This window comes from Castellaniella defragrans 65Phen, from assembly GCF_000612685.1.
GTDB lineage: Bacteria > Pseudomonadota > Gammaproteobacteria > Burkholderiales > Burkholderiaceae_B > Castellaniella > Castellaniella defragrans.
Genome location: NZ_HG916765.1, coordinates 1,521,103 through 1,975,141 on the forward strand (window position 1 = coordinate 1,521,103; position 454,039 = coordinate 1,975,141).

400 protein-coding genes, 6 tRNA genes and 7 pseudogenes (1 of these 413 cut by a window edge) are annotated in these 454,039 nt (G+C 69.4%); 268 read left to right on the top strand and 145 right to left on the bottom strand.

Translation table 11 applies throughout. The features are described 5' to 3' along the window. The 13 genes from serC to cysM form a co-directional block, all read left to right on the top strand. A protein-coding gene (gene serC / locus BN940_RS06860; protein WP_043681447.1) for a 3-phosphoserine/phosphohydroxythreonine transaminase crosses the window boundary here: on the top strand, positions 1 to 296 show its end. 838 nt of this gene lie to the left of the window's left edge; only the last 296 of its 1,134 coding nucleotides appear in the window; its start codon lies off the left edge, out of view; its stop codon occupies positions 294 to 296. Beyond that, positions 286 to 1,377, top strand: a complete 1,092-nt coding sequence (gene pheA, locus BN940_RS06865; protein WP_043681450.1) for a prephenate dehydratase — start codon at positions 286 to 288, stop codon at positions 1,375 to 1,377. The genes serC and pheA overlap by 11 nt, the downstream gene beginning before the upstream one ends. A gap of 10 nt (positions 1,378 to 1,387) precedes the next feature. Then, entirely contained in the window at positions 1,388 to 2,500 is a 1,113-nt protein-coding gene (hisC, locus tag BN940_RS06870) for a histidinol-phosphate transaminase (RefSeq protein ID WP_043681453.1), read from the top strand. Further along, complete coding sequence (locus BN940_RS06875) at positions 2,497 to 3,396, top strand: prephenate dehydrogenase (protein ID WP_043681456.1); 900 nt, start codon at positions 2,497 to 2,499, stop codon at positions 3,394 to 3,396. Before hisC (BN940_RS06870) ends, BN940_RS06875 begins: the two co-directional genes overlap by 4 nt. After that, positions 3,393 to 5,420 (top strand): bifunctional 3-phosphoshikimate 1-carboxyvinyltransferase/cytidylate kinase, encoded by a 2,028-nt coding sequence (locus tag BN940_RS06880; protein WP_052355665.1) that lies wholly within the window; start codon positions 3,393 to 3,395, stop codon positions 5,418 to 5,420. Before BN940_RS06875 ends, BN940_RS06880 begins: the two co-directional genes overlap by 4 nt. 110 nt (positions 5,421 to 5,530) lie before the next feature. Continuing rightward, complete coding sequence (gene rpsA, locus BN940_RS06885; protein WP_043686168.1) at positions 5,531 to 7,243, top strand: 30S ribosomal protein S1; 1,713 nt, start codon at positions 5,531 to 5,533, stop codon at positions 7,241 to 7,243. An 8-nt stretch (positions 7,244 to 7,251) separates the two neighbouring features. Then, a complete protein-coding gene (locus BN940_RS06890; protein ID WP_043686171.1) occupies positions 7,252 to 7,596 on the top strand; it encodes an integration host factor subunit beta in 345 nt (114 codons plus the stop codon). Positions 7,597 to 7,720: 124 nt separating this feature from the next. After that, complete coding sequence (locus tag BN940_RS06895) at positions 7,721 to 8,044, top strand: LapA family protein (RefSeq protein WP_043681460.1); 324 nt, start codon at positions 7,721 to 7,723, stop codon at positions 8,042 to 8,044. A 16-nt stretch (positions 8,045 to 8,060) separates the two neighbouring features. Continuing rightward, positions 8,061 to 9,326 carry a lipopolysaccharide assembly protein LapB gene (lapB, locus tag BN940_RS06900; RefSeq protein WP_043681463.1) on the top strand — a complete coding sequence of 422 codons (1,266 nt, stop codon included), beginning with the start codon at positions 8,061 to 8,063 and terminating at the stop codon, positions 9,324 to 9,326. Then, positions 9,323 to 10,381 carry a D-glycero-beta-D-manno-heptose-7-phosphate kinase gene (rfaE1, locus tag BN940_RS06905; RefSeq protein WP_052355666.1) on the top strand — a complete coding sequence of 353 codons (1,059 nt, stop codon included), beginning with the start codon at positions 9,323 to 9,325 and terminating at the stop codon, positions 10,379 to 10,381. The genes lapB and rfaE1 overlap by 4 nt, the downstream gene beginning before the upstream one ends. After that, on the top strand, positions 10,378 to 11,382 hold the full coding sequence (gene rfaD, locus BN940_RS06910) for an ADP-glyceromanno-heptose 6-epimerase (RefSeq protein ID WP_043681466.1): 1,005 nt from the start codon (positions 10,378 to 10,380) through the stop codon (positions 11,380 to 11,382). The genes rfaE1 and rfaD overlap by 4 nt, the downstream gene beginning before the upstream one ends. 187 nt (positions 11,383 to 11,569) lie before the next feature. After that, the gene (locus BN940_RS20075) at positions 11,570 to 12,274 is read left to right on the top strand and encodes a ComEA family DNA-binding protein (RefSeq protein WP_084330555.1); all 705 of its coding nucleotides are present in this window, start codon (positions 11,570 to 11,572) and stop codon (positions 12,272 to 12,274) included. 142 nt (positions 12,275 to 12,416) lie between these two features. Next, entirely contained in the window at positions 12,417 to 13,322 is a 906-nt protein-coding gene (cysM, locus tag BN940_RS06920; RefSeq protein ID WP_043681469.1) for a cysteine synthase CysM, read from the top strand. A 145-nt stretch (positions 13,323 to 13,467) separates the two neighbouring features. Here the strand turns inward: cysM and mltB are convergent, their stop codons facing one another. Further along, positions 13,468 to 14,691, bottom strand: coding sequence for a lytic murein transglycosylase B (mltB, locus tag BN940_RS06925; protein WP_052355667.1), 1,224 nt, complete (start codon positions 14,689 to 14,691; stop codon positions 13,468 to 13,470). Between the two features lie 10 nt (positions 14,692 to 14,701). Here mltB and BN940_RS06930 point away from each other — a divergent pair, with 10 nt between their 5' ends. The 8 genes from BN940_RS06930 to BN940_RS06965 all read left to right on the top strand — a co-directional run bounded on the left by BN940_RS06930 (position 14,702) and on the right by BN940_RS06965 (position 22,407). Continuing rightward, positions 14,702 to 15,625 (top strand): histone deacetylase family protein, encoded by a 924-nt coding sequence (locus BN940_RS06930; RefSeq protein WP_043681472.1) that lies wholly within the window; start codon positions 14,702 to 14,704, stop codon positions 15,623 to 15,625. Positions 15,626 to 15,697: 72 nt separating this feature from the next. Next, a complete protein-coding gene (locus BN940_RS06935; RefSeq protein WP_043681474.1) occupies positions 15,698 to 16,447 on the top strand; it encodes an electron transfer flavoprotein subunit beta/FixA family protein in 750 nt (249 codons plus the stop codon). Then, entirely contained in the window at positions 16,448 to 17,377 is a 930-nt protein-coding gene (locus tag BN940_RS06940; protein WP_043681477.1) for an electron transfer flavoprotein subunit alpha/FixB family protein, read from the top strand. 165 nt (positions 17,378 to 17,542) lie between these two features. Beyond that, the gene (locus tag BN940_RS06945; RefSeq protein ID WP_043681479.1) at positions 17,543 to 19,357 is read left to right on the top strand and encodes an acyl-CoA dehydrogenase; all 1,815 of its coding nucleotides are present in this window, start codon (positions 17,543 to 17,545) and stop codon (positions 19,355 to 19,357) included. A 114-nt stretch (positions 19,358 to 19,471) separates the two neighbouring features. Beyond that, the gene (locus BN940_RS06950) at positions 19,472 to 20,113 is read left to right on the top strand and encodes a peroxiredoxin (protein ID WP_043681481.1); all 642 of its coding nucleotides are present in this window, start codon (positions 19,472 to 19,474) and stop codon (positions 20,111 to 20,113) included. Between the two features lie 496 nt (positions 20,114 to 20,609). Further along, complete coding sequence (locus BN940_RS06955; protein WP_148304907.1) at positions 20,610 to 20,957, top strand: hypothetical protein; 348 nt, start codon at positions 20,610 to 20,612, stop codon at positions 20,955 to 20,957. Positions 20,958 to 21,114: 157 nt separating this feature from the next. Next, positions 21,115 to 21,486, top strand: coding sequence for a 50S ribosomal protein L19 (gene rplS, locus BN940_RS06960; protein WP_043681486.1), 372 nt, complete (start codon positions 21,115 to 21,117; stop codon positions 21,484 to 21,486). Positions 21,487 to 21,555: 69 nt separating this feature from the next. Then, positions 21,556 to 22,407, top strand: coding sequence for a CoA pyrophosphatase (locus BN940_RS06965; RefSeq protein ID WP_084330556.1), 852 nt, complete (start codon positions 21,556 to 21,558; stop codon positions 22,405 to 22,407). Here BN940_RS06965 and BN940_RS06970 read toward each other — a convergent pair. The 6 genes from BN940_RS06970 to BN940_RS06995 form a co-directional block, all read right to left on the bottom strand. Beyond that, positions 22,400 to 23,152 (bottom strand): SDR family NAD(P)-dependent oxidoreductase, encoded by a 753-nt coding sequence (locus BN940_RS06970; protein WP_043686183.1) that lies wholly within the window; start codon positions 23,150 to 23,152, stop codon positions 22,400 to 22,402. The two genes, BN940_RS06965 and BN940_RS06970, sit on opposite strands and share 8 nt — an antisense overlap. A gap of 11 nt (positions 23,153 to 23,163) precedes the next feature. Next, positions 23,164 to 23,919, bottom strand: a complete 756-nt coding sequence (locus BN940_RS06975) for an SDR family oxidoreductase (RefSeq protein WP_043681489.1) — start codon at positions 23,917 to 23,919, stop codon at positions 23,164 to 23,166. A 70-nt stretch (positions 23,920 to 23,989) separates the two neighbouring features. After that, positions 23,990 to 24,448 (bottom strand): carboxymuconolactone decarboxylase family protein, encoded by a 459-nt coding sequence (locus tag BN940_RS06980; protein WP_043681492.1) that lies wholly within the window; start codon positions 24,446 to 24,448, stop codon positions 23,990 to 23,992. Positions 24,449 to 24,565: 117 nt separating this feature from the next. Beyond that, a complete protein-coding gene (locus BN940_RS06985) occupies positions 24,566 to 25,471 on the bottom strand; it encodes an RNA polymerase sigma-70 factor (protein ID WP_043681495.1) in 906 nt (301 codons plus the stop codon). A gap of 127 nt (positions 25,472 to 25,598) precedes the next feature. Next, positions 25,599 to 26,498 carry a ribosome small subunit-dependent GTPase A gene (rsgA, locus tag BN940_RS06990; protein WP_043681498.1) on the bottom strand — a complete coding sequence of 300 codons (900 nt, stop codon included), beginning with the start codon at positions 26,496 to 26,498 and terminating at the stop codon, positions 25,599 to 25,601. After that, complete coding sequence (locus BN940_RS06995; RefSeq protein WP_043681501.1) at positions 26,491 to 27,735, bottom strand: M48 family metallopeptidase; 1,245 nt, start codon at positions 27,733 to 27,735, stop codon at positions 26,491 to 26,493. The genes rsgA and BN940_RS06995 overlap by 8 nt, the downstream gene beginning before the upstream one ends. Before the next feature lie 55 nt (positions 27,736 to 27,790). On the opposite strand from BN940_RS06995, the gene orn reads away from it, so the two are divergent. The 5 genes from orn (at position 27,791) to pgsA (ending at position 32,389) form a co-directional block, all read left to right on the top strand. Then, the gene (orn, locus tag BN940_RS07000; protein ID WP_043681504.1) at positions 27,791 to 28,336 is read left to right on the top strand and encodes an oligoribonuclease; all 546 of its coding nucleotides are present in this window, start codon (positions 27,791 to 27,793) and stop codon (positions 28,334 to 28,336) included. Positions 28,337 to 28,402: 66 nt separating this feature from the next. Next, the gene (gene acpS, locus BN940_RS07005) at positions 28,403 to 28,843 is read left to right on the top strand and encodes a holo-ACP synthase (RefSeq protein WP_242404283.1); all 441 of its coding nucleotides are present in this window, start codon (positions 28,403 to 28,405) and stop codon (positions 28,841 to 28,843) included. Further along, positions 28,840 to 29,913 (top strand): beta-N-acetylhexosaminidase, encoded by a 1,074-nt coding sequence (gene nagZ, locus BN940_RS07010; protein WP_043686186.1) that lies wholly within the window; start codon positions 28,840 to 28,842, stop codon positions 29,911 to 29,913. The genes acpS and nagZ overlap by 4 nt, the downstream gene beginning before the upstream one ends. After that, positions 29,876 to 31,699, top strand: a complete 1,824-nt coding sequence (uvrC, locus tag BN940_RS07015; RefSeq protein WP_043681510.1) for an excinuclease ABC subunit UvrC — start codon at positions 29,876 to 29,878, stop codon at positions 31,697 to 31,699. Before nagZ ends, uvrC begins: the two co-directional genes overlap by 38 nt. A 120-nt stretch (positions 31,700 to 31,819) precedes the next feature. Beyond that, a complete protein-coding gene (pgsA, locus tag BN940_RS07020; RefSeq protein WP_043681514.1) occupies positions 31,820 to 32,389 on the top strand; it encodes a CDP-diacylglycerol--glycerol-3-phosphate 3-phosphatidyltransferase in 570 nt (189 codons plus the stop codon). A 114-nt stretch (positions 32,390 to 32,503) separates the two neighbouring features. Here the strand turns inward: pgsA and queF are convergent, their stop codons facing one another. Further along, on the bottom strand, positions 32,504 to 33,334 hold the full coding sequence (gene queF, locus BN940_RS07025) for an NADPH-dependent 7-cyano-7-deazaguanine reductase QueF (protein ID WP_043681518.1): 831 nt from the start codon (positions 33,332 to 33,334) through the stop codon (positions 32,504 to 32,506). Between the two features lie 317 nt (positions 33,335 to 33,651). On the opposite strand from queF, the gene aceA reads away from it, so the two are divergent. From aceA to BN940_RS07080, 11 genes are all read left to right on the top strand, one after another. After that, the gene (aceA, locus tag BN940_RS07030; RefSeq protein ID WP_043681520.1) at positions 33,652 to 34,971 is read left to right on the top strand and encodes an isocitrate lyase; all 1,320 of its coding nucleotides are present in this window, start codon (positions 33,652 to 33,654) and stop codon (positions 34,969 to 34,971) included. A gap of 279 nt (positions 34,972 to 35,250) precedes the next feature. Continuing rightward, positions 35,251 to 36,201, top strand: coding sequence for a P-type ATPase actuator domain-containing protein (locus tag BN940_RS07035; protein WP_043681523.1), 951 nt, complete (start codon positions 35,251 to 35,253; stop codon positions 36,199 to 36,201). 7 nt (positions 36,202 to 36,208) lie between these two features. After that, positions 36,209 to 36,370, top strand: coding sequence for a cbb3-type cytochrome oxidase assembly protein CcoS (ccoS, locus tag BN940_RS18410; protein ID WP_043681526.1), 162 nt, complete (start codon positions 36,209 to 36,211; stop codon positions 36,368 to 36,370). An 87-nt stretch (positions 36,371 to 36,457) separates the two neighbouring features. Next, positions 36,458 to 37,939, top strand: coding sequence for a cytochrome-c oxidase, cbb3-type subunit I (gene ccoN, locus BN940_RS07045; protein ID WP_043681529.1), 1,482 nt, complete (start codon positions 36,458 to 36,460; stop codon positions 37,937 to 37,939). Positions 37,940 to 37,951: 12 nt separating this feature from the next. Further along, positions 37,952 to 38,608, top strand: coding sequence for a cytochrome-c oxidase, cbb3-type subunit II (ccoO, locus tag BN940_RS07050; RefSeq protein WP_043681531.1), 657 nt, complete (start codon positions 37,952 to 37,954; stop codon positions 38,606 to 38,608). 1 nt (position 38,609) lies between these two features. Continuing rightward, a complete protein-coding gene (locus tag BN940_RS07055) occupies positions 38,610 to 38,786 on the top strand; it encodes a cbb3-type cytochrome oxidase subunit 3 (protein WP_043681534.1) in 177 nt (58 codons plus the stop codon). Continuing rightward, positions 38,779 to 39,681, top strand: coding sequence for a cytochrome-c oxidase, cbb3-type subunit III (gene ccoP / locus BN940_RS07060; protein ID WP_043681537.1), 903 nt, complete (start codon positions 38,779 to 38,781; stop codon positions 39,679 to 39,681). Before BN940_RS07055 ends, ccoP begins: the two co-directional genes overlap by 8 nt. A 95-nt stretch (positions 39,682 to 39,776) precedes the next feature. Beyond that, positions 39,777 to 41,282, top strand: coding sequence for a cytochrome c oxidase accessory protein CcoG (gene ccoG / locus BN940_RS07065; RefSeq protein ID WP_043681541.1), 1,506 nt, complete (start codon positions 39,777 to 39,779; stop codon positions 41,280 to 41,282). 19 nt (positions 41,283 to 41,301) lie between these two features. Continuing rightward, positions 41,302 to 41,526 (top strand): hypothetical protein, encoded by a 225-nt coding sequence (locus BN940_RS07070; RefSeq protein ID WP_052355668.1) that lies wholly within the window; start codon positions 41,302 to 41,304, stop codon positions 41,524 to 41,526. A gap of 47 nt (positions 41,527 to 41,573) precedes the next feature. Further along, complete coding sequence (locus BN940_RS07075) at positions 41,574 to 41,807, top strand: hypothetical protein (protein ID WP_043681544.1); 234 nt, start codon at positions 41,574 to 41,576, stop codon at positions 41,805 to 41,807. Between the two features lie 152 nt (positions 41,808 to 41,959). Continuing rightward, the gene (locus BN940_RS07080; RefSeq protein ID WP_043681547.1) at positions 41,960 to 43,042 is read left to right on the top strand and encodes an IS630 family transposase; all 1,083 of its coding nucleotides are present in this window, start codon (positions 41,960 to 41,962) and stop codon (positions 43,040 to 43,042) included. A gap of 21 nt (positions 43,043 to 43,063) precedes the next feature. On the opposite strand, the gene BN940_RS07085 is transcribed toward BN940_RS07080, so the two are convergent. Further along, positions 43,064 to 43,741: a helix-turn-helix domain-containing protein gene (locus tag BN940_RS07085; protein WP_052355669.1), complete on the bottom strand. Its 678-nt coding sequence runs from the start codon at positions 43,739 to 43,741 to the stop codon at positions 43,064 to 43,066. 355 nt (positions 43,742 to 44,096) lie between these two features. On the opposite strand from BN940_RS07085, the gene nirK reads away from it, so the two are divergent. Then, positions 44,097 to 45,503, top strand: coding sequence for a copper-containing nitrite reductase (gene nirK / locus BN940_RS07090; protein ID WP_173424579.1), 1,407 nt, complete (start codon positions 44,097 to 44,099; stop codon positions 45,501 to 45,503). Positions 45,504 to 45,681: 178 nt separating this feature from the next. Here the strand turns inward: nirK and BN940_RS07095 are convergent, their stop codons facing one another. Further along, positions 45,682 to 47,685, bottom strand: coding sequence for a ligand-gated channel protein (locus BN940_RS07095; protein ID WP_052355670.1), 2,004 nt, complete (start codon positions 47,683 to 47,685; stop codon positions 45,682 to 45,684). 433 nt (positions 47,686 to 48,118) lie between these two features. On the opposite strand from BN940_RS07095, the gene BN940_RS07100 reads away from it, so the two are divergent. Genes BN940_RS07100 through thpD form a run of 5 tightly spaced genes read left to right on the top strand, consistent with a single transcriptional unit; the run spans position 48,119 to position 51,847 of the window. Next, positions 48,119 to 48,655: a MarR family winged helix-turn-helix transcriptional regulator gene (locus BN940_RS07100; protein ID WP_043681550.1), complete on the top strand. Its 537-nt coding sequence runs from the start codon at positions 48,119 to 48,121 to the stop codon at positions 48,653 to 48,655. After that, complete coding sequence (gene ectA / locus BN940_RS07105; protein ID WP_242404284.1) at positions 48,652 to 49,188, top strand: diaminobutyrate acetyltransferase; 537 nt, start codon at positions 48,652 to 48,654, stop codon at positions 49,186 to 49,188. The genes BN940_RS07100 and ectA overlap by 4 nt, the downstream gene beginning before the upstream one ends. 20 nt (positions 49,189 to 49,208) lie before the next feature. Continuing rightward, entirely contained in the window at positions 49,209 to 50,516 is a 1,308-nt protein-coding gene (gene ectB, locus BN940_RS07110; protein WP_043686219.1) for a diaminobutyrate--2-oxoglutarate transaminase, read from the top strand. Further along, positions 50,513 to 50,914, top strand: a complete 402-nt coding sequence (locus tag BN940_RS07115; RefSeq protein ID WP_043681553.1) for an ectoine synthase — start codon at positions 50,513 to 50,515, stop codon at positions 50,912 to 50,914. The genes ectB and BN940_RS07115 overlap by 4 nt, the downstream gene beginning before the upstream one ends. Before the next feature lie 12 nt (positions 50,915 to 50,926). Continuing rightward, positions 50,927 to 51,847 (top strand): ectoine hydroxylase, encoded by a 921-nt coding sequence (gene thpD, locus BN940_RS07120; protein WP_242404285.1) that lies wholly within the window; start codon positions 50,927 to 50,929, stop codon positions 51,845 to 51,847. Between the two features lie 14 nt (positions 51,848 to 51,861). On the opposite strand, the gene ehuA is transcribed toward thpD, so the two are convergent. The 4 genes from ehuA to ehuB are packed head-to-tail and all read right to left on the bottom strand — an operon-like array spanning position 51,862 to position 54,924. Continuing rightward, positions 51,862 to 52,674, bottom strand: coding sequence for an ectoine/hydroxyectoine ABC transporter ATP-binding protein EhuA (gene ehuA, locus BN940_RS07125; protein ID WP_043681559.1), 813 nt, complete (start codon positions 52,672 to 52,674; stop codon positions 51,862 to 51,864). Positions 52,675 to 52,680: 6 nt separating this feature from the next. Further along, a complete protein-coding gene (gene ehuD, locus BN940_RS07130) occupies positions 52,681 to 53,373 on the bottom strand; it encodes an ectoine/hydroxyectoine ABC transporter permease subunit EhuD (protein WP_043681561.1) in 693 nt (230 codons plus the stop codon). Further along, positions 53,374 to 54,045, bottom strand: a complete 672-nt coding sequence (gene ehuC / locus BN940_RS07135) for an ectoine/hydroxyectoine ABC transporter permease subunit EhuC (protein WP_043681564.1) — start codon at positions 54,043 to 54,045, stop codon at positions 53,374 to 53,376. Between the two features lie 18 nt (positions 54,046 to 54,063). Beyond that, positions 54,064 to 54,924 carry an ectoine/hydroxyectoine ABC transporter substrate-binding protein EhuB gene (gene ehuB, locus BN940_RS07140; protein ID WP_043681566.1) on the bottom strand — a complete coding sequence of 287 codons (861 nt, stop codon included), beginning with the start codon at positions 54,922 to 54,924 and terminating at the stop codon, positions 54,064 to 54,066. 512 nt (positions 54,925 to 55,436) lie between these two features. Here ehuB and aroG point away from each other — a divergent pair. From aroG to mnmA, 6 genes are read left to right on the top strand one after another with little or no spacing between them, the layout of a single operon-like run. After that, positions 55,437 to 56,528, top strand: coding sequence for a 3-deoxy-7-phosphoheptulonate synthase AroG (gene aroG, locus BN940_RS07145; RefSeq protein WP_043686221.1), 1,092 nt, complete (start codon positions 55,437 to 55,439; stop codon positions 56,526 to 56,528). Between the two features lie 57 nt (positions 56,529 to 56,585). Next, a complete protein-coding gene (locus tag BN940_RS07150) occupies positions 56,586 to 57,998 on the top strand; it encodes an FAD-binding oxidoreductase (RefSeq protein WP_043681568.1) in 1,413 nt (470 codons plus the stop codon). Positions 57,999 to 58,014: 16 nt separating this feature from the next. Further along, positions 58,015 to 59,511 carry an FAD-linked oxidase C-terminal domain-containing protein gene (locus BN940_RS07155; RefSeq protein ID WP_052355671.1) on the top strand — a complete coding sequence of 499 codons (1,497 nt, stop codon included), beginning with the start codon at positions 58,015 to 58,017 and terminating at the stop codon, positions 59,509 to 59,511. A gap of 11 nt (positions 59,512 to 59,522) precedes the next feature. Beyond that, positions 59,523 to 60,617: a glycolate oxidase subunit GlcE gene (gene glcE, locus BN940_RS07160; protein WP_043681571.1), complete on the top strand. Its 1,095-nt coding sequence runs from the start codon at positions 59,523 to 59,525 to the stop codon at positions 60,615 to 60,617. A gap of 9 nt (positions 60,618 to 60,626) precedes the next feature. Beyond that, positions 60,627 to 61,856: a glycolate oxidase subunit GlcF gene (glcF, locus tag BN940_RS07165; RefSeq protein WP_043681574.1), complete on the top strand. Its 1,230-nt coding sequence runs from the start codon at positions 60,627 to 60,629 to the stop codon at positions 61,854 to 61,856. A gap of 7 nt (positions 61,857 to 61,863) precedes the next feature. Further along, positions 61,864 to 62,982 carry a tRNA 2-thiouridine(34) synthase MnmA gene (gene mnmA, locus BN940_RS07170; RefSeq protein WP_043686225.1) on the top strand — a complete coding sequence of 373 codons (1,119 nt, stop codon included), beginning with the start codon at positions 61,864 to 61,866 and terminating at the stop codon, positions 62,980 to 62,982. Between the two features lie 24 nt (positions 62,983 to 63,006). Here the strand turns inward: mnmA and BN940_RS07175 are convergent, their stop codons facing one another. Then, entirely contained in the window at positions 63,007 to 63,621 is a 615-nt protein-coding gene (locus BN940_RS07175) for a glutathione S-transferase N-terminal domain-containing protein (protein WP_043681577.1), read from the bottom strand. 314 nt (positions 63,622 to 63,935) lie between these two features. Here BN940_RS07175 and purB point away from each other — a divergent pair, with 314 nt between their 5' ends. Then, entirely contained in the window at positions 63,936 to 65,312 is a 1,377-nt protein-coding gene (purB, locus tag BN940_RS07180; protein ID WP_043681580.1) for an adenylosuccinate lyase, read from the top strand. A 265-nt stretch (positions 65,313 to 65,577) separates the two neighbouring features. Here purB and BN940_RS07185 read toward each other — a convergent pair. Then, positions 65,578 to 65,653: transfer RNA gene (locus BN940_RS07185), tRNA-Lys, on the bottom strand. 165 nt (positions 65,654 to 65,818) lie between these two features. Here BN940_RS07185 and BN940_RS07190 point away from each other — a divergent pair. From BN940_RS07190 to BN940_RS07220, 7 genes are all read left to right on the top strand, one after another. Beyond that, positions 65,819 to 66,061, top strand: a complete 243-nt coding sequence (locus BN940_RS07190) for a hypothetical protein (protein ID WP_043681582.1) — start codon at positions 65,819 to 65,821, stop codon at positions 66,059 to 66,061. 174 nt (positions 66,062 to 66,235) lie between these two features. Further along, positions 66,236 to 66,979 carry a carbonic anhydrase gene (locus tag BN940_RS07195; protein WP_043681584.1) on the top strand — a complete coding sequence of 248 codons (744 nt, stop codon included), beginning with the start codon at positions 66,236 to 66,238 and terminating at the stop codon, positions 66,977 to 66,979. 18 nt (positions 66,980 to 66,997) lie between these two features. Then, entirely contained in the window at positions 66,998 to 67,714 is a 717-nt protein-coding gene (locus tag BN940_RS07200) for a response regulator transcription factor (protein WP_043681587.1), read from the top strand. After that, complete coding sequence (locus BN940_RS07205; protein WP_043681590.1) at positions 67,711 to 69,033, top strand: sensor histidine kinase; 1,323 nt, start codon at positions 67,711 to 67,713, stop codon at positions 69,031 to 69,033. The genes BN940_RS07200 and BN940_RS07205 overlap by 4 nt, the downstream gene beginning before the upstream one ends. 52 nt (positions 69,034 to 69,085) lie before the next feature. Further along, complete coding sequence (locus BN940_RS07210) at positions 69,086 to 69,766, top strand: methyltransferase family protein (RefSeq protein ID WP_052355673.1); 681 nt, start codon at positions 69,086 to 69,088, stop codon at positions 69,764 to 69,766. 97 nt (positions 69,767 to 69,863) lie between these two features. Beyond that, positions 69,864 to 70,778, top strand: a complete 915-nt coding sequence (locus BN940_RS07215) for a M14 family metallopeptidase (RefSeq protein WP_043681593.1) — start codon at positions 69,864 to 69,866, stop codon at positions 70,776 to 70,778. Positions 70,779 to 70,782: 4 nt separating this feature from the next. Then, positions 70,783 to 71,715 carry a 2-hydroxyacid dehydrogenase gene (locus tag BN940_RS07220; protein ID WP_043681596.1) on the top strand — a complete coding sequence of 311 codons (933 nt, stop codon included), beginning with the start codon at positions 70,783 to 70,785 and terminating at the stop codon, positions 71,713 to 71,715. Between the two features lie 66 nt (positions 71,716 to 71,781). Here the strand turns inward: BN940_RS07220 and BN940_RS07225 are convergent, their stop codons facing one another. Further along, a complete protein-coding gene (locus tag BN940_RS07225) occupies positions 71,782 to 72,864 on the bottom strand; it encodes an ADP-ribosylglycohydrolase family protein (RefSeq protein ID WP_043681599.1) in 1,083 nt (360 codons plus the stop codon). Further along, positions 72,825 to 74,360: a GGDEF domain-containing protein gene (locus BN940_RS07230; RefSeq protein WP_043681601.1), complete on the bottom strand. Its 1,536-nt coding sequence runs from the start codon at positions 74,358 to 74,360 to the stop codon at positions 72,825 to 72,827. The genes BN940_RS07225 and BN940_RS07230 overlap by 40 nt, the downstream gene beginning before the upstream one ends. A 456-nt stretch (positions 74,361 to 74,816) precedes the next feature. On the opposite strand from BN940_RS07230, the gene BN940_RS07235 reads away from it, so the two are divergent. Together BN940_RS07235 and BN940_RS07240 are read left to right on the top strand one after the other, a co-directional pair. Then, on the top strand, positions 74,817 to 75,188 hold the full coding sequence (locus BN940_RS07235) for an MbcA/ParS/Xre antitoxin family protein (RefSeq protein ID WP_043681604.1): 372 nt from the start codon (positions 74,817 to 74,819) through the stop codon (positions 75,186 to 75,188). Further along, positions 75,185 to 75,721 (top strand): RES family NAD+ phosphorylase, encoded by a 537-nt coding sequence (locus BN940_RS07240; protein ID WP_043681607.1) that lies wholly within the window; start codon positions 75,185 to 75,187, stop codon positions 75,719 to 75,721. Before BN940_RS07235 ends, BN940_RS07240 begins: the two co-directional genes overlap by 4 nt. A gap of 131 nt (positions 75,722 to 75,852) precedes the next feature. On the opposite strand, the gene BN940_RS07245 is transcribed toward BN940_RS07240, so the two are convergent. From BN940_RS07245 to BN940_RS07260, 4 genes are all read right to left on the bottom strand, one after another. After that, positions 75,853 to 76,617: a hypothetical protein gene (locus BN940_RS07245; protein ID WP_043681610.1), complete on the bottom strand. Its 765-nt coding sequence runs from the start codon at positions 76,615 to 76,617 to the stop codon at positions 75,853 to 75,855. 15 nt (positions 76,618 to 76,632) lie between these two features. Then, entirely contained in the window at positions 76,633 to 76,959 is a 327-nt protein-coding gene (locus BN940_RS07250; protein ID WP_043681613.1) for a BON domain-containing protein, read from the bottom strand. A 118-nt stretch (positions 76,960 to 77,077) separates the two neighbouring features. Then, on the bottom strand, positions 77,078 to 77,266 hold the full coding sequence (locus BN940_RS07255; protein WP_043681615.1) for a type II toxin -antitoxin system TacA 1-like antitoxin: 189 nt from the start codon (positions 77,264 to 77,266) through the stop codon (positions 77,078 to 77,080). Between the two features lie 100 nt (positions 77,267 to 77,366). Continuing rightward, a tRNA-Met gene (locus tag BN940_RS07260) sits at positions 77,367 to 77,443 on the bottom strand. Between the two features lie 279 nt (positions 77,444 to 77,722). Here BN940_RS07260 and BN940_RS07265 point away from each other — a divergent pair. Then, positions 77,723 to 79,243, top strand: a complete 1,521-nt coding sequence (locus tag BN940_RS07265; RefSeq protein ID WP_052355675.1) for a sensor domain-containing diguanylate cyclase — start codon at positions 77,723 to 77,725, stop codon at positions 79,241 to 79,243. A gap of 282 nt (positions 79,244 to 79,525) precedes the next feature. On the opposite strand, the gene BN940_RS07270 is transcribed toward BN940_RS07265, so the two are convergent. The 6 genes from BN940_RS07270 to mnmH all read right to left on the bottom strand — a co-directional run bounded on the left by BN940_RS07270 (position 79,526) and on the right by mnmH (position 86,422). Continuing rightward, a complete protein-coding gene (locus BN940_RS07270; RefSeq protein ID WP_084330558.1) occupies positions 79,526 to 81,316 on the bottom strand; it encodes an FMN-binding glutamate synthase family protein in 1,791 nt (596 codons plus the stop codon). Positions 81,317 to 81,389: 73 nt separating this feature from the next. Then, positions 81,390 to 81,878, bottom strand: a complete 489-nt coding sequence (locus BN940_RS07275; RefSeq protein WP_084330823.1) for a DUF3293 domain-containing protein — start codon at positions 81,876 to 81,878, stop codon at positions 81,390 to 81,392. A gap of 140 nt (positions 81,879 to 82,018) precedes the next feature. Continuing rightward, positions 82,019 to 82,657 carry a DNA-3-methyladenine glycosylase I gene (locus BN940_RS07280; protein ID WP_084330824.1) on the bottom strand — a complete coding sequence of 213 codons (639 nt, stop codon included), beginning with the start codon at positions 82,655 to 82,657 and terminating at the stop codon, positions 82,019 to 82,021. Between the two features lie 39 nt (positions 82,658 to 82,696). Further along, positions 82,697 to 84,223 (bottom strand): helicase HerA-like C-terminal domain-containing protein, encoded by a 1,527-nt coding sequence (locus BN940_RS07285; protein WP_043681621.1) that lies wholly within the window; start codon positions 84,221 to 84,223, stop codon positions 82,697 to 82,699. A 26-nt stretch (positions 84,224 to 84,249) separates the two neighbouring features. Then, positions 84,250 to 85,311: a selenide, water dikinase SelD gene (gene selD, locus BN940_RS07290; RefSeq protein ID WP_043681623.1), complete on the bottom strand. Its 1,062-nt coding sequence runs from the start codon at positions 85,309 to 85,311 to the stop codon at positions 84,250 to 84,252. 34 nt (positions 85,312 to 85,345) lie between these two features. Continuing rightward, positions 85,346 to 86,422 (bottom strand): tRNA 2-selenouridine(34) synthase MnmH, encoded by a 1,077-nt coding sequence (mnmH, locus tag BN940_RS07295; RefSeq protein ID WP_052355677.1) that lies wholly within the window; start codon positions 86,420 to 86,422, stop codon positions 85,346 to 85,348. Between the two features lie 88 nt (positions 86,423 to 86,510). Between mnmH and BN940_RS07300 the strand changes: the two genes are divergently transcribed. Beyond that, positions 86,511 to 87,845 carry a GDSL-type esterase/lipase family protein gene (locus tag BN940_RS07300; RefSeq protein ID WP_043681626.1) on the top strand — a complete coding sequence of 445 codons (1,335 nt, stop codon included), beginning with the start codon at positions 86,511 to 86,513 and terminating at the stop codon, positions 87,843 to 87,845. A gap of 38 nt (positions 87,846 to 87,883) precedes the next feature. Here BN940_RS07300 and BN940_RS07305 read toward each other — a convergent pair. The 5 genes from BN940_RS07305 to rnr form a co-directional block, all read right to left on the bottom strand. Beyond that, positions 87,884 to 87,956 (bottom strand) — tRNA-Val (locus BN940_RS07305). A 103-nt stretch (positions 87,957 to 88,059) separates the two neighbouring features. Further along, positions 88,060 to 88,338: an HU family DNA-binding protein gene (locus BN940_RS07310; RefSeq protein WP_043681629.1), complete on the bottom strand. Its 279-nt coding sequence runs from the start codon at positions 88,336 to 88,338 to the stop codon at positions 88,060 to 88,062. Between the two features lie 252 nt (positions 88,339 to 88,590). Continuing rightward, entirely contained in the window at positions 88,591 to 89,832 is a 1,242-nt protein-coding gene (locus tag BN940_RS07315) for a cystathionine gamma-synthase family protein (RefSeq protein ID WP_043681632.1), read from the bottom strand. A 173-nt stretch (positions 89,833 to 90,005) separates the two neighbouring features. Then, a complete protein-coding gene (gene rlmB / locus BN940_RS07320; protein WP_043681635.1) occupies positions 90,006 to 90,758 on the bottom strand; it encodes a 23S rRNA (guanosine(2251)-2'-O)-methyltransferase RlmB in 753 nt (250 codons plus the stop codon). A gap of 208 nt (positions 90,759 to 90,966) precedes the next feature. Further along, a complete protein-coding gene (gene rnr / locus BN940_RS07325; RefSeq protein WP_052355678.1) occupies positions 90,967 to 93,408 on the bottom strand; it encodes a ribonuclease R in 2,442 nt (813 codons plus the stop codon). Positions 93,409 to 93,516: 108 nt separating this feature from the next. Here rnr and BN940_RS07330 point away from each other — a divergent pair. The 11 genes from BN940_RS07330 (at position 93,517) to BN940_RS18910 (ending at position 103,610) form a co-directional block, all read left to right on the top strand. After that, positions 93,517 to 93,601: transfer RNA gene (locus tag BN940_RS07330), tRNA-Leu, on the top strand. A 209-nt stretch (positions 93,602 to 93,810) separates the two neighbouring features. Next, positions 93,811 to 95,070: a tyrosine-type recombinase/integrase gene (locus BN940_RS07335; protein ID WP_043686250.1), complete on the top strand. Its 1,260-nt coding sequence runs from the start codon at positions 93,811 to 93,813 to the stop codon at positions 95,068 to 95,070. Positions 95,071 to 95,108: 38 nt separating this feature from the next. After that, positions 95,109 to 95,837: a hypothetical protein gene (locus BN940_RS18900; RefSeq protein ID WP_148304910.1), complete on the top strand. Its 729-nt coding sequence runs from the start codon at positions 95,109 to 95,111 to the stop codon at positions 95,835 to 95,837. A gap of 114 nt (positions 95,838 to 95,951) precedes the next feature. Continuing rightward, positions 95,952 to 96,212, top strand: a complete 261-nt coding sequence (locus BN940_RS18415; protein ID WP_158386247.1) for a helix-turn-helix transcriptional regulator — start codon at positions 95,952 to 95,954, stop codon at positions 96,210 to 96,212. A gap of 44 nt (positions 96,213 to 96,256) precedes the next feature. Further along, positions 96,257 to 97,204, top strand: coding sequence for a DUF7146 domain-containing protein (locus tag BN940_RS18420; RefSeq protein ID WP_158386249.1), 948 nt, complete (start codon positions 96,257 to 96,259; stop codon positions 97,202 to 97,204). Beyond that, on the top strand, positions 97,201 to 98,988 hold the full coding sequence (locus BN940_RS07340) for a DUF927 domain-containing protein (protein ID WP_052355679.1): 1,788 nt from the start codon (positions 97,201 to 97,203) through the stop codon (positions 98,986 to 98,988). The genes BN940_RS18420 and BN940_RS07340 overlap by 4 nt, the downstream gene beginning before the upstream one ends. Before the next feature lie 259 nt (positions 98,989 to 99,247). After that, positions 99,248 to 99,676 carry a hypothetical protein gene (locus BN940_RS18905; RefSeq protein WP_148304911.1) on the top strand — a complete coding sequence of 143 codons (429 nt, stop codon included), beginning with the start codon at positions 99,248 to 99,250 and terminating at the stop codon, positions 99,674 to 99,676. Continuing rightward, positions 99,663 to 100,040 carry a hypothetical protein gene (locus BN940_RS19435; protein ID WP_193786172.1) on the top strand — a complete coding sequence of 126 codons (378 nt, stop codon included), beginning with the start codon at positions 99,663 to 99,665 and terminating at the stop codon, positions 100,038 to 100,040. The genes BN940_RS18905 and BN940_RS19435 overlap by 14 nt, the downstream gene beginning before the upstream one ends. Before the next feature lie 359 nt (positions 100,041 to 100,399). After that, on the top strand, positions 100,400 to 101,665 hold the full coding sequence (locus tag BN940_RS18430; protein ID WP_084330562.1) for an RNA-directed DNA polymerase: 1,266 nt from the start codon (positions 100,400 to 100,402) through the stop codon (positions 101,663 to 101,665). Between the two features lie 110 nt (positions 101,666 to 101,775). Further along, the gene (locus tag BN940_RS07345) at positions 101,776 to 103,290 is read left to right on the top strand and encodes an IS5 family transposase (protein WP_148304855.1); all 1,515 of its coding nucleotides are present in this window, start codon (positions 101,776 to 101,778) and stop codon (positions 103,288 to 103,290) included. Between the two features lie 77 nt (positions 103,291 to 103,367). Continuing rightward, positions 103,368 to 103,610, top strand: a complete 243-nt coding sequence (locus BN940_RS18910) for a hypothetical protein (protein ID WP_148304912.1) — start codon at positions 103,368 to 103,370, stop codon at positions 103,608 to 103,610. Positions 103,611 to 103,839: 229 nt separating this feature from the next. Here BN940_RS18910 and BN940_RS18435 read toward each other — a convergent pair whose 3' ends face one another. From BN940_RS18435 to BN940_RS07350, 4 genes are all read right to left on the bottom strand, one after another. Then, entirely contained in the window at positions 103,840 to 104,334 is a 495-nt protein-coding gene (locus tag BN940_RS18435; RefSeq protein ID WP_084330563.1) for a putative molybdenum carrier protein, read from the bottom strand. Further along, positions 104,318 to 104,785 (bottom strand): hypothetical protein, encoded by a 468-nt coding sequence (locus BN940_RS18915; RefSeq protein WP_148304913.1) that lies wholly within the window; start codon positions 104,783 to 104,785, stop codon positions 104,318 to 104,320. Before BN940_RS18915 ends, BN940_RS18435 begins: the two co-directional genes overlap by 17 nt. Positions 104,786 to 105,227: 442 nt before the next feature. After that, positions 105,228 to 105,578, bottom strand: coding sequence for a hypothetical protein (locus BN940_RS18920; protein WP_148304914.1), 351 nt, complete (start codon positions 105,576 to 105,578; stop codon positions 105,228 to 105,230). Between the two features lie 65 nt (positions 105,579 to 105,643). Beyond that, entirely contained in the window at positions 105,644 to 106,243 is a 600-nt protein-coding gene (locus BN940_RS07350; RefSeq protein WP_162177833.1) for a hypothetical protein, read from the bottom strand. Between BN940_RS07350 and BN940_RS20235 the strand changes: the two genes are divergently transcribed. After that, positions 106,242 to 106,349 (top strand): helix-turn-helix domain-containing protein, encoded by a 108-nt coding sequence (locus tag BN940_RS20235; protein ID WP_338075605.1) that lies wholly within the window; start codon positions 106,242 to 106,244, stop codon positions 106,347 to 106,349. The genes BN940_RS07350 and BN940_RS20235 overlap by 2 nt on opposite strands. A gap of 522 nt (positions 106,350 to 106,871) precedes the next feature. On the opposite strand, the gene BN940_RS07360 is transcribed toward BN940_RS20235, so the two are convergent. The 3 genes and pseudogenes from BN940_RS07360 to BN940_RS07370 form a co-directional block, all read right to left on the bottom strand. Continuing rightward, complete coding sequence (locus BN940_RS07360; RefSeq protein ID WP_043681641.1) at positions 106,872 to 107,621, bottom strand: DUF1828 domain-containing protein; 750 nt, start codon at positions 107,619 to 107,621, stop codon at positions 106,872 to 106,874. Then, positions 107,618 to 108,079: a hypothetical protein gene (locus BN940_RS18925; protein ID WP_148304916.1), complete on the bottom strand. Its 462-nt coding sequence runs from the start codon at positions 108,077 to 108,079 to the stop codon at positions 107,618 to 107,620. The genes BN940_RS07360 and BN940_RS18925 overlap by 4 nt, the downstream gene beginning before the upstream one ends. A gap of 448 nt (positions 108,080 to 108,527) precedes the next feature. Continuing rightward, a pseudogene (locus BN940_RS07370) lies at positions 108,528 to 109,001 on the bottom strand (transposase); the annotation flags it as partial. Between BN940_RS07370 and BN940_RS07375 the strand changes: the two are divergent. Continuing rightward, positions 108,994 to 109,620 (top strand): TonB-dependent siderophore receptor, encoded by a 627-nt coding sequence (locus BN940_RS07375; RefSeq protein ID WP_084330564.1) that lies wholly within the window; start codon positions 108,994 to 108,996, stop codon positions 109,618 to 109,620. The pseudogene BN940_RS07370 and the gene BN940_RS07375 sit on opposite strands and share 8 nt — an antisense overlap. Before the next feature lie 97 nt (positions 109,621 to 109,717). Next, on the top strand, positions 109,718 to 110,572 hold the full coding sequence (locus BN940_RS07380) for a PepSY-associated TM helix domain-containing protein (RefSeq protein WP_043681649.1): 855 nt from the start codon (positions 109,718 to 109,720) through the stop codon (positions 110,570 to 110,572). On the opposite strand, the gene BN940_RS18930 is transcribed toward BN940_RS07380, so the two are convergent. Further along, entirely contained in the window at positions 110,521 to 110,739 is a 219-nt protein-coding gene (locus BN940_RS18930; RefSeq protein WP_148304917.1) for a hypothetical protein, read from the bottom strand. The two genes, BN940_RS07380 and BN940_RS18930, sit on opposite strands and share 52 nt — an antisense overlap. A 165-nt stretch (positions 110,740 to 110,904) precedes the next feature. Further along, the gene (locus BN940_RS07385; protein ID WP_043681652.1) at positions 110,905 to 112,977 is read right to left on the bottom strand and encodes a CocE/NonD family hydrolase; all 2,073 of its coding nucleotides are present in this window, start codon (positions 112,975 to 112,977) and stop codon (positions 110,905 to 110,907) included. Positions 112,978 to 113,173: 196 nt separating this feature from the next. On the opposite strand from BN940_RS07385, the gene BN940_RS07390 reads away from it, so the two are divergent. The 5 genes from BN940_RS07390 to BN940_RS07405 all read left to right on the top strand — a co-directional run bounded on the left by BN940_RS07390 (position 113,174) and on the right by BN940_RS07405 (position 120,360). Then, positions 113,174 to 113,944 carry an SDR family NAD(P)-dependent oxidoreductase gene (locus BN940_RS07390; RefSeq protein ID WP_043681655.1) on the top strand — a complete coding sequence of 257 codons (771 nt, stop codon included), beginning with the start codon at positions 113,174 to 113,176 and terminating at the stop codon, positions 113,942 to 113,944. 260 nt (positions 113,945 to 114,204) lie between these two features. After that, positions 114,205 to 115,050 (top strand): substrate-binding periplasmic protein, encoded by an 846-nt coding sequence (locus BN940_RS07395; protein ID WP_043686259.1) that lies wholly within the window; start codon positions 114,205 to 114,207, stop codon positions 115,048 to 115,050. Beyond that, entirely contained in the window at positions 115,035 to 117,209 is a 2,175-nt protein-coding gene (locus tag BN940_RS07400; protein ID WP_198408295.1) for a hybrid sensor histidine kinase/response regulator, read from the top strand. The genes BN940_RS07395 and BN940_RS07400 overlap by 16 nt, the downstream gene beginning before the upstream one ends. Beyond that, positions 117,110 to 118,135, top strand: coding sequence for a response regulator (locus tag BN940_RS19500; protein WP_198408296.1), 1,026 nt, complete (start codon positions 117,110 to 117,112; stop codon positions 118,133 to 118,135). The genes BN940_RS07400 and BN940_RS19500 overlap by 100 nt, the downstream gene beginning before the upstream one ends. Continuing rightward, positions 118,132 to 120,360, top strand: coding sequence for a two-component system response regulator (locus tag BN940_RS07405; RefSeq protein ID WP_242404286.1), 2,229 nt, complete (start codon positions 118,132 to 118,134; stop codon positions 120,358 to 120,360). Before BN940_RS19500 ends, BN940_RS07405 begins: the two co-directional genes overlap by 4 nt. A 94-nt stretch (positions 120,361 to 120,454) precedes the next feature. On the opposite strand, the gene BN940_RS07410 is transcribed toward BN940_RS07405, so the two are convergent. The 4 genes from BN940_RS07410 to BN940_RS07425 are packed head-to-tail and all read right to left on the bottom strand — an operon-like array spanning position 120,455 to position 125,519. After that, a complete protein-coding gene (locus BN940_RS07410) occupies positions 120,455 to 122,263 on the bottom strand; it encodes a solute carrier family 23 protein (RefSeq protein WP_043681658.1) in 1,809 nt (602 codons plus the stop codon). A gap of 60 nt (positions 122,264 to 122,323) precedes the next feature. Further along, a complete protein-coding gene (locus tag BN940_RS07415; protein ID WP_043681660.1) occupies positions 122,324 to 123,292 on the bottom strand; it encodes an ABC transporter permease in 969 nt (322 codons plus the stop codon). Then, on the bottom strand, positions 123,289 to 124,305 hold the full coding sequence (locus tag BN940_RS07420) for an ABC transporter ATP-binding protein (RefSeq protein ID WP_084330565.1): 1,017 nt from the start codon (positions 124,303 to 124,305) through the stop codon (positions 123,289 to 123,291). The genes BN940_RS07415 and BN940_RS07420 overlap by 4 nt, the downstream gene beginning before the upstream one ends. 50 nt (positions 124,306 to 124,355) lie before the next feature. Then, positions 124,356 to 125,519 (bottom strand): COG1470 family protein, encoded by a 1,164-nt coding sequence (locus BN940_RS07425; protein ID WP_043681663.1) that lies wholly within the window; start codon positions 125,517 to 125,519, stop codon positions 124,356 to 124,358. Between the two features lie 265 nt (positions 125,520 to 125,784). Between BN940_RS07425 and BN940_RS07430 the strand changes: the two genes are divergently transcribed. The 6 genes from BN940_RS07430 to BN940_RS07455 are packed head-to-tail and all read left to right on the top strand — an operon-like array spanning position 125,785 to position 131,890. Next, the gene (locus BN940_RS07430) at positions 125,785 to 126,609 is read left to right on the top strand and encodes an energy transducer TonB (protein ID WP_043681666.1); all 825 of its coding nucleotides are present in this window, start codon (positions 125,785 to 125,787) and stop codon (positions 126,607 to 126,609) included. Between the two features lie 9 nt (positions 126,610 to 126,618). Next, the gene (locus tag BN940_RS07435; protein WP_420864850.1) at positions 126,619 to 127,539 is read left to right on the top strand and encodes a MotA/TolQ/ExbB proton channel family protein; all 921 of its coding nucleotides are present in this window, start codon (positions 126,619 to 126,621) and stop codon (positions 127,537 to 127,539) included. Position 127,540: 1 nt separating this feature from the next. Then, positions 127,541 to 128,164 (top strand): ExbD/TolR family protein, encoded by a 624-nt coding sequence (locus BN940_RS07440; RefSeq protein WP_148304918.1) that lies wholly within the window; start codon positions 127,541 to 127,543, stop codon positions 128,162 to 128,164. A 54-nt stretch (positions 128,165 to 128,218) separates the two neighbouring features. Further along, complete coding sequence (locus BN940_RS07445; protein ID WP_043681669.1) at positions 128,219 to 128,893, top strand: response regulator transcription factor; 675 nt, start codon at positions 128,219 to 128,221, stop codon at positions 128,891 to 128,893. A 55-nt stretch (positions 128,894 to 128,948) separates the two neighbouring features. Continuing rightward, entirely contained in the window at positions 128,949 to 130,007 is a 1,059-nt protein-coding gene (locus BN940_RS07450) for a sensor histidine kinase (RefSeq protein ID WP_052355680.1), read from the top strand. 8 nt (positions 130,008 to 130,015) lie between these two features. After that, positions 130,016 to 131,890 (top strand): potassium transporter Kup, encoded by a 1,875-nt coding sequence (locus BN940_RS07455; RefSeq protein WP_084330566.1) that lies wholly within the window; start codon positions 130,016 to 130,018, stop codon positions 131,888 to 131,890. A 7-nt stretch (positions 131,891 to 131,897) separates the two neighbouring features. Here BN940_RS07455 and BN940_RS07460 read toward each other — a convergent pair whose 3' ends face one another. The 7 genes from BN940_RS07460 to BN940_RS07490 form a co-directional block, all read right to left on the bottom strand. Then, positions 131,898 to 132,302 (bottom strand): hypothetical protein, encoded by a 405-nt coding sequence (locus tag BN940_RS07460; RefSeq protein WP_052355681.1) that lies wholly within the window; start codon positions 132,300 to 132,302, stop codon positions 131,898 to 131,900. Positions 132,303 to 132,453: 151 nt separating this feature from the next. Beyond that, positions 132,454 to 132,777, bottom strand: a complete 324-nt coding sequence (gene mnhG / locus BN940_RS07465; protein WP_043681672.1) for a monovalent cation/H(+) antiporter subunit G — start codon at positions 132,775 to 132,777, stop codon at positions 132,454 to 132,456. Beyond that, positions 132,774 to 133,058 carry a K+/H+ antiporter subunit F gene (locus tag BN940_RS07470; RefSeq protein ID WP_043681675.1) on the bottom strand — a complete coding sequence of 95 codons (285 nt, stop codon included), beginning with the start codon at positions 133,056 to 133,058 and terminating at the stop codon, positions 132,774 to 132,776. The genes mnhG and BN940_RS07470 overlap by 4 nt, the downstream gene beginning before the upstream one ends. After that, positions 133,055 to 133,543 carry a Na+/H+ antiporter subunit E gene (locus tag BN940_RS07475; protein WP_043681678.1) on the bottom strand — a complete coding sequence of 163 codons (489 nt, stop codon included), beginning with the start codon at positions 133,541 to 133,543 and terminating at the stop codon, positions 133,055 to 133,057. The genes BN940_RS07470 and BN940_RS07475 overlap by 4 nt, the downstream gene beginning before the upstream one ends. Then, positions 133,540 to 135,189, bottom strand: a complete 1,650-nt coding sequence (locus tag BN940_RS07480; protein WP_052355682.1) for a monovalent cation/H+ antiporter subunit D — start codon at positions 135,187 to 135,189, stop codon at positions 133,540 to 133,542. The genes BN940_RS07475 and BN940_RS07480 overlap by 4 nt, the downstream gene beginning before the upstream one ends. Then, a complete protein-coding gene (locus BN940_RS07485) occupies positions 135,186 to 135,527 on the bottom strand; it encodes a Na+/H+ antiporter subunit C (RefSeq protein ID WP_043681681.1) in 342 nt (113 codons plus the stop codon). Before BN940_RS07485 ends, BN940_RS07480 begins: the two co-directional genes overlap by 4 nt. A gap of 2 nt (positions 135,528 to 135,529) precedes the next feature. Then, positions 135,530 to 138,430, bottom strand: coding sequence for a monovalent cation/H+ antiporter subunit A (locus BN940_RS07490; RefSeq protein ID WP_043681684.1), 2,901 nt, complete (start codon positions 138,428 to 138,430; stop codon positions 135,530 to 135,532). Positions 138,431 to 138,677: 247 nt separating this feature from the next. On the opposite strand from BN940_RS07490, the gene hemN reads away from it, so the two are divergent. Beyond that, positions 138,678 to 140,108, top strand: a complete 1,431-nt coding sequence (gene hemN, locus BN940_RS07495) for an oxygen-independent coproporphyrinogen III oxidase (protein ID WP_084330567.1) — start codon at positions 138,678 to 138,680, stop codon at positions 140,106 to 140,108. Here the strand turns inward: hemN and BN940_RS07500 are convergent. Further along, positions 140,090 to 140,530, bottom strand: a complete 441-nt coding sequence (locus BN940_RS07500; RefSeq protein ID WP_052355683.1) for a YbaN family protein — start codon at positions 140,528 to 140,530, stop codon at positions 140,090 to 140,092. The genes hemN and BN940_RS07500 overlap by 19 nt on opposite strands. Before the next feature lie 69 nt (positions 140,531 to 140,599). Here BN940_RS07500 and BN940_RS07505 point away from each other — a divergent pair, with 69 nt between their 5' ends. Continuing rightward, a complete protein-coding gene (locus BN940_RS07505) occupies positions 140,600 to 141,259 on the top strand; it encodes a Crp/Fnr family transcriptional regulator (protein ID WP_043681686.1) in 660 nt (219 codons plus the stop codon). Between the two features lie 358 nt (positions 141,260 to 141,617). Here BN940_RS07505 and BN940_RS07510 read toward each other — a convergent pair whose 3' ends face one another. Together BN940_RS07510 and BN940_RS07515 are read right to left on the bottom strand one after the other, a co-directional pair. Continuing rightward, complete coding sequence (locus BN940_RS07510; RefSeq protein ID WP_043681689.1) at positions 141,618 to 142,982, bottom strand: hypothetical protein; 1,365 nt, start codon at positions 142,980 to 142,982, stop codon at positions 141,618 to 141,620. 4 nt (positions 142,983 to 142,986) lie between these two features. Then, positions 142,987 to 143,217: a DUF2249 domain-containing protein gene (locus BN940_RS07515; protein WP_043681692.1), complete on the bottom strand. Its 231-nt coding sequence runs from the start codon at positions 143,215 to 143,217 to the stop codon at positions 142,987 to 142,989. A 325-nt stretch (positions 143,218 to 143,542) separates the two neighbouring features. On the opposite strand from BN940_RS07515, the gene ubiU reads away from it, so the two are divergent. From ubiU to ubiT, 3 genes are all read left to right on the top strand, one after another. Beyond that, the gene (ubiU, locus tag BN940_RS07520; RefSeq protein WP_084330569.1) at positions 143,543 to 144,598 is read left to right on the top strand and encodes a ubiquinone anaerobic biosynthesis protein UbiU; all 1,056 of its coding nucleotides are present in this window, start codon (positions 143,543 to 143,545) and stop codon (positions 144,596 to 144,598) included. Positions 144,599 to 144,672: 74 nt separating this feature from the next. Further along, positions 144,673 to 145,626: a ubiquinone anaerobic biosynthesis protein UbiV gene (ubiV, locus tag BN940_RS07525; RefSeq protein WP_084330570.1), complete on the top strand. Its 954-nt coding sequence runs from the start codon at positions 144,673 to 144,675 to the stop codon at positions 145,624 to 145,626. 38 nt (positions 145,627 to 145,664) lie between these two features. Next, positions 145,665 to 146,189 carry a ubiquinone anaerobic biosynthesis accessory factor UbiT gene (gene ubiT, locus BN940_RS07530; protein ID WP_043681698.1) on the top strand — a complete coding sequence of 175 codons (525 nt, stop codon included), beginning with the start codon at positions 145,665 to 145,667 and terminating at the stop codon, positions 146,187 to 146,189. Positions 146,190 to 146,273: 84 nt separating this feature from the next. Here the strand turns inward: ubiT and BN940_RS07535 are convergent, their stop codons facing one another. The 3 genes from BN940_RS07535 to BN940_RS07545 form a co-directional block, all read right to left on the bottom strand. Continuing rightward, positions 146,274 to 147,491 (bottom strand): MFS transporter, encoded by a 1,218-nt coding sequence (locus BN940_RS07535; RefSeq protein ID WP_043681701.1) that lies wholly within the window; start codon positions 147,489 to 147,491, stop codon positions 146,274 to 146,276. Positions 147,492 to 147,569: 78 nt separating this feature from the next. Next, positions 147,570 to 148,823, bottom strand: coding sequence for a serine hydroxymethyltransferase (gene glyA, locus BN940_RS07540; RefSeq protein WP_043681704.1), 1,254 nt, complete (start codon positions 148,821 to 148,823; stop codon positions 147,570 to 147,572). A 180-nt stretch (positions 148,824 to 149,003) separates the two neighbouring features. Then, positions 149,004 to 150,035, bottom strand: a complete 1,032-nt coding sequence (locus BN940_RS07545; protein WP_043681707.1) for a GlxA family transcriptional regulator — start codon at positions 150,033 to 150,035, stop codon at positions 149,004 to 149,006. A 218-nt stretch (positions 150,036 to 150,253) separates the two neighbouring features. On the opposite strand from BN940_RS07545, the gene BN940_RS07550 reads away from it, so the two are divergent. The 8 genes from BN940_RS07550 to BN940_RS07585 all read left to right on the top strand — a co-directional run bounded on the left by BN940_RS07550 (position 150,254) and on the right by BN940_RS07585 (position 159,276). Continuing rightward, positions 150,254 to 151,507 (top strand): M24 family metallopeptidase, encoded by a 1,254-nt coding sequence (locus BN940_RS07550; RefSeq protein WP_242404287.1) that lies wholly within the window; start codon positions 150,254 to 150,256, stop codon positions 151,505 to 151,507. A gap of 111 nt (positions 151,508 to 151,618) precedes the next feature. Then, positions 151,619 to 152,440: a GTP cyclohydrolase FolE2 gene (gene folE2 / locus BN940_RS07555; protein ID WP_043681710.1), complete on the top strand. Its 822-nt coding sequence runs from the start codon at positions 151,619 to 151,621 to the stop codon at positions 152,438 to 152,440. Positions 152,441 to 152,802: 362 nt separating this feature from the next. After that, positions 152,803 to 153,939 carry a polyamine ABC transporter substrate-binding protein gene (locus BN940_RS07560; RefSeq protein WP_043681713.1) on the top strand — a complete coding sequence of 379 codons (1,137 nt, stop codon included), beginning with the start codon at positions 152,803 to 152,805 and terminating at the stop codon, positions 153,937 to 153,939. A 131-nt stretch (positions 153,940 to 154,070) separates the two neighbouring features. After that, positions 154,071 to 155,021 carry an ABC transporter permease gene (locus BN940_RS07565; RefSeq protein ID WP_084330827.1) on the top strand — a complete coding sequence of 317 codons (951 nt, stop codon included), beginning with the start codon at positions 154,071 to 154,073 and terminating at the stop codon, positions 155,019 to 155,021. Next, a complete protein-coding gene (locus BN940_RS07570; RefSeq protein WP_052355684.1) occupies positions 155,018 to 155,842 on the top strand; it encodes an ABC transporter permease in 825 nt (274 codons plus the stop codon). The genes BN940_RS07565 and BN940_RS07570 overlap by 4 nt, the downstream gene beginning before the upstream one ends. Positions 155,843 to 155,846: 4 nt before the next feature. Further along, entirely contained in the window at positions 155,847 to 156,938 is a 1,092-nt protein-coding gene (locus BN940_RS07575) for an ABC transporter ATP-binding protein (RefSeq protein ID WP_043681716.1), read from the top strand. Between the two features lie 188 nt (positions 156,939 to 157,126). Then, positions 157,127 to 158,497 carry a purine-cytosine permease family protein gene (locus tag BN940_RS07580; RefSeq protein WP_052355685.1) on the top strand — a complete coding sequence of 457 codons (1,371 nt, stop codon included), beginning with the start codon at positions 157,127 to 157,129 and terminating at the stop codon, positions 158,495 to 158,497. A gap of 11 nt (positions 158,498 to 158,508) precedes the next feature. After that, complete coding sequence (locus tag BN940_RS07585) at positions 158,509 to 159,276, top strand: creatininase (protein WP_043686302.1); 768 nt, start codon at positions 158,509 to 158,511, stop codon at positions 159,274 to 159,276. A 95-nt stretch (positions 159,277 to 159,371) separates the two neighbouring features. On the opposite strand, the gene purU is transcribed toward BN940_RS07585, so the two are convergent. Next, positions 159,372 to 160,259 (bottom strand): formyltetrahydrofolate deformylase, encoded by an 888-nt coding sequence (gene purU, locus BN940_RS07590; protein ID WP_052355686.1) that lies wholly within the window; start codon positions 160,257 to 160,259, stop codon positions 159,372 to 159,374. Between the two features lie 102 nt (positions 160,260 to 160,361). On the opposite strand from purU, the gene BN940_RS07595 reads away from it, so the two are divergent. The 5 genes from BN940_RS07595 to BN940_RS18440 all read left to right on the top strand — a co-directional run bounded on the left by BN940_RS07595 (position 160,362) and on the right by BN940_RS18440 (position 166,701). Further along, positions 160,362 to 161,453 (top strand): GlxA family transcriptional regulator, encoded by a 1,092-nt coding sequence (locus BN940_RS07595; protein WP_052355687.1) that lies wholly within the window; start codon positions 160,362 to 160,364, stop codon positions 161,451 to 161,453. Between the two features lie 115 nt (positions 161,454 to 161,568). Continuing rightward, the gene (locus tag BN940_RS07600) at positions 161,569 to 162,816 is read left to right on the top strand and encodes a sarcosine oxidase subunit beta family protein (RefSeq protein ID WP_043681722.1); all 1,248 of its coding nucleotides are present in this window, start codon (positions 161,569 to 161,571) and stop codon (positions 162,814 to 162,816) included. A 12-nt stretch (positions 162,817 to 162,828) separates the two neighbouring features. Further along, complete coding sequence (locus BN940_RS07605; RefSeq protein WP_043681726.1) at positions 162,829 to 163,128, top strand: sarcosine oxidase subunit delta; 300 nt, start codon at positions 162,829 to 162,831, stop codon at positions 163,126 to 163,128. Continuing rightward, complete coding sequence (locus BN940_RS07610; protein WP_043681729.1) at positions 163,125 to 166,124, top strand: sarcosine oxidase subunit alpha family protein; 3,000 nt, start codon at positions 163,125 to 163,127, stop codon at positions 166,122 to 166,124. Before BN940_RS07605 ends, BN940_RS07610 begins: the two co-directional genes overlap by 4 nt. Next, on the top strand, positions 166,114 to 166,701 hold the full coding sequence (locus BN940_RS18440) for a sarcosine oxidase subunit gamma (protein ID WP_043681732.1): 588 nt from the start codon (positions 166,114 to 166,116) through the stop codon (positions 166,699 to 166,701). The genes BN940_RS07610 and BN940_RS18440 overlap by 11 nt, the downstream gene beginning before the upstream one ends. Positions 166,702 to 166,750: 49 nt before the next feature. Here BN940_RS18440 and BN940_RS07620 read toward each other — a convergent pair whose 3' ends face one another. The 12 genes from BN940_RS07620 to BN940_RS07675 form a co-directional block, all read right to left on the bottom strand. Further along, positions 166,751 to 167,530, bottom strand: coding sequence for an anaerobic ribonucleoside-triphosphate reductase activating protein (locus BN940_RS07620; protein WP_084330572.1), 780 nt, complete (start codon positions 167,528 to 167,530; stop codon positions 166,751 to 166,753). Between the two features lie 4 nt (positions 167,531 to 167,534). Further along, positions 167,535 to 167,717, bottom strand: a complete 183-nt coding sequence (gene nrdD, locus BN940_RS07625; RefSeq protein ID WP_043681735.1) for an anaerobic ribonucleoside-triphosphate reductase — start codon at positions 167,715 to 167,717, stop codon at positions 167,535 to 167,537. A gap of 101 nt (positions 167,718 to 167,818) precedes the next feature. Continuing rightward, positions 167,819 to 169,615, bottom strand: coding sequence for a ribonucleoside triphosphate reductase (locus BN940_RS07630; protein WP_052355689.1), 1,797 nt, complete (start codon positions 169,613 to 169,615; stop codon positions 167,819 to 167,821). 173 nt (positions 169,616 to 169,788) lie between these two features. Next, positions 169,789 to 170,637, bottom strand: coding sequence for an ABC transporter permease (locus BN940_RS07635; RefSeq protein ID WP_043681737.1), 849 nt, complete (start codon positions 170,635 to 170,637; stop codon positions 169,789 to 169,791). After that, the gene (locus BN940_RS07640; protein WP_043681740.1) at positions 170,634 to 171,485 is read right to left on the bottom strand and encodes an ABC transporter permease; all 852 of its coding nucleotides are present in this window, start codon (positions 171,483 to 171,485) and stop codon (positions 170,634 to 170,636) included. The genes BN940_RS07635 and BN940_RS07640 overlap by 4 nt, the downstream gene beginning before the upstream one ends. A gap of 24 nt (positions 171,486 to 171,509) precedes the next feature. Beyond that, positions 171,510 to 172,601, bottom strand: coding sequence for a quaternary amine ABC transporter ATP-binding protein (locus tag BN940_RS07645; protein ID WP_043681743.1), 1,092 nt, complete (start codon positions 172,599 to 172,601; stop codon positions 171,510 to 171,512). Between the two features lie 102 nt (positions 172,602 to 172,703). Beyond that, entirely contained in the window at positions 172,704 to 173,555 is an 852-nt protein-coding gene (locus tag BN940_RS07650) for a glycine betaine ABC transporter substrate-binding protein (protein ID WP_043681746.1), read from the bottom strand. A 174-nt stretch (positions 173,556 to 173,729) separates the two neighbouring features. After that, positions 173,730 to 175,058 carry an NAD(P)/FAD-dependent oxidoreductase gene (locus BN940_RS07655; protein WP_043681748.1) on the bottom strand — a complete coding sequence of 443 codons (1,329 nt, stop codon included), beginning with the start codon at positions 175,056 to 175,058 and terminating at the stop codon, positions 173,730 to 173,732. Further along, the gene (locus BN940_RS07660; RefSeq protein WP_043681751.1) at positions 175,055 to 176,566 is read right to left on the bottom strand and encodes an aldehyde dehydrogenase; all 1,512 of its coding nucleotides are present in this window, start codon (positions 176,564 to 176,566) and stop codon (positions 175,055 to 175,057) included. Before BN940_RS07660 ends, BN940_RS07655 begins: the two co-directional genes overlap by 4 nt. After that, positions 176,559 to 177,467, bottom strand: a complete 909-nt coding sequence (locus BN940_RS07665; RefSeq protein ID WP_043681754.1) for a dihydrodipicolinate synthase family protein — start codon at positions 177,465 to 177,467, stop codon at positions 176,559 to 176,561. The genes BN940_RS07660 and BN940_RS07665 overlap by 8 nt, the downstream gene beginning before the upstream one ends. Positions 177,468 to 177,477: 10 nt before the next feature. Beyond that, positions 177,478 to 178,227 (bottom strand): GntR family transcriptional regulator, encoded by a 750-nt coding sequence (locus BN940_RS07670; RefSeq protein WP_052355690.1) that lies wholly within the window; start codon positions 178,225 to 178,227, stop codon positions 177,478 to 177,480. Between the two features lie 335 nt (positions 178,228 to 178,562). Beyond that, positions 178,563 to 179,264: a GntR family transcriptional regulator gene (locus tag BN940_RS07675; protein ID WP_043681757.1), complete on the bottom strand. Its 702-nt coding sequence runs from the start codon at positions 179,262 to 179,264 to the stop codon at positions 178,563 to 178,565. Between the two features lie 234 nt (positions 179,265 to 179,498). Between BN940_RS07675 and BN940_RS07680 the strand changes: the two genes are divergently transcribed. Further along, positions 179,499 to 180,182, top strand: coding sequence for a hypothetical protein (locus BN940_RS07680; RefSeq protein ID WP_043681760.1), 684 nt, complete (start codon positions 179,499 to 179,501; stop codon positions 180,180 to 180,182). A gap of 191 nt (positions 180,183 to 180,373) precedes the next feature. Here the strand turns inward: BN940_RS07680 and BN940_RS07685 are convergent, their stop codons facing one another. The 4 genes from BN940_RS07685 to BN940_RS07700 form a co-directional block, all read right to left on the bottom strand. Continuing rightward, complete coding sequence (locus BN940_RS07685; protein WP_043681763.1) at positions 180,374 to 180,613, bottom strand: DUF2249 domain-containing protein; 240 nt, start codon at positions 180,611 to 180,613, stop codon at positions 180,374 to 180,376. A 127-nt stretch (positions 180,614 to 180,740) separates the two neighbouring features. Continuing rightward, the gene (locus BN940_RS07690) at positions 180,741 to 180,938 is read right to left on the bottom strand and encodes an oxidoreductase-like domain-containing protein (protein WP_043681765.1); all 198 of its coding nucleotides are present in this window, start codon (positions 180,936 to 180,938) and stop codon (positions 180,741 to 180,743) included. 10 nt (positions 180,939 to 180,948) lie between these two features. After that, complete coding sequence (locus tag BN940_RS07695; RefSeq protein ID WP_043681767.1) at positions 180,949 to 181,779, bottom strand: class II glutamine amidotransferase; 831 nt, start codon at positions 181,777 to 181,779, stop codon at positions 180,949 to 180,951. 189 nt (positions 181,780 to 181,968) lie between these two features. Next, positions 181,969 to 183,123: a cytochrome P450 gene (locus BN940_RS07700; protein ID WP_043681770.1), complete on the bottom strand. Its 1,155-nt coding sequence runs from the start codon at positions 183,121 to 183,123 to the stop codon at positions 181,969 to 181,971. A gap of 456 nt (positions 183,124 to 183,579) precedes the next feature. Here BN940_RS07700 and BN940_RS18445 point away from each other — a divergent pair, with 456 nt between their 5' ends. The 3 genes from BN940_RS18445 (at position 183,580) to clpB (ending at position 186,816) form a co-directional block, all read left to right on the top strand. Further along, the gene (locus tag BN940_RS18445) at positions 183,580 to 183,858 is read left to right on the top strand and encodes a type II toxin-antitoxin system RelE/ParE family toxin (RefSeq protein ID WP_084330573.1); all 279 of its coding nucleotides are present in this window, start codon (positions 183,580 to 183,582) and stop codon (positions 183,856 to 183,858) included. Then, the gene (locus BN940_RS07710) at positions 183,858 to 184,151 is read left to right on the top strand and encodes a HigA family addiction module antitoxin (protein ID WP_043681776.1); all 294 of its coding nucleotides are present in this window, start codon (positions 183,858 to 183,860) and stop codon (positions 184,149 to 184,151) included. The genes BN940_RS18445 and BN940_RS07710 overlap by 1 nt, the downstream gene beginning before the upstream one ends. A 73-nt stretch (positions 184,152 to 184,224) precedes the next feature. Beyond that, a complete protein-coding gene (gene clpB / locus BN940_RS07715) occupies positions 184,225 to 186,816 on the top strand; it encodes an ATP-dependent chaperone ClpB (RefSeq protein WP_043681779.1) in 2,592 nt (863 codons plus the stop codon). Positions 186,817 to 186,946: 130 nt separating this feature from the next. On the opposite strand, the gene BN940_RS07720 is transcribed toward clpB, so the two are convergent. From BN940_RS07720 to BN940_RS07735, 4 genes are all read right to left on the bottom strand, one after another. Beyond that, positions 186,947 to 187,582, bottom strand: a complete 636-nt coding sequence (locus tag BN940_RS07720; RefSeq protein ID WP_043681782.1) for a LysE family translocator — start codon at positions 187,580 to 187,582, stop codon at positions 186,947 to 186,949. Between the two features lie 102 nt (positions 187,583 to 187,684). Continuing rightward, complete coding sequence (locus BN940_RS07725; protein ID WP_043681786.1) at positions 187,685 to 188,536, bottom strand: helix-turn-helix transcriptional regulator; 852 nt, start codon at positions 188,534 to 188,536, stop codon at positions 187,685 to 187,687. A gap of 224 nt (positions 188,537 to 188,760) precedes the next feature. Then, positions 188,761 to 190,329: a M10 family metallopeptidase C-terminal domain-containing protein gene (locus BN940_RS17870; RefSeq protein WP_052355691.1), complete on the bottom strand. Its 1,569-nt coding sequence runs from the start codon at positions 190,327 to 190,329 to the stop codon at positions 188,761 to 188,763. Positions 190,330 to 190,510: 181 nt separating this feature from the next. Beyond that, on the bottom strand, positions 190,511 to 190,951 hold the full coding sequence (locus BN940_RS07735) for a winged helix-turn-helix transcriptional regulator (protein WP_084330574.1): 441 nt from the start codon (positions 190,949 to 190,951) through the stop codon (positions 190,511 to 190,513). Positions 190,952 to 191,119: 168 nt separating this feature from the next. Here BN940_RS07735 and BN940_RS07740 point away from each other — a divergent pair, with 168 nt between their 5' ends. Then, on the top strand, positions 191,120 to 191,971 hold the full coding sequence (locus BN940_RS07740; protein ID WP_043681789.1) for an SDR family oxidoreductase: 852 nt from the start codon (positions 191,120 to 191,122) through the stop codon (positions 191,969 to 191,971). On the opposite strand, the gene BN940_RS07745 is transcribed toward BN940_RS07740, so the two are convergent. After that, positions 191,968 to 193,311 (bottom strand): MFS transporter, encoded by a 1,344-nt coding sequence (locus tag BN940_RS07745; protein WP_084330575.1) that lies wholly within the window; start codon positions 193,309 to 193,311, stop codon positions 191,968 to 191,970. The two genes, BN940_RS07740 and BN940_RS07745, sit on opposite strands and share 4 nt — an antisense overlap. Positions 193,312 to 193,437: 126 nt before the next feature. Here BN940_RS07745 and BN940_RS07750 point away from each other — a divergent pair, with 126 nt between their 5' ends. Continuing rightward, complete coding sequence (locus BN940_RS07750; RefSeq protein WP_043681792.1) at positions 193,438 to 194,778, top strand: aminotransferase-like domain-containing protein; 1,341 nt, start codon at positions 193,438 to 193,440, stop codon at positions 194,776 to 194,778. Positions 194,779 to 194,950: 172 nt separating this feature from the next. Here BN940_RS07750 and glnE read toward each other — a convergent pair whose 3' ends face one another. Then, the gene (gene glnE, locus BN940_RS07755) at positions 194,951 to 197,701 is read right to left on the bottom strand and encodes a bifunctional [glutamate--ammonia ligase]-adenylyl-L-tyrosine phosphorylase/[glutamate--ammonia-ligase] adenylyltransferase (RefSeq protein ID WP_043681795.1); all 2,751 of its coding nucleotides are present in this window, start codon (positions 197,699 to 197,701) and stop codon (positions 194,951 to 194,953) included. A 101-nt stretch (positions 197,702 to 197,802) separates the two neighbouring features. Here glnE and BN940_RS07760 point away from each other — a divergent pair, with 101 nt between their 5' ends. Next, a complete protein-coding gene (locus tag BN940_RS07760; protein ID WP_043681798.1) occupies positions 197,803 to 201,453 on the top strand; it encodes a YhdP family protein in 3,651 nt (1,216 codons plus the stop codon). Positions 201,454 to 201,473: 20 nt separating this feature from the next. Here the strand turns inward: BN940_RS07760 and BN940_RS07765 are convergent, their stop codons facing one another. Beyond that, complete coding sequence (locus BN940_RS07765; protein ID WP_043681802.1) at positions 201,474 to 201,899, bottom strand: Lrp/AsnC family transcriptional regulator; 426 nt, start codon at positions 201,897 to 201,899, stop codon at positions 201,474 to 201,476. A gap of 286 nt (positions 201,900 to 202,185) precedes the next feature. Here BN940_RS07765 and BN940_RS07770 point away from each other — a divergent pair, with 286 nt between their 5' ends. From BN940_RS07770 to BN940_RS07795, 6 genes are all read left to right on the top strand, one after another. Next, a complete protein-coding gene (locus BN940_RS07770) occupies positions 202,186 to 203,277 on the top strand; it encodes an ornithine cyclodeaminase (protein ID WP_043681805.1) in 1,092 nt (363 codons plus the stop codon). A gap of 16 nt (positions 203,278 to 203,293) precedes the next feature. Further along, the gene (rocF, locus tag BN940_RS07775; protein ID WP_420864851.1) at positions 203,294 to 204,229 is read left to right on the top strand and encodes an arginase; all 936 of its coding nucleotides are present in this window, start codon (positions 203,294 to 203,296) and stop codon (positions 204,227 to 204,229) included. 86 nt (positions 204,230 to 204,315) lie between these two features. After that, entirely contained in the window at positions 204,316 to 205,080 is a 765-nt protein-coding gene (locus tag BN940_RS07780; RefSeq protein ID WP_043681808.1) for a transporter substrate-binding domain-containing protein, read from the top strand. 72 nt (positions 205,081 to 205,152) lie between these two features. Continuing rightward, a complete protein-coding gene (locus BN940_RS07785; protein WP_043681811.1) occupies positions 205,153 to 205,866 on the top strand; it encodes an ABC transporter permease in 714 nt (237 codons plus the stop codon). Between the two features lie 5 nt (positions 205,867 to 205,871). Next, positions 205,872 to 206,588, top strand: coding sequence for an ABC transporter permease (locus tag BN940_RS07790; protein WP_043681814.1), 717 nt, complete (start codon positions 205,872 to 205,874; stop codon positions 206,586 to 206,588). Between the two features lie 23 nt (positions 206,589 to 206,611). Continuing rightward, positions 206,612 to 207,433 carry an amino acid ABC transporter ATP-binding protein gene (locus BN940_RS07795; protein WP_084330576.1) on the top strand — a complete coding sequence of 274 codons (822 nt, stop codon included), beginning with the start codon at positions 206,612 to 206,614 and terminating at the stop codon, positions 207,431 to 207,433. Positions 207,434 to 207,504: 71 nt separating this feature from the next. On the opposite strand, the gene gdhA is transcribed toward BN940_RS07795, so the two are convergent. The 3 genes from gdhA to trxA (BN940_RS07810) all read right to left on the bottom strand — a co-directional run bounded on the left by gdhA (position 207,505) and on the right by trxA (BN940_RS07810) (position 210,547). Further along, positions 207,505 to 208,845, bottom strand: a complete 1,341-nt coding sequence (gdhA, locus tag BN940_RS07800) for an NADP-specific glutamate dehydrogenase (RefSeq protein ID WP_043681817.1) — start codon at positions 208,843 to 208,845, stop codon at positions 207,505 to 207,507. A 19-nt stretch (positions 208,846 to 208,864) separates the two neighbouring features. Beyond that, positions 208,865 to 210,121 (bottom strand): transcription termination factor Rho, encoded by a 1,257-nt coding sequence (gene rho, locus BN940_RS07805; RefSeq protein WP_043681821.1) that lies wholly within the window; start codon positions 210,119 to 210,121, stop codon positions 208,865 to 208,867. Positions 210,122 to 210,220: 99 nt separating this feature from the next. After that, a complete protein-coding gene (trxA, locus tag BN940_RS07810) occupies positions 210,221 to 210,547 on the bottom strand; it encodes a thioredoxin TrxA (RefSeq protein ID WP_043681826.1) in 327 nt (108 codons plus the stop codon). A gap of 149 nt (positions 210,548 to 210,696) precedes the next feature. Between trxA (BN940_RS07810) and BN940_RS07815 the strand changes: the two genes are divergently transcribed. The 14 genes from BN940_RS07815 to prpF all read left to right on the top strand — a co-directional run bounded on the left by BN940_RS07815 (position 210,697) and on the right by prpF (position 229,782). Continuing rightward, positions 210,697 to 212,658, top strand: a complete 1,962-nt coding sequence (locus BN940_RS07815) for a DNA topoisomerase IV subunit B (protein WP_043681831.1) — start codon at positions 210,697 to 210,699, stop codon at positions 212,656 to 212,658. Between the two features lie 9 nt (positions 212,659 to 212,667). Next, positions 212,668 to 214,992: a DNA topoisomerase IV subunit A gene (gene parC / locus BN940_RS07820; RefSeq protein ID WP_052355692.1), complete on the top strand. Its 2,325-nt coding sequence runs from the start codon at positions 212,668 to 212,670 to the stop codon at positions 214,990 to 214,992. Between the two features lie 42 nt (positions 214,993 to 215,034). Further along, positions 215,035 to 216,081 carry a CDP-6-deoxy-delta-3,4-glucoseen reductase gene (locus BN940_RS07825; RefSeq protein ID WP_043681834.1) on the top strand — a complete coding sequence of 349 codons (1,047 nt, stop codon included), beginning with the start codon at positions 215,035 to 215,037 and terminating at the stop codon, positions 216,079 to 216,081. 31 nt (positions 216,082 to 216,112) lie between these two features. Next, positions 216,113 to 217,366, top strand: coding sequence for a D-amino acid dehydrogenase (locus tag BN940_RS07830; RefSeq protein ID WP_043681837.1), 1,254 nt, complete (start codon positions 216,113 to 216,115; stop codon positions 217,364 to 217,366). Between the two features lie 6 nt (positions 217,367 to 217,372). Further along, on the top strand, positions 217,373 to 218,686 hold the full coding sequence (locus BN940_RS07835; protein WP_043681839.1) for an extracellular solute-binding protein: 1,314 nt from the start codon (positions 217,373 to 217,375) through the stop codon (positions 218,684 to 218,686). 219 nt (positions 218,687 to 218,905) lie between these two features. Further along, positions 218,906 to 220,060, top strand: coding sequence for a TrbG/VirB9 family P-type conjugative transfer protein (locus BN940_RS20295; protein ID WP_420864852.1), 1,155 nt, complete (start codon positions 218,906 to 218,908; stop codon positions 220,058 to 220,060). Further along, complete coding sequence (locus BN940_RS07850; protein ID WP_043681842.1) at positions 220,057 to 221,655, top strand: lipoprotein; 1,599 nt, start codon at positions 220,057 to 220,059, stop codon at positions 221,653 to 221,655. Before BN940_RS20295 ends, BN940_RS07850 begins: the two co-directional genes overlap by 4 nt. 1 nt (position 221,656) lies before the next feature. After that, positions 221,657 to 222,931, top strand: coding sequence for a hypothetical protein (locus BN940_RS07855; protein ID WP_043681845.1), 1,275 nt, complete (start codon positions 221,657 to 221,659; stop codon positions 222,929 to 222,931). A 13-nt stretch (positions 222,932 to 222,944) separates the two neighbouring features. Further along, a complete protein-coding gene (locus BN940_RS17875) occupies positions 222,945 to 223,454 on the top strand; it encodes a hypothetical protein (RefSeq protein WP_148304919.1) in 510 nt (169 codons plus the stop codon). Further along, a complete protein-coding gene (locus BN940_RS07865) occupies positions 223,451 to 225,145 on the top strand; it encodes an ATPase, T2SS/T4P/T4SS family (RefSeq protein WP_043681848.1) in 1,695 nt (564 codons plus the stop codon). Before BN940_RS17875 ends, BN940_RS07865 begins: the two co-directional genes overlap by 4 nt. Next, positions 225,142 to 226,257, top strand: coding sequence for a hypothetical protein (locus BN940_RS07870; protein WP_148304920.1), 1,116 nt, complete (start codon positions 225,142 to 225,144; stop codon positions 226,255 to 226,257). Before BN940_RS07865 ends, BN940_RS07870 begins: the two co-directional genes overlap by 4 nt. A gap of 183 nt (positions 226,258 to 226,440) precedes the next feature. Next, entirely contained in the window at positions 226,441 to 227,016 is a 576-nt protein-coding gene (locus tag BN940_RS07875) for a type II secretion system protein (RefSeq protein ID WP_043681850.1), read from the top strand. Beyond that, a complete protein-coding gene (locus BN940_RS07880) occupies positions 227,006 to 228,295 on the top strand; it encodes a hypothetical protein (protein ID WP_043681852.1) in 1,290 nt (429 codons plus the stop codon). The genes BN940_RS07875 and BN940_RS07880 overlap by 11 nt, the downstream gene beginning before the upstream one ends. A gap of 302 nt (positions 228,296 to 228,597) precedes the next feature. Next, a complete protein-coding gene (gene prpF, locus BN940_RS07885; RefSeq protein WP_043686354.1) occupies positions 228,598 to 229,782 on the top strand; it encodes a 2-methylaconitate cis-trans isomerase PrpF in 1,185 nt (394 codons plus the stop codon). Between the two features lie 157 nt (positions 229,783 to 229,939). On the opposite strand, the gene BN940_RS07890 is transcribed toward prpF, so the two are convergent. Then, positions 229,940 to 231,175, bottom strand: a complete 1,236-nt coding sequence (locus tag BN940_RS07890) for a urate hydroxylase PuuD (protein ID WP_043681855.1) — start codon at positions 231,173 to 231,175, stop codon at positions 229,940 to 229,942. 57 nt (positions 231,176 to 231,232) lie between these two features. Beyond that, a complete protein-coding gene (gene uraH / locus BN940_RS07895; protein ID WP_043681858.1) occupies positions 231,233 to 231,586 on the bottom strand; it encodes a hydroxyisourate hydrolase in 354 nt (117 codons plus the stop codon). A gap of 214 nt (positions 231,587 to 231,800) precedes the next feature. On the opposite strand from uraH, the gene BN940_RS07900 reads away from it, so the two are divergent. The 5 genes from BN940_RS07900 (at position 231,801) to BN940_RS07920 (ending at position 236,190) form a co-directional block, all read left to right on the top strand. After that, positions 231,801 to 232,571: a GntR family transcriptional regulator gene (locus tag BN940_RS07900; protein ID WP_242404288.1), complete on the top strand. Its 771-nt coding sequence runs from the start codon at positions 231,801 to 231,803 to the stop codon at positions 232,569 to 232,571. 25 nt (positions 232,572 to 232,596) lie between these two features. Next, positions 232,597 to 233,526, top strand: a complete 930-nt coding sequence (puuE, locus tag BN940_RS07905; protein ID WP_043681862.1) for an allantoinase PuuE — start codon at positions 232,597 to 232,599, stop codon at positions 233,524 to 233,526. Positions 233,527 to 233,634: 108 nt separating this feature from the next. Continuing rightward, entirely contained in the window at positions 233,635 to 234,675 is a 1,041-nt protein-coding gene (gene alc, locus BN940_RS07910; RefSeq protein WP_052355695.1) for an allantoicase, read from the top strand. 2 nt (positions 234,676 to 234,677) lie between these two features. Continuing rightward, the gene (locus BN940_RS07915; RefSeq protein WP_043681864.1) at positions 234,678 to 235,919 is read left to right on the top strand and encodes a M20/M25/M40 family metallo-hydrolase; all 1,242 of its coding nucleotides are present in this window, start codon (positions 234,678 to 234,680) and stop codon (positions 235,917 to 235,919) included. A gap of 40 nt (positions 235,920 to 235,959) precedes the next feature. Next, positions 235,960 to 236,190, top strand: coding sequence for a SlyX family protein (locus BN940_RS07920; protein ID WP_043681867.1), 231 nt, complete (start codon positions 235,960 to 235,962; stop codon positions 236,188 to 236,190). A 31-nt stretch (positions 236,191 to 236,221) separates the two neighbouring features. Here the strand turns inward: BN940_RS07920 and BN940_RS07925 are convergent, their stop codons facing one another. After that, positions 236,222 to 236,470 (bottom strand): GlsB/YeaQ/YmgE family stress response membrane protein, encoded by a 249-nt coding sequence (locus tag BN940_RS07925; protein WP_043681870.1) that lies wholly within the window; start codon positions 236,468 to 236,470, stop codon positions 236,222 to 236,224. A 225-nt stretch (positions 236,471 to 236,695) separates the two neighbouring features. On the opposite strand from BN940_RS07925, the gene yghU reads away from it, so the two are divergent. Then, the gene (gene yghU / locus BN940_RS07930; RefSeq protein ID WP_043681873.1) at positions 236,696 to 237,562 is read left to right on the top strand and encodes a glutathione-dependent disulfide-bond oxidoreductase; all 867 of its coding nucleotides are present in this window, start codon (positions 236,696 to 236,698) and stop codon (positions 237,560 to 237,562) included. 84 nt (positions 237,563 to 237,646) lie between these two features. On the opposite strand, the gene BN940_RS07935 is transcribed toward yghU, so the two are convergent. Both BN940_RS07935 and BN940_RS07940 read right to left on the bottom strand, forming a co-directional pair. Then, entirely contained in the window at positions 237,647 to 238,921 is a 1,275-nt protein-coding gene (locus tag BN940_RS07935) for an MFS transporter (protein WP_084330577.1), read from the bottom strand. Positions 238,922 to 239,029: 108 nt separating this feature from the next. After that, positions 239,030 to 239,833: an SDR family NAD(P)-dependent oxidoreductase gene (locus tag BN940_RS07940; RefSeq protein WP_043681877.1), complete on the bottom strand. Its 804-nt coding sequence runs from the start codon at positions 239,831 to 239,833 to the stop codon at positions 239,030 to 239,032. Positions 239,834 to 239,975: 142 nt separating this feature from the next. Between BN940_RS07940 and BN940_RS07945 the strand changes: the two genes are divergently transcribed. From BN940_RS07945 to BN940_RS19385, 5 genes are all read left to right on the top strand, one after another. Then, entirely contained in the window at positions 239,976 to 240,968 is a 993-nt protein-coding gene (locus BN940_RS07945) for a LysR family transcriptional regulator (protein ID WP_084330578.1), read from the top strand. A 59-nt stretch (positions 240,969 to 241,027) separates the two neighbouring features. Then, the gene (locus BN940_RS17880; protein ID WP_052355696.1) at positions 241,028 to 241,945 is read left to right on the top strand and encodes a carbohydrate kinase family protein; all 918 of its coding nucleotides are present in this window, start codon (positions 241,028 to 241,030) and stop codon (positions 241,943 to 241,945) included. Positions 241,946 to 242,135: 190 nt separating this feature from the next. Beyond that, positions 242,136 to 243,074 carry a sulfurtransferase gene (locus BN940_RS07955; protein ID WP_043681880.1) on the top strand — a complete coding sequence of 313 codons (939 nt, stop codon included), beginning with the start codon at positions 242,136 to 242,138 and terminating at the stop codon, positions 243,072 to 243,074. A 13-nt stretch (positions 243,075 to 243,087) separates the two neighbouring features. Continuing rightward, on the top strand, positions 243,088 to 244,167 hold the full coding sequence (locus tag BN940_RS07960; RefSeq protein ID WP_043681883.1) for a YeeE/YedE thiosulfate transporter family protein: 1,080 nt from the start codon (positions 243,088 to 243,090) through the stop codon (positions 244,165 to 244,167). 10 nt (positions 244,168 to 244,177) lie between these two features. Continuing rightward, positions 244,178 to 244,342: a hypothetical protein gene (locus BN940_RS19385; RefSeq protein ID WP_170288463.1), complete on the top strand. Its 165-nt coding sequence runs from the start codon at positions 244,178 to 244,180 to the stop codon at positions 244,340 to 244,342. Positions 244,343 to 244,361: 19 nt separating this feature from the next. On the opposite strand, the gene BN940_RS07965 is transcribed toward BN940_RS19385, so the two are convergent. Genes BN940_RS07965 through BN940_RS07995 form a run of 7 tightly spaced genes read right to left on the bottom strand, consistent with a single transcriptional unit; the run spans position 244,362 to position 253,239 of the window. Beyond that, positions 244,362 to 245,564 (bottom strand): NAD(P)/FAD-dependent oxidoreductase, encoded by a 1,203-nt coding sequence (locus BN940_RS07965; protein ID WP_084330579.1) that lies wholly within the window; start codon positions 245,562 to 245,564, stop codon positions 244,362 to 244,364. A 29-nt stretch (positions 245,565 to 245,593) separates the two neighbouring features. After that, a complete protein-coding gene (locus BN940_RS07970; protein WP_043681886.1) occupies positions 245,594 to 245,950 on the bottom strand; it encodes a DUF5368 family protein in 357 nt (118 codons plus the stop codon). Positions 245,951 to 245,964: 14 nt separating this feature from the next. Next, positions 245,965 to 247,317, bottom strand: coding sequence for an NAD(P)/FAD-dependent oxidoreductase (locus tag BN940_RS07975; protein WP_148304921.1), 1,353 nt, complete (start codon positions 247,315 to 247,317; stop codon positions 245,965 to 245,967). A 14-nt stretch (positions 247,318 to 247,331) separates the two neighbouring features. Further along, positions 247,332 to 248,753, bottom strand: coding sequence for a TolC family protein (locus BN940_RS07980; protein ID WP_052355697.1), 1,422 nt, complete (start codon positions 248,751 to 248,753; stop codon positions 247,332 to 247,334). A 13-nt stretch (positions 248,754 to 248,766) separates the two neighbouring features. Further along, a complete protein-coding gene (locus BN940_RS07985; RefSeq protein ID WP_043681892.1) occupies positions 248,767 to 248,976 on the bottom strand; it encodes a YgaP family membrane protein in 210 nt (69 codons plus the stop codon). Continuing rightward, positions 248,973 to 252,194: an efflux RND transporter permease subunit gene (locus BN940_RS07990; protein WP_043681895.1), complete on the bottom strand. Its 3,222-nt coding sequence runs from the start codon at positions 252,192 to 252,194 to the stop codon at positions 248,973 to 248,975. The genes BN940_RS07985 and BN940_RS07990 overlap by 4 nt, the downstream gene beginning before the upstream one ends. A gap of 7 nt (positions 252,195 to 252,201) precedes the next feature. Next, complete coding sequence (locus tag BN940_RS07995) at positions 252,202 to 253,239, bottom strand: efflux RND transporter periplasmic adaptor subunit (RefSeq protein ID WP_052355698.1); 1,038 nt, start codon at positions 253,237 to 253,239, stop codon at positions 252,202 to 252,204. A 134-nt stretch (positions 253,240 to 253,373) separates the two neighbouring features. Between BN940_RS07995 and BN940_RS08000 the strand changes: the two genes are divergently transcribed. Both BN940_RS08000 and BN940_RS08005 read left to right on the top strand, forming a co-directional pair. After that, positions 253,374 to 253,760: an ArsR/SmtB family transcription factor gene (locus BN940_RS08000; RefSeq protein ID WP_052356058.1), complete on the top strand. Its 387-nt coding sequence runs from the start codon at positions 253,374 to 253,376 to the stop codon at positions 253,758 to 253,760. Then, positions 253,757 to 253,954 carry a YgaP family membrane protein gene (locus tag BN940_RS08005; protein ID WP_043681898.1) on the top strand — a complete coding sequence of 66 codons (198 nt, stop codon included), beginning with the start codon at positions 253,757 to 253,759 and terminating at the stop codon, positions 253,952 to 253,954. Before BN940_RS08000 ends, BN940_RS08005 begins: the two co-directional genes overlap by 4 nt. Before the next feature lie 30 nt (positions 253,955 to 253,984). On the opposite strand, the gene nhaA is transcribed toward BN940_RS08005, so the two are convergent. Further along, entirely contained in the window at positions 253,985 to 255,343 is a 1,359-nt protein-coding gene (gene nhaA, locus BN940_RS08010) for a Na+/H+ antiporter NhaA (protein WP_043681901.1), read from the bottom strand. A 121-nt stretch (positions 255,344 to 255,464) separates the two neighbouring features. Continuing rightward, the gene (locus BN940_RS08015; RefSeq protein WP_043681904.1) at positions 255,465 to 258,308 is read right to left on the bottom strand and encodes a valine--tRNA ligase; all 2,844 of its coding nucleotides are present in this window, start codon (positions 258,306 to 258,308) and stop codon (positions 255,465 to 255,467) included. Positions 258,309 to 258,555: 247 nt separating this feature from the next. Here BN940_RS08015 and ndk point away from each other — a divergent pair, with 247 nt between their 5' ends. From ndk to rpoD, 19 genes are all read left to right on the top strand, one after another. Beyond that, the gene (gene ndk / locus BN940_RS08020) at positions 258,556 to 258,981 is read left to right on the top strand and encodes a nucleoside-diphosphate kinase (RefSeq protein ID WP_043681908.1); all 426 of its coding nucleotides are present in this window, start codon (positions 258,556 to 258,558) and stop codon (positions 258,979 to 258,981) included. A gap of 71 nt (positions 258,982 to 259,052) precedes the next feature. Next, a complete protein-coding gene (rlmN, locus tag BN940_RS08025) occupies positions 259,053 to 260,204 on the top strand; it encodes a dual-specificity RNA methyltransferase RlmN (RefSeq protein WP_043681911.1) in 1,152 nt (383 codons plus the stop codon). Then, positions 260,201 to 260,704, top strand: a complete 504-nt coding sequence (locus BN940_RS08030) for a helix-turn-helix domain-containing protein (protein WP_043681913.1) — start codon at positions 260,201 to 260,203, stop codon at positions 260,702 to 260,704. The genes rlmN and BN940_RS08030 overlap by 4 nt, the downstream gene beginning before the upstream one ends. Beyond that, positions 260,701 to 262,011, top strand: a complete 1,311-nt coding sequence (gene ispG, locus BN940_RS08035; RefSeq protein WP_052355699.1) for a flavodoxin-dependent (E)-4-hydroxy-3-methylbut-2-enyl-diphosphate synthase — start codon at positions 260,701 to 260,703, stop codon at positions 262,009 to 262,011. Before BN940_RS08030 ends, ispG begins: the two co-directional genes overlap by 4 nt. A gap of 4 nt (positions 262,012 to 262,015) precedes the next feature. Continuing rightward, positions 262,016 to 263,299 carry a histidine--tRNA ligase gene (hisS, locus tag BN940_RS08040; RefSeq protein ID WP_043681916.1) on the top strand — a complete coding sequence of 428 codons (1,284 nt, stop codon included), beginning with the start codon at positions 262,016 to 262,018 and terminating at the stop codon, positions 263,297 to 263,299. An 8-nt stretch (positions 263,300 to 263,307) separates the two neighbouring features. Further along, complete coding sequence (locus BN940_RS08045; RefSeq protein WP_043681918.1) at positions 263,308 to 263,946, top strand: YfgM family protein; 639 nt, start codon at positions 263,308 to 263,310, stop codon at positions 263,944 to 263,946. A gap of 4 nt (positions 263,947 to 263,950) precedes the next feature. After that, on the top strand, positions 263,951 to 265,102 hold the full coding sequence (gene bamB / locus BN940_RS08050) for an outer membrane protein assembly factor BamB (RefSeq protein ID WP_043681920.1): 1,152 nt from the start codon (positions 263,951 to 263,953) through the stop codon (positions 265,100 to 265,102). Then, positions 265,095 to 266,501, top strand: a complete 1,407-nt coding sequence (gene der / locus BN940_RS08055; protein WP_043686398.1) for a ribosome biogenesis GTPase Der — start codon at positions 265,095 to 265,097, stop codon at positions 266,499 to 266,501. Before bamB ends, der begins: the two co-directional genes overlap by 8 nt. Next, positions 266,498 to 267,580 (top strand): histidinol-phosphate transaminase, encoded by a 1,083-nt coding sequence (gene hisC / locus BN940_RS08060; RefSeq protein WP_043681923.1) that lies wholly within the window; start codon positions 266,498 to 266,500, stop codon positions 267,578 to 267,580. Before der ends, hisC (BN940_RS08060) begins: the two co-directional genes overlap by 4 nt. 90 nt (positions 267,581 to 267,670) lie before the next feature. Next, positions 267,671 to 267,907: an RNA chaperone Hfq gene (gene hfq, locus BN940_RS08065; protein WP_043681925.1), complete on the top strand. Its 237-nt coding sequence runs from the start codon at positions 267,671 to 267,673 to the stop codon at positions 267,905 to 267,907. 72 nt (positions 267,908 to 267,979) lie between these two features. After that, positions 267,980 to 269,086: a GTPase HflX gene (gene hflX / locus BN940_RS08070; RefSeq protein WP_043681928.1), complete on the top strand. Its 1,107-nt coding sequence runs from the start codon at positions 267,980 to 267,982 to the stop codon at positions 269,084 to 269,086. Further along, positions 269,055 to 270,371, top strand: coding sequence for an FtsH protease activity modulator HflK (gene hflK, locus BN940_RS08075; RefSeq protein WP_043681931.1), 1,317 nt, complete (start codon positions 269,055 to 269,057; stop codon positions 270,369 to 270,371). Before hflX ends, hflK begins: the two co-directional genes overlap by 32 nt. A gap of 9 nt (positions 270,372 to 270,380) precedes the next feature. Next, positions 270,381 to 271,280, top strand: a complete 900-nt coding sequence (hflC, locus tag BN940_RS08080; RefSeq protein ID WP_043681934.1) for a protease modulator HflC — start codon at positions 270,381 to 270,383, stop codon at positions 271,278 to 271,280. A gap of 20 nt (positions 271,281 to 271,300) precedes the next feature. Beyond that, positions 271,301 to 272,470 (top strand): ATP phosphoribosyltransferase regulatory subunit, encoded by a 1,170-nt coding sequence (locus BN940_RS08085; RefSeq protein ID WP_043686400.1) that lies wholly within the window; start codon positions 271,301 to 271,303, stop codon positions 272,468 to 272,470. Positions 272,471 to 272,555: 85 nt separating this feature from the next. After that, positions 272,556 to 273,851: an adenylosuccinate synthase gene (locus BN940_RS08090; RefSeq protein WP_043681937.1), complete on the top strand. Its 1,296-nt coding sequence runs from the start codon at positions 272,556 to 272,558 to the stop codon at positions 273,849 to 273,851. 88 nt (positions 273,852 to 273,939) lie between these two features. After that, positions 273,940 to 274,503: a phosphoribosyltransferase gene (locus tag BN940_RS08095; protein ID WP_043681940.1), complete on the top strand. Its 564-nt coding sequence runs from the start codon at positions 273,940 to 273,942 to the stop codon at positions 274,501 to 274,503. Positions 274,504 to 274,888: 385 nt separating this feature from the next. Further along, positions 274,889 to 275,101, top strand: a complete 213-nt coding sequence (gene rpsU, locus BN940_RS08100) for a 30S ribosomal protein S21 (protein WP_043681943.1) — start codon at positions 274,889 to 274,891, stop codon at positions 275,099 to 275,101. Next, entirely contained in the window at positions 275,102 to 277,084 is a 1,983-nt protein-coding gene (gene dnaG / locus BN940_RS08105; RefSeq protein WP_043681946.1) for a DNA primase, read from the top strand. Positions 277,085 to 277,419: 335 nt separating this feature from the next. Further along, positions 277,420 to 279,615 (top strand): RNA polymerase sigma factor RpoD, encoded by a 2,196-nt coding sequence (gene rpoD / locus BN940_RS08110; protein WP_043681948.1) that lies wholly within the window; start codon positions 277,420 to 277,422, stop codon positions 279,613 to 279,615. Positions 279,616 to 279,766: 151 nt separating this feature from the next. Here the strand turns inward: rpoD and BN940_RS08115 are convergent, their stop codons facing one another. After that, positions 279,767 to 281,719, bottom strand: coding sequence for a sigma-54-dependent Fis family transcriptional regulator (locus tag BN940_RS08115; RefSeq protein ID WP_084330580.1), 1,953 nt, complete (start codon positions 281,717 to 281,719; stop codon positions 279,767 to 279,769). A gap of 361 nt (positions 281,720 to 282,080) precedes the next feature. Between BN940_RS08115 and exaC the strand changes: the two genes are divergently transcribed. Both exaC and adhP read left to right on the top strand, forming a co-directional pair. After that, positions 282,081 to 283,607 carry an acetaldehyde dehydrogenase ExaC gene (gene exaC / locus BN940_RS08120; protein ID WP_043681950.1) on the top strand — a complete coding sequence of 509 codons (1,527 nt, stop codon included), beginning with the start codon at positions 282,081 to 282,083 and terminating at the stop codon, positions 283,605 to 283,607. Between the two features lie 141 nt (positions 283,608 to 283,748). Further along, positions 283,749 to 284,777, top strand: a complete 1,029-nt coding sequence (gene adhP / locus BN940_RS08125; RefSeq protein WP_043681954.1) for an alcohol dehydrogenase AdhP — start codon at positions 283,749 to 283,751, stop codon at positions 284,775 to 284,777. Positions 284,778 to 284,888: 111 nt separating this feature from the next. Here adhP and BN940_RS08130 read toward each other — a convergent pair whose 3' ends face one another. After that, entirely contained in the window at positions 284,889 to 286,265 is a 1,377-nt protein-coding gene (locus tag BN940_RS08130; RefSeq protein ID WP_052355700.1) for a dicarboxylate/amino acid:cation symporter, read from the bottom strand. Between the two features lie 287 nt (positions 286,266 to 286,552). Here BN940_RS08130 and BN940_RS08135 point away from each other — a divergent pair, with 287 nt between their 5' ends. Further along, positions 286,553 to 288,424: an ATP-binding protein gene (locus tag BN940_RS08135; RefSeq protein WP_052355701.1), complete on the top strand. Its 1,872-nt coding sequence runs from the start codon at positions 286,553 to 286,555 to the stop codon at positions 288,422 to 288,424. Beyond that, a complete protein-coding gene (locus tag BN940_RS08140; protein WP_043681957.1) occupies positions 288,421 to 289,818 on the top strand; it encodes a sigma-54-dependent transcriptional regulator in 1,398 nt (465 codons plus the stop codon). Before BN940_RS08135 ends, BN940_RS08140 begins: the two co-directional genes overlap by 4 nt. On the opposite strand, the gene BN940_RS08145 is transcribed toward BN940_RS08140, so the two are convergent. Further along, a complete protein-coding gene (locus tag BN940_RS08145; protein ID WP_052355702.1) occupies positions 289,755 to 290,717 on the bottom strand; it encodes a helix-turn-helix domain-containing protein in 963 nt (320 codons plus the stop codon). The genes BN940_RS08140 and BN940_RS08145 overlap by 64 nt on opposite strands. Positions 290,718 to 290,908: 191 nt before the next feature. Here BN940_RS08145 and pobA point away from each other — a divergent pair, with 191 nt between their 5' ends. Beyond that, positions 290,909 to 292,087, top strand: coding sequence for a 4-hydroxybenzoate 3-monooxygenase (gene pobA / locus BN940_RS08150; protein ID WP_043686414.1), 1,179 nt, complete (start codon positions 290,909 to 290,911; stop codon positions 292,085 to 292,087). On the opposite strand, the gene BN940_RS08155 is transcribed toward pobA, so the two are convergent. Continuing rightward, positions 292,069 to 293,136 carry a helix-turn-helix domain-containing protein gene (locus BN940_RS08155; protein ID WP_052355703.1) on the bottom strand — a complete coding sequence of 356 codons (1,068 nt, stop codon included), beginning with the start codon at positions 293,134 to 293,136 and terminating at the stop codon, positions 292,069 to 292,071. The two genes, pobA and BN940_RS08155, sit on opposite strands and share 19 nt — an antisense overlap. A 158-nt stretch (positions 293,137 to 293,294) precedes the next feature. Between BN940_RS08155 and BN940_RS08160 the strand changes: the two genes are divergently transcribed. Together BN940_RS08160 and BN940_RS08165 are read left to right on the top strand one after the other, a co-directional pair. Then, a complete protein-coding gene (locus BN940_RS08160) occupies positions 293,295 to 293,654 on the top strand; it encodes a protocatechuate 4,5-dioxygenase subunit alpha (protein WP_043681960.1) in 360 nt (119 codons plus the stop codon). Positions 293,655 to 293,656: 2 nt separating this feature from the next. Continuing rightward, positions 293,657 to 294,508, top strand: coding sequence for a class III extradiol dioxygenase family protein (locus BN940_RS08165; protein ID WP_043681963.1), 852 nt, complete (start codon positions 293,657 to 293,659; stop codon positions 294,506 to 294,508). A gap of 107 nt (positions 294,509 to 294,615) precedes the next feature. Here BN940_RS08165 and BN940_RS08170 read toward each other — a convergent pair whose 3' ends face one another. Further along, positions 294,616 to 295,335 carry an alpha/beta fold hydrolase gene (locus BN940_RS08170; protein ID WP_043681967.1) on the bottom strand — a complete coding sequence of 240 codons (720 nt, stop codon included), beginning with the start codon at positions 295,333 to 295,335 and terminating at the stop codon, positions 294,616 to 294,618. Between the two features lie 215 nt (positions 295,336 to 295,550). Between BN940_RS08170 and BN940_RS08175 the strand changes: the two genes are divergently transcribed. The 7 genes from BN940_RS08175 (at position 295,551) to BN940_RS08205 (ending at position 303,266) form a co-directional block, all read left to right on the top strand. Then, entirely contained in the window at positions 295,551 to 296,069 is a 519-nt protein-coding gene (locus tag BN940_RS08175) for a MarR family winged helix-turn-helix transcriptional regulator (protein ID WP_043681971.1), read from the top strand. Positions 296,070 to 296,197: 128 nt separating this feature from the next. Then, positions 296,198 to 297,241, top strand: coding sequence for an aromatic ring-hydroxylating dioxygenase subunit alpha (locus BN940_RS08180; RefSeq protein ID WP_043681974.1), 1,044 nt, complete (start codon positions 296,198 to 296,200; stop codon positions 297,239 to 297,241). A 73-nt stretch (positions 297,242 to 297,314) separates the two neighbouring features. Further along, complete coding sequence (locus BN940_RS08185; RefSeq protein WP_043681977.1) at positions 297,315 to 298,289, top strand: PDR/VanB family oxidoreductase; 975 nt, start codon at positions 297,315 to 297,317, stop codon at positions 298,287 to 298,289. Between the two features lie 80 nt (positions 298,290 to 298,369). Further along, positions 298,370 to 299,515 (top strand): ABC transporter substrate-binding protein, encoded by a 1,146-nt coding sequence (locus tag BN940_RS08190; protein WP_084330582.1) that lies wholly within the window; start codon positions 298,370 to 298,372, stop codon positions 299,513 to 299,515. Between the two features lie 99 nt (positions 299,516 to 299,614). Beyond that, positions 299,615 to 300,613, top strand: a complete 999-nt coding sequence (locus tag BN940_RS08195) for an aldo/keto reductase (protein WP_043681983.1) — start codon at positions 299,615 to 299,617, stop codon at positions 300,611 to 300,613. Between the two features lie 85 nt (positions 300,614 to 300,698). Further along, entirely contained in the window at positions 300,699 to 301,592 is an 894-nt protein-coding gene (locus BN940_RS08200) for an NAD(P)-dependent oxidoreductase (RefSeq protein ID WP_043681986.1), read from the top strand. A 63-nt stretch (positions 301,593 to 301,655) separates the two neighbouring features. Continuing rightward, on the top strand, positions 301,656 to 303,266 hold the full coding sequence (locus BN940_RS08205; RefSeq protein WP_043681989.1) for a methyl-accepting chemotaxis protein: 1,611 nt from the start codon (positions 301,656 to 301,658) through the stop codon (positions 303,264 to 303,266). Here the strand turns inward: BN940_RS08205 and BN940_RS08210 are convergent. Further along, complete coding sequence (locus BN940_RS08210; RefSeq protein ID WP_043681992.1) at positions 303,178 to 304,092, bottom strand: LysR family transcriptional regulator; 915 nt, start codon at positions 304,090 to 304,092, stop codon at positions 303,178 to 303,180. The genes BN940_RS08205 and BN940_RS08210 overlap by 89 nt on opposite strands. Positions 304,093 to 304,254: 162 nt before the next feature. On the opposite strand from BN940_RS08210, the gene BN940_RS08215 reads away from it, so the two are divergent. The 13 genes and pseudogenes from BN940_RS08215 to BN940_RS19710 all read left to right on the top strand — a co-directional run bounded on the left by BN940_RS08215 (position 304,255) and on the right by BN940_RS19710 (position 315,672). Beyond that, the gene (locus tag BN940_RS08215; protein ID WP_043681995.1) at positions 304,255 to 305,391 is read left to right on the top strand and encodes a 4-oxalomesaconate tautomerase; all 1,137 of its coding nucleotides are present in this window, start codon (positions 304,255 to 304,257) and stop codon (positions 305,389 to 305,391) included. A 58-nt stretch (positions 305,392 to 305,449) separates the two neighbouring features. Further along, the gene (locus tag BN940_RS08220) at positions 305,450 to 306,478 is read left to right on the top strand and encodes an amidohydrolase family protein (protein WP_043686420.1); all 1,029 of its coding nucleotides are present in this window, start codon (positions 305,450 to 305,452) and stop codon (positions 306,476 to 306,478) included. Between the two features lie 21 nt (positions 306,479 to 306,499). Further along, positions 306,500 to 307,195 (top strand): 4-carboxy-4-hydroxy-2-oxoadipate aldolase/oxaloacetate decarboxylase, encoded by a 696-nt coding sequence (gene ligK / locus BN940_RS08225; RefSeq protein WP_043681997.1) that lies wholly within the window; start codon positions 306,500 to 306,502, stop codon positions 307,193 to 307,195. A gap of 37 nt (positions 307,196 to 307,232) precedes the next feature. After that, the gene (locus BN940_RS08230) at positions 307,233 to 308,150 is read left to right on the top strand and encodes an amidohydrolase family protein (RefSeq protein ID WP_043682000.1); all 918 of its coding nucleotides are present in this window, start codon (positions 307,233 to 307,235) and stop codon (positions 308,148 to 308,150) included. A 3-nt stretch (positions 308,151 to 308,153) separates the two neighbouring features. After that, positions 308,154 to 308,543, top strand: a complete 390-nt coding sequence (ligA, locus tag BN940_RS08235; protein WP_043682003.1) for a protocatechuate 4,5-dioxygenase subunit alpha — start codon at positions 308,154 to 308,156, stop codon at positions 308,541 to 308,543. Continuing rightward, positions 308,540 to 309,409 carry a class III extradiol dioxygenase subunit beta gene (locus BN940_RS08240; protein ID WP_043682006.1) on the top strand — a complete coding sequence of 290 codons (870 nt, stop codon included), beginning with the start codon at positions 308,540 to 308,542 and terminating at the stop codon, positions 309,407 to 309,409. Before ligA ends, BN940_RS08240 begins: the two co-directional genes overlap by 4 nt. Continuing rightward, on the top strand, positions 309,406 to 310,380 hold the full coding sequence (locus BN940_RS08245; protein ID WP_043682009.1) for a Gfo/Idh/MocA family oxidoreductase: 975 nt from the start codon (positions 309,406 to 309,408) through the stop codon (positions 310,378 to 310,380). Before BN940_RS08240 ends, BN940_RS08245 begins: the two co-directional genes overlap by 4 nt. Positions 310,381 to 310,423: 43 nt before the next feature. After that, positions 310,424 to 311,599 (top strand): ABC transporter substrate-binding protein, encoded by a 1,176-nt coding sequence (locus tag BN940_RS08250; protein ID WP_043682012.1) that lies wholly within the window; start codon positions 310,424 to 310,426, stop codon positions 311,597 to 311,599. Between the two features lie 93 nt (positions 311,600 to 311,692). Beyond that, the gene (locus tag BN940_RS08255; protein ID WP_043682015.1) at positions 311,693 to 312,547 is read left to right on the top strand and encodes a branched-chain amino acid ABC transporter permease; all 855 of its coding nucleotides are present in this window, start codon (positions 311,693 to 311,695) and stop codon (positions 312,545 to 312,547) included. An 8-nt stretch (positions 312,548 to 312,555) separates the two neighbouring features. Then, the gene (locus BN940_RS08260) at positions 312,556 to 313,608 is read left to right on the top strand and encodes a branched-chain amino acid ABC transporter permease (RefSeq protein ID WP_043682018.1); all 1,053 of its coding nucleotides are present in this window, start codon (positions 312,556 to 312,558) and stop codon (positions 313,606 to 313,608) included. Further along, positions 313,605 to 314,354, top strand: coding sequence for an ABC transporter ATP-binding protein (locus BN940_RS08265; protein WP_043682021.1), 750 nt, complete (start codon positions 313,605 to 313,607; stop codon positions 314,352 to 314,354). Before BN940_RS08260 ends, BN940_RS08265 begins: the two co-directional genes overlap by 4 nt. Continuing rightward, positions 314,347 to 315,030, top strand: a pseudogene (locus BN940_RS19705) (ABC transporter ATP-binding protein); the annotation flags it as partial. The gene BN940_RS08265 and the pseudogene BN940_RS19705, both read left to right, overlap by 8 nt. Before the next feature lie 84 nt (positions 315,031 to 315,114). After that, positions 315,115 to 315,672, top strand: coding sequence for a hemerythrin domain-containing protein (locus BN940_RS19710; RefSeq protein WP_276807757.1), 558 nt, complete (start codon positions 315,115 to 315,117; stop codon positions 315,670 to 315,672). Positions 315,673 to 315,793: 121 nt separating this feature from the next. Here the strand turns inward: BN940_RS19710 and BN940_RS08275 are convergent, their stop codons facing one another. After that, positions 315,794 to 316,687 (bottom strand): LysR family transcriptional regulator, encoded by an 894-nt coding sequence (locus BN940_RS08275; RefSeq protein WP_148304922.1) that lies wholly within the window; start codon positions 316,685 to 316,687, stop codon positions 315,794 to 315,796. Between the two features lie 163 nt (positions 316,688 to 316,850). Here BN940_RS08275 and mdlC point away from each other — a divergent pair, with 163 nt between their 5' ends. The 7 genes from mdlC (at position 316,851) to BN940_RS08310 (ending at position 325,801) form a co-directional block, all read left to right on the top strand. Continuing rightward, the gene (gene mdlC, locus BN940_RS08280) at positions 316,851 to 318,479 is read left to right on the top strand and encodes a benzoylformate decarboxylase (RefSeq protein ID WP_043682024.1); all 1,629 of its coding nucleotides are present in this window, start codon (positions 316,851 to 316,853) and stop codon (positions 318,477 to 318,479) included. Between the two features lie 54 nt (positions 318,480 to 318,533). Continuing rightward, positions 318,534 to 319,985 (top strand): aldehyde dehydrogenase, encoded by a 1,452-nt coding sequence (locus BN940_RS08285; protein WP_043682027.1) that lies wholly within the window; start codon positions 318,534 to 318,536, stop codon positions 319,983 to 319,985. Positions 319,986 to 319,995: 10 nt separating this feature from the next. Next, entirely contained in the window at positions 319,996 to 321,396 is a 1,401-nt protein-coding gene (locus tag BN940_RS08290) for an FAD-binding oxidoreductase (RefSeq protein ID WP_043682030.1), read from the top strand. A gap of 153 nt (positions 321,397 to 321,549) precedes the next feature. Beyond that, positions 321,550 to 322,113, top strand: coding sequence for a TRAP transporter small permease (locus tag BN940_RS08295; RefSeq protein ID WP_043682033.1), 564 nt, complete (start codon positions 321,550 to 321,552; stop codon positions 322,111 to 322,113). Then, positions 322,110 to 323,441, top strand: a complete 1,332-nt coding sequence (locus BN940_RS08300) for a TRAP transporter large permease (RefSeq protein WP_043682036.1) — start codon at positions 322,110 to 322,112, stop codon at positions 323,439 to 323,441. The genes BN940_RS08295 and BN940_RS08300 overlap by 4 nt, the downstream gene beginning before the upstream one ends. Before the next feature lie 152 nt (positions 323,442 to 323,593). Further along, a complete protein-coding gene (locus tag BN940_RS08305) occupies positions 323,594 to 324,655 on the top strand; it encodes a TRAP transporter substrate-binding protein (protein WP_043682039.1) in 1,062 nt (353 codons plus the stop codon). Positions 324,656 to 324,751: 96 nt separating this feature from the next. After that, on the top strand, positions 324,752 to 325,801 hold the full coding sequence (locus BN940_RS08310) for a TRAP transporter substrate-binding protein (protein ID WP_043682042.1): 1,050 nt from the start codon (positions 324,752 to 324,754) through the stop codon (positions 325,799 to 325,801). Between the two features lie 96 nt (positions 325,802 to 325,897). On the opposite strand, the gene BN940_RS08315 is transcribed toward BN940_RS08310, so the two are convergent. Both BN940_RS08315 and BN940_RS08320 read right to left on the bottom strand, forming a co-directional pair. Beyond that, complete coding sequence (locus BN940_RS08315; RefSeq protein ID WP_052355704.1) at positions 325,898 to 327,085, bottom strand: benzoate/H(+) symporter BenE family transporter; 1,188 nt, start codon at positions 327,083 to 327,085, stop codon at positions 325,898 to 325,900. Positions 327,086 to 327,116: 31 nt separating this feature from the next. Continuing rightward, positions 327,117 to 328,403: an EAL and HDOD domain-containing protein gene (locus tag BN940_RS08320; RefSeq protein ID WP_043682045.1), complete on the bottom strand. Its 1,287-nt coding sequence runs from the start codon at positions 328,401 to 328,403 to the stop codon at positions 327,117 to 327,119. 326 nt (positions 328,404 to 328,729) lie between these two features. Between BN940_RS08320 and BN940_RS08325 the strand changes: the two genes are divergently transcribed. Continuing rightward, positions 328,730 to 329,860, top strand: a complete 1,131-nt coding sequence (locus tag BN940_RS08325) for an aminotransferase class V-fold PLP-dependent enzyme (protein WP_043682048.1) — start codon at positions 328,730 to 328,732, stop codon at positions 329,858 to 329,860. A 64-nt stretch (positions 329,861 to 329,924) separates the two neighbouring features. Here BN940_RS08325 and tenA read toward each other — a convergent pair whose 3' ends face one another. Then, a complete protein-coding gene (gene tenA / locus BN940_RS08330; protein WP_052355705.1) occupies positions 329,925 to 330,605 on the bottom strand; it encodes a thiaminase II in 681 nt (226 codons plus the stop codon). Positions 330,606 to 330,828: 223 nt separating this feature from the next. Here tenA and BN940_RS08335 point away from each other — a divergent pair, with 223 nt between their 5' ends. The 3 genes from BN940_RS08335 (at position 330,829) to BN940_RS08345 (ending at position 333,703) form a co-directional block, all read left to right on the top strand. Continuing rightward, complete coding sequence (locus tag BN940_RS08335) at positions 330,829 to 332,283, top strand: ATP-binding protein (RefSeq protein ID WP_052355706.1); 1,455 nt, start codon at positions 330,829 to 330,831, stop codon at positions 332,281 to 332,283. Between the two features lie 3 nt (positions 332,284 to 332,286). Beyond that, positions 332,287 to 332,970 (top strand): response regulator, encoded by a 684-nt coding sequence (locus BN940_RS08340; protein ID WP_043682051.1) that lies wholly within the window; start codon positions 332,287 to 332,289, stop codon positions 332,968 to 332,970. Positions 332,971 to 333,148: 178 nt separating this feature from the next. Next, positions 333,149 to 333,703 carry a Spy/CpxP family protein refolding chaperone gene (locus BN940_RS08345; RefSeq protein WP_084330583.1) on the top strand — a complete coding sequence of 185 codons (555 nt, stop codon included), beginning with the start codon at positions 333,149 to 333,151 and terminating at the stop codon, positions 333,701 to 333,703. 156 nt (positions 333,704 to 333,859) lie between these two features. Here BN940_RS08345 and BN940_RS08350 read toward each other — a convergent pair whose 3' ends face one another. Both BN940_RS08350 and BN940_RS08355 read right to left on the bottom strand, forming a co-directional pair. Then, complete coding sequence (locus BN940_RS08350) at positions 333,860 to 334,396, bottom strand: C40 family peptidase (RefSeq protein ID WP_052355707.1); 537 nt, start codon at positions 334,394 to 334,396, stop codon at positions 333,860 to 333,862. A 7-nt stretch (positions 334,397 to 334,403) separates the two neighbouring features. Further along, the gene (locus tag BN940_RS08355; RefSeq protein WP_052355708.1) at positions 334,404 to 335,195 is read right to left on the bottom strand and encodes a YggS family pyridoxal phosphate-dependent enzyme; all 792 of its coding nucleotides are present in this window, start codon (positions 335,193 to 335,195) and stop codon (positions 334,404 to 334,406) included. A gap of 130 nt (positions 335,196 to 335,325) precedes the next feature. Between BN940_RS08355 and recC the strand changes: the two genes are divergently transcribed. The 8 genes and pseudogenes from recC (at position 335,326) to BN940_RS19720 (ending at position 350,791) form a co-directional block, all read left to right on the top strand. Continuing rightward, positions 335,326 to 338,811 carry an exodeoxyribonuclease V subunit gamma gene (recC, locus tag BN940_RS08360; protein WP_198408298.1) on the top strand — a complete coding sequence of 1,162 codons (3,486 nt, stop codon included), beginning with the start codon at positions 335,326 to 335,328 and terminating at the stop codon, positions 338,809 to 338,811. After that, complete coding sequence (gene recB / locus BN940_RS08365) at positions 338,808 to 342,626, top strand: exodeoxyribonuclease V subunit beta (RefSeq protein WP_052355710.1); 3,819 nt, start codon at positions 338,808 to 338,810, stop codon at positions 342,624 to 342,626. The genes recC and recB overlap by 4 nt, the downstream gene beginning before the upstream one ends. Continuing rightward, positions 342,619 to 344,610 (top strand): exodeoxyribonuclease V subunit alpha, encoded by a 1,992-nt coding sequence (gene recD, locus BN940_RS08370; RefSeq protein WP_043682055.1) that lies wholly within the window; start codon positions 342,619 to 342,621, stop codon positions 344,608 to 344,610. Before recB ends, recD begins: the two co-directional genes overlap by 8 nt. 150 nt (positions 344,611 to 344,760) lie before the next feature. Continuing rightward, entirely contained in the window at positions 344,761 to 346,407 is a 1,647-nt protein-coding gene (locus tag BN940_RS08375; protein WP_043686441.1) for an acyl-CoA synthetase, read from the top strand. A gap of 50 nt (positions 346,408 to 346,457) precedes the next feature. Beyond that, the gene (locus BN940_RS08380) at positions 346,458 to 348,179 is read left to right on the top strand and encodes an NAD(P)H-hydrate epimerase (protein ID WP_198408299.1); all 1,722 of its coding nucleotides are present in this window, start codon (positions 346,458 to 346,460) and stop codon (positions 348,177 to 348,179) included. A 4-nt stretch (positions 348,180 to 348,183) separates the two neighbouring features. Continuing rightward, complete coding sequence (locus BN940_RS08385; RefSeq protein ID WP_043682057.1) at positions 348,184 to 349,032, top strand: HAD family hydrolase; 849 nt, start codon at positions 348,184 to 348,186, stop codon at positions 349,030 to 349,032. Next, positions 349,025 to 349,549 (top strand): annotated as a pseudogene (gene tadA, locus BN940_RS19715) (tRNA adenosine(34) deaminase TadA); the annotation flags it as partial. The gene BN940_RS08385 and the pseudogene tadA, both read left to right, overlap by 8 nt. A gap of 213 nt (positions 349,550 to 349,762) precedes the next feature. Beyond that, positions 349,763 to 350,791, top strand: coding sequence for an LD-carboxypeptidase (locus BN940_RS19720; protein ID WP_052356061.1), 1,029 nt, complete (start codon positions 349,763 to 349,765; stop codon positions 350,789 to 350,791). A 290-nt stretch (positions 350,792 to 351,081) separates the two neighbouring features. Here BN940_RS19720 and BN940_RS08395 read toward each other — a convergent pair whose 3' ends face one another. Further along, the gene (locus BN940_RS08395) at positions 351,082 to 352,575 is read right to left on the bottom strand and encodes an AlbA family DNA-binding domain-containing protein (protein WP_043682058.1); all 1,494 of its coding nucleotides are present in this window, start codon (positions 352,573 to 352,575) and stop codon (positions 351,082 to 351,084) included. 95 nt (positions 352,576 to 352,670) lie between these two features. On the opposite strand from BN940_RS08395, the gene BN940_RS08400 reads away from it, so the two are divergent. Beyond that, positions 352,671 to 354,272: an ABC-F family ATPase gene (locus tag BN940_RS08400; protein WP_043682059.1), complete on the top strand. Its 1,602-nt coding sequence runs from the start codon at positions 352,671 to 352,673 to the stop codon at positions 354,270 to 354,272. A gap of 128 nt (positions 354,273 to 354,400) precedes the next feature. Beyond that, positions 354,401 to 355,018 (top strand): IMPACT family protein, encoded by a 618-nt coding sequence (locus BN940_RS08405; protein ID WP_043682060.1) that lies wholly within the window; start codon positions 354,401 to 354,403, stop codon positions 355,016 to 355,018. A 52-nt stretch (positions 355,019 to 355,070) separates the two neighbouring features. Here the strand turns inward: BN940_RS08405 and trxA (BN940_RS08410) are convergent, their stop codons facing one another. Next, positions 355,071 to 355,451 carry a thioredoxin gene (trxA, locus tag BN940_RS08410; RefSeq protein ID WP_043682061.1) on the bottom strand — a complete coding sequence of 127 codons (381 nt, stop codon included), beginning with the start codon at positions 355,449 to 355,451 and terminating at the stop codon, positions 355,071 to 355,073. Positions 355,452 to 355,822: 371 nt separating this feature from the next. Beyond that, positions 355,823 to 357,115 carry an NCS2 family permease gene (locus BN940_RS08415; RefSeq protein ID WP_043682062.1) on the bottom strand — a complete coding sequence of 431 codons (1,293 nt, stop codon included), beginning with the start codon at positions 357,113 to 357,115 and terminating at the stop codon, positions 355,823 to 355,825. A gap of 187 nt (positions 357,116 to 357,302) precedes the next feature. Between BN940_RS08415 and tsaD the strand changes: the two genes are divergently transcribed. After that, positions 357,303 to 358,349, top strand: coding sequence for a tRNA (adenosine(37)-N6)-threonylcarbamoyltransferase complex transferase subunit TsaD (gene tsaD / locus BN940_RS08420; RefSeq protein WP_043682063.1), 1,047 nt, complete (start codon positions 357,303 to 357,305; stop codon positions 358,347 to 358,349). Positions 358,350 to 358,492: 143 nt separating this feature from the next. Here tsaD and plsY read toward each other — a convergent pair whose 3' ends face one another. After that, positions 358,493 to 359,137, bottom strand: coding sequence for a glycerol-3-phosphate 1-O-acyltransferase PlsY (gene plsY / locus BN940_RS08425; RefSeq protein WP_043682064.1), 645 nt, complete (start codon positions 359,135 to 359,137; stop codon positions 358,493 to 358,495). A 112-nt stretch (positions 359,138 to 359,249) separates the two neighbouring features. Here plsY and surE point away from each other — a divergent pair, with 112 nt between their 5' ends. From surE to BN940_RS08465, 7 genes and pseudogenes are all read left to right on the top strand, one after another. Next, positions 359,250 to 360,017: a 5'/3'-nucleotidase SurE gene (gene surE, locus BN940_RS08430; protein WP_043682065.1), complete on the top strand. Its 768-nt coding sequence runs from the start codon at positions 359,250 to 359,252 to the stop codon at positions 360,015 to 360,017. Further along, positions 360,014 to 360,834 (top strand): annotated as a pseudogene (locus tag BN940_RS08440) (protein-L-isoaspartate(D-aspartate) O-methyltransferase). Before surE ends, BN940_RS08440 begins: the two are co-directional and overlap by 4 nt. A 17-nt stretch (positions 360,835 to 360,851) precedes the next feature. Next, positions 360,852 to 361,691 carry a peptidoglycan DD-metalloendopeptidase family protein gene (locus tag BN940_RS08445; RefSeq protein WP_043682074.1) on the top strand — a complete coding sequence of 280 codons (840 nt, stop codon included), beginning with the start codon at positions 360,852 to 360,854 and terminating at the stop codon, positions 361,689 to 361,691. Continuing rightward, the gene (locus BN940_RS08450; protein WP_043682077.1) at positions 361,688 to 362,467 is read left to right on the top strand and encodes a 3'-5' exonuclease; all 780 of its coding nucleotides are present in this window, start codon (positions 361,688 to 361,690) and stop codon (positions 362,465 to 362,467) included. The genes BN940_RS08445 and BN940_RS08450 overlap by 4 nt, the downstream gene beginning before the upstream one ends. After that, a complete protein-coding gene (gene rlmD, locus BN940_RS08455) occupies positions 362,460 to 363,782 on the top strand; it encodes a 23S rRNA (uracil(1939)-C(5))-methyltransferase RlmD (RefSeq protein ID WP_052355713.1) in 1,323 nt (440 codons plus the stop codon). Before BN940_RS08450 ends, rlmD begins: the two co-directional genes overlap by 8 nt. A 24-nt stretch (positions 363,783 to 363,806) precedes the next feature. Beyond that, positions 363,807 to 365,021 (top strand): MFS transporter, encoded by a 1,215-nt coding sequence (locus BN940_RS08460; protein ID WP_043682080.1) that lies wholly within the window; start codon positions 363,807 to 363,809, stop codon positions 365,019 to 365,021. A 103-nt stretch (positions 365,022 to 365,124) separates the two neighbouring features. Further along, complete coding sequence (locus BN940_RS08465; protein WP_084330586.1) at positions 365,125 to 366,468, top strand: mechanosensitive ion channel family protein; 1,344 nt, start codon at positions 365,125 to 365,127, stop codon at positions 366,466 to 366,468. Between the two features lie 59 nt (positions 366,469 to 366,527). On the opposite strand, the gene argH is transcribed toward BN940_RS08465, so the two are convergent. Next, positions 366,528 to 367,967 carry an argininosuccinate lyase gene (argH, locus tag BN940_RS08470; RefSeq protein ID WP_043682083.1) on the bottom strand — a complete coding sequence of 480 codons (1,440 nt, stop codon included), beginning with the start codon at positions 367,965 to 367,967 and terminating at the stop codon, positions 366,528 to 366,530. A gap of 118 nt (positions 367,968 to 368,085) precedes the next feature. Between argH and BN940_RS08475 the strand changes: the two genes are divergently transcribed. After that, on the top strand, positions 368,086 to 368,424 hold the full coding sequence (locus BN940_RS08475; RefSeq protein ID WP_043686455.1) for a P-II family nitrogen regulator: 339 nt from the start codon (positions 368,086 to 368,088) through the stop codon (positions 368,422 to 368,424). A gap of 44 nt (positions 368,425 to 368,468) precedes the next feature. Here the strand turns inward: BN940_RS08475 and BN940_RS08480 are convergent, their stop codons facing one another. Then, complete coding sequence (locus tag BN940_RS08480) at positions 368,469 to 369,020, bottom strand: chorismate--pyruvate lyase family protein (protein ID WP_043686457.1); 552 nt, start codon at positions 369,018 to 369,020, stop codon at positions 368,469 to 368,471. 85 nt (positions 369,021 to 369,105) lie between these two features. Between BN940_RS08480 and BN940_RS08485 the strand changes: the two genes are divergently transcribed. Then, positions 369,106 to 369,837, top strand: a complete 732-nt coding sequence (locus BN940_RS08485; protein ID WP_043686460.1) for a pseudouridine synthase — start codon at positions 369,106 to 369,108, stop codon at positions 369,835 to 369,837. Here BN940_RS08485 and BN940_RS08490 read toward each other — a convergent pair. After that, on the bottom strand, positions 369,810 to 370,787 hold the full coding sequence (locus tag BN940_RS08490; RefSeq protein WP_084330587.1) for a 23S rRNA (adenine(2030)-N(6))-methyltransferase RlmJ: 978 nt from the start codon (positions 370,785 to 370,787) through the stop codon (positions 369,810 to 369,812). The genes BN940_RS08485 and BN940_RS08490 overlap by 28 nt on opposite strands. Before the next feature lie 17 nt (positions 370,788 to 370,804). Then, the gene (gene ugpQ / locus BN940_RS08495) at positions 370,805 to 371,572 is read right to left on the bottom strand and encodes a glycerophosphodiester phosphodiesterase (RefSeq protein ID WP_043682086.1); all 768 of its coding nucleotides are present in this window, start codon (positions 371,570 to 371,572) and stop codon (positions 370,805 to 370,807) included. A 335-nt stretch (positions 371,573 to 371,907) separates the two neighbouring features. Between ugpQ and BN940_RS08500 the strand changes: the two genes are divergently transcribed. After that, positions 371,908 to 373,866 carry a SurA N-terminal domain-containing protein gene (locus tag BN940_RS08500; RefSeq protein WP_043682090.1) on the top strand — a complete coding sequence of 653 codons (1,959 nt, stop codon included), beginning with the start codon at positions 371,908 to 371,910 and terminating at the stop codon, positions 373,864 to 373,866. A 196-nt stretch (positions 373,867 to 374,062) separates the two neighbouring features. Here BN940_RS08500 and BN940_RS08505 read toward each other — a convergent pair whose 3' ends face one another. After that, a complete protein-coding gene (locus BN940_RS08505) occupies positions 374,063 to 376,423 on the bottom strand; it encodes a sulfatase-like hydrolase/transferase (RefSeq protein WP_043682093.1) in 2,361 nt (786 codons plus the stop codon). 178 nt (positions 376,424 to 376,601) lie between these two features. Here BN940_RS08505 and BN940_RS08510 point away from each other — a divergent pair, with 178 nt between their 5' ends. Both BN940_RS08510 and BN940_RS08515 read left to right on the top strand, forming a co-directional pair. Continuing rightward, positions 376,602 to 377,288, top strand: coding sequence for a response regulator (locus tag BN940_RS08510; RefSeq protein ID WP_043682096.1), 687 nt, complete (start codon positions 376,602 to 376,604; stop codon positions 377,286 to 377,288). After that, positions 377,279 to 379,096: a sensor histidine kinase gene (locus BN940_RS08515; protein WP_043682099.1), complete on the top strand. Its 1,818-nt coding sequence runs from the start codon at positions 377,279 to 377,281 to the stop codon at positions 379,094 to 379,096. The genes BN940_RS08510 and BN940_RS08515 overlap by 10 nt, the downstream gene beginning before the upstream one ends. Positions 379,097 to 379,515: 419 nt before the next feature. Here BN940_RS08515 and BN940_RS08520 read toward each other — a convergent pair whose 3' ends face one another. The 5 genes from BN940_RS08520 to xth form a co-directional block, all read right to left on the bottom strand. Next, positions 379,516 to 381,780 (bottom strand): RelA/SpoT family protein, encoded by a 2,265-nt coding sequence (locus BN940_RS08520; protein WP_043682102.1) that lies wholly within the window; start codon positions 381,778 to 381,780, stop codon positions 379,516 to 379,518. A 16-nt stretch (positions 381,781 to 381,796) separates the two neighbouring features. Then, the gene (gene rpoZ / locus BN940_RS08525; protein WP_043682105.1) at positions 381,797 to 382,000 is read right to left on the bottom strand and encodes a DNA-directed RNA polymerase subunit omega; all 204 of its coding nucleotides are present in this window, start codon (positions 381,998 to 382,000) and stop codon (positions 381,797 to 381,799) included. Between the two features lie 12 nt (positions 382,001 to 382,012). Beyond that, the gene (gene gmk, locus BN940_RS08530) at positions 382,013 to 382,657 is read right to left on the bottom strand and encodes a guanylate kinase (RefSeq protein WP_043682108.1); all 645 of its coding nucleotides are present in this window, start codon (positions 382,655 to 382,657) and stop codon (positions 382,013 to 382,015) included. Beyond that, on the bottom strand, positions 382,654 to 383,007 hold the full coding sequence (locus tag BN940_RS08535) for a hypothetical protein (protein WP_242404291.1): 354 nt from the start codon (positions 383,005 to 383,007) through the stop codon (positions 382,654 to 382,656). The genes gmk and BN940_RS08535 overlap by 4 nt, the downstream gene beginning before the upstream one ends. 187 nt (positions 383,008 to 383,194) lie before the next feature. Next, positions 383,195 to 383,980 (bottom strand): exodeoxyribonuclease III, encoded by a 786-nt coding sequence (xth, locus tag BN940_RS08540; RefSeq protein ID WP_043682111.1) that lies wholly within the window; start codon positions 383,978 to 383,980, stop codon positions 383,195 to 383,197. Between the two features lie 203 nt (positions 383,981 to 384,183). On the opposite strand from xth, the pseudogene BN940_RS18470 reads away from it, so the two are divergent. Beyond that, a pseudogene (locus BN940_RS18470) lies at positions 384,184 to 384,288 on the top strand (JAB domain-containing protein); the annotation flags it as partial. Between the two features lie 85 nt (positions 384,289 to 384,373). Here the strand turns inward: BN940_RS18470 and BN940_RS20375 are convergent. Both BN940_RS20375 and BN940_RS20380 read right to left on the bottom strand, forming a co-directional pair. After that, positions 384,374 to 385,411, bottom strand: a pseudogene (locus tag BN940_RS20375) (methyl-accepting chemotaxis protein); the annotation flags it as partial. Between the two features lie 69 nt (positions 385,412 to 385,480). Next, positions 385,481 to 385,996, bottom strand: a pseudogene (locus tag BN940_RS20380) (MCP four helix bundle domain-containing protein); the annotation flags it as partial. A 212-nt stretch (positions 385,997 to 386,208) separates the two neighbouring features. Between BN940_RS20380 and BN940_RS08550 the strand changes: the two are divergent. The 6 genes from BN940_RS08550 (at position 386,209) to BN940_RS08575 (ending at position 392,022) form a co-directional block, all read left to right on the top strand. Beyond that, positions 386,209 to 386,640, top strand: coding sequence for a DUF2946 family protein (locus BN940_RS08550; protein WP_084330589.1), 432 nt, complete (start codon positions 386,209 to 386,211; stop codon positions 386,638 to 386,640). A gap of 80 nt (positions 386,641 to 386,720) precedes the next feature. Then, on the top strand, positions 386,721 to 387,260 hold the full coding sequence (locus BN940_RS08555; protein WP_052355715.1) for a YcnI family copper-binding membrane protein: 540 nt from the start codon (positions 386,721 to 386,723) through the stop codon (positions 387,258 to 387,260). Continuing rightward, a complete protein-coding gene (locus tag BN940_RS08560; protein ID WP_043682116.1) occupies positions 387,257 to 388,855 on the top strand; it encodes a copper resistance CopC/CopD family protein in 1,599 nt (532 codons plus the stop codon). The genes BN940_RS08555 and BN940_RS08560 overlap by 4 nt, the downstream gene beginning before the upstream one ends. A gap of 145 nt (positions 388,856 to 389,000) precedes the next feature. Continuing rightward, on the top strand, positions 389,001 to 389,966 hold the full coding sequence (locus BN940_RS08565; RefSeq protein ID WP_043682119.1) for a chemotaxis protein: 966 nt from the start codon (positions 389,001 to 389,003) through the stop codon (positions 389,964 to 389,966). A 95-nt stretch (positions 389,967 to 390,061) separates the two neighbouring features. Further along, the gene (locus BN940_RS08570; protein ID WP_043682122.1) at positions 390,062 to 391,243 is read left to right on the top strand and encodes an acetyl-CoA C-acyltransferase family protein; all 1,182 of its coding nucleotides are present in this window, start codon (positions 390,062 to 390,064) and stop codon (positions 391,241 to 391,243) included. Beyond that, positions 391,243 to 392,022, top strand: coding sequence for a class I SAM-dependent methyltransferase (locus tag BN940_RS08575; protein ID WP_043682126.1), 780 nt, complete (start codon positions 391,243 to 391,245; stop codon positions 392,020 to 392,022). Before BN940_RS08570 ends, BN940_RS08575 begins: the two co-directional genes overlap by 1 nt. 218 nt (positions 392,023 to 392,240) lie before the next feature. Here the strand turns inward: BN940_RS08575 and BN940_RS08580 are convergent. Then, positions 392,241 to 392,317 (bottom strand) — tRNA-Val (locus BN940_RS08580). Positions 392,318 to 392,525: 208 nt separating this feature from the next. Here BN940_RS08580 and BN940_RS08585 point away from each other — a divergent pair. From BN940_RS08585 to BN940_RS08625, 9 genes are all read left to right on the top strand, one after another. Further along, positions 392,526 to 394,100, top strand: coding sequence for a hypothetical protein (locus BN940_RS08585; protein ID WP_158386253.1), 1,575 nt, complete (start codon positions 392,526 to 392,528; stop codon positions 394,098 to 394,100). Continuing rightward, entirely contained in the window at positions 394,097 to 396,766 is a 2,670-nt protein-coding gene (locus tag BN940_RS08590) for an autotransporter outer membrane beta-barrel domain-containing protein (protein ID WP_052355716.1), read from the top strand. Before BN940_RS08585 ends, BN940_RS08590 begins: the two co-directional genes overlap by 4 nt. Positions 396,767 to 397,007: 241 nt before the next feature. Then, the gene (gene thrS / locus BN940_RS08595; protein ID WP_043682134.1) at positions 397,008 to 398,954 is read left to right on the top strand and encodes a threonine--tRNA ligase; all 1,947 of its coding nucleotides are present in this window, start codon (positions 397,008 to 397,010) and stop codon (positions 398,952 to 398,954) included. After that, positions 398,954 to 399,517 (top strand): translation initiation factor IF-3, encoded by a 564-nt coding sequence (gene infC / locus BN940_RS08600; RefSeq protein ID WP_242404307.1) that lies wholly within the window; start codon positions 398,954 to 398,956, stop codon positions 399,515 to 399,517. Before thrS ends, infC begins: the two co-directional genes overlap by 1 nt. 21 nt (positions 399,518 to 399,538) lie before the next feature. Further along, on the top strand, positions 399,539 to 400,501 hold the full coding sequence (gshB, locus tag BN940_RS08605; protein ID WP_043682138.1) for a glutathione synthase: 963 nt from the start codon (positions 399,539 to 399,541) through the stop codon (positions 400,499 to 400,501). Positions 400,502 to 400,574: 73 nt separating this feature from the next. Continuing rightward, positions 400,575 to 400,988 (top strand): PTS sugar transporter subunit IIA, encoded by a 414-nt coding sequence (locus BN940_RS08610; protein WP_043682142.1) that lies wholly within the window; start codon positions 400,575 to 400,577, stop codon positions 400,986 to 400,988. Between the two features lie 19 nt (positions 400,989 to 401,007). After that, positions 401,008 to 401,277 (top strand): HPr family phosphocarrier protein, encoded by a 270-nt coding sequence (locus BN940_RS08615; protein WP_043682145.1) that lies wholly within the window; start codon positions 401,008 to 401,010, stop codon positions 401,275 to 401,277. Positions 401,278 to 401,324: 47 nt separating this feature from the next. After that, complete coding sequence (ptsP, locus tag BN940_RS08620; protein ID WP_052356064.1) at positions 401,325 to 403,049, top strand: phosphoenolpyruvate--protein phosphotransferase; 1,725 nt, start codon at positions 401,325 to 401,327, stop codon at positions 403,047 to 403,049. A 134-nt stretch (positions 403,050 to 403,183) separates the two neighbouring features. After that, a complete protein-coding gene (locus BN940_RS08625; protein ID WP_052355717.1) occupies positions 403,184 to 405,292 on the top strand; it encodes a diguanylate cyclase domain-containing protein in 2,109 nt (702 codons plus the stop codon). Here BN940_RS08625 and BN940_RS08630 read toward each other — a convergent pair. Then, on the bottom strand, positions 405,280 to 406,512 hold the full coding sequence (locus tag BN940_RS08630; RefSeq protein WP_043682152.1) for an ammonium transporter: 1,233 nt from the start codon (positions 406,510 to 406,512) through the stop codon (positions 405,280 to 405,282). The two genes, BN940_RS08625 and BN940_RS08630, sit on opposite strands and share 13 nt — an antisense overlap. A 25-nt stretch (positions 406,513 to 406,537) precedes the next feature. Then, entirely contained in the window at positions 406,538 to 406,876 is a 339-nt protein-coding gene (locus tag BN940_RS08635; protein WP_043682155.1) for a P-II family nitrogen regulator, read from the bottom strand. Positions 406,877 to 407,458: 582 nt separating this feature from the next. On the opposite strand from BN940_RS08635, the gene BN940_RS18945 reads away from it, so the two are divergent. Next, entirely contained in the window at positions 407,459 to 407,869 is a 411-nt protein-coding gene (locus BN940_RS18945; protein ID WP_052355718.1) for a YtxH domain-containing protein, read from the top strand. Between the two features lie 141 nt (positions 407,870 to 408,010). Here BN940_RS18945 and BN940_RS08645 read toward each other — a convergent pair whose 3' ends face one another. From BN940_RS08645 to BN940_RS08660, 4 genes are all read right to left on the bottom strand, one after another. Then, complete coding sequence (locus BN940_RS08645) at positions 408,011 to 408,421, bottom strand: TlpA family protein disulfide reductase (protein ID WP_052355719.1); 411 nt, start codon at positions 408,419 to 408,421, stop codon at positions 408,011 to 408,013. A gap of 100 nt (positions 408,422 to 408,521) precedes the next feature. Further along, positions 408,522 to 409,748: a sialidase family protein gene (locus tag BN940_RS08650; RefSeq protein ID WP_148304927.1), complete on the bottom strand. Its 1,227-nt coding sequence runs from the start codon at positions 409,746 to 409,748 to the stop codon at positions 408,522 to 408,524. Positions 409,749 to 409,779: 31 nt separating this feature from the next. Then, positions 409,780 to 412,119 (bottom strand): TonB-dependent receptor, encoded by a 2,340-nt coding sequence (locus BN940_RS08655; protein WP_084330592.1) that lies wholly within the window; start codon positions 412,117 to 412,119, stop codon positions 409,780 to 409,782. Positions 412,120 to 412,213: 94 nt separating this feature from the next. Next, positions 412,214 to 412,615, bottom strand: coding sequence for a DUF2946 domain-containing protein (locus BN940_RS08660; protein ID WP_052355721.1), 402 nt, complete (start codon positions 412,613 to 412,615; stop codon positions 412,214 to 412,216). 237 nt (positions 412,616 to 412,852) lie between these two features. Between BN940_RS08660 and BN940_RS08665 the strand changes: the two genes are divergently transcribed. The 8 genes from BN940_RS08665 (at position 412,853) to BN940_RS08700 (ending at position 419,796) form a co-directional block, all read left to right on the top strand. Continuing rightward, positions 412,853 to 414,370 carry a YifB family Mg chelatase-like AAA ATPase gene (locus tag BN940_RS08665; protein ID WP_043682159.1) on the top strand — a complete coding sequence of 506 codons (1,518 nt, stop codon included), beginning with the start codon at positions 412,853 to 412,855 and terminating at the stop codon, positions 414,368 to 414,370. A 74-nt stretch (positions 414,371 to 414,444) separates the two neighbouring features. Continuing rightward, the gene (locus BN940_RS08670; protein WP_043682162.1) at positions 414,445 to 414,684 is read left to right on the top strand and encodes an accessory factor UbiK family protein; all 240 of its coding nucleotides are present in this window, start codon (positions 414,445 to 414,447) and stop codon (positions 414,682 to 414,684) included. A 260-nt stretch (positions 414,685 to 414,944) separates the two neighbouring features. Next, complete coding sequence (gene rpmI, locus BN940_RS08675; protein ID WP_043682165.1) at positions 414,945 to 415,142, top strand: 50S ribosomal protein L35; 198 nt, start codon at positions 414,945 to 414,947, stop codon at positions 415,140 to 415,142. A 13-nt stretch (positions 415,143 to 415,155) separates the two neighbouring features. Next, positions 415,156 to 415,515 (top strand): 50S ribosomal protein L20, encoded by a 360-nt coding sequence (gene rplT, locus BN940_RS08680; protein ID WP_043682169.1) that lies wholly within the window; start codon positions 415,156 to 415,158, stop codon positions 415,513 to 415,515. A gap of 77 nt (positions 415,516 to 415,592) precedes the next feature. Beyond that, positions 415,593 to 416,615 carry a phenylalanine--tRNA ligase subunit alpha gene (gene pheS / locus BN940_RS08685; RefSeq protein ID WP_043682172.1) on the top strand — a complete coding sequence of 341 codons (1,023 nt, stop codon included), beginning with the start codon at positions 415,593 to 415,595 and terminating at the stop codon, positions 416,613 to 416,615. Positions 416,616 to 416,650: 35 nt separating this feature from the next. Beyond that, entirely contained in the window at positions 416,651 to 419,056 is a 2,406-nt protein-coding gene (pheT, locus tag BN940_RS08690; RefSeq protein WP_043682175.1) for a phenylalanine--tRNA ligase subunit beta, read from the top strand. A 12-nt stretch (positions 419,057 to 419,068) separates the two neighbouring features. Beyond that, positions 419,069 to 419,377 carry an integration host factor subunit alpha gene (locus BN940_RS08695; RefSeq protein WP_409360370.1) on the top strand — a complete coding sequence of 103 codons (309 nt, stop codon included), beginning with the start codon at positions 419,069 to 419,071 and terminating at the stop codon, positions 419,375 to 419,377. Further along, entirely contained in the window at positions 419,374 to 419,796 is a 423-nt protein-coding gene (locus BN940_RS08700; protein WP_043682182.1) for a MerR family transcriptional regulator, read from the top strand. The genes BN940_RS08695 and BN940_RS08700 overlap by 4 nt, the downstream gene beginning before the upstream one ends. Positions 419,797 to 419,825: 29 nt before the next feature. On the opposite strand, the gene BN940_RS08705 is transcribed toward BN940_RS08700, so the two are convergent. Together BN940_RS08705 and BN940_RS17890 are read right to left on the bottom strand one after the other, a co-directional pair. Then, positions 419,826 to 420,296 carry a hypothetical protein gene (locus BN940_RS08705; RefSeq protein ID WP_043682184.1) on the bottom strand — a complete coding sequence of 157 codons (471 nt, stop codon included), beginning with the start codon at positions 420,294 to 420,296 and terminating at the stop codon, positions 419,826 to 419,828. Then, complete coding sequence (locus tag BN940_RS17890; RefSeq protein ID WP_052355722.1) at positions 420,293 to 420,820, bottom strand: sigma factor; 528 nt, start codon at positions 420,818 to 420,820, stop codon at positions 420,293 to 420,295. Before BN940_RS17890 ends, BN940_RS08705 begins: the two co-directional genes overlap by 4 nt. Positions 420,821 to 420,950: 130 nt before the next feature. Between BN940_RS17890 and BN940_RS08715 the strand changes: the two genes are divergently transcribed. From BN940_RS08715 to BN940_RS08755, 9 genes are all read left to right on the top strand, one after another. After that, positions 420,951 to 422,744 carry an ABCB family ABC transporter ATP-binding protein/permease gene (locus BN940_RS08715; protein ID WP_043682187.1) on the top strand — a complete coding sequence of 598 codons (1,794 nt, stop codon included), beginning with the start codon at positions 420,951 to 420,953 and terminating at the stop codon, positions 422,742 to 422,744. A 58-nt stretch (positions 422,745 to 422,802) separates the two neighbouring features. Continuing rightward, the gene (locus BN940_RS08720) at positions 422,803 to 423,321 is read left to right on the top strand and encodes an SUF system Fe-S cluster assembly regulator (RefSeq protein ID WP_052355723.1); all 519 of its coding nucleotides are present in this window, start codon (positions 422,803 to 422,805) and stop codon (positions 423,319 to 423,321) included. After that, on the top strand, positions 423,318 to 424,766 hold the full coding sequence (gene sufB / locus BN940_RS08725; RefSeq protein WP_043682190.1) for a Fe-S cluster assembly protein SufB: 1,449 nt from the start codon (positions 423,318 to 423,320) through the stop codon (positions 424,764 to 424,766). Before BN940_RS08720 ends, sufB begins: the two co-directional genes overlap by 4 nt. Positions 424,767 to 424,777: 11 nt before the next feature. Then, positions 424,778 to 425,560 (top strand): Fe-S cluster assembly ATPase SufC, encoded by a 783-nt coding sequence (gene sufC / locus BN940_RS08730; RefSeq protein WP_043682193.1) that lies wholly within the window; start codon positions 424,778 to 424,780, stop codon positions 425,558 to 425,560. Further along, the gene (gene sufD / locus BN940_RS08735) at positions 425,557 to 426,894 is read left to right on the top strand and encodes a Fe-S cluster assembly protein SufD (protein ID WP_084330593.1); all 1,338 of its coding nucleotides are present in this window, start codon (positions 425,557 to 425,559) and stop codon (positions 426,892 to 426,894) included. The genes sufC and sufD overlap by 4 nt, the downstream gene beginning before the upstream one ends. Further along, positions 426,891 to 428,171 (top strand): cysteine desulfurase, encoded by a 1,281-nt coding sequence (locus tag BN940_RS08740; protein WP_043682196.1) that lies wholly within the window; start codon positions 426,891 to 426,893, stop codon positions 428,169 to 428,171. Before sufD ends, BN940_RS08740 begins: the two co-directional genes overlap by 4 nt. Before the next feature lie 3 nt (positions 428,172 to 428,174). Continuing rightward, on the top strand, positions 428,175 to 428,624 hold the full coding sequence (gene sufU, locus BN940_RS08745) for a Fe-S cluster assembly sulfur transfer protein SufU (RefSeq protein WP_043682199.1): 450 nt from the start codon (positions 428,175 to 428,177) through the stop codon (positions 428,622 to 428,624). A gap of 23 nt (positions 428,625 to 428,647) precedes the next feature. Beyond that, a complete protein-coding gene (gene sufT / locus BN940_RS08750; protein WP_043682202.1) occupies positions 428,648 to 429,205 on the top strand; it encodes a putative Fe-S cluster assembly protein SufT in 558 nt (185 codons plus the stop codon). Positions 429,206 to 429,386: 181 nt separating this feature from the next. Beyond that, on the top strand, positions 429,387 to 431,303 hold the full coding sequence (locus BN940_RS08755) for a bifunctional diguanylate cyclase/phosphodiesterase (protein ID WP_052355724.1): 1,917 nt from the start codon (positions 429,387 to 429,389) through the stop codon (positions 431,301 to 431,303). 14 nt (positions 431,304 to 431,317) lie between these two features. Here the strand turns inward: BN940_RS08755 and BN940_RS08760 are convergent. From BN940_RS08760 to BN940_RS08770, 3 genes are all read right to left on the bottom strand, one after another. After that, positions 431,318 to 431,394: transfer RNA gene (locus tag BN940_RS08760), tRNA-Pro, on the bottom strand. 109 nt (positions 431,395 to 431,503) lie between these two features. Continuing rightward, positions 431,504 to 432,190: a response regulator gene (locus BN940_RS08765; protein ID WP_043682205.1), complete on the bottom strand. Its 687-nt coding sequence runs from the start codon at positions 432,188 to 432,190 to the stop codon at positions 431,504 to 431,506. Then, entirely contained in the window at positions 432,187 to 433,560 is a 1,374-nt protein-coding gene (locus BN940_RS08770; protein WP_043682207.1) for an ATP-binding protein, read from the bottom strand. The genes BN940_RS08765 and BN940_RS08770 overlap by 4 nt, the downstream gene beginning before the upstream one ends. Positions 433,561 to 433,742: 182 nt before the next feature. Between BN940_RS08770 and BN940_RS08775 the strand changes: the two genes are divergently transcribed. From BN940_RS08775 to BN940_RS08785, 3 genes are read left to right on the top strand one after another with little or no spacing between them, the layout of a single operon-like run. Then, positions 433,743 to 434,978: an efflux RND transporter periplasmic adaptor subunit gene (locus tag BN940_RS08775; RefSeq protein ID WP_052355725.1), complete on the top strand. Its 1,236-nt coding sequence runs from the start codon at positions 433,743 to 433,745 to the stop codon at positions 434,976 to 434,978. 8 nt (positions 434,979 to 434,986) lie between these two features. After that, complete coding sequence (locus BN940_RS08780) at positions 434,987 to 438,127, top strand: efflux RND transporter permease subunit (protein ID WP_043682210.1); 3,141 nt, start codon at positions 434,987 to 434,989, stop codon at positions 438,125 to 438,127. Then, positions 438,127 to 439,581, top strand: coding sequence for an efflux transporter outer membrane subunit (locus BN940_RS08785; RefSeq protein WP_052355726.1), 1,455 nt, complete (start codon positions 438,127 to 438,129; stop codon positions 439,579 to 439,581). Before BN940_RS08780 ends, BN940_RS08785 begins: the two co-directional genes overlap by 1 nt. A gap of 298 nt (positions 439,582 to 439,879) precedes the next feature. Here the strand turns inward: BN940_RS08785 and BN940_RS08790 are convergent, their stop codons facing one another. The 4 genes from BN940_RS08790 to BN940_RS08805 all read right to left on the bottom strand — a co-directional run bounded on the left by BN940_RS08790 (position 439,880) and on the right by BN940_RS08805 (position 442,172). Continuing rightward, positions 439,880 to 440,338, bottom strand: coding sequence for a type II toxin-antitoxin system VapC family toxin (locus BN940_RS08790; protein ID WP_052355727.1), 459 nt, complete (start codon positions 440,336 to 440,338; stop codon positions 439,880 to 439,882). Continuing rightward, the gene (locus BN940_RS08795) at positions 440,331 to 440,594 is read right to left on the bottom strand and encodes an AbrB/MazE/SpoVT family DNA-binding domain-containing protein (RefSeq protein ID WP_043682213.1); all 264 of its coding nucleotides are present in this window, start codon (positions 440,592 to 440,594) and stop codon (positions 440,331 to 440,333) included. Before BN940_RS08795 ends, BN940_RS08790 begins: the two co-directional genes overlap by 8 nt. A 133-nt stretch (positions 440,595 to 440,727) precedes the next feature. Beyond that, complete coding sequence (locus BN940_RS08800) at positions 440,728 to 441,153, bottom strand: copper uptake system-associated protein (protein ID WP_052355728.1); 426 nt, start codon at positions 441,151 to 441,153, stop codon at positions 440,728 to 440,730. Positions 441,154 to 441,203: 50 nt separating this feature from the next. Next, positions 441,204 to 442,172: a helix-turn-helix domain-containing protein gene (locus tag BN940_RS08805; RefSeq protein WP_043682216.1), complete on the bottom strand. Its 969-nt coding sequence runs from the start codon at positions 442,170 to 442,172 to the stop codon at positions 441,204 to 441,206. Positions 442,173 to 442,443: 271 nt separating this feature from the next. On the opposite strand from BN940_RS08805, the gene BN940_RS08810 reads away from it, so the two are divergent. After that, on the top strand, positions 442,444 to 443,517 hold the full coding sequence (locus tag BN940_RS08810) for a methyltransferase domain-containing protein (protein ID WP_043682218.1): 1,074 nt from the start codon (positions 442,444 to 442,446) through the stop codon (positions 443,515 to 443,517). 149 nt (positions 443,518 to 443,666) lie between these two features. Here BN940_RS08810 and BN940_RS08815 read toward each other — a convergent pair whose 3' ends face one another. Then, positions 443,667 to 445,748 carry a TonB-dependent receptor gene (locus BN940_RS08815; RefSeq protein ID WP_148304928.1) on the bottom strand — a complete coding sequence of 694 codons (2,082 nt, stop codon included), beginning with the start codon at positions 445,746 to 445,748 and terminating at the stop codon, positions 443,667 to 443,669. A 208-nt stretch (positions 445,749 to 445,956) separates the two neighbouring features. On the opposite strand from BN940_RS08815, the gene BN940_RS08820 reads away from it, so the two are divergent. The 6 genes from BN940_RS08820 (at position 445,957) to BN940_RS08845 (ending at position 454,020) form a co-directional block, all read left to right on the top strand. Beyond that, positions 445,957 to 447,219, top strand: a complete 1,263-nt coding sequence (locus BN940_RS08820; protein ID WP_043682221.1) for an MFS transporter — start codon at positions 445,957 to 445,959, stop codon at positions 447,217 to 447,219. A gap of 231 nt (positions 447,220 to 447,450) precedes the next feature. Further along, positions 447,451 to 449,463, top strand: coding sequence for a sigma-54-dependent Fis family transcriptional regulator (locus BN940_RS08825; RefSeq protein WP_043682224.1), 2,013 nt, complete (start codon positions 447,451 to 447,453; stop codon positions 449,461 to 449,463). A 160-nt stretch (positions 449,464 to 449,623) separates the two neighbouring features. Beyond that, positions 449,624 to 450,820: an ATP-NAD kinase family protein gene (locus BN940_RS08830; protein WP_052355729.1), complete on the top strand. Its 1,197-nt coding sequence runs from the start codon at positions 449,624 to 449,626 to the stop codon at positions 450,818 to 450,820. 30 nt (positions 450,821 to 450,850) lie between these two features. After that, on the top strand, positions 450,851 to 451,852 hold the full coding sequence (locus BN940_RS08835) for a thiamine pyrophosphate-dependent dehydrogenase E1 component subunit alpha (protein WP_043682227.1): 1,002 nt from the start codon (positions 450,851 to 450,853) through the stop codon (positions 451,850 to 451,852). 30 nt (positions 451,853 to 451,882) lie between these two features. Continuing rightward, a complete protein-coding gene (locus tag BN940_RS08840) occupies positions 451,883 to 452,902 on the top strand; it encodes an alpha-ketoacid dehydrogenase subunit beta (protein ID WP_043682230.1) in 1,020 nt (339 codons plus the stop codon). Continuing rightward, positions 452,902 to 454,020 carry an acetoin dehydrogenase dihydrolipoyllysine-residue acetyltransferase subunit gene (locus BN940_RS08845; RefSeq protein WP_043682241.1) on the top strand — a complete coding sequence of 373 codons (1,119 nt, stop codon included), beginning with the start codon at positions 452,902 to 452,904 and terminating at the stop codon, positions 454,018 to 454,020. Before BN940_RS08840 ends, BN940_RS08845 begins: the two co-directional genes overlap by 1 nt. Positions 454,021 to 454,039 lie beyond the last annotated feature (19 nt).

Genomic DNA, 454,039 nt, shown 5'->3' on the forward strand with positions numbered 1-454,039 from the left:
ACGCCGCCAGCGAAGCCAAGGCGCGCGCCCTGTACGACTACCTGGACGGCTCGGACCTGTACGAGAACCGCATCGCGCCGGCCTGGCGTTCGCGCATGAACGTGCCGTTCTTCCTGCGCGACGAGTCGCTGAACGCCGCCTTCCTGGCCGAGGCCGAGGCCGCGGGGCTGCTGGCCCTGAAGGGCCACAAGGCCGTGGGCGGCATGCGCGCCTCGCTGTACAACGCCATGCCCATGGAAGGCGTGCGGGCCCTGATCGATTTTCTCAAGGACTTCGAGGCCCGCCATGGCGGATGAACATACGCTCCAGTCCCGGCTGGAACCCCTGCGCCAGCGCATCGACGCGCTGGACACGCAGATCCTCGACCTGCTCAACCAGCGCGCGCGCGCGGCCCTGGAGGTCGGCGAGGTCAAGAAGGCGTTCGACGCCGCCGGACCGATCCTCAAGCCCGAGCGCGAGGCGCTCATCATCCGGCGGCTGCAGTCCGACAACCCCGGGCCGGTCCCGGATGAGGCCGTCGCCGCCATCTGGCGCCAGATCATCTCCACCTGTCGCGGCCTGGAAAGCGTGCTGACCGCCGCCTTCCTGGGGCCGCAGGGCTCGTTTTCCGAACAGGCGGCCTACGAGCATTTCGGCCATGCCATCACCGGCCTGCGCTGCGAGTCCTTCGACGAGGTCTTCCGCGCCGTCGAGGCCGGGCAGGCGGACGTCGGCATCGTGCCGGTGGAAAACTCCTCGGAAGGCGCGGTCAACCGCAGCCTGGACCTGCTGCTGAATTCCTCGCTGAAGGTCCTGGGCGAGCGCACCATCCGCATCCACCACAACCTGCTCACCCGCACCGGCGGGCTGGAAGGCGTCACCCGGGTGCTGGGGCATCCCCAGGCCCTGGCCCAGTGCCAGGCGTGGCTCAGCCGCAACCATCCCGAACTGGAGCGCCTGCCCGTGGCGAGCAATGCCCAGGCGGCGCGCATGGCTTCGGAAGACCCCACCTGTGCGGCGATCGCCGGCGACGCGGCCGCCGCCGCCTGGGGACTGAGCGCCGTGGTCAGCGGCATCCAGGACGATCCCCAGAACCAGACCCGCTTCGTGGCCGTCGGGCCGCGCGACGCCGGGCCCACCGGCCGCGACAAGACCAGCCTGGTCCTGGCCGTGCCCAACCGCGCCGGCGCGGTCTACGACATGCTGGCGCCGCTGTCCCGGCACGGCGTGTCCATGACGCGCTTCGAGTCGCGCCCCGCCCGCACGGGGCAGTGGGAATATTATTTCTACGTCGATCTGCTGGGCCACCGGGAGGACGAGCCCGTCGCCCAGGCCCTGGCCGAACTGCGCCAGCAGGTCGCCTTCTTCAAGGTGCTGGGATCCTACCCCCGGCAATGAGGTCGCATCCATGACAGACATCCCGGCGCCCGCCCACGTCCGCGCCATCGCTCCCTACCAGGCCGGCAAGCCGATCGAGGAACTCGCCCGCGAATACGGGCTGGACCCGGCCGGCATCATCAAGCTCGCCTCCAACGAAAACCCGCTGGGCTGCTCGGACCGCGTGCGCGCGGCGCTCGCCGAGGCCGCCGGCGCCCTGCACGGCCGCTATCCGGACCCCAACGGCTTCGAGCTGAAGGCCGCGCTCGCGGCGCGCCACCAGGTGCCGGCGAACTGGCTCACGCTGGGCAACGGCTCCAACGACCTGCTGGAGCTCGCCTCCCTGGCGCTGCTGGACGAGGGCACGTCGGCCGTCTACGCGCAGCACGCCTTCGTGGTCTACCGCCTCGCCACCCAGGCCCGCGGCGCGCGCCACCTCATGGTGCCGGCGCGCGACTACGGCCACGACCTGGACGCCATGCTGGCGGCGGTCGCCGGGGACACGCGGCTGGTGTTCATCGCCAATCCGAACAACCCCACCGGCACCCATCTGTCCGGCCCGCGCGTGCGCGCCTTCCTGGAATCCGTCCGCGAACGGCACGGCGAGCGCGTCGTCGTGCTGCTGGACGAAGCCTACGACGAATATCTCGATCCCGACGAGCGCGCGGACAGCACGCGGTGGGTGCGCGAATTCCCCAACCTCATCGTCACCCGCACCTTCTCCAAGGCCTACGGCCTGGCGGGGCTGCGCGTGGGCTACGCCCTGGCGCAGCCGGCGCTCACCGACCTGCTCAACCGCGTGCGCCAGCCCTTCAACGTCGGCGTCCTCGCCCAGCTCGCCGCGCGCGTCGCCCTGGACGATGCCGATTTCCTGGCGCGCACCTATGCGCTGAACCGCGCGGGCCGCACGCAGCTCCAGGAAGGCTTCGCCGCACTGGGACTGGATTTCGTGCCCAGCTCCGCGAATTTCGTGCTGGTGCGCGTGGGCGAGGCCGCCCGCATCAACGGCGAGCTCCTGCGCCGGGGCGTCATCGTGCGCCCCGTGGCCGGCGACGGCCTGCCCGAGCACCTGCGGGTCAGCATCGGCCTGCCCGAGGAAAACGCCCGCCTCCTCGATGCCCTGAAGGCCGTGCTGCAGGCATGAACGACGACCCCGGTTCCGTTCCGCTCGTTCGGGTGCTGGCCGTCGTCGGCACGGGGCTGATCGGCGGCTCGTTCGCGGCGGCCCTGCGCCGGGTGGGGCAGGCGGGCCGGGTGCTGGGCGTCGGCCGCAACCCCGCCTCGCTCCAGCGCGCGCGCGACCTCGGCCTGATCGACGAGATCGCCGACCTGCCCCGGGCGGCGGCCGAGGCCGACCTGATCTTCCTCGCCACCCCGGTGGGCGCCATGGCGCCGGTCCTGCGGGACCTCGCGCCCGTGCTGCGGCCCGGCACCTTGATCACCGACGCCGGCAGCACCAAGGCCGACGTGGCGCGCCTGGCCCTGGACATCCTGGGCGAGCGCCACGCGCAGTTCATCCCCGGCCACCCCATCGCGGGCTCGGAAATGACCGGCCCCGAGGCGGCCGATCCCATGCTGTACCACGGCCGCAAGGTCGTGCTGACCCCGTTCGAGGACACGCCCGGCCTGCTGCAGCATCGCCTGATCCGGGTCTGGGAAGCCTGCGGCGCGCGCATCGCGCTGATGACGCCCGAAGCTCACGACCGGGCGCTGGCGGCCGTCAGCCACGTGCCGCATTTCCTGGCGGCCGCCTACATGGCCCAGATCGTCCGGGCCGACGACGCCGATACGCGCCTGAGCCTGGCCGGCACGGGGTTCCGGGACTTCACCCGGATCGCGGCGGGCTCCGCCGAGGTCTGGCGCGACATCTTTCTTTCCAACCGGGCGGCGGTGCTGCGCGAACTGGACGGCTTCGACCAGGCGCTGCGGCTGCTGCGGGCGACCCTCGAAGGCGAGCCCGACCCCGCCGCGCTCGAAGCCCTGCTCGAACAGGCGGCGCTCGCCCGCCGGTTCTGGGGCGGCAGGAGCCAGATGCAATGAACACGACCGGCGCCGCGGGGCGCGAACCTTCCCTGTGCCTGGCGCCGGCCGCGCGGGCGCGCGGCACGGTGACGCTGCCGGGATCCAAGAGCATTTCCAACCGGGCGCTGCTGCTGGCGGCGCTGGCCGAAGGCACGACCGGGCTGGAAGGCCTGCTCGATTCCGACGACACGCGGGTCATGCGCGCGGCCCTGCAGGGTCTGGGCCTGGAATTGCGCCCGGACGGCCCGGAGCGGCTGAGCCTGGACGGCGCCGCCGACTGGCCGCAGAAACAGGCCGACCTGTTCCTCGGCAACGCGGGCACGGCCTTCCGGCCGCTCACCGCCACCCTGGCGATGATGGGCGGGGACTACCGCCTCTCGGGCGTGCCGCGCATGCACGAACGGCCCATCGGCGACCTGGTCGAGGCGCTGCGCGGCCTGGGCTGCGAGATCGAATACGAGGGCCAGGACGGCTATCCGCCGCTGCGCATCGGCCGCGGGCGCCTGGACGCGCGCCGGCCGGTGCGGGTGCGCGGCTCCGTGTCCAGCCAGTTCCTCACGGCGCTGCTGATGGCCGCGCCGATCGCGGCCCGCCGCGCCGGCCATGACGTGGTCGTCGAGCTGGACGGCCCGCTGATCTCCAAGCCGTACATCCTCATCACCCTGAACCTGATGGAACGCTTCGGCGTGCGCGTGCGGCGCGAGGGCTGGGAACGCTTCACCATCCCGGCCGACGCGCGCTATCGCAGCCCGGGCCGCTACCGCATCGAGGGCGACGCCTCGTCCGCCTCGTACTTCCTCGGGCTGGGCGCCATCGCGGGCGGTCCGATCCGCATCGAAGGCGTGGGCGGCGACAGCATCCAGGGCGACGTGGCCTTCGCCGAGGTGGTCGAGGCCATGGGCGCGCGGGTCGAACGCGAGGCCGGCGCCCTGACGGTGCGGGGCCGCGTGGTGGCCGCCGGCGAGCGGCTCAAGGCCTTCGACCGGGACTTCAACCTGATTCCCGACGCCGCCATGACCGCCGCCGTGCTGGCGCTGTATGCCGACGGCCCCTGCCGGCTGCGCAACATCGCCAGCTGGCGCGTCAAGGAAACCGACCGCATCGCCGCCATGCACGCCGAACTCGCCCGCCTGGGCGCGCGCGTGGAATCCGACGCCGACAGCCTCACCGTGCATCCCCTGCCGCCGGACGGCTGGCGCGCCGCCGAGATCCGCACCTACGACGACCACCGCATGGCGATGTGCTTCTCGCTGGCGGCCTTCGGCCCGGTGCCGGTGACCATCCTGGACCCGGGCTGCGTCAGCAAGACCTATCCGGACTATTTCACCGACTTCCGCCGCCTGCTGGAGGCCGCGGATCCCGCCGGCGGCGCCCCGGCGCGGAGCGCGCCGGTCATCACCATCGACGGCCCCACGGCCTCGGGCAAGGGCACGATCGCCCAGCGGGTGGCCCGGGCCCTGGGCTGGCACGTGCTCGACAGCGGCGCGCTCTACCGTCTGACCGCCCTGGCGGTGCTGCGCGAGGGCGGCGACGGCAGCGACGAGGCCCAGGCGGCCCGGCTGGCGCGGCACCTGGACGCGCGCTTCGAGTCCGATACCGTCTTCCTGGGCGGCGAGGACGTCGGCCGCCTGATCCGCCAGGAAGCGGTCGGCAACCTGGCCTCGCGCGTGGCCGCCTGGCCGGCGGTGCGCGAGGCGCTGCTGGCGCGCCAGCAGGACTTTCGCCGGGCGCCGGGCCTGGTGGCGGACGGGCGCGACATGGGCACCGTGGTCTTCCCCGACGCCCCCCTGAAAATCTTCCTCGACGCGGGCGTCGAGGTGCGGGCGCAACGGCGCCATAAGCAGTTGAAGGACAAGGGTTTTTCTGCTAACCTAGACGACCTTTTGCAAGACCTGCGGTCTCGTGATGCACGAGACCGGGGTCGGGCGCATGCGCCGCTTGTTGCCGCGGCGGATGCGGTCACCGTGGATTCGTCCCATCAGGGGATCGATGACGTGGTGCGTCAAGTGCTGGATCTCTGGTCTGCACGCGGGCCCGCCTGAGGAAGGCGCCTTTTTCCGGCGTCTTCCCCGCGGCGGGATGTTGTTCACTCCGCCGGGCGTTTTGTCCGGCGTGTCATGATTGCCCCTCGGGGCGTATGGATCTATCGTTCATGTCCACCCTTACCACCGAAGCCGCCCTGGGCGGTGAAAGCTTTGCCGATCTGTTTGCCGCCAGCATCAAGGATCAGAACATGCGCTCCGGCGAGGTCATCTCCGCCGAAGTCGTGCGCGTCGACCACAATTTCGTCGTGGTCAACGCCGGCCTCAAGTCCGAGGCCTACATCCCCCTCGAAGAATTCCTGAACGACCAGGGCGACCTGGAAGTGCAGGGCGGGGACTTCGTCTCCGTCGCCATCGATTCCCTGGAAAATGGCTACGGCGACACCATCCTGTCGCGCGACCGCGCCAAGCGCCTGTCGGCCTGGCTGCAGCTCGAACAGGCCCTGGAATCCGGCGAACTGGTCAACGGCACCATCACCGGCAAGGTCAAGGGCGGCCTGACGGTCATGACCAACGGCATCCGCGCCTTCCTGCCGGGCTCGCTGGTCGATCTGCGTCCCGTCAAGGACACCACCCCCTACGAAGGCAAGACCCTCGAATTCAAGGTCATCAAGCTCGACCGCAAGCGCAACAACGTCGTGCTGTCGCGCCGCGCCGTGCTCGAAGCCAGCATGGGCGAGGAACGCGAAAAGCTGCTCGAAACGCTGCACGAAGGCGCCATCGTCAAGGGCATCGTCAAGAACATCACCGACTACGGCGCGTTCGTGGACCTGGGCGGCATCGACGGCCTGCTGCACATCACCGACATGGCCTGGCGCCGTGTCCGCCACCCCTCCGAAGTGCTGCAGGTGGGCCAGGAAATCGAAGCCAAGGTCCTCAAGTTCGACCAGGAAAAATCCCGCGTCTCGCTGGGCGTCAAGCAGCTGGGCGAAGATCCCTGGATCGGCCTGGGCCGCCGCTACCCGCAAGGCACCCGCCTGTTCGGCAAGGTCACCAACCTCACCGACTACGGTGCGTTCGTCGAAGTCGAAGCCGGCATCGAAGGCCTGGTGCACGTCTCCGAAATGGACTGGACCAACAAGAACGTCGATCCGCGCAAGGTCGTGACCCTGGGCGAAGAAGTCGAAGTCATGGTCCTGGAAATCGACGAAGACCGCCGCCGCATCTCGCTGGGCATGAAGCAGTGCCGCCCGAACCCCTGGGAGGATTTCGCCTCCAACTTCAAGCGCGGCGACAAGGTCCACGGCGCCATCAAGTCGATCACCGACTTCGGCGTGTTCGTCGGCCTGCCCGGCGGCATCGACGGCCTGGTGCACCTGTCCGACATCTCCTGGTCCGAGACCGGCGAAGAGGCCGTGCGCAACTTCAAGAAGGGCGACGAGATCGACGCCGTGGTGCTGGGCATCGACACCGACAAGGAACGCATCTCCCTGGGCGTCAAGCAGCTCGAAGGCGATCCGTTCAACAACTTCGTGGCCACCTACGACAAGGGCGCCGTCCTGTCGGGCACCGTGAAGTCCGTCGAACCCAAGGGCGCCGTCGTGACGCTGTCCGTGGACGTCGAAGGCTACCTGCGCGCCTCGGAAATCTCCGCCGGCCGCGTCGAGGACGCCACCACGGTCCTGCACGCCGGCGACCAGGTCGAAGCCATGATCATCAACATCGACCGCAAGGCGCGTTCGATCCAGCTGTCGATCAAGGCCCGCGACAACGCCGAGACGGCCGAAACCATCCAGCGCATGACCGAAGCCAGCGCCTCGTCGGGCACCACCAACCTGGGCGCCCTGCTGAAGGCCAAGCTCGACCAGCAGCGCGACGAGTGATGCCTGGCCTGACCAAGTCCGAACTCATCGCCGTGCTGGCGGGCCGCTATCCTCAACTGGCGGCCCGCGACATGGACTTTGCTGTCAAGACGGTCCTCGACGCGATGGCCGATGCGCTGGCCCAGGGCCAGCGCATCGAAATCCGCGGCTTCGGCAGTTTTTCCCTCTCGCGGCGCCAGCCGCGCGTGGGACGCAATCCCAAGTCGGGTGAAAAAGTGCATGTGCCGGCCAAGCTGGTGCCGCATTTCAAGCCCGGCAAGGAACTGCGCGAACGCGTGGACCAGGGCCCCGGCGGCGGCGACGCCGACGAGCCCGCCACCGTGGCCGATCTGTACCAGGCCCGCATGATGTGACGCGGGCCGGGCCGCGCCATCGCGGCCGATACGACGGGCGGTGCCTCCTGCGAGGCCCCGCCCGTTTTCATTACCGATTCCCTTTCCGTTTACAATGGCGGGATTGCCCCGAGGAGCTTGTCGCATGCGCTACCTGGTCTGGATTCTGCGGCTGGTGATCTTTGTCATCGTGCTGCTTTTCGCCCTCAAGAACACGGCGCCGGTGGATGTCGGCCTGTTCGCCGACCACGTCCTCAGCCAGGTTCCGCTGATCGTCGTGATGCTCGCGGCCTTCGTCCTGGGCGTGGCCTTCGGCCTGCTGATGGCGGCCACGTCCATGCTGCGCCGCCGCCGCGAGATCAATCGCCTGCGCCGCGAGCTCGCCCGCGTCCAGGATGCCCTGGATCATCCCCAGGCCGCGTCCGCCCCGGTGATCCCCGAAACCGTCGCGCCGCTGGCGCCCCTGTAAGTCCGGGGGGCGGGCCGTGGATTTTGAGCCCTGGTGGCTGATCATCGTCCCGGTGCTGTTCGGCCTGGGCTGGCTGGCGGCGCGCTTCGACTTCCGCCAGATGCTGTCGGAGACCCGGGCGCTGCCCGATTCCTACTTCAAGGGCCTGAATTTCCTGCTCAACGAGCAGCCCGACCGGGCCATCGACGCCTTCGTCGAGGTCGCCAAGCTCGATCCGGAAACCACCGAACTGCATTTCGCCCTGGGCAGCCTGTTCCGCCGCCGGGGCGAGATCGAGCGCGCCATCCGCGTGCACCAGAGCCTGCTTTCGCGCGGCGACCTGCCCCTGCCGGACCGTGAAAACGCCCAGCTGGCCCTGGCCCAGGACTTCCTCAAGGCCGGCATGCTGGACCGCGCCGAACAAGGCTTCCGGGCGGTGCTGCAGACCCGCCACGATCTGGAGGCCCTGCGCGCCCTGGTGCGCATCCACGAATCCGAGCACGACTGGGACAAGGCGATCGACACCGTCCAGCAGCTGCGCGCCCGCATCGACGAGCCCGTCCCGCAGCTGGCGCACTACCACTGCGAGCGGGCGCAGGCGCTGATGGAAGCCAGAACGCCCGATTTCGACGCCGCCGCCCAGGCTCTGGACGCCGCCGAGAACGCCGTGCGCCGCAACGGATCCACCCCCGCCTCCGAAACCCGCGTGCGCATGCTGCGCGCCCGCTGGGCGGCCCTGCGCGGCGACCTGGAATCCCAGCGCGCGCACCTCCAGGACGTCCTGTCCACGGCGCCCGAATTCTCCGGCCTGGTGGCCCAGCCGCTGCTGGACTGCTACGCCGCCCTGGGACGCGCCGCCGAGGGCCTGTCGCTGCTGCGCGAGCAGTACGGGCGGCTGCCCACGCTCGACCTGTTCAACGTCATCTTCCGCGCCCTGCGCGCCACGGAAGGCGCCGTCCCGGCCTGGGCCTTCGCCCGCCAGGCGCTGCGCGCCCATCCCTCGCTGCTGGGCCTGGACCGCCTGCTGGAAGTCGAGCTCGCCCAGGGGGGGGCCGAACGCGCCGGGCGCACGGCGGAGGCCGCGCCGGACGTTTCCCCGGGCGGCGGGGGCCTTCCCGGCGAGCCGCTGGTGCCGGGGGCCGACCTGGGCCTGCTGCGCAGCATGATCCACAAGCACACCCAGCGCCTGGACCGCTACGCCTGCGGCCACTGCGGCTTCGAGGCGCGGCGCTATTACTGGCAATGCCCGGGCTGCAACACCTGGGAAACCTACCGGCCCCGCCGCCTGGAGGAAATTCGATGACCACGCGCCAGAGCGCAGGCCTCGCCGGTCACGGCGGGGCCGAGCGAGGCGGTTCCCATTCGGAGCCGAAGGCTCCCCTGAATAGTGGCGGCGGAGCGCCGGCCCGCGGACCGGAGTCCGTCACCGTATTCCCGGTCCAGGCGGCCGCCGCCGCCCGGATCCTCGTCGCCGGCGACATCATGCTGGACCGGTACTGGTTCGGCGAAGTCGACCGCATCTCGCCCGAGGCGCCCGTGCCGGTGGTGCGGGTCGCCCGCCGGGAAGACCGCCTGGGCGGCGCGGCCAACGTCGCCCGCAACATCGTCGCCCTGGGCGCCCGCGCGGGGCTGCTGGGCGTGATCGGCACCGACGAGGCCGGCGACCGTGTGCGCGCCCTGGCGCGCGAGGCCGGCGTGCGCGACCACCTGGTCGAGGACGCCGAAGGCATGGACACCACCCTGAAGATGCGGGTGCTGGGGCGCCAGCAGCAGCTGCTGCGGGTCGATTTCGAGCAGGGGCCGGGCGCGCGCGCGCTGGACGCCCTGGACGCGGGCCTGGCCGAGGCGCTGGCGGACTACGACCTGCTGGTGCTGTCGGACTACGCCAAGGGCGCCCTGTCCCGGGTCGAACCCATGATCCGCGCGGCGCGCGCGCGCGGCATCCCGGTGCTGGTCGATCCCAAGGGCCACCGCTACCCGCGCTACCGCGGGGCCACCCTGGTCACGCCCAACCGCAGCGAGATGCAGGACGCCGTCGGCCGCTGGGATTCCGAGGACGACCTGACGCGCCGCGCCCAGGCCCTGCGCCAGGAACTGGAACTGGAAGCCCTGCTGATCACCCGCTCCGAGCAGGGCATGACCCTGTTCACCGCCGAAGGCCGCCAGCACGCGGATGCCCAGGCGCACGAAGTCTTCGACGTGTCCGGCGCGGGCGACACCGTGCTCGCCACCCTGGCCGTCGCCCGGGCCGCCGGCCTGGACTGGTTCGATGCCATGACCTGGGCCAACCGCGCCGGCGGCATCGTCGTCGGCAAGCTGGGCACCTCCATCGTCACCGCAGAGGAATTGACATCATGATCGTGGTCACCGGCGCGGCCGGCTTCATCGGCAGCAACCTGGTCCGCGGCCTGAACGCGCGCGGCATCACCGACATCCTGGCGGTCGACGACCTGACCGATGGCGACAAGTTCCGCAACCTGGCCGACCTGCAGATCGCCGACTACCAGCACAAGGACGATTTCCGCCGCCGCGTGCTGGCGGGCGAACTGCCGCGGCCCGAAGCCGTGTTCCACCAGGGCGCCTGCTCCGACACCACGGAGCGCGACGGCCGCTTCATGATGGACAACAATTTCCGCGTCACGCTGGAACTGTTCGAGTACTGCCAGGCCCGGGAAGTCCCCTTCCTGTACGCCTCCTCGGCCGCCGTGTACGGGGCCGGCCCGCGCTACGTCGAGGACCCGGCCTGCGAGGCGCCGCTGAACGTCTACGGCTATTCCAAGCTGCTGTTCGACCAGGTGCTGCGCCGGCGCATGGACCGCCTCACGGCCCAGGTGGTGGGCCTGCGCTATTTCAACGTCTACGGTCCGCGCGAGCAGCACAAGGGCCGCATGGCGTCGGTGGCCTTCCACAACATGAACCAGTACGCGCGCGAAGGCCACGTGCGCCTGTTCGGCGGCTGGGACGGCTACCCGGACGGCGGCCAGCAGCGCGACTTCGTCTTCATCGACGACGTGGTCAAGGTCAACCTGCACTTCCTCGATCACCCGGAAGTCTCCGGCATCTTCAATTGCGGCACCGGACGCGCCCAGCCCTTCAACGACGTCGCCCAGACCGTGGTCAACAGCCTGCGCGTGCACGAAGGCCAGCTCGCCCTGCCGCTGGAGGAACTGGCGGCGGGCGGGCAGCTGCGCTACATCCCGTTCCCGGACGACCTGAAGGGCCGCTACCAGAGCCACACCCAGGCCGACCTGGCCCGGCTGCGCGCCGCCGGCTACACGGGCGCCTTCAGCGACGTGCAGACGGGGGTGAACGCCTACGTCGCCCGGCTGCTGGAATCGGGGCGGCTGACGGTCGGCTGATCCCGGGCGGGGCGCCCGCGCCGCGGGCCGGCCGGGTCGGCGGCGCGCCGCCGGCTGCCGCAGCCTGCGTCGCCGGCGCACGCGCGCCGCGCGTGTTTTCCCGCACGGACATTCCGGATCAAGACCCCCTCCATGCGCCGCCCGTCCAGGGCATCATGACCGGACCCTCACACCACAGGAGTCGGTCATGAATCCTTTTCTGCACGAGACGGCCGGCCGGCCGGCGGCCGCGTCTTCCGATGCCGTCCGCACCCGCCCGGATGATGGGTCGCGGATCCGCATTCCCGGCCCCGGCGCGCCGGCCGCCGGCCTTGCGGGGCTTTCGGGCCTCTCCCGGCCGGCGGGCGCCCCCGGGCCTTGCGTTCCCGATGCCGCGGCCCGGGGGCGGCCGGGCGTCCGGCGCGCCGTCCGGCCGCACGTACACCGCCTGTCGCGCCTGCTGGCGGCGGCTGGCGTCGCCGCCCTGGCCTGGGCCGGCGCGGCGGGCGCGGTGGACCTGAACACCGCCACGCTGGACCAGCTGCGCGGCATCCGCGGCATCGGCCCCAAGACCGCCCAGGTCATCCTCGACGAACGCGAGCGGGGCGGACGCTACCTGTCGTTCGCCGACCTGTCGGATCGCGTGCGCGGCATCGGCCCGCGCCGCGCCCAGGCCCTGCAGTCGGCGGGCCTGACCATCGACGGCGGCGGCACGCGCCTGTCGGGGCAGGGCGCCGCCGCCCGGGCCGCCGCCGGGGCGGCCGGCGCCGGTGGCCCATCCGGTTCATCGGGCTTGCCCGGCCCGGCGGGCGCTTCGGGGACAGCGGGCTCGTCCGGGGCAGCGGGTTCGCCCGGCCTGCCCGGCGCGCCAGGCTCGGCGGCTGCGGCGCGGCCGGCGGCGGGCAGGCGCTGAGCCCGCGCCGCCCGTCCCCGGGCCCGGGATGTGCGCACCGGACAGGCGCGGCATGCCGCCCGGTATGCCGTCTTCTCATAAGCATATTCCGGTCCTGGGGACAAGCCCGGCGCGGCGGATGGGCGGGTGTATGATTTCGTCCATGAAAACCTACCCCACCATCGAAGACGTCATCGGTTCCACGCCTCTGGTGCGCCTGCAGCGGCTGCCGGGCGACCTCGGCGAGCCGCGCGGCAACGTGATCCTGGCCAAGCTGGAAGGCAACAATCCCGCCGGCTCGGTCAAGGACCGCGCCGCCCTCAGCATGATCCGGCAGGCCGAATCGCGCGGCGACATCCGTCCCGGCGACACCCTGATCGAGGCGACCAGCGGCAACACCGGCATCGCCCTGGCGATGGCCGCCGCCGTGCGCGGCTACCGCATGATCCTGATCATGCCCGACAACTCCTCCCAGGAACGCTGCGCCGCCATGACGGCCTACGGGGCCGAGCTCATCCTCACGCCCGCCCAGGGCGGCGGCATGGAATACGCCCGCGATCTGGCGCTGCGGATGCAGGCCGAGGGCAAGGGCAAGGTCCTGGACCAGTTCTCCAACGCCGACAATCCCCGCGCGCATTACGAAACCACCGGCCCGGAAATCTGGGAGCAGACCGGCGGCCGGATCACCCACTTCGTCAGCGCCATGGGCACGACCGGCACCATCATGGGGGTGGGGGCGTTCCTGCGGGAGCGCAATCCGGCCGTGCGCATCATCGGCGCCCAGCCGGCCGAAGGCGCGCACATTCCCGGCATCCGCAAGTGGCCCGAGGCCTACCAGCCCAGCATCTACGATCCGGCCGGCGTCGACGCCTTCGAGCCCATCACCCAGGAGCAGGCCGAGACCATGGCGCGGCGCCTGGCCGCCGAGGAAGGCATCTTCGGCGGGATCTCCTCGGCCGGCGCGGCCGTGGCCGCGCTGCGCGTGGCCGCCACGGCGCGCGATGCCACCATCGTCTTCATCGTCTGCGACCGCGGCGACCGCTACCTGTCCACCGGCGTCTTCAACTGAACGCTGGACGATCTGGGCACTGGACGAACCAGTCACCGAACGCGCCGGTCATCGAACGAATCGGTCACCGAACGAACCGGACGCTGAACGACCTGGGCACCGAACGAACGGGCCGCCGGGCCGCGGCGGCTCCCGGCCGGCAGCCTCAGCCGCGGGGGAGGCGTCCCGCGGCCGCCCGCGCTCCCGGCCCGTCGAGCCGGTTCGGATCGCCGTAGCCGATGCGGTCGGCGATCTCGTGCGCCAGATCCGCCACCGACGCCGCGTAGAAATAGCTGCGGTTGTAGTGGGTGATGGCGAAGAAATTGGGCGTGGCGCAGCGCACCTCGTGGGTGCCGCGGATCTCGTCGCGCAGGTCGATCACCCCCAGCGGCTGGGCCTGCCAGGCCGTGCCGCCGCCCGGCAGCGCCCGGGCGCCCGCCGCCCGCAGCGCGGCCCAGTCGGTTTCGGGCTTCAGGCCGTCCTGGGCCCGCCGCACGGCATCGGCGGGCAGGGCCACGGGGGCGAAGACCGGCACGCCCCGCACCCAGCCGTGCGCCTGCAGGAACGCCGCCACCGAGGCGATGGCGTCTTCCGTGTTGCCGGCCAGGTCCACGCGGCCGTCGCCGTCGCCGTCCGCGGCGTAGCGCATCAGGCTGCCCGGCATGAACTGCGGCAGCCCCATGGCGCCCGCGAACGAGCCTTCCACGACCCGCGCATCCAGTTCCCCCCGGTGGTCCAGCACGATCAGGTCGGCCAGCTGTTCGCGGAACATCGCCTGGCGCTCCGGCCGGTTCGGGTCGGGATAGCGGAATCCCAGCGTGGCCAGGGTGTCCAGGACACGGTGGTCGCCGGTGTAGCGGCCGTAGACGGTCTCGATGCCGATGATGGCGACGATGATCGAGGGCGGCACGCCGGTGCGCGCGCTGGCGCGGTCCAGCGCGGCCCGGTGCGCCTGCCAGAACGAGACGCCCTCGCGGATGCGCACCGCATCGACGTGGCGCTGGCGGTAGCTGGTCCAGGCGCGGCGGATGCGGCCCGTGCGCGCGGGCGGCGCCATCAGGCGGGCCGCCGTGGCGTCGTAGCGGGCCTCGGCCAGCAGGGCTTCCACGCCGTCCAGGGGCAGGGCGTGCGCCTGCGCGGTCTCGCGGGCGAAGGCCTGCACTTCGGGCAGCAGGCGGCCGTCGGCGCCGAGGAAATCGCCGCGCACGGGCGCCTGTTTCCCAATGGAAAGTGTTCTGCTAGAATTAATACGATCGTTTGAAACAATTGTTTGATTCGTTGTCCCCGCAGGGGCGGCGGCGGACGGTCCGGAATCGCTATGGCTGCTGGCGCAGCCCGAGATGAAAAGCGACGCTACGGCAACTTGCAAAATACGGGTTGGTCTGAACATAATCGCCCTTATGGAGACACTCTATATTACCCATCCGGCCTGCCGGCTGCATGAGATGGGGGCCTGGCACCCCGAATCCCCCCAACGCCTGGATGCGGTGGCCGATCAGCTGGCCGCCAACGGCTTGATGGATTTCCTGTCTCACCGCACGGGGCGCCCGGCCCGGCCCGAAGACGTGCTGCGGGTGCACACGCCGGAATACCTAGCGTATCTGCGCCAGCACGCGCCGGCGCACGGCTATTTCCCGGTGGATCCGGACACGATCATGAACCCGGACACCCTGCAGGCGGCCTGGGCGGCGGCCGGCGCCGGCCTGACGGCCCTGGACGAGATCATGGCCGGCCATGCGCAGACCGCCTTCTGCGCCATCCGTCCGCCGGGCCATCATGCCTGTCCCGAAAAGGCCATGGGCTTCTGCTTCTTCAACAACATCGCCATCGCGGCGCGCTACGCCCTGGACCACTACGGCCTGTCGCGCGTCGCCATCGTGGATTTCGACGTCCACCACGGCAACGGCACCGAAGAAGTCTTCCTGAAGGAAGACCGGATCCTGATGTGCAGCTTCTATCAATACCCGCTGTTCCCGGATACCCGCCACGAAGACCTGGGGCCGAACATGCTCAACATCCCGGTCGATGCGTATTCCGGCGGCGACGTGATCCGCACCCTCGTGTCGAAATACTGGCTGCCGGCGCTGCGCAGTTTCCAGCCCGAGCTGATCCTGGTGTCGGCGGGCTTCGACGCCCACCGCGAGGACGACATGGGCAGTCTCAAACTGGTCGAGGCGGACTACGCCTGGATCACCGAACGTCTGGTCGAGATCGCGGCCGAATCCGCCCAGGGGCGGATCGTCAGCTTCCTCGAAGGCGGTTACGACCTGTCCGCCCTGGGGCGCAGCGCGGTGGCGCATGTGCGGGCGCTGGGCGGTTACTGATGGGGCCGCGCGCGGTGCGATTCGTCGCCGGGCGCGGCCGTCCTGTTTTCTTTCCATTCTGGAGTATGCTCGATGAAGGTCCTGGTACCGGTCAAGCGCGTGGTTGACTACAACGTCAAGGTACGCGTGAAATCCGATCACACTGGCGTGGACATCGCCAACGTCAAGATGTCGATGAACCCGTTCGACGAAATCGCGGTCGAGGAAGCGGTGCGGCTGAAGGAAAAGGGTGCGGCCGCCGAGATCGTGGCGGTGTCGTGCGGGGTGGCGCAGTGCCAGGAGACCCTGCGCACGGCCATGGCCATCGGCGCGGACCGGGGCATCCTGGTGCAGAGCGATGCCGAGCTGCAGCCGCTGGCGGTGGCCAAGCTGCTCAAGGCGCTGGTGGACCAGGAGCAGCCCGGGCTGGTGGTGCTGGGCAAGCAGGCGATCGACGACGACGCCAACCAGACCGGCCAGATGCTGGCCGCGCTGCTGGACTGGCCGCAGGCGACCAACGCGAGCCGCGTGGAAGTGCAGGGCGACCGCGTCCAGGTCACGCGCGAGGTCGATGGCGGCCTGGAGACGCTCAGCCTGGCGCTGCCGGCGGTGATCACCACCGACCTGCGGCTGAACGAGCCGCGCTACGTGACGCTGCCCAACATCATGAAGGCGAAGAAAAAGCCGCTGGACACGGTCACGCCCGAGTCGCTGGGGGTGGACGTGGCCCCGCGCCTGAAGACGCTGAAGGTGGCCGAGCCGCCCAGCCGCGCGGCCGGCGTGATCGTGCCCGACGTGGCGACCCTGGTGGACAAACTCAAGAACGAAGCGAAGGTGGTTTGAATGAGCATTCTGGTCATAGCTGAACACGACAACGCCCAGCTGGGGGCGGCGACGCGCAACGTGGTGGCGGCGGCTGCGGCCATCGGCGGCGAGGTGCACGTGCTGGTGGCGGGCTCGGGCGCGCGCGCGGTGGCCGAGCAGGCCGCGCAGGTGGGCTCAGTGAGCAAGGTGCTGCTGGCCGACGGCGCGGCGCTGGCCGAGGGGCTGGCCGAGAACCTGGCCGCGCAGGTGCTGGCGGTGGCCGGCGGCTACGGGCACATCCTGTTCGCGGCTACGGCCTCGGGCAAGAACGTGGCCCCGCGCGTGGCGGCCAGGCTGGACGTGGCGCAGATCTCGGACATCGTGGCGGTGGAGTCGGCCGACACGTTCGTGCGGCCGATCTACGCGGGCAACGCGCTGGCGACGGTGCAGTCGGGCGACGCGAAGAAGGTCATCACGGTGCGCACGACGGCGTTCGACGCGGTGGCGGCCGAGGGCGGCGCGGCGGCGATCGAGACGGTCGAGGCGGTGGGCGATGCGGGCAAGTCCTCGTTCGTGGGCCGCGAGCTGGCCAAGAGCGACCGGCCGGAGCTGACCGCCGCGAAGGTGGTCGTCTCGGGTGGGCGCGGTCTGGGCAGCGCGGAGAACTTCAAGATCCTGGATCCGCTGGCCGACAAGCTGGGCGCGGCGCTGGGCGCGTCGCGCGCGGCGGTGGACGCGGGCTACGCGCCCAACGACTGGCAGGTGGGCCAGACGGGCAAGATCGTGGCGCCGCAGCTGTACGTGGCCGTCGGGATCTCGGGGGCGATCCAGCACCTGGCGGGGATGAAGGACTCGAAGGTGATCGTGGCGATCAACAAGGACGCCGAGGCGCCGATCTTCGGGGTGGCCGACTACGGCCTGGTGGCCGACCTGTTCCAGGCCGTGCCCGAACTCGTCCAGGCGCTCTAAGCCTGATCTGACCAAGCTCGCGGGGATGAGCCCGGACACGGGACAGTCCTAGTGGACTGTTCCGTGCCTGGCGAATCCAAGCGGCTTGCAAGCCGCGCGGTGGATACAAGCCGAAGGCGCGGCGTTGGGGGGCCTTTTTAGGCCCCGCGCACCACAGGAATTGCCATGACATACCAGGTTCCCATCCAGGATATCCGTTTCATTCTGCGCGAGCTCGCCGACCTGCGCGGCGTGCTGGCGCTGCCGGGCTTCGAGGAGGTCTCCGAAGACCTCGTCGATGCCGTGCTGGAGGAAAACGCGCGCTTCGTCGAACAGGAGATCGCGCCGCTGAACCGCGCGGGCGACACCGAGCCGGCCCGCTGGAGCGAGGACGGCGTGCGCACCACGCCCGGCTTCAAGGCGGCGTTCCAGGCCTTCGCGCAAGGCGGCTGGCAGGGCCTGCCGCACGAGGCCGAACTCGGCGGCCAGGGGCTGCCCAAGCTCGTCGCAGCGCCGGTCACCGAAAGCATCAACGCCGGCAACCTGGCCTTTTCCCTGTGTCCGCTGCTGACCGACGGCGTGATCGAGGCCCTGTCCATGGTGGGCTCGGACGCGCAGAAGGCCCGCTTCATCCCGCCCCTGCTGGAAGGCCGCTGGACCGGCACCATGAACCTCACCGAGCCGCAGGCCGGCTCCGACCTGGCCCTGCTCAAGAGCCGGGCCGTGCGCCAGGACGACGGCAGCTACCGCATCACCGGCCAGAAGATCTTCATCACGTATGGGGATCACGACATGGCGGAGAACATCATCCACCTGGTGCTGGCGCGCACGCCGGACGCGCCCAAGGGCGTCAAGGGCATCTCCCTGTTCATCGTGCCCAAGTTCCTGGTCCGGGACGACGGCAGCCTGGGCGCCCGCAACGACGTGGTGTGCGCGTCCCTCGAGCACAAGCTCGGCATCCACGGCAGCCCGACGGCGGTGCTGCTGTACGGCTCGGGCCAGGGCGAGGCGGGCGAGGGCGGCGCCGTCGGCTACCTGATCGGCGAGGAGAACCGCGGCCTGGAATACATGTTCATCATGATGAACGCGGCGCGCTACGCCGTCGGCCTGCAGGGCGTGGCGGTGTCCGAACGCGCGCTGCAGCATGCGGCGGCCTATGCGGCCGAGCGCATCCAGGGCAATGCCCTGGAAGGCTCCGCCGGCCCGGTGCCCATCGTGCGCCATCCCGACGTGGCGCGCATGCTGGGGACCATGCGCGGCCTGACCGAAGGCGCGCGCGCCGTCGCCTACGTGGCGGCCGGCTACCGCGACAAGGCGGCCCATCTGGCGGACGAGGCGGAACGCGCCCGCTGCAAGGCCATCTACGAATACTTCGTGCCCATCGTCAAGGGATTCTCCACCGAATCCTCCGTCGAGGTCGCCTCGCTGGGCGTGCAGGTGCATGGCGGCATGGGCTTCATCGAGGAAACCGGCGCCGCCCAGTATTACCGCGACGCCCGCATCCTGCCCATCTACGAAGGCACCACGGCGATCCAGGCCAACGACTTCATCGGCCGCAAGCTGGTGCGCGACGGCGGCGCCGTGGCGCGCGGGCAGATCGCCGGGATGCGCGAGACGGCCGCGGCCCTGCGGGCGGCCAGCGGCGTGCATGCCGATGCGCTGGCCATGATCGGCGAGCGCCTGGACACGGCGGCCGGCGCCTACGAATCGGCGCTGGCCTTCGTGCTGGAGCACGTGCGCGAGGATATCCGCGGCGTCTTCACCGGCAGCGTGCCGTGCCTGATGCTGGCCGGCACCGCGCACGCCGGCTGGCAGCTGGGGCGCTCCGCCCTGGCCGCGGCCGCGGCCATCGGCGAGGGCTCGACCGACGCCTTCCACCCGAACAAGATCGCCACGGCCGTGCAGTACGCCGCCCACGTGCTGCCGCGCACGCTGGCGCTGCAGTCCGCCATCCGGGACGGCGGGCTGGTGGACCGCTATGTGCGCCAGGCGCAGATATAGACATAACGATCCGGTATTTCAATAGCTATTTATATTCTGCAAAAATCTTAAGTGTCTAAACCAATTCGCCGCCCGGATCGTCCGGGCGGCAGACACTTGAAACAGGAGCTATTGATGGCCACTCTGCGTCTGGGCGACACCGCCCCCGATTTTGAACAGGAATCCTCCCTGGGCAAGATCAAGTTTCACGAATTCCTGGGCGACAGCTGGGGTGTCCTGTTCTCCCATCCGGCCGACTTCACGCCCGTCTGCACCACCGAACTGGGCTACACCGCCATCCTGTCGGGCGAATTCGCCAAGCGCGGCGCCAAGGTGATCGCCGTCTCGGTCGACGGCAAGCAGTCGCACATCGACTGGATCAAGGACATCAACGACACCCAGAAGACCGACGTCCAGTACCCGATCCTGGCCGACGAGGACCGCAAGGTCGCGACCCTCTACGACATGATCCACCCGAACGCCAGCACCACCGCCACGGTGCGCTCGGTGTTCGTCATCGACCCGAACAAGAAGATCCGCCTGATCCTGACCTACCCGGCCAGCACCGGCCGCAACTTCGACGAGATCCTGCGCGCCCTGGATTCCCTCCAGCTGACCGACAACTACAGCGTCGCCACCCCGGTGAACTGGAAGCAGGGCGAGGACGTCATCATCGCCCCCTCGATCAAGGACCCGGCCGTCCTGAAGGAAAAATTCCCCAAGGGCTACACCGAGATCCGCCCCTACCTGCGCATCACGCCGCAGCCGGACCTCTGATTCCCCGATCAGGTTCCGGACCGGATTCCGCATCGGATCCTGTACCCGATCCCCCGCATGCCGGCCCCGCTGCGGGCCGCCCCGACCCCGGCCGCCGGACCCCGTCCGGCGCCGGGGTTTTCGTTTTCGCTGAGCAAGCTGGCGAGCCTGGTGGATCGGTCCCGGGGCCGGAACAGGGCCTTGCAGGCCGCGATGCCCGGCAGGCGCCGCCGGCGGTTTCCGGTCCTGCCGCAGTAGCGGCCCTGTGTTCCAGGGGCGCAGGGTGCGGCGCGTGCCAGCTTCGCCGCCGGCACGGCATCGTCGCCCTCGTTGTCGGATGGATCGGCCCGCGTGGCTGCGCCCGGCGCGGGAACGACGCATGCGGGATTCCTTCCGGAAATTCTCCTCTTGCATCCACCACTGTTTCTTTGTACAGTATCTGCGAATACTGGATAAAACAACAGTTCCGGCGGCTTTCACGCCGGACGCACCTTGGAGGTTCGACATGGCGGGATCGATGGCTTGGAATGGGGCGTGGGGCTGGAATGGCGCGCACGCGGGCGCCACCGGGCGCGGCACGGCTCGCGGTTCGGCGCACGGCGCGGCGCGGGCCTTGCGTCCGCATGCCCCGGGCGTGCTGCAGGGGCCCTGGGTGCCGGGCGGCTCGTGGGGCGGCCGGCCGGCGGGGCACCCCGTCCGGCGGGGGCGGCCTGCGCGGGCGGCGGTGCGGGTCCATCGGCCCCGTGCCGGCCTGGGGCTGGGCTGGCGCCGTCTGGCGGCGCTGGCGGGCGACGTCCTCATGGTTCTCACCTGGGCCGCCATGATCCCCGGCATGATGTGGCTGGGTGCGGCCGCCGGGTTCTGATGGGTTCCGATGGCTGGGTGCAGCCGCCAGGTTCCGATGGCTGGGTGCGGCCGCCGGGTTCTGATATAATCCCTGGTTTGCATCCTCTGGCCCGGTCTTCCCAATACATTCACATTCGTGATCAAAACCCGGTGCCCATGATGCCCTGGAGCCTATCTTGAACCTGATCGAAACCCTCGAAAAAGAAGAAATCGCGCGCCTGACCGAAGGCCGCACCATCCCCGAATTCGCCCCGGGCGACACGGTCGTCGTGAACGTCAACGTGGTCGAAGGTTCGCGCAAGCGCGCCCAGGCCTATGAAGGCGTGGTCATCGCCCGTCGCAACCGCGGCCTGAATTCCGCCTTCACCGTGCGCAAGATCTCCTCGGGCGAAGCCGTCGAGCGGACCTTCCAGCTGTATTCCCCGCAGATCGCCTCGATCGAGGTCAAGCGCCGGGGCGATGTCCGCCGTGCTAAACTGTATTATCTGCGCAACCTGACGGGCAAGGCCGCTCGCATCAAGGAAAAGCTGGTTCGCAAGGCCGTCTGATCGCGGCATCGCGGATCGATCCAAGGGCACCCGTTCGGGTGCCCTTGTTGTTTTTGCCATCGGGATTTCATGTCGTATCGGATGCCGGCCCCGGACAGGGAACGAGTCGCAGGGTTCGATCCCCAGGTCCAGCCCATCTTGCCCTGCACGCCCTTGCCGCCCCTGCCCGCGGCAAGCCTGCGGCTGGACGCCATCCGCGAGGCCTTCCAGCATCCGGTCGAATGGCGGGTCGAGCCCCTGTTCGCCCAGGCCTTCGTCCCCGGCGGGGATTCCTATGCCCGGGCGCGCCAGGCCGCGGTCCTGATGCCGCTGGTCCAGCGCAAGGCCGGCCTGCACGTGCTCTTCACGCGCCGCGCCGCGCATCTGCACCATCATGCCGGCCAGATCAGTTTTCCGGGCGGCCGCATCGAGTCCACCGACAGCGGGCCGATCGCGGCGGCCATTCGTGAAACCCGCGAGGAAATCGGCGTCGATCAGCGCTTCGTCCAGGTCATCGGCACGCAGCCGACGCTGCTGACCACGACGCAGTTCCTCATGACGCCGGTGATCGGCGAACTGCTGCCGGGCTTCCACATCCGGCCCGACGCATCCGAGGTGGCCGAGGTCTTCGAGGTGCCCCTGGCGATCCTGATGGACCCCGGCCGGCACGTGCTGCACCGGATGGAATCCGCCCTGGGCCACGGACGGTGCTATTTCGCGATCCGCTGGCAGTCCCATTTCATCTGGGGCGCCACGGCGATCCTGATCCGCAATTTCTACCACTTCCTGGCGGCCTCGCAGGGCATCGTCGCCCCGGGTGTCGCACCCCAGGGCGTCGTTCCTGAGAGTGCCGTTCCGCAGGACGCCGTTCCGCAAGAAGAAACCCCTCAGGAGGAAGCCCCGCACGGGGCCGATCCTCAAGGCGGCAACGACCTCAAGTGACGTCCAGGCCGCCGTCGACGCAGAGGACTTGGCCGGTGATCCAGGCGGCCCCGGGCGCGGCCAGCGAGACGATCCAGGGCGCGATGTCCTCGGGTACACCGCGCCGACCCAAGGGGATCCTGGCGCGTTCCTCGGCCTTCACCGCCTCGATCCGTGCGGGCGTCAGTTGCATGCGCTCCTGCAGGAAGCGGGTTTCGGTCGGTCCGGCGGCGACCGCGTTGACGCGGATGCCGTCCGCCGCGAGCTCCAGCGCCCAGCAGCGCGTCATGTGTTCCAGGGCCGCCTTGCTGGCGGCATAGTGCGAGAGTCCCGCGGCGGCCTTGTGGCCGAAGGTGCTGGACACGTTGACGATGGCCCCGGCGCTCGCCTTCAGGTGGGGCAGGGCGGCGCGCGCAAGCAGCGAGGGGCCGACGACGTTGGTGGCGAAGATCGCGGCGATGCGTTCGGCGTCGGCCTGCGCCAGCGGCAGGAGGGCTCCGGCACCGGCGTTGTTGACCAGGACGTCCAGCCGTCCCCAGCGCCGGAGGGTGGTGGCGATGGTGCGTTCCGCATCCGCCGCGCTGGCCGCGTCCGCGACGATATAGTCGATGCCCGGCGTCTGCCGGGCGACGGCGGCCAGACGGGCCTCGTTTCTGCCGGTGATCACGGCGCGGGTGCCGGCCGCTGCGAAGGCCCTGGCCGCCGCCAGGCCGATGCCGGCTCCGCCGCCGGTGATGAGCGCGATCCGGGGTGTGGCTGTCTGCATGGAACCTCCCATCAGTGGGCCGGCACGGCTTGGGCCGCCAACCAGCTTTCCAGGGACAGGGTTCCGAGCCTGGCCTGCGCGCCGGGCATCAGGGTCGTGTCGTCGATCCGGTCGCCGAAATACAGCGCGTCGTCGTCCTGGACGATCCTTGCCGCGGCCGGTGCCGGGAGCGCTTTTCGCAGCAGGTCGGTCAGGCGGAACGGCGCGGGGCCCGCGACCTCGCGCAGGCCGTTCAGGGGCGGTTCGACGGCAACTCGGGCGAGTGCCGCGGCGACGTCATCCGCGGCCATCGGTTGCAGCAGGGCGGCGGGTGCCCGGATGATCCCGTCCCGCGTGAAGGACTGGGCGATGGCATCCAGGAATTCAAAGAACTGCGTGGCGCGGACGATCGTGTAGGGAAGCGGGCCGTCCGCGATCAGAGACTCCTGGGCGATCTTGGCACGGAAGTAGCCGCTTTCGGGCAGGCGCTCGGAGCCCACCACGGACAGCGCGACGTAGTGGCGGATGCCGGCTGCCCGTCCTGCACGCAGCAGCTTGCCGGTGGAGGCGCGGAAGAACGCCATCACGGCGCTGTCTTCAAAGGAGGGGGCGTTGGTGACGTCGATCAGGACCTCGGCGCCTTGCAGCGCCTGGTCCAGGCCTTCGCCGGTCACCGAGTTCACGCCCGAGGAGGGCGCGGCGGCCGGCACGCGGTGGTCCGCCTGCCGCAGGCGCGCCGAGAGCTTGCGGCCGATGAGGCCGGTGCCGCCGATAATGGCGATGTTCATCAGGGTTCCTTGAGTGAAAATGGGATCGGAGGGCGCGCGCCTTCCGGGAAATGGCGGGGACGGGCCGCGTTCAGTCGATCGGTTTCGCGGGGATGGGCGCGCGCATGCCGATGGCCATCCGGTTCCAGGCGTTGATCGCGGCGATCGTCCAGCAGAGTTCGACGATTTCCTGGTCGCTGAATTCGGCCTGGAGCGCCGCGAAGTCGGCATCCCGGTCGCCGTGCCGGTCGGCCAGGCGGGTCATGGTCTCGGCCCAGTTCAGCGCCGCCCGTTCGCGGGCGCTGTAGAGTTCGGTCTCGCGCCAGGTCGGGAGGCTGTTGATGCGCTGCCAGGTCTCGCCGTTCTTGCGCAGGTCGCGCGCGTGCATGTCCAGGCAGAAGGCGCAGCCGTTGATCTGCGAAACGCGGGTCTGGACCAGATCCGTCAGGATCGGTCCCAGGGCGGAGCCGGAGAGGGTGGCGTTGACGCCGGCCATGGCTTTGTAGGTCCTGGGCGCGATGTCCGTCCAGTTCAGGCGGGGGTACGACATGGAATCACCTCGAGTGGAAAGTGGAAGGGTTCACACTCAAGACGGACGGCACGGCCGTGTTGTGACGGCATCGTCCGAAAAATTTTTCCGGCCCGGTATCCTGGGCCGGTGCGCGGATCAGGCTTGAACGCTCAGTTCACAGCCCAGGAGCCGCGCGAGCCGCGCCAGCTTGTCGGGGTTGCGCTGCGCATGGATGCGGGTGATGCGCGCGCCGTCGGTCTCCAGGTACTGCGCCGATTCCAGCTTGTCGTCGATGAAGCGCAGCAGCCGCCATTGGCCCGCGGCGAGGGCGATCTCGCAGCGCACCCGGCCGCGGAAGCGCAGGCAGGTCGCCAGGTAGAGCTGCGCGATGCGCTGCCCGCCCCGCAGCGGCACGCCGAAGCTGGCGACCTTGCCGCCGCCGTCGCCGACCAGCTGAGCGTCGGCCGCCAGCACCGATTTGAGCGCGGTGAAGTCGCCGCTCGACGCCGCCTGCGCGAAGGCCTGCAGCAGGTCGCGCTGCGTCTCCGGCGCCACGGGCGCCGGCTTGCGCTCGTCCTTGAGCCGGGTCCGGGCGCGGTGCACCAGCTGGCGGCAGGCGGCCTCGGTCCGGTCCAGCACCCGGGCGATCTCGCCGTAGTCCTCGTCGAACACGTCCCGCAGCAGGAAGGCCGCGCGCGCCTCGGGCGAGAGCCGTTCCAGCACCGCCAGCAGGGCGTAGGAGACGTCGTGCGAGCGCTCCAGCGCCTGTTCCGGCGAGGGCGCGGGATCGGCCAGGTCCGCCAGGTCGGGCTCCGGCAGCCAGGCGCCGGCGTAGTGCTCCCGCCGCGCCTTGGCGGCCCGCAGCCGGTCGATGGACAGCCGGGTCGTGACGGCGACCAGCCAGGCCTCGATGTTCGCCAGGGCGCCCTGGTCCGCCGCGTGCCATTTCAGCCAGGCGTCCTGGACGACGTCCTCGGCCTCGGCCCAGGAGCCGAGCATGCGGTAGGCGATGCCCTGCAGGCGGGGGCGGTGGAGATTGAAGGTAAGGGTCGCGTCGCTCATGTCGGCATCCAGACGATCGAGGCCCCCATTTTGTGACAACCCGGACCCTCGGACCAGGGCCGCAGCGGGAATCGGCGTTGCGCCCATGGCCCGGTTCCAGGGGAGGGCTCAACCGGAATTGCAGACGCTAATACCGCTTTCCCGCCTCGTTTTCCGCCAGGATGCGCATGTAGAGGGCGTGGCGCTCGGCGCGCACCTCGCCGCGCGCGACGGCCGCCAGCACGCCGCAGCCCGGTTCGTGGCGGTGGGTGCAGTTGTAGAAGCGGCATTCGGCGATCGGCCCGGCGAATTCCGGGAAGCCCTGCTCGATGTCGTGGGCGCTCAGGTGCTGCAGGCCGAAGGCCTGGAAACCGGGCGAGTCGATCAGGCCGCCGCCTCCGGGCAGGGCGTAGCGCTGCGTGCGGGTGGTGGTGTGGCGGCCGGTGCCCAGGGCCTCGGAATGTGCCTGGGTCGCCGCCAGGGCCTCGGGCACCAGCGCGTTGAGCAGGGTGGACTTGCCCATGCCGCTCTGGCCCAGCAGCAGCGTGAGGCGGCCCTGCAGGCGGGGGGCCAGCAGGGCGCGCACCTGGGCCGCGTCCAGGGCGCTGAGCATGATGACCGGCGTGCCCAGCGATTCGACGGTCGCCAGCCGCGCGCGGGCGGCGGCGGCGCCGGGCAGGTCGGCCTTGTTCAGCACGATGAGCGCCGGCACGCCGGCGCTGGCGGCCGCCACCAGGGCGCGGCCGGTCAGGTCGTCGGAGAACCCGGGGTCGGAGGCCAGCACCAGCAGCAGCTGGTCGATGTTGGCGGCGAACTGCTTGCTGCGCTGGGCGTCGGAACGGTAGAACAGGTTGCGGCGCGGCAGGATGTCGAGGATGACGCCTTCCTGGCGGCCCTCGGGGCGCACGCGCACCCGGTCGCCCACGGCCGGGCCGGCCTTCTTGCCGCGCGTGTAGCAGTGGCGCTGGCCGCCGCCGTCGATCTCGACGTCGTAGTGGCGGCCATGAGCGGCGATGACGAGGCCCTGCAGCGCGGCGGGTTCAGGCATCGCGCAGGTGCGCGATGCGCACGGGGGCCGGCGGGTGGCTGTCGTACCAGGCCGAATGGATCGGGTCCGGCGTCAGCGTGGCGGCGTTGTCGTCGTAGAGCTTGACCAGCGCGCTGGAGAGCGGCGCCGCGCCGCATTGCCGCACCGCGTAGCGGTCGGCCTGGAATTCGTCGCGCCGCGACAGCAGGCTGGCGATGGGCGTGGACCAGAACGTCAGCACCGGCAGGGCCAGCATGAACAGCACCAGGGCCAGGCCGTCGTTGGGCCGGCCCAGTTGCGGGACGACGCCCAGGCCGGTATAGAACCAGAGCTGGGTGGACAGCCACGCCAGCAGGTGCAGCAGCACGCCGGCCGCGGCGAAGCTGATGACGATGCGCCGCAGGATGTGGCGGTGGGCGAAATGGCCCAGTTCGTGGGCCAGGACCGCCTCGACCTCGTCGGTGTTCAGGCGCGCGAGCAGGGTGTCGAAGAACACGATGCGGCGGTGGCGGCCGAAGCCGGTGAAATAGGCGTTGCCGTGGGCGGAGCGGCGCGAGCCGTCCATGACGAACAGGCCCGACAGGCCGAAGTGGCAGCGCTTGGCCAGGGCGTGGATGCGCTGGGCGAGCTCGGGGTCGTCCAGCGGGGTGAAGCGGTTGAACAGCGGGGCGATGAAGCTCGGGTACAGCCACAGCACGAGCAGGTTGAAGCCCACCCACACGCCCCAGGCCCACCAGGCCCAGTCGGTGCCGGCCGATTCCATGATCCACAGGATGGCGGCCAGCAGCGGGGCGCCCAGCACCAGGGTGACGGCCAGCATCTTCAGGGCGTCGGTGACGAACAGGCGCGGCGTCATGCGGTTGAAGCCGAAGCGGGCCTCCAGGCGGAAGGTGCGCCAGGCGGAGAAGACCAGCCCGACGGTGCCCAGCAGGGCCAGCACGACGCCCACCAGGGCCATCTGGCGCCAGAGCTCGGATTCGATGAGGCGGCCCAGGGCCAGGTCCAGCGCTTGCAGGCCGCCCAGCAGGGTCAGGCCCAGCAGCACGGCGGCCTCGACGATGCGCTCGATCATGGCGAGCTGGCAGCGCGCCACGGTGTAGTCGGCGGCGCGCTGATGGCTGTGCAGCCCGACGCGGTCGGCGAAGGCCGCGGGGACCGTGTCGCGGTGCGCCAGCACGTGGCGGATCTGCCGGCGCGCCAGCCAGTAGCGCAGCAGCAGGTCGCCCACCAGGCAGGCGAGAAACAGGAGGGTCAGCATGTCCGTCCGGCCAATGTGCGAAAATCGATTCTTTGCTAGCAGAGGATTATAGGATATGGCCGCGAACGATCAGCGCCTGATCTGGCTGGACATGGAAATGTCCGGCCTGGATCCCGAAAAGGAACGCATCCTGGAGATCGCCATGGTCGTCACCGAGCCCGACCTGACCCCGGTGGCGCAGGCGCCGGTGCTGGTGATCCACCAGGACGCCGCCGTGCTGGACGGCATGGACAAATGGAACCAGTCCACCCACGGCAAGAGCGGCCTGATCGACAAGGTCAAGGCCTCGACCCTGACCGAATCGCAGGCCGAGGACATCCTGCTGGAATTCCTGGCCCCGCTGGTGCCGGCCGGCAAGTCGCCGATGTGCGGCAACACCATCGGCCAGGACCGCCGCTTCATGGTCAAATACATGCCCCGGCTGGAAGCCTATTTCCATTACCGCAACCTGGACGTCAGCACGCTCAAGGAACTGTCCCTGCGCTGGAAGCCCGAGGTCTACCGCAGCTTCGTCAAGGCGAGCAAGCACGAGGCGCTGGCCGACATCCAGGAGTCGATCGACGAACTCAAGCATTACCGGGAACATTTCATCCGGCTGTGACGCCCGCCGGGCCGCCCGCGCGGCGGCCCGCGCAGCGTTCCACCGCCGTTTCTTCGGAGCCTGTCCGTGTCCAGTGCAGCCATCGCCGGCATCGGCACCGACCTGCTGCGGGTCGAGCGCATCGAGCGCATCTACGCGCGGCACGGCGACCGCTTCGTGCGCCGTATCCTGGGCGCCGACGAGCAGCTCGTCCATCGACGCCGCCGGGCGCGCGATCCGCGCCGCGGCATCCTGTACCTGGCGACCCGCTTCGCGGCCAAGGAAGCCTTCTCCAAGGCCATCGGGCTGGGCATTCACATGCCCATGGCCTGGTCCCGGGTGCAGATCCTGAACCGGCCCGGCGGCGCGCCCGAAATCCGCTTGTCCGGCCCCCTGGCCGACTGGTACGCCGTCCGTTTCGGCCGGGCGCACGTGTCCATGACCGACGAGGCCGACATGGTGGCGGCCTTCGTCGTGATCGAGGCCCTGCCCGCCGGACTCCACCCCAAGGAAAGCACCGCATCATGACCCCGCACCAGCACACGCATTCCGGCGGCGCCGCCATGCCTCCGGGCCCCGTCATGGTCGACGTGGCCGGGCTCGAACTGAGCGGGGCCGAGCGCGCGCGCCTGCGCCACCCACAGGTCGGCGGCGTGATCCTGTTCGCGCGCAATTTCTCCGACCGGGCCCAGCTCGCGGCCCTGTGCGCCGCCATCCACGGCGCGCGCGACGAACCCCTGCTGATCGCCGTGGACCACGAAGGCGGCCGGGTGCAGCGCTTCCGCACGGACGGCTTCACCCCGCTGCCGGCGATGCGGATCTTCGGCCAGTGGTACGACCGCGACCCCCAGGCCGCCCTGCGCGCGGCCACCGAGACCGGCTTCGTGCTGGCGAGCGAACTGCGCGCCTGCGGCGTGGATTTCAGCTTCACGCCGGTGCTGGACCTGGATTACGGCGTCAGCCAGGTGATCGGCAACCGGGCGCTGCACGAGGACCCGGCCGTCGTGGCCCTGCTGGCCCGCGCGCTGATCCAGGGCCTGTCCCAGGCCGGCATGGCGGCCTGCGGCAAGCACTTCCCGGGCCACGGCGCGGTGGCGGCCGATTCCCACCTGGCGATTCCCGTGGACGACCGGCCGCTGGAAGACATCCTGGAGGCGGACGCGGCGCCGTACCGCTGGCTGGGCGACCTGGCCCTGCCGGCCGTGATGCCGGCCCACGTCATCTATCCCCGGGTCGCGCCCGAGCCGGCCGGCTTCTCGCGCCGCTGGGTGACCGACATCCTGCGCGGCCGGATGGAATACGACGGCGTGGTGTTCTCCGACGACCTCACCATGGAAGGCGCGAGCGTGGCCGGCGACATCCGCGCCCGGGCCCTGGCCGCGCTGGCGGCCGGCTGCGACATGGTGCTGGTCTGCAACCGTCCCGACCTGGCCGACGAGCTGCTGGCGGCCCTGGCCGGCCGGTCGCCGGACCCCCAGGCCGCGCGTCGCATCCGGCGGCTGATGCCGTCCCGGCCCGCGCCCGACTGGACGGGGCTGCTGTCCGATCCGAGGTATCTCCGTGCCCGAAGCCTTCGATCTGAAAACCTTTCTATCTGATCTGCCGCACCTGCCGGGGGTCTACCGCCACATCGACGCCCAGGGCGAGGTCCTGTACGTCGGCAAGGCGCGCGACCTGAAGCGCCGCGTCAGCTCGTATTTCCAGAAGTCCGGCCACGGCCCGCGCATCGAGCACATGCTGGCGCGCGTGGCGCGCACCGAGATCACGGTCACGCGCACCGAGGCCGAGGCGCTGATCCTGGAAAACAACCTGATCAAGCGCCTCAAGCCGCGCTACAACATCCTCTTCCGGGACGACAAGTCCTACCCCTACCTGCACATCACCGCGCACGAGATCCCGCGCATCGTGTACTACCGGGGCAGCACCCACGGCCCGGGCCGCTTCTTCGGCCCCTATCCCAATTCCTGGGCGGTGCGCGAGACCATCCAGATCCTGCAGAAGGTCTTTCGCCTGCGCACCTGCGAGGACAGCGTCTACGCCCACCGCACGCGTCCGTGCCTGCTCTACCAGATCGGCCGCTGCTCGGCGCCCTGCGTCAACCTGATCTCGCCCGAGGACTACCGGGCCGACGTCGAGCGCGCCATCCGCTTCCTGGAAGGCCGGGCGAGCGAGGTCATGGACGACATCGAGCGGCGCATGACCGCCGCCGCCGAGCGCCAGGACTTCGAGCAGGCCGCCGTGCTGCGCGACCAGATGCGCGCGCTGGCCAAGGTCCTGCAGCAGCAGACCATGGAGCAGGTGGGCGACGACAGCGTCGACGTCATCGCGGTGGAGCCCGCGGGCGGGCGCGTGTGCGTCAACCTGGCGATGGTGCGGGCCGGGCGGCACCTGGGCGACAAGCCGCTGTTCCCCACCCAGGCGCAGGACGAATCCCCCGAGGAGGTGCTGAGCGCCTTCGTGGCGCAGCACTATGCCGACAACCCGGCCCCGCCCGTGCTGGTGTGCTCGCACGCCCTGTCCGACCCCGACCTGCCGGCGCTGCTGGCCGAGCAGCACGGCCACCGCATCCGCGTGCTGACCCGGCCCCAGGGCGCGCGCCGCGCCTGGCTGGAGCAGGCCCAGCGCAATGCCCGGATGGCGCTGGCGCAGCGCCTGTCCGAATCCAGCGCGCGCGAGGCGCGCACCCGGGCGCTGGCCGTGGAGCTGGACCTGGACACGGACGACGCCGCGCTCGACGCCCTGCACATCGAGTGCTTCGACATCAGCCATACCTCGGGCGAGGCGACCCAGGCGTCCTGCGTGGTGTACCGCCACCACGCCATGCAGACCTCGCTGTACCGGCGCTTCAACATCGCCGGCATCGAGCCGGGCGACGACTACGCCGCCATGCGCCAGGCGCTGACGCGGCGCTACGCGCGGGTGGCCGACGGCGAGACCGAGATGCCCGACGTGGTGCTGATCGACGGCGGCGAGGGCCAGGTCGGGGTCGCGCGCCAGGTCTTCGTCGAGCTGGGCCTGGACGTCAGCCGCATCGTCGGGGTGAAGAAGGGCGACCACCGCAAGGTCGGCCTGGAGACCCTGGTCTTCGTCGACGGCCGCCCGCCGGTGGCGCTGGGGGTGGAATCGGCCGCCCTGATGCTGGTGGCGCAGATCCGCGACGAGGCCCACCGCTTCGCCATCACCGGCATGCGCGCCCGGCGGGCCAAGGCGCGCAACGTCTCGCGCCTGGAGGACATCGAGGGCGTGGGCAAGCAGCGGCGCCAGAACCTGCTGGCGCGCTTCGGCGGCTTCAGCGGGGTGGCCGACGCCAGCATCGACGAACTGCGCAGCGTCGAGGGGATTTCGGAGGCGCTGGCCGAGCGCATCTACCACGCGCTGCGGTAGGGGCGCCGCCCGTTTCGCCGGCCCTGGCCGGGCCCGGCGGCTGCAGGGGGCGTGCCGCGGGCCGGGGGCGGGCCAGGGTGCGGGCGGCGGGCGGTTCCTTCAGGTAGTATTACGCTTATCATGCCGCTCAATATCCCCATCGCCCTGACCTGGCTGCGCATCGCCATGATCCCCCTGATCGTGGGGCTGTATTACCTGCCGGACGCCTGGACCGGATCCGGCTGGCGCGACACGGCCGCCGCCCTGGCCTTCATCGTGGCCGCCGTCACCGACTGGCTCGACGGCTGGCTGGCGCGGCGCTGGAACCAGACCTCGGCCTTCGGCGCGTTCCTGGACCCGGTGGCCGACAAGCTGATGGTCTGCGCGGCGCTGCTGATCCTGCTGAACCTGGACCGCGTCGATTCCCTCATCGCCCTGGTGATCATCGGCCGGGAAATCACCATTTCCGCGCTGCGCGAATGGATGGCGAAAATCGGTGCCAGCAGCAGCGTGGCGGTCCACTGGCTGGGCAAGTTCAAGACCGCCGCGCAGATGGTCGCCATCCCCTGCCTGCTGTACTGGCAGCCCCTGGAAGGCGTGCCCACCCACATCGTCGGCGAAGTCCTGATCGTGATCGCCGCCATCCTCACGGTCTGGTCGATGTGCTACTACCTGAAAAAGGCCTGGCCGGAGATCCGCGACCGGTCCTAGGCCGCCCCGGGGCGGGCCGCGCCGCCCGCCTCTCCAGGCGTGCGGCCCGCGCTTCCGGCATTCCTCGCCATCCCCGGCGCCCTTCGACGAACCCGGCGCGCTTCCGGTGCCTCTTTACTGCCGCAGCGTGCGTGTCTGGCCGATGTCGGTGGGCTGGTGGCTGGCCCGCCAGGGATTGATGTCCAGCCCGCCGCGCCGGGTGTAGCGCGCGTAGACCAGCAGTTCCTCGGGCGCGCAGCGCCGCATGATTTCCCCGTAGATCTTTTCCACGCACAGCTCGTGGAATTCCTGGTGCTGGCGCAGGGACACGATGTAGCGCAGCAGCCCGGCGTGGTCGATGCGCGGGCCGGCGTAGCGGATCTGCAGGCTGGCCCAGTCCGGCTGCCCGGTCACGGGACAGTTGGATTTCAGCAGCTCGGACACCAGGACCTCGCGCACGAAGGGGGCGGGCTCCGACAGCACCAGGCTGTCGGGCCGCGGCGTCCGGCCGGCCTCGAAATCCAGGTCCTGGTCGTCGATGCAGGTGCCGCGCAGCGGCGCGCAGCTGAGCTCGAAGGCCGGGCGCACCGACAGGATCTCCACGTGCACCGGCTTGCCGCAGGCGCGCGACAGGTCGGTGTGCAGGCGCTGGCGCACGATGTCCGCGTACTCGAAGCGTTCCTCGTTGTAGCTGTTCAGGTAGAGCTTGAGCGACTTGGATTCGATCAGGCTGGGGCTGTCCATCGGGACGGTGAAGCGGCCGATCGCCACGACCGGCTTGCCCTTGGCGTTCAGCCAGGACAGCTCGTAGGCGTTCCAGATGTCGGCGCCATGGGTCGCCTGGGGCAGGTCCAGCCCGGCGCGTGTGTCGGCGCGGGCGATGGGAAACAGCAGGGCCGGGTCGTAGTGGGCCGAACCCGGGGTGGAGCGTCCCAGCGGGCTGGCGGAAAGGGAATCGGGGTTCATGGCGTGGGGAAAAGACGGTCTGGTGTCCCGCAGGGGGGACGGCGCTCCCATTCTACCGCCGCCGCCCGCGCCGCCCGGGTCGTTTTTCACATGATGGCATTTTCATTTCATGATGTGAAAGAGAAATGCTGCGCTGCCCTTTCCCCCTTTTCATTGTCAGAAATATAATTTCATGACATGGAATAAAAATGTTAACAATATGATTATAAAGAGAAAAATTTTCTATCTTATATAAGATAGAAGTCATGTGTGCAGCGCATCATCGGCGTAGACTATTTCCCATCGACGATCCATTTTTTCTTCTCAGGAGCATCATCATGACCTCTCGCGAAACCGAAGTGCGCAACCTGCAACGCAGCTGGGCCGAGGACGCCCGCTGGCAAGGCATCAAGCGGGGCTACAGCGCCGACGAAGTGGTGCGGCTGCGCGGCTCGGTGGTGGTGGAGCACACGCTGGCGCGCCGCGGCGCCGAACGGCTGTGGGATCTGTTGCACACCGAGGACTTCGTCAACGCGCTGGGCGCGCTGACCGGCAACCAGGCCATGCAGCAGGTCAAGGCCGGCCTGAAGGCCATCTACCTGTCGGGCTGGCAGGTGGCGGGCGATGCCAACAACGCCGGCGAAATGTACCCGGATCAGTCGCTGTACCCGGCCAACTCCGTGCCCAGCGTGGTCAAGCGCATCAACAACACGCTGACCCGCTGTGACCAGATCCAGTGGATGGAAGGCAAGAACCCGGGCGACGCCGGCTACATCGATTACTTCGCCCCGATCGTGGCCGACGCCGAAGCCGGCTTCGGCGGCGTGCTGAACGCCTTCGAGCTGATGAAGTCCATGATCGAGGCGGGCGCCGCCGGCGTGCACTTCGAGGACCAGCTGGCCTCCGTGAAGAAATGCGGCCACATGGGCGGCAAGGTGCTGGTGCCCACCCGCGAGGCCGTGGCCAAGCTGGTGTCGGCCCGCCTGGCGGCCGACGTGCTGAACGTGCCGACCCTGCTGGTGGCGCGCACCGACGCCGAGGCCGCCGACCTGCTCACCAGCAACATCGACGAGAACGACGCGCCCTTCGTCACCGGCGAGCGCACCGTGGAAGGCTTCTACCGCACTCGCGCCGGCCTGGACCAGGCGATTTCCCGCGGCCTGGCCTACGCGCCCTACGCCGACCTGATCTGGTGCGAGACCTCCACGCCCAACCTGGAATACGCGCGCAAGTTCGCCGAGGCCGTCCACCGCCAGTTCCCGGGCAAGATGCTGGCCTACAACTGCTCGCCCTCGTTCAACTGGAAGAAGAACCTGGACGACGCCACGGTGGCCAAGTTCCAGCGCGAGCTGGGCGCCATGGGCTACAAGTTCCAGTTCATCACGCTGGCCGGCTTCCACGCCCTGAACTACAGCATGTTCGAGCTGGCCCACGGCTACGCCCGCACCCAGATGAGCGCCTTCGTGGAACTGCAGCAGAAGGAATTCGCCGCGGCGGACAAGGGCTTCACCGCGGTCAAGCACCAGCGCGAAGTGGGCGTGGGCTATTTCGACGCCGTGACCCAGACCATCGAGGGCGGCCAGTCGTCCACCACGGCGCTGACCGGCTCGACCGAGGAAGCCCAGTTCGACCAGGCGCATGAAACCCAGGTGGCCTGATCCCGGGCGGCCTGAACGCAGAGAGACGAGTTGAGAGAGGGCAGGGATGGGCCCGGGCGCGGATGAGTCCTCCTGAGGACGGGTCCGCGCCAGGCGAATCCGAGCGGCCTGCGGGCCGCGAGGAGGAGCGAGGGGCTCCCCTGCGGTGTGCTTTCGGGAAGGCGGATGCCTTCCCGTTTTTTTTGGGTGCCTGGCGGGTCCCGGGCCGTGGCCGGGGTGAAAAATAAGTTTTGATCTGTATCAAGGTTCACATCCCGGCTCGTGGCTATAGTCCACCCCATGCGCAGCCCCTCTCTATTCACCCCTCCGCCGAACATGTCCGATGCCATGCGCCGCGCCCGGCGGCACATGCTCGCCCGCACCGGGCTGGCCTGGCTGGTGATGATGCAGGTCATGATGCTGGCCTTCCCGGGGTACCTGCGCCACGGCGCGCGCGCGCCCGACGCCCAGCAGTCCCTGGAGCAGGCCATCGTGCTGATGAACTGGCTCAGCCTGGTGCTCTGCGTCCCGCTGGTCCTGTACTGTGCCTGGCCAGTGTGGCGCGGCGCCTGGCGCTCGCTGTCGCGGCGGCGCATCGGCATGGACGTGCCCGTGGCGCTGGGCATCCTCGCCGCCTTCGTGCCCAGCGTGGCCGCCACCTGGCGCGACACGGGCGAAGTCTATTTCGATTCGGTGTCCATGTTCGTGGCCTTCCTGCTGACGGCCCGTTTCCTGGAGACCTGTGCCCGGCAGGCCGTCAGCGGCCAGTCCCCCGAGGCCCGGGACGCCGCGCTGCTGCGCTCGGCCGACCGCCTGGCCTTCTGGTTCGTCTGCGCGCAGATCCTGCTGGCCGCCGCCGTCGGCCTGTACTGGTGGCACGCGCAGCCCGGCCAGGCCCTCGCCGTGACGGTCGCCCTGCTGGTCATAAGCTGTCCCTGTGCGCTCTCCATGTCGGTGCCGGCCGCCCTGGCCGCCCGCCATGCGGCGCGCCTGCGCGCGGGCGCGGACGGGGTGCGCGACCCCGCCGCGCTGGATCGCGCCATGCGGCGCATCGCGCGCCAGAATCTCCATGGATCCCTCGCCTGGCATCTGCTGATGGCGCCGCTGGCGGCCGTCGGCTGGGTGCAGCCCTGGGTGGCCGCCATCACCATGCTGCTGTCCTCCCTGGCCGTCGCGGCCAACGCCTGGCGCCTGGTGCGCCCGGCCGGCGGCGGCGTGGCCGGGCGGCGGGCGGCCGCCCAGCCCGTCTGAGGCCGCCATGGACGCGCTGTTCCTGCTTCTGCCGATTTCCCTGCTGTTCGTCCTGGGAATCGGCGTGGCGTTCTGGTGGGCGATCTTCGCCGGCCAGTTCGACGACACCCGGGATGCGGCCTCCGCCATCCTGGACGATGACGATCACGCCCACCCCGGGGGGCCTTGACCTAAATCAAGGAGGTTTCGAGGCGGGTAGGGGATTATTCAGCTTTTCAAAAATTCACTTATTAACCTTGTTCTGAGGGGAACGCTTATGGGCACGACCGGTACAGCCGGAACACCGGCCGAAACCTTCAATTACGGCGTCGTCCGACAGTTCACCATCGCCACGATCTTCTGGGGCGTGGTGGGCATGGCTGTCGGCGTGCTGATCGCTTCGCAGCTGATCTGGCCGGAACTGAACTTCAACACGCCGTGGCTCAGCTACGGGCGGCTGCGGCCGCTGCACACCAACGGGGTGATCTTCGCCTTCGGCGGCAGCGCCCTGTTCGCCACGTCCTACTACGTCGTGCAGCGTACCTGTCAGGTCCGCCTGTTCTCCGACAAGCTCGCCGCCTTCACCTTCTGGGGCTGGCAGGCCGTGCTGGTCGGGGCGGTGATCACCCTGCCCCTGGGCTATACCTCGACCAAGGAATACGCCGAACTCGAATGGCCCATCGACATCCTGATCACGCTGGTCTGGGTGGCCTACGCCATCGTGTTCTTCGGCACCATCGCCAAGCGCCGCGTCAGGCACATCTACGTGGCGAACTGGTTCTTCGGGTCCTACATCCTGACGATCGCCCTCCTGCACATCTTCAACAACCTCGAACTGCCGGTGTCGCTGTGGAAGTCCTATTCCGCCTACGCCGGCGTGCAGGACGCCATGGTGCAGTGGTGGTACGGCCACAACGCCGTGGGCTTCTTCCTGACCACCAGCTTCCTGGGCATGATGTACTACTTCGTGCCCAAGCAGGCCGGCCGCCCGATCTATTCCTACCGCCTGTCGATCGTGCACTTCTGGGCGCTGGCCTTCACCTACATGTGGGCCGGTCCGCACCACCTGCTGTACACCTCGCTGCCCGACTGGACCCAGTCGCTGGGCATGGCGTTCTCGCTGATCCTGCTCGCGCCGTCCTGGGGCGGGATGATCAACGGCATCATGACCGTCTCGGGCGCCTGGCACAAGCTGCGCACCGACCCGATCCTGAAGTTCCTGGTGGTGGCGCTGTCCTTCTACGGCATGGCGACCTTCGAGGGCTCCATGATGTCCATCCGCACGGTCAACGCGCTGTCGCACTACACCGACTGGACGGTCGGCCACGTGCACGCCGGCGCCCTGGGCTGGGTGGCGATGATCACCTTCGGCTCGCTGTACTACCTGATCCCGCGCCTGTACGGCCGCGAAAGCATGGCCCGCCCGGACTACATCAACCTGCACTTCTGGCTGGCGACGCTGGGCGTGGTGCTGTACATCGCCGCGATGTGGATCGCCGGCGTGATGCAGGGCCTGATGTGGCGCGCCACGGGCGAGGACGGCATGCTGACCTACAGCTTCGTCGAGGTCGTGAAGTCCACCTACCCGTTCTACACCATCCGCATGATCGGCGGCCTGTTCTTCCTGTCGGGCATGGGCCTGATGGCCTGGAACACCTGGCTGACGGTGCGCGGCCAGCCCCGGGTCAATCCGGTGGTGCCCCTGGAAACCCCGCACGCACACGCCGTTCCCCAAACCGCCGTGCCGGCATCGGCCTAAGGAGTTGTGACCATGTCTGGTACCAAGAAACGCTTCTCCCATGAAATGCTGGAGCGCAACGTCGGCCTGCTGATCTTCTTCAGCATCCTGGTGGTGTCGTTCTCCGGCCTGGTGCAGATCATCCCGCTGTTCTACCAGCACTCCACCACCACGGCGGTCGAGGGCGTCAAGCCCTACGAGGCGCTGCGGCTGGTGGGCCGTGACGTCTACATCCGCGAAGGCTGCGTGGGCTGCCATTCCCAGCAGATCCGCAAGCTGCAGTCCGAAGTCCAGCGCTACGGCCCGTATTCCATCGCCTCGGAATCGGTCTACGACCACCCCTTCCTGTGGGGCTCCAAGCGCACGGGTCCGGATCTTGCCCGCGTCGGCCAGCGCTATTCCGACGAATGGCACCGCATCCACCTGCGCAATCCGCGCGACGTGGTCAAGGAATCCAACATGCCGGCCTATCCCTGGCTGCAGAAGAACTCGGTCGAGGGCGCCGACGTCCAGGAACGCATGAAGGTGCTGCGCACCCTGGGCGTGCCCTACACGGACGAGGACATCGCCGCCGCGCCCGGGCAGCTCAAGGGCAAGACCGAGGAAGACGCGGTCGTGGCCTACCTGCAGGGCCTGGGCGTGGGCGGGCGCGCCGCCGCGCAGCAGTCCATGGTCGACGGAGGGCGCTGAGATGCTCGGCATCATCAACGGGATCGTGACGGCGCTGGGGATGGCGACGTTCCTGGGCATCGTGTGGTGGGCCTGGTCGACGCATCGCGCCGAGGCCAACCGGCAGGCGGCGATGCTGCCCTTCGCCCTGCCCGAGGAATATCAGAACGACAAGAATACCGGGGAATCAAATGAGTGATTTCGTCAGCAGTTTCTGGAGCTACTACATCGCGGTCATCGCCCTGGGCGGGATCGCCTGGTGCGTGTACCTGCTGTTCTCGCAGCGCGCCTGGCTCAAGCGCAACGTCGAGCAGGTCGAGAACACCGGTCACGTCTGGGACGGCGACCTGACCGAGCTGAACAACCCCGTGCCGCGCTGGTGGACGGTGATGTACCTGGGCCTGTGCATCTTCGCGCTGGGCTACTTGGTGCTGTATCCCGGCCTGGGCACCTGGAAGGGCACGCTCGGCTTCACGGCCGGCAAGCAGGTCCTGCAGGAACAGGAAGCGTTCAATGCGCGCATCCAGCCCGTGTACGAGCGCTTCCGCGACATGCCCATCCCGGACATCGCGCGCGACGCCCAGGCGCAGGACATCGGCCAGCGGCTGTTCCTGAACAACTGTGCCCAGTGCCACGGCTCGGACGCCAGGGGCGGCCGCGGCTTCCCCAACCTGACCGACGGCGACTGGCTGTACGGCGGCGCGCCGGAACAGATCCAGCAGACCATCACGGAAGGCCGCCACGGCGTGATGCCGGCCTGGAGCGCGGCGATCAAGCCCGAAGAGGCCTCCGCCATCGCCCAGTACGTCCGCTCGCTGTCGGGGCTGGCGCACGACCCGCTGCGCGTCAATGCCGGCCGGCGCGGCTTCGAGACCTACTGCGTGGCCTGCCACGGCGCCGACGCCAAGGGCAACCAGGCCCTGGGCGCGCCCAACCTGACCGACGACGTCTGGCTGTACGGCAGCTCGGAGGCCACCATCGTCGAGACCATCCTGAAGGGCCGCGACAACCAGATGCCGGCCCAGAAGGAACACCTCACGCCCGAGCAGATCCGCCTGCTGACGGCCTGGGTGTGGAGCCAGTCCAACCGCTAGACCGCCGGCCGGCCCCGCGACGGGGCCGGCCGACCCTCTCATATCAACCATAAGAGCCTGTCACACAGACCAGTCATCCAGGGACCGAGGACATCATGCAGAAGGAACCCCCGCAACAGGCCGCAGCGCAGACGCCGCGCGATGCCCCGGCCTGGCAGCCCGCGCGCAGGATCCGCAAGGGCTCGGGGGGAGGCGCCTCGCCGCAGGTGGAAAAGGCGCTCGCCGAGGTCCGCTCCAAGATCTACCCGCGCTCCGTCCAGGGAAACTTCGCGCGCATCCGCGTGCTGATGGTGTTCCTGACCCAGCTGGTCTTCTACGGCCTGCCCTGGATCGAATGGAACGGCCGCCAGGCGGTGCTGTTCGACCTGGGGGCGCGCAAGTTCTACCTGTTCGGCATGGTGCTGTGGCCCCAGGACGTGATCTACCTGACGGTGCTGCTGGTGCTGTCGGCCTTCGCCCTGTTCCTGTTCACCGCCATGGCCGGGCGGCTGTTCTGCGGCTACGCCTGTCCGCAGACGGTCTACACCGAGCTCTTCATGTGGATCGAGGCCCGGGTCGAAGGCGACCGCCTGGCGCGCATCCGCCTGGACGAGCAGCCCTGGAACCTGCGCAAGCTGCGCATCAAGGCCACCAAGCATTTCCTCTGGGTCGCCCTGGCCCTGTGGACGGGCTATACCTTCATCGGCTATTTCGCGCCGATCCGCGACCTGGGCGCGCACCTGATGGCCTTCGACCTCGGCCCCTGGCAGTGGTTCTGGATGCTGTTCTACGCCTTCGCCACCTGGGGCAACGCCGGCTTCATGCGCGAGGCCGTGTGCAAGTACATGTGCCCCTACGCGCGCTTCCAGAGCGTGATGGTGGACGACGACACCTTCGTCGTGACCTACGACCACGTGCGCGGCGAGCCGCGCGGCGGGCGCTCGCGCAAGATCGACCACAAGGAAGCCGGCATGGGCGACTGCGTGGACTGCAGCCTGTGCGTGCAGGTCTGTCCCACCGGCATCGACATCCGCGACGGCCTGCAGTACATGTGCATCGGCTGCGGCGCCTGCGTCGATGCCTGCGACACGGTGATGGACAAGATGGGCTACGAGCGCGGCCTGATCCGCTACACCTCCGGCAACGCCATCACGGAACGCCTGAGCCAGTCGCAGGTGCGCCGCCGCATGCTGCGTCCCCGCGTGCTGGCCTATTCGGCCCTGCTGGGGGCCATCGCCGTCGCGTTCGTGTTCTCGCTGGCCACGCGCACCACGCTGCGGGTGGACGTGATCCGCGACCGGGGCGCGCTGGGCCGCGAGGTCGCCGGCGGCCTGATCGAGAACGTCTACCGGCTGCAGATCATCAATTCGGACGAAAGCCCGATCGAACTGGACCTGCGCGCCACCGGCGTGCCGGGCCTGGCGCTGCAGACCGCCGACCAGGGCGCCACCCGGGTGCGCGTCGAGGGCTCGGCCACCCGGCTGGTGCCGGTGGTGCTGCGCGCGCCGGCCGACGGGCTCAAGCCCGGCCTGTACGACATCCAGTTCGAGACCCGCGGCGAGCGCGGTTCCGGCGAGGCCGCCTCGGTGGTCGAGCAGTCCAGCTTCTATGTACCGAACTAGCTCCCGAGAGGAAAACACCATGACATCGAAGACACGCGAGACGGACGGACTGTCCGAAGGCCGGCCCTGGTGGCGCCATCGCTGGCCCTGGCTGCTGATCCTGGGCCCCGCCGTGGCGGTGGTCGGCTGCGTCATCACCATCGTGCTGGCGTTCCAGTCTTACGGCGATCAGGCTATCATCGATGGCGGGGTCCGGCAGGGCCTGGTCGTGGCCGCGCCCCCGGCCCCGGCGGCGCAGCGCTGAATTCACTGTTCACGTATGGGAGACAGGCCTTGCACGCACGCAATCTGATGTGGATACTCTGGCCGTCCTTTCTCATGGCGGGCGCCGCGAGCGCGGTCGTGTTCGCGCTGGTCGATCCCCTGGACGTCGTGTTCCTGGGGTATCTGCGGGCCGGCCGCCTCACGGTGTACACCGTGGGCTTCTTCATTTTCTGGATCATGGCGGCCCTGTCCAGCGCGCTGACGCTGCGCATCGCCCCGCGCGGGGTGGAGCTGGACGAATTCGGCGATCCCGTGGAATAGGGCGGCGCCCGCCGCCGGGCTGTGCCGGCGGCCCTCGCGGGCCCGGCGCAGGCCGGCCGCGGCCGGCTGCTAGTGTTGTGTTTCATTAATTTGTTTATTTATTCAATAGTTTGAAATAAAATGGTGGACGCTTCTTTCGATGAGTGTCCACCATGAGCAAGCCGGCGGCAGAATTTCACTTGTCTGACTCGGATCGCACCGAGCTGCGAGCATGGTTGCGTAAGACCACGCTTGACCAACGGCTGGCCCAGCGCGCCAGAATTCTGCTGGAGCTGGACGCCGCGATGCCGCCTGCCAAGGTGAGTGAACGCCTGGGATTGTCGGCACCTGTGGTGTTCAAGTGGCGCAATCGGTACGAGGAACAGGGGCTTGAGGGGTTGAGGGATCTCCCGCGTCCCGGGCAGCCCCGCAAGCTCAGTGAACAGAAGGTGCACGAGATCCTCACGCTCACCACACAGCGCGTCCCGGCCGAGGCCACGCATTGGAGCTTGCGGCTGATGGCTAAGCACACCGGGGCCTCCGTCTACCAGGTACGTCAGGTCTGGCAGGCGGCGGATCTGAAGCCGCATCGGCTGCAGACCTTCAAGATCAGCAATGACCCGCACTTCGCCGAGAAGGTCGTCGACGTGGTGGGCCTGTACATGGCCCCGCCCGAGAACGCCGTCGTGCTCTCGGTCGATGAGAAGACGCAGATTCAGGCGCTCGATCGCACGCAGCCCATGCTGCCGTTGCGCCCGGGGCAGGTCGAGCGGCGCACGCATGACTACAAGCGCCACGGCACAGCGAGTCTCTATGCGGCGTTCGACATTCTCACGGGCAACGTCATGGGGCGTATCACGGCACGCCACCGCGCAAAGGAGTTCCTCGACTTCATGCGCCAGATCGACAAGGCGACAGACCCCGCCCTGGACTTGCACGTCATCCTCGACAATAGTTCCACGCATAAAACGGCGGAAGTCAAAGCCTGGCTGGCCAAGCACCCCCGCGTGAAGTTGCACTTCACGCCCACGAGTGCCTCGTGGCTGAACGCCGTCGAGCGATGGTTCGCAAGCCTTGAGCGCCGAGCCTTGTATCGAGGCGCCTTTGGCAGCGTGCAGGAGTTGCGCGAGGCCATCCGCCAGTTTATCGATACCCATAATGCCTATAGCGCCAAGCCATTTCGTTGGACCAAGAGCGCCGAGGCCATCCTCGCGAAAGTCGCGCGTGCAAGAGCGGCCACAGCTGGGTATAAATAATCGTATTAATAAAACACCACACTAGCTGCAGTCGGTGCCCGACAGCGCCTGCAGGCCGGCCATGTCCAGGATGTGGACTTCGCGCTGCTGGACCCGGATCAGGCCCTCACGGGCGAAGCGCGAGAACAGCCGGCTGACGGTCTCCAGCGTCAGGCCGAGGAAATTGCCGATTTCCTCACGGCTCATGCGCAGGATGAATTCATAGGGCGAATAGCCCAGCACCTGCAGGCGCTGGGACAGGTTCAGCAGGAAGGCCGCCAAGCGCTGTTCCGAGCGCAGGCTGCCCAGCGCCAGCAGCAGCTGGTGCGAGCGGCCGATCTCCTTGCTCATCAGGCGGCGCAGCTGGCGCTGCAGCGAAGGCAGCTGGGGCGCCAGCTGGTCCATTTCGTCCAGCCGGATGATGCAGACCTCGGAGTCTTCCAGCGCGATGGCGTGGGACACCTGCTGGTCGGTCATCAGCCCGTCCAGGCCCAGGACTTCGCCGGGCAGCAGGAAGCCGGTGATCTGCACCTGGCCGTTGGCGTCCTCGATCTGGGTCTTGATCGAGCCGGAGCGCAGGCCGTAGATGGCATCGGCGACGTCGCCCTGGCGGTACAGCGTGCCGCCCTTGGGCAGGCGGAAGCGTTCCTTGATCAGCTCGTCCATCTTGGCCACGTCCTGGCGCGTCATGCCCAGCGGCAGGCAGATGGCATTCAGCATGCAGGTGGAACATCGCGTCGACTCGGGCGCCACGGCAATGCGCCGGGGCGCGTTGATCCTGCGGATCGGCCCGGAAGAGGGAGGGTCAGCCAGCAAAATTAGAACCTGCCAAAAAAAATGAGCGCCAGGGAAAGGCCCCTGATCTCGTGAGGGATTATAAGTTCTTTGCCGGAACATTTGGGGTCTGGACTATCCTTTTCCGGCAGGCCGGGCGCGAAACTTGAGATTTGTCGGCTTTTCGCGCCTGTTTCCCCACGCTTGACGGGGTGTTACCGTATAGTAGATTGACAGAGAAAGTGCGGGCCTACAATATCCAGGCAGAAAATATTTCGTCTTCAATCAATCAGGGGAAATCATGAATCTTTTCGGGCGATTGCTGGGCGGCTTCCTGCTGTGCGTGGCCGGCCTGGGGCTGGCGGGTACGGCGTGGGCCGACCATGACGATGCGTCGGGCGGCAGCCAGGCGGTGACCTACAAGCCGGACGTCATCTTCACGCTGCGCACGTCGATCTCCGGCGGCAAGCTGGTGTTCATCGGCGAGCGCGGGCCGATCGCCGATGCGGTCAATCCCGATCTGAAGGTGCCCGAAGGGGCGGTGGTGCAGATCAACCTCATCAACGCCGACGGCGCGACCCACGACATCGCGGTGCCGGAATTCCATGCGCATTCGGACCAGATCTCGGGCAAGAACGCGGCCACGGCCATCGTGTTCCGCGCGGCCAAGAACGGCACCTTCGAATACCTGTGCACGCTGCCGGGCCACAAGGCGGCGGGCATGGTCGGCAAGCTGATCGTGGGCGAACCGTCCCAGGAAGCCAAGGTCGAGGCGCCGCAGATCGCGCACGATCCGTCCATCGTCGGCACCCCGGTGGGCAAGCGCGGGCCGCAGAAGATCACGGTGGACCTGCTCACCACGGAAGTCGAGGGCCGCCTGGGCGACAGCAGCACCTACCGCTTCTGGACCTTCAACAACAAGGTGCCGGGGCCGTTCATCCGGGTGCGGGTCGGCGACGACGTCACGGTCAACGTGTCCAACGCCAAGGACAGCACCCACATCCACTCGGTGGACTTCCACGCGGTCACCGGGCCGGGCGGCGGGGCCGCCGTGACCCAGGTGCCCCCGGGCCAGACCAAGTCCTTCTCCTTCAAGGCGCTGCATCCGGGCCTGTTCGTCTACCACTGCGCCACGCCGATGGTGGCCCAGCACATCACCAACGGCATGTACGGCATGATCCTGGTCGAGCCCGAGGGCGGCCTGTCCAAGGTGGACCGCGAGTTCTACGTCATGCAGGGCGAGCTCTACACCGCCCAGGCGCACGGCAGCAGCGGCCTGCAGGAATTCTCGCTGGAGAAGCTGCTGGCGGAAAATCCCGAGCACATGATGTTCAACGGCGCCATGGACTCGCTGACCAAGATCTACAACATGGAATCCAAGGTCGGGGACACGGTGCGGATCTTCTTCGGCGTCGGCGGGCCGAACCTGACCTCCAGCCTGCACCTCATCGGCGAGGTCTTCGACCGCGTCTATGACCAGGCTTCCCTCACCAGCAAGCCCCTGACCGACGTGCAGACGACGCTGGTGCCGCCGGGCGGGGCCACGATGGTGGAGTTCAAGACCGACTACCCGGGCCGCTACATGCTGGTGGACCACGCCCTGTCGCGCATGGAGAAGGGCCTGGCCGGGTTCCTCACCGTGAAGGGCAAGGAAGACCCCGCGATCTTCCACAGCGACGAGCCGATCGACCCGCATTCGGGGCATTGAACCCCGGGGCCATCGATCCCGGGCCATCGGTCCCCGGGCCATCGATCCCGGGGCATCGGTCCCCGGGGCATCGGTCCCCGGGCCATCGATCTCCTCCGGCCGGCTTGCCCGGCCAGGGGGAAAGGCGGCCAAAAAGGCCTCCGAAAGTCCGTTGCGGAGGCCTTTTTTGCAGGGGCCGTCAGAAGCCGACGGTCATCTGCGCCCAGTAGCGGCGGCCGTCGAGCACCGTGTCGAAGTCCTCGTAGTCGATGCGCTTGTCGAGGACGTTGTAGACCCCGACGCCGAAGCTCGTGTGCTTGTTCAGGCGGTAGTTCAGCCCGACGTCGACGAAGGTGTGCGACGGGGTGCCGTCGGCCATGGCGGTGCGGCTCAGGTATTCGGACGTGCGGCCGCGGAAGTTGACCCGCGACCACAGGCCGATGCGTTCCGTGGCGTCCCAGTCCAGGGTCGCGTTGGCCATGTGGCGCGGCATCTTGTTCAGCGGCTGGCCCTCGAACGGCCCGCTCTTCTGCTTCGAGTGGGTATAGGTGTAGTTCGCGGCCAGGCGCAGGCGTTCGGTGACGGACCAGGTCGCGGTGGCTTCCACCCCGCGCATCACGGCCTTGTCCACGTTGATGCGCTCGCTGATGAACTTGTAGCCCTGGTCGCCCGGCTGGACGTGGCAGTTCGGCTGGTTGGCGGGATCCGTGCAGGTGCGGACTTCGGCGATCTTGTCCTTGAAGTCGGTGTTGAACAGGGTGAGGCTGGCGCTCAGGTTGCTGCGGTTGTCCCAGACCACCCCCAGTTCCTGGCTGAGGCTTTTTTCCGGTTTCAGGTCGGGGTTGCCCATGATGATCGCGGGGACGCCGCCGCCGCCGGTAATCTGGCCCCAGTCGGCCACGGCCTGGCGCAGGCCGGGCGCCTTGAAACCGGTGGACACGCCGCCCTTGACGCTGAGCGTGTCGCTCGCGTGCCAGACGCCGTACAGGCGCGGCGTCCAGTGGCTGCCGTAGTGCTCGTCGTGGGTCATGCGCAGCCCGCCCGTCAGGGCGAAGCGTTCCGTCAGCGACCATTCGTCCTCGGCGAACACGGCCCACTGCTTGCGTTCGAGGCGGTTCACGCTGGCGGCGTACTGGTTGCCGCCGTCCCGCAGCTCCTCGCGCAGGAACTGGAAGCCGCCGGTCAGCGTGTGGCTGGCCAGGGGCAGGGTCCATTGGGTGTTGAATTCGGTGTTCGTCAGGAACATGTCGCGGCCGGGGTTGGCCGTTTCGTCGCGCTGGACGTAGGTGTTCGAGGTGGCCCAGCCCCAGCGGCCGGCATGCCGCAGGGAATAGAGGTCGCGCGCGTACTTGGACTCGGACAGGACGTTGGGCGTGCACGCGCCGCGCGCGCAGTTCTCGCGCGCGACCGTCTTGCCGGGCGTGGCGGTGCGCGTCTGCAGGGTGCGGCCGACTTCCGCGACCAGGTCGTGGTCGGCGTTGGGCGTCAGGGTCAGCTTGAGGGTGCCGGAGCGGGTGTCCTGCCGGTTGAAGCCGTTGAGGATCTCGTCCTCCTGGCGGCGGACCTGCTGGCCGTAGAACTGCAGGCCCAGGCGGTCCTCCTGGATGGGGCCCGCCAGATAGACGCTGCCCTGATGGATGTCGCCGGAATCGCGGTCTTCCTGGAAGGTGCCCTCGGCGCGCACGGAGCCGGTCCATTCCTTGTGGACCTTGCGCGTGATGATGTTGATCACTCCGCCCATGGCCTCCGAGCCGTAGAGGGAGGACATCGGGCCGCGGATGACCTCGATGCGTTCGATCGCCTGCAGCGGCGGCAGCCAGCCCTGCTCGATGCCGGCGTTGTCGCTGTTGGGGCGGGTCTCGCGGGAGTTCTGGCGCTTGCCGTCGATCAGGATCAGGGTGTAGGCCGAGGACATGCCGCGGATGCTGATGTCGCTGGAGCTCGCCCCGCCGGTGACGACCACGCCGGGCACGTCCTTCAGGGCGTCGGTGATGTCCCGGTAGGACCGTTTTTCGAGTTCCTCGCGCGGCAGGACGCTGATGGAGGCGGGCGCGTCCTCGACGGCCTGCTCGTAGCCGGTGGCGGTGACGACGACCTGGTCGAGCTGCTTCACGTCGGATTGCGCCGAGGCCGCCAGGGGCAGCAGCCCGGATGGCAGGGCGAGGACGAGGGCGAGCGGAACGGGGCGGAGAATGGGAGGCATGGTGTCGGGGCGCGGGGCCGGATGGGTTGAAAAAGCCGGGTGATCGCCGGGGGACCGCTGGGCGATCGCCGGATGGTGGCCAGGGAAATCGCCGGGTGACCCTCGGACGCTCTTCAAATGAACTTCAGATGGTCTCCAGGCGGTGGTCGGTGTTCGTTCAGCATTCATTCAGGAACATGAATGGGCGAAATGTTAACGAGAATGATTCTTCATAGCAAATATCATTTGAAAATGATGGGTAGTGGATCGATTTACATGGCCTTGTGATGTATCCGGCGGCGTGCCGGAGCGTGCAGCGTCCCGTTCCGGAGAGCGCTTCCTCCCGTTCCGGAGAGCGCCGCTTCCGCTTCCGCTCCCCGTTTCCTGTTGACCCGCATGATTCATGGTCTTATTATTTCAATAGAAATTAATTTCCTGAGGATCTTCCATCGCCATGAACAACCAGACGGATGCGCAGCAGGCCTACGACCTGCGGATCCTGCGGGCCCTGCGCCGCATCACCCGGGCCGTGGCCCTGCATTCCCGGCAGCTGTCGGCCTGCAGCCACATCACCGGCCCCCAGCTGGTCTGCCTGCGGACCGTGATCGAGAAAGGGCCGATGACGGCCACGGCCATCAGCCGCGAAGTCCACGTCAGCGCCAGCACGGTCGTGGGCATCCTCGACCGGCTGGAGGACAAGGGTCTGATCGTGCGCGAGCGCGGCCGCGCCGACCGCCGCATCGTGTTCGTCAGCGCCACCGACGCCGGGCGCGACCTGGCGCGCGACACGCCCTCGCCGCTGCAGCAGAAGCTCGCCGAGGCGCTGCAGGCGCTGCCCGAACTGGAGCAGGCCACCATCACGCTGTCGCTCGAGCGCGTGGTGGGCCTGATCGAATCCGGCACCGGGCTGGCGCATGCGGCCGATCCGCAGTCCCCCATGCTGGACGTTCCCGTGGGCAGCGTCGCGCCCGAATCCGGGCTGGTGGTTTGACCGCGGGACCGACGCCGGACACCGGGGCGCGGCTGCGCCCGCCGGCCCGCGCGGACGGGCCGGCCCTGCGGGACCTGGTGGCGCGCTGCCCGCCGCTGGACCTGAATTCCGTCTATCTCTACCTGCTCCTGGCGGAGCATTTCTCCGATACCTGCATCCTGGCCGAGGATGCGGCCGGCCTGCTGGGGATGGCGACGGGCTACCGCCCGCCGGGCCGGGACGACACGCTGTTCGTCTGGCAGGTGGCGGTGGATCCCCGGGCGCGCGGCCGGGGACTGGGCCTGGGCATGCTGCTGGGCCTGCTGTCGCGCCGGGCGCCGCGCCCGGCACGCTGGATCGAGACCACGGTGGGGCCCGCAAACCGGGCCTCCCGCGGGCTGTTTTCCCGGCTGGCCGCCCGCCTGGGCGCGCCGCTGGGCGAGACGGCCCTGTTCGACGCCGCGCTGTTCGGCGCGGACGCGCACGAGGCCGAGCCGCTGCTGCGCATCGGCCCGCTCACCCCGCCGGTCCCCGGAGCGGACCGGATTCCATGAACGATGAAAAGGAGGACCCCATGGACTTGAAAATCTTCGACCGGATGGAGTCGGAAGTCAGAGGCTACGTCCGGTCGTTTCCGGTCATTTTCAGCAAGGCGCGCGGCTCGGAACTGTATGACGAGGACGGCCGCCGCTACATCGACTTCTTCAGCGGCGCGGGCACCCTGAACTACGGGCACAACAACCCGGTCCTGCGCGAGCGCATGATGGCGTACCTGGAGGCCGACGGCGTGACGCACGGCCTGGACATGGCCACCAGCGCCAAGAAATACTTCATGCAGACGCTGGCCCGGCTGGTGCTCGAACCGCGCGGGCTGGACTACGTGCTGCAGTTCACCGGCCCCACGGGCACCAACGCGGTCGAGGCGGCGCTCAAGATCGCGCGCCAGGTCAAGAACCGCCAGAACGTGATCTCCTTCACCCACGGCTTCCACGGCGTGTCCGGCGGCTCGCTGGCGGCCACCGCCAACCGGAAATTCCGCAAGGCCGCCGGCGTGGCCCTGGGCAACATCAGCTTCATGCCCTACGACGGCTACTTCGGCCCGGACGTGAACACCATGGCCTACCTGGAACGCATGCTGGACGATCCCAGCAGCGGCCTGGATCATCCGGCGGCGGTGATCGTCGAGACGGTGCAGGGCGAGGGCGGAGTGAACGTGGCCTCGCAGCGCTGGCTGCGCGAGCTCGAACGCCTGTGCCGGCGCCACGACATGCTGCTGATCGTGGACGACATCCAGGTGGGATGCGGGCGCACCGGCAGTTTCTTCAGCTTCGAGGCGGCGGGGATTTCGCCGGACATCGTCACGCTGTCGAAGTCCCTGTCGGGCTTCGGACTGCCCATGTCGCTGGTGCTGCTGCGCCGCGAACTGGACGTCTGGGAACCCGGCGCGCACAGCGGCACCTTCCGCGGCAACAACCTGGCGTTCGTCACGGCGGCCCAGGCGCTGGAGACCTACTGGGCCGACGGCGCGCTGAGCGAGGAGGTCGCGGCCAAGGAGCGCCTGGTGCGCGACTGGCTGGAAAACCTCGCGCACAGCTGCCGCGACGCGGGCCTGGGGGTGCGCGGGCGCGGGCTGATCCAGGGCCTGGTCGCGCCGGTGGGCGAGGGCCTGGCCGGCCGGATCGCGCGCCGGGCCTTCGAGCAGGGCGTGGTGATCGAGACCTCGGGCGCGCACGACGAGGTGCTGAAGGTGCTGCCGGCCCTGACCATCCCGCGCGAACTGCTGCAGCAGGGGCTGCAGATCATCGAGCGCAGCGTGGGCGAGGTCCTGGCCGGCGCGGGCCGCCCGACCCGCACGCTGAAGGTCGCGGGAGGCGGGCAATGATCGTGCGCAACGTCAGGGACGTCATCGGGACGGACCAGGAAATCGTCACGGACAACTGGACCAGCCGCCGGGTGCTGCTGGCCGCCGACGGCATGGGGTTCTCCTTCCACGAGACGGTGATCTTCCCGGGGACCGAGACGCACATCCACTACCGCAATCACCTGGAGGCCGTCTGGTGCATCGAGGGCGACGGCGAGATCGAGACCATCGCCGACGGCCGCAGGTACGCCCTGGGCCCCGGCGTGGTCTACGCCCTGGACCGGCACGACGAGCACTGGCTGCGCGGCGGCGAGCGGCCGCTGCGGGTGATCTGCGTGTTCAACCCGCCGCTGACGGGCCGCGAGGTCCACGACGCCTCCGGCGTCTATCCGCTGGCGGCGGATGCCGCCGGCGCCTGACCGGGGCCTTTCATGGGAGACGATGACGAGATGAAGGATTTCTACGTATCACGGACGGGGCGGGACGCGGCGCTGATCGCGCGCGGCGAGCCCGTGGTGTATGGCGAGGGCCGCTATGCCGATGCGCTCGACGAGGGGCAGCTGCAGGCCTACGAACGGGACGGCTTCCTGATCCTGCCTGGCGTGTTCGGCGCCGCGGAGATCCAGGCGCTGCGCGAGGAAGCCCAGGCGCTGGAGCACGATCCGGCGGTGCGCGAGGGCGAGGAGGTGATCCGCGAGCCGGGCGGCACGGCGCTGCGCTCGATCTTCCGCGTGCACGAGCTGGGGCGGCGGCTGGCCGAGCTGCCGCGCGATCCCCGCCTGCTGGACGTGGCGCGCCAGATCCTGGGCTCCGAGGTCTACATCCACCAGTCGCGGGTGAACATGAAGCCCGCGCTCGACGGCAAGGAGTTCTACTGGCATTCGGACTTCGAGACCTGGCACGTGGAAGACGGCATGCCGGCGATGCGGGCGCTGAGCTGCTCGGTGCTGCTGACGGACAACACGGCCTTCAACGGGCCGCTGATGCTGATCCCGGGCTCGCACCGGCAGTTCGTGGCCTGCGTCGGCGAGACGCCGGAAGACCACTACCGCACCTCGCTGCGCCGCCAGGAAGTCGGGGTGCCCGATCCCGTCAGCCTGCGCCTGCTGGCGGAGCGCGGCGGGCTGGAGGCGGCGATCGCGCCCGCCGGATCGGTGGTGTTCTTCGACTGCAACACGCTGCACGGCTCGGCCGGCAATCTCTCGCCCTGGCCGCGCAGCAACGTCTTCATGGTCTACAACAGCGTGGAGAACCGCCTGCAGGCGCCGTTCCATGGCATGAAGCCCCGGCCCGAGCACATCGCGGCGCGGCGTTCGGCCGAGCCGCTGACGCCGCTGCGGGCGGCGGCCTAGCGGACCCCCGCCCCTCAGGCGCCCTGGCGGGCGTCAAGGAAGTTCTTCAGGAACTCCCGGGTGCGCTCTTCCCGCGGCTCGGCGAACATGACTTCGGGCGGCGCCTGCTCCACGATCACGCCGCGGTCGAAGAAGCACACCCGGTCCGAGATCTGGCGGGCGAATTCCATCTCGTGGGTGACCAGCAGCATGGTCAGGTCGTGCTCCTCGGAGAGGCGGCGGATCACGGTCAGCACCTCGCCCACCAGCTCCGGGTCCAGGGCCGAGGTCGGCTCGTCGAACAGCATGATGTTCGGCCGCATCGCCAGCGCGCGGGCGATGGCCACGCGCTGCTGCTGGCCGCCGGAGAGCTGGCTGGGGAACTTGTCGGCGTGCTCGGTCATGCCGACCAGGTCCAGGTATTCGTGGGCGCGCCGCTCGGCCTCGTCCTTCGGCAGGCCCAGCACGTGGATGGGCGATTCGGTGACGTTGCGCCGCACCGTCATGTGGGGAAACAGATTGAACTGCTGGAACACCATGCCCATTTCCTTGCGCATGGCGCGCAGGTGGGCTTCCCCCGCGGGCACGGGGCGGCCGTCGCGGTATTCGTGCCACAGGGGCTTGCCGGCCACGTGGATCATGCCCGCGTCGATGGTCTCCAGCGTCATCAGGATGCGCAGCACCGTGGACTTGCCCGAGCCCGAGGGGCCGATGATGGTGACTTTCTCGCCCTTGGCCACCTGGAAGTCCAGGTGGTCGAGCACCAGAGCGTCGCCGAAGCGCTTGACGACCTGGTCCATGACGATGATGGGATCGGCCGGGACGGAAGGATTCGAGGCGTCGTTCATGTCGGTTCAGCGTAGGGGGATGCCGCGCTTGGGCAGGCGTTCGTCCAGCAGGCGCACGCCGGCCGAGGCGACCAGGGTCAGGATCAGGTAGAGCACGCCCACCAGGGTCAGCGGCACCATGTAGTTGAAGCTGCGGTCGCCGATGATGCGCGCGACGTTGAGCATTTCCAGGATGGACACCACGGACAGCACCGGCACGTCCTTCATGATGGACACCAGGTAGTTGCCCAGGGCCGGGATGATGCGGGGGATGGCCTGGGGCAGGACGATGACCGCGAAGGTGCGCAGGGGCGAGATGTCCAGGGCGCGCGCGGCCTCAGTCTGGCCCCGGCTGATCGATTCCAGCCCGGCGCGGTAGACCTCGGACATGTAGGCGCTGTACTGCACCCCCAGCGCCAGCGCGCCCGTCAGGAAGGCGGGCAGCACCAGCCCGTATTCCGGCAGCACGTAGTAGAGAAAGAACAGCTGCACCAGCAGCGGGGTGTCGCGCAGGAATTCCGTGAACACCCGCGCCGGCCAGGCGATCAGCCGGAAGCGCACGCTCTTCAGGGCCGCCAGCACCAGGCCGAGCGCGGCGCCGACGACGAAGCCCAGCAGGGTGGCCTCGATCGTGACGACCAGGCCGCGCAGCAGGATGGGCAGGATCGACCAGGCGAAGATCCAGTCGTTGGCCGTGTTCCATTCGATGCCGAAGAGCATTCAGATCCCCTTGGGGCGCCAGCGCCCGACGCGGGTTTCCAGCAGCCGCATCAGCCCGGCCAGCACCAGCGCCATGCCGAAATACATCAGCAGCAGCAGGGTGTAGACCCCGATGCTGTCCTGGGTGAAGTTGCGCACGCGCTCGGCCTGGAAGGCCAGGTCGCCCAGGCCGATGAGCGAGACCAGGGCCGTGTCCTTCAGGTTCTGCACGGCCAGGTTGCCGAAGCTGGGCATCATTTCCGGCACGGCCTGCGGGATGGCGATGCGCCAGAGGATCTGGCGCGGCGTGAAATCCAGCGCCTTGGCCGCCTCGTGCTGGCTGCGCGGCACGGCCTGGATGGCGCCGCGCACCACCTCGGCCCCGTAGGCGCCGATGTTCAGGCTCAGGGCCAGCGTGCCCGCCACCACCGGCGGCAGGCGCAGGTCCACGCCCAGGGCCTGGCCCAGCACCGGCAGGGCGAAGAACAGCCAGAACAGCTGCACCAGCAGCGAGGTCCCGCGGAAGACCTCGATCAGGGCGATCGAGGCCCAGCGGCAGGGCGCGGACCGGGACAGGCGGCCGATGCCGAACAGGAAGGAGAACAGCCCCCCCAGCAGGGTGGAATACAGGGCCAGCCGGATCGTGACCCAGGCGCCCTGCATCAGGGGGTTCAGGTAGGACAGCCAATCCATGCGGAGCGCGGACCGGCCTTACCCGGCGCAGAGCTGCGCCGTGCTGCGCTCGAAGGACTGCGAGGCGTCCTCGGCGGAAAAGCCGTAGCCGCTCATGATCTTCTTCCAGTCCTCGGTCTTCTTGAATTTCGCCAGCTCCTGGTTCACGGCGTCGCGCAGCGCGCCCGAATCCTTGGAGAAGGCGAAGCCGCCCCAGCTGCGCACGGGCTGACCGTCCACCACCGGGTCCTTGAAGTCGCGCGCGGCCTCGGCCTTGCCCCGGCTCTTGGCGGCCAGTTCGCCGACGGTGAGGCTGGTGGCGGCGTAGCCGTCCGCGCGCCCGGTGGTCACCGTGGAGATGGCGTCGGCGTTGTTGGCGATGGTGACGATGCGGCTGGCGGGCACCTTCAGCGCCTGCAGGATCTCCAGCTGGTCGGCGCCGGCCATGATGGCGATCTTGTGGTCCGAGGCGGCGAAGTTCTCATAGTCGTGGAGGTTCTTCGGGTTGCCCTTGGCGACCAGCAGGCCCTCGCCATAGGAGCTGTTCGGCTCGGAATAGAGCACCTGCTCGCAGCGCTGCGGCAGGATGGCCATCTCGGCGGCCACCATGTCGTAGCGGTCGGCCTGCAGGCCGGGGATCAGCGAGCCGAAGGCCGTGGTGGTCCATTCGATCTTGCCGATGCCCAGGGCCTTGGCGATGTGCTTGGCCACGTCCGGTCCCACGCCCTTGGCTTCTCCGTTCAGGTCCATGTAGCCGTAGGGGATCTCGTTGGCGATGGCCACGCGCAGCGTGCCGCCGTTGCGCAGGGCGTCGAGGTCGGCCGCCTGCGCGGCGGCGCCGGGGCCCAGGACGCAGGCGGCGGCCGCGGCCAGCAGCCAGGGTTTCAGTGCGGTTTTCATAGAGGGTCTCCTGGATGTGTGCATATGAAATGATCTCTTGGCGAATGATGCATTATAGAATGATTTCAGCACGAATCAATTGACTGGAAATGTCCGGAGCGCGAACCCCGGCGTGAAACCCGGCCCGCGCGGAAAATCCTTCGGGAGTCGCCGGAGCAATTTTCTGGCCGTGGAGGGCGGGGGGCGTGCTAGGATTCACCCATCAATTCATGCGGAACGTCCGGATCGCATGGAAAAGGCTGGGGGAGCGTAGGAAATCCTTCGGGCGCGAAAAATCCTGCAGGGATCGCCGGAGCAACTTTCTTGCTCCAGGGGTGGTGACTGTGCTAGGATTCACCAATGCACTCGATTCCTTATTTTTTCTACTTTTTTACGTTTCCAAAGCCGCCGGTGGAGGAAGGGAATCGCTGTACTAAAAGGTAGACCACACATTCCCGAAAAAGCCGCCGGCGCTGCCAGGCGGCTTTTTTGTTGCCGCCTTCCCGCATCCGGCCCATGAATGGAGCATGACCGTGTCACACAATACCGACGATACCCGCATCCGAGAAATCCGCGAGCTGGCCCCGCCCGCCCACGTGATGCGTGAATTTCCCTGCACGGCGGACATTTCCCGCACGGTGCACGATGCGCGGCGCGCCATCCACGACGTGCTCTACGGCGCGGACGACCGCCTGGTGGTCGTGGTCGGGCCGTGTTCCATCCACGACACCCAGGCGGCCATGGAATACGCCCGCCGCCTGGCGCCGCAGCGCGAGCGGCTGGGCGCCGACCTGGAAATCGTCATGCGGGTGTACTTCGAGAAGCCCCGCACCACGGTGGGCTGGAAGGGCCTGATCAACGACCCGGGCCTGGATGGCAGCTTCGACATCAACCAGGGCCTGCGCACCGCGCGCGAGCTGCTGATCGACATCAACGCCCTGGGCCTGCCGGCCGGCACCGAGTTCCTCGACATGATCACGCCGCAGTACATCGCCGACCTGGTGTCCTGGGGCGCCATCGGGGCGCGCACCACGGAAAGCCAGGTGCACCGCGAGCTGGCCTCGGGGCTGTCCTGCCCGGTGGGCTTCAAGAACGGCACCGATGGCAACACGCGCATCGCCATCGACGCGCTCAAGGCCTCGTCGCAGCCGCACTACTTCCTCTCGGTCACCAAGGGCGGGCATTCCGCCATCGTGTCCACGCGCGGCAACGAGGACTGCCACGTGATCCTGCGCGGCGGCAGGGCGCCCAACTACCAGGCCGAGCACGTCCAGGCGGCGGCCGCGGCCCTGGAAAAGGCCGGCATGCGCCCGCGCGTCATGGTGGACGCCAGCCACGCCAACAGCAGCAAGGACTACGCCCGCCAGCCCCTGGTGATCGAAGACATCTGCACCCAGGTCGAGGCCGGCGACACGCGCCTGTTCGGCGTCATGGTGGAAAGCCACCTGGTGGGCGGGCGCCAGGACCTGGTGCCGGGCAAGCCCCTGGTGTATGGTCAGAGCATCACCGACGGCTGCGTGGACTGGGACACGACGGTGGCCATGCTCGACCGCCTGGCCGCCGCGGTGCGCGCGCGCCGCCAGGCCGTGGGCGCGGCGGCCGAGCCGGTCGGCAGCGCCGCCTGAAACGTTCCGCCCGGCGGGCCCGCGGGTCCGCCGGCTTCCGAGTAGACAGGATCGAACATGGATACCTTGCACATCGCCCAGCAGGCCCGGCCCTTGCCGGATGGCTTCCTCGACGCGCTGGCCGCGCGCTTCGGCGAGCGCTGCTCCACGGCGCAGGCGGTGCGCGAGCACCATGGCCGCGACGAATCCCCGTATCCGGTCATGCCGCCCGACGCGGTGGTCTACGCCCGGGACGTGGACGAGGTCGCCTGGGTGGCGCGCCATTGCCACGACCACGGCATCGCCCTGATCCCCTACGGCGCGGGCTCGTCCCTGGAAGGCCACCTGCTGGCGGTCCAGGGCGGCGTGTGCCTGGACCTGTCCGGGATGGACCGGATCGTGGCCGTGCACGCCGAGGACTTCACCGCCACGGTGCAGGCGGGCGTGACCCGCAAGCAGCTCAACGAAGCCCTGCGCGACACCGGCCTGTTCTTCCCCATCGACCCGGGCGCCGACGCCAGCCTGGGCGGCATGGCGGCCACGCGCGCCTCGGGCACCAACGCCGTGCGCTACGGCACCATGCGCGAGAACGTCATGTCGCTGAAGGTCGTCACGGCCGACGGCCGCGTGATCGAGACCGCCAGCCGGGCGCGCAAGTCCTCGGCCGGCTACGACCTGACCCGCCTGTTCGTGGGCAGCGAGGGCACCCTGGGGATCATCGTCGAAGTCACCGTGCGCCTGTATCCGCAGCCCGAGGCCGTGTCCGCCGCGATCTGCAATTTCCCCGACCTGGACGCCGCCGTCCAAAGCGTGATCGAGGTCATCCAGATGGGCGTGCCGGTGGCCCGCATCGAATTCATGGACGCCCACGCCGTGCGGGCCACCAACCGCTACAGCCACCTGAGCCTGCGCGAATCGCCGCTGCTGCTGTTTGAATTCCACGGCAGCCCGGCCTCGGTGCGCGAGCAGGCCGAATCGGTGCAGGCCATCGCGCGCGAGCACGGCGGCCAGGATTTCCAGTGGGCCGACCGCCCCGAGGACCGCAGCCGCCTGTGGACGGCGCGGCACAACGCCTATTTCGCCGGCCTGCAGCTGCGCCCCGGCTGCCGCTCCAGCACCACCGACGTGTGCGTGCCGATCTCCCGGCTGGCCGAATGCGTGGGGGAAACCGCGCGCGAGCTGGACCAGGCGAGCTTTCCCTACACCATCGTGGGCCACGTGGGCGACGGCAACTTCCACGTGCTGATGCTGCTCGACCCGGACGATCCGGACGAATGGGCCGAATCCGAACGCCTGAACCAGCGCCTGGTGGCGCGCGCCATCGCCATGCAGGGCACCTGCACCGGCGAGCACGGCGTCGGCCTGCACAAGCAGGCCTTCATGCGGGCCGAGCACGGCCAGGACGCCCTGGACGTGATGGCGGCCCTGAAGGCCGCGCTGGACCCGCGCAACGTGCTCAATCCCGGCAAGATCCTGCCGCCGGCCGCCTAGGCGCCGAAGGACTCCCATGGACATCGCCAGCCCCGTGGACGAACGGCACGCCACCGTGCCCGATTTTCCCGGCTTCCTCGCCCGCATCGCCCGCGACGTGCCGGCGCACTGCATCCTCACCCGGCCCGACCAGACCCGCGTCTACGAGTGCGATGGGCTGGCCCTGTACCGCGAGCTGCCCCCCGTCGTGGTGCTGCCCGAAAACGAGGCCCAGGTCATCGCCATCCTCAAGGCCTGCCACGAACACAACGTGCCGGTGGTGCCGCGCGGCTCGGGCACGGGGCTGTCGGGCGGCGCCACGCCGCATCCGCAGGGCGTGGTGATCGGCCTGGCCAAGCTCAACCGCATCCTGCGCCTGGATCCCGCGACCTGCGTGGCCGTGGTCGGCCCGGGGGTGCGCAACCTGGCGATCTCCGAGGCGGCCGCGCCCCACGGCCTGTACTACGCGCCGGACCCGTCCAGCCAGATCGCCTGTTCCATCGGCGGCAACGTGGCGGAAAACTCCGGCGGCGTGCATTGCCTGAAATACGGCCTGACGGTGCACAACGTGCTGCGCGTGCGCATGGTCACGGTCGAGGGCGAGATCGTCGAGCTCGGCGGCGAGGCGCCGGACGCCCCGGGCCTGAACCTGCTGCAGGCCTTCATCGGCTCCGAGGGCATGCTCGGCCTGGTCACCGAGGTCACGGTACGGCTGATTCCGCGCCCGCAGCTGGCGCGGGTGGTCATGGCCAGCTTCCCCAGCGTCGAGCAGGCGGGCGAGGGCGTCACGCGCATCATCGCGGGCGGCATCATCCCGGCCGGGCTGGAGCTGATGGACAAGCGCTCGGTGCACATGGTCGAACCCTTCGTGCAGGCCGGCTACGACCTGGAGGCCGAGGCCATCCTGCTGTGCGAATCCGACGGCACGCCCGACGAGGTGGCCGAGGAAATCGGCCGCATCGAGGCGCTGCTGCGCGAGGCCGGCGCCACCCGGCTGCAGACCTCCGCGTCCGAAGCCGAGCGCCTGAAATTCTGGGCCGGGCGCAAGAACGCCTTTCCCGCGGCCGGGCGCATCTCGCCCGATTACTACTGCATGGACGGCACCATCCCGCGCCGCCACCTGGGCAGGGTGCTGGCGGCCATCGCCGGGATGGAGACGCGGTTCGGCCTGCGCTGCGCGAACGTGTTCCACGCCGGGGACGGCAACCTGCATCCCCTGATCCTGTTCGACGCCAACCGGCCCGACGAGGTCGAGCGCGCCGAGGCCTTCGGCGCCGCCATCCTGGAACTGTGCGTCCAGGTGGGCGGCACCATCACCGGCGAACACGGCGTGGGCTTGGAGAAGATCAACCAGATGTGCACGCAGTTCACGCGCGAGGAACTGGACGCCTTCGCGGCGGTCAAGCGCGCCTTCGATCCCTACGGATTGCTCAATCCGCTCAAGCTCATCCCGACGCTGGTGCGCTGCGCGGAATACGGCAAGATGCACGTCCACCAGGGCGAAGTCCGCTTCCCCGACATCCCCCGGTTCTAGGAATCCCCCTCATGGAATTCGTGCTGTCCGAACTTTGCGAGCAGGTCGTGACCGCGCGCGCGGCCCAGCGCCCGCTCCTGATCCGGGGCGGCGGCACGCGGCTGTTCTACGGCGGTCCGCTGCCGTCGGAAGACGCCGCGTCCTGGCTGGAGCTGTCGGCCTATCGGGGCGTGGTCGGCTACGAGCCGTCCGAGCTGGTGCTGACGGCGCGGGCCGGCACGCCGCTGGCGGAAATCGAGGCGCTGCTGGCGTCGCGGGAACAGATGCTGGCCTTCGAGCCGCCGCGTTTCGGCGCCGCCGGCACCCTGGGAGGCTGCGTGGCCTCGGGCCTGTCCGGCCCGCGCCGCATGGCGGCCGGCTCGCTGGCGGATTTCGTGCTCGGCACGCGCCTGCTGAGCGCCGACGGCAACGTGCTGCGCTTCGGCGGCGAAGTCATGAAGAACGTCGCCGGCTACGACGTCTCGCGCCTGCTCGCCGGATCCCTGGGCGTCCTGGGGGCGCTGGTGGAAATCTCGCTGAAGGTCGCGCCGCGGCCGCACCGCGAGGCCACGCGCGTGCTGGCGCTGGACGAATCCGCGGCCCTGGAACGGTGCCTGCGCTGGCGGTCGCGGCCGCTGCCCGTGTCGGCGACGGCCTGGATGGCCGATGCCTCGGGCGCCAGCGGGAAACTGTGGGTGCGCCTGTCGGGCAACGCATCGGCCGTGCGCCAGGGCCTGGAGGACATCGGCGGCGAGTCCCTGGACGACGAGGCCGCCGACGCCTTCTGGCTGGGCCTGCGCGACCAGACGCACCCGTTCTTCCGCCAGCGGCCCCTGTGGCGCATCGTCCTGCCCGCCGGCGCGCCCGCGCTGGGCCTCGCGCCCGTGCTGCACGAATGGGGCGGTTGCCTGCGCTGGCTGGCCGGGCCGTACGATGCCGCGGCGCTGCGCGACCGGGTCCAGTCGCTGGGCGGCTCCGCCTGCCTGTACCGCCGCGAAGGCGCGCCCGCCGGCGTGCCGACCTTCCATCCCCTGGCCGACGGCGTCCTGCAGATCCACCGGCGGCTGAAACGGGAATTCGATCCCGCCGGGATCTTCAACGCCCATCGGCTGTATCCGGAACTCTGAGGACCCACCATGCAGACTCAACTCGCGGACTGGGCGCGCGATACCGATTTCGGCCGGGAAGCCGACGAGATCCTGCGCCGCTGCGTGCATTGCGGCTTTTGTCTGGCGACCTGTCCCACCTACCAGATCCTGGGCGACGAGCTCGACAGCCCGCGCGGGCGCATCTACCAGATCAAGCAGGTCCTGGAAGGCGCCGAGCCCACCTTCGTCACCCAGCAGCACCTGGACAGGTGCCTCACCTGTCGCAACTGCGAGACCACCTGTCCGTCGGGCGTCCAGTACGGCGCCCTGGTGGACATCGGCCGCCAGATCGTCAGCGAGCGCGTGCGCCGGCCGCTGCGCGAGCGCCTGGTGCGCGAGGCCCTGCGCCGCCTGATGGGCTCGCCCTGGTTCGGCCCCCTGTACCGGATCGGCGTCTGGGTGCGGCCCGCGCTGCCGGCCGTGCTGCGCTCCAAGATCGCGCAGGCGCGCCCGGCCGGGCCGCTGCCGGCCGAGCCCGGCCGCCATGCGCGCCAGGTGCTGATGCTGGCCAACTGCGTGCAGCCGGCCATGATGCCGTCCATCGACGCCGCCACGCTGCGCGTGCTGGACGCGGTCGGCGTGGGCACGCGCATCGCCGCCGGATCGGGCTGCTGCGGCGCCATCAACTTCCACCTGGACGCCCAGGAGGCCGGCCGCGACCAGATGCGCGCCAACGTGGACGCCTGGCTGCCGCTGCTGGAATCCGGCGAGGTCGAGGCCGTGATCGTCAACGCCTCGGGCTGCGGCGGCATGATCAAGGACTACGCCCATCACCTCAAGCACGACCCGGCCTATGCCGAGCGCGCCGCGCGCCTGATGCCCTACGTCAAGGACATCGCCGAATTCCTCGCGCCGATGGCAGCCGAGGTGCGCGCGAAGATGCGCCGCGCGCCGGGCCGCAGCGCCTTCCATCCGCCCTGCACGCTGCAGCATTGGCAAGGCCTGCGCGCCGTCACCGAGCGGCTGCTGGCCGACCTGGGCTTCGATCTGCAGGCCTTCGGCGAATCGCATCTGTGCTGCGGTTCGGCGGGCACCTATTCGATCACCCAGCCGGCGCTGTCGAAATCGCTGCGCGACCGCAAGCTGCAGGCGATCCAGACCACGCTGCCCGACACCATCGTGTCCTCCAACATCGGCTGCATCTGCCATCTCCAGAGCGGCACCGGCACGCCGGTGCGCCACTGGATCGAAACCGTCGACGAGGCCCTCCATGACTGACCGGCGCGTGACTGACCAGCCCACGCGCGGCGCCCGGGTCGTCATCGGCATGTCGGGCGGCGTGGATTCCTCGGTGTCGGCCTGGCTGCTCAAGCAGCAGGGCTACGAAGTGGTCGGCCTGTTCATGAAGAACTGGGAGGACGACGACGACAGCGAATACTGCTCGTCGCGCCAGGACTGGCTGGACGCCGCCAGCGTGGCCGACGTGGTGGGCGTGGACATCGAGGCGGTCAATTTCGCCGCCGAATACAAGGACCGGGTGTTCGCCGAGTTCCTGCGCGAATATTCCGCCGGCCGCACGCCCAATCCGGACGTGCTGTGCAACGCGGAAATCAAGTTCAAGGCCTTCCTGGACCACGCCATGGGGCTGGGCGCCGACTACATCGCCACCGGCCACTACGCCCGGGTGCGCCGCGCCGCCACGCCGCGGGGGCCGCGCAGCCAGCTGCTGAAGGCGCTGGACGGCACCAAGGACCAGAGCTACTTCCTGCACCGCCTGAACCAGGACCAGCTCGCGCGCACCCTGTTTCCCCTGGGCGAGCTGCCCAAGACCGAGGTCCGCCGCATCGCGCGCGAGATCGGCCTGCCCAACGCCGCCAAGAAGGATTCCACGGGCATCTGCTTCATCGGCGAGCGGCCGTTCCGCGAATTCCTGAACCGCTACCTGCCTACGAAGCCGGGGCCGATGCTGACCCCGGAGGGCCGCGAGGTCGGCCGCCACCAGGGCCTGGCCTTCCATACCCTGGGCCAGCGCAAGGGCCTGGGCATCGGCGGAGTGCGCGGCGCCCAGCGCGGGGACGGCACGGCCGACGCCTGGTACGCGGCCCGCAAGGACCTGGAGAACAACGTCCTGTACGTCGTCCAGGGCCACGACCACCCCTGGCTGCTCAGCGAACGCCTGCGCGCGCAGGACGCCAGCTGGGTGGCGGGCGAGCCGCCGGCCCCCGGCGCCTACGCCGCCAAGACCCGCTACCGCCAGGCCGATGCCGCCTGCGTCCTGGAAGCGGGGCAGGGCGCGGGGGATTTCGCGCTGCGCTTCGACGAGCCCCAATGGGCCGTGACGCCGGGCCAGTCGGCCGTGCTGTACGACGGCGACGTCTGCCTGGGCGGCGGGATCATCGTCTAGGGCTCGGGCGGCGGCGCGCGGGATCTACGCGGCGGGCGGCCTGGTCGTGGCGAAGGAGGGCCGGGCGTCGAGCTTTTCGGTCAGGCGGGCCAGGTGGGCGTGGTCGGCGCGCCAATCCAGTTCCGGGAAGCGCAGGTCCAGGTAGCCCAGGGCCGCGCCCACGGCGATGTCGGCCAGGCACAGGTTGACGCCCATGCAGTAGGACTGCTCGCCCAGGAGCTGTTCCATGTAGTTCAGCCCGGCGCCGATCTTCTGGTGCTGGCGGGCGATCCAGTCGGGGTTGCGCTGGGGCTCGGGGCGGCGGTGGGCTTCGATGAAGGCCGCCGCGGCGGCGTCCATGACGCCGTCGGCCACGGCTTCCCAGCGCTTGACTTCCACGCGTTCGCGCCCCGGAGGCGGGATCAGCCGCCCGACCGGCGAGAGCGTATCCAGGTATTCCACGATGACGCGCGAGTCGAACAGCGCGCCGTTCTCGTCCATGATCAGACAGGGCACCTTGCCCAGGGGGTTGTGCGCCGTGACGTGGGTCGCGGGCCCCCAGGGGTCGTCGAGGACCAGCTCGTAGTCGAGCTTTTTCTCGGCCAGCACGATACGGACCTTGCGGACGTAGGGGCTGGTCAGGGAACCGATCAATTTCATGAGGAAACAGGATAGTCCAGGGCTCGAAAAGTATAGCAGGACGACTCCCCCGAGCCCGGGTGTCCGGCGTGTTTTGTCCTTTTTTTGCCCGGCGGCAAGCGTGTGGTGTGGTATATCCGCCCAGTCTTCGGCCCGGTCCTGGCCCGGTCTCCGCCAGGTCCGGAGGCGCGGACGGGCGGGTGCTAGAATCCTGGCTTGGGATGCGCCTCGCCCGTCGCCGGATCCGGGGCGCCCCGCCGGTCGCCGTTCGTTCCTCTGTCCCGCGCGCCCCGGCCTCGTGTCCGGGCGGCCGCGCCTTCTCGTTCCCGTCGATGATGCATATTGATTCTTCCCTCAGCGCGCTCAATGCGCTGTCGCCCCTGGATGGGCGCTACGCGGCCAAGGCCGACGCCCTGCGGCCCTTCCTGTCCGAAGCCGGCTTCATGGCGCACCGGGTCGAAGTCGAGATCGCCTGGCTGATCGGCCTGTCCGACGCCGGGCTGCCCGAACTGCCCGCCTTCTCGGCGGCGGCGCGCGCGCGGCTGCGGCAGCTGGTGCGGGATTTCTCCGAGGCCGACGCGGCCCGCATCAAGGCCATCGAGCGCACCACCAACCACGACGTGAAGGCGGTGGAATACTGGCTCAAGGAGCGGGTCGCCGACGACGCCGAACTGTCCCGCGCGGCGGAATTCATCCATTTCGCCTGCACCTCGGAAGACATCAACAACACCTCCCACGCCCTGATGCTGGGCCGCGCGCGTTCGCAATGCGTGGTGCCGGCGCTCGAATCGGTCGCCGCCCGCCTGCGCGAACTGGCGCGCCAGCACGCCGACCAGCCGCTGCTCTCGCGCACGCACGGCCAGCCGGCCACGCCCAGCACCATGGGCAAGGAATTCGCCAACGTCGTCGCCCGCCTGGAGCGCGCCCTGGAGGCGATCCGCGCCGTGCGGCCCCTGGCCAAGATGAACGGCGCCACCGGCAATTACAACGCCCATCTGGCGGCCTACCCGGAAATCGACTGGCCCGCGTTCTCCCGCGAGGTCCTGAGCGGCCTGGGGCTGACCCAGAATCCTTATTCCATCCAGATCGAGCCGCACGACTGGATGGCGGCCCTGTTCGACGCGATCGCGCGCGCCAACACCATCCTGCTGGACCTGAACCGCGACGTCTGGGGCTACATTTCCCTGGGCTACTTCAAGCAGCGCCTGAAGGACGGCGAGGTCGGCTCGTCCACCATGCCGCACAAGGTCAACCCGATCGACTTCGAGAATTCCGAGGGCAACCTGGGCCTGGCCAACGCGATGCTGCGCCACCTGTCGGAAAAGCTGCCGGTCTCGCGCTGGCAGCGCGACCTGACGGACTCCACCGTGCTGCGCAACCTGGGCGTGGCGCTGGGTTACGGCCTGGTGGCCTACGAGGCCTGCCTGCGCGGCCTGGGCAAGCTGGAGCTGAACCCCGCCGCCATCGACGCCGACATCGACGCCTGCTGGGAAATCCTGGCCGAGCCCGTGCAGACGGTGATGCGCCGCTACGGCCTGCCGCAGCCCTACGAGCAGTTGAAGGCCCTGACGCGCGGCAAGGGCATCACCGAAGAAGCCCTGCGGGAATTCATCGCTGGCCTGGATCTGCCCGACGAACCCAAGGCCCGGCTGCTGGCCATGACGCCGCGCAGCTACACCGGCCTGGCGGCCCGCCTGGCGGCGCAGATCTAGGAAGCAGGAAGGCCCGCGCCGGGGCGCGGTTCAGGACGCGGGCCGGAAACTGCTGGATATGCGACGACCTCACCTATCGGCTGGAAGTGGGATCAACCGTGTCCGATGAGTGCCCATCGCCCGTTCATGGGGCAGAGTCCAGGAGGCGATCGAGGTTGATCGACAGCCCCTGAAATGCCCGCATAGCGCCTATATGGAAACCAAAAACAAAAAGGCCAGTTCCGAAGAACTGGCCTCAGTGCTTGATCTGAGTGCTTGATATTCCTGGTGGGCTGTGAGTGACTCGAACACTCGACCGACGGATTAAGAGTCCGCTGCTCTACCAACTGAGCTAACAGCCCGTCGCAATGATTTGCGAAGAACGAAACTATACACCTTTTTGCCGGCCTGCGCAAAAAGGCATGTGACAAAGCATGCGGCTTGTTGGCGCAACGTGAGAATGTCCGCATCCCCCTGTGCGAACCTGTTATAAAAACGACATGCGTATTCCAGCACGAGAAGAACACATGCCCGGCCGAGTCGTGATTCGATGCAGCATCGCGCTGCTGTTCGCCGCCCTGGTCTCCGGTTGCTTCGGGGGCGGCGGCCCGACCCGGCAGGCGGAACGCGGCGGCGAATGCCAGTGGAACCGCAGCCGGTGCCTCTACGAGGGATCCTACGAGCCCGACGAGCGGGACTATGCCGAGCAGGAAGCCAAGGAACTGAACCGGGCTGCGCTGGAACGGCTGCGGCGCAACGCCGGCAGGTAGTCTCCCGGCCTGTGCTCCCGGCCCGCGGCGGAACGGACGGGCCGTGCCGGTGGATCGGGACGCCGGGATTCCGCCGGGATTCCGCTTTCCAGGCGGGGCGCGGGCTGGTTATGATGGCTGCGCGATGCCCGTGCGGATCGCGCCGTCCCCGGACCCCCTGCAGGAGACACTGGAATGTGTGATTCGACATGCTGCGCGGAAGCGGCGGCGCACTCCCGCCGTTCCTTCCTACGATCCTCGCTGGCCGCCGCCCTGGCGGTCGCCGCCGGCGGCGCGCTGCCGGGCGGCCTGGCCCTGGCGCGCACCGCGTCCCCGCCCAAGCCGCAGAACGTCCTCGATCCCGATGCCGCGCTCGCGCGGCTGACCGAGGGCAATGCGCGGTACGTGTCCGGGGTGACCCGGCGCCACGATTTCGCCCACGAGCGCCCGGCCCTGGCGGCGGGGCAGAATCCCTACGCGGCCGTGCTGGGCTGCGCGGACTCGCGTGTGGTGCCCGAATACGCCTTCGATTGCGCCCGGGGAGACCTGTTCGTCACCCGGGTGGCGGGCAATTTCGTCAATGTCGACATGCTGGGCAGCCTGGAGTATTCGGTGGCGGTCCTGGGCGTGCCGCTGATCCTCGTGCTCGGACATGACAAGTGCGGCGCGGTCGCGGCGGCGGTCAAGGCCGTCACGGAATCGGCGCAGTATCCCGGCCGTATCCCTTCGCTGGTGTCGGCCATCGCGCCCGCCGTGCAGAAAGTCCAGGACGGCGGAGGCGATCTGCTGGCGGCCGCCACCGCACAGAACGTCCGCGACAACGTCGCCGCCCTGGCCGAGCGTTCGACCATCCTCGGCGACGCGGTGCGGGCCGGCAAGCTGCGGCTCGCCGGCGCCGTCTACCGGCTCGATACCGGCCGGGTCGAGTTCCTGGGCTAGGGCGGACAGGCGCTGGCCATGACGGAGGCGGCCGGCGCGCGCGTCCTGATCGTCGAGGACGAGCCGACGCTGGCGGAAAATTTGTACGGCTATTTGGAGCGCCAGGGTATGGCGCCGGACGTGGCCTACGACGGCCATGGAGCGCTGGCCCTGCTGCACGGGTCGGTCTTCGACGCCGTGGTGCTGGACCTGGGCCTGCCCGGCCTGGGCGGGCTGGACGTGCTGCGCGCCATGCGGCGGGAACCCATGCTGTGGCGGCCCGTGCTGGTGTTGACGGCGCGCGAGCGGCTGGAGGACAAGCTCCTGGCCTTCGACCTCGGGGCGGAAGACTATCTGGTCAAGCCCTTCTCCCTGGCCGAGGTCGCGGCGCGGCTGCGCGTCCTGACGCGGCGGGGGCAGGGCGGCGAATCCGGCCCCCTCGTCCACGGGAATCTGCGCTACGACCCGCATTCGCAGGCGGTGACCCTGGCCGGCCGGCCGCTGATCCTGCCGCGCAAATCGGTGCTGCTGCTGGCGGCCCTGCTGCGGCCGGCGGGCGGCCTGGCAACCCATGCCCACCTGACGGCGGCGTTGTGGCCCGACGGACCGCCGTCCGACCGTGCCCTGCACGACCAGGTGCGCCTGCTGCGCCGCCGCCTGCGCGCGGAGCGAGGACCCGACATCGTGGCCGAACCCGGCCGGGGCTGGCGTTTGGCGCCGGTGCCGGACGACGCGGGCGGCGGGGACGCGGCATGAGGCTGAAACAGCCGTCCTCCCTGGCCCGGCGGGTCACCTGGGCCGTCACCGGCACCGCCGCCGTATTCCTGCTGGTCATCAGCCTGCTGGCCTACGGGACTTTTGCGCGCATGGAGGACGACCTGGTCGACGAAGTCCTGTCGGGCCAGATCGCGGCCTTGCGCGACGATCTCGGGGCGGGACTGTCCGTGTCGGCGATCCAGCCGCCGCGCTGGAGCGAAGGAGGGCGCGTCCGGACCTGGGTGCTGCCGGCGGATCGGCCGCCTCCCCTGGAAGGGATGTTCGCGGCGGGGCCGGGCGGCCGGGAAATCGTGCAGGCGGGCCGGACGTGGCACACCTGGGTCGAGACCGTCCCCCAAGGCCTCCTCTACGTTCGCTACGACGCCACCGCGCACGAGGACCGGGTCCGGTCCTTCGGTTGGATCCTGGCGGGCGGAGCCGTGTCGGCGCTGATCTGCGCCTGGCTGCTGGCCCGGCGGCTGGCGCGCCGGGTGGTGGCGCCGATCCGCGCCGTATCGGACCGGCTCTCGGCCTGGGAGGGCGGGGCGTTCGCCGACGAGGCGCCCGGGGGCGACGAGGCGCTGCAATTGATCGGGGCCTTCAACCGCATCCAGGACCGGATCGACCGCTCCGTGGCGTTCGAGCGCCAGTTCGCCGCCAATCTCGGTCACGAGCTGCGCACGCCGCTGGCCGCCCTGCGCTCCGATTGCGAAATGGCCCTGCTGGACGCCGGTCCGGGGACGTCCCTGGCAGCGCGCCTGGCGCGCATGATGGTCCAGGTCGACGCCGCCGCCAGCAGCCTGGCGGGCGCGGCGGCCCTGAACAGCGCCGATCCGGCCCGGGTGCGCCGCGTCGGCCTGTCGCAGGCCCTGGAGCAGGCCTGGTTCGCCCTGGAACCCATGGCCCGCGCGCGCGGCCTGGCACTGGATTCGCGCATTCCGCCGGACGAGAGCCTGTGCCTGGACCCGGACGCCCTGCTGATCGTGCTGCGCAACCTGCTGCGCAACGCGATCGAGCACGCTGCGCCGGCCACGCTACGGGTCTGTCTGGATCAGGACGGCGTCCTGGTCCTGCGCGACGATGGGCCGGGCATGGCGCCCGAACGCCTGGCGCGGGTGCGGGAGTGGCGCGCCGGCCGGGCGGATCTGTCCGCGGCGGACGCATCCGAAACCGGCCATGGGCTGGGCCTGGGCATCGCCCAGCGCGTCTGCGAGCTGCGCGGCTGGCGGCTGAGCGTGGACTCGACTCAGGGCGGCTCCGATAGCGGAACGACCTTCAGGCTGGACCTCCATTCAGCTTCCGGTCAGCGGAATTCGTAGCGGATTCGTGGCCCTCGGGGCTATGGTGAGCGCTGTCCGACCAGGAGCCATCATGTCTTCGTCCGCCTGCGCTTCCCCCGGCACCCCCGCCGCCCGTTCCAAAGCCGACATCGATTCCGTCTGGGAACGCCTGGCCCATGCCCAGGTGCTGCGCCGCCGCGCGCTGGGCGTCCTGGGGGCGCTGACCGTGCTGGCGCTGCCCTGGGTCGGTTCCGCCTGGCCGGAGGCTGGCTGGGTCAATCAGAGTCTGGAATGGGCGGGCCTGATCCTGATGGCGCTGGCGCTGCTGGGGCGTTGCGCCTGCATGCTGTACCTGGGCGGGCGCAAGGGCGCCGACCTGGTGGCGGAGGGGCCTTACTCGGTCTGCCGCAATCCCCTGTACGTCTTCTCCATCCTGGCCGTCCTGGGCATCGGCCTGCAGACCGGCAGCTTGACGGTAGGGCTGGTCCTGGCCCTGGCGGCCTGGGCGGTGTTCCGCTGGATCGTGGGCGAGGAGGAGCGGATGCTGCGCGCATCCTTCGGCGCGCCGTTCGAGGACTACTGCGCGCGGGTGCCCCGGTTCCTGCCCCGTCCGTCCGCCTGGCGTTCGCCGCGGCACGTCACGGTCGATCTCCAGGGCGTCTGGAACACGGTGCGCGACGCCCTGCCGTATTTCCTGTCGATTCCCGTGTTCGAGGCCATCGAGGCCTTCCAGGAAGCGGGCTGGCTGCACGTCCGGCTGTGGCTGTATTGAGCTGAGCATCCGGCGGCCTGTGCGCTGATCCCGGGCTCCGGCGCCGCATGCCCCTGTGATACAGTCCCAGACGGTTTTTCAGCTTGGAGTCCGCTTCATGCAGTCCCCGTTCTACCCGATCGGCACCCCCGGCGTCCCCTGGGGGGAAGCCGAAATCGCCGCCTGGCTCGCCCGCCAGCGGCGCCGGCGCAGCTATGCCGACGAAGTCCTGACGGTCGTCGACCGCCTGCGCGACCGTTTCGACGTCGTGCAGTACGGCCAATTGGACTATGCGCCCGATGCATATCCCCTGTTCGCGCTGCGCAGCCGCGGCTGGCGCGACGACCGGCCGGCGGCGCTGGTCACGGGCGGGGTGCACGGCTACGAGACCAGCGGCGTGCACGGCGCGCTGCGCTTCGCCGATCTGCACGCGGCCGATTACGCGGGCCGCCTGGACCTGATGATCGTCCCCTGCGTCAGCCCCTGGGGCTACGAGCGCATCCACCGCTGGAATCCCCGGGCGCTGGACCCGAACCGGTCCTTCCGCCCCGGCAGCCCCGCGCCGGAGTCGGCGGCATTGATGGCGCTGGTGGCGCCGTTCGCCACTCGGGTGCGGGTGCACATCGACCTGCACGAAACCACCGACAGCGACGAGTCCGAGTTCCGGCCCGCGCTGGCGGCGCGCGACGGCCGGCCTTTCACGCCGGGCGGCATCCCGGACGGCTTCTACCTGGTGGACGATACCGAGTCTCCCCGGCCCGAATTCCAGGCCGCCGTGATCCGTGCGGTGGCCGAAGTCACCCACATCGCCCCGGCCGATGCGCACGGCGAGATCATCGGCTCGCCCGTGGTCGCTCCGGGCGTCATCCGCTACGCCTTGCGCTCCCTGGGGCTGTGCGCCGGCATCACGGACGCGCCCTACCGCACGACGACGGAAGTCTATCCCGACAGCCCGCGGGCCACCCCCGAGCAATGCAACGCGGCCCAGGCCGCAGCGGTGCGCGCGGCGCTGGACTACGCTTTGGAGCATTGACGGCATGGAGATCGTTTTCGCCTCGCAACTGGAAGCCGATCCGCAGGCCTGGGTAGCGGCCCTGCGCACCGCGCTGCCCGACGCCCGGGTGCGCCTGTGGGGCGACGGCGAGCCGGAAGGCCGCGCCGATTTCGCCGTGGTGTGGGCGCCGCCGGCCGACCTGTTCGCCCGCGAGCCGCGCCTGCGCGCCCTGTTCAACCTGGGCGCCGGGGTCGACGCCCTGCTGCGCCTGCCGGGCCTGCCCGACGATCTGCCCCTGGTGCGGCTGGAAGACGGCGGCATGGCGGTGCAGATGGCGGAATACGCGCTCTACCATCTGCTGCGCGAATCGCGCGACTTCGGCCGCTACGAGCGCCAGCAGGCCGAAGGGCTCTGGCAGCCCCTGGCCGACATCGACCGCGATGCCTGGACCGTCGGCGTCCTGGGCGCCGGCGCCATGGGCGCGCGGGTCGCCCAGGCCTGCGCGGCCCTGGAATACCCGACGGCGGTCTGGTCGCGCAGCGGCCGCACCGTGCCGGGCGTCGAGGCCTACGGCGGCGAGGCGGACCTGGCCGCGTTCCTGGCGCGCACGCGCGTGCTGGTGAACGCGCTGCCGCTGACCGACGCCACACGGGGCATCCTGTGCCGCCGCACCTTCGAGCAGCTGCGGCCCGACGCCGTGGTGATCAACATCGCCCGGGGCGGGCATCTGGTCGAGGCCGACCTGCTGGCCGCCCTGGACGGCGGGCGCCTGCGGTCGGCGGCCCTGGACGTCTTCGAGCGCGAGCCCCTGCCGCCCGGCCATCCTTTCTGGTCCCACGCGCGCATCCGGGTCACGCCGCACGTCGCCGGCGCCAGCCTGATGGACGGGACGGTGCGCCAGATCGCCGGCAAGATCCGCGCCCTGGACCGGGGCGAGCCGGTCACCGGCGTCGTGGACCGCAGCCGGCAGTATTGAGGGATCGAGGGCGTTTGCGCCGGAGAAGGCGTTTGCCCGGGGCCGCCGTCCCGGCATCCGCTCCGGTCAGGCCTGCGCGGCCGCCTGGCGCGCCAGCCGGCCGGCGCGTTCCAGGCGCTGCGCGCCGTGCTCCAGCGGTTCGATGAAGCGGGCCGGGATCGCCTGGATGCCGCCGATGGCGCCGCACAGGGCGCCGGTCAGCATCGCCCGGGCCTGGTTCTGGCCGCCGCCGTTGACGGCGTGCAGGACGGCCGACTCGAAATCGTCCTGGAAGCGGCCGGCCAGGTAATAGGCGGCGGGGAACTGGTGGTAGACCGCGCAGGGCATGCCGTACACCAGCGAGGCCTTCCAGGCCGGCTCGATGCGGATGTCCGGATCCCGCGCGGCGCGCAGGATGCCCGACACCGTCAGCAGGGCGTCGGGCGAAGGGAACTGGCCGGCGGTGCGCGGCGCTTCCGGCCCCGGCGGCGGGGTGTCCTCCCCGGCCGAGGTCACGCTGTGGAAGGGCAGGGCGCCGCTGCGCACCAGCGCCATCAGCCGGTCGGACGTGGCCGCGTCCAGCGGCTCGCCGCGCACCAGGCTGCCCAGCACGCAGCCGTAGGCCACGGTCATGGCCATGACCGTCGTGTCGCGCTGGGTCAGCGCCGTGTTCGCGGCGCAGTGGCGCGCCAGATCGGCCGGCTGGCGGGCGTAGCGCACGGCCAGCGCCAGGATGCGCTCGGCCGCCTCGGTGGTGTCGGCCAGGCCCGCCACCCGGCCCCAGGGCAGGCCCTGGCCCACCCGCAGGCGCCAGGTCTCGCGGATCGACTGGCTGGTGTAGCCGCCCGGCCCGTTCATGGGCGTGCCGTCCAGCAAGGGGAAGAAATCCTCGTCCAGCCGGCGGCAGAAATCCGCCTCGTCGTAGCCGCCGCAGGCGTCCAGGGATTGCGCCAGCAGGTCCAGGATGAAGCCGGCCTGGCCCGACTGGCCGGCCCGCAGCCCCGCATGGTAGCGGTCGGGGCGGGGATCCGTGTAGCCGTCGATCCAGTCGCCGTAGTCGCGCCGCAGGGCGTCCAGGTCGTAGTACCAATGCGGGCCCAGGGCCAGGGCGTCGCCGACGTAGGCGCCGATCAGGGCGCCCTGGGCGCGTTGTTCAAGGGTGGGTGCCATGCCGGATCCTCCGTCGTGTCCGATGCGTCCGATGCCTCGGCGGCGCCGCCGCCGTACGCGTGCACCCGGTTGCGGCCGCCGCGCTTGGCCTGGTACATCGCCTGATCAGCATACGCCAAAAGCCCCGAGAGGGAGGCAAGCGGCGCCTGCGAGTCGTGCACCGTGCCGATGCTGACGGAAATCTTCAGGGGCGCGCCGCCGTTCAGGGAAATCTCCAGCCCGGCCACGCGGCCGCGCAGGCGTTCGGCGATGTCGTTCGCGTCCTGCTCCGAGGTGTCGGGCAGGAACAGGGAGAATTCCTCGCCGCCCAGGCGGCCGAACAGGTCGCGGGGGCGCACGACGCCGCGGATGGTCCGAGCGAAGGCCTTCAGGACCTGGTCGCCGGCGGCGTGGCCATGGCGGTCGTTCAGCAGCTTGAAGTGGTCGATGTCCATCATCAGCAGGGCATTGCCCTGGGGCGGCGCCGGCGTGCGGCCCAGGTGCTCCTCGGCGCTGCGGAGAAAAGCCTGGCGCGACAGGGCGCGGGTCAGGCCGTCGTGGTCCAGGGCCACGTGCAGGGACGAGATCAGGTCGCTGCGGGCCGCCAGGATGCCGGATACCAGCAGGGGCGAGGCGACCAGCAGCAGCACGCCCAGCCGCAGGGACACCATGTCCCAGGCATGGAAATGGAGACCCGCCAGCGGTTGGCTCGCGCCCAGCGGCAGCCAGCCGTTGGCGATGCCAAGCATCACGGCGAGCGCGGTCACCAGGGTGAGCCAGGCCGTCGTGATCTGGCGGTACGCCAGGGCGCAGTACATCAGGGCCGGAATGGGGAAGGCGATGGCGCCCGGTCCGCCCAGCACGAAGCACAGCGACAGGCTGGCGGCCAGCGCGACGACGGGCAGCAGCAGGGTCCCGCTGAGGAGGCGCTTGCGCAGGGAGGCCCAGGAGTGGCGGCGGTCGCCGCGCAGCCGCAGGCGCCGGGGCAGGAGCATGACCGGCGGCAGGAAGGCGCTGTAGCTGAGCAGCTGGCCGAAGAACCAGTTCAGGGCGATCGTCGTCCACTGGCCACCGGGCCGCAGCCAGGGCGTGAGCGCCAGGGCGACGGCCGCATTGGTGGCGGCCGCCGCCGCGCAGGCCGTCAGTACCTGGCCGATGGCCCGGGGGCTGCGCAGGCGCGGCGGCGACCAGGGAGACGACAGGATGATCCAGGCGACGAGCGCGCCGGAGAGGTCCGTGATGCCGTAGCCCACGGCGGGCGGCCAGCGCAGGCCTTGCAGGACGCTTCCCAGCGCCAGGCCGCAGAGCGCGCCCGCCCAGGACAGCGGGTGGGCCAGGGCCGGATGGCGGATCATCAGGGTGGCCAGCAGCGCATTGGCCGGCCACAGGATCGACAGGCCTCCCTCGGGCTGGGTCAGCTGGCCCAGCAGCGAGCACAGGAACGCGAACGCCGCGAGCAGGGCAGCCTGAATGGGCTTCCGGCAGCATTGTGTGCGGAGACGGAAAACCAGGGACATGGAAGCGGGAATCTGGATGAGAGGAATGCCGCGTTCCAAATGTAACAGAAGGTGGACGCCTTGTCTCTCGTGGCCTGCCCCATGCCGGCCGGCCCGGACGCCGGGTCAGTCCGCGCGCCGGTCCGCGCGTTTCGTTTCCTGCTCCGATTCTTACGCTGCAGACATCCGTCAACGTCTACAGTTCATTGATTTCACAGGGTTTCCTCCTTGTGGAATATTCAGCAAGTTCTGCTTGTCAGGCGACATGCAAAACGGCCCGGTGCCTCGCATCTCATCGCAGTTGCGTTCATGCGTCAGGCAACCATGCGATTTGCGGCATGACCGGTTTCTTTGACGCAGCCCCTGCGTCCTCGCAAAAGTACGCAGCCAGGTATTGCTTGGTTTCGGATGGCCACGTTGTGTAGAGAGCGATAATAGTGCAGAATAAGTGCATAGAAATTGCATGGGGGATGTGCCATGAGCACCGTACTGCAACGACCCTTTGCCGAGCAGTTCCGTGAGCCGGACACGCCATATCTGTCTCCAGCCCGCATTGGGGAATTCTTCGGCTTCCAGGTTCAGGAGCTGGCAGAGCGTGCCCACGTGCATCGCAATACCCCGACCGCACGGCCCCAGGCGCCTCAGTTGCAGAAGTACCTACAGGATATGGTCAGGGTGCTGACTGTCGCCACCGAGATGACCGGCGATGAAAAGCGGGCGGCGTTCCTGCTGCGCAACGAGCCGCTACGCGCCTTCGGCTACAAGACAGCGGATACCCTCATTCAAGAGGGGCGGGCCGATGCAGTCATTGCCTACCTGGAGTCGCTCGCCGGCGGTGCCGCAGGATGATCCCGGCCATTACCCTCGGCAAAGCCGAAGAGGAAGCCTACTATCGCGTCATTACGCCCATCTATGCCGGCACGCCTTTGTCCGGCGCGGGTGCGGCACGCCAGGGCGGACGCTTTAACCGGCGGGGGCAGGAAGCACTCTACCTGTCGACGGACGAAGCCACGGCACTGGCGGAATACAAGCAAGACAACCCATGGCTGCCGCCAGGCACGATCTGCACCTTCTTCGTTCGCGAACTGCGGGTCGCTGACTTCAGCGCAGGTTTCGACCCGGAGATGTGGCCGGCGCTATGGTCCGATTTTTCGGTGGACTGGCGCGCGGAATGGTTCGGAAAGTCCATCGAACCACCAACCTGGTACATGGCCGATGACGTGGTGGCCGAGGGATTGGACGGCATCCTGTTTCCGTCGCAAGCACACCCTGGCGGAACCAACCTGGTGGTCTACCGGAGTTCGGTTCGGCCAGTAGCCCAGCTACGCGTATACGACCCGGGCGGTGCACTACGGAAAATTGCACCACCGGCCAACGAGTGAACAATCTGCAGTCTTGTCAAGCACCGCCAGCTAATACGCAATGTAGTTCGCTCAACAACGGGGTGTGCTGAAAACACCTGTTGAATCAAGGTGATAGCGGCGGAATGAATAATCCGTTTCCGCCGCCGCGCTCAGCCGGCCGGAGGGCGGCGGCCCCGCTGCCAGGCCAGGACGGCCTGCGCGGCCAGCGCCATGACGCGGTCGTGGCGTTCCTTCGGCCAGGCCTGGCGCAGCGAGGCGAACAGGCACCGGGTGCCCGACTGGGCCAGTTCCGGGGCGTCCGGATCTTCCAGCAGCCGGATCTGGATGTGGGCCAGCGTGTCCGACACCAGGCGCCAGCCCAGTTCCGGCATGCCCGCGTCCAGGGCCAGCAGCTGGCCGCCGAGGGTCTGGATCACGGGCTCGACCGCCTCCAGGCTCGCGCCCGCGCCCATGGCGTGCCACAGGGCCAGGTGGATCTGGCGGCGCAGCGCGATCTTGAAGTCGATGGCCGCGGCCTCGGCCGCGTCGAGCCGCTCGAACTGATGCTGGAACCGGGCGTCTTCCGCCGGGTCCAGCCCGGTGCGCAGGGCGCCGATCAGCGCCGTCAGGGAGGGGATCGCCTGGATGCCGAAGGCCTGGCTGAACGCCAGGCCCCATTGGTCCAGTCCGGCCAGCAGCAGCGCCATCCGCACGGCGCGGGCGTCGGCGCCGGCATCGGCACGCACCCAGTCCAGGCATTGCGTGCGCAGCGTGTCCAGCGGAAAGGAGGCCGGCTCGGCCGCCGCATGGCGGAATGCCCGGGTGAAAGCGTCCCGCGCCAGATCGGCCGCCTGCGACTGGACCCCGGGCGGGGCCAGTGCGGCGAGCGGATCATCGAGGTCGGTGCAGGCGTCGGCGGTGCGGGCGTCGGTCATGGCGCCCGCATTGTCTCACGGTTTGACGACCAGGCCATTGTGCACGCTGGTCACGCCCTTGACCGACCGGGCCAGTTCGCCCGCGCGATCCTTCTCGTGCTGGGACTTGGCGAAGCCGGACAGCTGCACCGTCCCGCCGTCGATGGTCTTGACGTTGATGTTCGCCGCCGACGTCGCCGGGTCGTTGGCCAGCTTGGCCTTGACTTCGGCCGTCACGGCCGAGCCGTCGATGTACTGCCCGACGGTTTCCTGCTTGCGGGCGACGGAGCAGCCCGAGGCCATGACGGCGGCGGCACCGGCCATGGCGGCCATGGCAACGAGGCGGGCGATGTTCGATTTCATGATTGTGTCCTCCTGTGAGTGGGGATTTTGCTGCATTCGGGATCAAGGTAGCACGTGGCATGCCTGGATGCACGCGTCCCCCCGGATCAGCGCTTCGATGCAGCCTGCGATGCATTGCTCATTCAGCATGCAGGAGTTTGCTGCGGCGAGCGAAAGCACGCTCCAGGGCAGGTGCCTGCTTGGGCGGCGACAGCAGGGCTTGCGCACAACATTCCTGGTCCGCCATCGACAAACGGATGACTTCGGCCTGCTCGATGGCGCGTTGCGCGGCGGCCTGGGCGGCTGCGACCACGAAGAAAGCCGTCATCCTGATTCTGCGTTGGCACCTGGCTGACACCCAAGCCGCAGGCAACAAAAAAGCCACCGCATCGGGTGGCTTCAATGTCCTGATTCAGCAGGGGAAATTCTGGTGGCGCATCCCTGATTCGAACAGGGGACCTGCGGATTATGATTCCGTCGCTCTAACCGGCTGAGCTAATGCGCCAAAGCATGAAATTATAGGGCGAGCGCTCGCGGCACGCAAGTCGCCTGGGCGTCGTGCCGGCCGAACACATGCGCACGCCGATGCGCGCGGCCGGCCTGCGGCGCGCGCGGCGCCGATGCTGCGCCCTTCTCCATCCGATGCGCGAGCCCCTCGGCGCAGTGGTCCATGCTTCCTGGCGTATAGTAAAAGTCTGAAAGAAAGAACAGGACCCGGGCGGGCCCCGGAGGGAGAGCCAGGCGGATGCGTATCCGACGAACATCCAGAATCAATCTGCGGCAGTTGATCCTTCTGCTGGCCGTGTTCAGCGCGGCGCTGATGCTGGTGGGGGGCATGGTGGGGGCATACCAGGTGCAGCGCCAGCAGCTGATGGCCAGCACGCTGGATGCCAACGAGGCCTTCGCCGCCAAGCTCGCCCGGACGACCTCCGATCTGCTGTTGCGGGCGCAGAGCAATCTGTCCTATGCCGCCACGCTGATGGTGCGTTCCGGGATGATGCCCGCCGTGCAGCAGGCCGAGGTCGACCGATTGCGCCACCTGGAGCTGGGCTTCAATTCGGTGACGGTGGTGGACATGCAGGGGGTCGTGCAGGCGGCCGCGCCCGAGGCGCTCGGGCTGAAGGGGCGCCAGATGGACCGGGTGCAGTGGCGCGATCGCCTGAACGAGCGGGTGCCGACGATCAGCGCGCCGTTCGTGACGGTGCTGGGCAATCTGGCCATCGTGATCGCGCAGCCGCTGCTCGATGCGGAAGGCCGTTCCCTGGGCCGCCTGTCCGCGACGATGTACCTGAGGGCCGACGGCGGTCTGCAGCGCATGGCCAGCGAGCAGTATTTCCGTGACGGCACCTATGTCTACGTGGTCGATGCGGAAAGGCGCCTTCTGTATCACCCGGAGCCGGCCCGGATCGGTACGGTCGTGGCGGGCAACCCGGTGATCGAGGCCGTCCGCAAGGGCCGGTCCGGCCAGATGCGCCTGGTCAACAGCCAGGGCGTGGACATGCTGGCCGGGTATGCCCACGTGGCGGCGGCCGACTGGGGCGTGGTGGTACAGCGCCCCACGGATTTCGCCCTGCAGGGGCTGAGCGATCTGATGCTGCGGGTGCTGCGGCTGGCGGTATGGCCGGCCCTGGTGCTGCTGGCGATGCTGTGGCTGCTGTCGGGCTGGATCTCCCGGCCCCTGGGCGAACTGTCGCGGATCGTCGGGGATGGCTATCAGGAGGGCATGGCGCGGCGCATCGCCGCCGTGCGCTGCTGGTACCTGGAGGCGCAGCGCCTGCGCGGCGTGCTGCTGGCGATGTCCGGGCAGGTGCATACCCGCATGGGCGAGCTCCACAGCGCCGCCCACACGGATCCATTGACGGGGCTGGGCAACCGGCGCGGGCTGGAAGCCGCCCTGAAGGCCCTGGAGGCGCTGCAGCGGCCGTTCGCCATGGTGGAACTGGACATCGATTTCTTCAAGCGGGTCAACGACCGGTATGGCCACGACGTGGGCGACCGGGTGATCGTCGGGCTGGCCGATCTGATGCGGTCGCAGGCGCGCCAGGGCGACGCGCTGTTCCGGCTGGGCGGCGAGGAATTCCTGGTCGTGCTGCCGGAAAGCGATCTGGCCGGGGCGATGGGCATCGCCGAACGCCTGCGGGCCGCCATGGAGGACGCGCGGATGCTGGGCGACGAGGTCGTGACCTTGTCGGCCGGGGTGGCCGTCTGGGCGGGCGGGGATGTGGAGCAGACGCTGAAGGCCGCCGACCAGGCCCTGTACCGGGCCAAGCAGGGCGGACGCAACCGGGTGGAAGCGGCCCCCTGAATGCGAAGGCCCCGCCTTTTGGCGGGGCCCTGCTGCCGCTGTGGGCAGCTGCACCGCATGGGAGCGGTGCAAAGTCAACGCCTTCGAGGCGTGATGGACTACCATCGGGTAGCGATTCCAGTATAGATCGGCCGGAATTCCAGACCATAGGTGAATTCCCTGATTTCCCGTCCATGTCCCTGGTTTTCCTGATTTCCACCGAGGCGGGGGCAGCGAGGCACCGGGTCATGGAACCCCGCCGTCCGGCGCGCAGGCGGCCTCGCGCCGTGTCTGCAAGCGGCCTCATGCCGTGTCTTTCGCCCCGGCACTCGCCCCGTTTGCCGCCGAGGCCCGCACCGTGTCCTGCACCGTGCCCCGCACCGGGTTTTCCGCGTCGTTTGCCGCGGCATCCTTCCCGGGCTGCGCGGCCGGATCCCGGTCCGGCGCGGCAGTGGTGTCGGCATGGCCGGACAGGGCCGCGCTCAGGCTGTAGAGCGGCTCGAAGGATTCGGCCTGCGCCATCGGCCAGGCGGTGCGAAAGATCGTGTTGCGGAAGCGGCCTTCCAGCAGCTCGCCCTTTTCCAGGTCGGGGAACAGGGCGGACAGGACGCGCACTTCGCCGTTGGCGATGCGCCGCGCGATGTGGTGCGGGCGCAGCTGGTTGGGATGGGTCAGGCCGGCCGCGCCGAGCAGTTCGCCCAGGGCCTTGAGCGTGTTGGCGTGGTAGTTGGCCACGCGCACGGATTTGTCGGCCACCACCAGGGCCTGCTGGCGCTTGGGATCCTGCGTGGTGACGCCGGTGGGGCACAGGCCGGTGTGGCAGGTCTGGGCCTGGATGCAGCCGATGGCGAACATGTAGGCGCGGGCGCTGTTGCACCAGTCCGCGCCCAGGGCCATGATGCGCGCCATGTCGAAGGCGCTGATGACCTTGCCCGAGGCGCCCAGCCGGATGTGCTCGCGCAGGCCGATGCCCACCAGCGTGTTGTGGACCAGGCGCAGGCCTTCGCGCAGCGGCGTGCCGACGTGATCGACGAATTCGATCGGGGCCGCGCCCGTGCCGCCCTCGGCGCCGTCGACCACGATGAAGTCGGGGGTGATGCCGGTGGCGAGCATGGCCTTGGCGATGGCGAACCATTCCCAGGGGTGGCCGATGCACAGCTTGAAGCCGACCGGCTTGCCGCCCGACAGCTCGCGCAGCCGCGCGAGGAACCGCATCATTTCGATGGGGGTGCCGAAGGCGCCGTGGCTGGAGGGGGACACGCAATCCACGCCGACCGGCACGCCGCGCGCGGCGGCGATTTCCAGGGTGACCTTGGGCGCCGGCAGGATGCCGCCGTGGCCGGGCTTGGCCCCCTGCGACAGCTTGAGCTCGATCATGCGGATGTTGTCGCGGCGGGCCATGTCGGCGAACCGCTCCTCGGAAAAGCGGCCGTTCTCGTCGCGGCAGCCGAAGTAGCCCGAGCCGATGTTCCAGATCAGGTCGCCGCCGTGCTCCAGGTGGTAGCGGCTGACGCCGCCTTCGCCCGTGTCGTGGGCGAAGCGGCCGAGCGCCGCGCCCTTGTTCAGGGCCATGACGGCGTTGGCCGACAGGGCGCCGAAGCTCATCGCGGAAATGTTGAAGACCGACAGGCTCACGGGCTGCCTGCAATCCGGCCCGCCGACGGTGATGCGGAAGTCGCTGTCCGGGACGTGGGCGGGCACCATGGCGTGGTTGATCCACTCGTAGTCGTTGCCGTAGACGTCGCCCTGGGTGCCGAAGGGGCGCTGGTCCATCTGCTGCTTGGCGCGCTGGTACACGAGGGAGCGGTCCACGCGCGAGAAGGGCAGCTTGAGCGTGTCGTCCTCGAAGAAATACTGGCGCACCTCCGGCCGGACGTATTCAAACAGGAAGCGCAGGTTGCCGATCACCGGGTAGTTGCGGCGGATGGCGTGGCGGGTCTGGCGCAGGTCGTAGATCCCCAGCAGGCTCAGGCCCAGGAACAGCAGACAGGGCAGCCACCAGGCGGCGCTGAAGGACAGGGCCAGCAGGGCGCACAGCAGGGTCAGGGCGATGACGGCGTGGAAGGTGGTGTGGCGGGTGAACAGGCGGGACATGGACGGGCTCCGGGGCGTCGGGCGATCCGCCTACCTTAGCAGATGGGCGGCGGTCCGCATCGGCTGGCCCGTTTCAGTCCGCCTCGTGTCCGTGCGCCCCGTGTCCGTCCGTGCCGGCGGGCCCGCATCGAGCGGTCCACGCCAGCCGCGCCACCGTGTCCGGCCCGCACCAGACCAGGGCGTTCTGCCCGAAGCGGCGCGCCAGCCGCAGTCCCGCGTCCAGCGACAGGCCCGGGATCCACAGGCTGGGCTCGTCGGGCCACAGGCCCAGCGGGTCCAGGCCCCGGCCCGGCAGCCAGGCGTGGCCCAGCCCTGCGACCGCGCGTCGCAGGGCGCGCAGGCGGCGGGCGTTGGCGGCGGGGCGCAGGCGGCGGCTGCGCGGGTTGCAGGCGGTGAGGAAGACGCCGCCGTGCGGCGCGAGGGCGCGCAGCGCCGGATGCGCCTGGCCGATGCGCAGCACGAGCGGCGGGTCGGTGTCGATGCGGTAGTGCGCGGCCCGGTAGGCCTGCGCTAGTGGCGAGGCGGCCGGCGCCGGGGGCGCGCCGCGGGGTTCCGTGGGCATGGGGCGATGTTCCATGGGCGTGCTGCGGTGTGCCATGCGCGCGTTGCGGTGGTTCATGGGGGCGCGTCGCGGTGCTTCATGTGGGTGCGCTGCGGTGCTCCATGTGCGGGCGTGCGGCCTCGTGGACCCCGGCGCCCCGCCTAACCCGCCAGCGCCCGATGGCGGTGGCAGTCCGTGGTGTGGTCCATCAGGCAGCCGATGGCCTGCAGGTAGGACTGGCAGATGGTCGGGCCGACGAAGGTGAAGCCGTGGCGCTTGAGCAGGCGGCTCAGGGCCTCGGCCTCGGGGCCGGCGACGGGCGCGTCTTCCGGGGCCGCGTAGTGGTGGATGACCGGCCGGCCGCCGACCACGGACCAGACCAGGCCGACCGGGTCGGGCAGGGCCAGCCAGGCGCGGGCGTTGGCGCCGGCGGCTCGCAGCTTGAGCCGGTTGCGGATGAGGGTGGCGTCCTGCATGCGGTCCTGGACCCAGGCCTCGTCGGTGCGCGCCAGGGCCTCGGGGTCGAAGTCCAGCAGCGCGGCGCGCAGGGCCTCGCGCCGGCGCAGGATGGTGATCCAGGACAGGCCCGCCTGGAAGCCTTCCAGGATCAGCATCTCGAACAGGTGCCGGGGGTCGCGCGAGGGCACGCCCCATTCGCCGTCGTGGTAGCGCACGTACAGGGGATCGTCGGTGCACCAGCGGCAGCGCACGAGGTCCGCCGCGGCGGGGGCGGCGGACGAGGTTGCCGGTGCGGCGGGCACGGTGGCCGGCGCCGCAGTTGCGGGGGATCGGGGCGGCATGCGCGTCCTGTCCTGCATCATGGGCTCAGTCGCGTGGCCTCAGCGCCGCCGGCCGCCGACCAGCGAGCCCAGCAGGCCGCGCACCAGCTGGTTGGCGGCGTTGCGCACCATGCTCTTGGCGACCGACTGCACCACCCCGTCGCGGCGTCCGCCGCGCGGCCCGGTGGAGCCGAACAGGAAATCGCCCAGGACGCCGGCGATGCCGTTGCCCTCGCCTGCGGGCGCCTCGGCGCGGCCGGTGCCGTCAGCGGCGGCGCCGCGCGTCCCGGCGGGCGCGGCCTCCCCGGACTGGGCGCGCCGCAGCAGGATCTCGTAGGCGGATTCGCGGTCCAACGCCTGGTCGTACTTGCCGGCCAGCATGGAGGCGCCCAGCAGGGCCTGGCGTTCCGCCGCCGTGGCCGGCCCGATGCGGCTGCCGGGCGCGGCCATCCAGACGCGCTGCGTGGGGGTGGGCTGGCCCTTGGAGTCCAGCAGGGACACCAGGGCCTCGCCCACGGCCAGTTCGGTGATCGCGGCCTCGATGTCCAGCCCGGGATTGGGCCGCATGGTCTGCGCGGCGGTCCTGACGGCCTTCTGGTCCCGCGGGGTGTAGGCGCGCAGGGCATGCTGCACGCGGTGGCCCAGCTGGCCCAGCACGGTGTCGGGGATGTCGGCCGGGTTCTGGCTGACGAAATACACGCCCACGCCCTTGGAGCGGATCAGGCGCACGACCTGCTCGATCTTTTCCAGCAGGGCGGCGGGCGCGTCCTTGAACAGCAAATGGGCCTCGTCGAAGAAGAACACCAGCTTGGGCTTGTCCAGGTCGCCCACTTCCGGCAGGCGTTCGTACAGGTCGGCCAGCATCCACAGCAGGAAGACGGCGTACAGGCGCGGGGACTGCATCAGCCGGTCGGCGGCCAGGATGTTGACCATGCCGCGCCCCTGGGCGTCGGTGCGCATCCAGTCGAAGACGTCGAGCATGGGCTCGCCGAAGAAGGTGTCGGCGCCTTCGGATTCCAGGCGCAGCAGGCTGCGCTGGATGGCGCCGATGGACGCGGCGGACACCTGGCCGTAGCGGGTGCGCAATTCGGCGGCGTGGTCGGCCACGTGCTGCAGCATGGCGCGCAGGTCTTTCAGGTCCAGGATCAGCAGGCCCTCGTCGTCGGCGACGCGGAAGGCCAGGTTCAGCACGCCTTCCTGAGTGTCGTTCAGGTCCAGCATGCGCGCCAGCAGCAGCGGCCCCAGGTCGGACACCGTGGCGCGGATCGGGTGGCCCTGCGCGCCGAAGATGTCCCAGAGCGTCGTCGGGCTGGCGCCCCAGGCGGGCTCGGGCAGGCCCAGGTCGGCCAGGCGCCGGGCGAGCTTGGGCGAGGCGGCGCCCGCCTGCGAGATGCCCGAGAGATCGCCCTTGACGTCGGCCATGAAGACTGGCGTGCCGATGCGGGAGAACGATTCGGCCAGGACCTGCAGGGTGACGGTCTTGCCGGTGCCGGTGGCGCCGGTGATGCAGCCGTGGCGGTTGGCCAGCTGGGGCAGCAGGGCGGCCTGGACGTCGGCGTTGCGGGCGATGATCAGGGGATCGGCCATGGGGACTCCGGGGCGTGGGACGGCAATCAGGATACTCGAATATGGGCGGGGCCGGCTTCCAGGCGGCCGATGCGCGCGGCCTGCGCGAAGCCGTCGGCGCGCAGCAGGGCGAGCACCTCGTCGGCGGCTTCCGGCGCGCAGGCGACCAGCAGGCCGCCGGAAGTCTGCGGGTCGGTCAGCAGGGCGCGGGCCTCGTCGGGCAGGCCCGCGTCCAGGGTGGTTTCGGCGCCGCAGGCGTTCCAGTTGCGCTCGGACGCGCCGGTGCGGATGCCCTCCCGGGCCAGCTCGGGGGCGGGCGCGAGCCAGGGCAGCCTGGCGTAGGACACCTCGGCGCGCAGGCCCGAGCCCCGGCACATTTCCAGGGCGTGGCCCAGCAGGCCGAAGCCGGTCACGTCGGTCAGGGCGTGCACGGCGTCGAGCCCGGCCAGGCGCGCGCCCGGAGTGTTCAGCCGGGTGGCGCTGTCGATCATGGCGCGGTAGCCCTCGGCGCCGAGCCGGTCCTTCTTCAGCGCGGCCGACAAAATGCCCACGCCCAGCGGCTTGCTCAGGATCAGGACGTCGCCCGCGCGGGCGCGGTCGTTGCGCTTGATGCGGTCCGGGTGCGCCAGGCCGATGACGGCCAGGCCGTAGATCGGCTCGACGGAGTCGATCGAATGGCCGCCCGCGATGGGGATGCCGGCCTGCTGGCAGACCGAGGCGCCGCCCGCCAGGATGGCGGCGATGGTGTCGTGCGGCAGGGCCTTGATCGGCATGCCGACGATGGCCAGCGCCAGGATGGGGCGCCCGCCCATCGCGTACACGTCCGACAGCGCGTTGGTCGCGGCGATGCGGCCGAAGTCGCGCGGATCGTCGACGATGGGCATGAAGAAGTCGGTCGTGGCGATCAGCGCCTGCTCGTCGTTGAGGCGGTAGACGGCGGCGTCGTCGGACGACTGCGTGCCCACCAGCAGGTCGGGAAAGGATCCGGCGGGCAGGGCGTCGCGCATCAGGCGCGCCAGCACGTCCGGGGCGATCTTGCAGCCGCAGCCGCCGCCGTGGGACAGCGAGGTCAGGCGGGGAACGGAAGTCGGGGTGTCGGGAGCGTTCATGGAGGCGGATGATCCGGGAATGGAAGGGCGCAGTTCAGGCCGGGACGCGCAGTTGTTCGATCAGGGCGCGCGCCTGGGCATGGCCGTCGTCGGCGGTGGGGTCGTAGTCGAAGGTCGCGGCCTCGCCCAGGCCGGCGTAATGGGAATCGCTGCTGCGGCGGTAGGCGGGGTCGTAGTGGGTTTCCACCAGCGCCTGGAACAGTTCGGCGCGCCGGCCCGCGGCGATCAGCGCCTGCCAGTCGCGTACCGTCTGGCGGCTGTGCAGGCCGATCAGCCGCTCCAGCGTCCGGCCGAAGTCGTCGGGCGCATCGAACAGGTGGGCGTAGTCCTGCAGCAGGAACGAGACCCGCTGCTGCAGGGCCGCGCGCACGCGCACGCAGCGGCCGGCGTGCATGGCCTGCAGCAGCGTGTCGGGCAGGCTCAGCTGGCCGATGCGCCGGCTTTCGGCCTCGACGAAGACGGGGCGGGCGGGGTCCAGGGCCTCGATGGCCCGCAGCAGGGCGGACTCGAAGCCGCGCTGGCTGGGCTGCGGCCGGTCCGGCAGCGCGCCCAGCAGCGAGCCGCGATGGCGCGCCAGGCCCTCCAGGTCGAGGATCTGGGCGCCGGCCGCGCCCAGCGATTGCAGCAGGCGGGTCTTGCCCGAGCCGGTGGGGCCGGTCAGCACGATGCAGTCCAGGCCGGCCGGGCGGGTGGCGAGCGTGTCGATCACGTGGCGGCGCCAGGTCTTGTAGCCGCCGTCCAGCTGGCGCGCGCGCCAGCCGATCAGGTTGAACCAGGCCGTCATGGCGCCCGAGCGCTTGCCGCCGCGCCAGCAGTAGATCAGCGGCCGCCAACTGCGCGCGCGGTCGGCGAAGATCGTCTCCAGGTATTCGGCGATGTGGCGCGCGACCAGGGCGGCGCCCAGGCGCGTGGCCTTGAAGGGCGATTCCTGGGCGTACATGGTGCCGATCAGGACGCGCTCCTCGTTGCTGAGCACGGGTGCGTTCAGGGCGCCGGGGATGTGGTCGTCGGCGTATTCGGCCGGCGTGCGCACGTCGACGATCTCGTCGAACTGGCCAAGGGCGTCCAGGCCGCAGCGCTGCGAGCCCGGGGGATGCGGTGTGGGGTTCATGGCGGGGATTGTAAATCCGCGCGCAGGCGGATGCCGCCGCACGCCGCCGACTCGGCTACACTGGAACGCGCTGGAACGTGCCGCCGCGATGGCCTGGGTGCCGCGCGGCGGCCCGCCAGTCCGTTTCGTTCCGGTCAAGTTCTCCGGGGAGACTTCCATTCGCCCGATCACACGCATCAAGGCGGCGCGCCTGCTGCCTTCGTTCATGGCGGCGCTGCTCATGGCGGCGGCCTGCCAGATTGGCCCCGCGCGGGCGGCCTCGCCCGGCGCCTCCGGCGCTTCTCCGGCCTCCCGGCCGGCGCACGCCCAGGCGCTGCGGGATTTCGGCGATCCCCGCGCCGGCCATCTGGCCGAGCGCTTCTGGGCGGTCGAGGCCGGCCGCTCCGAGCGGCCGTTCGCCATCGTGCAGTTCGGCGATTCGCACACGGCTTCCGACGCCTTCACGGCGGGGCTGCGCGTGGGCCTGCAGCAGCGCCTGGGGGATGCCGGCGTGGGCTGGCTGCCGCCCATGGCCGTGCCGGGGCAGGGCCATCAGCGCGTCAATCTCGAATCGCAGGGCTGGCGGCTCACCAGCAGCCTCGACCAGGCGTCCGACGCCTTTCCGCTGGGAGGCGACATCGCCTCGCCGGCGCAGGCCGGCGCGGTCACGCGGGTGGCCTCCTGGGCCCCGGACCAGTCCCCTTACCTGGCGACCGTGCTGGTGCGCCCCGGTGGCCGGTCGGGCCTGTTCGTCGAAAATCCCGACGGGCGGCGGCTGCCCCTGGATGGCGGCGAGCCGGTCGGCGGCTGGTCCTACGTGCAGGTCCCGGTGCGGCTGCCGTTCCAGATCGTGGCGCCCGCGGCGGGCGCCGCCGAAGTCGGCGGGATCTGGCTGCGGCGCGCCGACACGAGCGGCGCGCTCGTGTCTCCCATCGGCGTCAACGGCTCGCGCCAGGACATCTGGACGCGGTGGTCGCCCGGCTGGCTGGACCAGTTGAGGCGGTCGGGCTCGGACCTCGTCATCATCGCCTACGGCACCAACGAAGCCTTCAACGGCCAGCTCGATCCGCAGGCTCTCGCCGCCGGCCTGGCGCAGGGCATCCGCCAGGTGCGCCAGGCCCTGCCCGAAGCCGCGGTGCTGCTGCTGGGGGCGCCCGGCGCCCTGGATCCGGGCAAGCCCGCGGCGCTGCCCTGCGGCGAGCGCGGCGTGCCGATGCACGAGACGGTCAAGCGCGTCCAGCTCGACGTGGCGCGCCAGGAAAAAACGCTGTACTGGGATTGGGAGGCCGCGATGGACGGGGACTGCCCCATGCTCGACTGGCAGGCGCGCGGCTGGGTGGGACCCGACCTGATCCACTTCACGCAGGAAGGCTACCGGGAAAGCTCGCGGCGGTTCTATCGGGCGCTGATGAATTTCTTCGAGCGCAGCCGCGGCCGGCGCTAGCGGGCGGACTGCCGCGGGGCCGGCGTGCCGGGCCGTAGTGGGTGCTGAGGGGCTCGAACCCCCGACCTACGCCGTGTAAAGGCGCCGCTCTACCAACTGAGCTAAGCACCCGGCCGTGTGGCGCCCGCCGGACCTCCGGCAGGCGTGGCATTGTAGCTTGAAAAAGCAAAAGGCCACCGTATCGCGGCGGCCTTTCATGCGGTGCGGCGCTGGATTACTTGGCGTTCACGGCGTCCTTCAGGGCCTTGCCCGGACGGAACTTCGGCACGCGGGCCTTCTTGATCTTGATTTCCTCGCCGGTGCGCGGATTGCGGCCGGTGCGCGCGGCGCGCTCGGACACGGCGAAGGTGCCGAAGCCCACCAGAGTGACCGAGCCCTTCTTCTTCAGGGTGGTCTTCACGGCGCCCACGAAGGCTTCCAGGGCGCGGCCCACGTCGGCCTTGGAGAGATCGGTCTTGGAGGAAATATGCTCGATCAGCTCGGTCTTGTTCATTGATGAAATACCCCTGAGGTTTATTGTGGCCTGGCGGACGATCCGCCAGACGTTTGATGGATGATGGTCTGTCGCAGCCAAGCCGATCCGGTTTCCGCGGCCGTAATGCGGCGGGACCTCCGGTTCGGAGGCTAAGGCGTATTAAGCCTTTGAATGCCTGGAGTGTCAAGAACAAATCACTGGAAACCCGCGTGGTTCCTGACGTTTGTTAAAAATCCCGTCATCGGGTAGGGGTATACCCCCAAGCCCGAATCAGGCCCCCACGGCGTCCAGCGCCCGGGCGAAATCGCCGATCAGATCGGCTTCGTCTTCGATCCCCACCGAGATTCGCAGGAAACCGTCGGGGATGCCCATGAGGGCACGGCGCTCCGGCCCCATTTCGTAGTAGATGGTGTGGGCGGCGGGCAGGACCAGCGTGCGGTTGTCCCCCAGGTGCGTGGCCAGGGCGGCGACGCGCAGGCGGTTCAGGCAGTCGAAGACGTCCACGTGGTCGTGCAGCTCGACGCCCAGCAGGCCGCCGTAGCGGCCGCCGAACCACTGCGTGGCGCGCGCGTGCTGCGGGTGGCTCGCCAGGCCGGGATAGTGGACCCGGCTGACCTGCGGGTGCGTTTCCAGGAAGCGCGCCAGCGCCAGGGCGTTGGCGCAGATGCGGTCCATGCGCAGCGCCATGGTCTCGGCGCCCGCCGCGATGCGGTGGGCCACGTCCGAGGACAGCGTGCCGCCCATGTCGCGCAGGCCTTTCTTCTTGATCTGCAGCAGGCCCCAGCCGCGCGGGTCGCCCTTGCGGTATTGCTCGTAGATGTGCGGGAAGCCGGACCAGTCGTACAGCCCGGTCTGGGTGACGGCGCCGCCCAGGGCGTTGCCGTGCCCGCCGATGTGCTTGGACAGGGAATTGACCACCAGCGAGGCGCCGAAATCCCGGCCCGGGGCCAGGTAGGGTGAGGACAGGGTGCTGTCCACCACGTAGACCAGCCTGCGCGCGCGGCACAGTTCGCCGATCGCCTTCAGGTCGGCGATCTGGGTGCCGGGATTGGCGATGGTCTCGACGAAGACCATGCGGGTGTCGGGCCGGATCGCCGCCTCGACCTGGGCGGCATCGGTCGCGTCCACCAGGCTCAGCTCCACGCCGAAGTTCTCCAGCGTCATCAGCAGGCTGTTGGTGTTGCCGAAGATGTACTTGCTGGCGATCAGGTGGTCTCCCTGGCGCAGCAGGGCGAAGAAGATGGCGTTCAGCGCCGCCATGCCGGTGGCGAAGGCCACCGTGGCCTGGGCGTGTTCCATGTCCGTGACCTTGGCCTCCAGCGAGGCCGTGGTCGGCGTGCCCTGGCGGGCATAGGTGTAGCCGGCCTTGCCCTGGAACACGGCGGCGAGCTCGCGCGCGTCGGTGTAGGCGTATTCGGTGGACGGATGGATGGGCTGATGGATGGCGCCGTGCTCCAGCTGGGCGCGGTGGTCGGCGTGGACGAGCCGGGTGGTGAAGCCTTGATCGGACATGGGAAGGCGGTGCGGTCGGATTGAAATGGAAAGGCGCGGCCCCTGCGGGCGCGCCGGCCGGGACATTATGCGCTTTTTTGCCGTGGGGCCGCGTCATATGGCAACAGCGCCCGTGGGGACGGCGGGCGGCCAGCAGGGAGGCCTTGCGGCCACCCGGGCCGCACGGCTCGGGCTCAGGCCGGCGTCAGCCGCTGGCGCACGGTCTCGTACAGGCAGACCGCGCTGGCGACGCTGACGTTCAGGCTTTCGACGGAGCCCCGCATGGGGATGGACACCAGTTCGTCGCAGGTCTCCCGGGTCAGGCGGCGCATGCCTTCGCCTTCGGCGCCCATCACCCAGGCCATGGGCCGGCGCGCATCGACCTGGTGCAGGCCGTGCGGCGCGGCGTCGTCCGTGCCCACCAGCCAGACGTCGCGCTCGCGCAGGGCGCGCAGGGTGCGTGCCAGGTTGGTGACCGTCAGATAGGGCACGGTGTCGGCCGCGCCGCAGGCCACGCGCTGGACCGTGGCGTTCAGGCCCACGGCCCGGTCCTTCGGCGCGATCACGGCGTGCACCCCGGCGGCGTCGGCCGTGCGCAGGCAGGCGCCCAGGTTGTGCGGATCGGTGACGCCGTCGAGCACCAGCAGCAGGGCCGGCTCGCCGCGGTCTTCCAGGGCGTCCAGCACCTCGTCCGCCGAGACGGCCAGGGGCCGGGGGCGGGCCAGGGCGACGATGCCCTGGTGGCGCACGCCGCGCGCCAGGCCTTCCAGGCGCTGGGCGTCGGCCGCGTGCCAGCGCACGTTCGCGGCTTCCAGCTGTTCGATGCAGCGCTGCATGCGGGCGTCCTGGCGCGCGGTGTCCAGGTAGACCTCGCGGATGGAGTCCGGGGCGTGGCGCAGGCGCGCCTGCACGGCGTGGAAGCCGGCGAGGATTTGTTGGGATGACATCGGGCAAGGCCTATCGGGAGTGGGCGGGGCGGCCCGTCGCGCGCGGCGGCGGAGTCCTTGCCGGAATTGTAGTGCTTGCGGGGAAGGTGTTCGCCGCGAGGGCATGTAGGGGAGGACCCGCCTGGGAGGGGCTGCGTGGGCGGCGGGCGCCGGGGACGCATTCTCCGTCCCCGGCGCCCGCCGCCGGCCTCCCGGGCCGCGGACCGGATCAGGACCGCCGCTTGTGCGGCGTTTCCTGGCGCGCGGCGCGCTTGGCCTCGGCGCGGCGCTGGCGCGCCGTGGTGCCGCGCAGGGCGGCGGGCTTGGCGCCGGCGGCCTTCTTGTGCGGCCGGGAGGTGGAGGAGCGCGGCTCGCCTTCGATCTCGGCCTGGAGCGACTTGAAGTCCTCGCCCTTGACCGGGCGAAAGTCGATGCGCCGGGCTTCCAGGTCCACGCGCGACACCTGGACCTGGAGGGCGTCGCCCAGCTGGTAGCGCAGGCCGGTGCGCTCGCCGCGCAGTTCGTTCAGGGCCTCGTGGTACTGGAAGTAGTCGCCGCCCAGCTCGGAGATGTGCACCAGGCCTTCCACGTAGAGCGTATCCAGCGTGACGAACACGCCGAAGCTGGTGACGCTGCTGATCCGGCCGCTGAAGACTTCGCCCACGTGTTCGCGCACGAACCAGCATTTCAGCCAGGCCTCGACGTCGCGCGAGGCCTCGTCGGCGCGCCGTTCGCGGGCCGACAGCAGGGCGCCCAGGGCCTCCCAGGCGTCGTGCTCGCGGACCTTCGCGGGCAGGGCGGGATCGGCGGGCTGGCCGGGCAGCACCGGCGGCTGGTAGCGGCGCTGGTGCAGGATGCCCCGGATCACGCGGTGCACCAGCAGGTCCGGATAGCGCCGGATGGGCGAGGTGAAGTGCGCGTAGTGGGCGTAGGCCAGGCCAAAGTGGCCGGTCTGCTCGGGGCTGTAGATGGCCTGCTGCATCGAGCGCAGGCACATCGTCTGGATCGAGGCGAAGTCCGGGCGCGCCCGGCTGGCCTGCATCAGGCGGGCGTAGTCGGCGGTCGAGGGATCGTCACCGCCGTCCAGGGTCAGCCCCAACTGGCGCAGGAAGGCGCGCAGTGTCAGCAGCTTTTCCGGCGTCGGGCCGTCATGCACGCGGAACAGCGCCTGGGCCTTGTTGCGCACGATGAAATCGGCCGCGCAGGTGTTGGCCGCCAGCATGCATTCCTCGATCAGGCGGTGGGCGTCGTTGCGCGCGTAGGGCTCGATGCGCTCGATGCGGCCCAGCGGGTTGCAGACGATGCGGGTCTCGATCGTGTCGAAGTCGATGGCGCCGCGCTTGCGTCGGGCCTGCTCGAAGGCCTGGAACAGGTCGTAGGCCGTCTGCACGTGGGGCAGCAGATCGCCCAGGCTCTGCCCCGCCGGGCCGCCCGGCTGCTGCAGGGCCGTCCAGATGTCGGTGTAGGTGGTACGGGCGTGGGAATGGATGACGGCTTCGTAGAACTGGTAGGCGGTGACGGTGCCCGCCTTGGCGCCGCCCGCCGGGATCATCATGTCGCACACCATCACCAGGCGGTCGACGTCCGGATTGAGCGAGCAGATGCCGTTGGACAGGGCTTCCGGCAGCATGGGGATGACGCGGCGCGGGAAGTACACGCTGGTGCCGCGGTCCAGGGCGTCCTCGTCCAGCGCCGTGCCGGGCCGCACGTAGTGGCTGACGTCGGCGATGGCGACCAGCAGCCGCCAGCCGGGCCGCGCGCGCTTGGCCGTGCCCAGGTCGGCGGGCATGCAGAACACCGCGTCGTCGTAGTCGCGGGCGTCCTCGCCGTCGATGGTGATGAAGGGCACGTCGCGCAGGTCGATGCGCCCGGCCCAGTCCTCCGCGCGCACGTGGTCGGGGATCGAGGCCAGCTGCCGGCGCGTGGCGTCGGAGAATTCCACCGGCACGTCGAACTTGCGCACGGCGATCTCGATCTCCATGCCGGGGTCGTCGATCTCGCCCAGGACCTCGATCACGCGGCCCAGGGGCTGGAGATAGCTGGCCGGCTGGCGCAGGATCTGCACCGTGACCACCTGGCCGGGCTCGGCGCCCGCCGTGTCCTGGGGCGCGATCAGGATGTCGTGCTTGATGCGCTGGTCCTCGGGCGCGACGATGAAGGCGCCGTGCTCCTTCAGGAAGCGGCCGACCAGCTTCAGCGTGCGCCGCTCGACGACCTCGACGATGGTGCCTTCGGGGCGGCCGCGGAATTCGCCGGATTCCTTCACCCGCACGCGGTCGCCGTGCAGGACCTTCGCCATTTCGTGGGGCGACAGGAACAGGTCCTGGCCGCCTTCGTCGGGGACCAGGAAGCCGAAGCCGTCCCGGTGTCCCTGGACGGTGCCGGTGATGAAGTGGGTGTTGTTGCAGATTTGCAACCTTCCCTGGGGGTTGTAGCGCAGCTGGCCGTCGCGTTCCATGGCCTTGATGCGGCGGATGAAGCCCGTGGACAGGGGGATCGCGGCGTGGGTGGCGTCGGCGAGGGCTTCCAGGGACAGGGGCTTGCCCGCCTCGCGCAGGGTGTCCAGCACCTGCTCGCGGGTGGGGACGTCGGGGTCGAAATCAGAGGGGAGACTGTTCGCTGGCGGGTTGGAAGCGTCGCGGTTATTGTCGTTGTTGGTTCGCTTTTTCAAAGGCTGTTTGCATCCAAAAAAATTGTGTTGTATAGTTCTGTCTTCGCTGAACGACGCGCCAAACAACGCAGCGGATCGGCGAAGACAATAGCATACACGTTATGCAGTGCCCAGGTGGCGGAATTGGTAGACGCGCATGGTTCAGGTCCATGTGCCGCAAGGTGTGGAGGTTCGAGTCCTCTCCTGGGCACCACTTCTCTGTTTTGAGAAGTCCAATGTAGTCCGATGTCCTCCGACATCAAAAAGCGAAACCCGCATAGACACTCAGTCTTGCGGGTTTTTTGCTTTCAGCGGGTCCAATGTTGTCCGATTTTTGACCAGTTGAATCTATTGCGTTTGAGTATGCGTTTGAGTACCTTGGAGGATAAGTACTCAAATCAGGCCCCTTTTGGGGACGCAATCATGCCCAGGCTCGCACAGCAGCTGTCAGACGTGGCCATCCGCAAGGCCAAACCCCAAGCCAAGTCCTACACCTTGGCGTCCGGCAAGGGGTTGCATCTTGAAGTCTTGCCCACGGGAGCCAGACAATGGCTGGTCCGATATCGCACCCCAGAAGGAAAACAGCGGACCAAGATCATCGGCATGTACCCGGACATGGGTGTAGCCGATGCCCACAAAGCGGCGGCTGATCTGCATCAGCAGGTCCGCATGGGTGACGCGCCTGTAGGCCTGCATGACCGGATCAAGGCGGCGGCCCAGGCGCTGACCCAGGACCAGATTGAAGAACAGCAGCGTGCCAAGGATGCGAAGGAGCATTCTTTTACCGTGGTGTCAGATGCCTGGCTGGAGTCGCGCAAATCAGAGTGGGCGACGGCGACCTATGACAAGGCGGCGTACATCGTCCGGGACCGCCTGCAGCCGTTCATTGGTGGCCTGGACGTGCGCACCATGGCGAGTAAGGATGTGGTCGAGGTGCTGCGTCAGATGGGTACCGATGCGCCCTCTTTGGCCAAGAAGGCGCGGCAGTATTTGAATGGTGTTGTCGAATACGCCATCCAGCGCGGCATGCGTGGTGACGATCAGGTGCTGCGGCTACGGGGTGTGCTGCCCAAGAATCGCGGCGGACACATTCCGGCGATTACCAAGGTCCAGGGCGTTGGGCCGTTGATGCGTGCCATCTTGGCATACGAAAGTCGTGTGACCCGGGGTGGATTGTTGCTTGCCGCTTACACAGCCTGCCGTCCTGGGGTGGTGGCCTCCGCCGCCTGGTCTGAGATCGACATGGAACGAGCCGAGTGGACGATTCCAGCCGACAAAATGAAGATGGGTGTAGAACACGTTGTCAGCTTGCCACGTCAGGCACTGGCCGTCCTTGAGGAAATGCGCCAGTACGGCGGCGAGACCTATGTGTTCCCTGGAAGTCAGAGCAATGAACACATGCACCGGGATGCGCTTTCCAAGGCGCTGCGCACGATGGGCTTCAAGGGTCAGCATGCCACCCATGGTTTCCGGGCCATGCTGCGGACTGTCGCGCGGGAGCGATACAAGATTGATGTGGACGTGCTAGAAGCCCAGTTGGCGCATGCGAAAAAAGACGAGGTCCAGGCTGCCTATGACCGGGCGCGGTTCGAAGATGAGCGCCGCAAGGTGATGCAGACCTGGGCCGATTTTCTGCATGAGCAGGCAGGACAGAAAACTGTCGTGGAAATGCGGCGGGCTTGATACACGGGTTTTGCATTGATGAAATCGGGGGGGGGGCCGTGCGTTCACAGAACTATCAGGAGCTAAAGGACTGGGTGGGCGATATTCCAGAGCATGGTGATGCACTGGGGTTGCAGGCGACAGTCACGGACACTGGCCGATTGTTGTCAGCACGTTCGGTGGATGACGTGTCGATCATGCTTGATCTGATGGCCAGCACAGCGGAAAAATTGGCGGACGACGGGGCATATAGGCTCCCGCCGCCTGGTCGTGGTTGGGTGCTTCATGGAACAGGGCTGTGGCGCGTCATTTCCGCGACAGTCACCAGAAAGAGGGCACGAGCATTGAAATGCGAGCCTTGGGAGTGTGTTGCAGCGATGGCATTGCATTGTGCGAGACGTGCGAAGCAGGCCTTGCAGCGCGACCCTGTAGGGATAGGGCTGCAGCCACGCATGGCCGGGGAGGATGCGCAAAAGTGGGCGACACATGCTGCATCGTGGTTGCGCCATGCTTGTAGCGAGAAGGATTCTGTCGATGTGGCAGTTGGGCGCAAACACCGGGCGGCACAGAAGCAACGGGCGAAAAATAAAGGCCAGGCGTGGCGGCAAGCAGCCATTAGTCAATGGCATGAGCGGGCACCTGAATTTAAAAACAGCTTGCCGAAGTTCTGCGAGAACATTGCTGACACAGCTTTGAGGTTGGCGTCAGGGGAAGCAGTAAATGTCCCGTCCTATCCGACTGTGTATCGAGCGATGCTGAAGGCTCGAAAAATGGGGGAGATCGATTAGCGGCATTCTGTAGTTTGCCTGGGAACATGCATACGTTGCCAGGTGATGGCATATCTCTGCCTGGGGCTTCCTTCTACGCTTGATCCATCGAAATCCGATACAGGACGATGGACTATGAGCGACACCAAGAACACCCAACTATCGGCATCAGTAGACGCGCTGGTTCTGCTGCCTCAAACTGGCTTTTCTCGCCTTCCGGCAGTACGCCGGTTCGCGGGCAATGCTGCTGGATCAACCATCTATCTTTGGATCAGCCAGGGCAAGTTCCCGCGTGGCGTGAAGTTGTCTCCCAGGGTGACGGTCTGGCGCAATGAAGATCTGCACCGCTGGGCTGCAGATCCTTTGGCCTGGCATGCTGAGCAAGTGGGGGCCTGATCATGCGGACACGAAAAAACCCCCTGATGGGTAGCGGTGTTTCGATGATCGACTACACCAGGCTGGATGCCGCGTTGCGGGCGGGGGGCCTGATCCCTGGTGACATCGAGGCAGGACGGTTGGTCCGCTGCAAGGTGGATGGGGACAGGGGTGGGAAGAAGTCCGGGGCCTACCTGCTATTCGATGATGATCTGCCTACTTGCCTCTGGTGGCATTGGAAAGCTGGAACGTCTGGCGTCTGGGGGAACCTGGATCGACCCTTGACTGATGCTGAACGCAACCGCCAGCGCCAGCGCATCGAGCAGGCGCAGCGGGAACGGCATGCGGAACAATCTGCGCGATGGGCTGATAACCGTGTGAAGTTGGCGCGGCTCTGGGGCAGTGCTCAGACCGTCACCCCTTCGTCTGCTGCGGGCCTGTATCTGGTCAATCGCGGTCTGGCTATTCCAGTGACGGATGCGCTGCGATTTCACCCCAGGTTGGATTACTGGCACGACGGCGCAATGATCGGATCGTACCCGGCCATGCTGGGGGCGGTGACTTCGCCTGCTGGTGACCTAGTGGCGGTTCATCGTACCTACTTGACCGATGACGGCCACAAGGCCCCTGTGCCTGCGGTCAAGAAGCTGACCGAAACCGCTGGTCCGCTGGCAGGCGCATCTATCAAGATCAGTGAGCCTGCACCACGGCCTGATGGTCTGCTGGGGCTGGGGGTAGCGGAAGGCATCGAAACCGCCATGGCGGCCAGCATCCTGTCTGGGGTGCCTGTCTGGTCTTGCGTATCAGCGCATGGCCTGAAATCGTTCAACCCGCCTCCACGGGTACGAAGCCTGTACGTCTTTGGTGACCGTGACGAATCGGGTGTCGGGCAAAAAGCGGCTGCTGCCCTGGCAGGCCGTGCGGCGGCGGCTGGCCTGGTGGCGCGTGTTCTGTTGCCCGATGCGGTGGGCGATTGGGCGGATGAGTTGGTTGCTTGGAGGGCTGCGGTATGAGCGAAGCAGACGTGATCGACATTGAAGCCCGTAGCCCTGCGATGGACGCAGACGCGGCAACGCCAATAGACCCGTTCCCGGCTGAGTATGAGCGGCCCTGTTGGCGCTGCTATGACGACCGGATAGAGCGCTACGGCAAAAAGCTGCCGTCTGGCGTGTATTACCACGGCATTAAAGAGAACGCCGATTCACCCCCGACCATGACCGATGACTGGCATTGTGGCCCCTTGCATGTGGTGGCGCTGACCGCCAATCAGGAGGATGGCGACCACGGGCGGCTGTTGAAGTACCGGAACGTGAACGGCAATTGGAAACGCTGGGCCATGCCCATGCAGATGCTGGCTGGGGATGGTGTCGAAGTGTTGGGGGTGCTGATGGCCGAAGGTCTGGCAATAGACCGCAAGCGTAAGGCGCGGCTGCTGGACTATATCAATGCCCAGTCCCCCAGAGATCGGCTGCGAGCGGCGACCATGACCGGATGGCATGGGGGGGCCTTTGTGCTGCCTGATGAGGTGATCGGCGCTGATGATATTTGGTATCAGGCCACGGAACGCACGGCCCCCTATGGCACGGCTGGCACTCTGGATGGCTGGCGCGATGCGGTGGCGGCCCGTGCGGTGGGCAATCCGCTGCTGACGCTGGGCCTGTCGGCTGCCTTTGCCGGGGTACTGCTGGAGCGCCTGAATATCGACGGGGCGGGCCTGCACCTGTTTGGTGATTCCAGCACCGGCAAGACTTCGATTCTGGCCGCCAGCATATCGGTCTGGGGTGGGCCATCATTCCGGCGCACCTGGCGCACGACATCAAATGGCTTGGAAGGGGCCGCCAAGATGCACACGGGCACCCTGTTGGCACTGGACGAGGTGGGCGAGGTCAACCCCCGCGACCTGTACGAGGCGGCCTATGCCTTGTGCAACGGGCACGGTAAGACGCGGGCCAATGTCCGGGGTGAGGCGCGGCAGGTATCCCGCTGGCGGGTGTTTGTCCTGTCCACCGGCGAAGTCACCATCTCATCCCGGATGGCGGCAGGCGGCTATGAGGCCAAGGCGGGACAGTCTCTGCGGTTGTTGGATGTGCCTGTGGCTGGGGTCTGTGGTGCATGGGACAACTTGCACGGCTTTCCTACGGGTGGCGGCTTATCGGATGCGATCCGCGACGGCGCGGCCCGGCACTACGGCCATGCGGGGCGGGCTTTCGTGCGGGCACTCATTGGTGAGGTGGCCGATGATGATGATCTGTCTACCAGGTTGCAAACCATAGTGGGCGGGTTTGGCGCGGCTGATGGGCAGGAATCGCGGGCTGCCCGAATATTTGGCCTTTGTGCCCTGGCTGGGGAGCTGGCTACCCAGGCAGGGATTGTGCCGTGGGAGATCGGGCAGGCGGCCCAGGCGGCGCTGGATTGTTTCAAGCGATGGCGTGAGCACCGGGGCACCGATGGGCGCAATGCGGAGGATGCTGCGATCCTGCGGGCGGTGGCTGACTTTATTGACAAGCACGGAGATAGCCGGTTTTCTAGCCTGGATGACCATGAGGCCCAGGCTGTCCGGGATCGGGCCGGGTATTGGAAGGATAGCGGCAGCGGTAGGCTATACCTGTTTACGCCTAGTGGATTGAGGGACGCCACAAGGGGGTATGACTTTGGCCGGGTGCTGGATGCGCTGGACAAGGCCGGCGCAATTTCTGGCCGGGATGCAGGCAGGCGATCCAAAAAGGTGCGGGTGGCTGCTAAGGGTTCGGTATCGCTGTATTTCATTGACCCGGAAAAACTGGGTGGGGAGCGTTGATGTGTGCCGTATGCCCATTTTCTAGCGGGAACGCGGGGAACACAGGGAACATCGTTTATTCATGCGGGTTTCGGGCGTTCTCTATGTACCGGATGGTGAAGGAACACGGGGAACAAATAGCGATTTTGTTCGCTCTGTTCCCACGGTGTCTTGGCATGGGGGATCGCTGGAAAGCCTTTATTTATGCGGTTGTTCCCCCTGTTCCCTCTATTCCCCCAGAAAAACATAGGGGTGGGGGAAGAATCAGGGGAGTGCGGTGATGGCACAGAATATTCTGGCGGGGTTGGATGCCTGGCTCTCGACGTGGCCGGGGGCGGGTGGCAACCTGAAAAAACCTGAAACTGTGGTGGAGCCTGATGTAGACCAAGTTGCCGCCAATGATCCGAAGCCTGCCTCGGAAAACATGACTTTTCATGACCGTGCGGTGGGAGATACCCGGGCTATACCGGCGACGGTTGCCGCAGCATCACTACCGGCCCAGGAAAATGAATGGCGTCCCCTGGCTGATGTGTACTACCGACACCATTTTGGCTGTTTGCGCTGCATGGCAGCGGGCCAGAACCCTCACCTTGACCGCTGTATCACAGGCCATCCTCTGTGGGCGGCATATCGCGCAGCTTTCCGGCAGAGCAAGCGGCCTGTTGGACACCGGGTTGTTAACACAGGGGTTTGTGATGGCGAAAAATGAACAGGTTGCCCGTCGATTGTCCGTGTACCAGGATCGCCTGATTTCGGCTGGGTTCAAGCGGATCAGTGCGTATGTGTCAGCCGATCTGGTTGCGCTCCTTCAACGGCAGAAAGTGAAGGGTGAATGCACTGGGCGGACATTGGAAAGGCTGCTGCTTGGTAGCGCTGCTGTTCGCCCGACGTATTACACCGAAGCGGAATCGGAGGCGAGGGCTGCACGCCAGCAGGAGTGGGCGGGAAGGCCGATGACGTCCAGTCGGCAGACGAAAGCCGAACGGCGTGCAGCCCGGAAAGCCGAGTATGAACGATTGAGGCGCGAGGTGATGGAGCGGCTGGGGCTCCGTTACGATGTTGATAAAAGCTGATTTTGAAAGCAGTACGCGCGTGTGTGCGCGCGATGGTGAAATCGTGTTACGGCGATGGTGGTTGGCGTGTCCTGATATGCTTGAGTGCAGTATCAGGTAAGGGTGTGACAGGATCTATTATTACTGCGGCATTTTATTTGTATGAGTTCAGACCTGATCTGATGAAAAATATTCGATTGATCAGGTTGGAAACTTTCCAAAGTGGGAATGCGTTGCTGAGAAACAAGCGGACCAGCAGATTTCAACCGAATAGCCTACTAGTAGGCCCATATCGCAGTGTGGCACGTTATCTTTTCTGGCGCGATTAGCTGCTTGCCATTAAACTTGACTCTAGCCCTTAGACTCTCACTAATTTCATTATGACGCTACATGCAGCTTCGCTCGACTGGGCGGTTGATTTTGTGCAAATTCACTCAGATGGGGATCTTTTCCCAAAGGTACTCGAAGTTGAAGCAGTGGCTGCGGAAAAAGCTCACTTTGTGAATCAAGTTGCGGGAGCTGACCTTAGTTCCTTCCCGCCGGGCAGTTGTCGCCGATTTATCGTCCCAAAGGATGAGGTTTCATATCGACAAGCAACTCAGCTCGATCCTCAAGATTCAATCATTCTATCTGCACTGGTCTTCCAGTTTGGCCAGCAAATAGAAGCCCTTCGACTACCTGAGACGAGAGTTTTCAGCTACCGATTCAGTCCTTCGCTGTCTGATGGTTTGTACAGCAGCAAGACGGCATGGAACAATTTTTGGACCACGGCGGCGACGCATGCAACCAGATATTCAAATATTCTGTACTGCGACATTGCGGATTTTTATAATCAAATATATCACCACACAGTAGAGAATCAGCTAATAGCTGCTGGTTTGCCAAATCAAGCCGTAAAATGGATTGTCGGCTTGCTGGAATCAACAACTGCAGGTGTTTCTCGTGGTGTTCCAGTTGGGCCGCATCCAATACACTTGATAGCTGAAGCCACATTGGTTCCGATTGATAATAGTCTTATAACTGCTGGGGTTAAGTTCGTAAGATATGCCGATGACATAATTGTTTTTTGCAGATCGGAGCGTGAGGCCAGAGCGGCACTTTCAACTATCGCCACGGTACTAGACAAACAGCAGCGGCTAACGCTTCAACGTCATAAGACAAAATTCTATAGCTCGATCGAGTTCCGCCACTTGTGTGCGCAGATGATTGAAGATCGGCCAATTAACTCTGATGAAAATTCGCTTCTTGCGCTTATCAAAAAATACTCTGGTGGAGATCCATACAAGACAATATCATTCTCGCAAGTTTCGGCAGCCGACTGGGGTGCAATTTCTCCTGAATCCATTCGAAATGTTATCGAGGAGTACATTGCGGCGGATCCTGTAGACTACATTCGTCTGCGTTGGTTCTATCGACGATTGGCACAAATTGGCCATCCGGGTGCTATAGAAGTCTCGCTCGAGTGTCTTGATGTGCTTGGACCGTGTTTTGCCAATATATGCTTCTATCTGGCATCTGTCCAATCTGTTCCCCCAAAGGATTGGAGACGTGTGGGCACAAAGCTCCTCCAGCTACTTCGCACTCCTGAGGTGAAGGCCAGTGAATATTTTAGACTTCTTGTCTTGAGCCTATTTAATCGGCCCTGAATTATAAATAACTCATTGATTTTATTGTAAAATAAAGCCACTCCAGACTATCAAATCCCCCAAAAACAGCCCGCTGGGGCTCATTTTCTGGGAGATTGCCCCGAAACCGCATGAGTCAGATTGACGATTTTTTCCGCAGCCGCCTGGACCAGATGATTGATCTGCGTAAACCCCTGGCGGTGCTTGCCACGCATATTCCTTGGCAGGAACTGGAGGCGGCTGTCGCACACCGTTTTGCGCGTCAGGTGCGCACCGGCCGGCAGGTTGAGGATATTGATCTGTTTGGCCCGACGATGGCCGTGGTAGGGGCCGGCCATTCAAACGCGGGGCGTCCCCGGCTGCCGATGCGGCTGATGATTTCGCTGCTGTATCTGAAGCACACCTTCAACGAGAGCGATGAAGGCGTCTGCGAACGCTGGAGCGATGCACCCACCTGGCAGTATTTTTCGGGGCAGGAGTATTTCGAGAATCGCCTGCCGTGCGATCCCAGCGCCATCAGCCGATTCCGGGGGCTGTTGGGTGAGGAAGGCGTCGAAGAGCTGCTGGTGCAGACTTTGGTGGTGGCCATCAAGCTGGGGCTGATCGAGCGCACGGCGATGCAGTCGGTGATAGTGGACAGCACCGTGCAAGCCAAGGCGGTGGCGCATCCCACCGACAGCCGTTTGCTGGAGGTGGCGCGCCAGAAGATCGCCTGCGCGGCCAAGGCGCACGGCATTGCGTTAAAGCAGAGCTACGCCAAGGAAGGCCGGGAGCTGGCCAGGAAAGCGGGCCGCTATGCGCATGCCAAGCAGTATCGGCGCATGCATAAGACGATCAAGCGCCAGCGCACGATTCTGGGCCGTCTGGCGCGTGACATTGAGCGCAACAAGACAGTGCTGGCGCAGAGCATCCAGGACGCCTTGGACCCGTTATTGGCTCGCGCACATAAGATCGCGGCTCAGAGCCGTCGGGGCGCGAAGGTGAAGGGAAAAGACAAGGTCTACAGCTGGCACGCCGATGAGGTGGAGTGCATCAGCAAGGGCAAGGCCCGTACGCCCTATGAGTTTGGAGTGAAGGTGGGCATTGTCACCACCTTGAAGGGGAATCTGATCGTGGGAGCACGCAGCTTCCCTGGCAATCCGTACGATGGCCACACACTGGCCGAGCAGTTGGAGCAGTCCCGCATCCTGATGGAGGCGGTGGACGTGGCTCCGCAGACCGTCTACACGGATCTGGGCTATCGAGGCGTTGATGCCGAGATCCCGGAATATAGCCTTAAACACCGAGGCAAATTCAAACGTCTCACCGACCAGGAGCGCCGAATGCTTAAACGGCGCCAGGCGGTGGAGCCGGTCATTGGGCATCTGAAAAGCGATCATGGAATGAATCGCTGTCATTTGAAAGGCCAAACGGGTGATGCGATCCATGCGGTGTTGTGCGCGGCAGGCTTCAATATCAAGTGGCTGCTGCGCATGATTGCCCGCAAGGGCATCGGCCCTTTATTTTTGTGCCGATTTATTGCGTGGATTGGTCGTCAGATTCAACGCCTGATGCCCATGATGGGCTCAAGAGGCGATTGGGTTGATCCGGTGGGCTGCCTGCCCTATCGAAATCCGTGGCCTCGGATCGCCGGAAATTCGGCCTGAAACAGGACAAATGAATTTTTCAGGGACGACTATTTACTAAGAACGAACACATTAACCATTTTTCCAGGTTGCGCAACATGTTCCAATCCTCTGATGCCTTTGTCAGACGGGAGGTGATTTTGGCGGCGAGAATGAATGAAGCGCTGGATTGGGTTCGCGAGCTGAAGGAAAATTATCCGTCAATGGATCCATGGCAACAGAAGGCGATGTTGTTCTCTATAGCAGGTCTGGCTAAGGATGAGAGGAGATACTTCCTTGGCCGACAGTCCATCGAGAGACCATTTGAAAAAACACTAGCTAAATGGGCTAGGAATGTCTAATAAAATTACCCTTTTATATCGCTACTTGTGATGCGGCCATGTTCTTTGCCGTCGAAATTGATTCTGTTATCCGGAGGTCAGGTTGTAAAAATAGGTCGTCAGTTCATCTTTGCGCAGCGTTTCTCAGTAAGCGTTGGGAACACGTTCCCGAAACGTTTGATCACCTATCTGCCGCATCTGGTGTCTATACATTGTGTACCCTCGAGTGTTTATTGAACGGTGACGGCCATTACTGATCGAGATAGATGGCTTCTAGCAGCATGCGCGTCAGTTTGTAGACTCCAGGGCGTTTGCTCTCTCGTGGGCCTGCGACATTCAGGATGCTGACGGTATGGGTGCGTAGCCACTCAATAACGTGCGGCGCAACGGATTCTGGGGTGTCGATGTCAAGCTGGGCGAGGAAGTAGGGGTGTTTCAGCTTTTGTGCAAATACCTGTGTAGCCAGCGTCCCACCGTCAAGCGTTCCGATATTGACGATTAATGTTCCATCACTGTCGCGCACATTTCGTTTGTTCCGCTGCCGGTATCCTCCGTCGGCCAATTCTGAGAGTTGGTATTTCAACGGAATAGGGCCGTCTTCGGCCTCGCGGCCACGCGGTGCCCAGCCACCGTGCGAGTAGCCGTGCTCAATGGCAAAGTCCAGGGCGGCGCGATCTGCGCCCGTCTGACCACCAGATATGATTTGCCGGATAAGTTGGTGTGCGGCGTCATTGATCTGGTTCATCGCTTTCGTAGCCCATGGAGTGAAGGTACTTCGTGACGGACTCATTGTCTTCGTCTAATGCCGCTTGCAGTAGAAGTCCTCTTAGGTAGGCGATCACCGTGTCATAGTCCAACGGCACGTTTTCCGAGCCATTTTCATCCGTATGATGGTCGTAGAGCCAGTCAAATCCTGCCTCAGTTTGGCTCCACAGCGCCAGAACAGCGGCGTGGTCTAGACGGTTCACATTAGCTGTCAAAATTTCGTCGATCGTCTCTACATAGGCTGACCAGTAGAACGATTTCTCGCTTCGCTGTTGAACGCAAATTTCGTCCCAAAGATTGCCCAGTAACGAATCATCACCGGACAACATGGAGTCCATCGTCATCTGACGTAGATGGCGCTTTGAGCGGGCAACAATCACTTGTTCAGTGCGACTAGCGAACTGTCGGATGATGTATTTTTCGACTCGCATCTTTTGTGCTTTTTATCCCTATCGTGCGAAACATCTACCATGCCACATTTCATAGCCCGAGAAGCGATTGATAGGCAGTACATCGACGTCTAGGCGGACCGTAATCTACATCGGCCTTTGCCTGTTTGCTCTTGATGGGTCAGGGAACTATCTAGGTCGTGTGTGTATCCCGATTGAGAATAGAACGAATCCGACTATGGTAAGCCCGAGGAATAGCCAAGGTGAGTCTGTCAAAAAGAAGGCTGCGATGGCAGTGGCGGGGAAGCCTGCATTCGCGATGATGACCAAGATCATCGCGATTGTGCGATTCCAGAAGATCGCTGGGTGGTTGGCGCGTGGGGAAAAAATATAGCGTTTTCCGACCCAGCGGTAGACCGTGAGAAAGAAAATCTGGAGAGCTGCCAGTAGAAGAAAATTCCCCGCCATTTCGGCCTCTTCGCTGTCAGTTCCGACGATCTTCGATGACGGTGGTGGGGGCTGGTTCGTAATGTGGGCGGTGCAGGCCTGGATCGTTTTCGTTCAGGCATTGGAAGGTCGCAGTGTACGTGTAGAACGGCCGATCAAAGTCAGATGATGTACCTGTAACCAGGACCTCTTTGCCTTGCTTCTCGCAATAGCTATTGGCTTGGCTGAGCGCATTGCTTTCTGCCGCAGGCGCACCACCAGCCATGTTGTGTTTTGAGGCTGACACTCGATACGTGTCTGGCCCCATCTTTAGCACACTGCCTGTCGTCCCACAGCCTTGGACGCTGAGGATCAATACGGCACAAAGGCACAGTTTTCGTACCAGCATAGGTTTCCTTTAAATGAGATTTATACGCAGTAGAGTGAAAATGCAGTAGTCCGTCAGTCAGAAAATTAGATATGCCTCTGTGGTAGGAAAAATTCACCGTGCCATACCTGACGGATGAAATAAAAGGTGGGCACTGCCATCGCAAGCCACATCAATACGCTGACAATCAATCCATAGGTTGGAGACATCAGTGTCCCGATAGCACTCAGGGCCAGGTAGCCAAGGAACGCCAAGCTGAATACGGTGGCCACAGTCTTGGCATGTGCATGGGGGAAGACTTTGGCGTTTAGTGAAAAGGTGCCGATTGCCGCTCCGCCAGACGAGATGGCTAATTTCACCAATACAGAGTAGACGCTGGGGTTTTTCGGGTCTTCAGTAGCGAAACGGTTTCCGATGTCCAAGATCGGGCTTGCCAGCGAGTCGAATAGGCCCCAGATCACCGGAATGATGAATATCAGTGCGCCATAGATGGCGACAGAGCCGATGCAGGCAAGCATTGTGTGCAGCAGGCTGAATCCTTGGGGTTGGTTAGAGGCCATAGCCTGATGAGATTTATAAACAGTAGAGTTACATACTGTAGTATAAAAGGCAGTAGTCCGCCACTCTGCAAAGATGAGCGGGAACACTATCACCACCCCTGTGACGGCACGGACCAGGATCGCCATGAATCTGAAGCGATTGCGAACGGAGCGCGGCCTGAGCCAGGAGCGCATGGCGGAATTGGCGGATTTCCACCGGACCTACGTATCGCACAGCTTGAGCGGTGCGTGACGAACATCAGTATTGATGGGCTGGAGCGCATCGCTCATGCTTTGGGAGTGGATGTGGTCGAATTGCTGGTGCTGCCTGACATGACGCTTGAAGGCCAGCCGTCGCAGTGACATGACCGGGCCTGCGGGTAAGGAATAGTCAGTTCCTGTCCGGTACAGTTGACGTTGGCCGTTCAGGCTGCAGGGCAGTCATGGCTGGGTGTGGTGGAATCGCGACAGGCATCCTGTGGATAACTCCAAGCCTGCATTTTTGAGTATCTGTTTGAGTATCCATGGCGATTTAAATCATGGAAACCCGCATGAACACTGACTGTTCGCTGCCTCTCCTGGCACCACTTCTTGGTTTCAAGAAGTCCAATGCAGTCCGATGTCCTCCGGCATCGAAAAGCGAAACCCGCATAGACGCTCAGTCTTGCGGGTTTTTTGCTTTGTGCGGGTCCGATAGCGTCCGATATTTGTCCAATACCGTGACGCGCTTTCCGGGGAGGGCTGGACAGGGCGGGGGCAGACGCCTGCTGATGGACTAGTTCACTGTCTCGGTAGCGTGCGATACCTTGATCAATCGCGTCATGGGCATCACAGTCGCCATGCTCGTGAGAATGATGCCCTCGGTCTCTGCTGCTTTGGGATCATTCCGATCTTCGATGATGACCCTGAATTTGATGTTCGGCTGCGCACCGGCGATGTCGACCATCTTCTTAAGAGCGCTACCGACCGAGATTGGATGAGGATTGATGGCGATGACCGCTTCGCCTTCTATCATGAAGTCAAGCGCGTACTCCGTCTTCGACATGCCTGTGAAATGCGGGGCCGTTGTCACCCGGTCCCGACCTTTCCACGCAATGAGGTGCATGGCGACGTCTTCGACAAATAGACTGATGTCCGGGCTCGTGCCTTCGCTTTCCCGTTCCCGCTGCGCGACAGCGAGAAGGCCGCTGATGTACTTGGCGAACGCGGCTTTGGAGTCACCCTCGTTCGCCCAGATTTCGATTACGTTTTGCTCATTCAACGTAAGGCCGAAAGGCTCAATCGCATTTCTGATGAACCGAGTGTTCATCTTCCCCTCGTCGTCTCCGAGCCCTCTGCCCAAAAAATGAAAGACGGTCTCGTTGTCGTCGAAGAACCGAATTTGCTGGCCGGACCGTTCGATGAACACGGGCAGGCCTTCACCATCATTGAAGGTGAAAGCCGTTTCGATGAGGGCCAGGCTGCCGTTCTCGTTGAGAGAGTGGCAAGCGTAGCCTAGAAGCTCTGGTAGGTGTTGGCACGTCATGATGGCCTCAGCCGGAAGTCGAGAGGGCTTCCAAGGTCGGGACGAAATTCTATATTAGTCTGCTGGACGAATCGCGCCAAGACCTCATCGAAGCCCCAGGCCGCCCACGCTGCGTCTCCGGGTTCGCGGTGTCGCCCAATGTGCTCGTGCGGCACCTGATGCTGGTCTTTCAGGACCCGGGGCAACACCTTGATTTCGAGCTGGTAAACGCGACCGTCGAGGGGCCTGCGGCGCATAACGGAAAACTTGTAATGTGTGATCTTGGTCTTCTGGGAGACCTTCACGAACATTTCCACATAAAGATTCGTTCTCGCGCCGTCCCCATCAAGCAGCCCACAAGAAACCTTATAGGCTTCTGGCGATGCCTTCGTAGTCGCCCATTCGCCGTAGTCCTCACAGGTATAGCGCGCTGCAAGAAGGGCGCGGGCCTCATCCTCAGGGACATCGTTTAGGTTCAATCAGCGCTCCATGTTCGTCTCTGCAACCCAACCCCACAGCAGAAGGCGCGGCCATCCGTCCCATGCCTCGGATGGATCCTTTTGGGATCTTGTTGAGAGCACAGCCTGTCCGCTGCTACCGGTGGCGGTTTCTCCAACAGGATGTAACTTGCGCCGTCATGATACAGCGCAGGTGGTCGCAGTAAGAAGGCATGCTTCCGTCCTCTGGCCGCTATTACGTCAGCGAGCGCCCCGAGGTTGCATGACTCTCTTAACGTCAGTGAGCACCCGGGAGTTAGCCCGAAGATTTCTTCAGCAAACCTGCTGAAGCGATTTTTGGGTGCGCAGGCTGCCCCGGCGATGAAGCGGTAGGGATCAGCGGTGTGTGGAGCAATTTTTCAGTGCCGCGGACGCAATTCCCCCTACCCCCGTTGCGTTATAACGTGCCGGGGACAGCACTTTTTCAGCGTTACGGAGCCATGGCGCGGGCGGCGTGCGCGTAGACATGGCGCAGCGGATGATGCGAGGCCAGCAGGATGCGAACGCGCCGGGTATTGCGCACGATGGCCGCACCGATTTTCAGTAGACGTACCCGGATCGTCGCGGCGCTGGCACGCTCCAGTTCAGTCCCCCGCAGGGCCGTTTCGCGCAGGCGCTGCATGAGCGTATAGGCCAGGGCAGCCAGCAACAGCCGGAACTGGTTGGCGGCGAACCGGTGGCAACTGGCGCGTGTGCCGAACAGATCGAGCTGCGCCTCCTTGATGCGGTTCTCGGCTTCGCCCCGAGCGCAGTACAGCTGCTCGTACAGCTGCATGGCATCGCCGTCCCGGATATTGGTGACCACGAAGCGCGGGTTCACGCCCTGGGCGCCGTATTCCAGGCGGGTCAGCACCCGCCGGGGGCGGTTCCACGAGCCGGCCGCGTAGGAGAACTCACTGACCAGCGCCAACTATGAAGCGGGCGTAAAGGGCGCTTACTACGGCGGCCGGCTCAATCTCGCTTTTTCCGTGTTCCGCATCGAGGAAACGAACCGCGCCGTCCAGGTGACGCCCACCGTGATCGACGGCTGCTGCCATGCCGCCAGCGGCAGGGTTCGCAGCCAGGGTTTCGAGGTGGAGGTTTCCGGGGAAGTGCTGCCTGGCTGGCAACTGGCGGCAGGCTACACCTTCAATACGGCCAGGTATCTGCGCGACGCGACCTATGAAGGACAGCCCTTTCGCAGCATCGCGCCAAAGCATCTGCTGCGGCTATGGACTTCGTACCAGTTGCCCGGACACTGGAGCGCCTGGAACATCGGCGGCGGCGTCGACGTGCAAAGTGGCACCTACAGCCAGGGGGGAAATCCGGGCGTGCGCGTCGAGCAGGGCGGATATGCCGTTGCCGGCCTGCGTGCGGGCTACCGGATCGACAGGACATGGTCCTTGGGGCTGAACGTCAACAATCTGTTCGATAGAAGGTATTACTCCCGCCTCGGCTCGGCAGGTGCGTTCGGCCCGGCGAATTTCGGGAACGTGTACGGCGAGCCGCGCAACGTCACGCTCACTCTGAGGGCGAAGTTGTGAGCGGACCCCGGGTCATGCGGGGGCGCCGGGGCGGGGATGGGCCGGCGCGCGGCGCCATTCCCGCAAGAAGCATCCCGGCGGCGGGCGGTCGGTAGAAATGGCGTGGCGGCGCCGGCTCTGGCTGCGGATCCATCTGTGGGGGGCGTTGACCCTCGGGCTCGTGTTCGCGCTGCTCGGCTTGAGCGGATCGATGCTGGTATTGCGTGCTCCCCTCTTGCAATGGGAGGTGGGCAGCGCCGCGATACGCCTGAAGACCGCGCCCGAGGCCGATACGCCCTACGCGTCCCAGGAGGCCTGGAAAGCCGCCGCGCGGGACGCCTACCCTCAGTTCGAGCGCATCATGGGCGCAGCGCGGCCGCGCGCCGGGTTTCTGACCTCGGACAATGCGATCGTCTTCGGCGCCGTGCATGGGCGCCGGGCCATGGGGGTTGCCATGATCGACCCATATACGGCGCAACCGCGGGCGTTCTTCATTTATGACGACCTGCTGCTTGCCAGGATCGTGGCGCTGCACCGGTCGCTTTTCTTGCCGCGGCCCGTCGCCGGCCCCGTGCTGGCGGTTTGCGGCCTGGTGCTCCTGGTCTCGATGGCCACCGGTGCATGGCTGTGGTGGCCGCGCGGACCGGCCGCAGGCCGATGGCGGCGCGGGCTGACGATGAGGCGCCAGAGCCGGGGCCTGCGGCGCTGCCGGGAACTGCACGACATCACGGCGGGCTACCTTTTCTTTCCCCTGCTGGTGCTGGCGCTGACCGGAACCTGGCTGGCACGGCCGGAATGGTTTGCATGGCTCGATCCGGACGGATCGCTCAAGCCCATGGCGTCCGCGCTGCACGCGCGATTGATGCTGGGCCTGGCCGGCGAGGCCATCGCATTCGTTGCCGGCCTCGCGCTGCCTGTCCTCTACGTCTCGGGGCTGCTCATGTGGTGGAAGAAGAAGCGCCGCGGGCCGTAGGAGCGAAGCGCCGGGGCCTGCGCGCGTGGGTCCGGCCGCCTTCCCGCCTTCATCGGGGGCTTTTCCTTGGGCGGCAGCTTGACCTCGTCTTCATCGGGCCGAGGCACGTCGTCGGGCTTCGGTTCGGGTACGGTGGGCTCGGGGGGCTCGTTGGTGTGAGCGGTCATGGCATCTCCTTGCGATCGCCGCGTGGCGCCTGGGCGGAGCAATTTGCATACCCGGCACGGGCTGTGGCCGCAAGGAAGATGCGACAGGCCGCCGGGTGTCGGATCAAACCCCGACCACGGCACAGTGCGTGCCTCTGACTTCCAGGAGGCGCCCGAAAGAGGCCGTCACTGATACCTTCGTGGAATGTGGTCCGCCCACGTCTTTTCCCGGACCAGGCCGCCGTTCTGCCGCAGGGTCTTGGTGAAGGTGATGTGGAAATAGGTGGCATCCGACTCGATCCGCGCCAGGGTCGAGAGGTCTATTTCATTGCCCGAAATGGTGAACACGTTTCTGCGCTCGCCCTGGAAACGGGCATTGGCGGGCGCGTCGTCATTGACGTCCCACTGATACCGCTCCGCGGAGCGGTACGTGTCGCCGCGAAGAGTCCAGGCAATGTCGCTGGCGGTGGTGAATGTCGAGTCGCCGGTTCGTTCATTGCGGATGCTCTGGAAGACCGGGCCGTTGTTTTTCAGCTCTTTGCCGAATGGGGCCCGGTCGCTGGGTTCCGGCGCAGGCAGCACGCAGGAGGGGCTGGTTTCGTTTTCCGTGGGCACCACCGGCAGATCGAGCCAGGTATCGGCGCCGGGGAAAAGAGCGGTGGAGCCGGGCGTCGGGCTGGGCCAGATCATGGGGAACTGCGCGTTGGAGACGGCCAGGCGGATGCGGTGCCCCGGGTTGAAGCGCCATGTGGTGAAATGGATCGGCGTGGACAGCGTCGTCGGTTCGCCCGGTATCAGTGCTTCGGGCTCGAGCCGCGAAAAGCGTTGGGAAGGATTGATGGCGGCGCCGCTGATCAGGGACACTTGACCGTCCGGGGCCACATCCTCCAGGCGCACCGTCCATTGGTAGAACGGGGCATCCGCGGCGACGCGCAAGCGCACTTGCGGTGTGCCCATGATTTCCAGCGCCTCGGCCAAAGGGGCGGAATCGTAGACCAGGCTGTGGGCGTCGTCCGCGGCCATGTCGCCCGTCTGTTCCCCCCACCATCCGCCGGCGGCCATCCCGGCGCCCGCGCGGTAGCGCAGCCTATCGACACCGCCTTGCGCGGAAGGGGCGTCGCCCAGTTGCCGCTTCGTTTGCGGGTAGAGGCGCCGGGTGGAGCTGCCGTCCACGGGCCATTGGCCGTCGCAACGCCAGTAGCCCGGGAGGGTGGCCAGATCGGTGGCAGGCGCGTGCCCGGTGCGCATGAATGCCATCCGGCCGGGTTCGTCCAGGATCCCGTTGTCGATGCCTTTGAGCCAGTGATCCCACCAGCGCAGCGCCTTTGCCCGCCATTCGTAGTTGGGGCCGGGCACCCCGTATTCGGGCCAGGCATGATTCCAGGGCCCGATTTCGGCGATGACCGGTGCCTTGGCGGTTTCGCTGACTTCGGTCACGAAATCGCGGTAGCCGTCGAGCAGCCCGCCAATCAGATAGACCGGAACTTCCAGCGGTGTTTTGAATTTGAGCGATTCTTTGCGCCAGAAATCGCCGTCCTGCTGCTGGCGCAGCCAGGTGAATATCCAGGGCTCGCGGTCGAAGCGGTTGCGGAAATATTCTTCGTCGATGCGGTAGCCGGGGCTCTGCGGCATCGAGTTGTCGGTGTCGATCTGATGCGCATAGACGTCGATGTGCAAGGCGCCGTCGATATAGTGGACGTCGTTGTAAAACAGGTCCGTCGATCCGTGCGCCGCGATGATGGCCTTGAGCGCGGGCGGTTTTCTGTGGGCCGTCATCAGCGAGTTGAAGGCGCTCCACGAAATGCCGTACATGCCCACATTGCCATTCGACCAGTTCTTCCTGGAGAGTTGCGCAACGAGTTCTTCGGCATCGGAAATCTCGGCTTCGGAATATTCGCTGACCGGGATGCCGCCCCCGCTGCCGCCGGTGCCTCGCACATCGACCCGGGCGACGACGTAGCCGCGCTTGGCGAAATAGGCGCCATATTCGTAATCGCCCAGCGTGAAAAAGTCGTCCTTGCGATAGGGCACCTTTTCCATGATGACCGGGAATGTCTCCCCGGGTTGTTTGGCGACTGGGCGGTAGTAGGTCACCGCCAGGTGCACGCCATCCTTCATTTCAAGCGTGTCGTCCTCCACGAAAAATTCGTAGTACGCAGTCGTCTCCGAGGGCGCGGTGTCGCCGTGGCAACCCAATAAACCGCTGCTCAGGAAAAGGCAGGCCGCCAGTTTTTTCAGGATGGCGAAGTCCCATCGCATCGGTGTCCCCTGTTCTTCGCTTCTTTTGTGCGGTTTTCGGCCGTCGGTCCGTCGGTCCGATCGCGCATGGTAGCAAAAATCCCATCCGGCCGGCTTTCGAGGCGGTTCCCGGTGGCGGTGCCGCGCGAAGGAGTACCATCGCAAGTCTGGCGGCCGGTCCGGCGACCGGCTCGCAGGCGAAGCATTCAGAGGACCTATGAACGACTCCACACAGCAACAGATCGCCCTGGTGACCGGGGCTTCCGCGGGCTTCGGCCGCGCGATCTGCGAACGTTTCCTGCGCGACGGCTATCGGGTGATCGCCGCCGCGCGCCGGATGGAACCCCTGCGGGAACTGCAGCGGCAGTACGGCGAGGCGGTGCTGCCGGTGGTCCTGGACGTCCGCGACGAGCAGGCGATCGCCGCCATGCGGGCATCCCTGCCGGAACACTGGCGCGACGTCGACGTGCTGGTCAACAATGCCGGCCTGGCCCTCGGGACCGAGAAGGCCCAGGAAGCCGTCCTGCGCGACTGGCGGACGATGATCGACACCAACGTCACCGGCCTGGCGCTGATGACGCATGCCTTCCTGCCGGGCATGGTGGCCAGGAAGCGCGGGCTGGTCGTCAACATCGGCTCGGTGGCCGGCAAATATCCCTATCCGGGCGGCAACGTCTATGGCGCCACCAAGGCCTTCGTGGCGCAGTTCAGCCGCAACCTGCGCGCCGACCTCGCGGGCACGGGGGTGCGGGTGACGGACGTGCAGCCCGGGCTGTGCGGCGACACCGAGTTTTCCCTGACCCGCTACCGGGGCGACCGGCGGAAGGCGGATTCGGTCTACGACGGCGCCCATCCGCTGGGGCCGGACGACATCGCCGAGACGGTCGCCTGGGTGGCCTCGCTGCCGCCGCGCGTCAATGTCAACGCGATCGAGGTCATGCCGACTTCGCAGTCGTTCTCCGCGCTGACCATCACGCGGGACTCCTGACCGGGGCGGCGGCGGGGCGGCGCTCCGGCTCCGGGCGGGCGCGGTCCCGCCAGGGCCGCCGGTCCGGCGGGCGCGGCCTTCCGCATCGCCCACCGCCGGGTGACCCCTTGATACATCCTGCATGCCCTGTGCTATCCTGGATTCCTCCTCGATGCGCCGGCCGGGATCAGGCCCGCGCATCCGACGGCAACCAGGGGAGGATCGGGGTGCGACGCTTGGTGACGAACGAAGGTTCCCGCGTCCGGCGATGGGCGATGTGCATGCGCAGGCTGCTGCCGGCCATGTTCGCGGTGTGCGCGTTCGGGACGGCGGCCGCGGCGGATCGCACCCTCAGCTACTTCCCCGTCGGCCCCATCTACGAATACCGCTGGAAAGTCCTCGAACTGGCGCTGGACCACGTCCGGCGGGACGAGGGCGTGGCGTTCGGGCTGCGGCCCTTCGCCGAGGACGTGACGCAGAACCGGGCCGTCAGCCTGCTGCAGGACGGTGTGATCGATGTCATCGCGCTGGGCACCAACGACGAGCGCGAAGCCCGGATGCTGCCCATCAAGATCGACATTTCCCGGGGGATCGTCGGCTACCGGGTCTTCCTGATTTCGGCGTCCGACCAGGCGCGGATCGCGCGGATGGACGACGAGGCGTTCAGAAAGAGCCTGACCTTCGGCCTGAACAGCCAATGGGCCGACGTGCCCGTCATGCGGGCCAACGGCTACACGGTGCTGACTTCCACGGATTACGAGAGCCTGTTCGGCATGCTGGCCGCGCACCGCTTCGACGCGCTGCCCCGGGGGATCGGCGAGGCGGCGGTCGAACTCGCCGCCCGGCAGGAAGCCTATCCCCAGCTGACCATCGAGCGGACCCGCGCCCTGTTCTTCCCGTATCCCATCTATTTCTGGGTGAACCGCCAGGACGCGCAGCTGGCCGCCCGGATCGAGCGGGGCCTGCGGGCGGCCCTGGCCGACGGGTCCCTGCGCACGCTGTTCGAGGCCCATCACGCCGCGATGATCGAGGAACTGGGCCGTAGCCACCGCCGGGTCGTCCGGCTGGACAATCCCCTGCTGCCGCCCGGGTCGGCGGAAATCGATACGCGATGGTGGTGGCGTTGACGCGCGGGGAGTCCGGGGTGAAGGCGCAATCGACCCTGTCCAGGCGCTTGCTGCGGTTCATGCTGCCCTGGTATCTCCTGGCGACCGTCGGCATGGTGGTGGTGCAGCTGGCCGTCCAGTATGTCGGCATCAGCCGGGCGATCGCCGAGGACCTGGACTCGCTGGGCCGCACCATCGAGCCCGCCGCGACCAATGCCGTCTGGGAAATCGACCGGGACCAGATGCTCAAGGCGCTCGACGGGGCGCGGCAGAACGCGATCGTCTCCGGCGCGCGCATCGAATCGCCGGAGGGCGCCCTCCTGGCCGACAGCGGCTGGCCGCGCGAATCCGCCGATGCGCCCGAGCCGGTGTTCTTCGTGCACGGGCAGTCGGCCGCCACGCCGCTGCGCCACGCCACGGCGGGCGGCGAGCTGCAGCTGCTCGGCGTGCTGCGGCTGCATGCGGCGCCCTCGGTGATCTGGGACCGGCTCAAGTACGGCTTCGCGGTGGCGCTGCTCAATTCGGTGGTGCTCAGCGGCGTGCTGTGGCTGCTGTTCGTCTGGACGATCCGCTACCGCCTGTCGAACACGCTGGCGGCCGTCGTGTCCGCGGTGAAGAACTGGCGCTTCGGCACTGACGACACCGCGGCCGAGCCGCTGTCCTATCCGTATTCCGACGAGCTGGGCGAGCTGGTGGACGCCTTCCGCGAGAGCCGCCTGCGCCTGTCGGCCTCGATGCGCGAGCTCGATGCGCTGAACCACGACCTGGAATCCATCGTCTCGGCGCGGACCCGGGAATTGCAGCGGGCCAAGGAGACCGCCGAATCCGCCACGCGCGTGAAATCCGACTTCCTGGCCACCATGAGCCACGAGATCCGCACGCCGATGAACGCCATCCTGGGGATGCTGTACCTGGTTCTCAAGGAAGACATGCCGGCCAGCGCGCGCGGCCGGCTGGTCAAGGCCCAGGGCGCCGCGCAGTCGCTGCTGGGCATCATCAACGACATCCTGGATTTTTCCAAGCTCGAAGCCGGCAAGCTCGCCATCGAGCAGGTCGAATTCGACCTGGAACTGGTGCTGGAGCGGCTGGTGGACGCCGTCGGCCTGCAGGCCGACGCCAAGGGCATCGAGCTGCTGATCCGGCACGATCCGGCCATTCCGACCCTGCTGGTGGGCGACCCCCTGCGCCTGGGCCAGGTGCTGCTCAACCTGTGCGGCAACGCCGTCAAGTTCACCGAGCAGGGCGAGGTCGAGCTGGCCCTGCATTGCCTGGAGCGGGACGAGGAGGGCGTCAGGATCCAGGTCTGCGTGCGCGACACCGGCATCGGCATGGAGCCGGGCCAGATCCACGAACTGTTCCAGAAATTCACCCAGGCCGACCAGTCCACGACGCGCCGCTACGGCGGGACGGGCCTGGGCCTGGCGATCTGCCGCAGCCTGGCGGACCTGATGGGCGGGCACCTGTGGGTGGAATCCTCCGCGCCGGGGCACGGCACGACGATCTGCTTCACCGCCAGGCTGGCCGTGGCGCGGCAGGCCCAGGCCCGGCAGCGCGAACTGCTGGAGCGGGCCGGACCCCGGCTGCAGGGCTGGCGCGTGCTGGTGGTGGACGACAATCCGGTATCGCTGGAAATCCTGTCCGACATGCTGATGTTCTTCCAGGTCGACGTGAGCACCGCCAGCCATGGCGCGCAGGCGCTGACCATGCTCCGGCAGGCCGGCGGCCAGCCGTACGACCTGGTGCTGATGGATTGGCGCATGCCCGGCATGCACGGCGACGAGGCCGCCCGGCGCATCCGCGCCGATCCCTGCATCGCGCACCAGCCGAAGATCGTCATGGTCACCGCCTACGGCAGCGAGGACGTGATGCGCCGGGCGAACCAGGCCGGCATGGACGGCTTCCTGATCAAGCCGGTGTCCCCGTCCTCGCTGCTGGACACGATGCTGACCGTGCTGGGGCGCGGCACGCTGCCGGACGCGGGCGCCGGGGCGCCCGGGCCGGGGCGCGGGCGGGGCGCGCCGGCCTGGCCGGCGCCCGGATCCTGCTGGTCGAGGACAACGACATCAACCGCGAATTCGCGGTGGAGCTGCTGCGCGGCGAGGGCGTGGCGGTGGACGAGGCGGTCAACGGGCAGGAGGCGGTCGAGCGGATCCAGCGCAAGCACTACGATGCCGTGCTGATGGACATCCAGATGCCGGTCATGGACGGCCTGCAGGCGGCCCGCCGCATCCGCCGCCTGGGCCAGGCGCCGGGCGGCGCGCGGTTCGCCGAGCTGCCGATCATCGCCATGACGGCGCTGGCCATGGCCTCCGACGCGCAGGCCAGCCAGGACGCCGGCATGAACGACCACATCGCCAAGCCGATCGACCCCGACCACCTGCTGGCGACGATCTCCCGCTGGATGAAGGCCCCCGGCCTCCCGGTTCCCGGCGCCGAGCCGGGCGGGACGCCCGCCGGGCCGGGCGGGCATGGGGGCGAGCATGCGGGCGGGCCGCCGCGCCTGCCCGCGGACCTGCTGGCCCTCGGGCACCTCGACGCGGCCGACGGCGTGCGCCGCATCGGCGGCCGGCCCGCGCCCTACCGCAAGCAGCTGCGCCGCTTCCGCGCGCAGTACGGCGGCGCCATCGAGACATTGCGGGAACTGCTGGCGCAGGAGAACACGGCGGCGGCCGAGGCGCATTGCCATGCCCTGAAGGGCGTGGCCGGCAATCTCGGCGCGCGCGCGCTGTTCGCCCACGTGTCCGAGATCGACGCGCTGCTCAAGCAGGACCAGGTGCCCGACGCCGCGCAGCTGGACGCGGCCGAAACGCTCCTGCGCGGCGTGCTGGCGGACATCGATTCGCTGGCGGACGAGGCGCCGCCGCCGGCGCCCGCCGTGCCGCCGACGCCCGCCGCGCTGCGCGCCCTGGTCGAGCGCCTGCGGCGGGCGCTCGGCACCGACCTGGGGGCCGTCGAGCCGCTGCTCGACGAGCTGGACCGGGGCGCGGCCGGCACGCCCCTGCAGCCGGCCGTGCGCGAGATCGCCGCGCGCATCGACCGCTTCGAGCTCGATGCCGCGCTGGCCCTGCTGGCATCCCTGCCCATTCCCCCGGAGGACGCCCCGTGATCCCGAACCCTCCCGCGGCCGGATCGCCCGCCCGCGCCGGCGGGCGCCCCCGGCTGCTGATCGTCGACGACGCGTCCGTGAACCTGCACACGCTGGTCGGCATGTTCCGCGACGAATACGCCATCTCCGCCGCCACCAGCGGCGGCAAGGCCCTGGAACTGGCGCGGCGCGAGCCGCGGCCCGACCTGATCCTGCTCGACATCCAGATGCCGGACATGGACGGCTACGAGGTGCTGGCGGCCCTGAAGCAGGACGCGGCGACGGCGGACATCCCGGTCATCTTCGTGACCGCCCTGGCCGAGGCGGCGGACGCGGCGCGCGGCCTGCTGATGGGGGCGGCGGACTACGTCACCAAGCCCATCAATCCGGAACTGTTCCGGGTGCGGGTCAGGAACCAGCTCGAGCTCAGGCGCTACCGCCGCATGCCGGCGGCGTTCGACCTCGCGCTGCAGGCGGCCGGCGCGCCGCTGCCGACGCTGCTGGTGGTGGACGACGTGCCCGAGAACATCCACGAGCTGCTGGCCGCCCTGCGCGACGAATTCCGCATCCTGGTGGCCGGCGACGGCGCCCGGGCGCTGGAGATCGTGCAGGGGCCGGCGCCGCCCGACCTGGTCCTGCTCGACGTGGTGATGCCGGGGATGGACGGCTACGAAGTCTGCCGGCGCATCAAGTCCACGCCGGCCGGCCAGCGCATCCCGGTGATGTTCGTCACCGTGATCGACGACACGCGCGACAAGGTGCGCGGCTTCGCCCTGGGGGCGGCCGACTACGTGACCAAGCCCTTCGACATCGAGGAGGTGCGCGCGCGGGTGCGGGCCCATCTCGAACTCGCGCGCCTGCGCCGCTTCCTGGAGGACCTGGTGGCGCAGCGCACCGCCCTGCTGCGCGTGAGCGAGGAAAAATACCGCATCCTGGCGCACCGCGACCCGCTGACCGGACTGCCCAACCGGGTGCTGTTCGCGGAACTGCTGGCCCACTCCATCCAGATGGCCCAGCACGCCGCCATGCGCTTCGCCCTGCTGTGCCTGGACCTGGACAAGTTCGCCGCCATCAACGAGACCCTGGGGCACGGGCCCGGCGACCGGGTGCTGGTCGAGGTGGCGCAGCGGCTGCGCGGCCTGCTGCCCGAGCGCGACGCCCTGGCGCGGGTCGGCGGCGACGAGTTCTACGTCATCCTGGACCGCGACCAGGGCGAACGGGGCGTGGCCCTGGCGGGCCAGGGCATGCTCGACGCCCTGGCGGCGCCCTTCGTCCTGGACGGCCAGGCGATCTACGTGAGCGCGAGCATCGGCGTGGCGCTCTATCCCGAGGACGGCGCGACGGCCGACGAACTGCTCAGCCGGGTGGACGCGACGCTGCACCAGGCCAAGGCGGACGGGCGCGGCAGCCTGCGCTTCTTCTCGCCGGAGATCATGCTGCGCGCCCGGGAGCGCCTGTCGCTGGAGGCCGAGATGCGCCGCGCGCTGGAGCGCGGCGAGTTCCGCGTGCACTACCAGCCGCAGCTGCACCTGTACGAGCGCGCGGTGACGGGGCTGGAGGCGCTGGTGCGCTGGCAGCACCCCGAGCGCGGCCTGATCGCGCCGGGCGCGTTCATCGCCCTGGCCGAGGAAAGCGGCCTGATCGTGCCGCTGGGCAACTGGGTCCTGCGCGAGGTCGGCCGCCAGATGCGCGCCTGGCTCGACGAGGGCCGGGCGCCGGGCTACGTCGCCGTGAACCTGTCCGCGCTGCAGCTGGGCAGCGAGGGCTTCGTCGATTCGGTGCAGGCCGTGCTGCGGGAAAACGGGCTGGCGCCCGGCCGGCTGGAACTCGAAATCACCGAGAGCTGCCTGATGGCCGACCGCAGCCGCGCCATCGCCACCCTGGAGACGCTGCGCGGCCTGGGCGTGCGCCTGTCGATCGACGACTTCGGCACGGGCTATTCCTCCATGTCCTATCTCCAGCACCTCCGGGTGCACCGGCTGAAGATCGACATGTCGTTCGTCCGCGACCTGGAGACCAATCCCGGCAACGTGTCCATCGTCACGGCGATCATCGCGCTGGGCCACAGCCTGGAGCTGGACATCGTCGCCGAGGGGGTCGAGACCCCCGAGCAGCTGGCCCGCCTGCAGCGCCTGGGCTGCGACCTGATCCAGGGCTATCTGATCGGCCGGCCGGTGCCCGCCGCCGAGGCGCTGGACCTGCGCTTCGCGCCCGGCCATCCCCTGGCCGGGCTGCTGTCCGTCTGAAGCCGCGGGCGGCGCCGCTGCGCGGCCAGGCGAACCGGCGAGGCGGTCCGGCCCCGGACGCGGCCCGGAATGCGGACCCGGATGCGGCTCCGGCTCAGTGGTCGAAGTGCAGGCGCAGGTAGGTCAGCCCGTCGCGCCGGCCCGACTGCAGGCGGTCGGCCAGGCCGCGCAGCATGATGCCCGAGATCCCCGACAGGGCCTGGTCCAGCGCGTGCTGGAAGGCGGCGTCGTCGATGTCGAGCAGGTCGGCCGGCGCATGGGCCGCGTGGCCGCCCAGTTTGAGTTCGGGCCCGTCGTGCAGCAGCTCGATGTCCAGATTGTGTTCGTCGAAACTGCCGCGGATGCCGCGCAGCCGCCGTCCGCCGCCGCTCTGGATGGCTTCGGCGGCCTCCAGCGCGGCCTGGGCGGCGCGCCGCACCACGTCGCGCCGGGCGCTCCAGGCGGCCCCCTGCGTCTCGACGAAGTCCACCACCCGCTGGATCGGCTCGGCCGCGACGTGGATGACCGTGTCGGCCGCGGCGCCGACGGCCTCGTCGAAGGATTGCTGCGCCTGGCGCGAGATCCCCAGGCGGAACAGCAGATTCAGCGCGATGGCGCTCAGGCCGGCGACGATGATGCCGTTGCCGACCACGAAACGCAGCGATTCGGGGGCGCGGCCGGCGAGTTCCGGCATCAGGATCACGCCCATGCCGAGCACGAAGGACAGGCCGATCATGAAGATGCCGCGCGAGTCCAGGGCGCGCGAGGCGATCAGCTCGATGCCCGAGACGATCAGGTAGGCGGCGGCGTAGATCTCGATGGCGCCGATGACGGCGGTCGGGATCAGGGTCAGCGCCAGCGAGGCCTGCGGCAGGAAGGCGATCAGGGCCAGCAGCAGGGCGGTGAGCAGCCCGATCCAGCGGGAGGTCGAGCGGCTGATGTGCGCCAGCGCGATGTTGGCCGACGAGGCGACGTTGGGCAGGGCGCCCAGCCAGGCGCCCACGATGTTGCCCAGGCCGCAGGCGCGCATGCCGCCGCTGATCATGCGCATGTCGGGGCGGCGCCAGTCGGAATCGTTCATCTTGTGCAGCAGCACCACGCAGCCGAAGACGTCCAGCTGGGTCATGAGCGCGAGCACGGCGACGGCCACCAGGATGCCGGCGTCGATGTCGAAGACGGGCATGGGCGGGTGCGGCAGGCCGAACACCGGGGCGCTGGCGAGCGCTTCCCAGCCGTGCAGCTTGCCGGTGAGGGCCGACACGGCCAGGCCGGCGAGCAGGCCGCCCAGCAGCGCGGCCAGCTTGCCGCGCTGGCTGCCCCAGATCGACAGGCCCACGATCGTCGCCAGGGTGGCCGCGCCGATCAGGATGTCGGCGCCGTCCAGGCCGCCGCTTTCCGCCAGCCCGGTGACGTGCCGCAGGGCCGGCTCGATGAGCGACAGGCCGGCCACGCAGACGATGATGCCGGCCACGGTGGGCGGCAGGATGGTGCGCAGGTACGGCATGAGCGAGCCGGTGCCCAGCGCCACCACGCCGTTGATCAGGCCGACCAGCACCAGGCCGCCCAGGCCGTACTGGGCGGCCAGCATGCCCGACAGGGCGACCAGCAGCGGATCGGGGATGTGGACCAGCAGCATGCCCGAGCCCAGCCGTCCGCCCCAGGCCTGCAGGAAGGTCGAGGCCGCCATGCCCAGGATGGTGGCCGTGACCATGGCCTGGGTCGTCGCGGCGTCCAGGTGGCCGATCTTGGCGGCCGCCAGCACGTAGGCGATCAGCGTCAGCGCGGTGGCGACGTGCTGCAGCGCCAGGCTGGCCAGCGTCGCCGCCGGGGGCCGCTCGTCGACGGCGTACAGCAGTTCGGGAGGGCGCTTGAAGCGGGGCAGGGCGGGAAGCTGCAGGCGGGACGGGCGGGATGGGCGAGCCATGGCGGGCGGGTTCCGGGTTGGGTGCCCGCGAGTGTATCACCCGCCCCCCCGCGGGCTTCCTCAGGCGCGCACCTCCTGCCGCTGGAACGCGATGTACGCCAGGGTGAACAGCAGCACGACCGCCGCGATCAGGCCGGTGAACTGCGGCCAGACGATCGCCAGGCTTTCGGACAGCGGCAGCGGGCTGCCCAGCAGGGCGCCCTGCAGCTGCGACAGGAACACCGGCCCCAGGCTGCGGGTGGACGGGTTCAGCAGGGTGATGGCGGTGTCGTTGAACAGGGTGGCGGGCGAGACGTGCAGCAGGCCGTTCTGCCAGGCCAGGGCGTGCAGGTCCAGTCCGCCGCCCATCAGGGTCGCCAGGTCGGGCGGGGCGATGGCGCGGGCCAGCGCGGGAGCCAGCATGGGCCACAGCAGGGCGCAGAACAGCCACAGGCCCAGGGCGACCAGCGCCGAGGTCGAGGCCGAGCGGAACAGCACCGAGCACAGCAGGGCGACGGCCAGCCAGACGCCGGCGTAGGCCAGCGCGGCGAGCAGGAACGCCAGGGACCGCACGACTTCCTCGCCGCTGGGCGGCACGCCCAGCAGGATCAGGCCGGCGCCCATGACCAGCAGCCACAGGCAGACCAGGCTGATGGCCAGCGCGGCCAGGCCGGCGAGGAACTTGCCCAGCAGCAGGGCGTCGCGGTAGAGGGGCTGCGACAGGATGCGGCTCAGGGTGCGGCGGCCGTATTCGCCGTTGATGGCATCGAACCCCAGGCCGATGGCGAGCAGCGGGATCAGGAAGCCCAGCAGGGCGGCGAAGGAGGGCAGGGGCGCGCGCGCATCGGTGAACAGGCGCAGGAACACGAAGGGGTCCGAGGCGGTCGTCTGGCGGATGCCTTCGATGGCGCCGTACAGGGCGGCCGCCGCGGTCAGCACGACCAGCCATTCCAGCAGCCGCATGCGCGCGCTGCCCAGGTGGTCGGCGAGTTCCTTGGACAGGACGGCGCCCAGGCCGTGCCAGGGCGAGCCGATGCGGGTCGTGCTCATGTCGGGGTGTCCTCGGTGAAGGTCTGACGGTAGATGCGGTCCAGGCTGGGGGTGTCCACGGCCAGGTCGCGCAGCTGCGCGCCCGCCAGGACCGCCGCCTGGGCGGCCTGGGCGCGCACGTCGCTCTCGGCCTGCAGGACGTAGTGCCCCGGGCCCTGGACGCGCACGCCGCCCACGCCGGGGACCGCGGCCAGGACGGAGCGCAGCTCGGGGCCGTCGGCGTGGAGGTGGACCTCGTGGCTGTGGCCGCCCAGCACCTGGCGGGCCAGGTCCCGGACCGGGCCCATCAGGGCGATGCGCCCGGCGTTGAACAGGGCGACCCGGTCGCAGATGCGCTGCATCTGGTCCAGCAGGTGCGAGGACAGCAGCACGGTGACGCCGTCCTCGCGCAGGGCTTCGATCATGCGCAGGAACGCCTCGGTGGACTGCGGGTCCAGGCCGGAGGTGGGTTCGTCCAGGATGGCGATGGCGGCCCGCTTGAGCAGGATCTCGGCCAGGCCCAGGCGGCGGCGCATGCCGTGGGAAAACGTGCCCGCGCGCTGGTCGATGCGGTCCAGCAGGCCGACGCGCTCCAGCGCCTCGGCGATCCGCCCGTCCCGTTCCTGCCGCGGGATGCCCAGCAGGCGGGCGGTGTAGCGCAGGTTGTCGCGCGCGCTCAGGTGGTCGTAGAAGCCGACCGAATCGGGCATGTAACCGACCTGGCGCTTGACGGCCAGCGGATTGCGCCAGGGGTCTTCGCCCAGCACGCGCACCTGGCCGCGCGTGGCCTCGGTCAGGCCCAGCAGCATCAGGATCGTGGTGGTCTTGCCGGCGCCGTTGGGGCCGAGCAGGCCGAAGACTTCGCCGGGCCGCACCTGGAAGTTCAGGGTCTGGACCACGGCGCGGCCGCCGTAGTCCTTGCCCAGCCCGCGGACGTCGATGGCCGGCGCGTCCGGAGCCGGGACGGGGCGGCCGGACGGGCCCGCGGCGGGCGTGCGGGCGGATGACAGGGCGGGTGGCGGGGCGGATGACATGGCCGATGGCATGGCGGGTGTCGGGGCGGGCATCATGGCGGACGGCCCGTTCAGCGGCGGCCGTAGCGCGCCACCGCGCCAAGCAGCGCGAGCAGGGCCACGGCGATCAGGATGGCGCCGCTGACCCCCCACAGGGCCGAGGTCGTGACCGAGACGCGCAGGTCGCCGTCGGCCGACTGGCCGGCCGAGCGCGCGTGCAGCTTGACCATGTAGTCGCCCGACAGGGACTGGGCCGAGGGCGTGATGCGGGCCTGGACTTCGGCGGTCTTGCCCGGCTCCAGCAGGGCGATGCGCGCGGGCTCGAATTCGATCTTCCAGCCCTCGGGCGCCGTGCCCTCCAGCGCGATGTCGCGGGCGGCGGCGGTGCCGCCGTTACGCAGCACCAGCGGCATGGCGCGGGTGTCGCCGATCTGCGCGTCGGTGCTCATCAGCCCGTCGCGGCCCGCCAGGTCCAGCGCCGGCTGGCCGGTGATGTCGAGTTTCAGGACCGTGCTCGCCCGGACGCCGTCGGCGGCGGCCTCGACTTCGATCGAATGCTCGCCCGATTGCGCTGATGCGGGCGGGCGCACGTGCAGCTTGACGGTCTTGGATTCGCCGGCCTTCACGGGGACGGCGCTGATCTGCTGGGTGCCGTAGCCCTCGGTGAAGGACGTGTCGAAATACTGCGGAGCCCGCGCCGCCAGGCTCGCCAGGACATCGTGGCCGCTGGCGTTCTTCACCGTCAATTGATAGTCGAAGGCGGTGCGGGCCGAGCCGGTCAGCTGCGGCAGTTCGGGCTGGATCGACAGCTGGGCGGGCAGCTGGTCGGCCAGGGCGACCTCGATGGGCAGGCTCAGGCGCCGCTGGGCGCCGTCGGCGTGCACGGTCAGGGTATGGCGCGATTCCGCGCCGCCTTGCGGAATGTCAAGCTGCAGTTGCAGCGGCAGCGTATCATCGCTGCCAGGCATGGCCGCTTCGACGGGGCGGCCGTTGCCCAGCAGGGTGGCCTTCCAGCCCGCGGGCACGCCCTCCACCGACAGCGCCAGCCGCTCGGGCGGGGTGGCGCGGTTGCGCAGCTGCAGGGCGATGGTCGAGGTCTCTCCGGCCTTCAGGGTCAGGGCGGGGTAGTCGGTGGACAGGTCGATGCCGGGCGGCGCGGTTTCCGCGGCCGGCGCGGCGGTCTGGAAGCTCAGGGCGCACAAGGCGGCGACCCACAATGCGAGGTGTCTGGACATGGTGTCGTTCGGCTTTTCGTTCAGGTTGATCTGCCCGGTCCGGATCCGGTCTCCAGACGAAGGGACCAGCCGGGACGGCTCCGAGTTTCAAGAAAAATGTGTTTTTTTGTTTCCGGGCGGACGGCGGATGCCTTCGGCAGCCTCCTTGTCGCCCTCCTTGTCATTCCTCGGCACCGCCGCATCATGACCTCACCGCCATCCTTGTATTGAGAACCGTTATCATTCCTGCTAACATCACGCTTTCGCCCCTGCTGTCCGCTGGTCCATGTCCTCCGGTTTCACCTCGCGTCTTGCCCCGCTGAAGATCGTCGCCGCCTGCACGGCCCTGGGGCTGCATGCGGCCGTGCTCGCCATGGTGCTGTCGGCGCCGGTGGTCGAGGTGGCCCTGGGCCAGCCCGAGGCGCTGGACGTGCAGTTCGTCGAGCTGGGCCCCGCCATCGAGCCCGAACCCGTGGCCGCGGCCGAGCCGCCGCCGGTGGAAACGCCGCCCGAGCCGGAACCCGAGCCCGTGGTCGAACCCGAGCCCGAACCCGTGGTCGAGCCGGAGCCCGAACCCGAGCCCGAGCCGGTCGTCGAGACGCCCGAACCCGAATCCATCACCGAGCCGCCTCCGCCCGAGCCCAAACCGGAGCCGAAGCCGGAACCCAAGCCCAAGCCCAAGCCGAAACCCCGGCCCAGGCCGGAACCGAAGCCGCAGCCCAGGCCGGTGCCGCCCGCGCCGCAGGTCAGCGTGGCGCGGGACGCCGCGGCGGGCGGCGCGCGCCAGGCCTCCGAGGCGCGCGGCGAGCCGCGCGCCGTCGATCCCGACCGGCCCCGCGCCATCGGCCAGGTGGACTATCTGGGCAAGCGGCCCAGCCCGGTGTATCCGCGCATCTCGCAGCGCCGCGGCGAGCAGGGGCGGGTGGTGCTGCGCGTGCTGATTTCTCCGCTGGGCCAGGTGGCCAACGTCTCGGTGCGCACGTCCTCGGGGTATGCGCGCCTCGACGAGGCGGCGGTGGAGGCCATGCGCCAGGCGCGTTTCCGTCCGTACACGGAAAACGGCATCGCCTACAAGGCGCTGGTGGACATTCCTTTCGATTTCGTCTTATAGGACAGGAACATGATGCTCGATCTGATCGCAAGCGCGGCGCTGACGCTCGCCCAGGCCGCGGGGCCGGATGCCGCGCAGGCCGCCGCGCACGCGGCGCCGGCGGTGTCGGCGGCCGCCGACGTGGCGGCGACCGCGGCCGCCACGGGGACGGCGACGGCCGCCCAGGCGGCGCTGGCGGCCGGCGCCGTGGAAACCGGCGGCCAGGGGGTGCTGCATTTCATCGGCCAGAGCGACGCGGTGGGCAAGTCCCTGTTCGTCTTCCTGATGCTGATGTCCCTGGCGAGCTGGTACCTGATCCTGGCCAAGGGCCTGACGCACCTGCGCATCCGCCGTCGTTCGCGCAAGTTCCTGTCGGAATTCTGGGCCGCCAGCTCCCTGGAGCAGGTGGAAAACGAGATCTCCACGCACGGCGCGGACGAGCCCTTCGCCCACCTGGCCAGCCACGCCATCCACGCGCAGAAGCACCACACCAAGTACGGCGCGCTCAAGCTGGAGGAAAGCGGCTCGACGGCGGCCTTCGTGACGCGCACCATCCGCAAGGTCATCGACGAGGAGACCGCGCGCCTGGAAAACGGCCTGACGGTGCTGGCCTCGGTGGGCTCGACCGCGCCCTTCGTCGGCCTGTTCGGCACGGTGTGGGGCGTCTATCACGCCCTGCTCAGCATCAGCATGACCGACGGCGTCACCATCAACCGCATCGCCGGCCCCGTGGGCGAGGCCCTGATCATGACCGGCCTGGGCCTGGCGGTCGCCATTCCCGCCGTGCTGGGCTACAACGCCTTCGTGCGCGTCAACCGCGTCTACCTGGCGCAGCTCGACGCCTTCGCGCACGACCTGTTCACCTTCCTGACCACCGGCCAGCAGGTGGCCGACGGCAGCCACGAGCGCAACGGCCGCACCATCAGCCTGGCCAGCCACCGGGGAGCCTGACATGGCGTTCGGCAGCTTCGATTCCAAGGGACCGGGCACCACCATGTCCGAGATCAACATGGTGCCGCTGATCGACGTGATGCTGGTGCTGCTGGTGATCTTCATCATCACCGCGCCGCTGCTGAGCCACTCGATCCGCATCAACGTGCCGCAGGTCACCGCCCAGCCGGTGGAGCAGAAGCCCGCAGTGATCGATCTCGCCATCGATCCGTCCGGAGCGCTGTTCTGGAACGAGCAGCCGATCGCCGAGGAAGACCTGCAGGCCCGCTTCGCCAGCGAGGCGACGGCCGATCCCCAGCCCGAAGTCCGCATCCGCGCCGACGTGGAGACCCGCTACGGCCTGCTGGCGCGGATCATGGGGGCGGCGCGCCAGGCGGGCATGAAGCGCCTGGGCTTCGTCACCACGCCGGGGCAGGCGGCCCCGCCGCGGCGGCCGAAGGCGCCGCCTCCGCGCCCGCCGCCGCGGGCGCCTCCGGAGCACCGGCCCGCCCGGCCACTCCGGCCGCGCCGGCCCCGGCTCCCGCCGCGTCCGCGCAGCCTCCCGCGGCGCCGCCCGCCGCCGCGCCGGCCCCCGGCGGCGGCTGAACGCGCGTTCCAGGCGTTCAAGCAACCGTCAACTATGTAACGCAGGCCCTCCAGCGGTGACGCGGCGTGACCGCTTCAGGCTAGAATCACCGTCATGAGAGTCCTGGTCATCGAAGACGACGCCACCCTCGGCCACGCCCTGCAGGAATTCCTGGGCGGCCAGGGCTATGCCGTCGATTGGCTGAGGTCCGGCGACCGCGTCGAAGGCGCGCTCGCCGGGCAGGCCTACGATCTGCTGCTGCTCGACCTGAACCTGCCCGGCCTGAGCGGCCTGGAAGTCCTGCAGCGGCTGCGCGAAGGCGGATCCCAGGTGCCGGTGCTGATCCTCACGGCGCGCGACGGCCTGGACGACCGCGTCGCCGGCCTGGACGCCGGCGCCGACGACTACGTCACCAAGCCCTTCGAGCTGCCAGAACTCGCCGCCCGGGTACGGGCGCTCGCCCGCCGCCGCGCGGGCCAGGCCCAGACCATCCTGGAATGCGGCCCCCTGTCCTTCGACACCGTGGGGCGCCAGATCCGGGTGGACGGCAAGCGCCTGGCCCTGTCCGTGCGCGAACTCTCGGTGCTGGAAATGCTGATGGCGCGGCCCGGCCGGGTGGTGACCAAGCAGCAGATCGTCAATTCCCTGTCGGCCTGGGATGCCGATTTCAGCGAGAACGCGGTCGAAGTCTACGTCTACCGCCTGCGCAAGCGGCTCGACGGCACCGGGACCAGCATCCAGACGGTGCGCGGCTTCGGCTACCTGCTCGACGTCGATCGTGCCGCCTGAGTCCACCGCCGGCCCGCCTTCCGGCCGCGGGGCGCCGGGTCTGGTCGAGCGCCTGATGCCCCGGGACTCGCTCGCCCGCCGCCTGGTTCGCCGGCTGCTGCCGGCCTTTTTCATTCTGGTGGCCATCGATCTGCTGGCCACCTGGTTCATGACTGGCGTGATCCGTCCCCAGCCCTGGCTGCTGCGCGACCTGTTCTGGACCATGATGCTGACCCAGGGCCTGCTGGTGGCGCTGTTCGTCTGGGTCCTGATTTCCGGCATCCGTTCCGAGCTGGCCTCCATCAACCGCCTGGCCGACGACATCCGCCAGCGCTCCATCGAGGACCTGCAGCCGCTCGACCTGGCCGGCCTGCCCGGCGAGATCGCGCCGCTGGTCCTGCATTTCAACGACCTGCTGGTGCGCCTGGACGATTCGGTGCAGGCCCAGCGCCGCTTCATCGGCCACGCGGCGCACCAGCTGCGCACCCCCCTGGCGGGTCTGAAGGTCGAGTCCGAGCTCATGCTCGGCCAGGATCTGCCCGAGGACATCCGCGTGCGCGCCGGGCGCATCAAGTCCGTGACCGACCACATGATCCGCATGGGCCAGCAGCTGCTGGTGCTGGCGCGCGCCGAGCACGCGGTGCGGCCGCGGGACAGCTTCGTGCGCCTGGACCTGTGCGAATGGATGCGCCAGGCGGGCGCCGAATGGCTGGGGCGCGCGCGCGAGCGCGCCATCGACCTGCAGCTGGTGGCGCCCGAGGACCCGGTCTGGGTGGACGGCGACCCGGTGCTGCTGGAGGAACTGCTGGGCAACCTGATCGACAACGCCCTGCGCTACGGCCTGGGCGCGCGGCGCATCGTGCTGCGCGTCATGGCCAATCCGCCCTCGTTTTCCGTCGAGGACGACGGCGCCGGCATCCGCGCCGAGGACCTGGACCGCGTCTTCGAGGCCTTCTACCGCGCCGCCGACGCGGGCCAGGGCGGCTCGGGCCTGGGGCTGGCCATCGTGCGCGAGATCGCGCGCGCGCACGGCGCCTGGTGGAAAATCGCCAGCCGGCCCGCGTTTCCCGGCACGCGGGTGTCCCTCGTCTTCCCCGGCCCCCGGCTGGGCGCCTGCCTCACGCGGGCCGAATAGCACAGAGTATGAGCATGCAGAAAGACAATCCGCGGGCCGCCCTGCTGATCGGCGCCCTGGGCGTCGTCTACGGGGACATCGGCACCAGTCCGCTGTACACGATGAAGGTCGCCCTCTCGGGCGCGGGCCGCCCCGACGTCGAGCACGTCCTGGGGATGCTGTCGATCCTGTTCTGGATGCTGATCCTGGTGGCGTCGCTGAAATACGTGACCTGCATCCTGCGCGCCGACAACCGTGGCGAGGGCGGCACGCTGGCCCTGATGGAGCTCGCCCTGCGCGGCCGCAGCGGGCCTTCCCGCTGGCGCCTGGCCCTGCTGGGACTGATCGGCGCCAGCCTGTTCTACGGCGACAGCATGATCACCCCCGCGATCTCCGTCCTGTCCGCCGTCGAAGGCATCGGCATCGTCTCGCACCGGCTGGACGCCTGGGTGGTGCCGATCTCGGTGGTCGTGCTGCTGGCGCTGTTCATGTTCCAGTCGCGCGGCACCGGCGCGGTGGGCAAGCTCTTCGGGCCGGTGATGCTATGCTGGTTCCTGGTGCTGGGGGGCCTGGGCGCCTGGCGCATCGTCGGCCAGCCCGAGGTCCTCCAGGCGGTCAATCCGGTCTGGGCGGCGCGCTTCATCGGCGACGCCCCCTGGGAGACCTTCCTGGCGCTGGGCGCGCTCGTCCTGGCGCTGACCGGCGCCGAGGCGCTGTACGCCGACATGGGGCATTTCGGCGGCCCGGTCATCCGTCGCGCCTGGTTCTCCCTGGTGCTGCCGGCGCTCGTCCTGTGCTATTTCGGCCAGGGCGCGCTGCTGCTGAGCGACCCGGAGGCCATCCGCAATCCCTTCTTCCTGCTGGCGCCCGACTGGGGCCTGATCCCGCTGGTGGCGCTGGCCACGCTGGCCACGGTGATCGCCTCGCAGTCGGTGATCTCGGGCGCGTTTTCCATGACGCGCCAGGCGGTGCAGCTGGGCTACTGGCCGCGCATGGTGATCCAGCACACCTCGGCGCGCGAGGAAGGGCAGATCTACCTGCCGCGCGTGAACTGGCTGCTGCTGCTGGCGGTGCTGGTCCTGACGCTGTCGTTCGGCTCTTCCGACCGCCTGGCGCACGCCTACGGCTTCGCCGTCACCGGCACGATGCTGATGACCTCGCTGCTGGCGTTCGCCGTGCTGCCCCGCCATGCGCGCGGCCTGCGCCGCCTGGCCTGGCTGGCGCTGATTTCGCTGTTCCTGACGATCGACGTGCTGCTGTTCTCGTCCAACACGCTCAAGCTGCACGAGGGCGGCTGGCTGCCGCTGGTGGTGGGCATCGGCCTGCTGACGCTGATGGTGACCTGGAAGCAGGGGCGCCAGCAGGTGCACGACACGCTGGCGGGAGACCAGCAGCCGCTCGCCAGCTTCATGGAATCCCTGGAGGCCTATCCGCCCACCCGCGTGCCGGGCACGGCGGTGTTCATGAGCATGATCGTCGGCACGGTGCCGCCCGCGCTGCTGCACAATTTGAAACACAACAAGGTCCTGCACGAGCAGGCGCTGTTCCTCACGATCGAGGTGGCCGACGTGCCCTACGTGCCTTTCGGCGAGCGGGTGCGGATCGAGCGGGTCAGCCGCGGCGCGTGGCAGGCCGTGGCGCGCTGGGGCTTCAAGCAGGAGCCGAACGTGCCCCAGGTGGTTGAGCAGATCGGGCAGGAGGTGCCGGAACTGAACCTCGAACCCATGCAGACTTCGTATTTCCTGTCGCGCCAGACCGTGATCGTGGTGCGCCGCCTGCCCTGGTACCAGAGCTGGCGGCGGCATCTGTTCGCCTTCATGGCGCGCAATGCCAGCCGCAGCACCCGGTTCTACAAGATTCCGCCCAACCGCGTGGTGGAGATGGGCATGCAGATGGAGCTCTAGGGCCCGCTCAGGAGCCGGCGGGCGCCGGGATCGTGATCGTGGTTTCGCGCAGCATGCCGCCGCCCTGGACCGAGCCCTGCGTGCGCGCGTTGGCGTCGTTCATCAGGGTCATGCAGTCCTCGCGCTGGCCGGCGGGCAGGCGGTCGCAGCGCTCGCTGCGGTTGCGCGATTCCACCTGCGGCGCGGGCTGGGTCAGCGCGTCCTGGCGCGCGGCCTGGGCGGCGGCGCCGGCTTCCTTCAGGCAGGCCTGCACGTCGATGCCCGGCGTGCTGTGACAGCGCGCCACGTCCTGCTGGTACTGGCTCCGCGCCTGCGTGCCCGCGGCCTGCGCGGCGGGGGCGAGCAGGGCGGCGCAGCCCAGGCCGGTGGCCAGCAGGGCGGCGCGCAGAGGCGTGTGGAAGGTACGATGCATGATGGACACTCCTTGCGAGAGGATCCCGGGCGGTTCCCGGCCCGGTACAGGGACTCTTTTCGTCGCGCGCGCGGTCCGTTCGAGGTCCGCTCGATCCGTGCGCGGGCTTTGATTCAGTGTACGGGTTTCCCCTAGCGCAAGTGTGACAAAATCATTCGGACTCGTCCGGGCGCGCGCGCTGGCGGCGGCGGGCGCTCTGCATCAGCAGGATGGCGGTGACCGGCGCCGTCATGAACAGGAACAGGCAGATCAGCCATTCGTGAAAGATGGGCCGGTGCTGCAGCAGGCTGGCGACCACGGTGGCCGCCAGCGCGACGCAGAAGGCGCCCATCGTCATGCCCATGGTCGGGGCGTGCATGCGCTCGCGGAAGCTGCGCAGGCGCAGCAGGCCGAGCGATCCGACCAGGGTGACGATGCCCGCCAGGACGAGCAGCAGGGCCACCGGCACGGCGGCCCACAGGGGCAGTCCGGTCATGGCTCGATCACCTCGCCGCGCAGCAGGAACTTGGCCAGGGCGGACGAGCCGACGAAGCCGAACAGCGCGATCAGCAGCGCCACGTCGAAGTACAGGCCGGCCTCGAAGCGCAGGCCCAGCACCAGCAGGATCAGCATGCCGTTGATGTAGAGGGTGTCCAGCGCCAGGACCCGGTCCTCCGCCCCGGGGCCCCGGATCAGGCGGATGGCGGCGCAGCCCAGTCCCAGGGTGAAGCACAGCAGGGCGAAGCCGCCGGCCCAGTACAGTATCGTCGCGCTCATTCAAAGATCTCCATCAGGGGGCGTTCGTAGCGGTCCTGGATGATGCGGGTCAGGCCCTGGGGATCGCTCAGGTCCAGCACGTGCAGGGTCAGCACGTTGCTGTCGGGATCGTGGCCGGCCCAGACGGTGCCCGGGGTGAAGGTGACGATGCAGGCCAGCGTCGCCAGGCCGTGGGGGTCGCGGATGCGCAGCGGGATGTCCAGGAACCCCGGCCGGGCGCCGCTCCGGGGGCCGCGCAGGATGAGCAGGCCGACGTCGCGGTTGGAGCGGGCGATGTCGGCGGCCACGTGCCCGGCCAGGCGCAGGGCGGTGAGCGGATGCGACAGGCGCGCGCGCACCGGGCGCAGGATCGGGGCCAGCAGCGCGAGCGCCAGGGCGATGACCGCGCCCAGGATCAGGTGGCCCGCCGACAGGCTGTCGTTCAGCACCAGCCAGAGGATCAGCAGCAGGCAGGCCAGCGGCAGGGCGCGCAGCAGGCGTTTCATCGCGCGCCTCCCGGGGCGTCGCCGGCGGCGGGGAAGAGGTGCGGATCCTGTCCCAGCACCGCTTCGACGTAGCGGCCCGGCTGGTCCAGGTACCAGGCGGTGTCCTCCAGGTAGGCCATCACCGAGCCGGCCTGCGCCGTCAGCAGGATGCAGGCCGCCAGCAGCACCAGGATGGGGAGGGCCTCGTTCAGCCGCAGGGCCGGGACGTGCAGGTCCTCGGGCACCCAGAACAGGCGCACCCCGCAGCGGCCCAGGGCGATCAGCCCGGCCACGCCCGAGGTCAGCACGGCTGCCACCAGCAGCCAGACGTTGAGGGTGGGGGCGCCGTATTCGGCGGTGCGCAGCGCGGCCGACAGCAGCGAGAATTTCGCCACGAAGCCCGAGAGCGGCGGCAGGCCGATGATCAGCAGAGCGCAGGCGAAGAAGCTCAGGCCCAGGAAGGCCATGGTGGCCGGCAGCGGCACGCCCACCGCCTGGCCGCTCAGGTCGGCGGCGTCGGGGTCGTCGCTCTCGAAGGCTTCCTGGGTGATGGCCAGCATGTCGGCGCCGAAGGACTGGCTGCGCTCGGTCAGCTCCAGCAGCAGGAACAGGGCGCCCAGCGCCAGGACCGAGCTGAGCAGGTAGTACAGGGCCGGGCCGGTGAGGGTGGCGCCGGGCATGCCCAGGGCGGCGAACAGCGTGCCCGAGGAGGTGATGATGGCGTAGGCGGCGATGCGCCGCGCCTGGGTGCTGGCGAGCATGCCCAGGGTGCCGAAGGCCAGGGTGGCGATCCCCGCGGGAAACATCCAGGCGCCGCCGAAGGCCGCCGGGGCGCCGGCCGGCAGCAGCAGCGAGCCGATGCGCAGCAGGGCGTAGATGCCGACCTTGGTCATGATGGCGAACAGCGCGGCCACCGGGGCGCTGGCTTCGGCGTAGGCGTTGGGCAGCCAGAAGTTCAGCGGCCAGGCGGCGGCCTTGATCAGGAAGGCGGCCCCCAGGATCGCCGCCGCGCTGTCGAACAGCTGCCGGTCCGCGCCGCGCAGCGCCAGCGCGCGCACCGACAGGTCGGCCAGGTTCAGCGTGCCGGTGAGGCCGTAGATCAGGGCGATGGCCACCAGCAGCAGGAAGGACGCGATCAGGTTGATGGCGATGTAGTGCAGGGCGGCGCCGACCCGGCGCTTGCCCGAGCCGTGCAGCATCAGGCCGTAGGAGGCGGTCAGCAGGATCTCGAAGAAGACGAAGAGATTGAACAGGTCGCCCGTCAGGAAGGCGCCGTTCAGGCCCATCATGATGAGCAGGAACAGGGCGTGGAAATGGCTGCCCGCCCGGTCCCAGCGGGCCGTGGCGTAGATCCAGGCGCACAGGCCCAGCACCGCCGTCAGGCCCAGCATCAGCGCGGACAGGCGGTCGGCCACCAGCACGATGCCGAAGGGCGCGGGCCAGTTGCCCAGCAGGTAGACGCCCACGCCGCCGGGCCAGTGCGGCGCGCCGATGCCCTGGGTGGCGCGCACCAGCATCAGGGCGCTCAGCGCCATCAGGCCGAGCGCGGTCGCGCCCAGCGTCACGCGCAGCCGCCGCTGGCCGTCGCGGGTGAGCAGCATCAGCGCCGCCGCGAGCAGGGGGATCAGGACCGGCAGGACCGGCAGGTGTTGCAGCCAGAGGCTCATCGGCGGTGTTCCTCGCCGTCCACGTGGTCGGTGTCGCTCATCCCGCGCGAGGCCAGCAGCACCACCAGGAACAGCGCCGTGGTGGCGAAGCCGATGACGATGGCGGTCAGCACCAGCGCCTGGGGCAGGGGATCGGCGTAGCGCGCCGGCTCGGCCCAGGCCGGGTCGATGACCGGCGGGGCGTCCAGCCGCAGCCGTCCCATGGCGAAGATGAACAGGTTGACCGCGTAGGCCAGCAGCGCCAGCCCCATGATGAACTGGAAGGTGCGCGGCCGCAGCAGCAGCCAGACCCCCGAACCCGCGAGCACGCCGATCGCCAGCGCCAGTATCCATTCCATGGTCAGGACTCCTTCAGGGCGGCGTCCGCGGCTTCGGCGAGCTTGCGGTAGAAGCGCAGGGACTGGTGCGCCAGGGCGATGATCATCAGGACCGTCGCGCCCACCACCAGCATGTACACGCCCAGGTCGAACAGCAGCACGCTGGACAGGTGCAGGCGGCCGGCCAGGGGCAGGTCCAGGTCCAGCGCATGGGCGGCGAGCAGGGGCTTGCCGACCCACCACACCGCCATGGCGGCGGCGCCGGCCACCAGCAGGCCCAGGGCGATCCAGGCCTGCGGCCGGATCAGGGGGCGGGCCTCGACCCAGAGGATGCCGCCCACCATGTACTGCAGGATGATGCCGGTGGCCATGATCAGCCCGCCGATGAAGCCGCCGCCCGGCAGGTTGTGGCCGCGCAGCAGGAAGTACAGCGAGATCAGGGTGGAGACCGGCAGCAGCAGCCGCACCAGGACGGCGGGCACGCGCATCGTGCCTTCGGGCAGGGGCGCGTGCAGGTCGGGCTCCTCGAAGGCGGCCGGCGCGCCGCCGCGGTGGCGCAGCGGCGCGGCGATGGTTTCGGCCGGCGGCCGGAAGCGCCGCAGCAGCGCGTAGACGCTCAGGGCCACGACTCCGAGCACGGTGATCTCGCCGAAGGTGTCGAAGGCGCGGAAATCGACCAGGATCACGTTGACCACGTTGGCGCCGCCGCCCAGCGGCCAGGCCTGCTGCACGAAATAGGCGGCGATGCTGTCGTGCGCCGAGGGTCGCGTCATCATGACGTAGGCCAGCACCGCCATCGTGGCGCCCGCGGCCACGGCCACGAGGAAGTCGCGCCGCCGGCGCCAGCGCGTCGCGCGGGGCGTGGGGCCGGGGAATTCCTCGATGCGCGGCGGCAGCCAGCGCAGCCCCAGCAGGATCAGCACGGTGGTGACGACCTCGACCGTGAGCTGGGTGAGGGCCAGGTCCGGGGCCGACAGCCAGGCGAAGGTGACGCAGGTGACCAGGCCGGCCGCGCCGGCCAGCATCAGCGAGGCGGCGCGGTGGTACTTGGCCTGGTAGGCCGCGGCCAGGGCGCAGGCGCCGCCCGCCAGCCACATCAGGCCGAAGGACCATTGCGCCGGCGTGGTGGCGGTGGTGCGCGGCCACCAGCCGCCCGGCAGCAGCGGCAGCAGCGCCACCGCCCCGACGGCCAGCATCAGCAGCAGCACCTGGGGCTGCAGGCGCTGGGTCTGCAGCCCGCTCAGCAGCCAGGCCGAGCCGGCGTCGATGGCTTCCAGGGCGGCCTCGAAGGACTGGCGTCCGTCCAGGCGGTAGATCAGGGGCACCTGGCCCGGCGCGCGGCGGTCGCGCTTGCGCAGCGCCAGGTACAGGCCGATGCCGGCGACCATGGCGGCCAGGCTCATCAGCAGGGGCAGGTTCAGGCCGTGCCAGAGCTGCAGGTCGTAGACCGGCGTGCGCTCGCCCAGCAGGGCGCGCATGACCAGCGTCAGGACGGGTTCGAGGATCAGCGCGGGCAGGATGCCGACGGCCAGGCAGAACAGCACCAGCACCGCGCAGGGGATCAGCATCATGCGGGGCGGGTCGTGCGGCGTGCGCGGCAGTTCCGTCGCCGGCGGGCCGAAGAACACCTGCAGGATGAAGCGCAGCGAATATGCCACGCTGAAGGCGCCGGCCACCACGGCGGCGATCGGCAGGCCCCAGCGGCTGGCCCAGTGGCCGGTGACGAAGACGGTTTCGGCGAAGAACATTTCCTTCGAGATGAAGCCGTTGAGCAGGGGCACGCCCGCCATGGCCGCGGCCGACACCATGGCCAGCGTCGCGGTCAGCGGCATCAGGGTGCGCAGGCCGGACAGGCGGGTCAGGTCGCGGGTGCCGCTTTCATGGTCCACGATCCCGGCCGCCATGAACAGGGACGCCTTGAAGGTGGCGTGGTTGATGATGTGGAAGACCGCGGCCACCAGGGCCAGGCGGCTGTTCATGCCCAGCAGCAGCGTGATCAGGCCCAGGTGGCTGATGGTGGAATAGGCCAGTACGCCCTTCATGTCGCGCTGGAAGGTGGCGGCGTAGGCGCCCAGCAGCAGCGAGCACAGGCCCGCGCCGCCGATGATCCAGGTCCACCAGTCGGTGCCCGAGAAGATCGGCCAGAAGCGCGCCAGCAGGAAGACGCCCGCCTTCACCATGGTGGCCGAGTGCAGGTAGGCCGACACCGGGGTGGGCGCGGCCATGGCGTTGGGCAGCCAGAAATGGAAGGGGAACTGGGCGCTTTTCGTGAGCGCGCCCACGGCCAGCAGCACCAGCAGGATCGGATACCAGCGGTGCCCCCGGATCGCCGTGGCGGCCGCCAGCACCGCGTCCAGGTCGTAGCTGCCGACGATGTGGCCGATGATGAGCATGCTGGCGAGCAGGCAGAAGCCGCCGGTGCCGGTCACCAGCAGGGCCATGCGCGCGCCGCGGCGCGCGTCCATGCGGTGGTGCCAGTAGCCGATCAGCATGAACGAGGACAGGCTGGTCAGTTCCCAGAACACCAGCAGCTGGATCAGGTTGCCGGCCAGCACCACGCCCAGCATGGCGCCCATGAAGCTCAGCAGGAAGGCGAAGAACCGCGGGACCGGGTCCTGGGCCGACAGGTAGTAGTGGGCGTACAGGGCGATCAGGGCGCCCATGGCCGAGATGATCACGGAGAACAGCCAGGCGTAGCCGTCCATGCGCAGGGTCAGGTCCACCCCCAGGGTCGGGATCCAGGGCAGGCTGAGCTTGATGACGCCCGCGGCGGCGACCCCGGGCGTGAGCCACAGCGTCAGGACCAGGCAGGCCAGCGCGCTGCCGCCCGCCAGCCAGGCCCCCGCGCGGCGCGCGGTCGCCGGCAGCAGCGAGGCGCACAGGCTGCCGGCAAACGGGATCGCGAGGATCAGGGTCAGGAGCATGGACGGGATGATACGGGAATCGGGAAAGGGCGGCCCGAGGCGCCCGCCGGGCGGGGTGCCCGGCGCGGGCGCCGGGCCCGGGCGGGCGCGTCCGGAAGCCCCCAATGATACGCGAAGACGCCCCCTTGACTTGAGTCAAGTTGGTTTGTCCACTTTTGCGGGACACTATGTTGAAATGTAGAACAATGCCGCCTGAAACACCGGTCCCCGGTTGCCGGGGCGGCCTTGTCGCAGGAATCCATCATCAATGACGACCACCGAATCCCCTGTCGCAGCCTCCGATCCGGAGACCATCGCCTTTCCCGACCTGGAAATCTCCGAGGCCCTGATCCGCCGCTTCGACCAGTCCGGCCCGCGCTACACCTCGTACCCGACGGCCGACCGCTTCCGGCAGGAATACCCGGCGTCGGCCTACATCGCCCACCTGGACCGCCGGGCGGCGGCCGAGCAGGCGCCGCCCCTGTCGGTCTACGTGCACCTGCCGTTCTGCGAATCGCTGTGCTATTTCTGCGCCTGTAACAAGATCATCACCCAGGACCACAGCCGTTCGGCCGAATACCTGGACATCCTGTACCAGGAAATGGACCAGGTCGGCCCGCACCTGGGCCGCCACAGGCGCGCGGTGCAGCTGCACCTGGGCGGCGGCACGCCGACCTTCCTGAGCGCGGCCGAACTGACCGCGCTGATGGACCGCATCCGGCGCCATGTCGATTTCACCCCCGACGCCGAGCTGGGCGTGGAGATCGACCCGCGCACCGTCACGCCCGCCTCGCTCGCCATGCTGGCCGGGCTGGGCTTCAACCGCACCAGCTTCGGCGTCCAGGACTTCGATCCGCTGGTGCAGGCGGCGGTCAACCGCATCCAGCCCTACGACATGGTGCGCACGGCCCTGCAGGCCAGCCGGGACAACGGCTTCCAGTCCATCAACGCCGACCTGATCTACGGCCTGCCCAAGCAGACCCTGGACAGCTTCAGCCGCACCCTGGACCAGCTGATCGAACTCTCGCCCGACCGCATCGCCCTCTACAACTACGCCCACCTGCCCGACCGCTTCAAGGCGCAGCGCCTGATCCACGCCGAAGACCTGCCCAGCGCCGACACGCGCATGGGCATCTTCCTGATGTCGGTGCGCCGCCTGCTGGCGGCGGGCTACGTCTACATCGGGCTGGACCACTTCGCCAAGCCCGACGACGAGCTCAACCTGGCGCGCCTGAACCACAGCCTGCACCGCAATTTCCAGGGCTACACCACGCGCGCGGAATGCGACCTGGTGGGGTTCGGCATTTCGGCCATCGGCAAGATCGGCGACGCCTACATCCAGAACCACCATTCGCTGAACGCCTACCGCGACTGCCTCGCCCGCGGCGAGCTGCCCACGGCCAAGGGCCTCGACCTGAGCCCCGAGGACGCCCTGCGCCGCGAGGTCATCATGACCATCATGTGCAGCATGCCGCTGGACTTCGCCGCCTTCGAGGCGCATCACGGCCGCTCCTTCGAGTCCTGTTTCCCGGATGAGCTGGACCGCCTGCGTCCCTACGCGGACGCCGGCCTGCTGGAACTGGACGCGCGCGGACTGCGGGTGCTGCCCAAGGGCCGGGTGTTCGTGCGGGCGCTGGCGATGGTGTTCGATCAATACATCCGCCGCCCGCGGGTGGCGACCTATTCCCGGTTGATCTGATCAGGGCAGGTCGGCTCGGGACGGCTCCGATCGGGGCCGTCCGGCACGTTGCCCGCCCATCCGCCCGGGCGGGTGGGCAGGCGCCACAGATAGAACGTCACGCCGATGCCCGGGATCAGCAGCAGCCAGCGCGCCCAGGGCACCGGCATGAACCAGGCCGACAGGGCCAGAGAAGGCCACATCAAGGCCAGGGCAATGCATTTGCTGCGCAAGGGGATGCCGCGCCCCGCCTGAAAGTCGCGGATGTACGGACCGAGGATGCGATGGGACATCAACCAGGCATGCATGCGCGCCGAGCCGCGCAGGAAGCAGAAAGCCGCCAGCAGCAGGAACGGGGTGGTGGGCAGCAGGGGCAGGAAGATGCCCAGCACGCCCAGAGCCAGGGCCACGCAGCCCAGGAAGGTAAAGAGGGCGCGGATCATCGTACTGGCGATTCTATCAATCCGTGGCGCCCGCGGGGCGGCGGAGACGACCGCTCGCGCCACGCGCGGATGCGCGACCTGCTTTCGCAGGTGCCGCTGTTCAACGAACTGCCGCCGCAGGACCTGGAGCCCATCGCCCGGGGCACCAGCGAGATCAGCGCCGTGCGCGGGGACATCATCTTCCGGCGCGGCGACCCGTGCGTGGGTTTCCACGTGGTGGTCTACGGCCAGGTGAAGCTGCTGTTCGTCTCGAATTCGGGGGTGGAGCGCGTCGTGCGCCTGATCGGGCCGGGCGACGGCTTCGGCGAGGCGCTGATGTTCATGGGCCAGGACTATATCGTCACCGCCGAGGCCCTGCGCGACACCCTGCTGCTGCACGTGGGGCGCGACGCGCTGTTCGACCAGCTGGACCGCAACCCGGGCATGGCGCGCAAGATGCTGGCCGGCCTGAGCCGGCGCCTGTACAGCCTGATGGGCGACGTCGAGGCCTACACCCTGCACACCGGCGCCCAGCGCCTGATCACCTACCTGCTGCGCGAATGGCGCGGCGAGGTCGGCCAGCCCTTCCGCATCGAGATCAGCAAGGCCATCGTCGCCTCGCGCCTGAACCTGACGCCGGAGCACTTCTCCCGCATCCTGCGCGACCTGAGCGACCGCCGCCTGATCCGCGTGCGCGGCCGCGAATACACCATCCTGGACCCCAACGGACTGAAGAATTATAAGGGATGAGTCAGGACACGTGACAGTCCCCTGCGGACTGTCACGTGCCTGACGAATCGGAGCGGCCTGCAGGCCGCGACGTGGGGGGATGCCGCGGTTGGGGGGAACCTGCGGTCTATCCGGAGCGGCCTGCAGGCCGCGACGTGGGGGGATGCCGCGGTTGGGGGGAACCTGCGGTCTATCCGGAGCGGCCTGCAGGCCGCGACGTGGGGGGATGCCGCGGTTGGGGGGAACCTGCGGTCTATCCGGAGCGGCCTGCAGGCCGCGACGTGGGGGGATGCCGCGGTTGGGGGGAACCTGCGGTCTATCCGGAGCGGCCTGCAGGCCGCGACGTGGAGGGATGCCGCGGTTGAGGGAAACCTGCGGTCTATCCTGAGCGGCCTGCAGGCCGCGACGTGGGGGCATGATGCGGCAGCGCCGCCATCGCCCGCAGCGTCCTGCGGTAGAGCCGCAGCGCGCGGCCGATGTTCCAGGCCAGGGCCGCCGCCGAGACGATCTGCAGCGGGCCGGCCGCCAGCGCCGCCGGCACCCAGCCGGCCGCCGCCAGCGCCCAGCACAGGACCACGACGACATGGGCGGCCCATTGCCAGCGGGCCGGGCGCTCGCCGATGTAGGCGGCCATCTTGGGCAGGACCTTGAGGTAGACGCGCGCCTGGGCCGGGTCGCGGTCGGGCACGATCATGGCGTCCTGGGCGTGCTTCCACAGCAGGAAGGGCACGATCTTGTACAGCATCCCGTTCACCACCGAGCCCAGCACCCCCGCGATCATCATCACGCCCAGCACCGCGGCCGCGCGCGGGGACTGCCCGTGCGTCATCCAGATCCAGAGCGGCGCGCAGGCCAGCAGGCTGAGCATGCCCGCGTACCAGAACAGCGTCGTGGCCTCCGGCGCCGGCCGCTTGCGCGTCCACAGCAGCCGCAGCGTGACGCCGGCCCACAGCGCGTAGGCGCCGACCAGCAACAGTTCCGCCGTTTCCCGCATCAGCCGGGGCAGGCCGGCGGAGGCGTCCAGCGCCGTCCAGGCCAGCAGCAGGCCAGGGATCAGCAGCGGCAGCCAGCGCGAGAGCGGCTTGGGGTAGAGCTCCGTCACCTGGAAGATCGGCAGCAGCTGGAAGGACATGCCCATCAGCAGCAGGCCGCCCCAGCCGGCCAGACCCCACAGCACGTGGGCGTCGATCCAGTCGGGCAGGGGCCATCCCAGACCCAGCGACAGCGCCAGGACCAGGCCGATCAGCACCGTACAGGACAGGGCGATCAGCGCCCCGCGCACCGGCACGAGGATTTCCCGGGCGCCCTTGTAGACCTGGCGCCGGTGCCGCCAGAGCGCCCGCGCCACGGCCGCCAGGTACAGCGCGAAGGCCGGGCCGAGCAGGGTGGCGGCGCCGACCCAGGCGGCCGGCCACCAGCCCAGGAAACCCGCCGCCAGCAGCAGCGTGCCGGCGGTCAGCAGCGCGTGCGTCAGGCCCGCGACCGCGCGGGCGGCGCCCACCGGGACGTTGCAGGCGACCGCCAGGATCTGCAGCAGGGCGCCCAGCATGGCGCTGCCCAGCACGCCCAGGGTCCACAGGTGGGTGAGGGCCAGCGCGGCGCCGTTCCAGCGCGAGGCGAAGGCCTGCGGCCCGGCCCAGGCGGCCAGCAGGCCGGCCAGCAGGGCGAACAGCGGCACGTTCAGGAAAAAGGGCAGGGGCACGCCCAGCGCGGGCGTCTTGTCGAAATCCAGGGCGCGCTGCATCGTCTTATTTTGCGTCGTACCAGATCGTGACCTGGAAGTGCGTGTCCTCGAAGGTGCAGCAATGCTGGAAGCCGTCGCGGTCCAGGATGGTGTAGAGCGGATACGGCTCGCGGTCGATGAGCATGTGCAGGCGCTGGCCCGGGGCCAGATCGGCCAGGGCTTCCAGGCAATGTTCCAGCGGCTCGGGCGGGGGCATCGAACGTACGTCGAGGGTCAGGTCGGGAGGAGGGGCCATGGGGGTTCCGGGAATGGGCGCGCGCCGTCGGTGGCGTTACCTTACACGATCCCCCGGCCGGCGTGGGCCAAGACCGTGCCCCGGGTGCTGTTACCCCGTCCGGCGGGGTCGTTCCTGCCTTGGGGGGGGTTCAAGAGAAAAAGATCCTGCTGCAAACCTGTCCCGCGGCGAAAGACCTGGCGGCAAAAACCCTGTGCAAAAGTCAGGATGCACGCTTCTTGATCCGGATTAAGGTCCGATGCCGCCCGAGAGGGCATAGTTCCCGGTATTGCCGAAGCGGGGCCCGGCGGTTAGCCCCGCCACGAATCCTCTGGATGCGCCTCCCATGTCAGCCCTTCCCGAATCTCACCGTCCCGGCGTGGTGCCCCGTCACGACCTGTCGGATTTTGAACTCGTCTGTCCCGCGGGCAGCCTGCCGGCCCTGAAAGCCGCGGTGGACGAAGGCGCCGACTGCGTCTACCTGGGGTTCCGCGACGCGACCAACGCGCGCAACTTCGCCGGCCTGAATTTCGACGCCGCCGCCATCGCCGAGGGCATCCGCTACGCCCACGACCGCAAGCGCAAGGTGCTGCTGGCCCTGAACACCTATCCGCAGCCCGACGGCTGGCAGCTGTGGCGGGACGCCGTGGACCGCGCGGCCGGCGCCGGCGTGGACGCCGTCATCATGGCCGATCCGGGCCTGATGGCCTACGCCTGCGAGCGCTACCCCGGCCTGCGGCTGCACCTGTCGGTGCAGGGCTCCGCCACCAACTACGAGGCCATCCGCTTCTACCACGAGCGCTTCGGGGTGGCGCGCGCCGTGCTGCCGCGCGTGCTGTCGGTGGCCCAGGTGCAGCAGGTCTGCGAAAACACGCCGGTCCAGATCGAGGTCTTCGGCTTTGGCAGCCTGTGCGTCATGGTCGAGGGCCGTTGCGCCTTGTCGTCCTACGCCACGGGCGAGTCGCCCAACACGCACGGCGTCTGCTCGCCGGCCAAGCACGTGCGCTGGCAGCAGACGGACAAGGGCCTGGAATCGCGCCTGAACGGCGTGCTGATCGATCGCTACGACGAGGGCGAGAATGCCGGCTACCCCACCTTGTGCAAGGGCCGCTTCGACGTTGCGGGTGAAAACTACTACGCGCTCGAAGAGCCCACCAGCCTCAATACCCTGGAACTGCTGCCCCGGCTGATGGCCATGGGGGTGCGGGCGATCAAGATCGAAGGCCGCCAGCGCAGCCCGGCCTATACCGCCCAGGTCACCCGGGTCTGGCGGCAGGCCATCGACCAGGCCCGCAGCAGCCCGTCCCGCTATTCGGTGCATCCGTCCTGGATGGCCGAACTGAACAAGGTCGCCGAAGGCCAGCAGCACACGCTGGGCGCCTATCACCGGCCCTGGAAATAATCTTTGCGGGGCATGCGCCGGACGCATCGGAAACGATGCGGGCCGCCCCGCCATCCGCACACAAGGAAACCGTCATGAAAATCGCCCTGGGGCCCCTCCAGTATTACTGGCCTCGCGTCACTACCCTCGAATTCTATGCCGCCGTCTGTGACTGGCCGGTGGACATCGTCTACCTGGGTGAAACCGTCTGTTCACGCCGTCACGAATTGCGCCTGCCCGACTGGATCGAGGTTGCCGACATGCTGGCCGAGGCCGGCAAGACGCCCGTCTTGTCCACCCAGGTCCTGCTGGAATCGGGCAACGATCTCAATACCTTGCGCAAGATTTCCGAGAACGGGCGCTATGCCGTGGAAGCCAACGACATGGGGGCCGTGCACCGCATGCAGGGCCGTCCGTTCGTAGGGGGGCCGTTCCTCAACGTCTACAGCAAGCCGACCCTGGACGTGATCGCCGGCCAGGGCGCGGTCCGCTGGGTCATGCCGCTGGAAATGGGCCGCGCCGGCCTGGCGCAGTTGCAGCAAGACCGGCCCGCAGGCCTGCAGACCGAGGTCTTTGCCTATGGCCGCATGCCCCTGGCCTTTTCCGCCCGCTGCTTCACGGCCCGCAACCGCAATTTCCCCAAGGACAACTGCCAGTACGTCTGCATGGACCATCCGGACGGCCTGCTGCTCGAAACCAAGGAATCCCAGGCCTTTCTCACGATCAACGGGATCCAGACCCAATCGGCGCTGGTCTATACGCTGATTCACGCACTGGACGAATTGCGCGGCCTGGGCGTGGACGTGGTGCGGCTGAGCCCTCAGTCCCAGCACATGGATCAGGTCGTGGCCGCCTTCCGCGCCGTGCTCGACGGCGCCGAGACGGCTGACGAAGCGCACCGGAAACTGGTGCCGTTGATGCCGGCCGGCCCTTGCAATGGCTATTGGCACGGCCGGGCGGGCCTGGACATGGTCCTGCCCGGAGAAGTCGTCGTTTCGCAGGCCCCGGATGCGCGCGCTCCCGGGGTCAAGGCGCGCAGCGCCGCGTGAGACCCCGCCATGTCCCCATTCCTTTCATGAGCCCGACCATGCAAAACCCCACGACTCCCGCCTACCGCATACCCGAACCCCTGGCCCGGGTGCTCGGGCGCTTGCCCCGCTATCCGGGTTCGCTGCTCTTTGTCACCGGCTTGAACCTGGTGCTGGCCCGCCATCTGCACCCCGACACCTTGCACATGCTGGAGGGCCGCTCCTTGCGCATCCACGTGGCGGATGCAGACCTGCGTTTCGACTACACGTGGCGCAACGGCGCTTTCCGCGCGGCCCGGCACACGCAGGCCGAGCCCGACCTGACTTTCCGCGCCGACGCCTGGGATTTCCATTGCCTGCTGCAGCGCCAGGAAGACCCGGATACCTTGTTCTTCAGCCGCCGCCTGGTGATCGAGGGCGATACGGAACTGGGCCTGATGGTCAAGAACACGCTGGATTCGATCGATATGGCGGTGTTTCGGCCTAAGGCCGTGCTGCGTGATGTCGCGCTGGCGCTGCGGCAGCGGCTGGTGGCGCGTGCCAGGCCGATCGCGGACGGAGCCGGGATCGCCCGGGGTCGGTAATCTGCCTGGATCCGCGCGGCTGGGGCGGGTCCGGAGTCCGCCGGATGCCCGGAGCGCGGCAAGCAGTTCGTGCGCCCGATCCCTTCAGCCGTTTTCCGGCGCCGCCCGCAGTGCGCCATGGCGGCGTACGGCCATGCGTCCCCCCGAAGCCAGGGCCGCCGTGACCGCGAGGGCGAAAACACCCAGGGCGATGAGGGTGCCGCTGCGCTCCATTGTCTGTCGGCCCCAGAGGAGCGACAGCACCGTCGGGCTGGAATAGCCGACGTAGACGACGAGATAGAACATCGAGATCAGAGCGCCGCGCCGGTCGGGCGGCGCGAGCGTGTCTGACACGGCCACGCCGGCGGCCAGCGACAGGCCGTTGGCCAAGCCGATCGCCGCCGAAGCCGGGATCACCCAGGGCCAGCCGCCAGGCTGCACCGCCAGGTAGCCCAACGCGCAACCGGCCGCCCCGCACAGGCCAGCCAGGCAGCCGGCACCGGTCGGACCAAAGCGAAACGCCTGCAGCGCCGCGAACGCGGCGAATCCCTGGACCAGCATCGCGCTCAACCCGAGGATGAAATAGACTTGGCCGAAACCGGCCTTGCCGAGCTGGATCGGAAATGCGATCAGTGACAACATCGTGAAGGTGTAGACCAGCAGCCCGCAAGGTGCCAGAAACCAGAGGAAGCCGGCCGCCGTGCCGGGAGGCAGCCCGATGCGGATGCGGGCCGTCCCGTGTCCGGCCACCGTTTCGGGCAATGTCCGCACGACCGCGGCGGCACCCGATACCAGGACGAGCGCGATCAGGAAAGAGAGAATGCGGGGCCAGGGCAGCCACTGGACGAGAATACCGGAGACAAACGGGCCGACCGCGAATCCCGCCGCCATCACGCTGCTGGCCAGCATCGATGCGCGCCGGGCGTCGGCCTCGCCCGCCAGTTCACGCAGCCAAACCGTGCCGACCGTGAAGATCGCGCCGCTGGCAAGCCCTTGCAGGAATCGCGCCGCCAGGATCACCGGTTTGCCCCACAGGGCTGCGCCCAGCAGCGCCATTACCGTCAGCGCCAGCACCCCCGCGGATGGCGCCACGATGGCCTTGCGGCCATACCGGTCCGACAGCGGCCCACCGGCCAGGAAGGCCGCCATCAGGCCGGCGGCGTAGACGGTGAAGAACAGCGTCAGATCGGTGGTCGACAGGTGCAGGTCGAACGTATAGAACAGCATGACCGGCGAGACTGTCTGAGCGGCGTAGGCCACCACGAACAGCGCCGCACACAACGTCAGCCGCTGGCCGGTGGTTTGCGAGTCGTGGTGCGTCATGGGGTCACCCTTTGCCAGGCTTCGGTGCCCGGGCGTGGCCCGGCCGCCGCTGGTGCGGCCGGGTGGCGGGGATCGCGGTCAGCCGCGGTAGACCGGGAAGCGGGCGCACAGGTCGATCACCTGCGCGCGAATGCGAGCGATGGTGTCCGCGTTGTCCATGTCGTCGAGAATCTCGCAGATCCAGTCGGCCAGCAAGCGCGCCTCTTCGGTCTTGAAGCCGCGCGTCGTGATGGCGGGCGAGCCGATGCGGATGCCGCTGGTCACGAAGGGGGGTTGGGGGTCGTTTGGCACCGCGTTCTTGTTGACCGTGATGTGGGCAGCGCCCAGCGCCGCGTCGGCGGCCTTTCCGGTGATGCCCTTGGCAGTCAGGTCCACCAGGAACAGGTGGTCGTGCGTGCCGCCTGAAACGATGCGCAGCCCGTTTTTGACGAAGACCTCGGCCATGGCCCGGGCATTGTCCAGGACCTGCTGCTGGTAGGCACGAAATTCCGGCTGCATGGCCTCTTTCAAGGCCACGGCCTTGGCCGCGATGACGTGCATCAGCGGCCCCCCCTGCGCGCCCGGAAACACGGCCGACTGGATTTTTTTCTGGATCTCGGGGTTGGCGCGGCCCATGATCAGGCCGCCGCGCGGACCGCGCAAGGTCTTGTGCGTCGTGGTCGTTACCACGTCGGCATGAGGCACCGGATTGGGGTAGAGGCCCGCCGCCACCAGGCCGGCGAAATGGGCCATGTCCACCATGAACAGCGCGCCCGCCTTGTCGGCGATGGCGCGAAAGCGCGGAAAATCGAGCACCTGCGAATAGGCGGAGAAACCGGCTACGATCATCCTCGGTCTGTGTTCCATGGCCAGGCGTTCGACTTCGTCGTAGTCGACCAGGTCGTCGGCGTTCAAGCCGTACTGGATGGCACGGTAGAGCCGGCCCGAGGAACTGACCTTGGCGCCGTGGGTCAGGTGGCCGCCGTGGGCCAGGCTCATGCCCAGCAGGGTGTCGCCAGGCTGCATCAGAGCGAGGTAGACGGCCATGTTGGCCTGGGAGCCCGAATGGGGCTGCACGTTGGCCCAGTCGGCGCCGAACAGCTCGCAGGTGCGGTCGATGGCCATCTGCTCGACGACGTCCACGTGCTCGCAGCCGCCGTAGTAACGCTTGCCGGGATAGCCCTCGGCGTATTTGTTGGTCAACTTGGTGCCCTGGGCCTGCATGACCCGCGGGCTGGCGTAGTTCTCCGACGCGATCAGTTCGATGTGTTGTTCCTGGCGGTGGTCTTCCGCCTCGATGGCGGCCCACAGTTCGTCATCGAAACCCTGGATGCGTTCGTTGCCTGAAAACATGATGTCTCCTGTGATGAGTCGAGCGCCGGATGCGTTTGCGCGACTCTCGATGACGAGGCGCAAGGCAGGCTTGTTCTCTATTCTAGGGAACGCAGGCGGGTCGGCTTGTATGTTCGCGCCATAGTACTGGGACGCAAGTGCCGCAGCGGGTATTGTGGTTCGGCGTTCGTGGCGGACTGGTCAGGATGTCCGCGCAGCCGCCACCGAGTTGTTTGGCGGTTGGACGATCCGGCGTTCGCGGCCCGGCGTAATGCCAAAGTAGTCGCGATAGCGGTGGGTGAAATGGGTCACCGAAACGAAACCGCAGGCGGCTGCGACGTCGATGATGGATTGTTCTGATCCCAGCAGCAGCTGCCGCGCCCGCCGTAGCCGCAGTTCCAGATAATATGCGTTGGGCGTGCTTTTGAGGTGCTCCTGAAACAGACGTTCGAGCTGGCGCACCGAAACCTGGATGAAGTGGGCCAATTCTTCCTTGGACAAGGGTTCTTCGAGATTGTTTTCCATCAGCGTCACCACTTCAGTCAGTTTAGGCTGGCTGGTGCCCAGTTGCTGGCGCAGCGGGATCCGTTGGGGATCCTGGGTCGAACGTATGCGTTCGCAGACCATCAGTTCAGAGACCTTGGCCGCGATTTCGTGGCTACCGGTCCGCAGATCAATCAGCGCGACCATCAGGTCCACGGGGGCGATTCCGCCGCTACAGGTGTAACGGTCCCGATCGATTTCGTAAATGCGCTTGGAGACGATGATCTCCGGAAAGTCGGTCAAAAGCCGTTCGGTATCTTCCCAGTGCAGGGTGCAGCGGTAGCCGTTCAGCAAGCCCGCGCGCGCCAGCCAGTAGCTGCCCGTGCAGATGCCGCCCAGGACCGTGCTCTGGCGCGCCCGCTGGCGCAGCCAGTTCAGACAGCGCGGATCTATGCGGGGCGGGATCGGGTTGGACCCGCAGACGAAGAGGGCATCGAACGCAGGGGCCTGATCCAACGCGAAGTCCGGCTGAAGGGGTACCCCGTTGCTGGCCTGGACCGGCGCGCCGTCCAGGCTGATTGTGGACCATTGGAAAAGAAGCTGGTCGCTGGCCAGATTGGCCATGCGCAGAGGTTCCACTGCGGAGGAGAAACCGATCAGAGTAAATCCGGGAACCAGCAAAAAACCGTAGTGCTGTGTGGCAGGGACCGGGCGGCCGTGCGCGGCGTCCTGAACCAAAGGGGTGTCCATCCTGCTTGTCTCCGTCCAAAAAACACTTCCGCTTTCACAAACTGTAGAGCGGGTTTTATCGTCGGTCCGTCTTGCCCGGCGCGGGTCTTCGTTTCCAGGCAATTAAAGGTCGCTTCTGAAAAAAGGCACGCGGCGCGCGGTCTCTAAGATGGTCTGCACGAACGCGGGCGACCGCGCAGTCATTTCAAAAGCCGATGCCAATCACAGGAGACATCCCCATGAGCAGCCTGCAATTTTCCAACGCCGCGACCGCAGCCCAACAGATGCGCGAGACGCGCCTGCTGCAGATTCCCAACGGCCCGCGCGTCAAGCCGACCTTTTCTGCGAGCGAAATGCAACGGCGCGTCGATATGGTGCGTGCGCACATGGCCGCCAATGACATCGATGCCGTCCTGTTCACTTCGTATCACAACATCAACTACTACGCCGATTTTCTATTTTGCCATTTCGGGCGCTTCTATGGGCTGGCGCTCACGCAAGACAAGCACACGACCATCAGCGCCAACATCGACGCCGGTCAGCCGGGGCGCCGCAGCTTTGGCGAGAACATCGTCTACACGGATTGGCAGCGCGACAACTATTTCCATGCGGTCCAGACTTTGCTGAAGGGCAAGAAGCGGGTCGGGGTGGAGTTCGATCATGTCACGGCGGAAAACCTGGACAAGCTGCGCGCCGCCCTGCCGGGCAGCGAGCTGGTGGACATCGGCAAGGCCTGCATGCGGCTGCGCATGGTCAAGTCCGATGAGGAAATCGCCTTGATCAAGCAGGGGGCGCGGATCGCCGACATCGGCGGGGCCGCCTGCCGTGAGGCCATTGCTGTGGGCGTGCCCGAGCATGAGGTGGCGCTGGCATCGACGCAGGCCATGGTGCGCGAAATCGCCCGCACGTATCCGGATGCCGAGCTCATGGACACCTGGACCTGGTTCCAGTCGGGCCTCAATACCGATGGCGCCCACAATCCGGTGACGTCGCGTCGGATTCAGCGGGGCGACATCCTCAGCCTGAATTGCTTCCCGATGATCTCCGGCTACTACACGGCGCTGGAACGCACGCTGTTCGCCGAGGAATGTTCAGATGCCCACCGCCGCATCTGGGAAATCAACGTCGAGGTGCACGAGGCCGGTCAAAAACTGATCCGCCCGGGCGCCCGCTGCTGCGACATCGCGGCGGAACTGAACGAGATCTTCCACCGGCATGATGTCCTGAAGTATCGCACCTTCGGCTACGGCCACTCGTTCGGCGTGCTGTCCCACTATTACGGGCGCGAGGCCGGGCTGGAACTGCGCGAGGATATCGAGACGGTGCTGGTGCCCAACATGGTGGTCTCGATGGAGCCGATGCTGATGCTGCCTGAAGGGCTGCCGGGCGCGGGCGGCTATCGCGAACACGACATCCTGGTTGTGACGGCCAACGGGGCCGAAAACATCACCAAGTTCCCGTATGGCCCGGAACACAACATCGTGAAGGGCTGATCCAGCGCCGCATGAGGGGGCCGATCCCGGCGCGCTCCGGGTTGGTGCCCTCACGCGCTGGGCGGTGGGCCGGAGTCATGAATGGATCCCGGCCGACTTCCAGGGAGGCACATGAATACTCTTCTCGATCCCCTCGCGGTCTCGATGCCGGACGTGCAGAGCGGTCCGGATATGCGCGGGATTTCCATTCAGCGGGTCGGGGTCCGGGGAGTCCGCTATCCGCTGCGGCTGGCGGCCGATGCGAATCCTTCCCGGCAAGTCGTCGCGGATTGGGAAATGACCGTGGCATTGTCCGCTGCGGACAAGGGTACCCACATGTCGCGCTTTATCGAGGTGCTGGAATCCTGGCGCGAGACGCCGCTGTCCGCGGAGGGTTTTTGTCGCATGGCGCGGGCGGTGTATGAGCGGCTGGGTGTCGAGAGTGCTGACGTGTCTGCCCGCTTCCCCTACTTCCTGGAAAAAGCGGCTCCGGTGTCCGGTCTGCGCAGTCTCATGGATTATCAGGTTGTCTGGACGGCTCGCGCCGCGCGGGGGGCGCCAGCCCGTTTCTCGCAACATGTCCGGGTACCGGTGACCAGCCTGTGCCCCTGTTCCAAGGCCATCTCCGATTATGGCGCGCACAACCAGCGCTCGCACGTCCTCGTTCGGCTCGAATACGGGTCGCCCGTCGCGGCCGATCTGGATGCCTTGATTCGAGGTGTGGAGACGCGGGCGTCTGCGGAACTCTGGGGTCTGCTCAAACGCGAGGATGAGAAATTTGTTACTGAGCGGGCGTACGAGAACCCGAAGTTCGTCGAAGACTTGGTACGCGACGTGGCCGTCCTGGTGCGGCGGCTGCCAGGCGTGGCGTCCTATGAAGTGGAGGCCGAAAATTTCGAGTCGATTCACAATCATTCGGCGTATGCCATCGTGATCAGCGCGAACGCGCAGTGACCAGCGGCCGGGCGACCCTTGCGCCACACCGGGCCGCCAGTTCGTTGTCAGACAATTTGATGTCGTTCCCGACAACGAGCCTTGCGAGCGGAACCCGTAGGATCGTCGTTACAGGCAACCTGAAACGACGATGCAAGATGGAGACACTATAGTAGCTGGCCCAGGTTCCCTCGCGTTGTGTCGGTTCGATTTCTCCAGGCTTCCCGGTAATGACCGGGCCTGCTGCCGGACCCACGGCGCATGACGTCAGTATGGAAGTAGATTCTGAAAGGGCGACTGTTCCTTTCATTGTTTCCAACAGCGCCAATCAATATCGGATCCCGCATCGGATATGGTCAGGCGCAATCGAGGAGGACTGGAATATGAAACTTCCCTTGAAACGCAGCGAGTTCGCATCCCGTCGGCGTTTTGTCACGAAAATCGGCAGCCTCATGGGCGCCGCGGCCGTCACCAGCGCGCTACCGCTACGCGATGCATGGGCGCTCGAGACCTTGACCATGCTGACCTGGAATGGCTTTGCCGAGCGCGAGGTGGTCGGGGATTTTGTGGACAAGCACGGCGTCAAGATCCGCGCGAAATACTATACCGGCGGAGACGAAATGCTGGCGCTGATCTCCCAATCCCCGCCGGGCACTTACGACGTCATCCTGGCGGACGGCGAATATGTCCAACAGTTGCGGACAGCGGGTTATATCGACAAGCTGAATCCGGCGGACTATCCCTTTAACGATTATTTTCCGGAATTCCGCAGGTTTCCAATGCTGTGGCATGAGAACGACATGTATGCGTTGCTCATGCGTTTCGGATTTCTGGGGGTTTCGTTCAATACCAAATACATTACCGACGAACAGGCAAGCTCCTACGAGATGTTCTGGGACAAGAAGCTCAAAGGCAAGGTTGCGCATTTCGACTGGCATCTGCCCAATCTCGGTCAAATGAGCCTGCTGAACGGAAATCCCAAGCCTTACGATATCGATGCCGCCGCCTGGCAAAAGGTGCAGGATAGAACCATGAGCCTGCGTCCCCAGATCGCCGGGTTCTTCGGCTATGGCGGCACGCTTTCGGCGCTGAAAACCGAGCAAGTCCATGCGATGCTGGGCATTGGGGACTGGATCACTGGTCTGCTGGCCCGCGATGGCGGTTCATTCAAGACGGTCGTGCCCAAGGAAGGCGGCCTGCAGTGGGATGAGTGCCTGTGCATCGGCAAGGGCAGCCGGAAGACCGAATTGGCCACCAAGTTCCTGCAATACATGGCCTCCCCGGAAGGGCAGGTCAAGGCCGCAACCATGAAAGCTTATCCAGCCCTGATTCCGAATCAAGAGGGGTGGAAGTTGCTGTCGAAGGTCAATCACGTGGCGGCTGAACGTGGGGGCATGCTGATGGACGAATACAACGTCATGAACATCATCCGGGAGGGCCGCATCCACGATCGGCAACTTCCAGTCCAGCAATCTCTGCAGGACTGGAACAATTTCTGGCAGAAGTACAAGAGCGCCTGAGCGGCTCCTGACCAGGCTGGCGCACCCGCGATGCAATGCTGTGGCGGGCGCGGCCTGGTCAGCCGCCTGTCGTTTCAGAAGTCGGCCGCTGGCTCCGGAACAGATATCTTGCGAAGAGCTTGATGGGCCTCATGGCACAGGAGGTTTTGGTGACAATTCCGCGTCAGAGTTCAACGCGATCCCCTGGCGCCGCGTCGCGCGTGCGCCCGTTGCGACGGACGTCGCCGCGTACTGGGCATTTCGTTCCAAAGCAGAGGCTATATACCTTTTCTCTGAGCCTGCCGCCGTTCGTGTGGCAGTTGCTCTTTCTGGTTTTTCCGGTGGTGTTTCTGCTGGTCATTACTTTCTGGTCGGTCGAGTTCTTTCGCCTGAAGCCGGATTTCACGTTTGCCAATTGGGCGTTCATCTATACGCGCGGCTATTTTTACGATGCGTACGTCTTGACTTTCGGCATGGCGATTTTCTCTGCGATCGTCATCAGCGCGATTGCGTTTCCGTGCGCCTACGCGATTGCCTTCAAATTCCGGAAATCGGCACGTCAGCTTGCGCTGCTTTTGCTGATCATCCCCTTTTTCACCAGTTACCTGGTGCGCGTTTATGCTTGGCAGGTCGTCCTGGCTGATTCAGGGGTCGTCAACATGCTCCTGAGCTGGCTGTCGCTGCCGCCAGTGGCGATGCTCAATACCCTCGGAGGCACCTTGATCGGGTATGCGACTTTGTGCCTGCCGCTGGTGACCTTGCTGCAATTGCTCAGCCTCATCTATGTGGACCGGAATCTGGTGGAAGCGTCCCATAACCTAGGTTGCGGCCGTCTTGGCACGATCTGGCACGTCATCATCCCGTCCGCCAGAATCGGCATCATGGTTGCGGCGCTGTTCTGTTTCATCCTGACATTTGGTGATTTCGTCAGTCCTTTGTATTTAGGAGGCGGCCTGAGGACCGTACTGAGCACCGTGATCATCGACACTGTCAAGTCCGGCCAGCAGTGGCCACAGGCGGCCGTCGTGGCGGTGACGATGATCATGACTTTGCTGGCGGTTGCCCTGGCGGCAATCTGGTTCGCTTACCGGAGGCCGAAATGAACGAGAACCGATGGATCAATCTGACACTTTATTGCTATGCCTTTGGAATATTCGCGTTTATTTTCACTCCCATCGCGGCTAGCTTCGTTTTTTCCTTCAATGCGGATCGCTTTCCCACCTTGCCTCTGGGTGATTTCAGTTTCCAATGGTATCGGGACATCATCTCCGACGCCGACATCTGGCTGGCGTTTGGAAATAGCGCAAAAGTCGGTTTCACCGTGGCGGTGGTGTCCACCTTGCTGGGGTTTTGCGCCGCGTATACCGATCATCGCTATCGATTCTTCGGAAAATCGGTCTACCTGACGCTGGCGCTGTTGCCGCCGACCATCCCGGTGGTCATCATGGGGCTGGCGATGCTGGCGTTTCTGTCTCGCGTCAGCCTGTCGGGCAACATTCAGGCGGTCATGATCAGCCATATCGTCATGTGCACCCCGTTTGCAATGGCGGTGATCCGGATGCGTCTGGCGCTGATGCCCGCCGACATGGAAGCGGCCGCCTGGAACCTGGGAGCCAGTCAGTGGCAGGCGCTTTGGCACGTGATCCTGCCATTTTCCTTGCCCAGCATCGCTGCTGCGCTGTTTGTCACCATGGCGGTGTCGTTCGATGAGTATGCCGTTGCATGGTTCGTGTCGGGGCTGGACCCCACCGTGCCGGTCAGCATTCTCACGACCCTGCAGGGGCGCGTCAGTCCGACGATCAATGCGATTGGTTCCATCGTCTTTACGGTCACCATCATATTGGTTGTCCTGGCGCAGATTCTGTTGGTCCGGCGTGGAAAAAACAGGACTCAAAAAATTTTGGCCGCGGCCAAAGGGGAGTGAAATCATGAATCGTCCTCTGGTGGAACTGGATAATGTCAGTAAGTCCTTTGGGGGCTTTACCGCTGTCGAATCGATCAACCTGAACATCAGCGAAGGCGAATTCCTGGCCATCATGGGTTCGAGCGGCTGTGGCAAGACAACGACCCTGCGGATGCTGGCCGGCCTGGACCAGCCCACGCAAGGCGAAATCCGCCTCAACGGAGAGCGCATCAATGAACTCAGCACCTGGGATCGCGATACCCCCCTGGTGTGGCAGAACCTTGCGCTATTCCCCTTTTTGAGCGTCGCCGAGAATGTCGAGTTTGGACTTCGGATGCGTGGCGTCCAGAAGGACGAGCGCAGGCGTCGGGTCGGGAAATGGCTGGAACGCATGGGGCTCGCCGAGTTCGCGGGTCGGGATATCAGTCAGTTGTCGGGCGGCCAGCGCCAGCGTGTCGCATTGGCCAGATCCCTGGTAACCGAACCTCCCATCCTGTTGCTCGACGAGCCGCTGAGTGCTCTGGACGCAAACCTGAAGGTGCGGATGCAAGGTGTGCTGACAGAGTTGCAAAAGGAGATCGGCATCACCTTCGTGTACGTCACCCATAGTCATTCGGAAGCCTTCGCAATGGCCGATCGGGTGGTGATCATGAGCCAGGGACATATTGAACAGGTGGGCACTCCGCAGGAAATCTATTCCAAGCCATGCAACCGGTTCGTGGCGGAATTCATTGGCGGCAAGAACATCATCGAGGGCAATGTGGCCGATATCGTCGGCGACAGGATCATCGTGAGGTCCGATCATGGAGTCCTGGAAACGCCTCTGGCGGCCGGCGGGCGCGTCGCCAAGGGGGATTCCGTGACCTTGTACGTCGGCGCCGAGGACGTGGGCTTCGGCGGGGCTGAGGGCGCGGACCGCAATCGTCTGCGGTGTCGCGTGATCGGAGAAGAGTTCGTCGGCGCCATCATGACGATCCACCTCCAGGCTGAAACCGGCCTGGAGTTGCAGGCCCAGGTTCCCTATGCCGGACGCGCGAAGCTGCCCGTGGAAGACGATGGCTGGGTTCATGTCAGCTGGGGTATCCAGGAAACCCGCATCCTGGGCGCACAGACATGAGCTGACGTGTAGTCCGGAGTATGGCTTCGCTTTCTGGCAAGTCGAGGTCGTTCCTGGAGAAAGCCACCGGGCGTCCTGTCTCTAAGATGGGTTGGGCGGACGCTGAAAAAGCGCCGCCGCTCAATCACCAGAGCCGGTACACTCCCGGGACATAACGGGGGGCCGGCGCACCTTCGAGGAGACACTACATGGAATACGGCACCGCCAGAATTCCGCATGACAAGCGCGAGTATGGCTTTTTTGACCAGGTCGTGACCTGGTTCGGGTCCGGGGTCAATACGGGATCCTGGTATTTTGGCGGGATGGCGGCGGCCATTGGCATGAGTTTCGTCTGGCAGTACGCTTTCATCTATCTGCCGCTGATGATGATTCCCTGGGCCATGATCGGCTGGATTTCCTGGAAGCATGGCGCGTCGACGGTGACCTGTACGGTTCCCGTCCTGGGCGTCCGGGGATCCCGCTGGGCTGGCATCGGTGAGTTTCTGGGCATGATCGGTTGGCCGAGCATCAACACCTTCATCGCCGCGATTTCATTGACTTATGTTTTCCATGCCATGTGGGGCTCGCCGACCTATGGGCAGCCCGGCTCCTTGGTGCCGTTGGTTCTGGGAATCCTGGTGACCGCGATTGTTCAGGGAGTGATCGTCGTGGTGGGGCATCGCGCGATCAAGTACCTGGAATGGATTTCTGTCGTGCTGCTGGTCGTGCTGGGCATCTGGGAAACCATCGTCGTCCTGCAGCACTGGGATTACGCCAAGATCGCCAGCCTGACCTTGCCGGAAGCTCAACATTCGCCGGCATTTTATTTTGACCTGGCTTTCGGGTTCTGCTGGGGGTGGGCGATGATCGGCGACTTTGCCCGCTTTGCCAAGGGGCCTGGCGCCGCCACGGCGGGTAGCTGGCTGGGTGTCAATCTGGGTCAAGGCTGGTTCATGATCGTCGGCGCCATCGGTGTGATCGGCGTCGTGCTGGATACTGGCGTCTTCGACCCGAACAACTCGGATCCCAGTTCCACGATCGCTTCCCTGGGGTTGGGCACCGTTGCCTTTCTTGTAGTGTTCTTCGCCACGGTCAGCACGAACGTGACCGTGTTGTATGGGGCCGGCATGGGGCTGGTGGGCGCCACGCGCAGCGAATCCCCCAAGCGCTATCTGTTGTTTATTGCGCTCTTGCAGTTCGTCATGTGTTTTTTGCCGCTGGCTTTTGACAAATTCATCGAGTATTTCGAGTTCTTCCTTGGGGTGGTCGGAGGGATCTTCGTCCCGTTGTGGACGCTGGTGGTTGTCGATTATTTCATTGTACGCAGGTGCCAGGTCCGGGACGAGGATCTGTTCGCCGAGAATTATCCTGATGGTTCCACCAAGAGCCGCCTGGGCGACTGGAATGCTTCAGGTTGGATTTCGATGGCTTTGGGTCTGGGCGTGTTCTACTTGCTGCACTACAGTCTGACGGATGTTGCGGGGGTTTGGACGGCGTCCTTTCCGGCAATTGGCGTGACGGCGGTCAGTTACCTGGTGCTGGCGCTGGGCTTCAACATGCGACGCACGCGTCTGGTGTGATGGGGAAAGACATGGATCGAGTCCGTATTGCGGAGCTGGCCTGGCCAGCTTACGCGGAGAAAGTCAGAAATGGCGCGCTCGTGCTGGTGCCCGTTGGGGCGTTGGAGCAGCACGGGCCCCACATGAGCATGAATCCGGACGTCCTGCTACCGACGGCCATTTCAGAACGTGTGGCTGCCCGGATGGGCGCGTTAGTGGCTCCGGCCATCGCGTATGGCTACAAGTCGCAGCAAAAAAGCGGCGGGGGCAATCACATGCCGGGCACGACCAGCCTGGATGGCCTGACGGTCACCAGCATCATCCGCGACGTGCTGAAGGAACTGGCGCGCCACGGGGTCCGCAAGGTTGTTCTCGTTAATGGCCATTATGAGAACTCGGCCTTCATTACCGAAGGGGTCGATCTGGCGCTGCGAGAACTGCGTTGGGATGGCATACGGGATTTCCGCAGCATCATCCTGTCGTACTGGGACTTCATCGACCAAAAGACGATTGACGCGATTTACCAGGGGGATTTCCCCGGCTGGGCCGTCGAGCATGGCGGGGTGCTGGAAACCTCTTTGATGCTGCATCTGCACCCGGATCTGGTCGACATGAGTCAGGTTCAGGATCACCCGCCAGCCACATTTCCGCCTTATGATTTTTTCCCGATCAAGCCGGAGTGGACACCGGAGTCCGGCTGTCTGTCGTCGGCCAGCCGAGCCAGCGCGGAACATGGCCAACTGATCTTGACGGTCTGCGTACAGGGCATCGCGGACGCGCTGCGAACGGCGTTTGACTGATCATGCCGTGCCTGGCTTCCCGGCGGGGGGCGCGTGTGGCGCCACCCGACGCGGCGGCGGCCGACGCCCTCGATGTGAGGGATCGTCCGCTGGCTTTACAAAACCACCGTTCGATGCCCGCTGATGAAGACCCGCCGTTCCAGGTAGTCGCGCACGGCCCGGGCCAGTGCGCGGCATTCCAGGTTGCGGCCGGTGGCCAGCAGTTGGTCGGGGGTTTGCGTATGATCGACTGGCTCGACGGACTGGGTGATGATCGGGCCCTCGTCCAGATCGTCGGTCACGAAGTGGGCTGTGGCGCCGATCACCTTGACCCCTCGTTCATAGGCCTGGTGATATGGGCGGGCGCCCTTGAAGCCCGGCAGGAAAGAATGGTGGATATTGATGGCGCGGCCCGCCAGTGCCTTGCTGGTTTCGGGGCGCAGGATCTGCATGTACCGGGCCAGGACAACCAGTTCGGAGCCGGTCGTCCGTACCAGATCCAGGATGGTGGTTTCCTGTTGCGGCCGGGTCTCGTCGGTGACGGGCAGATGGTGGAACGCGATCTCCGCGGCCTCGGCGTGGCCGCGCAGGGTGTCGTGATTCGAAACGACAGCCGTGATGTCCATCGGCAGCTCACCCATTCGGGCGCGAAACAGCAGGTCCGCGAGACAGTGCTCCAGTTTCGAGACCAGAATCAGCACTTTGGGGCGCCGCGACATGTCGTGAATGGCCCAGCGCATGGAAAAGCGTTGGGCCAGCCCGGCGAAATCGCGGTTCAAGGAAGCGATGTCCAGCGCCTGGGGAGGGTCGGTGTGGAAAACGCAGCGTACGAAGAATTGCTGGGTGCTTTTTTCATCGAAGACAGTGAATTCGTCGATATAGCCGCGTCGCTGGTCCAGGAACGAGACGATGGCCGCAACCTGTCCGGCCCTGCTGGGGCAGGACACCGTGAGGCAGAACAAGGCACTGGCGGTCGATGGGGCGGGCGAGGATGAATGTTGCATGGTTCGTCTCCGGTCTAGGTCGAGTGGCCAGCGCGGCGCGCCGGCCCAGTAGTGGCGTCCACTACATCACGGAGGCGCATATCCGCCTAGAATGGAAACGTCATGACGTCTGAATCGTCAGACAGGGAGAAGCAGAGCCATATGAGTACGGGACCAGTGCGCTTTGGCTTCATTTTGCTGCCGCATTTCACCTTGACCGCCTTTTCGGGGATGCTGGATGTACTGCGTCTGGCGGGCGACGAGGGCGATCACAGTCGGCCGGTGCGATGCGCCTGGCAGGTTGTCGATGAAACTCTGGCGCCGGTCCGCTCCAGCAGCGGGATCCAGGTGGTGCCGTCGGAAGTGTTAGGCGACCCCGCCCGCTTCGATTATGTGGTGGTCGTGGGCGGCCTGCTGCAGCGCCCGCCGGTCAGCGCCGGGATGCTCGAATTCATCCGCGAAGCGGCATGCAAGGATGTCCGTCTGGTCGGCTTGTGCACAGGGGTATTCACCCTGATGCAGGCCGGAGTGCTGGATCAGCATCGCATCTGCGTCAGCTGGTTCCATTACTGGGATTTTCTCGAACACTTTCCCTGCGTCGATCCGGCGCAGGTGATCGCTGACCGCCTGTACGTCTTTGATCGGCGGCGCATCACATGTTCGGGCGGGCGTGCTTCGATCGATGTCGCCGCCGAGATCCTGCGGCGCCACATCGATCAGTCCATCGTGCAGAAGGCTCTGCGTATTCTGCAGGTTGAAGATGGGGGCCGGGCCAGCGCGGCCCAGCCGTTGCCGCCAGGAATCCAGCCGACGACGCATCCCGCCGTGCGGCGCGCCGTCCTGCTCATGGAACAGCACGTCGGGCGGGCTCTGAGCCTTGATGAACTGGCCGGCAAGCTGGGCATTTCCGTGCGCCACCTGGAGCGGCTCTTCAAGGAATCGACCGGGCAGGGGCCCCAGGCCTATGCGCGCGGCATGCGATTGCGCCTGGCGGCCTGGATGCTGACCCACACCAAGAAAACCATCGCGGCCATCGCGTCGGAGTGTGGGTTTTCCGATGCGTCCCATCTGGGGCGCGAATTTCGCGCGACTTTCGGAATGCCGCCCAGCGCGTGGCGCGGCCGCGCCCAACTGCCCGACACGCTGTTGTCGCCATCGGACCCGGTGTCCGACTACATCAGCGAGGTATTTCCGGGGCGCAGCGAGTTCTTTTGAAGAAGCGGGAATCTTCCAGAAGTACGGCGAAATAATTCTATCGGGTCCGGCCCGCTTTTGATGTACTGCACCCATCACACCAAACGGGGTGCGCCATCATCGAAGCGAGGAGACCATGAGTAATCGCTACTCGATCTTCAGCCTGATCCGCAACGGGCTGAGTCACAATGAAAACTGGGGAAGGGCATGGCATAGCCCCGAACCCAAGCGGGAATACGATGTTGTCGTGATCGGCGCAGGCGGGCATGGCCTGGCCACCGCCTACTATCTGGCCAAAGTGCATGGCATCCACAATGTCGCCGTGCTGGAGAAAGGCTGGCTGGGTGGCGGCAATACCGCGCGCAATACCACGATCGTGCGTTCGAACTATCTCTGGGACGAGTCGGCCCAGCTCTATGAAAAGGCGATGCAGCTCTGGGAGGGCCTGTCGCAGGATCTGAACTATAACGTCATGTTCAGCCAGCGCGGCGTCATGAACCTGGCCCACACTCTGCAGGAAGTGCGCGACACCCAGCGGCGCATCAATGCCAACCGCTACAACGGGGTCGATGGCGAGTGGCTGACGCCGGCGCAGGTCCAGGAAATCGTCCCCAACATCAATCTGAACAGCCGCTATCCCGTGCTGGGCGGTTCGTTCCAGCGGCGCGGCGGCGTGGCCCGCCATGACGCCGTGGCCTGGGGCTTCGCCCGCGCCGCTGACCGGCTGGGTGTGCACATCATCCAGAATTGCCCGGTGACCAATATCCGGAAGAAAAATGGTGTCATCGAAGGCGTGGACACGGGCAAGGGATTCATCAAGGCCAAGAAAGTCGCCGTGGTGGTAGCCGGCCATTCCAGCGTATTGGCCGACATGGCGGGCATCCGCCTGCCTATCGAGAGTCATCCTCTGCAGGCACTGGTTTCCGAGCCGGTCAAGCCCTGCGTCCACACCGTCATCATGTCCAATGCCGTGCATGCCTACATCAGCCAGTCCGACAAGGGCGACCTGGTGATCGGCGCCGGCATCGACCAGTATCTGGGTTATGGCCAGCGTGGCAGCTTCCAGAGCATCGAGCACACGCTGCAGGCCATCGTCGAGATGTTCCCGTCCCTGAGCCGCGTGCGCATGAACCGCCAGTGGGGGGGCATCGTGGATGTGTCGCCCGACGCGTGCCCGATCATCACCAAGACCGGGATCAAGGGGCTGTATTTCAACTGCGGATGGGGAACCGGCGGCTTCAAGGCCACTCCTGGATCGGGTTGGGTCTTTGCGCACACGGTCGCGCACGACGAGCCGCACCCGCTGAACAAGGCCTTCTCCGTCGACCGCTTCTATAGCGGCCATCTGATCGACGAACACGGCGCCGCCGCCGTGGCCCACTGAAGGAGAGACATCATGCTGCAGATCAAATGCCCCTGGTGCGGGGAACGCGCCGAAAGCGAATTCAGTTATGGGGGGGAGGCCGGCATTGTGCGCCCCGTGGACAACGCTTCGATGGATGATCGTGAATGGGGCGATTACGTATTCATGCGCCGCAACACTTTCGGGCTGTTTCGCGAGCAGTGGGTCCACACCCACGGTTGCCGCCGCTGGTTCATAGCCGAGCGCGATACGCGGACCTATGACATCCGGGGCTACGAGACCTTCGCTGATCAGAGTCACGAAACCGCAGAACCGATCCGGGAGGCCGTATGAATCAGGATAGCCGCTTGCCCCAGGGTGGCCGTGTGCGGCGCGGCGCGCCGGTGCGCTTCACGTTCAATGGCAAGGCCTATACCGGCCTGCAAGGAGACACGCTGGCGTCGGCCCTGCTGGCCAATGGCGTGCATTTTGTGGCACGCAGTTTCAAGTACCACCGCCCGCGCGGCATCATGACCGCCGGAGTCGAAGAGCCCAATGCGCTGGTGCAGCTGGAAAGCGGCGCGTATACGGTGCCCAACGCGCGTGCGACCGAGGTCGAACTCTATGAGGGCTTGCGCGCGACCAGTGTCAACGCCAAGCCGGACATCGAGCATGACCGCATGGCGATCATGCAGCGCTTTGCACGCTTCATCCCGGCGGGGTTCTATTACAAGACCTTCATGTGGCCGCGCAGCTGGTGGGGCAAATACGAGGAACGGATCCGTGACGCCGCAGGCCTGGGCTCGGTGCCCGACACTCAGGATCCTGATCGCTACGAGAAGCGCTATGCGCACTGCGATGTGCTGGTCGTGGGGGCCGGGCCGGCGGGGCTGGCGGCTGCCTGCGCGGCAGGCCGCACCGGTGCCCGGGTCATTCTGGTGGATGATGCTGGCGAGGCGGGGGGCAGCCTGTTGCGCGCCCAGGAAGTCATCGACGACAAACCCGCGCTGGATTGGGTAGCCGAACGCATGGCGGAATTGGCTGCCCAGCCGGAAACACAGGTGCTGCAGCGCACCACCGCGTTTGGCTACCAGGATCACAATCTGGTCACCGCCTGCGAGCGGCTGCACGACCATCTGCCGATCATGCAGCGCAGTGGCGTACGCGAACGCATCTGGAAAATCCGGGCCCGGCATGTGGTGCTGGCGACCGGCGCCCATGAACGGCCGCTGGTATTCGGCAACAACGATATCCCGGGCGTGATGCTGGCCGGTGCCGTATCCGCTTACATTCACCGCTACGGCGTGCTGCCAGGCCGCCGTGCCGTCGTGTTCACCAACAACGACAGCGCCTATCAGTGCGCGGTCGATCTCAAACGTCATGGCGCGGATGTCACCATCGTCGATCCGCGGGTGCTCAGCAGCGGTACCCTGCCGGCCGAGGCCGAACGGCTGGGAATTCCGGTGGTGCACCAGGCCGTCGTAGCCGAGGCGCGCGGCGGCAAGCACGTGACTGGTGTGCGCCTGCGGGGCCATGGCGCCAGTCTGCGCGATGGCGTCGATACGCTGTCCTGCGATCTGCTGGCGACATCCGGTGGCTGGAATCCCGTCATCCACCTGTATGCCCAGTCGCGCGGCAAGCCGCGCTGGTGTGATGAGCGTGCCTGTTTCGTGCCGGATGCGTCCGCCCAGCCGCAAAGCAGTGCGGGTGCCGCCAACGGCGATTTCAGTCTGCAGGCGGCGCTGGATGGCGGCGCGCGTGCGGGCCTGCAGGCGGCCGAAGGCGCTCCAGCCGCCCGGCCCGCGGATCTTCCCGTGTGGTCTGCCAGGCCGGTCGAGGTTGCGCCTTTGCTGCCGCTGTGGGCTGTCGGCAAGGGCAAGCAGGCCACCCGTGGTCCGAAGCAGTTCATCGATTACCAGAACGATGTCTCGGTATCCGACATCCTGCTGGCGGTCAGCGAGGGCTACCACTCGGTCGAGCACGTCAAGCGCTATACGGCCATGGGCTTCGGTACCGACCAGGGCAAGCTGGGCAACATCAACGGCATGGGGGTGCTGGCTGAAGCCTTGAAGCAAAGCATTCCGGCAACCGGGACCACGACATTCCGTCCCAACTACACGCCGGTCAGCTTCGGCGCCGTGGCTGGACGCGAACTGGGCGATTGGTTCGATCCGATCCGCCGTACCTGCCTGCACGACTGGAATCTGGAACAAGGCGCCATCTTCGAGGATGTGGGCAACTGGAAGCGCGCCCATTACTACCCAAAACCGGGTGAAGACATGCACGCGGCGGTGCAGCGCGAATGCCTGGCCGTGCGCAACAGCGTCGGCCTCCTGGATTACAGCACCCTGGGCAAGATCGACGTGCGCGGCCCGGATGCGGTCGAGTTCCTCAATCGCCTGTACATCAATTCCTGGACCAAGCTGCAGCCTGGGCGCTGCCGTTACGGCCTGCTGCTTGATGAGAACGGCATGGTCATGGACGATGGCGTGAGCATCCGTCTGGCTGAGGATCATTTCCTGCTGACCACTACCACCAGCGGCGCGGCCCGCATCATGAGCTGGATGGAGCGCTGGCTGCAGACTGAATGGCCGGATCTGCGGGTCTATCTGACCTCGGTGACGGACCAGTATGCCGTGGCGACCGTGGCTGGTCCCCATGCCCGCAAGGTGCTTTCCGCCGTCTGCAAGGACATCGATTTCAGCAATGAGGCCTTCCCTTTCATGAGTTTCCAGGAAGGCACCATCGATGGCGTGTTTGCCCGTGTCCTGCGCGTGAGCTTTTCCGGCGAGCTATCCTACGAAGTCTATATGCCGGCCAATATGGGCCGCCACGTTGTCGAGCGGCTGATGACGGCTGGCCAGCCCCACGGCATCACGCCCTACGGCACCGAGACCATGCACGTCCTGCGCGGCGAAAAAGGCTACATCATCGTCGGTCAGGACACCGACGGTTCGGTCACTCCGATGGATCTGGGCATGGGCGGTATGCTGGCAAAAAACAAGGACTGCCTGGGCAAGAGATCTCTGGCGCGCAGCCACACCAGCGGTCCTGGGCGCAAGCAGTTCGTTGGTTTGCTGGCCAATGATCCCGCCTGCGTGTTGCCGGAAGGCGGCCAGATTCTGCTGGGTCCGACCCAGGCGGCCATCGCTCCGATGTTCGGTCACGTGACTTCCAGCTATATGAGTCCGATCCTGGGCCGATCCATTGCGCTCGCCCTGCTCAAGGATGGCCATGAGCGGATGGGTGAAGAAGTCACAGTAGCCACGGCCGATGGTCGATTCATGCCGGCGCGCGTCTGCAGCCCGGTGTTCTACGATCCCGAAGGAGCCCGTCAAAATGTTGAATGAAAACAAACAGCAGAGCCCGCTGACGGGACTGCACACGGACTTTGGTCTGCCACTGTTGCATGGTGACTCCAATCGAGTGTCCCTGAGCGAGCAATCTCTGGTCAGTCTGGCCAATCTGCGTGTCGATCCTTCCAATTCAACCATTCTGGGAACCGTCCAGGCGTGTCTGGGGCTGGAATTGCCCCTGGTACCCAACACAGTGGCCCATGATGGGGACATTACGGCCTTGTGGCTGGCGCCTGACGAGTGGCTGCTGCGCGCCGGCGCAGGTGTCGATCTGGTATCCCGGGTCGAACATGCGCTGGCAGGTCACTGGTTTGCGATCACGGACCAGAGCAGCGGCTATTCCGCCGTTCAGTTGCATGGGCCGGGGGCGCGCAATGTGTTGAACGCGGGCTGTCCGCTGGATCTGCACCCCCGGGCCTTACCGCTTGGCCGTTGCGCTCAGTCGCATTTTTTCAAGGCCAGCGTGCTGCTGCGCCCGCTGGAGGATACGGGCGATGCCTGGGAACTGATCGTGCGACGCAGTTTCGCCGATTACGCGGTGCGCATGCTGCTGGATGCGATGGAGGGCTGAGCACCGATTCGCAAGGCGGCATGGTCGCCCGCAAGGGCGGTCACGGCGCCTACCCGCGCCGCAGTTCGAAGGATGGGAACAGCGCCGCCAGCGCGTCGCTGACCCCTGCGCCCGGCCAGTCCCGCAAGGACTGGCCGTGTGCATTCAGGATCTCGTCGGCGCAGCCTTGGGTGCGGAACACTTGTACGGCGTAACGGCGCACACCGTATTGAGCCAGCGCGCGGCCCAGTGCCACCAGCTCCTGCGCATCGATCAGATCGGGATGGACGGTGGTGCGGCATTCGAAATCGACGCCGCTGTCCAGCACGGCCTGCAGGCTGGCGCGTGCGGGGTGGCCGCTGCCGGTGACGCCGGTGATGCGGGCGTAGTCATCGAAACCCGCCTTGATGTCCAGGCCGACCCAGTCCACCAGCGGCAGCACCTGGGCCAGGCGGCGCGGGTGCGTGCCCCCGGTGTGCAGGCCGATCTTGTAGCCCAGCTCGCGCGCCTGCCGGATGGCGGCGCCCAGGCCCGGGTCCATCGTGGGCTCGCCGCCGCTGAAGACCACGCCGTCGATCAACCCGACGCGGCGGCGCAAGAATGCCAGGACGTCATCGTTCCAGTCCAGCGGACTGTCGGCGGTGCGTGGCTGCAGGTGCGGGTTGTGGCAGTAACCGCAACGCCAGGGGCAGCCTTGCACGAAGAGAACGGTTGCCAGCAGGCCGGGGTAGTCTGTGGCGGTGAAGGGCACCAGCCCGCCGACCTTCAGGTGCGCGGGCGGCCGTCCCGGCGCGATGCGCGGGACGGAGGCGGCCGCCGTCGAGGCGTGGGACGCGGTGGCGGCGCGCATGGGATTACACCGCCTGCCGGGCAGGCGCCTGGCCGGCAGGCCGTTCGACGAAGAAGCGGCGTTCGTGGAACTCGCCTTTCTTGCCGATGTTGAAGGATGACATAGGGCGGTGGTAGCCCATGACGCGTGTCCAGATCTCGCAAGGCTGGCGTTCGGCGTCGTTCAGGGTGATGGATGTGTTGGGCATGATGTGCTCCTGAGAGGCTGAGAAAACCGGGCCGTGGCCCGGACGGAAAAAAAGAGGGGGGCGGTCAGACCGGAGACATGCGCCCGGCCCGCCGGCGTCGTTCAGGCGACGCGGGCCGCCGGGGCGGGGGCCGCGCTGGCGTCGGACGCCGTCGTCCCGGCGTGCTTGCGGGCGAGCAGTTCGTCGTCGCAATGCGGGCAGAATTCGTGTTTGCCCGGCAGGTAGCCGTGCCTGGGGCAGATGGAAAACGTCGGCGTGATCGTGATGTAGGGCAGCGAGAAACGGCTGAGCGTGCGGCGCACCAGTTCGCGGCAGGCGTCGGCCGAGGACAGCGGCTCGGTCATGTACAGGTGCAGCACGGTGCCACCGGTGTATTTGCGTTGCAGTTCGTCCTGGCGCTCCAGGGCTTCGAAGGGGTCGTCGGTGAAGCCTACCGGCAACTGGGACGAGTTGGTGTAGTAGGGCATGTCCGGCGTGCCGGCCTGCAGAATGCCGGGCCAGCGGGCGCGGTCCTCCTTGGCGAAACGGTAGGTCGTGCCCTCGGCCGGGGTGGCTTCCAGGTTATACATGTGGCCGGTGGCCTCCTGGAATTCGATCATGCGGGCGCGCACGTGATCCAGCAGGCGCACGGCAAAAGCGTGGCCCCAGGGGCTGGTCAGGTCGTGCTCGTCGGCGGTGAAGTTGCGGATCATTTCATTGATGCCGTTGACGCCCAGCGTGGAGAAGTGGTTGCGCAGGGTGCCCAGGTAGCGGCGCGTATAGGGGAACAGGCCATTGTCCATGTGTTCCTGGATCACGCGGCGCTTGATCTCCAGGCTGTCGCGGCCCAGTTCCAGCAGTTCGTCCAGGCGGGCCATCAGGCCGGCCTCGTCGCCGGCATGCAGGTGGCCCAGGCGCGCGCAGTTGATCGTCACCACCCCCAGTGAGCCGGTCTGCTCGGCCGAACCGAACAGGCCGTTGCCGCGCTTGAGCAGCTCGCGCAGGTCGAGCTGCAGGCGGCAGCACATGGAGCGGATCATGTTCGGCTTGAGTTCCGAGTTGATGAAGTTCTGGAAGTAGGGCAGGCCGTACTTGGCGGTCATCTCGAACAGGCGTTCGGCGTTGGGGCTGTGCCAGTCGAAGTCGGGCGTGATGTTGTAGGTGGGGATGGGAAAGGTAAACGCGCGCCCGCGCGCGTCGCCGGCCATCATGACCTCGATGTAGGCGCGGTTGATCATGTCCATTTCGGCCTGCAGCTCGCCGTAGGTGAAGGACATTTCCGCCCCGCCGATCACCGGGACCTGGTCGCGCAGGTCTTCGGGGCAGACCCAGTCGAAAGTCAGGTTGGTGAACGGCGTCTGGGTGCCCCAGCGCGAGGGGACGTTCAGGTTGAAGATCAGTTCCTGGATGAACTGGCGCACTTCGGCGTAGGACAGGGCATCCTTGCGGACGAAGGGCGCCATGTAGGTGTCGAAGGAGCTGAAGGCCTGGGCGCCGGCCCATTCGTTCTGCAGCGTGCCCAGGAAATTGACGATCTGGCCCACGGCGCTGGACATGTGGCGCGGCGGCCCGGATTCGATCTTGCCCGGCACCCCGTTCAGGCCTTCGTTCAACAGGGTGCGAAGCGACCAGCCGGCGCAGTAGCCCGAGAGCATGTCCAGGTCGTGGATGTGCAGGTCGCCCTGGCGGTGCGCCTGGCCGACGGTCTCGGGGTAGACGTGGCTGAGCCAGTAGTTGGCGATCAGCTTGCCCGAGGTGTTCAGGATCAGGCCGCCCAGCGAATACCCCTGGTTGGCGTTGGCGTTGACGCGCCAGTCCTGCTGGCGCAGGTATTCGTCGATGGAGCGGATCACGTCCACGTGCGGGACGGGGCGGGCGGCCCGGGCGTGGGCCGCACTCTGGATCGGGGTGGGGTTCATCCTGGATATCTCTATATATTGTGTACAGACGAATCGTAAACACAATATATGGTGGTATCAAGGCATCCGGCGTCTTTTTTTGATAGGCTTGATGAAAGTCAAGAACAGCCGGCCCGGGCGCGGGGCCGTGCGCGCGCCCGGGCCGGGCATGCTCCGCCCGGGGGCCGGGTCGTTCAGGTCCTCCTGCGGGTCCCGCCGCCGAGCGCCGCCTTCGACAGCCGGTCCAGCAGCAGCGCCACCGCCACGATCGCCAGGCCCGCGCGCAGCCCCAGGCCCATCTCCATGCGCGTCAGGCCGCGGGTGACCTCGGCGCCCAGGCCGCCCGAGCCGACCAGGCCGGCCAGCACCACCATCGCCAGCGACAGCAGGATGCACTGGTTCAGGCCCACCAGCAGCGTGGGCATGGCGGCCGGGACCTCGATCTTGAACAGCACGGTGCGCGGCGGCGCGCCCAGCGCCTGGCCGAGTTCCAGCAGGTCCCTGGGGATCTGATCGAACGCCAGCGTGGTCAGCCGCAGCATCGGCGGGATGCCGTAGACGATGGTGGCGATGATGGCCGGGACGCTGCCCAGGCTGAAGAGGATCACGGCCGGGATCAGGTACACCCAGGGCGGCACGGTCTGCATGATGTCCAGGATGGGACGCAGCACGGCCGCGAGGCGCGGGTGGCGGGACGCCAGCACGCCCAGCGGGAAGGCGATCGCCACCGACAGGGCGACGGCGACCGAGACCAGGGTGATCGTCTGCATGGCTTCCTGCCACAGGCCCACGCCCCAGCAGAAGCCCAGCGCCAGGGCCGTGACGGCGGCCGGCCGCCGGCCCAGGGTCCACAGGGCCAGTCCCGCGGCCGCGAGGATCAGGCCCCAGGGCGGCAGGATCAGCAGCAGCGCCGTGGCGCCGTCCAGGACGGCCTGGATGACGTCGCTGATGAAGGCGAAGAGCGGATGCCAGTGGGTGTTCAGCCAGTCCACCGCCGGGGTCAGGAAGGCGCCGGGCGAGAAGTGGGTCGGGGTCGGGTTCATGCCTTTCTCCTCCTGGAGCCGGAGCGGCCGGCGCTCTGGCTGAGCCGGTCCAGGATCATGGTCAGAATGACGATGGCGATGGCCGCGTCGATGGACTTGGCGATGTCGAGCTTGCGGATCGCGTCGTAGATGGTCTGGCCCAGTCCGCCCGACCCGACGATGCCGGCGATGACGACCATGCCGAAGGCCATCATCAGGCTCTGGTTGATGCCGGCCATGATGCTGGGCAGGGCGAAGGGCAGCCGGATCTTGGCGAACATCTGCCAGCGGGTCATGCCGGTGGCCATGCCCAGTTCGATGTATTCGACGGGCGCCATCCGCATGCCCAGCGCGGCCAGGCGGAAGGCCGGCGGGACCGCGACGACCAGGGTGGAGACCAGCGCGGTCGCGGGCCCGTAGCCCAGCAGCGCGATCCCGGGCAGCAGGTAGATGTACGGCGGCAGGGTCTGCAGCAGGTCCAGCACGGGGGTGGCCAGGCGGTCCAGCGCCGGGACGTAGCCGCTCAGGATGCCGGCCGGAATGGCGATTGCCAGGGCCAGCAGCGTGGCGGCGATCACCAGGGCCAGCGTGCCGATGGTCTCGGGCCAGAGATTCATCAGCTCGCAGACCGCCAGGGCGGCGGCGGCCAGGGCGCCGAAGCGCCAGCCGACCAGGCGCCAGCCCAGCAGGCCGATGGCGAGCGCCACGACGTAGGACGGCGCCAGGCCCAGCAGCCACAGGATGGCGCCGTAGAAGCCTTCCAGGCCGCCCTGGATCGCGGCGAAGACCTGGCTGGAGCTGTCCGTCAGGTGGGCCAGGGCCTCGTCCATCCAGCCGTCGAACGCGGCGATGGGATCGGTATCGTTCATGGTGTGAACCCTCCTGGTCCGGCGTCAGTGCGCCGCGGGGCGGCCGGCCTGGTCGCCCTGGATGCCCCTGAGCAGGTCGCGGGGCGATACGACGCCGACGGGGCCGCCGTCGTCCATGATCGCAACCGATTCCAGGCCGGTCCGGGTGGACAGGGCGATCAGTTCGGCGATGTCGGCTTCGGCCGCGGCGCGCGGCAGCGCGTCGAGGGCGACGTCCGGGTGCGCGGCGCGGAACTCGGCGACCGTGCCCATGATCGAGCGGGCCTTGACCAGATTCAGGCGCGAGATGCCGGCCACGAATTCCGCCACGTAGTCGTCGGCCGGATTGCGGACGATTTCCTCGGCGGTCCCGACCTGGATCAGGACGCCGTCCTTCATGATGGCGATGCGGTCGCCGATGCGGATCGCCTCGTCCAGGTCGTGCGTGATGAAGGCGGCCGATTTGCCCAGCTGCTTGGTCAGCGTGCGGAATTCGTCCTGCAGTTGGCGCCGGATCAGCGGGTCGAGCGCGCTGAACGGCTCGTCCATCAGGATGATCTCGGGGTCGGCCGCGATGGCGCGCGCCAGCCCGACGCGCTGCTGCATGCCGCCGGACAGCTCGTCGGGGTAGTGGTTCTGCCAGTCGGCCAGGCCCACCTTTTCCAGCGCCTCGGCCGCGATCCGGTTGCGTTCTTCCTTCGCCACCCCCTGGACCTCCAGCCCGAAGGCGGTGTTCTCCAGCACGGTGCGGTGGGGCAGCAGGGCCACGCTCTGGAACACCATGCCGATGTGGTGGGCGCGCATGTCGCGCAAGGCGGCCGCGTCCAGGGTGGCCAGGTCCTTGCCCTTGACCAGTACGCGGCCCTGGGTGGGCGCGATGAGCCGGTTGAGCAGGCGGATCAGCGTCGATTTGCCGCTGCCCGACAGGCCCATGATGCAGAAGATCTCGCCGCGCCTGACCTGCAGGCTCACGCCCGAGACGCCGACCATGCAGCCGAATTTCTGCAGGATGTCCCGTTTGGACAGGCCCTGTCCGGTGATCGCCTTCATCGCTTCGGGCGCTTTTTCGCCGAATATCTTCCAGACCGACTGGCAGTCGACCAGGATTTCATCGGCCTGGGTGTGGGGTGTCGTCATGCGATGCTCCGGGTGCGCGGATGGCGCGCACGTGGGGGGTCTTTCATCCCTGTTCCCGGGCCCGTTTCCGCCGGACGGCGGCGGGGCCCGGGCGCGGTCGTCTCAGTACTTCTTCATGTTTTCCCAGCGCTTGACGCGGTCGGCGTTTTTGGCGATCCAGGCATCGCTCGCCTGCTGCACCGTCTGGCCGTCGTTCATGCCGACGTTGATCTCGGCGATGGCGCTCAGGGGAATGTAGATGCCCGCCAGCGCCTCGCGCGCGCCCGGATGTTCCTGGGCGAAGCCCTTCTTGCCGATCCAGTAGTAGCCCTGCGGCCCGGGGAAGACTTCCTTGGGATCCTTGAGGAATTTCATGTCGTACTTCATCATCATCCAGGTCGGATCCCACAGCGTCACGGCGATCCATTCCTTGCGGTCGACCGCGGATTTCAGCGCCGCGGTCATGCCGGCCGTGCTGCCGTCGATCAGCTTGTACTTCAGGTCGTAGGCCTTGACGGCCTTGGCGGCGTCGCTCATCAGCCCCGAGCCGGGCTCGATGCCGACGATCTTGCCGCCGAACCGGTCGACGTGCTCGTTGAGCTGTTCCATGGAATCGATCGTCACGTATTTCGGCACGGCGACCGCCTGGTACAGCCCGAAGGAGACGGGCGAGAGCTTTTCCAGCCGGTTCTTGTTGCGGTTCCAGTAGTCCTGGCCGGCGTAGTTGATCTGCGAGGCCATGATCTGCACGTCGCCCTTGACCAGCGCGGCGTAGGCGATGCCCCATTCGGAGAACTCGGTCACCTTGACCTCGTAGCCCGCGTCCTCCAGCACGTGCTTGGTGACGTAGGTGATGGGGGTCAGGTCTTCCCATGACATCGTCCCCATGGTGATGGTCTCCTTGGCCGCGTGGGCGGTGGAGGCCATGGCGCCGGCCATCGCGGCGGCGCAGAGCAGTTTCCTGAAAATGTTCATGTCGTGTCTCCTGGTTTCATTATGGTAGGGTCGGTTTGCTGCGGTTGGCTGCGGTTTGCTGCGACTTGCCGCGGTTTGCTTCGGCTTGCCGCGGTGTCCTGCGATTGCTGCGGTTTGCCTCGGCTTGCCGCGGTATCCGGGGCGCAGGCCGCCCCGGTGTGCGTCGCCGGGAGTTCAGCCCTCCCGGCCGGCGCGCAATTGATGCCATCGGATGACGGAATGGATGCCCAGCCAGGCGATGGGTTCGGGCGGCAGGCGCGCCGGCGGCGGCTGCCGCCGGAATTGCCGCAGGGATTCGCTGTCGGTGCCGGTGGCCAGCTCCGCGGCCATCATCCCGGCCAGGGTGCTCTTGACCGTGCCCAGGCCGTTCTCGCAGCAGGCGGAATAGAGCCCGGGCTCGATTTCCCCGAAGGCGGGCACGTGGTTCGTGCTCAGGCACAGCGCCCCCGCCCAGCTGAATTCCATCGGGACGCTCTTCAGCGCGGGAAAGCGCTCGTCGAAGGAGCGCCGTTCCTGGGCGGCGATCCGCGCCACCTGCCGTTCGGAGACCCGGATGTCCGGGTTGTAGGTGAAGTGCGTCCGCACCACGATGCGCGATTGCCCGCCGTGGCTGATCTTGCGCAGCGTGGCGCCCATGGGGTCGGCGGGCAGCAGGGCCCAGCGCTCGGCGCCGGCGCCGCCCGGGAATGCGGCCGTCATGGAGGCGTAGGTGTAGACGTGGATCAGGCGGCGGCGGAAATGCCCGAAGCTCTCGACGTGGCCGTTGACGGCCAGGATGACCCGCGGCGCCTGCACGCTGCCCCGCGTCGAGACTGCTTCCCAGACCGCGCCCTTGCGGCCGAGCGAGAGCACGGGCGAGTTCTCGAACAGGTCCACTTCGCCCGCCAGGCCCGCGGCCAGGCGGCGGATGTAGTCGGCCGGCTGGATCATCACCGCGCCCGGCGTGCGCACGCCCCCCAGGTAGTAGTCGGAGCCGGTGATCTCGCGCATCTGCGCGGCGTCCAGGGTTTCGCTGGGCTCGCCGATCTGCCGCAGCGAGCGGGCGAAATCGCGGTTCAGCCTCAGCCCCCGCTCCGTGGCGGCGGCGTTGATCTTGCCCGAGGGATCGAAGGTCGTGGCGGGCATGCCGTATTCTTCCGCGATCCCGGCGGCGAAGGCGATGGCCATGCGGTTCTGGCTGATTTCCAGCAGGCTGGAGGCCGCGCCGCCGACGGAATAATTGCCCGACGTCAGGTTGTGGGGCACGTCGATCATGAAGCCGGAATTGCGCCCGGCCGCGCCGATGGCGACCTCCTGCGCGTCGAGCACGACGATCCTGTCCTGGGGGCGCAGCTGGCGCAGCCGCCGCGCCGCCGACAGGCCGCCGAAGCCGGCGCCGACGATCAGCCAGTCGGCCGACTGGCCGCCCTCCAGGGCGCGCGCCGGGAACCGTCGGGGCGCCAGGGCCTCCCAGCCCGAGACGCCGGTCTCGACCGGCTGGCGGCGGATGGTGCGGGCGCTCATCGCGCGGCCTCCGCGGGCGCCGAGGTGTCGATCCAGATGGTCTTCAGCTCGGTGTACTGGTCGTGCGCCCAGATCGACTTGTCGCGGCCGCCGAAGCCGGATTCCTTGTGGCCGCCGAAGGGCGTGGTGACGTCCCCTTCGCCGAAGCAGTTCACCGTCACGATGCCGGCGCGGATGGCGCGCGCCAGCCGGATGGCGTGGCGCAGGCTGCCGGTGTGGACGGAGGCCGCCAGGCCGTAGTGCGTGTCGTTGGCCAGGGCGATGGCCTCCTCGATCGTGTCGAAGGTCGTCACGGCCAGGACCGGCCCGAAGATTTCCTCGCGGAACAGGGGGCTGTCGCGGCCGACGTCGACGATCACGGTGGGCTCGATGTAGATGCCGCCGTGCGCGGCCCCGCCCGCCGCCACCGCCAGCGACTCCGCCCGGGCCCGCGCCAGGAACGACTGCACCTTCTCGAAGTGCGCCGGGCTGACCAGGGCGCCCATGCGGTTCGCGGGGTCCAGCGGATCGCCCATCTTCCATTCGCGCATGGCGCGCAGGACGCGCCGCAGCAGTTCGTCCTTGATGGACGCATGGACGATCAGGCGCGAGGTGGCCGAGCAGTTCTCGCCCATGTTCCAGAACGCGCCGTTGACGACGTGTTCCGCGACGCGGTCCAGGTCCTCGGCGTCGGCGAGCACGACGGCGGGGTTCTTGCCGCCGCATTCCAGCACGACGCGCTTGAGGTTGGAATCGGCGGCGTAGCGCAGGAAGCGGCGGCCGGTGGCGGTCGAGCCGGTGAAGCTGACCATGGCGATGTCCGGATGCAGGCCGATGGGCGCGCCCGCGTCCTGGCCGCTGCCGGTCACGACGTTGAAGACGCCGGGCGGGATGCCCGCCCGGCTGGCGAGTTCCGCCACGCGCAGGGTGGTCATGGAGGTCTGCTCCGCCGGCTTGACGATGACCGAGCAGCCGGCCGCGAGGGCGGGACCGATCTTCCAGGCCAGCATCAGCAGGGGGAAATTCCACGGCAGGACCAGGCCGACCACGCCGATGGGCTCGCGCGCGACGAGGGCCAGGGCGTCCGCGCCCACCGGCGCCGTGTGGTCGTAGATCTTGTCGATCAGCTCGGCGTGCCAGCGGATCGTGCGCAGGGTTTCGGGCAGATCCACGGCATGGCATTCGCCCACCGGCTTGCCGCTGTCCAGGCTTTCCAGGACGGCCAGCTCGTGCCAGTGCGCTTCCATCAGGACGGCCAGCGCCAGCAGGACGGCCTTGCGCTCGGCCGGCGCGCGCAGGCGCCAGCGGCCGTCCTCGAAGGCTTCCCGGGCCGCGGCGGCGGCCAGGTCCACGTCGGTGGCGTCGCAGGCCGCCAGGTGGGCGAGGACCGCGCCGGTCGCCGGATTGACCGTGGGAAAGGTGCGGCCGCAGACCGCGGGCCGGTAGCGGCCGTCGATGTAGGCCTCGCGGGGAAAATCCAGCGTCCCGGCGAGCCGCGCGTATTCGGCGGCGGTCAGAGCATCAGGCATGGCCGGCTCCCGCGACGATGGCGGCGATCTCGCGCCGGAGTTCGGCGACGATGGCCTGGAAGCGGGCCTTTTCCGCTTCGTCCAGGGGCTGCAGCGGCGCGCGCGCCGGGCCGGCCGCCAGCCCGTTCAGTTCGCAGCCGTATTTGATCGACTGCACGAACTTGCCCGCGTCCAGGAAGTTCATGAAGGGCATCATGGCCCCCATGATCCTGCGGCCCCTGGCGAAGTCGTTGTCCAGCACGCAGGCCCGGTACAGGGCCAGGTGCTCGCGCGCCAGGAAGTTGGAGCCGGCGCAGACCCAGCTGCGCGCGCCCCAGGCGAAGAATTCCAGCGCCTGGTCGTCCCAGCCGCAGGACATCTCGATCTGCGGGAATTCCCCGGCCAGCAGGTGGACGCGGTTGATGTCGCCCGAGCTTTCCTTGATCGCCACGACGTTCTTCGAGCGCGTGACGCGGTTCAGGTAGTCGCGGCCCATGTGCACGCCCATGCGGCCCGGGTAGTTGTAGAGCATGATGGGCAGGCCCGCGGCCCGGTCGATCGCCAGCGCATGGTCGGCATTTTCCGCTTCCAGGGGCAGGGCGTAGGGCGGCGAGCCCACCAGGATCGCGTCCGCGCCCAGGGCGCGGGCGGCCTGGGCGTATTCGATGGATTCCTCGGTGCGCGTGGCGCCCGTGCCGACCACCAGCGGCACGCGGGTGCCGATGACTTCCTTGGCGTAGGCGGCCAGGTCGATCCGCTCCCGGCCCGTCTGCGCGTAGTACTCGCCGGTGGAGCCGGCGACGACGATGCCGTGCACGCCGGCCTCGATCAGGGATTCGAGCAGTTCGGCGAACGCCGCCTTGTCGATCCGGCCGTCGGCCTCGTGGGGGGTGATGGCGGGGGTGTAGATGCCTTCAAACATGCGGTTGCTCCTAGGTCGACAGGGTTTCCGCACGTTCGTGCGGCAGATGCGGATCGAGCCCGGCGGGCGTGATGAACATTTCCATGTTCTGGCGCGACAGTTCCCAGTGCTCGAAGGTGATGCGGACGATGGCGTCCTCGTCGTGCGCCGCGAGGGCGTCGATGAACTGGTCGTGGTGCCCGGCGGCCAGCCGCTGGCGTTCGGCCATGTCTCCGTCGTGCGACAGGTAGAACGTATGGCCGATGCGGGCGTGGTCCACCAGCAGGCGGTTCAGGCTGGCCTGCAGATAGATGTTCCCCGACATCTCGCCCATGATTTCGTGGAAGCGGTTGTTCTTCAGGACCAGGGCGGCCATGTCGCCCGATTCCCCGGCCTGGCGGAACTGCTCCTGCGTGTCCCGCAGCAGGGCGAGCTGGGCCGGCTTGAAATGGCGCGCCGCCAGGCGGCCGGTCGCGGCGTAGATCATCGGGGCGGCCAGGAAGAAATGCCGCAGCGTGGCGTGGTTCATGGGCGCGACGCGCGCGCCGGCGTTTTCGCGGATGTAGGCGTAGCCCTCGCCGCTCAGGCGGCGGAAGACCTCGCGCACGGGGGTGCGCGACAGGCCGTAGCGGCGGCACAGATCGAGCTCGTCCAGGTCTTCGTCGGGACCCAGCTGCAGCGTGAGGATCTGGTGCTTGAGGTCTTCGTAGAGCCTGGCTTTGCGATTGCCCTTGCCTGGCGTCGCCGCGGATCCGGGCTCCCGGGAACGGGAATTCTCCATGGCTTGTCTCGTTCGTATTTATTGTGTATTCAATTTGTATTTTATTATAGTTAAAAAAGAATTCTGGTCAAATACATTTTTTGAGGTGTGCGGGCGCGCGGCCGCGGACCTCGATGGATGCGGCAAGGGAAGGGCGGAGAGGGACGGCCGGAGACGGAAGCCGTAGCCAAGCCGGGCGAGCCGGAGATGCGGCGAGCGCGGGGCCGGGAAGGACGGAGGGGATGGCCCGATGCGGGAAGCGGATCAGGCCGGACGGACTCGATGCGCGGGGAGTAGGAGGGCCGGGAAAGCGGCGGAAGGCGGCCCGATGCGGGCGACGGCCCGGGCCGGGCGGATCAGAGAGACTGCGGCGGTTCGGGCTTCAGGCCCGGCGGCATGATGAACAGTTCCATGTGCTCGCGCGAGAGTTCCATGTGCTCGTAGGACAGACGCGCGATGGTGTCCTCGTCGCGCGCGACGAGCGCGTCGATGAACTGGTCGTGATGGTCGATGGACGCCTGGCGGCGCCGGGCCGTGTCCTCGTCGTGCGGCTGGTAGAAGGTGCGGCCGATGCGCGCGTGATCGATCAGCAGGCGGTTCAGGCTGGTCTGCAGGTACACGTTGCCGGACATCTCGCCCATGATCTCGTGAAAGCGGTTGTTCTTCAGGACCATCGCCTGGATGTCGCCAGCCTGGGCCGCCTGGCGCAGCTGCGCCTGCGTCTCCTTCAGCTCGGCCAGCTGGCGGGCGGTGAAATGGCGCGCCGCCAATCGGCCCACCGCCGCGTAGATCATCGGCGCCACCAGGAAGAAGTGCCGCAGCGTCGAATGGTTCATCGGCGAGACGCGCGCGCCGCGGTTCTCGCGGATGTCCACGTAGCCTTCGCCGCTCAGGCGGCGGAAGACCTCGCGCACGGGGGTGCGCGACAGGCCGTAGCGTTCGCAGAGCGCGACTTCGTCCAGATCCTCGTCCGGGCCCAGCTCCATCGTCAGGATCTGGTGCTTGAGGTCTTCAAACAGCTGCGCCTTGGCGCTCTTCGCGGATTTCGCCTGGGTCATGTCGGGTATCCGGCGGCCGGTGGCGGCGGCTGCCGCCCGGGCGCGCATCCGGAGGTATGCGATGAATATCGGGCGTCATTGTAAGCCGGACTTCCGTGCGGGCTCTCCGGCCGGGCTCGCCGCGCCCGGACCGGGCAAGATCCTGACACACATGCGCCCGTTCCGCGCCTGTTCGGGCGTGGGCAAACCCGCTATCGTGTGACGCATGGGCATGGATTCGATGGAGGAACGGAAATGCGCTGGTTCGGATGGCTGCTGGCGGCCTGGACGGGGATCGTCCCGGCCGGCGTCCTGGCGGCGGGGGTGGCGACCGTGCAGGCGGGCGACCGGACCCTGACGGTGTCCTTCGACGGGACGGACGCGCGGGTCGATGTCTCGGGCGTGGACCAGGGCTATCTGCTGATGCGCGGCGGCAAGCTGTATTCCGTCCTGCAGGCGGGCGGCCGGCCGCTGGTCATGGAAGGCGACGCCGCGGCCCGGCTGCTCGGGGCCCGCGCCCTGCAGGTGGCGCCCGACATGATCCGCACGCTGAGCCGGATCGAGCCGACCGGCGCGCGCAAGACGGTGGCCGGCCGGGTGGGCGCCGTCTACGCCGTGTCCTACCGCGACGAGCAGGGGCGCGCGCGTTCCGGACAGGGCGTCCTGGGCGGCCAGCCCGAGGTGCGGGAATTGACCCGCGCCCTGGGGCGGATGGCCGTCCTGCTGCAGACCTCCGCCGGGCAGTCGCCCGACGGCGCGCGGCAGGTGCTGGATGCGCTGGAAGCCCGCAACCTGGGCCTGCTGGCCTACGAAAACCAGTTCCGCGTGGAGCGGCTGGCGGCCACGGCGCCCGCGCCGGGCAGCCTGGAGCTGCCGGCGCAGCCGGCGCAACTGCCGCCGGAACTGGGCCAGTTGCTGCAGGGGCTGCGCCGGCCGTGACCGGACCCGCGGAATGACGAAAGCCACCCATCGCGGGTGGCTTTTTTGCGGTGCTTCATGCCGGATGCCGGGCGCATCGTGGCGTTTCATGCGGGGCGGCGCGCAGGCATGGAAAAGGCCGCCCTTCGGGGCGGCCTGCGGCCTGGTGTTTGTGGCCTGCGCACCGGATGCCCGGGACGCGGCCGGCGTGCTCAGGGCACGATGTGGAAATCGATGACGATTTCGCCGGGATTGCGGGCCAGGTACTCGAACTGGATGTTTTCGCCGAAGTGGTTTTTCAGCTGCTGCAGCAGCGGCAGGGGATCGTGGTCGTTGCAGAAGCGCATGGTTTCCCCCGGCTGCAGCGCCGACAGCGCGCCGAAGATGGCGGCATGCCGGAAGCGCTTGGCGATGCCGCGCGCATCGAGGGGGTAGGTGTTTTCTGCGAACATGGGGATAGCGTCGGAAGCCACGGTGCGTCATTCCTGGAGAGATGGGTCGAGCTTCCGATTATAGGAACGCCCTCGGGGAAAACCGGCGGGAACCCTATGCCCAGCAAGGTTGTCCGGCGGTCCCGGGTTAGGTCGCCGGCGTGCCGCCGGTCCGGTCCCGATGGCGTTCCTCCCAGTCTTTCACCGCCTGCTGCCAGGCGCGCCTTTCCTCGGCGTAGGTGTCGAACACGCAGGGCGTGCAGCCGTTGCCGCAGCATTCGTTGAGGTCGGGCTCGACGGGTTCCTCGGGACGGGGATCGTCGGCGGGGCCGTCCGGCAAGCTCATGGGGCCGTCCTCAGACGCAGGCCAGGTTGGCCTGGTTGCTGCGCCGGACGTCCTCGGGGATCTCGATGGTCCGGCCGGACTGGGGCCGGCCGTCGACGAACATCACCAGCTCGCCCGGCTGGAAGGCGGTCCAGGTCTCGTTGTCGGTCAGCGGCTTGGTCGTGATGACCGAGACGCAGTCGCCGCGCGCGTTGGTCTGGGAAAAGTCCACCGACATGTCGGTGTCCACCAGGTGCGCCACCTGGAAAGGCCAGGCGCGCACGATGTAGTACAGGTTCGTGGAGCAGTGCGCCAGCATGCAGCGGCCGTTGGACATCAGGAAATTGAACACGCCGTGGCGCGTCAGGTCGGCCGTCATGTCGGCCACGGCGGCGAACAGTTCCGTGTCTTCCGGCTCGCGGGTGCCGAAACGGGCGCGCAGCCCTTCCATCATGGTGCAGAAGGCCCGTTCGCTGTCGGTCTGTCCGATCGGCAGGTGGTCGCCGCGCAGGTCGGGCTCGAAGTCCTTCAGGTCGCCGTTGTGGGCGAACAGCCAGTGCCGGCCCCACAGTTCGCGCACGAACGGGTGGCAGTTTTCCAGTTCCAGGGCGCCCTGGGTGGCCTTGCGGATGTGGGCGATGACGTTGCGCGACTTGATCGGGTAGCGCTTGATCAATTCGGCGACCGGCGACCGGCAGCAGGGCGCGTTGTCCAGGAAGCAGCGCGACCCCCGGTTTTCGTAGAAGGCGATGCCGAAACCGTCGGCGTGGTGGTCGGTGCCGCCGCCGCGCGCGGCGAACCCCGCAAAGGAAAACGTGATGTCCGTGGGCGTGGCGCAATTCATGCCCAATAACTGACACATGGCAGGCAGATTCCAAGCAAACCGGGGCGGATGCCGCCCCGAATGGTTCATGCCTGAATTGTAGTCTTGCCGGAACGGATATAACCGTCGCTTGGTATGAGAATCGGCGATGAGCTTATGCAGTGTCCTTTCTTCGCCACGAAACGCGACCGGCCGGGGGGCTGGCGCGGCGCCCCGGCCGGTCCCGGTTCAGTCGTGGCGCAATTGCAGCATCGCCTGGCGGTAGCCGCTGGCCGGATAGATCGCCGGCATGGGCGGCTGCTCGGCGACGGGCTCCAGGGCGCGGGTGCCCGCCAGCAGGGCCTGGATCATGGCTTCGATTTCCAGGCGCGCCAGCGGCGCCCCCGGACAGGCGTGGATGCCGGCGCCGTAGAGCAGGTTCAGCGACGGATCGCGGTCCAGGCGGAATTCGTCCGGGTCGCCGAAGACGGCCTCGTCGCGGTTGGCCGAGGCCCAGATCAGCGTGACCCGTTCGCCGGCCGGGATCTGCGTGCCGCCCAGGCGCACCGGACAGGTGGTCGCGCGGCGGTTGGCGATCAGCGGTGCGTGGATGCGCAGGATCTCGTCGTTGGCGGGCCGCACCAGTTCCGGCTGGCTGCGCAGGCGGTCCTGCAGGTCCGGGTGGGACGCCAGGTAGTGGGCGATGATGCCGACGCTGGAGGCCATGGTGCCCAGCTCGCCGACGGTCCAGTTGCGCAGGATGCTGACGATCTCGTCCTCGGCCAGCGGGCGGCCGTTCACGGTCTCGCGCAGCAGGCGCGTGGTGGCGTCGTCCGGCGCCTGGTCGCCGGCGTCGCGGCGGACTTTCAGCAGGGCGCGGATGGTCTCGTCGAATTCGGTGGCCACGGCCGCGATCGCGTGCGCGTCGCCCGAGAGCGTGGCGACGTTCTTCTTGTGGATCCACTGCCGCAGGGGTTCGTGCAGGCTGTCGGGCCAGCCCAGGAAGGCGCACTGCATGCGCAGGGCGAAGGGGTGCGCCAGGCCGAACATGATCTCGACGCGCTCGTTGCGCGGCAGCGCGGCGACCAGTTCCGCGCACAGGCGGCGACAGGCCGGCTCGAAGGCCGCCATGCGCTCCGGGGCGAAGTAGGGCTCGATCAGCCGGCGGTAGGCGGTGTGTTCCGGGGGATCCATGCTGTTGGGCACGGAGACGTGGCGCGACGCCTGGCTGCTGAAGGTCTCGTGGTCCAGCAGGATCCGCATGACGTCGGCGTGGCGGAACACGGAATGGTGCAGGTAGTCGCTGTGGGCCACCGGGCAGCGGCGGCGCATGCGGTCGTAGGCGGCGATCGGGTCGGCGAGGACTTCGGGGGCGCGGGGGTCCCAATCCTGGGGGGTGTTCATGGTGGTTCTTTTGAGGGCCGCACGGGCGGCTTGATATCAGATGTCGAAAACTGTAGCACCGGGTAAACCCTGGGTGTCGCCGTCCGTCCGTGAAACCTGGCTTTATCTCCCATGGCTTTGACTTTTCTCAATCTGCGGGGGTTTTTGCGTGGGTCCGCATCGTCCGCGATGCGGTGATTCCTGTTTTTTGCCCCATAAGCATCTTACCTTGATCGTGGTTGATAATATTACTTATGTAATGCAATGTCAGGCCGCCCGGGTGAACAGCGTCCGCAGTCGGGCCCTGGGCCTGACGCTGTGACCGTTTCGTCCGTCGGGATTTTTCCGGTCTGGCCGGCGCGCGGTGTTCCGGACCACAATGACCATTCTTGTTTGCTGGAGTTCCCGCATCATGTTTGGCCATCACAAGCTTGAGAAGCGTCGGGGTTTGGTGCGTGGTGCGCAACGTGCTACATTATGATCAAATCCTTTCGACACCGGGGGCTGAAGCGCTTTTTCGAGACAGGATCCCTTTCGGGCATTCAAGCCATCCATGCCAGGCGTCTTCGATTTCAGTTGGCTGCGCTCGATACCGCCGTGGTGCTATCCGACTTGGATATTCCAGGGTTCGACTTGCATCCCTTGAAGGGACTCATGAAAGGCCGGTGGGCGATGTCTGTCAATGGAAACTGGCGTGTCACCTTTGAGTTCAAGGACGGCAATGCCTACATATTGGACTATGAAGACTATCATTGATGACAATGCATAATCCCCCCCATCCAGGCGAGTTCATCTCGGCCGTTTATCTGGAACCCAATGGGGTCAGTGGCCGCGAATTGGCGGAAAGTCTGGGCGTGGCGGCTTCCACGCTCAGCCGGGTGTTGAATGGCTCCAGTCGAGTGACGCCCGAAATGGCGCTGCGTCTCTCGAAGGCGGTCGGGCGCAGTCCGGAAAGCTGGCTGGCCATGCAGGATGCGCATGATTTGTGGCTTGCACGGCAGCGGGTCGATCTGCAGGGCGTCAGCCGTCTGGCTTTTGCCGCGTCTTGAAAATCCTCCCGCCAGCCGCATATATATCGCATCTCGGGGCGTATGCGCCCCTTCCCCATAAAGGGCTCCACCCATGCGATTCGACAAACTCACGACGAAGTTCCAGCAGGCGCTCGCCGATGCCCAGAGCCTCGCGGTGCGCCACGACCATTCCTACATCGAGAACGCCCACCTGCTGGCCGCCCTGCTGGCCGATCCGGACAGCGGCGCGGCCAGCCTGCTCGCCCGCGCGGGCGTGGCGGTGCCGCGGCTGCAGACCGAACTGGACCGCCAGATCAAGGCCATGCCCACGGTCCAGGGGGCCGAGGGCAACGTCCAGGTCGGCCGCGAGCTGCAGGCCGCCCTGGCGCGTACCGACAAGGAAGCCGGCCAGCGCGGCGACGCCTACGTCGCCAGCGAACTCTACCTGCTGGCCCTGGCCGACGACAAGGGCGAGGTCGGCCGCGCCCTGCGCGAGGCCGGCCTGCAGCGCAAGGCCCTGGAGGCCGCCATCGAGGCCGTGCGCGGCGGCGCGTCCGTGACGGGCGCCGAGGACGAGGACAACCGCCAGGCGCTGAAGAAATACACCCTGGACCTCACCGCCCGCGCGCGCGAAGGCAAGCTCGACCCGGTGATCGGGCGCGACGACGAGATCCGCCGCACCATCCAGATCCTGCAGCGCCGCACCAAGAACAACCCCGTGCTGATCGGCGAGCCCGGCGTGGGCAAGACCGCCATCGTGGAAGGCCTGGCCCAGCGCATCGTCAACGGCGAGGTGCCCGAGACGCTGAAGGGCAAGCGCATCCTGGCGCTGGACCTGGCCGGGCTGCTGGCCGGGGCCAAGTACCGCGGCGAGTTCGAGGAACGCCTCAAGGCCGTGCTCAAGGAACTGTCCCAGGATTCGGGCCAGACCATCGTCTTCATCGACGAACTGCACACCATGGTGGGCGCGGGCAAGGCCGAGGGCGCCATGGACGCCGGCAACATGCTCAAGCCCGCGCTGTCGCGCGGCGAACTGCACTGCGTGGGCGCCACCACCCTGGACGAATACCGCAAATACATCGAGAAGGACGCCGCGCTGGAGCGCCGCTTCCAGAAGGTGCTGGTGGACGAGCCCGACGTGGAATCCACCATCGCCATCCTGCGCGGCCTGCAGGAACGCTACGAACTGCACCACGGCGTGCAGATCACCGACCCGGCCATCGTCGCGGCGGCGGAACTGTCGCACCGCTACATCACCGACCGCTTCCTGCCCGACAAGGCCATCGACCTGATCGACGAGGCGGCGGCGCGCATCCGCATGGAAATCGACTCCAAGCCGGAAGTCATGGACCGGCTCGACCGGCGCATCATCCAGCTGAAGATCGAGCGCGAGGCCGTCAAGAAGGACAAGGACGAAGCCTCCGAACGCCGCCTGAAGGCGATCGAGGACGAACTGGAATCGCTGCAGCGCGAATACAACGACTACGAGGAAATCTGGAAGGCGGAAAAGGCCGCCGTCCAGGGCTCGCAGGCCGTGAAGGAGGAAATCGACCAGGTCCGCGCGGAAATGGCCGAACTGCAGCGCAAGGGCCAGTACGACAAGCTCGCCGAGCTGCAGTACGGCCGTCTGCCCGAACTGGAAGCCCGCCTGAAGGCGGCGGAATCCGCGCCCAAGGCGGAAGAGGCCGGCAAGCCGCGCCTGCTGCGCACCCAGGTCGGGGCCGAGGAAATCGCCGAGGTCGTGTCGCGCGCCACCGGCATCCCCGTGTCGCGCATGATGCAGGGCGAGCGCGCCAAGCTGCTGGGCATGGAAGCCGTGCTGCACGAGCGCGTGGTGGGCCAGGACGAGGCCGTGCGCCTGGTGTCCGAGGCCATCCGCCGCTCGCGCGCCGGGCTGTCGGACCCGAACCGTCCGTACGGCTCGTTCCTGTTCCTGGGGCCGACCGGCGTGGGCAAGACCGAGCTGACCAAGGCGCTCGCCCGCTTCCTGTTCGATTCGGACAGCCACCTGGTGCGCATCGACATGAGCGAGTTCATGGAAAAGCATTCGGTGGCCCGCCTGATCGGCGCGCCCCCGGGCTACGTGGGCTACGAGGAAGGCGGCTACCTGACGGAAGCCGTGCGCCGCAAGCCCTACAGCGTGATCCTGCTCGACGAGATCGAGAAGGCCCACCCGGACGTGTTCAACGTGCTGCTGCAGGTGCTCGACGACGGCCGCCTGACCGACGGCCAGGGCCGTACGGTGGATTTCCGCAACACCGTGGTCATCATGACCTCGAACATCGGTTCGCAACACATCCAGAACATGGCCGACCAGCCCTACGAGGTCGTCAAGGAGGTCATCCGCGATGAGCTGAAGACGGCGTTCCGGCCGGAATTCCTGAACCGCATCGACGAGATCGTGGTCTTCCACGGCCTGGACGCCACGCACATCGAGCCGATCGCGCGCATCCAGTTGAAGCGCCTGGCCGAACGCCTGGCGCAGCAGGAAATGCGCCTGGAGGTGTCCGACGCGGCCGTCACGGAACTGGCCCGCGCGGGCTACGACCCGGTGTTCGGCGCGCGGCCCCTGAAGCGCGCCATCCAGCAGTACGTGGAAAACCCGGTGGCGCGGCTGATCCTGGAAGGCAAGTTCGGGCCGCGCGACGTGGTGCCGGTGGACTGGGACGGCGAGAAGTTCGTGTTCGAGCGCACCTTGCAGTAAGCGCCCGGCGTTCCGGGTCCGCGCAGCGCCGGACTGCCCTCCGTGCGTCGCGTCCATTCCGGGACGCGGCGGCCGGGGAGCGGTCCGGCGTTTTCATTTCGCGCCGCGGTGGTGCCTCGGTCCCCGGCTTTCAGCGAAGCAGGAGGACCGCCAGGACACCCAGCGCGAGCAGGATCAGGACGATGCCGGACATGCGCTCCAGCCAGGGCAGGGACCGCGCGAAGCGCCGCAGCACGGCCCGGTTGCCGATCATGGCGGCCACCAGCACGTCCCAGACCAGCACCGCGCCGAACATCCAGGCGCCGTAGAACGCCTTCCAGCCGGCGCTCGCGTGCGGGCCGGTCAGCAGCGCGGCCAGGCTGGCGTAGAACAGCGCATTCTTCGGGTTGAGGATGCCGGAGAGAAATCCCATGCCGGCGGATCTTCGCCAGGCGGCGGAAGAGCAGCCGGGTCGGGCCGTCCGGCCGTCCGGCAGGTCCAGGCGGCCGCGGCCCGCGTGGCGGACGAACAGGACGCCCAGGTACAGCAGATAGGCGCAGCCGGCCGCTTGCAGGCCGATGAACAGGGGGCCGTTGGGCCGCAGCGCGGCGGTGCCGGCGAACGCGGCGACGATGAACACCCCGTTGGCCAGCGCGATGCCCGCGCAGGCGCCGCTGGCGACACGCCAGCCGGCGGACAGGGAGGTCCTGGCGATCAGGAAGAAATCGGGGCCGGGGGAAAGCAGCGCCAGGAAATGCGCCGCGGCGATGATCAGGAATTGCTGCATTCGGAGCACATGCGTGTTTTTCCGCAGTGTGCCGGTGCGCGCGCGTTCTGTATTGAAGGAAATTGCGGCCGCGCCGCGCTTTCGGGGCGGCCCGGCCCGGCATCAGGCCCGGAAGCGGCCGGGCGTCACGCCCGCATAGGCCTTGAAGACCCTCTGGAAGTGCGCTTGGTCCGCGAAGCCCAGCTGCAGCGCGACTTCCGCGATGCCGGCGCCTTCCCGGATCCGTTCGCGGGCCAGGTTGACGCGCTGGTTCAATTGCCAGGCGTGCGGCGTCATGCCGGTGACGGCCCGGAAGGCGCGGATCAATTGGTAGCGGCTCATGTCCGCCAGGCGCGCCAGTTCTTCCAGGGGCGCGTCGCAGTCCGGGGCAGCGCGCAGGCGGTCCAGGGCCGGCCGGAGCCTCCCGGCCAGTCTCGACGGGACGGCCGGCGCCTCGATGCGCAGGCCCACGCCGGCGTCGGTGTCCCCCAGGAATTCGATCAGCGCCGATTCCTTGCCGCGCGGGTCGGCATTGGAGAACAGCAGCGCGTTGAGCCGGCGGAAGCGTTCATAGGTCTCCGGTTCCGTCGAGATGCGCACCGGCTCGGTCCCGTCCAGGGCGGTCTGGACGTATTCCCGCCGGACGGCGCGCAGCCAGGCGGCGTCCAGGTGCAGCATCTGGTAGCTCCAGGCGGTGCCGGGGACCGGGTTGCAGGCATGCACGCGTTCGGCCGGCACGAACACCAGCGTGCCGGGGCGCAGCGTGACCGGGCCGTGGGCGGCGCCGGTGAACAGGCTGCGGCCCTCGTCCACCGCGCCGATGGAAAAGGTCGGATGGCGATGCGGCACGTAGCAGGCGCGGCTGTGGCACGCCCGGCGGCTTTCGACGAAGGGCAGGGCTGGATCGCGCCAGAACGATGCGGAGGCATCGCGGCGAGGAACGGCGGGAGAGGGCCTGGTTTCCGGTGCGTTCATTGCATTTCCCCCTGCTCGATCGGGCGCAGGCGCCGCGAGAGGGGCAGGGGCGGGGACGGGGCGCGTCCGGCCGGCGAGGGTTCGACCGGCGCGGATTTGGCTGGGGTGGGTCTGGCCGGCGAGGGTCTGACTGGCGTGGGTCTGGCTGACGTGGCTTCGGACAACCACCTGGTGCGCATCGGCATGAGCTCGGTGTTCCGGGGGTGGCGCCCCCCGGAAGCGCATCAGGCGGTCACGTAGAAGGCAATGCCTTCGTAGCTGAAATAGCCGCTTTGCATCACGGCTTCCTTCTCGGCGATGTCCGCCGTGTAGAAATGGGTACCGGATTCGGTATTCAGGAAGCGGTAAAGCGCCGTCGTGCCGTCCGCCTGGGTGCCGTAGGCATTGAAGGCCCGCCCTTCGTACTGCCAGGCCCCGCCGATTTCCATGAGATGACGGGCCTCGTCCGCTCCGGCGGTGTAGAAATGGTCGCCCGTGGCCTGATTGTAGAAACGCTGCACGGCCACGGTGTCCGCATCGGGAATGCCGGCCCCCTCCACGCTCCGGCCAAAACCCACGCCCTCATAGACGAAGCCGTTCATCCGGGTGACGGCCGTGGCTTCGTCGTTATTGGACGTATAGAAATGCAGGCCCAGGCCGGCATTGTAAAAACGGTAGACCGCCGGGGTCAGATCGTTCAGATCGCCCCCGGCACCGTTGAAATTGGCGTATTCGATATTGATCAGCGTATCGGTGCCATCCCGGCCCGCCGTCATGTCCACCACCGTGTATTCCCGGCTGAACACGTCGTAGCTCAGGTCGTAGCCGGGCAGCGCCCCGCTGAACATCGCGCTGTCCTGCCCGGCCCCGCCGTCCAGATGGTTGTCGGCGGAATTCCCTATCAGCACGTCGTTGCCCGCGCCGGCCACGGCGTTTTCGATGAGGGTTGCCTTGGCGATGGCGAGATTGTTGGTCATGCCGTTGACGGAAGAATACTGGCCCGGGTTCAGATCGATCAGGCTGTCCGTCCCCCAGCCGCTGAGGTTTATTGTGTCCACTCCGCCTGCATCGTAAATCGTCAGGATGGGATGCTGGTTGATGGAAAAATCGTAAATCTGCGCCAAAGGACCCTGGATGTTGGAACCGAAGCCATAGACCGTATTGCCTTCCCGGGTAGTGGTGTCGGCCCCATACAACCGCTGGATCACCATGATGTCGTTGACCATCGGAGTCTGGGGCGAATACCCCTCGCTGCCGATGTCGGATGCGAACCAATCGCCCCAGGCCACCAGGCCCTTGCCCCCATTCATGCCGGGGCCGTAATACGACATGATCGACAGCATGTCGCTGTCCTGGTAGGACGACGGACCATTATCGTCCTCGCCGTTGTAATCGCCCATGTGGTTCAAACCCAGCGCGTGGCCGATTTCATGCAAAAAGGTGACGAAGCCGTCTTTGCCGATCTCCGGAGATTGAAGAAGGTCTTCCTTGGAGGAAAACCAGACCGTGCCACCAGAGACGGCGAAGGCATAGCCGTCCGTACTGGACGTATTGCTGAGCATGATATCGGCGTCATGCACGGACCCCTGGACGATGTCGCGGGCGATCAGGTCATCCCACAGCATCATGGCCAAATGGACCAGGGGCTGCTGCGCCGTGTTCAGGGGCGAAAACCCGGCGAAATGTTCGGCTAGATCCGGGTCAAACACGCTGCTGGACTGGGGAAAGGCATACGTGATGAGCGAACTGGTCCACGTGCTGCCGGAATTCATCTGATCGAAGACTTGCTGGTCGGTCCATTGAGGAAGGGCCATGTCCACGCTCCTGTTGAGTTATGACACTGCTGTAAAAAAGGTTACTGTCCGCTCATTCTACAGATGAACCGGGTGCCCGGGCGCCCATCGGGCGTTGCCTCGAAGGGCGGGGCGGGATCGCGCCGGCACGCAGCGAAGGCATCGCGGCGCACGGCGGGAGGGGAGGCGGGAGCCCGTGCGTTCATTGCGTCTCCGCCTGCCGGATCCTGGGCAGGTTCAGCTCGATCCAGTCGGCCAGGGTCCGCACTTTCTCGGCCGCCTCGCGGCCCAGCGGAGTCAGGCTGTATTCGACGTGGGGCGGCACGACCTCCAGGGCGGTGCGCAGCACCAGGCCGTCGCCTTCGAGCCACTGCAGGGTCTGCGCCAGCATGCGCTCGCTGACCCCGCCGATGGCGCGTCGCAGTTCGCTGAAGCGGTGCGTTCCGCCTTCCAGGACGATCAGCACCAGCACGCCCCAGCGGCTGGTGACGTGCTTGAGCACCTCGCGCGAGGGGCAGTCGGCGGCCAGCAGGTTGCCGGGGCGCAGGCGCTGCGACAGGGACAGGGGCGGGGACGGGGCGCGTTCGGCCGGCGCGGGTTCGGCAAGCGTGGATCTGGCTGGGGCGAGGGGCTTCGTGGTCATGGGCGGATGATTGCGCGGGGAGGGAGGCAGTCGGCGGGAATGGAACAATACTAACATTTCTGTGCGTACTTACTAAAAGTTTGTTCATGGGGTAGAGTGACGTCACCCTCCGATCTTCATGTCGCTCTTCACTTTTCACGTCACCCTTTTTTTCAAGGACGCACCCTCATGACCATTGCCATCACCGGCGCCACCGGCCAGCTCGGCCGCCTCGTCATCCAGCACCTGAAGACCCGCGTCGCTCCCGACCGCCTGCGGGCGCTGGCGCGCACGCCCGCCAAGGCGGCCGACCTGGGCATCGCGGTCCGCGCAGCCGACTACGACCGGCCCGCGAGCCTGGCGCCGGCGCTGGCGGGCGTGGACGCGCTGCTGCTGATTTCCTCCAGCGAAGTCGGCCGCCGCGCCGCGCAGCATCGCCATGCGATCGAGGCGGCCCGGGCGGCGGGCGTGCGGCACATCGTCTACACCAGCCTGCTGCATGCCGACGTCTCGCCGCTCAGCCTGGCGGACGAGCACCGCCAGACCGAGCGGATGCTGAAGGACTCCGGCCTGGCCTGGACGATCCTGCGCAACGGCTGGTACACCGAGAACTACATGGGCGCCATGGCGGGTGCGCTGGCGGGCGGCGCGCTGGTCGGCAGCGCCGGCCAGGGCCGCATCGCCTCGGCCGCGCGCACGGACTACGCCGAAGCGGCCGCCGTGGTGCTGGCCGGCGCCGGCCACGAGGGCAAGACCTACGAGCTGGCGGGCGACACCGCCTACACGCTGGACGAACTGGCCGCCGAGATCTCGCGCCAGGCGGGCCGCACCATTCCCTACCGCAACCTGCCCGAGGCCGATTACGCCGCCTTGCTGGCAAGCCATGGCCTGCCTGCGGAACTGGCCCGGGCGATCGCCGGCTGGGACGTCGATGCGTCCCGGGGCGCACTGTTCGACGACGGCCGCCAGCTGTCGTGGCTGATCGGCCGGCCGACGACCCCGCTGGCCGATTCCGTGGCGGCGGCGCTGAAGCAGGCCTAGGGCGAAACGCCTGGGTCGCTCCCGGCGTTCCAGCTGATCGGCGCCATCGCCGGATTGCGCTTCAGGCTGCGGTGGACGCAGGCCAGCAGCGCCAGGCACAGTCCGATGCACGCCAGGTTGGTGCCGGCCCATCCCAGCCCCTGCAGCAGCAGGGCGGGCAGGAAGGCGCCGGCGGTGGCCATCACGGAAAGGCCCAGGTCGTTCAGGCCCTGCACCTCGATCGCATGGGGCTGTTCCCCCAGCACCCGGGCGAGCAGGGCGCTGCCGCCCACGTAGGTGAAGTTCCAGCCCAGGCCCAGGACCACCAGGCTGGCGACCAGCATGGCGTAGCCGTCGGACAGCAGGTTCAGGACGCTGGCGGCGATCAGCAGGAGGATGCCGCCGGCGATCACCGCCCTGAGCCCGAGGCGGCCGATGATCGCGCCGGTGAAGAAGGACGGCGCGAACATCGCCACCACGTGCCACTGGATGGCCGTGCCGACCGCCGAGAAGTGCATGTGCAGGCCGGCCATGTGCAGCGAGGCCTGCACCATCAGCAGGTTCATGATGCCGTAGCCCAGCGCGCCCACGGCGATGGCCGCCCCCAGGGCGGGCGAGCGCCGGACGGCGCGCCAGGCCGCGCCCGCATGTCCGTCCGCTCCGCCATGCCCGCCCACTCCGGCATATCCGTCCGCACCCGCTTGTCCGTCCGCTCCATCACGCCTGTCCTCCCCGGCATGCCCGTCCGTCCCCACATGCCCGCCCCCGGCCGCCGGAAGCCGCGCGGCGCCGGGCGCTTCCCGCACCGCTAGATGGACCAGGAATGACAGCAGCGCCAGGCCGGTGAAGGCGGCGTAGCACAGCGCGAAGGGCGCGTAGCCGGCCACGTCCTTCAGCCGGTCCGCCAGCAGCGGGCCGGCCAGCGCCGCCAGGACCCCGCCCGCCACGACCAGCGAGATGGCCCTGGGCTTGAGCCGCGCGTCCAGGCCGTCGGTGGCCGCGAAGCGGTTGAAATTGGCGAAGGCGATGTAGCTGCCCAGCAGCGCGTGCGCCACGATCAGCAGCGCGAACGAGCCCCGGTCCACGGCCAGGTAGCCCGCCGCGCCCGACAGCGCCAGGGGGAGGGCCGCCAGCAGGAACGCCGGCTTGCGTCCGATGCGTTTCATCAGCCGGGAGGCGGGCACCGTCATCAGCATCACGCACAGGAACTGGAAGCCGTAGGGCACGGTGGACAGCCAGAGGCTGGGCGTCAGCGACGCCCCCACGATGGCCGCCATCGCCACCGACATGACGGCGGTGGTCAGGTTGATGGATTGCGCCAGGAAATACAGGTAGGTGGCGAAGGGCAGTTTCGAGCTCATCGGGCCGCGTCCGGTTGCATGTCGTCGGAACGCATTGTGTCATCCGGCGCCCGCCCCGCCGGAAACACCCGTGCGCTTTTCCCGTAAACTGTTCGGGTTTTTTTCCTGACAGTTGGGCGGGCCGTGATGGGCTTCTACGACGACATCCGGGCGGACCTGCTGGCGGGCCGGTGGGAACGGGGCCAGCGGCTGCCTTCCATCCGGGCCATGGCGGCGCAGCGGCGGGCGAGCCTGCACACGGTGGTCAGCGCCTATGGCCGCCTGGTGGGCGACGGCCTGCTGGAGGCGCAGCAGGGCCGCGGCTATTTCGTGGCGGTCCAGGGTCCCCTGGCCGCGCCGGCGGCCCCCGCCGTGGAGCCGGCCCTGCCGGACGATCCGCTCTTCAGGCTGCTGCAGGCGCCGCCCGGCAGCGTCGTCAAGCTCGGCTGCGGCTGGCTGCCGCTGCCCTGGCGCGACACCGACCTGCTGGCGCGCGCCATCCGCCGCACCGCGCGGCTCGGCCGCAGCGGCCTGGTGGAATACGGCGACATCCAGGGCTACGTGCCGCTGCGCCAGCTGCTGTCCGCGCATCTGCGCCAGGCGGTGCGGCTGGATGCCGCGCCGGCGCAGATGATCACCACCCTGGGGGCCACGCAGGCGCTGGACCTGGTGGCGCGGCACCTGCTGTCGCCCGGGGACCGGGTGCTGGTGGACGAGCCGTGCAACGGCAACCTGGTGCGGCTGATCCGGCTGTGCGGCGGCGAGCCGGTCGGCGTGCCGCGCCGGCAGGACGGCCCCGACCTCGGCTTTCTGGACGAGGTCCTGGCGCGGCACCGCGTCCGCGCCTTCTTCTGCAACAGCACCTTCCATAATCCGACCGGCGCGGGGCTGACGCCCCAGGCGGCCTTCGGCGTGCTCAGACGCGCCGTGGAGCACGATTTCCTGATCGTCGAGGACGACGTGTACGGCGACTTCCATCCCGGCGGCCGCCAGACCTTCGCGGAACTGGACGGCTTGGAGCGCGTCGTCTACATCGGCAGCTTTTCCAAGTCTCTTTCGGCCTCACTGCGGATCGGCTACCTGGCCTGCCCGCAGGACCTGGTGGCGCCGCTCGTCCGCCTGAAGCTGCTGACGAGCGTGGCGGTGCCCGGCTTCTGCGAGCGCTTCGTGCACACCATCCTGGCCGACGGCACCTACCTGCGGCACGTGCGCGCCATCCAGCGGCGGCTCGCCACGCAGCAGCAGCTGACGCAGAAGGCGCTGCGCGAGCGGGGCTGGCGCTTCGAGGTCGCGCCCGCCGGCGGCATGTTCCTGTGGGCCGGCCATCCGGACCTGCCCGACCTGGCCGGATTCATTGAGGGCCTGGAGAAAAAGGGCATCCTGCTGCTGCCGGGCCCGGCGTTCGCCGTGACGGCCGATTACCGCGCCATGACCCGCATCAACGCCGCCCATTTCTCGCCCGAGCTGGCGCGGGCGTTCCGGGTGTAAGGGGCGGCGCAGAGAGGTTTTAACCCCCGTCGCATGACGTCAATCGCCGTGCTCACTCCCCGGGGCGCTGTTGGAGCGCACTTTCACCTTTCCGGCGAAGCCGCCAAAATGCGACCTGCGCCCCGGGGAGTGAGCGCGACGATGAGCTATTACTCAAGAACCGCAAAAAGACCTAAGAACCCAAGACCACTCCCCACAATTCCTTTACCGTCCGCCGCTCCAGCGCAAACTCCGTCTGCGGCACGCGCGCCTTGTCGGCGCCCTGCAGGCGCAGCGCGTGCTGGCGCCGGCGGAAGACCCGGTAGGCGTTCGCCGCCTCGGCCGCCAGCGTCCCGGGGATCAGGCCGGCGCGCGCCGCCAGGCCCAGCAGGGCGATGTTGCCCAGGTTGTCCAGCAGTTCGGGGTGGGCGCCGGCCTGGCTCAGCACCAGGAACTGGGTGATGAACTCGATGTCCACCATGCCGCCCCGGTCGTGCTTCAGGTCGAAGTCGCCGCTGCGGTTGGGGTGCCCCTGGGAAATCTTGTCGCGCATGGCCAGGACCTCGCGGCGCAGGGCCTCGGGGTCGCGCGGCAGCAGCAGGATGCGCCGGCGGATGTCCTCGAAGCGGGCGCCGATGGCGGCGTCGCCCGCCACGAAGCGCGCCCGGGTCAGGGCCTGGTGTTCCCAGGGCCAGGCCTGCGTCAGCTGGTAGTGCTCGAAGGCGTCGATGGGCAGGGCCAGCAGCCCGGCGTCGCCGTCCGGGCGCAGGCGCAGGTCGATCTCGTAGAGCCGGCCCGACGAGGTCAGGGTGGACAGCCAGGACGCCACCCGGCGCCCCAGCTTGGCGTAGCGCTCGCCGGCCTCCTGGTCCGGGTCGTCGTAGAGGAAGACCAGGTCCAGGTCCGAGGCGTAGCCGATTTCCTTGCCGCCCAGCTTGCCGTAGGCAATGATGGCGAAGCGCGGCTCGCCCGGGTCGGCGCGGCGTTCGCGCGGCAGCACCTGGGGCCAGACCCGGCGGATGGCCTCGGCCAGCATCAGGTCGGCCAGGGCCGACAGATGGTCGGCCAGCCCCTCGACGCTGATGACGTTCTCCAGATCCTGGGCCAGCAGCTGGAAGGTGATCTGGTGCTGCACGTCGCGCATCAGGTTCATCTGCTGCTCCACGTCGGGCTGGCCGTCGGGCAGCAGGCAGGCGTCCAGGTCGCTGCGCAGCTGTTCGGCCAGGGCGGGGAAGTCGGGCGCCTGCATCAGGCTGCGCCATTCGATCAGGCTGTCGAGCAGCAGGGGATAGCGGGTCAGGTATTCCGAGGCCCAGGGGCTGGCCTGGACGATGCGCGCCACGCGGGCCAGGGTTTCCGGGTATTCGGCGAGCAGCGCCAGGTAGGCGCTGCGCTGGGCGATGTGCTCCACCAGGTTCAGCAGCCGCTGCAGCGCGACGAGCGGATCGTCGGTGCGCGCCGCCGCCCGGGTCAGGCCCGGCAGCAGGGCGTGCAGGCGCTGCAGGCTGGCGCGCGGCAGGCTGCGGATCCGGTGGCTGTCGAGCAGGGCGTCGATGCGCGCCTGCATGGCGTCGGCCAGGCTGTCCGGCAGCGCCGCCTCCGGCGGCTCGGCCTGCGGGGCTTCGGGCTCCTGCGCATCGCCGCCCATGCCGGCGATGCGGAAGGCGTCGCGGAAGCACTGCGAGACGCAGGCGCGGTGCCGGTCCAGCTCGGCCAGGAAGCCGGCCGCATCCGTGCAGCCCATGGCCCGGGCCAGGGCCGCCATGCCCTCGTCCGTGCGCGGCAGCAGGTGGGTCTGCTCGTCCTCGCGGTATTGCAGCATGTGCTCGACCCGCCGCAGGTGGACGTAGGCGGCCTCCAGGCCGGCGGCCTGGGCCTCGTCCAGGATGCCGGCGCGGCGCTGCTTGTGCAGGGCCGCCAGCAGGTTGCGCTGCTGCAGGGAGGGCTGGCGGCCGCCCCGGATCAGCTGGTTGAGCTGGACGACGAACTCGATCTCGCGGATGCCGCCTTCGCCCAGCTTGATGTTGTGGCGCGTGTCCAGGCCCTTGCGCGCCTGGGCGCGGCGCTGCCAGTCCATGCGGATGCGCTCGCGCAGGCCGCGCAGGGCCGAGAGCGCGTCGAAATCGAAGTACTTGCGGTACACGAAGGGCCGCCGCAGGGATTCGACGTCGCGCGCCTGGGCGGCGAAGGCCGCCTCGTCGAACAGCGGGCAGGGGATCAGGCGGGCCTTGAGCCAGGCGTAGCGTTCCCATTCGCGCCCCTGGACCACCAGGTAGTTCTCCAGCGCCGCCAGGCTCCAGGCGAGCGGCCCGCCGTCGCCGTCCGGGCGCAGGCGCAGGTCGGTGCGAAAGACGATGCCGTCGGCGTCGGGCTCCGACAGGATCGGCATCATCAGCCGGCAGACCTTGCCGTAGAACTCGTGGTTGCTGATGCGCCGCCGGCCGTCGGTCTCGCCGTCGGCGTCGTAGAGCATGATCAGGTCGATGTCCGAGGAGACGTTCAGCTCCTTGCCGCCCAGCTTGCCCATGCCCAGGATCAGCATGTCCTGCGGCGCGCCGGTGTCGGCATGGCGGGGCGTGCCGTGCGTCTCCATCAGCGTGTGCATGGCGCAGGCGTAGGCCTCGCCCACCGCCAGGTCGGCGAGCTGCGACATGGCCGCCACGACCTCGTGCAGGGGCGCCAGCCCGGCGACGTCGCGCACCGTCAGCGTGGCGAAGACCCGGGCGCGCAGCCGCCGCAGGGCGCGCCGCAGGTCCGCCTGGGGAATCGGCCGGGTGGCGCCGGGGCCGAGCAGCTCCGCGTACCAGTCGGTGAGGGTCTTGCGGGTGACGGGCTGGGCGGCGTCGGCCGCCAGGCGCGATTCCTGCTCCGGGTGGGCCGTGAGATGGCGCCGCAGGGCGCCGGACCATTGCAGGGCGGGCTTGAATATAATGGTCTCGGACATGGGGACGGCCTGCGGTGGGCGGGACCGGCTCGGCGCGGCGGCGGCCGCGTGGCGGGTTCCGGAGGTTTCCAAAGGGTTCCTAACATACTGCAAAAGGTGGCATGCGCCAATCCATTTCACGCCGTGGCTCCTCCTGGGGCCGCCGGCTCCTGGCGGTCGCCGTCGGCCTGTATTTCTGCCTCGGGATCGCGCTGCTGGCCTTGCGCTATGCCGTGCTGCCGCAGATCGACGCCTGGCGTCCCCGCATCGACGCGCGGCTGTCCCAGGCGCTGGGCATCCAGGTCGAACTGGGCCCCATCCAGGTCCGCTGGCATGGCTGGAAACCCGAATTCGACGTGCGCGGCACGCGCCTGCGGGCCGCCGACGGCCGCGACCTGCTGACCCTGCCCGAGGCGCGCGTCCGGCTGGACTGGCGGGCCGCCCTGCCGGGCCGCCGCGGGCTGCTGGACCTGCGGGTGCGCGGCATGGACCTGACGCTGGACCGGCTGCCGGACGGGCGCCTCAGCCTGCTGGGCCAGACCCTGGATCTCGGGGGGACGCAGGACCTCGGCGGCGCGCCCGCCCTGGGATGGCTGCTGGCCCAGCCCCGCATCGCCTTTCTCGACACGACCCTGCGCTGGGTGGACCAGGCGCGCGCGGCGCCCGAACTGCGCCTGGAAGGCGTCGAGGCCGTGCTGGCCCGCGAAGCCGGGGGCGCGCTCGGCGTGTCCCTGAGCGCCCGGGTGCCGGACGCGGCCGACGCCCGGCTGGACCTGCGCGCGCAACTGGCCGATCCCGACGGGCTGGCGCACGGCCGCCTGCCCTCGGACTGGCAGGCCTGGCTGCGGGTCGGGCCGGTCCGGTCGCGGGCCTGGCGTCCCTGGGTGGAGCTGCCGGACGCCCTGTTGCAGGGCGGCGTGCAGGCGCAGGCCTGGGTCCAGACGCGGCGCGGGCGGCCCCGCCTGACCTTGCTGCTGGGGGCCGATGCCGTGCGCTGGGCGGCGGACTCGGGCCTGTCGCTGGACATGCCCCGGGCCGGAATCTGGGCCGCCGGCGCGCTGGACCAGTGGCAGGCCCTGGGCCAGGGCGAGCCGATGCCCGACGGCCTGGATTTCCAGGTGCGCTCCCAGGGCGCGCGCGGCACCGTGCCGGCCCTGTTCGCCCAGCCCCTGTCCCTGGGCTTCCTGGAGATCCGGGGCCGGCTGCGCCATGCCGACGCCTGGACCCTGAACCTGGAAGAGCTGGCCTGGCGCAATCCCGACATCGCCCTGCGGGGCGCGGGGACCTGGCGGTCGGGCGGACCCGCCGGCCAGGTCGATTTCCAGGGCACGATCGCCCGCGCCCGCCTGGACGCGGTCCACCGCTACCTGCCGCTCGAGGTCAGCCCGGAGGCCCGCGAGTGGCTGGCGGGCGGCCTGCACGCGGGCGAGGTCGTGGACGCCCGCTGGCGGCTGCAGGGCGACCTGACGGAATTCCCCTTCGGCCTGCAGCCGCAGGCGGGCGATTTCCGCCTGCAGGGAAACTTCCGCGGCGCGCGCATCGAGTTCGTGCCCGGGGCGCCGCAGAAGGAGGCCTGGCCGCTGCTGGAAGACGTGGCGGGCACGCTGGACCTGCATCGCACCGACTTGCGGCTGACGGCCTCCACCGCGCGGATGCGCCCCGACTCCGGCCACGAGATCGCCCTGTGGGGGGTGAAGGCCCGGATTCCGGACCTGGAGCACGACTCCACCCTGCAGGTCTCGGGCCGGACCGCCGCCTCCGGCGAGGCCTACATGGCGCTGATCCGCCACTCGCCGCTGGCCGCGCTGCTGGACGGCGTGTTCGACGAGGCGAGCGCCGGGGGCGATTGGGAAGTGCCCCTGTCCCTGACCATCCCCCTGCTGCACGGCGAGGACACCCAGGTCCAGGGGCGCGTGGACCTGCGCCAGGCGAGCCTGCAGTTCCTGCCGCACGCGCCGGCCTTCCAGGCCATCGACGGGCAGCTGCATTTCAGCGAGCAGGGCGTGCGCATCGCCCGGCCCCTGGCCGCGCGGCTGCTGGGCGGGGACGTGAAGATCGGCGGCAGCCTGGGCGGGCCGCAGGACACCGGTCTGGACCTGCAGGGCCGCATCGGCGCCCGGGCGCTGGCGGACTACGTGGGCGTGCCGGGGATGCGGCGGCTCGAAGGCGCGCTGGACTATCGGGCCACCCTGCGCAGGCGGGGGCACGAGACGGCCTTCGTCCTGGAGTCCGACACCCGCGGCCTGGCGCTGGATTTTCCCGCGCCGCTGGCCAAGCCGGCCGAGCAGGCCCGGACGCTGCGCATCCAGTGGTCGGACGCCGACTCCCGCTCGGACCGGCTGACGGCGCAGTACGGCGAGGCGTTGCGCCTGGACCTGCGGCACGAGCGCAAGACCCGCGGCGGGCCCTATTTCCAGGGCGCGTCCGTCGGGGTGGGGCGCGCCGCCGACGCCGACGAGGACGGCCTGCGGGTCGAGGTCGCCTATCCGCTGTTCGACCTGGACCTGTGGAACCGCATCGTGGACGAGTTTTCCATCCCCCGGCGCGGCGGGGCTGGAACCGGGGCTGGAGCCGGGACCGGGGCCGGGGCCGGGGGCGACAACGGCGCGCGGCGCAAGGCCGGCCGGCCGCTGTGGCCCGACCTGACCCTGCTGAGCATCCAGGCCGACCAGCTGCGGCTGCTGGGCACGCGCCTGGACCAGGCCGTGCTGCGGGTGGTGCGTTCGCCCGAGGAGCAGTGGTCGATGAACCTGCGCTCGGAGCAGAGCAGCGGCACCCTCAAGTGGCAGGAGCGCGACGGCCGCGTGCTGGGGCGCATGTCGGCGCGCTTCGCCCGCCTGAGCCTGGGCGACGACGCGAACGACGCCGGCTCCCTGCTGCCCGAGGCCGGGTCCGACGAGGACGCCTCGTTCGACGACGACCTGGAGATTCCGGGCATCGTGCTGCAGGCCGACGAGCTGCGCCTGTACGGGCACTCGATGGGCGCCCTGTCCCTGGAAGGCGTGCGCGACGGCGCCCATCACGTCTGGCAGCTGAACAACCTGCGCCTGGGCGACGACGATGCCCGCCTGCGCGGGTCGGGCATCTGGCGCCTGCGCGGAGCGGACCGCGGGCTGGAACTGAACGCCTCGGTCCAGGCGCGCAGCCTGGGCGCCTGGATGGACCGGGCCGGCTGGAAGGACGTGATGTCGGGCGGCGAGGGCACGCTCAAGGGGCGGTTCCAGTGGCGCAACCTGCCCTGGACGCGCGAAAAGGCGGACCTGAGCGGCAGCCTGCGGATCGAGCTGGACAAGGGGCGCTTCCAGAAGATCGGCTCGCACACGGCCAAGCTGCTGGAGTTCCTGTCCCTGCAGTCCATCACCCGGCTCACGAAGCTGGACCGCGGACTGGCCGGCCTGCCGCAGGACGGCTTTCCCTTCGACCAGCTGCGCAGCGCGCTGGAGCTGGACCGGGGCAAGGTGAAGATCAGCGACTACAAGGTGATCGGGCCGGTGGGCACCATCCTGCTCGAAGGCAGCACCGACATCCTGCACGAGACCCTGGACATGCAGGCCGTCATCGTGCCCAACCTGGACGTCAGCGGCGCGGCCCTGGCCGCCGGCATCGCGGTCAATCCGCTGGTCGGCCTGGGCGCCTTCGTCACGCAATGGCTGCTGAAGGCGCCGCTGGCCAAGAGCATGACGGCGCGCTACCGGGTGACGGGGACCTGGGACGAGCCCAAGGTCACGGAGATCCCCACCGAGGCGGGCGTCCAGGACGCCGGCGGCGGCTGAACGGCCGGCGCGGCGCGCGCTCAGTGCAGCTGCAGGGTCTTCAGGTGCAGGCTGGTCTCGGTGGCCGAAATGCCCTTGATCAGCCGGATGTGCTCCAGCGCCTCGGAGAGCTGGGCGATGTTGGTGACGCGGAGTTCCGCCAGCAGGTCCCAGCGGCCGTTGGTGTCGTGCAGCGCCCAGACCGCCGGCTCGCCCGAGAGGGCATGGATGATGCGCGAGGCCTCGTGGCCCTCGATGGCGATGCTCATCCACGCGACGATTTCCTGCGGCTGCGAATCGGGCCGCACCCGCACGGTATAGCCCAGGATGACGTGGTCGCGCTCCATGCGGGCGATGCGGTTGCAGATGGTGCCGCGCGAGACGCCCAGCTTCTTGGCCAGCGTGGCGACCGAGATGCGCGCGTCGCCGCGCAGGTAGGACAGGATCTGGTGATCGAGGGAATCCATGGCAGGCCTCGTTGCGATCGCCGTGATGGTCATGGCCATTGCGATCGTTTTGATGGAATTGTCAGCACAAATATAAAAACTGTTCAAAATACTATCATTTATTGTAGAAAATTGACGCTATGAATTGGCCTCCCCATCGAGAATAATGAGTTCAGCCCCACCGGGAGCGCCCCGGCCAGGCTTCCGGTCCCGCCGGCCCCCGCGGCCCGCGGCGCATCGGCAGCCGGTCCGGCGCGGCGCTCCGGCGGCGGGCACGGACACGATAATCAGACAAGGAGACCCCATCATGGCATTGATGCTGACGACGACCGACGTATCCACGCTGGTCGGCCGCCTGACCGTCCGCAAGGCGCTGGACCTGCTGTCCCGCTACATCCAGGACGATTTCGTGCGCTGGGAATCGTTTGAAAAGACGGCCCGCGTGGCCAGCCACTCGGCGGTCGGCGTGATCGAGCTCATGCCCACGGCCGACGCGGACCGCTATGCCTTCAAGTTCGTCAACGGCCATCCGTACAACCCCGTCCAGGGCCTGCCCACCGTGATGGCCTTCGGCGCCCTGGCCGAGGTCGGCACCGGCCTGCCGCTGCTGCTGAGCGAACTGACGCTGACGACCGCCCTGCGCACGGCCGCCACCTCGGTCGTGGCCGCCCGCGTGCTGGCGCGCCGCGACGCCCGCGTCATGGCGCTGATCGGCAACGGCGCCCAGAGCGAATTCCAGGCGCTGGCGTTCCATCATCTGCTGGGCATCGACGTCCTCAGGGTCTACGACGTCGATCCCGAGGCCACCCGCAAGCTGGTGCGCAACCTGGCCGGCGTTCCGGGCCTGGAGGTCCGGCCGGTGCGCAGCGCCCGCGAGGCCGTGGCCGGGGCGGACATCATCACGACCGCCACGGCCGACAAGACCAATGCCCTGATCCTGACGCCCGACATGGTCGGCCCGGGCGTGCACGTCAATGCCGTGGGCGGCGACTGCCCGGGCAAGACCGAACTGCACGCCGACATCCTGACGCGCGCCACGACCTTCGTGGAATTCGAGCCCCAGTCCCGGATCGAGGGCGAGATCCAGCAGATGCCCGCCGATTACCCCGTGGTCCCGCTTTGGGAAGTCCTGGCGGGGCGGCGCCCCGGGCGGCGTTCGGGCGACGAGATCACCGTGTTCGATTCCGTGGGCTTCGCGCTGGAGGATTTCTCCGCCTTGCGCTTCCTGTGGGACCAGGCGCGTGCGCTCGGGATCGGCCGCGCCTTCGAGCTGGTCCCGGAAGCCGGGGACCCGAAGGACCTGTTCGGCGCCATGCGGCGCCTGGACGCCGGCCCGGCGCCGCGGGGCGCCGAAGCGCGGGCGGACGAGGCGGCGCTGGCATGCCCGCACGAAGCCTGAACGCTCGCGGAGTCTCATGATGACGGAAAAAGTGGCGGCCCTGATCGGCGTGCCGACCGATGTCGGGGCGGGCGTGCGCGGCGCGTCCATGGGACCGGAGGCCCTGCGCGTGGCCGGCCTGGCGCGCGCCCTTGCCCGGCAGGGGCTGCGCGTGGAGGACACCGGCAACCTGGGCGGCCCTTTCAATCCCTGGCAGCCGCCGCTCGACGGCTACCGGCATCTGCCCGAGGTGCTGCAGTGGAACCGCGCCGTGTTCGATGCCGTGACGGCGCAGCTGCAGGCGGGCCGCATGCCCGTGATGCTGGGCGGCGATCACTGCCTGGGCGTGGGCTCGGTGGGCGCGGTGGCGCGCCACTGCCGCCGCGCGGGGCGTCCCCTGCGGGTGTTCTGGCTGGACGCCCATACGGATTTCAACACGGCGCGCCTGACGCCCAGCGGAAACGTGCACGGCATGCCGGTCGCCTGCCTGTGCGGCTTCGGGCCGGACGCGCTCGTGAACCTGGGCGGCGCGGGCCCCGCGCTGCGGACCCGCGACCTGCGCATGATCGGCATCCGCAGCGTGGACCGCGAGGAGCGCCTGTTCGTCCACGAGCAGGGTCTGGACGTCTACGACATGCGCATGATCGACGAGATCGGGATGCGGGCGGTGATGCAGGCGGCGCTGGCGGACCTGCCGCGGGACGCCCACGTCCACGTCAGCTTCGACGTGGATTTCCTCGACCCGTCCTACGCGCCCGGCGTGGGCACCACGGTGCAGGGCGGCCCCACCTGGCGCGAGGCCCAGCTGTGCATGGAGATGCTGGCCGACACCGGCCAGGTCGCCTCGCTGGACATCGTCGAGCTGAATCCGGCGCTGGACGTGCGCAACGGCACCGCCGAGGCGGCGGTGCAGATGGTCGAAAGCCTGTTCGGCAAGAGCACCCTGGTGCGGGAGAAGCCGCCGACATCCTGATCCCGCCCGCGGGGCGCACGGCCGCCCCGCGGGCCTTCTTCCATGCCTTTTCATCCCCTTCCATAAAAAAGACAGGAGACATACCCATGAAGAACCTGAAGACGCTGGCCGCGGCGCTGATGCTGGCCTGTGGCCTGGGGGCCGGCGGCCCGGCGCAGGCCGAAACCCTGCGCGTCGGCCTGGAGGCCGCCTATCCGCCCTTCAGCGCGCCCAGCGCCAAGGGCGGCTACGTCGGCTTCGACATCGACATCGCCAACGCCCTGTGCAGGCAGATGCAGGTCGAATGCCAGTTCGTCGCGCAGGACTGGGACGGCATCATCCCGGCCCTGATGGCGCGCAAGTTCGACGCCATCATCTCGTCCATGGCGGTCACGAAGGAGCGCGCCGAGCAGGTCGATTTCACCGGCCGCTACTACCGCACCTCGATGTCGGTGGCCGTGCCGCGCGATGCCGAGGCCGGCAGCCTGGATGCGGCGGCCTTCAAGGGCAAGGTGGTCGGGGCCCAGTCCTCCAGCACCCCCGGCATGTACGCCGAGGACGTCTACGGCAAGGCCGGCGCCGAAGTGCGCCTGTACCCGACGGCCGACGAGGCGGGCAGCGACCTGGCCAGCGGCCGCCTGGACGCGCTGGTGCACGACAAGTATCCCCTGATCGAATGGATGCGCAAGCGCAGCCATGACTGCTGCAGGCTGCTGGGCGATCTGCCGGGCACCATGGACGACATCGCCATCGCGGTGCGCAAGGGCGACGACGCCCTGCGCACCCGCCTGGACGAGGCCATCCTGGCGATCCGCGCCGACGGCTCCTATCAGCGGATCTCGCAGCGCTACTTCGGCCTCGACATCTACTGACCCCCCGGCAGGCGGCGCGCGCCGCCTTTTGCATGATCCACACGGAGCGGCCCGGCCAGGGCCGATGCTTCCATGCTCGATTTATTGCAATTGCTGTCCTGGGGCGAGAGCGGATGGGGCGACGCCCTGCTGGCCGGCACCCTGGTCACGATCCTGCTGGCGCTGTGCTGCGTGCCCTTCGGCTTCCCGCTGGGCCTGCTGGTGGCGCTGGGCAGCCAGTCGCGGCATGCCGCCGCGCGCCTGTCGGCCACGGTGTTCTCGACCGTGTTCCGCGGCCTGCCCGAACTGCTGACGCTGTTCCTGGTGTACTACGGCAGCCAGATCGCAGCCGAAAGGCTGATGCGCCATTTCGGCTACGAGGGCGGCATCGTCGTCAACGCCTTCGTCGCCGGCGTGGTGGCCTTCAGCCTGGTGCTGGCCGCCTTTTCCAGCGAGGTCTGGCTGGGCGCCTTCAAGGCCATTCCGGCGGGCCAGGGCGAGGCGGCGCGGGCGCTGGGCCTGTCGCGCTGGACCACGCTGCGGCGGGTGACGTTTCCCCAGCTGATGCGGGTGGCCTTGCCGGGCCTGACCAACAACTGGCTCACCCTGCTGAAGGACACTTCGCTGGTCTCGACCATCTCGCTGGCGGACATCATGCGCCAGACCAGCCAGGCCGTCACGGCGACGCGCGAGCCCGTGCTGTTCTACAGCGCGGCCTGCGTGCTCTACCTGATCCTCTCGGCGGCCTCGGGCCTGCTCTTCTCCCGCGCCGAGCACCACTTCTCGCGCCACCTGCACAGGGCCTGACCGCCATGGAATCCGTCACGAGCCTCCTGCCCCGTCTCCTCGATCCCGCCCTGCTGGAAACCTACGGCGCGCGCATGCTCGGGGGTTTCTGGATCACGCTCAAGCTGGTGGCGCTGTCCTTCGCGCTGGGGTGGCTGCTGGGCTGGCTGCTGGTGCTGGGGCGGCTGTCGCGCCATCGCCTGGTCCGCGGACTGAGTCGCGGCTACGTCTATTTCTTCCGCGGTTCGCCGCTGCTCGCGCAACTGTTCCTGCTGTACTACGGCATGAGCGCCTTTCGCGGCTTCTGGCAGGCGATCGACCTGTGGTGGTTCTTCCGCGATCCCTGGTGGTGCGCGCTGCTGGCCTTCAGCCTGAACACGGCGGCCTATCAGGCCGAGATCTTCCGCGGCAGCCTGCTGGCCATTCCCGCGGGGCAGAAGGAAGCCTGCCGGGCGCTCGGCCTGGGGCCCGCGCAGTCCTTCCTGCGCGTGATCCTGCCGCAGTCCATGCGCATCGCCATCGGGCCGCTGGGCAACGAAATGATCCTGCTGGTCAAGGCCAGCGCGATCGCCTCCCTGGTCACCGTCTACGACGTGATGGGCGTCACCAAGCTGGCCTATTCCAGGACCTTCGATTTCGAGATCTATCTCTGGGCCGCGGCGCTGTACCTGCTCATCGTCGAGGTGTTGCGGCGCACGCTGCGGATCATGGAGGGACGCCTGTCCCGCCACCTGGGCCGCTGAGCCCGACTACGGACCGAATCGCCATGAATGCTCCCCTCCAGCACCGCTATCTGCAACATCCCCGGGCCGAGGACGCGCCCGCCGTCATCGACACCCTCCCGGCCGAGGACGCCCCCGCCGTCATCGACATCCGGGGCCTGAACAAATGGTACGGCGACTACCACGCCCTGCGGGACATCGACCTGCGCGTCCGCCAGGGCGACCGGGTCGTCCTGTGCGGGCCCTCGGGCTCGGGCAAGTCCTCGCTGATCCGCTGCATCAACCGGCTGGAAGAAGCCCAGTACGGCCGCATCGAGGTCCTGGGCGCCGACCTCATGGGGGCCGCGTCCCAGGCGGCGCCGGTCCTGCGGGACGTCGGCATGGTGTTCCAGCACTTCAATCTGTTCCCCCACCTGACGGTGATGGACAACTGCACCCTGGCACCCCTGTCGGTGCGCGGACTGCGGCGCCGGGAGGCGCAGGAGCGCGCCTGCCATTTCCTGGACAAGGTCGGCATGCGGGCGCACCTGCACAAGTACCCGGCCCAGCTTTCCGGCGGCCAGCAGCAGCGCGTGGCGATCGCCCGCGCGCTGTGCATGGAGCCGAAGATCATCCTGTTCGACGAGCCCACGGCCGCCCTCGATCCCGAGATGGTGAAGGAGGTGCTGGACGTGATGGTGCAGCTGGCCGACAGCGGCGTGACGATGCTGTGCGTGACGCACGAGATGGGCTTCGCGCGCCAGGTGGCCGGCCGGGTGCTGTTCCTGGACGAGGGCCGCATCGTCGAGGACGGCGATCCGGCCGCGTTCTTCACCCGCCCGCGCAGCGATCGGGCGCGGGCCTTCCTGCGGCAGATCCTGGCGTGAGGGCCCGCGCCATGAAAAAAGCTCCCGAAGGAGCTTTTTTCATGGGTGGGGGACGACCATCCGATGCGTCATCAGTACACCCCTTGGGCCAGCATGGCGTCGGCCACCTTCACGAAGCCGGCGATGTTGGCGCCGTTCAGGTAGTTGACGGACTTGTCCTGGCTGCCGTAGCGCACGCAGTTTTCGTGGATGTCGCGCATGATGGCGTGCAGCTTGGCGTCGACTTCCTCGCGGGTCCAGTGCAGGCGCTGGGCGTTCTGGCTCATTTCCAGGCCCGACACGGCCACGCCGCCGGCATTGCTCGCCTTGCCGGGCGCGTACAGCACGCCGGCCGCGATGAAGGCTTCGGCCGCCTCGATGGTGGAGGGCATGTTGGCGCCTTCGGCCACGCAGCGCACGCCGTTGGCGATCAGGGTGCGGGCGTCTTCGATCTCGAGTTCGTTCTGCGTCGCGCAGGGCAGGGCCACGTCCACGGGCACGTGCCAGGGGCGCTTGCCGGCTTCGTAGGTCAGGCCGAACTGCCGGGCGTATTCCTCGACGCGGCCGCGCTTTTCGTTCTTCAGCTCGATCAGGGCCGCCAGCTTTTCCGCCGTGAAGCCCGCCGGGTCCACCACGCAGCCGTGGGAGTCGGACACCGTGACGACCTTGGCGCCCAGCTGCAGGCATTTCTCGATGGTGTATTGCGCCACGTTGCCCGAGCCCGAGACCGAGACCGTGTAGCCTTCGAGCGACTGGCCGGCGTGTCGGAGCATTTCTTCCGCGAAATAGACCGTGCCGTAGCCGGTGGCCTCGGGGCGGATCAGGCTGCCGCCGAAGGTCAGGCCCTTGCCGGTGAAGACGCAGCCGCTCTGGTTGGACAGCTTCTTCATCATGCCGGCCATGAAGCCGACCTCGCGCGCGCCCACGCCGATGTCGCCGGCCGGCACGTCCGTGTCCGGACCCAGGTGGCGGTGCAGCTCGATCATCAGGGCCTGGCAGAAGCGCATGACCTCGGCGTCGGACTTGCCCTTGGGATCGAAATCGGAGCCGCCCTTGCCGCCGCCCATGGGCAGGGTGGTCAGCGCGTTCTTGAAGGTCTGCTCGAAGGCCAGGAACTTCAGGATGGAGAGATTCACCGACGGGTGGAACCGCATGCCGCCCTTGTAGGGGCCGATGGCCGAACTGTGCTGGATGCGGAAGCCCCGGTTGACCTGGATCCGGCCGGCGTCGTCCATCCAGCTGATGCGGAACTGCAGGGCGCGCTCGGGCTCGACGAGCCGCTCGAGCAGGGCCTGGCTGGCGTAGCGCGGATTCTGCTGGATGAAGGGCCACAGGCTGTGCATGACTTCTTTCACGGCCTGCATGAATTCGGGTTGGTGCGGGTCCCGTGACTGGACCCGGGTTAGGAACTGATCGACGGAAGGAAGTGTCATCAAAAGTGCTCGCTTGTGCTTATTTCTTCATCATGTCAAAAAATTCGGCGTTGTTTTTGGTGGCCCGGATTTTGTCCAGGATGAATTCCATGGCGTCAACGTCATCCATGTCGTGGATGAACTTGCGCAGTACCCAGATCTTCTGTAGAAGCTCGGGCTTGATCAGGAGCTCTTCGCGACGCGTGCCGGATTTGTTCAGGTTGATGGCCGGGTAGATGCGTTTCTCGGCCAGTCGGCGCTCCAGGTGCACCTCGGAATTGCCGGTGCCCTTGAATTCTTCGTAGATCACCTCGTCCATGCGGCTGCCGGTTTCGATCAGGGCCGTGCCGATGATCGTCAGGGAGCCGCCTTCCTCCAGGTTGCGCGCCGCGCCGAAGAAGCGCTTGGGGCGCTGCAGGGCGTTGGCGTCCACCCCGCCGGTCAGGACCTTGCCGGAGGCCGGCACCACGGTGTTGTAGGCGCGCGCCAGGCGGGTGATCGAATCCAGCAGGATGACCACGTCCTTCTTCATTTCGACCAGGCGCTTGGCCTTTTCGATGACCATTTCGGCGACCTGGACGTGGCGCGTGGCCGGCTCGTCGAAGGTGGAGGCCACGACCTCGCCGCGCACGGTGCGCTGCATTTCGGTGACTTCCTCGGGGCGCTCGTCCACCAGCAGCACGATCATCACGGCGTCGGGGTAGTTGTCCGTGATGGCATGGGCGATGTGCTGCATGATCACGGTCTTGCCGGACTTCGGGCTGGCGACGATCAGTGCGCGCTGGCCCTTGCCGATGGGCGCGAAGATGTCCATGATGCGCCCGGTGATGTTTTCCTTGCTCTTGATGTCGCGCTCGAGCACCAGCGGCTCGTCGGGGTGCAGCGGCGTCAGGTTCTCGAACATGATCCGGTGCTTGATGGCTTCCGGGACCGTGCCGTTGACCTTGTCCACCTTGACCAGGGCGAAGTAGCGTTCGCCGTCCTTGGGCGTGCGGACTTCGCCTTCGATGGAGTCGCCGGTGTGCAGGTTGAAGCGCCGGATCTGCGAGGGCGAGATGTAGATGTCGTCGGTGCTGGCCAGATAGGACGTTTCCGGCGAGCGCAGGAAACCGAAGCCGTCGGGCAGGACTTCCAGGACCCCGTCGCCGAAGATCTGCTCGCCCTGCTTGGCCCGCCGTTTCATGATCGCAAACATCAGTTCCTGTTTGCGCAGCCGATTGGCGTTTTCGATCTCGAGACCGGCGGCCATTTCGAGCAGCTGCGAAACGTGCAGCGCTTTGAGTTCGTTCAGGTGCATGGGAAAGAGGGGAGAGGGAAGGAAAGTGGAGGTCGTCGGATGGCTGGCGAACCCGGGACCGGGTTCGCGCGCGGAATCAAAGCGGATGGAGGGGGAAGGTCAGAGGGCTTCGTCGAGGAATGCCTGGAGCTGCGCGCGGGACAGGGCGCCGACCTTGGTGGCGGCGACCTTGCCGTCCTTGAACAGCATCAGGGTGGGGATGCCGCGGATGCCGTACTTGGCCGCGCTGTCGGGGTTTTCGTCGACGTTCAGCTTGGCGATGGTGACGCGGCCCTTGTACTGGGCGGCGGCTTCGTCGAGCAGGGGGGCGACCATTTTGCAGGGGCCACACCATTCGGCCCAGTAGTCGACCAGGACGGGCAGGCTGGATTGGAGCACGTCGCCCGAAAAGGACGCGTCGCTGACGTGCTTGATGGAGTCACTCATGTCGTGTGCGCGGATGCGAGGATAAGAGAAGACGGCGGACCGGAATGAAACCGCCCGGAGGAAGGGCGCGTCGGTCCAATGGCGATAAGCATACCATTAATTCTCCGTAAAATAGGCGTCTTTTGAACCACACAGACGGACGGAAAACATTGAGCACCGCACGCTACGACGAGTCGTCGATCCGCGTCCTCAAGGGCCTGGAGCCCGTGCGCCAGCGGCCCGGGATGTACACGCGCACCGACAATCCGCTGCACATCGTCCAGGAAGTCGTGGACAACGCCGCCGACGAGGCGCTGGCCGGGTACGCCCGCGAAATCGCCGTCGTGCTGCACGCCGACGGCAGCCTGACGGTCGAGGACGACGGGCGCGGCATTCCGGTGGGCGAGCACCCCGAGGAACACGCGCCCGTGGTCGAGCTGGTCTTCACCCGGCTGCACGCGGGCGGCAAGTTCAGCAAGGCCGACGGCGGCGCCTACGCCTTTTCCGGCGGCCTGCACGGCGTGGGGGTGTCGGTGACCAACGCCCTGTCCACGCGGCTGGAAGTCACCGTCTGGCGCGACGGCGGCGAATGGCGCATCGTCTTCGCCGACGGGAACGTGATCGAGCCGCTCGCCCGGGTGGGCAGCGTCGGGCGGCGGCGCTCCGGCACCCGCGTGCGGGTCTGGCCGGATGCGCGCTACTTCGACCAGGCCCAGGTGCCGCTGGGCGACCTGGAGCACGCGCTGCGCAGCAAGGCGGTGCTGCTGCCGGGCACGCGGGTGACGCTGACGCTGGAAAAATCCGGCCAGCGGCGCGAATGGCATTACGAATCGGGCCTGCGCGGCTACCTGGGCGAAGCCCTGGGCGGCGCGCCGACCCTGGCGCCGCCCTTCGAGGGCGCGCAGTACGCGGGGCCGGACGACGAGCAGTACGCGCCGGGCGAGGGCGCCCAGTGGGTCGTGGCCTGGACCGAGGACGGCCCGGTGGTGCGAGAGTCCTACGTCAACCTGATCGCCACGCCGGCCGGCGGCACCCACGAATCGGGCTTGCGCGAAGGCCTGTTCAACGCCGTCAAGTCCTTCGCCGAGCTGCACAACCTGCTGCCCAAGGGCATCCGCCTGCTGCCCGAGGACGTGCACGCGCGCGCCAGCTTCATCCTGTCGGCCAAGATCCTGGATCCGCAGTTCCAGGGCCAGATCAAGGAGCGCCTGAACAGCCGCGACGCGGTGCGCCTGGTGGGCGGGTTCCTGCGCAACGCGCTGGAGCTCTGGCTGCACGCCAACGTGGAATACGGCCGCAGGATCGCCGAGCTGGCCATCGGCCAGGCGCAGGCCCGTTCACGCGCCGCGCGCAAGGTCGAGAAGCGCAAGGGTTCGGGGGTGGCCGTGCTGCCGGGCAAGCTCACCGACTGCGAATCGACGGACGTGAACCGCACCGAGGTCTTCCTGGTCGAGGGCGATTCGGCGGGCGGCTCGGCCAAGATGGGCCGCGACAAGGAATTCCAGGCCATCCTGCCGCTGCGCGGCAAGATCCTGAACGCCTGGGAAGTCGAGCGCGACCGGCTGTTCGCCAACCAGGAGATCCACGACATCTCCGTGGCCATCGGCGTCGATCCGCATGGGCCCGGCCAGGAGGCCGACCTCTCGGGCCTGCGCTACGGCCGCATCTGCATCCTGTCGGACGCGGACGTGGACGGCGCGCACATCCAGGTGCTGCTGCTGACCCTGTTCCTGCGCCATTTCCCGCGCCTGATCGAGGCCGGGCACGTCTACATCGCCCGTCCGCCGCTGTTTCGCGTGGACGTGCCGGCGGCCGGCAAGCGCCCGGCGCGCAAGCTCTACTGCCTGGACCAGGCGGAGCTGGACGCGGTGCTGGACAAGCTGCGCGGCGAGGGCCTGCGCGAAGGCGGCTGGCGCATCAGCCGCTTCAAGGGCCTGGGCGAGATGAACGCCGAGCAGCTCTGGGACACGACGCTGAACCCGGACACCCGCCGCCTGGCGCGGGTGCGCCACGGCGACGAGGGCCTGACCGCCTCGGCGCGCATGTTCGACATGCTGATGGCGCGCGGCGAGGCCGCGCAGCGGCGCGGCTGGCTGGAAGAAAAAGGCAATCTGGCCGACGTGGACGTTTGAGGAACGGGAATGGATCTGGATCTGAATCGGAGTGAATCGAACGGCGGGGACAACGACGGCCTGGTGCTGGCGCGCTACGCCGAGCAGGCCTACCTGGACTACGCCGTGTCGGTGGTGCGCGGCCGCGCGCTGCCGGAGGTGTCCGATGGCCAGAAGCCGGTGCAGCGGCGCATCCTGTACGCCATGGACGCCATGGGCCTGGGGCCGCAGGCGCGGCCCGTGAAGTCCGCCCGCGTGGTGGGCGACGTGCTGGGCAAATACCATCCGCACGGCGACCAGGCGGCCTACGACGCCATGGTGCGCATGGCGCAGGACTTCGCCCTGCGCTATCCGCTGATCGACGGGCAGGGCAACTTCGGCTCGCGCGACGGCGACAACGCCGCCGCCATGCGCTACACCGAGGCCCGCCTGACGCCGTTCTCCCGGCTGCTGCTCGACGAGCTGGACGAGGGCACGGTCGATTTCGCGGCCAACTACGACGGCAGCCAGCAGGAGCCCGTGTGCCTGCCGGCGCGCCTGCCCGTCGTGCTGCTGAACGGCGCCTCGGGCATCGCGGTGGGCATGGCCACGGAGATCCCCTCGCACAACCTGCGCGAGGTCGCCGACGCCTGCGTGGCCCTGCTGCGCAAGCCGGGCCTGCCCGACGAAGACCTGTACGCCCGCGTGCCGGGGCCGGACTTTCCCGGCGGCGGCCAGATCATCACGCCTCCCGGGGACATCGCCCAGATCTACGCCAGCGGCCGCGGCACGCTGAAGGCCCGCGCGCGCTGGCACTTCGAGGACATGGCGCGCGGCCAGTGGCAGCTGGTGGTCACCGAACTGCCGCCCGGCGCCTCGGCCCAGAAGATCCTGGAGACCATCGAGGACCTGACCAATCCCAAGCCGCGCGCCGGCAAGAAGTCCCTGTCGGCCGAGCAGCAGCAGACCAAGGCGCTGGTGCTGGGCATGCTGGATTCGGTGCGCGACGAATCCGGCAAGCAGGACGCCGTGCGGCTGGTCTTCGAGCCCAAGACCAGCCGCATCGACCGCGACGAGTTCGTCAACATGCTGCTGGTGCGCACCGGCCTGGAAGGCAACGTGCCGGTGAACCTGGTGTGCATCGACACCGACGGGCGCCCGGGCCAGCGCAGCCTGCGCCAGATCCTGGAGTCCTGGCTGGCCTTCCGCGCCGGGACGGTCACGCGGCGCACCCGCCACCGCCTGGACAAGGTGCTGGACCGCATCCACATCCTGGAAGGCCGCAGCATCGTCTACCTGAACGTGGACGAGGTCATCCGCACCATCCGCGAGGCGGACGATCCCCGCGCGGCGCTGATGGAGCGCTTCCGCCTCACCGAGCGCCAGGCCGACGACATCCTGGAAATGCGCCTGCGGCAGCTGGCCCGGCTGGAAGGCATCCGCATCGAGCAGGAACTGGCGCAGAAGCGCGCAGACCAACTGGCGCTGCAGGAGCTGCTGGACGATCCCGCCGCCTTCAAGCGCCTGATGATCCGCGAGATCGAGGCCGACGCCAAGCAGTACGGCGACGACCGCCGCACGCTGATCGAGCCGGCCGAGCGCGCCGTCCTGGAAACCCAGGTGGTGGACGAACCCGTCACGGTGGTGGTGTCCCAGAAGGGCTGGCTGCGCGCCCGCCAGGGGCACGGCCACGATCCGGCGCAGTTCGGCTTCAAGACCGGCGATTCGCTCTACGACGCCATCGAATGCCGCAGCACGCACGAGCTCATGGCCCTGTCCAGCACCGGCCGCTCCTACAGCATCGCGGTGGCCAGCCTGCCGTCGGCGCGCGGCGACGGGCAGCCGGTGACCTCGATGATCGGCCTGGAGCCGGGCAGCCGCATCGTCCACATGCTGGCGGGCGCGCCCGACCGGCGGGTGCTGCTGGGCGCGGCGTCCGGCTACGGCTTCCTGGCGCGGATCGGCGACCTGTCCACCCGCCAGCACGCCGGCAAGCAGTTCATCACGCTGGACAAGGGCGACACGCTGCTCAAGCCGCTGCTGTTGCGTCCGGACGACACGGCCGTGGCCCTGCTCAGCCGCAAGGGCAAGTTCCTGGTGGTGGCGCTCGACGAGCTCAAGACCCTGGCGAGCGGCGGGCGCGGCACCATCCTGATGGGACTGGACGAGGACGACCGCATCGCCCAGTGGGCCGGCGTGGGCGCCTCGGGCGTGGTGCTGCGCGGCATCTACCGGGCGCGCGACACGGAGCTGGTCCTGATGCCCGAGGAACTCGCCCAGTACGCCGGCCGGCGGGCGCGCAAGGGCCGCCTGCTGGACGTCAAGATCAAGCAGCCCAGCCTCTGGCCGGGAGCGGGGGGCGGGGCGGGGGACTAGAATAGGGTTCCTGCACTGCAACACGCCGATGGAATCCACATCATGAGCTTCAAGGTCACGGTGCTGCCGGCCAACCGGGAATTCACGGTCGAGCCGGGGCAGACGGTCCTGGATGCCGCCCTGGCGGCCGGCATCGTCCTGCCCTACAGCTGCCGCAACGGCACCTGCTCCACCTGCGAGGGGCGGGTGGTCTCGGGCGAATACGACGCGGGGCCGGCGCCGGCCCGCATCCTGGACGCGGCCGACCTGGCCCGGGGGCATACCCTGCTGTGCCAGGCGCGCCCGTCCTCCGACCTGGTGATCGAGGCCCGCGAGGTCCGCATGGCCGACGACATCGTGGTGCGCAAGATGCCCGTGCGGGTGCTGACCCTGGAGCCCCTGGCGCCCGACGTGATGGAGATCACCCTGCAGCTGCCCTCGGCCGAGGCCTTCCGCTTCCAGCCCGGCCAGTACCTGGAATTCATCCTCAAGGACGGCAGCCGGCGCAGCTATTCCATGGCCTGCGCCCGGGCCGACGACCACCGGGTGCGCCTGCACGTGCGCCACATGCCCGGCGGCCTGTTCACCAGCCGGGTCTTCGGCGCGGGCACCGAGCCGCTCAAGCCGCGCGAGATCCTGCGCATCGAAGGCCCGCTGGGTTCGTTCTTCCTGGATCCCGACGACCCGCGGCCGATCGTCTTCCTCGCCAGCGGCACGGGCTTCGCCCCCATCCAGGCCATGATCGAAGGCATGCTGGAGCGCGGCGACACGCGCCCGGCGACGCTGTACTGGGGCGGGCGCCGCCCCGCCGACCTGTACCGGCGGGACCTGGCGCTCGCATGGCGCGAGCGCCTGCCGGGCTTCCGCTTCGTGCCGGTCCTGTCCGAGGCCGCGCCCGGCGACGGCTGGACGGGGCGCACGGGCTGGGTGCACCGGGCGGTCATGGACGACCTGCCCGACCTGTCCGGCCACCAGGTCTATGCCTGCGGCGCGCCCGCCATGGTCGAGGCCGCGCGCCGCGATTTCGTGCAGCAGTGCGGGCTGCCGCCCGAGGCCTTCCACGCCGACGCCTTCACCTCGGCGGCGGACCTGGCGAGGGTCGAAGCATGAGGGGCGCCTTTCATCTTGGAGCGGTCCTGCGATGAAAGTCGCCGTCTTCGGCGCGGGCATCATCGGGGTGTCCAGCGCGTGGTGGCTGGCGCGCGCCGGCCACGAGGTCGAGGTCGTCGAGCGCCGGCCGGGCGCGGCCCTGGAGACCAGCCGGGCCAACGGCGGGCAGATCTCCGTCTGCTACGCCGAGCCCTGGGCCAGCGCGCACACGCTGCGCAAGGTGCTGCGCTGGCTCGGGCGCGCCGACGCGCCGCTGCGCGTGTCGCCGCGCCTCGATCCGCGCCAGTGGCTGTGGTGCGCGCGCTTCCTCAACGAATGCCGCGGGCCGCGCTTCGCGGCGAACCTGCGCGCCATGGTGGCCCTGGCGCAGTACAGCCGCGCCACGCTGCGCGGACTGCGCGCGGAACTGGGCATCGAATACGACCACCTCGAACGCGGCATCCTCGCCTTCTACCGCGATCCGCGCGAATTCGAGTACGCCCGCGCCAGCGCCGCGCGCATGCGCGAACTGGGCGTGGACCGGCGCATCGTCGACGCGGCCGAGGTCCTGCGCATCGAACCGGCCCTGGCGGCGTCGCGGGATCCGATCGTCGGCGGCGACTTCACGGCGGACGACGAGTCGGGCGACGTGCACCTGTTCACCCGCGCCCTGGCCGAACGGGCGCGGGACGCGGGCGTCGTCTTCCGCTACGGCACCCGGGTGAACCGGCTGGTGCCCGTGGACGGGCGCATCTCCGTGGCCGAACTGATCGAGCCCGACGGCTATTTCCGGCCCCTGCAGGCCGACGCCTACGTGCTGGCCCTGGGCAGCTTCACGCCCGAGCTGACGGCGCCGCTGGGCCTGTCCTGCCCGGTCTGGCCGGCCAAGGGCTATTCCGCGACCTTCCGCCTGCGCGACCCGGCGGCCGCGCCCATGGTGAGCCTGGTCGACCAGGAAGCCAAGATCGTCTTCTCGCGCCTGGGCGACCGTCTGCGCATGGCGGGCACGGCCGAGATCGGCGGCTATTCCCGCGCCCTCGATACCGGACGTTGCAATCGGCTGGTCGAGCACGCCCGCGCCCTGTTCCCAAGCGCCCTCGATTTTGCTAATGTTCAGTTCTGGTCCGGCCTGCGGCCCACGACGCCTTCCAACGTCCCCCTCATCGGCCGTACCCGCATACGCAATCTCTACCTGAACACGGGCCATGGCAGCCTCGGCTGGACCATGGGGGCGGGTTCCGGCAGGGTGCTGGCCGACCTGGTGTCCGGCAGGACGCCGGATATCGACTTTCCCTTTTTGGATTGAAACATCATGAATTTTCCTTCCGGCTCCGGCATCTTGCGCCCGGGGATGCGCGCTGTCTGGCTGCTCGCGGCCGCTGTTGCGACCGCGCCCGCCTGGGCGGCGACCGAAGTGCCGGTCTGGCACACCCTCAAGGGCCACAACGCCGAGACCTTCCAGGATCTGGTCAAGGCCTACAACCGCAGCCAGTCCGACGTGAAGGTCGTGGTGCGCGCCTTCGACACGCCCGAGGCGCTCGACCAGGCGCTGGGCGCCGCCGCCCAGTCCAAGAGCCTGCCCGCCCTGGCGCAGATCGGCGACAGCCACACGCTGGAAGACATCGCCCAGCGCAGCTACGTGCAGCCGTTCCACGCGCTGCAGAAGTCCTCGGCGCTGAAGAACACGCGCTGGTTCGTGTCCCCGGACAACGCCTTCATCCATGACGCCAAGGGCCAGCTCATGGCCTTCCCGTACATGCTGGAAATCCCCGTCATGTACTACAACCAGGACGCCTTCAAGAAGGCCAAGCTGACGCCCGCCGTGCCGCAGCGCACCTGGATGGAGCTGCAGGGCCAGCTCGTCACCCTGGCCAACAACGGCTCGCGCAAGTGCCCGCTCACCTCCGACCTGCCGGTGTCGATCAACCTGGAAAACCTGGCGGCGGTCAACAACCAGCTCTACGCCAGCGCCGACAACGGCCTGAAGGCCAAGGGCCTGCCCAGCTTCTCCTTCGATTCCACCTACGTGCGCCACCTGGCGCTGATGATCAGCTGGGTGCGCTCCGAGATCATGGTGCGCCCGGACGCCGGCATGCGCTCCGTCAGCCGCTTCGCCCAGGGCGAATGCGCCGTGCTGATGTCCAGCTCCGGCCACATCGGCGAATTCCTCGGCCAGCGCAAGCTGCGTTACGCGGTGTCCGGCCTGCCGTACTACCCCGAAGTCACGCGCACCCCCGGCAACCCCTTCGTCAGCGGCGCGGGCCTGTGGGTCATGAAGACCGCCAAGCCCGTCACCGATGCCACGGCCGCCTTCCTGGGCTGGCTGTCGCAGCCCGAGCAGGCGGCGCGCTGGTACCAGCAGACCGGCTTCCTGCCGCTGACCCAGGCCGCGTTCGACGCCACGCCCGCCAGCTACTACGCCAACCTCGGCCAGTGGCGCGATCTGGTGGCCGTCTACAGCGGCAAGTCCGTCCTGACGGCCCAGGGCTTCCGCATCCACAACTATCCGGCCATCCGTTCGCGCTTCCAGCAGATCCTGGATTCCGCCCTGAGCGGCCAGCAGCCTGCCGTCACCGCCCTGAAGACGGCGGCCCTGGAGGCCAACAACCTGGTGCGCCAGCGCTGATCGCGGCGCCGGCGCGGGCCCTGGCTCCGGCATGACTGCCGGGGCCGTCGGGGTTCCCGCTTCCTGACGTCCTCCGCCCCCGGGGCCGCGCCGATTCCACGGCGCGGCCCCGGGGGCGGACTTTTTCATCCGTTCGTATTTCCCAGTCTGGCGGCCCGCGTCGGAGCACGCCACCATGGGCACCGTGATTCACGACCGCGGTGTCGCCGGAGGGAAACCATGATCAGGATGAGGCGTGTCAGGATGGGGCGTGCGGGGCTGCTGCTGGCGGGGCTGGCCGGGCTGGGGGGCTGCGCCGCCCCGGCGGACGGCGCCTGGTGGCGCGATCTGGCGGGGCTGGCGAATCCGCCCGGCGTCTACCGCTTCGACTGGCGCATCGCGGGCGATCCGGCGCTTGCGCCGCTGCAGGTCTTCGACGACGGGCGCGAGACCTGGCTGCAGTATCCGGCGGACCAGCCGGCCCCCGCCGTGTTCGAGCGCACCGCCCGGGGCGACCGGCTGCTGCGGCCCCGGCGCGAGCGGGACTACCTGGTCCTGGGCGGCGTGCCCGAGCGCGTCGTGCTGCGCGGCGGCCTGTCGTGGGCCGAGGCCTGGCGCGGCGCGGGGGCGGCGCCGGATGCCGCTCCGGCCATGTCCGCGCCAGAGGGCGCCTCGTCCATGCCCGCGCCCGGGAGCGCCTCGTCCATGCCCGCGCCGGTGGGCTCCGAGCCGGTTTTCGCGGCGCATGCTGGCGGCGCGGGAACGGACCGGATACGGGGCTCGGTGCAGGATCCGATGCCGGGCTCGATGCCGGGCTCGATGAAGGAGCAGGCACGCGAGCAGGTGCCGGACCGGATGCAGGCGCAGATACGGGACCCGATGCGGGGCCGGACGGCCGGGTCGCCGGTGGCGCATCTGCCGATGCCCACGCCGCGCCCCGCGCCGCCGCCATTCCCGCTGCCGCCCGTGCCGCCGAATCCGCCCGCGCCGCCCGCGCCGCCTGCGGGGCCGGTCCTGGCCGGGGGTGCCTCGTCCGGGGATGCGGGCGCCGCGCCGGCCGTGGCCGCGTCCGCCGCCCGGGCGCCGGCCAGGGGGTCCGCCGTGTCCTTCGAGGTCACGCCGGCCGACGGCAACGTCCGGCGGGCGCTGGGGCGCTGGGCGCATGCCGCGGGCTGGACCTTCGAGCCGGAGCACTGGGACGTCGATGCCGACATTCCCCTGGCGGGCTCCGCCGTCTTCGGCGATTCGTTCCGCGCGGCCGTGCGCGGCCTGCTGTCCGCCACCGAGCTCGGCGACCGCCCGGTCCAGCCCTGCTTCTACGCCAACCGGGTCCTGCGCGTGGTGCCGCTGGCGCAGCGCTGCGACCGCACGCGGGCGCCGGGAGCCGAGTCATGACGACATCCCGCCGGTTCGGGCCGGCCCTCCTGTGCCTGTGCCTGGGGCTGTCCGGCTGCGCCTTCTCCGAACGCCTGCGCCAGGCGGCGGACGACTTCCGCCGGGCGGGCGACACCGCGTCCGGGGAACATGGCCGGTTTTCCCGCGCCGCCGTCGATGCCGACGCGCGCCGCACCGCCCAGGACATCGAGCGGCCCTGGGTGGCCGGGCGGGCGCAGCCGCTGGCCCGCGAGCTGACGCTGCCCGCGCCCCTGCGCGCCCGCGTGCGCACCACCCTGCTGTTCGCCGACGGCACCGACGACCTGCGCCGCATCGCGCGGCGCATCGCCGCCGTCACCGGCATCCCGGTCCACGTGCGTCCCGACGCCCTGCTGCCGTCCGGGTTCTTCCTGCCGCGGCTGGCGGGCGAGGCGGGGCGGGGCGCCGCGGCCGCCGATCCGCCCGAGCCCTTCGATCTGGCCGACGGCCCGGCGCCCCTGCCGCAGACCCTGGATCGCCTGTGCGCGCATCTGGGGGTGCGCTGGCGCTACGAGCGGGACCGCATCGAATTCTTCCGCACCGACACCCGCGTCTTCGACGTCCAGGCGCTCACGCTCGACGCGCGCGTGCAGGCCTCGCTGGGGCAGGGGCGGGATGCGTCCGAAGGCGGCTTCGTCAGCGCCTCGGGCACCCGCCTGAGCGGCGGCGACCAGGACGTGATGAAGACCATCCGCGCACGGATCGAGCCGTTCCTGTCCCGGGCCGGCGTGCTGGTGGCCGAGCCCGGCGCCGGGGCGTCCGTCGTGGTCACCGACACGCCCGACGTGCTGGACCGCATCGCCCACTACCTGGATCGGGAAAACCGGGCCCTGACGCGGCGCGTACGCCTGATCTTCGAGGAGCTGACCGTGGCCCTGAGCGAGCAGGCCCAGGCCGGCATCGACTGGAACCTGGTCTTCTCCGGCGCCCGCCTGGCCGCCGGGCTGGCGGTGCCGGCCCTGGGCGGCGGCACCGGCGGACAGCTGGGGGTGGACATCGTCCGGGGGCCGTTTTCGGGCAGCGAAGCCGTCATCCGCGCCCTGGGCGAATCCGTCCAGCTCGTGCGGCGCAGCAGCGTGCCCATCCTGGGCCTGAACCGGCGGCCGGTCTCGCACGCCGTGCGGACGACGTTCTCGTACATCGACCGCATCGAGACCACGCCGGTCTCCGGCGCCACCGGCCTGGCGGTGCCGGCCGTGTCCGTCAACCAGAAGGCCGAGACCGTCGGCTCCCTGCTGACCCTGGTGCCCGACGCCCAGGAAGACGGCCGGATCCTGCTGTCGCTGGCCTACGACAACACCGTGGCCCAGCCCCTCAAGACCGTCACCTTCGGCGACAAGGACCATCCCCTGCAACTGCAGCAGCTCACCATCGAAGGTAACGGCACGGTGCAGCAGCTGGCCTTGCAGCCGGGCCAGCCGCTGGTGGTGTCGGGCTTCGACCGGCAGACCGCCGAATCCGCCGAACGCCGCCTGAATCCGGGCGTGCCGGCGCTGTTCGGCGGCGGCAACCAGCTCAGCACCCAGCGGCTGACCACGGTGCTGATCATCACCGCCCAGGTCGAGGAAGGACTCTGACATGGCGCGCGCCGCTCGTCTCGTCTGGGTGGACCGGGTGCCGCTGGCCTTCGGGCTGGACTGGGTGCCGCTGCTGGGCGATCCGGAGGCCGCCCGCGCGCAGGCGCGCCGCCAGGGGGCTTCCCACCGGGTGGTGTCGGGCGATCCGCCCGCCGCGCTGGGCCTGGCGCGCGGCCTGCCCGCCGGCCTGGCCTGCTGGTCGGCGGCGGACCTGCTGGCGCGCCGCCATCCGCGCGGCACCGTGGCCTGCGTGCTGCCGCTCGACGACGGCACCTGCCACGTGCTGGCCGCGCACGAGGGCGTCGCCCTGGCGCGGGCCGACCGCGCCTATCCCGACGCGGATCTGGCCGGCGAGGCGATCGAGGCCCTGCGCCAGGCGCATCCGAAACTGCAACTGCTCGCGGCGCATGCCGGCGCGGGCGCGGGGGCGCCCGGGCTGCTGGAGGCGCTGGCGGGGGAAGCGGCGGGCCGGCGTCCCCTGGAACCGGTGCGGCGGCGCGGCCGGCGGCTGGCGCTGCTCGTCCTGGCGGCGGGCCTGGGAGCGGCCGGCTGGCTGCGCTGGGGCGGCCCCGCGGATGCGGCGGCGGCGCCCGATCCCGATGCGCGGGCCGACTGGTACGCGGCGCTGGAACGCACGCTGGCCAGCCGCCCGCTCCATGGCGAGGCCGGCACCCGGGCGCTGCTGGACGCCCTGTACCGCCAGCCGGCGCGGCTCGGCGGCTGGTCCCTGCACGAACTGCGCTGTCAGCCCCGGCCGGACGGCGCGCTCTGGCAGTGCGTGGGCGAATACCGCCGCCAGGGGCGCCTGGCCGACAACCGCGCCCTGCTGCGGGCCGCTCCCGCCGACTGGCGGCTGGATTTCCCCTCGCTGGACATCGCCCGCGCCGCCTGGACCCTGTCCCTGCCGGGCCGGCGCCCCGAACCGCGCAGCCTGCCGCGCGCCGGCCTGCTGGCGCGCGACTGGGCCAGCGCCCTCCAGGCGGTGTTGCCGGCCTTCCCCGTGCTGCGGCTGGACGCGGGCCGCCCGCTGGCGGTGCCGGCGCCACGCGACGCCCAGGGCCGGGAGCCGCCCCTGCCCGAGGATTTCCCCCGGCTGTCCGTGCGCGCCTTGCGGGTCGAAGGCCCCTTGCGTTCGGGCGCGCTGCTGGCGCCGCTGGCCCGGGCCGTCTCCTGGCACAAGGCCGCCCTGACTCTGGCGCCCGGTGCCCGGCCCGACGTGCGCGCCAGCCGTCTGATGCTGCATCTCGAAGGAACCGTCTATGAAAACCGGTCGTGAATTCGCGCGCGGGATGAGCAGGTCCCGAACGGGGCCGTGCCGGGCGGCCGTGGGGCTGTGGCTGGCGCTGGCATGGGGCATGCCGCCGCCGGCCGGCGCGGGGCCGGCCGCCGAACCGTCCGTGGCCGATCCCGCACCGGAGGACCCCCAGTCCCGCTGGGAAACCCAGTCGGTGCGCGAACTGATGCAGCAGGACTTGCGGGATGCGCTGCGCGCCGCCTCCGGCGCCGCCGCGAGGCGGCCGGACGGCGGCGCCGGCCCGGATCCGGGCGCGGGCGTGCGGCCCGTGCTGGAACCCCGCCTGGTGGCCCTGTACGGGGTCGGCCAGGCCCTGATGGCCGAAGTCCAGGTGGGCCGCCAGGCCTATCTCTACGTGCGCGGCCAGGCCTGGCCGGCCGGGCATGTCGGGGACCGGGGCGTCTACCAGCTGCGCGGCATGAACGGCGCCTGCGTCCAACTCGAACGCGGCGAGGACCGCCATTCCCTGTGCCTGCGCATGCTGCTGGGCGAGGTGCGGCCATGAAGCCCTGGTCCTCCGCCCTGGCGCTGGCCGAGCCCCAGCCGCCCTTCGATCCGGCCCGCGCCGGCGTGATCGATCACCCCGGCCAGCTGTCGATGCTGCGGCCGGCGCTGCGGCGCGTGCTGGCGCGCGACCTGGGCGTCCAGGCGCTCGCGGACCGCATCTGCCCGGTGGAGCGGGCCGACGGCAGCGTCACCTTGCTGGCGCGGGCGGAATACGTCGGCAGCGACCAGGCCGATGCGCTGGAGCGGCGCCTGCGGGCGGCCGGGCGCCTCCTGTCCGAGCCGGCCCGCTATGTGCTGCCGGCGGCCCTGCTGCTGGCCCTGTCGCGCGAGGGCGGCGCGGCGGCGCTGGCGCAGGGCGGGGACCGCACGCCGACCGCCCTGGCCGGGGTGTTCCAGGATCTGGTCGAATGGGGCGTGCGCCAGGGGGCGACGGACCTGCACCTGAACATCCACCGCGACGCGGCGGAATCCGAAGTCCGCTATACCGTGGCCGGCCGCTACGTCGCGCCGGAGCGCTTCCGCCACATGCCCACCGGGCTGCTGCGCGACGTGCTGGCCGTGGCCTGGATGGACATCCAGGGCGGCAACGGCGCGGTCTTCGATCCGCTGCTGGAGCAGCAGGGCAGCCTGCTGCGCCGCGTGGACGGCCGGGCCTACACCCTGCGCTGGGCCTCGCTGGCCGCCGACCGCGGCCCCAGCGTCTGCCTGCGTTTCCTGTCGCGCGACGCCGGGCCCGGCCCCGCCACGCTGGCCGCGCTCGGCTACCGGGCCGACCAGGTGGCCTGCTTCGAGCGGGTGCTGAAATCCGAAGGCGGGGCGCTGGTGTTCGCGGGCACCGTGGGTTCGGGCAAATCGACCACGCTGGCGACCCTGATCCGCGGCCTGCCGGCGCACCGCAAGATCATCACCCTGGAGGAGCCGGTGGAATACCGGATCGACCGCGCGGTGCAGAACACCATCGGCCGCGACCTGGACCAGCAGGCGCATGGCCGCTACGCCGCCAAGCTGCGCACCCTGAAGCGTTCGGCCATGACCGACGTGTTGCTCGGCGAGATCCGCGATGCCGAGAGCGGTCTGGCCTTCATGGACCTCGCGGGCTCCGGCGTCAACGTCTACACCACCGTGCACGCGCCCTCGGCGCGTGCCATCGTCGATCGCCTGGCTTCCGATTTCATCGCCGTGCCGCGCGATTTCCTCGCCATGCCCGGCATCCTGAAACTGCTCGTCTACCAGGCGCTGCTGCCGCGGCTGTGCGCGGACTGCGCGGTGCCGGCCGGCGCGGCCGAACTCGTGCGGCAGGAGCCGGGCGGCGACGCCGCGTACTGGCGCCGCTGGCTCGGCTGGATCGGGCTGGCCTGGGACGTCGATCCCGCGGCGCTGCGCCTGCGCAACCCGGACGGCTGCGCGCGCTGCCGCCGCGCCGCGCTGCCGGAGCTCTTCGGCTACGAAGGCCGGACCGTGGCCGCCGAATGCCTGGAGCCCGGCCTGCCGGGCGCCGCCGGCGGCAGCGGCCACGTGCCCGATCCGCACGCCAGCGCCATGGCGCACGCCATGGAAAAGGCCGCCGCCGGCCTGGTGGATCCGCGCGACGTCGAAGTGCGCTTCATGGCCTTCGAGACCCTGCTGCTGCGCCAGGGGCGGCTGCCGGCCGGCTGCGCCGCGCCGCCCCGGCCGGGAGCGCGCCGATGATGCGGGTGCGGGCGATGCTGGCGCGGCTGCGCCTGCGGCTGGATGCCTGGCGCTTCGCCGGCGGACGCGCGGATTATTTCGACTACCTCCAGGCGGTGCTGCTGGGTGCCCAGGGCCGCCTGACGGTGCGCGAACTCTTCGACCGGGATGCCGCGCGCCATGGCCTCGGCACGGTGCGCGGGCGCCTGTCGCGCACCTGGGCGCGGGCCTGCGAGGCGAGCGGCGGCGATCTGCACGCCACCTGGCTGGGCTGCTTCCCCGCGGACGAACTGGCCCTGGTGCGGACGGCCCAGGCCTATGGCAATGCGCGGCTGCTGGCGTGCTTCCAGGCCCTGGCCGGCCACCTGGCGCTGCTGATCCAGGCGCGGCGCATGCTCTGGGCCACGCTGGGCTCGGCCGCCGCGGCCCTGCTGACGGCCAGCCTGCTGCTGCTCGCCTTGCCGCGCTGGACGGTGCCGGCCCTGCGGCAGGCCTTCCAGGGCCTGCCGCCCGCCTACCTGGGCGACTGGTCGCGCGCGCTGTTCGCCGGCGCGGACTGGCTGCGCACCTGGGGCGGCTGGCTGCCGGCCGCGCTCTGCGCGCTGCTGGCGGCGGGCCTGTATTCCCTGCCGCGCTGGCGCGGGCCGCTGCGCCGCCGCCTGGACCGCCACGGGCCCTGGCGCCTGTACCGCCAGGTCCAGGCGCTGCGCCTGCTGGCGCTGATTTCGATCCTGCTCCAGCCCGGCGCGGGCGGTTCGACCCAGCTGCGGCCGGTGGTCCTGCTGTTCCTGGAAGACGCCGGCCCCTGGCTGGGCGAGCACCTGGCGCGCATCGCCGACCGCATCGACCAGGGGCTGGCCGGCGCGGCGGCCTTCGACACCGGGCTGCTGGACCGCGACCTGTACTGGTATCTGGAGGACATGGCCGCCGCGCGCGGGCTGCAGTCCGCATTGCAGGCCGCCCATGGGCGCATGGCCGGCCGCTGGCTGGACCGCGTGCGCACCCAGGCCCTGGCGCTGCGCTGGACGGCACTGCTGCTCGGGGTGGCGGTCGTGCTGGGCATCGGCCTGTGGCACTACGCCGCGCTCGACGAGCTGCGGCGCGGCTGGATGATGTTTCATGCCGGCTCCTGAGGGCCGGCCCATTCCACCCGGCTCCCAGAGCGGGTTTTTTTCCATCCGGCTCCGAGGGCCGGTTCGTTCCATCCGGCTCCCGAGAGCCGGTTCGTTCCACCCGGTTCCCAAGAGCCGGTTCTTTCCATCCGGTTCCCGAGAGCCGGGTCATTCAAAAGCCGGACGTCCGGCAAAGGAGGCTTCATGCACACATTGGCACATGGGCGCGCCGCGCGCCGCCGCGGGGAACAGGCGGGATTCTCCCTGGTGGAGGTCTCGATCGTCACCGCCATCGTGCTGCTGATCGCGGTCATCGGCATTCCCGCGATCGGCGGCTACGTGATGGAGAACAAGGTGCCCAAGGTCGGCCAGGAACTGGCGCGCTTCATCATGCACGTGCGCGTCAATGCCGGCACCTCGGGCGATGCGCCCTACGAGGACATCGGCACGGCCAACCTGGCGGCCATGGCGGCCGATTCCTCCGTGCTGACCGTGGCGAGCGACGGCACGGTGCTGCACGGCCTGGGCGGCGGCGGCGCGGTCGAGATCGAATCGGCGGATGCCGGCGCGGCGTTCCTGCTGCGCCTGAAGCAGGTCAACCACGTGGCCTGCCCTTCGATCGCGTCGGTGCTGCAGCGCGTGGCCGACCGCATCACGGTGGAAGCCGGCGGCGGCACCGCCCGCACGGTCAAGGACGAGACCACGGCCTATAACGCATTGACGGCGGAGTCGGCCTGCGCCAAGGGGGACGTCAACCAGTTCGTGTTCCATGTCAGCTGACGGAGCGCGCGGGGGCGGGGGCCGCGCCAGGGCGATCGTCTGGCCGTTCGTCTGGCCGTTCGTCTGGCCGTTCGTCTGGTCGATTGCCCGGTCGATCTCCACGCAGATCACCTGGCAGATCGCCACGCAGATCACCTGGCCGGCCGCCTGGAGGCGCAGCCGGTTCCCCGCCCGGTTGCATGCCGGATTGCGCTCCCGCGTGCGCGCCCACCCCCAGCGGGGTTCGCTGCTGCTGGAATTCATGGCCGTCGCGGCCCTGAGCCTGGTGCTGGCGCTCTGGGCCAGCCACGAATGGGCGCAGCGCGCCCGGGCGCTGCAGGCCCGCTCCCTGGCCGTCTGGATGGACGCCGCCCGCGGCGCGGCCGAGTCCTTCCTGGCGCGCCACGCGGCCGAGCTGGCGGATGCCGGCACCGCCGACGCCCTGGCCGGCCAGGGCTACGCCGACTGGACGGCGCCGCGCTGGGACGAGTTGCGCTCGGCCGGGCTGCTGGCCGGGGGCTGGCAGGCCGCGGGACCCTTGCGCCGGACCCTGGGGCTGCGGGTGCTGCGCGAAGGCGCGTGCCCGGGCGCCTCCTGCCAGGTGTGGGCGCTGGTGCATGCGCGGCCCGCCCTGCGGACTTCCGCCGGCGGGGTGGACGAGGCGCTGGTGGCCGAGTGGTTGCAGGCCGCCGAAGGCCGCGGGCTGGTGGTCTGGCCGCGCCGGCCGGGATTCCTGAGCGGCGCCGGGCAGCGCATCCCGGTCCCGGAAGAGGGCGCCGCCGACTGGGGGCCGGGCGTCGTGGCGCTGGCGGCCCGGCCTCCGTCCGGGCAGGCGGGCGGGGCCGGCAGCGGAGGCGGGGAGGGCGGCGCGGGCGACGACGCGGCCTACCTCCGGGTGCGGGACGCGCGCGATCCCGACTTCCAGGGCGACGCCACGGTCCAGGGCGTGGTGCGCAGCGGCACGCGCCTGGCCGCGCGCGACAGCCTGCACCTGGAACGGGGCTGGAAGGTCGGGGACGCCTGCGCGCCGGAGGGCGCGCTGGGCCGCGCCGTGGACGGCGTGGGCATCCTGGCCTGCCGCCAGGGACACTGGACCCTGGTGGCGCGGCCGACCGGCGGCGGCTACATGGTCCACAGCCGCCGCGGCTGCGCCAACGTCCTGGGCGTCTCCACGGCCAATCCCGTCACCGGGGTGTGCGCCTGCCCGACCGGCTATGCCGCGGCGCAGGTGGCCGAAAGCGGGACGCCCGCTGCGCCGGAGGGCCTGACCATGGGCTACCTGTGCCTGCTGCAGAAATGAACCGGCCGCGCGTGGACGTGCGCCCCCCTCGCCGGGCAATGGGCCGTCCCGGCCCGGCAAGGCGCCGTGCGGATCGCGCGTCCGGCGCGTGCGGGCGTTGCGTGCGGCGTCTCGCCGGACGGGACGGGGGGCGCAGTAGAATGGCTGCCCGGCCCGCGCCCGCGGGCCGCCCGGGTGCGCGGCACCGGCGATCGGTCCGCGTCGACGTGCGTGCGCCGCGCCCCGCGCGCGAACCGGGGCCCGCACCGATGCCCGTACCGGGGCCCGCACCGATTCCGGAGATGCCCGCAGAAATGTCCTTGATGAGCGATTCCTTCGACCCCGCCGGGCCGATCCAGGCCACCTACATGCGCGGCGGCACCAGCAAGGGCGTGTTCTTCACGCCCGACGACCTGCCGCCGGCCGCGCGCGTGCCCGGCGTGGCGCGCGACGGGCTGCTGCTGCGCGTGATCGGCAGTCCCGACCCCTACGGCCAGCAGATCGACGGCATGGGCGGCGGCACCTCCAGCACCAGCAAGGTGGTGCTGGTGTCGCGCAGCACGCGCCCCGACTGCGACGTCGATTACCTGTACGGCGCGGTGTCCATCGGCACGCCGGTGATCGACTGGAGCGGCAATTGCGGCAACCTGACCGCCGCCGTCGGCCCCTTCGCCCTGGCCCGGGGCCTGGTGGATGCGCCGGCGGACGGCATCGTCGCGGTGCGCATCTGGCAGGCCAACATCGGCAGGAAGATCGTCGCCCACGTGCCCGTGTCGCGCGGCCGGGTCGTGGAGGCCGGCGCCTTCGTGCTGGACGGGGTGACCTTCCCGGGCGCGGAAATCCGGCTCGAATTCCTCGATCCCGGCGCGGGCGACGCGCTGCTGCCCACCGGGCGCGTCGTGGACGAACTGGACGTGCCGGGCGTCGGCCGGATCGAGGCCACGCTGATCGATTCGGGCATTCCTTCGATCTTCGTCGCGGCCGCCCGCCTGGGGCTGCGCGGCGACGAGACCCAGGCCGAGGTCAATGCCGACGCCGGCCTGCTGGCCCGGCTGGAGGCCGTCCGGGCGCAGGGCGCGGTGGCCATGGGCCTGGCGGCCGATGTCCGGGAAGCCACGCGCGCGCGGCCCCACACGCCCAAGCTGGCCTTTCTCGCGCCGCCCGCGGATTTCACGGCGGCGGACGGCCGGCGGATCGCCGCCGGCGAGATCGACCTGCTGGCCCGGATCCTGTCGATGGGCAGGCTGCATCACGCCATGACCGGGACCGGTGCGGTCGCCATCGCCTCGGCCGCCGCGATTCCCGGCACCCTGGTGGCGCGGCTGCGGCGCCCCGGCGCGCAGGGCCCCGTCCGCATCGGGCACGCCTCGGGCATCCTGGCGGTCGGCGCCGAGGCGGAACGCGCCGCCGCCGGCGGCTGGCGGATCTCGAAGGTCATCGTCAGCCGCAGCGCGCGGCGCCTGATGACGGGCATGGTGCACCCGGCGCCGCTGCCGGACGCGGGCTGAGGTCGCCCCTCCGGGCGCCTCATGCCCCCGCGTCAGGCGTCCCGGTCCAGGACGTACGCCGCCAGGTCGGCGATGTTTAGAAAGGCGGCGCTGTCGACCAATCCGCGTTTCCCGTCGGCGGGCGCGGGACGGGCCGCACCGCCCCGCGCCGCGCCCCTTACTGCCCGTTCCAGGCGGCGATCACGGCGCGTTCCTCGTCCGTCATCTGCGTCAGGTTGGCCAGCGGCATGTATTTGCTGGCGACGACCTGCTTGATCTGGGCGGCGTGCTGCAGCGTCTGCTCGTTGGTGTCCAGCATGATCCCGGCCGGCGCGGCGGCGAAGCCGGGCTGCGTGGGCTTGGCCGAGTGGCATTCCGTGCAGCGGGCGGTCATGATGCCGTGGACCTGTGCCACCGTGACGGCCGCCTGCGCGCCCGCGCCGCCGGCCTGGCCGGTCTGGGCGGATGAAGCCGCGGCCGGCGCGGGCGAGGGGGCGGCGATCCAGCCGATGATCGCCAGCATCGCAATGCCGGCCAGCGGGTAGCGCAGGTCGTTCCTGCCGGTGTGGCGCAGCACGAAGTACTGGCGGATCACCGCGCCGGCGAAGATGAACAGGCTCATGATGACCCAGGCGTATTCGTTCGTGTAGGTGAACGAATAGTGGTTGCTGAGCATCAGGAAGATCACCGGCAGGGTGAAATAGGTGTTGTGCACCGAGCGCTGCTTGCCCCAGGCGCCGTCCAGCGGGTTCGGCTTTTCGCCGGCCTTCAGGGCCTTGACCATGCGGCGCTGGCCGGGAATGATCCAGAAGAACACGTTGGCCGACATGCAGGTCGCCATCAGGGCGCCGGTGATCAGGAACGCGGCGCGCCCCGGGAAGATCTGCATCGTCAGCCAGGACACGATCACCATCATCACGCCCACGGCCGCGCTCAGCAGCCCGTCGCGCTCGACGGTGGGGCTGATGATGCGGCACAGGCGCGAATAGATGTTGTAGCCCACCACCAGGAACGCCACGGCCAGGATGCCGGCCTCGGTGCCGTTCATGTTGCGCGCCCATTCCCAGGGGCTGGACGGGTTGACCAGGTAGATGTCGGCGCGCAGCAGGTACATCAGCATGAACAGGCCGAAGCCCGACAGCCAGGTGGTGTAGGCCTTCCAGAACGACCAGTGCAGGTCGTCGGGCAGTTCGGCCGGGTTGGTCAGGTACTTCTGGTTGTGGTAGAAGCCGCCGCCGTGCACGGCCCACATTTCGCCGTGCACGCCCAGCTTCTTGCTGTGCTCGCCCTTGGGCGCGTGCAGGCTCAGGTCGAGCATGACGAAGTAGATCGATTCGCCGATCCAGGCGATGGCGGCGATGACGTGCAGCCAGCGCAGCAGCAGATTGCCGTACTCAAGGAAAAAGCTTTCCATGAGAGTCTCCTCTTGGGTTTTCTCAGGTCGTAGGGGGTGCCGGAATGCGCGTGGCGCTCAGCTGCCGCGATAGGTGGACCAGGTCCACGGCGTCACGACCAGGGGGACGTGATAGTTCTCGTCCGGATTGGCCACGCCGAAGCGCAGCACGACCTGGTCGACGAAACGGGGTTCGGGCAGCGGCACTCCCTTGCGGGCGAAGTAGTCACCGGCATGGAAGACCAGCTCGTACACGCCCCGGGTCAGCGCGGGACCGCTGAGCAGGGGCGCGTCACAGCGGCCGTCCTGGTTGGTGGCCGTCCGTGCGAGCAGGGTGCGGGAATCGCCTTCGAGGCGATAGAGTTCGAGGGCGACGCCCTGGGCTGGCACACCGTGCACGGTGTCCAGGACATGGGTGGAGAGTTTTCCCATGGGATTTCAAGCCGGTCAGTATCCTGCCAATAGGCCCCCGGTATGGCCGGACCCGGCGAATGGTTCGCCGGTTCGCGAAGCGCCGGAACGGGCCGGCGGACTTCGGTGCAGGACGGATTCAAATTATTGTGAACAATTTGTGTTGACGATTCTGGCTGGGTACACAATAATTGTCAACAATTTTCGTTGCCAATCGACCCTGTCGTTTTCACCTATGGCCATGCTCCACCTGAAGCCCGCCCGCGCCCCCCAGGACCCGAAGGCGCCCCGCGCCTCGTCCCTGCGCGATCCCAAGCCGGCCGGCGAGCCGTCCGACGTCGAGCGCGTCTATGGGGAAATCTTCGACGCCGCCATGGACCGCCGGCTGCTGCCGGGCGCCAAGCTGACCGAATCCGCGCTGTGCGCGGCCTTCGACTGCTCGCGCGGCACGGTGCGCGCCGCGCTGGCGCGGCTGGCCCACGACAAGATCGTGGTCATCGAGCCCAACCGCGGCGCCTACGTCTGGCAGGCCTCGCCCAAGGAGGTGCGCGACGTGTTCGCCATGCGCCGCGCGCTGGAATGCATCGTCATCGACATGCTGACGGCGCTGGACGACGTGGCCGAGCGGCTGGCGCCTCTGCGCGAGATGGTGGAGCGCGAGCAGCGCGCCTTCGAGCAGGGCGACCGCATCAGCTGGCTGCGCCTGTCCAACGCCTTCCACGTGGAGCTGGCCCGCCTGCTGGACAACCAGGTGCTGACGGAAATGCTGGCCGGCCTGTGCGCCCGCACCACGCTGATCATCGCCCTGGGGGATGCCTCCGAGGACAGCACCTGCTCGTATCTGGAACACCGGGACATCCTCGACTGCATCGCGCGGCGCGACGCCGCGGGCGCGCGCACCGCGATGGACCACCACCTCAAGGACTGCGAACAGCGGATGGATGCCGCGCCCGGCACCGATCCCTGGAGCGCGCTCCGGCGCCACCCCCTGACCCCCACGCTCTGACCCCCATTCACCAGGAGACACGTTCATGGCAGACCAGCACTATCCCCGCGACCTCGCCGGCTACGGCCGCACCCCGCCGCACGCCAACTGGCCCGGCCGGGCTCGCGTGGCCGTGCAATTCGTCGTCAACTACGAGGAAGGGGGCGAGAACTGCGTGCTGCACGGCGACCCGGGCTCGGAGCAGTTCCTGTCCGAGATCATCGGCGCGGCGGCCTATCCCGCCCGCCACCTGTCGATGGAATCCATCTACGAGTACGGCTCGCGCGCCGGCGTCTGGCGCATCCTGCGCGAATTCGAGCGCCGCGGCCTGCCGCTGACGGTCTTCGGCGTGGGCATGGCGCTGGAGCGCAATCCCGAAGTGGCGCGCGCCTTCGTCGAACTGGGCCATGAAGTCGCCTGCCACGGCTACCGCTGGATCCACTACCAGGACGTGCCCGAGGCCGTCGAGCGCGAGCACTTCCAGCGCTGCGTGGAAATCGTCACGAAGCTGCTCGGCCGCCACCCCGAAGGCTGGTACACCGGGCGCGACAGCCCCAACACCCTGCGCATCGTCGCCGAGGAAGGCCGGTTCCTCTACGACGCCGACTACTACGGCGACGACCTGCCGTTCTGGACCGAGGTGGACCTGGGCCACGGCAAGGTCCATCCCCAGCTCATCGTGCCCTACACCCTGGACACGAACGACATGCGCTTCGCCTCGCCGCAGGGTTTCAACACCGCCGACCATTTCTTCAGCTACCTGCGCGATGCCTTCGACGTGCTCTACGCCGAAGGCGAGACCGCGCCGAAGATGATGTCGGTCGGCCTGCACTGCCGCCTGATCGGCCGGCCGGGCCGGTTCGCGGGCCTGCAGCGCTTTCTGGACCACATCCAGAAGCACGACCGCGTCTGGATCGCCACCCGCGCCGACATCGCCCGGCATTGGGTGAAGGAACACCCCTACAAGCCCGCCTGATCCGGCGCGGGCCTGTCCAACCTCCGACCGGGCGCCGCGCCCGGACTCTCCCGCCGGACGGCTTCGGGCCGAGCCGGCGGGTTTCACCGCCTCTTTGGAGCATATCCCATGGCTTCTCCCAACCTGCCCGTCGGCACCGTCATCGACGCCCCCGCAGTCGACCTGCCCGCCTTCGCCTCCCGCCACCCGAACCTCGCCAGCGAAAGCCTGGGCGCCCGGGTGCTGTCCTGCTCGGACGAGTTCTTCGCCGCCGCGCAGCGCATGCTGCAGGACTCCGAGCCCGTCTTCATCGTCGGCAAGTTCGACGACCACGGCAAGTGGATGGACGGCTGGGAGACCCGCCGCCGGCGCAACGGCGGCCACGACCACGCCATCGTCAAGCTGGGCCTGCCGGGCACGATCAAGGGCCTGGACATCAACACCAGCCACTTCACCGGCAATTTCCCGCCCGCCGCGTCCGTCCAGGCCGCGTCCTGCGAAGGCGAGCCCGACGCCGCGACCGAATGGGTCGAGCTCGTCGCGGCCAGGTCGCTGCAGGGCAATTCCCATCACTTCGTCGAGATCGGCGACGGCCGCGTCTGGACCCACCTGCGCCTGAACATCTTCCCCGACGGCGGCGTGGCGCGCCTGCGCGTCTACGGCCAGCCGGCCTGCGACTGGGACCGCCGCGACCCGGACGCCCTGGTCGAAGTCTCCGCCCTGGCCAGCGGCGGGCGCGTCGTCGCCTACAGCGACGCCCACTTCGGCACGCCCACCCGCGTCATCCAGGCGGGCCGCGGCGTCAACATGGGCGACGGCTGGGAGACCCGCCGCCGCCGCGAGCCGGGCAACGACTGGCTGATCCTGGAGCTGGGCCATGCGGCCGTGGTGGAAAAGATCGAGATCGACACGGCGCACTTCAAGGGCAACTACCCCGACCGCGTCTCGCTGCAGGGCGCGCTGGTGGCCGAATCGACCGACCAGTCCCTGGTGACCCAGGCCATGTTCTGGCCCGAACTGCTGGGCGAGCAGAAGACCGAGATGGACAAGCAGCACTTCTACGAAGGCGACGCCATCCAGAAGATCGGGCCGGTCTCGCACGTGCGCGTGAACATGTTCCCCGATGGCGGCATCAGCCGCGTGCGCATCTGGGGCCGCCTGGCCCGCTGACCATGGAAAAGACCCTGCACACCGCCCTGCACGCCTGGGTGGACGCCCATTTCGACGAGCAGGTGGCCCTGCTGCAGCGCCTGGTGGCCGTGCCCACCGACACGCCGCCGGGCGACACCGCCCCGCACGCCGAGGCCGTGGCCGCCATGCTCGAAGGCTGGGGCTGGGAGGTCGAGCGCCACCGCGTGCCCGAGGAGGAAACGCGCGCCTACGGCATGCGCAGCATCACCAACCTGATCGTGCGCCGCCGCTACGGCGCGGGCGGCCCCGTGCTGGCGCTCAACGCCCACGGCGACGTGGTGCCGCCGGGCGAGGGCTGGACCCGCGACCCCTACGGCGGCGAAGTCGTGGACGGGCGCCTCTACGGCCGCGCCTCGGCCGTGTCCAAGAGCGACTTCACCACCTACCTGCACGCCGTGCGCGCGCTGGAGGCCAGCGGCGCGCCCCTGCGCGGCGCGGTGGAGCTGCATTTCACCTACGACGAGGAATTCGGCGGGCTCAAGGGGCCGGGCTGGCTGCTGGAGCACGGCCTGACGAAGCCGGACTACGCGGTCTGCGCCAGCTTCAGCCATGCCGTGGTCACGGCGCACAACGGCTGCCTGCAGTTCGAGGTCACCGTCCACGGCAAGGCCACGCACGGTTCCGCGCCGAAGACCGGGCACGACGCCCTGCGGGCGGCCAGCCGCATCCTGGACGAGATCTACCGCCAGGCCGACGCGCTCGACGGCATCGAGTCCCGCATCGACGGCATCACCCACCCCACCATGATCGTGGGCCGCATCGACGGCGGCACCAACACCAACGTGGTGCCGGGCAAGGTGGTGCTGAAGATGGACCGGCGCCTGATCCCCGAGGAGGACCCCGCCGCCGTCGAGGCCGGGGTGCGCGCCTTCGTCGCCGCCGCCGTGGCCGGCCTGCCGGGGATCACGGTCGAGGTGCGCCGCATCCTGCTGGCGCGGGCGCTGCGGCCGCTGCCCGGCCACGAGAAGCTCGTCGCCAGCCTGCAGCGGCATGCGCGCGCGGTGTTCGGCGAGGACATCCCGGCCGTGGGCACGCCGCTGTACGCCGACGCGCGCCTGTACGCGGAGCACGGCGTGCCGACCGTCATGTACGGGGCCGGACCGCGCACCGTCATGGAATCGCGCGCCAAGCAGGCCGACGAACACGTTATGCTGGAGGACTTGCGCGGCGCCACCCGGGTCGTGGCCAGCCTGCTGGCCGACTTCCTGGGACCCGCCGCCTGAATCCTGGAATTCCGCCAGGGCACCGGATAGGACGAGAAACATGAACGAAGCCGACATCGACCCCGCCGCGCTGGAGAAGCGCCTGGTGGACCTGGAGGTCAAGGCGGCCTACGCCGACGATCTGCTGGATCGGCTGAACCACACCGTCTTTCGCCAGCAACAGCAGATCGAGTCCCTGGCGCGCGAACTGCTGGCCCTGCGCCAGCAGCTCGCGGCCGGCGGCGCGCCCGGCCCGGCCGGGGGCCTCGACGAGCGCCCGCCGCACTACTGAGCCATTGTCGAGCCCCCGCTGCGCGGGAGGCTCAGGACCGCTTGGCGATGAGCCCGTACACGCCCAGCACGATCAGCGCGCCGACGATGGAGCCGATCCATCCGGCGCCCTGGCCGGCCTCGTAGATGCCCAGCGCCGCGCCCAGGTAGCCGGCCACGATCGAGCCGACGATCCCCAGGACCGTGGTCAGGATCCAGCCCAGCCTCTGGTCGCCGGGCATGATCGCCCGCGCGATCAGGCCGACGATGAACCCGACGACAATCATGCCGATGATGCCCATGCGCTTCTCCTTTGAAGGTTCAATGGTTCGCGCCCATCATAGGGCCGGGCGCGGGCGTTCGTCCAGCGCGCATGCGCCGGACCGCGGCGCGCCGGCTGCGGCCCGCCCGCGCGGTCCATGGGCGGCCCGTGGGCGGTTCACAGCGCCGGCCGATGCTGGTAACGTAGACGCTTTTGCCGCCGGGCGAACGCGTCCCGCCGGGGCGGCCCACCAGGAGCATGCAGCATGAGTCAGACGTCCGAATACCAGCCGCCCAGGGTCTGGACCTGGGACCAGCCCAGCGGCGGCCGGTTCGCCAACATCAACCGCCCCGTGTCGGGGCCGACGCACGAGCGCGAGCTGCCGGTCGGCAAGCATCCGCTGCAGCTCTATTCGCAGGCCACGCCCAACGGCGTCAAGGTCACGATCCTGCTGGAAGAGCTGCTGGCGCAGGGGCATGCGGGGGCGGAATACGACGCCTGGCTGATCCGCATCGGCGAGGGCGACCAGTTCGGCAGCGGCTTCGTCGGCGTCAATCCCAATTCCAAGATTCCCGCGCTGGTGGACCGCAGCGGCCCGGCGCCCATCCGGGTCTTCGAGTCCGGGGCCATCCTGGCCCACCTGGCGGAAAAGTTCGGCGCCTTCCTGCCGACCGAGCCCGCGGCCCGCGCCGAATGCCTGTCCTGGCTGTTCTGGCAGGTCGGCAGCGCGCCGTACGTGGGCGGCGGATTCGGCCATTTCTACGCCTACGCCCCCGTGAAGATCGAATACGCCATCAACCGCTTCGCCATGGAGGCCAAGCGCCAGCTGGACGTGCTCGACCAGCGCCTGGCCGCGCATGAATTCGTGGCGGGGAACGACTACACCATCGCCGACATGGCGATCTGGCCCTGGTACGGCGGGCTGGTCCTGAATCAGGTCTATGGAGCGGCGGAATTCCTGTCGGCCGAGGACTACCGCCACGTGCTGCGCTGGGCCCGGGCCATCGGCGAGCGTCCGGCGGTGCGGCGCGGGCGCATGGTGAACCGCACCTCGGGCGACCCGTCCGAACAGCTCTGGGAACGCCACGACGCCTCGGACTTCGACACGCGGACCCAGGACAAGATCGCCTGATCCTGGCACCCCCGGTGCCGGAGATCCGATTCAGGCGGCTTGATCCGGGCCGCCTGGTTCAGCGGCCGGTCCGATCGGTCCGGCTCAGGCCGCCTGGCCGCGGGCGCCCGGGGCGCCCGTCCGGGCATGCCGCCGCTCGACCTCCAGCGACAGCCCCAGGATCGCCAGGCCGGCCAGCGCCAGGCCGCTGCCGACCCAGCCCGGCGAGGTCCAGCCGTGGCCGTGCGCGATGGCCAGGCCGCCCAGCAGGGGGCCCAGGGCGTTGGCGAAGTTGAAGGCGGAATGGTTCAGCGCGGCGGCCAGGCCCTGCGCGTGCCGGGCCACGTCCATCAGCCGGGTCTGCAGGATCGTGCCCAGCGCGCCGCCGAAGCCGATGAAGAACACGTCGATCGACAGCGCCCAGACGTTGCCGGCCGCCAGGGGGAACAGCGCGGTCATGGCCGCGCTCCAGAGCAGCAGCCCCGCCGCCGTCGGCATCGGAGCGCGGTCGGCCAGCCAGGGCACGAGAATGTTGCCCACGGTCAGGCCGACGCCGAAGACCGCCAGCACCAGCGGCACCCCCGTGGGGGATACGCCCGTGACTTCCAGCAGCACGTCGGCCAGGTAGGTGTAGACGGCGAACAGGCCGCCGAAGCCGATGGCGCCGACCGCCAGCGTCAGCCAGACCTGTGGCTGGCGCAGGGCGCCCAGTTCGCGCCAGGGGCTGGCGCCCGGCGCGGGCGGGCCAAGGGGCGCCAGCCGGGCGACCAGCCCCATGGTCAGCAGGCCCGACAGGCTCACCAGCCCGAAGCCCCAGCGCCAGTCCAGCGCGTGCCCCAGCCAGTTGGCGAAGGGCACGCCGAGGATGGTGGCCACCGTCAGCCCCAGGAACATCCGGCCCACCGCCTGGTTGCGCCGCGCATGCGGCACCAGCGACACGGCCATCAGCGCGCCGATGCCGAAGTAGGCGCCGTGGGGCAGGCCGCTCAGGAAGCGCAGCGCCAGCAGCCATTCGTAGCTCGGGGCGAAGGCGCACAGGCCGTTGAACAGGGCGAACAGGCCCATCAGCCACACCAGCAGGGTGCGCCTTGCCATGCGCGCGGCCAGCACGGTCAGCAGCGGGGCGCCCACCACCACGCCCAGGGCGTAGGCGCTGATGACGCGGCCCGCCGTGGGCGCGTCGATCCCCAGGTCGCGCGCGAAGTAGGGCAGCAGGCTCATGGTGGCGAATTCCGTCGTGCCGATGGCGAACGCGCCGATCGCCAGGGCGAAGATCACCGCCCCCGCGGACGCCCGCCCGCCGCCGGCAGCGGTTGCCGGTGCGGATGCCGGCGCCGGGGGAGATGCCGGCGCCGATGCCCGGAAAGATGATTGAGACATGAAGGGTTTGGCCGAGGAAGAAACCCGATATTGTACTCAGGGTAAACCCTGATTAAAACTTTGATCGAGAAACTTTCCCAGCAGCGTCGGGGGCCGTCCCGGGGCGGATCAAAGCCGCATGCCGCCCGAGGCCTCGATCCGCTGGCCGTTGATCCAGGCGCTGCCGGGCGCCAGCAGCGCCGCGACGGCCCCGCCGATGTCGTCCGCTTCGCCGACGCGGCCCAGGGCCGTGCAGCCGGCGATGGCGGCGTGGACCTGCGGATCGTCGCGCACCACGCCGCCGCCGAAATCGGTGGCGATGGCGCCGGGTGCCAGGACATTGACGCGGATGCCGCGCGGCCCCAGTTCCTGGGCGAGGTAGCGCGTCAGCACCTCGATGCCGCCCTTCATCATGGCGTAGGCCGCCTTGCCGGGAAACGTGAACCGGGTCAGGCCGCTGGAGACGTTGAGGATGCGGGCGCCGTCCGCCAGCAGCGGCACCAGCGCCTGGGTCAGGAAGAACACGCCTTTCAGGTGCACGGCCATCATCTGGTCGAATTGCGCTTCGGTGGTCTCCAGGAAGGCGGCGTCGATGCCGGTGCCGGCATTGTTCACCAGCGCGTCCAGGCGGTCGCGGCCGAAGGTGCCGCGCAACAGCGCCGGCAGCGAGGCGGCCAGGGCGGGAAAGGCCGCCGTCCGGGCGGTGTCCAGGGGCAGGGCGAGCGCGGTGCGGCCCAGCGCCTGGATGTCCGCGACGACCGCCCGGGCCAGGTCGCTGCGGGATTGGTAGGTCAGGACGATGTCCCACCCCGCCCGCGCCAGGTGCAGGGCGGCGGCGCGCCCCAGGCCGCGGCTGCCGCCGGTGATGAGGGCGATGGAGGGCGCTGCGGGCGCGGCGGCGGGATGGGGCGTGTGAGCGGTGGGCGTGGTCATGGCGAAACTCCGGTGGCGGGGATGTCGGATGCGGGTGGATGCGGCTTGCGCGCGCCGCCCGCACGTCGCCGGACTTGCGGTCCGGACGGGGACACTATATTGTTTTCGTAATAACGGATAAATGGCATTGATTCAACATTACATGTCGAAAAATTCGATCAATACAGACGCCCGGAGTGCAGAAGCCCGGGCCGGTGCGGCCGTTGCGGCCGGTGCGCACGCCGGTGGCGGGCAGGACGCGTCGGTCTACACGCCCTCGGCCGAAGACCTGCGGATCTTCATCCGGGTCGCCCTCCTGGGCAGCTTCACCCAGGCGGCGGAACAGCTCCGGCTGCCGCGCGCGACCGTGTCCACGGCCGTCCTGCGCCTGGAAAAGCGTCTGGGCGCGCGGCTGCTCCAGCGGACCACGCGGCGGGTCGGACTGACCGGGGACGGCCGGGCCTTCCTGGACCGGTGCGCGCCCGTACTGGACGACCTGGAGGATCTCGGCGGCTTCTTCCAGCGCCCGGACGGGCCGCTGGACGGCCGCCTGCGGGTCAGCGCGCCGCTGGGCATGGCGGCGGGCCCGCTGATGGCCCGGCTGCCCGAGTTCCTGGCGCGCCACCCGGCCTTGCGGATGGAGGTCTCCAGTTCCGACCGGCGCGCCGACATGATCGGCGAAGGGCTCGACTGCGTCATCCGGGTCGGCGCGGTGGCCGACGAATCGCTCGCCTGCCGCCCGCTGGGCGTGCTGCCCCTGGGCAATTTCGCCAGCCGCGGCTATCTGCGCGTCCATGGCCGGCCCCGTGGCCCCGGCGACCTGGCGCGCCATTGGCTGGTGGACTACCGCCCCAATCCCTCGGACGGGCCGGCGGCGTTCGAGTACCGGGACGCCGCCGGCCGCGTCGTCCGGGTCCCGATGCAATCCCGGGTCACCGTGGACAACAGCGCGGCCTATGACGCCGCCTGCCGCGCGGGCCTGGGGCTGATCCAGGCGCCGCTGGCCAGCGCCGCGCGCGCGCCGGCGCTGGTCGGCATCCTGCCGGATTGTCCGCCGCCCCCGATGCCGGTTAATCTCTTGTTTCCCCATCACCGCCACCTGCCCCGGCGCGTGCGCGTCTTCGCGGACTGGGTGGCCGGCGTCCTGAACCCCTAGGCGCCGGCGGGCCGCGGGTGCGGCGAGGGGCCTTCTTTCCATTGCCAGGCGGATACCCCATGCAATTCACCACCATCGGCGCGGCCGTCGTCGACATCGTCGTGTCCCGCGTCCAGCCCATGCGCGGCGCCAAGCAGGACGTGGAGCACATCGGTCTGTACGCCGGCGGCGGGGCGGTGAACGCCGCGCTGAACGTGGCCGCGCGCGGCGCCCACGTCACCGTCCATGCCTGCGTGGGCAGCGACCTGGAAGGCGACCTGCTGCGCGACATCCTCCGGCGCCACGGCATCCAGGCCGCCATCCCCGACCATCCCCTGCCCACCGGCAAGGCCGTGGTGATGGTGGACGAGAGCGGCTCGGCGCGCGCCTATGCGCAGCGCGGCGCCAGCGCCTGGGTCGGCGAGCAGGGCTTCCCCGGCCTGGAGGCGGCCGACGTCGTCTACGTGACGGGCCTGTCGCTGGAGTCCCAGGCCTGGCTGGAGCGCTCCCTGGCGCGCATGGCCGCGTCGCGCCACAAGCTGGCGGTGACGCCCGGCGCGCGGCAGCTGGCCAATCCGCAGGCCCTGCTCGGCCTGTGGGAGCGGGCCGACCTGCTGTGCGTCAACGCGCGCGAGGCCGCCCGGCTGTGCGGCGACGCGGAACTGGACACCGACGCGCCCGCGCTGGACACGGCCCGCGACCTCGCGCGCCGGCTGGTGCGCCGGCCGGGCCAGTCCATCCTGGTGACGCTGGGGCAGGGCGGCGCCCTGTTCTATGACGGTGCGCAGGGCCATGACGGCGAACAGGGCCATTTCCATCCCGCCCGGACCGTCGTGCCGGTGTCCACCATCGGCGCGGGCGATGCCTTCGCCTCCGCTTTCGTCCACGCCTGGGCCGGCGGCGCCGCGCCGCTGGAGGCGCTCGCCGCCGCCACCGACAGCGCCGCCCGGGTGATCCAGGTGATCCCCGCCAACCTGGCGGGCCCCTTGCGGACCTGAGGCGGGGGCGGGCGCGGCGGCCGGCCGGACGGCCAAGCGGAACAGCCGAACGGAACAGCCAAGCGGAACAGCCGGGCGGAACAGCCGAGCCGCACGGCCAATATAACTTCAGGTTTTAAAGGTATCGCCAGCCGTGCGATCGAATCTGGGAGAATAAGAAATTGCTTTCTTATTCCTCAAAGGCATCCTCATGAAACTCCTGTCCGCCCGTCTGGGCGCGCTCCTTCTCGCGCTCGGCGCTTCCTCGGCCGCCTGGGCGGCCCAGCCGCTGCTCACGCCGGCCGAACTGGACGCCGCCCGGCAGCAGCCGTCGGTGCGCGTCATCGACATCCGGCCGCCGGACGCCTACGCCGCCGGCCACATTCCTGGCGCCGTCTCGGCGCCCTACGCGCAGTGGCGCGGCCCGGCGAACAATCCCGGCCAGCTCCCGCCGCTGGACAAGCTGACGCAACTGGTGCGCGGCCTGGGCGTCGACCGGGGCACGCACGCGGTGGTGGTTTCCTCCGGCGCCGACGGCACCGACTTCGGCGCCTCGGCGCGGGTGTACTGGACCCTGAAATACCTGGGCCTGAAAGAACTGTCCGTGCTGAACGGCGGGCTGAAGGCCTGGGCCGACGCCGGCCTGCCGCAGGATCAGGCGGCCCCCTCGGTGGCCGCCACGGCCTTCGAGCCCACGCTGGACGAATCCATCATCGCCACCACCGAGCAGGTGGCCGCGCAGGTCGGCAACCCGCAGGTCCGGCTGGTGGACGCCCGCCCGCTGGACTTCTACCTGGGCAAGGTCAAGGCGCCGACGGCGCAGGTGCCCGGCACGATCCAGGGCGCGGTCAACGTGGAGAACGGCCGCTGGTTCAAGCCCGGCACCTCGATCTTCGTCTCGACGGACGAGGCCCGCAAGATCGCCGCCGAACTCCTGCCCGACGCCAAGTCGGAAACCATCTCCTTCTGCAATACCGGCCACTGGGCGGCGACCGACTGGTTCGCGTTGTCGGAGGTCGTGGGCCAGAAGAACGTGCGGCTGTATCCGGAGTCCATGGCCGAATGGTCGCAGGACCCGAACCGGCCGATGGAGCACGTGCCCGGCCGCGGCAGCCAGATCCTCGACAAGCTGAAGGGCGTGTTCGGCTGAGGGCGGCGGATTCATGAAACGGCTTCCCCTTGCGATCCTCGTCGCCGCCTTCTGCCTCTTCCTGGCCTGGTCGGTGGCCCTGCGCCAGGCGCTGCTGTTCCTGGTCGGCATCGGCCTGGGCGCGGTGCTGGCGGGCGCGCGCTTCGGCTTCACCACCGGCTGGCGGCGGCTCATCGAGCAGCGCGACCCGTCCGGCGTGCTGGCGCAGCTGGTGCTGCTGGCGATCGCGGCGGCGGTGTCCATGCCCCTGCTGGCGGCCTATCCCACCGACCTGGGCGCCGCGCTCGGGCCTCCCAGCATCAGCCTGCTGGTGGGCGCCTTCGTGTTCGGCGCCTGCATGCAGGTGGCCGACGGCTGCGGCTCGGGCACCCTGTACAAGGCCGGCCTGGGCATTCCGCTGAACATGGCGATCCTGCCGCTGTTCGCCATCGGCAGCTTCCTGGGCTCGGCCACGCTGGACCGCTGGCTGGCCCTCGGGGCCCTGCCGCCCTACGGCCTGGTGGCGCATTTCGGCGCGCCCGCCGCGCTGCTGCTGACGCTGGCGGGCCTGGCCCTGGTCGGCTTCGGCGTGGTGCGCTGGGCCGGGCGGGCGGCGCCGCTGTGGAACCGCAAGCTGCTGTGGGGTGCCGTGCTGCTGGCGGCCCTGGCGGCGCTGAACCTGGTGATCGCCGGCCAGCCCTGGGGCATCGTCTACGGCTTCGGCCTGTGGGCGGCCAAGCTCGCCACGGCCGCGCATCTGTTCGATCCCTCGGCCAACGCCTTCTGGAGCGAACCGGTCAACGCGGCGACGCTGGCGCAATCGGTCTTCCTCGACGTCACCTCGATCACCAACATCGGCATTCTGGCGGGCGCCCTGTGGATCGCCGCGGGCAAGCCGGCCGCCGTCGCCAAGCCCATGAACGCGACGCAATGGACGGTGGGCCTGATCGCCGGCCTGCTGCTGGGCTACAGCTCGCGGCTGGCCTTCGGCTGCAACATCGGCGCCATGGTCAGCGGGATCTCCACCGGCAGCCTGCACGGCTGGATCTGGGTGCCCATGGCCTTCCTGGGATCCCTCATCGGCGTGCGGGTGCGCCGCCGCTACGCTTTCTGAAGGAGCTGCCATGCATTTCCGATTTCTGGCCGCCGCCTTCTGGATCGTGCTCGTGGGCTTCTTCGCCTGGGACTGGACGCACAGCGCGCCGATCAACGTGCGCGCCGAGCCGCCGCTGATCGCGGCGGGCTCGGGCGTCGCACCCAGCGGCGGGCATTGCGCCTCGACCTTCTAGCGCGAGGCGCTCCCGGGACCTAAACCGGGGGCGCGCCCCGGCGCAGGGCGCCCAGGTAGCGAGCCTCGAACCTTTTCTTGGCCCAGTGAAGCAGCCGCGTCCTGGGCAGCATCCACGACCGGCACGCCCCGCGGTAGACCAGCGTGCCGGCATCCAGGGTGTCGATCACGCACAGGAGTTCCGGCCGGGGCCGCGCGCGCGGCGGGCGGCCGGCCAGCTCGTCGAGCAGGTTGCGCGCGGCCGCGTCGGCCTGCAATTCCGCCATGTGGGCTTGCTTGGGCAGCCAGTCGGGGCCCGGATGGCTGCCGGCATCCCCCGCGACGTAGACGCGCTGCGCGCCCTCGACGCGGCAATGGGCGTCCGCCCGGAAGAAGCCGCCCGGCGACAGGGGCAGCCCGCTGGCGGCGGCCCAGTCGGGCCCTTCGAGCCCGGGCATGAACAGGATCATGTCGGCGGGGATCGATCCCTCGGCAGTGACCACGCCTTCGGCCGTGAAGGACCGGGGCGGTTCGCCCAGCCGCGTGCGGATGCCGCGCGCGGCCATGTCGGCCAGGATGGCCGGGACCGCGCGTGCCCCGAGCCGCTCGCCCGGCCGCTCGCTGGCGTGGAAGAAGGTCAGCTCGAAACGGTCGCGCCGGCGCGTGCGCCGCAGCCAGGTCTCGATGCCGAACAGCAGCTCGAAGATGGGCCCGCCGCGCATGGCGCCGGGCTCGCGCGGGTTGGTGCCGAAGCCGAACGCCAGGCGGCCGGCGTCCATCCGGACGAGGCGCTCGCGGATCGCGCATGCCGCGTCCGGCCCCTCGCACAGGACGTGGGCATGCTCGATGCCGGGCAGCGCGCGCAGGAAGCGGCCGCCCGTGGCGATCAGCAGCGCGTCGTTGGCGATCTCGCCCTGGGAGGTCAGGACGCGGCGCCCGCCGTCGGCCAGCCCGGTGGCCCGCGCCGCCACGAACTCGACCCGGTGCCGGTCGAGGAAGCCGCGCAGCGGGACGCGCAGGTCGCCCGCGTCGCGCAGGCCGGTGGGTATCCAGATGAGGCTGGGCAGGTAGGTGAACACCGGTTCGGGCGCGATCAGCGTGATCCGGGCCTGCGGCGCCTGGCGGCGGAGCCGGCGCACGGCGGCCAGGGCGGCGAAGCCGGCGCCGAGGATGGCGATGTGCGGCGGGTGCCGGCGGGCGGCGCCGGCCCGTCCGGCGGGATCGGGGTGCGGGGGATGGGGCATCGGAAGGGTCTCCGGGATGGGAAGGTTCGTCAGGCCGGTTCCCGGCGCGGGCGGGCCAGCCAGCCGGCCGCGGCATAGGCGGCGAGCGTGGCGTAGAGCATCCCGGCCAGGAAGATGAGCACGACCAGCAGCCAGTCCACCGGCCCGCCGGCGTCGGTGAAGCCCGACGAGGACACCGCCGCCATCAGGGCCAGCGCGCCGGCCCCGCCAAGCAGCCCGACCGCCTGCGCGCCCACCAGGCGGCGCGCCACCAGGCGGCGTTCGCGCGCCACGAGCAGGCCGAAGGCGAGCGGCACCAGGACGGCGGCCGCCAGCAGCACCCACAGCAGCGGGCCGAGCATTTCCAGGAAGATGGCCGTCAGGACCATGGGATCGAAGGTATTCATGGCGCGCTCTCCTTTCAGACGTGTCCGTGCAGCATGCTGATGTAGGTGGGCTTCAGGGCCATGGTCTTCATGACCCAGGTGACCCAGAGTTCCTCCAGCGGGGCCACCACGCCCGGGAACGAGGGCACGAGGTTGTTGCGGTAGTCGAACTCGACCAGCATGGCCCGGCCCAGACGGGTGATCAGGGGGCACGAGGTGTAGCCGTCGTAGGACAGCGGGCTTTCCGTGCCGCGCAGCGCCGCCACCAGGTGGTCCACCGCCACGGGCGCCTGCCACTTGACGCTGGCGGCGGTCTTGCCCTTGGGGACGCCGGCCACGTCGCCCACGGCGAAGATTTCCGGGTAGCGGACGTGGCGCAGGCTGTGGGGATCGACCTGGATCCAGCCGTCGGCGGCGTAGGGGCCCTCGCGCCAGGGCAGGGGGCTCTGACGGACCAGGTCGGGCGCGCGCATCGGCGGAATCACGTTGATGAAGTCGTAGCCCAGCTGCGCCGGCCCGTCCGGCGTCGAGAAGGTGGCGATGCGCCGCCCCGGGTCGATGGCCGTGAGGATGCGGTCGTAATGGACTTCGATGCCCCGGTCCTCGAAGAGCATGCGCACCTTCTCCGAGACGATGGGCACGCTGAACAGGACCTTGTTGTTGGCGTTGTAGATCAGCTCGGCCTTGCCGCGCAGGCCCCGCCGCCGCAGGTGGTCGTCCGTGATGAAGGCGTATTTCAGCGGCGCGCCCGCGCACTTCATTTCCGTGCCCGGGCGCAGGAAGACGCCCACGCCGCCGGTGTCCGCGAAGCGCGACAGCAGCGCCCAGGTGGCCGAGGCCTTCTCGGGGCTGTGGTAGATGCTGCCCAGGCCGTCCTGGCCGATGCGGGCCTCGTCCATGCCGTCGATCGCGGCGTAGTCCAGTTCCAGCCCGCAGGCCACGATCAGGAAGTCGTAGGGCAGGATCCGGCCCGCCCAGGTGGCGACGTGGCGGGCCTCGGGGTCGATCTCGGCGGCGGCCTCGGCCACCCATTCCACGCCGGCGGGCACGTGTTCGCGGGTGGTCGAGACGGGGTAGCCGGCCGGCTTGATGCCGCCGGCCACCAGCGTGTAGCCGGGCTGGTAGTAATGGGCCTGGCGGGCGTCGACCAGGGTGATGCGGGCGCCTTCCAGGCGCCGCGCCAGCAGCGACGCACAGGTCAGGCCGGCGGCGCCGGCGCCGACGATGACGATGCGCGCCGGGGTGCGCTCGCGCGCGCCGGCCGCCGCCGTGTCGGCCGCCAGGGCCGGGGGCAGCAGCAGCGCCCCCAGGCCGCCGGCGCAGCCCTTGAGGAAGTCCCGGCGCGGCAGCGGCGCCGGCGCGCGGGAAAGGGGAGGGGCCTGTTTCATGGGGAGTCTCCTCGTCATGGTCGCGTACTGCTGCGGGTGGGGGAAGGTTCGGGCCCGAGGGCCTGGTTGATCGATTCGAGGGCGGCTTCGTCGAGCGCGCCGGCCAGCGCCCGCAGCTGCAGGCGGTCCAGGGCGAGCGCCGCCAGCGCCCGGTCCAGCGCCAGGCCGGCCTGGGCGTATTCCCGTTCGGCGTCGAGCCGGTCGAGCGTGGTGCGCTCGCCTTCCTCGACGCCCAGGCGGGTGGCGTCGCGCCGCGCGGCGCTGGCCTCCAGCGCCTGGCGCAGGGCCTGGATGCGCGCCGCGCCCGCATCCAGCCGCAGCCAGGCGGCGCGCGCCAGCAGGGCGGCGCGCTGGCGGTCGGCCGCGGCGCGGTGCCGCGCGCCGTCGCGTTCGGCCAGCGCCTCGCGGTAGCGCGCGTCGCTCACGCCGCCCGAATACAGGGGGATGCGCAATTCCAGCCCCACCGTCCATTGATTGGCCGTCTGCGACGCCTCGCCGAAGGCGCCCGAGCCGGTCAGGCGGGACCGGCCCGCCTCGCCCACCAGGTCGAGGCTCGGCCGCATCGCCGCCCGCGCCCGGTCGGCCTGCCGCTGCGCCATCGCGGCGGCTTCCAGGCTTTCCAGCACCGCGGGCCCGGCGCGTTCGACCCGCGCCAGCCAGTCGGTCAGGGGCTCGTCGGGCGCGGCGGTCAGGACGGGCGCGTCCCGGCGCAGCGGCGCCAGCGCCTGGGCGGGCAGGCCGGTGATGTCCTGGAAGGCGGCCCGGGCGATCTCCAGCTGCGTGTCGGCGTCGCGGACCAGGGCCTCGACCTGCCCCAGGCGCGCCTGCGCCTCGTGGGTGTCCAGAATGGATCCGTCGCCGATCCGGTAGCGCGCCCGCGCCTGGCCCAGCAGCCGCGCGACGGCCTGGCGCTGGACCTCCAGCGCGGCGCGCGCCCGTTCGCCGAGCAGCACGTCGAAATAGCGTTCCGCGACCTGCAGGGCGGCCTGTTGGCGGGCGGCCGTCCAGGCGGCCTCGGCGCGGGCGGCCGCGTGGCGCAGCCGCCCCGCCTCGGCGTCGCGCCCCGGATCGATCAGCGGCTGGCGCAGGCGGATGCCGTATTCGGTGCGGGTGCCGCCGGTGATGGACGTATCGAAATCCGCCTCCTGCATGCTGCCCAGGCCCGGCGCCGCGAAGCGCGCGCCCCGGATCCAGGTTTCCTGGGTCGCCCGGCCCGCCGAGGCGCGCGCCTCCAGGGTCGGACGCCACAGCCCGTCGGCCTGGTCGGCGCGGGCCTGGCCCGCGGCGCGGTCGGCCCGGGCCGCGGCCAGGGCGGGATCGCGCGCCTGGGCCGCCTCCCAGGCCTGCAGCAGATCGGCCGCGCCGGCCGCCGGCGCGGCCAGCGCCAGGGACAGCGCCAGGCCGAGGGCGGACAGGGCGGTACGGACCGTGCTCATGGCCGTCTCCGGGCTAATCGCCGCGCCGCGCGCCCAGCCGGTGCAGCAGCGTTTCCAGGAAGCACCATTTCGTCAGCCCGCTCTGCAGCAGGTTCAGGCCGACGAACACGGTGAAGGCCAGCCACCATTGGCTGTGGAACCAGGGGCTGGCGGGCGCGCCCAGCAGCAGCGAGAGCAGGATGAAACCGCCGGCGAAGAGGCGGACCAGTTGCCAGGAAGTCATGGCGAGTCTCCTTGGTGGATGAGGGAACGGGGACGCTTGCGGTAGGCGCCGAAGACCATCAGCGGGATGACGACGAGCGTCAGCGCGGTGGACACGGCGATGCCGAAGATCAGGGAAATGGCCAGGCCGTTGAAGATCGGATCGTCCAGGATGAAGAGCGCGCCCAGAATGGCGGCCAGCCCCGTCAGCAGGATGGGCTGCGCGCGCACGGCGGCCGATTCGACCACGGCGCGGGGGAAGTCCGCGCCCTCGCGCAGGCGCAGCAGGATGAAGTCCACCAGCAGGATGGAATTGCGCACGATGATCCCGGCCAGGGCGATCATGCCGATCATGCTGGTGGCGGTGAACTGCTTGCCCAGCAGCGCGTGGCCCGGCATCACGCCGATCAGCGTCAGCGGGATCGGCGCCATGATGATCAGCGGCATCAGGTAGGACCCGAAATGCGCGACCACCAGGAGGTAGATCAGCATCAGGCCGACGGCGTAGGCCAAGCCCATGTCGCGGAAGGTCTCGTAGGTGATCTGCCATTCGCCGTCCCACTTGATCGAGTAGCCGCGCCACCCGTCCTCGGGCGGGCCGGTGAAGTATTCCGCCAGCGGGCCGCCGTCAGGGGCCGCGAGTTCGCGCAGCGCGGCGCGGGCGGCGAACATGCCGTAGAGCGGGCTGTCCACCGCGCCGGCCATGTCCGCCGTGACGTAGTGCACCGGCAGCAGGTCCTTGCGATGGATCGGCTGTTCGCGTTGCGCGCGGACCTCGCGCACCAGTTCGCCGACCGGGACGGCCGCGCCGCCGGCGCCGCGGACCGGCAGCTGGAGCAGGGCGCCGGGGTCGCCCTGGCGCTCCGGCGGCAGGCGCAGCACGATGGCGGTCGGGCGGGTCAGCCCGTCGCGCAGGTAGCCCACGGCGGCGCCGTCCAGGCCCGCCCGCAGCGTCTGGACGATGGCCGCCTGGGAGACGCCGGCCTGCGCCGCGCGCTCGCGGTCCACGGCCAGCACGATCCGGGGCGCCGGCTCGATGCCGCTGTCGTCCACGTCCACCATGCCCGGCGTCCGTTCAAATACGCCGCGCACCGCGCGCGCCAGCGCCTGGCGCCCGGCCGCGTCCGGGCCGTGGATTTCCGCCACGATGGGCGCCAGCACCGGCGGGCCGGGCGGCACCTCGACCACCTGGATGGCGGCGCCGTGGCGCGCGGCGATCGCCTGCAGCGCCGGGCGCAGCCGCATGGCGATGGCGTGGCTCTGGGCGTCGCGCGCGTCCTTGTCCACCAGGTTCACCTGGAGGTCGCCCAGCGCCGGGTCGCGCCGCTGGTCGTACTGGCGCACCAGCCCGTTGAAATTGATCGGCGAGGCGGTGCCGGCGTAGGTCTGGACGTCGCGGACCTCGGGCTGGGCGAGCAGGTGGTCGCCCAGCGCCTGCAGCACGGCGTCGGTGCGTTCCACCGGCGTGCCCGAGGGCAGCTCGACCACCACCTGGAATTCGGACTTGTTGTCGAAGGGCAGCATCTTGAGTTCGACCAGCCCCGCGACCGGCATCAGGGCCGAGCCCAGCACCAGCAGCAGGACCGCCAGGCCCAGCAGCCCGCGGTTGCGGCCGGCCCGCGGGCCTTCCAGGAACGGCGGCAGCAGCCGGCGGAACAGCGCCGCGGCGCGGCCCGTGCCGGCGCCGTGGGCCGCGGCCGCGCCGGCCGCCGGGCGCGGGCCGATGCGCAGCGCCAGCCAGGGGGTCAGCGTCAGGGCGATCAGCAGGGAAATCAGCATGCCCATGCTGGCGTTGACCGGGATGGGGCTCATGTACGGGCCCATCAGCCCGCTGACGAAGGCCATCGGCAGCAGGGCGGCGATCACCGTGAACGTCGCCAGGATGGTGGGGCCGCCCACCTCGTCCACGGCGGCCGGGTTGCGCAGACGCGCCGCCGTGTCCGGCGCCAGGCCGGCGTGGCGGTGGATGTTTTCCACCACCACGATGGCGTCGTCCACCAGGATGCCGATGGAGAAGATCAGGGCGAACAGCGACACCCGGTTCAGCGTGAAGCCCCAGGCCCAGGAGGCGAACAGAGTCGCCGCCAGCGTCAGGCCCACCGCAATGCCGACGATGGCAGCCTCGCGGCGGCCCAGCGCGAACATCACCAGCAGCACCACCGACAGCGTGGCGAAGGCCAGCTTGTGGATCAGCGCCTGCGCCTTGGCGTCGGCCGTGGCGCCGTAGTTGCGCGTTTCCGTGACCTCGACACCGGCGGGGATGACCGTGCCGCGCAGCGCCTCGACGCGCCGCGCCAGCGCGTCGGCGACGGCGATGGCGTTCTCGCCGGGCTTCTTGGTGATGGCCAGGGTGACGGCGGGCTGGGGATCGCCGCCGGCCTGGCCGGCCGCGCGGTGGCTCACGTAGTCGCGGGCGGGCGGCGGGCCATCGTCGACGCCGGCCAGCTCGCGCAGCCGCACCGGGCGCCCGCCGCGCTGCGCCACGATCAGTTCGGCCACGTCCCGCGCCGTGGACAGGAAGGGGCCCGCGTCCACCACCAGGGCGTGCCCGCCGGACACCAGCTCGCCGGCGCGCACGCCCTGGTTCGCGTCGGCGAGCGCCTGGGCCACATCCTGCACGGTGATGCCCGCGGCCGCCATGCGCGCCGGATCCAGGTCCACGCGCACCGTGTGCGCGGCCCCGCCGATGATCCACACGTCGCGCGTGCCCGCCACCCGCTTCAGGTCCGATTCGATGCCGCGCGCGACCAGCGCCAGGTCGTGCGGGCTGGCGTCGGGGGCATGCAGGGTGAGCGCGACGATGGGCACGTCGTCCACGCCCCGGGTGCGCACGACCGGCGGCTGCACCCCCAGGTCGGGTGGCAGCCAGTCGGCCTGGGTGCGCAGGGTGTCGTGCAGCCGCACCAGGGCCTGGGCGTGCGGCACGCCGACGCGGAACTGCACCGTCAGCAGCGCCAGCCCCGGCGCGGACATCGAGGCGACGTGCTCGGTGCCTTCCATGCGGGCGAGCATCCGCTCGGCCGGCAGGGCGATCGTCTGCTCGACGTCGTGCGCCGACGCGCCCGGCCACGCCAGGGCCACGGTCGCCATGGTGACGTCGATCTGGGGTTCTTCCTCGCGCGGGGTGGCCCACACGGCGAACAGGCCGGCGAGCAGCAGGGCCAGCGCCAGCAGCGGCGTCAGGCGGCTGTCCTGGAACAGGGCGGCGAGCCGCCCGGCGATGCCGAGTCTCGTGTCCATGGCGCTCTCACTCGGCGGGGCGGATGCGCCCGGGATCGAGCACGACCCGCTCGCCGGCGTCCAGTCCGGCCAGGATCTCGGTCGCGTCGCCGGCCTCCGGGCCGGGCCGCACCTGGCGCAGGCGCGCCGCGCCGTCGGCACCGAGGACGTAGACCCCGGCCACGCCCGTGCGCCGCACGATCGCCCGGGTGGGAATCCACAGGCGCGTGCGCGCCGTGTCGCGCAGCTCGAACGCGATGCGCACGGGGGAGCCGGGCGCCGGGCCGCGCGCGCCCGGCGGCAGGGCCAGGCGCACGGTGCCGGTCAGGCTGGCGGCGTCGCGCGCCGGCAGGACCTGCACCGGCAGCCCCTCGGGCGGCGCCGGGACGTCGGCCGGCCCCGCCGCCCGGGCGCGCGGCGCCAGGCGGCCGATGAAGCGCTGCGGGACTTCGGCGCGGATGCGCAGGGCGCCGGGGTCGAACAGCACCGCCAGCGGCTGGCCGGGCATGACCATGTCCCCCAGGTGCGCGTCCAGCCGCCCGAGCAGCCCGTCGTGCGGGGCGAGCACGGTGAAGTGCCCGCTGCGCGCCTCGGCGGCGCGCGCCTGGGCTTCGCGCGCGTCGGCCTGGGCGCGCGCCGCCGCCAGCCGGGCGCGGGCCTGGTCATAGGCGGCCCGGCTGACGTAGCGCTGCTCGTACAGCGCCTTGCGGCGCGCGTATTCGGCCTGGGCCAGGGCCAGTTCCGCGCGCGCCTCGCCGGCCAGGGCGCGGGCCGCCTCGCGCGCCTGGCCGGCGTCGGCGCCGTCCAGCCGCAGCAGCACCTGGCCGGCGCGCACCGCGTCGCCCGCCTGGACCTCGACGGCGGTGACGGCGCCGGCGACCTGCGCGGCGATCGTCGCCTGGCGCACGGCCTCGACGACGCCATCGATCTCCAGCCGGTCGGGGGATTCGACGGCCAGCACCGGCGCGGTGGGCGGGGCTTCGCCGGCCCGGGCCGCAGGCAGGGGCCCCGTCAGCAGCAGTCCGGCCAGCAGGCCGGCCGCGAGAAAGGAAGAATCGCTACGCATGGCAAGGTGGTCATGAGGATCGTTCGGTGCTATTATTTAACTAATAACGCAAATAGTCAATTTGCTAATTGATTGCTTGCGTCAACCATCAGCGATACACTATGCGCCATTCCATAGCCTGCGAATTCATCGAGATGGGACGCCTGCCCCCCGAAGTGCTGGAACCGGTCGCCGCCTATTTCCGGGCCCTGTCCGAGCCCACCCGGCTGCACATCCTCAGCCTGCTGCGCCAGCAGGAACACAACGTGGGCGAGCTCGCCCAGCTGTGCGACTACACCGCGGCCAACATCTCCCGCCACCTCTCCGTGCTGAAGAAGCACGGCCTGGTCGCGCGCGAGGCGCGCGGCAACAGCGTCTACTACCGGATCGCCGACCCCTCGGTCAATGCCCTGTGCGATCTCGTCTGCGGCAGCATCCTGCGGCAGATCGAGCAATCCGCCGCGCAGCGGGCGGCCTTCGCCGCGCTGCGCGAAGACTTGCCAGAACCTCTCCCCGACTTTTCCCGAAAGGAGTCCTCATGAAAGTCAATATCGGCACGATCGACCGCGTCCTGCGCCTGATCCTCGGCCTCGTCCTCATCGTGCTCGCGGCCAACGGCACGATCGGCTGGTGGGGCTGGCTGGGCCTGGTGGCGGTGGCCACCGCCCTGTTCCGCTTCTGCCCGCTGTACACGCTGCTGGGCATCAACACCTGCCCGCTGAAGGCGCGCGAATGACGTCCCGCGGCTGATCTTCGGCGGCGCGGCTCAGCCGCGCCGCCGGATCAGCACGGCGCCCCAGGCCAGCCCCAGGAGCGCGGCCGTCAGCGAGCCCAGCAGCACGCCCAGCTTCGCGGCGGCGAGCAGGCTCTCGTCGGCGAAGGCCAGCATGGCGATGAAGATCGACATCGTGAAGCCGATCCCGGCCAGCAGGCCGACCAGGCACACGCCGCCCCAGCCCACCCCGGGCGGCAGGCGGCACCAGCCCAGGCGCACCACCAGCCAGCTCGCGCCGATCACCCCGGCCGCCTTGCCGGCCACCAGCGCCACGGCCACGCCGATCATCACCCATTGCGGTCCCGCCAGGGACAGGTCCACGCCGCCGAAGGCGACCCCGGCATTGGCCAGCGCGAACAGCGGCATGATCCCGAAGGCCACCCACGGATGCAGCGCCGCCTGCACCCGCACCACCGGCGGACGCATTTCCCGCTGCGCCAGACGCAGCCGCCGCAGCGGCCCGGCCAGATCCGCGGCATCCGGTTCCCCGGCGCCCGCCGCCGCCCCGGCCTTGCGCCCGAGCAGCTCGCCCACCGCGCGCGAGAGCGCGTCCAGCGGCCGTTCGCGCATGGGAATCGAGCGCACCGGCGTCATCAGACCCAGGACCACGCCGGCCAGGGTGGGGTGGGCGCCGGTGATCAGCAGTCCGCCCCAGACGACCGCCCCCGGGATCACGTAAGCCAGGGCCGAGCCCGCGCCGATGCGCTGCAGGCCGACGACCATCAGGATTCCCAGGATCGCCACCAGGAAGCCGCCGTACTGCAGGCCGCCGGAGTAGAAGAAGGCGATGATCAGCACCGCGGCGATGTCGTCGATGATGGCCAGCGCCAGCAGGAACACGCGCACGTTGGCCGGGATCGAGCGGCCCAGCAGCGCCAGCACGCCGACGGCGAAGGCGATGTCGGTGGCGGTCGGGACCGCCCAGCCGGCGCGGCTGGCGGGGTCGGCATTGAGCGCGGCGTAGATCAGCGCCGGGACGGCCACGCCCCCCAGGGCCGCGGCCAGGGGCAGCCCCGCCTGGCGCAGGCCGCTGAGCGCGCCTTCGTGGATCTCGCGGCGGATTTCCATGCCGACGACCAGGAAGAACACCGTCATCAGGGCGTCGTTGATCCAGAAGTGCAGGGATTGCGAAAAGACGAAGCCGCCCAGTCCGACGGACAGCGGCGTGTGCCAGAGCGCGTGGTAGCTGGGGGCGAGCGGGGAATTGGCCCAGATCAGGGCGCCGGCGGCCGCCAGCAGGAGAATGGCGCCGCCGATGGCTTCGACGTGGAGAAAGCGTTCGAGCGTGGCGAAGGCGCGTTGGGCAAGCAGTTGCGCGCGCGGGATGTCGCGCGACGGGATCCTGGACATGGTCGTGGGCTTCCTGCGCGGCGGCCCGACCTGCGCGTTGTCCTGTCCCGCCGCACGATGCGGCTAACACCCGAAACGGCATCATTCTACATGATGTCGCGCCGGGCCCCGCGGCCCGGCCCTACAGGCTTCCCAGCCGCGACCGCTGCGCCCTGACCTTTTCCAGGGTCTCGCCGAACTGGGCCAGGCGGGCCTTTTCCTGCTCGACCACCGCCGCCGGGGCGCGCTCGACGAAGCTGGCGTTCGACAGCTTGCCGGAGGCCTTGGCGATCTCCTTTTCCAGCCGGTCGATTTCCTTGTCCAGGCGCGCGCGCTCGGCGTCCAGGTCGATCTCCACGTGCAGCATCAGCTGCGTGGCGCCCACCACCTGGACGGGGGCGCCCAGGTCCGGCAGGCGGTCCACGGCCTGGACGCTTTCCAGGCGCGCCAGCGCCACCAGGTAGGGCGCCAGTTCGTCGAGCCCGGATTCCGCGCCCTGGACCAGCAGCGGCACGCGCTGGCCCGGCGCCAGGCCCATTTCCCCGCGCAGGGCGCGGATCGCGTCGGTGAGCGACTTCAGCGCCGCCATGCGCCCGGCCGCCGCCGCGTCGCGCAGGTCGTCGCGGGCCGTCGGCCAGGGCTGGACGCTGACGCTGGCGGGCGCGTCGGCGGCGCGCACGCCGGCCGCCACCGAGACCTTCTGCCAGAGTTCCTCGGTGATGAAGGGCATGATCGGGTGGACCAGCCGCAGCAGGGTTTCCAGCACGTGGATCAGGGTGCGGCGCGTGGCCGCCTGCTGCACGGCGTCGCCCGTCTGCAGGCGGACCTTGGCCAGCTCCACGTACCAGTCGCAGTATTCGTCCCAGATGAAGTGGTACAGGCGGTCGGCGACCTGGTCGAAGCGGTATTGCGCGAAGCCGGCGTCCACCTCGTCGATCAGCCGCTGCAGGCCGTCGATGATCCAGCAGTCGGCGAAGGACAGGTCGCCCGCGCGCGGCTGGCCCAGGTCGTGGCCTTCGACGTTCATCAGCACGAAGCGCGTGGCGTTCCAGAGCTTGTTGCAGAAATTGCGGTAGCCCTCGCAGCGCTTCAGGTCGAAGTTGATGTTGCGTCCCAGCGTGGCGTAGGCCGCCATGGTGAAGCGCAAGGCGTCCGCGCCGTAGGCCGGGATGCCCTCGGGGTAGTCCTTGCGGGTGCGCTTGCGGATCGCGTCGGCCTGCTTCGGGTTCATCAGGCCGGCGGTGCGCTTGGCGATCAGCGGCTCCAGGGCGATGCCGTCGATCAGGTCCACCGGGTCGATGGTGTTGCCCTTGGACTTGGACATCTTCTTGCCTTCCATGTCGCAGACCAGGCCATGGACGTAGACCGTGCGGAAGGGCACCTCGCCGGTGTGGTGCATGCTCATCATGATCATGCGCGCCACCCAGAAGAAGATGATGTCGAAGCCCGTGACCAGCACGCCCGACGGCAGGTAGCGCGCCAGGTCGGGGGTCTGCTCGGGCCAGCCCAGGTCGGTGAAGGGCACCAGGGCGGACGAGAACCAGGTGTCGAGCACGTCCGGGTCGCGCGTGAGCGGGCCTTGCACGCCGGCGGCGCGCGCCTGGCGTTCGGCGTCCTCGGCCGAGCGGGCGACGAAGATGCGGCCGTCGGGCGCGTGCCAGGCGGGGATCTGGTGGCCCCACCAGAGCTGGCGGGAAATGCACCAGTCCTGGATCTTCTCCAGCCACTGGTTGTAGGTGACGGTCCAGTTTTCCGGGACGAACTTCACGCGGCCGTCGGCCACCACCTCCAGGGCCACCTGGGTGATGCTCTTGCCGGGATGCAGGCTGCCGTCGGGCGCGGGCTTGCTCATCGCCACGAACCACTGGTCGGTGAGCATCGGCTCGATCACGCTGTTGGTGCGGTCGCCGCGCGGCACCATGAGCTTGTGGGCGCGCACCTGCTGCAGCAGGCCCTGGGCTTCCAGGTCGGCGACGACGCGCTTGCGCGCCTCGAAGCGGTCCAGGCCGCGGTAGGCCTCGGGGGCCGCGTCGCCGATCTTCGCGTCCAGGGTCAGCACGCTGATCATGTCCAGGCCGTGGCGCTGGCCGACGGCGTAGTCGTTGAAATCGTGCGCGGGGGTGACCTTGACCACGCCGGTGCCGAACTCGCGGTCGACGTAGTCGTCGGCGATGACGGGGATCGCGCGCCCGACCAGGGGCAGGACGACGCTGCGGCCGATCAGGTGGGCGTAGCGCCCGTCCTCGGGGTGCACCATCACGGCGACGTCGCCCAGCATGGTTTCGGGGCGCGTGGTGGCGACCACCAGATGGGTCAGCCCGTCCACGGGCTCGGCCAGCGGATAGCGGATTTCCCACATGTGGCCGTCTTCCTCGGTGCTGACGACCTCCAGGTCGGACACCGCGGTGCCCAGCACCGGGTCCCAGTTCACCAGGCGCTTGCCGCGGTAGATCAGGCCCTGCTCGTACAGGCGCACGAAGACCTCCACCACGCCGCGCGACAGGCGCTCGTCCATGGTGAAGTATTCGCGCGACCAGTCGCAGGACGAGCCCAGGCGGCGGAACTGGCCGGTGATGGTGCTGCCGGATTGTTCCTTCCAGGCCCAGACGCGCTCCAGGAACTTGTCGCGGCCCAGGTCGTGGCGCGACACGCCCTCGGCGTCGAGCTGGCGCTCCACCACGATCTGGGTGGCGATCCCGGCGTGGTCCGTGCCGGGGATGAAGACCGTGTCGTCGCCGCGCATGCGGTGGTGGCGGATCAGGCCGTCCATGATGGTCTGGTTGAAGGCGTGCCCCATGTGCAGGGTGCCGGTGACGTTGGGCGGCGGGAACTGGATGGCGAAGGATTCCGGCGTCCGGCCCGCGGCGGGCTCGGCGTGCCGGCCTCCCGCGAACAGGCCGCGGCGATTCCACTCGTCGTACCAGCGGGACTCGATGTCCTGGGGTTCAAAGCTCTTGGGCAGGGAGGGGGAGGCGGAATCGCTCATGGGGTTCTTCTGGGGCTCGGGAGGGGCCGGCGGCGAAGAGGGCCGGCGGCAAAAAAACGATCATTTTAGGCGCATGGGGGGAAAACTGCGCATGGTAAAATGCGCGGTTGACCAAGAGGGAGCCCCCAGCCGCTTGCCCGGAGGCCTCCCAGCCCTGTCGCCGGCCCGGTCTTCGGGGCGGCCGCGGCGTCGTCATTCTACATTTACACCGGAAAACCCCGTTTTCCATTCCTACACGGAAACTTCCATGGCTATTGAACGTACCCTTTCCATCATCAAGCCCGATGCCGTCGCCAAGAACGTCATCGGCGAGATCGTCGCCCGCTTCGAGAAGGCCGGCCTGACCGTCGTGGCCGCCCAGCTGCGCCAGCTCTCGCGCGGCGAGGCCGAGCGCTTCTACGCCGTGCACAAGGAACGCCCCTTCTTCAAGGACCTGGTCGATTTCATGGTGTCGGGCCCGGTGTTCGTCCAGGTGCTGGAAGGCGAATCCGCCATCTCCAAGAACCGCGACCTGATGGGCGCGACCGATCCCAAGAAGGCCGCGCCGGGCACGATCCGCGCCGACTTCGCCGAGAGCATCGATGCCAACGCGGTGCACGGCTCCGACGCCCCGGAAACGGCGGCCGTCGAGATCGCCTTCTTCTTCCCCGAAAGCAACATCCACAGCCGCTGATCGCGGCGCGGTCCCCGGCGATGCCGGGGGCCGGCCCGCTTTGCCGCAGCCTTTCCTCACAAGCCTTCCCCATGTCTGGCGCCGAAACCATCAACGTCCTGGGTCTGGACCCGGCCTCCCTCGAAGCCCTCGTGGCGCAGTGGGGCGGCAAGCCCTTTCGCGCGCGCCAGCTGTCGCAGTGGGTGCACCAGCGCGGCGTCGACCGCTTCCAGGACATGAGCGACCTGGCCAAGGATTTCCGCGCCCGCCTGGAAGCCCACTGCGTCGTGCAGGCGCCGCCGCTCAACCTGGAAAAGCGCTCCGCCGACGGCACCCGCAAGTGGCTGTTCGACATGGGGCTGGGCAACGCCATCGAGACCGTCTTCATCCCCGAGGACGACCGCGGCACGCTGTGCATCTCCAGCCAGGCCGGCTGCACCGTGGCCTGTCCGTTCTGCTCCACGGGCTACCAGGGCTTCAGCCGCAACCTGAGCACCGCCGAGATCGTCGGCCAGCTGTGGTACGCCAACCGCGCGCTGCGCGAAGACCCCGCGGCCGCGCGCCTGGGCGCCCCGCCCGAGGAATCCCACCGCGCCGTCAGCAACGTCGTCATGATGGGCATGGGCGAGCCCCTGCTGAACTACGACCAGGTCCTGGGCGCCCTGCGCCTGATGCTCGACGACCACGCCTACGGCCTGTCGCGCCGCCGCGTGACCGTATCCACCTCCGGCGTGGTTCCCATGATCGACCGCCTGGCGCGCGACTGTCCGGTGGCGCTGGCGGTGTCGCTGCACGCGCCCAACGACGAACTGCGCGACCGGCTGGTGCCGCTGAACCGCAAGCACCCGCTCGACGAGCTGCTCGACGCCTGCAACCGCTACCTGGAACACGCGCCGCGCGACTTCATCACCTTTGAATATATTATGCTCGACGGGGTGAACGACGCCGACGAGCACGCGCGCCAGCTGATCGAGGTGGCCAGGCGGGTGCGCTGCAAGTTCAACCTGATTCCCTTCAACCCCTTTCCGCAGTCCGGCCTGCGGCGTTCCCCGGCGGCGCGCATCCGCCTGTTCTCCCAGCGGCTCGTCGACGCCGGCCTGGTGGTGACGGTGCGCAAGACGCGCGGCGACGACATCGACGCCGCCTGCGGCCAGCTGGCGGGAGAAGTCCGCGACCGGACGCGCATCACCGAACGGCTGCCCGACCGGGCGAAGATCGTCATACGCAAAAAGGAGCATGGATGAGCGAAACCCCCCTCGACGGGCTGCCGCGCCAGGAGACCTCCCCGGGCCAGGAGGCGCTGACGCTGGGCGATGCGCTGAAGGCCATGCGCGAGGCGCGCGGCCTGTCGCTGTCCGAAGTCTCCGCGCGCATCAAGTATTCCTCCGTGCAGCTCGGCTACCTGGAAGCGGGCGACTGGCCGCGCCTGCCCGACGGCGTGCCCCTGCGCGGCCTGGTGCGCAACTACGCGCGCTTCCTGGGCACCGACGTCGATGCCGCCCTGAAGCTGCTCGACGACGCCGTCGGCCCGACCGGCCCGCGGCCCGCCGTCACGACCCTGGGCGCCCGGCGCGTCCTGCAGCAGGCCGACATGACGCCCAAGGGCGAGCCGGCCCACCGCACCTGGGCCTGGCTGCTGCTGATCCTGGTGCTGTTCTGCGTGGTCGGCGTGTACGCGGTCAACCGCGGCTGGGTGCCCGACGAATGGCTGGTGTTCGATTGGCTGAGGGCGTTGCGTCGATGACCGCCGATTCCGTGAATCCCGAACCGGCCGCCGCGCCCCGGCGGCCGACCCGCGCCGTCGCCGTGCGCTGGGGCGGCCACGTGGTCCAGGTGGGCGGCGACGCCCCGGTCGTGGTGCAGTCCATGACCAACACCGACACGGCCGATCCCCGGGCCACCGCGCAGCAGGTGCGCGAGCTCTGGCGGGCCGGCTCCGAACTGGTGCGCGTCACCGTCAACACCCCCGAGGCCGCCGCCCAGGTCGCCGCCCTGCGCGACGAGCTGGACCGCATGAACGTGCCGGTCCCCCTGGTGGGGGACTTCCACTACAACGGCCACAAGCTGCTGACCCAGTTTCCGGACTGCGCCCAGGCGCTGTCCAAGTACCGCATCAATCCGGGCAACATGGGCGGCGGCAAGCGCCGCGACGACAACTTCGCGCAGATGATCGAGGTCGCCTGCCGCCACGACAAGCCGATCCGCATCGGCGTGAACTGGGGCAGCCTGGACCACGAACTGCTGGCGCGGATGATGGACGAGAACGCCGCCCGGCCCGTGCCCTGGTCGGCCAACGCGGTGATGCGCGAGGCCCTGGTGGTCTCGGCCATCAGCAACGCCGAGCGCGCCCAGGAACTGGGCCTGCGCGGCGACGCCATCGTGCTGTCCTGCAAGGTCAGCCACGTCCAGGACCTGATCGCCGTCTACCGCGACCTCTCGCGCCGCTGCGACTACCCGCTGCACCTGGGCCTGACCGAGGCCGGCATGGGCTCCAAGGGCATCGTCGCCTCCACGGCGGCCCTGGCGGTGCTGCTGCAGGAAGGCATCGGCGACACGATCCGCATCTCGCTCACCCCCGAGCCCGGCGGCGACCGCAGCCGCGAAGTCGTCGTCGCCCAGGAAATCCTCCAGACCATGGGCCTGCGCGCCTTCACGCCCATGGTGGTGGCCTGCCCGGGCTGCGGGCGCACCAGCAGCACGGTGTTCCAGGAACTGGCCGCCAGCATCCAGGCCTTCCTGCGCGCGCAGATGCCGGTCTGGAAGACCCGGTACCCCGGCGTCGAGAACATGCACGTTGCCGTCATGGGCTGCGTCGTCAACGGCCCCGGCGAAAGCCGCCACGCCGACATCGGCATCAGCCTGCCCGGCACGGGCGAAGTCCCGTCCGCGCCGGTGTACGTGGACGGCGAGCGCACCGTGACGCTCAAGGGCGACCACATCGCCCAGGAATTCCAGGCCATCGTCGAAAATTACGTGGCCCGGCGCTACGGACGGGAGCAGGGCGCCGAGCCCGCGCGCCGCCCGGGCGTCGTGGCGCGGCATACGAACTGAATCCATGTCCGAATTCAAGAAAGTCGCCGGCCTGACCGGCATGAAGGATGCCCTGCCGCCGGAAACCGCGCGCTGGGAACGGCTCGAAGCGCTCGTGCGCGACTGGCTGGCCGCCTACGGCTACCAGAACCTGCGCACGCCGGTGCTGGAGCACACCCGCCTGTTCGCGCGCGGCATCGGCGAGGTCACCGACATCGTCGAAAAGGAAATGTATTCCTTCATCGATCCCCTGAACGACGAGCGCCTGACGATGCGGCCCGAATTCACCGCCGGCATCGTGCGCTCGGCGATCGAGCACAATTTCCTCTACGACCGTCCGCGCCGCGTCTACGCGATGGGGCCGGTGTTCCGGCACGAACGCCCGCAGCGCGGCCGCTACCGCCAGTTCCACCAGATCGACGTCGAGGCCCTGGGCTTTCCCGGGCCGGACGTGGACGCGGAGCTGATCGTGATGCTGGCGCGCCTGTGGCGCCTGCTGGGCCTGAAGGACATCCGCCTGGAGCTCAATTCCCTGGGCCAGGCGGCCGAGCGCGCCGCGCACCGCGCGGCCCTGGTCGCGCACCTGGAAAAGCACCTCGACGTGCTCGACGAGGAAGCCCGCCGCCGCATGCACAGCAACCCGCTGCGCGTGCTCGACACCAAGAATCCCGCCATGCAGGACATGGCCAACGCCGCGCCGCGCCTGTTCGACTTCCTGGGCGCCGAGTCCCTGGCGCACTACCGGGGCCTGTGCGACCGGCTCGACGACGCCGGCATCGCCTACACGCTCAACCCGCGCCTGGTGCGCGGGCTGGATTACTACAATCTGACCGTCTTCGAGTGGGTCACCGACCGCCTGGGCGCCCAGGGCACGGTCTGCGGCGGCGGCCGCTACGACGGCCTGATCGAACTGCTGGGCGGCAAGCCCGCGCCGGCGGTGGGTTTCGCCATCGGCATGGAACGCCTGCTCGACCTCTGGCAGCAGGACGCGCCCGACCAGGATCCGGCCGAATGCCAGGTCTACCTGGTCCACCAGGGCGAGGCCGCCCAGCGGCGCGCGGCGCGGCTCGCCGAGTCCTTGCGCGATGCCGGGCTGCGGGCACTTGTCCATGCCGGTTCGACTGGGTTTAAATCACAGTTTCGCCGGGCCGACGCCAGCGGCGCCGTGGCCGCCGTCGTCCTCGGCGAGGACGAGCTGGCCGCGGGCATGGCGAGCGTGAAATGGCTGCGTACCGGCGCCGCCGGCGACGGGCAGCAGGAATCGGTCGCCTTCGACCGGCTGGCCGCGCACCTCCAACAAAGGATCTGAACACAGGCATGGCATACGATCTCGAAGAACAGGAAAAACTCGACGCGCTGAAGGCCTGGTGGGAACGCTACGGCACGCTTTCCATGGCCCTGGTCTTCGCCGTGCTGGCCGTGTTCGCCGGCTGGCGCGGCTGGCAGTGGTACCAGTCGCACCAGGCCAACCAGGCCATGGGCTACTACGAGGCCCTCGAAGCCGCCGCGGCCCAGCCGGGCGACGACGCCGTGGCCCGCATCAAGGCGGCCAGCACCGCCCTGCGCGACGACTACGCCAAATCCGGCTACGCCGCGCGCGGCGTGCTGGTGGCGGCCTGGGCCCTGCAGGAACGCAAGGACCTGGACGGCGCCCGCGAGCAGCTCGAATGGCTGGCGCGCAACGACACCGTCCCGGCGCTGCGCGCCGTGGCCCGCCTGCGCCTGGCCGGCGTGCTGCTGGCGCAGAAGCAATACGAGCCCGCCCTGGCCCAGCTCCAGGGCACGCCGCCCGCCGGCTTCGCCGGCCTGTATGCCGACCGCCGCGGCGACATCCTGGCCGCGCAGGGCGAGCCCGCCCAGGCCGTCCAGGCCTGGAAGGAAGCCCTCAAGTCCCTGGGCGCGGATCCCGCCGCCCAGATCGTCCAGCTGAAAATCGATGCCCTGAACGGAGCCTGACCCCATGCGATCCTCTTCCCGCCTGTTTCGTGCGGCGCTCGTCGGCCTGGTCGCCGCCGGGCTGTCCGGCTGCGGCCTGTTTTCCCAGTCCGACGCCCGCTTCGATCCCGCGCCGCTGACCGACTACGCGCCTTCGCTGGCGGTGTCGGCGCGCTGGTCGACTTCCATCGGCAGCGGCGGCGGCTACGGCTTCTCCCCCGAACTGGTGGGCGACACCCTGTACGCCGCCACCCCCTCGGGCGCCGTGGCGGCGCTGGACGCCGCTTCCGGCGCGCTGCGCTGGCGCGTCGAGGCCGGCGCGCTGTCGGCCGGGGCCGGCAGCGACGGGCGCGTGATCGCGGTGGCCACCCAGTCGGGCATGGTCCTGGCCTACGACGCGCAGGGCAAGGAGCTCTGGCGCAGCCAGGCCGCCAGCGCCGTCAACGTGCCGCCCGCCGTGGGCAACGGCATCGTCGCGGTGCGCACCACCGACTACCGCATCCAGGCCTTCGACGCGGCCACCGGCAAGCTGCGCTGGAACGTGCAGCGCCCCGGCCCCGCGCTGGCGCTGCGCACCAGCTTCCGCATGCTGCCGGTGCCCAACCTGCTGATCGCCGGCATGCCCAACGGCCGCCTGATGGTGATCGACGCCGCCTCCGGCGCCGTGCGCTGGGAAGGCGCGGTCTCTGCCTCGCGCGGGGCGTCGGATCTGGAACGCATCTCCGACGTGGTCGGCGAGCCCGTCGTCGTCGGCCCGCTGCTGTGCGGCGTCAGCTACCAGGGCCGCACGACCTGCTTCGACGTGTCCCAGGGCGGGCGCCCCGTCTGGTCCCGGGAAGTCTCTTCCGCCACCGGCATGAACACCGACGGCCAGCGCCTGTATCTGGCCGACGCGAGCGACACGGTGCATGCGCTCGACCTGAAGGACGGCCACGAGCTCTGGAAACAGGCGGCGCTGCTCAACCGCCGCCTGAGCGCCCCCGTGCCGGCGGGCTCCGCCGTGGCCGTGGGCGACTACGAAGGCTACCTGCATTTCCTGTCGCGCGCCGACGGCGCCCCGATGGCCCGCCTGCAGGTGGGCGGCGGGCCGGTCGTCTCGGCCCTGGTGCCGACCCCGCATGGCGTGGTGGTCCAGACGGGCGACGGCAAGCTGATCCTGGTGGGCGTTGGTGGCTGATACGCGCTTCAAGCCGGTCGTCGCCCTGGTCGGGCGCACGAACGTCGGCAAATCGACCCTGTTCAACCGCCTGACGCGTTCGCGCGCGGCGCTGGTGGCGAACATCTCCGGGCTCACCCGCGACCGCCACTACGGCGAGGGGCGGGTGGGCGAGCATCCCTACATCGTGGTCGACACCGGCGGTTTCGAGCCGGTCGCCACGCGCGGCATCCTGGTCGAGATGGCGCGCCAGACGACCCAGGCCATCGCCGAATCCGACGTGGTGATCTTCCTGGTGGACGGGCGCGAAGGCATCAATGCGCACGACCACGAAATCGCCCGCCTGCTGCGCAAGTCCGGGCAGCGCGTGCTGCTGGCCGTGAACAAGGCCGAGGGCATGCGCCATCACGCCGATCTGGCCCAGTTCCACGAACTGGGCCTGGGCGAGCCGCACCCGATCTCGGCGGCGCACGGCGACGGCGTGTCGGCCCTGGCCGACGAGGCGCTCGCCCCGCTGCTGGCCGAGCGGGCGGCCGAGCAGGCCGCCGAGGATGCCGCGCACCCGGACGCGGCGGACGAAGGCGCGGCGGGCGAGGGCGGCGCGCCCGACCACCGCATCAAGCTCGCCATCGCCGGCCGGCCGAACGTCGGCAAGTCCACCCTCATCAACACCCTGGTGGGCGAGGACCGCGTCATCGCCTACGACCTGCCCGGCACCACGCGCGACGCCATCGAGATCGAGTTCGAGCGCGGCGGCCGCCGCTACACGCTGATCGACACCGCCGGCCTGCGCCGCCGCGGCAAGGTCTTCGAGACCGTGGAAAAGTTCTCGGTCATCAAGACGCTGCAGGCGATCGAGGCCGCCAACGTCGTGCTGCTGCTGATCGATGCGCGCGAAGGCATTTCCGACCAGGACGCCCACATCGCCGGCTTCATCACAGAAGCCGGCCGCGCCCTGGTGGTGGGCCTGAACAAATGGGATGCGGTGAACCGCGAACAGCGCGAATGGGTGCAGCGCGAATACGACCGCAAGCTGCGCTTCCTGTCCTTCGCCCGCGTACTGAACCTCTCGGCCCTGAAAGGGCAGGGGGTCGGCCCCGTGCTCAAGGCCGTCGAAGCCGCGCACGCCGCCGCCTTCGCCAAGCTGTCCACGCCGAAGCTCACCCGCGTGCTGCGGGCGGCCGTGGAACAGCAGCCGCCTCCGCGCAAGGGCATCTTCCGGCCCAAGATGCGCTACGCCCACCAGGGCGGGCAGAATCCGCCGCGCATCATCATCCACGGCAACGCCCTGGACGCGGTGCCGGATTCCTACCGCCGCTACCTCGAAGGCCAGTTCCGCGACGCCTTCAAGCTGGCCGGCACGCCGCTGTCGGTCGAATTCAAATCCTCGCACAATCCCTATCTGAAGGACGAGTCGTGAGCACGCTCTGGAGCGATCACATCGCCGGCCTGGTTCCCTACGTGCCGGGCGAGCAGGCCCGCATTCCGAACCTGCTGAAGCTGAACACCAACGAAAATCCATACGGGCCCTCGCCCCGGGCGATCGAGGCCATGCGCGCCGCCCTGTCCGACGACATGCGCCTGTACCCCGACTACCAGGCGCTGGACCTGCGCCGCACGATCGCGGACCGCTTCGGCCTGGCGCCCGACCAGGTGTTCCTGGGCAACGGCTCCGACGAGATCCTGGCGCACGTCTTCAACGCGCTGTTCCTGCGCGGCGGCCGGCCGCTGTGGCTGCCCGACGTGACCTACAGCTTCTACAAGACCTACTGCCGCCTGTACGCCGTGCCGCACCGGCTGATCCCGCTGGACGAGGATTTCGTCCTGCGGGCGGCGGACTACACCGGCGCGGCCGATCCCGAGCCCGCCGGCGTCATCTTCGCCAATCCGAACGCGCCCACCGGCCGCGCCCTGTCCCTGGACGAGATCGCCGCCATCGCGCGCGCGCGCCCCGACAGCGCCGTGGTGGTGGACGAGGCCTACGTGGACTTCGGCGCGGAATCGGCGGCCGCGCTGATCGGCGAGTGCCCCAACGTCCTGGCGGTCCACACCCTGTCCAAGTCCCGTTCGCTGGCGGGCCTGCGGGTGGGCTACGCGCTGGGCGGCGCCGACCTGATCGCCGGGCTGACGCGCGTGAAGGACAGCTTCAATTCCTACCCCCTGGACCGCGTGGCCCTCGCCGGCGCCCAGGCGGCGATCGAGGACGAGGCCTGGTTCGACCGCACCCGGCACGCCGTGATCGAGGCCCGCGAGCAACTGGCACGGGACTTGCGCACCCTGGGCTTCGAGGTGCTGCCTTCGCAGGCGAATTTCGTCTTCGCGCGCCATCCGCAGCGCGACGCCGCCGCGATCGCCGCCGGCCTGCGCGAGACCGGCATCCTGGTGCGGCATTTCCGCGTGCCGCGCATCGACCAGCACCTGCGCATCACCGTGGGTACGCCGGAACAGTGCGCCCGCCTGTGCGCTGCGCTGCGCGCATGGCTGTCCGTGCCGGCCTGAACCGGGCCGGCGGCGAGGCCGCAAAGCACCGATGGCGAAACGCATTAAAATAGAACCTCCACCATAACTTCAATAACCGGAGCCTCGTCCATGAGCAACAAAGGGCAAATTCTTCAAGACCCATTCCTGAACGCCTTGCGCAAGGACCACGTGCCCGTCTCGATCTACCTGGTCAACGGGATCAAGCTGCAGGGCCAGGTCGAATCCTTCGACCAGTACGTCGTGCTGCTGCGCAACACGGTCACCCAAATGGTCTACAAGCACGCCATCTCCACCGTCGTGCCTGCCCGCCCCGTTTCCTTCCAGGTGGACGACTCTGCCGAATAATCCGCCGTCATCCACCCTTTCGCCCGCCGCGCGCCCCGGCCCGGCGGGCATTCGTTTTGTGATGGGCTGCACATGAAGTCGCTCGTCATTAGCGTCGACCTGGGCGAGCCCGACTACGCGGCCCATGCCGAGGAATTCCTCATGCTCGCCAGCGGGGCGGGGGCCGACATCGTCGAAGTCCTCACCGCGCGGCGCAGCCGGCCGGACGCCGCCGGCTTCATCGGCTCGGGCAAGATCGAGGAAGCCACCGCCCTGGTCAAGGCCACGAGGGCCGAGGTCGTGCTCTTCGACCAGGCCCTCACGCCCGCCCAGCAGCGCAACCTGGAACGCCACTTCGAGGTCCGCGTCGTCGATCGGGTGGCGCTCATCCTGGACATCTTCGCCCTGCGCGCCAAGAGCCACGAAGGCAAGCTCCAGGTCGAACTCGCCCAGCTGCAGCACCTGTCCACCCGGCTGACCCGGATGTGGACCCACCTGGAACGCCAGCGCGGCGGCATCGGCGTGCGCGGCCCCGGCGAATCGCAGCTGGAAACCGACCGACGCCTGATCGGCGTGCGCGTGCGCGCCCTGAAGGAACGCCTGGAGCGCGTCCAGCGCCAGCGGCTCACCCAGCGGCGCGCCCGGGTGCGCGGCAAGACCCTGTCGGTGTCCCTGGTCGGCTACACCAACGCCGGCAAGTCCACCCTGTTCAACGCCCTGACGCGGGCCGACGCCTACGCCGCCGACCAGCTCTTCGCCACCCTGGACACCACCACGCGCCGCGTCTGGATCGAAGGCGCCGGCCAGGTCGTCGTGTCCGACACCGTGGGCTTCATCCGGTCGCTGCCGCCGATGCTGATCGCCGCCTTCCGGGCGACCCTGGAAGAAACCGTCCATGCCGACCTGCTGCTGCACGTGATCGACGCGGCCAGCCCGCAGCGCGACGAGCAGGCCGCGGCGGTCAACCAGGTCCTGCGCGACATCGACGCCCACGAAATCCCGCAGATCCTGGTCTACAACAAAATCGACGTGGCGGGATACGAGCCGCGGGTCGAGCGAAACGAACATGGTACGATTGCGCGAGTCTTCGTCAGCGCCCTGCAGCGCAGCGGGCTGGACGGCTTGCGGCAGTCGATCGTTGAATTTGGTGGGGAGCCTACGGGAAACAATGCGTTTGATGAAACTGTTCAACCTGAATGATCCGGGCTGGGGGCGGGGCGGCCAGAACCAGAACGACGACTCCCGCGGCAAGCCCGACCCATCCTCCGGCCCGCCCGACCTCGACGAGGTCTGGCGCGATTTCAGCCGGCGCCTGAACAGCCTGTTCGGCCGCCGCGGCGGCGGACGCGGTCCCCGTCCGCCCTCGGGCGGCGGCCTGCCGTCCCTGCCCGGGCCCTCGCCCCGCTTCGTGCTGCTGCTGGTCGTCGCGGCCGTGCTGCTGTGGCTGGCGAGCGGCTTCATGATCGTCCAGGAAGGCCAGGTGTCCGTCGTCACCCGCTTCGGGCAGTATGTCAAGACGCTCAATCCAGGCCTGCAGTGGCGCCTGCCGTACCCCATCGAGGCCGCCCAGCCGGTCAACATCGCCCAGCTGCGCACCTTCGAGGTCGGCTTCCGCGGCTCGTCGCGCAACAAGGTCCTGTCCGAATCGCTGATGCTCACCAACGACGAGAACATCGTCGACGTGCAGTTCGTGGTGCAGTACCGGCTGCTGCCCGACGGCGCCCCGGCCTACCTGTTCAACACCAGCCAGCCCGACGAGTCCGTGCGCCAGGCGGCCGAGACCGCCATGCGCGAGATCGTCGGCCGCAAGCCCATGGACTTCGTCCTGTATTCGGGCCGCACCGAGGTCGCTTCCGAGGTCCAGGCCCTGGCGCAGTCCATCCTGGACCGCTACAAGACCGGCATCCAGATCTCCACCGTGGCCATCCAGAACGTCCAGCCGCCCGAGCAGGTCCAGGCCGCGTTCGACGACGCCGTCAAGGCCGGCCAGGACCGCGAGCGCCAGATCAACGAAGGCAACGCCTACGCCAGCAAGGTCATTCCCGAGTCCGAGGGCCAGGCGGCCCGCATGATCCAGGAATCCGAAGGCTACAGCGCCAAGGTCATCGGCCAGGCCCAGGGCGACACCTCGCGCTTCGACAGCATCGCCGCCGAATATGCCAAGGCGCCCGGCGTCACGCGCGAGCGCCTGTACCTGGAAACCATGCAGGACATCCTGAGCGACAGCGCCAAGATCATGATCGACGCGCCGGTGGGCAACAACATGCTCTACCTGCCGCTCGACAAGATCATGGGCCAGGCCGCGCGCACGGCCGGGGGCTCCTCCTCATCGGGTTCGCGCGACGCCGGCTCGTCCGGCGGATCGGCGCCGGCCGCCGCCGGCGGCGCCCAGGCCGCCCAGGGGCAGTCCGGCTCCGGCCGTGCGTCGCAGCGGGGCGTGCCCTCCGGCCTGGACGGCCTGATGACCAGCCCGTATTCCAACTAGGAGCCCAAGATGCAACGCTTTTTTCCCGCCCTGGTCGGTCTGGTCGTGCTGGTCGCGGTGCTGTCCTCGTGCATGTTCGTCGTGCGCGAGCGCGATTCCGCGCTGCTGTTCGCCCTGGGCGAAGTCCGCGAAACCATCACCAAGCCGGGGCTGTACTTCAAGTTCCCGCCGCCCTTCGAGAACGTCGTCTACCTGGACAAGCGGCTGCAGACCATCGAGACGCGCGATCCCGAACGCATCCAGACCGCCGAAAAGAAAAACCTGCTGATCGACTCCTTCGTCAAGTGGCGCATCGCCGATCCGCGCCAGTACTACGTCACCTTCGGCGCCAACAGCAATGCCGCGGTCGAGCGCCTCCAGGCGCAGATCCGCGACGCCCTGAATGCCGCCGTCAACGTGCGCACTGTCAAGCAGGTCGTCTCCAGCGACCGCGACACCATCATGAAGGAAATCCAGACCGCCGTGGCGCGCCGCGCCCAGCCGCTGGGCGTGGACGTGGTCGACGTGCGCCTGCGGCGCATCGATTTCGCGCCGGAGATCTCCGAATCCGTCTACCGCCGCATGGAAGCCGAACGCAAGCAGGAAGCCAACCGCCTGCGCGCCAGCGGCGCGGCCGACAGCGAACGCATCCGCGCCGAGGCCGACCGCAAGCGCCAGGAAATCCTGGCCAGGGCCTACGCCGAAGCCCAGGCCAAGCGCGGCGAGGGCGATGCCACCGCGGCCGCCATCTACGCCAAGTCCTACGGCCAGGACCCCGAGTTCTACAGCTTCTACAAAAGCCTCGACGCATACCGCTCGGCCTTCGCCGACCAGAACGGCACCCTGGTCCTGAGCCCGGATTCGGACTTCTTCCGCTTCTGGGACCGCGCCGCGGGCGGCCAGTCCGCCGCGCAGCCCGCCGCACGCTGAACGAGGACCGACCGACCATGATGTCAAGCTGGCTGCTGCCGGAAAACCTGTCGGACGTCCTGCCCGCCGAGGCGCGCCGCATCGAGGAATTGCGCCGCGAACTGCTGGACCTCTACCGCACCTACGGCTTCGAGCTCGTCGCCCCGCCGATGGTGGAATACCTCGACTCCCTGATGCCGGCCAACGACGAGGCCCTGCGCCTGCGCACCTGCAAGCTGGTGGACCAGCTCTCGGGCCTGACCATGGGCGTGCGCGCCGACATGACCATCCAGGTCTCGCGCATCGACGCCCATCTGCTCAACCGCGAGGGCGTCACCCGGCTGTGCTATTGCGGGCCGGTGGTGCATGCGCGCGCGGCCGGCCTGATGGCCGACCGCGAGCTGCTGCAGATCGGCGCCGAGATCTTCGGCCACGCCGGCGTGCAGGCCGACATCGAATCGATCCGCCTGGCGCTGGAATCCGTGCGCCGCGCCGGCGTGCGCCAGCCGCGCCTGGACCTGAACCATCCCGGCGTCGGACGCGCCCTGGTGGATGCCGATCCGGCCCTGGCCGAGGCCGGGGACGCGGTCTTCGACCTGCTCAGCGCCAAGGACGCACCCGGCCTGGAAGCCCTGTGCGCCGAATGCGGCGCGCGCGCCGACAGCCTGGCCGCGCTGCGCACCCTGACCACCCTGTACGGCGGCCTGCCGGTGCTGGACCGCGCCCGCGAATGCCTGCCGGCCCTGCCGGCCCTGCGGGCCGCGCTGGACGACCTGCGGACCCTGTGCGCGGCCCTGCCGGACGCGCCCATCGCGCTGGACCTGGCGGACATGGGGGGGGGCTACGGCTACCACTCCGGCGTCATGTTCGCCATCTACGCGGCGGGCTGGCACGACGCCCTGGTGCGCGGCGGCCGCTACGACGGCATCGGCCGCAAGTTCGGCCGCGCCCGGCCGGCCACCGGTTTCAGCCTGGACCTGCGCAAGCTCTCCGCGGGCCTGCCCGACGCGCAGCCCATCCAGGCCATCCGCGCGCCCTGGTCCGACGATCCCGCCCTGACGGACGCCATCCGCGCGCTGCGCGCCCAGGGGCGCGTGGTGATCCAGGCGCTGCCGGGCGAATCCCAGCGTCCGGACGAATTCTTCGTCGATCAGGAATTGGCCGCCACCGGCGACGGCTGGGCGCTGCGCCCCCTGGACGGCGCCGCCTGAGCGGCGGCATCCGCCGGACATCGTCACCGATGGTATAAACTAACCCGTTTCCCATGGCGGCATTCCGTCGCCTTTTGAAAGACCTATGAGCAAGAACATCGTCGTGATCGGCACCCAGTGGGGTGACGAAGGCAAGGGCAAGATCGTCGATTGGCTGGCCGAGTCGGCCCAGGGCGTCGTGCGCTTCCAGGGCGGCCACAATGCCGGCCATACCCTGTGGATCAACGGCCGCAAGACCATCCTGCGCCTGATCCCCTCGGGCATCATGCATCCGCACGTCACCTGCTACATCGGCAACGGCGTGGTGCTCTCGCCCGAGGCCCTGCTGGCCGAGATCGGCGAACTCGAAGCCGCCGGCCTGGACGTGCGTTCGCGCCTGCAGATCTCCGCCGCCTGCCCGCTGATCCTGCCCTACCACGTGGCGCTGGACCAGGCCCGCGAGGCGCGCAAGGGCGAAGGCAAGATCGGCACCACGGGCCGCGGCATCGGCCCCGCGTACGAGGACAAGGTCGCGCGCCGCGCGTTGCGCGTGCAGGACCTGTACGATCCGGCCGTGTTCGACGAAAAGCTCGCCGAGGTCCTCGACTATCACAATTTCGTGCTGACCCGCTACCTGGACGCCAGGCCGGTGGACGCCGGCGAGGTGCGCGACCTGGTCATGGGCCTGGCGCCGCGGCTCGAGCCCATGGTGGCCGACGTCTCCAGCAACCTGCACATCGCGCGCCGCGCCGGGCACAACCTGCTCTTCGAGGGCGCGCAGGGCACGCTGCTGGACATCGACCACGGCACCTATCCCTTCGTCACCAGCAGCAACTGTGTGGCGGGCGCCGCGGCGGCCGGCGCGGGCGTCGGCCCGCAGGTCCTGGACTACGTCCTGGGCATCGCCAAGGCCTACACCACGCGCGTCGGCTCGGGCCCGTTCCCCACCGAGCTGCTGGACGACACCGGCCTGCGCCTGGCCACGGTGGGCAAGGAATTCGGCTCGGTCACGGGGCGTCCGCGCCGCTGTGGCTGGTTCGACGGCGCGGCCATGAAGCGCTCGGTCATGATCAATGGCCTGACGGGCCTGTGCATCACCAAGCTGGACGTGCTCGACGGCGTCGAGCAGCTCAAGATCGGCGTGGGCTACCGCTACAAGGGCAAGTTCCTCGACGTGCTGCCCTACGGCGCCCATGCCGCCGCCGAGGCCGAGCCCGTGCTGGAAGAAATGGCCGGCTGGTCCGAGTCCACGGTGGGCATCACCGAATACGACAAGCTGCCGGTCAACGCGCGCCGCTACCTCGAACGCATCGCCGAAGTCTGCGACGTGCCGATCGACATGGTCTCGACCGGCCCCGACCGGCTGGAAACCATCGTCCTGCGCAATCCCCTGCAGGGCTGACGCGCCGGAACACCCCGAAACCGCAAGCCTGCTTGCGGTTTTTTCATTCTTTTTTTTTCATTCTTCTTCACTCGAACGGGAAACACCGATGAGCATGCCACCGAGCACGGAGCGCGACCTCTGGGTCAGCTGGGAACAGTACCATGGCCTGATCGAGCGCCTGGCGCTGCAGGTCCACGAATCGGGCTGGGCCTTCGACAAGATCCTCTGCCTGGCGCGCGGCGGCGTGCGGGTGGGCGACGTGCTGTCGCGCATCTTCGACCTGCCGCTGGGCATCCTGGCGACCAGCAGCTACCGCGAGGCGGCCGGCACGGTCCAGGGCCAGCTCGACATCGCCCAGTTCATCACCATCACGCGCGGCACGCTGGACGGCCGGGTGCTGCTGGTGGACGACATGGTGGATACCGGCCTGACCTTCACCCGGGTGCGCGACCACCTGGTCAGGCAGTTTCCCGGCATCACCGAACTGCGCACCGCCGTGCTGTGGCAAAAAGGCCATGCCAAGGTCCAGCCCGACTACTTCGTCGAGCACCTGCCGACCAACCCCTGGATCCACCAGCCTTTCGAGGACTACGACAGCCTGCGTCCGCACCAGCTGGAATCCTGGATCCGCAAGGGCGTGCGCACGGCGTATCCGGATTCGTCGAAGTAATCCTGTTTTTGGGCTCGGGCCCTGTTTTCCGGCTCGGGTCCCGTTTTCCGGGGTGCGCGCCGGTTTTCACTTGCGGCTGGACTCTTTCGCGGATTTTTCTGCATGCGCCCGGCCCGACGGCCCCTGGGTTCCGGGACAGGCTGCGAACAGTCCCCCCACTCAGGGGCCATCGGGCCTCGGGTCGGCGGCATGCGGGGGCTGGCGGGGGTTTGGTGTGCGGGGCCGATCGGCCGAGGTGCGCCCTGGAAGAACGCGAACCATGGTTTCCCGCCTGGTTTCGTGCTAGAATCTTTCGTCTAACCAGGAATTTTCCTTTAACTTCACCGTGGGCGCACCGGGATCGAATTTCCGACGTCCATGAATTTACAGGCTTTCAAGGATTTACATGCCGATTGTCCGCCTCAAAGAAAACGAGCCCTTCGAGGCTGCCCTGCGGCGCTTCAAGCGCACCATCGAAAAGACGGGGCTTCTCACCGAGCTGCGCTCGCGCGAGTTTTATGAAAAGCCCACGGCCGAGCGCAAGCGCAAGCGTGCCGCCGCCGTCAAGCGTCACTACAAGCGCATCCGCAGCCAACAACTGCCGCCGCGACTCTATTGATTGATTCCTGAATCCTTCATTCAGGAACTGCTTGCGCGCGTCGATATCGTCGACGTCGTCGGCCGGTACGTCAAGCTGCGCAAAGGGGGCGCAAACCTGCTGGGTTTGTGCCCTTTTCACAATGAAAAGACGCCCTCGTTCACCGTCAGCCCGACCAAGCAGTTCTACCATTGCTTCGGCTGCGGCGCGCACGGCACCGCGCTGCGGTTCCTGAGCGAGCACACCGGGGCGCCGTTCCCGGAGGCCGTGCGCAGCCTCGCGGCCAGCGTGGGCATGACCGTGCCCGAAGAACCCCGCAGCCCCCGCCAGCGCGCCGCCGACCGCGAACGCCGCGAGGAAGGCTCGCGCCAGCAGCACATCCTGGAGCAGGCCCAGGCGCACTACCGCGCCGCCCTGAAGCAGGCCCCCGAGGCCGTCGAATACCTGAAGCGCCGCGGCCTGAGCGGCGAGATCGCCGCCCGCTTCGGCCTGGGCTGGGCCAGCCGCGACCGGCGCGGGCTGGCGGCGGTCTTCACGCACTACGAGGACCCGGCCCTGCTGGAATCGGGGCTGGTGATCGAGGCCGAGGACGGCCGGCGCCACGACCGCTTCCGCGGCCGGATCATGTTCCCCATCCACAACCAGCGCGGCCAGCTGATCGGCTTCGGCGGCCGGCTGATCGAGCCGGGCGAGCCCAAGTACCTGAATTCCCCCGAGACCGGCCTGTTCTCCAAGGGCAACGAGCTCTACGGCCTGCACGAGGCGCGCGCCGGCATCCGCGCCGAGGGCTGCGTGCTGGTGGTCGAGGGCTACATGGACGTGGTGGCCCTGGCCCAGTACGGGCTGAACAACGCCGTGGCGACGCTGGGCACGTCCACCACGCCCGAGCACCTGCGCAAGCTGCGCCGCGCCAGCGACCGCATCGTCTTCAGCTTCGACGGCGACGGCGCCGGGCGCAAGGCCGCCTGGCGGGCCCTGCAGGCCTGCCTGCCCTGGGTGGCCGAAGACCTCTCCATGCGCTTCCTGTTCCTGCCGGAAGGCCACGATCCGGACTCCTACGTGCGGGCCTACGGCGTCCAGGCCCTGCGCGCTTATCTGGACGAGGCCGTGCCCCTGTCGCGCTTCATGCTCGACGAGCTGGCCGGGCGCCACGACCTGGACGAGGCCGAGGGCCGGGCCGCCTGCGTGCACGAGGCCCGGCCGCTGTTCGCGCAGATGCCCGAGGGCGGATTCCGCCTGCAGCTGGAGCGCGAATTCGCCCGCCAGGTCCGCCTGACGCCCGAGGAACTGGCGCAGCTCCTGGCCGCCGCGCCGGCGGCCGGCGCTCCCGGACCGCTCCCCGGGACGGGGCGCCGGCCCGCCGGGCAGGGGCAGGGCGGCGCGGCACCCGCCCCGGGCGGCGCCGCGCGGTTCGCCCGGGCGCAGGGCGGCCATGCGCCGGAGCCGGAAGACGGCCCCTGGCCGGGCGCCGGGGACTTCGGCGCGGGCCTGGCGCCGGATGCCGTGCCGCCCTGGCTGGACGCCGCGCCGCCGCAGGCGCCGCGCGCGCCCGGCCGCCCGCCGCGCCGGGGCGGGGGATCGCGCCAGGTCACGCCCATGGCGCGCCGGCTGCTGCGGCTGCTGCTGGCGCATCCCGCCCTGGTGGCCGGGCTGGGCGACCACCAGCTTGAATTGCTCGCCCATCATCCCCATCTGGGTTTGGTAAGGCAGCTCATCGGCCTGGCCAGCACCTGCGGCGCCGCGCATGCCGGGGCGCTGCTGCAGGCCGCCGACCCGGAATCGGACCTCGCGCGGGCGATCCAGGACCTGTCCACCGAACTGATGGCCCAGGACCTGCCCGATCCGCAGGCCGAATGGGACGACGCCCTGCGGGCCATCGAGCGCCAGACGGTGCAGGACCAGTGCGACCGGCTGATCGAATCGGGGCTGGAGACGGCGGAAGACCGCCGCCGCTACCAGGAGCTCAGCCGCCGCCTGGCCCGCCTCAAGGCGGGAGCGGGATGAGGCCGGACACAGGACAGTCCCTGCGGACTGTCCTGTGCCGGCCGAATCCGACCGGCCTGCAGGCCGGGAGGTGGGGGGATGCTGCGGCTGAAGATGCACCGTGCCGGCCGAATCCGAGCCGCTTGCAAGCGGCGAGGTGGATGAACCGGGACACACGGCAGTCCTCTGCGGACTGCAGTGTGCCTGGTGAATCCGACCGGCCTGCAGGCCGGGAGGTGGAGAGATGTCACGGTTTGAAAATGTCACTGTCTGCCGGATGCAGTAAACTATATGGTTTTCAATAAGTTGTCGCATATCGTGGTACAACCCGCGGTGCACCCCTACGGAACCCACACATGACCCAAGGAACTGGCAAGGCCCCCGAGGCCGCCAAAAAAACGGCTGCCAAGAAAACCAAGGCGGCGGGCGTCGCGCCCGAAGCCGAGGTGAAGTCGGCCGGGGTGGCTGCTGCGGAGTCCGCAGCGCCCGTGGCCAAGAAGGCCGCCCGCAAGGCCGCGGCTGAAAAGCCCGCGGCTGTGAAAAAGGCCGCCAAGGCCGTGCCCTCGGGGCGCAAGCCCGGCCGTCCGGCCAAGAACGCCGGCGGCGACGGGGCCGACTACGTGGACGACGACGTCGAGGACGGCGAGGTCATTCCCGACCTCAAGCCGCTGCCCAAGCGCGGCGGCAAGCGCGCCAAGGGCGAGAAGGACAGCCCCTCGCGCAGCCAGATGACGCCCGAGGAACAGGAAGCCCGGCGCAACCGCCTGAAGATCCTGATCAAGCTCGGCAAGGACCGCGGCTACCTCACCTACGGCGAGATCAACGACCACCTGCCCGACGACCTGGTGGACGCCGAGGCCATCGACGGCATCATCAGCACCTTCAGCGACATGGGGATCTCGGTCTACGACCAGGCGCCGGACGCCGAGACCCTGCTGATGAGCGACAACGTGCCCACGGCCGCCAGCGACGACGACGTCGAGGACGAGGCCGAGGCCGCCCTGACCACCGTGGATTCGGACTTCGGCCGCACCACCGACCCGGTGCGCATGTACATGCGCGAAATGGGCACGGTCGAGCTCCTCACCCGCGAAGGCGAAATCGAGATCGCCAAGCGCATCGAGGACGGCCTCAAGCACATGGTCATGGCCATCGCGGCCTGCCCGACCACGGTCAACGAGATCTTGGAACACGTGCGCCGCGTGCGCGAGGGCTCGGCCCAGATCGACGAGGTCGTGGACGGCCTGATCGACGAGGAAGGCGAGGACTACGCCGGCTCCGGCGTGGCCTCGGACGAGGACGACGGCCCGGCCGGCGGCATGAGCAGCAAGCAGCTGGAATACCTGCGCACCAAGGCCCTCAAGATCTTCGACGAAGTCGAAGTCTGGTTCGACAGGATGCGCCAGGCCTTCGAGGCCGAAGGCTACCGTTCCGCCGCCTACGTCCAGGCGCGCGAGGCCATCCACGCCCAGCTGATGGGCGTGCGCTTCACCGCCAAGATGGTCGAGCGCCTGGCCGACGCCCTGCGCGCCCAGGTCGCCGAAGTCCGCGCCCAGGAGCGCGCCGCCATGGCGATCTGCGTCACCCGCGCCGGCATGCCGCGCAACCACTTCATCAAGGCCTTCCCCGGCAACGAGACCAATCTCGGCTGGGTGGACGAGGAAGTCGCCGCCGGCCACGACTACTCCGAGACCCTGGCGCGCCACGCCCCGGCGATCCAGGAAATCCAGCAGAAGCTGATCGAACTGCAGCGCAACGTGGTGCTGCCCCTGAAGGACCTGAAGGACGTCAACAAGCGCATGGCCACCGGCGAAGCCAAGGCCCGCAAGGCCAAGCGCGAAATGACCGAGGCCAACCTGCGCCTGGTGATTTCCATCGCCAAGAAATACACCAATCGCGGCCTGCAGTTCCTCGACCTGATCCAGGAAGGCAACATCGGCCTGATGAAGGCCGTGGACAAGTTCGAGTACCGGCGCGGCTACAAGTTCTCCACCTACGCCACGTGGTGGATCCGCCAGGCCATCACCCGTTCGATCGCCGACCAGGCGCGCACCATCCGCATCCCGGTGCACATGATCGAGACGATCAACAAGATGAACCGGATCAACCGCCAGATCCTGCAGGAGACCGGCGCCGAGCCGGATCCCGCCACGCTGGCGCAGAAGATGGACATGCCGGAAGACAAGGTCCGCAAGATCCTCAAGATCGCCAAGGAACCGATCTCGATGGAAACCCCCATCGGCGACGACGACGATTCCCACCTGGGCGATTTCATCGAGGACACCGGCACCGTCTCGCCGTCGGACTCGGCGCTGCACGGCTCCATGCGCGACGTCGTCAAGGAAGTCCTGGATTCGCTCACCCCGCGCGAAGCCAAGGTCCTGCGCATGCGCTTCGGCATCGAGATGAGCACCGACCAGACCCTGGAAGAAGTCGGCAAGCAGTTCGACGTCACGCGCGAGCGCATCCGCCAGATCGAGGCCAAGGCCCTGCGCAAGCTGCGCCACCCCAGCCGCGCGGACAAGCTGAAGTCCTTCCTCGAAGGGCAGTGATCGGGGCTTTTCCGGGCCGTTGCCGGATCGACGGGGCCGCCTTCGGGCGGCCCCGTTTCAATTTCGGCGCTTCAGTCTTTCAGCGTCCCGGTCTTCCGGTTCGCTGAACCGTCCGTGTCCCGGCCTTTCAGCATCCCATCCTCCCGGCGCCTCAGCCTTTCAGCTTGCGGTACAGCGTGCTGCGGTGGATGCCCAGGCGGCGCGCGGCGCGGCTGACGTTGCCCTGGCAGGCGCGCAGGGCCTGTTCGATGGCCTGGCGTTCCAGCGCGCGCAGGCCGGCGGCCGGCGGGGTCGCACCCGTGTCCGTGTCCGACAGGCCGGTGCCGATGCCGGCACCGGTCCGGGCCGCCGGCGCCCCGCCGCGGAACGCATCGGCGAGGGCGATTGGACCGATGCCGTCCGCACCGATGCCGCCTGGGCCGATGCCGTCTGGACCGGCGGGCGCGCAGGCCGGCGGCGCGATGTCTCCGGGCAGGTCGCGGGCCGCGACGGGCGCGGGCCCCGGGTGCTGGCAGCGCAGCCGGCGCAGCACGCTGAACAGTTCCCGGTAATTGCCCGGCCAGTCGTGGCGGGCCAGCGCGGCCAGCGCATCGCCGGCCAGGTGGCCCTCCAGGGCCCGGTAGGCGTCGCCGATGAAGGCCGCCAGGTCGGGCCGCGCGCGCAGCGGCGGCAGCTGCAGCGGCATGTCCTGCAGGCGGTAGTACAGGTCGGCGCGGAACCGGCCCTGCGCCACCAGTGACTTCAAGTCCTGGTGGCTGGCGCTGATCAGGCCGAATTCCAGGGGCACGCGCTTGTCCGAGCCCAGCGGCTGGACCTCGCGCTCCTGCAGGACCCGCAGCAGCCGGGTCTGCAGCGCCAGCGGCATGTCGCCGATCTCGTCCAGGAACAGCACACCGCCCTGCGCCTGCCGCAGCAGGCCGCGCGCGCCTTCGCGCCGCGCGCCGGTGAAGGCGCCCGGCTCGTAGCCGAAGAGTTCGGATTCGACCAGGTGCTCAGGCAGGGCGGCGCAGTTGATGGCGACGAAGGGCCCGGTGCGCCAGACGCTGCGGGCGTGGATGTGGCGCGACAGGACTTCCTTGCCCGTGCCGGTCTCGCCGCACAGCAGGACCGCCAGGCCCGTGTCCAGGGCGCGCACGGCCTGGTCCAGCAGGGGGCTGCTGACCGCGTCGGGCTCGGGCAGGGGACGGGCCGTGGGGCGGACGGGCGCCGGGGCCGGGGGCCGCGCCGTTGCCGGCGGCGCGGGCGCGGGGCGTGCCGGCGCGGGCGGCGGCCCGATCAGGCGGCCGGTCAGGGGCTGGCCGTCGTGGCGGTGCAGCGGCGCGTCGCGGCTGCGCAGCGGCCCGTCGATCCATTGCGCGCAGGGCGTGCCGATCAGGCGGCCCCAGTCGGCGTCCAGCGCGCGCAGGGCGGCCTCGTTGGCGCCGGCGATGCGGGCATCGTCGTCCAGCAGCAGCAGGGCGTGGCCGTCGTCCTCCGGCCCCCGGCCGAGGCGGAAATCCAGCCGGCGCAGCGGGCTTTCGCCCAGGATCTGGTCGGCGATGCCCCGCGCCATGCGCTGCACCAGGGCCAGCATGGTGTCGCGCATGTCGTCGGCCGGGCCGGACAGGTCGAGGATGCCGAGGATCTCGCCGGTGGCCGAGAAGATGGGCGCGGCGTGGCAGCTGAGGATGCTGTTGCAGGCGAGGAAATGCTCCGCGCCGTGGATGCGCACGGCGCGGCCGTCGTGCAGGGCCGTGCCGATGGCGTTGGTGCCGCGCAGGGGCTCGGCCCAGCTGACGCCGGGCTGCAGCGCCACGCGGCGCGCCTTGTCCTGGAAGCTGCGGCTGCCGCGTTCGTGCAGGATCAGGCCGCTGGGGTCGGCCAGCAGCACGACGCTGTGCGCCGAATCCGCCAGCGTGCCCAGCGCCCCCAGGCTGGGCTCGGCGGCGCGCAACAGGTGCCGGTGGGCCTCGCGGCGCAGGTCCAGGTCGGCGCGGGGCAGGGGATTGGGATCGGCCAGCAATGCGGGATCGAGGTCGGCGCAGCGCGCCCAGGACTGATGGATGCGCGCCGCCGCCTGCGGGCGGGCGCCCGGCGCCAGGTGGATCGTGGGCGGTGTCTGCATGGAGTCCTCCGTGCGGGGTGTCGCGGATGCTGTCGCAATCCGCGCCGAAGACTGTCGCCGCTTGCGGCGCGGCTTGTCGCAAAATGCGACAAGTCCATGTTTTGGAAGCCGAATCGGATCCAGTATGCCACCGTGGCCCGGTCTTTGAAAGCCGCGTCCGGAGAACCGCGCGGCGCCTGCCGCCGCTCCGGTCCGCGGCCCGGCATGGCGGCGCGCGCCGATTCCGCCCGGGACCGCGGGCAGTGCCGGGCGATAGTTGGCACGGTCCTTGCTTTGACGGAAGAGAGCACCGCCGCGCAGCGCGGCGGCGCGTCCGGGGTCCCGCCCGCGCAGGGTCCGGCCCCCTACCAAGGAGACAGACATGGACATGACCGACCTGAAGCACTTTGGCATCGATATCGGCTTTCCCTACAAGAAGCACTACGAGAACTACATCGGCGGACGCTGGGTGGCGCCGGCCGCGGGGCAGTATTTCGACAACCTTTCGCCGATCACCGGGCAGGTGTTCTGCGAGGTCCCGCGTTCGGACGCCGCCGACGTCGAGGCCGCGCTGGATGCCGCCCACGCCGCGCGCAAGGCCTGGGGCGAGACCTCGGTGACGGAGCGCGCCGGCGTGCTGCTGCGCATCGCCGACCGCATGGAACAGAACCTGCGCCTGCTGGCGGTGGCCGAGACCATCGACAACGGCAAGCCGCTGCGCGAGACCATGGCGGCGGACCTGCCCCTGGCCGTCGACCACCTGCGCTATTTCGCCGGCTGCATCCGCGCCCAGGAAGGCGGCATCTCGGAAATCGACAAGACCACGGTGGCCTACCATTTCCACGAGCCCATGGGCGTCGTGGGGCAGATCATCCCCTGGAACTTCCCCCTGCTGATGGCCGCCTGGAAGCTCGGCCCGGCCCTGGCGGCGGGCAACTGCGTGGTGCTCAAGCCCGCCGAGCAGACGCCGGCCTCGATCCTGGTGCTGATGGAACTGATCGGCGACCTGCTGCCGCCCGGCGTGCTCAACATCGTCAACGGCTTCGGCAAGGAAGCCGGCGCGGCGCTCGCCTCCAGCAAGCGCATCGCCAAGATCGCCTTCACCGGCTCGACCCCGACCGGCAAGCACATCCTGCGCGCGGCCGCCGACAACCTGATCCCCAGCACGGTGGAGCTGGGCGGCAAGAGCCCCAACATCTTCTTCGCCAACGTGATGGACCAGGAAGACGCCTTCTTCGACAAGGCGCTGGAAGGCCTGAGCATGTTCGCCCTGAACCAGGGCGAGGTCTGCACCTGCCCCTCGCGCATCCTGATCCAGGAATCCATCTACGACCGCTTCATCGAGCGCGCCGTCAAGCGGGTCGAATCCATGAAGACCGGCCACCCCCTGGACGCCTCCACCATGCTGGGCGCCCAGGTATCCAAGGCGCAGATGGACAAGATCCTGGGCTACATCGACATCGGCCGCGAGGAAGGCGCCCGCTGCCTGACGGGCGGGGCGCGCAACGTGCCCGGCGCCGGCCTGGACCAGGGCTTCTACGTCAAGCCCACGCTGCTGTTCGGCGAGAACGACATGCGCGTCTTCCAGGAGGAAATCTTCGGCCCCGTGGCCTCCGTCATGACCTTCCGTGACGAGGACGAGGCCATCGCCATCGCCAACGACACCGACTACGGCCTGGGGGCCGGGGTGTGGACGCGCGACGGCTCGCAGGCCTACCGCGTCGGGCGCCAGATCCAGGCCGGCCGGGTCTGGACCAACTGCTACCATCTCTACCCGGCGCACGCCGCCTTCGGCGGCTACAAGCAGTCCGGCATCGGCCGCGAGAACCACAAGATGGCGCTGAACGCCTACCAGCAGACCAAGTGCCTGCTGGTCAGCTACAGCCCGGACGCGCTCGGGTTCTTCTGACGCAGACGTGACGCCGGCCCGATGGCCGGCGTCCTTCATTCAGCCTTTCCCAGTCTTTCAAATCAGAGCCGGGCTCCGAAAAGAAGGGCGCTCCGCCGGAGCGCCGGGGGAGCCTTTGGCCGGAAAAAGGAGAACACATCGATGGAAACCACCATGAAAGCCGCCGTCGTACGCGAATTCGGCAAGCCGCTGGCGATCGAGGAAGTCGCCGTGCCCCGGCCCGGTCCGGGCCAGATCCTGGTGCAGATCGAGGCATCCGGAGTCTGCCATACCGACCTGCATGCCGCGCACGGCGACTGGCCGGTCAAGCCCAAGCCGCCCTTCATCCCGGGCCACGAGGGCGTGGGCTACGTGGTCGGCCTGGGAGCCGGCGTGCGCCACGTCAAGGAAGGCGACCGCGTGGGCATCCCCTGGCTGTATTCGGCCTGCGGGCATTGCGCGCATTGCCTGGGCGGCTGGGAAACCCTGTGCGAGAGCCAGCAGAACACCGGCTATTCGGTCAATGGCGGCTTCGCCCGCTACACCGTCGCCGAGGCCGACTACGTCGGCCGCCTGCCCGATGGCGTCGGCTTCGTCGAGATCGCGCCGGTCCTGTGCGCGGGCGTCACCGTGTACAAGGGCCTGAAGGTCACCGACACCAAGCCGGGCGACTGGGTGGTGATCTCGGGGATCGGCGGCCTGGGCCACATGGCGGTCCAGTACGCCCGGGCCATGGGCCTGAACGTCGCGGCGGTGGACATCGACGACGGCAAGCTCGCGCTGGCGCGCCGGCTGGGCGCGGAGGTGACGGTGAACGCCCGGGAAACCGATCCCGCGGCGTACCTGCGGCGCGAAATCGGCGGCGCCCACGGCGTGCTGGTGACCGCCGTGTCTCCCAAGGCCTTCGAGCAGGCCCTGGGCATGGCGCGGCGCGGCGGCACGATCGCCCTGAACGGCCTGCCGCCGGGCGACTTCCCCCTGCCGATCTTCGACATGGTGCTCAACGGCATCACCGTGCGCGGCTCCATCGTCGGGACCCGCCTGGATCTCCAGGAGGCGCTGGATTTCGCCGGCGCCGGGAAGGTCGCGGCCACCGTCTCCACCGAGAAGCTGGAGAACGTCAACCAGGTCTTCGAGCGCATGCTGCAGGGCCGCATCGACGGCCGCGTCGTGCTCGACATGGCGGCCTAGGCCGGGGCCCGGACCTGATCCCCGACCTGATCCCGGTCCCGGAGCCGGCCGGGCGGGATTGCGCCGCGGCCGGCCCGCGCGGGCGGGCGCGGCCCGGCCGCCGCCCCGGCCTCAGGCCGCCTGGCCGACCCGCAGGGCGGCCTGGCCCTGGGGCTCGACCAGGCCGAGCGGCTGGGCCTGGGCGGCGGTGTCCGTCGGCATCTCGCCCGAGGACAGGGCCGCGTCCAGGCGGCGCGTGTCCAGCTCGCCTTCCCAGCGGGCCACCACCACGGTGGCGGTGGCGTTGCCCACCAGGTTGGTGAGCGCACGGCATTCCGACATGAAGCGGTCCACGCCCAGGATCAGGGCCATGCCGGCCACCGGCACCGAGGGGATGACCGACAGCGTGGCCGCCAGCGTGATGAAGCCGGCGCCGGTGACGCCGGCGGCGCCCTTGGAGCTGAGCATGGCCACCAGCAGGAGCAGGATCTGGTCGCCCAGGCTCAGGGGAATGTCGCAGGCCTGCGCGATGAACAGGGCCGCCATGGTCATGTAGATGTTGGTGCCGTCCAGGTTGAAGGAATAGCCCGTGGGGATCACCAGGCCCACGACCGACTTGGAACAGCCGGCGCCTTCCATCTTCTGCATCAGGGTGGGCAGGGCGGCTTCCGAGGAACTGGTGCCCAGCACCAGCAGCAGCTCCTCGCGGATGTAGCGCACCAGCTTCAGGATCGAGAAGCCGTTGTAGCGGGCCACCGCGCCCAGCACGAGCAGCACGAACAGCACGGCGGTGGCGTAGAACGTGCCCACCAGCATCGCCAGGTTCAGCACCGAGCCGATGCCGTACTTGCCGATGGTGAAGGCCATGGCGCCGAAGGCCCCGACGGGCGCGGCCTTCATCAGGATCTCCACGATCTTGAAGACCGGCGCGGCCAGGGCGGTGAGCAGGTCCAGCACCGGCTTGGCGCGTTCGCCGATGATGGCCAGGGCGATGCCCGCGAGCACGGCGACGAACAGGACCTGGAGGATGTCGCCGCTGACGAAGGGGCTGAACATCGTGGCCGGGATGATGTTCATCAGGAAGCCGCTGATGGTGGAATCGTGCGCCTTGGACACGTAGGTGGCCACCGCGCCCTGGTCCAGGGACGCCGGATCGATGTGCATGCCGGCGCCGGGCTGCACGACGTGGCTGACGATCATGCCGATGACCAGCGCCAGGGTCGAGAAGGTCAGGAAATACAGCATGGCCTTGCCCGTGACGCGGCCGACCTTCTTCAGGTCGCTCATGGCGGCGATGCCGGTCGTCACGGTCAGGAAGATCACCGGGGCGATGATCATCTTGACGAGCTTGATGAAGCCGTCGCCCAGGGGCTTCATGGCTTCGCCCAGCGCGGGCGCGTAGTGCCCGAGCAGGATGCCCACGGCGATGGCGAACAGCACCTGGACGTAGAGGATCCGGTAGAACGGCAGTTTGCGCGCGGGGAGGGCGCGGGTCGGGATATCGAGCATGGTCTGTGTCTCCAGACAGGGCCGGGCGGGGCGGGTCCGCCGCATCGGCCCCGGCATCTTTTTCAAGGGAAGGCGGCATCCTCGCAAGACCCGCCGCAGAAGGACAAAGCAATCTCCATGCCAGTTTTTCCGGACGCTCCGGAATGGACAGTATCCGATTGATTGGAAAGAATTTTCCCGCGCCGGCGGCGGCATGCCGGCTGCCGGACCGCCGCCCTCCGGATCCGGGCTTGGCGGAATTCCGCACACCCATGCGGTAGAATGTCCGAAATTCCGCCAGGACGAGCATGCCTCTCCCCCCTCCCTCCGCCGCCGCGCGCGCCTCCGGGCGCCGGCCATCCGTCTGGCTGGTGCGCTGGCTGCTGGCCGTCGCGGCAGCCGCCCTGCTGGCGGGCGCGCTCTGGGGCGCCGGCGCCTGGGCGCGGGAGCGCGCCCTGCGCGATCTGGAATCCCAGGCGCGCGTCTCGGCGCAGTTGAGCCTCACCGCGCTGGGCCACAAGCTCGACAAGTTCCGCGCCATTCCGCGCGTGCTGGCGCAGGACACGGCGCTGGAGGCCGCGCTGGAATCCCCCGCCCCGGCCGCGCTGGAGGCGCTGAACCGCCGCCTGGAGACGCTGAGCCGGGAACTGGGGCCTTCCGTCCTGTACGTGCTGGACGCGAGCGGCTGGACCGTGGCGGCGAGCAACTGGCGCGAGCCGGATTCCTTCGTCGGCCATGACTACCGCTTCCGGCCGTATTTCAGGGACGCCATGGCCGCCCGCGACGCCGCGCATTTCGCGCTCGGGGTGGTGAGCCACGAGGCGGGCCTGTACCTGTCGCGCCGGATCGACGGCGCGCACGGCCCACTGGGCGTGGTGGTGCTCAAGATCGGCTTCCGCGACCTGGAATCCGCCTGGGCCCGCAGCGGCATGCCGCAGTTCGTCACCGACGGGCGCCAGGTGGTGCTGCTGGGCTATCCGGAGGACTGGCATTACCGGGTGGCGCGGCCCATGTCGCCGGTCGAGGCGGTGCAGGTCCGCGCCAGCCTGCAGTTCGGCGCGGCGCCCCTGGATCCGCTGCCCCTGGAGCCGTTCCTGGTGGACGAGGACCTGTCCCCGGCGCCCCTGCTGCGCCTGACGCGCGCGGCGGCCGGCCTGGACAAGGGCGCGCGCGTGCTGCACGTCGAGCAGGCCGTGGCGCACATGGACGGCTGGCGCCTGCATCTGCTCAAGCCCGTGTCGGCCGCCCTGGCCCAGGCCGCGCTCGCCGCCCAGGCGCTGACCCTGCTGGTCCTGACCGCCCTGGGCATGGCGGGGTGGTGGGCGGCGCAGCGGCGGCGGCGGGCGCGCGCGCTGCAGGCGGCGCGCGACGCGCTCGAAGCCGAGGTGCGCGTGCGCACGGGCGAGCTGCGGCACGCCAACGAGCGGCTGCGCGCCGAGATCGACGAGCGCCGCCGCGCCGAGGCGCGCCTGCACGAGATGCAGGACGAACTGGTCCAGGCCAACAAGCTGTCGCTGCTGGGGCAGGTCGTGGCGGGCGTGGCGCACGAGATCAACCAGCCGGTCGGCGCGATCCGGACCTATGCCGACAATGCCGGCGAATTCCTGCGGCGCGGCCAGCCCGACCGCGCGCACGAGAACCTGTCCACCATCGCCCGCCTGACCGAGCGCATCGGCGGCATCACCCAGGAGCTGCGGGCTTTCTCGCGCAAGCGGGTGGCCTGCGTGGAGGCGGTCGAGCTCGACGCGGCGCTGGATGGCGCGCTGATGCTGGTCGGGCCGCGCCTGGGCCGGCAGGGCGTGCGCCTGGAGGACGGGCGCGCCGGGCCGTCGCCCCGGGTGCGGGCCGACGCCATGCGCCTGGAGCAGGTCTTCGTCAACCTGCTGCACAACGCGCTGGAGGCCCTCGCGCAGGCCGAACGCCCCTGCGTGCGCCTGAGCGTCGCGCGCGCCGGCGGGCGGGTGCGGGTGCGCATCGAGGACAACGGGCCGGGCATCGATCCGGCCGCGCGCGAGCACCTGTTCACGCCCTTCTTCACCACCCGGGCGCAGGGCGTGGGGCTGGGCCTGGTGATCTCGCGCGACATCCTGGCCGAGTTCGGCGGCACGCTCGAAGCGCTCGACGCCGCGCGGGGCGCGGCATTCGAGGTGGCACTGGAACCGATGGAGGAGGGAGCATGAATCCCGTGGAAGTGCTGTTCGTGGACGACGACGCGGACGTGCGCGACGCCAATGCGCAGGCGCTCGACCTGCAGGGCGTGTCCGTGCGCGCCTGCGCGAGCGCGCTGGAGGCCCTGGACCTGCTCACGGACACGTTCCCCGGCGTCCTGGTCACCGACGTGCGCATGGCCGAGATGGACGGCCTGACGCTGTTCCGGCACGTGCGGCGCCTGGACCCGGAGATCCCCGTGATCCTCATCACCGGGCACGGGGACATCGAGATGGCGGTGGGCGCCATGCGCGAGGGCGCCTACGATTTCCTCTCCAAGCCCTACGCGCCCGAGCGGCTGCTGGCCGCCATCCGCCACGGCGCGGCGCAGCGGCGGCTGGTGCTGGAAAACCGCCGGCTGCGGGCGCAGGCCGAGCGCGAGGGCGATGCCGCGGAATCGATGCTGATCGGCAACGCGCCGGCCATCGTGCGGATCCGCGAGCTGCTGCGGCACGTGGCCGACGCCGACGTGGACGTGCTGGTGCACGGCGAGACCGGCAGCGGCAAGGAGGTCGTCGCCCAGGTCCTGCACCGGCTCAGCCGCCGGCGGGACGCGCCCTTCGTCGCCATCAACTGCGGCGCGCTGCCCGAGTCCGTGATCGAGAGCGAGCTGTTCGGCCACGAGGCCGGCGCCTTCACCGGCGCGCAGAAGCGCCGCGTGGGCCGCATCGAGCATGCCGACGGGGGCACGCTGTTCCTCGACGAGATCGAGAGCATGTCGCCGGCGATGCAGGTGCGCCTGCTGCGCGTGCTGGAAACGCGCCAGGTCGCGCCGCTGGGCACCAACGAGCAGCGCGCCGTGGACCTGCGGGTGGTGGCCGCCACCAAGGCCGACCTGGGCGATCCGGCCCTGCGCGCGCGCTTCCGCGAGGACCTGTACTACCGGCTCAACGTCGTGACGGTGAACATCCCGCCGCTGCGCGAGCGGCGCGAGGACATCCCGCTGCTGTTCGCTCATTTCGCGGGCCTGGCCGCGCGCCGCTTCGGCTGCCCGGCGCCGCAGGTGGATCCCGCGCTGTGGCGCCACCTGATGCGCCACGACTGGCCCGGCAACGTGCGCGAACTGGCGCATTTCGCGGACCGCTGCGCGCTGGGCGTGCAGCAGGTCCCGGCGGCGGACCCGGCCGCGCCGGCGGGAGACGCCGGCAGCCTGCCCGAGCGCGTCGAGCGCTACGAGGCCGAATTGATCCGCGAGGCCCTGGCCGCCCACGGCGGCGACATCCGCGGCACGCTGGCGGCGCTGGGGCTGCCGCGCAAGACGCTCTACGACAAGCTGCGCCGCTACGGCATCGACCGGCAGGCCTATGCGCGCCCGGGCGCCGCGGACGAGGCCCGCGCCGCGCCGGCGGACGAGCCCGGCGCCTGAGCCGGGGCGGCCGCTGCGCGGCCCTGCTCCCAGGCGCGCCGGCGGAACGCGCGCGGCGACTCCCCGGCCGCCTTGCGGAAGAAGCGCGTGAAATGCGCAGGTTCCGAGAATCCCAGGGCGTCGGAGATCTCGCCGATGGTCATCGAGGTGTAGATCAGGCTGCGTCCGGCCTCCAGCGCCAGCCGCTCGTGGATCAGCTGCAGCGGGGACTTGCCGGCATGGGCGCGGGTGATCACGTTCAGGTGCGCGGCGGTCATGCCCAGCCGCGCCGCGTACCAGGCCACGTCGTGGTGCGCGGCATACGAGGCTTCCAGCAGTTCGCCGAAGCGCGTGTGGTGTTCCAGGCCCCGCGGGCGGGGCGGGGCGCCGGGTTCGGTGCCCGGGCGGCGGCTGCGCAGCCGCGCGTAGATCAGCGTCAGCCAGGCCTCGATGCGCGCGTCGCGGAACTCCTCCTGGGTCAGGTAGCGGGCGTTCAGCTGCGCGAAGGCCTCGCTCAGGTTCGCGCCGTCCTCGTCCGCGAGGGCGTGCAGGACCGGCTGCGGCGGCGGGGCGGCACGCGGCCCGAGCAGGCGGACCAGACGCATCAGCAGAGGATAGGCGATCGTCACGACGTGGCCGGCGCAGTCCTCGTCGAACTCGAATCCATGCACGAAGGCCTGCGGCACCTCGATGACCGCGGGCCCGTCCACGGCGTGCCGCGCCTCGTCCAGGCAGACGACGGCCCGGCCCCGCTGCAGGTGGAGGATCTGGTAGAGCCCCGAATGCCGGTGGGGCCGGATATGCCAATTGTGCAAGCGGCTGCGCGAGGCGATGGTTTCGCAATGCACCCGCTCCGCTCCGGACCATTCTTCCCGCCCGCCGTAGAGCTTGAAGATCGGCGCATGATCGAAATATTTCATCCTGGCAAGTTTAATCCTCAAAAGTCCATTCCAAAAGGGCTTGGGCGGGCGCACTATCTGTTCCACGCTCGGTGCCCGGCAAAGGCACGGACCGGACCCGGGCGATCGTCCGCCGCCCCGCCCGCCGGGGAGACGGCCCCTGGAAAAAGCCACCTGCAAAGATTTCACCTGGAAAGAGAATGGAGGAACATATGAAGACGCAAGTCGCCATCATCGGCGCGGGCCCCTCGGGGCTGCTGCTGGGCCAGCTGCTGCACCGCTGCGGCATCGACAATGTCATCCTGGAGCGCCACACGCCCGACTACGTGCTGGGCCGCATCCGCGCCGGCGTGCTGGAGTACGGCTTCGTCGACCTGATGCGCGAGGCCGGCGTGTCCGAGCGCATGGACCGCGAGGGCCTGGTGCACGGCGGCATCACGCTGTCCTTCCAGGGGCGGCGCGAGCACGTCGACCTGAAGGCGCTGACCGGCAAGTCGGTGCTGGTCTATGGCCAGACGGAAGTCACGCGCGACCTGATGGCCGCCCGCCAGGCGAGCGGCGCGCCCATCTGCTACGAGGCCGAGGACGTGCAGCTGCACGATTTCCTGGACGGCAGGCCGCGCGTCACCTTCACCCACCAGGGCCGGAAGAAGACGCTGGAATGCGATTACATCGCCGGCTGCGACGGTTTCCACGGCGTTTCGCGCAAGTCGGCGCCCAAGGACAGGATCAAGGAATTCGAGCGCGTGTATCCCTTCGGCTGGCTCGGCCTGATGTCCGACACGCCGCCCGTCGAGGACGAGCTGATCTACGTCCACAACCCGCGCGGCTTCGCGCTGTGCAGCATGCGCTCGCACACGCGCAGCCGCTACTACATCCAGTGCAGCCTGGCCGAGCACGTCGAGGAATGGTCCGACGACCGCTTCTGGACGGAACTGTCGGCCCGCCTGCCCGAGGACGTCGCGGCCAAGCTGGTGACCGGCCCCTCGATCGAGAAGAGCATCGCGCCGCTGCGCAGCTTCGTGGCCGAGCCGATGAAGTTCGGCAAGCTGTTCCTGGTGGGCGACGCCGCGCACATCGTGCCGCCGACCGGCGCCAAGGGCCTGAACCTGGCCTCCAGCGACGTCTACACGCTCTACCACGCGCTGCGCGGCGCCTGCCTGGAGGGGCGCCCCGAGCTGCTGGACCGCTACTCGGAAATCGCCCTGCGCCGCGTCTGGAAGGCCGAGCGCTTTTCCTGGTGGATGAGCATGCTGCTGCACACGTTCGACGACGACGCCTTCAGCCAGCGCATCCAGAAGGCCGAGCAGGACTACTACACCAGCACCCGGGCCGGCCTGACCACCATCGCGGAAAACTACGTCGGCCTGCCCTACGAGCCGGTGGCCTGATCCGCATGCGCGTGTTCGCCGCGCGCGCCCGCCGCGAGGCAGGGCGGCCCGGCCGATGGCTCGGCCCACGGGCCGTCGGGCCATTCCGCGGGGAGTTCGACCGGCAGTTCGGCCGATAATTCGGCCGGCGGCTCCGCGCCGGGCGCCAGCGCCCGGCGGCGGAAGTCCTTGGGCGAGACGCCCGTCAGCCGCTTGAAGAAGCGCGTGAAATAGCCCGGGTCGGCGAAGCCGAGCGAATCGGAGATCGCGCCGATGGGGCGCGGCGTGTAGATGAGCTCGCGGCGGGCCTCCAGCAGCAGCCGCTCGTGGATCAGTTCCAGGGCGGACTTGCCCGTCAGGGCCTGGACGACGGCGTTCAGGTGGGCGGGCGTCACGCCGATGCGCTGCGCGTACCAGGCCACCCGGTGCTGGCGGGCGTGGTGGTCCTCGATCATCCGGGCATAGCGCGTCAGGTGCTGGCTGCCCGGATCGACGCCGGCGGCGGCCGGGTTGGCCGGGTAGCCCTGGCGATGGATCCAGACCAGGATGACCGACAGCAGCGATTCCAGCAGCGGCCCGCGCTGCGGGCTGTGCAGGCCGCGGTATTCGCGGTCCAGCTGGCGGAAGCTCAGGGCCACGTGCCGGCCGGCCTCGTCCGTGCCCATCACCAGCACGGCCGGATCGGTGGCGGCGGTCAGCGCCAGCCCGAAGCGCGCGCACAGCCCGTGCAGCAGCGCGTAGGTCAGCGTCAGGATGTAGCCGTTCGAGCCCGGGCGGAAGATGAATTCGTGCACCACCCGCTGCGGCACCAGCACCAGCCGCCCCGGGCGCAGCGTGCGCTCGCGCCCGTCCAGCACCACCGTGACCTCGCCCGACTCCAGGAACAGCACCTGGAACAGGTCCGTGTGCTTGTGGGCCGTCACATGCCAATTGTGCAATTTTTCCTGGGCCGCGATGGTTTCGCAGTAGAGCGGGTCCGATGCGGTCCAAACGTTGCCGTAGCCATACAGCTTATAGATGGGGATGGCAGTGTGGTCATGGGCCGGCGGCGCCGGCGTCAGGGACTCCATGGGGTCCTCCCGGGAGTGGGGGCATGCATCCACGAAATGTACATTTTTAAAAATCAAAAGTCCATTCTCCAAAGATCCGTCCTGCGTCACCATGGGCCTGTCCGTACCCGCCGCGACATCGGCGCGGTGGGACCTCTCTCAACCACAAGGAGACATCAATGACAGCAGCGACACGCAAGCGCCGGCGGGAGATCCCCGGCACCATGATCTTCGATGGCGACCTGGCCCGCATCGGCTACGCCCTGAACCGCATGTGCTTCAGCTTCAACGCGGCCGAGTGCCGCGAAGCCTTCCTGCGGGACGAGGAAGCCTACATGACGCGCTACAACCTGACGGAAGCGCAGAAGGAGGCCGTCCGCAGCCGCCAGGTCCTGAAGATGATCGCCGCCGGGGGCCACCCCTACTACCTGGCCAAGCTGGCGGGCATCTTCGGTCTGGACATGCAGGACATCGGCGCCCAGCAGACCGGCGTCACCAAAGAGGCCTTCCAGGCCAAACTCGTTGCGGCAGGAGCATGACCATGGCACATCTCATCGGCAGCATCAGCACGTCCCACGTCCCCGCCATCGGCGGCGCCCTGGCCCACCAGAAGCAGCAGGATCCGTACTGGAAGCCCTTCTTCGACGCCTACGGCAAGGCGCGCGAATGGCTGGCGCGCGAGCGTCCCGACGTGGTGGTCATCGTGCACAACGACCATGGCCTGAACTTCTTCCTCGACAAGATGCCGACCTTCGCCGTGGGCGCGGCGGACGTCTACCGCAACGCCGACGAGGGCTGGGGCATTCCGCCGCTGGCGGCGGCGCGCGGCTGCGTGGACCTGTCCTGGCACATCGTCGAGACCCTGGTCGCGGACGAATTCGACATCACCACCTGCCAGGAAGCCCTGGTCGACCACTCGGTGTCGCTGCCCCTGGCGCTGCTCTGGCCGGAAGGCAAGGAAGCCGGCGAATGGCCGGTGGAGATCGTGCCGGTGTGCATCAACACCGTCCTGGCGCCGTATCCCTCGGCCGCGCGCTGCTACCGTATGGGCCAGTCGCTGCGCCGCGCGATCGAATCCTGGGACGACGACCGGCGCGTGCTCGTCATCGCCAGCGGCGGCCTGTCGCACCAGCTCGACGGCGAGCGCGCCGGCTTCATCAACAAGTCCTTCGACCAGCAGTTCATGGAAAGCCTGGTGGACGATCCGAAATGGATCACCCGGTACTCCAACGAAGAGCTGGTGGAGCTCACCGGCACGCAGGGCATCGAACTGCTGATGTGGGTGGCGGCGCGCGGCGCCCTGGACGACATCCCGGTCAAGCAGCACCACGCGCACTACCACGTGCCGATCTCCAACACGGCCACCGGGCTGCTGGTGCTGGAACCGGCCTGATCCGGCTTGGTCTTCGGCCGTATCGCGCCGTCGGTTCGCCTCGCCGGGCGGCAGCACCGTCTCCGGCTTCCCGCCTGGCGCCCCGGCTGAATGCGGGCCCGGCGGGGTCAGCCGGAAAGCCCCCGCCGCGCCAGCCAGCCGGTGATCGCCGACAGGCAGGCCGCGGGCGCCTCGAACGGCGCCATGTGGCCGGCGCCCCCGATGGCCTCCAGGGTCGCGTCCGGCACCCTGGAGGCCATGTCCGCGTGGCGGTCGAGCGGGCTCCAGCGGTCCTCGGTGCCGCTCATGAGCAGCACGGGGCAGGCGAGCCGGCCCAGCAGGCCGCTCGCGTCCGGCCGGCCGATCAGGGCCTGGATCTGGCCGGCGAAGGAATCCGGCGTCGAGCGCAGGACCATGGCGCGCATCCTGGCCATCAGGGCGGCGTCGCCGCGCGTCGCGGACGCGATCATGCCGTCGAGCCAGCCGTCGGCGATGGCCTGGATGCCGCCGGCCCGGGCGGCGCGCACCAGGGCCATGCGCTTTTCGCTCTCGCCTTCGCCCAGCCCCCGGTAGCCGGTGTTCATGAGGATCAGGGCGCGGCAGCGCCGCGGCGCCCGGCGCGCCATTTCCAGGGCGACGCGCCCGCCCATCGAATGCCCCGCCACGATCAGCGGCCCGGTCGTGCGCGCCAGGATCTCGCGCGCCGCCTCGGGCAGGGAATCGATGCCGCTCAGGTCCGCGGCCAGGACGTGGCCCAGGCGCGAAAGCGGGCCGATGAAGTCGGCCCAGGTGTCCGCGTCGCACAGCAGGCCGTGCAGCAGGACGAAGGTGGGGCGCGTATCGTTCATGAAGTCTCCTGGAAATGACGGTGGGGGATGGATGCGTGCGCGGGCCGCGCCGGCCGGCCGGCTCGCGCGCCGGCCCCGGTCTGGACGATAATCGAATGCGGGACGGCCGGGACGGGGTTTGAGCTCCGGTCCGCGCCGTCCGCCGGGCGCGGGGGCGGCGCCCGCCCGTCTGTCCTTCCGGCCGCGCGCCCGGCGGTTTCCGGTGAAACGTCCGCATGTCCGATCCGATCCTGCGAGAACCCCTCTATACCCAGCCCGGCCACCTGCTGCGACGCGCGCAGCAGATTTCGGCCTCGATCTTCCACGACGAGATCGGCAACCAGGTCACGCCCATGCAGTATGCCGTGCTGTGCGTGCTGCTGGACCATCCCGGCATCGACCAGGTGTCCGTGGCGGGCCTGGCGGCCATCGACACGTCCACCGCGGCCAGCGTGGCGACGCGGTTGGAGGAAAAAGGCCTGCTGTCGCGGCGGGTGGACCCGGCCAACCGCCGCCAGCGGATCCTGACGCTGACCGACGAGGGCCGCGACCTGCTGTGGCGGCTCAACGACGCCATCGGCCGGCTGCACCGGCGCATCTTCGAGAAATTCTCGCCCCGGGAAGAGGCCCGCTTCATGGCGCTGCTGCAGAAGCTGGTGGACGTGAACAACCACCAGAGCCGGGCCCCGCTGACGGCGGCGCGGCCGGGCGCCGCCGCGGAGGCGGGAGGAAACCCTGTCGCTGGCAGGGTCTAAGGGTAAGCACCGATATGGCATCGTCGTCCGGGGAAATAGGATACGTTTAAATGTTCAGTGTACTGAATATTCCTCTCAACCATGAACACGAGCCGCGCGTCCGCGTGCGGCCCGCCAGGAGACCGACGATGTTTCCCAAGAATGCCTGGTATGTGGCCTGCATGCCCGACGAAGTCACGGACAAGCCCCTGGGGCGCACGATCTGCGGCCAACCCGTGGTGCTCTACCGCGGCGCGCAGGGCCGGGTCGCGGCGCTGGAGGATTTCTGTCCCCACCGGGGCGCCGCGCTGTCGCTGGGCGCGGTGGTGGACGGCAACCTGATGTGCGGCTATCACGGCCTGGTCATGGGCTGCGACGGCAAGGCCGTCTCCATGCCCAAGCAGCGCGTGGGCGGCTTTCCCTGTATCCACAGCTATCCGGTGGTGGAGCGGCACGGCTTCGTCTGGATCTGGCCCGGCGACCCCGCCCGCGCCGACGAGGCGGCCATTCCCGACCTGTTCTGGGCCGGCCATCCGGAATGGGCCTACGGCGGGGGGCTTTATCATATCGGCTGCGACTACCGGCTGATGATCGACAATCTGATGGACCTGACCCACGAGGCCTACGTGCACGCCGACAGCATCGGCCAGGGCGAGATCGACGAGGCGCCGGTCCAGACCCGCATGGAAGGCGACCAGGTCGTCACCAGCCGCGTCATGCACGGCGTCGTCGCGCCGCCCTTCTGGCAGGCGGCCATGCGGGCGCACGGCCTGGACGACCAGGCGCGCGTGGACCGCTGGCAGATGTCGCGCTTCACCGCGCCGGGCCGCGTGCTGATCGACGTGGGCGTGGCGCTGGCGGGCAAGGGCGGCTTCGAGGCCGATCCGCGCGACAAGGTCTCGGCCGTCGTGGTGGATTTCATGACGCCCGAGACCGAATCCTCGCACTGGTATTTCTGGGGCATGGCGCGCCATTTCCAGCCGGACGACGCCGCGCTGACCGACTCCATCCGCGCGGGGCAGGGCAGGATCTTCAGCCAGGACCTGGCCGTGCTGGAGGCGCAGCAGCGCAATCTGCGGGATTTCCCCGGCCGCCGGCTGCTGGCCCTGAACATCGACGCCGGCGGCGTGCGGGCGCGGCGCATCCTCGACGACCTAGTCCAGGCCGAGGCCGAAGCCGCGGTCGCCGGCTGAAGGACCGCGCAAGAGCCAGACGGATCGAAACAGGGCCCGGCATGCCGGCCGGGCCGATTGGAAAGAGAAAGACATGATCACCGAATCCCTGTCCGTACGGGTCGCCGGCAAGCATCAGGCCGCCCGGGACGTCGTCAGCCTCGAACTGGTGGACCCCGACGGCGGCCTGCTGCCGGAGTTCTCGCCCGGGGCGCACATCGACGTGCACCTGCCCGGCGGCTACATCCGCCAGTATTCCCTGCTCAACGACTGCCTGCAGCGGTCCCGCTTCCTGATCGGGGTGCTGCGCGAGCCGCGGTCGCGCGGCGGCTCGGCGGCGGTGCACGACCTCGTGCAGGTCGGCGACCTGCTGCGCATCAGCGCGCCGCGCAACCGCTTCCCGCTGGTGGCCGCCGAGCGCAGCCTGCTGTTCGCCGGCGGCATCGGCATCACGCCGCTGCTGTGCATGGCGCGCCGCCTCCAGGCGACGGGCGCGGCCTTCGAGCTGCATTACAGCTGCCGCAGCCGCGACCGCGCCGCGTTCCTGGACGAGATCCTGGATTCGGCGCTGGCCGGGCACGCCCGCGCGCATTTCGACGACGAGCCGGACACCGCCCTGGACGCGCGCGCCGTGCTGGCGGCGGCCGATGCGCGCACCCACGTCTACGTCTGCGGGCCGTCGGGCTACATCGACTTCGTCCGCGATCAGGCGCGCGACGCCGGCGTGGACGAGGCGCGCGTCCACTTCGAGCGCTTCGCCCTGGACGAGGACCAGTGCCCCGCGGCCCCGGCCGAAGGGGACACGGCCTTCCAAGTCCAGCTGGCCAGCACCGGCGAGGTCTTCGACATTCCCGCCGACGAGACCATCACCTCGGCGCTGGACCGGCAGGGCGTGTTCATTCCCGTGTCCTGCGAGGAAGGCATCTGCGGCACCTGCCTGACGGGCGTGCGCGCGGGCATTCCGGACCACCGGGACAGCTATCTCACCGAGGCCGAGCACGCGGCCAACGACCAGTTCACGCCGTGCTGCTCGCGCGCGCGGACCCCGCTGCTGGTGCTGGACCTGTAGACACGGGACGGCGCCTTCATTGCACGCATTTCACGATGACAAGACAAGGAGACAACGTGAAGCATACGATCGGTAAATTGATGGCCGCCTGCGTCTTCGCGGCCGGAGGGCTGGGCGCGGCCCAGGCCCAGGACCTGAAGGTCGGCATGATCCTGCCGCTGTCGGGGCCGTTCGCCTCGACCGGGCAGCAGATGGTCAACGGCGCCAGGCTCTATCTGAAGGAGCACGGCGACACGGTGGCGGGCCGGCGGATCGTGCTGATCGACAAGGACGACACCGGCGTGTCGCCCTCGATCAGCAAGCGCCAGGCGCAGACCCTGCTGATCCAGGACAAGGCCGAGATCCTGGCCGGCTTCGGCCTGACGCCGGGCGCGTTCTCCGTGGCGCCCCTGGCGACCGAGGCCAAGGTGCCGATGGTGGTGCTGAACGCCGCCACCTCCTCGATCACCGAGAAGTCGCCCTACATCGTGCGCACGTCCATGACCCTGCCTCAGGTGGCCGCGCCGATGGCGAGCTGGGCGGCGGCCAACGGCATCCGCAAGGTCTACGTCGCCGTGGCCGACTACGGTCCGGGCCACGACGCGGCGGCCCAGTTCAAGAAGACCTTCGCCCAGGCCGGCGGCGAGGTGGTGGGCGAGGTCCACACGCCGCTCACCAGCCCCGATTTCGCGCCCTTCCTGCAGAAGATCAAGGACGCGAAGCCGGACGCGATCTTCCTGTTCGTGCCCAACGGCGAACAAGGCGTCGCCTTCGCCAAGAGCTACAAGGAACGCGCCCTGGCCGACGCCGGCATCCGGCTGCTGGCCACCGGCGACGTGGTCACCGAGGACGTGCTCGAAGCCATGGGCGACAACGCCCTGGGCATGATCACCTCCTTCCATTATTCCCAGGCGCATGCCTCGCCGGAGAACAAGGCTTTCGTCGAAGCCTACGCCCGGGCCTATCCCGGCACGCGGCCCAACATGGTGGCCGTGGCGGCCTACGACGGCATGCGCCTGATCCGCGAGGCCCTGGAAAAGACCCAGGGCGACGCCGGCGGCGACGCCTTCATGGCGGCGGTCAAGGGCATGAAGTGGACCAGCCCGCGCGGCCCGGTGGAAATCGACCCGCGGACGCGCGACATCGTCCAGAACGTCTACATCCGCAAGGTCGAGCGCGTCGACGGCGTGCTGCAGAACGTGGAGTTCGCCACGGTCGAAGCCGTCAAGGATCCGGGGAAGATGTAGCCTGGCGGGCGTGTCCGCACCCCATAGCAATCCGGCATAGCTGCTAGTGACGCGCCCGGTCTTACCGGGCCGTCCGGATGCAGGGATAATCGGGAGGCTATGAAGACGACACGCACACTTGCCGGGTTCGATGTGTTTCCCATCGGCCTGGGCTGCATGAGCCTCAGCCACGGTTACGGTCCGGCCGCTTCGCCGGACGCCGCCGAAGCCCTGCTGCTGGGGGCGCTGGACCGGGGGGTGACGCTGTTCGACACGGCGGCGCTCTACGGCTTCGGCCACAACGAGGAAATCCTGGGCCGGGTGCTGGCCCCGCATCGCAGCCGCTTCATGCTGGCCAGCAAATGCGGCATCTTCCGCGAAGACGGCCGGCGCCGCATCGACGGCCGGCCCGAGACCCTGCGCCGCACCTGCGAGGATTCGCTGCGCCGCCTGCGCACCGACGTGATCGACCTGTACTACCTGCACCGCTGGGACAAGTCCGTGCCCATCGAGGACAGCGTGGGCGCCCTGGCGGACCTGGCCCGCGCGGGCAAGATCCGCGCCATCGGCCTGTCCGAAGTCTCGGCCGACACGCTGCGGCGGGCGCACGCCGTGCACCCGGTCGCCGCCGTCCAGAGCGAATATTCCCTGTGGTCGTGCGAGGTCGAGATCGCCGTCCTGGGGGCCTGCCGCGAACTGGGCACGGCGCTGGTGGCCTTCAGCCCGCTGGGGCGGGCATTCCTGGCCGACGGCCTGCCCGACGTGGCGCGGCTGCACGACACGGACCTGCGGCGGCGCATGCCGCGCTTCCAGCCCGAAGCCTACGCGCGCAACCTGGCGCTGCTGGAGCCGCTGCGGCGCATGGCCCGGGACCACGGCTGCACGCCCGGCCAGCTGGCGCTGGCCTGGCTGCTGCACCAGGGCGAGGACGTCATCCCCATTCCCGGCACGACGCGGCTGGCGCACCTGGAGGAAAACCTCGGGGCGGCCGGCGTGCGGCTGGATGCCGAAGCCCGCGACGAACTGGCGCGGCTGTTCGCCCGCGACCGGGTGGCGGGCGAGCGCTACGGGCCCGCCACGCAGGCGGAAGTCGATACGGAACGGTTTCCGGCGTCCTGAGGGCGCCTCGCGGCCCGCCGTCCGCGCCGGGCCGCGTGCGCGGCCCGCGCTTGAATCGGAATCATTGAAGGGAGCTACGAAAGCCATGCAAGGAACTCGATTGGGCCTGATCGGCTACGGTGAAGTGGGCGGCATCTTCTGCGCCGGCCTGAAACCGCAGGTGGACGGCGTCCATGCCTGGGACGTCAAGCTGGCCGACGCGGCCGCGGCGGCGCCGCTGCGCGAGCGCGCGGCGCGCGACGGCGTCGTCCTGTGCGATTCGGCCGCGGCGCTGTGCGCGGCGAGCGACCTGGTGATCTCCGCCGTCACCGCCTCGAACACCGTGGCGGTGGCGCGCGAGGCGGCCGCCCACCTGCGGCCGGGCACCGTCTTCCTGGACCTGAATTCCGCCTCGCCCGGGGCCAAGCGCCAGGCCGCCGGGCTGATCGAGGCCGCGGGCGGGCGCTACGTCGAGGCGGGGGTGATGACCTCGGTGCCGCCCTACGGCATCCGGGTGCCGATGCTGCTCGGCGGCCCGCACGCCGAGGCCCTGGCCGAGCGGCTGCGCGCCTTCGGCATGGACGCCACCGCCGTGTCGGCGGAACTGGGCGTGGCCTCGGCGATCAAGATGTGCCGCAGCGTCATGATCAAGGGCCTGGAGGCCCTGGTGATCGAAAGCTACACCGCCGCGCGCGCCTACGGCGTCGAGGACTACGTGCTGCCCACGCTGCAGGAAACCTTCCCCTCCATCGACTGGACGGAGCAGGGCCGCTATTTCTACAGCCGCGTCGTGCAGCACGGCCGCCGCCGCGCCGAGGAAATGCGCGAGGTCGCCAACACCGTGCGCGAAGCCGGCTTCGAGCCCTGGATGGCCGCCGCGACCGCCGAGAAGCAGGACTGGGTCGCCGGGCTGGCGGCGCAAGGCCTGTTCGCGGACGTCGAGGCGGCCGGCGGCTGGCAGGCGTACGCCGATCGCCTGATCGCCCAGGCGCGCGGCTGACGCACCCCGGGGCGGGCGCCAGAGCAGCGCCGCGCCCGGAGGCGGAAGAGGAGGCCGCCATCCATGACAGAACAGATCCACGTCACGGGACGCGAGCGCGTCCTGTCCGAGACCGACCGCATCGTCCTGGCGACCGACCTGGAAGGCCGCATCAAGTACGTCAACCGGGATTTCCTGCGGATCAGCGGCCATGAGCCGCACGAGGTCCTGGGCGCGTCCCAGGCCATTCTGCGCCACCCCGACATGCCGCGCGAGCCGTTCGCGGACCTGATGCGGACGGTGCGCGCCGGGCGCACCTGGTCGGGCCTGATGAAGAACCGCTGCCGCGACGGCGACCACTACTGGGTGCACATCGACGCGGCGCCCGTGGTGCGCGACGGCCGGGTCGCGGGCTTCACGTCGATCCGCACCCGCCCCGCGCGTGCCGAAGTCGAGCGGGCGGACCGCGCCTATCAGGCCATGGCCCGGGGCGAGGGCGGAGTGCGCATCCGTGAAGGCCGCATCATCGAGGGCGCCGCCCGCCTGTGGCGGTCCTGGCCGCTGCGCGTGCGCCTGGCGCTCTATGCCGCCGGCGTGCTGGCGGCGCTGGCCGCCCAGGCCGGGTTCGCGCAGGCCGGCGGCCCGGCGGCCTGGCTGCCCGCGGCGGCCGGCGGACTCTGGACGGTGCTGGGCGGCCTGAAGCTCTGGACCGACATCACCGCCCCGCTGCGCGCCATGCGCGCCGAGATCGAGCACATCAGCGCGGGCGACCTGTCCCGCCGCCTGCCGGTGGACCAGCCGGGCGAGCTCGCCGAACTGGCGCACGGCCTGCGCATCCTGCAGATCAACATCAAGCTCCTGCTGGTGCGCATCCTGGAATCCACCGAGGTCGTGGTGGCGGGCGTGCGCGACATCGCGAGCGGCAACGACGACCTGGCCGGCCGCACCGAGGCCCAGGCCAGCTCCCTGGAGGAGACCGCCGCCTCGATCGAGGAACTGGCCGGCACGGTGCGGCAGAACGCCGCCAATGCGCGTCAGGCGGCGGAGCTGGCCAGCGGCCTGGAAGGGCTGGTGGGCCAGGGCGAGGCCTCCATGGGCGGCGTGGCGCGCACCATGGAAGGCATCCAGAACGAGGCCCGACGGATCGCGGACATCTCCGGCGTCATCAACGGCATCGCCTTCCAGACCAACATCCTGGCGCTGAACGCCTCGGTCGAGGCGGCGCGCGCGGGCGAGCAGGGCCGCGGCTTCGCCGTGGTGGCCGACGAGGTGCGCAACCTGGCGCAGCGCACCGGCGAGGCCGCGCGCGAGATCGAGGCGCTGGTGGCCGCCTCGGTGCGGGCCATCGGCGACGGCAGCGAGCAGGTGGCGCAGGCTGGCCGCATGTCGGCGGGCATCCGCGAATCGGCCGGGCAGTTCGCCGCGCTGGTGCGCGAGATCGCGCACGCCAGCCAGGAGCAGGAACTGGGCATCGGCCAGGCCAGCCAGGCGGTGGGGCTGATCGACCAGGCCACCCGCGCCAACGCGGCGCTGGTGACGCAGGCCGCGCAGGCGGCCGACCACATCCGCGGGCAGGCCGAGGCCCTGGGCGCGCTGGTGGATTCCTTCAGGCTGTTTGAATCATCGAGGCGGGATACACCTCGCGCACCGTCTCGCGGATCAGGTCGAGCATCGCTTTCTGCGTCAGCGTCGTGATCCGGCCCGAGGCCGTGGCCAGGTACAGCCGGCTGGGCAGTTCGGGCTGGACGATGGGGCGGATGTGGTAGCGGTCCGGCTGGGCCGAGGTCAGCACGGCGTGCTCCGTCAGGATGGCGTAGCCCTCGCCGTCGGCCACCAGGTCCAGGATGGCCTGCACGCCGTCGATCTCCAGGCGGATGTTCGGCTTGCAGCCGATCAGGGCCATCTGCGATTCCAGCAGCATGCGCACCGTGTGCGGGCGGTTGGGGATCACCAGCGGGATGTTCACCAGCGCGCGCAGCGGCATCGCCTGCTGCGAGGGATGCGGCCCGCGCGGGCCGACCAGGTACAGCAGCTCGCTGGTCAGCGGGCTGAGCTCCAGGTCGGCGGAGGGCGAGGGGTTGTAGAGCAGGGCGATGTCCAGGCGCCCGGCGAGCAGCCATTCCTGCATCACCAGCGACAGGCCCTCGCCGATCGACAGCGTGGCGTTGGGCAGCCGCTTGCGGAACTGCCGCGTGAGCCGCACGGTCATCATCTTCGACGCGCTGGGCGCGATGCCCAGCGCCACCCGGCCGGCCAGCGCGCCCTGCACCCGGCCCATGTCCTCCTTGGCGCGATCGACCTGGTGCAGGATGCCGCGGCAGTGCTCCAGCAGCAGCTTGCCGGCCTCGGTGGTGGTGACGCCGCGGCCGTTGCGGTTCAGCAGGTTCTGGCGCAGTTCGACCTCCAGCATGCGGACCTGGCGGCTGAGGGCCGGCTGGGCGATGTTCAGCGCGTGCGAGGCCTGGGTGAAGCTGCCCAGTTCGGCCACGCGCATGAAGTATTCCAATTGCTTCAGATCCATGGCATCGGTGTCGTATCGAGAGGAATCAGGGTTTACCCTTAAATTCGGTATCGCATTGTATAGATCATATCATTTCGGCATAGCTGATAGTGGACGTATGCCCTTATGCATTGCAGGGCGCGCGTCCATAATGGGCTCCATCGAACACAATGTGGTGATGTGATGCAGAAATCCATTCCTGCCCTGTTCATGCGCGGCGGCACGTCGCGCGGGCCCTTCTTCCTGGAATCCGACCTGCCCGCCGACACGGCGGCGCGCGACCGGGTGCTGCTGGCGGTGATGGGTTCGCCGGACCGGCGCCAGATCGACGGCCTGGGCGGCGCCCATCCCCTCACCAGCAAGGTCGGCATCGTGCGGCCCGGCACCACGCCGGGCGTGGACCTCGAATTCCTGTTCGCGCAGCTGCAGCCCGACCGCGACACCGTGGACACGACGGCCAATTGCGGCAACATGCTGGCGGCGGTCGTGCCCTTCGCGCTGGAGCGCGGCCTGATCCAGGCTCAGGGCGACGAGACCACCGTCCGCGTGCTGACCCGCAACACCGACATGCAGTGCGACATCACCGTCCTCACCCCGATGACGCCGGAAGGCCGCCGGGTGTCCTACGAGGGCGATGCGCGCATCGACGGCGTGCCCGGCCGTTCGGCGCCGATCACCATCAATTTCCTCGACACCGCCGGCTCGGTGTGCGCCGGGCTGCTGCCCACCGGCCGGGTGCGCGACCGCGTGCGCGTCGAGCCGCCGGCCGGCGCGGATTTCGAGGCCTTCGAGATCGACGTCACCTGCATCGACAACGGCATGCCGCTGGTGCTGTTCCGCGCCGGCGACGTGGGCTGCACGGGGCACGAGACCCCGGCCGAACTGAACGCCGACGAGGCGCTCAAGGCCCGCATCGAGGCCCTGCGGCTGCGCACGGGCGAGCTGATGGGCCTGGGCGACGTGTCCTCGCGCAACTATCCCAAGATGACCCTGGTGTCCGAGCCCCGCGAGGGCGGGGCGATCAGCACCCGCAGCTTCATCCCGCACGTCTGCCACGAGGCCATCGGCGTGCTGGCGGCGGTGACGGTGGGCACGGCCTGCGTCCTGGAAGGCTCGGTGCCGCACGACCTGGCGCGCCTGCCCGAAGGCGCGCGCAAGGCGGTGTCGATCGAGCATCCCAGCGGCGAATTCACGGTCGAGCTGGAGCTCGACCCCCAGGATCCCCAGAAGGTCGCGCGCGCGGCGCTGCTGCGCACCGCGCGGCTCATCATGCGCGGCGAAGTCATGGTGCCGGCCGCGGTCTGGCCCCAGACGCGCTGATCCTCCCCGGACACGGCGATACACAGAAAAGGAATCGTACGACATGAGCAGAAAACCCCTGATCATCGACTGCCACGGCCACTACACGACGGCGCCGCAGGCGCTGGCCGACTGGCGCGACCGGCAGATCGCCGGCATCCAGGATCCGGCGCAACGGCCCAGCCCTTCCGACCTGCGCATCGGCGACGACGATCTGCGCGAGAGCATCGAGAAGAACCAGCTGCGCCTGATGCGCGAGCGCGGCTCCGACCTGACGATCTTCTCGCCGCGCGCCAGCTTCATGGCGCACCACATCGGCGATTTCCAGGTGTCCAGCACCTGGGCGGCCATCTGCAACGAGCTCTGCCATCGGGTCGCCACGCTGTTCCCCGACGAATTCGTCATGGCCGCCATGCTGCCCCAGTCGCCGGGCGTGGATCCGGCCACCTGCATTCCGGAACTCGAAAAGTGCGTCGAGGAATACGGCGCGGTCGGGATCAACCTGAATCCGGATCCCTCGGGCGGCCACTGGACCGCGCCGCCGCTGTCGGACCGCTCCTGGTATCCCATCTACGAGAAGATGGTGGAATACGACATCCCGGCGATGATCCACGTGTCCACCAGCTGCAATGCCTGCTTCCACACCACGGGCGCCCACTACCTGAACGCCGACACCACGGCCTTCATGCAATGCCTGACCTCGGACCTGTTCAAGGACTTCCCGACGCTGCGCTTCGTGATCCCGCACGGCGGCGGCGCCGCGCCCTACCACTGGGGCCGCTTCCGCGGCCTGGCCCAGGCGCTGAACAAGCCCCTGCTCGACGAACACCTGTTGAACAACGTGTTCTTCGACACCTGCGTCTACCACCAGCCGGGCATCGACCTGCTGACCCGCGTGATCCCGGTGAAGAACGTATTGTTCGCCTCCGAGATGATCGGCGCGGTGCGCGGCATCGATCCCGAGACCGGGCACCATTTCGACGATACCAAACGCTACATCGAAGCCGCCGCGACGCTCAGCGACGCCGACCGCTTCCAGATCTACGAGGGCAACGCGCGCCGCGTGTATCCGCGCCTGGACGCCGCCCTGAAGGCCAAGGGCCTGTAACCCCTGAGGAGGAATACGGAAATGAGCACCCCCCTGAACCAGCTCGGCATCGTCCACCGCACCATCCAGCGCGCCGATCCGGCCGCCGTCGAACAGCTCGCGCGCTTCGGCGTGGCCACCATCCACGAGGCCATGGGCCGCGTGGGCCTGATGAAGCCCGTCATGCGCCCCATCTGGCGCGGCGCGCGCATGTGCGGCACGGCCGTCACGGTGCTGCTGCAGCCCGGCGACAACTGGATGCTGCACGTGGCCGCCGAGCAGATCCGGCCCGGCGACGTGGTGGTGGCCGGCTGCACCACCGACAGCACCGACGGCTTCTTCGGCGACCTGCTGGCCACCTCGTTCAAGGCGCGCGGCGCGCGCGGCCTGGTGATCGACGGCGGCGTGCGCGACGTCGATACCCTGGAATCCATGGACTTTCCGGTGTTCAGCCGGGCCATCAGCGCCAAGGGCACCGTCAAGGGCACCCTGGGCTCGGTCAACATCCCCGTGGTGTGCGCCGGCGCGCTGGTGAACCCGGGCGACGTGGTGGTGGCCGACACCGACGGCGTGGTGGTGGTGCCCGCCGCCATCGCCGGCGAAGTCGCCGCCAAGGCCCAGGCCCGCGAGGACAACGAAGGCGCCAAGCGCGACATCTTCGCCTCGGGCGTGCTGGGCCTGGACTACTACAAGATGCGCGAAGGCCTGGAAAAAGCCGGCCTGAAATACATCGACTGATGCACATCGACCGAGACACATCGACAGAGGATTTGCGATGACCATCGCCGAAACCTACACCAAGACCCCGGGCTGGCTGGATTACTACGACGGCCCCAGCCGTCCGCGCTTCCGCCTGCCCGCCGGGGCGGTGGACGCGCATTGCCACGTGTTCGGCCCCGGCGCGGTGTTCCCCTACGCGCCGGAGCGCAAGTACACGCCCTGCGACGCGCCCAAGGAAGCCCTGTTCGCCCTGCGCGACCACCTGGGCTTCGAGAAGAACGTGATCGTGCAGGCGACCTGCCACGGCACCGACAACCGCGCCCTGGTCGATGCGCTGCGCGCCTCCGGCGGCCGCGCGCGCGGCGTGGCGACCGTCTCGCGCGAGGTCACCGACGCCGAGCTGCGGGCCATGCACGAGGCCGGCGTGCGCGGCACGCGCTTCAATTTCGTCAAGCGCCTGGCCGATTTCACGCCGCGCGAAGTGCTCGCCGAGATCGCCGCGCGCATCGCGCCGCTGGGCTGGCACGTCGTGGTTTATTTCGAGGCGCAGGACCTGCCGGAACTGTATGATTTCTTCACCACGCTGCCGACGACGGTGGTGGTCGATCACATGGGCCGGCCCGACGTGACCAAGCCCGTGGACGGCCCGGAATTCGGCCTGTTCGTGAGGATGATGCAGGACCATGAGAACATCTGGAGCAAGGTCAGCTGTCCGGAACGCCTGAGCCAGTCGGGCCCGCCGGCCCTGAACGGCGAGCAGCACGCCTACCGCGACGTCGTGCCCTTCGCGCGCCGGCTGGTGGAAACCTTCCCCGACCGCGTGCTGTGGGGCACCGACTGGCCCCATCCGAATCTCAAGTCCCACATGCCCGACGACGGCCTGCTGGTGGATTACATCCCCCAGATCGCGCCGACGGCCGAGTTGCAGCGCAAGCTGCTGGTGGACAATCCGAACCGCTTGTACTGGAGTTGAGCCATGTCCCTGAACAAGCCTTATACCGACGTGCCCGGCACGACCATCTTCGACGCCGACCAGTCCCGCAAGGGCTACCACCTGAACCAGTTCTGCATGTCGCTGATGAAGGCGGAGAACCGCGAACGGTTCCGCGCCGACGAACGCGCCTACCTGGACGAGTGGCCCATGACCGAGGAGCAGAAGCAGGCCGTGCTGGCGCGCGACCTGAACCGCTGCCTGGAGCTGGGCGGCAACATCTATTTCCTCGCCAAGATCGGCGCCACCGACGGGCGTTCCTTCCAGTACATGGCCGCCAGCATGACCGGCATGACGCAGGAGGAATACGCCGCGATGATGCTGGCCGGCGGCCGCAGCATCGAAGGCAACCGCCGCACCGGAGAAAAGCAATGAACCAGACGCATGCCCGCATCGGCGCGAGTGTCTACACCTCGCACGTGCCCGCGATCGGCGCCGCCATCGACCTGGGCAAGACCGGCAACGACTACTGGGCGCCGCTGTTCAAGGGCTACGAACCGTCCAAGCAGTGGATGAAGGACCATCGTCCCGACGTCATCTTCCTGGTCTACAACGACCACGCCACGGCGTTCAGCCTGGACATGATCCCGACCTTCGCGATCGGCTGCGCGGCGCAGTTCAATCCGGCCGACGAAGGCTGGGGCGCGCGTCCGGTGCCGACCGTCATCGGCCATCCGGCCCTGGCCGCGCACATCGCCCAGTCGGTGATCCAGCAGGACTTCGACCTCACCATCGTCAACAAGATGGACGTGGACCACGGCCTGACGGTGCCGCTGTCGCTGATGTGCGGCCAGCCCGAGGCCTGGCCCTGCCCGGTGATCCCCTTCGCCGTCAACGTGGTGCAGTATCCCGTGCCCTCGGGCCGCCGCTGCTTCGAGCTGGGCCGCGCCATCCGCCGCGCCATCGAAAGCTACGACGAGCCCCTGAACGTGCACATCTGGGGCACGGGCGGCATGAGCCACCAGTTGCAGGGGCCGCGCGCCGGCCTGATCAACCGCGAATTCGACAACGCCTTCATGGACCGGCTGATCGCCGATCCGGCCGGCCTGGCCGACGTGCCGCACATCGACTATGTGCGCGAGGCGGGCTCGGAAGGCATCGAGCTGGTGATGTGGCTGATCGCCCGCGGCGCCATGGCCGATGCGGCGGGCGGCCCGGCGCCGCGCGTCGCGCACCGCTTCTACCACGTGCCGGCCTCGAACACGGCCGTGGGCCATCTGATCCTGGAGGAACAACAATGACCGAACGCACCCTGAAGGTCGCGCTGGCCGGCGCCGGCGCCTTCGGCATCAAGCACCTGGACGGCATCGCCCGCATCGACGGCGTGGAAGTCGTCTCCCTGGTCAGCCGCGACATCGAAAAGACCCGCGAGACGGCGCGGAAATACGGCATCGGCCATGCCGCCACCGAGCTGGACGAAGCCCTGGCGCTGCCCGAGGTCGATGCCGTGATCCTGTGCACGCCGACGCAGATGCACGCGTCCCAGGCCATGGCCTGCCTGCGCGCCGGCAAGCACGTGCAGGTCGAGATCCCCATGGCCGACCGCCTGGCCGACGCCGAGGCCCTGGTCGCCCTGGCGCGCGAGACCGGCAAGGTCGCCATGTGCGGCCACACGCGGCGCTTCAACCCCAGTCACCAGTACGTGCACCAGCGCATCGAGCGCGGCGAGTTCCACATCCAGCAGATGGACGTGCAGACGTACTTCTTCCGCCGCACCAACATGAACGCACTCGGCCAGCCGCGCAGCTGGACCGACCACCTGCTGTGGCACCACGCGGCGCACACGGTGGACCTGTTCGCCTACCAGTGCGGCAGCCCCATCGTGCGGGCCAACGCGCTGCAGGGGCCGATCCATCCCGAGCTGGGCATCGCCATGGACATGTCCATCCAGCTCCTGGCGGCCAACGGCGCGCTCTGCACGCTGTCGCTGAGCTTCAACAACGACGGCCCGCTGGGCACCTTCTTCCGCTACATCGGCGACACCGCGACCTACATCGCCCGCTACGACGATCTGTACACCGGCCGCGAGGAGCCCATCGACGTCAGCCAGGTGGACGTGTCGATGAACGGCATCGAACTGCAGGACCGCGAATTCTTCGCAGCCATCCGCGAAGGGCGGGAACCGAACGCCAGCGTGGCGCAGGTCCTGCCGTGCTACCGGGTGCTGCACGACCTCGAGCAGCAACTGTCCGGCCAGACGGGCCGGGCGTGATCCACTCTTTCATCCTTACGAATCTACAAACAGGAGCGAGACCATGAAACTCAGCAAAACCCTGGTGGCGGCGGCCCTGGCCTTCGGCCTGGCCCCGGCATTCGGCACGGCCCAGGCCGCCGACCTGAAGATCGGCGTGGTGATGCCGATGTCCGGGCCGTTCGCCGCCCACGGCAAGCAGATCAAGCACGGCATCGACGTGTTCCTGGCCGAGCACGGCGACACCGTCGCCGGCCGCAAGGTCAAGATCATCATCAAGGACGACACCGGCATCGCCCCGGCGGTGGCCAAGCGCCAGGCCCAGGAACTGCTGATCAAGGACAAGGTCGACATCCTGGCCGGCTTCACCCTGACGCCCAACGCCTTTTCCGTCGCGCCCCTGGCCACGGAAGCCAAGGTGCCGATGGTGGTGCTGAACGCCGCCACCTCCTCGATCACCGAGAAGTCGCCCAACATCGTGCGGGTATCCATGACCCTGCCGCAGGTCACCGCGCCGATGGCGCAGTGGGCCTATGCCAACAACATCAAATCGGTCTACACCCTGGTGTCCGACTATGGTCCGGGCCACGACGCCGAGCAGCAGTTCCAGAAGACCTTCACCAGCCTGGGCGGCAAGATCACGGGCGAGGTCCGCACGCCGGTCAACACGCCGGACTACGCGCCGTTCCTGCAGCGCGTGAAGGACGCCAAGCCCGACGCCGTGTTCTTCTTCGTGCCCAACGGCGAGCAGGGCGTGGCCCTGGCCAAGGGCTACAAGGAACGCGGCCTGGACCAGGCCGGGATCAAGGAACTGGCCACGGGCGACGTGACCGACGAGGACGTGCTCGACGCCATGGGCGACGCGGCCATCGGCATGATCACCTCCTTCCACTACTCGGCCGTGCACGATTCGCCGGAAAACAAGGCCTTCGTGGCCGCCTACCACAAGGCCTTCCCCAACGACCGTCCCAACTTCGTGGCGGTGGCGGGCTACGATGGCATGGCGCTCATCTACAAGGCCCTGGAAAAGACCCAGGGCGACGCCGGCGTCGATGCCTTCATGGCGGCGGTCAAGGGCATGAAATGGACCAGCCCGCGCGGCCCGGTGGAAATCGACCCGGAAACGCGCGACATCATCCAGAATGTCTACATCCGCAAGGTTGAGAAGGTGGACGGCGTGCTGCAGAACGTGGAATTCGACAAGATCGAGGCCGTCAAGGACCCCGGCAAGCAGAAGTGATCGCCGCTCCGGGCGCGCGGCCCCCGCTCTCGCGGGCGAGGCCCGCCCGCCCGGACGGTCCGGAACCGGATCTTTCCCAGTCCTGGAATCAATATGACCATACTCTTTGACGGCATTGCCGCGGGCATGCTGCTGTTCCTGATCAGTGTCGGCCTGTCGGTGACGCTGGGCCTGATGAACTTCGTCAACCTGGCCCATGGCGCATTCGCCATGCTGGGCGGCTATGCCTGTGTCGTGCTGCTCAACAGCTATGGCGTTCCGTTCCTGGCGACGCTGCCGGCGGCCATCCTCGTGCCCGCCCTGGCCGGCATCGTGCTCGAACGCACCCTCTACCGCCGCCTGTACGCGGCCTCCGACCTGGACCAGGTGCTGTTCTCCATCGGCCTGGTGTTCATGTCCGTGGCCGCCGCCCATTATTTCTTCGGCGCGCAGCAGCAGCCGCTGCACCTGCCCGCCTTCCTGACCGGACAGATCCACCTGCCCGGCGTGGACGTCGGCGTCTACCGCCTGTTCCTGATCGCCGCCGGCCTGGTGGTGGCGCTGCTGCTGCAGTGGTCGGTGATCCGCACCTCCTTCGGCGCCCGCCTGCGGGCCGCCGTGGACAACCAGCGCGTCGCGCGCGGCATGGGCATCGACGTCAACCGCGTCTTCAGCCTGACCTTCGCCCTGGGCTCGGCCCTGGCGGGCCTGGGCGGGGCGCTGGGGGTCGAGATGCTGGGGCTGGATCCCGAATTCCCCGTGAAGTACATGGTGTACTTCCTCATCGTGGTGTCGGTGGGGGGCAGCGGCAACATCCTCGGCTCGCTGTATGCCGCCATCCTGCTCGGCGTGGCCGACGTGGCCGGCAAATACTACGTGCCGCAGATCGGCGCCTTCATCATCTATGCCGTCATGGTGGCGACCCTGATCTTCCGCCCCCATGGCCTGTTCGGCCGTTCCCACAAATAGGCCCCGACATGACGACCTCTACCTCGATCGGGACGCCGTCCCATCCGCAGTCCGGCACGGCGGACGCCCTCGGCCGCTACCGCCGCTCGGCCCGCTGGAAGCCGCTGGAATACCTGTTCTGGTGCCTGCCGATTCTGGCGTACTTCGCCTTCCCGGGCAACTACCTGCTGCTCAGCCAGATCGCCATCACCAGCCTGTTCGCCCTGTCGCTGGACCTGATCTTCGGCTACGCGGGGGTCATTTCCCTGGGCCACGCCGCCTTCTTCGGCGTGGGCGCCTACACCGTGGGCCTGCTGGGCTCCAACGGCTTCGGGGATCCGCTGCTGGGCCTGGTCCTGGCCGCCGCGATCGCCGCCCTGCTGGGCTTTCTCAGCAGCTTCCTGCTGCTGCGCGGCAGCGACCTGTCGCGTCTGATGGTCACGCTGGGCGTCGCCCTGATGCTCTACGAGCTGGCCAACAAGTTCACCTCCATCACCGGCGGGGTGGACGGCATGCCGGGCGTCGAAGTCGGGCCGATCCTGGGCATGTTCGATTTCGACATGTTCGGCCGCGTCGGCTACGTCTATTCGGTCGTCGTGCTGTTCGTGCTGTTCTGGTTCGCCCGCCGCCTGGTGTATTCGCCCTTCGGTCAGAGCCTGCGCGGCATCCGCATGAACACCCTGCGCATGCCGGCGCTGGGCGTGCCCGTGAACCGCCGCCTGATCACGGTCTACACCATCGGCGCGGGCTATGCCGGGGTGGCCGGCGCCCTGCTGGCGCAGACGAATTCCTTCGTCTCGCTGGACGTGCTCAGCTTCCAGCGCTCGGCCGACCTGCTGCTGATCCTGATCCTGGGCGGGGCGGGGCACCTGTATGGCGGGCTGCTGGGCGCCATCGTCTTCGTGATCGCCAACTATCTCCTGTCCGACATGAATCCCCAGTACTGGCAGTTCTGGCTGGGCCTGATCCTGGTCCTGGTGGTGCTGTTCGCCCGGGGCGGCATCCTGGGGACGGCCCGCCAGTGGATCGAATCTTCCCGCCAACGCGCCCAGTCGCGCGCCCGCACGGAGTCCCCTTCATGAGCCCCGTCCTGCAGACCCACGGCCTGGTGCGCCGCTTCGGCGGCTTCGTGGCCACCGACAACGTCGATCTCTCGGTCGCGCCCGGCGCCCGGCACGCCCTGATCGGCCCCAACGGCGCCGGCAAGACCACGCTGATCAACCTGCTGACCGGCTATCTGGAGCCCAGCGCCGGCCGCGTCGAGCTGATGGGCCGCGACGTCACGCGCATGCCGCAGCACGAGCGCGTCCGCCTGGGGCTGGTGCGCACCTTCCAGATCAACCAGCTGTTCATGGACATGACGGTGCTCGAATCCGTCGCCCTGGCCGTCAGCGAACGCAGGGGCCTGGGCACGCGCTGGTGGCAGCCGTTGTCCGCCCGCGGCGAGGTCATCGACGAGGCCGCTTCCATCCTGGAACGTCTCAAGCTGCTGTCCGACGCCCTCGAGACCACGCGCAACCTGGCCTATGGCCGCCAGCGCCTGATCGAGATCGCCCTGGCCCTGGCGCTGCAGCCCAAGGTGCTGCTGCTCGACGAGCCGGCGGCCGGCGTGCCCACCGGCGAAAGCCAGGAGCTGTTCGAGACCATCGCCCAGCTGCCGCGCGACGTCACCATTCTGCTGATCGAACACGACATGAACCTGGTTTTCCGTTTCGCCGAACGCATTTCCGTCCTGGTGTCGGGCGCCTTGCTGATCGAGGACACCCCCGAGGTGATCGCGCACCATCCGCGCGTCAAGGAAGTCTACCTGGGAGAAGCCCATGTCTGAGCTGCTGCGTCTGGAAAACGTCTGGGCGGGCTACGGCGACGCCGTCGTCCTGGAAGACCTGTCCCTGTCCCTGGCGGCCGGCGAGAGCCTGGCGCTGCTGGGCCGCAACGGCATGGGCAAGACCACGCTGCTGGCCACCCTGATGGGGGTCACCCGGCTGCGCCGCGGCCGCATCTTCTTCCAGGGCCAGGACATCGCCCAGGTGCCCAGCCACCGCCGCGCCCAGGCCGGCCTGGGCTGGGTGCCGCAGGAACGCGACATCTTCCGTTCCCTGACCGTCGAGGAAAACCTCACCGTGGTCGCCCGGCCGGGCGAATGGACCCTGGAGCGGGTCTACGCCATGTTCCCCCGGCTGCAGGAGCGCCGCGCGAACCTCGGCAGCCAGCTCTCGGGCGGCGAGCAGCAGATGCTCGCCATGGGGCGGGCGCTGATGCTCAACCCCAAGGTGCTGCTGCTGGACGAGCCGCTCGAAGGCCTGGCGCCGCTGATCGCCCAGGAACTGCTGCACATCATCGACCGCATGGTCTCGGAAGGCCGCATGGCCGTCATCCTGGTCGAGCAGCACGCGCGCCAGATCCTGCCGATCACGCGCCGGGCGGTGGTGCTGGAGCGCGGCCGTGTGGTCTATGCCGGCGACAGCGCGGAGCTGCTGCGCGACGGCACGGCGCTGGACCGCTGGCTGGGCGCGGGCGCCACGCAGGAGGGCGGGGAGGCCGCGCCGGCCCGCGCGCCGGCCGAGCGCATTCCCGCCATCGAAGCCATCCAGGAAGAACACCGCGCCATCGCGGCCATCCTCAACGGCCTCTCGCGCGTGGTGCAGGACATCGAGGACGGCCGGCTGGAGCCGGACTACACCCTGCTGGCAAGCATGATCGAATACATCGCCGAGATGCCCGACAAGCTGCACCATCCCAAGGAGGACCAGATCTTCGCCCTGCTGCGCACCAAGACGCACGACGTGGACGAGCACCTGGACCGGCTGGAGGCCGAGCACCGCGACACGATCCACGCCACCAGCCGGCTCGACCGCGCCCTGGTCAGCTACGTGCAGGGCGGCGCGGCGAGCTTCCCCGGCTTCCGCGACGCGGTGCGCAGCTACATCGCCGACGAATGGGTGCACCTCAACACCGAGGAGCGCCACATCCTGCCGGCGGCCCGCCGCCTGTTCGCCGCGAACGAATGGGACGCGATCAACGCCGACTTCGTCCGCAACGGCGACCCCTGGTCCGGCCCGGACAACCGCTATGCCGAGCTGTTCCGGCGGATCACCCTGCTGGCCCCGGCGCCCATCGGGGTGGGCGCGGCGCCGGCGCACTAGGCGGCGCGTCCGCCCCCCGGTTCCGCGCGGGACCGGGATCCGGGCCGGCCGGGCATGCGTCCGCGCCGGCCCGTGTCCGTTCCGGCGCCGCGCGGGCGCTCCGGCGCCATTCCGGCCGCGCTCAATCTTCCCGGTACAGTTCCAGCGCCACGCCGCGCAGCCAGCGGTTGGCCGGGTCCTTGTCGTAGCGGTGGCTCCAGTGGATGCCGACGTCGAACTGGTGGTGCGGGAGGTCGGCCTCGATGATGGCGTAGCCGCCGCGCGGCGCGAACGACAGGGCGATGTTGCGCGGGATGATGACGGCCAGGTCGGTGGCTTCGATGAGGGCGGGCAGCGCCATGAAATGCTCGGTCGTCACCCGCACCCGGTCGGCCGCGTGCAGGGCTTCCAGCGTCGTGCGCGTGTAGGCGTGCGTGCGCACGGTGATGAAGTCCAGGGCCTGGATGGCGTCCAGCGCGCGCAGCCGCGTGCCGTGGCGGCGCGCGAAGGGATGCCCCGCGCGCATCAGGATGATGTAGCGGTCCTGGAACATGATGGCCGAGCGCATGGACTTTAGGCCTGGCAGGAAGCCGAAGGCCAGGTCCACCCGGCCCTGGTCCATGGCGGGCCCCAGGTCGGCCAGCGGCACCCGCATGGTCTCGATGCGGGTGCGCGGCGCGCGCAGCCGTACCGTGGTGATGAGGCGGGGCAGGAACTGGTCCTCGCCGATGTCGGTCATGTGCAGCCGGAAAACCCGCTCCGCCAGGGCGGGATCGAAGCCCGAGGCGTCCCGCACGGCGCTTTCCAGCGCGCGCAGGGCCTCCTGGATGGCCGGTGCCATGCGCTGGGCGCGGGCCGTGGGCGCGACCCCGCCGGCGGCGCGCACGAACAGCGGATCGCCCATCAGGTTGCGCAGCCGGGTCAGGCCCTGGCTGACGGCGGGCTGGGTCAGGTCGAGCGCGGCGGCCGCGCGGCTGACGTTGCGGGCCGTGTAGATCGCGTCGAACACGCGCAGCAGGTTCAGGTCGAGCTTCATATCATTAGTATGGCTAATAAAAAATATTAAATCCATTTTATTGATTTATATCCCGCCCGATTCCATCATGTCTCGAATGAATAGAAGTGAAGCAAAGGCCGCCGTCCGGCGGACCGCTGCACGAACGAAGACAGGCCCCGCCCGGGGCCCGGAGGACGACAGGATGGAAGACGTGGCGCAGGACGCGGCGCGCGCGCAGGCGCGGGGGCAATCGCAGGCGGGCCGGGTGACGGTGCGCAGGGCCGTGACGGACCTGCTGCGCGAGTTCGGCATGACGACCCTGTTCGGCAATCCGGGCTCGACCGAACTGGGGCTGTTCCTGGATTTCCCCGCCGATTTCCGCTACGTCCTGGGGCTGCAGGAATCCGTCGCGGTCGGCATGGCCGACGGCTACGCCCAGGCCACCCGCAACGCCGCCTTCGTCAATCTGCATTCGGCGGTCGGCGTGGGGCACGCCATGGGGGCGATCTTCACGGCCTACAGGAACCGCACGCCGCTGGTGATCACGGCGGGGCAGCAGTCGCGCGCCATCCTGCCCTTCGATCCCTTCCTGTTCTCCAGCCAGGCGACGGAGCTGCCCAAGCCCTACGTCAAATGGAGCATCGAGCCGGCGCGCGCCGAGGACGTGCCGCTGGCCATCGCCCGCGCCTGCTACATGGCCATGCAGCCGCCGTGCGGGCCGGTGCTGGTATCCGTGCCCGCCGACGACTGGGGGCGCCTGTGCGAGCCCGTGCGGGCGCGCCGCGTCAGCCGCTCGATCCGCCCGGACGCCGCACTGCTGGCGCGCATCGGCGAGCGGCTGGATGCCGCGCGGCGGCCGGCCTTCGTGCTGGGCGCGGCGGTGGACCGGGACCAGGCCTGGGACGAGGTCGTGGCGCTGGCCGAGCGCCACCGCGCGGCGGTCTGGACCGCGCCGATGTCGGGGCGCAACGGCTTTCCCGAGGACCACCCCCTGTTCGCCGGCTTCCTGCCCGCCGCGCGCGAGCGCATCGTCGGCCTGCTGTCGGGCCACGACTTCATCCTGGCCCTGGGCGCGGCGGCCTTCGCCTACCACATCGAGGGCGAAGGCCCCCACATCCCGCCCGGCAGCGAGCTGGCCCAGATCGTCGACGACCCCAACACGCTCGCCTGGGCGCCGACCGGGACCGCGGCGCTGGGCAGCGTGCGCGCGGCCGTGCGCGACCTGCTGGACCGGCCGCAGCCGCCCCGGCGCGACGATCCGCCGCGCCGCGCGCCCGCGCCCCGCGCCGCGCCGACGCTGCCGATGTCGGTCGCCTACGTGCTGCAGACGCTGGCCGAGACGCGCGCGCCGGACTCGATCGTGGTCGAGGAGGCGCCCAGCGCGCGGCCGGTGATGCAGCGCCACCTGCCCATCCTGCGCGCCGAGACCTTCTACACCATGTGCAGCGGCGGCCTGGGCTTCGGCCTGCCGGCCGCCGTCGGGGTGGCCCTGGGCAAGCCGGGCCGCAAGGTCATCGGCCTGATCGGCGACGGCTCCAGCCTGTATTCGATCCAGGGGCTGTGGAGCGCCGCGCAGCTGAAGCTGCCGATCACCTTCCTGATCCTGAAGAACCGCGGCTACGCCGCCCTGCGCGAATTCGCGCCGGTGTACGGCTTCACGGCCGCCGATCCGCTGTACGGCGTCGATCTGCCCAACATCGATTTCGTCGCCGTGGCCCGGGGCCTGGGCTGCGAGGCCGCGCGCGTCTCCGATCCGGGCGCGCTGGCCGGCGCGCTGCGCACGGCCCTGGCCGCGCCCGTGCCGTTCCTGCTGGAAATCGACGTGGCCTGAGCCCGCGCGGCCCGGCGCCCGCATCCCGTTTCCATCTCCATCGAGGAGGACATCATGAGCACGATTTCCCTGTTGATCGGCGGCGAGCGCCGCCCGGCCGCCGGCGGCAAGACCTTCCAGCGCCGCAATCCGCTCGACGGCGGCGTCGCCACCACGGCGCCGGCCGCCACGCCCGAGGACGCCCGGGCCGCCGTGCAGGCCGCCGCCGGGGCCTTCGGCGCCTGGTCGCAGACCGGCCCCGGCGAACGGCGCGCGCTGCTGAACCGCGCCGCCGACGCCCTGGAGGCCCGCGCCGCCGATTTCACCGCCGCCATGGCGGCCGAGACCGGCGCCTCCGCGCTGTGGGCCGGCTTCAACGTCCACCTGGCGGCCGGCATGCTGCGCGAGGCGGCGGCGCTCACCACGCAGATCGGCGGCGAAGTGATCCCGTCCGATGTGCCGGGCAGCCTGTCCATGGGCCTGCGCGTGCCGGCCGGCGTGGTGGTGGGCATGGCGCCCTGGAACGCGCCCGTCATCCTGGGCGTGCGCGCCGTGGCCACGCCCCTGGCCTGCGGCAACACCGTGGTGCTGAAGGGCTCGGAACTGTGCCCGGCCACCCACGGCCTGATCGTCGAGGCGCTGCGGGAAGCGGGCCTGCCGGCCGGCGTGGTCAATTTCGTCACCAACGCGCCCGAGGACGCCCCCGCCGTCGTCGAGGCGCTGGTGGGCCACCCGGCGACCCGGCGGGTGAACTTCACCGGCTCGACCCGGGTCGGGCGGATCGTCGGCGAGCTATGCGCCCGGCATCTCAAGCCGGCGGTGCTGGAGCTGGGCGGCAAGGCGCCCCTGGTGGTGCTCGACGACGCCGACCTGGAGTGCGCCGTCAACGCCGCGGCCTTCGGCGCCTTCGCCAATTCGGGCCAGATCTGCATGTCCACCGAACGCATCATCGTCGACGAGCGCATCGCCGACGAATTCGTCCGCCGCCTGGCCGACAAGGCCCGCGCCCTGCCGGTGGGTGATCCGCGCGAGGGACCGGTGGTCCTGGGCTCGCTGGTGGACATGTCCGCCGTGCGGCGCTGCAACGACATGATCGACGACGCGCTCGCCAAGGGCGCGACGCTGCTGTGCGGCGGCAGGAGCGAGGACACCCTGATGGCCGCGACCCTGCTGGACCGCGTCACGCCCGACATGCGCATCTACGCCGAGGAGACCTTCGGGCCGGTCAAGGCCATCGTGCGCGTGGCCGGCGAGGACGCCGCCGTGGCCTGCGCCAACGACAGCGCCTACGGCCTGTCCGCGGCCGTCATCGGCGCGGACGTCGCCCGCGCGCTGCGCGTCGCCGGCCGCATCCAGTCCGGCATCTGCCACATCAACAGCGCCACCGTGGACGACGAGCCGCAGATGCCCTTCGGCGGCGTCAAGGACAGCGGCTACGGCCGCTTCGGCGGCCGCGCCGGCATCGAGGCCTTCACCGAGGTCCGCTGGGTGACGGTCCAGACCTCGCCCCGCGCCTATCCGTTCTGAGGACCGCGCCATGGCGAACGACGTCATCGAAGCCCTGCGCGCGGCGGTCGGCGCGGCCCATTGCCTGACGGGCGACGCGATCGAGGACCGCTACCTGCACGACTGGATGGTCAAGACGCCGCCGGGCCGGCCGCTGGCCGTGGTGCGCCCCGCGGATACCGCCCAGGTGTCCGCCGTCCTGCGCGCCTGCCATGCGGCCCGCGTGCCGGTCGTGCCGCAGGGCGGGCGCACGGGCCTGGCCGGCGGCGCCCTGCCGGCGCCGGATTGCGTCGTGCTGTGCCTGGAGCGGCTGGACGCCATCGAGGAGATCGATCCGGCGGCGGCGACCATGACCGTCGGGGCGGGCGTTCCCCTGGAGACCATCCAGCAGGCGGCGCAGGGCGCCGGCTTCCTGTTTCCCCTGGACCTGGGCGCGCGGGGCTCGTGCCGCATCGGCGGCAACCTGTCGACCAACGCCGGGGGCAACCGGGTGCTGCGCTACGGCATGGCGCGCGACCTGGTGCTGGGGCTGGAGGCCGTGCTGATGGACGGCACCGTGCTCAGCGGGATGAACAAGATGCTGAAGAACAACACCGGCTACGACCTCAAGCAGCTGTTCATCGGCAGCGAGGGGACGCTGGGCGTCATCACGCGGGCCGTGCTGCGCCTGTTTCCCCAGCCGCGCAGCCGCTGCACGGCGCTGTGCGCGCTGACGGACTACGACGCCGTGGTGCGCCTGCTGAACCACGTCCGTGCCGGCCTGGGGCCGCACCTGGCGGCCTTCGAGCTGATGTGGCCCGATTTCTACCAGTTGGTGACCTCCAGCCTGCCGGCGCTGTCCACGCCCCTGCCGCACGGCCATGGCGCCTACGTATTGCTGGAGTCGATGGGCACGGACCCGCAGGCCGACCAGGCCCGTTTCGAGGCCGTGCTGGGCGAGGCCCTGATGTCCGGCGTGGTCGAGAACGTCGTCATCGCCCAGTCCGAGGCGCACGTGGCGTCCCTCTGGTCGATCCGCGACGCCTCGGGCGAACTGCAGCGGATCTTCTGGCCGCACGCGGGCTACGACGTCAGCATCCCGACGGGCGAACTGGGCGGCTTCATCCAGGCCTGCACGCGCGCCGTGAAAAAGCAGTGGCCCGGGGCGCGGACCGTGTTCTTCGGCCACGTGGGCGATTCCAACATCCACATCGGCGTCAAGGTGGACGAGGAGCCCTTCCCCGAGCCCGACATCGACCGGACCGTCTACGGGCTGGTGCGCGACTGGGGCGGCTCGGTGTCGGCCGAGCATGGCATCGGCGTGCTCAAGCGGCCCTACCTGGGCTTCAGCCGCAGCGCGGCCGAGCTGGCGGCGATGCGGGCGCTGAAGGCGGCCCTGGATCCGCTGGGCCTGCTCAACCCCGGCAAGGTGCTGCCGGAACCGGAAGGCTGAGCCCGCGCCGGCCGCCGCATGGCGGCGGCACCCGGCCACGGGACGGATCGGCAGCCGGGGGCGAAAACCGGAGCGAGAGCCGTCCCGAAGGGCCGACGCGACACGGACGGAAGACGAACTCAGAGACGGACAAGAGACGGAGCAGGAGACGACATGCATACGCACCCGGCAGACGACGCGGCGGCAGCCCCGCCAGGACCCCACACGCACCGGTTCGGGCCGTTCGGCCGGGCCCTGCACGCCGCATCCAAGGCGCTCGCGGCCCTGGGCGGCCTGGCCTTCGTGGCGCTGGTCGCCATGTCGCTGATTTCCATCGTCGGGCGCAAGCTCGCGGCCATGCCGGTGCCCGGCGACATGGAGGTGCTGATGATGGTGGCGGCCGCCGCCTCGGCCGCCTTCTTCGCCTTCTGCCACCTCGAAGGCGGCGACGTCAAGGTGGATTTCTTCACCGCGCATGCCCGGCCCGGCGTGGTCCATGGGCTGGACGCCCTCGGCTCCCTGCTGGTGGGGCTGTTCGGCGCGCTGATCGCCTGGCGTACCGGCGTGGGCGCGGCCGCCCTGCGCGAGGCGGGCGAGACCTCGGCCATCCTGGGCTGGCCGGTGTGGGTTGCCCAGGCGGCCATGGTGCCCGGCTTCGTCCTGATGGCGGCGGCCGGCCTCTACATGTGCGGCCTGCACCTGCGGGCCGCCCGCTCCGGCGGGGAGGTTCGGCCATGAGCGGCATGACCATCGGCTTCATCATGTTCGCGGCGCTGCTCGCCCTGATGGTGATCCGCATCCCCATCGGCATCTCGATGTTCGTCGCCGGCGCCGGCGGCTACGCCTGGCTGACGGGCAGCTGGACGCCGCTGATGGCCTCGCTGAAGAACCTCGCGTATGCCCGCCTGTCCAACTACGACCTGGTGGTGATCCCGCTGTTCCTGCTGATGGGGCAGTTCGCCACGCACGGCGGGCTGAGCCGCAGCCTGTTCCGTTTCGTCAGCGCCTTCATCGGCCACCGTCGGGGCGGGGTGGCGATGGCGGCGGTGGGCGCCTGCGCGGGCTTCGGCGCCATCTGCGGGTCCTCCCTGGCGACCGCGGCCACCATGGGGCAGGTGGTGCTGCCCGAACTGCGCCGCTACGGCTACGCCGGCAGCCTGGCCACCGGCACGCTGGCCGCGGGCGGGACGCTGGGCATCATGATTCCGCCGTCCGTGCCGCTCATCATCTACGCCATCCTGACCCAGGAGTCCATCGGCAAGCTCTTCATGGCGGCCGTCATCCCCGGTCTGCTGGCCATGATCGGCTACATGATCGTCATCCAGATCATCGTGCGCCGGCATCCGGAGATGGGCCCCGCCGGCGCGCGGGTCGGCTGGCCGGAACGCCTGCGGGCTCTGGTCCAGGTCGGGCCGGTGCTGGCGGTGTTCGTGATCGTCATCGTCGGCATCTACGCCGGCTGGGCCACCCCGACCGAGGCGGCGGCCATCGGCGCGGCCGCCTGCGGCGTGATCGCCGTGGCCTCGGGCGGCCTGCGCTGGCGGGGGCTGCTGGAAAGCGCCCTGGGCACGGCCCAGGCGACGGCGATGATCTACCTGGTGCTGCTGGGCGCCGACATGCTGAACGTGGCCCTGGCCCTGTCGCAGCTGCCGGCCGAACTGGCCTCCTGGGTGCAGGGGAGCGGCCTGTCGCCGTTCCTGGTGATCGTCGCCATCCTGCTGGTCTACATCTTTCTCGGCTGCGTCATGGATTCGCTGGCCATGATCCTGCTGACCATCCCGATCTTCTACCCGATGGTGATGGGGCTGGATTTCTACGGCATGGGCCACGACGACAAGTCGATCTGGTTCGGCATCCTGGCGCTCATGGTGGTGGAGATCGGCCTGGTCCACCCGCCGGTGGGCATGAACGTCTACATCATCAACCGCCTGGCCAAGGACGTCCCGCTGACGGACACCTTCAAGGGCGTGCTGCCGTTCCTGGCGTCGGATTTCATCCGGATCGCGGCGCTGGTGCTGTTCCCCAGCCTGGCGCTGGTGCTGGTCAGGACGTTCGGGGCGTTGTAGCCGCGGCGCGTGCGCGCGCGCCCGATGCGGGACGCGCGCATGCGCCGCGGTGCTTGTTCGGTGCGGCGCGCGTCCGGTGCAAGCGCGTTCGCGCCGTGCGATGCGCATTCATTCAAACAAGGCGAACCACGCCGACCCATGAGGAGACACGCATGAAGCAGCATTCCAAGACATTCCGCGCGGGCAGGGTGCTGGCCGCGCTGGCCCTGGGCCTGACGGCGGCCGCGGGCGCCCGGGCGGCCGATCCGGTCGTCCTGAAGGTCGCCCATTTCCTGCCCGCCACCTCCAGCGCCCAGATCAACCTGATCCAGCCCTGGTGCGACCGGATCGCGCAGGAATCCGGTCAGCGCATGGTCTGTCAGATCTATCCGGCCATGCAGCTGGGCGGCACGCCGGCCCAGCTCTTCGACCAGGCCAAGGACGGCGTGGCCGACATCGTCTGGACCGTGCCGACCTACGCCGCGGGCCGCTTCGTCAAGAGCGAGGTCTTCGAGCTGCCCTGGATCGCGGTCAAGGCCGAGGCCGGCAGCCAGGCGCTGTGGGAATACGTCCACAAGTTCGCCCTGGACGAGTTCAAGGGCGTGCATCCGATCTTCATGCACCTGCACGACGGCGCGCTGTTCCATTTTTCCGGCAAGCACCCCCGCACGCTGGAAGACCTGAAGGGCCTGAAGATCCGCGCCGCGACCCGTTCCAACGCCCGCACCATCGAGGCGCTGGGGGCGGTGCCGGTGCAGATGCCGCTGCCCGCCGTGCCCGATGCCTTGAGCAAGGGCGTGGTGGATGGGGTGACCGTGCCCTGGGAGAGCGCCCCGGCCATCAAGCTGGCGGAAATCGCCTCCTACCATTTCGACGTGCCCGAAGGCGCGCCCCGGCTGTCGAACACGATCTTCCTGTTCGGCATGAACCAGGCGCGCTACGACAGCCTGCCGCCCGAGCTGAAGAAGGTCATCGACGACAACAGCGGCCTGAAGGCCTCGGCCTGGGCCGGCCGGGTCGGCTTCGACGAGGTCATCCCGAAGTTCAAGGCGCAGGCCAAGGCCGCCGGCAACCAGTTCTACGACATGCCGGACGCGGAATACCGGCGCTTCGTCGAGGCCACGCGCGGGGTCTCCCAGGAATGGATCGCGGCGGTCGATGCCAGGGGCGGCAAGGGCGCCGAGCTGCTCGCCGTGGCCCGCAACATGGTCAAGAGCCATGCGTCCGGCCGTTGAGCGCGGATCCGGCCAGGCGCCGCGCGGTGCGCGGCGCGTCCCGGTGCGGCGGCCGTCCTGGACATCGCGCATTTCACCACCCAAAGGAGACATACGATGAAACGACACGCATCCGTGCTGCGCCTGCTGGCGGGCGCGGCCGCCGGCCTGGCGCTGGCGGCAACCGCCCAGGGGGAACAGATCGTCCTCAAGGTGCACCATTTCCTGCCGGCCACCTCCAACGCGCAACTCAACATGATCCAGCCCTGGTGCGACCGGATCGCGCAGGAATCCGGTCGGCGCCTGGTCTGCCAGATCTATCCGGCCATGCAGCTGGGCGGCACGCCGGCCCAGCTCTTCGACCAGGCCAAGGACGGCGTGGCCGACATCGTCTGGACCCTGCCGACGTATTCGGCGGGCCGCTTCACCAAGAGCGCGGTGTACGAGCTGCCCTGGCTGGTGCCCAACGCCGAGGCCGGCAGCCGGGCCCTGTGGGCCTTCACGCAGAAGTACGCCCTGGACGAATACAAGGGCGTGCATCCGATCTTCATGCACATGCACGGTGGCACCCTGATCCACTTCGTCGGCAAGCGGCCCAAGACCCTGGCGGACATGAAGGGCCTGAAGATCCGTTCGGCCAACCGCGTCAATTCCCAGATGCTGGAGGCCATCGGCGCCGTGCCGGTGCAGATGCCGCTGCCCGCCGTGCCCGATTCACTGGCCAAGGGCGTGGTCGATGGCGCGGCGGTGCCCTGGGAGGGCGTGCCGGCCATCAAGCTCGACGAGATCTCGCGCTACCACCTGGACGTGCCCCAGGGCAAGCCGCGCATGGGCAATTCGATCTTCCTGTTCGGCATGAACCAGGCGCGCTACGACAGCCTGCCGCCCGACCTGAAGAAAGTCATCGACGACAACAGCGGCATCGAGGTGTCCGCCTGGGCGGGCCGCACCGTCTTCGACGAGCGGGAGGCCGAGTTCATGAAGACCTCCAGGGAAAACGGCAGCGAGTTCCACGCCATGGACGAGGCCGAATACCAGCGCTGGGTGGACGCGACCCAGGGCGTGCGCGACCTGTGGATCGAGGCGGTCGACAAGAAGGGCGGCCAGGGCGCCGATCTGTACACGGCCGCCCGCAACCTGGTCAAGGAGTTCTCGATGCGGCGCTGAGCCCGCCCGGGCCGGGTCCCGGGCGTTCGGACAGGCCCGGACGAGGCCCGCCCGGCGCCGCGCGGGAAGGCCGCCCGGGCCGGAGGGCGGCCCGGTTCAGCGGTGCCGGTTCAGGGCCAGGTGGCAGGCGCCGCCCAGCACCAGCCCCCAGAAGGCGCTGCCGATGCCCAGCAGGCTCATGCCCGAGGCCGTCACCAGGAAGGTCACCAGCGCGGCATCGCGGTGCTCGGGCGCCTGCAGCGCGTCGTGGATGCCTGCGCTCAGGGTGCCCAGCAGGGCCAGTCCCGCGATGGCGGCGACCAGTTCGTGCGGGAAGGCCGCGAACAGGGCCACCACCGTGGCGCCGAAGATGCCCGTGAACAGATAGAAGACGCCCGCCCAGACCGAGGCCTTGTAGCGCTGCGCGGCGTCCGGGTCGGCGTCGGGGCTCATGCAGATGGCGGCCGTGATGGCGGCCAGGTTGAAGGCGAAGCCGCCGAAGGGCGCGAGCAGCATGCCCGTCGCTCCCGTCCAGGAGATCAGCGGCGAGGCGGGCACGCGCGCGTAGCCGTTGGCGCGCAGCACCGCCAGGCCGGGGATGTTCTGGGACGTCATGGTGACGATGAACAGCGGCAGGGCCACGCCCACGAAGGTCGAGAGCGAGAACTCGGGCGCCATCCAGACCGGCCGGGCGGGAGTCCAGTCGAGCCCGGCCAGGGACAGGCCGCCCTGCAGGGCGGCGCAGACGATGCCGGCGGCCAGGGCCAGGGGGACGGCGTAGCGCGGCAGGGCGCGCCGGGCCAGCAGGAAGGCGAGCAGCATCGCGCCCACCAGCAGCGGGCGGCCCTGCATGGAGACGAACAGGTCCATGCCGAAGCGCAGCAGGATCCCGGCGAGCATCGCCGAGGCCAGGTGCCGCGGCACCCAGTCCATGATCTTCTGGAACCAGCCCATGACGCCGCACAGCGTGATCAGGGCCGAGCAGGCGAGGAAGGCGCCGATGGACTGCGCCAGGCCGACGTCGCCCAGGCTGGTCGCCAGCAGGGCCGCCCCGGGGGTGGACCAGGCGGTCAGCACGGGCGCGCGCCAGGTCAGCGCCAGACCGATGCAGGTGACGCCCATGCCGATGCCCAGCGCCCACATCCACGAGGCGAGCTGCTCGCCGTGCGCTCCGGCGGCGCTGGCCGCCTGGAACACGATGGCGACGGAGCTGGTGTAGCCGACCAGGACGGCGATGAAGCCGGCCGAGATGTGCGAGATCCGCAGCCAGCCCGCGATCCCTCCGGCTGTCGTGTCCGTGCTCATGCGTTTCCCTGGACGTGCGGGGGGCAGCATTTCATGGCGCGGCCTGGGTGATGCTGTGCGCCCAGGTGAAGGCCTGCTGGACCAGCGGGTCGAGCTGCTCGGCGGTGACGCCGAGCGCCTGCAGCAGCGGGGCGGGGTCTTCCTCGGCGTCGCGGTCCGAAGGGAAGATCAGGGTGGCCAGGCGCAGGTCCGGACCCAGGGCGCCTTCGCGCCGCAGCAGGGCGTCGCGCACCGGGACGTCGACGTGGACCTGCGCGAGCAGGTCCTGCATGGTGCCCTGGAACATCTGGTCCATGATGGACAGGATGCCGGTGGTGAAGGCGGCTTCCGCGCGCACGGTCTGCTCGGGGTGGACCAGGGTGGACAGGGCTTCCATCAGGTGCGCCCGCGCGCTGGCCTGGAGCAGGATGGGCGACAGGTAGCCCGCCGGCCGGCCGGCCTCGGTGTACATCAGGACCTGGATCCAGCGCTGCAGCTGCCGGCGGCCCAGCAGCATGATGGCCTGGTTCAGGGACTCGACCTCCTGGCTCAGGCCGAAGGCCGGGGTGTTCACCATGTCGAGCAGGGTCTTGACCAGTTCGGGGTCCTGCTGCAGGCAGGCCTGGATTTCCGGGGCTTCGCCTTCGCCCATGATCAGCGTCACCAGGCGCAGCAGGGTCTTCTGGCGCGGCGTGAGGGACGCCGCGGAGGCCAGGTCCATGGGCCAGTGGCCCTGGAACAGGGTGAAGCCCAGCAGCATGAAATTGTCGTGCGTCGCCTTGTCGGGCGAGTTCACGGCCATCAGCTGGCGGCCGGCCTGCTTGTGCTGGAAGCTCTGGCGGAAGATGTCGGCCTTGGTGCTCAGCGCGGGATCGAAGCGCACGATCTTGCAGAAGGGCAGGAGCGCTTCGCGGCCGGGCAGGGCGGCGAGGTCGCCGCGGATGGAGAATTTCGTGCCGCCCCGGGCCAGGCCCTGCAGCGCCTGGATCAGTTCCGGCGTGATCTCGGTCGTTTCCGGGAATTCGAGATAGGTGCGGTGGCGCGGCAGCATGTGCACGTAGGCGTTCTGCAGCAGGCCGGGGGTGCCGTCGATCCAGTGGGGAACGTAGGCGAAGAAGGCGCTGGCGCCATGCGTGCGCGCGGCTTCGATCAGGGCGGCGCCGGTGTCCGGATCGGGCGCCTGCGGCTCGGCGGTCCACAGCACGCGCATCCGGTAGCCGGCCAGGCCGCGGTTCTGGTCCAGGATCGGCTCGCGGCGGATCAGGCGCGGCGGCAGGGGGGGCGGGGCCTCGGCCGCGGCGTCGGTGGACGGATCGGTCGTCAGGGTAGGTTCTTCCATCGGGTCTCCTTGTGGGTGCCTGCGGTGTTTTTCACGGGCACGCGGCTCGCGCGCAGGCCTTGTCTCTTGTCGTCGTCTTGAAAAGAAAACGGCGGTTCTGGTCTTGTTCTTGTTGTTCCCGGCTTCCCGCCCGCGGCGGCTCGTCCGTGCAGCCGCCGCCGAGCATTGTACTGTGCCTGCCGCCGGGGGTCAGCACCGGCCGGTCCGCCAGCCTTCGCGGGAGGACGTTTCCGTCACGCGGTGCGAGATGTCCGCCCTCCGGGACGCCGCGCGCCCGTTTTCCGGGGGGTGGTCTACAATCGGGCATCGTTCCGCCGGAGAGACCCATGCCTGGATTGCTGCCTGAAGTAGACCCCGAGGGGCTGCTGGAATATTCGGTGGTCTACACCGACCGCGCCCTGAATCACATGTCCTCGTCGTTCCAGCAGGTGATGCGCGACATCTCCCGCACCCTCAAGTCGGTGTACGGGGCGCATTCCGCCATCGTCGTGCCGGGCAGCGGCACCTTCGGCATGGAGGCCGTGGCGCGGCAGTTCGCCACCGGCAGGCGCTGCCTGGTGATCCGCAACGGCTGGTTCAGCTACCGCTGGAGCCAGATCTTCGAGACCGGCCGCATCCCCTCCGAAGAGCGCGTGCTCAAGGCCCGCCCGACCGAAGCCGGCGCCCAGCCTTTCTTCGAGCCGCCGCCGGTGGCCGAGGTCGTCGCGGCGATCCGCGAGTTCAAGCCCGAGGTCGTGTTCGCCGCGCACGTGGAGACGGCCTCCGGCATCATGCTGCCCGACGACTACATCCGCCAGGTGGCCGACGCCACGCACGAGGCGGGCGGCCTGTTCGTGCTGGACTGCATCGCCTCGGGCACGATCTGGGTGGACATGCGCGAAGTGCACGCGGACGTGCTGATCTCGGCGCCGCAGAAAGGCTGGACCTCGTCGGCCTGCTGCGGCCTGGTGATGCTGGGCGAGGCCGCCCGCAAGCACATCGAGACCACGCAGAGCACCAGCTTCGCCTGCGACCTGCGCAAGTGGCTGGGCATCATGGAAGCCTACGAGAAGGGCGGCCATGCCTACTACACCACGCTGCCCACGGATTCCCTGACCGTGCTGCGCGACGTGATGGCCGAGACCGAGGCCTACGGCTACGAGCGCGTCAAGGCCGAGCAGCGCCAGCTCGGCCAGGCCGTGCGCGCGCTGCTGCGCGAACGTGGCTTCAAGAGCGTCGCGGCGCCCGGCTTCGAGGCGCCGGGCGTGGTGGTCAGCTACACCACCGACGACGGCATCCACACGACGCGCAAGTTCGCCGAGGCGGGGCTGCAGGCCGCCGCCGGCGTGCCCCTGGCCTGCGACGAGCCCGAAGGCTTCAAGACCTTCCGCCTGGGCCTGTTCGGCCTGGACAAGCTGCACAACGTCGAGCGTACCGTCGCCACCCTGGCGCGGGCGCTGGACCGGATCCAGGCGTAACCGGATCCGGGCGTAACCGGATCCGGGCGTAACCGGATCCGGGCGCGGCGCCCGGGCATGGGCTTCAGGCGCTGTCCAGCCCCATCTGCCAGAAGTCGATCTCCAGGCGGGTGGCGTCGCGGAACGTGGCCGCCAGCCCGTCCAGGCGTTCGGCGGTCTGGCCCGCCAGCCGCGCGTCCAGCCAGGCGCGCTCGGCCTGCGCCGCCGCCTGGAATTCCTCGCTGGCGTACATGGCGATCCAGGCCTCGTAGGGATTGGCCGTCCCTCGCACGGTGAACGGCTGGGCCTCGATCCAGCGGGCGATGTCCGCATAGCCGACCAGGCAGGGGGCCAGCGCCACGTGCAGGTCCAGTAGGTCGCCGCGATGGCCGGCGTCCAGCACGTAGCGGGTGTAGGCCATGGTCTCGCGGGCTTCGGGCAGGGCTTCCAGCTCGTCCGCGCCGATGCCCCATTGGGCGCAATAGTCCACGTGCAGGCCCATTTCCAGGTCCACGATGGCTTTCAGGCTGTCCAGGCCCTGGCGCAGTTCCGCGATGCTGCGGCTCTTGTAGACCGCCAGCCCCCAGGCGCGGGCGAAGTGCACCAGGAACAGGTAGTCCTGGCGCAGGTAGCGGCGGAAGGCCTCGGCCGGCAGGGTGCCGGCCGCCAGCCGGCGCACGAATTCGTGCCGGCAATAGGCTTCCCATTCGGGAGCGCAGCGGGCCACCAGGGCGGCGAAGGGCGTCGGATCGGATGCGGGCGTCATGCGGGTCTCCTTGGCGAGCGGGTATGCGGCCCCGAGTGTAGCCCGCGCGGGGGGCGTGCGCCGGCCGTGTGTCGGCCGCCTGCCTGCGGCGCGATCCGTGCGCCGGTCATCGCCATCCAGGCGCGGCCATGCGGCAGCCGTCCTCGCCGGCCGTCCGCGGCCCGCCTACGGTACGATAGCGTGGACGGCGGGGACCGCATCCCCCGCCCGTGGAAATGACTTCATGCGCTCCAGCATCACCTTCAAGCTGTTCCTGGCCATCCTGGCGACCTGCATCGTCGTGGCGCTCGCCATGGGCATGGCCGTGCGCTACAGCTTCGACAGCGGCTTCGACGACTATATCCGGGAACGCGAGAACCAGCGGCTGGACAGCCTGGCGCAGGCGCTCGCCGTCGATTACGCAGAGGCCGGCGGCTGGGGCTTCCTCGCCGGGAGCGGCGATCGCTGGGGGCGCAGCCTGCGCCTGTCGCGCTACGGCCGGCCGGGCGGCGAGCACGAGCATGAGCGCGACCGCGATGGCGGGCCGCCGCCGGGGCCGCCGCTCCGCGTCACGCTGCTGGACGCCGACGGCGGCTGGCTGGCGGGGCCGCGCGTGCGCCCCGGGGCCGAGCTGATGCGCCATCCCGTGACCGTCGAGGGCCGCTCCGTGGGCTGGCTGCTCAGTCCCGCGCCCATGCCCATGGTGGTCAACGACGAGATCGATCGCCGCTTCCAGGCCCGCCAGTTGCGGGCGACCTGGGTGATCGTCGGCCTGTCTGTGCTGCTGGCCGCCCTGGTCAGCCTGCTGCTGGCGCGCCTGCTGCTGGTGCCGGTGCGGCGTCTCGCCCTGGCCACCCGGCGGCTGGCCGACGGCGATTTCGACATCCGCGTGCGCGTCGGGGCGCCCGACGAGCTCGGGCGCCTGGCGCGCGACTTCAACCGCCTGGCGCACAGCCTGGCGCGCAACGCCCGCCTGCGCCGCGAACTGATGGCGGACGTGTCCCACGAACTGCGCACCCCCCTGGCCGTGCTGCGCGGGGAAATCGAAGCCCTGCAGGACGGCCTGCGCGTGCCGGACGAGGCCGCCCTGGCCTCGCTGGCGCACGAGATCGGCCGCCTGAACCGGCTGGTGGACGACCTGCACGAACTGTCGCTGGCCGATGCCGGCGCGCTGGACTACCGCATGCAGCCGCTGGACCTGTCGGCGCTGGCCGCACGGGCGCTCGACGCGGTGCGGGAGCGCTACGCCCGGGCCGGCCTGGCGCTGGACCAGGACATCGAGCCCGGCCTGCGGCTCTCCGGCGACGAGCGCCGCCTGGAGCAGCTGCTGGCGAACCTGCTGGAAAACAGCCTGCGCTACACCGACAGCCCGGGGCGCGTGCGGCTGCGGCTCGGCCGGCGCGACGGCCGCATCGTGCTGGAGCTCGCCGATACCGCGCCCGCCGTGGCGCCCGATCAATTGCCCCGCCTGTTCGACCGCCTGTACCGGGTGGAATCCTCGCGCAGCCGCCTCCACGGCGGATCGGGGCTGGGCCTGGCGATCTGCCGTTCCATCGTCCAGGCCCATGGCGGCGGGATTTCGGCGGCGCCGTCCGACTTGGGCGGGCTGGCGATCCGCGTCGAATGGCCCCCGGCCGAGGCGCGGGCGGCGGATGCGGCGGGCGGGGCGGACAGCCTGCGCGCGACGGACGAGGAGTGAGGCATGCGGATCCTGGTGGTGGAAGACGAGCCCAAGCTGGCCGAGGTGCTGCGGACCTACCTGCAGGCCTCCGGCTACGAGGTGCGCTGCGCGGGCGACGGCCTGGAGGTCATGCCCCTGATCGCGGACTGGCCGCCCGACCTGGTCTTGCTGGACCTGATGCTGCCTGGACGCGACGGCCTGGACCTGTGCCGCGACATCCGCGCCAGGACGGCCATCCCGGTCATCATGGTGACCGCCCGCACCGAGGAGATCGACCGCCTGCTGGGCCTGGAGCTGGGCGCCGACGACTACATCTGCAAGCCCTACAGCCCGCGCGAGGTCGTGGCCCGCGTCAAGGCGGTCCTGCGCCGCAGCGCGGCGGACCTGGCGCCCGCCCGCGCGCGCGAGACCGGCGGGCTGGAGATCGACGAGGGTGCCTGGAGCGCGCGCCTGGACGGCGTGCCGCTGGACCTGACGCCGGTGGAATTCCGCCTGCTCGCGCTGCTGGCCAGCCAGCCGGGGCGCATCTTTTCCCGCGACCAGGTGCTTGACGGCCTGTACGACGACCGCCGCGTGGTCACCGACCGGGCGGTGGACAGCCACGTGAAGAACCTGCGCCGCAAGCTGGCCGCCGTGCGTCCGGACGAGGAACTGATCCGCTCGGTCTACGGCGTGGGCTACCGGCTGGATCTCGGGGGCGTCTGAACCTCAGCGGGGCGGTTCGTCTGGTTCGTTCGCCCGTTCGGCGGCTCGCGCAGGATCCGCTGACGCTTCTCCACGAAGTCTTCACGATTCGCCCATTTTTGCGCCGCAGTCGGCCCTTAATCTGTCTCCATCGCGGCTCTATCGGGGGGCCGCCGGAAACGAAGAAAGGAAGACCGACATGAACTTCACCCACCTCACCCGCGCCCGCTCGCTCTCCGCCCTGGCCATGGCCGCCGCCCTGGTCGCCGCGCCCCTGGCCGCCTCCGCCGCTCCCGGCATGCCGGACGAGGGCGGTCCCCGCCACCACCAGAAGGGCGGCCCCGACTGCGGCCCGCGTGGCGGCGAATTCGGCCCCCGCGGCGGTGATTTCGGTCCGCGCGGCGGCGATTTCGTCCGCTTCGGCGGGGCCCACGGCCTGCGCGGCCTGGATCTCAGCCAGGATCAGCAGGACAAGATCTTCAAGATCCGCCACGACCAGGAACAGGCTTTCTACGACCAGAAGAAGGCCCTGCGCGCCGCGCACGAATCGCTGCGCGAACTGAGCCGGGCCGACACCTTCGACGAGGCCAAGGTCAAGCAGGCGGCCGACGCCCTGGGCCAGGCCCAGGCGCAGCTGGCCCTGCTGCGTGCCCAGACCGGCGCGCAGATCCGCGCGGTGCTGACACCCGAACAGCGCCAGAAGCTGGCCGACATGCATGCGCCCAAGCGCGCCGGCAAGCCCGCGAAGTCTTGATCGGCGCCGCCGACGGTGCCCGCCCGTCCTCGCCCTGGATCGGCCCAGGCAGGCCGGGCGGCTGAAGATCGGAAGCCCGGAAGTCCAGAAGTCCGGAAGTCCAGGGTCGGCATCGCGCCGGCCCTGGTTTTTTTCATGGCCGGGCGGGGGCCTGCCTCATCGGGCGAACAGCGTCCCCACCGACTGGAAGTGGCGCCGGTAGTAGGGATTGTCCAGCCGGTCGATGCGGACCTGGCCGCCGGTGGACGGAGCGTTGATGAAGCGCCCGTCGCCCAGGTAGATGCCCATGTGCGAGTTCGGCCGGCCCAGAGTGTCGAAGAACACCAGGTCGCCGGCCTGCAGCTCGCTGCGCGGCACGGGGCGGCTCATGCGGGCGATCTGCTCGGTATTGTGGGGCAGGGCGGCGCCGGCCGCCGTGCCGAACACGTATTTCACCAGGCCGCTGCAGTCGAAGCCCTGCCGGGCCTGCGAGCCGCCGTAGCGGTAGCGGGTGTCGAGCAGGCTCAGGGCCGTCATGACCACCTCGGTGCGCTGCGCCGGGTCGATGTTGGGATTGGCCGCAACCGGCCTGCGCGCGCCCGGGCCGGCGCAGGCCGCCAGCCACAGGCACAGCAGGCCGGCCGCCAGGGCGCGGGCGGCGCGCCATCCCGCAGGCGGGTCGGCGCGGCTCGCGGCGGACGGGAGGGCGGCCATGCGCGGATCAGCCCGGGGCCGTCCTGCCTTCCGGCCAGTAATGGCTGTCGGGCAGGGCGCGGGCGCCGAAGATCGCCTGGCCGACGCGCACGGTGGTGGCGCCTTCCTCGATCGCCCACTCGAAATCTCCCGACATGCCCATCGACAGCTCGGCGAAATCCGCGCCCTGCGGGGCGTCCTGGCGCAGCCGCTCGCGCAGGTCGCGCAGCAGCTGGAAGCAGGGGCGCACGCGGGCCTCGTCCGGGGAGAACAGCGCCAGCGTCATCAGGCCGCGCACCCGCAGCGAGGCGTAGGCGGGCAGGGCGCGGGCGAAGTCCAGCGCCTCTTCCGGCGCCAGGCCGAACTTGCTGGCCTCGCCCGAGGTGTTCACCTGGACGAAGACGTCCAGGCCGCGGCCTTCGTCCTGCAGGCGCCGGTCCAGGGCCTCGGCCACGCGCAGATTGTCCAGGGCCTGGAATTCCCGCGCGAAGCGGGCCACGAACTTGGCCTTGTTGGTCTGCAGGTGGCCGATGATCGCCCAGTCCAGGTCGGTCAGGTCGGCCATGGCCTCCCATTTGCCGTAGGCTTCCTGGACCTTGTTCTCGCCCAGCAGGCGGCAGCCCGCCGCGTAGGCCATGCGGATGCGGGATTCGTCCACGGTCTTGCTGACCGGCAGCAGGCGGACTTCGGCGGGATCGCGCCCGGCGCGGGCGCAGGCCGCGTCGATGCGGGCGCGGATGTCGGCCAGGTTGGCCCGGATTTCCTCCAGGGTGGCGGCCGTCCGGTAGGCGGGCCGGACGGGGGATGGCACAGCGTTCATTGCAGCGGTCTCGGGCAAGAAGGATGATGAGTCGAGGGCAGTCCCTAGGATAACCCCAACGCGCGGCAATCCCAATGCGGCGGGGCCGAAAGCCTTTTATGATGCTGTCTGATCGATCGAAGGAGCAGGCGTGACGGAACTCACTCCGGGGCTGATGCTGGTCCACGGCAATCGGGCGGAACAGCTGCGCGAGGTGCTGGTCGCCTGGCTGCGCCATTCGCCGCTCGACCCCCTGGAAAACGAGTGCCTGCTGGTGCACAGCAATGGCATCGCGCAGTGGCTGCGCCTGGCCCTGGCCGAGCGCGAGCAGGGCTGCGGCATCGCGGCCGCGCTGGATTTCCTGCTGCCGTCGCGCTTCATGTGGCAGGCCTATCGCGCCGTGCTGGGTGCGAATGCGGTTCCCGAGCAGTCCCCCCTGGACAAGGATCCGCTGGCCTGGCGGCTGATGCGCCTGCTGCCGGCGCTGGCCGGTGAGCCCGGCTTCGAGCCGGTGGCGCGCTTCCTCGCCGACGACGCTGGCGTGCGCAAGCGCCACCAGCTGGCCCACCGGCTGGCGGACCTGTTCGACCAGTACCAGGTCTACCGGGCCGACTGGCTGGATGCCTGGAGCCGGGGCGAGGCCGTCCTGCCCGATGCGTACGGCCGCGAACGGCCGCTGCCCGAATCCCAGGCCTGGCAGGCCCGCCTGTGGCGCGCCCTGCTCGACGACCTGGGCGCGGCCGCGGGCGAGCCGGTCGGCCGCGCCGCCGTGCACGCGGCCTTCATGGCGCGGATCCGGGCGTCCGGCGGCGCCCCGCGTCCGGCGGGGCTGCCGCGCCGCCTGCTGGTCTTCGGCATTTCCGCCATGCCGCGCCAGATCCTGGAGGCCCTGTCGGGCCTGTCGTGCTGGATCCAGATCCTGGTGTGCGTGAACAATCCCTGCGCCCATTACTGGGCCGACATCCTGGGCGACCGCGACCTGTTGCGGGCGCGCTTCCGGCGCCAGTCGCGCCGGCCGGGCATGCCGGAAATCCTGGACGAGGACGCGCTGCACCAGCAGACGCATCCGCTGCTGGCCTCCTGGGGACGCCAGGGGCGCGATTTCATCGGCCTGCTCGACGACATCGACGATCCGGCGCACCGGACGCGCTGCGGCCTGGCCCTCGAAGCCCTGCACCGGCGCATCGACGCCTTCGAGGAACTGCCCGGGACCACGCTGCTGGAGCAGCTGCAGGACGACATCCGTGATCTGCGGCCCCTGGCCGAGACGCGCGCGCGCTGGCCGGCGCTGGATGCGGCGCGCGACGATTCGCTGCGTTTCCACGTCGCCCACAGCGCCCAGCGCGAGGTCGAGATCCTGCATGACCAGCTGCTGGCGGCCTTCGCCGCCGATCCCGGCCTGCAGCCGCGCGACGTGATCGTGATGGTGCCCGACATCGAGGCCTACGCGCCCCACGTGCAGGCGGTCTTCGGCCAGTACGGCTCCGGCGACCGGCGCCACGTGCCCTATGCCCTGGCGGACCGCGGGCAGCGCCAGGCCGATCCGCTGGTCATCGTGCTGGAGCAATTGCTGTCCCTGCCGCGCCTGCGGCTGGGCATCCAGGAGGTCCTGGAATGGCTCGACGTGCCGGCGCTGCGGGCGCGCTTCGGCATCGAGGCCGGCGACCTGCCGTTGCTGCAGGCCTGGGTGCGGGACGCCGAGGTGCGCTGGGGGCTGCACGCCGAGCATCGCGGCGCCTTCGGCCTGGCGCAGGCGCCCGAGGCGGCCCATGGACACACCTGGCGCTTCGGCTTGGAACGCATGCTGCTGGGCTATGCGGCGGGCCCCGACGCGCCGGCCTGGCAGGCCATCGAGCCCTATGGCGAGACGGGCGGGCTGCAGGCCCAGGCGCTGGGCGCGCTGGCCCGCCTGCTGGACGCGCTGGACCGCCACTGGCGGCTGCTGCGCCAGGACGCCGCGCCCGCGCAGTGGGTGGCGTCCCTGCAGGCGCTGCTCGACGATTTCTTCCTGCCGGTGTCGGATGCCGACGAGCACACCCTGGCGCGTTTCCGGGAAATCCTGCAGGACTGGGCGCAGCTGTGCCAGACCGCAGGGGTGGACGAGGCCCTGCCGGCGTCCATCGTCGCCGAGCATTGCCTGGGCCAGCTGGACCAGGCCGGCCTGTCGCAGCGCTTCTTCGCCGGCGCGGTGACCTTCGCCACGCTCATGCCCATGCGGGCCATCCCGTTCCGGCGCGTGTGCCTGCTGGGCATGCAGGACGGCGCCTTTCCGCGCCAGCGCGTGCCGGCCGACTTCGACCTGATGGCGCTGTATCCGCGCCCGGGCGACCGCTCCCGGCGCGAGGACGACCGCTACCTGTTCCTGGAGGCCCTGCTGTCCGCGCGCGACCAGCTCTACATCTCCTGGATCGGGCACAGCATCCACGACAACACGCCGCAGCCGCCGTCCGTGCTGGTGTCCCAGCTCATGGACCATCTGGATCGGGGCTGGCGGTGCGCCGACGGGGCCGGGCCCCCGTCCCGCGCCCTGAGCCTGCACCATCCGCTGCAGCCCTTCAGCCGCCGCTACTTTCCGGTCCCGCCGGACAGCGGCCCGGGCGCGCTGTTCACCTATGCCGCCGAATGGCGCGGCGCCCGCCGGCCGGCCGCCGCCGCGCCGGCGCCGGCCCCCTTGCCGCCGCCGCGCCGGGACGCCGCCGTGCGGCTGGACGTCCTGCGCCAGTTCCTGAAGCATCCCGTGCGCGCGTTCTTCCAGCAGCGCCTGCAGGTGTACTTCGAGGCGCCGGATCCCGACCTGGACGAAGGCGAACCCTACGTCCGGGACGGCCTGGCGCAGTGGCAGCTGCGCGCCGAGCTGCTCGAAGCCCTGCGCCGTGCGCCCGGCCCGGCCGAAGCCGAGCCGGCGTTCCGGGACTGCCTGGAGCGCATGCGCCGGCGCGGCGCGCTGGTCGCCGGCGGGCTGGGCGAGGCGGCGGCCCGGGCGCTGCGCGACAGCGTGCAGGCGGCCATCGACCCCTACCGCCGCGCCTGCGGCGACTGGCCGCAGGTGTCCGACGAGACCCTGCGCATGGCCAGCGCCGCGCCGGATGGCGGCTGGACGTTCGAGGACACGCTGGGCGGCTGGCGCTGCGATGCGCAGGGCGGGTGGGGCCGGATCGTGCTGCTCGCCAGCCATCTGGTGGACGGCAGGGATTCCTATCGCATTGCGCCCATGGTGCCGGCCTGGCTGGACCATCTGGCCGCGCACGCGCATGGCCGGTCCCTGACGACGGTGCTCGTCAGCCCCAAGGGCTGCGTGTCCTTCGATCCGCTGGACCCGGATCGGGCCGCCGGCCAGTGGCGCGCCCTGTGGGACGCCTGGCGGGCCGGCATGCGCGCCGCGCTGCCGGTGGACATCGACGCGGCGGGCGCCTGGCTGCGGGCCGGCGCCGATCCGGAACCCGGCGGCAAGGCCTGGCGCGCGGCGGAGGAAACCTACCTCAAGCGGGTGGCCGACGACCTGTATCTGCGGCGCAGCTATCCCGATTTCGACCGCCTGTGCGCGGGCGGCGGCTTCTTCCATTGGGCGCAGGTCCTGTACGGCGAGGTGTCGCGGACCATCCGCTCGTATCCCGCCGCGGCGGAGGGCGGAACATGAGTGCGCAGCGCCAGGGGGACGGCATGAACGGTGCGCCCGCGATTCCCCAGGTCGATCCGCTGCGCTTCCCCCTGCGCGGCAGCCACCTGATCGAGGCCAGCGCCGGCACCGGCAAGACCTGGACGATCGCCGCGCTGTACGTGCGCCTGGTGCTGGGCCATGGCGGGCAGGATCCGCGCCTGCCCACCGAGATCCTCGTCCTCACCTTCACCGAGGCGGCCGCCCAGGAATTGCGCGACCGGATCCGCGCCCGCCTGGCCGAGGCCGCCGTCTGGTTCGCCGGCGAGGCGCGGGATGAAGCCGGCCATGGGGCCGATCATGAGGTCAATCGTGAGGCCGATCATGGGACCGATCATGGGACCGATCATGAGGCTGATCATGAGGCTGATCATGAGGCTGATCGTGAGGCCGATCATGGGACCGATCATGAGGCTGGTCATGGGGCCGATCACGAAACCGGTCACGAGACCGGCCATGCGGCCGATCCCTTCCTGGCGTCGCTGCGCCGGGAATGGCCGCGGGACCGCTGGGCCGGCTGCGCCCGCACGCTGGACCTGGCGGCGCAGTCCATGGACGAGGCCGCCATTTCCACCATCCACGCCTGGTGCGCCCGGGTCCTGCAGGAGCACGCCTTCGACAGCGGCAGCCTGTTCGAGCAGCGGCTGGAGCCGGACCTGGGCGCCGAGATCCGCCAGACGGCCTGGGACTACTGGCGCGCGCACGTGGCGCCGCTGGCGCCGGACGACCTGGCCGAGGTGCTGGCCGTCTGGTCCGGGCCGGATGCCCTGCTCGGCCTGTCCGGCCTGCTGACCCGCGAATCCCTGCCCGAGGCCGCCGACGAAAGCCTGTCCGCCGTGCTGGCGCGCCACCGGGCGGTGCGGCGGGAACGCCTGGCCGCGCTGAAGGCGCCCTGGATCGAGGCCGCCGACGCGCTGGAGGACTGGCTGGTCTCGCTGGGCAAGGACACGAAGATCCGGCCGGCGGACCTGCGCCGCTGGATGCAGGCGCTGCGGACCTGGGCGCGGGACCCCGAGCTGGCCGAACTGGATCTCAAGACCGGCTGGGACCGCCTGACGCCGCAGGGCATCCAGGACAAGTGGCAGGGCGAGGAGCCGGCGCCGCAGCATCCCGCCAGCGCGGCCCTGGTCCGCCTGCGCGCCGATCTGGCCGCGCTGCCCGGCGCGCGCGCGCCCCTGCTGCGCCATGCCCTGGCCTGGATGGCCCGGCGCCTGCGCCAGGCCCTGTCCAGCGCCGCGCTGCTGGGCTTCGACGGCCTGCTGGGCAATCTGGACGCCGCGCTGGAAGGCGCCGCGGGCGCGCGCCTGGCGCAGACCCTGCGGCGTCAGTTCCCGGTGGTGCTGATCGACGAATTCCAGGACACCGACCCGGTACAGTACCGCATCTTCGACCGCGTCTACCGGGTGGCCGACGACGACCCCGACACCGCGCTGGTCTTCATCGGCGACCCCAAGCAGTCCATCTACGGCTTCCGCGGCGCCGACGTGCACACCTACCTGCGGGCGGGCCGGGCCTGCGCCGGACGGGTGCAGACGCTGGGGCGCAACTACCGTTCGTCCGAGGCCATGGTCGCCGCGGTCAACCGCTGCTTCGCCCTGCGCGGCGCGCAGGCCTTTCCCACCGGCCTGCCGGACGTGGGCATCGCCTTCCATCCCGTGCAGGCCCAGGGCCGCGCCGAACGCTGGGAAGTCCTGGGCCGCCCGGCCCCGGCCATGAGCGCCTGCTGGATCGAGCCGGCCGCGCCGGACAAGCCCCTGTCCTCGACCCAGTACGAGCAGGACGCCGCCGCGCTCTGCGCCCGGCGCGTGGCCGAAACGCTGGCGCTGGGCCGGCGCGGCGCGGCGGGCATGCGCGAGGGCGGCCGGTGGACGCCGGTGCGGCCCGCCGACGTCGCCATCCTGGTCAACACCCATGCCGAGGCGCGCAGCGTGCGCCAGGCGCTGGCCCGGGCCGGGGTGCGCAGCGTGTACCTGTCCGAGCGGGATTCCGTCTACGAATCGCCGCAGACGGCGGAACTCGCCCTGTGGCTGGATGCCTGCGCCCATCCCGAGGACGAGCGCGCCCTGCGCGCGGCCCTGGCGGCCCCGGCGCTGGGCCTGGACTGGCAGGCGCTGGACCGGCTGGTGGAGGATGAACGCGCCTGGGACGCCCAGGTCGAGCGGTTCCAGGCCTACCGCCAGATCTGGCGCCAGCGCGGCGTGCTGCCCATGCTGCGCCGGCTGCTGCACGATTTCGACGTGCCGGCCCGCCTGCTGGCCGACGGCTACGAGGGCGAGCGGCGCCTGACCGATTTCCTGCACCTGGCCGAGCTGCTGCAGCAGGCCGCCGCGCACCTGGACGGCGAGCAGGCCGTGCTGCGCTACCTGCATCGCCAGGCCCAATCGCCTCAAGGCGAGGACGGGCGCCGCCTGCGCCTGGAAAGCGACGAGGGCCTGGTGCGGGTCGTGACCGTGCACAAGTCCAAGGGCCTGGAATATCCCCTGGTCTTCCTGCCCTTCGTCTGCAAGGCGCGTCCGGTGAAGGCGGGCGAGGGGCCGTACCTGCTGCCCGGCGCGGCCGGCCGGGAATGGGTCATGGAGGCGGACGCCGAAGCGCTGCTGCGCCTGGACGGCGAGCGCCTGGGCGAGGACGTGCGCAAGCTGTACGTGGCGCTGACGCGCGCGCGCCACGCCGTCTGGATGGCGCTGGGGCCGCTGAAGGCCGGCGGCGGCAGCGCCATCGGCCACCTGCTGGGCGCGGACCTGCGGGCGGCCTGGGACGGGCTGGCGCGGGCCCATCCCGGCCTGATGGCCTGGGACGCGGCATCGGCGGATGACGCCGGCGAGGCGCCGTTTGCCGGTGCGCCGGCCGAAGCGCCCGAGGCGCTGGGCGAAGCCCGCCGCCTGGCCGCGCCGGCCGTCGGCCAGCCCTGGTGGATCTCCAGCTATTCCGCGCTGTGCCTGGCCGATGCCGCCGCGCCCGAGACCGCCGCCGAGGACGTGCTGCGCGAGGGCCGCCAGGCCGATCCCGCGCCGGCGCCGCGGGCGGCGGAGGCCGCGCCGGTGCCGCTCGCCTCGGGCCTGCGCGACTTTCCGCGCGGCAGCGAGGCCGGGACGTTCCTGCACGGCCTGCTGGAATGGGCGGCGCGGCGCGCCTTCCGCGACCTGGACGCGGAGGCGCGCGACCTGATCGCCCGGCGCTGCGCGGTGCGCGGCTGGGAGGCGCACATCGACGCGCTGCACGACTGGCTGCTGCGGCTGGCGCGCACGCCATGGCGGCCGGCCCTGCCGGGCGACCCGGTGCTGCGCCTGGACCGCCTGCAGGCCTGCCTGCCGGAAATGGAGTTCTGGCTGCCGGCGCAGCGGGTGGACATCGGGCGCCTGGACGGGCTGCTGCGCCGCGCGACGTTCGGCGGCGCCGCCCGTCCCGCGCTGGCGGCGGGGCGGCTGAACGGCATGTTCAAGGGCTTCATCGACCTGGTCCTGCAGGCCGACGGCCGCTATTACCTGATCGACTACAAGTCCAACGACCTGGGCGCGCGCGCGGCCGACTACGCTCCCGAGGCGCTGGAGGCGGCCATGTGCGCGTCCCGCTACGACGCGCAGATGCTGATGTACGTGCTGGCGCTGCACCGCCAGCTGCGCGCGCGGCTGGCGGACTACGACTATGCGCGCCACATGGGCGGCGCGCTGTACCTGTTCCTGCGCGGCCAGGAGGCGCCCGGCCAGGGGCTGGTGGCCCTGCGGCCCGAACGCGGCCTCGTCGAGGCATTGGACGCGCTGTTCGACGGCGCGGACGGGGAGGCGGGCGATGACTGAGTTTCCCGCCTGGCTGGCGTTTGGCCAGTCGGAGGATGGCCTGCGCGACCTGGACGTGGCGTTCGGCCGCCTGCTCGCCCGCCAGGCGCCGCGGGCGCCCGAACTGGCGCTGCGCCTGGCGGTCCTGTGCAGCGCGCGGCTGGCCCACGGCCATCCCTGCCTGGACCTGCGGGCCCTGTGCGAATCGGGCCTCGACGCGCCGGGCGGCGACCCGGACGCGGACGAACGGACCGGGCCGCCCGCCTGGATCGACGGCGGGCTCGACGGCTGCCTGGCGGCGCTGGCGGCGGCCGGCTTCGCGGGCGACGGCGACGGCCCGCAGCCACTGGTCCTGCACGGGCATCGGCTGTACCTGGCCCGCTACTGGCGCGCCGGGCGGCGCATCCGCGAGGATCTCGGCCGGCGCCTCGCCCTGGAGCCGCCGGAGGCGCGCGAGCCCGCCCGCATCCGCGCCTGGCTCGACGCGGTGTTCGCCGGCCCCGCCGCCGAATCGCCGGACTGGCAGAAGATCGCCTGCGCCGCGGCCCTGCTGCACGGCTTCAGCATCGTCACCGGCGGCCCGGGCACGGGCAAGACCACCACGGTCGTGCGCCTGCTGGCGGTCCTGCAGGGCCTGGCCCAGGCGCGCGGCCTGGAGCGCGGCCTGCGCATCCGCCTGGCGGCGCCCACGGGCAAGGCGGCGGCGCGCCTGAACGAATCCATCGCCGGCGCCCTGGAGCGCCTGTCGGCCCCGGCCGACGCGGCGCTGCGCGCCGCGCTCGAACGCGTGCCGGCCGAAGTGCTCACCCTGCATCGCCTCCTGGGCAGCCGGCCCGATACCCGGCGCCTGAAGTTCCACGCCGGCAATCCGCTGGACCTGGACGTGCTGGTGGTGGACGAGGCCTCGATGATGGACATCGAGATGATGGACGCCGTGCTGGCCGCGCTGCCCGCCCATGCGCGCCTGGTGCTGCTGGGGGACAAGGACCAGCTCGCCTCGGTCGAGGCCGGCGCGGTGCTGGGCGAGCTGTGCGCGCGCGCCGAGGAGGGCCACTACACCCCGGCGCAGTGCCGCCGCCTGCTCGAATGCTGCGGCGAGACGGTGCCCGACGCGTGGCCCTGGCGGGATCCTGCCGGCACCGCGCTGGACCAGGCCGTGGTCATGCTGCGCCACAGCCACCGCTTCCAGGCCGACAGCGGCATCGGCCGGTTCGCCGCCGCCGTGAACCGGGGCGATGCGCCGGCCGTGGCCGAACTGTTGCGCCGGCCGCCGGACGGCCTGAGCCTGGTGCGGGTCGGGCCGTCCGCCGAGGGCGCGCGTGCCGCGTCCGGCGATGCCTGGCTGTACGACAGCGGCATTCTGGCCGAGGACGGCTGCCCCGCGCTGTTCCGCGTCCTGCGGGCGGCTCCCGATCCGCGGGCGGCGCAGGCGGACTGGGACCGCTGGGCGCGCGCCGTCCTGGCGCAGCAGGCCCGCTTCCAGGTGCTGTGCGCCCTGCGCGACGGCCCCTGGGGGGCGCGCGGGCTGAACCGGCGCATCGAATCCCGCCTGCGGGCCGAGGGCCTGGTCCCGGCGGCCGAGGACGCCTGGTATCCCGGCCGGCCGGTGCTGGTGCTGCGCAACCATCCCGCCCTGGGGCTGGCCAACGGCGACATCGGCGTGGCCCTGCCGCTGCCCGATCCCGAGCGGGAGGGCGTCCGGATGATCCGGGTGGCCTTCGCCGGCGCCACCCGGGATGCCGTGCGCTGGGTGTCGCCGGCGCGCCTGCCGGAAGTGGAGACCGTCTACGCTCTGACCGTGCACAAGTCCCAGGGCTCGGAATTCGACCGCGTGGCGCTGGTGCTGCCCGACCGGAAATCGCCCCTGCTGACGCGCGAGCTGCTCTATACCGGCGCCACCCGGGCGCGCCGCGCGCTGGCGCTGGTGCTGCCGGGCGGCGACGTCCTGCTGGACCGTGCCGTGCGGCGCAGGACCCGGCGCGCGGGCGGCATCTGGAATCCCTGAGCGGGCGTACCGTCGGGCTCATTGATTTCAGACAGGACGGCCATGCCGAAAGTGGGCCTGCCGCCATTGCGCCCCCGCTAAAATGAGGACCGGCGGGGGCAGGCGCCATGCCTGCGCGGCAACGCCCCCGATAGACGGATGGAGACCTTCATGACCTCGATATACGATCAGGACCTGCGCCAGACCCCGGCCAATTTCGCGCCGCTGACACCCCTGCTGTACCTGGAGCGGGCCGCCGAGGTCTATCCCGGCCGCACGGCGGTCGTGCATGGCGGGGGCGACGCCGCCGTGCGCCACACCTGGGCCGAGCTGTACCGGCGCTGCCGCCGCCTGGCGGGCGCCCTGGCCGCGCGCGGCATCGGCCGCGGCGACACGGTGGCCGTGATGCTGCCCAACGTGCCCGCCATGGTCGAGGCGCATTTCGGCATCCCCATGAGCGGCGCCGTCCTCAATACCCTGAACACCCGGCTGGATCCCGCCACCATCGCCTTCATGCTCGACCACGGCGAGGCGCGCGTCCTCCTGGTCGACCGGGAATTCTCCCGCGTCGTGAGCCAGGCGCTGGCGCAGCGCACGCGCACCGAACCCCTCCTGGTGGTGGACGTCGACGATCCCCTGTACGACGGCCCGGGCGAGGCTGTCGGCTCGATGGACTACGAGGCCCTGCTGGCCGAGGGGGACCCGGACTTCGCCTGGCGGATGCCGGATTCCGAATGGGACGCGATCGCCCTGAACTACACCAGCGGCACCACCGGCAACCCCAAGGGCGTGGTCTACCACCACCGAGGGGCGGCCATCAACGCCGTGTCGAACATCCTCGAATGGGACATGCCCAAGCATTCGGTCTACCTGTGGACGCTGCCCATGTTCCACTGCAACGGCTGGTGCTTCCCCTGGACCCTGGCGGCCCGGGCGGGGGTGAACGTCTGCCTGCGGCGGGTCGATGCGGCGGCCATGATCGCGCTGATGCGCGAGCACGGCGTCACCCATTACTGCGGCGCGCCCATCGTGCAGAGCATGCTGGTCAATGCGCCGCAGGCCCTGCGCGACACGATCCCGCCGGGCATCCGCGCCATGGTGGCGGGCGCCGCGCCGCCGGCCTCGATGATCGAGGGCATGGAGGCCCTGGGCATCGACCTCACGCACGTCTACGGCCTGACCGAGGTCTACGGGCCGGCCACGGTGTGCGCCAAGGACGACGCCTGGAACGAACTGGACATCGGCAGGCGGGCCGAGCTCAACGCCCGCCAGGGCGTGCGCTACCATCTGCAGAAAGCCGCGGCGGTGCTGGATCCGCAGACCATGCAGCCGGTGCCGGCCGACGGCCGGACCATGGGCGAGATCATGTTCCAGGGCAACATCTGCATGAAGGGCTACCTGAAGAACCCGCAGGCGACCGAGGCGGCCTTCGCGGGCGGCTGGTTCCACAGCGGCGACCTGGCGGTGATGTATCCGGACGGCTACATCAAGATCAAGGACCGCAGCAAGGACATCATCATCTCCGGCGGGGAAAACATCTCCTCGATCGAGGTCGAGGACGTGCTCTACCGCCATCCGGCGGTGCTCGCCGCCGCCGTGGTCGCGCGGCCCGACGAGCGCTGGGGCGAGACCCCCTGCGCCTTCGTCGAGCTCAAGCCCGACGCCCAGATCACGGCCGAGGACATCATCGCGCATTGCAAGGCCCATCTCGCCGGCTACAAGGTCCCGCGCCACATCGTGTTCGGCGAAGTGCCCAAGACGTCCACCGGCAAGATCCAGAAGTTTGAATTGCGCCAGCGGGCGGCGCAGTCCGCCTGAGGCCGGACATGTCGATCCGGCCGTCCTCGTCCGCGCCCTCGTCGGCGCCTTTGTCCGCGCCTTCCCCGGCGCTCTCGTCCGCGGCCCCGCCTGCGTCCGGCCGGGCCGGCGCCGCCCTGGGCCGGTCCCGGCGCGCCGGCGGCCCGGCGCACCTGTCACCGCACGCCTTGCTGAGCCCGGCGCAGATGGGCGCCGCCGACCGCGCCGCCCCGGCGGCGGGGGTGCCCGGCACCCGGCTCATGGCGGCCGCGGGCGCCGCCGTGGCCCGGGCGATCCGCGAGCGCTGGGCGCCGACGCCGGTGCGGGTGCTGTGCGGGCCGGGCAACAACGGCGGCGATGGCTTCGTCGCCGCGCGCCTGCTGCGGGAAGCCGGCTGGCCGGTGCGGGTGGCGCTATGGGGCGGCCGCGACGCCCTGCGCGGAGACGCGGCCTGGGCGGCCGAGGCCTGGAGCGGGCCGGTCGAGCCCGCCGTTCCCGGCTGCCTGGACGGCGCCGGGCTGATCGTCGACGCCCTGCTGGGCGCCGGACTGAGCCGGGCGCCGGACGGCGCGCTGGAAGCGCTCATCCATGCCGTCAACGCCGCCGGCGCGCCGGTGTGCGCCATCGACGTGCCCACGGGCCTGGACGGCGCCAGCGGCCGCTGCCCGGGCGCGGCCGTCCGGGCCGATCTGACGGTCACGTTCTGCCGCCGCAAACCCGGCCATCTGCTGCTGCCCGGCCGCGCGCTGTGCGGCGCGCTGATCTGCGCCGGCATCGGCATGCCCGACGCCGCGCTGGACGCCATCGTCCCCGAGGCCCACGTCAACCATCCCGACCTCTGGGCGGATGCCTTCCCCTGGCCGCGTTCCGAGGGCCACAAATACCGCCGGGGCCATGCCCTGGTCGTGGGCGGCGGGCGCATGCTGGGCGCCAGCCGCCTGGCCTGCCTGGCGGCCGCGCGCATCGGCGCCGGGCTGGTGACGCTGGCGGCGCCGCCGGCCGCCTGGGCGATCCAGGCGGGGGCGCTGACCTCGGTCATGGTCGAGGCCCTGCCGCCGGACGGCGCGCTGGACCAGGCCCTGGCGGATCCGCGCCGCAATGCGCTGCTGATCGGTCCGGGGCTGGGCCGCGCGCCCGAGGGGCGGGACCAGGTCCTGGCGCTGCTGGCGACCGGCCGGCCCTGCGTGCTGGACGCCGACGCGCTCAGCGTCTTCGCCGGCCGGCCGGACGCGCTGCTGGACGCCTTGCACGGGCACTGCGTGCTGACGCCTCACGAAGGCGAGTTCGCCAGCCTGTTCGATGCCGCGCCGGAAGTTGCGGGCGGTGTGGGAGCGGGTGGCGCGAGTGGTACGGGTGGTGCGGCCGGCGTGGGCGGTGCGGACGGCGTGGGTGGTGCGGACGGCGTGGGCGGTGCGGACGGCGTGGGCGGTGCGGCATCCGCGCCGGCGGAGAGCAAGCTGCAGCGGGCGCGCGCCGCCGCCCGGCGCGCCGGCGCGGTGGTGGTGCTCAAGGGCGCCGACACCGTGATCGCGGCGCCCGACGGCCGCTGCGTCATCAACGACAATGCGCCGCCGACGCTGGCCACCGCCGGGACGGGCGACGTGCTGGCGGGCTGCGTGACCGGCCTGCTGGCCGCCGGCATGCCGGCCTTCGAGGCCGCCTGCGCCGCCGTCTGGCTGCACGGCCTGGCGGCCGACCAGCTGGGCTGGGGGCTGCTGGCCGAGGACCTGCCGGGCGCCCTGCCCGGGGCGCTGGCCGTCCTGGCCGGCATGGATCGGGACGCGGAGGAATAATCCCATGGCGGACGTGGTCGCGCTGGTCTTCGATTTCGACGACACCCTGGCGCCGGACAGCACCTCGGGCTTCCTCCAGGACATCGGCGTGGACGTGCCGGCCTTCTGGCACGAACAGGTCGATCCGCTGCTGAACCACGAGGACTGGGACCCGGTCCCGGCCTACCTGTACCGGATGCTGGAACTGTCCCGCTCGGGACCCCAGGGCCCGATCACCCGCGACCGCCTGCGCGACTGGGGGCGCCGGCTGCCGCTGCACGAAGGCGTGACGACGCTGTTCGAGCGCCTGCGCGAGCGGCTGCGCCATGCCCATCCGACCGTGCAGCTGGAGTTCTACCTGGTGTCCAGCGGCATCGGCGACGTGCTGCGCGAGACGCCCATCGCCGGCTGGTTTTCCGACATCTGGGCGTCCGAATTCCATTACGGCCCTGACGGCGCCATCGAGTTTCCGCGCCGCGTGGTCAGTTTCACCGACAAGACCCGTTACCTGTTCCACATCCAGAAGGGCATCATCGGCTCCGACTCGCGCAACAAGCCCTTCGAGGTCAACCGCAAGGTCGATCCCGACAAGCTGCGCGTGCCCTTCGAGCAGATGATCTTCGTCGGCGACGGCTACACCGACATTCCCTGCTTTTCCCTGATCCGCCGCTCGGGCGGGGTCGCGTTCGGCGTCTGGGACCCGCGCCACAAGGAAAAGCGCAGCCGCGCCTGGGGCTTCATCGAGGACGGCCGGGTGTCCAACCTGAACCAGGCGCGCTTCGGCGAGGACGCCGAGCTCTACCAGTGGCTGGAGGCCGCCGTCGAAAGCCTGGCCTCCAAGATCGTGCTGCGCGCGCGGATGTACCGTGGCTGAGTCCCGTCCGGTTCGACTGGCCGCGGCCCCGTCCGCCGACGCGGCCGATCTCCTGGACGACGACGGCGCCATGGCGCTGGCGCTCGAACAGGCCCGCCTGGCGGCGGAGCAGGGCGAGGTGCCCGTGGGCGCCGTGGTGCTGGATGCCACCGGCCATCTGCTGGCGACCGGGCACAACCGCACGATCCTGGACCGCGACCCGACCGCGCACGCCGAAGTCGTGGCCTTGCGCGCCGCCGCCCGGCGGCTGGACAACTACCGCCTGACCGGCGCGCGCCTGTTCGTCACGCTGGAGCCCTGCGCCATGTGCCTGGGCGCCATGTTCCACGCGCGGCTGGCGGAAATCGTCTACGGCGCGCCCGACCCCAAGACCGGCGCCTGCGGCGGCGTGGTGGACTTGTCCGTCCAGCCGCGCCTGAACCACCACGCGCGGGTGCGGGGCGGGGTGGGGGCGCAGGCCTGCGGCGACCTGCTGCGCGACTTCTTCCGCGCCCGGCGCGCGGCCGGCCGCGCGGCGCGGGCCCAGGCGGCGACTGCGCCCGCGTCCGCTTCCTTCGTGCCCGCTTCCTCCGCGTCCGCTTCCTTCGTGCCTGCTTCCGCCGCGCCCGCTTCCTCCTTGCCCGCTTCCGCCGCGCCCGCCGCACCTGCTACCCTGACGGCGAGCGCGGCACCCGCATCCTTCTCCGAAGCCCCCGAGGCCGACGCTCCCCTTTTACGGAATTCCCTTTCCATGCCCAAACAGAAACCCGCTTCCGCCGCGCCCGCCAGCCCGGCGCCCCATCCTGCGTCCCATCCGGCCGCCGGCGGCGAACACACGCACCTGGTCTGCGCCGACCCGGACTGCGGCGCGCACGGCGTGCATGAGCAGCCTTCCGGGATCTACCTGATCTCGCCCTCGGGCGCCGTGGCCGATCCCGCCGCCCTGGACCTGGCCGTCGAGCGGCTGCGCGCCCTGGGCTTTCGCGTGGCCGTCGACCGGACCGCGCTGGCCGTGCACGAACGCTTCGCCGGCACCGACAGGCAGCGCCTGGCGGCCATCCAGCGCGCGCTCAAGCAGAAGCACCCGGTCGTCATGGCGACCCGGGGCGGCTACGGCCTGAGCCGCCTGCTGCCGCAGATCGACTGGCGGGCCGTGGCCGACAGCGGCAAGACCTTCATCGGCCAGAGCGACTTCACCGCCTTCAACCTGGCCCTGCTGGCGCGCACCGGCGCGGTCAGCCTGGCCGGCCCCACCGCGGTGTTCGACTTCGGCGGCAAGAAGGTGGACGACCTGACCCAGGCCCTGTTCCAGGAAACGCTGTCGGGCGAACTGGAGATCCTCAGTTTCGAGTCCCCCGGTGCCGATCCGGTGGATGCGCGCGGCATCCTCTGGGGCGGCAATCTGGCCATGGTGGCCTCGCTGGTCGGCACGCCCTACCTGCCCGACGTGCAGGGCGGCATCCTGTTCCTGGAAGACGTCTCCGAGCACCCCTTCCGCATCGAGCGCATGCTGACCCAGCTCTGGCACGCCGGTGTGCTGGAAAAGCAGCACGCCATCGTGCTGGGCCAGTTCACCGACTACCGCCTCGCGCCGCACGACAACGGCTACGACCTGGACGCGGTGGTGCGCTGGCTGCGCAAGACCGTGCGCGTGCCGGTGATCACGGGCCTGCCCTACGGCCACGTGAAGGTCAAGGCGACCCTGCCGGTGGGCGCCCCCGTCGGCATCGCCACCGAGGACGGCATGGCGCACCTGGTGCTGCGCGAGCACGGGCACTGAGCGAGTGGCCGTGCGGACGGGCGTCAGGCCCGCATCGTCCGTGCCTCGTCCGGTCCGTTGCGCAGCACGTCGGCGAGCGCCGCGAAGCTGCCGGTCGAGAAGCTGCTTGGCAGGAAGACATGAAGCCGGCACGATACCCGTGAATGGCTGCACGGGGCATCGTACCGGCGGTCTGGAAGATCGCCTGCCGTGATTGATCGGCAGTAACCTTGCTGTTTGGTCTTATTCGCCTTGGCTTGCCATGCGCTTGCTGCAGCAAGCTGCTGACCCCAGGGGGAGGGCAGTCTCGCTCAATCCCGAGTTCCTTTCGACGGGGCGGCTACGGCGGCATGGCCTTTCACCGTCAGACGGTAGCGCTGCATGCGGCTGGTGGGCGTATCGGGCAAGGTCATTTCAATCATGCCCATTTCGAGCAGCCGCCGGATCTGTTTGTGCAATTCTCCGGAAACCGTCTTGTGCCCCAGGGCTCTGGCCAACTGGGCCTTGCCCGACTCGTGCTCTTTCAGCAGCAATACGACTTTGGCCGCCAGGCTCGACTCTAGCCGTGACTCTAGCCGTGACTCTAGCCGTGAAATGTCGGCAGTGCCCAGAGGATGGGCCGGAGGAGACGGCTCCTTGATTTGAACAGACCGCCGATCCTGTGATAAATAGACGCTCAGCCGCACGCCGGTGGCTATTTCCGTCACCTTCGGTTCCGGCAGATCCTGGGCAACCGCTTCATCAAAGATCCGTCTGACGCCGCTGCCCCATTGCTCGATCATCCCCAATTCCCGAAATACCCGCGCGATGACGGGATTACGGATGCGGGAGACGCCGCTTTTCATATCCTCCACCGTCATGCCGGGCAGCAGCAGGCCAGGGCTCTCGACATCGACGCGATCATCGAAGAATGCGATGCGGATCGGGGTGCCGCGTTGGGAATAATCGCTGTGCACCAGGGCGTTGACGATTGCCTCGCGCAGGATGGTCAGAGGAATGCTCCATACGTCTTCCCGGCGCATGGCGCCAAATCGCGCGCTTTTGAAGGCATGTTTTTTCAGAAAGAACTCGATGGCCTCCACCGCCTGCGGCAGTGGATCATGGATTTCCATCTGGTCGAAGATATGGACCTTGTCCGTGCCCCGGAACCGCCCGCATTGCACCCAGGCGTCCGGAAAGTATTGTTCCCGATCCTTGCCGAAGAGCAGGACGGCTCCCTGGGTGGGAACCAGGCGATTCTGTTCGCGGCGGACCAGCTTCAGCGTGGCCAACGATTTTTCGTCCAGCGTTCGGCGGTCGCCAAACAGCTTTTGGGCGGCGGCCAGGTCCAGGTCTTCCAGAGTGAGTTCCGGCATGGTGATCTCATCGAACACCACGCCTCGTGCGGATCGCTGCAGTTCGGCGATCAGGTCCGGCCCCGCCTGGCGGTTGCTGGACCCCAGGCGCACGTAGACGCCTTGTTCCGGGCCCTGGGCTTTTACATGGTGCGGCCGGTTGCTGCTGGGAAAGACTTCGACGGCCAGCGCCGTGCGATTTCCTTGGCTGATGAGCTCCACGTTGGGAATCAGCCTTGGGACGATGGAGTCCGCGATCAGGTTGCAGATGCGCTCCTCCTCGTCCAGTGGGTCCGCCACCCCGATCAGCCGCCGCGCGTCATCCACACCAATGATCAGGCGTCCGCCGGCCGAATTGGCAAAGGCCACCAGAGTTTTGATCGCGTTGCGCGGGGAAGACAGATCCCGCTTGAATTCAAGCGTCTTGCCTTCGGGTGTCTGCAGCAGGGCATCCAGCAGCGGGCCATCCATGTCGATCCTCGTCCCCGGCCTCCAGCCAAAATGGCATGGTAGCCCACCTGCTAAACTAGCAGGTTGTTTTGACTCCAATTTTCCCCACCGCCACCGTGATCTCCACCAACAACCTCACCATCCAGTTCGGCTCCAAGCCCCTGTTCGAGAACGTCAGCGTCAAGTTCGGCGACGGCAACCGCTACGGCCTCATCGGCGCCAACGGCTCGGGCAAGTCCACCCTGATGAAGATCATCGGCGGCGACCTGGAGCCGACCTCGGGCAACGTCGCGCTGGAACCCGGCCTGCGGCTGGGCAAGCTGCGCCAGGACCAGTTCGCCTTCGAGGACGTGCGCGTGCTGGACGTGGTGATGATGGGCCACGTCGAGATGTGGAAGGCCATGGCCGACCGGGACGCCATCTACGCCAATCCCGAGGCGACCGAGGACGACTACATGCGCGCGGCCGAGCTGGAAGGCAAGTTCGCGGAATACGACGGCTACACGGCCGAGGCCCGCGCCGGCGAACTGCTGCTGGGCCTGGAAATCCCCGTCGAGCAGCACCAGCTGCCGATGCGCGGGATCGCCCCGGGCTGGAAGCTGCGCGTGCTGCTGGCCCAGGCGCTGTTCTCCAATCCCGACGTGCTGCTGCTGGACGAGCCCACCAACAACCTGGACATCAACACCATCCGCTGGCTGGAGAACGTGCTCAACGGCTACGACAGCACGATGATCATCATCAGCCACGACCGCCACTTCCTGAACGCCGTCTGCACCCACATGGCCGACCTGGACTACGGCGAACTGCGCGTGTATCCGGGCAACTACGACGACTACATGCTGGCCTCCACCCAGGCGCGCGAGCGCCAGGTGGCCGCCAACGCGCGCGCCAAGGAACGCGTCAGCGAGCTGCAGGACTTCGTGCGCCGCTTCGCCGCCAACAAGTCCAAGTCGCGCCAGGCCACGTCCCGCCTGAAGCAGATCGACCGCATCAAGGCCGAGACCGTGCAGGTCAAGCCGTCCTCGCGCCAGAACCCCTACATCCGCTTCGAGGTCAACAAGGTCCTGCACCGCCAGGCCGCGCACATCGAGGACCTGTCCAAGTCCTACGACCGGCCCATCATCCAGGGCCTGACCACCATGATCGAGGCCGGCCAGAAGGTCGCCATCATCGGTGCCAACGGGGTGGGCAAGACGACCCTGCTGCGCCTGCTGGCCGGCAAGCTGCCGCCCGACGAGGGCACGGTGCGCTGGTCGGAAAACGCCGACATCGGCTACATGGCGCAGGACGTGTCCGACCAGTTCGATTCCGACCGCGACCTGTTCGACTGGATGACGGACTACCGCCAGCCGGGCGACGAGGACCAGTCGATCCGCTCCGTGCTGGGCCGGCTGCTGTTCTCGGGCGACGAGATCACCAAGCCCGTGCGCGTGCTCTCGGGCGGGGAAAAGAACCGCATGAGCTTCGGCCGCCTGATGCTGGGGCGCCACAACGTCATGCTGATGGATGAGCCCACCAACCACCTGGACATGGAATCCATCGAGTCCCTGCAGTACGCGCTGGAACAGTACCAGGGCACGCTGGTGTTCGTCTCGCACGACCGCCAGTTCGTGTCGGGCGTGGCGACGCGGGTGATCGAGATCCTGCCCGACGGCCGGCTGAACGACTACCCGGGCACCTACGAGGAATACCTCGCGTCCCAGGGCATCGAGGCCTAGCGCGCGGCGGCCCGGACCGGAGAGGCCGCATTGGGTCCGCGAATCGTCGAACGCGGGATGCCCGCCACGGCGGGGATGCCGGGGCGGAATCGTCGGGGAAATCGTCCGGATGAGGGCGGGGCGCAGGCATGCCGCATACGCTGACCGCCGCGGTCCGGCACGAGGCCGAGATCCGCAAGAGCCGCTTCCTGGCCCTGGCGGCGCCCATCGACGCACCCGAGGCCGCCCAGGCCTTTCTGGAGGCGTCGCGCGACCCCCAGGCGACCCATAACTGCTGGGCCTGGCGCTTCGGCGCGCACTACCGCTTCCACGACGACGGCGAGCCCGGCGGCACGGCCGGCCGGCCGATCCTGCAGGCCATCGATTCCCAGGGCTACGACCGCGTGGCGGTGCTGGTGATCCGCTGGTTCGGCGGCATCAAGCTGGGCACGGGCGGGCTGGCGCGGGCCTATGGCGGCACGGCCGCGGAATGCCTGCGTGTGGCGGAGCGGGTGGAACTGCGCGAGGAATGCCGGGTGCTGTGTGATTGTCCCTATGCGGACATGGACCGCGTGCAGGCGCGCCTGCTGGCGGCCGGCGCGCGCATCGAGCAGGCGGAATTCGACGGCCGTGGCGTGCGCTGGCGCCTGGCCGTGGCGCGCGCCGATGCGGCCGCGCTGCGGGCCTTGTACACCGACCTGACGCGAGGCCAGGGCCGTTTCGAGGCCGTGACCGAGCCCGGCTCCGGCTCGGCTCCCGCGGACTGAACCACGCCGGGCGAATCCAGGCGGCGTGCGGTCCGCAGGGCGCGGCAGGGCTTCAGTGCGTGGTTGCGCCGCGCTTTTCCTGGGCGGCGATTTCCGCGTGGACCTGCGCCATGTCCACGGCCTTCACCTGGGTGAGGAGTTCTTCCAGCTGCGAGGCCGACAGCGCGCCGGCCTGCTGGAACAGCAGCACGTTTTCGCGGAAGACCATCAGGGTCGGGATGGAGCGGATGCGCAGGGCGGCGGCCAGCTCGGGCTGCTCTTCGGTGTTGATCTTGGCGAAGGTGACGTCCGCGTGCTTCTCGGCGGCGGCCTCGAAGGTGGGACCGAACTGGCGGCAGGGGCCGCACCAGGGCGCCCAGAAATCGATGATCAGGGGCTGGACGGCCTGGGTGGCGGCCTGGAAGGTGTCTTGGGTGAGTTCGATGACGCTCATGGAGTCTCCGGGGGCGGGGCGGGGCGGCAGGATGCCGCCCGGATTTCCTTTTATATGAGGCCGGCGGGCGTGTTTGCAAGTCGCTCCGGTTCGCCAGGCTGAGCATGGTCCGCAGGGACTTTCAAGCCGTTGCATCCCTCCACCTCGCGGCCTGCATGCCGCTCGGATTCGTCTGGCACAGGACAGTCCTCAAGGGACTGTCCTGTGTCCAGCCTCATCCACCTCGCGGCCTGCATGCCGCTCGGATTCGCCAGGCTGAGAATGGTCCGCAGGGACTTCCAAGCCGTTGCATCCCTCCACCTCGCGGCCTGCAGGCCGCTCGGATTCGTCTGGCACAGGACAGTCCTCAAGGGACTGTCCTGTGTCCAGCCTCATCCCGGAAACAGCGCGTATTTGATGACGAACAGCACGGCCACCAGCAGGGTGGCCGGGTGGATGTCGCGGAAGCGGCCGGACAGGGTCTTGATCGCCACGTAGCTGATGAAGCCGAAGGCCAGGCCGTTGGCGATGGAGTAGGTGAGCGGCATGGCGACGGCGGCGATGGCGGCGGGCACGGATTCCGTGATGTCGTCCCAGCGCACGTCCACCAGCTCGCGCAGCATCAGGCAGGCCACGTACAGCAGGGCCGGCGCCGTGGCGTAGGGCGGGACGATGGCGGCCAGCGGCGACAGGAACAGCGCCAGCAGGAACAGCACGGCGATGGTCAGCGCCGTCAGGCCGGTGCGCCCGCCCGCCTGCACGCCGGAGGCGCTTTCGACGTAGGCGGTGGTGCTGCTGGTGCCCAGCATGGAGCCGGCGACGATGGCGCAGCTGTCGGACAGCAGGGCGCGGCCCAGGCGGCCGGGGTTGCCCGGGCGGATCAGGCCGGCGCGGGTGGCCACCCCGATCATGGTGCCGGTGGCGTCGAAGACCTCGACCAGCACGAACACCAGGATCACGTGGAAGAAGCCGGTGTTCAGCGCCCCCAGGATGTCCAGCTTGAAGAAGGTGGGCTCCAGGCTGGGCGGGGCCGAGAAGACGCCCTGGAACTGGGTGTAGCCGGTCACGATCGACAGGATCGTGATGGCCAGGATGCCGATCAGGATGGCGCCGCGGACCTTCATGGCGCCCAGGGCGGCGATGATGAAGAAGCCCAGGATCGCGAACAGGGTGGTGGCGTGGGTCAGGTCGCCCAGGCCGACCTTGGTGGCCGGGTTGGCCACCACGATGCCCGCCGAGCCCAGCGCGATGATGCCCAGAAACAGCCCGATGCCCGCCGCGATGGCGGAGCGCAGCGAGGGCGGGATGCCCGCCACCAGCCATTCGCGGATGCCGGTCACCGTGAGGATCACGAACACCACGCCGGAAATGAAGACCGCCCCCAGCGCCTGCTGCCAGGTGTAGCCCATCTGCGCCACCACCGTGAAGGCGAAGAAGGCGTTCAGGCCCATGCCCGGGGCCATGCCGATGGGCCAGTTGGCCACGAAGGCCATGATGAGCGAACCCAGGGCGGCGGCCAGGCAGGTGGCGACGAAGACCGCGCCCTTGTCCATGCCGGTGCCCGACAGGATGTCCGGGTTGACGAAGACGATGTAGGACATCGTCAGGAACGTGGTCAGGCCCGCCAGTAATTCCGTGCGGACCGAGGTGTCGTGTTCCTTGAGCCTGAAGAACTGTTCCAGCATGGTGTCTCCTGTCGGGTGGACGTCGATGTTCACTGCTTGTTTTTGCCGCCGGACCGCCCCGAGGCAAACCGCGCCCTTCCCGGGAAAGCGGCAAGCCGAAGGCGCGGCGTAGAGGCCGCTTTTTGACTGCGTCATTCTAAATCCCTTTCGGGATCGGTTGTAAGGATCGGTTGTAAACTGGCGCCCTATGCTGATCATCGGATTCGAGAGCTCCTGCGACGAGACCGGGGTGGCCGTGGCGTGCACCGAACGCGGCCTGCTCGCGCACGCCCTGCACAGCCAGGTCGCCATGCACCGGGACTACGGCGGCGTGGTGCCGGAACTGGCCTCGCGCGACCACATCCGCCGCATCGTGCCGCTCACGCGCCAGGTGCTGGACGAGGCCGGCGTGCGGGCGGACGCGCTCGACGCGGTGGCCTACACCGCCGGCCCCGGCCTGGCCGGGGCCCTGCTGGTGGGGGCCGGCTTCGCCCGCGCCTTCGCCTGGGCGCGGGACCTGCCCGCGATTCCCATCCATCACCTCGAAGGCCATCTGCTGTCGCCCCTGCTGGCCGAGGAAGCGCCCGCTTTCCCCTTCGTGGCGCTGCTGGTGTCGGGCGGGCATACGCAGCTGATGCGGGTCGATGGCGTCGGGCGCTACGAGCTGCTGGGCGAGACCCTGGACGACGCGGCGGGCGAGGCCTTCGACAAGAGCGCCAAGCTGCTGGGCCTGGGCTATCCGGGCGGGCCGGAGCTCTCGCGCCTGGCCGAGCGCGGCGATCCGCACGCGCACGCGCTGCCGCGCCCCATGCTGCACAGCGGCGACCTGGATTTCAGCTTCAGCGGCCTGAAAACGGCCGTGCTGACCCGCATGCGGGCCCTGCAGGACGCCGGCCGCGCCGCCGATCCCGCGGCCCGCGCCGACCTCGCCGCCTCGACCGAGGCCGCCATCGTCGACGTGCTGGCGGCCAAGTCCCTGCAGGCGCTGCGCCGCACCGGGCTGAAGACCCTGGTGGTGGCGGGCGGCGTGGGGGCCAACCGGCACCTGCGCGCGCGCCTGGCGCAGGCGCTGGCCGCCCTGGGCGGCCGGGCGTATTTCCCGCCCCTGCACCTGTGCACCGACAATGGCGCGATGATCGCCTGGGCGGCCGTGCTGCGGGCGCGGGCCGGCCTGGTCGACCTGCCGTCCCTGCGCGGCGACGCGGCCTTCGCCGTGCGGCCCCGCTGGGACCTGCAGGACGTGTGCGTCGCCTGATCGCCCGGGGCGCGTTGCGGGCCGCACCGTGCGCGCGGCCGGCCGTTCCGATCGCGGCCGGCCTCCGACCCCCGGCAGCCCGGACCCCGGCGCCCCGGATCGACTGCCCGGAGGCCCGGATGGCCCCCCAGAGGCCCGGATGACTACGACTTCTTCTTCGAGCCGATGCGGCTTTCCTTGCCCGCCAGCAGCCGGGCGATGTTCTCGCGGTGGCGCGCCAGCAGCAGGACGCTGATGAACACGATCACGGAGATCGTGAGCGCGTCCGCGCGCCAGGCCACCTTGTCCCCCAGGATGTAGTAGAACGGCGCGAAGATGGCCGCCAGGATCGCCGCCAGGGACGAATAGCGCGTCACTAGCGCCACGATCAGCCAGGTGGCCGCCGTCGCCAGCGCCAGCCAGGGCTGCAGGGCCAGCAGCACGCCCAGGGCGGTGGCGACGCCCTTGCCGCCGCGAAAGCCCAGGAACAGCGGGTACAGGTGGCCCAGGAAGGCCCCCAGGCCGGCCAGGGGGATCGCCGCCCCCGGCAGCAGCCCGCGCTGCGCGGCCCAGGCGGCCAGCGTCACGGCCAGCCAGCCCTTGGCGGCGTCGCCGATCAGGGTCAGGACGGCCGCCAGCTTGTTGCCCCCGCGCAGCACGTTGGTCGCCCCGGGATTGCCCGAGCCGAAGCTGCGCGGGTCCTTCAGGCCCATGGCGCGGCTGACCACCACGGCGAAGGGAACGGAACCCATCAGGTAGCCGATGAACAGGGCGGCGGCCACGCCGAGGATGGAAGCGAAAGAGGTCATGGCAGAGGGGGCGGCCGGAGCGGTCCGCGGGGGTGGGTGATGGGCGCATTCTAAAGCGCGGCGGCGCGCGGGTACAATTCGCACCATCCGGTTTCAGGCGGGAAGGAAGAAAATGCGCATCCTGGTGTCCAACGACGACGGCTACAACGCGGCGGGAATCGAAGCCCTGGTCGCGGCGCTGCGGCCCCTGGGCGAGGTCACGGTGGTGGCGCCCGAGACCAACTGCAGCGGCGCCTCCAATTCGCTGACGCTGCGCCGCCCCCTGACGGTGCGCCAGGCGGCCAACGGCTTCCATTTCGTCAACGGCACGCCCTCGGACTGCGTCCACGTGGCCCTGACCGGGCTGCTGGGCTTCCGGCCCGACCTGCTGGTCTCGGGCATCAACAACGGCGCCAACATGGGCGAGGACACCCTGTATTCGGGCACGGTGGCGGCCGCGATGGAGGGCTACCTGTTCGGCGTGCCGTCCATGGCCTTTTCCCTGGTGGACCGCGAATGGCGCCATCTGGACTGCGCCACGCGGGTGGCGCACGATCTGGTGGCGCGGTTCCGCGACCGGCCCTGGGACGAGCCGCTGCTGCTCAGCGTCAACATCCCGGCGGTGCCCTACCGCGACCTGGCGGGCTTTCGCACCACCCGGCTGGGGCGCCGCCATCCGGCCGAGCCCGTCATCCGCAGCACCACGCCCTATGGCGAGACCGTATACTGGATCGGCCCGGTGGGGCGGGCGCTCGACGGCGGTGCCGAGACGGATTTCGGCGCCATCGAGGCGCACGCCGTGTCGATGACGCCCCTGCGCGTCGATCTCACCGACCATGCGCGCACCGACGCGGTCGCGCGCTGGATGGCAGACCGCGTGAGCGCCCCGGAGGCCCGATGAACAAGCCGCGTCATCCGCTGGTCAAGCCTGCCCGCAGCGCGCGCGCCGCCCCCGGGAGTTCCGCGCTGGGGCCCGGCTATTCGGCCGCCAACAGCAACACGCGCATCCACGGGCCGCGCCCGTTCACCCTGCCGCAATCCCCCCGGGGCAGGCCGCGCCCGCCGCCGCCAACCTGGGGCTGAATTCGGACCGGCTGCGCCTGCAGATGGTGCGCCGCCTGCGCGAGCAGGGCATCACCGACGAGCGGGTGCTGGCGGCCATGCAGGCGGTGCCGCGCCACCTGTTCGTGGACCAGGGCCTGGCCAGCCGGGCCTACGAGGACGCCGCCCTGCCGATCGGCTACGGCCAGACGATTTCCCAGCCCTGGGTGGTGGCGCACATGCTGTCGGCCATGTGCGACGGCCGCACGCCGGCGCGGGTGCTGGAGATCGGCGCGGGCTGCGGCTACCAGGCCGCCGTGCTGGCCCAGTTCGTGGCCGAGGTCCATGCCATCGAGCGGGTGCGCGGCCTGTACGAGCAGGCGCGCCTGAACCTGGCCCAGGGCCGCGCCCGGGGGCGGGTGCGCCTGACCTTCGGCGACGGCATGCAGGGCCTGGAGCACCGCGCACCCTTCGACGGCATTGTGGTCGCCGCCGCGGGGGTTAAAATCCCTGAAGTCTTGCTGCACCAGCTGGCTGTGGGCGCGCGCCTGATCGCCCCGGAAGGCGCCGCGCATCAAAGGCTGATCCTGATCGAGCGGACCGGTCCGTCTTCCTGGCACCGGCTCGAACTCGAAGATGTCCGATTCGTACCGCTGCGTCCCGGCACGCAGACTTAAGTAAGTAGGAGAACCACATGCTCGATGGGACGCTGGTGACAGATGCTCCGTTCACCCAATCGCCACGCACCGGGCGCCTTTTGCTGTTGACCGCCCTGCTGTCGGCCGCCGTCCTGTCGGGCTGCGCCTCGCGCTCCGCGCGCGCGCCCGTCGCCGATCATTCCAACGGCGGCGGCGCCACCGCCGCCACGAGCGCCCAGGCCTCGGGCACCTACGTCGTGCGGGCCGGCGACACGCTCTTCAAGATCGCCCAGGCCCACGACATGGACGTCTCCCGCCTGGCGCAGCTGAACAACATCAGCAATCCCTCCCAGCTGGCCATCGGCCAGGTCCTGCGCCTGGACGGCAACACCCCGATGCCCTCGGGCGGCTCGACGGCCACGACCTCGCCGGTCAAGACCACGCCCCCGGCCGGCGGCGAAGGCTCCGGGACGGCCTCCGCGGGCACGTCCGCGCCGGTCGAGACCACGGCGGCGCGCGCCAGCGACGCCAGCCTGATCTCCTGGGGCTGGCCGAGCAACGGCAAGATCATCCAGGGCTTCAACGCCACCACCAAGGGCATCGACATCGAAGGCGCGGTGGGCGCGCCCGTGACGGCCGCCGCCGAAGGCAAGGTCATGTACGCCGGCAACGGCGTGCGCGGCCTGGGCAACCTGATCCTGCTGGGCCACAGCAACGGCTTCATCACGGCCTACGCCCACAACCAGTCCCTGCTGGTCAAGACCGGCGAATCCGTGAAGAAGGGCGCGAAGATCGCCACCCTGGGCCAGAGCGACACCTCCTCGCCGCGCCTGCACTTCGAGATCCGCCGCCGCGGCACGCCCGTGAACCCCTTGTCGTATCTGCCGGCGCGATGATCCCGACGCTGGTCTTCGACCTGGAAACGATTCCGGATGCGGACGGCCTGCGGCGCCTGAACCCCGAATGGGCGGACCTGGACGACGACGCCGTGGTCGAGGCCGCCCTGGCGCGGCGCCGCGAGACCCACGGCAACGATTTCCTGCCGCTGCACCTGCAGCAGATCGCCGTCATCGGCTGCGTGTTCCGCGACGACCAGGGCTTTCGCGTGCGCACCCTGGGCCAGGCCGACGATCCCGAGGAAGTCCTGATCTCGGGCTTCTTCAAGACCATCGGCCATTACACGCCCACCCTGGTCAGCTGGAACGGCTCGGGCTTCGACCTGCCGGTGCTGCACTACCGCAGCCTGATCCACGGCGTGGCCGCGCCGCGCTACTGGGACACCGGGGAAGACGACCGCGACTTCCGTTTCAACAACTACCTGAACCGCTACCACACCCGCCACGTCGATCTGATGGACGTGCTGGCGAAGTTCAACGGCCGCGCCAACGCGCCGCTGGACCAGCTCGCCAAGCTGTGCGGCTTTCCCGGCAAGCTCGACATGGACGGCGGCCAGGTCTGGCAGGCCTGGCATGCGGGACAGCGGGACCACGTGCGCAACTACTGCGAGACCGACGTGGTCAACACCTGGCTGGTGTATTGCCGCTACCGCCTGATCAAGGGCGAACTGGACGCCGCCGCCTACGCGGCCGAGCTCGCGCTGGTGCGCGACACCCTGGCGGCGACCGATGCGCCGCACTGGCAAGAATTCCTCTCCGCCTGGCCTCATGTCTGAACCCATCCTGCTGTCCCTGGACGTCGAATCGCTGGATCTCGAAGGGCAGGGCATCGCCCACCACGAGGGCAAGGTCGTCTTCATCGAGGGCGCCCTGCCCGGCGAGCGCGTCCTGGCCCGCGTGACGCGGCGCAAGCCGTCCTACGACAAGGCCAAGGTCGAACGCGTCCTGCGGCCCTCCGCGCAGCGCACCCGGCCGCCGTGCCCGCATTTCGGCGTCTGCGGGGGCTGCGCCATGCAGCACCTGGAGCCGGCCGCGCAGATGGCCGTCAAGCAGCGTGCCCTGGAGGACGCCCTGGCGCACATCGGCAAGGTCCGGCCGCGGCAGATCCTGCCGGCGCTGCAGGGGCCGGCCTCCGGCTACCGCCACCGCGCGCGCCTGTCCGTGCGGCTGGTGCCGAAGAAGGGCGGCATGCTGGTGGGATTCCGCGAGCGCGCCAGCAGCTACGTGGCCGACATGCAGTCCTGCCTGGTGCTGCCGCCGCACGTCTCGGCCCTGCTGATGCCGCTGCGCAACCTGATCGGCGGCCTGTCGCGGCCCGACCGCGTGCCGCAGATCGAGGTGGCCGTGGGCGACGAGGCCACGGTCTTCTGCCTGCGCCACCTGGAACCCCTGACGCCGGCCGACCTGGACCGCCTGCGCGCTTTCGGGGCGCGGCACCGCATCGACTGGTGGCTGCAGCCCAAGGGGCCGGAGACGGCCCATCCGCTGGATCCGGCCCGCGCCGACGCGCTCGCCTACGCGCTGCCGGCCTACGGCCTGCGCATGCACTACCGGCCGACCGATTTCACCCAGGTCAACCCGCACATCAACCAGGCCCTGGTCGCCCGCGCGCTGAGCCTGCTGGACGTGCAGCCGGGCGACCGTGTGGCCGACCTGTTCTGCGGCCTGGGCAATTTCAGCCTGCCGCTGGCCACGCAGGGCCGCGCGGTCGTGGGCATCGAGGGCAGCGCCGCGCTGGTGGCCCGCGCCCGCGAGGACGCCGCCCGCCAGGGCCTGGCGGACAAGGCATCGTTTGCCGAACTCAACCTCTTCGAGGTGGACGCCGGCTGGCTGCGCGGCCTGGGCCATTTCGACCGCATGCTGATCGATCCCCCGCGCGAGGGCGCGCTGGCCGTGGCGCAGGCCCTGGCTGACCTGGCACCGGACGAACGTCCGCGCCGCGTCGTCTACGTGTCCTGTAATCCCGCCACCCTGGCGCGCGATGCCGGGGTGCTGCACCACGTGGGCGGATGGACGCTGGCGGCCGCGGGCGCGGTCAACATGTTCCCGCACACGGCGCACGTGGAGTCGATCGCGGTCTTTGAACCCTGAAGGAAGTCGCATGAGTCACGGGCAATGAGTCACGGGCATTCCGCTCCGGACGCGAACGGAAGACGCGCCATCCCGCGCACGGTCTGGATGCTGGGCCTGGTCAGCCTGTTCATGGACCTGTCCTCGGAACTCATCCACAGCCTGCTGCCGATCTTCCTCGTCTCCGGCCTGGGCGCCAGCGTGCTGGCCGTGGGCGTCATCGAAGGCGTGGCCGAGGCCACCGCTCTGATCGTCAAGGTCTTCTCCGGCGCGATCAGCGATTTCCTCGGCCGGCGCAAGGGCCTGCTGCTGGCGGGCTACGGCCTGGCGGCGCTCAGCAAGCCCCTGTTTCCCCTGGCGCATTCGGTGGGCATGGTGTTCGCCGCGCGCTTCATCGACCGCATCGGCAAGGGCATCCGGGGCGCGCCGCGCGACGCCCTGGTGGCCGATGTGACGCCGCCGGACATCCGCGGCGCGGCCTTCGGGCTGCGCCAGTCCATGGACACCGTGGGCGCGGTCCTGGGGCCGGCGCTGGCGGTCGTGCTGATGCTGGCCTTCACGGACATCCGCCACGTCCTGTGGTTCGCCGTCGTGCCCGGCGTCGTCGCCATGGCCCTGCTGTTCTGGGGCGTGCGCGAGGCGCGCCCCGATCCGGCCGAGGCGCGGGCGTTCCGCTCGCCCATCCGCTGGGACGCGGCGCGCGGCTTCGGCGCCGCCTACTGGCGGGTGGTGGCGATCGGCGCGGTGTTCACGCTGGCCCGCTTCAGCGAAGCCTTCCTCATCCTGCGCGGCCAGGACATGGGCCTGAGCGCCGCCTGGGCGCCCGCCGTGCTGATCGTGATGTCGCTGTTCTTCACGCTGTCGGCCTATCCGGCCGGCCGGCTGTCGGACCGCGTGCCGCGCAGCGCCATCCTGGCGGCCGGCCTGGTCCTGCTGGTGCTCGCGGACCTGGCGCTGGCGGCCACGAGCGGCGGCGCCTGGCTGCTGCTGGCGGGCGCGGCGCTGTGGGGGCTGCACATGGGCTTCAGCCAGGGCATCCTGGCCGCGATGGTGGCCGACACGACGCCGGCGGGCCTGAAAGGCACGGCCTTCGGCATCTTCAACCTGGCAAGCGGCATCTGCATGCTGCTCGCCAGCGTCCTGGCAGGCTGGCTGTGGCAGTCCTGGGGGCCGTCCGCGACCTTCCTGGCGGGCGCGGGCTTCGCCGCCGCGGCGCTGCTGGGGCTGGGCGTGCCCGTGGGGCGCGGGAAGCGGGAGTAGGGCGGCAGCCGCCGCGCGGGGCCGAGCCCGATCGGATACGGCTCGATCGGATACAGTAAGGCCTCCCGTTTCTGTTTTTTCTGCCATTCGGATCGAGCACGCCATGCCGCTCACGCTGAACACCGCAAGGACTCCATTGGAAATCTGGCTGGATGCCTGGATCCTGCCCTGGGTGCCCCAGGATGCCTGGGCCCAGGCCCTGGTGGGCGTGCTGGCGCTGGCGGGCGTGGTGTGGCTGGCGGGCCTGCTGGCTTCGCGCGGACTGGCGCTGGCCCTGGGGCGCGCCTTGCGGGTCCTGGGCCGGGACGATTGGAGCCAGGCGGTGGCGCGCCGCGGCGTCTATCGCCACCTGGGCCACGCCGTGTCCCTGCTGCTGATCGCCGCCAACATCCGGCTGCTCTCCATCGGCAGCCGGATCGAAGCCTCCCTGGAGCGGCTGATCCAGGCGGTCGCCCTGATCTACGTGTTCCTGGCCCTGACCCGGCTGCTGCGCGCCTGGCAGGACGTCAACATGCTGCGGGTGCAGCAGGGCCGGGGGCGTCCCATCAAGGGGTATCTCGAAATCGCGCAGCTGGCCGTCTGGGCGCTGTGCCTGGTGCTGGTGGTGTCCGTCCTGCTGGACCAGTCGCCCCTGCTGATGATTTCCGGCCTGGGCGCCTTGTCCGCCGTGCTGCTGCTGGTGTTCAAGGACACGCTGCTCTCGCTGGTGGCCAGCACGCAGATGAACACCAATGACATGCTGCGCATCGGCGACTGGATCGAGATGCCCCAGGCGGGCGCCGATGGTTTCGTGATCGACATGGCCCTGCACACCGTGAAGGTGCAGAACTGGGACAAGACCGTCACCACGATTCCCACCTACAAGCTCTTTTCCGAAAGCTACCGCAACTGGCGCCAGATGTTTGAATCGGGCGGGCGGCGCATCAAGCGCACCTTGCGCATCGACGCGGAATCGGTCCGGTTCCTGGACGACGCCGAAATCCTGGCGCTGCGCCGCTACCGCTTGCTGGGCGACTATCTGGCGGCCAAGCAGTCGGCCCTGGAAGATGCCAACCAGGCCCTGCGGGAAGCCGCCGAGATTCCGGCCAACCGGCGCCGCTTGACCAATCTGGGCACGTTCCGGGCCTATGCGCTGGCCTGTCTGCAGCGGAATCCGGACATCCGCCAGGACATGACCATGATCGTGCGCATGCTCGAGCCCGACAGCCAGGGAATCCCGGTGGAGGTCTATTGTTTTTCGCGCCTGACGGCCTGGGTCGATTACGAGCGGGTCCAGGGCGACCTGTTCGACCATCTGCTGGCGATCCTGCCGGAACTGTCGCTGCGGGTGTACCAGGCGCCTTCGGGGCATGTGTTCGCGCGCCTGGCCGGGGCCGCGGGCGGCCCGCGCGACGCGCCCGCTGCGCCGCCGCCCGAAAACGGCGGCGCGGAAACGCCGGGGGATTAGGCCTGCCCGCCGCCATTCACCTCGCCGCCTGCAGGCGGCCCGGATTCGTCAGGCACGGATCAGTCCGCGGGGACTGACCCGTGTCCCGACTCGTCCAGGATCCGCCGCGCCTCGATGCGCACGCGCTCGGGCGCGGTGCCGCCGATGTGCTTGCGCGCGGCGACCGAGCCTTCCAGGGTCAGCACCTGGAACACGTCGTCCTGGATGTCGGCGTGGAAGCCGCGCAGTTCGTCCAGGGACAGGTCGGCCAGGTCGCAGCCGCGCTCCTCGCAGGAGCGCACCGCCAGCGCCACGGTCTCGTGGGCGTCGCGGAAGGGCACGCCGCGCTTGACCAGGTAGTCGGCCAGGTCGGTGGCGGTGGCGTAGCCCTGCAGGGCGGCGGCGCGCATGGCGTCGGCCTTGACGCGCACCCCGCCGATCATGTCGGCGAAGATCGTCAGCGTGTCGCGGATCGTGTCGGCGGTGTCGAACAGGCCTTCCTTGTCTTCCTGGTTGTCCTTGTTGTAGGCCAGGGGCTGGCCCTTCATCAGGGTCAGCAGGGCGACCAGGTGGCCGTGCACGCGGCCGGTCTTGCCGCGCGCCAGTTCGGGCACGTCGGGGTTCTTCTTCTGCGGCATGATCGAGCTGCCGGTGCAGAAGCGGTCGGCCAGGTCGATGAAGCCCACGCGCGGGCTCATCCACAGGACGAGCTCTTCGGACAGGCGCGAAATGTGCGTCATGACGAGCGCGGCGGCCGCGCAGAACTCGATGGCGAAGTCGCGGTCGGAGACGGCGTCCAGGGAATTGCGGCAGACCTCGTCGAAGCCGAGGGTGCGGGCGACGCGCTCGCGGTCGATGGGGTAGGACGTGCCCGCCAGCGCGGCCGCGCCCAGAGGCAGGCGGTTGGTGCGGCGGCGGCAGTCGGCCAGGCGCTCGGCGTCGCGGCCGAACATTTCCGCGTAGGCCAGCAGGTGGTGGCCGAAGGTGACCGGCTGGGCGACCTGCAGGTGGGTGAAGCCCGGCAGGATGGTGTCCGCGTGCTCCAGCGCCAGGGCGGCCAGCCGCTGGCGCAGCTGCCCCAGCAGCCCGATCGCCAGGTCGATCTCGTGGCGCAGCCACAGGCGGATGTCGGTGGCCACCTGGTCGTTGCGCGAACGGCCCGTGTGCAGGCGCTTGCCCGCGTCGCCGATCAGCTCGACCAGGCGCTTCTCGATGTTGAGGTGGACGTCTTCCAGGTCCAGCGACCAGGTGAAGTCGCCGGCGCGGATCTCTTCCAGGATCTGCGCCATGCCGCGCTGGATGTCGGCCAGGTCGGCGGCGCTGATCACGCCCACGGCGGCCAGCATGTCGGCGTGGGCGAGCGAGCCCTGGATGTCGAAGGCCGCCATGCGCTGGTCGAAGCCGACCGAGGCGGTGTAGCGCTTGACGAGGTCGGAGACGGGCTCGGAGAAGCGGGCCGACCAGGCCTGCGACTTGTTGTCGAACTGATTGTGTGCGGACGGGGTGTTGGGATTGGGCATAGTGGGCGCATTATAAGGGAGGGGCCGTCCCGCGCGGCCGCCGCCGGGCCGGGCGGCCGGCGTCTGCGCTATATTAAAAGCTTTTCAGCGGAACCCCGACACCATGGCGCAGTCCGACATGAAGCAGATCACGGCGATCGTCAAACCCTTCAAGCTCGACGAGGTGCGCGAAGCCCTGTCCGAGCTGGGCGTCAACGGCCTGACCGTCACCGAGGTCAAGGGCTTCGGCCGCCAGAAGGGCCACACCGAGCTGTACCGCGGGGCCGAATACGTGGTGGATTTCCTGCCCAAGATCCGCATCGACGTGGTGGTCGCGGCCGACCAGGCCGAAGGCGTGATCGAGGCCATCATCCGCGCCGCGCGCACCGGCAAGATCGGCGACGGCAAGATCTTCGTCACCCCGGTCGAGCAGGCCGTGCGCATCCGCACCGGCGAAAGCGGCATCGAGGCGCTGTAGATCGGGTCCCGCTGCCTCGTTTCCTCTGCTTGTGCCGTCCGGCTTCAGGGCCGGCGCCGCCCAGCGACCACCCAGAAGGACGGCAGGAAGTATTCCGCCACCAGCAGCGGCTGTCCCAGGCGCACGAACACCGAATGCCGGGCCAGGATCGCCGCGCCCGTGGCGGCGCCCGTCCAGGTGCCGTCGGCGCGGCGCACCCGCAGCCGGCCGAAGCGGAAGCCGCTGCGCGCGATGCGCGGGTCCCGGTACAGGATGTCGGCCAGCGGGCGCTGGCCCAGGCCGCGCATGGCCTGCCAGACGCCCAGGCTGGCGCGCAGGGGGGTGAAGCTGCAGGCCTGCACGGCGGGGACGCCGTCGATCGTCATCAGGATCTCGCGCCACCAGACCGGGGCGCCGGCCGGCAGCCCGGCCTCGGCGGCCCAGCCGGGCGTCAGGGCCTCGACGGCCTCGCGGCGCACCGTCAGCCGCACCTCGCCCAGGCGGCGCAGTCCCGCGGTCAGGGCGCCGGGCCGCCGCAGCCAGGCCTGCCGCGTCCGGTCCAGTCCGGGTGCGGGTACGCTGCGCCAGGGGCGGGGGAGGGCGGTGTCCGGGGTCATGGAAAGCATGTCTTCGAGGGGCATCACGATAGCATGACCGATGGCGCCCGGCCCGGCCGGGCGGCGCGATACAATGCGCAGCATCATGGAACCCGTCCGAATCTCCAAACTCATGGCCCAGCGCGGCCTGTGCTCGCGGCGCGAAGCCGACGCCTACATCGAACGCGGCTGGGTGCGCGTCGATGGCAGGATCGTCAGCGAACTGGGCACCAAGGCCCTGCCCAGCGCCCGCATCACGCTCGAACGCCAGGCGGCCCGCCGCCAGACCGACAAGGTCACCCTCATCCTGAACAAGCCGGTCGGCTACGTGTCGCATCAGTCGGACAAGGGCTACCGCCTGGCCGTGTCGCTGATCCAGGCGCGCACCCAGTACCGGCCGGGCCATGGCGGACCGGCCTTCGATCCCGCGCATCTGCGCGGGCTGGCGCCCGCCGGGCGGCTGGACATCGATTCCCAGGGATTGCTCGTCCTGACGCAGGACGGGCGCATCGCCCGCCAACTGATCGGCGACGATTCCTCGATCGAAAAGGAATACCTGGTACGCGTCGAGGGCCGCCTGTCGGCCGGCGGCCTGGCCCTGCTGAACCACGGCCTGTCGCTGGACGGCCAGGCCCTGCGGCCGGCCAAGGTGCAATGGCAGAACGAGGACCAGCTGCATTTCATCCTGCGCGAAGGCCGCAAGCGCCAGATCCGCCGCATGTGCGAGCAGGTCGGACTGAAGGTCGTGGGCCTGAAGCGCGTGCGCATGGGCGGCGTCGTGCTGGGCGACCTGCCCGTGGGGCAGTGGCGCTACTTGCGGCCCGGCGAACGTTTCTGAGCCGGCGCGGGCCGGGCGGCGGCGCGCGGCGGGCGGCCTTCGGCCGGCCGCGGCGGCCGGGCCGGCTTTCTGGCGGGCGAGGCGCCGGCCGGGGAGCCGGCGGCGGCGTGGGTCTGCAGCGTATGCCGGGCGTGCTCGTCCTGGGCCAGCGTCTTTTCCAGCCAGGGCAGGGCGGCGCGCAGTTCCTCGTGCAGCGTCCAGGGCGGATTGATGACGAACATGCCGCTGCCGTGCAGGCCCAGGCCGTCGGCCGAGGGCTTGCGCACCGTCAGCGTGGCGTGCAGCCATTCCACCGGCAGCCGTTCCAGGGCGCGCGCCATCTCGTGCGCCTGGACGCGCTGCACCAGGGGATACCAGACCGCGAAGCAGCCGGACGCGAAGCGTTCCAGGCCGTCGCGCACCGCCTGCAGGGTGTGGCGGTAGTCCTGCTTGTCCTCGTAGGACGGATCGATCAGGACGATGCCGCGCCGGGTCGGCGGCGGCAGCAGCCGCTTCAGCCCGCCGAAGCCGTCCTCGCGGGCGATGGACACCTGGCGGCGCGAAGTGCCCAGCTGCCGCAGCGTGCTTTCCAGCACTTCGATTTCCGTGGGGTGCAGCTCGAACAGCCGCAGCTTGTCGTGCGGGCGCAGGGCGTGCAGGGCCAGCGCGGGCGAGCCCGGGTAGCGGCTGGCGACGCCGTCGGGATTGAAGTCCTGGATCGCGCGCAGGTAGCGCTCCACCAGTTCGGGCGGCCGGGGCGCGCCCAGCAGCCGGTCCAGCCCGTCGACCACTTCGCCGCTCTGCCCGGCCCATTCGCCGTCCAGGGCGTACAGGCCCGCGCCGGCATGGGTGTCGATCACCCAGTAGGGCGCGTCCTTGCGGTTGAAGTAGTCCAGGATCTGGACCAGGATGGCGTGCTTCAGGACGTCGGCGTGGTTGCCGGCGTGGAAGGCGTGACGGTAGCTGAACATCGCGGCGGCCTGCGGGGCTAGCGCGCCAGGCCCGGCGCATCGGCCCGGACGTGGTGCAGTTCGTCGGTGAAGACCGCGTGGCAGCCCCAGCCGAACAGCGTGCGGGCTTGGCCGGGATCGTCCACTGTCCAGACGGCCAGGGTGGCGCCCTGGCCGAGGATGTCGCGCACCGCCGCTTCGTCGGCGTGCTGCACGTCGATGTTCAGGCCGATGCAGCCCAGGCCCTGCTGGCGGGCCCGCCAGTCGGCCGGCACCGGGCCTTCGATGAGCAGGGCGCGGGGCAGTTCGGACGCGGCCGCGCGGGCGGCTTCCAGGGCGGCCTCGGAAAACGACGACAGCAGCGGCGGCAGGGCCGCGCCCGCCCACAGGCGGGCGGCCTCGCGGGCCACGACCGCGCCGGTCGCGGTGTCGTGGCCTGTGGTGGGCTTGATCTCGATGTTGCTGTGGATGCCGCGGGCGCGGGTACAGCGGGCCACGGCGTACAGGGATGGGGCCGGCTCGCCGGCGAAATCCGGCCCGTGCCAGCCGCCGAAGTCCAGCCGGCCGAGCGCGCGCCAGTCCAGTTCGCTGGCCAGGCCGCGGCCGTTGGAGGTCCGCTCCACCGTGTCGTCGTGCAGCAGGAAGGGCATGCCGTCGCCGCTCAGCTTGACGTCGTATTCCACCATCGAGAATCCGGCGGCGGCGCCTGCGCGTATCGCCGCCAGGGTGTTTTCGGGCGCCAGGCGGCCGCCGCCGCGGTGGGCGATGAAGGCCGGCCAGGGCCAGGCGGGATGGGATGGAGGCATGGGACGGCGCCGTGAAAGGAGGACAGTCCGCATTTTAGCCAGCGGGGGCGCCCCCCGCCAGGGAAGCCTTGAACGAGCCGAGCCATGGCCGCGCCAGGTCGGGGCTGCGCCGGACGCCACGGGTGCGCTGGATGTGCCGGATGTCCCGGATGCCCCGGACATGCCAGATGCGCTGGATGTGCCGGATGCCCCGGATATGCCAGATGCATCGGATGCGTCGGCACGGTGCGGGTCCGCCCCGCCGCCTTGGCGAGACGGTCGGCCGCGGTGGTAAACTGCGGAACATTTCGTTCGCGCGGCCCTGGGGCCGTCAGTCTCCAGCAGGTGAGCCGTTCATGTTCGATTTCATTCGCACGCATCAGCGCCTGATGCAGTTGATCCTTCTGATCCTGGTGGTGCCGTCCTTCGTGTTCCTGGGGATCAGCGGCTATTCCTTCGTCACGGCCGATCCGGCCCTGGTCGAGATCGGCCGGGCCGCGGTCAGCCGCGACGAATTCGTCCAGGCCCAGCGCAACCAGCTGCAGCAGATGCAGGAAAGCAGCCAGGGCCGCTTCGATCCCGCCCTGCTGGACAATCCCCAGGCGCGCCAGGCCCTGCTGGATCAGCTCGTGGATCGCAAGCTGCAGATCGCCGTGGCGACGGAGAACCATTTCAGCGTGTCCGACGGCGCCCTGCGCCGCGCCATCGCCGCCATGCCGCAGCTGCAGGTCGACGGCCAGTTCTCTCCGGACCGCTACCACGAGGTCCTCGCCTCCTACGGCCTGACGCCGCGCGACTTCGAGGCCGGGCAGCGCGCCGAGCTGGCCCTGGACCGCGTGCTCGGCCCGGTGCGCGACACGGCCGGCCTGCCGGCCCCGGTGCTCGATGGCCTCAAGCGCGCCCTGACCGAAGAGCGCACCATCCGCCTGCGGGTCTTCAAGGCCGAGGACCACGCCAAGGACGTGCAGGTGTCCGACCAGGACATCCAGGCCTGGTACGACGGCCACCAGGACGCCCTGCGCCTGCCCGAGCAGGTGTCCGCCGATTACCTGGTGCTCGACGAGGCCGCCGCCCTGGCCAGCGTGCCGGCCATCGAGGAAGCCCAGCTCAAGGACTACTACGAGCAGAACAAGGCGCGCTACGTGGTGCCGGCGCGCGTCAGCGTCAGCCACATCCTGATCAAGCTGCCGGCCGGCGCGTCCGACGAGGTCGCCAAGACCGCGCTCGCCAAGGCCGAAGACATCGTCGCCCGCGTCCGCGCGGAGCCGTCCGGCTTCGCCGAACTGGCGCGCAAGGAATCCCAGGACGCCGGCACGGCGCGCGACGGCGGCCGGCTGGGCTGGATCCAGCGCGGCACGCTGCCGCTGGCCATGGAGCAGGCCGTCTTCGCACTCAAGCAGGGCGAGGTCTCCGAGCCCGTGAAGGGCCCCGACGGCTACCACATCTTCATGGCCGACGAAGTCCAGCCCGAGCAGGGCGAATCCTTCGAGCAGGCCCGCGCCAAGGTCGAGGACGAGGTGCGCCGCCAGCTGGCCGCCGACCGCTACGCCGACATGGCGACCAAGCTCACCAGCCTGGTCTACGACAATCCGTCCAGCCTGGAGCCCGCCGCCAAGGAGCTCGGCCTGCAGGTCCGCCAAGCCGGCGGGATCGCGCGCGACCGCCTGCTGAGCGCCGACGAGGCGGGCCCGGGCGCGGCCTCCGCCTCGGGCGATTCCGCCATCCTGGGCGACGTGCGCGTGCGCCAGGCCCTGTTCAGCGCCCAGGTCTTCACCGACAAGCAGAATTCCGGCGTGATCGAGATCTCGCCCGACACCATGGCGGTGGTGCGCGTGCGCGAGGCGACGCCCGCGCACGTGCCGCCGCTGGACCAGGTCCGCGACCACATCCGCGCGCAGCTCACCGGCGAGCGCGCACGTGCCGCCGCCGTGGCCGAGGGCGAGAAGACGCTGGCCGAACTGCGCGCCCAGCCTTCGGCCGAGGGCTTCGGCGAGCCGGCGACGGTCAGCCGCCTGGATCCGGCCGGCCTGTCCAAGGACGTGCTCGACGCCGCGTTCGCCGTCGAGGCGGACAAGACCCTGCCGGCCTTCGGCGGCGTGGCGCTGGCGCACGCCTACGCCATCGTCCAGGTGGACAAGGTCCAGCCCGGCACGACGGACGCGCCCGCGCTCGACGGCCTGGGCCAGCAGATGGCCCGGGTCTGGGGCGGCGTGGAGCAGCAGGCCGTGCTGGCCGAACTGCGCCAGCAGCTGGGCGTCAAGGTCACGGACGAGGGCCGCAGGCTGATCGAGCAGGGAGACGGCGGGTCGAATTGACCGGCGCGGCGCGCCGCGCCGCGCCTCTTCAGGACGAAGGCCCCGATTCCATCGGGGCCTTCGTCTTTGCGCGCCGGGCGCGCCCCGGGGACGGGGGCGGGGTGCCGGGCGCTTCGATTCGAGCGTCCCGATCCGGCCGCTGTCCTCCATGCGCCGCGACAAGTCCTCCATTCAGGCGCCGCGGCAGGTCCGCCGTTCAGGCGCCGCGGCAGGTCCTGCCCATGTTGTTCTGGATGATCATCTGGTCGGTCGCGTCGGTCCTGCCGTCGTGGTTGAAGTCGTACCAGCTCGACTGGGCGCCGTTCAGCTGGCTCAGCTCCCGCCAGTTGTCCAGGTCCTGCCGGTCCACCACGCCGTCGTGGTTGCCGTCGCCCGGGCAGTTGGTGCTGTCGTAGTTCCAGTGGTAGTCGGCCACGCTGTCGTGCCGCTCCATCTCGGACTTGAGCCGCTCGTAGGCCTGCTGCTGCCCGGGATCCAGTGTGGCGGTGTCCAGCGGCGGGGCGGTGATCGCGGTCAGTTCGCTGCCGTCCCGGTCGAGCGCGGGAGAGGGCACGGCGGTGTCGATCCGGTAGAGCTCGTCCCGGATGTCGAAGCCGGTGGTGCTGTAGCGGTAGGCGCCGGGGTCCGAGGCCGTGCCCATGGCCGGATCGCACTGGTTGCGCGTCTGGCGCACCAGCTTGAAGGTGCCGTCCGTGACCGCCTTGGTGGTGACCGGCAGGAAGGTGGTCGATTCGTTCCGGCCGGCGCGGTACGCCTGGGCCTGGCAGCAGTTGTGGTAGCCCTCCGCCGGCACGCCGCTGGTCTCCGGAGACAGGTTGTCGCCGTACCAGATGCCGCCCTGCGCCAGACAGACGCCTTTTTGCGGGAACAGGGTCGTGCAGACGTTGTTGGCCGCCGGGATCACGCAGGGGGATTCGTTTTCGGACGAGCCGGCCGCCCTGAAGTTGGTGCCCATTTCCGTGAAGTTGGTGCTGCGGATGCCGGCCTGGTCGGCCTGGGTCAGGTAGGCCAGCATGGGCTGCGCGTCGAGCGTCTGGCCGGCCGGAATGCCGGTGTCCGCGTCGGCGCCCGCGATCTCGGCGAACAGCCGGTACAGGTCCACCGAGCCCACCATGTGCGGCACCTCGCGCCCGGGCGAGGCGACCATCGGACCGGCCACCAGCAGCGGCACCCACACGCCGGTCTGGTAGGGCGAGGCCTTGGCGCGCGTGGGATCGAAGCGGCCCGGCGCGGTGAACTTGACGCTGTTCACGTAGGTGCCGTTGTCGCCCATGATCACGACGAGGGTGTTGGTCCGCTCGGGATGGTAGTCCAGCGTGCCGTCGTCCTTGTATCTGGCTAGGCCCAGGCCCACCAGCAGGTCGCCGATCTTTCTGTCCACGGCCTCGATCATGAGGTTGGTGATGAGGTGACCGTCGATCAGGTCGGTGGCCTGCGTCAGTCCCGGCGTGCGCTCCGAGTCGGCCAGGGGCGAGCACACCAGATTGTCGTCGCGTCCCGGCGTGTCCTGCGCGATTAGCGCGACGGGCGGCACCTGCAGGGGCGTGTGGATGGCCGAGTAGCCCACGGTCAGCATCCAGGGCCGGTCGGCGGGCTGCTGCCCGGCCCAGGCGAGGGCGCGGTCGGTTTCCAGGATGCTGCGGTAGCCGCGCGAGGATGGGTCGGAGGCCGGCACGACATAGCCGCCGCCGTTGGCCGAGCTTTTCACCCATCGTCCCGTGTAGTAGCCGTTCTGCGCCTCGAAGTCGATGTAGGCGGGCGCGCTGGCCTGGCAGGACTGGCCTGGATCGAGGATGCCGCCGCGTTCCATGCAGGTGCGGCCCGGCGTGACGACGTCGCCGCCGACCGCCAGCTGCGTGCAGCCGCCGCCGGCGAAGTAGCAGGCGCCGGCATCGGCGCCGTTGACGGCGTCGATGCGCCGCGTCGGGACGAAGCCGCATTTGTAGGGGCCGCTGTCGACGTCGGCGCCTTGGGTCGCCAGGCCCGCCCGGGTGTCGATGTTGTAGGGCGCGCCGTCCAGGAAGCCGTCGAAATGGTCCCAGCCCAGCTTCCACATGCTGTCGTAGCCGTGCGGCAGGTTGAATGCGCCGTTCAGGTCCGAGCCCGTCAGGTGCATCTTGCCGATCAGGGCGCTGGTGTAGCCCTCCGTTTTCAGGAGCTTGGGCAGCGTCATCTCGTAGGGCGAGGGTGCGGAATTGGCCAGGTCGGTCGCCACCAGCGCGTTCAGCACGTTGGTCTGGGACGGATAGCGTCCGGTGAAGAAGGTGGCCCGCGTGGGGGTGCAGTCGGGCATGGCCCAGGCGTTGCGGAACAGCACGCCGGCGCGGGCGATGGCGGTCATGTTGGGGGTCCGGGCCGGAGCGGCGCCGCCGTAGCCGTAGGCCGTCATCTGGTCCACGCCCAGGTCGTCGAGCACGATGAAGAGGATGTTCGGTTTGGCCGAGGCGACCGGGCCGTCGGGCGCGGACGAGCCGGAACCGGAGTCGGAGCAGGCCGCCAGCAGCGCGGCGGCCGCCAGGGTCGCGGAGAGCAGGGGCCGGGCTTGTCTTTGAGTCATGATGGGCGCTCCTCGTGTGCGGCCGGAATGACAAACCGGCCCGGCCGTGACAAACTAAAAAAACGGTGACAATGAATAAAATATTCAAGATTGAAGATTAAAGGCCGGCCCGCCGCCGGCCTATACCATGAAAAGGGTAGGGGCGATGGAATCTGGCAGCGGATGTCCGGATGCCGGCATGGACCGGAGCGGCGAGGCGGCGTGCTGCCGCATGCTGCTGCTCGAGGACGACGCGGCCTTGCGGCGGCGTTTCGAGACGATCCTGTCGAGCTGGCGGGGCGGCCGCCTGGTCGCGGCCTGCGGCACCCTGGCCGCGGCGATGGCCGTCCTGCGCAGCGAACCGGTCGATCTGCTCATCACCGACCTGTGCCTGCCGGACGGCCATGGCGTCCAGGGCATCCGGCATCTGCGCGCCCTCCATCCCCGGGCCGAGGCCATGGTGATCTCCGTGCTGGCCGACAAGGAGATCGTGATCGCGGCCATCGAGGCCGGGGCGACCGGCTACCTGCTCAAGGACGTCGGCCCCGACGAGCTGATCGCGGCCATCGAGGAACTGCTCGCCGGCGGCTCGCCGATTTCCTCCTCGATCGCACGAGTCATCGTGCAGCGGCTGGGCGGGCAGGGGCCGCCCGCCCGCGACCGGGGGCCGGGTCCACCCGGCGAGGCGGCGCTGCTCACGCCGCGCGAAACGGAAATCCTGCTGAGCATCGCCAAGGGGCTGACCTATGCCGACGTGGCCGAGCAGCTCGGCCTGTCGCGCCAGACCGTGCCCGTGCACATCAAGAACATCTATCGCAAGCTGCAGGTGGGCAACCGCTCCGAGGCGGTGTTCGAGGCTTCGCGCCTGGGCCTGATATGGCTCTGAGCCGGCGCTGGCCCGGCATCGTGCTGACGGTCCTGGCGATGGCGGCGGCCTGTTCGCCGCTGTGGCTGACGCTGCCCGTGCCGCGGCATGCCCTGGTCATCGACCAGGCCCGGTTCACGGCGGCGCCCGGCGACGAGCCCGGGTGGGTGGCGCTGCCCCACGCGCAGGACCGCCACCGGGCGCGGAGCCGCTACCGCGCGGTCTTCGAGCTGGACGAGGCGCCCGCGCAGCCGCTCCATCTCCTCGTGCCCACGTTCAGCTACCGCGCGATCATCGCCCTGGACGGCGACCGCATGCTGGACACGGGCGCCGATTCCCTGGTCCCGGGCATCACGCTGGGCGCTTCGGCGCTGGTGCCGCTGTCGGGACGCCATCTGAGCCCGGGTCGCCACGAGATCGACATCCTGCTCGAAGCGCCGGGCGTCGCGCGCGGCTACCTGTCGGCCCTGTACGTGGGCACCGCGCAGCAGATCCTGCCGTACCACAGGCTCAGGGTCCTGGTGTTCGAGCACTCGCGCATGATGGTGCTGGCCTGCCAGCTGCTGCTGGCCATTGCCACCCTGATGATCTGGATCTACCGACCGCGGGAATCCCTGTACGGCTGGCTGTTCCTGCTGCTGGTGGTGTCCACGGCCTCGTACGCGGGCCTGCTGGCCGACATCGTGCCCGACGTGTCCGCCTGGCTGCCGTATGCCTTCACCGTCAGCATGTCGAGCGTCTTCATCCTGCACGTGATCGCGCTGAAGATCAACGGCACCGTGCCGCCGGCGTGGCTGCGCGCCTGCGTGGCGGCCGTGCCCGGCGCCTGCCTGCTGGCGCTGGCGGCGGGCGTGGCGCCGGCGCGCACCCTGGTGCTGGGCGTGGTGGCGCCCATCCTGGTGTTCTCGCCGCTGGTCACGGTCGCCCTCTCGGCCTGGGGCGCCTTCGTCCGGAAGGTGCCGGAGGCCTGGCTGCTCCTGCTGCCCCTGTGCCTGTTCTCGCTGGCCACCCTGCACGACGGCGCGATCGTCGCCGGCCTGCTGGACGGCCCGGTCTTCCTGTCGATCTATTACCGCCAGCTGCTGCTGGTGGCGATCGCGGCGATCCTCATGCGCCGCCTGGGCCTGAGCCTGACGCGCCTGGACGGCGCCAACGCCCACCTCAAGCAGCGGCTGGCCGAGCGCGAGGCCGAACTGCACCGGCTGTACGAAGAAGAGCGCGGCAAGGCCGCGTGCCGCGTGCGCAGCGAGGAACGCCACCGGCTGACGGTGGACCTGCACGACGGCCTGAGCGGCCACCTGGCCTCGATCATCGCACTGGCCGAGCGCGAGCGGTCGGCGGGCATTGAGCGCACGGCGCGCGAGGCGCTCGACGATCTGCGTCTGGTGATCCATTCGCTGGATATCGGCGACCGCGAGCTGGTGGCCGCGCTCGCCGGCCTGCGCGAGCGGCTCGAACCCCGGCTCAGGCGCCTGGACGTGGCGCTGGACTGGTCGATGGCGCGCCTGCCCGAGGTGTCCGGCGTCACGCCGACCTCCGCCCTGAACGTGCTGCGCATCGTGCAGGAGGCGGTCACCAACGCCCTGCGGCACGGCCCGGCCACCCGCATCGCGGTGCGCGGCCTCGCCGGCCCGCGGGGCGAGGCGCTCGTCGTCATCGACAACGACGGCGTCCCTTACGCGGAGGCGGATGCCGGGGGCGCGGGCCTGCGGAACATGCGCCGGCGCGCGGCCTCCCTGGGCGGCGCGCTGCGCATCGAGGCGCTGGCCGACGGGACGCGGGTCACGCTGACGCTGCCGCCCCGGCTGCCAGGGGACGCTGAAGGCTGAGGCGGCCTGGATTCCCCACGTCGCGGCTTGCAAGCCGCTCCGATTCGGCCGGCGGGGCTCGTCTTGGGGTGTGACATCCCTCCACGTCGCGGCTTGCAAGCCGCTCCGATTCGGCCGGCGGGGCTCGTCTTGGGATGTGGCATCCCTCCACGTCGCGGCTTGCAGGCCGCTCCGATTCGGCCGGCGGGGCTCGTCCTGGGATGTGGCATCCCTCCACGTCGCGGCCTGCAGGCCGCTCCGATTCGGCCGGCGGGGCTCGTCTTGGGGTGTGGCATCCCTCCACGTCGCGGCCTGCAGGCCGCTCCGATTCGGCCGGCGGGGCTCGTCTTGGGGTGTGGCATCCCTCCACGTCGCGGCCTGCAGGCCGCTCCGATTCGGCCGGCACAGGACAGTCCGCAGGGACTGTCCTGTGTCCGGCCTCATCCCTTCGCCCGGACGATTTTCTGGACTTGGGGGACGTGCCGGATGGCGCGGATGACCTGGGCCAGGTGCTTGCGGCTGTCGACCTGCACCATGATGTTGAGCAGGGCCGTGGAGGCGGCCTCGTCGGGCATGGTGAGCTGGATGATGTTGGAGTCGGCCTCGGTGATTTCCGCCGCCAGGCGGCCCAGCACGCCGCGCTCGTTCAGCACGGTCAGTTCCAGGCGCGTGGTCAGGTGCCGGGCGGTGTTGGTGTCCCAGATGACCGGGATCCAGCGCTCCGGCTCGCGCGCCTGCTGACGCTTGGCCACCGGGCAGTCGCTCATGTGCACCACCAGCCCGTGGCCCAGGCGGATGCCGCCGATGATCGCGTCGCCCGGCAGCGGGCCGCAGCAGGGCGCCAGTTGCACCGCCTGGCCCTCGTTGCCGTGGATCACGATGGGCGCGCTGGTGACGGACGTGAATTCGTCCACCGCCATGGCGGTGGTTTCCAGCATGGCGTTTTCCGGGGCGAAGCGGCGCGCCACCACGGCGGCCAGGCGCTTGCCCAGACCGATGTCGGCCAGGATCTCCGTGCGCGAGGCCCCGCCCGAACCCTTGGCCAGCCGTTCCCACTGAGGATCGTCGTCCTTGGGGTAGGGGATGGAGAGCTGGTCGAAAGCCTGGTTGAGCAGCCGGCGGCCGAAGGCCACGGATTCCTCGTAGCGCTCGTTGCGCAGGTAATGGCGGATTTCCGAGCGCGCGCGGCCCGTGCGCACGTAGTTCAGCCACTGGGCGCTGGGGCGCGAGGCGGCCGAGGTGATGACTTCCACCGCGTCGCCGCTGTGCAGCTCGGTGCGCAGCGGCGAGAATTCGCCGTTGATCTTGCAGGCCACGGCGTGGTTGCCGACGTCCGTGTGGATCGCGTAGGCGAAGTCCACCGGCGTGGCGCCGCGCGGCAGCGACAGGATCTTGCCCTGGGGAGTGAACACGTAGACCGCGTCGGGGAACAGGTCGACCTTGACGTGCTCAAGGAACTCGCCCGAATCGCCCGTCTGGCTCTGGATGTCCAGCAGGGACTGCAGCCACTGGTGGGTGCGTTTCTGCAGATCGTTGAGCGAGGTGCCCTGCTCCTTGTAGAGCCAGTGGGACGCCACGCCTTCCTCGGCCACGTGGTCCATGTCGCGGGTGCGGAACTGGAATTCCACCGGCGTGCCGTAGGGGCCGACCAGGGTGGTGTGCAGGGACTGGTAGCCGTTGATCTTGGGGATGGCGATGTAGTCCTTGAACTTGCCGGGCACCGGCCGGTACAGCTGGTGCAGCGTGCCCAGGGCCAGGTAGCATTCCGGCAGCGTGTGGACGATGACGCGGAAGCCGTAGATGTCGAGCACGTCGGAAAACGACTTCTTCTGCTCGACCATTTTCTTGTAGATGCCGTAGAGCGACTTTTCCCGGCCGCTGACTTCCGCGTCCAGGCCGGCGGCGGGCAGGGCGGCGCGCACCGCCTCGGCGATCTTCGAGATGACCTCGCGGCGGTTGCCGCGCGCCGCCATCATGGCCTTGTGCAGGACGACGTAGCGGTTCGGGTAGATGGCCTTGAAGCAGCGGTCCTGGAGTTCGCGGAACAAGGCGTTCAGTCCCAGCCGGTGCGCGATCGGCGTGTAGATTTCCAGGGTTTCGCGCGCCACGCGGCGGCGCTTTTCGGGGTTGACCGCATCCAGCGTGCGCATGTTGTGCAGCCGGTCGGCGAGCTTGATGAGGATCACGCGCACGTCGCGCGCCATGGCCAGCAGCATCTTGCGGAAGGATTCCGCCTGCTGTTCGGCCTTGGTGGCGTATTCCAGGCGTTCGAGCTTGGTGAGGCCGTCGACGATCTCGGCGACCTCGCCGCCGAATTTCTCGGCCAGTTCCTGCTTGCTGACGCCCTGGTCCTCGATCACGTCGTGCAGCAGGGCGGCCATCAGGGAGTCGGCGTCGAGCTTCCAGCCGGCGCAGATCTCGGTGACGGCGATGGGGTGGGAAATGTACGGCTCGCCGCTGGCGCGGAACTGCCCCAGGTGGGCGTTGTCGGCGAAGCGGTAGGCTTCCCGGATCCGCTCGATGTCGCGCGGGCCGAGGTAGCCGGAGACGATCTGGTTGAGCCCGGCCAGCGAGGCGATCGGGCTGGGCGCGGGTTCGGATTGCGGGGCGGGCGCCGTGTGCGGCTTGCGCCGCCGCAGGCGGGGACCCTTGCGCAGGACGGCGAGCAGTCCCGAGGACGCGCCGCGCAAACCTGAAAACGCCATGGCCCGCCCCGCCGGATCAGGTGGGGACTTTGCGCAGCATCTCGGTGCCGACCAGCCCCTGGGCGATTTCGCGCAGCGCGGTGACCGTGGGCTTGTTGTGGCTCTGGATGCGGGGCTCGTGTCCCTGGGCCAGTTCGCGGGCGCGATAGGTCGCGACCAGCGTCAGGTCGAAGCGATTGGGGACTTTTTCGAGGCAGTCTTCTACGGTGATGCGGGCCATGGGTGTCCTGGTTCAGGAAGCGGTTGACAGGGGTTTGCGGATGCCCAGCTGGGTGAACAGGTCGGCGTGCCGGACGGACTGCGCCGTATAGCGCAGCCGCGCCGCGCAGATCACGTGCCGCAGCTGCTCCAGTGCAAGGCTAAATTCTTGATTAATAATAACATATTCACAATCGGAGGCATGCGCCATCTCGCCGCCCGCCGCGAGCAGCCGGCGGGCGATGACCTGGGGTGCGTCCTGGCCGCGCTTTTTCAGGCGGGCTTCCAGGGCCTCGATCGAGGGCGGCAGGATGAAGATGCCGATCGCCTGGGGATAGTGGCGGCGCACCTGCAGGGCGCCCTGCCAGTCGATCTCCAGGATGATGTCGGTGCCGCCGTCCAGGGCCTGCTCGACCCGGTCGCGGGGCGTGCCGTAGAAATTGCCGTGCACTTCCGCCCATTCCAGCATGTCGCCGCGGTCGCGCATCGCCTGGAAGGTTTCCACGGACACGAAGCGGTAGTGCTTCTTGTCTTCTTCGCCGGGGCGGGGAGTGCGGGTGGTGCAGGAAATGGACAGCGCCAGGCTGGCGTCCTTTTCCAGCAGGGCATTGACCAGGCTGGACTTGCCCGCCCCGCTGGGGGCGACCACCATGAAGATATTGCCGGAAGACTGTGTCATGTCGCGTTCGAGTCGGCGCGCGGGGATGCCGGGCCGGGCTGGCCGAGCTCGGCCAGCGCCTCGGCGTAGGCCTGCGGGCCCGTGCACAGGAAGACGATGGCGTCGCCCGGATTCAGGTTGAAGAGCACGTCCTGGATCTGCTCGGAGGCGTCGTCGCCGTCGTGGATCGCGGCGACGTGGACGTCGCCGTCCCCCTGGAACTGCTCGGCCGGGACCAGCTCGGCCACCTGCTCGACGTCGGCTTCGCGCTGGGCCACGTAGACGCGGAAGGACAGGTCTTCCAGGGTGATGTCCAGGACCAGCCCACGGTCCAGATGGGAGATCAGTCGGCTTTCGAGCGGCATGGGCATGGGGAACGTGGGACGAGTCCTCGATTATAGACGCTTTGCCGGCGTGGCCCGGGTCCGGGGGGTGGGCACGGCGCCCGCCGGGGCGCGCCACGCGGCCTGATTGCCGGGAGGCATGGCTGGGCAGGGCCGGGCTGCGCAGGGCCGGGTTGTGGAGATTGTGCGGGGTGGTGCCTCCCGCCGTCGTGCGTCAGGCGAGGCCGAAGGTGGCCACCACCGGCGCGTGGTCCGAGGGCTTGTCCCAGCCGCGCGGCGCCTTGTCCACCGCGCATTCGAGGCAGCGCGCCGCCAGCGCCGGCGTCGCCAGGATGTGATCGATGCGCAGGCCGGCGTTGCGCCGGAAGCCCATCTGGCGGTAATCCCACCAGCTGAAGGTGCGCGGCGGCTGGTCGAACAGGCGGAACGTGTCCTGCAGGCCCAGACCCAGCAGGTCGCGGAAGGCCTGGCGCTCGGGATCGGAGACCAGGATGCCGCCGGCCCAGGCGGCCGGGTCGTGCACGTCCTCGTCGGCCGGGGCCACGTTGTAGTCCCCCAGGATCGCCAGTTCCGGGTGGCGGCCCATTTCCTCGCCCAGCCAGCCGCGCAGCGCCTGGAACCAGTCCAGCTTGTAGGCGTATTTGTCGCAGCCCACCGCCTGGCCGTTGGGGCAGTAGGCGCTGACGACGCGCACCAGCCGCCCATCCGGGCCGGGCAGGGTGGCGGCGATGATGCGCTGCTGGGGGTCGTCGTAGCCGGGGATGTTGCGCTGCACGTCCAGCAGCGGCGTCCGGCTCAGGATCGCCACGCCGTTGTAGGTCTTCTGTCCCGCCCAGCAGGCGTGGTAGCCGGCGTCCAGCAGGGCTTCGCGCGGGAATTTCTCGTCCGGCAGCTTCAGTTCCTGCAGGCACAGCGCGTCGACCGGATTGGCCCGCAGCCAGTCCAGGACGTGGCCCAGGCGGACGTTCAGGGAATTGACGTTCCAGGTGGCGAGTTTCATGGTATGAGGATTTGCTTTTTGGCTACCCAGTTTCAGGGCATTGGAAGATGCGGCGTCCGGATGCGCGGATGCCGCTATGGTATCAGCCAGGTCGCCTGGTCCCGCCCGTTGGCCATGAACGGGGAATGGGCGCCGCCCGGACGCGGCCGCGCTGATCCAGCTCAGGGTGTCAACCAAGGTGGACATGAAGCTCACGTCTGATGGTGTTCGCAGTGCTGTTCATGGGCCCGCAGCATCGGCTGATCGAATACGCCGAAATGTTCCGAGGCACCATCGCCGGCGCATCGGTGTATCTGCGCCGGCTGGTTGGGGCGCTCGAGGTTGTGCGTCCATAGCCAGCAGAGCCGGCCCGCTGTTCAACAGGACTGATAGGTCCGGTCTGCAGCGCCCCCCTCAGCGTCCCCCATGCCCCAGCCGGGGCGCCGCCGGGGCCGGCAGGGCGGCGGAGGACCGCGCGGCAACCTGGCCTCCCTGGTCCTTCAGGCGGAAGGTGGCGACCAGGCGCGCCAGGGTGTCGGCCTGCTCCTGCAGGCTGGAGGCCGCGGCGGCGGATTCCTCCACCAGGCTGGCGTTCTGGCGCGTGACGTCGTCCATCTGCGTGACGGCGGCATTGATCTCCTCGATGCCGGTGGTCTGCTCGCGGCTGGCCGCGCTGATCTCGCCCATGATGTCGGTGACGCGGTTGATGCTGTCGACGATGTCCTGCATCGTGGCCCCCGCGCGCGAGGCCTGCTCGTTGCCCTTGGCGGTCGATTCGACCGAGGTGTCGATCAGGCCCTTGATCTCCTTGGCCGCGCCGGCCGAGCGCTGGGCGAGCGCCCGCACCTCGGAGGCCACCACGGCGAAGCCGCGGCCCTGTTCGCCGGCGCGCGCGGCCTCGACCGCGGCGTTCAGCGCCAGGATGTTGGTCTGGAAGGCGATGGAGTCGATCACGCCGATGATGTCGGCGACCTGCTGGGACTTGGTGTTGATCTCGCTCATGGTGGAGACCAGCTCGGCGACGATGGCCCCGCCGTCGGTGGCGGTCTTGGCGGCCGAGGCGGCCAGGGTGTTGGCCTGCTGGGCGTTGTCGGCGTTCTGGCGCACGGTGGCGGTGATTTCCTCCATCGTGGCGGCGGTCTCGGCCAGGGAGCTGGCCTGCTGCTCGGTGCGCGAGGACAGATCCAGGTTGCCGGCGCTGATCTGCGCCGAGGCCGAGGCGATGGAATCGGCGCCCGCGCGCACGTCCTGCACGGTCTGCTGCAGGCTGATCATCATGTCGTGCAGAGTGTGTTCCAGCACGGTGATTTCGTCCTTGCCCTGGGGCGTGACGTCGTGGTCCAGGTCGCGCTGGGCGACGAGGCCGGCCAGTGTCACGGCCTGCTTCAGCGGACGGGCGATGGAGCGGTTGATGCGCCAGGCGAGGAGAATGCCGCAGGCCAGCGCCAGGACGGCCGCCAGCGCCACGAGGACCAGCGTCCGCTGGCCGGCCCGCTGGCTCTCGGCGAACAGCTGTTGTTCGCGTTCCCGCTGGAAGGTGTAGAGCGCGTCGATCGACTCCTGGTAGGCGGCGATCAGGCCGGGCATGTCCTGCAGGAAGAATGTGTTGGCTTTTTCGACGTCGCCCTTCTTCTGGTCCTCGATGGCGGTCTTGCGCTGGCCGGTATAGTTCTTGCGGGCCTGCAGCACTTTCTCGTACAGGGCCCGCCCCTCGGCGGTCTGGAGCAGCGTGCCGATCTGGTCCTGCAGGGAGGTGATGTTCTTCGAGGTGGCCGCCATCTTCGCCTGGATGGCCTCGCGCGCCGCGGGGTCCGGGATGTGCGTCAGGGCGAGCGTGCGTTCGCCGTTGACTTCGACGGAGCGGGCCCATTGCAGGATCTTGGCATTGATTTCGTTGCGGACCTGGACGGTCTCGCCGTTTTCCAGGTTTTTCTGCGTTTCCAGGACCCCCAGGCTGGCGAGCAGTACGGTGATCAGGATCAGGATGCCGAATCCGAGCGAAAGTCTGGTGCTGATTTTGATGTTGCGCATGCTCATGGCGGCTCCTTGGCGGCTGACGCGGAACGGCGCAGGGCATGCCGGCGCCGTTTTATGCTGAAACAGAATGAAATAACGTTATCTTTAACATGGATAAAAATCCGGGAGTGTGCCGAAATGAGCCCGGGAAGCGGGACAATTAGGCGTTAAGAGGTTTCCGGGGGCCCGCGGCGCCGGACGCGCGGCCTTTCCCGGTGCCCTATACTTTGAGCATGAATCTCCCCGCGTCGAGACGGCCGTTGCGCGCCCTGTGCCCGCCCTGGATCTGGACCTTGTGTCTGGCCCTGGCGCTGCGCGCGCTGGTGCCGGCGGGCACCATGCTCGACGTCGAGGCCCGGGACGGCATGTTTCCGGGCCTGGTGCTGTGCCCGGTGCAGAATCCGGGCCTGTCGATGGCCGGCCACCATCCAATGGACGGCCATCCTCATCCCGACGACCGTCCGCAATCCCAGGCCTGCCCCTTGTGCCTGCTGGCTCAGCATGCCGGCGGTCCGGCCCTGCCGACGGCCGTATCCATGCCGGTCCTGGCGGCGCTGGCCGCGGTCCTCCCGGCCGCGCCCGCCGCCGCCGTGCCGCCCGTCTCGCGCGTGCGCGGCGCGCCGCTCGGCTCGCGCGCGCCGCCCCCGCCTTTCGCTTTCGTTTAAGAAACCTCCGGACCCGTTGCGCGGTTTTCCGATCCCGCTCGTCCGTTTTTTCGTCCACGATTCATCCGAAAGGCATCTTCATGAAATTCACTCTTGCCGCGGGCCTGATGGCCCTGCTCGGCCTGGCCACGGCCGCCCAGGCCCACGTCACCCTCGAAACGACCCAGGCCGCCGCCGGCAGCTACTACAAGGCGGTGCTGCGCGTCGGCCACGGCTGCGATGGCGCCGATACCACCCGGCTGCGCGTGCGCATCCCCGACGGCGTGCTGGCGGCCAAGCCGCAGCCCAAGGCCGGCTGGACCCTGGACCTGACCCAGGGCAAGTACGAGCAGCCCCAGACCCTGCACGGCGCGCCGGTGGAAAGCGGCGTGCGCGAGATCAGCTGGAGCGGCGGCCTGCCCGACGCCTACTACGACGAGTTCGTCTTCCGCGCCTACCTGTCGGACGCCCTCAAGCCCGGCCAGACCGTGTATTTCCCGGTCGTTCAGGAATGCGGCCAGAGCGTGTCGCGCTGGATCGACACCTCGGGCGATCCGGATGCGAAAGGCCCCGCGCCGGGCGTGAAGATCGTGGCGCCCGCCCATGAGGGAGAGGGCGGCGGCCACGGTCATCACCATTGAAGGCCGCTCACCTCCTGGCCGTCTGCCTGCTGATGTGGGGCCAGGCGGTCTGGGGGCATGCCGCGCTGGTGTCGGCCGATCCGGCGCCCGGCGCCGTGCTCGACCGGGCGCCGGGCGCCGCCGTGCTGATGTTCAACGAACCCGTCAGCGTCACCGCGCTGCGCCTGCTCGGCCCCGAAGGCCCGCCCGTGGACGTGAAGCCGGAGCAGGCCGGAGGCAGCCGGATCCGCGTGCCGCTGCCCGGCGGCGCGGGGCGCGGCGCCTACCTGCTCAGCTGGCGCGTCGTGTCGGCGGACGGGCATCCCGTGGGCGGCGCGCTGGATTACACGGTCGGCCCGGCGGCCGGCCCGGCCGCCGCTTCGGCCAGGGCGGGCGCGGCCGAGTCGCCGCCCGCCGCGCGCCAGGCGGCCATCTGGCTGGGCCGCTGGCTGGGCTACGCCTGCCTGTTCGCCTGCGTGGGCGCGGCCTTGTTCCGTACGCGGAATCCCTCGGACCGCCAGGCCTGGGCCCGTCCCCTGGTCTGGCTCGGTCTGGGCCTGCTGCCCGTGAACCTGGGGCTCCAGGGGCTGGACCTGCTGGACCTGCCCCGGTCAGCCCTCGCAGGCTGGCCGGCCTGGGCGGCCGCTCTGGACAGCCGCTATGCCTGGACGCTGGGCCTGACCGCCCTGGCCCTGCTGGCCTTGGCGGCGGCCTTGCGCGCCCGCCGGTCCGGCATGGTGCGCGGGTGCGCGGGCGCGGGCCTGGCGCTGGCGGGCGTGGCACTCGCCGCCAGCGGCCATGCCGGCACGGCGCCGCCCCAGTGGCTGTCGCGCCCCCTGGTGGTGCTGCACGTGGCGACGGCGGCGGCCTGGCTGGGCGCGCTCGTGCCGCTGCTCAGGCTGCTCGGCGCCGGGGGAGGCGGGCGGGCCGGTCTGGCGCCCCTGGCCTGGTTCTCCCGCTGGATCACGTCCGTCGTGCTCGTCCTGCTGGCGAGCGGGGCGGGGCTGGCGCTGCTGCAGCTGGACCGGCCCGGAGACTTGTGGCGTACGTCTTACGGCATCGTCCTGAGCGCGAAGCTGGTTCTGGTGTGCGGACTGCTCGGCCTGGCGGCGTTCAACCGCTGGCGCTGCACCGGCCCGGCCCTGGCGGGCGAGGCGGCAGCCCGCGCGCGCCTGCGGCGCAGCATCCAGGTGGAAACGGCCGTCGCCGTGGTCTTGCTGGGAGTGGTGTCGCTCTGGCGCTTCACGCCGCCGCCGCGCAGCCTGGACGCCGCCGTGGCCGAGTCCGCTCCCCGGCCCGATGAGGGCACGGCCTCCTTCATGCTGTCCAATGATCGGGCGCATGCCCTGCTGACGCGCTCCGGCGGCGCGTGGCTCATCGCCTTGAGCGATCCGTCGGGCCAGCCGCTCGCGGCCGAGGGGCTGACGCTGGCGCTGAGCAATCCGCAGGCCGGCATCGAGCCGCTGCGCCGCGAGGCCCGTCGCCTGCCCGACGGGCGCTGGCGCGTCGAGGCGGGCTCCCTGCCCGCGTCCGGCGCCGGACACTGGCGGCTGAGCATGGAGATCCTGGTGAACGATTTCGAGCAGGTGACGCTGGAGGGGGTGCTGCCGCCCTGAGCAGCCTTGGGTTAAGGTATGCGGGTGCGGATCGGCGGGATGGGCATCGGGGGACGGGAATATTTCCATGCCGGTGCTGCAATAGATGCCCGAGCCCTTTAGAATCTCCGGTTCGGAGACCCCCCGCATTCATAAAAGGCCTGACATGAGCTCACTCCAGAAAGAAATCGATGAACGCACCAACCTGGCCGGCACCAACCGGTTTGAACTGCTGCTGTTTCGCCTGGGGACGGATGCCGTCCTGGGCCAGTCCGAGCTCTTCGGCATCAACGTCCTGAAGGTCCGCGAAATCGTGACCATGCCGGCCATCACGCCGATCGCGGGGGCGCCGAAGTTCTCGCTCGGCGTGGTGCACCTGCGCGACCAGGTGATCCCGGTGTACGACCTGCCCGGCATCATCGGCTGCAAGCTGGCGGCCGCGCCGACCCTGATGCTGGTCACGGAATACGCCCGCACGACCCAGGCGTTCACGGTCGAGTCGGTCGAGGACATCGTGCGGCTGGACTGGAACCAGGTCATCTCCGCCGAAAACACCGGCACGGGCCCCAGCCTGATCACCAGCATCGCCCGCCTGACCGAGGGCAGCGGCGACGAGGCGCGCCTGGCCCAGGTGCTGGACGTCGAGGCCATCCTGCAGGCCATCACGCCCGAGGAAAACCGCCACCAGGTCGATCCCAAGGAAGTCGGCGACAAGTTCGCCCTGAAGCCGGGCACCGTGGTGCTGGTGGCCGACGATTCCTTCGTGGCCCGCGCCCTCATGGAGCAGACCCTCAAGGCCATGGGCGTCCCCTACGAGATGACCAAGTCCGGCCAGGAGGCCTGGAACCGCCTGAACACCCTGGCCGCCAACGCCGAGGCCGAGGGCAAGACCATCCACGACAAGGTCTGCCTGATGCTGACCGACCTGGAAATGCCCGAAATGGACGGCTTCACGCTGACGCGCAACATCAAGCAGGACGCCCGCTTCAGCGCCATGCCGGTGGTGATCCACTCGTCCCTGTCGGGCTCGGCCAACGAGAACCACGTGCGCAGCGTCGGCGCCAACGGCTACGTGCCCAAGTTCTCCGCCGAGGAACTGTCCAGCGCCATCCGCAAGGCGCTGGGACGTTGATTTTTACCGCCGGGCCGCCCCAAGGTAAAAACGCCCCCCTGGGGGGCAGCAAGCCGAAGGCGCAGCGTGGGAGCATTCTCATTATAGGAATCGATATGCAAGACATCGTCATCGTGGAAGCCTGCCGCACCGCCATCGGAGATTTCGGCGGAGGGCTGAAGGACGTCGCCCCCTGCGAACTGGGCGAACTCGTGGTGCGCAACGTGCTGGAACGCGCGGGCGTGGCGGCGGCCGAGGTCGGCCACGTCGTCTTCGGCCACGTGATCAACACCGAGCCGCGCGACATGTACCTGTCGCGCGTGGCGGCGCTGAACGCGGGCATCCCGCAGGCCGTGCCGGCCTTCAACGTCAACCGCCTGTGCGGTTCGGGCCTGCAGGCGATCGTGTCCGCCGCCCAGGTGCTGATGCTGGGCGACGCCGAAGTCGCCATCGGCGCGGGCGCCGAAAGCATGAGCCGCGCGCCTTACGTGGCGGTGGGCCAGCGCTGGGGCTCGCGCATGGGTGATTCGCGCCTGGTGGACATGATGACGGGAGCGCTGTCCTGCCCGTTCGAGAAATACCACATGGGCGTCACGGCCGAGAACGTGGCGCAGAAATACGGCATCAGCCGCGAGGACCAGGACGCCCTGGCGCTGGAATCGCACCGGCGCGCGGCCCATGCCATCGAGCAGGGCCATTTCAAGCAGCAGATCGTGCCGGTGACGCAGAAGACCCGCAAGGGCGAAGTCGTGTTCGACCAGGACGAGCACGTGCGCTTCGACGCTACCCCCGAGAGCTTCAGCAAACTGAAACCCGTCTTCGCCAAGGAGAACGGCACTGTCACGGCGGGCAATGCGTCCGGCCTGAACGACGGCGCCGCCGCCGTGCTGCTGATGACCGGGCAGGCCGCCCGGGCCCGCGGGCTGACGCCCATGGCGCGCCTGGTGTCCTACGGCCACGCCGGCGTGGACCCGCAATACATGGGCATCGGCCCGGTGCCGGCCACGCGCAACGCGCTGGCGCGCGCCGGCCTGACGCTGGACCAGATCGACGTGATCGAGGCCAACGAAGCCTTCGCCGCGCAGGCCTGCGCGGTGTCCCGCGAACTGGGCTTCGATCCGGCCAAGGTCAATCCCAACGGCAGCGGCATCAGCCTGGGGCACCCGATCGGCGCCACGGGCGCCCTGATCACGGTCAAGGCGCTGCACGAGCTGCGGCGCGTCCAGGGCCGCCATGCCCTGGTCACCATGTGCATCGGCGGCGGCCAGGGCATCGCCGCCATCTTCGAGCGCCTGTAGTGGCGCGGCCGCGCGCCGCCCGGGACGCCCGGCGGCCGGCCGCCGAGGCCATCGAGGCCGACCTGCCGACCCTGTCGGAAGAGGGCGGCATCCGTTACCTGCATTTCAATTCGGAATGGATCCAGGGGGCGATGCGCATCGCCCGCCCCTCCGAACTGGTGCTGGCCTACACCCAGCAGATGATGGCCTGGCTGCTGTTCGCGCCGTCCGGCCCGCGCGATCGCGTCGGCATCCTGGGGCTGGGGGCGGGGTCGCTGCTGCGCTTCACCCTGCGGCATACGCGCTCCCCGGTGGATACGGTCGAGCGCAATCCCGCCGTCACCGCCCTGTGCCGGGCGTTCTTCCGCCTGCCGGGCAGCGCGCGCTCGGTCATCGATCATGCCGATGCGCGCGACTGGGTGGCCGAGCCGGGGCGGGCGGGGCGTTACCGCGCGCTGATGGTGGACCTGTACGACAGCCGGGCCGAAGGCCCGGTGTGCGGCGATCCGGAGTTCTACCGCGACTGCCACCGGATCCTGGACGAGCCGGGCGTGATGAGCGTGAACCTCTTCGGCCGCCACGAGAGCTTCGAGGAAAACCTGCGCGGCATCCGCGCGGCCTTCGGCGGGCGCGTGCTGTGCCTGCCGGAGATCGACGAGGGCAACACGGTGGCCCTGGCTTTCAAGGGCGACGCCCTGGACCTGTCGCGCCAGGACCTGCTGGACCGGGCCGAACGGCTGGAATCGCGCACCGGCCTGCCGGCGCGCCGCTGGGCGCGGTCGCTGCTGATCGGCGCCTGAGCTCCGTTTTGGGGTATGGCCCTCGCTGATTTGGGGTATGCATACCCCACACTGTGCTGGCTGGGCTCGGCACCCTGGGTTTGGTACTGCTGGGCGCCTCCTGGCAACAAACCGCTTGGCAACAAACCGCTTGGCAACAAAAAAGCCGTATCTCATTGAGAATACGGCTTTTCTTGGCGGGGCTTGGCGCCCCGGGCTTGCACCCCTTGCATGAATTCTGGTAGGCAGTACTGGATTCGAACCAGCGACCTCTACGATGTCAACGTAGCGCTCTAACCAACTGAGCTAACCGCCTTCAGGAAAGAAAAGCATTATAGAGTGGGCGCTGGGCACTGTCAAACGAGCCAGGCCGCGAATGGGCCGCCATGGGGTCGCCCGGAGGCCGACTTGGGCATATGGCGGGAAACCCACACCTGTTGGCATACCCATGAACATTTCGCGGTTGAAACAAGTTTCTACGATAAAATTCGCCGCAGTCTCCGTCGGGCGAACCACGAATCATCGTGAAACGATTTTACGTGGCATCCATCGAGCGGCGTCGCGGCAAGCGCGCCGAATTTTCCCTGAATCGCCTGGCAGCCGCGCTGCACGGCGGCATCGGCCTTGCGGCGCTGCTCGCGTCCCTGGGCTCGATGGCGGCCGGGCCGGCGCGGGCCGACGAAGGCATTTCCCAGGTCAGCCGCGGCGCCGATGGCCGCGATGGCGAAACGGCGTTCACCTGGTCCTCCGCGACCGAGGGCAAGGACGCGGATCCCTCGGCCTGGACCCAGTCCCAGCCGATCCGCAACGTGGCCTCGCCGGCGCTGGAGATCGGTTCCGTCGGCGGCGCCGGCGGCTCGGTCCACACCAAGGGCGTCTTCCATAACCTGCCGGGCAAGCCGGGCGGCAAGGGCGGCGCGGCCTCGCTTTCCGTGGCGCAGTCCGCCGAGATCTCCGGCGTGCTGGGCGTCTCCGCGCAGGCCAGGCCGCTGATCCGCGTCTTTTCGGTGGGCGGCACGGGCGGCCTGGGCTATACCTCGTGGACCGAGAGCGAAAGCGGCATCGGGCGCGGCGGCGACGGCGGTCCGGTTTCCCTGAACATCGCGTCGCGCGTCACCGCGACCAGCGATCCGGCGGCCCGGACCCGCGCGCTGCCCGCCATCCAGGTGCTCTCGCAGGGCGGGGCGGCCGGCGTCAGCAAGGACGGGCGCCGGTCCGCCGACGGCACGTACAAGGATCGGGTCGATACCGACCGCGGCGGCTCCGGCGGAGACGTCTCCGCCACCTTCGACAAAAGCGCCAGCGTCGGCGTGACCGGGGCGCTGGCGCCCGCGGTGTCCGTCAGCTCCCTGGGCGGCGACGGCGGGCACGCCAGCAACAGCGGCGGCTATCCCTCCAACGGCGGCGCCGGCGGCGCCGTCGATTTCGCCAACTGGGGCACCATCGCCGCCAATGGCAGCAATTCGACCGCGGTCATCCTGCAAAGCGCCGGCGGCGCGGGCGGCGGCGGCGCCAATGGCGCCTTCGCCGCGGGCACCCCGGGCGGCCGGGGCGGTGCCGGCGGCGTGGTCAAGGCGCTCAATGGCGGCACCATCGCCACGCGCGGCGACTACAGCTTCGGCATCATGGCCCAGTCGGTGGGCGGCGTGGGGGGCAGCGGCGGCGGCGCCGCCTTCGTGGACGGCGGCGACGGCGGCGGCGCGGGCCTGGGGAAACTGGTTTCCATCACCAATTACGGCACCATCACGACCACGGGCGCCGGTTCGAGCGGGATCGTGGCCCAGAGCGTCGGCGGCGGCAGCGCCCTGGACGCGTTCTACGCCACCCGGCCGACGGTGAACCAGGGCGGCGGATCGGGCGGCAACAGCGGCATCCTGCTTTTCGCCAGCGGCGGCACGGGCGGCCAGGGCGGCGTCGGCGGCGACGTCAAGGCCGAGCATCGCGGCGTGATCCGCACGGCGGGCGATGCCGCCCATGGCGTCCTGCTGCAGAGCATCGGTGGCGGGGGCGGCACGGGCGGCGCGGCTTCGGGCTCCACCGCGTTCCTGTCCGTGGCGCTGGGCGGCGCCGGGGGGGTGGCGGCAACGGCGGCGAAGTGACCTTCAACAGCACCCTGGGCCGGATCGAGACCGGAGGCAGGAACGCGACGGCGGTGCTGGCGCAATCCGTCGGCGGCGGCGGCACGGGCGGCTACGCGACTTCCAGGTCCGTCAGCCCGGCCGTGTCGGCCGCCTCCTCGCTGGGCGGCTCCGGCGGCAAGGGCGGCCAGGGCGGCGCGGTCAGGATCAGCAACAATTCCGCCATCCGGACCTCGGGCGAAGCCGCCATCGGGTTGCAGGCCTCCAGCATTGGCGGGGGCGGCGGCACGGGCGGCGGCGCCGCGGCGTTCGCCGTGGCGCTGCCCGCGGTCACCCCCTCGGGCCAGCCCCTGCCTTCTATCGCCCTGACCAATGCGATCGGCGGCTCCGGCGGCGATGGCGGCAAAGGCGCGGCCGCCGCCGTCGACAACCGCAACGCCGGCATCGAGACCTTCGGGGTGGGCGCCACCGGCATCCTGGCGCAGAGCATCGGCGGCGGCGGCTACGGCGGCGCCTCGGTGCTGCAGGGCTGGACGCTGCCGGTATTGGGCGGCGCCGGCGGCTCCAGCGGCCAGGGCGGCTACATCGAGGTGCGCACGCTGACGGGCAGCACCACCATCCGGACGACGGGGGCCAAGGCGCACGGCGTCTTCGCGCAGTCGCTGGGCGGAGGCGGCGGCACGGTCAGCGATGCGCTCAAGACCGACGACACGGCGCGCGCCGCGCTGGAGAAGACGGCCACGGTCCTGGCCGGCCTCATCGGCAAGGCCGGCGGCTCGGGCACGGTGCTGGACAACAAGGGCACGGGCGGCGACATCTCGATCAAGCTCGCCGGCGACATCCGCACGAGCGGCGCCGGCTCGTACGGGATCTTCGCCCAGAGCGGCTTCCAGCAAAGCAGCGGCGCGCTGGACGCCAGCCGCGCCGGCGGCAGCATCGCCGTCGATTATTCGGGCACGCTGCAGGGCGGCTCGGGCGAGGGCGCGGGCATCGTGATCGACGGCGGGCGCAACAACACCATCGTCATCGGCGCCGGTTCGCGCGTCGGCGCGCTTTCCGACCGGGCCATCGTCTCCACTTTCGGCCAGGAGTCCGTGCGCAACTTCGGCACCGTGGTGGGCGACATCGACCTGGCGCGCGGCAACACCACGGAATGGAACGAGTTCCGCAACGAAGTGGGCGGCACCTACGTCAGCGGCGGCAGCGGAACGATCAAGGTCGGCAACGGCTGGTTCTACAACGCCGGCACCTTCGATGTCGGCGGGGTGGGCAGGATCGCCACCGCCACGGTCCAGAAGGTGGACCTCCAGCTGGGCGGCACGCTGCTCGTGGATGTCAACAGCGTCGCCGCCGGGGGCCCCAAGGCCGACCTGGTGCAGGCATCCCGGGTGCTCGTCGAGGGCGTCAAGATCAAGCCGCATGCCGTCGAGGGACTGCTGCCCGGCAGCTTCACGGTGGTGTCGGCCTCGTCCCTGCAGACCGGACGGGCGGCCACGGCGGCCGGCGGCCCCGGCAGCCCCATCGCCTGGTCGGCGTCGCAAAGCGGCGGCGGCATCTCGATCTCCCCCTCGGCGGATTTCGTCGGCAAGGCGCAAGGCAATCTGACCGATACGGACCGCTCGCTGCTCGACAGCCTGCAGCGCGCCTGGGACGGCAACGAAGCCGGCATGGCGGGCATATTCGCCAGCATGGCCAACATCGAATCGGCCCAGCAGTACGAAACCGCGATCGGCAGCATGACGCCCACCGAGGACCTGGGCCAGCTGGCCTCGGACCAGACGCTGGCCGGGCGCAAGTCGCTCAATGCCGCGCTGAGCTGCCCGGTGTTCGACGGTGCGGGCGTCACCCTGCGCGAGACCCAATGCGTCTGGTCGCGCATCACCGGCTCGCGCACCACGCAGGACCGCGGGTCGGCGAGCGACGGCTATTCGCAGGACGGCCTGAGCTACCGCATCGGCGGGCAATGGGAGATCCGCCCCGACTGGTTCTTCGGCGCCACGGCGGCCTACAACGTCAGTTCCATGCACACCCGGGACAGCCTCACCTCGGTCCACGGGCGCAGCGGCGACGTCTCCGTCTCGCTCAAGCACCAGACCGGCCCGTGGCTGCTGGCGGGCGCCCTGCACGCCGGCTACGGCGACTACGACTCCAGTTCCCTGTTCTGGGTCGGCGACGACCTGTGGAGCGCCGAGAACAAGAACGATGTCTGGACCGCCGGCCTGCGGCTGCGGGCGGCCTACGAGCTGGCCTCGGACGACTGGTACCTGCGGCCCTATGCCGACCTGGACGTGCTGCACACCTACATGCCGGGCTACACCCTGGCCGGGGACGGCGCGACCCTCCAGGCCGGCGCCATGAAGGAATGGAGCGTGGCCGTTTCGCCGACCCTCGAAGCGGGCACCCGCGTCGACCTGGGCCGGTACGGGTGGCTGCGCCCCTACGTGTCGGTCGGAGCCACGTTCATCAACAACCGGAGCCTGGACAGCGACGTGTCCTTCTCCGACGGCAGCGGCAAGGGCATCACGTTCACTTCGAGTTCGTCCCTGCCCGAGCGGCTGTTCAACGTGGGCGCCGGCGTCCAGCTCTACGCGCAGGACAAGTACGAACTGCGCGCGGAATATCGGGCCCAGCTGGCCTCGGAATTCCGCAACCAGGAGCTCAGCCTGCGCGTGGCCATGCGGTTCTGACGCGCCGCATCCCCCTTGGGGGATGCGCCAGGACAAAGGCCAGTCCCCGCGGACTGGCCTTTTTGCAACGATCCCCGCCGCCGGGGATCGCCGGAGCGCCCGGAATCCCGCGCATTTCCTCGTATCAAATTGATTGTTGTCCGCCTGATTGCTACACTGGATGGATTCCTCCTGCATGGCAAATTCAGGCTTTTTACCTACGCGGCGCAGGCCGCGTTTCGCATTTTCAGGACACGCTTACATGGTTTGCATCACCCTTCCCGACGGTTCGCGGCGCGAATTCGACCATCCCGTTTCCGTGCACGAGGTCGCGCGCTCCATCGGGACCGGGCTGGGCAAGGCGGCGCTGGCAGGCCGGCTGGCTGTCGACGGCGAGCCGGCGCGGCTGGTGGACGCCAGCCACGTGATCGACCGGGATGCCTCCCTGAGCATCGTCACCGACAAGGATCCCGAAGGTCTGGACCTGATCCGCCATTCCACGGCGCACCTGCTGGCCTATGCGGTCAAGAGCCTGTTTCCCGATGCCCAGGTCACCATCGGTCCGGTGATCGAGAACGGCTTCTACTACGATTTCTCGTACAAGCGTCCCTTCACGCCCGAAGACCTGGAAGCCATCGAAAAGAAGATGGCCGAACTGGCGCGCCGCGACGAAGCCGTGACGCGCGAGGAATGGGACCGCGACGAGGCCGTGAAGTTCTTCCGCGGCATCGGCGAGGCCTACAAGGCCGAGATCATCGCCTCGATCCCCACCAACGAAAAGATCAGCCTGTACCGCGAGGGCGACTTCATCGACCTGTGCCGCGGCCCGCACGTGCCGTCCACCGGCCGTCTGCGGGTGTTCAAGCTGATGAAGGTGGCCGGCGCCTACTGGCGCGGCGACAGCAACAACGAAATGCTGCAGCGCATTTACGGCACCGCCTGGGCGCGCAAGGAAGACCAGGACGCCTACCTGCACATGCTCGAACAGGCCGAACTGCGCGACCACCGCCGCATCGGCCGCGAGCTGGACCTGTTCCACTTCCAGGACGAGGCGCCCGGCCTGATCTTCTGGCACCCCAAGGGCTGGACGATCTGGCAGCAGGTCGAGCAGTACATGCGCCAGGTGTACCAGGACAACGGCTATCAGGAAGTCAAGGCGCCGCAGATCCTGGACCTGTCCCTGTGGAAGAAGACCGGCCACTGGGACAACTACCAGGAAAACATGTTCACGACGGAATCCGAGAACCGCGTGTACGGCCTCAAGCCCATGAACTGTCCGGGCCACGTGCAGATCTTCAACGCCGGCCTGCATTCCTACCGCGAACTGCCGCTGCGCTACGGCGAATTCGGCCAGTGCCACCGCAACGAGCCCTCCGGCTCGCTGCACGGCATGATGCGCGTGCGCGGCTTCACCCAGGACGACGGGCACATCTTCTGTACCGAGGACCAGCTCCAGGAAGAATGCGCCGCCTTCACGCGCCTGCTGCAGAAGGTCTACGCCGATTTCGGCTTCACCGAGATCCTCTACAAGGTCGCCACCCGCCCCGAAAAGCGCATCGGCGCCGACGAGGTCTGGGACAAGGCCGAGCAGGCCCTGAAGGACAGCCTGGACCTCTCCCATTGCGACTACGAGGTCTCCGAGGGCGAGGGCGCCTTCTACGGCCCCAAGATCGAATACACCCTGAAGGACGCCATCGGCCGCCACTGGCAGTGCGGCACCATCCAGGTGGACTTCTCCATGCCCGCGCGCCTGGGGGCCGAATACGTCGACGCCCAGGACCAGCGCCGCACGCCCGTGATGCTGCACCGGGCCATCCTGGGGTCCCTGGAACGCTTCATCGGCATGCTGATCGAAAACCACGCCGGCGCGCTGCCCGCCTGGCTGGCGCCGCACCATGCCGTGGTCTGCTGCATCTCCGACGCCTCCGCCGCCTACGCCGAACAGCTCGCCCGCGACCTGAAGGCGCAGGGCCTGCGCGTGTTCGCCGACGTGCGGGGCGAAAAGATCACCCGTAAAATCCGCGAACATAGCCTGCAGAAAATTCCGTATATTCTGGTCGTCGGTGACAAGGAGCGCGAGTCCGGCGCCGTGTCCGTGCGCGGGCGCGGCAATCTGGACCTGGGCACGATGCCGGTGGCGGATTTCACCGCCCGGCTCAAGCACGAAATCTCGACCCGACAGCAGGGGACCGAACCGGCGCAGGCCTGATTCGACCCCTTTTTCATCAACTCACAGGAGTTCTCGACATCGCAACCGAAAAGAAACACCGCGTCAACGGTGAGATCCGCATTCATGAAGTCCGCCTGATCGGCGTGGATGGCGAACAGCTGGGCATCGTCCGCACATCCGAGGCCTTGTCCATGGCCGAACAGAACGACGTCGACCTGGTCGAAATCGCCCCCACGGCCAGTCCGCCGGTCTGCCGCCTGATGGACTACGGCAAGTTCAAGTACCAGGAACAGAAGCGCCAGCAGGAAGCCCGCGCCCGCCAGAAGATCATCCAGGTCAAGGAAGTCAAGTTCCGCCCGGGGACCGACGAAGGCGACTACCAGGTGAAACTGCGCAATCTGCGCCGCTTCATCGAGGATGGCGACAAGGCCAAGGTCACGCTGCGCTTCCGCGGCCGCGAGATGGCCCACCAGGAACTCGGCATGCGCGTCCTCGAACGGGTGCGCGACGACCTGGGCGAACTGGTCCTGGTCGAGGCCATGCCCAAGCTCGAAGGCCGCCAGATGGTGATGGTGCTGGCACCGCGCAAGAAAGCGAGTTAGCCAGGCATCACAGAGGCATTCATGCATTTTCTGTTCGTCATCGATCCGCTGCCCGCCCTGAAGGCCTGGAAGGATTCCTCCGTCGCCATCATGCGCGGCCTGGCGGCGCAGGGGCACGACTTCAGCTTCGCCACGATGGGCGATCTCTACGTCCTGGAAGGCCGCGTGCGGGTGTCGGCCACGGCGATGCGCCTGCGCGCCGATGCCGACTGGCACGGCCACGACTGGTGGACGCAGGATGCCGCGCCGCGCGACTGCACGCTTGCCGACTTCGATGCGGTGCTGATGCGCAAGGACCCGCCCTTCGACATGGAATACGTCTACGCGACGCACCTGTTCGACCATGCGGCGGCGCAGGGCGCGCGCGTGTTCAACGCCGGGGCGGCGATCCGCAACCATCCGGAAAAGCTCGCCATCACCGAATTCGCGCAGTACACGGCGCCCACGCTGGTCAGCCGCGACATGGCGCGGCTGCGCGCCTTCCACGCGCAGCACGGCGACGTCATCGTCAAGCCCCTGGACGGCATGGGCGGCAGCGGCATCTTCCGCCTGCGGCCGGGCGAGCCGAACCTGGGCTCCATCCTGGAAACCCTGACGGAACTGGGCACGCGGACCATCATGGCGCAGCGCTACATCCCCGAGATCCTCGACGGCGACAAGCGCATCCTGATCATCGGCGGCGAGCCGGTGCCGTTCGCCCTGGCGCGCGTCCCGCTCGTGGGCGAGACCCGCGGCAACCTGGCCGCCGGCGGCAGCGGCCGGGCGCAGCCGCTGTCGGACCGCGATCTCGAACTGGCCCAGGCCGTGGGCCGCAAGCTGGCGGAGCGCGGCCTGCTGCTGATCGGACTGGACGTGATCGGCGACTACATCACGGAAATCAACGTCACCAGCCCCACCTGCTTCGTGGAAATCACCGAGCAGACCGGCTACGACGTGGCCGGGCGCTTCGTGCAGGCCCTGGTCCGGGCCGTGGGCGCGGCATGACCCCGCGCGCACCGGGCCGCCCCTCGCGCGCATGCCGGAGTACGCGGCGCGCAGCCGCCGCGGCGGAGGCCCCATGAACACCCGCATCGCCCTGGTCATGCACGAGCCCCTGGGCGCGGCCTTCGAGGCCTGCGCCCGCCACGTGCTGGGCCGCGTGCCCGACCTGACGGTCTTCGACATCGCGCCCGACGCCGATCCGCCCGCCCAGACCGCCCGCATCCTGGACTGGATGCGGGCGCGCGGGCCGGCCGAGCCCGTGCTGATCCTCTGCGACCTGTACGGCGCGACGCCGTTCAACATCGCCGCCCAGGCCCTGCGCCGCGCGCTGGAGGAAGGCTACGTGGCGCACCTGCTGACCGGCACCAACGCCTGCATGGTGCTGAAAGCCTTGACAGACCAGCAGGAAAACCCCGAATCTCTCGGTGAACGCGTGCGACAGGGGGCGCTGCGCGGTATCGTGAATGCGGAACCCCCATGTGATTGCTAGAGCCCAGGAGCCCGTGCCCATGCCTTCCATCGATCTGGTGATTTCCAACAAGCTGGGGCTGCATGCGCGCGCGGCCGCCAAGCTGACCCAGCTGGCCGGGCGCTATCGCAGCGACATCTTCATCTCGCGGGGGGCTCAGCGCGTCAACGCCAAGAGCATCATGGGCGTGATGATGCTGGCCGCGGGCCTGGGCGTCACCGTCCGGATCGATGCCCAGGGCGAGGACGAGGCCCAGGCCCTGGCCGATATCCGCGCCCTGTTCGAGGGCCGCTTCGGAGAAGCGGAATAGACCAGGCCGATCCTCGCATGAGCCCGCCGGAATCCGTGCCGTCCGCGATGTGTTCCACCCTGTGCCTGTACGGCCAGGGCGTGGTGCGCGGCTATGCCATCGGCCGGGCCGTCGTCATGAGCGCGGCCTCGCTCGAAGTCGCCCACTACCGCATCGCCGAGAAGGACATCGAATCCGAGCAGCGGCGCTTCACCCTCGCGGTGGACGAGACCGTGCGCGAACTGGGCCAGATGGCCGAGGACCTGCCGGCCGACGCGCCGCGCGAACTGGGCGTGCTGCTGTCGGTGCATGCCATGCTGCTGCAGGATCCCATGCTGGTGCAGTCGGTCTGCCAGCTGATCGCGGAACGCCAGTACAACGCCGAATGGGCGCTGACGGCCCAGGGCCAGATCCTGGTGGAGCAGTTCTCCCTGATGGACGACGCCTACCTGCGCGAGCGCGGGGCGGACGTGCGCCAGGTGATCGAGCGCGTCCTGCGGGTGCTGTCGGGGTCCGTGCACTGGCTGCCGAACCTGGACGCCGTGGACGTGGACGGCAGCCTCATCGTGGTGGCGCGCGACATCTCTCCGGCCGACATGATGCGCCTGCGCGGCGGCCGCTTCGGCGCCTTCCTGACCGACCTGGGCGGGGCCACCTCGCATACGGCCATCGTGGCGCGCAGCATGAACGTGCCGGCCGTGGTCGGCATGGGGCTGGTGCGCACGCTGGTGCGCGACGGCGACCGGCTGATCGTCGATGGCCTGAACGGGCTGGTCCTGGTCAACCCCTCGGAGGCCGTGCTGCGGGAATACCAGGAACGGCAGGCCGCCTTCCTGCGCGAGCGCGACGAGCTCAAGGCGCTGCGCTTCGCGCCGGCCGTCACGCTCGACGGCATCCAGATCCGCATGGAGGCCAACATCGAATTGCCCGAGGAAGCCGCCGACGCCCTGGCGGCCGGCGCCGAGGGCATCGGGCTGTTCCGCAGCGAATTCCTGTTCATGGGGCGCTCCAGCCTGCCGAGCGAGGAAGAGCAGTACGAGGCCTACGCCTCGGTGGTGCGCACCATGGCGGGCCGGCCGGTCACCATCCGCACGCTGGATATCGGCGCCGACAAGACGCTCGACGGCGAGGTGACCGTGGCCACCAATCCGGCGCTGGGCCTGCGCGCGATCCGCTACTGCCTGGCCAATCCCGAGATGTTCAACACGCAGCTGCGCGCGCTGCTGCGGGCCGCCGCGCACGGGCCGATCCGGGTGCTGTTTCCCATGGTGTCGCACATGCACGAGATCCACGCCGCCCGCCGCGCCCTGGCGCGGGCCGCCGCGGAACTGCGCACCGCGGGTCTGCCCCACGACGCCGCCGTGCAGGTGGGCGCCATGGTCGAGATCCCGGCCATCGCCATCGCCATCGAGCCCTTCGCCGAGGCGCTGGACTTCCTGTCCATCGGCACCAACGACCTGATCCAGTACGTGCTGGCGATCGACCGGGGGGACACCGACGTCGCCTCCCTGTACGATCCCATGCATCCGGCGGTGCTGCGCCTGATCGCGCACACCATCAACGTCGGCGAGCGGCTGGGCAAGCCCGTGTCGATCTGCGGCGAGATGGCGGGCGACGTGCGCGTCACCCGCATGCTGCTGGGGCTGGGCCTGACCGGCTTCTCCATGCATCCGCAGCAGCTGCTGGACGTCAAGAAGGAAATCCGCCGGGCCCATTCCAACGCCCTGCGGGTCAAGGTCGCGTCGGCCCTGAACCGGGCCGAACGCATCGACCTGTCCACCCTGGACGCCTGAAGCCGCCGGTTTCCGGGCCATGCCCGGGTTCCTGGCCCTCCGGTTCGTTGGTAGAATCGTCCGATGGCCATAACCTGGTTCCCGACCCCGATATATCCAGACTCCTCTTGCGACTCGATCCCCTTCCCCGCACTGTGCGGCAGAAGGCCTCGCTGGCCTTCATCCTGGTGGTGTTGCTGGCCATCGGCAATGTCTCCATCGTCCAGTTCCTGCTGCGGGAGAGCGATGGCATGGCCGCCACGCTGAACGTCGCGGGCAAGATGCGCATGCTCAGCCAGCGCATCGGCCTGGAAGCGCTGGCCGGGCACCAGCAGCCGGGCGCGCCGGCCCCGGCGGCCGACCTGCCGGCCGCGTTCGAGGCGGCGCACGACGCGCTGCGCCACGGCGGCCATGCGTTCGATCTGGACGTTCCCCCCGTGCCCGCGGCGCTCGCGCCGCAGCTGCAGGCCGTGCACGAGGCCTGGACGCGCTACCGGGACGCCGTCGGTGCCCTGGCCGGGACCGGGACCGGGGCTGAAACAGGCACTGGAAATGGGACCGAAGCCGGGACCGCGGCTGGGGCCGGCGGGTCAGGCGCCGCCGTGGCGGACCTGATGCGGGCCGGCTCGGCGCTGCTGGCGCGCACCGAGGCGCTCATGGACGGCCTGGTCGCCCAGGTCCGGGTGGTGCAGCAGCGGGCGCTGTACGGCGCCTATGCGCTGTTCGCACTGGATCTCCTGCTGCTGGGGCTGGCCGGCTGGGTGGTGTCGCGCCAGATCCTGCGGCCCATCCATGCCCTGGTGCGCCAGTGCCGGGCCCTGGCCGTGGGCGACTACGCCGCCCGTTCGGCGCTGCCGCCGGGCGACGAGCTGGGCGAGCTGGGCCGCGCGCTCAACGATTCCGCGGCGCACATCGGGCAGCTCCTGCGGGACATCGAAAAAGAGCATGCGGCGCTGGCCGAGGCCCAGGCCATGTTCCGCGGCCTGTCGGACAACACGCTGGCCGGCATCTACATGATGGACGCCGACCTGCGCTTCATCTACGCCAATGCGCGGATGGCGGACATCCTGGGCTATCCGCAGGCCGAGCTGGCCGACGGCTTCCCCCTCGACCGGGTGTTCATCGGCCCGTCCTACGAGGCCACCCTGCGCCGGGTGCGCGACCGGTTCGCGGGAAGCGAGGCCCGGACGCGGCTCGAATGCACGGCGCGGCGCCGCGACGGCTCCATGGTTGAACTGGAAACCTTCGGCTCGCTGATGTCCCTGCACGGCCGGCCGGCCCTGATCGGCATCATGTTCGACATCACCGAGCGCAAGCGCGCCGAGGCGTCGGCGCGGCGGGCCGCCCTGGTCTACGCCCACACCAGCGAGGCCATGGTGGTCACCGACGCCGACGGCGCCATCCAGGACGTCAATCCGGCCTTCACGGCGGTCACCGGCTACACCCTGCAGGACGTGGTCGGGCGCACCATGAACGTGCTCAGTTCGGGGCGCCACGGCGACGAATTCTACCGGGCGATGTGGGCCCGGCTGCACGAGACCGGCCGCTGGAGCGGCGACATCCACAACCGGCGCAAGTCGGGGGAGGAATACGTCGAACGCCTGTCGATCAATACGTCCTACAACGAGGACGGCAGCGTCAACTGCCGCATCGGCCTGTTTTCCGACGTCACCGAAAAACGCCGCCGGGAGGCGTCGATCTGGCACCAGGCGCACTACGATCTCCTCACCCAGCTGCCCAACCGCCAGATGTTCCAGGAAAACCTGCGCCGCAGCATCGAGCATTCCCGCGAGAGCGGCGTGCCCTTCGCCCTGGTGTTCCTCGACCTGGACTTCTTCAAGGACGTCAACGACAGCATGGGCCACGAAGCGGGCGACCAGCTGCTGCGCCTGGTGGCGCGGCGGCTGAACGAATGCGTGCGCAGTTCGGACCTCGTGGCGCGCCTGGGCGGCGACGAATTCACGCTCATCATCCGCGACATCCACGATCCGGACGACATCTTCGCGCTGGCCGACAAGATCCTCGGCGCGCTGTCCCAGCCGTTCACCCTGGGCGACCACGTGGTGCAGATCTCCGCCAGCATGGGGGCGGCCTTCCATCCGCGCGACGGCGACGGCGACGCGGAACTGCTGCGGGCCGCCGATCTGGCGATGTACGCCGCCAAGGAAGAGGGCCGCAACCATTTCCGCGTCTACGCGCCCGAGATGCGCGCGCCCGCCCTCGCGCGCGACGGCCTTCAGTCGGGAGGCCTTCAGTCGGGATAGGCCGTTTCGCCGTGCTCCGCGGCGTCCAGGCCCTGGCGTTCCTCGTCGGGCGCGGCCCGCAGCCCCATCAGGCGGTCCACCAGCAGGGCGCAGACCGCGGCGCTGGCGCCCGCCCATGCCAGGCTGACCAGCACGGCTTCGATCTGCAGCCAGGTCTGGCGCAGCAGCGCCCCCAGGCCCGCCGGGCCGGGGCCGCCGAGATCGGCGCAATAGAAGACGCCCGTCAGGACCGCCCCGACGATCCCGCCCACGGCGTGGATGCCGAAGACGTCGAAGGCATCGTCCACGCCCAGGCGCCGCTTCAGGCCGCTCACGCCCCAGAGCGCGGCCCAGGAGGCGAGCGCGCCGATGACCAGGGCCGCGCCCGGCGCGACCAGGCCGGCCGCCGGCGTGATGCCCACCAGCCCGGCAATGGCGCCGGAGGCTGCGCCCAGCAGCGAGGCATGGCCCTTCAGGACGCGTTCCGCCAGCGCCCAGGCCAGCACCCCGCAGGCGGCGGCCAGCAGGGTGTTGGCCGCCGCCAGGACGGCCTGCCCGTTGGCGGCCAGCGCCGATCCGCCGTTGAAGCCGAACCAGCCGACCCACAGCAGCGCGGCGCCGGTCAGGTTCAGCGGCAGGCTGTGGGGCAGCATCGCCTCGCGCCCGTATCCCAGGCGGGGGCCCACCCAGCGCGCGCCCACCAGGCCGGCCACGCCCGCGCTGATGTGGACCACGGTGCCGCCGGCGAAGTCCAGCGCGCCGCGCAGGTGCAGCCAGCCGTCGCCGGCCCAGACCATGTGCGCGATCGGCAGGTAGCCCAGCGTGAACCACAGGCCGGCGAAGGCCAGCGCCGCGCCGAAGCGGGTGCGTTCGGCCATGCTGCCGGTGATCAGGCCGCAGGTGATCGCGGCGAAGGTCGCCTGGAACAGGGCGAACAGCAGCTCCGGGATCGTGCCGAGCAGGGGCAGGGGGGCGGCGGCGTCCCCGGGCCGGTAGAGGCCGGCCAGTCCCAGGCGCGTCCATCCGCCCAGGCCGCCGAAGCCCTCGGTGAACACCAGGGAATAGCCGTAGGCGAACCACAGCACCGTGATGAGCGCGCAGACGGCCAGCACCTGCGTCATGACGGACAGGGCGTGGCGCTTGCGCGCCAGTCCGCCGTAGAACAGCGCCAAGCCCGGCACGCACATCAGCCAGACCAGCAGGGTCGAGATCAGGGTCCAGACCAGATCGCTCTTGTCCATGAGGAAAGCTCCTGTTTTCGTGGGGTCAGAGGGCGGCTTCGCCGGTTTCGCCGGTGCGGATGCGCACCACCTGCTCCAGCGGCGTGACGAAGAGCTTGCCGTCGCCGATCTTGCCGGTGCGGGCCGCCTGGCACAGGCATTCCACCGTCATCTCGACCAGGGCGTCGGGAACCGCGACCTGGATCTGCAGCTTGGGCAGGAAATCGACCTGGTATTCCGCGCCCCGGTAGAGCTCGGTGTGCCCCTTCTGGCGGCCGAATCCCTTGGCCTCCGTGACCGTCATGCCCTGGATGCCGGCGGCCTCCAGCGCGGCATGGACTTCCTCCAGCTTGAAGGGCTTGATGAGTGCCGTGACGAGTTTCATGAATGCTCCTTTGCGGTGTGCTTGCACGGAGGATTCAAGCAAAAGGCGTGCCAGTTTTCACGTGGTAGCGGGTTCACGACGCCTGGCGGGGGACGGGGGACGGGAGGGCACCGAAGCCGGCCGCGAGGGGGCGGAGTCGCGGCGGGCGTGGCAGGGGCGGAGTGGCAGGGGGATGGCGGGTGCGGAGTGGCAGGTGCGGAGTGGCAGGGGGATGGCAGGGGGATGGCAGGGGGCGGGACGGCGCCGGGCCCGGCCGCTGCGGCGCACCAGAGAGGTGCGGGCCCGCCCCGCAACGGTGCGCGGGGCGCCCGCGCGGTGATTCCGTCTGCGAAAGGCCCTGGTTTTGTGTCCAGTTGTGGAGTGCGCGGCGGGCGGGGCGGCGCCGGTTCCGGCCGCTTTCCCCTTGTGGGGAAAAGGGTTTGGCCGTCCGGCGCCGCCGCCGGGCCGGACATCAGTCATTACATGTCAGGGTTTACCCGCGCCCGCAGGCCGCTAGAATTGTAACCAAGCCGGTTGTAACAGACCGGTCCTCGAAAATGATCCGCCTCTTCACGCAGCGGAATTCTACATATAGGGAAGATCATGAACATGACGCGAAAAACGCTGACTCTGGCCGCCCTGGCGGCATCGCTGAGCCTGCTGGCCGCTTGCTCCAAGAGCGATGACGCTTCGGCCCCGCCTCCGGCGGCCCCCGCGCCTTCGACGGCGCCGACTCCGGCTCCCGTGCCTCCCGTCACCCCCGCTCCGCAGGAGCAGCAGAACAGCGCCCCGGCCGACCAGCAGTCCATGCAGGACAAGATCAAGGAATCGACCGACGCCGCCAAGGAAAAGGTGGCCCAGGTGAGCCAGGCCGTCTCCGACAAGGCCAGCGAACTGGCCCATCAGGCGGGCGAAGCCGCCAACGACGCCCGCGAATCCGTGAAGGAAGGCGCGGCCAAGGCCGACGCCTCCATCCAGAACGCCGTCGGCAACTCGAACGGCGGTTCCAAGTAAACGACCCGTCCGCGCGGGACGACGCGGTCAAGCAGGACTGCGCATCAGGGCGGGACGGCACGCCCACGCGGAACCCCCCGCCCGGGGCGGCCGGCGCGTCCCGAGGGGCGCGCCGTGCGCGCCTTCATGTCGCCGCGCGGCTCAAGGCCTCGGGCCTTCTTTCGGGCCTTCCTTCGGCCCCTCCACCAGGGCCTTCAGCCGCTCGGCGGTCAGCGTGCCGCTCGCCGAGCGCCGCGTGCCGTCGGCGTGCAGCACCACCGTGTGGGGCATCTCCCCGCCCCAGCGCGGATCGATCAGGTAGTTGAGGCGCTGCACGGACGCGCCGGCATAGGCGCGCGCGGGCACGCCGGTGGCCTGCGCCGAGCGCAGGCGCTGGAGGACGGCCGCGGCGGAGGCGTTGCGGTCGGTATTGACCGTCACGGCCTGGACCCCGGCGTCGGCCGCGCTCAGTTCGGCCACGGCCCGCAGATTGGTTTCGCAATAGGCGCAGTACAGCGCCCACAGTTCGATGATGCGCACGCCGCGCGCCGGCGGTTCGAGCAGGGCCGGCACGTCCTCGGCCGTGAGGGGTTCCAGGGTTTCCGGGGCGCCGCGGCGGCGGCCGCGGGGATCAGCATCGACAGGATCAGAAGCCGCATTTGAAGCCGCATGTTCATGGTTGTCCAGTTCCTTCGGTTCCGGTGAGAGGGACGAGGCGCAGGCCGTCGGCCGTGCCCCAGGCGGCGTAGGCGCGGCCGCCGCGATCGAGCAGCACCTGCGGCGAGCCGGCGTCCGCGTCGGTGCGGGCGAGTTCCCGGGCGGCACTGAAATGCGCGCCCGCGTCGGCCGAAACCCGCGCCATCAGCTTCAGGCCGTCGGCATCGGCCTGGTTCCAGACGATCCAGACGCGCCCGTCCGCCGCCGCCACGTCGGCGTGCGCCGCGCCTTCCCGGGCGACGGCCAGCAGGCGGCCGGGCGGCTGCCCCGGCCGCAGCTGTCCGTACCAGATGACCGGCTCGCCGTCCTTGGCGGAAAACCAGACCGCGTGGCGGGTGCCGTCGGCGGCGAGGGCCAGGCCGGGGCCCTGGTGGGGGCAGGCGTCCACCCGCCAGCCGGTGTAGGTGGCGCGGGCGGCTTCGCGCGCGACGGTCCCGTCGCGCACCTCCGCGTAGGCGTGGTCCCGCAGCCCGTCCGCATCGGTGAAGCGCCAGAGCAGTCCGATGCCGCCTGCCGGGGCGGGCGCGGCGGCGATGCGGCAGCAATCGCAGCTGTGGTCGGCCAGCCGCCGTTCCGGTCCGAAGCGGGCGCCGTCATCGTCCGACCAGGCGTAGTAGACGGCCGTGCCCGCGTAGGGCTCCCCCCGCGCCTTGGCCGCCTGGAAGTCGCGCCGGTCGATCCAGGCGATCAGCACGCGTCCTTCGGCATCGACCGACATCGCCGCGAGGCGGTGGGTGATTTCGGCGTCGTCCCGGTGCACCCGGACGGGCGTCGAGAAGTGCCGGCCTCCGTCCACCGAGCGGGAAAACAGGATGTGCCCCGTGTACGGCCGGGGCAGCGCGCGGGTCCAGGCGACGTAGATTTCGCCTCGCGGACCCGTGGCGATCATGGGCCTGTCCTCGCCCATGGTCAGCACCGATCCGGCCGGCACGTCGATCAGGACGGGGGCGCTGAACGTGCGGCCCAGGTCGTCGGAATGGCGCACCGACAGGCGGCCGTCGTCGGCGGACGCCATCCAGAGCCGTCCGTCCGGCCCGAACGCGGCGCTGGTGGCCATGACCGGCGCCCCGTTCGCGCCATGATGGGAATGGGAAGCCGCCGCCGGGACGGCCGTCCGGGCGGAAAGGCTCCAGGGGGCCGCCGCGAGCACGGCGGACAGCAGCAGGGACAGCCAGGTGTTCATTTTTCGCATCTCCCGATGAAATGGGACCGCTTCACATCCGGAAGGCCGCCTGCACGTAGAGCGTGCGGCCGGGATAGGGGTGGTAGACGAAATACCGTTCGTCGAACAGGTTGTCCACGCCCACGCTCAATTCGCTGCGCCGGTCGGGCCGGTAGGTGAATTTCAGGTCGGCGACGGTGTAGGTGCTGGTGCCGCCGTAGACGTTGGGGTTGGTGTCGGCGTTGTTCAGCGTGTTGTATTGCCGCCCGGAATACCGCACGCCCGCGCTCGCCGAGGCCCGTTCGCCGAACCGGTACGTGGCCAGCAGCTTGGCGCGCCACAGCGGGATCCGGTAGAAGTACTTGCCGACGGATTCCGGGTTGGACGCGTTGGCGAGGATCTTCGACTGGGTGTAGGCCACGCTGGCGGTGAGGTCCAGGCCCTCCATCCCCACGTCGCGCCCCTGGTAGCCCAGTTCGGCGCCGCGCGAGCGCACCTTGTCGATGTTCTGGAAATTGGTGACGTTCGGGATGACCGTGGTGTCCGTCTGGCGGAAGATGGCGTCGCGCACGTCGTCCTGGAACAGGGAAAAGCGGAACACGCCGTTCCAGTGCCACCACTCGGCCGACAGTTCCTTGCCCAGGTCGTCTTCCGGCTGCAGGCCGGGGTTGTTGTTGACGATGGACGAGCCGCTGATCTGGCCCTGGAACAACTCGCCGACGGTCGGGAAGCGGTAGGCCCGGCCGATCGAGGCGCGCAGCGTCAGGTCGTCGGACACGTCGAAGGACAGCGACGCCTTGGGCGAGGCGTGGCGCTGCGCGGCCGCGGGATACGCCAGCCGCGCGGCCGCGGAGGCCTGGCCGCCGGCATAGGCCCGCCAATCCTCGTAGCGCAGGCCGTAGACGAGCTTCCAGCGCGGCAGGAATTGCCAGCCGTCCTGGACGTACAGCGCCTGCGTGCTGGTCTTGCCCTCGAACGCGTTCTTCAGCGCGCCGGAGTCGCCGCCGCGCCAGTTCGCCGTGTCGAAGGTGCCGCTGTTCGTGAAGTAGTGGTCGAAGTGGTAGCCCAGCGCCAGCCGGTGGGCCCGCAGGCCGGACTGCGCCTGCGGCGTGTAGCTGGCCTTCAGGTCGAACGTCTTCCAGCCCGTGCCGTCGCCGTAGGTGATGGTGCCGGGACCGTCGCTGGAGCCGCCGGCATTGGCCTGCCGCCCCACGCTGTGCGTCACCTCGAAGGCCGAGGCGTTCACCTCCGCGTTCCAGCCGCCCGCGCGCGTGGTCTTGAGCGACAGGCCGTAGAGCCAGTTGTCGCTTTCGCCCTGGCTTGCCGCCAGCGCCGCCGCGGGGATGTCGTACTCGCGTCCGTCGATGGCCACCTTGCCGGAGTAGACGGGATTGCCGTTCTCGTCCTCCAGGAATGTCGAGGTGTCGCTGGTGGAGCGCTCGCGCCAGTACGCCACGGACGCACCCGCCTGCAGTTCCGATGCCAGCTCGTATTGCAGCCTGAGCTTGAACTGGTCCTGGGTCGTGTGCTTGATGCCTTCGCCGCTCACCCCCAGGACCGCCGTGCGCTGCTCCGTCTGGTTGTCGTAGAAATACGCGCCCGACACCGGCGTGGCGGCCGCCGTCGCGGCCTTGTTCGATTGCGCCAGGGTGGCGAACTGCATCGGCTGGCTGGTGCTCTTCAGGCGGTTGACGCCCAGCAGGTACGACAGGCGCCCGATCCTGTCGCCGATCGTGGCGGAGGCCTCGTGGCCCTCGAAGTCCCGATCGACGCCGAACAGGTCGAAGTGCTGCGTGAATGCCTTCACGTTGGCGCGCGCCTCGAACCGGGCGGGCATGCGGGTGGTGATCAGCACCGTCGAGCCCATGGCGTTGCCCGGGTACAGCGCGGAGAAGGGGCCGTACGCGACGTCCACGCGTTCGATGTCGTCGGGGAACACCATCGACCAGCGCGGCGGGAAGGAGTAGCTGTTGCCCAGCAGGTTGCTCAGCAGCAGCCCGTCGGCGTAGACCAGGCCGCGGGCGCTTTGCGTGTTGCTGGTGCCGCGCACTGCGATGATCGAGTTCTGGTCGCCGATGAAGCGCTTGCGCACGTCCAGGTTGGGCAGGTATTTCAGGGTGTCTTCGCTGTTGACGACGTTCCAGTTGCCGAACTGCTCACGCGTGACGGATTCGACCGAGGCGGGCATGTCGGCATCGGTGGCGGGGCGTTCGGCCGTGCCGGTGACCGTGATGGCGGGCAGGGCGGCGGCGGACGATTCTTCGGCCCGCGCCGGGCCGCGGGGGAGGGCGAGGGTGGCGAGGACGGCGAGGACGAGCGGGGCGAAGCCGCACAGGGCTCCGGCGCGCGGCCGCAGGCCGTGCGCGGTCTTCCTGGTGGAAGCGGGGTGCATGGTGTTCTTCCTGACGAGAAGGGGATGGCCTTGCCGGCGCCTTTTGCGAGGCGCGCGGCGCGGGCACGAAAACCGGCGCGGCGGCCGGAAGGAGTCAGGAAGACGGCGGCGGGTCGCGCGGCCGGCCCGCGGGGAACGTGCCGAGCGGCACGTGGCGGATCCAGCGGGGCGCCGCCAGTAGGACGAGCGCCAGCAGCAGCACGGCCGGGGCGGCCGGCGCCTGGGCGGGCAGGAGGGAGCTTCCGGCGAGCAGACCGCAATAGCCGCACGCGTCCAGCGCGTCGGCCGGGCCGTCGTGGTGGCTTCCGACCTGGATGCGGTAGTCCGCCGCGGGCGAGCCCTCCAGGTCGGCGGGCGAGCACACGGCCACGGCCACGTCCCGCGGCGCGGCTTGCAGCAGCCAGCTGATCGTCGGTGCGGCGGCGAGCAGGCAGATCGCCACCAGGCCGAGCCAGGCGGCCAGACGGGCGGGGCGTTTGCGGGGTCCGGAAACCATGGCTGCGGGGGCCTGAAAGATCCTGGAGTGGGGAAAGTGCCTGCGGAAACCTGCTGCGGAAAACCGGTACTGAAAACCTGTACCGGGGAAACCCGATGCGGAAAACCGATGCGAAAAATACGATCGAGAAGCATTCTAAGTCATGGCGCGGGGCCGGGACAAATCCGTCCCGCGCGCCGCCCGCGGCCCCGCGTCCGCCTCTATAGTGGGGGCGGGGATGATGCGGGAGGAGTTCCGATGTCGCTTGCCGTTCTGTCCAGCCGGGCCCTGTTCGGGCCGCGCGTCTGGCCCGTGCAGGTCGAGGTCCACGTGGGCGGCGGCCTGCCGTCGTTTTCCATCGTCGGCCTGCCGGGCGCGGGCGTGCGCGAAAGCCGCGAGCGGGTGCGCTCGGCGCTGCTGAGCAGCGGTTTCGAGTTCCCGGCAGGCCGCATCACGGCCAATCTGGCGCCCGCCGACCTGCCCAAGGATTCCGGCCGCTTCGACCTGCCGATCGCGCTGGGCGTGCTGCTGGCCTCGGGGCAGATCGCCGACGCCCGGGGGCGGGCGCCGGACGTGCGGCATTACGTGCTGGCCGGCGAGCTTTCGCTGACCGGCAGCATCGTGCCGGCGGACGCCGTGCTGGCGATCGCGCTGTCGGTCGCGCGCGACGATCCCCGTGCCGTGTTGATCATGGCGCCGGAGGCCGCCGGGGTGGCCGCCCGCGTGCCGGGCCTGCGGGTGCTGGCCGCCGCCGGCCTGGACGAGGTCGTGGCGCATTTCACCGGCCGCGCGGCGCTGCCCGCCGCCGCGCCGGCGTGCGGCGAGCCGGCCGACGAGGCCCCGCCGCCGTGCCTGTCCGACGTGCGGGGGCAGGCGGCGGCCCGGCGGGCCCTGGAGCTGGCGGCGGCCGGCGGGCACGGTCTGCTGCTCAGCGGCTGTCCCGGCGTGGGCAAGAGCATGCTGGCGCGGCGCCTGCCCGGCCTGCTGCCGCCCCTGACGCCCGAGCAGGCCCTGGAAGTCGCCGCCGTGCACGGGCTGGCCCGCTCGCGGCCCTTGCTGTCCCGGGTGCCGCCGTTTCGCGCGCCGCACCACGGCGCTTCCATGCCGGCGCTGGTGGGCGGCGGCGCCCGTCCCCGGCCCGGGGAAATCAGCCTGGCCCATCACGGCGTGCTGTTCCTGGACGAATTGCCGGAATTCGGCCGCCAGGCCCTGGAAGCCCTGCGCGAACCCCTGGAAACCGGCTGCGTCACGGTCGCCCGGGCCGCCGGCAGCTGCACCTTTCCCGCCCGCTTCCAGCTCGTGGCCGCGATGAATCCCTGTCCGTGCGGCTGGCACGGGCATCCCCATCCGCAGCGGGAATGCCGCTGCTCGCGGGAGGCCATCGCGCGCTACCGGGGGCGGATCTCCGGACCGCTGCTCGACCGGATCGATCTGCACGTCGGCCTGGGGGTGGAGTCCGCGTGGCTGGATGCGCCGCCGGGAGAGCCTTCGGCGCCGGTGCGGGAGCGGGCGCTGGCCGCCCGGCACCGGCAGCTGGCGCGCCAGGGCTGCCTGAACGCCGAGCTGGACGGCGCGGCCCTGGAGCGCCACGCCGGCCCGGACGCCGAGGGCCGCGCGCTGCTGATGCGTGCGGCGGCGGCCTGGGGCTGGTCGGCGCGCGCCGCGCGCCGGGCCCAGCGCGTGGCCCGGACCCTGGCCGACCTGGACGGCAGCGACCGGATCGAGGCCGGGCACATGGCCCAGGCGGTGCAGTACCGCCCCGACAGCGGCGCGTGAGCCGCGGCGTGGACAGCAATCTGCGGCAGGGCGGTAAAATGCCGGTTTTCCCTTCCCCATTCCAGGAGGCCGCGATGATCGCCCCCAATCAATGGTTCGACGACTTCCAGAAGAACATGTCCGAACTGCTCGCCAAGACCCCGGCCGCCGACATCGAGCGCAACATGAAGGCCTTCATGGCGCAGACCTTCGCCCGCATGGACCTGGTCACCCGGGAAGAATTCGACATCCAGGCCGACCTGCTGGCCCGTGCGCTGGAGCGCATCGAGGCCCTGGAGGCGCGCGTCCAGGCTCTGGAGCAGGACGAGGAATAGACAGATCCAGGCAAATCACCCTATAATCAAGGGCTTTTCCCAATTTCCTCTGGGTCTGCTTCATCCCAGGGGATTCGTCTTTTGGCCCGGCTGCTTCCGGTTCTTTCGTGAACGGGGGACGTCCTGGGCGGGGAAAGGCGGGAAGCAGGGTTCGTGCATGCAGGTTGCGCATGCCGGGTCCGAAACACATGCGAATGCCAGGTCTGACAAGCGCCCGGATCCCGGGCCACCTGGATTTGCCAAGCCAACAGAGTATCGTCATGCCCAAGATGAAGAGCAAAAAAGGCGCTTCCAAGCGCTTCAAGGTGCGCGGCAGTGGTTCCATCAAGCGCGGCCAGGCTTTCAAGCGTCACATCCTGACCAAGAAAACCACGAAAAACAAACGCCAGCTGCGCGGTTCGGCTGCCGTCCATGAAACGAACGTCGCCTCCGTGAAGGCGATGCTGCCTTTCGCCTGATCGGAGATTACACATGCCTCGCGTCAAACGCGGCGTCACCGCTCGTGCACGCCATAAAAAAGTCATCAAGGCCGCCAAGGGTTACCGCGGCCGCCGCGGCAACGTCTTCCGGATCGCCAAGCAGGCGGTCATGCGCGCCGGCCAGTACGCCTACCGCGACCGCCGCAACAAGAAGCGCACCTTCCGCGCCCTGTGGATCACCCGCATCAACGCGGGCTGCCGCGAACTGGGCGTGACCTACAGCGTCTTCATCGCCGGCCTGAAGAAGGCCTCGATCGAACTCGACCGCAAGGTCCTCGCCGACATGGCCGTGCACGACAAGGCGGGCTTCGCCGCCGTCGTGGCCCAGGCGAAATCCGCGCTGGCCGCCTGACCGACACAGTTTCGTTTTCGATTCTGTATCATCGCAAACGGAGCTCCATCGGGCTCCGTTTGCGTTTTGGAATGCACATGGACTCATCGCTCGACGAACTGATCGCCCAGGCCCGCGCCCGTTTCGCCCAGGCCGGGGACGCCGCCACGCTGGAAAACGAAAAAGCCGCCTTCCTCGGCAAGCAGGGCTCGCTGACCGCGCTGCTCAAGGGCCTCGCCGCCCTGCAGGGCGAGGAAAAGCGCACGCGCGGCGCGCAGATCAACCAGGCCAAGCAGCAGGTCGAATCCCTGCTGAACGCGCGGCGCGCCGAACTGGCCCAGGCCGTGCTGGACCAGCGCCTGGCGGCCGAGACCATCGACGTCACCCTGCCGGGCCGCGGGCGCGGCACGGGCGGCATCCATCCGGTGATCCGCACCTGGCAGCGCGTCGAGCAGATCTTCCGCTCCATCGGCTTCGACGTGGCCGACGGCCCCGAGATCGAGAACGACTGGACCAACTTCACCGCCCTGAACAACCCGGAAAACCATCCGGCGCGCTCCATGCAGGACACGTTCTACGTGGACATGAAGGACGCGGACGGGCTGCCGCTGGTGCTGCGCACGCACACCAGCCCCATGCAGGTGCGCTACGCGCGCATGCACAAGCCGCCCATCAAGGTCATCGCCCCGGGGCGCACCTACCGCGTCGACAGCGACGCCACCCATTCGCCCATGTTCCACCAGGTCGAGGGCCTGTGGATCGCCGAGGACATCTCCTTCGCCGACCTCAAGGGCGTCTACACGAATTTCCTGCGGGCCTTCTTCGAGACCGACGACCTGACGCTGCGCTTCCGGCCTTCGTTCTTCCCGTTCACCGAGCCCTCGGCCGAGATCGACATGATGTTCACCTCCGGTCCCAACCAGGGCCGCTGGCTGGAGATCTCCGGCTCCGGCCAGGTGCATCCCCAGGTCGTGCGCAATTTCGGGCTGGACCCGGAACGTTACATCGGCTTCGCCTTCGGCTCCGGGCTGGAGCGCCTGACCATGCTGCGCTACGGCGTGGACGACCTGCGCCAGTTCTTCGAGGGCGACCTGCGCTTCCTGCGCCAGTTCAACGACTAGGCCCGCCAGGCCTTCCGCGACACGGAATCCGAATCATGCAATTTCCCGAATCATGGCTGCGCGCCTGGGCCGATCCCGACATCGACGGCCAGGAACTCGCCCATCGGCTGACCATGGCCGGCCTCGAAGTCGAGGACGCCGACCCCTACGCTCCGCCGTTCTCCGGCGTGGTGGTGGCGCGCATCGAATCGGCCGAGCCGCATCCGAATGCCGACAAGCTGCGCGTCTGCCGGGTCGATGACGGCTCGGGCGAGCCGCTGCAGATCGTCTGCGGCGCGCCCAACGCGGCGGCCGGGCTGCTGGTGCCCCTGGCGCGGCTGGGCGCCGAACTGCCGGGCGGCCTGCGCATCGGCCCGGTCAAGATGCGGGGCATCGAATCGCGCGGCATGCTGTGCTCGGCCCGCGAACTGGGCCTGTCCCAGGACCACGCCGGCCTGCTCGAACTGCCCGCCGGTCTGGAGCCGGGCCAGGACCTGCGCCAGGCGCTGGACCTGGACGACACGATCTACACCCTGAAGCTGACTCCCAACCGGGCCGACTGCCTGTCCATCCTGGGGGTGGCGCGCGAAGTCGCGGCGCTCACCGGCTGCGCGCTGCGCGCGCCGGACGTTCCCCGGGTGCCGGTCACCATCGACGACCGCCTGCCCGTGACCGTGCAGGCGCCGGACCTGTGCGGCCGCTTCGCCGGGCGCATCGTGCGCGGCGTGAACGCCCGCGCCGCCACGCCCGCGTGGATCAGGTCGCGCCTGGAGCGCGCCGGCCAGCGGCCGGTGTCGGCGCTGGTGGACATCTCCAACTACATCATGCTGGAGCTGGGCCGTCCCACGCACGTCTTCGACCTGTCCAAGGTCCAGGGCGGCCTGACCGTGCGCTGGGCGCGTGAGGGCGAACGGCTGGAACTGCTCAACGACCAGACCGTCGATCTGACGCCCGACGTGGGCGTCATCGAAAGCGGCCGGGGCCTGGAAAGCCTGGCCGGCATCATGGGCGGGCAGGATTCGGCCGTGACGCTGGAGACCACCGACGTCTACCTGGAAGCCGCCTTCTGGTGGCCGGAGGCCATCATGGGCCGGCCGCGCCGCTACAAGCTCAATTCCGAGGCCGGCCACCGCTTCGAGCGCGGCGTGGACTTCTCCACCATTCCCGAGCACCTGGAGCTCATGACGGCCCTGGTCCTGGACGTCTGCGGCGGCCAGGCCGGTCCGCTGGACGACCAGGTCGTCAACCTGCCCGCGCGCGAGCCGGTGCGCATGCGCCTGGCGCGCTGCGCCCGCGTGCTGGGCATCCCGCTGGACGCCGAGGCCGTCGGCGCCGTCTTCACGCGCCTGGGCTTCGCCTACGAGCGCCAGGGCGACGATTTCGTCGTCACGCCGCCGGCGGCGCGCTTCGACCTGACGATCGAGGAAGACCTGATCGAGGAAGTCGCCCGCATCCACGGCTTCGACCGCATTCCCGACCGGCCCCCGGTGGCGCCGGCCGTCATGCGGGCGGTGCCCGAGACCCGCTGCGGCCCGCACGCGCTGCGCGCCGCCCTGGCCGCGCGGGACTACCAGGAAGTCATCAATTTCTCCTTCGTCGAGGAAGCCTGGGAACGCGACTACTGCGGCAACGCCGACCCCATCCGGCTGCTCAATCCCATCGCCAGCCAGCTCGCGGTGATGCGCTCCAGCCTCATCGGCGGCCTGCTGGCCAACATCGCCTACAACGCCAAGCATCGCCAGACGCGCGTGCGGGTGTTCGAGCTGGGCCGTGTGTTCGCCCGCGATGCCTCGGTGGCCGACGGCGGCCTGGCCGTCGCGGGCGTGGCCCAGCCGACCCGCCTGGCCGCCGCGGCCTGGGGGCCGGCCCTGGCGGAACAATGGGGCGAGCCGGCGCGGCCGGTGGACTTCTTCGACGTCAAGCGCGATCTCGAAGCCCTGCTGGGCGCGCGCGCGGCCGAACTGCGCTGCGAGGCCGCCGGCCATCCCGCGCTGCATCCGGGCCGCAGCGCCCGCCTGCTGCTGGGCGGCCGCGCGATCGGCTGGCTGGGCGAGGTCCATCCGCGCTGGGCCCAGGCGCTCGATCTGCCGCACGCCCCCGTGGTCTTCGAGATCGACGCCGAAGCCGTATCCGAACGTATCTTCCCCCATCCGCAGGAGCTGTCCCGCCAGCCCGTGGCGGTGCGGGATCTGGCGATCTGGGTGGATGCGGACGTGCCGTGGCAGTCGCTGCTTGATACACTGCGGCAGCGGATCGCGGCCGACGGCGCCCTCTCCGTGGTCAAAGACATTAAACTGTTCGACATCTGGCGCGAAGCCGCGACCGCCCGGCAGCGCAGCCTGGCGCTGCGCCTCTGGTTCCAGGGACGCGATGCGACGCTGGAGGACCGCCAGGTCGAACACTGCGTGCAAAGCCTGCTCGCCGCCCTGGCCGAGACGCATGGCGCGCGCCTGCGCTCATAGGAGGAATCCCTGGTGAATACGGATCGGACGCTGACCAAAGCCCATCTGGCCGAACTGCTCTTCGAGCGCGTGGGCCTGAACAAGCGCGAGGCCAAGGACATCGTGGACACGTTCTTCTCCGAAGTCCGCGACGCCCTGGTCCAGGGCACGGAGGTCAAGCTGTCGGGCTTCGGCAGCTTCCAGGTGCGCAACAAGCCGCCGCGCCCGGGACGCAATCCCAAGACCGGCGAGGTCATTCCCATCGCCGCGCGCCGGGTGGTCACGTTCCACCCCAGCCAGAAGCTCAAGGACGGCGTGGGCACCGACGGAGGCGCCGCATGACCGCCGCCACGCCGGCGGCCGCGCTGCCGCCCATCCCCGCCAAGCGCTATTTCACCATCGGCGAAGTCTCCGAGCTGTGCGGCGTCAAGCCGCACATCCTGCGCTACTGGGAACAGGAATTCGCCCAGCTCAAGCCGGTCAAGCGGCGCGGCAACCGGCGCTACTACCAGCACCACGAAGTCCTGCTGGTGCGCCGCATCCGCGACCTGCTCTACGAGCAGGGCTTCACCATCGCCGGGGCGCGCAACCGCCTGGGCGACAGCGGCGACGCGCCGCACGACCAGGACGCCGCCGTGCGCCTGAGCGGCGCCGAACTGCAGGCGCTGCGCGCCGAACTGCAGGCCGTGCACGAGCGCCTGGCCCAGGCCCTGGACGGCAATCGTCGGGCCCACCAGGCGGCGGGACTGCTGGATCTCTGAGGCTGGATCTCTGAGGCCGGATCTCTGATTCAGCGGCCTTCCAGATGCACCGGCTGCTGGACGACCGTGCCGGCGGGCGGCGGCCGCAGGCCGGCCCACAGCGCCAGGGTCGCCAGGCACAGCGCCACGCCGATGCCGATCGCCAGGGCCAGCCGGCCGCGCCGCAGCCGCGGAACGCGCCGGGTGCGGCGCGGCGGTTCGTCGCCGGCGGCGGCGCGCGGCGCGGCGCCGGACGCCCGGGCCTCGCCCAGGACGGGCGGCTCGTCCCGTTCCATTCCCAGGCTCTGGCGGATGCGTTCCAGTACGGCGTCGGGCGGCGGCTGGACGGGCAGGGCATCGACGATCCCGAGGAAATAGGCTTCCCATTTCAGGGCGCGCGCGGCTGCCGCGTCGTCGTGGGCCAGCCGCGACTGGATGTCCGCCACGCGGTCGGGCATGTCCAGGCCCAGCACGTAGCGGGCGATCTCGTCGTCGGAGTAGGAAGGGTAGGTGGGTCTCATGCGCGCACGGCTTCGTCGATGTGCGCCAGGGCGGCGCCCAGGGAGGCCTCGATGTCGGGTTCGGTGCGGTCCAGGCGGGCCGCGATGCGGGCGGGATCGCCGCCGTGCAGATAGGCCTGCAGCAGCGCGTCGAGCTGCGGCGCGGGCAGGGCGGCGAGGGCGCCGGCCACCGTGCCGGCCGGCGCGTCCGCGGGCAGGCGGAGCGTGGGCAGGGGCGTGTTTTCCGCCGGATGGCGGCCTTCGGCGCGCATCTGCCGCGCCTGGGCCGAGGCGCGGTAGCGCAGGATGCTGTAGATCCAGGCGCGCGCGGTGCCGATGGCCGGGCTGTAGCCGGCCGCGTTGCGCCAGATCAGGACGAAGGTCTCGTGCAGCACGGCGTCGGCCGCGTCGGGATCGTCCAGCATGGCCAGGGCCAGGGCGCGCATCGCGGGGGCCTCGTGGCGGTACAGCGCGAGGAAGGCGGCGCGGTCGCCCGCCGCGCAGGCGCTCAGCTCCGCCTCGAAATCGAAAACCGAAACAGTCATACAATCTTTCCCGTTCACCGGGTCGCGGGATGCGCCGCCAAAGGCGCGTCCTCCAGGGATGCATTATTGTATGCGGTCCCGCCGGCGCGCTCCCAGCCGCTCGCCGCCCGCCTGTTTTCCGGATGTTTCCATGCGCTTTTCCCACACCGGCGCCGCGCCCGCGCGGCGCGACGACTGGCTGACCCTGAAGACCCTGTGGCCGTACGTCTGGGCCTTCCGCGGCCGGGTGACGCTCGCCTTCGTCTGTCTGGTGGCGGCCAAGGTCGCCAACGTCGCCACGCCGGTCTGGCTCAAGGACATCGTCGATGCGCTGGGCGTGGCGCCCACGCTGCTGGCCGTGCCGCTGGCGGCCCTGCTGGGCTACGGGCTGTCGCGCCTGGCGACCTCGGTGTTCGGCGAACTGCGCGACGCCCTGTTCGCCCGCGTCACCCAGGGCGCCATCCAGCGCGTCGCCGGCCAGGTCTTCCGCCATCTGCTGGCGCTGTCGCTGCGCTTCCACATGGGCCGGCGCACCGGCGGGCTCACGCGCGACATCGAGCGCGGCACCAAGGGCATCGGCTTCCTGCTCAATTTCATGGTCTTCAACATCGTGCCCACGCTGCTGGAGATCGCCATGGTCACGGGCGTGCTGCTGTGGCGCTACGACTGGACCTTCGCCGCGCTGACGCTGGGCACCATCGCCGCCTACGTGCTCTTCACGCTGAGGGTCACGGAACGCCGCATGACGTACCGCCGCACCATGAACACCCTGGACAGCCAGGCCAACGGCCGGGCGGTCGACGCGCTGCTGAACTACGAGACCGTCAAGTACTTCGGCAATGAGGACTACGAGAGCCGCCGCTACGACGCCGACCTGAGCCGCTGGGTGGACTCGGCCGTGCGCAACCAGGTATCGCTGAATCTCCTGAACATGGGCCAGGGCGCCATCATCACCGTGGGGATGACCGCGCTGCTGTGGCAGTCGGCGCGCGGCGTGGTGCAGGGCCACATGACCGTGGGCGACGTGGTGCTGGTGTCGGCCTACCTGACCCAGCTCTACGCGCCGCTGAATTTCCTCGGCTTCGTCTACCGCGAGATCAAGCACGCCCTGGCCGACATGGAGCGCATGTTCGATCTGCTGGGCAACCGCCAGGAGGTGGCCGACCGCCCCGATGCCGTCGAGCTGCGGGCGGACCGGGCCAGCCTGGCATTCGAGGCCGTGGATTTCGCCTACCAGCCCGACCGCCCGATCCTGCATGGCGTCAGCTTCAGCGTGCCGGCGGGCGGCTCGCTGGCCGTGGTGGGGGCTTCCGGCGCCGGGAAATCGACCCTGTCGCGTCTGCTGTTCCGCTTCTACGATCCCACCGGGGGCTGTGTGCGGGTGAACGGCCGCGACATCCGCGACTACACCCAGGCCAGCCTGCGCGCCCACATCGGCATCGTGCCGCAGGACACGGTGCTGTTCAACGACACCATCGGCTACAACATCGCCTACGGCCGTCCGGACGCCACGCAGGACGACGTCGAGCAGGCGGCCCGGGCCGCCCACATCCACGACTTCATCGCCTCGCTGCCGCAGGGCTACGACACCCCGGTGGGCGAGCGCGGGCTGAAGCTGTCCGGCGGCGAGAAGCAGCGCGTCGCCATCGCCCGCGCGCTGCTCAAGTCCCCCCCGATCCTGGTCTTCGACGAGGCGACCAGCGCCCTGGACACGCGCACCGAGCGCGCCATCCAGTCGCAGCTCGAACGCATCGCCCAGGGGCGCACCACGCTCATCATCGCGCACCGCCTCTCGACCATCGTCCACGCCGACCACATCCTCGTCATGGAGGCCGGCCGGGTGGTGGAGCAGGGCACCCACGCGGCCCTTCTCGCGCTCGACGGCCGCTACGCCCGCATGTGGCATCTGCAACAGTCCAGGCCCGTGGAAGACATTAGGGTTTGACCTATATCGTACCAAAGAGGTACTATTTGGTTTTCAACGCCCGTCCCTGGAACCCCCGATGCTGCGGATCAGCAAGATCGTCGATTACGGAATCCTCGTGCTCACGCACATGGCCTCCCGTCCGACGCACGTCTGCAGCGCGGCTGAGCTGGCCGGCGACCTGGGCCTGGGCCAGCCCGTCGTCAGCAAGGTCCTGAAACTGCTCGCCCAGCGCGACCTGGTCGCCAGCACCCGCGGCGCCCACGGCGGCTACCGCCTGGGCCGCGAGGCCGAGCGGATCAACGTGGCCGAAATCATCGACGCGCTCGAAGACCAGCCCTTCGGCCTGACCGAATGCACCGCGCTGCCGGGCGCCTGCAGCGTCGAGGGCGCCTGCCACATCCGCTCCCACTGGCAGCGCATCAACCGCATCGTGCGCCGCACGCTGGAATCCGTCACCGTGGCCGACATGCTCGACGGCGAGGGTCCCGGCGCCGTGTCCGCGCCCGTGCACGCATCCGCCGTTCCGGTTCCCGCGCCCGAAGCCGGCGCGCGCCGCGCCATCCCGAACATCACGAACTGGAGTCTGTCCAAATGAGTACCGTCAACGACAAGCTCGATTCCTTTCTCGACCGCGACTACGAGGCCGGCTTCGTCACGCAGATCGAATCCGAGACCTTCCCCAAGGGGCTCGACGAGGATGTGATTCGCCGCCTGTCCGCCATCAAGCGCGAGCCCGAGTTCATGCTCGAATGGCGCCTGAAAGCCTACCGCGAATGGCTCAAGATGGACCTGCCCCGCTGGGCCAAGGTCCACTATCCGGATCCCGACTTCCAGGACATCAGCTATTACTCGGCACCCAAGTCCAAGAAGGACGGTCCCAAGAGCCTGGACGAGGTCGATCCCGAACTGCTGCGCACCTATGAAAAACTGGGCGTGCCGCTGCACGAGCGCGCCAAGCTGGCCGGCGTGGCGGTGGACGCGGTGTTCGACTCCGTGTCCGTGGCCACCACCTTCCGCAAGCAGCTGGCCGACGTCGGCATCATCTTCTGTTCGTTCTCCGAGGCCGTGCGCTCGCACCCGGAACTGGTGCAGAAGTACATGGGCACGGTCGTGCCGCCCGGCGACAACTTCTACGCGGCGCTGAATTCGGCGGTGTTCTCCGACGGCTCCTTCGTCTACATCCCCAAGGGCGTGAAATGCCCGATGGAGCTGTCCACCTATTTCCGCATCAACAACGCCGACACCGGCCAGTTCGAGCGCACCCTGATCATCGCCGACGAAGGCGCCAGCGTCAGCTACCTGGAAGGCTGTACGGCGCCCATGCGCGACGAGAACCAGCTGCACGCCGCCGTGGTGGAGCTCGTCGCGCTGGACGACGCCAAGATCAAGTATTCCACGGTGCAGAACTGGTACCCCGGCGACGAGAACGGCGTGGGCGGCATCTACAACTTCGTCACCAAGCGCGGCGACTGCCGCGGGCCGCGCTCGCGGATTTCCTGGACCCAGGTCGAGACCGGTTCGGCCATCACCTGGAAATACCCCAGCGTGATCCTGCGCGGCGACGACTCCACCGGCGAATTCTATTCCGTGGCGCTGTCCAACCACCACCAGCAGGCCGACACCGGCACCAAGATGATCCACATGGGGCGCAACACGCGCAGCACCATCATCTCCAAGGGCATCTCCGCGGGCCACGGCAGCAACACCTTCCGCAGCCTGGTGCGCATGACGCCCAAGGCCGAGAACGCGCGCAACTACACGCAGTGCGACTCGCTGCTGATCGGCAGCAAGTGCGCCGCGCACACTTTCCCCACCATGGAAGTCCAGCATCCCAGCGCCAACGTCGAGCACGAGGCCACCGCCTCGCGCATCGCCGAGGACCAGCTGTTCTATGCCATGCAGCGCGGCCTGTCGGCCGAGGACGCGGTATCGATGATCGTCAACGGCTTCTGCAAGGAAGTCTTCAAGGAATTGCCCATGGAGTTCGCCGTCGAAGCACAGAACCTGCTCGGCGTGAGCCTGGAAGGCAGCGTAGGTTAAGGAGCCCTCTCATGCTGAAAATCGACAATCTGCACGCCTCGATCGAGGACAAGGAAATCCTCAAGGGCCTGAGCCTGGAGGTCAAGCCGGGCGAGGTCCACGCCATCATGGGTCCCAACGGGGCCGGCAAGAGCACGCTGTCCCAGGTGCTGACCGGCCGCGAGGCCTACAAGGTCACCGCCGGCACCGTCGAGTTCGAGGGCCGCGACCTGCTGGAGCTGAGCGTCGAGGAACGCGCCCGCGCCGGCATCTTCCTCGCCTTCCAGTATCCGATCGAGATCCCGGGCGTCTCCAACGCCTACTTCATGCGCGCTGCCGTCAACGCCATGCGCCGCGAGCGCGGCCTGCCCGAGCTGGACGCCATGGACTTCGTCAAGAAGGCCAAGGCCGAGATGAAGCTAGTGGGCATGCGCGACGAATTCCTCTACCGCTCGGTCAACGAAGGCTTTTCCGGCGGCGAGAAGAAGCGCAACGAAGTCCTGCAGATGGCGCTGCTGGAGCCCAAGCTGGCCATCCTGGACGAGACCGATTCGGGCCTGGACATCGACGCCCTGAAGACGGTGGCCGACGGCGTCAACCGCCTGCGTTCGCCCGAGCGCGCCATGATCGTCATCACGCACTACCAGCGCCTGCTGGACTACATCGTGCCCGACTACGTGCACGTGCTGGCCCAGGGCCGCATCGTGCGCTCGGGCGGCCGCGAACTCGCCCTGGAGCTGGAAGAAAAGGGCTACGGCTGGATCCAGGGCGCGGCGCCCGCCGCCAGGCCCGCCGCCCGGGGGGCCGCGGCATGAGCGGACAGCATCAAGCCAGTCCGGCGAGCGCCGGCCTGCAGGCCTGGGCCGATGCGTTCGGCCGGCGCGCCGGGAGTCTGCCCGGCGCCGGGGTGCCCTGGCTGGCCGACGTGCGCCGCCGCGCCCTCGACCGCTTCATGAGCGAAGGCTGGCCCACGCCCCGCATCGAGGCCTGGCGCCACACCTCGCTCGCGCCCCTGGCCGCCGCCGCATTCGACGACGGCGACGCCCAGCCGGTCGCCGAGCAGGTCGCCGCGCTGAAGGCCGCCGACCCCGGCCACTGGCTGGTGTTCGTCGACGGCGCCTACGACGCCGCCCTGTCCGAAGTCGGCGCGCTGCCGGCCGGCGCCACGGTCCTGCCCCTGTCGCAGGCCTGGGCCGAGCACGCCGAGGCCATCCGCGCCGCCTACGGCGACGCGGCCGACGGCCACAGCACCAGCGCCCTGAACCTGGCCCTGGCCAGCGACGGCGCCTGGGTCCGGCTGGGCCGCGGCGTCGCGCTCGATCGGCCCATCCACCTGGTCTGCGCGGCGGCCTCGCCGCGCGCGGCGCACTTCCTGCGCCACCTGGTGCAGGCCGAAGCCGGCGCCCAGGCCACCGTGGTCGAGCACTACGTGGGCGCCCCGGGGGCGGCCAATTTCCGCCACGCGGCCACGCGCCTGCGGCTGGACCAGGACGCGCGCATCACGCACCTGAAGCTGCAGCAGGAATCCGAGCAGGCCTGGCATCTGGGCGAGATCGACGCCACCCAGGGGCGCGGCTCGTATTTCGCCTCGCATTCGGTGTCCCTGGGCGCGCGGCTGGCGCGCCACGACATCGCCACGCATTTCGCCGACGAACGCTGCGAGACCCTGCTAAACGGCCTGTACTACGTCGACCAGCGCCGCCACGTCGATCACCACACCCTGATCGGCCACGAAAAGCCGCGCTGCGTCAGCCACGAGTCCTATCGCGGCATCATGGCCGACGCCTCGCACGGCGTCTTCAGCGGCCGCATCCTGGTGGCGCCCGGCGCCGACGGCACCGACGCCATCCAGCGCAACGACAGCCTGCTGCTGTCGCGCCTGGCCAAGTCCGACGCCCGGCCCGAGCTGGAGATCTACGCCGACGACGTGAAATGCGCCCACGGCGCCACCGTCGGCCGGATCGACGAGGACAGCCTGTTCTACCTGCGCTCGCGCGGCCTGGACGAGGCCCACGCGCGCGACATCCTGATCTACGCTTTCGCCGCCGCCAGCGTCGCGCGCATCGAATCCGATCCGCTGCGCCGGCGGGTGGAGCGCGCCGTGCGCGCCCTGCTGCCGGGCGGCGCCGCCCTGGAGGAAGCCGCATGAACGCGCCGCTCACCCCGCAGCAAAGCGCCCGGCTGGCCGCCGACCCCGCCGGGGAAGGCCCGCTGGTTTCGCCCTGGGCGGCCGATTTTCCGATCCTGGCGCGCCCGGTGCGCAAGCGGCGCCTGGCCTACCTGGACAACGGCGCCACCACGCAGAAGCCGCGCGCCGTCATCCAGGCGATGGAGGCATTCTACGAGCAGTCCAACGCCAACATCCACCGCGGCGTGCACTGGCTGTCCCAGCACGCCACCGACCTGTACGAGCAGGCGCGGGACCGGGTGCGCGTGTTGCTGAACGCGCCGGACAGCCAGGACATCGTCTTTACGGCCGGCACCACCGCCTCCATCAACCTGGTGGCCCAGACCTGGGGCCAGTCCCTGCGCCCCGGCGACGAAATCCTGGTCACGGGCATGGAGCACCACTCCAACATCGTGCCCTGGCAGCTGCTGTGCGCGCGCACCGGCGCCGTGCTGCGCCATGCGCGCATCACCGATTCCGGCGAACTGGACCTGGACGACTTCCGTGCCCAGCTGAACCCGCGCACGCGCCTGGTGGGCGTGGCGCACGTATCCAACGCCCTGGGCACGGTCAACCCGGTGGCCGAACTGGTGCGCCTGGCGCATGAGGCCGGCGCCCTGGCGCTGGTCGACGGCGCCCAGGCCGTGGCCCACGCCCCGGTGGACGTGCAGGCCCTGGATTGCGACTTCTACGCCTTCTCCGGCCACAAGCTCTACGGCCCCACCGGCATCGGCGCGCTGTACGTGCGCGGTTCCATCATGGCCGGCCTGCCGCCCTGGCAGGGCGGCGGCGACATGATCCGCACCGTCAGCTTCGAGGGCAGCACCTGGGCGGACGGCCCGCAGCGCTTCGAGGCGGGCACGCCGAATATCGGCGGCTCGATCGTGATGGGCGCCGCCATCGACTACGTCCTGGCCATCGGGCTGGAACGCATCGCCGCCCATGAGGCCGCGCTGCTGGCCGAGGCCACCGAACGCATGCTGGAACTGCCGGGCGTGCGCCTGGTGGGCACGGCCGCGCACAAGGCCGGCATCCTGTCGTTCCTGGTGGACGGCATCCACCCGCACGACCTGGGCACGATCCTGGACACCGACGGCGTGGCCATCCGCGCCGGCCACCATTGCGCCATGCCCCTGATGTCGCGCTTCGGCATCCCCGGCACGGCGCGCGCGTCCTTCGCCCTGTACAACGACGGGCGCGACATCGACGCCCTGGTGGCGGGCGTGCGCAAGGCGCAGAAACTGTTCGGGGTGGCATAGGCTATGAGGGACGACGACGGCCTGCGCGACCTCTACCAGGAGGTCATCTTCGACCACAACCGCAAGCCGCGCAATTTCCATGCGATGGACGACGCCTCGCACCGCGCCGACGGCCACAACCCGCTGTGCGGCGACCAGCTGACGGTCTACGCCAAGGTCAGCGACGGCATCGTCCAGGACGTCAGCTTCGTCGGCCACGGCTGTGCCATCTCCACGGCGTCCGCCTCGCTCATGACCGAGGCCGTGCGCGGCCAGTCGGTCGAGCAGGTCGAGGCGCTGTTTCGCAACATCCACGCCATGCTGACCGAGGCCCATCCGGATTGCGACCTGGGCAAGCTCGAGGTCCTGTCCGGGGTGCGCGAATTCCCCTCGCGGGTGAAGTGCGCCACGCTGGCCTGGCACACCCTGCACAACGCCATCACCCGGGCGGGCGACACGGCCGTCACTGAATAACGCGATGAACCAAAGGTAACATCATGAGCTTCAATCGTCAGGAAGTGATCGTCAACCGGGACTGCCCGGCGGTCACCGTCCCCTACGGCTCGCCCGTCACCATCGAGGCCGGCTGCGAGGCCGTCATCACCCAGCAGCTGGGCGGCACCTACACCGTCATGGTCGAGGGCAACCTCTACCGCATCGAAGGCAAGGACGGCGACGCCCTGGGCTTCGAGCCTGTCGAGGAGGTCAAGCACGTCCACCAGGGACCCGCCACCGCCGAATCGGTGGAGGAAGCCGCCTGGGCCATGCTGTCCACCTGCTACGACCCTGAAATCCCCGTGGACATCGTCAACCTGGGCCTGGTGTACGAATGCAAGGTCGTGCCCGCCAGCGTCCCGGACCGCTTCCGCATCGAGATCAAGATGACCCTGACGGCGGCCGGCTGCGGCATGGGCACCATGATCGCCGACGAGGCCCGCAACAAGCTGCTCAACATCGAGGGCGTGGACGAGGCCACCGTGGATCTGGTGTGGGATCCCCCCTGGAGCCGCGAGATGATCAGCGAGCCCGCGCGCCTGCAGCTCGGCCTGCTGTAGCGCCCGCGCCGCGGCGCCCGCCGCCGCGAGCGGTGCCCGAACCGGAGTGCCGCGACGGGGGCGTTCTTGATTTTTCGCAGCGTGGCGGCCCCCGGATCCTTATTCGTGTCATGAATCGCGGGTAAAGTATGCGGCATTTCATCCTGCCGCACACGTCATGTCTTCGCTTCCGGATCTCCAGGTGTGTGAACCGCCAATCTGCGACGCCGCCCGCCGCGAGCGGCTGGACGACATCGCCGCGCTGCTGCTGCGGGGCGAGCTGAACGCCGTCTTCCAGCCCATCCTGTGGATGCGGGAAGGCGCGCTCCTGGGATACGAGGGGCTCGTGCGCGGACCGCAGGGCAGCCCGCTGCGCGCGCCCGATCGCCTGTTCGAGGCGGCGCGCGCCCGCGGCCTGGGCGTCCGCGTCGAACACCGCTGCTGCCGCGTCGTGGTGCGGCGCTTCGCGGCGCTGGGCCTGCCGGGCCGCCTGTTCCTGAACATCAGTCCCCTGGCCCTGCTGCACGCGGCCGACGGCGCGCTGGACCTGCCCGCGCTGCTGGCCGAATCCGGCCTGGACCCCGCCCGGGTGGTGATCGAGATCACCGAGCAGGACCAGGGCGCGTTCTGGACCGACCTGCCTCCGGTCATCGCCCGGCTGCGCGCGAAGGGCCTGCAGTTCGCCATCGACGACCTGGGGTCGGGGTTTTCCAACCTGGGGCGCTGGCTGGACCTGCGGCCCGAATTCATCAAGACCGACAAGGTCTTCACGGCGGGCATCCAGGACGACCTGCTGCGCCAGCAGATCCTGCGCTCGGTCTGCGACATCGCCACCGTCGCCGGCGCCGTGGTCGTCGCCGAAGGCGTCGAGACCCTGGACGAACTGGCCTGCATGGCCGATCTGGGCGTGGCCTGCGCCCAGGGCTACTACATCCAGCGTCCCGCGGACGAACCGGTCCCGCCGCGCTGGTCCGAACTGACCGCGGGCCTGGCGGAACGCCGGCTGCGCGACATGCGCGACATGCACGAGGCGAGCGATGGCCGGGAGTCCGACCCGGCGCACGACGGAGCCGAAGGCCGGGCGCTGCGGCTGCTGCGGCGCGTGCCGTGCGTGTCCTCGGCCGTGTCCAACGAAGCCGTGTTCGACCTGTTCCGCCGCCAGCCGGATCTGCATACCGTCCCCGTGGTGGATGACGAGGTGCCGGTGGGCATGCTGACCCGGGCCTGCCTGATCGAGCGCTTCTCGCTGCCGTACCAGCGCGAGCTGTACGGCCCCAAGCCCTGCCGCCTCTTCATGGACGTCGCGCCGCTGATCGTGGACATGCACACGCCGCTGATGACGCTCAGCCGCTGGCTGGCCGAATCCGAAGGCCACGGCCTGGCGAACGACTTCATCATCACGGGGCGGGGGCGCTACCTGGGCATTGGCTCCAGCCAGGACCTGCTGCAGGCGCTCAACCGCCTGCAGCTGCGCGCCGCGCAGCATGCCAACCCGCTGACCCAGCTGCCGGGCAACGTGCCCATCGACCGGCAGATCCAGCGCTTCCTCACCGCCGGCCAGGCGTTCGTGGCCTGCCATGCCGACCTGGACCATTTCAAGCCCTTCAACGACGTGTTCGGCTACCGCTGCGGCGACGACGTGATCCAGCTGCTGGGCCGGGTCCTGTCGGCGCACGCCGACGCCGGCCAGGACTTCCTGGGCCACATCGGCGGCGACGATTTCATCCTGCTGTTCCGCAGCCCCGACTGGCAGGCGAAGTGCGAAGCCATGCTGGCCGACTTTTCCCGCGGCATGGCCCGGCTGCTGGAGGGCATGGGGCGGGTGGCGGCGGCCGGCTACGAGGCCGAGGACCGCCAGGGCCAGCGTCGGCACTACGATCCCCCGACCCTGTCGCTGGGCGCGGTGCTGGTCGAGCCCGGCGCCTACCAGTCGCGCCACCAGATCGCCCAGGCCGCCAGCGAGGCCAAGACCCAGGCCAAGAAACGCGTCGGGCCGTGCCTGTACGTCGAGCGCCGCCGGCCGCGGGCGTCGTCGGCGGCTCCGTCGGCTACGTCCTTGTCCACCGCATCGTTAGGGGTCGCCGGAAAAGAACAAGGGCCTACAGACCGAAATCTGTAAGCCCTTGATAATGCTGGTCGGGACGGCGGGATTCGAACTCGCGACCCCTTGCACCCCATGCAAGTGCGCTACCAGGCTGCGCTACGCCCCGAAAGAACGAAATTCTAGCATAGAAATTCTCAGGCCGCTCGGGATGCGGTGGACAACGCCCCATGCAAGGCATCGCCGCCCGAAGGGCTTCCGCCGGTTTCCGGACCCCCTCAAAGCTCCATCCGGTAGCCCACCCCGTAGACCGACTTGATCCATTCTTCGTTTCCGCCGGCCTCGGCCAGCTTGCGGCGCAGGTTCTTGATGTGCGTATCGACGGTGCGGTCGGTGACCACGCGGTGGTCGGTATAGATGTGGTTCAGCACCTGGTTGCGGGAGAAGACGTGGCCTTGCGCGTGGTACAGCAGGCTCAGCAGGCGGAATTCCACGGCGGTCAGGTCCAGGGGCCTGTCGTGCAGATGGGCGCAATAGGCGGCCTCGTCCAGCATCAGGGGGCCGCGGCCCCCCGCCTGCGGGACGTGGCGATACCGCCGCAGCACGGCGCCGATGCGCGCGACCACTTCCTTCGGGCTGAACGGCTTGCAGATGTAGTCGTCCGCGCCCACCTCCAGGCCCAGCAGGCGGTCGATTTCCTCGACGAGCGCGGTGACCATGATCACGGGAGGGTGGCCGCCCGCCCGCTGCAGGGCGCGGCATATGTCCATTCCTCCCATGCCGGGCAGCACGAGGTCGAGCAGCACGAGGTCGGGGTGCTGCGTCCGGCAGGCGGGCAAGGCCTGCAGGCCGTCGGCGACCCAGTGGTGCGTGTAGCCCGCGCTGGTCAGATACTTGCCCAGTATCGCCGCCAGCCGGGGCTCGTCTTCGACGATCAGGATGTGTCCGTGTCCGGTGGCGTTCATGGGATCAGGGGCAGTTCGATGGAAATGCCGAGGCCGCCGAGCGGCGAGCGCGCGGCGTGGATGCGGCCGTCATGGGCCTGGACGATGTTGCGGCAGATGGCCAGGCCCAGTCCGCTCCCGCCGCTGGCCCGGTTGCGCGATTCTTCCACGCGGTAGAACCGCTCGAACAGGTGACCGAGCTTGTCCTGCGCCACGCCGGGAGGACCGTCCTCGATGTGGAGCTGAATGGCGTCCGCCTGCCGCGCGCAGCGGATGCGCACTTCGCCGCCGGCGTCCGTGTAGCGCAGCGAATTCTCCAGCAGGTTGGCGAAGAGCTGCTGGAGGCGGCTTTCGTCGCCGAGCACCAGCAGAGGGCCTGCCTGGATGGATACGCGCAGCCGCAGCCCGGCGCCCTCGAAGCGCCGCTGCATGCTGGCCACGGTCGTGTTCAGCACCATGCCCAGGTCGATGGGCACCCGCTGGTAGGCCTGCCCGCCGATGTCCGTGAGCGAGAGGTCGTGCAGGTCGCCGATCAGCTTGCCCAGCTGGCCGACCTCCTGGTGTATGACGCCCAGCGATTCCGCGGTGGGCGGGTTGATGCCGTCCTGTATGGCTTCGACTTCCGCGCGGATGACCGCCAGCGGCGTGCGCAGTTCGTGCGAGATGTTGGCCATGAAGGTGCGCCGGGCGCGTTCGTTGTGTTCCAGGGCCTGCGCCATGTGGTTGAAATCCTGCGCCAATGCGCCGAGCTCGTCGCGCGGCCCGGCCTCGATGCGCAAGGCGTAGTCCCCTGCCGCCAGGGCGCGCGTGGCCTGCGCCAGGTTGCGCACGCGCCGCAATGCCGTCCGGGTGACCAGATAGGTGAACAGGGCCACCAGCACCACCGAGGCGGCGGCGATGATCCACAGCATGCGCAGCTGCTCCGCGAGAAAGCGCGCTTCGCCGGGCGCCAGGGCCTGCTCGAAGGGCACCATGGCGACCCACCCGACCGTTCTGCCGTCGACCACGACCGGCTGGCGGATCGACCGGGCATCGACCATGGGGTTGCCCACGATGCGGACGTAGTGGTCGTCGAGCAGGCCCATCCGGACCCCCGCGCCCGTCTGGTCCGCCGTCGATAGATGGATGCCCGCGTCCTTGGCCGGCGGCGGCCGGACGGTGTCTATCCAGAGGCGGATGTTGTCGTGCAGTTCGTCCCAGCCGCCATGCCGGCGGTAGAAGGCGGCTACGCGCGGCAGGACTTCCTCGATGCTCTGGCGTCCCTGATCGTTCAGGTAGCCGAAGAAGCCCTGCTGCACGCTGATCCGCATGGCGACGGCCTGCATCAGCATGACGGCGCTGCAAACGGCCAATACGGCCAGGAATAGCTTGATGATGATGCTGATCTTCATGCGAGCCCGGGGAAAGGCAGGCCGGTGCGCGGCGGTTCGTCCCCGGATCGGTCCGGAGCGTCCCCAGTGTAGCCATCGCGGGCCGGCGTGCGGCGGCATTCCGGCGCCCGGGGTGCGAACTCCATATTTTCATCACATTCCCTGGGCAGCATGCACTCGTTGAAATTTTGTGGAATCCGCCCATGCAGTCCGGTGTAGTCATTGGTCGCAGGCCGCTCTGGCGGCTTCTGCTGCTGTCCGCCCTGGTGCTGGGGCTGGCGGCCTGCGCGAAACAGGACGATCCGCCCGCCTCGCCGCACGCGGAGGTGGGGGTGGTGACGCTCCGGTCGGAACGCCTGCCGGTGGCAAGCGAGCTGTCCGGACGGACGCGCGCCTACCTCACCGCCGACGTGCGCCCGCGGGTCGGCGGCATCCTGCGCAAGCGCCTGTTCACCGAAGGGGCGGTGGTGCACGAAGGCGACGTGCTGTACGAGATCGATCCGGCCCCCTACCAGGCCGCCTACGACAGCGCCCGGGGGACGCTCGCCCAGGCCGAGGCCGCCGTCCTGTCGGCGCGCCCCAAGGCCGAACGTTATCGCAGGCTGGCGGAGCTGGATGCGGTCAGCCAGCAGGACAGGGACGACGCGCTGGCCAGCCTGAAACAGGCCCAGGCCGCGGTCGTGGCGGCCCAGGCCGGCCTGGAGAGCGCGCGCATCGATCTGGAGTACACCCGGGTGCGCGCGCCGATTTCCGGGCGCATCGGAACCTCCGCCTACACGCCGGGCGCCCTGGTGACGGCGGACCAGACGGACGCCCTGGCCACGATCCATCAGCTCGATCCCATCTACGTGGACGTGACCCAGTCCAGCGTCCAGCTGCTGAATCTGCGCCGCCGGATGAGGGAGGGGGCGCTGAAATCCGCCGGCGGCGGCGTGCCGGTCGGCTTGACGCTCGAAGACGGCAGCCGCTACGCCCACGAGGGGACCCTGGCGGTCGTGGCCTCGGAAGTCGACGAGGCGACGGGAACCGTCAAGCTGCGCGCGGTCGTGCCCAACCCGGACCATGAACTGCTGCCGGGCATGTACGTGAAGGCCTCGCTGTCGATGGCCATCGACGAACGGGCCGTGCTGGCGCCCCAGCAGGCGGTGTCGCGCAACGGCAAGGGCGAGGCCACCGTCCTGGTCGTGGACGATGCCGGACGGGTGCGGTCGCGCGTGGTGCAGACCGGTGCGGCCGTCGGCTCCCGCTGGGTGATCACCGCCGGCGCGGCGGCCGGCGAACGAGTCGTCGTCCAGGGGGCGCAGAAGGTCCGGGCCGGCGACGCGGTCCGCGCGGTGGAGATCGACCCGGGCTCGGCCGCATCGAGCCCGGGCGAGGCGCGTCCGGCTCCATCCGGGACCTCGGAGCAGCCGGCCTCCGGCGGCACCCAGGCGGACTGAGGCGATCCATGGCACGTTTTTTCATCGACCGGCCGATCTTCGCCTGGGTCATCGCCATCGTGATCACCCTGGGCGGCGTGATCTCGATATTCACGCTGCCGCTGGAGCAGTATCCCGACATCGCCCCCCCCTCGATTTCGGTGCGCGCCACCTACACGGGGGCATCCGCCGAGACCGTGCAGCATTCCGTGACGCAGATCCTCGAACAGCAGATGACCGGGCTGGACAATCTGCTGTACATGTCTTCCAGCAGCTCCACGGGCAGCGCGCAGCTGACGCTGACGTTCGAGTCCGGCACGGATCCGGACACGGCCCAGGTCCAGGTGCAGAACAAGGTATCGCAGGCCGATGCCATGCTGCCGCAGGCCGTGCGCCAGGAGGGCGTCATAGTGAGCAAATCCGCCATGGGCGACATGTTCATGGTGGTCTCCTTCCTGTCGGAGGACGGCAGCATGGATGCGACGGACATCGCCGACTACATGGCGTCCTCCGTCCAGGATCCGCTCAGCCGCGTCAACGGCGTGGGCAGCGTCAACGTCTTCGGTTCCGAATATGCGATGCGCATCTGGCTCGACCCGGAAAAGCTCGCCCACTACGGGCTGATGGCGTCGGACGTCGTGGCGGCGATCGAGGCGCAGAACACCGACGTGTCGTCCGGCGAGCTGGGCGGCCTGCCAGCCGCGTCGGGGCAGCAGCTCAACGCCACCGTGACGTCGCGCAGCCGGCTGCGCACGCCGGAGGAGTTCCGCGGCATCGTGCTCAAGTCGGATGCGGGCGGCGCGGCGGTGTACCTGGGCGATGTGGGCACGGTGGTGCTGGGCTCGCAGGACTACTCGTCGGTGTCCAGGTTCAATGGCGTGCCCGCTTCGGGCATGGGACTGCAGCTGGCCACGGGCGCCAACGCCCTGGACGTGGCCGAGGCGGTCAAGGCCAGGCTCGAAGAGTTGCGGCCGTATTTCCCGGATGGCCTGTCCTATCGGATCGCGTATGACACGACGCCGTTCGTGCGCCTGTCGATCACCGAGGTGGTCAAGACCCTGGGCGAGGCCATCGCGCTCGTGATCCTGATCATGTACCTGTTCCTGCAGAACTGGCGCGCCACGCTCATTCCCGTGGTGGCGGTGCCGGTGGTGCTCATGGGCACCTTCGGCGTGCTGGCGCTGCTGGGGTATTCGATCAACACCCTGACGCTGTTCGCGATGGTGCTGGCCATCGGGCTGCTCGTGGACGACGCGATCGTCGTGGTCGAGAACGTCGAGCGCGTCATGTCCGAGGAAGGGCTGCCTCCCCGCGAGGCCGCGTACGCATCCATGGGGCAGATCACCGGCGCGCTGGTCGGCATCGCCCTGGTGCTGACCGCGGTGTTCATCCCCATGGCGTTCTTTGGCGGTTCGACCGGGGAAATCTATCGCCAGTTCTCGGTGACGATCGCCGCCGCGATGATCCTGTCCGTCATCGTCGCGCTGACGCTGAGCCCGGCCCTGTGCGCCACCCTGCTGCTGCCGGTCGAAAAGGGCGGGCGCGTGCCGGCCAGGGGGCCGCTGGGCCGCTTCTTCCCCTGGTTCAACCGCGGCTTCGGTCGCATGACGGACCGCTATCGGCACGGGGTCGGCCGCCTCCTCGACCGCCGCGGTCCCGGCATCCTGGCCTATGCCTGCGTGCTGGCCGGGATGGGTCTCCTGTTCTGGCGGCTGCCGACCGCGTTCCTGCCCGAGGAGGATCAGGGCATGCTGATGGTCATGCTCAATGCGCCGGCCGGCGCCACGCAGCAGCGCACTCTGCAATCGATGGACGAGGCGGCCGGATTCATCCGCCGGCAGCCGGAAGTCGAGAGCCTCTTCACGGTGGCCGGCTTCAGCACCGCGGGCAGCAGCCAGAACTCCGGGATGGGTTTCGTGCGCCTGAAGGACTGGAGCGAGCGTACGGCCTCCGCCCGCGAGATCGCCGACCGCCTCAATGCCGCGATGGCGGACGCCGTGCGCGATGCGCAGGTCTTTGCCGTTCTGCCGCCGGCCATCGCCAGCCTGGGGCGCAATGCGGGCTTCACCCTGCAATTGCAGGACCCGGCCGGCAACGGCCACGAGGCCCTGGTCCAGGCGCGCGAACAACTGCTGGAGCGGGCCGGCAGCCGCGCCAGCCTGTCCGCCGTCCGGTACGGCGGCCTGGAGGATGCGCCGACCTACAAGCTGGCGCTCGACGACCGGAAGGCGGGGGCGCTGGGAGTGTCGGCGTCGGACGTCAACAGCACGCTGTCGGCGGCGCTCGGGGGCTCCTATGTGAATGACTTCGTCCACAACGACCGGATCAAGCGCGTGTATGTGCAGGGAGAGGCCTCCGCGCGCATGCTGCCGCAGGACATCGGGCGCTGGAAGGTGCGCAATGGCGACGGCGACATGGTGCCGCTCTCCGAGTTTTCGAGCGGCCGGTGGACCTATGCCCCCCAGACCATCACGCGCTTCAATGGCGCCGAGTCGATGGAGATCACCGGCAGCCCCGCCGCCGGCGTCAGCTCCGGCACGGCGATGACGGACATCGCCGGGCTCGTCGCCGGGCTGGACGGCGGCTTCAGCCATGCCTGGTCGGGCATGTCCTACCAGGAACGGCAGGCGGGGTCCCAGGCCTGGCTGCTGTACGCCGTCTCGGCCTTGTTCGTGTTCCTCTGCCTGGCCGCGCTGTACGAAAGCTGGTCGATCCCCGTGTCGGTCATGCTGGCGGTTCCGGTGGGCCTGGCCGGCGCGCTGCTGGCGACGTGGCTGCGGGACCTGAACAACGACATCTATTTCCAGGTGGGCCTGCTGGCCACCATGGGCCTGGCCGCCAAGAACGGCATCCTGATCGTCGAGTTTGCCAAGGCGCTCGAAGCGCAGGGCCGGCCCCTGATCGATGCGACGCTGCAGGCGGCTCGCCTGCGCCTGCGGCCCATCCTGATGACCTCCCTGGCGTTCATGCTGGGAGTGCTGCCGATGGTGGTCAGCTCGGGCGCCGGCTCGGGGGGACGGCATTCGCTGGGGACCGGCGTGCTGGGCGGCACGCTGTCCTCCACGCTCCTGGGCATCTTCTTCGTGCCCCTGTTCTACGTCCTCGTGCGGACCCGGTTTCCGGGCGGGCGCCCGCATGCGGCGGGCGTGGCGATGAAGGAGGCGCGGTGATGAAGCGCATGTTTTCCGCGATGCTGCCCGCCGCGGCGCTCCTGGCCGGGTGCGTGAGCCTGGCGCCGGACTATGCGCGTCCCGAACTCCCCGTGCCGCGGCAGTGGCGGGGCGTGGAGGCGGCCGGCGAGGCCGCGCGGGGCGGCGCGCAGCCGGTGTCGCTCCTCGACGTGGAGTGGCGCTCGTTCTTCCAGGACGAACGCCTGCGCCAGGTCATCGCGCTGGGGCTGGCGCACAACCGCGACCTGCGCATCGCGCTGTCGAATATCGAAAAGGCCCGCGCTCAATACCGGATCCAGCGTGCCGAGGTGCTGCCTTCCGTGGGAGCCGATGCCGGCCAGAGCGTCTCGCGCAGTCCCGCCTCGGTCAGCGCCACCGGCGTGTCGGCCGTCAGCCGGCAGTACTCGGCCGAGGTGGGCTTCAGCAGCTACGAGCTGGATTTGTTCGGCCGCATCCGCAGCCTGAAGGACGAGGCGCTGGAGAGCTATCTCTCCACCGCCGCGGCGCAGCGCAGCACGCGCCTGAGCCTGATGGCCGAGATCGCGGGCGATTGGCTGACCCTGGCGGCCGACCGGGAACTCCTGGCGCTTGCCCGCGAGACCCTGGAGAGCCAGCGGGCGAAGCTTGCCCTGAGCGAGCATCGCCATGCCCTGGGCGTGGTGTCCGGCCTGGACCTGGCCCAGGTCCGGCGCTCCGTGGAAAGCGCGCGTGCCGACGCGGCCCGCTACGCCGCGCAAGTCGAGCAAGACCGCAATGCCCTGGAACTGGTGGTGGGCGCCGCCGTGCCGGACGCATTGCTGCCGGACGGATCGGCGGGCGAGCCGGTCCTGCTGGCGCAGATTCCCGCCGGCCTGGATTCCACCGCGCTGCTGGTCCGGCCGGACGTGGTTTCGGCCGAACACGCGCTCAAGGCGGCCAATGCCGATATCGGCGCGGCGCGTGCGGCTTTCTTTCCCACCATTTCGCTGACCGCATCGGGCGGGCGCATCAGCAGCCAGCTCTCCGATCTGTTTTCCGGCGCCAGCCGGAGCTGGTCGTTTGCGCCCGGCATCCACATTCCCATTTTCGATGCCGGCAGCCTGCGCGCCTCGCTCGACGTCGCCCACGCCGAGCGCGACATCGCGGTGGCCGAATACGAGCGGACCCTCCAGACTGCGTTTCGCGAAGTGGCCGATGCCTTGTCCGTGCGCGCGTCGATGCAGGAGCGTCTGGCGGCCCAGCAGGCGCTGGTGCGGGCCAGCGGCCGGGCCTTTCAGCTCGCCGATGCGCGGTATCGCAACGGCATGGACAGCTATCTGGATGCGCTGGATGCCCAGCGCTCGCTGTACGAGGCGCGGCAGGGGCTGGTTTCCCTGTCGCTGACCGAGGCCAGCAATCGCGTCACGCTGTACAAGGTCCTGGGCGGAGGAATGAACATGGACCGGCAAATGATCATCACCGGACTGGGAGAATGACGATGGTCCGATTATCGGGCGCGAAACCGGCGCGTGCGCATGGTGCGCCCCCGGAAGTGCGTTTCTGGCCGAGTTTTCGCGGGTCCTATGGATGGGTCCATCGGGGCACGGCCTGGCTTTATGTGGATGCGCCCGGTGTCGTGCGCGGACGCGTGGACAGGATGGACGGCGGCCCCGGCGCCCCGTGGTATTGGTGGCAGACCGCGGACGCCACCGGCGACGAACTGGACCTGATGCGGGCCCGGTGGCGGGTGGAGCAGGGGATCGATGGGTCTTGAGAGGGCGGGCCGGCCCTGCCTCAGGGGGCGCCGGGGCCGCCTTCCGCGCCCGGGCCGATGCAGCGCAAGCGCGGGAAGTGGCTGCGATAGGGCCGCAGGTCGCGGCTGAGCACGCTCAGGTTGGCCGCGGCCGCATGGGCGCCGATGTAGAAATCGGGCAAGGGAACGAGGCGCGTGCCGCCGCTTTGGCGGTAGCTCAGGAAAGCCTGGGCCGCCAGCCCCGCGCATGACCATGGCAGGGGGCTGCGCAGCGTGTCGTAGACGTCGAGCATCGCGTCTAGGGCGTCGATGTCGGGCCCGGGGATCAGCAGTTCGGTGTAGATGACGAGATTGACGTGCAGGGGCGCCTGCTCGCTGCAGATCTGGAGCTGATCCACCGACCATACGTGCCAGCGGCTATCGGGATCCATGCAGTCGATCCAGACATTGGTATCGACCAGAAAGCCCGCCGAGCCATCGTACTTGGATAGATCAAACATGGTCCTCGTCGCTCGGCCGCAGGAACGCGATGATGGCTTCGCTGTCCATCTGCCTGAAGGGCGCATCGAGGCTCGAACGCACTTTGGCGGCGGCCGCGCGCAGCGCCTTGCGCCGGTCACCCATCCCCATGCCGGCCTTCTGGATGATGATCTTTCCGCCTTCCAGCGCGAACGATACCTGGCTGCCGGGCAGAATGCCCGCCGCTTCTCGCAGGCGCTTGGGGATGGTGACTTGCCCTTTTTCGGTCACTTGCATGGCAGGGTTTCCACAAAGGATTTCAGCAAAGTAAGAATTTCAAGTTGGAATTCTATCTTCGCACGGTGGCTGATGTAAATACCCGGGCTGGGCATCCTGATTCGGCCGCGGCAGCCCCGGGACCGGATAGGCCCTAATTCATGCGTATCGTCTCGCCGAAGGTCCGAAACAGGGCGCGCCGCTCCGGCGGCGCCTCCCGCGCCGCGGCCGTGAATGCCTTCGACAGGATCTGCGCGTCCGATTGCGCCATGCCGGTCAGCACGAGGCTGTCGGGCTGGCTGATCAAGTCGTTCCCGCACAGCGACAATCGCCAGCCGTCCGGCTCCCGTGTGAACAGGGCCACGCCGCCGCGCTCGCCCTGCGTCCAGCCCGCCAACGCGCGATTCGAGCCGACCACGACAGGATCGACGACGAGATGCGACTGCGGCGTGTCGTACGTGTCCATCAGCACCTTCCGGACCGCGGCCTGGTCCGGCGTATCCGCCGCCATGGCGATCGTGGGCGGGATCGTCAGCAGGCCGATGAGAAGGACGAGTTTCAGGCGGGCGGCGATGGACATGGCGGGGATCCTGGAAAGGGGAAGGGCGAACCTGCGGACGCAGGGGCTGGTCACAGCGCCGTGCGCCTGCCGAACATGGCCTTGGGCGATTTCCCGTGATAGCGGGTGAAGGCGGCGGTGAAATTGTTCGGGTATTTGTAGCCGACCTGCCAGGCGGTCTGTGCGACTTGATAGCCGGCTTCCAGCAGGGCGAGCGCCTTGGTCATCCGCAGCTCCAGCAGCAGCTCCGCGGGCGTGCCGTTGTACAGAAGGATCATGCCATCCTTGAGCTTGTTCTTGTTGATGCCCACGGCGGCGGCGAGATAGTCGAGCGTGATGGGCTTGTCCAGGCATTCGCCCATCATCCGCCGTGCCCGTTCGATGCGTTCGATCTCCGAGGGCGAGAACGGCAATGCGCGGGCACGGCGCGGAGGCGCCAGCAGATTGAACTGTTCGCCAAGCAGGCTGAGCGTGTGGATGTGCAGGTCCAGCCGGGATGGCTCGCCCTGGCAGGGCTGCAGGAGGCTGAGCAGGGCCCGGGCGTGCGCCATCGCCGCCGGCGTGCTGGCGCGGAAAGCCAGGCAGTTGAGCCGACGGTTGCCGAGGATCCTGTCGGTGCGCTCCCGTCCGGCATACCTGTCGATCAGGGCCTCATGCGCGATGATGCGCAATTGGGACACGACGCCACCGGCCTCGTAGCGCCGTTCGCCCGGGATGGCGCGAAACGCGGTGACCGTGGTGTGGCTCTGCACGAATTCCAGCCGGGTGGCGTCCTGGCCTTCGTAGCGGGAGCGGCCCTGCATGCCGAGGGTGACGACCATGACGCGGCCTTTGTGCGGGCCGCTGCTTTCTTCGATCAGCGGGATGCGGGGATGATAGTGCAGGCGGTTCAGGCCCAGGCCGGGTTCCAGTTCGACGAAGTCCTGGTAGCAGTGCCCCAGATCGTCGGGCAATTGCTGCCGAGCCTTGCCGTTTCCCGGGCGACTGTGGATGCGGGGTTCGTCGATCGACAACCGGTAGCCGCTTGTGCACGTGTCCACTTTCTTCCCTCCTGCTTTTCCACTGCGAAAGGCCTCTCGCATAGGAAATCATGCTCATCTCATAGAAATACGAGAATGATTCTCAATATCATAAGTTGGCCGGCTGTGGAATGCCAGATTTTTGTGCCGCAGCGGGCGTTTTGGTTTGAGACAAATCAATGTAATCAACGCATTAGGAGGATGAATTCATGTGTCCGAGTACCACCGAACAGACAGGGGCGGGCTTGGGCCCGTCCATCGGGATCGACGAGTGGGCGGGGAGGGCTGCGTGATGGCGCAGGTCGTCCTCGAAAACCTTCCCGCCTCCGTGACGCTGCCCCATGCCCTGCAGCCCTGTTGGGACATGCAGCTGGCGGGCCTGGGGGCCGATGCTATGCGCATGGCGTTGGAAGCCGGCATGTTCACCCATCTGGACGAGTTCGCCGGCGCGCCTGAACTGGCGCGGCGCCTGGGGCTGGACCCGGTGAACACGGGCCATTTCCTGGAGCTGCTGTGGGGCATGGAGCTGCTGGAGCGCAGGCCGCGGGGGGGTGGTGAGCCGGAATACCGCACGCAGGCGGCGTTGCGGCCGTACCTGCACACGGCATCGGAGCAATACTGCGGCGATGCGCTGCTGTTTCGCCATCGGGTGCTGCGGCAGGTGGGCACGCAACTGGAGGGGCTGGTGCGCGATGGCGCACCGCGCGCCCAGGCGGCGGATCCGGCGGTGGTACAGGCGGGCTGGGCGCGGGCGGCCCAGGTCCAGATCGCTCAGGAGCAGCGGGCGGTCACGGCCCGGGTGGCCTGCGACATCCTGGGCCGGCAGCCGGAATTCGCGCGGGCGCGCCGCATGCTCGACCTGGGAGGCGGCCCCGGCCTGGTGGCGATTGCCCTGGCGGGGCTTCAGCCTCGCCTGACGGGCGTCGTCTTCGAGTATCCACCGGTGGCCGCGGTCGCGCAGGCGGCGATCGAGCGCGCGGGCCTGGCCGACCGCCTGCAGGCGCGTGGCGGCGATCTGGCGGAGGCCGATTTCGGCGGTGGCTACGACTTCATCTGGTGCTCGTCGGTCCTGCATTTCGTACCGGACATTCCCGCGGTGCTGGCACGGCTGCGCGCGGCGTTGCGGCCCGGCGGGCTGCTGGTCTGCTGCCATGCCGAGATCGGCGGCGATGCGCGCCGGGCGCGGCCGGTACTGCAGTATTACCTGCACCTGCGCATGCAGGGCCGGCACGTGCTGCCGGGCGGCCGGCTGGCGGCGCTGCTGCGGGATGCGGGGTTCGCTTGCATCGAGCAGATCGACGAGGTGCGCTTTCCGATGGCGCCCGTCACCGTGCTGCTCGCGCGCAAAGACGGGGATTGCGCCTGAGCTCGGAGATCCCGGGCCTGGATCAGGGCCGAGTCCTCCGCATGCTTCAGCAGTATATGTTTCAGCAGTATCCTCCTGAAGCGGTCCAGCCACAGGTCGGCGAAGCGCCCGTGATCCTGCTGGGGCAGGGTGCCCGCGATGGCCAGGCTTCACAGCTTCCAGCTCACGCGCACGCCCACTTCCCTGGGGGGGCTGTAGATGGTGACCAGTCCGTTCAGGAAGCCGACCGCGTCATAGTGGCGGTCGGCGACGTTGTTGACATAGACGGTCAGATCGACGTTCTTGAGCATGTAGCCGGCGCTCAGATCAAGGATGCCAAAGCCGTTGCGCGAGTATGCGTTGGCCGCGTCCAGATAGACCTTGCTTGCGCCGTGCAGCCGCGCCTGCGCGTACCAGCCGCGCGCATCCTGGTAGCGCAGGCCGGCGTAGCCGCTGACGCGGGGCGAGAAGGCGTTGTCGTTGCCGCCGTAGCTTTTGGCGCCGTCCTGGAATTCGCGGAACGTGCTGCGGTTCAGCGCCAGGCCCGCCTGCAGGTTCCAGCCGGGCGCCAGCCGGTAGTCGATGTCGAATTCCGCCCCGATGGAGCGTCCGGTGGCCGCGTTGGTGATGAAGACCTGGCCGGGCGTCACCATTTGCTGCACCTGCATCTGCCGGATGTCCATGGCGTACAGCGCGGCGCCGTAGCGCAGCGTGTCGTCCAGCGCGGTGCCCTTGGCGCCGAGTTCGAGCGCCCACACCTTCTCGGGATCGTATTCGCGATAGGCGGCGGGCGAGAAGGCGTTGAAGCCGCCGGCGCGATAGCCTTCTGCCAGGCTGGCGTACAGGCTGGTGCGCGGATTGACGGCGTATTGCAGCGCCAGCTTGGGGGAGAATTGCGTATAGGTGCGAGATTGCCGATCCATGCCGGGCATGTCGAAGCGGATCCGGGTCTGTTCCAGGCGTCCGCCCGCGACCAGGGACCACGGGCCGGACAGCGGGATCGTCCAGTGCGTGAACAGTGCGGCGGTGCGCTGCTTCTGGATTCCCGAAGTCAGGGTCAGGGCCATGGGGGTTTTCTGGGCGAAGGACAAGTCCTGCTTGTCGTCGTCCAGGTACAGCCCGGCCAGCCAGCGCGTCTGGCCCGCTTCGCCGCCCTCCAGGCGCAGTTCCTGCGACAGGGTGGTGAACTCGTGCCGGCGCCCGATGTGCATCATGTCGGCGGGCTGGAAATCGGTGTCCTGCTGCAGGTCGTCCACGTAGGTGTTGCGCGCGGTGGTCGAGCGCAGCCGGATGCCGGAGTCGAACCGGTGCGTGACGTCCAGCGACCAGGTGCGCGCCGTGGATCGGTTCCAGCCCTCGGTGCCGGAGCGCACCTCGGCGCGTTCGGGCGAGGAGGGCGATCCCCACAGCGAGGCCTGGTCGCGGTATTCGTTCTGGGTGTAGCGCAGGATGGCGTCGGTGCGCGCCCCTGGCGTCCAGCGCAAGGCGAACCGGCCGCTGCGCCGCATCTGGCCGCCGTCCTTCTGGTCCAGCCACGTGTTTTCCAGGAAGCCGTCCTGGCGGCTGAAGGAACCCGCGACCCCCAGGAACAGCTGGTCCTGGACCAGGGGGTGGCTGAGGTCGAAGCGCAGGGCGCGCCGCTCATGGTTGCCCGCCTCGGCGGAAATGAAGGCGTAGGGCTCGTTGCCGGGCTTGCGGGTCGTGATGTTGATGACCCCCGCCTCGGCATTGCGGCCGTACAGCGTCGACTGAGGCCCCTTCAGCACTTCCACCTGTTCGACGCCCAATAATGGATCCTCGAACCCCTGCCCGCGCAGCGTGGGCACTCCATCGACGATGAGCGCGGTCGAGGAGGAAAAGGACGTCACGTTGGCGTTCATGCCGCGGATGACGGGAGGCAGCAGGCCGGATTGCCCCATGGGCTGAAAGCTCAGGCCGCTGACCATGCCCGACAGCGCATCCAGGCTTTGCGCGCCTTCTTCCGCGAGCGTCTCGCCATCGACGACGGCGATGGCCGCGGGCACGCTCAGGAGATCCTCGTCCTGCTTCTGCGCATGGACGATGATGGGAGGCAGTCCGGTGGCTCGATCCGTTTCCGCAGGACTGCCGGCCGCCGGCCGGTCCTGCGCAGTCTGTCCCAGCGCCGGGGCCGGCAGGCTCATCTGGATGAGGGCCGCGCCGCATGCCGCCGTGACCGCGCGCAGGGGGATGTGTCTGTGGATCGGACCATGTGTGCGGGATGCGCGTTCCATCTCGTCTGCGTTCCTTGTCTGTGAGGGTTGCGGGGCTGTCGCTGTCGGTGGACATGTGGATGCCTTTTGTCATGATAGATACGAATGAGAATGCTTGATATTCACATTCATATGCAAAGCGATCTTATTCCTATGCGATTCTCGGATCCGGTTCCAGGATGCCAAGGAGGAGGCCACACTCGCAGATTCACTCACACAGGAGAGCCCCATGGCCAGGATGCGTCTGCTCGGTTTGCAATGGCTGTTTGGCTGGATGAATCTGGCGCTGGCCGTGCCGGCGATCTACCTGATGTTCGGCATGCCGGTGGTGATGCGCCAGCATGACTGGAGCGGCACGGAAATCGGCCTGTTCCAGCTCGCGGCGCTGCCGGCGATCTTCAAGTTCCTGTTCGCCGTGCCGGTGCAGCGGATGCGGCTGGGGCGCGGGCACTTCGTGCACTGGCTGCTGCTGCTGTGCGTGGCGCTGTTGGCGCTGTACTGGCAGCTTGGCCGGGCGAACCTGATCGATGATCACGCGCTGCTGTTCGCGCTGACGCTGGCCGTCAGCGTCGCGGCCACCTGGGCCGACATCCCGCTCAATGCGCTGGCGGTGCAGTGGCTGCCGCGCGCCGAACAGATGCGGGCGGGCAGCATCCGCTCGGCGGCGATGTTCCTGGGGGCGATCGTGGGCGGCGGCATCCTGATCGTCGTGCAGGCGCGCCATGGCTGGCAGGCGCCATTCTGGCTGATGGGCGCCGGGCTGGCGCTGGGGATGCCGCCGTTCCTGCTCCTGTGCTCACGGGCCGCGCCGCGGGGAGCGATGGCCGCCGATCAGGCGCCCGAGCCCGGCATGCTGGCCGACTGGGCGGGATTCTTCGGCCAGCCCGGCGCACGGCAGTGGACGCTGTTGCTGCTGACCAGCTTTCCTTTCATCGGCGCGGCGTGGTTGTACCTGAAGCCGTTGATGCTGGATCTGGGCATGCCGCTCGAGCGCGTGGCCTTCATCGTCGGCATCGTGGGGGGCTCGACAGGCGCGTTGTTCAGTCTGATCGGTGGCCTGCTGATACCGCTGCTGGGGATTGCGCGCGCCATCGTGCTGTACCTGCTGGTGACGCTGGGTGCACTGGTCCTGTTGACGCTGACCGTCTGGATGCCGCTGGGCGAAGAGGGCTGGCTGATCGCCAGCGCGATCCTGGTCGCGGCCGGCATGGGATTGGTGTCGGCGCTGATGTTCGGCTTGACGATGTGTTTCACCCGGCGCCAGCGCAATGCGACCGACTATGGGCTGCAGGTCACGCTGTTCACGGTGGCGCGTCTGGCCGTGCCGGTGCTGGCGGGCATGTTGCTCGACGTGCTGGGCTACGACGGCATGCTGGCGGTGCTCACGCTGGGCGTTCTGGCCGCCTTTGGTATCGCCTTCCGGGTGCGCGAGGCGGTTGCTCGATCCACGCAGCCGATGCTGGTGGAACGGGATGGGCCGGCATGTCCATGAGCACCGAAAGCCGATATCCGGGCTCCCCGGCGGGCCTGCCCCTTCCTGTTGGTGATGGCCATGGCCCTGCCGATGCTCTTTTGCGCCATCGGCCTCCTTGGGCCTTCCCCCCGCCGGGCACGCTGCCGTGCTTCGTGCCGCTGCGCGTGCGCCGCCGGATGTGACCATCATGCGGTTCGCAGGCAAATTCGCTACACTGGGGTCATTCTATCCACCGCACAGGAGACGCCGGTGGACCTGAACCAGCGCTGCCACATCGAAACCGTGCTCGGCCTGACGAGCGGGCGCAAGCGCGCGCCCGCGATCCACGGCACGGGTTGCGACAGTCTCATACAGGACTCCTGGCAGCGCTGCGTCGATGTCCATGGGCTGGACCCGACCAGCCCGCAGCCGGCGCGGATCCTGCCCGGCGGCGAACTGCGCGAACACCAGGAGCGCGTCGAAGAATTCACCCGGATCGCGCGCGACGGCCTCATCCAGCTTTATCACCAGATCGCGGGCGTGGGCTATGTGGTCCTGCTGACCGACGCCCAGGGCGTGACGGTGGATTACATCGGCGACGAGCGCTCCGCGGCGGAGTTGCGCCGCACCGGCCTCTATCTCGGGGCGGACTGGGCGGAGACGCATGCCGGGACCTGCGCCGTGGGTACCGCACTGGCGACGGGCCAGGCGCTGACGGTGCATCAGACGGATCACTTCGACGTCACGCATATTCCGCTGACCTGCACGGCGGTGCCGGTATTCGATTCGCAGGGGCGGATGAGCGCCGTGCTGGATGCCTCGGCGCTCACGTCCCCGGCTCCCAAGTCCAGCCAGCAGTTCGCGCTGCAGCTGGTCAAGATCTACGCTCAGCGGATCGAGAACGCCTGCTTCATGCGGGCGCACCACCATGACTGGACGCTGCGCCTGTCGGCGTCGCCGGCCTTCGTCGACGTGGCGCCGGACATCCTGATCGCTCTGGACGCCGGGGGCCGCGTGATCGGCCACAACCGGTATGCGCAGAAGCTGCTGGAGCGCGAGCTTGGCCTGCCGGGCGCCGGGACGCGGCACGAGAGCCGGATCCTGGGCTGCGCGTTCGATGCGATCTTCGATGCTTCCTTCGAGCGGCTGGGAGACTATCTCGGCTCCCGGCGGCCGGAAGGGCGGGCCATCACCTTCACGAAAACCGGCCATACGCTGTTCCTCGCGGCGGTGCCCCCCGTGAAACGCCCGCAGGGGATGCCGGGAACGCTGCCCAGCGTGGCGGACCTCCCCGCGCCGCTCGCCGCGCTGACGGGCGGCGATGCGCCGCTCACGCGCCAGCTGCAGCGCGCGGCGCGGCTGGTGGATTCGCCGATCAATCTGCTGATTCATGGCGAGACCGGCTCGGGCAAGGAATATTTCGCCAAGGCGCTGCACGCGGCCAGCGCCCGCCACCGGCGGCCGTTCGTCTCGGTCAACTGCGCGGCCATCCCGGAGACCCTGATCGAGAGCGAGCTGTTCGGCCATCTGCCCGGCAGCTTCTCGGGGGCCGGACCCAACGGCAAGCGCGGATTGATCCAGGAGGCTGACGGCGGCACGCTGTTTCTGGACGAGATCGGCGACATGCCGTATGCGCTGCAGGCGCGGCTGCTGCGGGTGCTCGCCGAGCGCGAGGTGCTGGCCGTCGGCGCGGTGCGCCCGGTGCCGGTGGACATCCACGTGATTTCCGCCAGTCACCATGACCTGGAGCGGCTCGTGCTCGACGGACGCTTCCGCGAGGATCTGTACTACCGGCTCAAGGGCGTCGTGTTCACGCTGCCGCCCGTGCGCGAGCGCAGCGACCTGGACTGGCTCATCGGCAAGCTGCTGGGCACGGGGATCCGGATCGAACCGGCCGCGCGGGCCCGGCTCGGGGCCTATGGCTGGCCGGGCAACCTGCGCGAACTGCGCAACGTGCTGGAATATGCGCGGGCGGTCTGCAATCACGGCATCATCCGGGATGCGGATCTCCCGGATGATTTCGCGCAGTGCCAGCGCGCGGCGGCGCCGGTGCCGGGCGACGGCGGCGGGCCGCGGCTGGCGGGCCGGCCGCCTGGCCATCCGGATGGCGGCCCGCCGCCGTACGATGCGGCGCCGCTCGTCAGGGAACTGTGCGCCGCGGGCTGGAACGTAAGCGCCGCGGCGCGCAAGCTGGGCATCAGCCGGATGACCCTGTACCGGCGCATGAAGCGCTATGGCGTGCGCTCGCCCAATCAGATCAGCGCGGCGGGGGATACGCTGTGACAGGTGGCCTGTGACAGCTGTCACAGGCCGTTCCAGGTGTCGCGGCCGATCCGGCCGTTTTTTCAGGGTCAACCCTTAAATTCCGCCGGCTGGAAGCCTCCGCAGGGTTGGCACGCCTTTTGCATCTCCCGGGTCATGGCAATGATTCTGGGAGAACGCAATGCGCGAAGCTGCACGGCAGGCGGCGGCCGGCGTATCGGATCGGGCGGGGGCGGCCGGGGATGGCGCGGTCGTGGGCATCATTGCCAATCCCGTATCGGCGCGCGACATCCGGCGCGTCGTCGCCAATGCGGGCAGCCTGCAGCTTGCGGACCGGGCCAATATCGTGTTGCGCGCACTCGCGGCGCTGGGCGCCTGCGATGTGCGCCAGGTCCTGATGATGCCCGATCACGAGGGCCTGCGCGTCATGCTCACTCGCCATCTGGCGCGTGCCCGCGCGGCCGACGGGAGCGACCGCCGCTGGCCGCGCCTGGGCTGGCTGGAAATGCCGGTGACCGGCCGGGTCGATGACAGCTTCAGGGCGGCCCGCCTGCTGCGCGAAGCCGGGGCGGCCGCGATCATCGTGCTCGGCGGCGACGGCACCCATCGCGCAGTCGTGCGCGAATGCGGCCGGGTTCCCATCGCGGGCATCTCGACCGGCACCAACAACGCCTATCCGGAAATGCGCGAGGCCACGACGGCCGGCCTGGCAGTCGGCCTGTACGCGAGCGGACGGATTCCGGCGGCACGGGCCCTGGCGTGGAACAAGCGCCTGGACGTGGCGCTCAATGCGGGACGCGACGATGCGCGCAGCGACATCGCCCTGGTGGACGTCGCGATTGCGCGCGAGCGTTACATCGGCGCCAGAGCCCTCTGGAAAACGGATTCGCTCGCCGCCGTCTATCTGTCGTTCGCCGAGCCCGATGCGCTTGGCCTGTCGTCCATCGGCGGCCTGCTCGACCCCGTGGGGCGGCATGAGCCGGGCGGCCTGTGTGTCGAGCTGTCCCCCTCGGGCGTCCCCGGCGCGGAGGCCGCGCGGGCCGCCGGCGCCGGTGGACCGGATGCGGCCGGAGTTCCCCGCTTCGATCTGCGGGCGCCCATCGTGCCCGGTCTCATCGAGACCGTACCCGTGCATGCCTGGCGGCGGCTGTCCGATGGCGAGCCGGTGCGCGTGCGCCAGCGGGAGGGCGTCGTGGCGCTCGACGGAGAGCGCGAAATCACGTTCGGCCCCGATGACGTGCTCACCGTGACGCTGCGCGAACGCGCGTTTCGCAGCGTCGATGTCGGCGCCTGCCTGCGCCATGCCGCCGAACACGGGCTGCTGCGCCGCGCGCACGGCGATTCCCCGCCAATTTCCCCCACCGCTTCAGTTTCCTGAGGCGCCATCCCACCCAGCAAGGAGAGCCGCATGGCCATTGCCCATCCCACCGGATCGACCGCGTTGCCGCTCGGGCACGATGAACTGCTGCATTGCTATCGGAAAATGCGCACGATCCGCGAATTCGAGGAACGTCTGCATGTGGATTTCGCGCGGGGAGACATCCCCGGCTTCGTCCACCTGTACGCCGGAGAGGAGGCGACCGGCGTCGGTGTCATCCACCACCTGGGCGACGGCGACCGCATCGCCAGCACGCACCGCGGCCACGGCCACTGCATTGCCAAGGGCGTGGATGTGGTCGCCATGATGAAGGAAATCTATGGCAGGAAGGGCGGGGCCTGCAACGGCAAGGGCGGTTCCATGCATATCGCCGATCTGTCCAAGGGGATGCTCGGGGCAAACGGGATCGTGGGCGCCGGCGCCCCCCTGGTCTGCGGCGCCGCGCTGGCGGCCAAGTTCCGCGGCAAGGGCGAGGTGGGCATCACCTTTTTCGGCGACGGCGCGTCCAACCAGGGGACGGTGCTCGAAAGCATGAACCTGGCCGCGGCCTGGGATCTGCCGATGATTTTCGTGATCGAGAACAACGGCTATGCCGAGGCCACTTCGCGCTACTACGCCACTGCCGTGGACAGCTATGTCGATCGCGCGGCGGGATTCGGCATCCCGGGCGTCACGGTCGACGGCATCGACTTCTTCGCCGTGCACGAGGCGGCCGGAGAGGTGATCCGGCGCGCCCGCGAGGGCGGCGGACCCTCGGTGCTCGAATGCAAGGTGGTGCGCTTCTATGGCCACTTTGAAGGCGACGCGCAGACCTACCGCGCCCCGGGCGAGCTGGAGGACATCCGCCTCAACCGCGACTGCCTGAAGCTCTTCACCGCGCGCGTGACCGAGGCCGGCGTCATCGCGCAGGCCGAGCTCGATGCGATAGACCGCGAGGTGGCGGCCTTGATCGAAGACGCCGTGCAGCAGGCGAAGGCCGCTCCCTTGCCGACCGAGGCCGACCTGACCACCGACGTGTACGTCAGCTATTGAACCCGACTGAACCGACCAGGAACTTTTATCATGGCCCGAAAACTCAGTATGAAACTGGCGATCAATGAAGCAATCAATCAGGAGATGGCGCGCGATCCGAGCGTGATCATGCTCGGGGAGGACATCGTCGGCGGCGCCGGCGGAGGGGGGCAGAGCGATGCCTGGGGCGGGGTGCTGGGCGTCACCAAGGATCTGCACGGCAAGCACGGCGGACGCCTGCTCGATACGCCGCTGTCCGAGAGCGCCTACATCGGCGCGGCGATCGGCGCGGCGGCCTGCGGCATGCGCCCGATCGCCGAGCTCATGTTCATCGACTTCATGGGCGTGTGCTTCGACCAGATCTACAACCAGGCCGCGAAGTTCCGCTACATGTTCGGCGGCAAGGCGCAGACCCCGGTGGTCATCCGGGCGATGGTGGGCGCCGGCTTTCGCGCGGCGGCCCAGCATTCGCAGATGCTGACTCCGCTGTTCACGCACATCCCGGGGCTGAAGGTGGTGTGCCCGAGCACGCCCTACGACAGCAAGGGACTGCTGATCCAGTCGATCCGCGACAACGATCCCGTGATCTTCTGCGAGCACAAGAACCTGTACGGGATGGAGGGCGACGTGCCCGAGGCGCCCTATGCCATTCCCTTCGGCGAGGCAGAGATCGTGCGCGACGGCAAGCACGTCTCGATCGTGGCCTACGGCCTCATGGTCCACCGCGCCCTGGAGGCCGCGGCGCTGCTCGCCCGGGAGGGCATCGAGGCCGAGGTGATCGACCTGCGCACGCTGTCGCCGCTGGACATGGACACCGTGCTGGAGTCGGTCGAGAACACGGGGCATCTGGTGGTGGTCGACGAGGCGAGTCCCCGCTGCAACATCGCGGCCGACGTGGCGGCCCAGGTGGCGATGCAGCTCTTCGATGCCCTGGAAGGGCCCGTGCAGATGGTCTCGCCGCCGCACACCCCTGTGCCGTTTTCGCCGGCGCTGGAAGACATGTACATCCCCGGCGCCGAGCGCATCGCCCAGGCGGCGCGCCGCGCAATGGGCAAGAAAGGGAGCAAGTGATGGCTATGGAGATTACCCCGATCGTCATGCCCAAGTGGGGGCTGGAGATGCGCCAGGGCACGGTGCTGGAATGGCTGGTGTCGGTGGGCGACCCCATCGAGAGGGGCCAGGCGCTGGTCGACGTCGAGACCGACAAGATCTCCAATGCGGTGGAAGCCACCGATCCGGGGGTGTTGCGCCGCATCGTGGCGGCCAGCGGCGAGGTCCTGCCGGTCAAGGCGCTGCTCGCCGTCATGGCCGGGCCCGACGTGAGCGAGGCCGACATCGACGCGTACATCGCGGCCTACGAGGTGCCGGCCGCGGAAGCCGAAGGCGGGGACGACGGGCCGGCCTACCTGTATGCGGACGTGGGCGGCATCCGCGTGCGCCATGTGCGGCGCGGGCCGGACGAGGGCGTGCCGGCGCTGCTGATCCACGGCTTTGGCGGCGATCTGAACAACTGGCTGTTCAACATCGATGCCCTGGCCGGGCGCGGCCCGGTCATCGCCTTCGATCTTCCCGCGCACGGACAGACCAGCATCGCGCTGGCCGGCGCCACCCTGGGCGAGATGGCCGCCTTCGTCACGCGGTTCATGGACGCGGTCGGCGTGGAATCGGCCCATCTGATCGGGCATTCGCTGGGCGGCGCGATCGCCATGCGCCTGGCGCTGGACGCCCCCGGCAGGGCGGCCTCGCTGGCATTGATCGACAGCGCCGGTTTCGGCGACGACATCAACGGCGACTACACCGGCGGTTTCATCCGCGCCGCCTCGCGCCGCGAGCTCAAGCCCGTCGCCCAGCTGCTGTTCGCCGATGACAGTCTGGTCACTCGGCAGATGCTCGACGATCTGCTGAGGTACAAGCGCCTGGATGGCGTCACGCAGGCCCTGACGGCGCTCGACCGGCAACTGTTCGCCGGCGGGCGGCAGGCGGAGCAGCCTGGACGCGAGCTGGGCCGTTTCGACAAGCCGGTGCTCGTGGTCTGGGGCCGGGAGGATCGCATCATACCCAGCGCCCAGGCGCAGGCCGCCCCCGAAGGCGCGCGCATCGAGATCCTGGCCGGCGCCGGACACATGCCGCAGATGGAGAAGGCAAGCGAGGTGAATGCGCTGCTCAAGGCGCACCTGCAGGCTGCCTGAGTCGGGCGAAGAAAGCCTC

Coding starts and splice junctions, on each gene's coding strand:
- BN940_RS07985 (WP_043681892.1), bottom strand. CDS start 248,976: ATGACTTCCTGGCAACTGGTCCGCCTCTTCGCCGGCGGTTTCATCCTG.
- BN940_RS08175 (WP_043681971.1), top strand. CDS start 295,551: ATGTCCGATCCGATCCTGCGAGAACCCCTCTATACCCAGCCCGGCCAC.
- BN940_RS18435 (WP_084330563.1), bottom strand. CDS start 104,334: ATGAACCAGATCAATGACGCCGCACACCAACTTATCCGGCAAATCATA.
- BN940_RS07340 (WP_052355679.1), top strand. CDS start 97,201: ATGAGCGAAGCAGACGTGATCGACATTGAAGCCCGTAGCCCTGCGATG.
- BN940_RS07595 (WP_052355687.1), top strand. CDS start 160,362: ATGACGTCTGAATCGTCAGACAGGGAGAAGCAGAGCCATATGAGTACG.
- BN940_RS08610 (WP_043682142.1), top strand. CDS start 400,575: ATGAACACCCGCATCGCCCTGGTCATGCACGAGCCCCTGGGCGCGGCC.
- rsgA (WP_043681498.1), bottom strand. CDS start 26,498: ATGCCTGAACCCGCCGCGCTGCAGGGCCTCGTCATCGCCGCTCATGGC.
- BN940_RS08740 (WP_043682196.1), top strand. CDS start 426,891: ATGAACGCGCCGCTCACCCCGCAGCAAAGCGCCCGGCTGGCCGCCGAC.
- BN940_RS07255 (WP_043681615.1), bottom strand. CDS start 77,266: ATGACGGCTTTCTTCGTGGTCGCAGCCGCCCAGGCCGCCGCGCAACGC.
- BN940_RS08350 (WP_052355707.1), bottom strand. CDS start 334,396: ATGGCCGCCCTCCCGTCCGCCGCGAGCCGCGCCGACCCGCCTGCGGGA.
- BN940_RS08210 (WP_043681992.1), bottom strand. CDS start 304,092: ATGGATCTGAAGCAATTGGAATACTTCATGCGCGTGGCCGAACTGGGC.
- rpsU (WP_043681943.1), top strand. CDS start 274,889: ATGCCGATTGTCCGCCTCAAAGAAAACGAGCCCTTCGAGGCTGCCCTG.
- aceA (WP_043681520.1), top strand. CDS start 33,652: ATGACCTCTCGCGAAACCGAAGTGCGCAACCTGCAACGCAGCTGGGCC.
- BN940_RS08045 (WP_043681918.1), top strand. CDS start 263,308: ATGGCATACGATCTCGAAGAACAGGAAAAACTCGACGCGCTGAAGGCC.
- ectB (WP_043686219.1), top strand. CDS start 49,209: ATGGACTTGAAAATCTTCGACCGGATGGAGTCGGAAGTCAGAGGCTAC.
- BN940_RS07635 (WP_043681737.1), bottom strand. CDS start 170,637: ATGAACCCGACCCCGACCCACTTCTCGCCCGGCGCCTTCCTGACCCCG.
- BN940_RS07400 (WP_198408295.1), top strand. CDS start 115,035: ATGGTGGTGGCGTTGACGCGCGGGGAGTCCGGGGTGAAGGCGCAATCG.
- BN940_RS08660 (WP_052355721.1), bottom strand. CDS start 412,615: ATGGTTTCCGGACCCCGCAAACGCCCCGCCCGTCTGGCCGCCTGGCTC.
- rplT (WP_043682169.1), top strand. CDS start 415,156: ATGCCTCGCGTCAAACGCGGCGTCACCGCTCGTGCACGCCATAAAAAA.
- BN940_RS07085 (WP_052355669.1), bottom strand. CDS start 43,741: ATGCTGAATGCCATCTGCCTGCCGCTGGGCATGACGCGCCAGGACGTG.
- BN940_RS07205 (WP_043681590.1), top strand. CDS start 67,711: ATGAGGCTGAAACAGCCGTCCTCCCTGGCCCGGCGGGTCACCTGGGCC.
- ehuA (WP_043681559.1), bottom strand. CDS start 52,674: ATGAACGACGCCTCGAATCCTTCCGTCCCGGCCGATCCCATCATCGTC.
- BN940_RS07150 (WP_043681568.1), top strand. CDS start 56,586: ATGGATACCTTGCACATCGCCCAGCAGGCCCGGCCCTTGCCGGATGGC.
- BN940_RS08315 (WP_052355704.1), bottom strand. CDS start 327,085: ATGAGCACGGACACGACAGCCGGAGGGATCGCGGGCTGGCTGCGGATC.
- BN940_RS07460 (WP_052355681.1), bottom strand. CDS start 132,302: ATGCATCGTACCTTCCACACGCCTCTGCGCGCCGCCCTGCTGGCCACC.
- BN940_RS08395 (WP_043682058.1), bottom strand. CDS start 352,575: ATGGATGGCCCGCTGCTGGATGCCCTGCTGCAGACACCCGAAGGCAAG.
- BN940_RS08795 (WP_043682213.1), bottom strand. CDS start 440,594: ATGCAAGTGACCGAAAAAGGGCAAGTCACCATCCCCAAGCGCCTGCGA.
- BN940_RS07275 (WP_084330823.1), bottom strand. CDS start 81,878: ATGCCCACGGAACCCCGCGGCGCGCCCCCGGCGCCGGCCGCCTCGCCA.
- BN940_RS07360 (WP_043681641.1), bottom strand. CDS start 107,621: ATGACGTGCCAACACCTACCAGAGCTTCTAGGCTACGCTTGCCACTCT.
- BN940_RS07645 (WP_043681743.1), bottom strand. CDS start 172,601: ATGACGACACCCCACACCCAGGCCGATGAAATCCTGGTCGACTGCCAG.
- BN940_RS06940 (WP_043681477.1), top strand. CDS start 16,448: ATGAGCATTCTGGTCATAGCTGAACACGACAACGCCCAGCTGGGGGCG.
- BN940_RS08190 (WP_084330582.1), top strand. CDS start 298,370: ATGGCCGCCTGCGTCTTCGCGGCCGGAGGGCTGGGCGCGGCCCAGGCC.
- pobA (WP_043686414.1), top strand. CDS start 290,909: ATGAAGACGCAAGTCGCCATCATCGGCGCGGGCCCCTCGGGGCTGCTG.
- BN940_RS07680 (WP_043681760.1), top strand. CDS start 179,499: ATGCGCTGGTTCGGATGGCTGCTGGCGGCCTGGACGGGGATCGTCCCG.
- ligA (WP_043682003.1), top strand. CDS start 308,154: ATGTCCCTGAACAAGCCTTATACCGACGTGCCCGGCACGACCATCTTC.
- tsaD (WP_043682063.1), top strand. CDS start 357,303: ATGCTGATCATCGGATTCGAGAGCTCCTGCGACGAGACCGGGGTGGCC.
- rfaD (WP_043681466.1), top strand. CDS start 10,378: ATGATCGTGGTCACCGGCGCGGCCGGCTTCATCGGCAGCAACCTGGTC.
- BN940_RS08705 (WP_043682184.1), bottom strand. CDS start 420,296: ATGAGACCCACCTACCCTTCCTACTCCGACGACGAGATCGCCCGCTAC.
- BN940_RS07975 (WP_148304921.1), bottom strand. CDS start 247,317: ATGAAACAGGCCCCTCCCCTTTCCCGCGCGCCGGCGCCGCTGCCGCGC.
- BN940_RS08490 (WP_084330587.1), bottom strand. CDS start 370,787: ATGTTCAGCTACCGTCACGCCTTCCACGCCGGCAACCACGCCGACGTC.
- BN940_RS07990 (WP_043681895.1), bottom strand. CDS start 252,194: ATGGACACGAGACTCGGCATCGCCGGGCGGCTCGCCGCCCTGTTCCAG.
- BN940_RS08635 (WP_043682155.1), bottom strand. CDS start 406,876: ATGAAACTCGTCACGGCACTCATCAAGCCCTTCAAGCTGGAGGAAGTC.
- ccoG (WP_043681541.1), top strand. CDS start 39,777: ATGCAGAAGGAACCCCCGCAACAGGCCGCAGCGCAGACGCCGCGCGAT.
- glcF (WP_043681574.1), top strand. CDS start 60,627: ATGCAGACTCAACTCGCGGACTGGGCGCGCGATACCGATTTCGGCCGG.
- thrS (WP_043682134.1), top strand. CDS start 397,008: ATGGTTTGCATCACCCTTCCCGACGGTTCGCGGCGCGAATTCGACCAT.
- rho (WP_043681821.1), bottom strand. CDS start 210,121: ATGCACCTGAACGAACTCAAAGCGCTGCACGTTTCGCAGCTGCTCGAA.
- BN940_RS07505 (WP_043681686.1), top strand. CDS start 140,600: ATGCGCGACCTGCTTTCGCAGGTGCCGCTGTTCAACGAACTGCCGCCG.
- BN940_RS08550 (WP_084330589.1), top strand. CDS start 386,209: ATGAATCTCCCCGCGTCGAGACGGCCGTTGCGCGCCCTGTGCCCGCCC.
- hflX (WP_043681928.1), top strand. CDS start 267,980: ATGAAGTCGCTCGTCATTAGCGTCGACCTGGGCGAGCCCGACTACGCG.
- BN940_RS07425 (WP_043681663.1), bottom strand. CDS start 125,519: ATGTCCAGACACCTCGCATTGTGGGTCGCCGCCTTGTGCGCCCTGAGC.
- folE2 (WP_043681710.1), top strand. CDS start 151,619: ATGAATACTCTTCTCGATCCCCTCGCGGTCTCGATGCCGGACGTGCAG.
- hfq (WP_043681925.1), top strand. CDS start 267,671: ATGAGCAACAAAGGGCAAATTCTTCAAGACCCATTCCTGAACGCCTTG.
- BN940_RS08810 (WP_043682218.1), top strand. CDS start 442,444: ATGGCGCAGGTCGTCCTCGAAAACCTTCCCGCCTCCGTGACGCTGCCC.
- BN940_RS20235 (WP_338075605.1), top strand. CDS start 106,242: ATGAATCTGAAGCGATTGCGAACGGAGCGCGGCCTGAGCCAGGAGCGC.
- alc (WP_052355695.1), top strand. CDS start 233,635: ATGGCTTCTCCCAACCTGCCCGTCGGCACCGTCATCGACGCCCCCGCA.
- BN940_RS18420 (WP_158386249.1), top strand. CDS start 96,257: ATGATCGACTACACCAGGCTGGATGCCGCGTTGCGGGCGGGGGGCCTG.
- rlmD (WP_052355713.1), top strand. CDS start 362,460: ATGTCTGAACCCATCCTGCTGTCCCTGGACGTCGAATCGCTGGATCTC.
- BN940_RS08195 (WP_043681983.1), top strand. CDS start 299,615: ATGAAGACGACACGCACACTTGCCGGGTTCGATGTGTTTCCCATCGGC.
- BN940_RS07200 (WP_043681587.1), top strand. CDS start 66,998: ATGACGGAGGCGGCCGGCGCGCGCGTCCTGATCGTCGAGGACGAGCCG.
- BN940_RS08340 (WP_043682051.1), top strand. CDS start 332,287: ATGCGGATCCTGGTGGTGGAAGACGAGCCCAAGCTGGCCGAGGTGCTG.
- ccoO (WP_043681531.1), top strand. CDS start 37,952: ATGTCTGGTACCAAGAAACGCTTCTCCCATGAAATGCTGGAGCGCAAC.
- BN940_RS07890 (WP_043681855.1), bottom strand. CDS start 231,175: ATGGAAAGCTTTTTCCTTGAGTACGGCAATCTGCTGCTGCGCTGGCTG.
- BN940_RS08295 (WP_043682033.1), top strand. CDS start 321,550: ATGCATACGCACCCGGCAGACGACGCGGCGGCAGCCCCGCCAGGACCC.
- ugpQ (WP_043682086.1), bottom strand. CDS start 371,572: ATGCCTCCATCCCATCCCGCCTGGCCCTGGCCGGCCTTCATCGCCCAC.
- queF (WP_043681518.1), bottom strand. CDS start 33,334: ATGAACCCCGATTCCCTTTCCGCCAGCCCGCTGGGACGCTCCACCCCG.
- surE (WP_043682065.1), top strand. CDS start 359,250: ATGCGCATCCTGGTGTCCAACGACGACGGCTACAACGCGGCGGGAATC.
- BN940_RS08765 (WP_043682205.1), bottom strand. CDS start 432,190: ATGAACGCCACCGGACACGGACACATCCTGATCGTCGAAGACGAGCCC.
- xth (WP_043682111.1), bottom strand. CDS start 383,980: ATGAAACTCGCCACCTGGAACGTCAATTCCCTGAACGTCCGCCTGGGC.
- BN940_RS07195 (WP_043681584.1), top strand. CDS start 66,236: ATGTGTGATTCGACATGCTGCGCGGAAGCGGCGGCGCACTCCCGCCGT.
- BN940_RS08785 (WP_052355726.1), top strand. CDS start 438,127: ATGAAGCGCATGTTTTCCGCGATGCTGCCCGCCGCGGCGCTCCTGGCC.
- nirK (WP_173424579.1), top strand. CDS start 44,097: ATGAATCTTTTCGGGCGATTGCTGGGCGGCTTCCTGCTGTGCGTGGCC.
- BN940_RS08450 (WP_043682077.1), top strand. CDS start 361,688: ATGATCCCGACGCTGGTCTTCGACCTGGAAACGATTCCGGATGCGGAC.
- BN940_RS07550 (WP_242404287.1), top strand. CDS start 150,254: ATGAGCAGCCTGCAATTTTCCAACGCCGCGACCGCAGCCCAACAGATG.
- BN940_RS08465 (WP_084330586.1), top strand. CDS start 365,125: ATGCCGCTCACGCTGAACACCGCAAGGACTCCATTGGAAATCTGGCTG.
- BN940_RS08275 (WP_148304922.1), bottom strand. CDS start 316,687: ATGAAGCTCGACCTGAACCTGCTGCGCGTGTTCGACGCGATCTACACG.
- BN940_RS08475 (WP_043686455.1), top strand. CDS start 368,086: ATGAAGCAGATCACGGCGATCGTCAAACCCTTCAAGCTCGACGAGGTG.
- pheS (WP_043682172.1), top strand. CDS start 415,593: ATGGACTCATCGCTCGACGAACTGATCGCCCAGGCCCGCGCCCGTTTC.
- gshB (WP_043682138.1), top strand. CDS start 399,539: ATGCATTTTCTGTTCGTCATCGATCCGCTGCCCGCCCTGAAGGCCTGG.
- BN940_RS17875 (WP_148304919.1), top strand. CDS start 222,945: ATGAGCAGGTCCCGAACGGGGCCGTGCCGGGCGGCCGTGGGGCTGTGG.
- BN940_RS07390 (WP_043681655.1), top strand. CDS start 113,174: ATGAACGACTCCACACAGCAACAGATCGCCCTGGTGACCGGGGCTTCC.
- glcE (WP_043681571.1), top strand. CDS start 59,523: ATGGAATTCGTGCTGTCCGAACTTTGCGAGCAGGTCGTGACCGCGCGC.
- BN940_RS07450 (WP_052355680.1), top strand. CDS start 128,949: ATGCCCCGGGACTCGCTCGCCCGCCGCCTGGTTCGCCGGCTGCTGCCG.
- plsY (WP_043682064.1), bottom strand. CDS start 359,137: ATGACCTCTTTCGCTTCCATCCTCGGCGTGGCCGCCGCCCTGTTCATC.
- BN940_RS07380 (WP_043681649.1), top strand. CDS start 109,718: ATGGCGTGGCGGCGCCGGCTCTGGCTGCGGATCCATCTGTGGGGGGCG.
- BN940_RS07280 (WP_084330824.1), bottom strand. CDS start 82,657: ATGCCGCCCCGATCCCCCGCAACTGCGGCGCCGGCCACCGTGCCCGCC.
- BN940_RS08215 (WP_043681995.1), top strand. CDS start 304,255: ATGCAGAAATCCATTCCTGCCCTGTTCATGCGCGGCGGCACGTCGCGC.
- BN940_RS06995 (WP_043681501.1), bottom strand. CDS start 27,735: ATGCTGACCCTCCTGTTTCTCGCCTGCCTGGTGGGCGACCTGCTGCTG.
- BN940_RS07395 (WP_043686259.1), top strand. CDS start 114,205: ATGCGCAGGCTGCTGCCGGCCATGTTCGCGGTGTGCGCGTTCGGGACG.
- BN940_RS08385 (WP_043682057.1), top strand. CDS start 348,184: ATGGCGGACGTGGTCGCGCTGGTCTTCGATTTCGACGACACCCTGGCG.
- BN940_RS06950 (WP_043681481.1), top strand. CDS start 19,472: ATGGCCACTCTGCGTCTGGGCGACACCGCCCCCGATTTTGAACAGGAA.
- BN940_RS08570 (WP_043682122.1), top strand. CDS start 390,062: ATGCAAGACATCGTCATCGTGGAAGCCTGCCGCACCGCCATCGGAGAT.
- BN940_RS07770 (WP_043681805.1), top strand. CDS start 202,186: ATGGCATTGATGCTGACGACGACCGACGTATCCACGCTGGTCGGCCGC.
- BN940_RS07240 (WP_043681607.1), top strand. CDS start 75,185: ATGATCCCGGCCATTACCCTCGGCAAAGCCGAAGAGGAAGCCTACTAT.
- pheT (WP_043682175.1), top strand. CDS start 416,651: ATGCAATTTCCCGAATCATGGCTGCGCGCCTGGGCCGATCCCGACATC.
- BN940_RS07765 (WP_043681802.1), bottom strand. CDS start 201,899: ATGGATTCCCTCGATCACCAGATCCTGTCCTACCTGCGCGGCGACGCG.
- BN940_RS07350 (WP_162177833.1), bottom strand. CDS start 106,243: ATGGCGATCCTGGTCCGTGCCGTCACAGGGGTGGTGATAGTGTTCCCG.
- BN940_RS07865 (WP_043681848.1), top strand. CDS start 223,451: ATGAAGCCCTGGTCCTCCGCCCTGGCGCTGGCCGAGCCCCAGCCGCCC.
- BN940_RS08290 (WP_043682030.1), top strand. CDS start 319,996: ATGGCGAACGACGTCATCGAAGCCCTGCGCGCGGCGGTCGGCGCGGCC.
- BN940_RS20295 (WP_420864852.1), top strand. CDS start 218,906: ATGATCAGGATGAGGCGTGTCAGGATGGGGCGTGCGGGGCTGCTGCTG.
- BN940_RS19385 (WP_170288463.1), top strand. CDS start 244,178: ATGCATTTCCGATTTCTGGCCGCCGCCTTCTGGATCGTGCTCGTGGGC.
- BN940_RS07640 (WP_043681740.1), bottom strand. CDS start 171,485: ATGAACGATACCGATCCCATCGCCGCGTTCGACGGCTGGATGGACGAG.
- hflC (WP_043681934.1), top strand. CDS start 270,381: ATGCAACGCTTTTTTCCCGCCCTGGTCGGTCTGGTCGTGCTGGTCGCG.
- BN940_RS07880 (WP_043681852.1), top strand. CDS start 227,006: ATGTCAGCTGACGGAGCGCGCGGGGGCGGGGGCCGCGCCAGGGCGATC.
- BN940_RS08655 (WP_084330592.1), bottom strand. CDS start 412,119: ATGCACCCCGCTTCCACCAGGAAGACCGCGCACGGCCTGCGGCCGCGC.
- BN940_RS07795 (WP_084330576.1), top strand. CDS start 206,612: ATGAATGCTCCCCTCCAGCACCGCTATCTGCAACATCCCCGGGCCGAG.
- BN940_RS08165 (WP_043681963.1), top strand. CDS start 293,657: ATGGCACATCTCATCGGCAGCATCAGCACGTCCCACGTCCCCGCCATC.
- BN940_RS08630 (WP_043682152.1), bottom strand. CDS start 406,512: ATGGACAAGAGCGATCTGGTCTGGACCCTGATCTCGACCCTGCTGGTC.
- BN940_RS08130 (WP_052355700.1), bottom strand. CDS start 286,265: ATGCTCGATATCCCGACCCGCGCCCTCCCCGCGCGCAAACTGCCGTTC.
- BN940_RS18445 (WP_084330573.1), top strand. CDS start 183,580: ATGATCAAATCCTTTCGACACCGGGGGCTGAAGCGCTTTTTCGAGACA.
- BN940_RS07825 (WP_043681834.1), top strand. CDS start 215,035: ATGAGCTTCAAGGTCACGGTGCTGCCGGCCAACCGGGAATTCACGGTC.
- BN940_RS07720 (WP_043681782.1), bottom strand. CDS start 187,582: ATGCAGCAATTCCTGATCATCGCCGCGGCGCATTTCCTGGCGCTGCTT.
- BN940_RS07710 (WP_043681776.1), top strand. CDS start 183,858: ATGACAATGCATAATCCCCCCCATCCAGGCGAGTTCATCTCGGCCGTT.
- BN940_RS17880 (WP_052355696.1), top strand. CDS start 241,028: ATGCAATTCACCACCATCGGCGCGGCCGTCGTCGACATCGTCGTGTCC.
- BN940_RS07245 (WP_043681610.1), bottom strand. CDS start 76,617: ATGACCGACGCCCGCACCGCCGACGCCTGCACCGACCTCGATGATCCG.
- BN940_RS19435 (WP_193786172.1), top strand. CDS start 99,663: ATGGCGAAAAATGAACAGGTTGCCCGTCGATTGTCCGTGTACCAGGAT.
- BN940_RS07440 (WP_148304918.1), top strand. CDS start 127,541: ATGGCGTTCGGCAGCTTCGATTCCAAGGGACCGGGCACCACCATGTCC.
- BN940_RS06985 (WP_043681495.1), bottom strand. CDS start 25,471: ATGAGCGACGCGACCCTTACCTTCAATCTCCACCGCCCCCGCCTGCAG.
- BN940_RS07475 (WP_043681678.1), bottom strand. CDS start 133,543: ATGAAACGCCTGCTGCGCGCCCTGCCGCTGGCCTGCCTGCTGCTGATC.
- BN940_RS07750 (WP_043681792.1), top strand. CDS start 193,438: ATGGGCTTCTACGACGACATCCGGGCGGACCTGCTGGCGGGCCGGTGG.
- ccoP (WP_043681537.1), top strand. CDS start 38,779: ATGAGTGATTTCGTCAGCAGTTTCTGGAGCTACTACATCGCGGTCATC.
- clpB (WP_043681779.1), top strand. CDS start 184,225: ATGCGATTCGACAAACTCACGACGAAGTTCCAGCAGGCGCTCGCCGAT.
- BN940_RS08230 (WP_043682000.1), top strand. CDS start 307,233: ATGACCATCGCCGAAACCTACACCAAGACCCCGGGCTGGCTGGATTAC.
- BN940_RS07070 (WP_052355668.1), top strand. CDS start 41,302: ATGACATCGAAGACACGCGAGACGGACGGACTGTCCGAAGGCCGGCCC.
- BN940_RS08720 (WP_052355723.1), top strand. CDS start 422,803: ATGCTGCGGATCAGCAAGATCGTCGATTACGGAATCCTCGTGCTCACG.
- BN940_RS07055 (WP_043681534.1), top strand. CDS start 38,610: ATGCTCGGCATCATCAACGGGATCGTGACGGCGCTGGGGATGGCGACG.
- BN940_RS07630 (WP_052355689.1), bottom strand. CDS start 169,615: ATGAACCCCACCCCGATCCAGAGTGCGGCCCACGCCCGGGCCGCCCGC.
- BN940_RS08480 (WP_043686457.1), bottom strand. CDS start 369,020: ATGACCCCGGACACCGCCCTCCCCCGCCCCTGGCGCAGCGTACCCGCA.
- BN940_RS08240 (WP_043682006.1), top strand. CDS start 308,540: ATGAACCAGACGCATGCCCGCATCGGCGCGAGTGTCTACACCTCGCAC.
- ubiU (WP_084330569.1), top strand. CDS start 143,543: ATGTCAGCCCTTCCCGAATCTCACCGTCCCGGCGTGGTGCCCCGTCAC.
- BN940_RS08780 (WP_043682210.1), top strand. CDS start 434,987: ATGGCACGTTTTTTCATCGACCGGCCGATCTTCGCCTGGGTCATCGCC.
- sufB (WP_043682190.1), top strand. CDS start 423,318: ATGAGTACCGTCAACGACAAGCTCGATTCCTTTCTCGACCGCGACTAC.
- BN940_RS08700 (WP_043682182.1), top strand. CDS start 419,374: ATGACCGCCGCCACGCCGGCGGCCGCGCTGCCGCCCATCCCCGCCAAG.
- ccoN (WP_043681529.1), top strand. CDS start 36,458: ATGGGCACGACCGGTACAGCCGGAACACCGGCCGAAACCTTCAATTAC.
- rfaE1 (WP_052355666.1), top strand. CDS start 9,323: ATGACCACGCGCCAGAGCGCAGGCCTCGCCGGTCACGGCGGGGCCGAG.
- BN940_RS08670 (WP_043682162.1), top strand. CDS start 414,445: ATGATCGCCCCCAATCAATGGTTCGACGACTTCCAGAAGAACATGTCC.
- orn (WP_043681504.1), top strand. CDS start 27,791: ATGGCCGCGAACGATCAGCGCCTGATCTGGCTGGACATGGAAATGTCC.
- BN940_RS07980 (WP_052355697.1), bottom strand. CDS start 248,753: ATGAGCACGGTCCGTACCGCCCTGTCCGCCCTCGGCCTGGCGCTGTCC.
- BN940_RS08085 (WP_043686400.1), top strand. CDS start 271,301: ATGTCAAGCTGGCTGCTGCCGGAAAACCTGTCGGACGTCCTGCCCGCC.
- BN940_RS08505 (WP_043682093.1), bottom strand. CDS start 376,423: ATGACTCAAAGACAAGCCCGGCCCCTGCTCTCCGCGACCCTGGCGGCC.
- BN940_RS07695 (WP_043681767.1), bottom strand. CDS start 181,779: ATGTGTCAGTTATTGGGCATGAATTGCGCCACGCCCACGGACATCACG.
- BN940_RS08565 (WP_043682119.1), top strand. CDS start 389,001: ATGAGCTCACTCCAGAAAGAAATCGATGAACGCACCAACCTGGCCGGC.
- BN940_RS18930 (WP_148304917.1), bottom strand. CDS start 110,739: ATGACCGCTCACACCAACGAGCCCCCCGAGCCCACCGTACCCGAACCG.
- BN940_RS08345 (WP_084330583.1), top strand. CDS start 333,149: ATGAACTTCACCCACCTCACCCGCGCCCGCTCGCTCTCCGCCCTGGCC.
- BN940_RS08090 (WP_043681937.1), top strand. CDS start 272,556: ATGAGCAAGAACATCGTCGTGATCGGCACCCAGTGGGGTGACGAAGGC.
- ccoS (WP_043681526.1), top strand. CDS start 36,209: ATGGACGCGCTGTTCCTGCTTCTGCCGATTTCCCTGCTGTTCGTCCTG.
- BN940_RS07925 (WP_043681870.1), bottom strand. CDS start 236,470: ATGGGCATCATCGGCATGATTGTCGTCGGGTTCATCGTCGGCCTGATC.
- BN940_RS07510 (WP_043681689.1), bottom strand. CDS start 142,982: ATGCAGCGCGCCCTGGATTTCGACAAGACGCCCGCGCTGGGCGTGCCC.
- BN940_RS08320 (WP_043682045.1), bottom strand. CDS start 328,403: ATGGAAGAACCTACCCTGACGACCGATCCGTCCACCGACGCCGCGGCC.
- BN940_RS08840 (WP_043682230.1), top strand. CDS start 451,883: ATGGCCCGAAAACTCAGTATGAAACTGGCGATCAATGAAGCAATCAAT.
- glyA (WP_043681704.1), bottom strand. CDS start 148,823: ATGTTTTCAGGCAACGAACGCATCCAGGGTTTCGATGACGAACTGTGG.
- ehuD (WP_043681561.1), bottom strand. CDS start 53,373: ATGCTCTTCGGCATCGAATGGAACACGGCCAACGACTGGATCTTCGCC.
- BN940_RS07270 (WP_084330558.1), bottom strand. CDS start 81,316: ATGTCCCGCCTGTTCACCCGCCACACCACCTTCCACGCCGTCATCGCC.
- recB (WP_052355710.1), top strand. CDS start 338,808: ATGAGTGCGCAGCGCCAGGGGGACGGCATGAACGGTGCGCCCGCGATT.
- recD (WP_043682055.1), top strand. CDS start 342,619: ATGACTGAGTTTCCCGCCTGGCTGGCGTTTGGCCAGTCGGAGGATGGC.
- BN940_RS07725 (WP_043681786.1), bottom strand. CDS start 188,536: ATGAACGCACCGGAAACCAGGCCCTCTCCCGCCGTTCCTCGCCGCGAT.
- BN940_RS07190 (WP_043681582.1), top strand. CDS start 65,819: ATGCCCGGCCGAGTCGTGATTCGATGCAGCATCGCGCTGCTGTTCGCC.
- BN940_RS08520 (WP_043682102.1), bottom strand. CDS start 381,780: ATGGCGTTTTCAGGTTTGCGCGGCGCGTCCTCGGGACTGCTCGCCGTC.
- BN940_RS07485 (WP_043681681.1), bottom strand. CDS start 135,527: ATGGAATGGATACTGGCGCTGGCGATCGGCGTGCTCGCGGGTTCGGGG.
- BN940_RS07515 (WP_043681692.1), bottom strand. CDS start 143,217: ATGGCCCCTCCTCCCGACCTGACCCTCGACGTACGTTCGATGCCCCCG.
- BN940_RS07690 (WP_043681765.1), bottom strand. CDS start 180,938: ATGAGCTTGCCGGACGGCCCCGCCGACGATCCCCGTCCCGAGGAACCC.
- BN940_RS07565 (WP_084330827.1), top strand. CDS start 154,071: ATGGCACAGGAGGTTTTGGTGACAATTCCGCGTCAGAGTTCAACGCGA.
- BN940_RS07670 (WP_052355690.1), bottom strand. CDS start 178,227: ATGGAGAATTCCCGTTCCCGGGAGCCCGGATCCGCGGCGACGCCAGGC.
- adhP (WP_043681954.1), top strand. CDS start 283,749: ATGGAAACCACCATGAAAGCCGCCGTCGTACGCGAATTCGGCAAGCCG.
- BN940_RS08815 (WP_148304928.1), bottom strand. CDS start 445,748: ATGGAACGCGCATCCCGCACACATGGTCCGATCCACAGACACATCCCC.
- sufD (WP_084330593.1), top strand. CDS start 425,557: ATGAGCGGACAGCATCAAGCCAGTCCGGCGAGCGCCGGCCTGCAGGCC.
- BN940_RS08650 (WP_148304927.1), bottom strand. CDS start 409,748: ATGAACACCTGGCTGTCCCTGCTGCTGTCCGCCGTGCTCGCGGCGGCC.
- argH (WP_043682083.1), bottom strand. CDS start 367,967: ATGCCCAATCCCAACACCCCGTCCGCACACAATCAGTTCGACAACAAG.
- BN940_RS08015 (WP_043681904.1), bottom strand. CDS start 258,308: ATGAGCGATTCCGCCTCCCCCTCCCTGCCCAAGAGCTTTGAACCCCAG.
- parC (WP_052355692.1), top strand. CDS start 212,668: ATGGATCTGGATCTGAATCGGAGTGAATCGAACGGCGGGGACAACGAC.
- BN940_RS08415 (WP_043682062.1), bottom strand. CDS start 357,115: ATGCTGGAACAGTTCTTCAGGCTCAAGGAACACGACACCTCGGTCCGC.
- hisS (WP_043681916.1), top strand. CDS start 262,016: ATGTCCGAATTCAAGAAAGTCGCCGGCCTGACCGGCATGAAGGATGCC.
- rpmI (WP_043682165.1), top strand. CDS start 414,945: ATGCCCAAGATGAAGAGCAAAAAAGGCGCTTCCAAGCGCTTCAAGGTG.
- BN940_RS08200 (WP_043681986.1), top strand. CDS start 300,699: ATGCAAGGAACTCGATTGGGCCTGATCGGCTACGGTGAAGTGGGCGGC.
- BN940_RS08250 (WP_043682012.1), top strand. CDS start 310,424: ATGAAACTCAGCAAAACCCTGGTGGCGGCGGCCCTGGCCTTCGGCCTG.
- BN940_RS07585 (WP_043686302.1), top strand. CDS start 158,509: ATGGATCGAGTCCGTATTGCGGAGCTGGCCTGGCCAGCTTACGCGGAG.
- BN940_RS08135 (WP_052355701.1), top strand. CDS start 286,553: ATGCCTCTCCCCCCTCCCTCCGCCGCCGCGCGCGCCTCCGGGCGCCGG.
- BN940_RS07480 (WP_052355682.1), bottom strand. CDS start 135,189: ATGAGCCTCTGGCTGCAACACCTGCCGGTCCTGCCGGTCCTGATCCCC.
- BN940_RS08835 (WP_043682227.1), top strand. CDS start 450,851: ATGGCCATTGCCCATCCCACCGGATCGACCGCGTTGCCGCTCGGGCAC.
- yghU (WP_043681873.1), top strand. CDS start 236,696: ATGAGTCAGACGTCCGAATACCAGCCGCCCAGGGTCTGGACCTGGGAC.
- BN940_RS07490 (WP_043681684.1), bottom strand. CDS start 138,430: ATGCTCCTGACCCTGATCCTCGCGATCCCGTTTGCCGGCAGCCTGTGC.
- BN940_RS08510 (WP_043682096.1), top strand. CDS start 376,602: ATGGACCGGAGCGGCGAGGCGGCGTGCTGCCGCATGCTGCTGCTCGAG.
- cysM (WP_043681469.1), top strand. CDS start 12,417: ATGAAAACCTACCCCACCATCGAAGACGTCATCGGTTCCACGCCTCTG.
- BN940_RS08460 (WP_043682080.1), top strand. CDS start 363,807: ATGAGTCACGGGCATTCCGCTCCGGACGCGAACGGAAGACGCGCCATC.
- pheA (WP_043681450.1), top strand. CDS start 286: ATGGCGGATGAACATACGCTCCAGTCCCGGCTGGAACCCCTGCGCCAG.
- mnhG (WP_043681672.1), bottom strand. CDS start 132,777: ATGACCGGACTGCCCCTGTGGGCCGCCGTGCCGGTGGCCCTGCTGCTC.
- BN940_RS07955 (WP_043681880.1), top strand. CDS start 242,136: ATGAAACTCCTGTCCGCCCGTCTGGGCGCGCTCCTTCTCGCGCTCGGC.
- BN940_RS18945 (WP_052355718.1), top strand. CDS start 407,459: ATGAACATGACGCGAAAAACGCTGACTCTGGCCGCCCTGGCGGCATCG.
- glnE (WP_043681795.1), bottom strand. CDS start 197,701: ATGTCCGAGACCATTATATTCAAGCCCGCCCTGCAATGGTCCGGCGCC.
- BN940_RS06980 (WP_043681492.1), bottom strand. CDS start 24,448: ATGTCGTACCCCCGCCTGAACTGGACGGACATCGCGCCCAGGACCTAC.
- BN940_RS08265 (WP_043682021.1), top strand. CDS start 313,605: ATGAGCCCCGTCCTGCAGACCCACGGCCTGGTGCGCCGCTTCGGCGGC.
- BN940_RS06955 (WP_148304907.1), top strand. CDS start 20,610: ATGGCTTGGAATGGGGCGTGGGGCTGGAATGGCGCGCACGCGGGCGCC.
- BN940_RS07735 (WP_084330574.1), bottom strand. CDS start 190,951: ATGACCACGAAGCCCCTCGCCCCAGCCAGATCCACGCTTGCCGAACCC.
- BN940_RS07900 (WP_242404288.1), top strand. CDS start 231,801: ATGGCCATGCTCCACCTGAAGCCCGCCCGCGCCCCCCAGGACCCGAAG.
- BN940_RS08405 (WP_043682060.1), top strand. CDS start 354,401: ATGCCGCATACGCTGACCGCCGCGGTCCGGCACGAGGCCGAGATCCGC.
- BN940_RS08310 (WP_043682042.1), top strand. CDS start 324,752: ATGAAACGACACGCATCCGTGCTGCGCCTGCTGGCGGGCGCGGCCGCC.
- BN940_RS08375 (WP_043686441.1), top strand. CDS start 344,761: ATGACCTCGATATACGATCAGGACCTGCGCCAGACCCCGGCCAATTTC.
- BN940_RS08260 (WP_043682018.1), top strand. CDS start 312,556: ATGACGACCTCTACCTCGATCGGGACGCCGTCCCATCCGCAGTCCGGC.
- BN940_RS07410 (WP_043681658.1), bottom strand. CDS start 122,263: ATGGCTCGCCCATCCCGCCCGTCCCGCCTGCAGCTTCCCGCCCTGCCC.
- BN940_RS07435 (WP_420864850.1), top strand. CDS start 126,619: ATGATGCTCGATCTGATCGCAAGCGCGGCGCTGACGCTCGCCCAGGCC.
- BN940_RS07175 (WP_043681577.1), bottom strand. CDS start 63,621: ATGAAATTGATCGGTTCCCTGACCAGCCCCTACGTCCGCAAGGTCCGT.
- BN940_RS08140 (WP_043681957.1), top strand. CDS start 288,421: ATGAATCCCGTGGAAGTGCTGTTCGTGGACGACGACGCGGACGTGCGC.
- BN940_RS08335 (WP_052355706.1), top strand. CDS start 330,829: ATGCGCTCCAGCATCACCTTCAAGCTGTTCCTGGCCATCCTGGCGACC.
- BN940_RS07665 (WP_043681754.1), bottom strand. CDS start 177,467: ATGTTTGAAGGCATCTACACCCCCGCCATCACCCCCCACGAGGCCGAC.
- BN940_RS07960 (WP_043681883.1), top strand. CDS start 243,088: ATGAAACGGCTTCCCCTTGCGATCCTCGTCGCCGCCTTCTGCCTCTTC.
- trxA (WP_043682061.1), bottom strand. CDS start 355,451: ATGAGCGTCATCGAACTCACCCAAGACACCTTCCAGGCCGCCACCCAG.
- BN940_RS07215 (WP_043681593.1), top strand. CDS start 69,864: ATGCAGTCCCCGTTCTACCCGATCGGCACCCCCGGCGTCCCCTGGGGG.
- mdlC (WP_043682024.1), top strand. CDS start 316,851: ATGGAAGACGTGGCGCAGGACGCGGCGCGCGCGCAGGCGCGGGGGCAA.
- BN940_RS08185 (WP_043681977.1), top strand. CDS start 297,315: ATGATCACCGAATCCCTGTCCGTACGGGTCGCCGGCAAGCATCAGGCC.
- ndk (WP_043681908.1), top strand. CDS start 258,556: ATGGCTATTGAACGTACCCTTTCCATCATCAAGCCCGATGCCGTCGCC.
- BN940_RS08155 (WP_052355703.1), bottom strand. CDS start 293,136: ATGGAGTCCCTGACGCCGGCGCCGCCGGCCCATGACCACACTGCCATC.
- ispG (WP_052355699.1), top strand. CDS start 260,701: ATGACCGCCGATTCCGTGAATCCCGAACCGGCCGCCGCGCCCCGGCGG.
- BN940_RS07600 (WP_043681722.1), top strand. CDS start 161,569: ATGAGTAATCGCTACTCGATCTTCAGCCTGATCCGCAACGGGCTGAGT.
- BN940_RS07835 (WP_043681839.1), top strand. CDS start 217,373: ATGAATTTTCCTTCCGGCTCCGGCATCTTGCGCCCGGGGATGCGCGCT.
- rocF (WP_420864851.1), top strand. CDS start 203,294: ATGATGACGGAAAAAGTGGCGGCCCTGATCGGCGTGCCGACCGATGTC.
- BN940_RS07740 (WP_043681789.1), top strand. CDS start 191,120: ATGACCATTGCCATCACCGGCGCCACCGGCCAGCTCGGCCGCCTCGTC.
- BN940_RS08030 (WP_043681913.1), top strand. CDS start 260,201: ATGAGCGAAACCCCCCTCGACGGGCTGCCGCGCCAGGAGACCTCCCCG.
- ehuB (WP_043681566.1), bottom strand. CDS start 54,924: ATGAAAACCGCACTGAAACCCTGGCTGCTGGCCGCGGCCGCCGCCTGC.
- BN940_RS07855 (WP_043681845.1), top strand. CDS start 221,657: ATGGCGCGCGCCGCTCGTCTCGTCTGGGTGGACCGGGTGCCGCTGGCC.
- BN940_RS07095 (WP_052355670.1), bottom strand. CDS start 47,685: ATGCCTCCCATTCTCCGCCCCGTTCCGCTCGCCCTCGTCCTCGCCCTG.
- BN940_RS08285 (WP_043682027.1), top strand. CDS start 318,534: ATGAGCACGATTTCCCTGTTGATCGGCGGCGAGCGCCGCCCGGCCGCC.
- BN940_RS08170 (WP_043681967.1), bottom strand. CDS start 295,335: ATGAACGATACGCGCCCCACCTTCGTCCTGCTGCACGGCCTGCTGTGC.
- BN940_RS07745 (WP_084330575.1), bottom strand. CDS start 193,311: ATGAGCTCGAAACTGCCCTTCGCCACCTACCTGTATTTCCTGGCGCAA.
- rpsA (WP_043686168.1), top strand. CDS start 5,531: ATGTCCACCCTTACCACCGAAGCCGCCCTGGGCGGTGAAAGCTTTGCC.
- BN940_RS07870 (WP_148304920.1), top strand. CDS start 225,142: ATGATGCGGGTGCGGGCGATGCTGGCGCGGCTGCGCCTGCGGCTGGAT.
- BN940_RS07310 (WP_043681629.1), bottom strand. CDS start 88,338: ATGAACAAGACCGAGCTGATCGAGCATATTTCCTCCAAGACCGATCTC.
- BN940_RS17870 (WP_052355691.1), bottom strand. CDS start 190,329: ATGGCCCTTCCTCAATGGACCGACCAGCAAGTCTTCGATCAGATGAAT.
- BN940_RS17890 (WP_052355722.1), bottom strand. CDS start 420,820: ATGACTGTTTCGGTTTTCGATTTCGAGGCGGAGCTGAGCGCCTGCGCG.
- BN940_RS08160 (WP_043681960.1), top strand. CDS start 293,295: ATGACAGCAGCGACACGCAAGCGCCGGCGGGAGATCCCCGGCACCATG.
- selD (WP_043681623.1), bottom strand. CDS start 85,311: ATGAACGCTCCCGACACCCCGACTTCCGTTCCCCGCCTGACCTCGCTG.
- gdhA (WP_043681817.1), bottom strand. CDS start 208,845: ATGACACTTCCTTCCGTCGATCAGTTCCTAACCCGGGTCCAGTCACGG.
- thpD (WP_242404285.1), top strand. CDS start 50,927: ATGGGAGACGATGACGAGATGAAGGATTTCTACGTATCACGGACGGGG.
- hflK (WP_043681931.1), top strand. CDS start 269,055: ATGCGTTTGATGAAACTGTTCAACCTGAATGATCCGGGCTGGGGGCGG.
- BN940_RS07935 (WP_084330577.1), bottom strand. CDS start 238,921: ATGTCTCAATCATCTTTCCGGGCATCGGCGCCGGCATCTCCCCCGGCG.
- BN940_RS18415 (WP_158386247.1), top strand. CDS start 95,952: ATGAGCGACACCAAGAACACCCAACTATCGGCATCAGTAGACGCGCTG.
- exaC (WP_043681950.1), top strand. CDS start 282,081: ATGGACATGACCGACCTGAAGCACTTTGGCATCGATATCGGCTTTCCC.
- BN940_RS07970 (WP_043681886.1), bottom strand. CDS start 245,950: ATGAATACCTTCGATCCCATGGTCCTGACGGCCATCTTCCTGGAAATG.
- BN940_RS08115 (WP_084330580.1), bottom strand. CDS start 281,719: ATGCAGACACCGCCCACGATCCACCTGGCGCCGGGCGCCCGCCCGCAG.
- BN940_RS07230 (WP_043681601.1), bottom strand. CDS start 74,360: ATGTCCCTGGTTTTCCGTCTCCGCACACAATGCTGCCGGAAGCCCATT.
- BN940_RS07560 (WP_043681713.1), top strand. CDS start 152,803: ATGAAACTTCCCTTGAAACGCAGCGAGTTCGCATCCCGTCGGCGTTTT.
- BN940_RS08515 (WP_043682099.1), top strand. CDS start 377,279: ATGGCTCTGAGCCGGCGCTGGCCCGGCATCGTGCTGACGGTCCTGGCG.
- BN940_RS07790 (WP_043681814.1), top strand. CDS start 205,872: ATGGAATCCGTCACGAGCCTCCTGCCCCGTCTCCTCGATCCCGCCCTG.
- BN940_RS07785 (WP_043681811.1), top strand. CDS start 205,153: ATGCTCGATTTATTGCAATTGCTGTCCTGGGGCGAGAGCGGATGGGGC.
- BN940_RS06970 (WP_043686183.1), bottom strand. CDS start 23,152: ATGCAGACAGCCACACCCCGGATCGCGCTCATCACCGGCGGCGGAGCC.
- ptsP (WP_052356064.1), top strand. CDS start 401,325: ATGTGTTCCACCCTGTGCCTGTACGGCCAGGGCGTGGTGCGCGGCTAT.
- BN940_RS07545 (WP_043681707.1), bottom strand. CDS start 150,035: ATGGACACCCCTTTGGTTCAGGACGCCGCGCACGGCCGCCCGGTCCCT.
- BN940_RS19720 (WP_052356061.1), top strand. CDS start 349,763: ATGCCCAAACAGAAACCCGCTTCCGCCGCGCCCGCCAGCCCGGCGCCC.
- BN940_RS07995 (WP_052355698.1), bottom strand. CDS start 253,239: ATGCGTAGCGATTCTTCCTTTCTCGCGGCCGGCCTGCTGGCCGGACTG.
- ligK (WP_043681997.1), top strand. CDS start 306,500: ATGAGCACCCCCCTGAACCAGCTCGGCATCGTCCACCGCACCATCCAG.
- BN940_RS07075 (WP_043681544.1), top strand. CDS start 41,574: ATGTGGATACTCTGGCCGTCCTTTCTCATGGCGGGCGCCGCGAGCGCG.
- BN940_RS07780 (WP_043681808.1), top strand. CDS start 204,316: ATGAAGAACCTGAAGACGCTGGCCGCGGCGCTGATGCTGGCCTGTGGC.
- BN940_RS08500 (WP_043682090.1), top strand. CDS start 371,908: ATGTTCGATTTCATTCGCACGCATCAGCGCCTGATGCAGTTGATCCTT.
- BN940_RS07080 (WP_043681547.1), top strand. CDS start 41,960: ATGAGCAAGCCGGCGGCAGAATTTCACTTGTCTGACTCGGATCGCACC.
- BN940_RS08535 (WP_242404291.1), bottom strand. CDS start 383,007: ATGCCCATGCCGCTCGAAAGCCGACTGATCTCCCATCTGGACCGTGGG.
- BN940_RS07940 (WP_043681877.1), bottom strand. CDS start 239,833: ATGACCACGCCCACCGCTCACACGCCCCATCCCGCCGCCGCGCCCGCA.
- BN940_RS06875 (WP_043681456.1), top strand. CDS start 2,497: ATGAACGACGACCCCGGTTCCGTTCCGCTCGTTCGGGTGCTGGCCGTC.
- BN940_RS07210 (WP_052355673.1), top strand. CDS start 69,086: ATGTCTTCGTCCGCCTGCGCTTCCCCCGGCACCCCCGCCGCCCGTTCC.
- rlmB (WP_043681635.1), bottom strand. CDS start 90,758: ATGTCATCCCAACAAATCCTCGCCGGCTTCCACGCCGTGCAGGCGCGC.
- BN940_RS08000 (WP_052356058.1), top strand. CDS start 253,374: ATGGGACGCCTGCCCCCCGAAGTGCTGGAACCGGTCGCCGCCTATTTC.
- BN940_RS07685 (WP_043681763.1), bottom strand. CDS start 180,613: ATGTTCGCAGAAAACACCTACCCCCTCGATGCGCGCGGCATCGCCAAG.
- rpoD (WP_043681948.1), top strand. CDS start 277,420: ATGACCCAAGGAACTGGCAAGGCCCCCGAGGCCGCCAAAAAAACGGCT.
- ubiV (WP_084330570.1), top strand. CDS start 144,673: ATGAAAATCGCCCTGGGGCCCCTCCAGTATTACTGGCCTCGCGTCACT.
- puuE (WP_043681862.1), top strand. CDS start 232,597: ATGGCAGACCAGCACTATCCCCGCGACCTCGCCGGCTACGGCCGCACC.
- gmk (WP_043682108.1), bottom strand. CDS start 382,657: ATGACACAGTCTTCCGGCAATATCTTCATGGTGGTCGCCCCCAGCGGG.
- BN940_RS08255 (WP_043682015.1), top strand. CDS start 311,693: ATGACCATACTCTTTGACGGCATTGCCGCGGGCATGCTGCTGTTCCTG.
- BN940_RS08615 (WP_043682145.1), top strand. CDS start 401,008: ATGCCTTCCATCGATCTGGTGATTTCCAACAAGCTGGGGCTGCATGCG.
- BN940_RS07100 (WP_043681550.1), top strand. CDS start 48,119: ATGAACAACCAGACGGATGCGCAGCAGGCCTACGACCTGCGGATCCTG.
- uraH (WP_043681858.1), bottom strand. CDS start 231,586: ATGGGAAAACTCTCCACCCATGTCCTGGACACCGTGCACGGTGTGCCA.
- BN940_RS08555 (WP_052355715.1), top strand. CDS start 386,721: ATGAAATTCACTCTTGCCGCGGGCCTGATGGCCCTGCTCGGCCTGGCC.
- BN940_RS06895 (WP_043681460.1), top strand. CDS start 7,721: ATGCGCTACCTGGTCTGGATTCTGCGGCTGGTGATCTTTGTCATCGTG.
- BN940_RS08715 (WP_043682187.1), top strand. CDS start 420,951: ATGCGCTTTTCCCACACCGGCGCCGCGCCCGCGCGGCGCGACGACTGG.
- BN940_RS06965 (WP_084330556.1), top strand. CDS start 21,556: ATGTCGTATCGGATGCCGGCCCCGGACAGGGAACGAGTCGCAGGGTTC.
- BN940_RS06880 (WP_052355665.1), top strand. CDS start 3,393: ATGAACACGACCGGCGCCGCGGGGCGCGAACCTTCCCTGTGCCTGGCG.
- nagZ (WP_043686186.1), top strand. CDS start 28,840: ATGACCCCGCACCAGCACACGCATTCCGGCGGCGCCGCCATGCCTCCG.
- BN940_RS07285 (WP_043681621.1), bottom strand. CDS start 84,223: ATGGCCGATCCCCTGATCATCGCCCGCAACGCCGACGTCCAGGCCGCC.
- BN940_RS08180 (WP_043681974.1), top strand. CDS start 296,198: ATGTTTCCCAAGAATGCCTGGTATGTGGCCTGCATGCCCGACGAAGTC.
- BN940_RS07235 (WP_043681604.1), top strand. CDS start 74,817: ATGAGCACCGTACTGCAACGACCCTTTGCCGAGCAGTTCCGTGAGCCG.
- BN940_RS18910 (WP_148304912.1), top strand. CDS start 103,368: ATGTTCCAATCCTCTGATGCCTTTGTCAGACGGGAGGTGATTTTGGCG.
- BN940_RS06975 (WP_043681489.1), bottom strand. CDS start 23,919: ATGAACATCGCCATTATCGGCGGCACCGGCCTCATCGGCCGCAAGCTC.
- BN940_RS08300 (WP_043682036.1), top strand. CDS start 322,110: ATGAGCGGCATGACCATCGGCTTCATCATGTTCGCGGCGCTGCTCGCC.
- BN940_RS08820 (WP_043682221.1), top strand. CDS start 445,957: ATGGCCAGGATGCGTCTGCTCGGTTTGCAATGGCTGTTTGGCTGGATG.
- BN940_RS07675 (WP_043681757.1), bottom strand. CDS start 179,264: ATGACCCAGGCGAAATCCGCGAAGAGCGCCAAGGCGCAGCTGTTTGAA.
- BN940_RS07385 (WP_043681652.1), bottom strand. CDS start 112,977: ATGCGATGGGACTTCGCCATCCTGAAAAAACTGGCGGCCTGCCTTTTC.
- mnmH (WP_052355677.1), bottom strand. CDS start 86,422: ATGAACCCCACACCGCATCCCCCGGGCTCGCAGCGCTGCGGCCTGGAC.
- ubiT (WP_043681698.1), top strand. CDS start 145,665: ATGCAAAACCCCACGACTCCCGCCTACCGCATACCCGAACCCCTGGCC.
- BN940_RS07965 (WP_084330579.1), bottom strand. CDS start 245,564: ATGCCCCATCCCCCGCACCCCGATCCCGCCGGACGGGCCGGCGCCGCC.
- BN940_RS07250 (WP_043681613.1), bottom strand. CDS start 76,959: ATGAAATCGAACATCGCCCGCCTCGTTGCCATGGCCGCCATGGCCGGT.
- BN940_RS08830 (WP_052355729.1), top strand. CDS start 449,624: ATGCGCGAAGCTGCACGGCAGGCGGCGGCCGGCGTATCGGATCGGGCG.
- BN940_RS07850 (WP_043681842.1), top strand. CDS start 220,057: ATGACGACATCCCGCCGGTTCGGGCCGGCCCTCCTGTGCCTGTGCCTG.
- hemN (WP_084330567.1), top strand. CDS start 138,678: ATGACGACCACCGAATCCCCTGTCGCAGCCTCCGATCCGGAGACCATC.
- BN940_RS18905 (WP_148304911.1), top strand. CDS start 99,248: ATGGCACAGAATATTCTGGCGGGGTTGGATGCCTGGCTCTCGACGTGG.
- BN940_RS07830 (WP_043681837.1), top strand. CDS start 216,113: ATGAAAGTCGCCGTCTTCGGCGCGGGCATCATCGGGGTGTCCAGCGCG.
- BN940_RS07430 (WP_043681666.1), top strand. CDS start 125,785: ATGTCCTCCGGTTTCACCTCGCGTCTTGCCCCGCTGAAGATCGTCGCC.
- BN940_RS07945 (WP_084330578.1), top strand. CDS start 239,976: ATGTCGAAAAATTCGATCAATACAGACGCCCGGAGTGCAGAAGCCCGG.
- BN940_RS07445 (WP_043681669.1), top strand. CDS start 128,219: ATGAGAGTCCTGGTCATCGAAGACGACGCCACCCTCGGCCACGCCCTG.
- trxA (WP_043681826.1), bottom strand. CDS start 210,547: ATGAGTGACTCCATCAAGCACGTCAGCGACGCGTCCTTTTCGGGCGAC.
- BN940_RS18430 (WP_084330562.1), top strand. CDS start 100,400: ATGACGCTACATGCAGCTTCGCTCGACTGGGCGGTTGATTTTGTGCAA.
- BN940_RS07500 (WP_052355683.1), bottom strand. CDS start 140,530: ATGATCCGCGCCCTCTTTACCTTCCTGGGCTGCGTGGCCCTGGCTCTG.
- BN940_RS07660 (WP_043681751.1), bottom strand. CDS start 176,566: ATGCCTGATGCTCTGACCGCCGCCGAATACGCGCGGCTCGCCGGGACG.
- BN940_RS07650 (WP_043681746.1), bottom strand. CDS start 173,555: ATGAACATTTTCAGGAAACTGCTCTGCGCCGCCGCGATGGCCGGCGCC.
- BN940_RS08355 (WP_052355708.1), bottom strand. CDS start 335,195: ATGAACGCTGTGCCATCCCCCGTCCGGCCCGCCTACCGGACGGCCGCC.
- BN940_RS07700 (WP_043681770.1), bottom strand. CDS start 183,123: ATGAACACCCCCCAGGATTGGGACCCCCGCGCCCCCGAAGTCCTCGCC.
- BN940_RS07035 (WP_043681523.1), top strand. CDS start 35,251: ATGCGCAGCCCCTCTCTATTCACCCCTCCGCCGAACATGTCCGATGCC.
- BN940_RS07115 (WP_043681553.1), top strand. CDS start 50,513: ATGATCGTGCGCAACGTCAGGGACGTCATCGGGACGGACCAGGAAATC.
- purB (WP_043681580.1), top strand. CDS start 63,936: ATGCATATTGATTCTTCCCTCAGCGCGCTCAATGCGCTGTCGCCCCTG.
- BN940_RS07760 (WP_043681798.1), top strand. CDS start 197,803: ATGCGCCAATCCATTTCACGCCGTGGCTCCTCCTGGGGCCGCCGGCTC.
- BN940_RS07335 (WP_043686250.1), top strand. CDS start 93,811: ATGCCCAGGCTCGCACAGCAGCTGTCAGACGTGGCCATCCGCAAGGCC.
- BN940_RS08770 (WP_043682207.1), bottom strand. CDS start 433,560: ATGAAGATCAGCATCATCATCAAGCTATTCCTGGCCGTATTGGCCGTT.
- BN940_RS07580 (WP_052355685.1), top strand. CDS start 157,127: ATGGAATACGGCACCGCCAGAATTCCGCATGACAAGCGCGAGTATGGC.
- BN940_RS18440 (WP_043681732.1), top strand. CDS start 166,114: ATGTTGAATGAAAACAAACAGCAGAGCCCGCTGACGGGACTGCACACG.
- BN940_RS07570 (WP_052355684.1), top strand. CDS start 155,018: ATGAACGAGAACCGATGGATCAATCTGACACTTTATTGCTATGCCTTT.
- BN940_RS07920 (WP_043681867.1), top strand. CDS start 235,960: ATGAACGAAGCCGACATCGACCCCGCCGCGCTGGAGAAGCGCCTGGTG.
- BN940_RS08790 (WP_052355727.1), bottom strand. CDS start 440,338: ATGTTTGATCTATCCAAGTACGATGGCTCGGCGGGCTTTCTGGTCGAT.
- BN940_RS07875 (WP_043681850.1), top strand. CDS start 226,441: ATGCACACATTGGCACATGGGCGCGCCGCGCGCCGCCGCGGGGAACAG.
- BN940_RS08800 (WP_052355728.1), bottom strand. CDS start 441,153: ATGTCCATCGCCGCCCGCCTGAAACTCGTCCTTCTCATCGGCCTGCTG.
- nhaA (WP_043681901.1), bottom strand. CDS start 255,343: ATGTCCAGGATCCCGTCGCGCGACATCCCGCGCGCGCAACTGCTTGCC.
- rlmN (WP_043681911.1), top strand. CDS start 259,053: ATGTCTGGCGCCGAAACCATCAACGTCCTGGGTCTGGACCCGGCCTCC.
- BN940_RS07220 (WP_043681596.1), top strand. CDS start 70,783: ATGGAGATCGTTTTCGCCTCGCAACTGGAAGCCGATCCGCAGGCCTGG.
- BN940_RS08005 (WP_043681898.1), top strand. CDS start 253,757: ATGAAAGTCAATATCGGCACGATCGACCGCGTCCTGCGCCTGATCCTC.
- BN940_RS07620 (WP_084330572.1), bottom strand. CDS start 167,530: ATGCGCGCCGCCACCGCGTCCCACGCCTCGACGGCGGCCGCCTCCGTC.
- rpoZ (WP_043682105.1), bottom strand. CDS start 382,000: ATGGCCCGCATCACCGTAGAAGACTGCCTCGAAAAAGTCCCCAATCGC.
- BN940_RS08095 (WP_043681940.1), top strand. CDS start 273,940: ATGAGCATGCCACCGAGCACGGAGCGCGACCTCTGGGTCAGCTGGGAA.
- BN940_RS07470 (WP_043681675.1), bottom strand. CDS start 133,058: ATGAGCGCGACGATACTGTACTGGGCCGGCGGCTTCGCCCTGCTGTGC.
- BN940_RS08775 (WP_052355725.1), top strand. CDS start 433,743: ATGCAGTCCGGTGTAGTCATTGGTCGCAGGCCGCTCTGGCGGCTTCTG.
- sufT (WP_043682202.1), top strand. CDS start 428,648: ATGAGCTTCAATCGTCAGGAAGTGATCGTCAACCGGGACTGCCCGGCG.
- prpF (WP_043686354.1), top strand. CDS start 228,598: ATGAGCGATTCCTTCGACCCCGCCGGGCCGATCCAGGCCACCTACATG.
- nrdD (WP_043681735.1), bottom strand. CDS start 167,717: ATGCCCAACACATCCATCACCCTGAACGACGCCGAACGCCAGCCTTGC.
- BN940_RS06945 (WP_043681479.1), top strand. CDS start 17,543: ATGACATACCAGGTTCCCATCCAGGATATCCGTTTCATTCTGCGCGAG.
- BN940_RS08145 (WP_052355702.1), bottom strand. CDS start 290,717: ATGAAATATTTCGATCATGCGCCGATCTTCAAGCTCTACGGCGGGCGG.
- BN940_RS08485 (WP_043686460.1), top strand. CDS start 369,106: ATGGAACCCGTCCGAATCTCCAAACTCATGGCCCAGCGCGGCCTGTGC.
- BN940_RS07415 (WP_043681660.1), bottom strand. CDS start 123,292: ATGAGCACGACCCGCATCGGCTCGCCCTGGCACGGCCTGGGCGCCGTC.
- BN940_RS07345 (WP_148304855.1), top strand. CDS start 101,776: ATGAGTCAGATTGACGATTTTTTCCGCAGCCGCCTGGACCAGATGATT.
- BN940_RS18915 (WP_148304913.1), bottom strand. CDS start 104,785: ATGCGAGTCGAAAAATACATCATCCGACAGTTCGCTAGTCGCACTGAA.
- BN940_RS07300 (WP_043681626.1), top strand. CDS start 86,511: ATGGCCTGGGTGCCGCGCGGCGGCCCGCCAGTCCGTTTCGTTCCGGTC.
- BN940_RS20075 (WP_084330555.1), top strand. CDS start 11,570: ATGAATCCTTTTCTGCACGAGACGGCCGGCCGGCCGGCGGCCGCGTCT.
- BN940_RS08325 (WP_043682048.1), top strand. CDS start 328,730: ATGCCTGGATTGCTGCCTGAAGTAGACCCCGAGGGGCTGCTGGAATAT.
- purU (WP_052355686.1), bottom strand. CDS start 160,259: ATGCAACATTCATCCTCGCCCGCCCCATCGACCGCCAGTGCCTTGTTC.
- pgsA (WP_043681514.1), top strand. CDS start 31,820: ATGCCGCTCAATATCCCCATCGCCCTGACCTGGCTGCGCATCGCCATG.
- BN940_RS07535 (WP_043681701.1), bottom strand. CDS start 147,491: ATGACGCACCACGACTCGCAAACCACCGGCCAGCGGCTGACGTTGTGT.
- bamB (WP_043681920.1), top strand. CDS start 263,951: ATGCGATCCTCTTCCCGCCTGTTTCGTGCGGCGCTCGTCGGCCTGGTC.
- BN940_RS08205 (WP_043681989.1), top strand. CDS start 301,656: ATGACAGAACAGATCCACGTCACGGGACGCGAGCGCGTCCTGTCCGAG.
- ehuC (WP_043681564.1), bottom strand. CDS start 54,045: ATGGATTGGCTGTCCTACCTGAACCCCCTGATGCAGGGCGCCTGGGTC.
- hisC (WP_043681453.1), top strand. CDS start 1,388: ATGACAGACATCCCGGCGCCCGCCCACGTCCGCGCCATCGCTCCCTAC.
- BN940_RS07155 (WP_052355671.1), top strand. CDS start 58,015: ATGGACATCGCCAGCCCCGTGGACGAACGGCACGCCACCGTGCCCGAT.
- BN940_RS07915 (WP_043681864.1), top strand. CDS start 234,678: ATGGAAAAGACCCTGCACACCGCCCTGCACGCCTGGGTGGACGCCCAT.
- BN940_RS07575 (WP_043681716.1), top strand. CDS start 155,847: ATGAATCGTCCTCTGGTGGAACTGGATAATGTCAGTAAGTCCTTTGGG.
- sufU (WP_043682199.1), top strand. CDS start 428,175: ATGAGGGACGACGACGGCCTGCGCGACCTCTACCAGGAGGTCATCTTC.
- BN940_RS07655 (WP_043681748.1), bottom strand. CDS start 175,058: ATGAGCGCCCGCACCATCCGCCGCCAGCCGGTCGAGACCGGCGTCTCG.
- BN940_RS07420 (WP_084330565.1), bottom strand. CDS start 124,305: ATGTCATCCGCCCCGCCACCCGCCCTGTCATCCGCCCGCACGCCCGCC.
- mltB (WP_052355667.1), bottom strand. CDS start 14,691: ATGTTCAGACCAACCCGTATTTTGCAAGTTGCCGTAGCGTCGCTTTTC.
- BN940_RS08245 (WP_043682009.1), top strand. CDS start 309,406: ATGACCGAACGCACCCTGAAGGTCGCGCTGGCCGGCGCCGGCGCCTTC.
- BN940_RS08445 (WP_043682074.1), top strand. CDS start 360,852: ATGCTCGATGGGACGCTGGTGACAGATGCTCCGTTCACCCAATCGCCA.
- BN940_RS07605 (WP_043681726.1), top strand. CDS start 162,829: ATGCTGCAGATCAAATGCCCCTGGTGCGGGGAACGCGCCGAAAGCGAA.
- BN940_RS07610 (WP_043681729.1), top strand. CDS start 163,125: ATGAATCAGGATAGCCGCTTGCCCCAGGGTGGCCGTGTGCGGCGCGGC.
- BN940_RS07315 (WP_043681632.1), bottom strand. CDS start 89,832: ATGTCCGATCAAGGCTTCACCACCCGGCTCGTCCACGCCGACCACCGC.
- sufC (WP_043682193.1), top strand. CDS start 424,778: ATGCTGAAAATCGACAATCTGCACGCCTCGATCGAGGACAAGGAAATC.
- BN940_RS06930 (WP_043681472.1), top strand. CDS start 14,702: ATGGAGACACTCTATATTACCCATCCGGCCTGCCGGCTGCATGAGATG.
- tenA (WP_052355705.1), bottom strand. CDS start 330,605: ATGACGCCCGCATCCGATCCGACGCCCTTCGCCGCCCTGGTGGCCCGC.
- BN940_RS06935 (WP_043681474.1), top strand. CDS start 15,698: ATGAAGGTCCTGGTACCGGTCAAGCGCGTGGTTGACTACAACGTCAAG.
- BN940_RS18920 (WP_148304914.1), bottom strand. CDS start 105,578: ATGCTGGTACGAAAACTGTGCCTTTGTGCCGTATTGATCCTCAGCGTC.
- BN940_RS07455 (WP_084330566.1), top strand. CDS start 130,016: ATGAGCATGCAGAAAGACAATCCGCGGGCCGCCCTGCTGATCGGCGCC.
- BN940_RS08845 (WP_043682241.1), top strand. CDS start 452,902: ATGGCTATGGAGATTACCCCGATCGTCATGCCCAAGTGGGGGCTGGAG.
- BN940_RS08665 (WP_043682159.1), top strand. CDS start 412,853: ATGTCGCTTGCCGTTCTGTCCAGCCGGGCCCTGTTCGGGCCGCGCGTC.
- BN940_RS07225 (WP_043681599.1), bottom strand. CDS start 72,864: ATGGCACCCACCCTTGAACAACGCGCCCAGGGCGCCCTGATCGGCGCC.
- BN940_RS08305 (WP_043682039.1), top strand. CDS start 323,594: ATGAAGCAGCATTCCAAGACATTCCGCGCGGGCAGGGTGCTGGCCGCG.